This is a genomic window from Bradyrhizobium sp. F1.4.3, assembly GCF_040548375.1.
GTDB lineage: Bacteria > Pseudomonadota > Alphaproteobacteria > Rhizobiales > Xanthobacteraceae > Bradyrhizobium.
In genome coordinates this window covers 113,792-472,206 of the sequence record NZ_JBEPRN010000004.1, presented here as the reverse complement: position 1 = coordinate 472,206, position 358,415 = coordinate 113,792, and the positions used below count along the sequence as shown (strand labels likewise).

At 62.4% G+C, this 358,415-nt stretch carries 302 protein-coding genes, 1 tRNA gene, 19 pseudogenes and 1 riboswitch (1 of these 323 cut by a window edge); of the genes and pseudogenes, 177 read left to right on the top strand and 145 right to left on the bottom strand.

Annotated features, from left to right (window positions below; all coding sequences use genetic code 11):
* The 10 genes and pseudogenes from ABIB73_RS16395 to ABIB73_RS16350 all read left to right on the top strand — a co-directional run.
* Positions 1–479 (top strand): annotated as a pseudogene (locus tag ABIB73_RS16395) (chitooligosaccharide synthase NodC); the annotation flags it as partial.
* A gap of 24 nt (positions 480–503) precedes the next feature.
* Positions 504–1,133, top strand: coding sequence for a nodulation methyltransferase NodS (gene nodS / locus ABIB73_RS16390; RefSeq protein ID WP_354225359.1), 630 nt, complete (start codon positions 504–506; stop codon positions 1,131–1,133).
* 11 nt (positions 1,134–1,144) lie between these two features.
* Entirely contained in the window at positions 1,145–2,857 is a 1,713-nt protein-coding gene (gene nodU, locus ABIB73_RS16385; RefSeq protein ID WP_354225358.1) for a nodulation protein NodU, read from the top strand.
* 4 nt (positions 2,858–2,861) lie between these two features.
* Positions 2,862–3,776, top strand: a complete 915-nt coding sequence (gene nodI, locus ABIB73_RS16380; protein WP_354225357.1) for a nodulation factor ABC transporter ATP-binding protein NodI — start codon at positions 2,862–2,864, stop codon at positions 3,774–3,776.
* A gap of 3 nt (positions 3,777–3,779) precedes the next feature.
* Positions 3,780–4,568: an ABC transporter permease gene (locus ABIB73_RS16375; RefSeq protein ID WP_354225356.1), complete on the top strand. Its 789-nt coding sequence runs from the start codon at positions 3,780–3,782 to the stop codon at positions 4,566–4,568.
* 190 nt (positions 4,569–4,758) lie between these two features.
* Positions 4,759–6,762, top strand: a complete 2,004-nt coding sequence (locus tag ABIB73_RS16370; protein WP_354225355.1) for a carbamoyltransferase family protein — start codon at positions 4,759–4,761, stop codon at positions 6,760–6,762.
* A 195-nt stretch (positions 6,763–6,957) separates the two neighbouring features.
* Positions 6,958–7,929 (top strand): nodulation protein NodZ, encoded by a 972-nt coding sequence (locus ABIB73_RS16365; RefSeq protein ID WP_354225354.1) that lies wholly within the window; start codon positions 6,958–6,960, stop codon positions 7,927–7,929.
* A gap of 922 nt (positions 7,930–8,851) precedes the next feature.
* Positions 8,852–9,693, top strand: a pseudogene (locus tag ABIB73_RS16360) (SDR family NAD(P)-dependent oxidoreductase).
* A 258-nt stretch (positions 9,694–9,951) separates the two neighbouring features.
* Entirely contained in the window at positions 9,952–11,706 is a 1,755-nt protein-coding gene (nifA, locus tag ABIB73_RS16355; protein ID WP_354225353.1) for a nif-specific transcriptional activator NifA, read from the top strand.
* A 410-nt stretch (positions 11,707–12,116) separates the two neighbouring features.
* A complete protein-coding gene (locus ABIB73_RS16350) occupies positions 12,117–12,983 on the top strand; it encodes an electron transfer flavoprotein subunit beta/FixA family protein (RefSeq protein WP_354225352.1) in 867 nt (288 codons plus the stop codon).
* A gap of 594 nt (positions 12,984–13,577) precedes the next feature.
* Here ABIB73_RS16350 and ABIB73_RS16345 read toward each other — a convergent pair.
* The gene (locus tag ABIB73_RS16345; protein ID WP_354225351.1) at positions 13,578–14,927 is read right to left on the bottom strand and encodes an MFS transporter; all 1,350 of its coding nucleotides are present in this window, start codon (positions 14,925–14,927) and stop codon (positions 13,578–13,580) included.
* Between the two features lie 158 nt (positions 14,928–15,085).
* On the opposite strand from ABIB73_RS16345, the gene ABIB73_RS16340 reads away from it, so the two are divergent.
* Positions 15,086–15,220, top strand: coding sequence for a hypothetical protein (locus tag ABIB73_RS16340; protein ID WP_354225350.1), 135 nt, complete (start codon positions 15,086–15,088; stop codon positions 15,218–15,220).
* Between the two features lie 665 nt (positions 15,221–15,885).
* Here the strand turns inward: ABIB73_RS16340 and glmS are convergent.
* The 3 genes from glmS to gmd all read right to left on the bottom strand — a co-directional run bounded on the left by glmS (position 15,886) and on the right by gmd (position 19,976).
* On the bottom strand, positions 15,886–17,712 hold the full coding sequence (glmS, locus tag ABIB73_RS16335; protein ID WP_354225349.1) for a glutamine--fructose-6-phosphate transaminase (isomerizing): 1,827 nt from the start codon (positions 17,710–17,712) through the stop codon (positions 15,886–15,888).
* Positions 17,713–17,932: 220 nt separating this feature from the next.
* On the bottom strand, positions 17,933–18,910 hold the full coding sequence (gene fcl / locus ABIB73_RS16330; RefSeq protein ID WP_354225348.1) for a GDP-L-fucose synthase: 978 nt from the start codon (positions 18,908–18,910) through the stop codon (positions 17,933–17,935).
* A complete protein-coding gene (gmd, locus tag ABIB73_RS16325; protein ID WP_354225347.1) occupies positions 18,891–19,976 on the bottom strand; it encodes a GDP-mannose 4,6-dehydratase in 1,086 nt (361 codons plus the stop codon). The genes fcl and gmd overlap by 20 nt, the downstream gene beginning before the upstream one ends.
* A 1,314-nt stretch (positions 19,977–21,290) precedes the next feature.
* Here gmd and ABIB73_RS16320 point away from each other — a divergent pair.
* Positions 21,291–21,479 (top strand): hypothetical protein, encoded by a 189-nt coding sequence (locus ABIB73_RS16320; RefSeq protein ID WP_354225346.1) that lies wholly within the window; start codon positions 21,291–21,293, stop codon positions 21,477–21,479.
* Positions 21,480–21,810: 331 nt separating this feature from the next.
* On the opposite strand, the gene ABIB73_RS16315 is transcribed toward ABIB73_RS16320, so the two are convergent.
* The 3 genes from ABIB73_RS16315 to ABIB73_RS16305 all read right to left on the bottom strand — a co-directional run bounded on the left by ABIB73_RS16315 (position 21,811) and on the right by ABIB73_RS16305 (position 25,512).
* A complete protein-coding gene (locus ABIB73_RS16315) occupies positions 21,811–22,194 on the bottom strand; it encodes a hypothetical protein (protein ID WP_354225345.1) in 384 nt (127 codons plus the stop codon).
* 781 nt (positions 22,195–22,975) lie between these two features.
* The gene (locus tag ABIB73_RS16310; RefSeq protein WP_354079569.1) at positions 22,976–24,355 is read right to left on the bottom strand and encodes a Gfo/Idh/MocA family oxidoreductase; all 1,380 of its coding nucleotides are present in this window, start codon (positions 24,353–24,355) and stop codon (positions 22,976–22,978) included.
* Positions 24,356–24,486: 131 nt separating this feature from the next.
* Positions 24,487–25,512, bottom strand: a complete 1,026-nt coding sequence (locus tag ABIB73_RS16305; RefSeq protein WP_354079571.1) for a radical SAM protein — start codon at positions 25,510–25,512, stop codon at positions 24,487–24,489.
* A 333-nt stretch (positions 25,513–25,845) separates the two neighbouring features.
* Between ABIB73_RS16305 and ABIB73_RS16300 the strand changes: the two are divergent.
* The 6 genes and pseudogenes from ABIB73_RS16300 to panB all read left to right on the top strand — a co-directional run.
* Positions 25,846–26,594 (top strand): annotated as a pseudogene (locus ABIB73_RS16300) (IS630 family transposase); the annotation flags it as partial.
* A 182-nt stretch (positions 26,595–26,776) separates the two neighbouring features.
* A pseudogene (locus ABIB73_RS16295) lies at positions 26,777–27,301 on the top strand (radical SAM protein); the annotation flags it as partial.
* A gap of 61 nt (positions 27,302–27,362) precedes the next feature.
* A complete protein-coding gene (gene panD, locus ABIB73_RS16290) occupies positions 27,363–27,716 on the top strand; it encodes an aspartate 1-decarboxylase (RefSeq protein ID WP_354225344.1) in 354 nt (117 codons plus the stop codon).
* Between the two features lie 83 nt (positions 27,717–27,799).
* Positions 27,800–28,941 (top strand): annotated as a pseudogene (locus ABIB73_RS16285) (8-amino-7-oxononanoate synthase).
* Positions 28,941–29,192 (top strand): annotated as a pseudogene (gene bioD, locus ABIB73_RS16280) (ATP-dependent dethiobiotin synthetase BioD); the annotation flags it as partial. The pseudogenes ABIB73_RS16285 and bioD, both read left to right, overlap by 1 nt.
* Positions 29,193–29,671: 479 nt before the next feature.
* Positions 29,672–30,544 carry a 3-methyl-2-oxobutanoate hydroxymethyltransferase gene (gene panB, locus ABIB73_RS16275; protein WP_354225343.1) on the top strand — a complete coding sequence of 291 codons (873 nt, stop codon included), beginning with the start codon at positions 29,672–29,674 and terminating at the stop codon, positions 30,542–30,544.
* A gap of 967 nt (positions 30,545–31,511) precedes the next feature.
* On the opposite strand, the gene nolL is transcribed toward panB, so the two are convergent.
* Complete coding sequence (nolL, locus tag ABIB73_RS16270; protein ID WP_354225342.1) at positions 31,512–32,633, bottom strand: nodulation factor fucose acetyltransferase NolL; 1,122 nt, start codon at positions 32,631–32,633, stop codon at positions 31,512–31,514.
* 695 nt (positions 32,634–33,328) lie between these two features.
* Between nolL and ABIB73_RS16265 the strand changes: the two genes are divergently transcribed.
* Positions 33,329–33,559, top strand: a complete 231-nt coding sequence (locus tag ABIB73_RS16265) for a hypothetical protein (protein WP_354225341.1) — start codon at positions 33,329–33,331, stop codon at positions 33,557–33,559.
* Here the strand turns inward: ABIB73_RS16265 and ectB are convergent.
* The 3 genes from ectB to ABIB73_RS16250 all read right to left on the bottom strand — a co-directional run bounded on the left by ectB (position 33,556) and on the right by ABIB73_RS16250 (position 36,960).
* The gene (ectB, locus tag ABIB73_RS16260; RefSeq protein WP_354225340.1) at positions 33,556–34,809 is read right to left on the bottom strand and encodes a diaminobutyrate--2-oxoglutarate transaminase; all 1,254 of its coding nucleotides are present in this window, start codon (positions 34,807–34,809) and stop codon (positions 33,556–33,558) included. The genes ABIB73_RS16265 and ectB overlap by 4 nt on opposite strands.
* Positions 34,810–35,796: 987 nt before the next feature.
* The gene (locus ABIB73_RS16255) at positions 35,797–36,186 is read right to left on the bottom strand and encodes a response regulator transcription factor (RefSeq protein WP_317243125.1); all 390 of its coding nucleotides are present in this window, start codon (positions 36,184–36,186) and stop codon (positions 35,797–35,799) included.
* A 90-nt stretch (positions 36,187–36,276) separates the two neighbouring features.
* Positions 36,277–36,960, bottom strand: coding sequence for a response regulator transcription factor (locus tag ABIB73_RS16250; RefSeq protein WP_354225339.1), 684 nt, complete (start codon positions 36,958–36,960; stop codon positions 36,277–36,279).
* A gap of 2,146 nt (positions 36,961–39,106) precedes the next feature.
* On the opposite strand from ABIB73_RS16250, the gene ABIB73_RS16245 reads away from it, so the two are divergent.
* Positions 39,107–44,674, top strand: a complete 5,568-nt coding sequence (locus ABIB73_RS16245; protein ID WP_354225338.1) for an AAA family ATPase — start codon at positions 39,107–39,109, stop codon at positions 44,672–44,674.
* 594 nt (positions 44,675–45,268) lie between these two features.
* Here ABIB73_RS16245 and ABIB73_RS16240 read toward each other — a convergent pair.
* The 3 genes and pseudogenes from ABIB73_RS16240 to istA form a co-directional block, all read right to left on the bottom strand.
* Positions 45,269–45,775 (bottom strand): annotated as a pseudogene (locus ABIB73_RS16240) (FMN-binding negative transcriptional regulator).
* A gap of 484 nt (positions 45,776–46,259) precedes the next feature.
* On the bottom strand, positions 46,260–47,072 hold the full coding sequence (gene istB / locus ABIB73_RS16235) for an IS21-like element helper ATPase IstB (RefSeq protein WP_354225337.1): 813 nt from the start codon (positions 47,070–47,072) through the stop codon (positions 46,260–46,262).
* A pseudogene (gene istA / locus ABIB73_RS16230) lies at positions 47,069–48,582 on the bottom strand (IS21 family transposase). Before istA ends, istB begins: the two are co-directional and overlap by 4 nt.
* 462 nt (positions 48,583–49,044) lie before the next feature.
* Between istA and ABIB73_RS16225 the strand changes: the two are divergent.
* The 3 genes and pseudogenes from ABIB73_RS16225 to ABIB73_RS16215 all read left to right on the top strand — a co-directional run bounded on the left by ABIB73_RS16225 (position 49,045) and on the right by ABIB73_RS16215 (position 53,614).
* The gene (locus ABIB73_RS16225; protein ID WP_354225336.1) at positions 49,045–50,292 is read left to right on the top strand and encodes a pectate lyase family protein; all 1,248 of its coding nucleotides are present in this window, start codon (positions 49,045–49,047) and stop codon (positions 50,290–50,292) included.
* Between the two features lie 433 nt (positions 50,293–50,725).
* Positions 50,726–51,657: pseudogene (locus ABIB73_RS16220) on the top strand (TauD/TfdA dioxygenase family protein).
* A gap of 1,357 nt (positions 51,658–53,014) precedes the next feature.
* Positions 53,015–53,614 carry a GNAT family N-acetyltransferase gene (locus ABIB73_RS16215; protein ID WP_354225335.1) on the top strand — a complete coding sequence of 200 codons (600 nt, stop codon included), beginning with the start codon at positions 53,015–53,017 and terminating at the stop codon, positions 53,612–53,614.
* Positions 53,615–54,784: 1,170 nt separating this feature from the next.
* On the opposite strand, the gene ABIB73_RS16210 is transcribed toward ABIB73_RS16215, so the two are convergent.
* Positions 54,785–55,105 carry a YecA/YgfB family protein gene (locus tag ABIB73_RS16210; RefSeq protein WP_354225334.1) on the bottom strand — a complete coding sequence of 107 codons (321 nt, stop codon included), beginning with the start codon at positions 55,103–55,105 and terminating at the stop codon, positions 54,785–54,787.
* 245 nt (positions 55,106–55,350) lie between these two features.
* Positions 55,351–55,509 carry a hypothetical protein gene (locus tag ABIB73_RS16205; protein ID WP_354225333.1) on the bottom strand — a complete coding sequence of 53 codons (159 nt, stop codon included), beginning with the start codon at positions 55,507–55,509 and terminating at the stop codon, positions 55,351–55,353.
* Positions 55,510–55,915: 406 nt separating this feature from the next.
* On the opposite strand from ABIB73_RS16205, the gene ABIB73_RS16200 reads away from it, so the two are divergent.
* Positions 55,916–57,154, top strand: coding sequence for a cytochrome P450 (locus ABIB73_RS16200; protein ID WP_354225332.1), 1,239 nt, complete (start codon positions 55,916–55,918; stop codon positions 57,152–57,154).
* Positions 57,155–58,444: 1,290 nt separating this feature from the next.
* Here the strand turns inward: ABIB73_RS16200 and ABIB73_RS16195 are convergent.
* A complete protein-coding gene (locus ABIB73_RS16195; protein WP_354225331.1) occupies positions 58,445–59,770 on the bottom strand; it encodes a DUF3422 family protein in 1,326 nt (441 codons plus the stop codon).
* A 1,943-nt stretch (positions 59,771–61,713) separates the two neighbouring features.
* Here ABIB73_RS16195 and ABIB73_RS16190 point away from each other — a divergent pair.
* Positions 61,714–62,009, top strand: a pseudogene (locus ABIB73_RS16190) (tyrosine-type recombinase/integrase); the annotation flags it as partial.
* Positions 62,010–62,279: 270 nt separating this feature from the next.
* Here ABIB73_RS16190 and ABIB73_RS16185 read toward each other — a convergent pair.
* From ABIB73_RS16185 to ABIB73_RS16175, 3 genes and pseudogenes are all read right to left on the bottom strand, one after another.
* A pseudogene (locus tag ABIB73_RS16185) lies at positions 62,280–63,562 on the bottom strand (NAD(P)/FAD-dependent oxidoreductase).
* 149 nt (positions 63,563–63,711) lie between these two features.
* Positions 63,712–63,974 (bottom strand): annotated as a pseudogene (locus tag ABIB73_RS16180) (helix-turn-helix domain-containing protein); the annotation flags it as partial.
* A gap of 210 nt (positions 63,975–64,184) precedes the next feature.
* A complete protein-coding gene (locus tag ABIB73_RS16175; RefSeq protein ID WP_354225330.1) occupies positions 64,185–64,454 on the bottom strand; it encodes a nucleotidyl transferase AbiEii/AbiGii toxin family protein in 270 nt (89 codons plus the stop codon).
* 785 nt (positions 64,455–65,239) lie between these two features.
* Between ABIB73_RS16175 and ABIB73_RS16170 the strand changes: the two genes are divergently transcribed.
* Positions 65,240–66,385: a redoxin family protein gene (locus tag ABIB73_RS16170; RefSeq protein ID WP_354225329.1), complete on the top strand. Its 1,146-nt coding sequence runs from the start codon at positions 65,240–65,242 to the stop codon at positions 66,383–66,385.
* A 351-nt stretch (positions 66,386–66,736) separates the two neighbouring features.
* A pseudogene (locus ABIB73_RS16165) lies at positions 66,737–67,672 on the top strand (transposase family protein); the annotation flags it as partial.
* 90 nt (positions 67,673–67,762) lie between these two features.
* Here ABIB73_RS16165 and ABIB73_RS16160 read toward each other — a convergent pair.
* Positions 67,763–67,975 (bottom strand): helix-turn-helix domain-containing protein, encoded by a 213-nt coding sequence (locus ABIB73_RS16160; RefSeq protein WP_354225328.1) that lies wholly within the window; start codon positions 67,973–67,975, stop codon positions 67,763–67,765.
* A gap of 268 nt (positions 67,976–68,243) precedes the next feature.
* A complete protein-coding gene (locus tag ABIB73_RS16155) occupies positions 68,244–68,381 on the bottom strand; it encodes a helix-turn-helix domain-containing protein (RefSeq protein WP_354225373.1) in 138 nt (45 codons plus the stop codon).
* Between the two features lie 689 nt (positions 68,382–69,070).
* Between ABIB73_RS16155 and ABIB73_RS16150 the strand changes: the two genes are divergently transcribed.
* Complete coding sequence (locus ABIB73_RS16150) at positions 69,071–69,337, top strand: hypothetical protein (protein ID WP_354225327.1); 267 nt, start codon at positions 69,071–69,073, stop codon at positions 69,335–69,337.
* 685 nt (positions 69,338–70,022) lie between these two features.
* On the opposite strand, the gene ABIB73_RS16145 is transcribed toward ABIB73_RS16150, so the two are convergent.
* A complete protein-coding gene (locus tag ABIB73_RS16145) occupies positions 70,023–70,208 on the bottom strand; it encodes a hypothetical protein (RefSeq protein ID WP_354225326.1) in 186 nt (61 codons plus the stop codon).
* Positions 70,209–70,611: 403 nt separating this feature from the next.
* Positions 70,612–71,001, bottom strand: a pseudogene (locus ABIB73_RS16140) (transposase); the annotation flags it as partial.
* 500 nt (positions 71,002–71,501) lie between these two features.
* Here ABIB73_RS16140 and ABIB73_RS16135 point away from each other — a divergent pair.
* Positions 71,502–71,723, top strand: a complete 222-nt coding sequence (locus tag ABIB73_RS16135; RefSeq protein ID WP_354225325.1) for a hypothetical protein — start codon at positions 71,502–71,504, stop codon at positions 71,721–71,723.
* A 170-nt stretch (positions 71,724–71,893) separates the two neighbouring features.
* Positions 71,894–72,259, top strand: a pseudogene (locus tag ABIB73_RS16130) (transposase); the annotation flags it as partial.
* A 352-nt stretch (positions 72,260–72,611) separates the two neighbouring features.
* On the opposite strand, the gene ABIB73_RS16125 reads toward ABIB73_RS16130, so the two are convergent.
* On the bottom strand, positions 72,612–73,091 hold the full coding sequence (locus ABIB73_RS16125) for a hypothetical protein (RefSeq protein WP_354225324.1): 480 nt from the start codon (positions 73,089–73,091) through the stop codon (positions 72,612–72,614).
* A 772-nt stretch (positions 73,092–73,863) separates the two neighbouring features.
* Here ABIB73_RS16125 and ABIB73_RS16120 point away from each other — a divergent pair.
* The 3 genes from ABIB73_RS16120 to ABIB73_RS16110 all read left to right on the top strand — a co-directional run bounded on the left by ABIB73_RS16120 (position 73,864) and on the right by ABIB73_RS16110 (position 75,646).
* Entirely contained in the window at positions 73,864–74,562 is a 699-nt protein-coding gene (locus ABIB73_RS16120) for a hypothetical protein (RefSeq protein ID WP_354225323.1), read from the top strand.
* 198 nt (positions 74,563–74,760) lie between these two features.
* On the top strand, positions 74,761–75,174 hold the full coding sequence (locus ABIB73_RS16115; protein ID WP_354225322.1) for a hypothetical protein: 414 nt from the start codon (positions 74,761–74,763) through the stop codon (positions 75,172–75,174).
* A 268-nt stretch (positions 75,175–75,442) separates the two neighbouring features.
* A complete protein-coding gene (locus ABIB73_RS16110; protein WP_354225321.1) occupies positions 75,443–75,646 on the top strand; it encodes a hypothetical protein in 204 nt (67 codons plus the stop codon).
* Positions 75,647–75,651: 5 nt separating this feature from the next.
* On the opposite strand, the gene ABIB73_RS16105 is transcribed toward ABIB73_RS16110, so the two are convergent.
* A complete protein-coding gene (locus tag ABIB73_RS16105) occupies positions 75,652–76,218 on the bottom strand; it encodes a site-specific integrase (protein WP_354225320.1) in 567 nt (188 codons plus the stop codon).
* A gap of 562 nt (positions 76,219–76,780) precedes the next feature.
* Here ABIB73_RS16105 and ABIB73_RS16100 point away from each other — a divergent pair.
* The 4 genes from ABIB73_RS16100 to ABIB73_RS16085 are packed head-to-tail and all read left to right on the top strand — an operon-like array spanning position 76,781 to position 82,302.
* Complete coding sequence (locus tag ABIB73_RS16100) at positions 76,781–77,968, top strand: ABC transporter ATP-binding protein (protein WP_354225319.1); 1,188 nt, start codon at positions 76,781–76,783, stop codon at positions 77,966–77,968.
* Between the two features lie 47 nt (positions 77,969–78,015).
* Positions 78,016–79,095 (top strand): ABC transporter substrate-binding protein, encoded by a 1,080-nt coding sequence (locus ABIB73_RS16095; RefSeq protein ID WP_354225318.1) that lies wholly within the window; start codon positions 78,016–78,018, stop codon positions 79,093–79,095.
* Between the two features lie 34 nt (positions 79,096–79,129).
* Positions 79,130–80,491, top strand: coding sequence for an LLM class flavin-dependent oxidoreductase (locus ABIB73_RS16090; RefSeq protein WP_354225317.1), 1,362 nt, complete (start codon positions 79,130–79,132; stop codon positions 80,489–80,491).
* A gap of 32 nt (positions 80,492–80,523) precedes the next feature.
* Positions 80,524–82,302: an ABC transporter permease subunit gene (locus ABIB73_RS16085; RefSeq protein ID WP_354225316.1), complete on the top strand. Its 1,779-nt coding sequence runs from the start codon at positions 80,524–80,526 to the stop codon at positions 82,300–82,302.
* Here ABIB73_RS16085 and ABIB73_RS16080 read toward each other — a convergent pair.
* The 4 genes from ABIB73_RS16080 to ABIB73_RS16065 form a co-directional block, all read right to left on the bottom strand.
* Positions 82,273–82,599: a hypothetical protein gene (locus ABIB73_RS16080; RefSeq protein WP_354225315.1), complete on the bottom strand. Its 327-nt coding sequence runs from the start codon at positions 82,597–82,599 to the stop codon at positions 82,273–82,275. The genes ABIB73_RS16085 and ABIB73_RS16080 overlap by 30 nt on opposite strands.
* Positions 82,600–82,804: 205 nt before the next feature.
* On the bottom strand, positions 82,805–83,029 hold the full coding sequence (locus ABIB73_RS16075; protein ID WP_354225314.1) for a hypothetical protein: 225 nt from the start codon (positions 83,027–83,029) through the stop codon (positions 82,805–82,807).
* 212 nt (positions 83,030–83,241) lie between these two features.
* On the bottom strand, positions 83,242–83,502 hold the full coding sequence (locus tag ABIB73_RS16070; protein ID WP_354225313.1) for a hypothetical protein: 261 nt from the start codon (positions 83,500–83,502) through the stop codon (positions 83,242–83,244).
* 211 nt (positions 83,503–83,713) lie between these two features.
* Positions 83,714–84,154, bottom strand: a complete 441-nt coding sequence (locus tag ABIB73_RS16065; RefSeq protein WP_354225312.1) for a DUF6841 family protein — start codon at positions 84,152–84,154, stop codon at positions 83,714–83,716.
* Positions 84,155–84,347: 193 nt separating this feature from the next.
* Between ABIB73_RS16065 and ABIB73_RS16060 the strand changes: the two genes are divergently transcribed.
* From ABIB73_RS16060 to ABIB73_RS16040, 5 genes are all read left to right on the top strand, one after another.
* Positions 84,348–85,307, top strand: a complete 960-nt coding sequence (locus ABIB73_RS16060) for an N-carbamoyl-D-amino-acid hydrolase (protein ID WP_354225311.1) — start codon at positions 84,348–84,350, stop codon at positions 85,305–85,307.
* Between the two features lie 1,106 nt (positions 85,308–86,413).
* Positions 86,414–86,968: a TetR/AcrR family transcriptional regulator gene (locus ABIB73_RS16055; protein WP_354225310.1), complete on the top strand. Its 555-nt coding sequence runs from the start codon at positions 86,414–86,416 to the stop codon at positions 86,966–86,968.
* Positions 86,969–87,017: 49 nt separating this feature from the next.
* Entirely contained in the window at positions 87,018–88,211 is a 1,194-nt protein-coding gene (locus ABIB73_RS16050; protein WP_354225309.1) for an MFS transporter, read from the top strand.
* 150 nt (positions 88,212–88,361) lie between these two features.
* Complete coding sequence (locus ABIB73_RS16045; protein ID WP_354225308.1) at positions 88,362–88,781, top strand: DUF4118 domain-containing protein; 420 nt, start codon at positions 88,362–88,364, stop codon at positions 88,779–88,781.
* A gap of 138 nt (positions 88,782–88,919) precedes the next feature.
* Positions 88,920–89,117 (top strand): hypothetical protein, encoded by a 198-nt coding sequence (locus tag ABIB73_RS16040; RefSeq protein ID WP_354225307.1) that lies wholly within the window; start codon positions 88,920–88,922, stop codon positions 89,115–89,117.
* Positions 89,118–89,153: 36 nt separating this feature from the next.
* On the opposite strand, the gene ABIB73_RS16035 is transcribed toward ABIB73_RS16040, so the two are convergent.
* Both ABIB73_RS16035 and ABIB73_RS16030 read right to left on the bottom strand, forming a co-directional pair.
* Positions 89,154–89,333 (bottom strand): hypothetical protein, encoded by a 180-nt coding sequence (locus tag ABIB73_RS16035; protein WP_354225306.1) that lies wholly within the window; start codon positions 89,331–89,333, stop codon positions 89,154–89,156.
* Positions 89,334–89,618: 285 nt separating this feature from the next.
* Positions 89,619–90,596, bottom strand: a complete 978-nt coding sequence (locus ABIB73_RS16030) for a LysR family transcriptional regulator (protein ID WP_354225305.1) — start codon at positions 90,594–90,596, stop codon at positions 89,619–89,621.
* A gap of 118 nt (positions 90,597–90,714) precedes the next feature.
* On the opposite strand from ABIB73_RS16030, the gene ABIB73_RS16025 reads away from it, so the two are divergent.
* The 10 genes and pseudogenes from ABIB73_RS16025 to ABIB73_RS15980 all read left to right on the top strand — a co-directional run bounded on the left by ABIB73_RS16025 (position 90,715) and on the right by ABIB73_RS15980 (position 100,589).
* The gene (locus tag ABIB73_RS16025) at positions 90,715–91,752 is read left to right on the top strand and encodes a class 1 fructose-bisphosphatase (protein ID WP_354225304.1); all 1,038 of its coding nucleotides are present in this window, start codon (positions 90,715–90,717) and stop codon (positions 91,750–91,752) included.
* Positions 91,753–91,764: 12 nt separating this feature from the next.
* The gene (locus ABIB73_RS16020) at positions 91,765–92,640 is read left to right on the top strand and encodes a phosphoribulokinase (protein ID WP_354225303.1); all 876 of its coding nucleotides are present in this window, start codon (positions 91,765–91,767) and stop codon (positions 92,638–92,640) included.
* Between the two features lie 16 nt (positions 92,641–92,656).
* Positions 92,657–94,678 carry a transketolase gene (gene tkt, locus ABIB73_RS16015; protein ID WP_354225302.1) on the top strand — a complete coding sequence of 674 codons (2,022 nt, stop codon included), beginning with the start codon at positions 92,657–92,659 and terminating at the stop codon, positions 94,676–94,678.
* Positions 94,679–94,692: 14 nt separating this feature from the next.
* A complete protein-coding gene (fba, locus tag ABIB73_RS16010; RefSeq protein ID WP_354225301.1) occupies positions 94,693–95,778 on the top strand; it encodes a class II fructose-bisphosphate aldolase in 1,086 nt (361 codons plus the stop codon).
* 31 nt (positions 95,779–95,809) lie between these two features.
* Positions 95,810–97,270 carry a form I ribulose bisphosphate carboxylase large subunit gene (locus ABIB73_RS16005; RefSeq protein WP_354225300.1) on the top strand — a complete coding sequence of 487 codons (1,461 nt, stop codon included), beginning with the start codon at positions 95,810–95,812 and terminating at the stop codon, positions 97,268–97,270.
* Positions 97,271–97,281: 11 nt separating this feature from the next.
* On the top strand, positions 97,282–97,689 hold the full coding sequence (locus tag ABIB73_RS16000) for a ribulose bisphosphate carboxylase small subunit (protein WP_354225299.1): 408 nt from the start codon (positions 97,282–97,284) through the stop codon (positions 97,687–97,689).
* Between the two features lie 97 nt (positions 97,690–97,786).
* On the top strand, positions 97,787–98,719 hold the full coding sequence (cbbX, locus tag ABIB73_RS15995) for a CbbX protein (RefSeq protein WP_354225298.1): 933 nt from the start codon (positions 97,787–97,789) through the stop codon (positions 98,717–98,719).
* A complete protein-coding gene (rpe, locus tag ABIB73_RS15990; protein WP_354225297.1) occupies positions 98,716–99,453 on the top strand; it encodes a ribulose-phosphate 3-epimerase in 738 nt (245 codons plus the stop codon). Before cbbX ends, rpe begins: the two co-directional genes overlap by 4 nt.
* Positions 99,454–99,476: 23 nt before the next feature.
* Positions 99,477–99,992 (top strand): annotated as a pseudogene (locus tag ABIB73_RS15985) (EAL domain-containing protein); the annotation flags it as partial.
* A 384-nt stretch (positions 99,993–100,376) separates the two neighbouring features.
* Complete coding sequence (locus ABIB73_RS15980; protein ID WP_354225296.1) at positions 100,377–100,589, top strand: hypothetical protein; 213 nt, start codon at positions 100,377–100,379, stop codon at positions 100,587–100,589.
* Positions 100,590–100,611: 22 nt separating this feature from the next.
* On the opposite strand, the gene ABIB73_RS15975 is transcribed toward ABIB73_RS15980, so the two are convergent.
* The gene (locus tag ABIB73_RS15975) at positions 100,612–101,979 is read right to left on the bottom strand and encodes an NAD(P)/FAD-dependent oxidoreductase (protein ID WP_354225295.1); all 1,368 of its coding nucleotides are present in this window, start codon (positions 101,977–101,979) and stop codon (positions 100,612–100,614) included.
* Between the two features lie 41 nt (positions 101,980–102,020).
* Positions 102,021–102,710 (bottom strand): GntR family transcriptional regulator, encoded by a 690-nt coding sequence (locus tag ABIB73_RS15970; protein WP_354225294.1) that lies wholly within the window; start codon positions 102,708–102,710, stop codon positions 102,021–102,023.
* Between the two features lie 132 nt (positions 102,711–102,842).
* On the opposite strand from ABIB73_RS15970, the gene ABIB73_RS15965 reads away from it, so the two are divergent.
* From ABIB73_RS15965 to ABIB73_RS15955, 3 genes are all read left to right on the top strand, one after another.
* Positions 102,843–103,802 carry a transporter substrate-binding domain-containing protein gene (locus tag ABIB73_RS15965; RefSeq protein WP_354225293.1) on the top strand — a complete coding sequence of 320 codons (960 nt, stop codon included), beginning with the start codon at positions 102,843–102,845 and terminating at the stop codon, positions 103,800–103,802.
* A gap of 58 nt (positions 103,803–103,860) precedes the next feature.
* Entirely contained in the window at positions 103,861–105,408 is a 1,548-nt protein-coding gene (locus ABIB73_RS15960; RefSeq protein ID WP_354225292.1) for a Do family serine endopeptidase, read from the top strand.
* A gap of 274 nt (positions 105,409–105,682) precedes the next feature.
* On the top strand, positions 105,683–106,045 hold the full coding sequence (locus tag ABIB73_RS15955) for a hypothetical protein (protein ID WP_354225291.1): 363 nt from the start codon (positions 105,683–105,685) through the stop codon (positions 106,043–106,045).
* Positions 106,046–106,057: 12 nt separating this feature from the next.
* Here ABIB73_RS15955 and ABIB73_RS15950 read toward each other — a convergent pair whose 3' ends face one another.
* Together ABIB73_RS15950 and ABIB73_RS15945 are read right to left on the bottom strand one after the other, a co-directional pair.
* The gene (locus tag ABIB73_RS15950; RefSeq protein WP_354225290.1) at positions 106,058–106,345 is read right to left on the bottom strand and encodes a DUF6496 domain-containing protein; all 288 of its coding nucleotides are present in this window, start codon (positions 106,343–106,345) and stop codon (positions 106,058–106,060) included.
* An 84-nt stretch (positions 106,346–106,429) separates the two neighbouring features.
* Positions 106,430–106,624 carry a DUF3072 domain-containing protein gene (locus ABIB73_RS15945; protein WP_354225289.1) on the bottom strand — a complete coding sequence of 65 codons (195 nt, stop codon included), beginning with the start codon at positions 106,622–106,624 and terminating at the stop codon, positions 106,430–106,432.
* A gap of 113 nt (positions 106,625–106,737) precedes the next feature.
* On the opposite strand from ABIB73_RS15945, the gene ABIB73_RS15940 reads away from it, so the two are divergent.
* Both ABIB73_RS15940 and ABIB73_RS15935 read left to right on the top strand, forming a co-directional pair.
* Positions 106,738–106,959 carry a hypothetical protein gene (locus tag ABIB73_RS15940; protein WP_354225372.1) on the top strand — a complete coding sequence of 74 codons (222 nt, stop codon included), beginning with the start codon at positions 106,738–106,740 and terminating at the stop codon, positions 106,957–106,959.
* Between the two features lie 18 nt (positions 106,960–106,977).
* Positions 106,978–107,163 carry a hypothetical protein gene (locus ABIB73_RS15935; protein WP_354225288.1) on the top strand — a complete coding sequence of 62 codons (186 nt, stop codon included), beginning with the start codon at positions 106,978–106,980 and terminating at the stop codon, positions 107,161–107,163.
* Positions 107,164–107,499: 336 nt separating this feature from the next.
* On the opposite strand, the gene ABIB73_RS15930 is transcribed toward ABIB73_RS15935, so the two are convergent.
* Positions 107,500–107,739, bottom strand: coding sequence for a hypothetical protein (locus ABIB73_RS15930; protein ID WP_354225287.1), 240 nt, complete (start codon positions 107,737–107,739; stop codon positions 107,500–107,502).
* A gap of 94 nt (positions 107,740–107,833) precedes the next feature.
* Positions 107,834–108,091 (bottom strand): hypothetical protein, encoded by a 258-nt coding sequence (locus tag ABIB73_RS15925; RefSeq protein WP_354225286.1) that lies wholly within the window; start codon positions 108,089–108,091, stop codon positions 107,834–107,836.
* A 110-nt stretch (positions 108,092–108,201) separates the two neighbouring features.
* Between ABIB73_RS15925 and ABIB73_RS15920 the strand changes: the two genes are divergently transcribed.
* Positions 108,202–108,453, top strand: a complete 252-nt coding sequence (locus tag ABIB73_RS15920; RefSeq protein ID WP_354225285.1) for a hypothetical protein — start codon at positions 108,202–108,204, stop codon at positions 108,451–108,453.
* Here the strand turns inward: ABIB73_RS15920 and ABIB73_RS15915 are convergent.
* Entirely contained in the window at positions 108,450–109,940 is a 1,491-nt protein-coding gene (locus ABIB73_RS15915) for an HWE histidine kinase domain-containing protein (RefSeq protein ID WP_354225284.1), read from the bottom strand. The genes ABIB73_RS15920 and ABIB73_RS15915 overlap by 4 nt on opposite strands.
* Before the next feature lie 15 nt (positions 109,941–109,955).
* Positions 109,956–116,249 (bottom strand): HAMP domain-containing protein, encoded by a 6,294-nt coding sequence (locus tag ABIB73_RS15910; RefSeq protein WP_354225283.1) that lies wholly within the window; start codon positions 116,247–116,249, stop codon positions 109,956–109,958.
* A 289-nt stretch (positions 116,250–116,538) separates the two neighbouring features.
* On the opposite strand from ABIB73_RS15910, the gene ABIB73_RS15905 reads away from it, so the two are divergent.
* Positions 116,539–116,838, top strand: a complete 300-nt coding sequence (locus ABIB73_RS15905) for a hypothetical protein (RefSeq protein WP_354225282.1) — start codon at positions 116,539–116,541, stop codon at positions 116,836–116,838.
* A gap of 4 nt (positions 116,839–116,842) precedes the next feature.
* On the opposite strand, the gene ABIB73_RS15900 is transcribed toward ABIB73_RS15905, so the two are convergent.
* On the bottom strand, positions 116,843–117,355 hold the full coding sequence (locus ABIB73_RS15900) for a DUF4142 domain-containing protein (RefSeq protein WP_354225281.1): 513 nt from the start codon (positions 117,353–117,355) through the stop codon (positions 116,843–116,845).
* Between the two features lie 96 nt (positions 117,356–117,451).
* Here ABIB73_RS15900 and ABIB73_RS15895 point away from each other — a divergent pair, with 96 nt between their 5' ends.
* The 3 genes from ABIB73_RS15895 (at position 117,452) to ABIB73_RS15885 (ending at position 118,181) form a co-directional block, all read left to right on the top strand.
* Positions 117,452–117,646, top strand: a complete 195-nt coding sequence (locus tag ABIB73_RS15895) for a hypothetical protein (RefSeq protein WP_354225371.1) — start codon at positions 117,452–117,454, stop codon at positions 117,644–117,646.
* Between the two features lie 116 nt (positions 117,647–117,762).
* Entirely contained in the window at positions 117,763–117,894 is a 132-nt protein-coding gene (locus ABIB73_RS15890; RefSeq protein ID WP_354225280.1) for a hypothetical protein, read from the top strand.
* Positions 117,895–117,974: 80 nt separating this feature from the next.
* On the top strand, positions 117,975–118,181 hold the full coding sequence (locus ABIB73_RS15885; protein WP_354225279.1) for a hypothetical protein: 207 nt from the start codon (positions 117,975–117,977) through the stop codon (positions 118,179–118,181).
* A 208-nt stretch (positions 118,182–118,389) separates the two neighbouring features.
* On the opposite strand, the gene ABIB73_RS15880 is transcribed toward ABIB73_RS15885, so the two are convergent.
* Complete coding sequence (locus tag ABIB73_RS15880; RefSeq protein WP_354225278.1) at positions 118,390–118,650, bottom strand: hypothetical protein; 261 nt, start codon at positions 118,648–118,650, stop codon at positions 118,390–118,392.
* A gap of 174 nt (positions 118,651–118,824) precedes the next feature.
* On the opposite strand from ABIB73_RS15880, the gene ABIB73_RS15875 reads away from it, so the two are divergent.
* Positions 118,825–118,983 (top strand): hypothetical protein, encoded by a 159-nt coding sequence (locus ABIB73_RS15875; protein WP_354225277.1) that lies wholly within the window; start codon positions 118,825–118,827, stop codon positions 118,981–118,983.
* A 148-nt stretch (positions 118,984–119,131) separates the two neighbouring features.
* On the opposite strand, the gene ABIB73_RS15870 is transcribed toward ABIB73_RS15875, so the two are convergent.
* From ABIB73_RS15870 to ABIB73_RS15840, 7 genes and pseudogenes are all read right to left on the bottom strand, one after another.
* Positions 119,132–119,617 (bottom strand): hypothetical protein, encoded by a 486-nt coding sequence (locus ABIB73_RS15870; RefSeq protein ID WP_354225276.1) that lies wholly within the window; start codon positions 119,615–119,617, stop codon positions 119,132–119,134.
* Complete coding sequence (locus ABIB73_RS15865) at positions 119,617–119,961, bottom strand: hypothetical protein (protein ID WP_354225275.1); 345 nt, start codon at positions 119,959–119,961, stop codon at positions 119,617–119,619. Before ABIB73_RS15865 ends, ABIB73_RS15870 begins: the two co-directional genes overlap by 1 nt.
* Complete coding sequence (locus ABIB73_RS15860) at positions 119,958–120,542, bottom strand: phosphatase PAP2 family protein (RefSeq protein WP_354225274.1); 585 nt, start codon at positions 120,540–120,542, stop codon at positions 119,958–119,960. Before ABIB73_RS15860 ends, ABIB73_RS15865 begins: the two co-directional genes overlap by 4 nt.
* 93 nt (positions 120,543–120,635) lie before the next feature.
* Positions 120,636–121,526 (bottom strand): SDR family oxidoreductase, encoded by an 891-nt coding sequence (locus ABIB73_RS15855; RefSeq protein ID WP_354225273.1) that lies wholly within the window; start codon positions 121,524–121,526, stop codon positions 120,636–120,638.
* 84 nt (positions 121,527–121,610) lie between these two features.
* Positions 121,611–122,163 (bottom strand): annotated as a pseudogene (locus ABIB73_RS15850) (DUF4142 domain-containing protein).
* Between the two features lie 88 nt (positions 122,164–122,251).
* Positions 122,252–122,479 carry a hypothetical protein gene (locus ABIB73_RS15845; protein ID WP_354225272.1) on the bottom strand — a complete coding sequence of 76 codons (228 nt, stop codon included), beginning with the start codon at positions 122,477–122,479 and terminating at the stop codon, positions 122,252–122,254.
* Positions 122,480–122,487: 8 nt separating this feature from the next.
* Positions 122,488–122,694 (bottom strand): hypothetical protein, encoded by a 207-nt coding sequence (locus ABIB73_RS15840; protein ID WP_354225271.1) that lies wholly within the window; start codon positions 122,692–122,694, stop codon positions 122,488–122,490.
* A gap of 143 nt (positions 122,695–122,837) precedes the next feature.
* Between ABIB73_RS15840 and ABIB73_RS15835 the strand changes: the two genes are divergently transcribed.
* From ABIB73_RS15835 to ABIB73_RS15825, 3 genes are all read left to right on the top strand, one after another.
* On the top strand, positions 122,838–123,212 hold the full coding sequence (locus ABIB73_RS15835; protein ID WP_354225270.1) for a PRC-barrel domain-containing protein: 375 nt from the start codon (positions 122,838–122,840) through the stop codon (positions 123,210–123,212).
* A 380-nt stretch (positions 123,213–123,592) separates the two neighbouring features.
* Positions 123,593–124,759, top strand: coding sequence for an HlyD family secretion protein (locus ABIB73_RS15830; RefSeq protein WP_354225269.1), 1,167 nt, complete (start codon positions 123,593–123,595; stop codon positions 124,757–124,759).
* Positions 124,756–126,375, top strand: a complete 1,620-nt coding sequence (locus tag ABIB73_RS15825; protein ID WP_354225268.1) for a DHA2 family efflux MFS transporter permease subunit — start codon at positions 124,756–124,758, stop codon at positions 126,373–126,375. Before ABIB73_RS15830 ends, ABIB73_RS15825 begins: the two co-directional genes overlap by 4 nt.
* Before the next feature lie 146 nt (positions 126,376–126,521).
* Here the strand turns inward: ABIB73_RS15825 and ABIB73_RS15820 are convergent, their stop codons facing one another.
* Entirely contained in the window at positions 126,522–126,989 is a 468-nt protein-coding gene (locus tag ABIB73_RS15820) for a winged helix-turn-helix transcriptional regulator (protein WP_354225267.1), read from the bottom strand.
* 163 nt (positions 126,990–127,152) lie between these two features.
* Here ABIB73_RS15820 and ABIB73_RS15815 point away from each other — a divergent pair, with 163 nt between their 5' ends.
* The 5 genes from ABIB73_RS15815 (at position 127,153) to ABIB73_RS15795 (ending at position 132,141) form a co-directional block, all read left to right on the top strand.
* Positions 127,153–127,890, top strand: a complete 738-nt coding sequence (locus ABIB73_RS15815; protein WP_354225266.1) for an SDR family oxidoreductase — start codon at positions 127,153–127,155, stop codon at positions 127,888–127,890.
* A 64-nt stretch (positions 127,891–127,954) separates the two neighbouring features.
* Positions 127,955–128,956: an NAD(P)H-dependent flavin oxidoreductase gene (locus ABIB73_RS15810; protein ID WP_354225265.1), complete on the top strand. Its 1,002-nt coding sequence runs from the start codon at positions 127,955–127,957 to the stop codon at positions 128,954–128,956.
* A gap of 108 nt (positions 128,957–129,064) precedes the next feature.
* The gene (locus ABIB73_RS15805) at positions 129,065–129,484 is read left to right on the top strand and encodes a hypothetical protein (protein ID WP_354225264.1); all 420 of its coding nucleotides are present in this window, start codon (positions 129,065–129,067) and stop codon (positions 129,482–129,484) included.
* Between the two features lie 118 nt (positions 129,485–129,602).
* A complete protein-coding gene (locus tag ABIB73_RS15800; protein ID WP_354225263.1) occupies positions 129,603–131,177 on the top strand; it encodes an alkaline phosphatase D family protein in 1,575 nt (524 codons plus the stop codon).
* A gap of 145 nt (positions 131,178–131,322) precedes the next feature.
* A complete protein-coding gene (locus ABIB73_RS15795) occupies positions 131,323–132,141 on the top strand; it encodes an aldo/keto reductase (RefSeq protein ID WP_354225262.1) in 819 nt (272 codons plus the stop codon).
* 70 nt (positions 132,142–132,211) lie between these two features.
* Here ABIB73_RS15795 and ABIB73_RS15790 read toward each other — a convergent pair whose 3' ends face one another.
* From ABIB73_RS15790 to ABIB73_RS15775, 4 genes are all read right to left on the bottom strand, one after another.
* On the bottom strand, positions 132,212–132,433 hold the full coding sequence (locus ABIB73_RS15790) for a hypothetical protein (RefSeq protein WP_354225370.1): 222 nt from the start codon (positions 132,431–132,433) through the stop codon (positions 132,212–132,214).
* Between the two features lie 173 nt (positions 132,434–132,606).
* Positions 132,607–133,059 (bottom strand): hypothetical protein, encoded by a 453-nt coding sequence (locus ABIB73_RS15785; RefSeq protein ID WP_354225261.1) that lies wholly within the window; start codon positions 133,057–133,059, stop codon positions 132,607–132,609.
* A gap of 79 nt (positions 133,060–133,138) precedes the next feature.
* The gene (locus ABIB73_RS15780; protein ID WP_354225260.1) at positions 133,139–134,374 is read right to left on the bottom strand and encodes an aminotransferase-like domain-containing protein; all 1,236 of its coding nucleotides are present in this window, start codon (positions 134,372–134,374) and stop codon (positions 133,139–133,141) included.
* Positions 134,375–134,429: 55 nt separating this feature from the next.
* Positions 134,430–134,957: a DUF3124 domain-containing protein gene (locus tag ABIB73_RS15775; RefSeq protein ID WP_354225259.1), complete on the bottom strand. Its 528-nt coding sequence runs from the start codon at positions 134,955–134,957 to the stop codon at positions 134,430–134,432.
* Positions 134,958–135,024: 67 nt separating this feature from the next.
* On the opposite strand from ABIB73_RS15775, the gene ABIB73_RS15770 reads away from it, so the two are divergent.
* The 4 genes from ABIB73_RS15770 to ABIB73_RS15755 all read left to right on the top strand — a co-directional run bounded on the left by ABIB73_RS15770 (position 135,025) and on the right by ABIB73_RS15755 (position 140,476).
* Positions 135,025–136,755, top strand: coding sequence for a cation:proton antiporter domain-containing protein (locus tag ABIB73_RS15770; RefSeq protein WP_354225258.1), 1,731 nt, complete (start codon positions 135,025–135,027; stop codon positions 136,753–136,755).
* Between the two features lie 192 nt (positions 136,756–136,947).
* Positions 136,948–138,024: a 3,4-dihydroxy-2-butanone-4-phosphate synthase gene (gene ribB, locus ABIB73_RS15765; protein WP_354225257.1), complete on the top strand. Its 1,077-nt coding sequence runs from the start codon at positions 136,948–136,950 to the stop codon at positions 138,022–138,024.
* 130 nt (positions 138,025–138,154) lie between these two features.
* Complete coding sequence (locus ABIB73_RS15760; protein ID WP_354225256.1) at positions 138,155–139,369, top strand: acyl-CoA dehydrogenase; 1,215 nt, start codon at positions 138,155–138,157, stop codon at positions 139,367–139,369.
* A 186-nt stretch (positions 139,370–139,555) separates the two neighbouring features.
* Positions 139,556–140,476: an MBL fold metallo-hydrolase gene (locus ABIB73_RS15755; RefSeq protein ID WP_354225255.1), complete on the top strand. Its 921-nt coding sequence runs from the start codon at positions 139,556–139,558 to the stop codon at positions 140,474–140,476.
* Between the two features lie 116 nt (positions 140,477–140,592).
* Here the strand turns inward: ABIB73_RS15755 and ABIB73_RS15750 are convergent, their stop codons facing one another.
* Positions 140,593–141,447 (bottom strand): DUF1499 domain-containing protein, encoded by an 855-nt coding sequence (locus ABIB73_RS15750; RefSeq protein WP_354225254.1) that lies wholly within the window; start codon positions 141,445–141,447, stop codon positions 140,593–140,595.
* Between the two features lie 168 nt (positions 141,448–141,615).
* On the bottom strand, positions 141,616–143,244 hold the full coding sequence (locus ABIB73_RS15745) for a fatty-acid--CoA ligase (RefSeq protein ID WP_354225253.1): 1,629 nt from the start codon (positions 143,242–143,244) through the stop codon (positions 141,616–141,618).
* Positions 143,245–143,309: 65 nt separating this feature from the next.
* Between ABIB73_RS15745 and ABIB73_RS15740 the strand changes: the two genes are divergently transcribed.
* Complete coding sequence (locus tag ABIB73_RS15740) at positions 143,310–144,362, top strand: extensin family protein (RefSeq protein ID WP_354225252.1); 1,053 nt, start codon at positions 143,310–143,312, stop codon at positions 144,360–144,362.
* Between the two features lie 37 nt (positions 144,363–144,399).
* Here the strand turns inward: ABIB73_RS15740 and ABIB73_RS15735 are convergent, their stop codons facing one another.
* Positions 144,400–145,086, bottom strand: coding sequence for a L,D-transpeptidase (locus ABIB73_RS15735; RefSeq protein ID WP_354225251.1), 687 nt, complete (start codon positions 145,084–145,086; stop codon positions 144,400–144,402).
* Between the two features lie 337 nt (positions 145,087–145,423).
* Here ABIB73_RS15735 and ABIB73_RS15730 point away from each other — a divergent pair, with 337 nt between their 5' ends.
* On the top strand, positions 145,424–146,401 hold the full coding sequence (locus ABIB73_RS15730; RefSeq protein ID WP_354225250.1) for a magnesium transporter CorA family protein: 978 nt from the start codon (positions 145,424–145,426) through the stop codon (positions 146,399–146,401).
* Positions 146,402–146,608: 207 nt separating this feature from the next.
* Positions 146,609–146,827 carry a hypothetical protein gene (locus tag ABIB73_RS15725; RefSeq protein ID WP_354225249.1) on the top strand — a complete coding sequence of 73 codons (219 nt, stop codon included), beginning with the start codon at positions 146,609–146,611 and terminating at the stop codon, positions 146,825–146,827.
* Positions 146,828–146,905: 78 nt separating this feature from the next.
* Here ABIB73_RS15725 and ABIB73_RS15720 read toward each other — a convergent pair whose 3' ends face one another.
* From ABIB73_RS15720 to pdxH, 3 genes are all read right to left on the bottom strand, one after another.
* Entirely contained in the window at positions 146,906–147,676 is a 771-nt protein-coding gene (locus ABIB73_RS15720) for a class I SAM-dependent methyltransferase (RefSeq protein WP_354225248.1), read from the bottom strand.
* 12 nt (positions 147,677–147,688) lie between these two features.
* Positions 147,689–148,441 carry an SDR family NAD(P)-dependent oxidoreductase gene (locus tag ABIB73_RS15715; protein WP_354225247.1) on the bottom strand — a complete coding sequence of 251 codons (753 nt, stop codon included), beginning with the start codon at positions 148,439–148,441 and terminating at the stop codon, positions 147,689–147,691.
* Positions 148,442–148,517: 76 nt separating this feature from the next.
* The gene (gene pdxH, locus ABIB73_RS15710) at positions 148,518–149,159 is read right to left on the bottom strand and encodes a pyridoxamine 5'-phosphate oxidase (protein ID WP_354225246.1); all 642 of its coding nucleotides are present in this window, start codon (positions 149,157–149,159) and stop codon (positions 148,518–148,520) included.
* Positions 149,160–149,272: 113 nt separating this feature from the next.
* Between pdxH and ABIB73_RS15705 the strand changes: the two genes are divergently transcribed.
* Both ABIB73_RS15705 and ABIB73_RS15700 read left to right on the top strand, forming a co-directional pair.
* Positions 149,273–149,680 (top strand): RT0821/Lpp0805 family surface protein, encoded by a 408-nt coding sequence (locus ABIB73_RS15705; RefSeq protein WP_354225245.1) that lies wholly within the window; start codon positions 149,273–149,275, stop codon positions 149,678–149,680.
* Between the two features lie 182 nt (positions 149,681–149,862).
* Positions 149,863–150,828 (top strand): DnaJ C-terminal domain-containing protein, encoded by a 966-nt coding sequence (locus ABIB73_RS15700; protein WP_354225244.1) that lies wholly within the window; start codon positions 149,863–149,865, stop codon positions 150,826–150,828.
* Positions 150,829–151,238: 410 nt separating this feature from the next.
* On the opposite strand, the gene ABIB73_RS15695 is transcribed toward ABIB73_RS15700, so the two are convergent.
* Together ABIB73_RS15695 and ABIB73_RS15690 are read right to left on the bottom strand one after the other, a co-directional pair.
* Positions 151,239–152,009, bottom strand: a complete 771-nt coding sequence (locus ABIB73_RS15695) for an anti-sigma factor family protein (RefSeq protein ID WP_354225243.1) — start codon at positions 152,007–152,009, stop codon at positions 151,239–151,241.
* Positions 152,010–152,115: 106 nt separating this feature from the next.
* Complete coding sequence (locus ABIB73_RS15690) at positions 152,116–152,604, bottom strand: sigma-70 family RNA polymerase sigma factor (RefSeq protein ID WP_128953175.1); 489 nt, start codon at positions 152,602–152,604, stop codon at positions 152,116–152,118.
* Positions 152,605–152,775: 171 nt separating this feature from the next.
* On the opposite strand from ABIB73_RS15690, the gene fabI reads away from it, so the two are divergent.
* The 6 genes from fabI to ABIB73_RS15660 all read left to right on the top strand — a co-directional run bounded on the left by fabI (position 152,776) and on the right by ABIB73_RS15660 (position 157,839).
* Positions 152,776–153,585: an enoyl-ACP reductase FabI gene (gene fabI / locus ABIB73_RS15685; protein ID WP_354225242.1), complete on the top strand. Its 810-nt coding sequence runs from the start codon at positions 152,776–152,778 to the stop codon at positions 153,583–153,585.
* Positions 153,586–153,597: 12 nt separating this feature from the next.
* Positions 153,598–154,197, top strand: a complete 600-nt coding sequence (locus tag ABIB73_RS15680) for a histidine phosphatase family protein (RefSeq protein ID WP_354225241.1) — start codon at positions 153,598–153,600, stop codon at positions 154,195–154,197.
* A gap of 184 nt (positions 154,198–154,381) precedes the next feature.
* Positions 154,382–155,470, top strand: coding sequence for a chorismate synthase (gene aroC / locus ABIB73_RS15675; RefSeq protein WP_354225240.1), 1,089 nt, complete (start codon positions 154,382–154,384; stop codon positions 155,468–155,470).
* A 63-nt stretch (positions 155,471–155,533) separates the two neighbouring features.
* The gene (locus tag ABIB73_RS15670; RefSeq protein ID WP_354225239.1) at positions 155,534–156,724 is read left to right on the top strand and encodes an adenylate/guanylate cyclase domain-containing protein; all 1,191 of its coding nucleotides are present in this window, start codon (positions 155,534–155,536) and stop codon (positions 156,722–156,724) included.
* A gap of 33 nt (positions 156,725–156,757) precedes the next feature.
* Positions 156,758–157,285: a GNAT family N-acetyltransferase gene (locus ABIB73_RS15665; protein WP_354225238.1), complete on the top strand. Its 528-nt coding sequence runs from the start codon at positions 156,758–156,760 to the stop codon at positions 157,283–157,285.
* Between the two features lie 59 nt (positions 157,286–157,344).
* On the top strand, positions 157,345–157,839 hold the full coding sequence (locus tag ABIB73_RS15660) for a GNAT family N-acetyltransferase (RefSeq protein ID WP_354225237.1): 495 nt from the start codon (positions 157,345–157,347) through the stop codon (positions 157,837–157,839).
* Positions 157,840–157,856: 17 nt separating this feature from the next.
* Here the strand turns inward: ABIB73_RS15660 and clpS are convergent, their stop codons facing one another.
* The 5 genes from clpS to ABIB73_RS15635 are packed head-to-tail and all read right to left on the bottom strand — an operon-like array spanning position 157,857 to position 160,602.
* Complete coding sequence (clpS, locus tag ABIB73_RS15655; RefSeq protein ID WP_014497217.1) at positions 157,857–158,162, bottom strand: ATP-dependent Clp protease adapter ClpS; 306 nt, start codon at positions 158,160–158,162, stop codon at positions 157,857–157,859.
* A gap of 43 nt (positions 158,163–158,205) precedes the next feature.
* Complete coding sequence (locus tag ABIB73_RS15650) at positions 158,206–158,547, bottom strand: DUF190 domain-containing protein (protein WP_354225236.1); 342 nt, start codon at positions 158,545–158,547, stop codon at positions 158,206–158,208.
* A gap of 2 nt (positions 158,548–158,549) precedes the next feature.
* Positions 158,550–158,978 carry a CrcB family protein gene (locus ABIB73_RS15645; protein ID WP_354225235.1) on the bottom strand — a complete coding sequence of 143 codons (429 nt, stop codon included), beginning with the start codon at positions 158,976–158,978 and terminating at the stop codon, positions 158,550–158,552.
* 6 nt (positions 158,979–158,984) lie between these two features.
* The gene (gene crcB, locus ABIB73_RS15640) at positions 158,985–159,374 is read right to left on the bottom strand and encodes a fluoride efflux transporter CrcB (protein WP_502918432.1); all 390 of its coding nucleotides are present in this window, start codon (positions 159,372–159,374) and stop codon (positions 158,985–158,987) included.
* Positions 159,375–159,393: 19 nt separating this feature from the next.
* Positions 159,394–160,602, bottom strand: coding sequence for an MFS transporter (locus ABIB73_RS15635; protein WP_354225233.1), 1,209 nt, complete (start codon positions 160,600–160,602; stop codon positions 159,394–159,396).
* 116 nt (positions 160,603–160,718) lie between these two features.
* Positions 160,719–160,796: riboswitch (Fluoride riboswitch) on the bottom strand.
* Positions 160,797–161,003: 207 nt separating this feature from the next.
* Here ABIB73_RS15635 and ABIB73_RS15630 point away from each other — a divergent pair.
* Entirely contained in the window at positions 161,004–161,873 is an 870-nt protein-coding gene (locus ABIB73_RS15630) for a DUF1194 domain-containing protein (RefSeq protein ID WP_354225232.1), read from the top strand.
* 167 nt (positions 161,874–162,040) lie between these two features.
* Positions 162,041–162,676, top strand: a complete 636-nt coding sequence (locus tag ABIB73_RS15625) for a hypothetical protein (protein WP_354225231.1) — start codon at positions 162,041–162,043, stop codon at positions 162,674–162,676.
* Between the two features lie 2 nt (positions 162,677–162,678).
* On the opposite strand, the gene ABIB73_RS15620 is transcribed toward ABIB73_RS15625, so the two are convergent.
* Together ABIB73_RS15620 and ABIB73_RS15615 are read right to left on the bottom strand one after the other, a co-directional pair.
* Complete coding sequence (locus ABIB73_RS15620; protein WP_354225230.1) at positions 162,679–163,524, bottom strand: nucleotidyltransferase domain-containing protein; 846 nt, start codon at positions 163,522–163,524, stop codon at positions 162,679–162,681.
* 13 nt (positions 163,525–163,537) lie between these two features.
* Positions 163,538–164,179, bottom strand: a complete 642-nt coding sequence (locus ABIB73_RS15615) for a carboxymuconolactone decarboxylase family protein (RefSeq protein WP_354225229.1) — start codon at positions 164,177–164,179, stop codon at positions 163,538–163,540.
* A gap of 136 nt (positions 164,180–164,315) precedes the next feature.
* Here ABIB73_RS15615 and ABIB73_RS15610 point away from each other — a divergent pair, with 136 nt between their 5' ends.
* Both ABIB73_RS15610 and ABIB73_RS15605 read left to right on the top strand, forming a co-directional pair.
* On the top strand, positions 164,316–164,699 hold the full coding sequence (locus ABIB73_RS15610) for a bleomycin resistance protein (protein ID WP_354225228.1): 384 nt from the start codon (positions 164,316–164,318) through the stop codon (positions 164,697–164,699).
* Positions 164,700–164,737: 38 nt separating this feature from the next.
* Positions 164,738–165,193: a GNAT family N-acetyltransferase gene (locus ABIB73_RS15605; protein ID WP_354225227.1), complete on the top strand. Its 456-nt coding sequence runs from the start codon at positions 164,738–164,740 to the stop codon at positions 165,191–165,193.
* 6 nt (positions 165,194–165,199) lie between these two features.
* On the opposite strand, the gene ABIB73_RS15600 is transcribed toward ABIB73_RS15605, so the two are convergent.
* Positions 165,200–166,258, bottom strand: a complete 1,059-nt coding sequence (locus tag ABIB73_RS15600) for a class I SAM-dependent methyltransferase (protein ID WP_354225226.1) — start codon at positions 166,256–166,258, stop codon at positions 165,200–165,202.
* A 256-nt stretch (positions 166,259–166,514) separates the two neighbouring features.
* Here ABIB73_RS15600 and ABIB73_RS15595 point away from each other — a divergent pair, with 256 nt between their 5' ends.
* Positions 166,515–167,117 carry a hypothetical protein gene (locus ABIB73_RS15595; protein ID WP_354225225.1) on the top strand — a complete coding sequence of 201 codons (603 nt, stop codon included), beginning with the start codon at positions 166,515–166,517 and terminating at the stop codon, positions 167,115–167,117.
* A gap of 4 nt (positions 167,118–167,121) precedes the next feature.
* Here the strand turns inward: ABIB73_RS15595 and ABIB73_RS15590 are convergent, their stop codons facing one another.
* From ABIB73_RS15590 to ABIB73_RS15555, 8 genes are all read right to left on the bottom strand, one after another.
* Entirely contained in the window at positions 167,122–168,369 is a 1,248-nt protein-coding gene (locus ABIB73_RS15590) for a class I SAM-dependent RNA methyltransferase (RefSeq protein ID WP_354225224.1), read from the bottom strand.
* Entirely contained in the window at positions 168,362–169,096 is a 735-nt protein-coding gene (locus ABIB73_RS15585; protein ID WP_354225223.1) for a TlyA family RNA methyltransferase, read from the bottom strand. The genes ABIB73_RS15590 and ABIB73_RS15585 overlap by 8 nt, the downstream gene beginning before the upstream one ends.
* 20 nt (positions 169,097–169,116) lie before the next feature.
* Complete coding sequence (locus ABIB73_RS15580; protein ID WP_354225222.1) at positions 169,117–169,671, bottom strand: nucleoside 2-deoxyribosyltransferase; 555 nt, start codon at positions 169,669–169,671, stop codon at positions 169,117–169,119.
* Between the two features lie 179 nt (positions 169,672–169,850).
* Complete coding sequence (dxs, locus tag ABIB73_RS15575; protein WP_354225221.1) at positions 169,851–171,779, bottom strand: 1-deoxy-D-xylulose-5-phosphate synthase; 1,929 nt, start codon at positions 171,777–171,779, stop codon at positions 169,851–169,853.
* Between the two features lie 585 nt (positions 171,780–172,364).
* Positions 172,365–172,616, bottom strand: a complete 252-nt coding sequence (locus ABIB73_RS15570) for an exodeoxyribonuclease VII small subunit (protein WP_354225220.1) — start codon at positions 172,614–172,616, stop codon at positions 172,365–172,367.
* 168 nt (positions 172,617–172,784) lie between these two features.
* Positions 172,785–173,714 (bottom strand): histone deacetylase family protein, encoded by a 930-nt coding sequence (locus ABIB73_RS15565; protein ID WP_354225219.1) that lies wholly within the window; start codon positions 173,712–173,714, stop codon positions 172,785–172,787.
* 135 nt (positions 173,715–173,849) lie between these two features.
* Positions 173,850–175,511, bottom strand: coding sequence for a bifunctional metallophosphatase/5'-nucleotidase (locus ABIB73_RS15560; RefSeq protein WP_354225218.1), 1,662 nt, complete (start codon positions 175,509–175,511; stop codon positions 173,850–173,852).
* 220 nt (positions 175,512–175,731) lie between these two features.
* A complete protein-coding gene (locus ABIB73_RS15555) occupies positions 175,732–176,490 on the bottom strand; it encodes an enoyl-CoA hydratase-related protein (protein WP_354225217.1) in 759 nt (252 codons plus the stop codon).
* A 290-nt stretch (positions 176,491–176,780) separates the two neighbouring features.
* Between ABIB73_RS15555 and ABIB73_RS15550 the strand changes: the two genes are divergently transcribed.
* Entirely contained in the window at positions 176,781–178,022 is a 1,242-nt protein-coding gene (locus tag ABIB73_RS15550) for an MFS transporter (RefSeq protein WP_354225216.1), read from the top strand.
* Between the two features lie 78 nt (positions 178,023–178,100).
* Here the strand turns inward: ABIB73_RS15550 and ABIB73_RS15545 are convergent, their stop codons facing one another.
* The gene (locus ABIB73_RS15545) at positions 178,101–179,879 is read right to left on the bottom strand and encodes an acyl-CoA dehydrogenase family protein (RefSeq protein WP_354225215.1); all 1,779 of its coding nucleotides are present in this window, start codon (positions 179,877–179,879) and stop codon (positions 178,101–178,103) included.
* A 266-nt stretch (positions 179,880–180,145) separates the two neighbouring features.
* On the opposite strand from ABIB73_RS15545, the gene ABIB73_RS15540 reads away from it, so the two are divergent.
* A tRNA-Gln gene (locus ABIB73_RS15540) sits at positions 180,146–180,220 on the top strand.
* A gap of 345 nt (positions 180,221–180,565) precedes the next feature.
* Here ABIB73_RS15540 and ABIB73_RS15535 read toward each other — a convergent pair.
* A complete protein-coding gene (locus ABIB73_RS15535) occupies positions 180,566–181,588 on the bottom strand; it encodes an AraC family transcriptional regulator (protein ID WP_354225214.1) in 1,023 nt (340 codons plus the stop codon).
* A gap of 285 nt (positions 181,589–181,873) precedes the next feature.
* Here ABIB73_RS15535 and ABIB73_RS15530 point away from each other — a divergent pair, with 285 nt between their 5' ends.
* The 9 genes from ABIB73_RS15530 (at position 181,874) to ABIB73_RS15490 (ending at position 189,989) form a co-directional block, all read left to right on the top strand.
* Complete coding sequence (locus ABIB73_RS15530; protein WP_354225213.1) at positions 181,874–182,368, top strand: helix-turn-helix domain-containing protein; 495 nt, start codon at positions 181,874–181,876, stop codon at positions 182,366–182,368.
* A 43-nt stretch (positions 182,369–182,411) separates the two neighbouring features.
* Complete coding sequence (locus ABIB73_RS15525; protein ID WP_354225212.1) at positions 182,412–183,521, top strand: HlyD family secretion protein; 1,110 nt, start codon at positions 182,412–182,414, stop codon at positions 183,519–183,521.
* 427 nt (positions 183,522–183,948) lie between these two features.
* On the top strand, positions 183,949–184,614 hold the full coding sequence (locus ABIB73_RS15520; RefSeq protein WP_502918431.1) for a hypothetical protein: 666 nt from the start codon (positions 183,949–183,951) through the stop codon (positions 184,612–184,614).
* A 113-nt stretch (positions 184,615–184,727) separates the two neighbouring features.
* On the top strand, positions 184,728–186,170 hold the full coding sequence (locus tag ABIB73_RS15515) for a DUF1254 domain-containing protein (RefSeq protein ID WP_354225211.1): 1,443 nt from the start codon (positions 184,728–184,730) through the stop codon (positions 186,168–186,170).
* A 239-nt stretch (positions 186,171–186,409) separates the two neighbouring features.
* A complete protein-coding gene (locus ABIB73_RS15510; RefSeq protein WP_354225210.1) occupies positions 186,410–187,375 on the top strand; it encodes a helix-turn-helix domain-containing protein in 966 nt (321 codons plus the stop codon).
* A gap of 165 nt (positions 187,376–187,540) precedes the next feature.
* A complete protein-coding gene (locus tag ABIB73_RS15505; protein WP_354225209.1) occupies positions 187,541–188,284 on the top strand; it encodes an outer membrane protein in 744 nt (247 codons plus the stop codon).
* Between the two features lie 81 nt (positions 188,285–188,365).
* Entirely contained in the window at positions 188,366–189,073 is a 708-nt protein-coding gene (locus ABIB73_RS15500; protein ID WP_354225208.1) for an outer membrane protein, read from the top strand.
* A 27-nt stretch (positions 189,074–189,100) separates the two neighbouring features.
* The gene (locus ABIB73_RS15495; protein WP_354225207.1) at positions 189,101–189,577 is read left to right on the top strand and encodes a DUF992 domain-containing protein; all 477 of its coding nucleotides are present in this window, start codon (positions 189,101–189,103) and stop codon (positions 189,575–189,577) included.
* A gap of 55 nt (positions 189,578–189,632) precedes the next feature.
* Positions 189,633–189,989, top strand: coding sequence for an HdeA/HdeB family chaperone (locus tag ABIB73_RS15490; RefSeq protein WP_354225206.1), 357 nt, complete (start codon positions 189,633–189,635; stop codon positions 189,987–189,989).
* A gap of 196 nt (positions 189,990–190,185) precedes the next feature.
* Here the strand turns inward: ABIB73_RS15490 and ABIB73_RS15485 are convergent, their stop codons facing one another.
* The gene (locus tag ABIB73_RS15485) at positions 190,186–191,448 is read right to left on the bottom strand and encodes an ROK family protein (RefSeq protein WP_354225205.1); all 1,263 of its coding nucleotides are present in this window, start codon (positions 191,446–191,448) and stop codon (positions 190,186–190,188) included.
* Between the two features lie 266 nt (positions 191,449–191,714).
* Here ABIB73_RS15485 and ABIB73_RS15480 point away from each other — a divergent pair, with 266 nt between their 5' ends.
* From ABIB73_RS15480 to ABIB73_RS15465, 4 genes are all read left to right on the top strand, one after another.
* Positions 191,715–192,668, top strand: coding sequence for a sugar-binding protein (locus ABIB73_RS15480; protein ID WP_502918434.1), 954 nt, complete (start codon positions 191,715–191,717; stop codon positions 192,666–192,668).
* Positions 192,669–192,729: 61 nt separating this feature from the next.
* Positions 192,730–194,256 (top strand): sugar ABC transporter ATP-binding protein, encoded by a 1,527-nt coding sequence (locus ABIB73_RS15475; RefSeq protein WP_354225203.1) that lies wholly within the window; start codon positions 192,730–192,732, stop codon positions 194,254–194,256.
* Positions 194,253–195,314 (top strand): ABC transporter permease, encoded by a 1,062-nt coding sequence (locus ABIB73_RS15470; RefSeq protein ID WP_354225202.1) that lies wholly within the window; start codon positions 194,253–194,255, stop codon positions 195,312–195,314. The genes ABIB73_RS15475 and ABIB73_RS15470 overlap by 4 nt, the downstream gene beginning before the upstream one ends.
* 135 nt (positions 195,315–195,449) lie before the next feature.
* Complete coding sequence (locus tag ABIB73_RS15465; protein WP_354225201.1) at positions 195,450–196,799, top strand: carbohydrate porin; 1,350 nt, start codon at positions 195,450–195,452, stop codon at positions 196,797–196,799.
* Between the two features lie 127 nt (positions 196,800–196,926).
* On the opposite strand, the gene ABIB73_RS15460 is transcribed toward ABIB73_RS15465, so the two are convergent.
* Positions 196,927–197,814 carry a VOC family protein gene (locus ABIB73_RS15460; RefSeq protein ID WP_354225200.1) on the bottom strand — a complete coding sequence of 296 codons (888 nt, stop codon included), beginning with the start codon at positions 197,812–197,814 and terminating at the stop codon, positions 196,927–196,929.
* A 209-nt stretch (positions 197,815–198,023) separates the two neighbouring features.
* Here ABIB73_RS15460 and ABIB73_RS15455 point away from each other — a divergent pair, with 209 nt between their 5' ends.
* Positions 198,024–199,211 (top strand): CaiB/BaiF CoA transferase family protein, encoded by a 1,188-nt coding sequence (locus ABIB73_RS15455; protein ID WP_354225199.1) that lies wholly within the window; start codon positions 198,024–198,026, stop codon positions 199,209–199,211.
* A gap of 230 nt (positions 199,212–199,441) precedes the next feature.
* Here ABIB73_RS15455 and ABIB73_RS15450 read toward each other — a convergent pair whose 3' ends face one another.
* Positions 199,442–199,612, bottom strand: coding sequence for a hypothetical protein (locus ABIB73_RS15450; RefSeq protein WP_354225198.1), 171 nt, complete (start codon positions 199,610–199,612; stop codon positions 199,442–199,444).
* Here ABIB73_RS15450 and ABIB73_RS15445 point away from each other — a divergent pair.
* The gene (locus ABIB73_RS15445; protein WP_354225197.1) at positions 199,611–202,730 is read left to right on the top strand and encodes a DEAD/DEAH box helicase; all 3,120 of its coding nucleotides are present in this window, start codon (positions 199,611–199,613) and stop codon (positions 202,728–202,730) included. The two genes, ABIB73_RS15450 and ABIB73_RS15445, sit on opposite strands and share 2 nt — an antisense overlap.
* A 116-nt stretch (positions 202,731–202,846) precedes the next feature.
* Here the strand turns inward: ABIB73_RS15445 and ABIB73_RS15440 are convergent, their stop codons facing one another.
* From ABIB73_RS15440 to ABIB73_RS15405, 8 genes are all read right to left on the bottom strand, one after another.
* The gene (locus ABIB73_RS15440) at positions 202,847–204,034 is read right to left on the bottom strand and encodes a caspase family protein (RefSeq protein WP_354225196.1); all 1,188 of its coding nucleotides are present in this window, start codon (positions 204,032–204,034) and stop codon (positions 202,847–202,849) included.
* A gap of 78 nt (positions 204,035–204,112) precedes the next feature.
* Positions 204,113–204,793: an SDR family NAD(P)-dependent oxidoreductase gene (locus tag ABIB73_RS15435; RefSeq protein WP_354225195.1), complete on the bottom strand. Its 681-nt coding sequence runs from the start codon at positions 204,791–204,793 to the stop codon at positions 204,113–204,115.
* A 4-nt stretch (positions 204,794–204,797) separates the two neighbouring features.
* Positions 204,798–205,982, bottom strand: coding sequence for a sialidase family protein (locus tag ABIB73_RS15430; protein WP_354225194.1), 1,185 nt, complete (start codon positions 205,980–205,982; stop codon positions 204,798–204,800).
* Positions 205,979–207,406, bottom strand: coding sequence for a sodium:solute symporter family protein (locus ABIB73_RS15425; protein WP_354225193.1), 1,428 nt, complete (start codon positions 207,404–207,406; stop codon positions 205,979–205,981). The genes ABIB73_RS15430 and ABIB73_RS15425 overlap by 4 nt, the downstream gene beginning before the upstream one ends.
* A gap of 200 nt (positions 207,407–207,606) precedes the next feature.
* Positions 207,607–208,755, bottom strand: coding sequence for an amidohydrolase (locus ABIB73_RS15420; protein ID WP_354225192.1), 1,149 nt, complete (start codon positions 208,753–208,755; stop codon positions 207,607–207,609).
* Between the two features lie 199 nt (positions 208,756–208,954).
* Positions 208,955–210,043, bottom strand: coding sequence for a mandelate racemase/muconate lactonizing enzyme family protein (locus ABIB73_RS15415; protein WP_354225191.1), 1,089 nt, complete (start codon positions 210,041–210,043; stop codon positions 208,955–208,957).
* A 74-nt stretch (positions 210,044–210,117) separates the two neighbouring features.
* Positions 210,118–211,311, bottom strand: coding sequence for a M20/M25/M40 family metallo-hydrolase (locus ABIB73_RS15410; protein WP_354225190.1), 1,194 nt, complete (start codon positions 211,309–211,311; stop codon positions 210,118–210,120).
* Between the two features lie 57 nt (positions 211,312–211,368).
* Complete coding sequence (locus tag ABIB73_RS15405; RefSeq protein ID WP_354225189.1) at positions 211,369–212,616, bottom strand: MFS transporter; 1,248 nt, start codon at positions 212,614–212,616, stop codon at positions 211,369–211,371.
* Between the two features lie 238 nt (positions 212,617–212,854).
* On the opposite strand from ABIB73_RS15405, the gene xylB reads away from it, so the two are divergent.
* The 5 genes from xylB (at position 212,855) to ABIB73_RS15380 (ending at position 219,039) form a co-directional block, all read left to right on the top strand.
* Complete coding sequence (xylB, locus tag ABIB73_RS15400) at positions 212,855–214,300, top strand: xylulokinase (RefSeq protein ID WP_354225368.1); 1,446 nt, start codon at positions 212,855–212,857, stop codon at positions 214,298–214,300.
* A 241-nt stretch (positions 214,301–214,541) separates the two neighbouring features.
* A complete protein-coding gene (locus tag ABIB73_RS15395) occupies positions 214,542–216,065 on the top strand; it encodes a sugar ABC transporter ATP-binding protein (protein ID WP_354225188.1) in 1,524 nt (507 codons plus the stop codon).
* Positions 216,058–217,098 (top strand): ABC transporter permease subunit, encoded by a 1,041-nt coding sequence (locus ABIB73_RS15390; protein WP_354225187.1) that lies wholly within the window; start codon positions 216,058–216,060, stop codon positions 217,096–217,098. Before ABIB73_RS15395 ends, ABIB73_RS15390 begins: the two co-directional genes overlap by 8 nt.
* 125 nt (positions 217,099–217,223) lie before the next feature.
* On the top strand, positions 217,224–218,171 hold the full coding sequence (locus ABIB73_RS15385; protein ID WP_354225186.1) for an ABC transporter substrate-binding protein: 948 nt from the start codon (positions 217,224–217,226) through the stop codon (positions 218,169–218,171).
* A gap of 331 nt (positions 218,172–218,502) precedes the next feature.
* On the top strand, positions 218,503–219,039 hold the full coding sequence (locus tag ABIB73_RS15380; RefSeq protein WP_354225185.1) for a hypothetical protein: 537 nt from the start codon (positions 218,503–218,505) through the stop codon (positions 219,037–219,039).
* Positions 219,040–219,445: 406 nt separating this feature from the next.
* Here the strand turns inward: ABIB73_RS15380 and ABIB73_RS15375 are convergent, their stop codons facing one another.
* From ABIB73_RS15375 to ABIB73_RS15335, 9 genes are all read right to left on the bottom strand, one after another.
* Complete coding sequence (locus tag ABIB73_RS15375; protein WP_354225184.1) at positions 219,446–220,726, bottom strand: type II toxin-antitoxin system HipA family toxin; 1,281 nt, start codon at positions 220,724–220,726, stop codon at positions 219,446–219,448.
* Positions 220,716–221,003: a helix-turn-helix transcriptional regulator gene (locus tag ABIB73_RS15370; protein ID WP_354225183.1), complete on the bottom strand. Its 288-nt coding sequence runs from the start codon at positions 221,001–221,003 to the stop codon at positions 220,716–220,718. Before ABIB73_RS15370 ends, ABIB73_RS15375 begins: the two co-directional genes overlap by 11 nt.
* A gap of 173 nt (positions 221,004–221,176) precedes the next feature.
* Positions 221,177–221,443, bottom strand: a complete 267-nt coding sequence (locus tag ABIB73_RS15365) for an HGGxSTG domain-containing protein (protein WP_354225367.1) — start codon at positions 221,441–221,443, stop codon at positions 221,177–221,179.
* 29 nt (positions 221,444–221,472) lie between these two features.
* The gene (locus ABIB73_RS15360; RefSeq protein WP_354225182.1) at positions 221,473–222,138 is read right to left on the bottom strand and encodes a hypothetical protein; all 666 of its coding nucleotides are present in this window, start codon (positions 222,136–222,138) and stop codon (positions 221,473–221,475) included.
* 298 nt (positions 222,139–222,436) lie between these two features.
* A complete protein-coding gene (locus ABIB73_RS15355) occupies positions 222,437–223,402 on the bottom strand; it encodes a sugar ABC transporter substrate-binding protein (protein ID WP_354225181.1) in 966 nt (321 codons plus the stop codon).
* Positions 223,403–223,414: 12 nt separating this feature from the next.
* Complete coding sequence (locus ABIB73_RS15350; RefSeq protein ID WP_354225180.1) at positions 223,415–225,955, bottom strand: branched-chain amino acid ABC transporter ATP-binding protein/permease; 2,541 nt, start codon at positions 225,953–225,955, stop codon at positions 223,415–223,417.
* Positions 225,952–226,827 carry a branched-chain amino acid ABC transporter permease gene (locus ABIB73_RS15345; RefSeq protein ID WP_354225179.1) on the bottom strand — a complete coding sequence of 292 codons (876 nt, stop codon included), beginning with the start codon at positions 226,825–226,827 and terminating at the stop codon, positions 225,952–225,954. Before ABIB73_RS15345 ends, ABIB73_RS15350 begins: the two co-directional genes overlap by 4 nt.
* A gap of 82 nt (positions 226,828–226,909) precedes the next feature.
* Positions 226,910–228,154: an ABC transporter substrate-binding protein gene (locus tag ABIB73_RS15340; RefSeq protein WP_354225178.1), complete on the bottom strand. Its 1,245-nt coding sequence runs from the start codon at positions 228,152–228,154 to the stop codon at positions 226,910–226,912.
* 142 nt (positions 228,155–228,296) lie between these two features.
* Positions 228,297–229,208, bottom strand: coding sequence for an IclR family transcriptional regulator (locus ABIB73_RS15335; RefSeq protein WP_354225177.1), 912 nt, complete (start codon positions 229,206–229,208; stop codon positions 228,297–228,299).
* Positions 229,209–229,437: 229 nt separating this feature from the next.
* On the opposite strand from ABIB73_RS15335, the gene ABIB73_RS15330 reads away from it, so the two are divergent.
* Genes ABIB73_RS15330 through ABIB73_RS15320 form a run of 3 tightly spaced genes read left to right on the top strand, consistent with a single transcriptional unit; the run spans position 229,438 to position 232,399 of the window.
* A complete protein-coding gene (locus tag ABIB73_RS15330) occupies positions 229,438–231,237 on the top strand; it encodes a thiamine pyrophosphate-binding protein (protein ID WP_354225176.1) in 1,800 nt (599 codons plus the stop codon).
* Positions 231,238–231,286: 49 nt separating this feature from the next.
* Entirely contained in the window at positions 231,287–231,991 is a 705-nt protein-coding gene (locus tag ABIB73_RS15325; RefSeq protein WP_354225175.1) for an SDR family oxidoreductase, read from the top strand.
* A 24-nt stretch (positions 231,992–232,015) separates the two neighbouring features.
* Positions 232,016–232,399 carry a cupin domain-containing protein gene (locus ABIB73_RS15320; protein WP_354225174.1) on the top strand — a complete coding sequence of 128 codons (384 nt, stop codon included), beginning with the start codon at positions 232,016–232,018 and terminating at the stop codon, positions 232,397–232,399.
* Between the two features lie 4 nt (positions 232,400–232,403).
* Here the strand turns inward: ABIB73_RS15320 and ABIB73_RS15315 are convergent, their stop codons facing one another.
* The 3 genes from ABIB73_RS15315 to ABIB73_RS15305 all read right to left on the bottom strand — a co-directional run bounded on the left by ABIB73_RS15315 (position 232,404) and on the right by ABIB73_RS15305 (position 236,134).
* Complete coding sequence (locus ABIB73_RS15315) at positions 232,404–233,357, bottom strand: lytic transglycosylase domain-containing protein (RefSeq protein ID WP_354225173.1); 954 nt, start codon at positions 233,355–233,357, stop codon at positions 232,404–232,406.
* Positions 233,358–233,924: 567 nt separating this feature from the next.
* Positions 233,925–234,782 (bottom strand): VOC family protein, encoded by an 858-nt coding sequence (locus ABIB73_RS15310; RefSeq protein WP_354225172.1) that lies wholly within the window; start codon positions 234,780–234,782, stop codon positions 233,925–233,927.
* Positions 234,783–234,940: 158 nt separating this feature from the next.
* Positions 234,941–236,134, bottom strand: coding sequence for a urate hydroxylase PuuD (locus ABIB73_RS15305; RefSeq protein WP_354225171.1), 1,194 nt, complete (start codon positions 236,132–236,134; stop codon positions 234,941–234,943).
* 236 nt (positions 236,135–236,370) lie between these two features.
* Between ABIB73_RS15305 and ABIB73_RS15300 the strand changes: the two genes are divergently transcribed.
* Positions 236,371–237,702 (top strand): PQQ-dependent sugar dehydrogenase, encoded by a 1,332-nt coding sequence (locus ABIB73_RS15300; RefSeq protein ID WP_354225170.1) that lies wholly within the window; start codon positions 236,371–236,373, stop codon positions 237,700–237,702.
* 146 nt (positions 237,703–237,848) lie between these two features.
* Here ABIB73_RS15300 and ABIB73_RS15295 read toward each other — a convergent pair whose 3' ends face one another.
* The 3 genes from ABIB73_RS15295 to ABIB73_RS15285 are packed head-to-tail and all read right to left on the bottom strand — an operon-like array spanning position 237,849 to position 240,040.
* The gene (locus ABIB73_RS15295) at positions 237,849–238,649 is read right to left on the bottom strand and encodes an SDR family NAD(P)-dependent oxidoreductase (protein WP_354225169.1); all 801 of its coding nucleotides are present in this window, start codon (positions 238,647–238,649) and stop codon (positions 237,849–237,851) included.
* Between the two features lies 1 nt (position 238,650).
* A complete protein-coding gene (locus ABIB73_RS15290) occupies positions 238,651–239,205 on the bottom strand; it encodes a carboxymuconolactone decarboxylase family protein (protein WP_354225168.1) in 555 nt (184 codons plus the stop codon).
* Between the two features lie 22 nt (positions 239,206–239,227).
* Positions 239,228–240,040 carry an SDR family NAD(P)-dependent oxidoreductase gene (locus tag ABIB73_RS15285; protein ID WP_354225167.1) on the bottom strand — a complete coding sequence of 271 codons (813 nt, stop codon included), beginning with the start codon at positions 240,038–240,040 and terminating at the stop codon, positions 239,228–239,230.
* 232 nt (positions 240,041–240,272) lie between these two features.
* Here ABIB73_RS15285 and ABIB73_RS15280 point away from each other — a divergent pair, with 232 nt between their 5' ends.
* The 4 genes from ABIB73_RS15280 to cyoD are packed head-to-tail and all read left to right on the top strand — an operon-like array spanning position 240,273 to position 244,123.
* Positions 240,273–241,106 (top strand): cytochrome ubiquinol oxidase subunit II family protein, encoded by an 834-nt coding sequence (locus tag ABIB73_RS15280; protein WP_354225166.1) that lies wholly within the window; start codon positions 240,273–240,275, stop codon positions 241,104–241,106.
* On the top strand, positions 241,096–243,096 hold the full coding sequence (cyoB, locus tag ABIB73_RS15275; RefSeq protein WP_354225165.1) for a cytochrome o ubiquinol oxidase subunit I: 2,001 nt from the start codon (positions 241,096–241,098) through the stop codon (positions 243,094–243,096). Before ABIB73_RS15280 ends, cyoB begins: the two co-directional genes overlap by 11 nt.
* Positions 243,096–243,737 carry a cytochrome (ubi)quinol oxidase subunit III gene (locus ABIB73_RS15270; RefSeq protein WP_354225164.1) on the top strand — a complete coding sequence of 214 codons (642 nt, stop codon included), beginning with the start codon at positions 243,096–243,098 and terminating at the stop codon, positions 243,735–243,737. Before cyoB ends, ABIB73_RS15270 begins: the two co-directional genes overlap by 1 nt.
* A complete protein-coding gene (gene cyoD / locus ABIB73_RS15265; RefSeq protein ID WP_354225163.1) occupies positions 243,734–244,123 on the top strand; it encodes a cytochrome o ubiquinol oxidase subunit IV in 390 nt (129 codons plus the stop codon). Before ABIB73_RS15270 ends, cyoD begins: the two co-directional genes overlap by 4 nt.
* Positions 244,124–244,344: 221 nt before the next feature.
* Here cyoD and ABIB73_RS15260 read toward each other — a convergent pair whose 3' ends face one another.
* Positions 244,345–245,133, bottom strand: coding sequence for a thermonuclease family protein (locus ABIB73_RS15260; protein ID WP_354225162.1), 789 nt, complete (start codon positions 245,131–245,133; stop codon positions 244,345–244,347).
* Positions 245,134–245,334: 201 nt separating this feature from the next.
* On the opposite strand from ABIB73_RS15260, the gene ABIB73_RS15255 reads away from it, so the two are divergent.
* The 7 genes from ABIB73_RS15255 (at position 245,335) to ABIB73_RS15225 (ending at position 254,171) form a co-directional block, all read left to right on the top strand.
* The gene (locus ABIB73_RS15255; RefSeq protein ID WP_354225161.1) at positions 245,335–246,933 is read left to right on the top strand and encodes a GMC family oxidoreductase; all 1,599 of its coding nucleotides are present in this window, start codon (positions 245,335–245,337) and stop codon (positions 246,931–246,933) included.
* 7 nt (positions 246,934–246,940) lie between these two features.
* Positions 246,941–247,390 (top strand): hypothetical protein, encoded by a 450-nt coding sequence (locus ABIB73_RS15250; RefSeq protein ID WP_354225160.1) that lies wholly within the window; start codon positions 246,941–246,943, stop codon positions 247,388–247,390.
* A 75-nt stretch (positions 247,391–247,465) separates the two neighbouring features.
* A complete protein-coding gene (locus tag ABIB73_RS15245) occupies positions 247,466–248,230 on the top strand; it encodes a gluconate 2-dehydrogenase subunit 3 family protein (RefSeq protein WP_354225159.1) in 765 nt (254 codons plus the stop codon).
* A gap of 26 nt (positions 248,231–248,256) precedes the next feature.
* Complete coding sequence (locus ABIB73_RS15240; protein ID WP_354225158.1) at positions 248,257–250,020, top strand: GMC family oxidoreductase; 1,764 nt, start codon at positions 248,257–248,259, stop codon at positions 250,018–250,020.
* Positions 250,017–251,261: a cytochrome c gene (locus ABIB73_RS15235; protein WP_354225157.1), complete on the top strand. Its 1,245-nt coding sequence runs from the start codon at positions 250,017–250,019 to the stop codon at positions 251,259–251,261. The genes ABIB73_RS15240 and ABIB73_RS15235 overlap by 4 nt, the downstream gene beginning before the upstream one ends.
* A 57-nt stretch (positions 251,262–251,318) precedes the next feature.
* Positions 251,319–252,335 (top strand): S1C family serine protease, encoded by a 1,017-nt coding sequence (locus tag ABIB73_RS15230; protein ID WP_354225156.1) that lies wholly within the window; start codon positions 251,319–251,321, stop codon positions 252,333–252,335.
* 111 nt (positions 252,336–252,446) lie between these two features.
* Positions 252,447–254,171, top strand: a complete 1,725-nt coding sequence (locus ABIB73_RS15225) for an FAD-dependent oxidoreductase (protein WP_354225155.1) — start codon at positions 252,447–252,449, stop codon at positions 254,169–254,171.
* Between the two features lie 159 nt (positions 254,172–254,330).
* On the opposite strand, the gene ABIB73_RS15220 is transcribed toward ABIB73_RS15225, so the two are convergent.
* Complete coding sequence (locus tag ABIB73_RS15220; RefSeq protein ID WP_354225154.1) at positions 254,331–257,807, bottom strand: indolepyruvate ferredoxin oxidoreductase family protein; 3,477 nt, start codon at positions 257,805–257,807, stop codon at positions 254,331–254,333.
* A 165-nt stretch (positions 257,808–257,972) separates the two neighbouring features.
* On the opposite strand from ABIB73_RS15220, the gene ABIB73_RS15215 reads away from it, so the two are divergent.
* From ABIB73_RS15215 to ABIB73_RS15205, 3 genes are all read left to right on the top strand, one after another.
* On the top strand, positions 257,973–258,926 hold the full coding sequence (locus ABIB73_RS15215; RefSeq protein ID WP_354225153.1) for a hypothetical protein: 954 nt from the start codon (positions 257,973–257,975) through the stop codon (positions 258,924–258,926).
* Positions 258,927–259,277: 351 nt separating this feature from the next.
* Positions 259,278–259,976, top strand: coding sequence for a cysteine hydrolase family protein (locus ABIB73_RS15210; protein ID WP_354225152.1), 699 nt, complete (start codon positions 259,278–259,280; stop codon positions 259,974–259,976).
* Between the two features lie 10 nt (positions 259,977–259,986).
* Complete coding sequence (locus ABIB73_RS15205; protein WP_354225151.1) at positions 259,987–261,651, top strand: regulator; 1,665 nt, start codon at positions 259,987–259,989, stop codon at positions 261,649–261,651.
* On the opposite strand, the gene ABIB73_RS15200 is transcribed toward ABIB73_RS15205, so the two are convergent.
* From ABIB73_RS15200 to ABIB73_RS15155, 10 genes are all read right to left on the bottom strand, one after another.
* Positions 261,652–262,476: a carbohydrate ABC transporter permease gene (locus ABIB73_RS15200; RefSeq protein ID WP_354225150.1), complete on the bottom strand. Its 825-nt coding sequence runs from the start codon at positions 262,474–262,476 to the stop codon at positions 261,652–261,654.
* The gene (locus ABIB73_RS15195) at positions 262,473–263,408 is read right to left on the bottom strand and encodes a carbohydrate ABC transporter permease (protein ID WP_354225149.1); all 936 of its coding nucleotides are present in this window, start codon (positions 263,406–263,408) and stop codon (positions 262,473–262,475) included. Before ABIB73_RS15195 ends, ABIB73_RS15200 begins: the two co-directional genes overlap by 4 nt.
* Positions 263,405–264,727: an ABC transporter substrate-binding protein gene (locus ABIB73_RS15190; protein ID WP_354225148.1), complete on the bottom strand. Its 1,323-nt coding sequence runs from the start codon at positions 264,725–264,727 to the stop codon at positions 263,405–263,407. Before ABIB73_RS15190 ends, ABIB73_RS15195 begins: the two co-directional genes overlap by 4 nt.
* 82 nt (positions 264,728–264,809) lie before the next feature.
* Positions 264,810–265,589 carry a sulfur oxidation c-type cytochrome SoxA gene (soxA, locus tag ABIB73_RS15185; RefSeq protein WP_354225147.1) on the bottom strand — a complete coding sequence of 260 codons (780 nt, stop codon included), beginning with the start codon at positions 265,587–265,589 and terminating at the stop codon, positions 264,810–264,812.
* On the bottom strand, positions 265,586–265,906 hold the full coding sequence (gene soxZ, locus ABIB73_RS15180) for a thiosulfate oxidation carrier complex protein SoxZ (protein ID WP_354225146.1): 321 nt from the start codon (positions 265,904–265,906) through the stop codon (positions 265,586–265,588). Before soxZ ends, soxA begins: the two co-directional genes overlap by 4 nt.
* Positions 265,906–266,373 (bottom strand): SoxY-related AACIE arm protein, encoded by a 468-nt coding sequence (locus ABIB73_RS15175; protein ID WP_354225145.1) that lies wholly within the window; start codon positions 266,371–266,373, stop codon positions 265,906–265,908. Before ABIB73_RS15175 ends, soxZ begins: the two co-directional genes overlap by 1 nt.
* Before the next feature lie 8 nt (positions 266,374–266,381).
* Positions 266,382–266,825, bottom strand: a complete 444-nt coding sequence (gene soxX / locus ABIB73_RS15170) for a sulfur oxidation c-type cytochrome SoxX (protein WP_354225144.1) — start codon at positions 266,823–266,825, stop codon at positions 266,382–266,384.
* On the bottom strand, positions 266,818–268,101 hold the full coding sequence (locus tag ABIB73_RS15165; RefSeq protein WP_354225366.1) for an FCSD flavin-binding domain-containing protein: 1,284 nt from the start codon (positions 268,099–268,101) through the stop codon (positions 266,818–266,820). Before ABIB73_RS15165 ends, soxX begins: the two co-directional genes overlap by 8 nt.
* Before the next feature lie 48 nt (positions 268,102–268,149).
* Positions 268,150–270,333 carry a xanthine dehydrogenase family protein molybdopterin-binding subunit gene (locus ABIB73_RS15160; RefSeq protein ID WP_354225143.1) on the bottom strand — a complete coding sequence of 728 codons (2,184 nt, stop codon included), beginning with the start codon at positions 270,331–270,333 and terminating at the stop codon, positions 268,150–268,152.
* Positions 270,334–270,345: 12 nt separating this feature from the next.
* Positions 270,346–270,795: a (2Fe-2S)-binding protein gene (locus tag ABIB73_RS15155; protein WP_354225142.1), complete on the bottom strand. Its 450-nt coding sequence runs from the start codon at positions 270,793–270,795 to the stop codon at positions 270,346–270,348.
* Positions 270,796–271,112: 317 nt separating this feature from the next.
* Between ABIB73_RS15155 and ABIB73_RS15150 the strand changes: the two genes are divergently transcribed.
* A complete protein-coding gene (locus ABIB73_RS15150) occupies positions 271,113–272,720 on the top strand; it encodes a B12-binding domain-containing radical SAM protein (RefSeq protein ID WP_354225365.1) in 1,608 nt (535 codons plus the stop codon).
* A gap of 34 nt (positions 272,721–272,754) precedes the next feature.
* Here the strand turns inward: ABIB73_RS15150 and ABIB73_RS15145 are convergent, their stop codons facing one another.
* Entirely contained in the window at positions 272,755–274,143 is a 1,389-nt protein-coding gene (locus ABIB73_RS15145; RefSeq protein WP_354225141.1) for an MFS transporter, read from the bottom strand.
* 170 nt (positions 274,144–274,313) lie between these two features.
* Here ABIB73_RS15145 and ABIB73_RS15140 point away from each other — a divergent pair, with 170 nt between their 5' ends.
* From ABIB73_RS15140 to ABIB73_RS15120, 5 genes are all read left to right on the top strand, one after another.
* Positions 274,314–275,375: an isocitrate/isopropylmalate dehydrogenase family protein gene (locus ABIB73_RS15140; protein WP_354225140.1), complete on the top strand. Its 1,062-nt coding sequence runs from the start codon at positions 274,314–274,316 to the stop codon at positions 275,373–275,375.
* A gap of 380 nt (positions 275,376–275,755) precedes the next feature.
* Positions 275,756–275,905: a hypothetical protein gene (locus tag ABIB73_RS15135; protein WP_354225139.1), complete on the top strand. Its 150-nt coding sequence runs from the start codon at positions 275,756–275,758 to the stop codon at positions 275,903–275,905.
* A gap of 25 nt (positions 275,906–275,930) precedes the next feature.
* Positions 275,931–277,535, top strand: coding sequence for a metallophosphoesterase (locus ABIB73_RS15130; protein ID WP_354225138.1), 1,605 nt, complete (start codon positions 275,931–275,933; stop codon positions 277,533–277,535).
* A gap of 60 nt (positions 277,536–277,595) precedes the next feature.
* Complete coding sequence (locus ABIB73_RS15125; protein ID WP_354225137.1) at positions 277,596–279,587, top strand: trypsin-like serine peptidase; 1,992 nt, start codon at positions 277,596–277,598, stop codon at positions 279,585–279,587.
* 15 nt (positions 279,588–279,602) lie between these two features.
* On the top strand, positions 279,603–281,654 hold the full coding sequence (locus ABIB73_RS15120; protein WP_354225136.1) for a pentapeptide repeat-containing protein: 2,052 nt from the start codon (positions 279,603–279,605) through the stop codon (positions 281,652–281,654).
* A 450-nt stretch (positions 281,655–282,104) separates the two neighbouring features.
* Here ABIB73_RS15120 and ABIB73_RS15115 read toward each other — a convergent pair whose 3' ends face one another.
* Positions 282,105–282,848, bottom strand: coding sequence for an SDR family NAD(P)-dependent oxidoreductase (locus ABIB73_RS15115; RefSeq protein ID WP_354225135.1), 744 nt, complete (start codon positions 282,846–282,848; stop codon positions 282,105–282,107).
* Positions 282,849–282,990: 142 nt separating this feature from the next.
* Between ABIB73_RS15115 and ABIB73_RS15110 the strand changes: the two genes are divergently transcribed.
* The 5 genes and pseudogenes from ABIB73_RS15110 to ABIB73_RS15090 all read left to right on the top strand — a co-directional run bounded on the left by ABIB73_RS15110 (position 282,991) and on the right by ABIB73_RS15090 (position 289,162).
* Positions 282,991–283,761, top strand: a complete 771-nt coding sequence (locus ABIB73_RS15110) for a methyltransferase domain-containing protein (protein WP_354225134.1) — start codon at positions 282,991–282,993, stop codon at positions 283,759–283,761.
* A 200-nt stretch (positions 283,762–283,961) separates the two neighbouring features.
* Positions 283,962–284,963 (top strand): DctP family TRAP transporter solute-binding subunit, encoded by a 1,002-nt coding sequence (locus tag ABIB73_RS15105; RefSeq protein WP_354225133.1) that lies wholly within the window; start codon positions 283,962–283,964, stop codon positions 284,961–284,963.
* A gap of 236 nt (positions 284,964–285,199) precedes the next feature.
* Positions 285,200–285,568, top strand: a pseudogene (locus ABIB73_RS15100) (TRAP transporter small permease); the annotation flags it as partial.
* A 240-nt stretch (positions 285,569–285,808) separates the two neighbouring features.
* Complete coding sequence (locus ABIB73_RS15095; protein ID WP_354225364.1) at positions 285,809–287,092, top strand: TRAP transporter large permease; 1,284 nt, start codon at positions 285,809–285,811, stop codon at positions 287,090–287,092.
* Between the two features lie 138 nt (positions 287,093–287,230).
* Complete coding sequence (locus ABIB73_RS15090) at positions 287,231–289,162, top strand: alkyl/aryl-sulfatase (protein WP_354225132.1); 1,932 nt, start codon at positions 287,231–287,233, stop codon at positions 289,160–289,162.
* Between the two features lie 196 nt (positions 289,163–289,358).
* Here the strand turns inward: ABIB73_RS15090 and ABIB73_RS15085 are convergent, their stop codons facing one another.
* Positions 289,359–290,429, bottom strand: a complete 1,071-nt coding sequence (locus tag ABIB73_RS15085) for a glycosyltransferase family 4 protein (protein WP_354225131.1) — start codon at positions 290,427–290,429, stop codon at positions 289,359–289,361.
* Positions 290,430–290,700: 271 nt separating this feature from the next.
* Between ABIB73_RS15085 and ABIB73_RS15080 the strand changes: the two genes are divergently transcribed.
* From ABIB73_RS15080 to ABIB73_RS15065, 4 genes are read left to right on the top strand one after another with little or no spacing between them, the layout of a single operon-like run.
* Positions 290,701–292,464, top strand: a complete 1,764-nt coding sequence (locus ABIB73_RS15080) for an ABC transporter ATP-binding protein (protein ID WP_354225130.1) — start codon at positions 290,701–290,703, stop codon at positions 292,462–292,464.
* Between the two features lie 57 nt (positions 292,465–292,521).
* The gene (locus ABIB73_RS15075) at positions 292,522–294,726 is read left to right on the top strand and encodes an amylo-alpha-1,6-glucosidase (protein ID WP_354225129.1); all 2,205 of its coding nucleotides are present in this window, start codon (positions 292,522–292,524) and stop codon (positions 294,724–294,726) included.
* 22 nt (positions 294,727–294,748) lie between these two features.
* Positions 294,749–295,270: a PRC-barrel domain-containing protein gene (locus ABIB73_RS15070; RefSeq protein WP_354225128.1), complete on the top strand. Its 522-nt coding sequence runs from the start codon at positions 294,749–294,751 to the stop codon at positions 295,268–295,270.
* A 23-nt stretch (positions 295,271–295,293) separates the two neighbouring features.
* Positions 295,294–296,589, top strand: a complete 1,296-nt coding sequence (locus ABIB73_RS15065) for an MFS transporter (protein ID WP_354225127.1) — start codon at positions 295,294–295,296, stop codon at positions 296,587–296,589.
* Here the strand turns inward: ABIB73_RS15065 and fixK are convergent.
* Positions 296,590–296,689: pseudogene (gene fixK / locus ABIB73_RS15060) on the bottom strand (nitrogen fixation protein FixK); the annotation flags it as partial.
* Positions 296,690–296,795: 106 nt separating this feature from the next.
* Here fixK and ABIB73_RS15055 point away from each other — a divergent pair.
* From ABIB73_RS15055 to ABIB73_RS15045, 3 genes are all read left to right on the top strand, one after another.
* Positions 296,796–297,050: a hypothetical protein gene (locus tag ABIB73_RS15055; RefSeq protein ID WP_354225126.1), complete on the top strand. Its 255-nt coding sequence runs from the start codon at positions 296,796–296,798 to the stop codon at positions 297,048–297,050.
* A gap of 291 nt (positions 297,051–297,341) precedes the next feature.
* Positions 297,342–298,484 carry a patatin-like phospholipase family protein gene (locus tag ABIB73_RS15050; protein WP_354225125.1) on the top strand — a complete coding sequence of 381 codons (1,143 nt, stop codon included), beginning with the start codon at positions 297,342–297,344 and terminating at the stop codon, positions 298,482–298,484.
* A gap of 83 nt (positions 298,485–298,567) precedes the next feature.
* On the top strand, positions 298,568–299,518 hold the full coding sequence (locus tag ABIB73_RS15045) for an oxygenase MpaB family protein (RefSeq protein WP_354225124.1): 951 nt from the start codon (positions 298,568–298,570) through the stop codon (positions 299,516–299,518).
* Positions 299,519–299,771: 253 nt separating this feature from the next.
* On the opposite strand, the gene glgA is transcribed toward ABIB73_RS15045, so the two are convergent.
* On the bottom strand, positions 299,772–301,187 hold the full coding sequence (glgA, locus tag ABIB73_RS15040; protein ID WP_354225123.1) for a glycogen synthase GlgA: 1,416 nt from the start codon (positions 301,185–301,187) through the stop codon (positions 299,772–299,774).
* A gap of 192 nt (positions 301,188–301,379) precedes the next feature.
* On the opposite strand from glgA, the gene ABIB73_RS15035 reads away from it, so the two are divergent.
* The 4 genes from ABIB73_RS15035 (at position 301,380) to ABIB73_RS15020 (ending at position 305,466) form a co-directional block, all read left to right on the top strand.
* Positions 301,380–302,576 (top strand): CaiB/BaiF CoA transferase family protein, encoded by a 1,197-nt coding sequence (locus tag ABIB73_RS15035; RefSeq protein ID WP_354225122.1) that lies wholly within the window; start codon positions 301,380–301,382, stop codon positions 302,574–302,576.
* 149 nt (positions 302,577–302,725) lie between these two features.
* A complete protein-coding gene (locus tag ABIB73_RS15030) occupies positions 302,726–303,793 on the top strand; it encodes an alcohol dehydrogenase (RefSeq protein ID WP_354225121.1) in 1,068 nt (355 codons plus the stop codon).
* 156 nt (positions 303,794–303,949) lie between these two features.
* A complete protein-coding gene (locus ABIB73_RS15025) occupies positions 303,950–305,029 on the top strand; it encodes an isocitrate/isopropylmalate dehydrogenase family protein (protein ID WP_354225120.1) in 1,080 nt (359 codons plus the stop codon).
* Positions 305,030–305,067: 38 nt separating this feature from the next.
* Positions 305,068–305,466, top strand: a complete 399-nt coding sequence (locus ABIB73_RS15020; RefSeq protein ID WP_354225119.1) for an ASCH domain-containing protein — start codon at positions 305,068–305,070, stop codon at positions 305,464–305,466.
* 50 nt (positions 305,467–305,516) lie between these two features.
* On the opposite strand, the gene ABIB73_RS15015 is transcribed toward ABIB73_RS15020, so the two are convergent.
* The 5 genes from ABIB73_RS15015 to ABIB73_RS14995 form a co-directional block, all read right to left on the bottom strand.
* Positions 305,517–305,804, bottom strand: a complete 288-nt coding sequence (locus ABIB73_RS15015) for a hypothetical protein (RefSeq protein WP_354225118.1) — start codon at positions 305,802–305,804, stop codon at positions 305,517–305,519.
* A 119-nt stretch (positions 305,805–305,923) separates the two neighbouring features.
* The gene (locus tag ABIB73_RS15010) at positions 305,924–306,739 is read right to left on the bottom strand and encodes an enoyl-CoA hydratase (RefSeq protein WP_354225117.1); all 816 of its coding nucleotides are present in this window, start codon (positions 306,737–306,739) and stop codon (positions 305,924–305,926) included.
* A 196-nt stretch (positions 306,740–306,935) separates the two neighbouring features.
* Positions 306,936–308,285: a L,D-transpeptidase family protein gene (locus ABIB73_RS15005; RefSeq protein WP_354225116.1), complete on the bottom strand. Its 1,350-nt coding sequence runs from the start codon at positions 308,283–308,285 to the stop codon at positions 306,936–306,938.
* Between the two features lie 431 nt (positions 308,286–308,716).
* Positions 308,717–309,088, bottom strand: coding sequence for a helix-turn-helix domain-containing protein (locus ABIB73_RS15000; protein ID WP_045008888.1), 372 nt, complete (start codon positions 309,086–309,088; stop codon positions 308,717–308,719).
* 29 nt (positions 309,089–309,117) lie between these two features.
* The gene (locus tag ABIB73_RS14995; protein WP_354225115.1) at positions 309,118–310,164 is read right to left on the bottom strand and encodes a LysR family transcriptional regulator; all 1,047 of its coding nucleotides are present in this window, start codon (positions 310,162–310,164) and stop codon (positions 309,118–309,120) included.
* Between the two features lie 477 nt (positions 310,165–310,641).
* Between ABIB73_RS14995 and ABIB73_RS14990 the strand changes: the two genes are divergently transcribed.
* Complete coding sequence (locus tag ABIB73_RS14990; RefSeq protein ID WP_354225114.1) at positions 310,642–310,908, top strand: hypothetical protein; 267 nt, start codon at positions 310,642–310,644, stop codon at positions 310,906–310,908.
* 207 nt (positions 310,909–311,115) lie between these two features.
* On the top strand, positions 311,116–311,847 hold the full coding sequence (locus ABIB73_RS14985) for a cytochrome c biogenesis CcdA family protein (RefSeq protein WP_354225113.1): 732 nt from the start codon (positions 311,116–311,118) through the stop codon (positions 311,845–311,847).
* Here ABIB73_RS14985 and ABIB73_RS14980 read toward each other — a convergent pair.
* From ABIB73_RS14980 to ABIB73_RS14970, 3 genes are all read right to left on the bottom strand, one after another.
* Positions 311,844–312,980 (bottom strand): mandelate racemase/muconate lactonizing enzyme family protein, encoded by a 1,137-nt coding sequence (locus ABIB73_RS14980; protein ID WP_354225112.1) that lies wholly within the window; start codon positions 312,978–312,980, stop codon positions 311,844–311,846. The two genes, ABIB73_RS14985 and ABIB73_RS14980, sit on opposite strands and share 4 nt — an antisense overlap.
* A gap of 21 nt (positions 312,981–313,001) precedes the next feature.
* A complete protein-coding gene (locus ABIB73_RS14975) occupies positions 313,002–314,510 on the bottom strand; it encodes a sensor histidine kinase (protein ID WP_354225111.1) in 1,509 nt (502 codons plus the stop codon).
* 135 nt (positions 314,511–314,645) lie between these two features.
* Complete coding sequence (locus tag ABIB73_RS14970) at positions 314,646–315,920, bottom strand: serine hydrolase domain-containing protein (protein WP_354225110.1); 1,275 nt, start codon at positions 315,918–315,920, stop codon at positions 314,646–314,648.
* Between the two features lie 160 nt (positions 315,921–316,080).
* Here ABIB73_RS14970 and ABIB73_RS14965 point away from each other — a divergent pair, with 160 nt between their 5' ends.
* Entirely contained in the window at positions 316,081–316,998 is a 918-nt protein-coding gene (locus ABIB73_RS14965; protein ID WP_354225109.1) for an intradiol ring-cleavage dioxygenase, read from the top strand.
* 10 nt (positions 316,999–317,008) lie between these two features.
* Here ABIB73_RS14965 and ABIB73_RS14960 read toward each other — a convergent pair whose 3' ends face one another.
* Both ABIB73_RS14960 and ABIB73_RS14955 read right to left on the bottom strand, forming a co-directional pair.
* Positions 317,009–318,742 (bottom strand): bifunctional protein-serine/threonine kinase/phosphatase, encoded by a 1,734-nt coding sequence (locus ABIB73_RS14960; RefSeq protein WP_354225108.1) that lies wholly within the window; start codon positions 318,740–318,742, stop codon positions 317,009–317,011.
* Between the two features lie 67 nt (positions 318,743–318,809).
* On the bottom strand, positions 318,810–319,649 hold the full coding sequence (locus ABIB73_RS14955) for a formate/nitrite transporter family protein (protein WP_354225107.1): 840 nt from the start codon (positions 319,647–319,649) through the stop codon (positions 318,810–318,812).
* A gap of 695 nt (positions 319,650–320,344) precedes the next feature.
* On the opposite strand from ABIB73_RS14955, the gene ABIB73_RS14950 reads away from it, so the two are divergent.
* From ABIB73_RS14950 to ABIB73_RS14915, 8 genes are all read left to right on the top strand, one after another.
* A complete protein-coding gene (locus ABIB73_RS14950; RefSeq protein ID WP_354225106.1) occupies positions 320,345–321,736 on the top strand; it encodes an MFS transporter in 1,392 nt (463 codons plus the stop codon).
* A 123-nt stretch (positions 321,737–321,859) separates the two neighbouring features.
* Complete coding sequence (locus ABIB73_RS14945) at positions 321,860–322,288, top strand: globin family protein (RefSeq protein ID WP_354225105.1); 429 nt, start codon at positions 321,860–321,862, stop codon at positions 322,286–322,288.
* Positions 322,289–322,298: 10 nt separating this feature from the next.
* Entirely contained in the window at positions 322,299–323,516 is a 1,218-nt protein-coding gene (locus ABIB73_RS14940; RefSeq protein ID WP_354225104.1) for an NAD(P)/FAD-dependent oxidoreductase, read from the top strand.
* Between the two features lies 1 nt (position 323,517).
* Positions 323,518–326,223, top strand: coding sequence for a nitrate reductase (locus ABIB73_RS14935; RefSeq protein ID WP_354225103.1), 2,706 nt, complete (start codon positions 323,518–323,520; stop codon positions 326,221–326,223).
* A 284-nt stretch (positions 326,224–326,507) separates the two neighbouring features.
* Entirely contained in the window at positions 326,508–327,410 is a 903-nt protein-coding gene (locus ABIB73_RS14930; RefSeq protein ID WP_354225363.1) for an SMP-30/gluconolactonase/LRE family protein, read from the top strand.
* A 40-nt stretch (positions 327,411–327,450) separates the two neighbouring features.
* A complete protein-coding gene (locus ABIB73_RS14925; protein ID WP_354225102.1) occupies positions 327,451–328,290 on the top strand; it encodes an aldo/keto reductase in 840 nt (279 codons plus the stop codon).
* A gap of 198 nt (positions 328,291–328,488) precedes the next feature.
* Positions 328,489–329,424 carry a DMT family transporter gene (locus tag ABIB73_RS14920; RefSeq protein WP_354225362.1) on the top strand — a complete coding sequence of 312 codons (936 nt, stop codon included), beginning with the start codon at positions 328,489–328,491 and terminating at the stop codon, positions 329,422–329,424.
* A 57-nt stretch (positions 329,425–329,481) separates the two neighbouring features.
* On the top strand, positions 329,482–330,561 hold the full coding sequence (locus ABIB73_RS14915; RefSeq protein WP_354225101.1) for a zinc-binding dehydrogenase: 1,080 nt from the start codon (positions 329,482–329,484) through the stop codon (positions 330,559–330,561).
* Here ABIB73_RS14915 and ABIB73_RS14910 read toward each other — a convergent pair.
* The 3 genes from ABIB73_RS14910 to ABIB73_RS14900 all read right to left on the bottom strand — a co-directional run bounded on the left by ABIB73_RS14910 (position 330,539) and on the right by ABIB73_RS14900 (position 333,509).
* Positions 330,539–331,966, bottom strand: a complete 1,428-nt coding sequence (locus tag ABIB73_RS14910; RefSeq protein ID WP_354225100.1) for a TAXI family TRAP transporter solute-binding subunit — start codon at positions 331,964–331,966, stop codon at positions 330,539–330,541. The two genes, ABIB73_RS14915 and ABIB73_RS14910, sit on opposite strands and share 23 nt — an antisense overlap.
* A 51-nt stretch (positions 331,967–332,017) precedes the next feature.
* On the bottom strand, positions 332,018–332,938 hold the full coding sequence (gene ppk2, locus ABIB73_RS14905; RefSeq protein ID WP_354225099.1) for a polyphosphate kinase 2: 921 nt from the start codon (positions 332,936–332,938) through the stop codon (positions 332,018–332,020).
* A 109-nt stretch (positions 332,939–333,047) separates the two neighbouring features.
* Positions 333,048–333,509, bottom strand: coding sequence for an Lrp/AsnC family transcriptional regulator (locus ABIB73_RS14900; protein ID WP_148737445.1), 462 nt, complete (start codon positions 333,507–333,509; stop codon positions 333,048–333,050).
* A gap of 133 nt (positions 333,510–333,642) precedes the next feature.
* On the opposite strand from ABIB73_RS14900, the gene ABIB73_RS14895 reads away from it, so the two are divergent.
* Together ABIB73_RS14895 and ABIB73_RS14890 are read left to right on the top strand one after the other, a co-directional pair.
* A complete protein-coding gene (locus tag ABIB73_RS14895) occupies positions 333,643–336,006 on the top strand; it encodes a thiamine pyrophosphate-binding protein (RefSeq protein ID WP_354225098.1) in 2,364 nt (787 codons plus the stop codon).
* 290 nt (positions 336,007–336,296) lie between these two features.
* Positions 336,297–337,727 (top strand): aldehyde dehydrogenase family protein, encoded by a 1,431-nt coding sequence (locus ABIB73_RS14890; RefSeq protein WP_354225097.1) that lies wholly within the window; start codon positions 336,297–336,299, stop codon positions 337,725–337,727.
* Between the two features lie 166 nt (positions 337,728–337,893).
* On the opposite strand, the gene ABIB73_RS14885 is transcribed toward ABIB73_RS14890, so the two are convergent.
* Positions 337,894–338,862, bottom strand: a complete 969-nt coding sequence (locus tag ABIB73_RS14885; protein ID WP_354225096.1) for an SMP-30/gluconolactonase/LRE family protein — start codon at positions 338,860–338,862, stop codon at positions 337,894–337,896.
* Between the two features lie 91 nt (positions 338,863–338,953).
* Here ABIB73_RS14885 and ABIB73_RS14880 point away from each other — a divergent pair, with 91 nt between their 5' ends.
* Positions 338,954–339,778: an NAD-dependent epimerase/dehydratase family protein gene (locus ABIB73_RS14880; RefSeq protein ID WP_354225095.1), complete on the top strand. Its 825-nt coding sequence runs from the start codon at positions 338,954–338,956 to the stop codon at positions 339,776–339,778.
* 140 nt (positions 339,779–339,918) lie between these two features.
* Here ABIB73_RS14880 and ABIB73_RS14875 read toward each other — a convergent pair whose 3' ends face one another.
* Positions 339,919–341,199, bottom strand: a complete 1,281-nt coding sequence (locus ABIB73_RS14875) for an MFS transporter (RefSeq protein ID WP_354225094.1) — start codon at positions 341,197–341,199, stop codon at positions 339,919–339,921.
* Positions 341,200–341,399: 200 nt separating this feature from the next.
* Between ABIB73_RS14875 and ABIB73_RS14870 the strand changes: the two genes are divergently transcribed.
* The 3 genes from ABIB73_RS14870 to ABIB73_RS14860 are packed head-to-tail and all read left to right on the top strand — an operon-like array spanning position 341,400 to position 343,809.
* Positions 341,400–342,461 carry a LacI family DNA-binding transcriptional regulator gene (locus ABIB73_RS14870; RefSeq protein WP_354225093.1) on the top strand — a complete coding sequence of 354 codons (1,062 nt, stop codon included), beginning with the start codon at positions 341,400–341,402 and terminating at the stop codon, positions 342,459–342,461.
* On the top strand, positions 342,458–343,411 hold the full coding sequence (locus ABIB73_RS14865; protein ID WP_354225092.1) for an alpha/beta hydrolase: 954 nt from the start codon (positions 342,458–342,460) through the stop codon (positions 343,409–343,411). The genes ABIB73_RS14870 and ABIB73_RS14865 overlap by 4 nt, the downstream gene beginning before the upstream one ends.
* A gap of 26 nt (positions 343,412–343,437) precedes the next feature.
* A complete protein-coding gene (locus ABIB73_RS14860) occupies positions 343,438–343,809 on the top strand; it encodes a nuclear transport factor 2 family protein (RefSeq protein ID WP_354225091.1) in 372 nt (123 codons plus the stop codon).
* A gap of 323 nt (positions 343,810–344,132) precedes the next feature.
* Here ABIB73_RS14860 and ABIB73_RS14855 read toward each other — a convergent pair whose 3' ends face one another.
* The 4 genes from ABIB73_RS14855 to ABIB73_RS14840 all read right to left on the bottom strand — a co-directional run bounded on the left by ABIB73_RS14855 (position 344,133) and on the right by ABIB73_RS14840 (position 347,946).
* Positions 344,133–345,404: an MFS transporter gene (locus tag ABIB73_RS14855; protein ID WP_354225090.1), complete on the bottom strand. Its 1,272-nt coding sequence runs from the start codon at positions 345,402–345,404 to the stop codon at positions 344,133–344,135.
* A gap of 160 nt (positions 345,405–345,564) precedes the next feature.
* The gene (locus ABIB73_RS14850) at positions 345,565–346,425 is read right to left on the bottom strand and encodes a DMT family transporter (protein WP_354225089.1); all 861 of its coding nucleotides are present in this window, start codon (positions 346,423–346,425) and stop codon (positions 345,565–345,567) included.
* 88 nt (positions 346,426–346,513) lie between these two features.
* Positions 346,514–347,050, bottom strand: a complete 537-nt coding sequence (locus ABIB73_RS14845; protein ID WP_354225088.1) for a TetR/AcrR family transcriptional regulator — start codon at positions 347,048–347,050, stop codon at positions 346,514–346,516.
* Between the two features lie 188 nt (positions 347,051–347,238).
* Positions 347,239–347,946, bottom strand: coding sequence for a GntR family transcriptional regulator (locus ABIB73_RS14840; RefSeq protein WP_354225087.1), 708 nt, complete (start codon positions 347,944–347,946; stop codon positions 347,239–347,241).
* Between the two features lie 175 nt (positions 347,947–348,121).
* On the opposite strand from ABIB73_RS14840, the gene ABIB73_RS14835 reads away from it, so the two are divergent.
* The 4 genes from ABIB73_RS14835 to ABIB73_RS14820 all read left to right on the top strand — a co-directional run bounded on the left by ABIB73_RS14835 (position 348,122) and on the right by ABIB73_RS14820 (position 352,981).
* Positions 348,122–349,840: an IlvD/Edd family dehydratase gene (locus ABIB73_RS14835; RefSeq protein ID WP_354225086.1), complete on the top strand. Its 1,719-nt coding sequence runs from the start codon at positions 348,122–348,124 to the stop codon at positions 349,838–349,840.
* Between the two features lie 61 nt (positions 349,841–349,901).
* Positions 349,902–350,909 carry a TRAP transporter substrate-binding protein gene (locus ABIB73_RS14830; protein WP_354225085.1) on the top strand — a complete coding sequence of 336 codons (1,008 nt, stop codon included), beginning with the start codon at positions 349,902–349,904 and terminating at the stop codon, positions 350,907–350,909.
* Between the two features lie 156 nt (positions 350,910–351,065).
* A complete protein-coding gene (locus ABIB73_RS14825; RefSeq protein WP_354225084.1) occupies positions 351,066–351,644 on the top strand; it encodes a TRAP transporter small permease in 579 nt (192 codons plus the stop codon).
* Positions 351,641–352,981: a TRAP transporter large permease gene (locus ABIB73_RS14820; RefSeq protein ID WP_354225083.1), complete on the top strand. Its 1,341-nt coding sequence runs from the start codon at positions 351,641–351,643 to the stop codon at positions 352,979–352,981. Before ABIB73_RS14825 ends, ABIB73_RS14820 begins: the two co-directional genes overlap by 4 nt.
* Before the next feature lie 10 nt (positions 352,982–352,991).
* Here the strand turns inward: ABIB73_RS14820 and ABIB73_RS14815 are convergent, their stop codons facing one another.
* The gene (locus tag ABIB73_RS14815) at positions 352,992–353,786 is read right to left on the bottom strand and encodes an enoyl-CoA hydratase/isomerase family protein (protein WP_354225082.1); all 795 of its coding nucleotides are present in this window, start codon (positions 353,784–353,786) and stop codon (positions 352,992–352,994) included.
* Positions 353,787–354,017: 231 nt separating this feature from the next.
* Here ABIB73_RS14815 and ABIB73_RS14810 point away from each other — a divergent pair, with 231 nt between their 5' ends.
* The gene (locus tag ABIB73_RS14810) at positions 354,018–355,238 is read left to right on the top strand and encodes an NAD(P)/FAD-dependent oxidoreductase (protein WP_354225081.1); all 1,221 of its coding nucleotides are present in this window, start codon (positions 354,018–354,020) and stop codon (positions 355,236–355,238) included.
* Positions 355,239–355,291: 53 nt separating this feature from the next.
* On the opposite strand, the gene rbsK is transcribed toward ABIB73_RS14810, so the two are convergent.
* Both rbsK and ABIB73_RS14800 read right to left on the bottom strand, forming a co-directional pair.
* Positions 355,292–356,200: a ribokinase gene (rbsK, locus tag ABIB73_RS14805; RefSeq protein ID WP_354225080.1), complete on the bottom strand. Its 909-nt coding sequence runs from the start codon at positions 356,198–356,200 to the stop codon at positions 355,292–355,294.
* Positions 356,201–356,218: 18 nt separating this feature from the next.
* Positions 356,219–357,112, bottom strand: a complete 894-nt coding sequence (locus ABIB73_RS14800) for a sugar kinase (RefSeq protein WP_354225079.1) — start codon at positions 357,110–357,112, stop codon at positions 356,219–356,221.
* A gap of 212 nt (positions 357,113–357,324) precedes the next feature.
* Between ABIB73_RS14800 and ABIB73_RS14795 the strand changes: the two genes are divergently transcribed.
* Positions 357,325–358,173 (top strand): VOC family protein, encoded by an 849-nt coding sequence (locus ABIB73_RS14795; RefSeq protein WP_354225078.1) that lies wholly within the window; start codon positions 357,325–357,327, stop codon positions 358,171–358,173.
* A gap of 138 nt (positions 358,174–358,311) precedes the next feature.
* Positions 358,312–358,415, top strand: partial view of a TetR/AcrR family transcriptional regulator gene (locus ABIB73_RS14790; RefSeq protein ID WP_354225077.1) — the beginning only. Its footprint extends 604 nt past the window's final position; the window shows 104 of its 708 coding nt (coding positions 1–104); its start codon is at positions 358,312–358,314; its stop codon lies off the right edge, out of view.

Here is a 358,415-nt window from a genome sequence, read left to right as displayed (position 1 = left end):
TGCACCTGCTGCCCGGCCTCGATCGGTACCTCACGCTCGATGTGCTCGGACAGAACCTCGGGCCGCTGCTGCTCGCCATCTCGTCGATTGCCGCGATCGCTCAGCTCGCGCTCACGGACAGCGTGCCCTGGTGGACCGGTCTGACCATCGTCGCGATGACCATGGTTCGATGCAGCGTGGCGGCCCTTCGCGCCGGCGAGCTTCGATTTCTCGGATTCGCGCTGCACACCCCGATCAACATCTTCCTCCTGCTCCCAATGAAGGCCTACGCGCTCTGTACCTTGAGCAACAGCGACTGGCTCTCGCGCAAAGTAGCGAAATCAGACGTTGATGAATCGAAGGCCTCGATCGAAGACGCGACAACTGGACCAAGCCTTAACCCGGCATCGGAAACGCCTGGCTCAATTCGCAGGGCAGGCCTTTCGCGCGCTTCCTCGCAGCTGATCGCGCCGGATGGCATTGCGGCCGAGACTGACTGAGCAGTTTTGTAGGGGTATTAACTCGTGAGCGTAGACAACACATATCAGTCGTTGGAACGGGAGCTGGCTAACGATGACCCGTGGCGGCTTGACGACAATCCGTTCGAACGTGAGCGTCACACCCAACTGCTGCGGCTATCGCTGTCGAACGGCGCCGTCTCAAACGGCCTCGAGATCGGATGCGCGGCCGGTGCATTCACAGAGAAGCTTGCTCCTCACTGCAAACGGCTCACGGTCATCGATGTTATGCCGCGAGCGATCGGTCGAGCGGTCCAGCGGACCAAGAGGTGGTCGCATATCAGCTGGGCGGCGACCGATATTCTGCAGTTCTCGACCGAAGAGCTGTTCGATCTGATCGTGGTCGCCGAGGTTCTTTACTATCTCGAAGACATGACACGGATGCGTACCGCGATCGACAATATGGTGAAGATGCTTGCTCCAGGTGGGCACCTGATCTTCGGATCCGCACGTGATGCCACCTGCAGGCGATGGGGGCATGTCGCTGGCGCCGAGACAGTCATCGCGATTTTGACTGAAGCGCTCATTGAGGTCGAACGCGTGCAGTGCCAGGGGCAGTCGGCTGACGAAGACTGCTTGTTGGTCCGCTTTAGCAATCCGGAGCGATCTTCGATCGGTCCCAACGGCCGAGCTTGAAAGGAGCCACTATGCGCATCTGCGGTATCAAGTTGACGCATGACGGGGCAGTCGCTCTGATCGAGGATGGCCGGCTGGTGTTTTGTGTCGAACAGGAGAAGCTGAACAACAATCCGCGTTATCAAACCATTGACAACCTGGATGCCGTTGTCAGCGCCTTGGCGGAGCACGGGCTGGATCCGAGCGATGTTGATCAGTTCGTCATTGATGGCTGGGATGGAGAGTTCGAATCGCAGTTTGAAGTCCTTAGTGGGTCGACGACCATCAAGCTCAAGGGTGCGCCGTATGTCGAACCGCAAGGCGATAGCCCCCTGACGTCCCGCGATCGCATCGGTCTCTTGCTTGACGGGAAGCTGTATCCTTATCAAAGCTATCCCCATGTCACCGGGCACGTAGCATCCGCATACTGCGCCAGCTCGTTTGCCAAATCCGCACAATCTGCTTTCTGCTTGGTGTGGGACGGCTGCATGTTTCCACGCCTCTACTATGTCGAGCCTCACGGCATCCGTTTCATCGAATGCCTGTTTCCGATGATAGGTCACGCCTATGCGACGGCAGGACATCACTTTGGACCTTACAGGCGGGCGGACCGGACCAGCTGGGATCTCGGTATAGCCGGCAAGCTGATGGCCTATATCGCGCTGGGATTGCCCGACGGAGATATCATCGAGACGTTTCAGGAACTCTATGAGGCGCACTTTGCCACGCAAGCTGACGGCGCTTGCCGTGAGCTTGCTGAAACCAACAGCTCAAGATCGCCACTTGAAGCTCTGCACGACTTCTTCGATGCGTGCGCACTGCGATTGACGGTCAAGGAAGCCGAAGACGTCCTTGCGTCATTTCACGTCTTTCTAGAGCGTCTGCTGGTTCGCACAATTTCCGATGTTGTGCAGCGGCATTCGGATCTTGCGGGGGCGCGTAACCTCTGCATAGCCGGCGGCTGTGGCTTGAATATTAAGTGGAATAGTGCATTTCGTGGCACCGGCCTGTTCGATGTCGTGTGGGTGCCGCCCTTTCCGAACGACAGCGGCTCAGCCATCGGTGCTGCTTGCTCTGCACTGGCGGCACAGCAAGGCTTTAAAGCTCTGGAATGGTCGGTCTACAGTGGACCGGCCGTTCGTCCCAGCGAAGTCCCGCCCGAATGGGAGAGCGCGCCCTGCACAATGGGCGAACTTGCGGCAATTCTCGCGGGCGACAAGCCCGTCGTCTTCCTTACTGGGCGCGCCGAGCTCGGACCACGAGCTTTGGGCGGCAGAAGCATACTCGCAGCTGCGACCTGGGAAGGAATGAAAGATCATCTCAACGACATCAAACTTCGCGAGCATTTCAGGCCGGTAGCGCCGATATGCCTGGAGGATCGCGCGGCGGAGATTTTTAGCCCCGGAGTACCCGATCCGTACATGCTGTTCGATCACCAGACGCGACCGGAATGGCGGGACAAAATTCCGGCCGTCGTGCATCTCGATGGATCTGCCCGCCTACAGACGGTTTCCAGAACCTCTCCACATAAAGTGACCGAGCTTCTCATCGAGTACGAGAAGCTCACAGCCATTCCGCTGCTTTGCAATACCAGCGCCAATCTGCATGGACGCGGCTTCTTCCCGGATGCTGCCGCCGCGTGCGAGTGGGGACGCGTCGATCACGTATGGTGTGACGGCCTGCTTTGGACAAAAAGGCGCGCGACCCAGGAAGCGGCGCGAACAACGTCCGTCGCGATGGCGTAAGCGAATGTCAACCGCGGCAGTCGACCTTTTCGAGGTGAGCAAGTCCTACAACGACAGGGTCGTCGTGGACGCTCTTTCGTTTACGGTCTCGCCGGGAGAGTGTTTCGGTCTGCTGGGACCAAACGGCGCGGGTAAAAGCACACTTGCGCGTTTGATCCTGGGTGTTGCGTCGCCCGACGCAGGTAAGATATGCGTGCTTGGCGAGCCGGTGCCGACACATGCGCGCTTGGCGCGCCGGGGCATCGGGGTTGTCCCACAATTTGACAACCTTGATCTTCAGCTCACGGTGCGCGAGAATTTGCTCGTTTTCGGTCGCTATTTCGCGATGAGCGCGGCCGAGGTCAAAGCGGTCACGCCGTCATTGCTCGAATTCGCCCGCCTGGAGAACAAGGCGGATGCCCGGGTGGGCCAACTGTCCGGTGGCATGAAGCGGCGCCTGACGCTGGCTCGTGCCCTCATTAATGACCCGCAGCTCTTGGTGCTTGATGAACCGACGACCGGCCTTGATCCGCACGGCCGTCACCTGATCTGGGAACGCTTGCGCGCGCTATTAGCGCGCGGCAAAACGATTCTTCTCACCACCCATTTCATGGAAGAGGCGGAACGGTTGTGCGATCGCCTGTGCGTGCTTGAGCACGGCCGTAAGATCGCCGAAGGCCGGCCTCCCGCGCTGATCGAGCAGCAGATCGGCTGCCAAGTCATCGAGATTTACGGTGGTAATCCGCATGAACTGCTGCCGCTGGTCAGACCCCAAGTGCAGCGCGCTGAGGTGAGCGGGGAGACGCTGTTCTGTTATGTCACGGATCCAGAACAGGTGCGCGTCCGGCTTGCCGACCGAACGGATCTCCGCCTTCTGCAGCGTCCTCCAAATCTGGAGGATGTCTTCTTACGGCTAACCGGGCGAGAGATGAAGGACTGAACGATGTGGCAACGTTTTGCGCCGGCCCTCCCTGCCAATCCATGGAACTGGATATCGGTATGGCGCCGCAATTTTCTGGTCTGGCGGAAAGTCGCTCTGGCGTCGATTCTTGGAAATCTGGCCGAGCCGATGAGCTCTCTGTTCGGTCTCGGTTTTGGCCTTGGAATGATCATAGGTGGCGTTGAGGGGACCTCATACATCTCGTTTCTGGCGGCTGGCATGGTCGCCGCAAGCGCGATGGTCTCCGCAACCTTCGAAACGATCTACGCGGCTTACGCGCGCATGCAGACAAACTGCACGTGGGACGCAGTACTCTGTACGCCCCTTACGCTCGGCGACATTGTTCTAGGTGAAGTGGCATGGGCAGCGAGCAAGGCCTTGCTTGCCGGGACGGCGATCACGATTGTTGCCGCCGGGCTGGGTTATGCGGAGTGGTCATCCATTCCCTACGCGCTACCAGCCATCGCCCTCACTGGCGTTACGTTCGCGAGCCTCGCAATGGTCGTTTCAGCCCTTGCACCGAGCCACGACTATTTCATCTTCTACCAGTCACTCATTCTCACGCCCATGATGTATTTGAGCGGGACGATCTTCCCAATGAGCCAGTTGCCAGGTTCATTTCAACGCATAGCGGCCTTGTTGCCGCTGACTCATTCGGTCGATCTTATTCGTCCGGCAATGCTCGGTCGGCCGATCGAGAGCGTCGGCTTACATGTGGGCGCACTCTTCATCTACGCAGCGTTTCCCTTCCTCATCGCGGCCGCGCTGCTTCGGCATCGCCTGATGCGGTGAGTGGAACAAGACCTAAGGGAAGCATCGCATGCGCGAGATCAGATATCGAGCGTAACGCGATTCGCGTGCGACGCTTATGTGGGCCTCGTTACGCTAGCAATGCCGGATCTGCACGCCGCGATGCGGTCTACTCGCAAAGCAAGCGATACGATATAGGCCAACAGGCCTCTCAGGATGAACGGAGAACAAGATGCTGTGTCTAGGACTGAGTGGCGGGCTCGATAGGGTCTATGAAAATCCGCTTGAACTACCGAACACGTTTCTGCACGACGGCGCCGCAGTACTTGTCAAGGACGGGCGCGTGATCGCTGCCGTAGAAGAGGAGCGCCTCAACAGGATCAAACACTCAAACAAGCTCCCGAGCAGTGCGATTGAATACTGTCTTGCAGCCGCAGGTGTGGAGCTTCGCGACGTCGATCGTATTGCGTTCTACGCTACTGAAGCCTACTGCAATGCGATGCTCGAACGGTTGTTCATCTCACAACCTGAGATCTCAATTCCGCTAAATGCCAATTTGCTATTACGGCACCTTCTGGCGGCGGAGTTCGGCACCGAAATTGATCCTTCGCGGGTGTCATTCGTAGGCCACCATCAGGCCCATGCCGTGAGCGCTCTGGCGATGTCGGGGTTTGAAGAAAGCATGGTTCTCGCGATCGACGGTTGTGGTGACTTCCTCTCGGGTCTCTTGGCCGTCGGGTCGGGCACCGAAATGACCGAGCTTATGACGTTTCCGGAGAATAACTCTCTCGGACTGTTCTATCTGGAGACGATCCGATATCTCGGCTACGGCTTGTTCGACGAGTATAAGGTGATGGGACTGGCTCCTTACGGAGATCCCGCACGCTATCGCGAGCTCTTTGCCCAATTCTACGAGCTCTCCGCAAACGGTGGCTACCGCGTTCACCTCGACCGGATCGGCCCGGCATTGCTGCGCAATATCGAGGTCCGGCGAAAGGGAATGCCGTTCACGCAACAGCATCAAGATGTGAGCGCATCGTTGCAGGAGGCGCTGGAGCGGATCGTGTTTCACATTCTTCGGCATTACCGTGAGTCGACCGGAATGAAACGGTTGTGCCTGGCTGGCGGGGTAGCCCACAACTGCACTCTCAACGGAAAGCTCCTGTATTCAGGCCTTTTCGAAGACATCTTCGTGCAGCCGGCTGCGCATGATGCCGGATGTGCATTGGGCGCGGCACTGATGGTATCGAACGAGGCCGGGCAGCCTGCGCCCCGCGAGCGACTCCAGGCGGTTTATTGGGGGCCAGATGTCGGCAGCGACGATAGCATCGAACAGGAACTGAAGCGATGGGCCGGACACCTGGAGATGGAACGGACGGCTGACGTCGCAACTAGAGCAGCCGAGTGGATCGCTGATGGCGCCGTGATCGGGTGGGTACAGGGCCGGTCCGAGTTCGGCCCTCGTGCGCTCGGGAACCGCAGTATTCTTGCGGATCCGAGGCCCGCCGCAAACAAGGAGCGGATTAACGCGATGGTCAAGAAGCGCGAGAGTTATCGACCATTTGCGCCATCGGTTCTGGAGGAGGATGCAGGCGCGTTCTTTGAGTTGCCGGATGGTCGCGCAGAATATCCCTTCATGAATTTCGTCGTTCGCGTGCGCGAATCCAAGCGTGCTTTGCTGGGGGCGATCACGCATATCGATGGTACGGCTCGGCTGCAAACGGTTTCCCGCACGAACAATGCCGCCTATTGGGAACTCATCAATGCGTTCAAGAGCCGGACTGGCGTTCCGATTCTGCTTAACACGTCATTCAACAACAATGCCGAACCGATCGTAGAGTCCGTTGCCGATGCGATTACCGCGTTTTTGTCCACCGAGCTGGATGGTCTTGTGGTCGGGTCCTTCCTCGTCAAGAAGCGGGCAACAACGCTCGAAAGCTGGACTGCACTCGCTGTTTCACTGCCGCCCCATGTATCTCTTTACCGGGTTCGCGCTCATGCGGGCCGAGAACGTCAGGAGACGGTCTGCGAGATCCGCATGGGTCACTCCAGCCATGACAGCGTGCGCGTCTCGCATGACCTGTTCGACATGCTGATGCAAATTGAGAAGGAAGCTGTTCTTGCCGATCTTCTCGCAAGGGTCACCTCTGACAGGACTAGGCGCGAAGCTCTCGTGCACGAACTGCGCGGGCTCTGGGATCAGCGCCGTATTCGGCTGCATCCTGCGCGGTCGTAAAAGGTGAGCAATGCGGAAGAGGGCTCCGTGGAAGCCTCTTGCATGACCTGCCAATCGCGGTGCCGTGGAGGATAGGCTTGCGGGTTGATCGCCTTGCGTCCAGGTGACCAGCGGTCCATTAGCGGGGACCGGAATCGCAGAAGAGTAGGTACGCCACGCAAAACATATCATGCGCAACGAGAAGGGTTTGATAATTTGACAGAGCGCTTTGTTATTTCTCGGAGGCGTACCGGCTTTGGTGATTGCCTCTGGTCGCTGGCGTCAGCATGGTCATACGCGCAGCGGACCGGGCGGACGCTCGTCATTGACTGGCGCGGTTCCTGTTACGTCGAGCAACCGTTCAGCAACGCCTTTCCAGTGTTCTTCGAGCCGGTTGAGGACATCGCTGGAGTGCCGGTGATTTGCGATGACCGGGTCAACCAGCTCTCGTTTCCCGGACCGTTCTTCCCGCGGTGGTGGAATAGACCATCGATCGACTGCATCAATCGCCCGGATGAGCAGATCTTCCGAGAACGGGACGAACTGACCGAGCTGTTCCAGTCAAGAGAAGATAACGAAGCCAACACCATTGTCTGTGACGCTTGCCTGATGTGGCGTTGCAGCGAGGAAGCCGAACGACTGATCTTTCGGAACATCAAACTCAGGCCTGAGATTCGAGCACGGATCGACGCGCTCTATGAGGAACACTTTAGCGGCCATAGCATCATCGGCGTTCATGTTCGGCACGGCAATGGCGAAGATATCATGGAGCATGCGCCGTACTGGGCCGATTCGGAGCTCGCCCTTCGTCAGGTCTGCACGGCAATCCGCAAAGCCAAGGCTTTGCCATATCCAAAGCCTGTAAAGGTCTTCCTGTGCACGGACAGTGCACAGGTGCTCGAACACGTATCGGTTATGTTTCCCGATGTCTTCGCCATACCAAAACGTTTCCAGGCCGATCGGGCAGGGCCGTTGCATAGTGCGGAAATGGGAATTGAAGGTGGAGCTTCCGCGCTCGTCGACATGTATCTTCTTGCCCGATGCGCTACCGTGATCCGCTTTCCCCCAACCAGCGCCTTCACGCGCTACGCCCGACTGCTCGTGCCACGCATTATTGAATTCGATCTGAGCAATCCGGAGCATCTGACCATGATCAATAACCCATACGAGCATTTCGCGGCTTCATGAAGTGCCGCGAGTCTGCTCGAGCCCGGGCAATGGTTGGCTAGATCATCTGCCTGATACTGCTGGCGTCGACACCATCGAGTTTCGCAACCTGTCGCAGAAACGGTGTATGGCGGCTTCCGTCCGCAAGCGATTGCTGACCGGCGCACTATTACGGATGCGGTGCGGCTGGTAAGGCGAATGCCGGCGCAGCGTAGGCCCATGCCGGCAAGCGCCGGCGGCCTTGCCCCGCAATGCTTCGGGCCGTCAGGTGTCGCGCGGAAGGTTATGGCTCGTCATCATCGGGCCCAAACCGGCATCGCTGCCAGACCTTGGTAAGCACGGCAACGCCGGTCTGGGCCGCCTCGGGGAAATCTAAGGTAGCAGACAGTCACGTCAGAATGTCCCAGCACCAAGGAGGTACGTCCGCTAGATGGATCGCCCCCGTGGACTATCCTTTTGCGGTCAGTGCGTTTTCTTGACGACGGCCGTGTTCAACCTGCGGTCTTAGAGTCCTTTCGGCTGTAGCTGATGAACAGCACGATCGCAGGCCCATCGACAGCGGAACTGATTCGGATCTGCGCTCGCGATACAAGGTTGAAAAATCTCGGACGAACTGGCCATCGGTCCTGATCTACGCCAAGGACAGTTGATCTATCTCCGCCAACCCCAACTGAGCCACAGACCACCCGTGGAGTGCGACGCAGTCAGCTCGCCCTGGAATCACCAGGCTCTCGGCTCGAAGACGTAGCGCGCGCATTGGGCGGCTCGCCCGGGGAGCTCGACGACAAGCATTGCTGCGGCGTTGCTGCTGTCGAAAAGCAAACAGGCCAGATGTTCGGAACCTGCCATTTGGGTCGCAATGGTTCGCCGCTTGTGCCCTGCATCGCTTTGGCCCGGATCCTGCAGCAGGTGCACAGCCGAGGGGAGCGGACGAGAGCGGCGTGTGAATCTAGGTCTACCAGATGACAAAGCGGTCGCAGCTCAATCGCCGGAAACGGACCCTGGCAGTCCAGTTCACGCTCGCGCCGGTCGAGCGGGCCGCCCGCTGCGTGACCCGAAGACGCTGGTATTGACGGGGGCATCGCGCGGTATCGGTCGCGCCGCCGGAAAATTGTTCTCGGAAGCGGGTTTGCGCGTCATTTCTTGCGCGCGCGAACCATTCGACGCGGCACGCTGCCCATGGGACTCAGAGGGCGACAGCTATATCAAAGTCGAACTGAGCGACCATCGGACGCTGCCGCGCGTGATTGCCGAGATCAAGGAGTGCCTTGCCGGCGCACCGTTGCATGGACTGGTAAACAATGCCGGAAACTCACCAAAAACGCCGAACGGTGCCCGGCTGACGTCGCTGGCGACCTCAGTCGATACTTGGATGACCGTGTTCCACCTCAATCTAGTGGCGCCGATCCTGCTCGCCCAAGGTCTGTTCGATGAGCTAAAGCGGCTTCAGGCGCGATCGTCAATGTGACTTCGATCGCCGGCTCGCGGGTGCATCCATTTGCAGGCACGGCATATGCGACTTCGAAAGCTGCGCTCGCTTGTCTCACGCGCGAAATGGCGCACGATTACGCCTCACATGGCATTCGCATCAATGCGGTCGCGCCCGGAGAAATCAAGACGGACATTTTGTCGCCTGCCACGGAGGCACATCTTGTGCCAAAGATCCCACTTCGCCGAGTGGGTACACCCGAAGAGGTCGCCAAGGTCATTTTCTTCCTATGTTCAGATGCGGCAAGTTATGTCACTGGCGCCGAAGTCCCGATCAATGGCGGACAACACTTGTGATGAATTCGCCCCTGGCGAAGCCCGGTCAATCTGAGCCTCATGGAGGGAACTCATTTTGGCCAGAGCGAATCCGCGCAGGGAGTTGGAAGAATAACGCAGCAAATCTAGTCACTGTAGGTGCCGCCGACGTGCCATGAAGAGGCGTCATCTCTCGCCCCGCCCTGAGAACGGGATGTCAGATCGAGGGGGCATGCAACACGGGTCCAACAAGTCCGATCAAGGTCATGGGAGGATCAAGAAAGGAACGGAGAAGTCGTTATGCTGGACAGCGTTTCCCTGCGCGAAAAACTAAACTTAACCTCCGACGCGGACCCTTCCGGTTTTATTGTGCCGTCGCAAGAGAAATCGCTAAGCACGATCTTTGAAATAGCGCACACGCTGAGCGGCCTATCCCGGCTCGAAGCCAAGCTGGAGAGCGTCATCGAACGTCTGCAATCGCTCGTGCAGATGCGCCGCGGCATCGTGTGTCTCTTCGGTCATGACGGCGTGCCCCAGATCATCGTAGGCGACGGTCGGAACGAAGGTCGCGATTCCCGCTGCGGGGTGCGCTTGCCGCAAGGAGCAATTGATCAAATCGTGGCGTCGGGGCAGCCGCTCATCGTCGAGAACGTAGCGCTGCATTCGGCCTTCAGTTCTTCGGACGTCGAGATGCTAGATGCCGCCGGTAATACGCGTGTTGCGTTCATCGGCGTTCCCATAGACATTGACGAGAAAGTTGCGGGTACGCTGAGCATTGACCGCATCGCGGACAACGGGATGCGTGCGCAGCTCGACGACGACCTCCACCTGCTGACCATGGTCGCTAGCCTTCTGGGCCGGACGGCGAAGCTGCATTACATTTTTGAGCGCGATCGCGGGCGCCTTATGGACGAGGAGTTCCAGCTGCAGAAGCAGCTGTCCGAACCCAAGCCTCATGGGCGGGAGCGTAAGAAGGTTCAAGTCGACGGAATTATTGGCGACAGCCCGGCGCTCCGCGGGTTACTTGATAAGATCGAGGTGATCGCAAAATCCAACAGCACGGTTCTGCTGCGTGGCGAATCGGGTACCGGAAAAGAGCTGGTCGCGAAGGCTATTCACGAGCATTCAGCGCGCGGCAAACGTTCCTTTATCAAGCTGAATTGCGCAGCCCTGACTGAGACAGTGCTAGAATCCGAATTGTTCGGTCACGAGAAGGGAGCGTTTACGGGCGCCTTCAATATGCGCAAGGGTCGCTTCGAGCTCGCCGACAAGGGAACGTTGTTTTTGGATGAGATCGGTGAGATCTCGGCGTCGTTCCAGGCGAAGCTCCTGCGCGTGCTTCAGGAGCAGGAATTCGAGCGAGTGGGCGGCAATCAGACGGTCAAAGTCGACGTCCGCGTGATTGCAGCCACGAACAGGAATCTTGAAGAGGCGGTGGCAAGGAAGGAGTTTCGTGCGGATCTCTATTACCGCATCAGCGTGGTTCCTCTGCTACTGCCCCCGCTGCGCGAAAGACGCAGTGATATTCCGCTTCTCGCCGCTCGCTTCTTGAAGAACTTCAACAATGAAAACGGCCGTGCTCTGGTGTTCGATTCAAGTGCGATTGAGGTCCTCATGAGCTGCGAATTTCCCGGTAATGTCCGCGAGCTCGAGAACTGCGTGCAGCGGACCGCGACCCTCGCGCAAGGATCGTCGATCGTAAGACATGATTTTGCATGCTGCCACGGGCAATGCCTGTCGGCCAAGCTATGGAGGTGTGGATCGGAGGAAATGGCGCGACAGCCGAGCCCGAATTTCTCATTGCCCGCGAGGCTGAGCATGCCGCCGCCAGAAGCTATAACAGCCGTTCCGCCGGTCAGTAGCGAGCTGACACCGCTAGGGCCCCCCGGGCGACCCGCAGTGGGTGCTGGGAAACTCGCCGATCGCGAGCGCGTCATCGCAGCCATGGAAAGATCCGGTTGGGTACAGGCGAAGGCGGCGCGCCTGCTTGGACTAACCCCGCGCCAGATTGGCTATGCCTTGCGAAGACACGGTATCGAGATCAAGCGCTTCTGAGCAAAGCGTCGGGCTCGCTCCTCTCTCGCGCTCGGCCGACTGGGATAGGAGAGCGTGGCAAGAGGCGATTGCCAGCTCTGATGCATACTGCGGATGCTAGCGTTATGCCTTGCTTGGGATGCGCTCGCCGGTGAAGTATAGGGCGTCTTCGCGCCGGCTGGTCTTGTCATCGTCTGTTTGCACGTATTCGCGCTGAAAACTGGCTTGGCGTGGAACCGGCGCGTGATTGCCGCGGCTCCGTCGCTCCCGTAACTCGGATCAGCTTAAGATCCCGCCCATGCTCAAGCCGTCGCAATTGCGCCAACGGACTCGCCGTCAGTCTTTGCATGCCTTCCTCATCGGCGAAATGCCTGGGGTGGTATGACATTTGCTGCTCGTCGGGAGCCGGCTCAGCATCTTAGGAGAAGTACATGCACAGCATCGTCTGCATCAAACAGGTCCCCGACTCCGCTCAAATCCGCGTGCACCCAGTTACGAATACGATCATGCGCCAGGGCGTGCCGACAATCATCAACCCATATGATCTCTTCGCGCTGGAAGCTGCGCTCGAGCTACGAGATAGGTTCGGCGGCGAAATTACCGTCCTCACAATGGGGCCGCTGTCGGCCGAAGACTCTCTCCGAAAGGCACTGACATTTGGTGCCGATCGCGCTGTCCTGCTCACCGATCGTAGCTTCGCGGGCTCCGATACGCTGGCGACGAGTTACGCGCTGGCGTGCGCGATTCGCAGTATCGGGAGGGAATATGGCCCACCGGACGTCATATTCACTGGCAAGCAGACGATCGACGGCGATACGGCGCAGGTCGGGCCTGGCATTGCAAAGAGGCTCGGGGTCCAGCAGCTTACTTATGTTTCCACAATCAAAGCGTTGGACTTCAAAGTACGCACGATCGAGGCGGAACGGCGCTGCGAAGGCGGCGTCCAAGTGCTGCGTTCCAAGCTGCCGTGTCTCGTCAGCATGTTAGAGGCGACCAATCAAATTCGCCGCGGTGCAATGATAGATGCGTTGCGTGCCGCCCGTGCCACAATCGTAAAATGGAGCGCCCAAAATGCCGGCGTGGATGACACGGCCAAATGCGGTCTGAGGGGGTCGCCGACCGTCGTCAAACGTGTTTTCGCGCCCTCCGCGCGAGCGGAGAAGGCGACGTGGGTGGAGGCGGCCGAGCAGCCGGCGCAAGCATTGATCGACGCCATGTTCAATCGCAACCCTATGCTCGAAACGGAGCTCGCACAGCTCGCGCGCGGTACCTCATCTGCGCAAGCTAGCGGTGCGTGAAGTCGCGGCTGATCGAGGGGAGCCGGCGATGGCCGGATCGTGGTCATGCATGGGCCCGTCGCTCGGTTGCACGAGGCTGCATCGATCTTGTCGGCCGTTCCTCGCCAAATACGATAAGAAGGGTGAGCATTCAACTTGCGTATCTGAGCGCCGAGAGGCAGGTATCGGATCAATCTACCAGACGTCTCGTTACGCTAACGTTTGGCGACCTGCGACACACCAATTCACTGGAGAATTCATGGAACCTGAAGACGCGCCCGTTCAGTTTGTGTGGAGCGGCAGAGAGCGCCCGCTGAATTCACCGCGTGGAGCTCGCGCGGGGGATCTATCCCTCGCGCGCAATCCGCCGCATTTCACGTGACTGCAAAGTGCGAGCATTATCATCGCGCCGTTCGACCACAGAACGAAATCAAGGGTGGCGATAATGTTCAGCCATTCCTGGTCAACGCCAGCTTGTCCCGATACTGCCCGAGATCGCGTAGGAAGAACCGTGACCGGCAGAGTGGCCCGCCCACCACCGTGAGATCACCGCAAGAACAGTGACGCACCAAGTTCAGTTCAGTCTTCGGCCATCAACGTCCCCGTGGGCGCGTGCTAATGCGCGGTAAATTGCGCGGCTTCAGTCTTGTTAGACCGCTCGGGACGCGACGGCTTCGCAACTCTCTTGGTGCTTCCTGGATAAATCGTGAGTGCGGCGATGATGCCGAGCAAAGCTGCAAACATCAACCAGAAACCGGGCGAAGCCTTGTCGTCGGTCCTATCGATCAACCAGGTCGATGCGAGCGGGGTAAACGTGCCAAAGAGAGCTGCGGCGAGTGCGAAGGCCAAAGAAAAGCAGGTTGTGCGCACGTGCTTCGGCACGATTTCGACCAAAGCGCCCAACATGGCGCCGCTATAGGTGCCAAAGTAGAACGAGAACATCATCTCCACTACCAGCATCTTGCCAAAGCTTGGGTCTGTCACAAGCCAATACAACGCCGGATATACAGTCGCCAAGGCGAGGCCGGCAATGGTCAGTAAGACCGGCTTCCGGCCGATTTTGTCTGAAATCGCGCCGCCGATTGGGTTCCAGATGAAGTTGGTCACTGCGACCAAAAGCGTTACCAAGAGCGTGTTCTGCGACGACAGATGCAATACGTGCTTGCCGAACGTAGGCGTGTACACGGTGACGAAATAGAAGGTCGTGGTCGTCAGCATCGCGATCATCATGCCGAGAATGACAACGCGCCAGTTCGCAACCGTGGAGGCAAAGACCTCGCGGGCCGTTGGGTGGGTCTTCATGACCAGGAACTCCGGAGTTTCCTCCAGCGTCCGGCGCAGGAAGAAGATAAGCGGAACGATCAAGCAGCCAAGGAAGAACGGGATCCGCCAGCCCCAGGCGGCAACCATTTCGGCCGGAAGTGCTTCGCTCAAAAAATATCCGATAAGAGCCGCGACAAAGATCGCAACCTGCTGGCTCGAGGACTGAAACGATGTGTAGAAACCGCGATTGCCCGGAGTGGCAATCTCGGAAAGGTAGACGGAAACGCCTCCAACTTCAACGCCGGCAGAAAAGCCCTGCAACAGCCGTCCGAACAGCACGATCACGGGTGCGGCAATGCCGATGGTCACATAGCCGGGACAAAAGGCGATGATGATGGTGCCAATCGCCATTATCGAAAGCGTAATGATCAGGCCTTGCCGACGGCCAATCTGGTCGATATAGGCTCCAAGCACGATCGCGCCAACAGGTCGCATCAAAGCACCCAGCCAGAACACACCGAAGGTGTTAAGCAGCGAAGCGGTTTCGCTTGCTGATGGAAAGAACGCGTTTCCGATGGCACTGGCGTAGAACCCGAACAAGAAGAAATCGAACTGCTCGAGGAAGTTGCCGCTCGTCGCACGTAAGATGTCGCCAATGCGCAATTTGGCATTTGACGCGTGCTCATTCGACGCAGGTGACATGGCGAGGTTCCTCTCGGTTTGAAATGGCCGGTTCCGAGAAAATCTCACGCCAGCCGAGTGCGGTGTCACGGCCGCGAATCTGCCCATCAGGGCACTGTCGACCAACCCGTAAGCGCCTGACGTTTCCGGCATATTTTCGGCAATTGCCGCAATGTCGCATGGATTTTCCGGCCTTATTCCGCTCGCGCAGCAGAGTGACTCTCAAGCTACTGAAACCTCGGGCGATTCTCGGTGACAAGGTTGTTGTTTGCGGCGTGGCGGAATTTCTCATCGAGCGCACCGACCTGGAATGAAAGGGAAGCACGCAATGCGTGGCATACGCCGCGCGGCAGGGAGGAGATTCGTGAGATAGGTCGCGCTAGAACAGCTCGCCAGGATGCGATTGGGACCGAGCCGAGCTAAACATGTCACCCGATGTCCAGCGATTCGGGTTTGACGGAAAAGGTTTGGTGAGCGTGCTGGCGATCAAGCCCGTCCGCTAGCGCCGATCGCTATGCTCGGCAAGTGCCACGCTGTCCTTCGAAGCGAGGCGCGCCTTGTACTTTGAGGGGCGCGGCGGTCCGAATGCGGTCCAAAACCCGCACTGAGCGGGGAGGAACGTAGTGGCCTCCGCAGCGATAACGGGCATCGTTTGGATCAATCGACAGGTACATCTGGCTTCCACGCCGCATGAAAACTTGGATGTTCGTCACCAATTATGACCCGGTCCAAGCAATCGGAATGCCGCGATCGGTCATATGCGACTCCTGGTTTGCCGGAAGACGCGCCAGCCTCTTAACCCGATTGGCCGTAGATTTTGCGCATGAGTCCCAGCTTCCCGACCATGAACCGGCACAACCAAATACGCAATGCGATGGCGTCGGGCCTGGAGCTGGGCGGCACATCATGATGAGATATGCCGGGGCTTTGCGCGCCCTCGGTAATGACCCACGCCGATTCCAGGTGGCGTTGCCTTGGCTCATTCGACGGTGACCGATTTCGCAAGATTTCGCGGTTGGTCGACGTCCGTGCCCATCAAGTTGGCCGTGTGATAGGCCAAGAGCTGCACCGGAATCGCATAGACAATGGGCGTAAATGTCGTCCCCATCTCCGGCAGCACGATCGTCGCGAGTGTATCCATGGACACCTTCGCGGCTCCGCTAGCGTCCGTTATCACGATAATCTTGCCGCCGCGTGCGGCGACCTCCTGCATGTTCGAGATGGTCTTTTCGAAGAGCCGGTCGCAAGGAGCGATGACAATTACGGGAACGCTCTCGTCGACCAAGGCGATGGGGCCGTGCTTGAGCTCTCCGGCCGCATAGCCCGCGGCGTGAATATAGGAGATTTCCTTCAGCTTCAGTGCCCCTTCCAGCGCCAGTGGAAACGACGTACCGCGACCAAGATATAGCACGTCACGCGATTTGGCGACGTCGCGTGCGAGCTTCTCGATCTGCGGCTCGCTGGCAAGCGCCCGTGTAACTAGCCGGGGAATTTCGATCAGCGCTCGCACGAGATCGACCTCGTCGCTCTCCGACAATTCACCCCGCGCCTTGCCCGCCGCGACCGCAAGCGCCGCTAGGACGACAAGCTGGCATGTGAACGCCTTGGTCGAGGCAACGCCGATTTCAGGTCCGGCGAGTGTCTTCAACACTATCCCGCTTTCGCGCGCAATGGTCGAGCCTAGAACGTTCACGATCGAGAGCGTATGCAGGCCTTGAGACTTGGCGTAGCGGAGCGCGGCCAGCGTATCGGCCGTCTCGCCGGACTGCGAGATGAAGATAGCAAGATCTCCCCTGCGCATCGGTGCCTCACGATAGCGAAACTCGGAGGCGACATCGAGCTCGACCGGAATACGAGCCAGCCGCTCGAACCAGTATTTGGCGATATGGCCGGCATATCCTGCCGTACCGCAAGCCGTGATCGAGATATGTCCGATCGCATTGAAATCGAACGGAAGCTCCTGCGGCAGTGCGACGTTCTCGTTGGCGATATCGACGTAGTGCGCCAGCGTCTGCCCGATCACTTCTGGCTGTTCGTGGATTTCCTTCGCCATGAAGTGGCGGTAGTTCGCTTTGCCGACGAGAACCGACGATGTGGCAGATTTCACCACCTTCCGGCGGGCGACAGTGCCTTGTGCGTCGTAAATCACGGCGAAGTTGCGGTTGAGGACAGCCCAATCGCCGTCCTCAAGGTAGGTGATCAAGTCGGTAAGGTGCGCGAGCGCGATAGCATCCGATCCGAGATACATTTCGCCTTCGCCATGGCCGATCGCAAGCGGTGAGCCCTTCCGCGCGCCGATCATGAGGTCGTGTTGCCCCTTGAACAGGATTGCAAGCGCAAACGCGCCCACTAGCCGCGGCAGCGACTCTTTTACTGCGTCCTGCGGCGAGCAGCCATTTTTCAGATATGAGTCGATAAGATGCGCCACCACCTCGGTGTCTGTTTCAGAGGCGAAATAGGCGCCATGCTGTTTCAGCTCCGCGCGCAGCTCGCGGAAATTCTCGATAATGCCGTTATGGACGACTGCAACATTGTCCGTTGCGTGGGGATGAGCATTATGCTCGGTCGGCTTGCCATGGGTCGCCCAGCGCGTGTGCCCAATCCCGGCATGGCCTGAGAGCGGATCGAGGCGAACGCGTGTCTCAAGGTTCCTCAGCTTGCCCTCGGCGCGCCGAAGCTCGATATAATTTCCTTTGAGCGTTCCGATGCCTGCTGAGTCGTAGCCGCGATATTCCAGTCGCTTAAGTGAATCGATGAGTCGATCCGCGACCGGACCGCGCCCCAGGATGCCGACAATCCCGCACATGCTGATCAGTTTACCTCAAGTTCATGACAGAGCGTGCCGCAAGGCGCGCCTGCCCAATCCGCTCGCTCTGGCTATGGGCCAGTCTAGCCCGCCTGCCCTCCATCGGGGCACGCGTCACCCGGCGGTGCGCGAGCTCCAAGCAACACGTGGGGCCCTGTCGAATTCGCCGGAAGATCCGAAAGCAACTTTCTGGGAACCGAACAATGAGCGCCATCAGCGGCTAGCAGCTGCATGGTTCTCTCCTTTTGTCCGATGTAGCCGATGCCACCAAGAAGGCCTGGTAGGCCTGCTGCATTCCATGTGTGAGCCATGTCCTCGCGCGCCAGCCGAGGCTCGCGAGACGGCTGACGTCGAGCAGCTTGCGCGGCGTGCCGTCGGGCCGGGAGCTATCGAAACTGATCTCGCCGATGTAGCCGACGACTTCGGCGACGATGCGGGCAAACTCGGCAATGGTGATGTCCTCGCCGGTGCCTACGTTGATCAGCTCCCCGCCGGAATAGGTCTTCATCAAATGCACGCAGGCATCGGCCATGTCGTCGACATAGAGGAACTCGCGCCGCGGCGTGCCAGTGCCCCAAACTACGACGCTTCTTGCGCCCGAAACCTTTGCCTCATGGAAGCGCCGGATCAGGGCCGCGACCACGTGGCTGTATTCGGGATGATAATTGTCGCCGGGGCCGTAGAGATTGGACGGCATCACGCTGATGAAGTCAGAGCCATACTGGCTGCGATAGGCCTCCGCCATCTTGATGCCGGCGATCTTGGCAATGGCGTAAGGCTCGTTGGTCGGCTCCAGCGGGCCGGTCAGCACGGAATCCTCGCGCAGGGGCTGGGGTGCGAGCTTCGGATAGATGCAGGACGAGCCGAGGAACATCAGCTTCTCGGCCTGGTTTTGATGGGCGGCTTGAATCACGTTCGCGGCGATCGCGATGTTGTCGTAGATGAATTCGGCCCGCAGCGTGTTGTTGGCGACGATGCCGCCGACTTTTGCCGCGGCGAGGAAGATCACCTGCGGCCGCGCCTTCGCGAACCAGTCGAACACCGCGGCCTGGTTGCAGAGATCGACCTCGCGCCGGTCCACCGTGACAAGCTTCACATCCTCGCGCGCCAGCCGGCGCGCGAGCGCGGCGCCGACCATGCCGCGATGGCCGGCGACGTAGACGCTTTTGCCCTTCAGCTCAAACGGTGCGCTTGCCATTTGCGATGTCCCGTTCGGCTTCGGCCAGATCGCTCGCCACCATCTCCTCGACGAGCTGCGCAAAGGTCCGCTTCGGCTTCCAGCCGAGCACTTTTCGCGCCTTGCTGGCGTCACCGATGAGCAGATCGACCTCGGTCGGACGGAAGTAGGTCGGATCGATCTTCACCACCGTCTTCCCGCTCTTGGCATCGATGCCGGTCTCGTCGACGCCTGCGCCGCGCCATTCGACACGACGGCCGACTTGCGCAAAGGACAGCTCGACCATCTCGCGAACCGAGCGCGTCTCGCCGGTGGCGAGCACGAAATCGTCGGGCTTGTCGGCCTGCAGGATCATGTGCATGCCCTCGATGTAATCCCTGGCGTGGCCCCAGTCGCGCTTGGCCTCGAGATTGCCGAGATAGAGCGTCTCCTCGAGTCCGACTTCGATGCGCGCCACGCCGCGCGTGATCTTGCGCGTGACGAAGGTCTCGCCGCGGATCGGGCTCTCATGATTGAACAGGATGCCGTTCGAGGCGAACATGCCATAGGCTTCGCGGTAGTTCACCGTGATCCAATAGCCGTAGAGCTTCGCGACGCCATAAGGCGAGCGCGGATAGAACGGCGTCGTCTCCTTCTGCGGGATCTCCTGCACCAGGCCGTAGAGTTCGGAGGTCGAGGCCTGGTAGAACCGCGTCTCCTTCTCCATGCCGAGGATGCGGATCGCTTCCAGGAGGCGCAGCACGCCGATGGCGTCGGCGTTGGCGGTGTATTCGGGGCTTTCGAAGCTGACGGCGACGTGGCTTTGGGCGGCAAGATTGTAGATCTCGGTCGGCCGGATCTGCTGCACCAGGCGGATCAGATTGGTCGAATCCGTCATGTCACCGTAGTGCATCAGGAACGGCACGTCGCCGACATGCGGATCCTGGTAGAGATGGTCGACGCGTGCGGTGTTGAACGAGGATGAGCGCCGCTTGATGCCGTGCACGACGTAGCCGAGCGACAGCAGATGCTCGGCGAGATAGGCGCCGTCCTGGCCGGTCACGCCGGTGATGAGAGCGACCCGCCGTTTGCTCGCTTGGTTTGACAAATCTTTTCTCTGCGCATGTTAATGTCGTCCCGCGATCGACGACCTTTATTCGCGTCGGCCTCCGATGCGGAAGCGTCACGCTCTCGAAGCACCGAATTTGGACGTGTATAGACATTGCATCGATCGCTCAACTGTACGGAGGTAAACGTTCCACATCGAAACGGTTTTGAAGGACTATACGAAAGTTTGTAATCCGGCGGGTTTCGTTCGCCTTCCTCGGCCGTCGCTCCATTGCTTGGGTGCGACCAGTGGAATTACGGCGCGGACAAGTGGTGAGCGACCCGCCGGGACCGAGAAGCCGTTCCACTGTCTTTGCTTGCTCAACTCGCGCGGCGAGCCAGGCCATAGGATGGCCGCCTCGGACATGCGACCTGCTCGAAAGGGCCGATCGTTGGGCTGCGAATAAGTCAGGCATGCAATCGGGCTCCTTGAGCTGTCGATGCGTATATCGAGGAGGCGTTGATAATCTCCAAGGCCTGAACCCTCCTGAGATTGCTCAGCAAGCTGTGAGCCAGCTCATAATCCGACCAGCTTTCGTACGATGGCCCAATCATTGCAGCCGCGCATGACGAAGACGTCGCGATAGGAGGATGCGTACCGAACATTGTGCCAACGTGTATGCCTACAGCTGCTCCGTTTCGGCGCGAGCAAACTATTTGCAGGTTCGCGGTAGGTGGATCACGACCACCTGTATGGCCTCCAACTTCCATTCCACTCTGAGCAGCGAAAAAGGCAACCTCCAACATGAGCAATATCTCAAATCGGCCAATCGCCACGCGGCGACGCTGCTCCGATCTTAGCATTCGGTTCTCCTGCACTCGCCGTTTAATCGCAAGATCTTGCAATGAATCGCTGAGGCTACCTCACTGAGGCGTTTGGAGGCATCGCGGGCGTTCTGCAATCTGAGCTCCAAATGACACACTCCCAATTGGTCGCCCGGTAGCTGTTGTACGGCCAGGCGCGGTCGCCAGCTGCATTGAAGACCTTACAATCTGACGCTACGTTCGATTCAAGCACTTATGTCGAGGGTCGCGCATTTGGCGCGGGATCTGACGCGAACCACCAATGAGTCCAATCTCCACTATCATTTTGCGTTGGCGTGGTTTTTCCAAGCGGGCGTTCTCAACCGAGAAGAATGCAGTGAAGCTTACTCGACGCGCTTGCGTTTGTTGCGAGTGGTTTGTCGCATCTCAGACATTGACAGAGCGGGCGGCATTGACGGCAAATGAGGTGCTTTTGCGAAAGCCCGCCTACGGGATCTTACGTAGGGCATGTGTCGCATTTTCTTGATCTAAAAACTGCATCGTCTTTTGCATGAAGCAGAAGAAGCCCATCCCCGACGCCAAACATTGGCGAGGCCGTGCGGAAGCGACGCGAGTAAAAGCGGAGTCGCTCAAGGACAACACATCCAGACGCAGGCTCCTCAAGGTCGCTAAGGAATATGATAAGCTGGCTCGCCTGGCGGAGAAGCGGCAGAGAAATGAGGTTGACGGGCAGTTCTGATCGCCGCCGGAACGCACGGTTGCATTGAAGGTCAAGGCGTCGTGATCGCAGCGCGGAAGCCTCTCCGTTGGACGGCTCTAGCAAAAACGCCCTCATACGGTAACGCCAATGAGCGAGGCTGCTCATGAGTGCGGTCCGCGCGTCCGAGCCTCTGCCCGTGAATTGATTGTGTGAGTTGTGGTCCGCCACACAGATGTCGCATTGACGGTATCTCAGGCGGCAAGCCGGCTAACCGCTGGACATGAGAAGGAATGAGAAGAAGCCCACCGTCAGACCGTCGCAAGGGCGAAATTACAAGCCTCTCACTCGACGAACTGGCGAAGCATTGGCGTCAATTTGCATCGTCTGCTGAAGCCGTCGACGTGTCTTTGGTGACAAAGTAGCCGGTTCGCCGGATCACGCCACGCGAATTGGCTTCCGCCGCCAAATTTTGGCCGTGAGGCGTTTTCAGTCGAGCTCTGGCATCTTGGACCAAACACGGATAGCTCAACGCCATGACGTTGCGGCTTATTAAGGCGAGGCGGCGAGCAAAAGCTCCTGCTAGCAGGCTTGCGTAGCCAAACCATCGTAGATGTCTGCGCGGATCGTCTGCATGATGCAAGTTCGCAACGAAGTCACGCATGACGAGAAACTTCGAGCGAAAATCATAGTCGAAAAGGCCAACCACAACAGAACTCTCCGGTGGACAATTCCGGGCAGAACCGATGTTCTTCATCCAGATAAGTTCGGTGCAGATGATCAGGAGTATTTGGGGCTGCCGATGCCGGGTGGCAGCCGCTCGATATATCAGTCGGACGACACGAGCGGCGCCGGTCTACCGGAACCACTCCATTACAATCCTATCTCATCTCCCGACAGCAGCGGGTTGCGCGACCCATGATCTGGCGGTCAGGCCATCGCGACATGCGTTGTCAATGCGACAGCACCACATGCAACAATCGCGACAATTGACGGTTACGCCCGCGCTTCCATATCTGCGGCTCTGCTCTTCGACTGGCCGTTCCTATGGCCCGATAGGATCGCTCAGGTGAGGGCCCGACGCATCCGGCCCGCGAACGAAACTCGTTCCGTTCGCACCAGCGCCGATTTCTCCGCGGGTCGTCTCACACCTCTTTGGCACTCTTCGCCTTCTGGAGAAGAGACTACCTGCAATTCAACTCACGTTCGTTCCATGTGCTCTCTCTTTCGTTTCGTTGCCGCCAGTGTTATCTCGTATTTTGCGTCTGGCTCTGTCCTCGACGGGACGACTTCATCGTCTGGATTGGCTTCAGCGCCGATCTACACGCTGTCTATCGCGGCTCCTGCCGCTCTTCGTGCTCGGCGGCGTTGGGCGCAATCGCCGGCTCCTGATCGATACCACTCACCCACAGCGCGAGCGGGGCGCCAAGCACGCTGATAGATTTACTGATGGGTTCAATCACAAGGAAGGGAGAGGCAGACCGCAGCCATCACTTCGACGTCCTGACTCCGGGCGAGCCAGAGGTAAGGGGGCTTGGTTATGCTCCAGCTTTCTCGACAGCGGCAGATCCTATAGGTTCTCTGCGATCGCTCGTGACAGCAGTGAGATAGCGAGCGAAGAGCGAGATCGTTCGTGTGTGCGAATCGAGGGTACTTCTGCCGCTGTGTCCCGCCAACCAATCGTCGAAGAGCTTCCTCCGGGCAGCCCCTAGATCCGCATTTTGGATAAGTGTGTCCCGCGTTGGGTAGAGTCTCTCCCGGAAAGCTGCCCGGCCTAGGAAGCTGCCATTTCGCCAAAGAGTGATGCGAGCCTCTTTCGCAAATTGCGGATGAGCTTCTGTGCCAAAGTGCGGGCGCTTCACGATCCTGGCCTCGATCGCAGCAAAAGGACCGATATTCAAGCGAATGGTCTCGGATGCGTACCGGCCGTTTTTATTGTAGATGTTGGTTGGCAGTTGCCGCCAATTGCGCAGCGAGACGCTCGTTTGCAGTAGGTCGAGCCGGAAGAGGCAGATGGTATTGCCGCTTTCGCAATGGCGTGCGGCTCCACATGAGACGAGGTCCGTCTCGCCCCAGAACCGCGGAGCGGGAAATGAGGGAGCGAGTGGGGCGGGCCCTCTTAGCCTCTGGACCAAATCAGGGGCGACCTGTCCGACTTGATCGGCGGCGGTGGCCCGGTGGACATCCAGCTCTATCGCCAGAGGCCCGAAGTTGTCTTCATTAGTACCCAGAAGGCTGGAAAGGATATCGACGTGATGATAGCCGGAATGACAAAGCATTCCATAGCCATACCGATATGGATGATCTTGGCGGGAGAGAATCTCCTCTTCCGTGTTCCAGACTCCCTCGTGATGCTCGATGCCAATATAGGTGATGGGCGTGCCGAGCTTACGGGAGGCGTGGCGCGCATAACGTCCAATCAGGTCGTAGACTGCGTTGTATCGGCGCGGGGCCATCACGACGCAGCGCCCGCCACTCCGGTTGGAGATCGCCTTGAGTTCCGCCGCCTCCCCAACAACTCGGTCCACAGCAGGGCGCCCATTCGAACCCATTGGAAGCACAACCGGCTTGTCGACCAGACAATCAAGACCAAGTCCAAGTGCCGCGCGAAGGTAGTCCAGATGGGCCTTCGGTTCGGTCGAGACAATGACTTTAGAGCGTGGACTTGCCAACGCTCTGAGAGCGTCCTCCCCTTCGCCGGAGTACCAGATGCCCTGTGGTCGGAGATCGGGTACCCAAGAGATACTCATCGGCTTGCACGCGCGCGTCTTGAAAAAGGCATGCACAGCATTTTTCGTGCTCGCGAGCTCAATCACATGGAATCCCGAGGCTCGCCTGCTGGCGACGGCGCTCTCGATCAGCGGAATATACTTAGCCATGGCGTGAGGACCGAGCCCGACGAGTACAAGATCGTTCATGTCTTCTGATCTCCTCTCGCCTCCGTCCCGATCAGAACCTCGAACGCGAACCGGTCAGAGTTTGGGTCGATCCGACGCAACCGAAATGGCACTCCTTGCAGAACCGACCGTTCCGATCCAAGGCTCGTCGGTCATCCGCAGGCAAGCGCGCGATTTTCGATATTCTTCAGAAGGGCCACCTGCGAGGGGCAGTGGGCGCAGCCGCTGTCCGCCCGGTAGTGCTTCAGCGCCGGAGAGGTTCGCCAAGCCGTCTCGAGATCGAATTCAGGGGATCGGATGTTGCCGACAAGGAACGCCTCGCTCTCGGGATCCCCAACAACGTAGGGGCAGGGGTAGAGATCGCCATTTGCCGAGAGGTAGACAGAGGTGATGCCGCAGTCACATTTGGAGAATTTAACGTTCGGCCGCGGCTGGCTTGTATCAACAAAAATCGGAGGTGGCAGCTCAAGGCGGGCCGAGGTCTTTGCAGCCGTTGCGATCAGAGCCTGCTGCAACTCTCTGATCTCATCAGCCGACCCTAGGAGCGCTTCCTCGTTGTCCAGGGCGGCACCTGAGGCGAACATCGGCTTAATTCTGAAGGAACCAACGCCAATCGAGGACAGCAGTCGATACGCGTCCAGCGCTTCAGCGATGTTCTGTCGATTGGCCGTCATCCTGGCCTGCACCAAGACCCCGCGATTGGCTGCTTCGGACATCTGACGGAGTGCGGAATCGTAAACACCCGGCTTTCCGCGGAAGCGGTCCACAGTGTCCCGCTTTGCGCCGTCGAAGCTAAATTGAAGGGTGAGCTTCCCAGGATCATCGAAGATGGAGACCACATCAGAAATTGGAACTTGGCCAAGCCCCGCTGTATTTAATTGGACTTGCATTCCCCGTTTTTGTCCATGCGCTAGCACGGCTTCCGTTCGCGGAAACACGACTCTGAGAAGCGGCTCACCACCCGTCACTGAGACCTTTGTCAGGCCATACCGGTCGATAAGCAGATCGATAAAGTTTGTCATCTCATCGACCGACAACTGCGACGGCTCTAAACGTCTCTTGTATTCGTCGCGATACTGTTGGGGGACATAACAATGCTTGCAATGAAGGTTGCAATAAAACGATACGCAGAGTCTCAGATGGTCAAACACAATCGGAAGCCGCTTGTCGGGTGGCATCGGGTGCTCCTCGGTGGTCTGACCGTATCTTGAGCAAGGCTTGGGCCACTCCCAAGCAGACGATTCTTGGCGATTTTCTTTGGCGCTATGTCATGCTCAAAACAAACCCGTCGCGTTCCGCGCAAGAGCCTCGTTTGCTTTCTGACAGAACGGAGTGATCGGGCAGGAATGCGATCACGACAGAGGCTTGGGTTGAAGCGCGACCGCCCGGACGATCGATGGCGCACCAAGCAACTAGTGGTCCGTCACAGTGATTTTGACGTTTTGATACCGAGCTATTCGAGGATCGGCAAGCTTTCAGCGGCACGAGGATTTCGATGCCTCTGGGGACGCTCTGTCGGACGAGACACCGTGCGTCGCCGGGTGGCCGAGAATGACCTCAAGCCGTGGCGCAGGGACATGTGGTGCATTCCCCATGTCGATGGCGAATATGTCGCTTCGCATGGAAGATGTGCTCGATCTCTATGCTGAAGCGCCTGAGCCTGAGCGGCCCCTGGTCTGCTTCGACGAGACCCCCGTCCAGCTGATCGGCGAGGTGCGCCAGCCGGTCCCGGCCCAACCGGGACGACGCGAGCGCTACGATTAACGAGTATCGCCGCAACGGCACCGCCAATCTCTTCCTCACCTTCGATCCATATCGGAGTTGGCGTAACGTCAAGGTCACCAACCGCCGCGCCGCCGTGGACTATGCCCACTGCATGCTTGAACTCGTCGACGTCCATTACCCCGGCGCCACCTGTATCCGTGTCGTGCAGGACAATTTGTCGATCCACAAGCCTGGGGCGCTGTATGAGGCCTTCGCGCCCGCCGAGGCCCGACGTATCCTGAGCCGCCTCGAATTCCACTTCACCCCGAAGCACGCCAGCTGGCTCAACATGGTCGAGTGCGAGATCAGCGGGTCTCAACGCCAGTGTCTCGGCCGACGCATCGACGACCCCAAAAGGCTCCGAAACCAGATCGCCGCTTGGCAACGGCGGCGAAATATCCGAGCTCGCATCAAATCGATGTTCACAACCGACAAAGCCCGCGCCAAACTCGGCCGCGCCTATCCAGTCACCGCCAAGGAGTCAAAATCACTGTAGTTGCCTGAGTGAGGGGCCGCCGAGGAGTGTTGTTGCGCGTTCCTCGATGCTGCGAGGAAATCCTGCGTGAGAGGCCGCTATGAGCCTGATATGAGCGCCATCCCGGCGCAACTCACCGATAATTCTCGTTTAATACCGGGCAAGAGTGCTGCTTTGCGGAGCTACGCACGATGGTGTCGTCTATGATTGAGCGAAAATCTTGGGAGGCTGTGGAAGTCGAAGGCAATAGCGGCCGCAACGGCGGGCCGGTCCGCCGCGACTGGGAACGTGCCGAGGCGGGAGAGCTTTACGCGCTGCCATTTGCCGACCTCCTATTTCACGGCCAGACCGTTCATCGCGACAATTTCGATCCAAACCACGTCGAAACCGCAAGTTTGCTCAGCGTCAAGACCGGCGGTTGTCCTGAAGACTGCGCCTACTGCGCACAAGGCGTGCATTACGACACCGGCCTGAAGGCGACCCGCTTGATGGATCGCGCGGATGTGGTCGCCGCCGCGCAGCACGCCAAGGCCGCCGGGGCGACTCGCTTCTGCATGGCCGCGGCCTGGCGCAGTCCAAAGGACCGCGATCTCGATCAGGTCTGCGACACGATTGCCGCCACTAAACGTGTTGTCATGGAGGCGTGCGTAACGCTCGGCATGCTCACGCCAAAGCAAGCCGCACGGCTCGCCGACGCCGGCCTCGACTTTTACAATCACAACGTCGACTTCGCTTAGGTTGTCAAACCAATAAAGGGTGCTGCGCGCAAGCGATCAGCGTAGGTGAAAAATGCAGATTGTCTTGATGAAGGGAACGATCCATTGCGCCTCAATAACCGAAGCCGACCTGCACTATGAAGGCTCGATCTCGATTGATCGCGGGCTCCTGGACGCGGCCGGTATCCTGATCAACGAACGCGTCGAACTCTACAATCTTGAGACGGGGGCACGCTTTGCAACGTTTGTGACAGAAGCGCCACAAGGATCCGGCACCGTAGACGTGAACGGTGCGGCGGCCCGACTGGCGATGCCCGGAGATAAGATAAGTATCGTCGCATACGCGTCATTTGACGAGGAGGATGCAAGACTCTTCAGGCCGCGAATTGTGCTGGTTGATCGAGACAATCGCATCCTGCCGGTTTGAAGTCAAACAGCCAACGCGAAAAGGCCTGTTCTTCGCCGCCAGTTGGAGTTTTGCGGCGTCCATCGTTGCTCAGCGAGTGAAGAATGAGTTCCGTCATTGCCGCTAAATCGGCCAGCTATGTGGCAGGCTTGGATGCGCTTAAAGAAGACGATCGCCAGCGCGGTATCATGCCGCGCATCGGGACCGACTTTTCATCAAGCGATTATCTGGCTCTGGCGAACGCGCCGCGCATGAAAAAGGCCATTCTGACCGCGCTGGAAGCCGGTACTCCGATCGGAGCCGGCGGATCACGGCTTCTGCGCGGCAACTACGAGGAGCGCGAATGCCTCGAGGCAGAAGCAGCGCGGTTCTTCGGGGCGCAGACCGCGCTCTTCTTCGGCTGTGACTATTTTGCAAGTTTTCCAGTGCTGACAAGGCTGCCGCAACGGCACAACCTGCTTGTCCTTGAGTCTCTGGTTCACGCCAATACTCATGAAGGGGCGCGAGCTGGCCGAGCCGCTTTCAGAATCTGCGTCCATAAGGACCCGCAAGCTATCGAGAGCGAAATTCGCGACTGGCGTGCCGCGGGCGGAGTGGGGCAGGTCTGGATCGTAGTCGAGAGCCTCTACAGCATGGATGGCGATTTCGCACCGCTTGAAGATCTGCTCGCGATCGTGGATCGGCACGATGTGTTCTTGGTCGTGGACGAGGCGGATGCCACCGGTGTTTGTGGCGAGCAAGGACGAGGTCTCACAGCGCCCTATGAAGGACGCGAAAATCTCCTCGTTGTTCATACCTGCGGCAAAGCGCTGGGAGCTGCCGGGTCGCTTGTCACCGCCTCTGGCGTGCTGCGCGACTTCATAATCAATCGCTGTCGCCTGCTTGTCTTCGCGACCGCCCTTCGCCGTTAATGGCGGTGGCCGCACGGGAGACTCTGTTGATCCTGCAGGAGGAGCCGGAGCGCCAACAGCGGCTGGCGAAGCTTGTCGCGTTCACGCATTGGGAGATCGTTGCGCGAGGCGAGAGAAGTCCTTCGAACTCGCTGATCCTGCCTTATATAGTTGGCGAGAATGCCCGCGCCCTGAGGCGAGCCCCCGCGCTACAGGCTCGAGGATTTGACATCCGAGGACTCAGACCGCCAACGGTGCCGGCCGGCACGGCCCGTTTACGAATTTCACTGACGCTCAACGTCGGAGAGGAAGAGGTAAGTGCGATGCTCGCTGAGGAGACGAGGGACGGATCTTGATGAGTCAGCGGATCGTGGTGACCGGCACAGATACGGGGATAGGCAAAACTGTCTTTTCGGCAGGCCTTGCCCATCCCCTCGGCGCGAATTATTGGAAACCAATTCAGGCCGATCTTGAAGGAGAGAGCGATAGCCAGCTGGTCGCACGACTGGGCGGTCTGTCGGCCGATCGGATCATTCCGGAGAGTTACCGCCTTAGAGCGCCCGCTTCCCCGCATCATTCCGCCGAAATAGACGCAATTCGCATCGATCCCGGAGGAGAGCGGCCTGAACGGCGGGTCTTATGAAGAGGCGAGGCACGCGAAGATGGTGGACACGTCATCCGCATTCTGGAGTGTGCGGCCAACCGTGCGAGCGCCGGTGCATCTTTCCTATCTCGCTCGCCTGGATCACGGTCACTTCGGAATGTGCCTGCAGTCCGCCGAAGCCGCGGCTTTGAGCGCCATAAGCCAATCAACAGCCATAGGAAATGGACATGCCGCCTTAACGTGGGCTTTGACACGTAGATCGGAGCCTCATAAGGACATTCACTGTCGTCGCTTGCGTGCATCGTCTCCAGGCTGCCGTTTTGAGTCGCAGAATGTGTGGATGGTGGAGCCACAGAACCACGTCGCAGAGGAGCATCTTGAAAGAGTTTGTCTGCTGATCGCGCAATCATTGGAAGCTTTGTGCTTTCCAACTTCTCAGTGACGCGCCTTTTCGGCCTCCCTATTGCCAGGTCAGATCGAACATGAGTCACATTTCGCAGCTGTCAGTTGAGCGCGTCACGATTCCAGTTCTGCAACGATTCAAAGAGGAAAGGCGCGCCATCGTCATGACCACGGCTTATGATGCGGTCACGGCACGTATCGCCGATCCTGTGGTCGACGTCATTCTTGTTGGCGATAGCGTCGGCAACGTATGCCTTGGGTTTGATGACACTTTACCGGTCAGCATGGCGATGATGAATCACCACCTGGAGGCGGTCGCGCGGACAAAGCCTCGGGCCATGCTTGTAGCTGACATGCCGTTTCTTAGCTTTCATCTCAGTCCCGACGACAGGATACGCAACGCTGGAGGCTTCCTGCAGCGTGGCGCCGACGCCGTCAAGCTTGAGGGAGGGGGTAAACGTGTCGAGATGATCCGAGCCTTGGTGAATTGCGAAATTCCCGTGATGGGCCATCTTGGTCTCACGCCACAAAGCGTCAACGCAATGGGTGGCTTCAAGGTACAAGGTCGGAACGCGGACGATGCCCTACGTCTCCTTGATGATGCGCACCAGCTACAGCAGGCGGGATGCTTTGCTCTTGTCCTCGAAGGTATTCCGGCTGAGCTCGCTGCACGAACGACTGAATCTCTGACCATACCAACGATTGGGATCGGAGCGGGTCCAAGTTGCTCAGGCCAAGTTCTAGTGTTCCACGACGTGTTGGGGCTCGCAGGAAGCCGTTATCCAAAATTCGTGCGTGTCTATGTAGAGGGCCATCAGCTGCTGCAGGAGGGCCTCTCGCGCTGGGCAGCTGATGTCCGTAGCGGAGCATTCCCTGCGGCGCAGGAGTCATATCGGATTCCGGACGGCTTGCGCGGGGCGATCGTAAACTGGACGCCCTCCAAGACAAGCTAGTGCAAGGTCCAACATGCGAACGAGCAAGTACGGTCGGGGAACTGCGCAGCGCCCCTGCAGAGGAGCGCCGGTCCGATAGCGAGGCGGGGCCCGCTGCGACGATAGGTTGGCCGCACGATCGTCATCTCACCCTGGCCGAAAGCTCGACGACCTCCGTTATCACCGTTCGTGAGCGCCTGCCTCGCACCCGCCCCAGTTGAGACCAAATAAGGATCTCGGCAGATAGTCTCGTGACTTCCCAAACGGTGAGAGGCCGTGCCGCGACGCGGGTCGGCTCTGCGCCAGATCCCGGGAGACTGTGCGGCTTTATTTGAGACCTCGTCGAACCGGCGAACCCGCCAAGCCTCTGCACGCTTGCATTTTCGCGGCCTTGCAAAGTACGTATGCAGGCTGTTCTATCGTGCAGCCATTGTCGCATGCATTGGACTAAAGGGTACAACAACGCGCGGTCGTGCGCCGCATGGTCGTGAATCTAACTCTTCCGATCGAGATCGTCACCGTTTCGAGATGGTGAGGAGCCGACAGGCTCGCGATGAGCAATCGGATCGCCTCATCGAACAAGAACCGCTTGTTGGTTGCCGAGGGCCTGTTACTTCTGGCAGCTGCGGTCTAGACGGAGATTCGAAAGACTGGGAGGTCTCGGGTTCAGTACGGCGGTCGAAGAACCATCTTGCTGAGTGTGAATGGATTGCGTTCGATCTGCGTCGAAAACCGGCGGCTAGACGACTGGTACCGCGACGTTAATCTCACGACACTCGACCGTATAGGATGGACGGCAATGGGCTGAGTTCGCCGGTGCCATACAATCCGAGAGCAATACACGCTCGATGGGGTTGCTCTTATGCCGATCATCGCCTCGACCGCGGCACGCCGTCGCCGCCGGATCTGGGTTCGAAAGCTATTCCAGCCGCGTCACAAGTCGATGCTATCGGTACCCTGCCGTACTCAAACGATCAATTGGATACAGCTAGTTCATTGCAGGTTTGGCTTGCGGGAGACCTGAGCGTGGTGGCATTCCAAGGACGAGCTGAGACAGATATGGAACGCCTCGAACGATCGAGCGGATCGTTAGGGCGATCGCAATGATCGCGGCCCCGAGCACACCCGCGATGATCACCCGGGTCGTGAGATCCCAAAGTTCTCCGAATTGTATGAAATCCATGAGACGGAACACGGTACCCTGGACCAGGTAGAGCAGCAGCGTGGCCTGGCCCAATTCCACGGCGATAAAGCGGGCCATTCGGTTTAAATGGCCAAAGCGCCAGCATTGCAGCAGGAGTTCGATAGCGACTGCTGACGCAGCTGCAGAGCCAACAAACATCAGAAGCACGTCTTTAGTTGACCGAAAGTCGTGAATTACCCCAAGATTATTGTAGATATAGGTGCTCTTGCCCCAAGCTAGAAAGCATACGCAGGTCACTATTGAAAGAAATACAATCAGGACCGGCTTGTGATGTCGCAATGCACTCGTCCATCGTTCTCTCGATTGAGCAAGCAAGAAGCCGAAGCAGAAGAACGGGTAAGTGAATCTGATCAGCGGTGATATGGAGAATGTCAGAGGCGCGAGCGCGACCAGTATGGCTGAGCCAGTTATGACCCACGATCGGCGGGTGAGCCTGGTAGAAATCTTCATGAGAAGGTAGGAAATAAACGTGGCCCAGATGAACCAATATGTGCCGGCGAGATCGTCTACAAATTCCAAAAGTCCGCTCGTTAGGCTGGTCGCGCGTCCCAACGCCGCTAACTTAGCTGTCTCCATTATCACCCACCAAAATAGCATCGGCAGCAAGAGCTGCTTCGCACGGTCGCTGGCGGCTCGAGTGAACGGCTTTTGAAGCAGCGATCGAGCAGAAAGATATCCGCTTATCGCCATAAAAAGTGGCATGTGAAACATATAGATCGATTTGTAGTACGGCGAATACCAAAACGCGTCGTCTCGGTAGATGACATACTGGATCAGGTGCCCAACAATCACCAAAACAATGAGTGCACCTTTCGCGAAATCTAAACTGAGATCTCGATCGTATGCCTCTGTCCTGCGCGAACTGGGGACGTTCGTTCCAGTCACGGGTCGCAATCTATCAAACATCTAGGTATCTGTTGTTGACGAGCCGGCGGCCCGTTGTCCGCTTCTTCTGCCTCATTTTTGATCCAAACGAAAGGCGATGGCGGGAGTTTTTGGAAGAGGAATAGGCTCAGCTTGTTATTCCTTCCAAGAACTAGCTGTGGGCCGCGCATGTCTGAATGCCTCGGGGACCTTTGTGGCCAAGACAAGATATCCAGTTTGAGACACGGCTGTAGCGGCACGGGCGCGGCATACTACTTGCAGACGCGTTTGTGGGAGGAAGACTGTCACGTTCAGTCTCCCACTCGGCCCGACGCATCTCAGACCCGGCAGATGCGTCGGGCTTTGTCGGTTGGCCCAGCATAGTTGCCGCTTGGTCCGTCACTTTCGCTTGACGTCGAGGTGTTCACGCCAATAGGGGCTTCTGATAGCTGAACGCGAGCACGCCAACATTGGCGTTATGGCAGCGTGCTATACCGATAGCGGTGCTCTGCAGTTCTGGAGCAAAAGCCGAGGACCGACCTTTCTGATTGGGAGGCTTGTTCGGTTTCGTGTAACTGACGCCGCCAACCGCGCGTGCCTTGACGACTTTCGTCGCGCCAGCTCTTAGTGCAGCTCGTGGCTTGGCGTGCATCCGCGAAGGCCTTAGTTGGATCGTACTCGCAGGATGATTGATAGCGAACCAGCTCTACCAGAGTCGCTCGCGATTGCGAGGTTTTATGGTCAAAGAGATGCTGCTCGCACTCAGTGTTGTGGACCAAGGAGGGCAGGAGCCGTTCTTCGCGCATCAGCCGACTCGGCGGATCACAGACAGCATTGGCCTTGAGCGTCACCTCCATAATCACGGCTTCAGAATTCCTGAACGTTTCGGCGGCAAGAAGGGACTCGCGCCAGTGACTTGTGCGGCGATGCTGTCGCGCAACAGTTTCTCTCGTGTGCCTACAAATTAGCTTCCTCGGGCTGAATTCAACGTTTCGGTCAACGACTCCTCGAATATGTCTAGGCCGTGTCCCAACGTGTCTTGGTCGATCGTAAGTGCGGGCAAGAACTTCACAACCTGATCCGTCGGTCCGCATCGCTCGATAATCAAGCCCTTCGCAAACGCTTTACGTGACGTCGCCTCTGCGATCTCTGTCGTTTTGCAATCGAAGCCGCATACCATGCCCCGTCCACGAACAGCAAACTTGTTTCCGTGCTGATGCGCGATAGCATCGAGTCGACGCCGCATAAGTGCGCCCAAGCGTTGGACCTGGTGCGAGAACGTCTGGTTACGCCAATACAGGGTCAAGGCCGCTTTGCCAGAAACGAGTGCAAGATTGTTTCCTCGAAACGTTCCCGTGTGCTCGCCTGGTTCCCATGCGTCGAGCGCTTCTTTGATCAAGAGCATCGACAACGGCAAGCCGTACCCGCTCAGCGATTTCGACATCACAACAATGTCTGGCGACAAAGCAGCGAACTCGAAACTGAAGAACTCGCCTGTACGACCACAGCCCATTTGGATATCGTCAACTATGAAAATAGCTCCGACCTCTTTTGCCAACGCCTGAATTGACTGCAACCATTCCTTACCGGCGACGTTAATGCCTCCCTCTCCTTGCACGGTTTCGACGAGAATGGCGGCGGGAAGGTCAATGCCACTGCTCTCGTCCATTAATACCTTTCGCAGGTAATCCGCCGCGGAACCAAGATACCCATCATACGGCATGAAAGTTGTGCCAGTTAGGGGAATGCTGCTGGCTTTGCGGTAAAAGCGATTACCGCTCGCAGCTATGGCTCCCAGGCTTTGGCCGTGATATCCATTCGTGAAAGAAATGACGTTGTGACGCCCTGTGATCTTACGCGAGAGCTTTAGAGCTGCCTCAACGGCGTTAGCTCCCGTAGGCCCCGTAAATTGAAAGCGGTAGGAAAGATTCCGTTCACGAAGGATGACAGAGCTAAAGGTCTCCATGAATTCGACCTTTGCTGGAGTGGCCATGTCCAAGCCGTGGACGACGCCGTCCGACTCCAGGTACTCGCTGATTGCTGCTTTGATCTCCTGATTGTTGTGGCCATAGTTTAGCGCTCCAGCGCCGGACAGAAAGTCAATGACCTTTCGGCCACCCTCTGTGAACATAATCGAGCCGCGCGCCCGACTGAAGACAGCAGGAAAGGAACGTGAGTACGACCGCACGTTGGACTCTAGCGTTTCGACGGTCTTCATTCTGCGCGGCCCGTGTAATCCAACCATGTGGTCGTCTCCTCGACAAGAAAATCCGCCCGACGAATAAGCGCGCGGCCAACATCTGCAAGATAGGCAAGGGGTGAACGCGCGGTTCCGCGCCTCTCGACGTCCTTGTTGCGCGTAGCGCGTCTGAAAATCAGCTCCAGCGATTTACCTGAGAACCATGCGGAACAAAGCTACTATGTCTAGTAGTGTCGTCCACATCCAGCGAACGCCACTGGCTAAAGTCGTCTTTCGCGGAACAGGCTTGCTTAGCCGCGTCAAAGAAGTTGCGCATGCCTTGCGGTTAGCTTGCGTTACGACAAATTCTGTAAAGGAGAAAGAATGGAATAAATTTCATCGTGACCCAGAAGGGTCCGATGCGCTCCCGTCGGTAGCAAAGGCATGGCTTGAGATCACATCGACCGGCGGCATTAGAATAGTGTTGCCGCTGCGACGGATGCGTAAGATTCGGGTGCTTCGGCTCGCCGAAGGATGCTGGGATCCAACGGACGAATCTCGCAGTGCAAACTGTGGATCGTTCGGAAGTCCAACATGGCCTGCAGCCTTTTGTAGATGCGGCGATCGTCTTGAAAGGATGCATGATTTGGCCGTGATCGGCGCGTCATGCTCCCCCACACACCGGCGCTGGACTTCGCTGGAGCACTCGCAAAAGTGTCGGGTGAACCCATTTCGGCGAGGTCCTGCCTGCCAAGCCGCTGCCGTGGTACTTTCGCCTAAGCTCAGCATCGCCGTTGGTGCGCACCTTTGTTAGGTCGCCTCGTCTGATTACGCGATCATGCCAGAGGCGTTTTGTCAGGAGCCCCACGCTGCAAGTGCATCGATGAGATGCCGAAAGCACAACAACAGCGACAGGAATGCGGCAAGACGGAAAGGCGATGGTCGCCACCAGCACGAGGTAAGGACTGGCAGCGGCACATTAGGCGCCGCGCGGGCGCGGCGTGGTCCAGGCTGCTTCCCCATCTTTCACGCATCCGTTCCGCCACGATGCTCGCGCAGCGCTTCATCCAGGCAGGCTATCAACTCCAGACCGGCAAAGGGTTTAGCGAAAAAGCCAATTACGCCGACGCTCAACGCGCGGGCTCGCGTGCGATCATCCGCGAAGGCAGTAATCAAGATGAATGGCGCAGCGTGACCCTGGGCCCGCATCTGTTCCAAAAGTTCAAAGCCGCTCATGGTGGGCATCTGCACGTCTGCAATGACACAGGACGTGTCATTCAATTGAGACGACCGCAAGAAGTCCTCAGCCGATGCAAACGTATGAACGATGTGGCCCTGCGATTTCAGAAGGTTGTTCAGTGCGGCACGAATCGAAGGATCGTCGTCGACAACGGAAACAGTTGAATACCTGGACAAGACAACCCGTTCTAGTTGGGCGAAGGCGGCGGCAGAAGCATGACGGCCAGCTGAAGGGTGCGCGTGTTCGATGAAATTGTAAAATCATACTTAGGTTTGTACCCTGAAACGGTCGGTCCCAATTCCCAGCCTCTCACTCATCCTGATCAAATCGGCTAGCGATCGAGCGCCCATCTTCTTCATCACGTGCCCGCGATAGATTTTTACTGTAATCTCGGCGAGCCCGAGTTCCGCGGCTACCTGTTTGTTCAATAGGCCAGCGGCGACCAGTTTCAAGACATCCTGCTCTCGTGGACTTAGGGCCTCAAACAAGGACTGCAGCCTCCCGACCACCTTGTCTACACCCCGCCTCTTCCGATCCTGTTCGATAGCTGCGACTACGCCATCGAGCAGTTCCTGATCGCGAAACGGCTTGCTGAGAAAATCGATTGCTCCACTCTTCATGGCTTTGACGGTCATCGGAATATCGCCATGAGCGGTGATGAAAATGATGGGAATGTGAATCTTCAGTTTGGCTAACTCACTCTGGAGCTCAAGCCCGCTCGATCCTGGCAGCCTGATGTCAAGCACGAGGCAGCTAGGAACATCGGGAAGCTCGCTCTGGAGCAGTTCCTGGGCCGATCCGTAAGCAACGACATCTAGATTGATCGAACGAAATAGGTTGACCAGCGATTCCCGCATTGAGAGGTCATCGTCGACGACGAGGACGCTCGGCCTCACCTCCGGCCCTTCGACATTTGCGGCTTCCTTCCGCGGTTCAGAGCGCTTGGTCACGATAAGAGCCTCACTTGTACGATTTACAGTAGAATTATCGCGTCACAACGACCTTTGATTGAGACATGCAGCCTTTCGCGTAGGCTAATCTTTGAGATTTTCCAAGTGACTGGTTAGCCATTCGCACCAGCGTTGCCCATTACAGGAAAGTCTAGCAAAAACCGCTCGAGTGGTCGAGAACTGCCTTTCGCGTCTCTCCGCCGTCGCGTTGGACCAGCCCTGCGGCATCGATCAAATCAATGAACAGCCGGTCGAGAAGCACCGAATCCAGGACTTGCAGCGAACGACTCATTTTGCGGCTGAAGGATCAGAATGCCCGGCGCTTTGGTAGTTGAACGCGGGGGCGCGAGCTGAGCGAATTGGCGCGATTGTGCCTCTGCATGCGCCGATCCCGCCGGCGTTGCGATCGGCAACTGGCGTAGACTATCGCACCCGCACTAAGGAAAATAGAAACCAGAACGAGCAGCAGCGGCATCAGCACATGAACTCTTTTTTCCGTCGTCAGAGCGCCTGTGAGTTGCGTCTTTGCGAGCTCGGGGAAAGCACCTTGCATCGACTTCGTACAACCTGACGCAAGGTGCGATTCAAGTCCTTTCCGTCATCATGTTTGTAGGAAATACGCTCGAACTCGAGCTGCTGCAGGGACGCTCACGTTTGTTCGTCTCGTTGCTTCCTTTACCAGGCTCGCCCCAAGATCAGGCGGCGTAATCTGAATGGAGAGGCGGGATACACTCCATTCGGTGTCCGGCTGTGGACCAGTGCGGCAAAAGGCAGCTGCATTTGCTCTGCTGCATCAGCCAAACAACCGCTGATCCAGCGAAGAATCATTCTCCTAAGAATTGGCGGACATCAGAGTTCCGTGTCGGGCAGCCTGGAGATCGGCTCTTTGACCTACATAGGACCGACAAAACCCGGCCCGAGCGGTCAACCTGAAGCTATTGTCAGACCTACCAGCAGCTCATCGATCCGCTAGGCGGGGTCATTAAAGGCGGCCCGACGCACTCCGTCGATCAGAAAGTGCGTCGGGTTCGCCCCACATCGCCAGTACATCCGTGGTGATGTTGCCACCAATGAAGCAACCAGCGTGGCAAAACTGAGGCTCGCTCACCAACGTAGAGTAGGTCGTGACTTCCTGCGAATTCGTACCGGTCAGCAAGGGCTTGAATCGTTCGTAGCATCACGTTGTACGATGCCGGTGTAGATCTATCGAATTGGCAAAGTCCGATCCGGCACAGTTCTGGTTGGCAAAGACTTGGATAAATGTTGTCACAGTGCGCGTGGCGAGAAGAAGACGTTCCGCTGTTCTTCATTTAATTGCCTTTTCCTTCACCCGTTTTGGGGTAGCTTACGTCTCGCTTGAACAGCGGTTTAACCAGCATCAACTTTCTCGGATCTATCGAAATCGCCTGGCCGGCAATCGCCCTCCTGAGAACCGAAGCGAGCGGCATTCCGATCGGTGAGAGCCTGTACGGGCGCTTTGTGAGTGCCTTTGTCGCGGGTCAGTTGCTCGAGCAATGGGAGCAGGAATGAAGAGGATAGTTTTGGCGCGGTTTCCGTTCACAGTGGCTCGCCGATCTGCCCTTGATGCTGTGGTTCGGAGTCGATGACTGCGTGGCGCCTTCCAACAACGGAGCCAGGAGTGAATGTCGATCTCGAAAACAGCACCGCGCATGTCTGCGGATTTCTAGCCTGAGCGCTGTTGCGGCGCTCAGGCCGATGCAGCCGTCAGAAGCCGGCGTCCAATGGCCTCGCGTGTTGCGCCGATCATGGGCAACCGATCAGCTTTCACATGTCATTGCCTGCTTGAGCAGTAGCAGCGATCTGGGGCCCTGCTGCAGGTCGGGCAGTGCGCCGCTGGCGGTCGGGTAACGGCTACGAGCCGTTCCATAAAAAGGGAAACTCGCCTCTCCACTGCGCCAGTCGGGAGCGCCCGCCGCCGATGCTGTGCAGGCCCGGCCTGCGCGCCGGATTGGGCTGATTGACACGATCGGGCTGCCAGGTATTGGGTGGTGTAAGTTGCATCTTGTTTGCAGCGGTCCAGTCTTTGGCGGCCTTGATCGGTACTCGCGCCCTTTGCGAAGTCCCTTCACAAGCTCGCCCCATATGTGTCAGATTTTGGCTCAATCCTTATTGACTGGGCGGGCAAATGCCGCGGGACCCCCTCAGCCGAACTCTGTTCGGCTCAAATGTCGACAGTGACATCCAGGACATCCAGCCCCTATGGGAGGACGGTGATCGCGCGTTCTGCCGTGCGTGGCGTCGGCAAATCCACGGCAGCAGGGCTGTCGTGCTTGTCGTGCGGCCCATCGCGGAACACCCAGCGACGCTCGACCGCCTCGCCCATGAGTTTGAGCTGAGGGAGGAGCTAGACGAGGCATGGGCGGTGCGGCCGTTGGAACTCATCCGGGAAGCCGGTCGGACTATGCTGGTCCTGGCGGATCCATCCGGCGAGCCACTGCTAAACTTACTCGGGATCCGTATGGAGCCCAAGCCGTTCCTGCGCCTCGCTGTTGGTATCACGAGGGCCGTGGGCAAGCTTCACCGGAACGGCTTGGTCCACAAGGACCTGAAACCCTCTCACATTCTGGTCAATTGTCCTGACGAACAGGTGCGACTCACTGGGTTTGGTCTGGCTTCCCGTCTTTCCCGCGAGCGCGTGCCGCCTGAGCCTGCCGAGTTCATCGCCGGCTCGCTGCCCTACATGGCGCCCGAACAGACCGGACGAATGAATCGCTCAGTCGACTGTCGCAGTGATCTCTATTCACTTGGTGTGACATTCTATCAGATGCTGACCGGCGCGCTGCCGTTCACGGGCTCAGATCCCTTGGAGTGGATCCATTGTCATATTGCAAGAAAAGCAACACCGCCTGTCGAGAAATCGCAAAACCTCCCGGAGCCAATCTCTCAGATTGTGATGAAACTCCTCGCGAAAACCGCCGAGGAACGCTACCAGACTGCCGCTGGCCTTGAGCACGATCTGCAACACTATCTGGCAGCATGGGCGAACCACGGTCGCATCGACACATTTGAGCTGGGCGCAGACGACACACCTGATCGGTTGCTCATCCCCGAGAAGCTCTATGGCAGAGCCCGCGAGATCGAGACCTTGCTTGCCTCTTTCGATCGCGCGGTGAAGAGCGGCGCGCCGAGGTTGGTGCTGGTTGCCGGCTACTCCGGCATCGGTAAGTCCTCGCTTGTCCAGGAGCTACACAAAGTACTCGTGCCCTCGCGCGGGCTGTTGGCATCAGGCAAATTCGACCAACTGAAGCGCGATGTTCCCTATGCGACACTAGTGCAGACTTTTCAGAGTCTTGTGCGTCCTCTTCTCAGCAAAAGTGAGGCCGAACTCGCGACTTGGCGGCAGGCGCTCCGGGAGGCGCTCGGCGCGAATGGACGGCTGATGGTCGACTTGATCCCCGATCTGAGCCTGATCATTGGCGAGCAGCCCGCGCCTGCTGAGCTTCCAGCCCGGCAAGCGCAAAATCGCTTCCAACTCGTGCTTCGCCGCTTTATCGGTGCTTTCGCCCGGCGAACCCATCCATTGGTGCTCTTCCTCGACGATTTGCAGTGGCACGATGCCGCGACGCTCGACCTGATCGAGGATCTTCTGACACAGTCGGACCTGCACCTGCTGCTGATTGGAGCTTACCGCAGCAACGAAGTTGATGCAGGCCATCCACTCAAACGCAAGCTCGAGTCCATCAGGAGAGCCGACGTAAATCTAGAGAAGATCACGCTGTCGCCGCTCACTGCAGACGATGTCGCGCAGTTGGTCGCGGATACCCTTCGCTGCGGACCAAAACGCGCTGCCCCGCTTGCAAAGCTGGTGCATCAGAAGACGATGGGCAATCCGTTCTTCGCCATTCAATTTTTGTCTGAACTGGCCGAAGAGCAGCTGTTGACGTTCGATCACGAGTCGGCGTGCTGGCGTTGGGATCTCAAGCGCATTCACGCAAAAGCGTACACCGACAACGTCGTCGATCTGATGCTCGGCAAGCTCATCCGGCTGCCCGAAGAGACGCAGGACGCGTTGCAACAGCTGGCTTGTTTCGGCAACATGGCCGAGACGGCAGAGCTCGCGATCGTGCTCGAAACGTCACAGGGACAGGTGCATGCGAGGCTATGGCCGGCGATCCGACAGGAACTGGTCTCGCGCCAGGGAACAGTCTACCGCTTTGTACACGATCGCGTTCAAGAGGCGGCTTACTTGCTGGTGCCGGAATCCTTGCGCGCTCCTGCCCATTTGCGGATCGGTCGGATGCTTGCGGCACATGTCCCTGCGCACAAACGTGAAGAGGCTATCTTCGATGTTGTCAGTCAACTCAATCAAGGTGTCGCGCTAATCGCTTCCGGTCAGGAGCGAGAGCAGCTCGCGGAGTTGAATTTAATCGCAGGGCAGCGTGCCAGGGCGTCGGCAGCCTACGCCTCGGCACTGACATATTTCACTGTCGGTGCTGCGCTGCTCGAGCGGGATTCGTGGCAAAGGCGCCACGAACTTGCATTCGCACTCGAGACCAGGCAAGCCGAATGCGAATTCTTGGTAGGCCGGCTGGACATTGCAGAGAGCCTCCTGTCCGCGCTGTGGAAGCGCGCTTTGAATGCGCCCCAACGATCAACGGTCGCATGTTTGCGCGTCGATCTTTACTTGACGCTCGGTCAGCACGGCCGGGCCGTGGCCATAGGTCTCGAATATCTTCACGACGTCGGGATCGAGTGGTCGCCGCATCCGAAGGACGAGGAGACACTAGTCGAATATCAGCGGATGTGGTCACAGCTGCCGGACGCGATTGAGGATCTTGCTGGTTTGCCTGGAATGACAGACCAGACCTCGCTTGCCACGCTGGCCGTCTTGACGCGGATTCTTCCGGCCGCTGGATTCACGGACGTGAATTTATCCGCTCTGGTCATCTGCAGAGCCGTCAGCATCAGCCTTGAATACGGCAACACTGATGCTTCTTGCACTCACTACGCATGGCTGGGCCGAATCTCGGCCGGCCGCTTCGGTGACTACCAAGCGGCAGATAAGTTTGGTCGTCTTGCGTGCGATCTGGTTGATCGCGGTGAGTTCTCTCGTTTTCGGGCTCCGGTCTATTTGGCCGTCGGAGGCAACGTGATCCCGTGGACGAAGCCCCTAAGGGACGGACGAGTTTTGATCCGGCGAGCGCTCGAAGCTGCGGTCAGCATCGGCGATGTCATCTATGAGGCGTACAGCTTGCTTCATCTAACCTCAAATATGATGATGGCGGGAGATCCCCTGAAAGAGGTGCAGAACGAGATAGAGAAAAGCCTTGCTACGATACGCAACAGAAAGGTGCAGTTTGCTGCTGATGCCATGACTGCACAGCTCGCAATTGTTAGAACCATGCGCGGCCTTACGCGCTCATTCGGTTCCTTCGATGACCAGCAATTTGACGAGCTGGACGTCGAGCGATCATTTGAACGCTGTCCGGAGCTGTCACCGAGCGAAACCGTCTACTGGATCCGCAAACTTCAGGCGCGGTTTCTAGCCGGCGATTATCCTGCAGCTATTGGTGCTCGCTCGAAGGCAGAGCCCCGATTGTGGACCATGCCGACAGAGTCCTTGATCGCGGAGTTTCACTTCTATGGTGCGCTGTCTCACTCGTGTTACTGCGACAGGCTGTGTGAAAGCGAACAACAGCAACATCGAGAAATAATTGACGCCCATCACAGACAGCTGCAGATATGGGCCACAAATTGCCCCGAAAACTTTGACAATCGGGCTTCCTTGGTAGGGGCTGAAATTGCGAGGCTGGAATGCCGGGATGCAGACGCAATGCGACTGTACGAACACTCGATCCAGACCGCAGGACGTAACGGTTTCGCCCATCACGAGGGGGTCGCTTGTGAACTTGCAGCGCGCTTTTATGCTGCGCGCGGTTTTGACAGGATCTCCCGGGTTTACCTGCAGGACGCCCGGCATGGCTACCTTCGTTGGGGAGCAGATGGTAAGGTGCATCAACTCGACGAGCTGAATCCCCATCTCAACCATGAGACCACTCTTGCCGTGGATGGCATGAGGATCGGAGCTCCGGTTGAGCATCTTGATCTGGCGACGGTGACAAAAGTGTCGCAGGCGATTTCCGGCGAGATTGTGCTTCAAAAGCTAATCGACTCGCTTATGCGGACTGCCATTGAGCAGGCTGGCGCCGAGCGAGGTTTGTTGATTCTGCTGGATGGAGGCGAGCCACGGATCGAGGCGGAAGCCACAACAGTAGCGGATGCGCTACTTGTAAAGGTGGATGAACAGTCCGTGACTCCGATGGCTCTTCCCGAGTCCGTGCTGCATTTCGTCCTACGTGTTCGCGAAAACGTCATTCTCGAAGATGCTGCCGCCCAGCCTTCATTTGCGGAAGATCCGTATATCCGCGAGCGCAAAGCACGTTCTATCCTTTGCTTGCCGCTGATCACGCAGGGCAAGCTGATCGGCGTACTTTATCTGGAGAATAATCTCGCCCCGCGCATATTCTCGGCTGCCCGCAACTCGGTGCTGAAAATGCTTGCCTCCCAAGCTGCAACAGCGCTGGAAAACAGCCGGTTGTACAGCGAAGTGCAGCAACGGGAGGCGAAAATCCGGCGTTTACTCGACGCTAACATCATCGGAATCTTTATCATCCGCGAAGGGGGCGAGATCATCGAGGCAAATCAAGCATTCCTCACGATGGTTGGATACGACCAAGAGGATCTTCTCGCAGGGCGAGTGAACGGTCTCGACCTGACGCCTCCAGAATGGCACGAGCGCACAATGGATGCTCGGATAGAAGCAAAAAGGACCGGAACTGTTCAGCAGTTCGAGAAAGAGTATGTTCGGAAGGATGGCAGCCGCGTGCCGGTGCTAATTGGCCTCGCCGTATTCGATGAGCGACAGGACCAAGGTGTTGGCTTCGTCCTCGACCTGACAGAGCGAAAGAGAGTGGAAGCGGAAGCCCGTGAAAGCGAACGACGGTATCGCGAAACTCTGATGGGCCTTGCACACGCCAATCGGATCACGACAATGGGACAGCTGGCCGCCTCGATCGCCCATGAGGTGAACCAGCCGATTGCGGCGATCAGCAGCAATGCGGGGGCAGGGCTAAATTGGCTCGGTGCTCAACCCCCAAACCTGGAAGAAGTTCGGCAGACCTTCGGTTTGATTGTCCGTGACAGTATGCGCGCGGGCAACGTAATCCGTCGGATCCGCGCTCTTATGAATAAAGCTCCGATACAAACGGAGCTTCTTGCAATTGACGAATTGATCTTAGAGGTGCTGGCCCTAGTTCGCGCGGAGCTCGCGAAAAATGATGTGTGGGTGCGAACCCGACGGTCTGAGGCTCTGCCGCTTGTTCGAGCAGATCGCGTTCAGGTGCGGCAGGTGATTCTCAATCTGATCACGAACGCCATCGAGGCAATGAGCGAGATCAACGAAGGCGAGCGCGAATTACTGATCGCTACGCGGACTGATGGCTCGAATAATGTATTGGTCGCTTTTCGGGATACGGGTCCAGGACTCGATCCAAGCAGCGCAGACCGCGTGTTCGAGGCGTTTTACACCACGAAATCCGAAGGCATGGGCATGGGTCTGGCCATTTGCCATTCTATTATTGAGGCGCACGGGGGCCGAATGTGGGCGGGCGCCAATGATCCTCGCGGAGCCGTCTTTCAGTTCAGCATGCCCGTTGCGCCGGAGAGCGCGGAGCGGGCGGAACAGGTCACTTGAGCGTCTTAGGTTGAGTGCGTCGTCGAGCAAGGGGGTTCCCGGAGCTCCGATCATCATGACAGAAGTAAGCTGCGCGACGTTGATAACTTGAGACATTCGCTCCCGTCGGGAGTGTTGGCGCGACCGCAGATTATCGCGAACAGTCAGAAAATCTGCAATCCGACCGCAATGTCAGATTCCCGACGCTCGCTGGCTCTTTGCAAATCTCTAGAGAATTGCAAGCCATCAAGCGCAATCAGACGAAACCCGCAGACGCAGTGTTCGAGATGCGACGGCAATCGTCATTCAAAGCATCGTTGTTTGAGCTGGAAGGGCGATATCAATCCGGTGTCGTTTTAGTTGCATGCAACCCTCGAGGTGGAGCAGAGCTTCGGGGGCGGATCAGGTTAACCGCAAGAGTCCGTGCTGAACTGGTTGGGAAGAGGGTGCTTTGACAGTAAAGAGCCGGCGCCGCGCTCGTAACTCCGATCTCAATGCAAAGCATTGCTGCAATGCGCTGCGAACCATCCCATGGGCTGCCACTGGTGCATCGTTTTTCTCGTAGCCTGGGCGCCACGGCTGCCGCTCGCGATAGACGGCGCGCGTTCGATGGCATCATGCACTCTTCCGTGCTGGGTAAGGCACCTGACGCGAGCAGAAACCCACCGGCGCCAGCACGTCGTTGTGCAGACGGAGGGCAGTCGAGGAAGTCGATAAAATCCACGTGGCGCTGGGTTCGTTTACAATAAGCCGTTCGGGTTCGTCATCCTTTCGGAATGAGGTGAGCCGCACGACGCTCTTCGTCACGGTCGCTGTTTCGGATAAACCCTCGATGACGCCGGCGCGATCCGCCGTATTGCAATTCTGGCTCATCTTCCGCGTGCCATTGAAGAACTCAACTGGACCGTAGGCATGCACCGCGACATAGTTCCACGTCGGTTACGGCTCGCCTGTGTCGTGCTTGGTCACGTACCAGGCAGGGCTGATATAGGCCTGCGCCCCAGCGAAAATCGCCATGGCCTCGCCAGTCGGCGTCAGCTTCCACTGCAGATTCGAGCGCGCCAGGCGCGCGCATAAATGGTGCCCATGGAGCCTTCGCTCGTCGAGTACTACGGGCAGCATCGCTCGAACAACCCTTCGGGAGTGGCGGTGATCAGTGTCTCTGACCGTGCCTCGCGCATTTTCCGATGAAGGTCGGCGATGTCGACGACTCGGAAGGCGGGCGGCGTGTACATGGGCGAAGCTCCCCGGCAGCCCGGCCGACAGCCGGGCGACTTCTGATTTGAACTGGGGTGCGTCTCATGCTGGATCACAGAAAGAGCCAATCTGGGTACTTTCATTCCTCCGCGCGCTCGCGCTGAGGGCAGCTAACTAATGATGTGTCAAGGGGGGTAGATCGAAGACCGCGTTTGCAAGCTGGTCCAGCCGTCGTCTTCGAGCCGTGCGCGTTACGGCCAGCCGTGGGATAGCATCTTGCTTTCATTCTGGCCGAGCTCTCGAATATAGCGCGACAATCTGGATGGCGAGTCGGTGTCGCGGCGAGGTGATGATTGCCGCGATGATTGTCGCGCGCAAGAGTTTTGTTCGCTCTGATTGTCGCGGAGCGTCAATCAGCGAGTGTTTTTGGTGTCGCGTGCGAGGGTCGTCGCCCTGGACCACGCTTCCGCTCGAGCGCGGTGCGCCTGCGATAGCTTTCGACGTTCATCTCGACGATGGTGGCGTGGTGAACGAGGCGATCGATGGCGGCGAGGGTCATAGCAGGGTCCGGGAAGACCCTGTTCCACTCTCCGAAGGGCTGATTGGCGGTGATCAGCATGGAACGCCGCTCGTAGCGTGCGCTGATGAGCTCGAACAGCACGCTGGTCTCGGCCTGGTCCTTGGTGACGTAGGCAAGATCATCGCAGATCAGGAGGTCGAAGCGATCGAGGCGGTTAATGGCGGCCTCGAGATTGAGCTCGCGCCGCGCCACCTGGAGCTTCTGGACGAGATCGGTGGTGCGGGTGAAGAGGACGCGCCATCCGTTCTCGATAAGGGCCAGGCCGATGGCTGCCGCCAAGTGACTCTTGCCGCCGCCGGGCGGGCCGAACAGCAGCAGATTGGCGCCCTTGCCGAGCCAACCATCGCCGGCGGCGAGCGCGGTCACCTGCGCCTTGGAGATCATCGGCACAGCCTCGAAGTCGAAGTTGTCGAAGGTCTTTCCAGCGGGCAGCCACGCCTCGAGGAGGTGGCGCTCGACGCGGCGGCGGCCGCGTTCGGCGATCTCGTGCTCGGCAATGGTGGCGAGGAAGCGGGCCGCCGGCCAGCCTTCCTTGTCGGACTGCTCGGCAAATTGCGGCCATAGCACCTTGATGGCTGGCAGCCGCAACTCGTTGAGCAACAGATTGAGGCGCGCGGTGTCAATGGTGTTGGCCGGGCTCATGCGGCACCTCCGATCTCGCCGGCGCCGATGAGGCACTCATAGGTGGCGAGCGGCGCGAGCTGCACCACGACGTGCGGCACGCAGGCCGGATCGGGAGCGAAGTAAGCGCGCAGCCAGTTGAGGTCGGGCAGTCGGCCGGCATCAAGGTCGGTCGCGAGCTGATCGGCGAGTTCGGCCTCGCAGCCGCGCTCATGGGCCAGTGCGAGCAGATCGACCATGATCCGGCAGGCTTTCCTGTCCGGCAGCCGTTCGCGCAAGCAATCGAAGGTTCGGCGATAGGCATCGCGCGGGAACAGCCGATCACGGTAGACGAGATTGAGCAGCGCCATTGGCTTGCGCCGCAAGGAATGGATCACGTGCCGATAATCGACGACCTGGTCGTGCTTGCCGTTGGGATGCGGCCGCCCACGCGGCAGGGTGACGAGATGGGTGCCGCCGACGAACACGTCGAGACGATCGTCGTAAAGGCGCACCCGCAGTTGGTGCCCGATCAAACGCGACGGCACGGTGTAGAACACCTTGCGCAAGGTGAAGCCGCCGCTTGACGTCACGCGGACAATCACCTCCTCATAGTCCGAGGTGCGGCGATCTGGCAACGCCTGCAGGGTGGCGCGCTCGTGGTCGATGCGCTTGGCGTTGCGGGCATTGCGGCGGCTGACGATCTCGTCGATGAATCCGCGATAGGCGGCGAGATCCTCGAAGTCGGCAGTGCCGCGAACAGCAGCGCATCGGCGATCGTCCGCTTGAGATGGCCATGCGAGCTCTCGATCGCCCCGTTCTCGTGGGCGATGCCGCGATTGTTGCGGGAAGGCCGCATGCCGTAGTGGGCGCAGAGGTCCTCGTACCGCCGGGTCAGATCGTCCCTCGCATTGCGATCGAGATTGCAGAAGGCGGCCGACAGGCTGTCGGTCCGATGCTCCCGCGGTGCCCCACCGAGCGACCACAGGGCATTCTGCAACCCTTCGGCCAATGCGACGAAGCTCTCGCCACCGAGCACGACATGGGCGTGTTCAAACCCGCAATAGGCCAACCGGAAGTGATAGAGGCGATGATCCAGCGGCACGCCCGCGATGGTGACCCCAAGCTCGCCCATATCGGTGAAGTCGGACAGGCCGACCTGGCCCACGTCGTGGGTCTGGCGGAAGATGACCTCCTGCTCCGCGCCGTGGATCGCCCGCCAGGCGCGGATCCGGCGCTCTAGCGTGCGGCGGATTCCAGCCCCCAGCTCAGGATGGCGTCGGAGCATCTCCTCGAAGATGGCCACGGGCCGCACGCCGGGAGCCGCCTTCAGCATCGGCATGACCTCCAGGCCGAAGACGTTGGCCAAGGGATCCGGCCGGCGCCTTTGCCGCGGTGACTTCTTTTGCGACGGAAGACGCAGATCCTTCTCGAGCCGATAAGCGGTCGACGAACTGAACGACGCCTTCGCGGCCGCCTCTGGCGGCGAATTGGTTTGACGGAACTTCATGTAGAGCCTCATCTGGTGATCGGTGACATGGCAGCCTGGCAACGGGTGATTCCTCTTTGGCGAGAAGAACCATCCATCACCGGCCAGCCGCGATCACCAGACGGCGCGGTCCGCTCGGATCGCGCCGTCGCCGGGCTCGTAACTCCGGTCGGGCTACGCCCTCCCTGCGTCACGAGCCCGGCGAAGCTCTCTCATCCTGATTGACGCTGCACTTCCATCCTGATTGCCGCGCCGCACTCTCGAAGCATCGACCGCTGCTTTCATCGGCCGTGAGTGGCTCAATGGCTACCCAGATCCGTCGCAGTTGGTACGGAGCCTGCGGCTGTACACTTCGGCTGTTGTTTAGCACGGTTCCAATATTCCGTTGCCGCCTTATTGAGGCCGATGTGATGGCGTTAACGCCCCATGCTGATGGCCATTCCAGTTCAGCATTTCAGTTCGAAAGTTCAATTTCTCATGCGGATTTCCGGGTAGCAGAGAGAGCATATGTCTAGGAAAGACACGATGGAGCACATCAAGCGTTCGTTGCGCGTGCTCGGCGGACTTGCTGTAGTCCTCGGCATCTCTTCCGTGCTCGGATCGAACAATGCGCGATCGGAAGCCCTCAAGGGCTTTGGCTCTGCAGTGACGGGCGGCCTTGGAGGCGAGATAGTTCAGGTCAGATCAACCGAAGCTCTGAATCACGAGTTATGTCGTTCGTACAGCTTCGGGCAGTGCAATGACAATAGTCCGCGCGAGATCCAGGTAATCGGAACCATAGACTTTACCGGTACGGAAGGGCGAGGCGAGGGGCAGGGATGCCAATACGGCCGCGCTTGTTCGGCACCTTACAAGCGTGAGTCCCTTCTCCTTATCGATGGCAACGACACGCATTGCGATGGTAAGGAGAAGACGTTGGTCGGCTTCGACAGGGCTGGCAAGCGCCCACTGGAAATTGGCTCAAACAAAACAGTGATCGGCGTTGGTCCGAGCGCTACAATCAAAGGGAAGGGGCTGCGCCTGAATGGGGTCAGCAACGTCGTTGTTCGCAACCTGACCATCAGTGATGTCAATCAAGGCGTGATATTTGGGGGCGATGCTATTGCAATTGCACGAGCCGACCTGGTTTGGATCGATCACAACCGATTTCATAATATCGGGCGACAGATGATTGCCGGCGGCTTTGGCCCTACGACGAATATTACGATTTCCTGGAACGACTTCGATGGTAGCGATACCTATTCCTCGTATTGCAACGGGGAGCACTATTGGAATCTCCTGTTTCTTGGTGTCCCGCAGACGATCACCATCGCAAATAACTATTTCCATGAGATCTCGGGGCGGGCGCCGCACATCGACGGGGCCCAGGCCATTATTCATCTCGTTAACAATTATTTCCACAACACGAATGCGCAACAAAGCGGCGGATTCTTCCATGCAGTGGATGCTGGATCATCTGTGCAAGCACTGGTCGAGGGTAATTACTTTGACAACATTGAAACACCTATAAAGGCTGGGAGTGGACATATCTTTGGTTTGTTAGGCAAAGCCAGCGGGACCATGCAGAACATCTGCCTCACCGAGCTCGGACGCCGGTGCATCGAGAACATCGCCATCCCAGTGCCGCGGTTCAATGGCTTTCGCCTGGATGAAACCGTAGTTCAATCGTTTGGAGCTCTTCCAAGTTCGTCTATTCCTCTTCCATTTCCAGCGGATGATGTTCCGGCAGTGATTGCGGCCAGGGCAGGTCCCGGACACCTTGAGACCCGGTGATGGCTCGTTCGCAGACGCGCCTCGACATTTGGCCGATTGCCGCAAACAGCTGAGAAGGCGCCATACTGGACGTAAACGGCACGCTCGGCTGGCGGCCCGAAGTTGCACGAGGACCGTATGGCGCCTTTCTGTCCGGGTGCCGAGAGGTACAATCCTTGTCTATAATGCGCCTAGGCCTTTCGCCCCGACCGGGCGCTCGCCTGAAAGTGTTTTACCTCTGGTGTTTTTGCGGATGCGGGTTGCAAGAGGATCGGAGGTGCCAGTGAATTCCTGGCAAACTGTTCGAATCATCATCGGACGTTCACAGGCCCGATTTCCGACTGGCATGGTGCTTGCTCGAGAGTACCCGTAGCGCGATGTGGGTCGCCTTCGAAACCGAGTGACATGCGCCCTCGTCCGCTTGAAGAATCCGCAACGCTTGGAGAAGCTCGCAATGAAAGAAACAGCTTCGACTGATCGTGTCGTTCCACCGACCGACGTCGTCAAGCGCGCAGCGCGCATCGGTGTTGAAATCGGAAATGTCAAGCTCTCGGGTGATTTACCGAGCCAAACCGTCGCTACGATCAACAGCTTGCTGCTCGAACACAAGGTGATCTTTTTCCGCGATCAAGGGCATCTTGATGACGCGGAGCAGGAGCGCTTTGCTGCTTGTTTGGGAAGGCTGGTGCCGCATCCGACGCTCGGTGCGATCAATGAAACGACCTCGATCATCGAGCTTGATTCCGCGCGCGGAGGTAGTCGGGCTGATGTATGGCACGCCGATGGAACGTTTCTCGCGGCCTATCCCAAACTTGCGGTGTTTTGCGAGCCGTTGTGATCCCAGCGTCCGGTGGCGATACGATTTCGTCGAGCGCTGTGTCCGCCTATCTGCATCTGCCACGACCGCTCCAACGGCTTGCCGAAGAACTCTGGACCGTTCACAGCAACGCCTTCGATTACCGCGGGACCTGCCGTGTTCGCGAAATCGACCAGAAACATTTTGATGAGGTCTTTACCAAAACGATCTATGAGACAGAGCATCCGGTGGTCCGTGTACATCCCGAGACCGGCGAGCGCGCGCTGGTGCTCGGCGATCTGGTGCAAAGGTTTATCGATATCCCAAAACGCGACGGCCAGAAGCTGTTTGATCTATTCCAGTCCCATATCGCGGCGCCCGAGAATACCGTACGCTGGAGCTGGAAAGAAGGGGATGTCGCGATTTGGGATAACCGCGCAACGCAGCATTATGCGGTCAACGATTACGGTGACCAGCATCGCGTCGTCCATCCTGCCACAATCGATGGTGACGCGCCCGTCAGCGTCGATGGTCGATGCAGTGTAACGCGCGTCAAGACGACGAAGCACCCGTCCACGAAGGTTGCCTAGCAGTGTGCGGCAAATTCACATAATGCACCGGTCCTATCGCATGTTCGCACGAGCTAATGTTTGCGAAGAGCAGTTAAATCGAGCACGACGCCACGCGCAATTAGATGGTAGGAGCTAACGCGCCATACCGCCGCGATGATGCCCGCCTTCCTACGGTAGCCGCACGACAAAGGCCATCACTTCGTTCACATCGTTCCGACGGCGCAGCTGCAGAGGAATGCCGATACGCATTGATACGGAAATGTCACGGCGCCGCAGAATGGAGTAATCCCGAATGAACTAAGCCTTCGTTCATGCTGGCCGGCGCAGTGATGGAGGCAAATCGCGCCTCAGCCGTTTCGGGCCCGCTCTGTCACAGGAAGGCTGGGAACCGCAAAGCGACGTAGTAGGTTATTTCGGACGTCTGCCTCATTCTTTGCCGTTTGCGCGCTGGCAGGAATGCTAGGCGCGCATAGCCCGGCACCTCCATCGTGCAGCAGTACGTGTTCTGGAATGGCAGTAGCCCGCCGCGTCATCGGTAACCTAAGCTTTCTTCTGCTGAATGCCGAGACCGTCTTACGCTGTAACTCGTGTCCGCAAGCATTAGAACAGTCTTCCAACGGCAGATTCGAAGGGAATGATAGAGACGATCTCGCACGATACGGCCTGACGATACTCTCGGAAAGCATTGAACCGAAATGCGATGGCTCGCCGAGAACCCGGCTTCGTCAGGGGGCATATTCGATTCGAAGAACACGAGAGAAGCTGGCCTCAATCGCGAGCTAAACGACCAAATTGCACCCGTCATCGGACGTCCGAGATGTTCTACGTCGCGCGGCAAAAAATGGCGCGTCAGACGAGAAATTAGAGAAAACTGATTGTCTGACATCAAGAAAAACAGTTTGTCTTGGACTCGCGCGTTGGACAAGTTTCTGAGAGCATTGATTTCGGGCAATGCTGCTGGTCAGCGACGCTCATGATGCTCGCGCGCAGCCATCGCAATGGGGCCGCTGAACGTCATTGCTCGCAATTGGACCGGAACATCGCTGGTCGGCCTGCCGCTCGAGCTGCTGTAAAATGGGGAAAGTAGGTCCAAATCCGTGTTCGCAAGCGGTCAGCCGCACTGCTGCAACGTACGAGTTTGAACACGATGTGGGGCGATACGCAGGTCCAAATAAGGAGAGCGCTCCGTGCGACTATTACAATGTTCGACAAGTTATCTTTCGATTTTCTGAGATATTTGTAGCTGGGAGCGACACGAAGACGCTATCACCTCAGTGTGGCCTGAGGCGTCATCTGACCGTCAACCGTGCGGTATATCTGTTCGAATCGGGTGCTACGGCAGCCCCTGCGCCGATGCGCCGCCGGACGAGGTCGTATGTTGGTTCAACTTGGAAGAGGTTATGACATGGTGACCACGCGTGAAGTCTCTATCGATGACGCCACAACGGTGACCCACATGGTTGCTGCTCTGCTTGACGAACTTGAGGGCGGACAAAAGCAGGGCGGACTAGATACCCAGCTTGTTGTCGACCTACTGGCCATGAAAGAGCGCATCTATGGGTTTCTGGCATTCACGGAGGTACGCCCGGTCGGCCTCATTATGTTGTCGGAAAGCGCCGCCCTTTTTGCGGGCGGAACCTACGGCATTATCACCGAACTCTACGTGGTGCCGGAGCAGCGCTCGACTGGGGTCGCGATGCGTCTCATTGAGGCTGCGGTGGGCCTGGGTACGCTAAAGGGCTGGGGCCAGCTTGAAGTGGGGGCGCCGAGGCAGCCCATATGGAGCCGTAGTCCCTGCTCAGTATTGTACTTGAAGGCCGGCTTTGCAGAGATCGGCCCACGCCTCAAGTTGCCGTTACGCGGCTTAGCTAGTCATCTTGCGAAACGTAGTGCTGCGGGGAGATCGCGGTTGGATCCTCGGCGGCAACGCGAGCCAAGCCGCTGTATCCCGGATTCGTCTTCGACATTTGCGTGAGCGTCGATGTGCCGGCACCCGGTTGACTCGCGATGGATTTGGTAATGCCGGATTTGAGTCCGCCCGACAAATCGGAGAGCACCGGCGTATCTCAAACCCCTCATTCTGAGTGAGCTGATCCGCGCGCCCAGCTCGAAGGGACATGAACGCTGCGCCGCGCAGGGGCCAGCCTCTGCGCGGCGATGAGCCATCTGTAAGGGCCGAACGCTGGCCAGTCTCCCCAGGGCGTACGGGTCGGACGGCTTACGAAAGGCCCACGAGCTCGCCCCATCCGTTGACCTGTTCTTGGCCGGTTTAATATTCTTCGCGGTCACTTGCGCTGGCGTCGCACTGACGAGCTGTTCGTACACGAGAGGATATGTCGCGCCCTCGGTGTTGATCAGAAAGACCCGTCAATTGGGTCGATCGGATCTTCCCACGTAAATCGCCAGACCACTTTCTGAATCTCGGCAGAGCTACCGGCAACCTGTCTTGCTGGGCTGGGTAAATCCCAGGTACCCCGCAACTACGTCCCCTGTCGAATGATCTGCGTCTGGCCATGCTCCGCCTCGGCAAGCGGATAGCGTGGTTGGCCGCTAAAAATGGCGTTCAATAGGGGACTTACTGAACGCAGGCGTGAGCTTGCCGCTTCTCCGCGAACACGATGCGAGTCTTCGCCCGAAGAGCTCACGGATCCAACGATCTTGCACCAATCGTGACTAGACGATCGATTCCATGAAGCTGCGATGTAGGAGCAGACTGGATGGAACGGACGGGTAAGTTCGCGGATTCCTGGTTTGCGGTCGGCGAAGTGTCATGACCGGATGGCGGTGAGCGGTCGAGTTGGCGATGACCGACGAAGAGATAGCAACATTGGCGGCTCTTTCGCGATCGAGAACAGAACTGGCGAGCCGGCTATCGCGGGCGCAGATGCTGCTGGCGTATCGCGAAACTCCTCCGTTTTTGTCCAGCGGGCCAAAGACTTGGAGTCGCATCCATCAGACGGTGCAGCGCTGTGTCGAGCGAGCGCTAGGCGATAGCCCGCTGGCCGCCCTAGACGATCGCCCGTGACCCGGCAAGGAAGCAACCATCACGCCTGAGATGAAAGCCGGTGGCGATCCTGTGGTGCGAGGAAAAGCCGAGGTCCCACGTTTGCGGTGATCAGCGGGCGCGCGCGTAACGGATCGGCATCTAGTACTGGCGGATGGCCTCGACGGGCGGCGGAATATCGGCGTAGGCGCGCCGCGTCTCGCGGCCGCATTGTGGTGCTCCGAGCAGCGGCTGTCCCTGATCGTCGGCACAGTGCAGCAGAATAGGCAGAAGCAGGCCGTGATCTACGTTGCTGGCGTCCAGCAATGGCGCCCACGTCGATAGTTTGAATCGCATCGCGGCATAGAAATCCTCACACCAAGGACGCGGATCGACGTCGCCATTGGTTTTGCGGCGGTGCATCGGCTTGAACTGGCGATGCTTGGTCGAAAGGATTTGGCTGATCTGGTTATGGCGCAGCACAACGGCGGAGATCGCGGCAAACTCCGGGGTGCCGCCGTGGTTGAAAGCATCGGCATCAATGGAGCAGCGGCCAGATCCAGTCGAGCGGGCTCATGACATCGGTCCGGCCACGATCGCGGCGACGTGACCGTCGAGCATTAGAAGACTTGTGGCGGCCGGATGCTGATCAACGCGAGCCCGGAGCCATCGTTCGAGCAACGCAATCGGGGCGGCGGTCATCGACGACGCTTTATGGCGACGTGGGCTCAAGCAGCGGCCTGCGCAGCGCGCTGGCGGGCGGCCTTCCAGTTCCAGGCGAGCAGCTCGTGCCGCTGATGGTTCTTGGTTCCCCCGGAGGCGCCGCGCTCCAGCACGTCAGTCAGGCAGACCTGCGGGTCGAGCTCATGGAGCTTTGCTGTGTTCACGATCGACTCCAGGGTCGCCCAGCTCTCGGCGCCACCTTCGCTGCAAAAAGGGCGTGCCTCCCCGAGAGAATGAGGATAAGCGGCTGCGTGCCATAGCTGCGAGTGCTTGCCTCCTGAATTGACTACCACAAAAACACGCGTTCGTACACCTCCCAGCCCTGATAGGAGAGCTTCGCTCGCTTTGCCATTATTCTTCATCGACAGGGGCCGAGCCAAGGTCGACCCAACTTCGCCGTAACATGATTTCAGATTTCAGAGCTCTCGCGAACCCGAGCCATGGACATGCGTCACACATTGTTAGTGCACCGCCCAAGCTCGTTGTGTTTCGACCGAGCTTTCCAGCGAACTCTAGAGAGCGCACTCAGCTGAGCAAGCAAAATTGCAGGCCAATCTCCGCGAGGCAACCATGATAGCATTATCGGCAGAGAACGCTTGCGAAAGTGCTGACATCCCGCTGAGCCGCCTTGATGTAAGCGAGCCCAAGCGCTTTAAGGATGATACCGTCTGGCCTTATTTCGAGCGGCTGCGAAGGGAAGATCCCGTCCATTATTGCGAAGACAGCCCATACGGACCATATTGGTCGATAACAAAATACCGCGACATCATAGCCGTGGACTCAAATCACACAATATTCTCATCAGAGCGAAGCGTCACAATTGTCGACCCGCCGGAGGAGTATTGGACCCCCAGTTTCATCAAAATGAGTCCTCCTGTCCATGCTCAGCAGCGTAAGACTATCAGTCCGATAGCGGCATCGGAGAATCTGGCGAATCTTGAAGGCTTGATTCGCTCGCGGGTTCAGAAGATCTTGGACGGTTTGCCGCGCAATGATACCTTCAACTGGGTCGACAGGGTCTCGATCGAGTTGACGACCCAAATGCTGGCCACGCTGTTCGATTTTCCATTTCAGGATCGACGGTTGCTGACCTATTGGTCGGACGTAGCTGCCTTGACGCCACAAATGGGCGACCAGATCGACAGCTGGGAAAAGCGAAAGGTGGTGCTGTCGGAGTGCCTTGACTATTTCACACGGCTTTGGAGCGAACGGGTCAATTGCGAGCCGCGCGCTGACCTGATCTCGATGATGGCGCATTCGCCGGCGACGCGAAACATGGAGCCGCGCGAGTTCCTGGGCAACCTCATTCTGCTGATTGTTGGAGGCAACGATACAACGCGCAACTCAATCACAGGTGGCGTCTTGTTCATGAGCCAAAATCCGTCCGAACTGCGAAAACTCCGAGATGATGCTTCGCTACTGCCCGGGGCGGTATCCGAGATTATACGATACCAAACGCCTATCGCGCACATGCGCCGGACGGCTGTGGACGATTTGACGATAGGCCACAAGCAAATCAGGCGAGGCGATAAAGTTGTGATGTGGTATATCTCTGGCAACCGAGACGACGAAGTGATTGCGAACCCTGACAGCTTCATCATTGATCGAGACAATGTACGACAACATCTCTCATTTGGATTTGGGATTCATCGTTGCGTGGGTAGGCATCTCGCAGAGCTGCAGCTGAAAATCCTGTGGGAGGAGATGCTGAAACGATCTCTGGAGGTAAAGGTGGTCGGGGAACCGGAGCGCGTTGAATCTAATTTTGTGCACGGTTATTCCGCACTGCCGGTGCAGATTCCAGGTTAGTCTCGGTTGCGAGCGACATTCAACACTGGTCGTGCAGAACCGGCGGTTAGGATCACGGCCTGGTGGAGACCAGTTGTCTGGGTAAGTTCACCGGCGTTGCGTTGAGGGCTTGTGGTTTTTTCGAAGAGTGCGGACAGGGCCACAGCGTCGTTATCCGGTCGAAGACCCTGGCCGGCCGTTCCGATACGTCACGCCGCCGATTGTCGCATCGTTGTTACTGGAGAGCTTGGCGCCGCGCGCCGCACGAGCTCGGGAAATTGGGCCGACGATGTTCTTGGCCCGTTTAATATTCTTGCGGTCACTTGCGCTGGCGTCGCACTGAGGAGCTGTTCGTACACGAGAGGATATGTCGCGCCCTCGGTGTTGATCAGAAAGACCCGTCAATTGGGTCCAAGACCAATCTTGCCACCAAGGTCGGGTCAGAAGTAGCCTGCAGTACGGCTGCGAGGCCAACACCACCACTTTCGCCTGCAACTACAGCGATAGCTAGCCCTCGGATTTGCCAGACGTTTCATCACGCTGATTGCGTCCTCGTCGTCGACAGTCATCAAAACATTCGCTGTGCGCGAAAGGATGCTCCAAGCGACGAGCGAAGGCTCGTAGCATTCGAGCGTCGCCATCAAGGGCGACCGCGACTGGCGCGGCTTTGGAACGAAATCCTCCAACCGCTTCATCGTGAACAGCTGCTCCATGAACACGTCGCTCCCGCGCATCGAACCGTTTCGCCAAGGTGGGTTGGCAGTCTATCTTTGGCGTAGATATTTCAGCAGCCTGCTAGGCGCCCACCGCCACGTGCGGGCGATGCCGGCATCAACCGGCGGGCAGATGCGCCAAGGGCGACAATTCCAGGGGCCTGAATCTGGCGTGCTTACAAACTTGGAAGCCTGGATTCACTGAAGACAGCGAATGTATCTCTGGCGACAATGGCAGTCTCGGCACAAGCGATTCATGGAGCTTCGCCGCCTCGGCATCGCGAAGTTCGCCGCATCGATTGCCGCCGGGGCTCTGGCGAATGTCCGGGCACCAGCGGTGCAGCACGCCCTGCGCAATCACTTCTTTGACGCTCGCGGTCTCTCCGAATATTGGTTCCGCGGCCAGCTTCACTCGGTCGAACAGCCCAGGTACGGACCCGTGTATGCCAGGTGGTGAGGGAAGGGTGGCGTCGCGAGACGTCCCCCTCCCGATCAATTAAAGCGCATATAGCGGCTCACCCGTCGAGGCTCTACCGGCAGCGTCGTACCTCGACTATGCGAGCTTCGTAGGACGGACGCGCTGATTCCCCAAGGGGCATTAGTTACGAGCCACCGAGGGCGCGTCGTCGTGCTTGAAGTGTCGCTTTCGGATCTTGTAACTCACCAGCCAGATCACGCCCACGGCGATCGGGACGAAGACTGCGGTCAGGAACGAGGGATCTACTCCTAATCCGACATCGTGCGCGCCCTCGGCAAGATATTTAAACAGACTGACCACGTAATATCCAATCGCCGCGACCGACAATCCTTCGACCGTGTACTGCAGCCGAAGTTGCTGCCTCGTGCGCTCATTTATAGCCTGCAACAGGTCATGATTCTGTTGTTCGATTTCGATGTCGACACGGGTTCGCAAAAGATCGGCGGCACGCGCGAGCTTGACCGACAGAGCCGCCTGACGCTCCTCCACGGTCGCGCAGGTCCGCATCGCCGGCGCCATGCGGCGCGCCAGAAACGACGACCAGCTCGGATAACCCGAGATGTCATTGCCTTCAATGATGGATAGTCGCGATTGGACCAGCTCGTCATAGGCCCTGCTGGCGCCGAAGCGAAACAGGCCACCGGTCGCACCTCTTTCGAAGGAGGCGGCCAACGCCGTCAGCTCGGCAAGCAGATGGTTGTTGAATTGCAGCCCCTCACCGCTTTGCATTTCTTCGAGCGCTTGAACAAGACGGCGGTCGATGCGATCAACAGAGGGTGCAAGCTCAAGGGCCGCCGACAGGCCAAGCAGCGCCAACGGACGGTAGGTCTCGATTTCCAAGAGCCGTTGCACCAGCGCTCCGAGATCGTGCGACGTCATTCCGAGGTCGCAGACGAGGATTTTCGTAAAGCCGTTTTCGTCCACGCGGAAGTCTGAGGCGACAACGCCTGCACCGCTCTTTGTGGCAATCATGGCCAGGCTATTCTTGTCAAAAATCTGTTCGGCGCGCTTGGTCGGCGCGGCGCCTTGCTCCACTTCTAACCTGATCGCGACCAGCAATTGACCCGTCTGCCGCAACGCCCGAATCAGCGATCGGACGGTATCATCAACATTCCTGAATTGGTGAGCGGCAGGACCATTGGTGTTACTCCAGATCCAGGTGAATGTTGTAAATTCCGAATGCTGCTCCCAGCGTAGCATAGCGGGCCCGATGACAATCTGATGATGTTTCGCCGATTGCTTAGGCGGCCGCAGATTGCGCTCCAGGCAGAAATCGATAAAACGGCAGCGATCGCTTGCGGCCGCCTCGCCTTGCGCAAGAACAGCGAAGTGGATCACGCTGAATGGCGAGACAAGGCGCGTGAAAGGGCGCGCGTGCACTTCGCCGAGCACGGCGTCGCGTTGCGGATGCGGCTTGAAGGTTCGCAAATCCAGTTCATCGATCATCTATTGACGCCTCGCTTCAGAGTTGAGAAAGCAACCGTCAGCCTTGACGCGAGAGGCATCGGCGGTGCCGGAAACCGGGTGCGTGTGGCAACGCGCCGTTCAAGTCATGTCGAGATCGATACCGAGGTCGCCTTGAGATTGGGAAAGAGGTCTTGCGGGAGCAGGATCAGGCCGAGCAAATTGAGGCGGAACAGCCTCGGCCAGGCTTCGACTGACGCCGTCAACGACGTCTGTCGGGTACGGTCCGGTGTCTATGGCGAAATGTCGGCATTGTGGATCAATGCGTGTAGCGGTGCGCCAGCAGGCCGTTCCGCGACGTCGGCAGTGGCGTGCGGCACTGTCCGACGAATGCTTAGATCGACGTGGACATGGTTGTTTGTCTCCGAATCCCACGGACATCGCCCACCACCGAAGGGTTGCCCCGTGCAAGTAAGGATGCGCCGGCCCTCTTCTGCGAACATGTTTTCGATGACATGACCGACGCCGCGCGAGGCGGTGGCAAGCGGCAGCGTCTTCCGTTCTCCCAGCGGGGTGCAGGCACGCGACCTCCGGTGCGGCTACCGCATTCTCGATTGACAGATCGATGCCCAAAAACGACTCCTATCCTGTTGCCGCCGCCAAACTTCCTGGCGCGGAGAGCCGCTGCAGGATTTGGGCCAGCACGATAGAAGGGGCACGCTCGCGTCTTTCCTTGCGCAATGTGGCTTTCGAACATAGTCGAAGGCGGGTTTCAGACATTAAGCGCGCTTGTATTCTGACAGAATCCGCCGGTGGCGCAGGCCACAGGAAATTGCCTGTTTCGGCAAGATGATCGCTGCCCGGCCGCTGCCATTGTCTGAGCGGCCACGCTGTCGTCGGAATTGTCGATGCAGAGCGGGGAGAGTGACCGCGCCCGGACCCGCGGAAGGTTTGCCGATCGCTGATAACGTCACATCGAGCGAGGATGACTGGATCACGGACCCAGAGCGCTCGCCGTCCTCTCTTTGTCGCAACACGCAGAGTAGCGCAAGCGTCGCGACTTGACCGATTATTGCAGGGAGGCACTTCCATCGAAGAGGCCGTTCGGTGCGCTCGATCCGAACAGAGCTGACATCAATGAAATTGCGGCGATAGCGCCGAGAAGCCCGCCCAACGCATTCAGTCGTGATTGGCTCTTTGTCCTGACAGGCGCAGATTTCCGCTAGCGATCACTGCCTCGTCCACACGCTCCGCTCACGAGAGTCGCCGGCCGTAGCTGTGATCCGCCATTATTTGGTCGATCACTCACCACGATCGCCACATATCTGGCCGTTCATGAAAAGCGATTGCGGGCTTTCATGACCGGGCTGGGGGACGATGTCACGGCAGACTGCCGTTTTGAGCTCGTGCCGCCACCAGATTGTCCGAGCGAGGGACCGGCGGTGCGCGATCGGCTGCGCGCGGCGTCATAGGCCGGCGCAGATCCTGATTATCGGCGGCCTTCATAAGATGGTCACGCTGGTGCAGACTGCTGCCATCGATACAACATCCCAGCGCGTCGTGTTCAGCATTCCGCGGCGACAATGACGAGGCATGGTAGCGGCCGGAGCGTTTCGTGTCGGAGGAGCTCCGCGACCGGCAGCTTGAAGACAGATCGCAGCAATAGGCGCCGCGCGTCTGCAAGGGGTCAAAGGACTTGTACGGGGCGATGCGTCAAGGTTTTTCGTTGTGGCCATCTCCCTGTTCGGCCGGGCCGCGCGCGGCGTTCTCATTATACTTGGGCCACGCGCCGAGGGTCTTGCGCTGGGTACCCTTGTATCTGCACGGCAATCATTTGTGCGATTGAAGCAGCTTAGCGGCCTTTGACGGATGGCCACCGGCCAAAGCGCGTGGCGATATCGCCCGAGCCGCCCCGATGGGCCTTTGGCCACCCTTGACAGCCGCGGCGCGTAGCGGCCAGCGAAACACAGATCGGGACGAGGAGATGTCGCAAAGCCGCCACCATCGCCGCAGGCGAGGTCTTCAAGGGCTTGGACCGGAAAGACGCGAAGCCCGAGGGCGAGGCGGCAAGAAGCAGCGCACCACGCTTGCGACCCTCACTGTTGAAGGTGGTCCCTACCAGACGTCCTTGACCGAACGTCAAGTCATCAATTGGAAGTCAGCAATGTCGGCGCTGCGGCTCGGGCTTAAGGATCACGCCGATAGCGGCGTAGGGGACCTGACGCGACGGCAGATTATGGCTGCGGTACAGATCGCCAAGACCGGCAAGCGTGGGACGGCCTCTCTTCTTGTGCCGCCTCCAGCGCGCCGAATGAGCTGTCCTCCGAGGTGATTGCCATCGCCGATTCACATATCGGAAGCAGCTTTCTTCATGCCATCCCAAGCCCATTTTCGTGCCGACGTCAACTCCGCGGCAGAGAAGGACTGCCACGTAATTACTCGTTCGTTCGCTCGGTCAATCATACATGTCGTCGATGGCATCGGTACTCAGATCGCGCGGCATCGTTCCATACTGCTGCGAAAAAGAGTGCCAACCGAGTTGCTAGGGTGATCAGAGCCAGGAATCCATCAGGTGAACAAGCTGGGAGCCCGCCGTATAAAAGGCTACCTGCGCTACACGAAACCGCCGGCGTTCAACGGCACTGACCGGCAACGGCAAATCGTTCTCCGCGATCTGCCCCAATACGTACGAAGCCAAAACACTGCCAAACACTGTGCCTGGTGCGATTCCGCGGCCGTTATAGCCGCTGAAACCGATGACGTTGCGATCCAGCTTGTGAAGCCGGGGCAAGTTGTCCGACGTCATTCCAATCATGCCGAACCAGCCGGCTTCAAACTGGACGCCCCGAAGTCCTGGAAAAAGCTTGCGCCGCGATCTTTGGGCCCAGGCCCGGTGAATAGATTGCCCCATTCTCTCAAGCGCACCAACACTGCCAAACACGAGTCGCCCGGAGCGATCGAGGCGAAATGAAGAGAGAACCTCTCGAGTGTCCCACACACCCTGCCGCTCAGGCAGGATCGACTTTCTCAGATCGTCGGGCAGAGAAGGCGTGGCAAAGTTGAAATAAGGCAGTTGAATCTGTTCCTGGCGTACCTCAGACCAAAGTCCTTTGCCATAAGCATCCGTCGCGACGACCACCCAGTCGGCCTCTACAGATCCGCTTTCGGTGCCGGCTCTCCAGCGCAAACCGTTGTGTTGCGCCGTGATGGCCTCGCTTTGCGTAAATATCCTGGCTCCCATCGCAAGCGCGGCCCGCGCTAACCCTCGCACATAGGCCAATGGCTGTATGGTGCCGGCGCGGTTATCGAGCAGCGCGCCGGTGTAGTCGCCACCGCCTACTTTCCTGCGTGTTGCTTCCGCATTTAGCACGAAGACGGGCGCTCCACGCTTCTGCCACTGTTCGGCACGGGCCTCAATCTCCTCCAGGCCCCTACGTCCGACCGCACAATGCAAGGTGCCGGCACGTTCCACTTCACATTCGATGTCGTGCTTTTCGATGAGTTCGAACACCGTCTGCGGTCCGCGCCCGAGTTGTTCAAGCAACCGTTCTCCAAACGGCGCGCGGAGCGCGTCCGGAAGCGCGTCAGGCATGAGCCACATGCCCGCATTCACGAGCCCGACGTTCCGCCCGGAGCCGCCGAATCCTATTTCAGACGCCTCCAAAAGCGCGACACGCGCTCCTCCTTCAGCAAGATGAAGGGCCGCCGACAGCCCCGTATATCCACCGCCAATCACGACGATATCCGCTGCAGTTCGGCGGTAAGGGGAGCAGTTTCAGGCGCTGGTGGCGCAGTCAGCGCCCACAGTCCGTGTGATCGTCTACTGTTTCGCATCCGCCAATCTTGATCGACCCGAGGTCCAGCAGCTATGGTGAATACCGGTAAGCTCTGGCGGACCTCTCTAGTACATCATGCTCGGGGCTTAATGAATAGTCGCCATCGGGCCAAGTCGCGGGGGAGAAACATCGGCCGGGTGAAAGCGATCAGGCGTCGAGATTGTGCAGGTGCTGGCGGTTGCACAGCACGATCTGGCGAGCGCCCGAGAAGCCGAGTATGCCCTTTGCGTGAAGCTGCGAGAGCGTGCGCGACACGGTCTCGAGCGTGAGGCCCAGATAGTCGGCGATATCGAGCCGACACATCAGCAGCGCCATTTCATGCCGGGGACGGCGAGGCGGCGATCCATTTCGAGCAGGAAGGCTGCAGCACGCTCCATCGCCGTCTTGCGACCCAGCAGCAACATGTGGTCTATCCGCCTGGCAATAACGTTCCTGAAGCTTCAATCGCCATAAAGATCGAGCTGGAATAGACGATGAAAGCGCTCCTCAGGTCGTCGCTGATGCCCTCATTCGCCAGAAGATCGCGGGTATCAAAAAATCGCGAGGAAGTTGCGGTCAAAGGCGACGACGATTTTCCCGCGTAGAGGTCGGAAAACGAGGCGACTTGTGTCTCCGTAAAATCAGAGCCTTCCTCGACGTTCGGAAGCACGGATCTTGGTAACGATGCTTTCCGCGCGGTTCCCGAACTTATTCACCTTAACGTCGGGAATTCCCTTGCCAATGGCGATAGCCATTCTTTTCATGCCCGCATCGATCGCGGCCAGCGATTCCCGCCGGCCGGCGAGCTCAGGTCGATATCGACTGACAAAACGCGGCAGATCGCGCACGAATAGACTGATCGCAGTCCCGCCTTTGGGAGCAAAATCCTTTAACGCCGCACCGATTGGCAAGGTCTCGATCAGCAGCGCAACCAGAGCTGGTCCCGGTTGTCTGACAAATTCTCCGGGTTGATAAGTGGAGCGTCTGCCGGGTTAGGCCGCCAACGCGGAACGACGGCTGGCTGAAGATATCAACCGATCGAGTGGCGCGCCCCGCTGGCATGCTCGCCAGCAACGCCATCGCCATCAGCATGGACGTGCCGAATTTATGGTGAAGAATCTGGCCGGTTGCCTTTAGGGGCCCTACAGGGGTTAGCAGGCGGCTAGCTCTTCAAGCTTACGTATCCTAGCGGCTTCGTCGCAAAATGCGGGGACATGCCAGACGAACGAGATCGCAGATTACCGACCTTACCGACGTGAAATCGGCGGGCGATCCAAGTACTGCGGCCCCGCCGTTCGACTTGTTCCTCGCCAGCTTGCGAATGGCTTGGAAAGAGGGCGCATCTCACCAACGGACCGGCCGATCCTAAAAGGGAGGCGAGTTCGTCGTCGCTCTGACCCTTGGAATTTGTCGGTCAGCGGGCATCACATCCGGCTTCTCGCGTACCTCCTACTGGCGCAGCGCGGCTCGCGATGCGCATTCGCAAGACGATCTTCTGGCGGCACGAAGGTCGCGATGCGTGCCCGAAATCCGACGCCGACGCAGCTTGTCGGGTTACATACATAGGACCTTACTGGGCGTGTGGATGTTTTTCAAAGCGTTGTCATGTGCCTAGTGCGCGCGGACTGCCTGGCACGGTGATTGCTATTGGGGTGCAGCGACAAGGTCGCGCAACAGGTAGCTTTGGAGTTGAATCATGGCGCTATACATCGAGTCCCCCGCTCCTTCGCTCAAAGTCGAGAACTGGCTGCGTGGCGAGCCCCTCACGAACTTCGAGCCAGGGAAAGTGTACATCGTCGAATTTTGGGCAAGTTGGTGCGACCCATGTGTGAAGGCGATGCCCCATCTGATAGAGCTGCAAGCAAAATACAAAGACGAGGGGCTTGAGGTCGTCGGAGTCGCAGCTTATGAAAAAGCACCAACGGCGGATGAGGCGCGCACCAAGTTGGACGCATGGTTGACTGAAACGTTCTCAAATCTGAACTATCGAATCGGGTTCGACAGTACGGGCGAAATGAACAAGCTTTGGATGGATGCCAGCTCTTCTCCCGGCGTTCCGAGATCGTTCATCGTCGACCGCGACCGCCACATTGCCTTTATCGGTGATCCGCTCGACATCGCCCACGTCTTGCCGAAAATTATCAACGGCACTTGGCGCAGCAGCGATGAAGCTAAAGCCGCTGATGCGAAACGGATTGCGGAAGACCAACGCACAGAGCGCTTTTACTCAATCCGGCGGACAATTCGATTGGCTATGGAAGCAAGGGATTGGCCGGCAGCGCTCTCAGCGGCCGAAGAGGGCATTGCCATGATGCCGGACGATCGACACTTCCGCGAAATTCAGGCGGGTCTGTTGCTTCAAATGCGCGACACGGCGACCGGGTTCCAGGTCTTGCGCCAACTGGTTCAAGATGCGATTGAGAAACGGTCAGACGCTGTGTTTGGACTGATTGCCGTGATGGAGCAACTCTTTGATCCGGAGAACGATAAGGCCCACCTTCCGCGTGCCGAGCGCTTTGCGATCGGCAAGGATGTGTCGGAACATATCCTCAATTCAGTGCAAGACAGCGGCGGCCCCACCTTTCATGCTTATAGAGTGGTCGCTCAGTATTACTACGAGAGTGGTGACAAGCAACGCGCGATCGAGCTGATCGAGCGGGCAATGGCATGGCTAGACGATCCGGAAATCGTGCCGGAACCTGCAAAACAGTATTATATGCCGCGGCTGCTCCAAACCTTGGCCAACTACAGGGGCGAGAAGGCTTGTTGCAGCGGATCTTGTTCGGTTCCGCAAGAAAACTTTCCTGGAGCTCCCAAAGTGCAGCCGCAGGAGGAGACATGAAGGGCGATGTTAATCGCAGATGCACAATCGGGGCTATGCGCCTTCGAAGCGCTCGCGACCAGCAGAACCATTTCAGAGCGATTGCAACACGCAAGTCACAAGGAAAGCCTAGCCCACAACAAGCGATGCGACGCCCTACGGCCCGTCTTTGCTGGGTGTCTAGTTAGTCGTTCGTGAAGAACCGTCCAAGCGGTTGATCAAGAATCGATTTCCGGGCGAGATCCACTTTGAGATTGCAAGCTTTCGGGCTTTGACTGCACAAAAGCTTGCAATTTCATCTTTGAGGATTCCGTCGAATCGCAAGGCGAGATTCCCTGATCGCATCGGAGGAAGCGATGCAACCAGGGGAACGAAACGACGGTGCAAGCCAAGAATGTGATGCCGATGCCAAGCTGCTGAACCGCACCCGCGATTGATCCGGCTGGCGAGGCGACATGGTGTCAAGCTGCGCAAGTCCTATGCCACGGTGGGCAAGATCGCGCTGATCAAGCACCAGCGCTACTCCCACGCCAAACAGTTCAAGCGCGACAACAGGCCCTTGAAGAAAACTCAGGACCTATCTCGGCCGCATCATCCGCGACATAGGCCGCAAACGGCGCCAACGCCGACTTGCTCGGTGGGATCGTGTTGGAGCGCATGCTGGCACGGGCGCGACAAGTGCTTGAGCAGAATCGGCGCCAGCGTGGCCCGAACCTCTACTCGCTGCACGCGACGGAGGTGCAGTGCATCGGCAAGGGCAACGCGCACCGGCCTTACGAGTTCGGTGTCAAGGTCTCAGTCGCCACCACGCTGGCGCCGGCCCGCGGCGGGCAGTTCGTGACCCATGTGAAGGCGCTGCCCGGCAACCCCTATGATGCCGACACACTTGCAACCGTCATCCCAGAGATGGAAGCGCTGATCGGCAACACTATCGAGCGTGCTCTCGTCGACAAGGGCTATTGCTGCCACGGCGCCCCGCCCGATTACAAGTTCAGGGTGTTCATCTCAGGACAGAAGCGGCGGGTGACGCCACAGACCAAGCGCGAGCTGCGACGGCGCTCCGCCATCGAGCCGGTCATCGGCCACCTCAAATCCGAGCACCGCATCGGCCGCAACTAACGCCAAGGTAACACCATCAACGCCGTTCTCGCCGCCGTCGGCGATAACTTCCGCCGCCTAATCTGGTGGCTCTGGCTCTTGTTGTGGCAAATCATCGGCACCCTCGCGAAATCCACGGTCAATCAGCCTGCCAATCAGGATTCTTCACGGCCGACTAACTATACCGCTGCGCTCACAACGGGCCGCTAATTTCGGCAGATGCGGATCCCATCTCATGGAGTAGTCATAGCACCGGATGTTATACGTGCCGTCGGCACAAGTTGACAGCAGCAGCACTCCCTAGTCCAAAAGCTTGAGGCGGCGCGCCTTGATGGCAGCCTGGATTCGGCTGGACACTTCCAGCTTTCGCATGACGCTCTTGATGTGAAAATCGACGGTGTTCCGGCTGATTCTTAATATCACCCCTATTTCCCAGGATGATTTGCCCTCCTCTACCCACCGCAAGCACTGCTTTTGCTGTGGGGACAGCTTAACGACTTGCCCGTCGATCATGTGTTGCTCCTGGAGCCGAGACGACTGGAACGCGATCAGCAAATGCCGTACCACGCGACGGAGATCGCAAACTCTCCTGCCAACACAAGCCTTGGAGCACCAATCAGCTGCCGATCCAACTGCAGAACCATCGGCTGTCGAAGCGATTGCGACATACGTCGTAAGCGCGACAGCATGGTTGCAACAAACGGCACACTTGACGTCCGCGACCTGCTTTAGGCCTGCGATAGGTCTCCTCATGGCTGGTAGGCGCCAGCATTTCGGGTGGTCACTTCAGCTTTCGCATAGCGTTCTTGATGCGAAAATCGACGGCGTTCCGGCTGATGCTCAATATCACCGCTATTTCCCAGGATGATTTGCCCTCCTCTACCCAACGCAAGCACTGCTTTTCTCGTGCGGACAGCACAACGACTTGCCCGTCGACTATGTGTTTCTCCTGGAGCCGAGACGACTGTAAGGCGATCAGCAAATGCCAAACCACGCGACGGAGATCGCAAACTCTCCTGCCAACACAAACCTTGGAGCACCAATCAGCTGCCGATCCAACTGCAGAACCATCGGCTGTCGAAGCGATTGCGACATACGTCGTAAAAGCGACAGCAGTGGTTGCAACAACGGCACCCTTGACGTCCGCAACCTAAGTTAGGCCTGCGATAGGTTTCCTCATAGCTGGCAAGCGCCAGCATTATGTCCCGCGCTTGCTCCAGCGTGGCTTTCTGCATTATCCCACGGAGGAGGCGGAGCGGACCCAGCTACATCGGTCGCGGCTCCAAGGCAGAGGTTGTTGGCATTGCCGCAAATGGCGTGGAGGACTGGTTCTGTTCGCGTAAATCGCTCGACGGCTCATTGATACTGGATGAGTTGATAACGGACATCGACCAAAATCAAAGTCATCAACGCTTTGTGGACCACGGTGCTTGGGCGACACTATTGACTCGAATGTCGCCGCGCGATGCTAGATCCATCTCGTGATCCGCACCGTTCGCTTGTATCGCGTGATGTCGGAGCGCGTCAGAAAGGGGTGCAATCCGTCTTATTTGTACGCCACAGCTATCCAGCGGCCATAGCATACCGAATATCGTTCGGGGCGGAGGCATGAGCGGCGAGGGCGAAAAGACTCCGATCGAGGCATTAGGATCGCCAAATAATCGGATAATTCCGCGTACCACGAAGCGCCATCGCAAGAACCGTGGCATGCCGCCGCCCGCGACGTCGGATATCAATACGCTGCCGGGCAGCTCTAATTTGACGGCATTAGAGGCCGCGGCGGTTATCCGGCGCACGCCCGGCGCGCTGGAGCAGTGGCGGCGGGATCCGAACCACGCGCTGAAATGGCGTTACGTCGACGGCCGCCCACTCTAATCCTGTCGATGCGGTGCGCGACTATCCGTCACCTCCTGAACCCTGATCGGCTCGGTACGTGGCTGCTCGGAAACTCTATAATCTGATTCAGCCACCATCCCTCAAGCCGCTCGAAGAGGCTCTGGCGCGGTGATCAGGCGCCGGTTGATGAGTTCCGCAATTTCGTCGAAACGCGGTATATCCCGGAAGATGGTGATGCGAGCATAGAAGTCGCCAACCTCCTCGGCGCTTAACCGCACCTACAAAGGCCGCCGCGGGAAGTTAGATCGCTGCGGCCCGCGCATGGTCAAAAAAGCCGGGTTACATATCGAAGTGAAATATGGGGCCAGCCCCGGTTCGGAGAATCTACCGCTAACCTTTTCTTGGCTGATAGCTAAATTTCGTAGCAACCGAAATGCGGCTATCGTGCATTATGTTCCATTGGAAAGGTGCCGCCGGCTTGCCGGAGGGCGCTCGATTGTAACCCCTGATTCCTGGTGGTCTCGTCCCCGCACGAGATGATGATCGATATCTGCGTTTCGGAGGGGAATCCCGATGCGGCTTGCATTGCCTTACCTTGCTATTTGCCTTTGCGACGCCTCTCTCGCGGCGTGGTTGTCCTTCACGCTCATCTACTGACGGAGCAGATCCTCGGCGGGCGTCGGGCAGCCGAACGTATGTGCCGCTCTCATTCAGCTCTCCTTCCTTAACCGCACCTCATGCCGGCGCCGAACTCTGCGCCGTTTCCCTTAAGTGTGTAGAGGAAGGGATAATTGATCTTCTCGATGTGGACACCGCCGTCCTGTACCGGCCCAGTGCCGGACGCCATCTGAACGAGATGGCGAGCGGCGACTTCCGGATCGGCGAACGCGCGTTCGGTGACCAGTTTCATTGCGATGTTTGATGACAGATCCTGCGGCGCACATGCCGAGTAGAAAAGGCGCAATCCGACGCGCCACCACGGCTGATCTTTGGGAAGGCGTGTCGAGTCGCACGTCGACCCCACAATCGCTGCGGCTGAGCCCGCGCTCGTACACCACCGAGGCCAGAGCGGCGAACCAGCCGAGCATGAGGGCGACGCAGATCAGGGCAGGGCAGCGACAGGATTGTCCCTGGCGGCGCCCGGCTGCTTGGGGCTGTGAGGGAAGCCAGCCGGCGTGCGCCGTCGGGGGACTAGCCAAACGTCGATCGAGCGAGGGCCGAGCTGTTCGTGTTGGGTGAGACGACCTCTGTTGTGGGTGGGGCGCACGCGCCGGATCGGGGCTCTGACGCATATTCGATGATCGTGTTTGTTTTTATGGCGCGCCAATCAGCCTAGCCTGAAGGAGATCGAGCTTAGCGCGCCCGTACATCTGCCGTTTGACCAGCTTGAGTTTGGTGATCTGAGCTTCCACTTGGCCATTGGACCATGGTTGCGTGATAGCCGCGTGCACCGCGCCCTTATGTTTGGCGATGCCATTCGCGAACGAGCCAATGAGGCTCCGCTTGGATTCATCTATCCAAGGTTCGAGCTCGATCTCGACCCTGTTTCGGATCATCGCGTGGAAGCGGCCAACGAGAGCGTGGGCATCGGCCAGCATAGGAACGCTTTGTTCAATAGCGGCAACCGTTACGGTCTCGGCCTTGCTTAGGTGGTCGCGCTTCGTTGTCAGCAACTGCGCTATCGTCCTGGCGGCGGGGACCTTCTGCAATTGTTGACGGCTGATAGTCGGCTGTGGCGACGGGTCCATCAGACCAGCGCACCCTGCGGCGGCGGGGATTTCATCTGGGGCCACCGAACAGGCATGCTTCCAAAAAGGACCGCGATTGGTACAGGCGGAGGACGTCCGGAACATTCGCGCTGCGCACTGCTCGTCTCAGCGACAACGTCGAGAATGCGCGGTGGATGTAGTATGAGCCAAACAGGCGATCCAGATGCGCAATCGTATCCTGTTGCTCGAAGGTCAGCGTAAATTGGCTGGTAGGGTCTTGCATGGCGCGCCTCGCGTTGAGCTCGTGGTTCCCAAGGGACCGTCAAGAGGATCCCTTTCGAACTGTCGGGGAAACGATCGCCGTTCGGCGCGAATTCACCCGAAACCGCGAACGTGGCAGTATAGTCAGAGCTTCGCCGATTCTCTCATAGTCCGAATGTGGGAATTCTGCTCGATTGGGCGCGATAGCACCACGACGCCTGGTTTTCTATGCAATGCAACTGCTCCTCACACCCAGATTTATCGCGCTCGATTCATCGCACCTCGGAGATATTGCCCGTGATCGCGCATCGATGAACAGCGAGCGGAGGTGCGCCGCGGAGAAATTTCAGCGCGCGTTCGATGCGAGCAACAACGTTCTACTCCTGAGCTGGCATCACATCCAGGAACTGCTCTCGCATCGCGACGATCAGGTCGTTGTCGAGCGTGTTTCCTAACTAAAATCCCTGCCCTTCGTTGCTTCAGTTCGATCGGCGCACGGCGAGGATGTCGTTGGCGGGATCATTGACATACTGGCATTCGAGGTCGAGGCTGCCTTCAATACACCGACGATGGATGCAGCGAAGGTGCGCGAAAGCGTCGCTCCAGGTCTTCTGCGGGTCGGACCCTGACTGCGCCGATGACGCTCGACGGACCAATGAACGCCGTCGCTTTCCTCGCCTATGTCGAACAGGTGTTGGCACCTACCCTCAATCCCGGCGACGTCGTCGTGATGGACAACCTGCCGGCACATAAAGGTGCTGCCGTCCGGGCCGCAATCGAGGTCCGCGGCGCCAGCCTTCTGCTACTGCCGCCCTATTCGCCCGATTTCAATCCGATCGAGAACGCCTTTGCTAAATTCAAATCGAGCCTGCGCAAAGCCGCAGCCAGGACCGTCGACACCCTCGAAGCCGCAATCGCCGACGCCTACAGAGCATTCACCCCTACCGAATGCGCCAACTACTTCATGACCGCAGGATACAGTTCAACCTGATCGGAATCTGCTCTAATTAAACAGGAATAGGTCAATGGGGAAAACGGGACGACGAAGCAGCCAAAGCAGCCAAAGCAGCCAAAGCAGCAAGCAAGTCGCTAGAAGATCGCGGACAACGAGTCCGATCCATGGATGGGGAACGCTTTCAGCGTACCGACGCGAATACTGGCGAGCGAATCGGCAGGCCGCTCACAAAAGCTGAATTGATAAACAAGGCTGACGGAAACGACTGATGAGGCTTGGTCGTTTAGTCCGGTGGACGCCTTGGACCGCATGCACCGAAAGGGCGTGCGGTTCTTTCATGCTGATGATCGCGGAGGCGCTGCCGGGTGGTCCCGACGTCGAGCGTCCGTCACGCGCTGGAAGGAGACCCCACGAGGGCCTGAGCTGAAGCGTGCTTTCGAGCGGCAATGGTGCTCCTGTTCGTTTTCACGAAACGCCTCAGATGCTTGTATGTCGTCTCGCTTGTAATCGATTTCTCGATTTCTTCGTGCCAGTGCGGCGAGTGTTCCAGTACGACGATGGAGTCCAGAATTTTATCTTGAACGATTTCGCGCGCCACGCCGACGAACAGCTGCGCATTGATGGCCGCCGAGTAGATTTCGAGAAAGTTTAGAAATTCGATGAACGCATGTAGCTGCTTCGGCCCATCGTCCTTGCTCGCTGCAAGCGCGGCCTCACGTTCGTTCATCGCTTTTAGGAAGTCCTGCAAGTGTTGGAGCGTGACTGTTTTTCGAGTCCTCCAGGCTTGATACGCATTAACGAACAAACCGGCGGCGGCAGCGACCGTGCCGCCCACTTGCACGTAGGGAAGCAGCTCGGATGCAGACAAGGCAGTTCGGATCAGCTCTTGGGTGCGGACGGAGTGGGTGCGGGCGCTGGATTTGGCTGCGTTGTTTGGGTCTGAGCCGCCGGACGACTAGCCAGCGCCGTTGTCAAATTCGATGAGGACACACCTTTTTCCAGAATTGAGGGACCCGATTGCGCTAAGCTTGCACCCAAGTTCGTGGAGCTAACGCCATCATGCGCCATCTGTCTGGGCGATTTGGAGTCGGAGTTATTGACCATGTCTTATAGCCTTTGCTGGATTCATAAAGCTTTTCAACAGCACACCGGCTATCAGCCGGAGTAAGTGCTGAACCTACCGTGCTTTACGCCTTCCGTGTATCCGTGTGAAACCCGGGTCTCCATCTCGCGCTCTAGGTACTCATTGGCAATCAACAGCGCCTTCACAGCTTCGCGCGCGTCACCGCCGCCGCAAGCGGCGATTGCTTGATCGGCGGCGGCTTCCAACCGTGCCGTGTGCTGAGAACGGCGGCGCGGGAGCTTCCGACATTGACGTTTTCTAGCTTGACCCGCCTACGCTACGTTCTCATTATGTTCTAAGGCGCGCCTGCGCCCAAGGGCGGGAGACTACTTTGAGTAAGCCTGCCGCCATGCTTGCACCCGGCAGACTATGGAGCCTGTGCGATATGCTTCGAATTCATGCTTACGACTATGTGCTGATCGGAACTGATCTTGTTTGGGTGCGAGAAAGCTGGAAGCGATCGAACATCGCTGGTCCATGACAACTCCGGGTGAGGACGCAGCAATAGAAACCCTGCTTGAGACCGCGCCAGAGGCGCGTTCTGCTGAGCAGCAAGAGTTTTCCAAGTCAGCATTTTGAATCGCTGGCAAAAAAATGTCGAGAGCTTGCGCTTCCAGTCACAGCTACTCTTGCGGAACGTGCAATCGAGATTCCACCAAAGACAGCTGGTGAAATTGATGCGTTGATATCGGCGTTTGTTGCCGAACTAAAATCGCACTTGTTCCTATTCGTCCCAAATCATCTAGCCAAGTTTTATGAACTGATTTTGCAAAGCACGATCACTGTCGCATTCCCCCATGCCTCGAAAGAACTTGTCGCGGCAGGAAATAGCCTCGCCTCCGGCCTATTCACCGCTGCTGTTTTTCACTCAATGCGTGCCGCCGAAATTGGCGTGAGAGTTCTTGGAAGCGAGCTAGGAGTTAGCTTTCCGGATAAGCCACTAGAGCTAGCGGAGTGGCAGCAAATCCTGGATCAGTCAGAGGTCAAGATAAAGGCCATGAAATCCTTGCAACCAAGGCAACACAGGGACGACCAACTAAAGTTCTTTTCACAGGCTGCGGTGCAGTTCACATATTTCAAGGATGCTTGGCGGGTACGTGTAGCACACGCGAGAGAGACCTACGAAGAAAATCCAGCGACTAGAGTATTCAACCATACACTGGAGTTTTTCGAAGTGCTGGCTACTCGTTTGAGGGAGCCGACGCCCGTCGTTTGACGGGCGGATTATTCTCGCCTGATTGGATTTAGATGCGAGCCGGATTTATCCTGTTGGCTCTGCTGTGGTAACGACAGCTTGCCTTATCGTTGTGGAGCGAAAGCCGCGAATGAGCTGGATAGATTTATGGCGGGAAGGCCGGTTAGTTGTGACGAGCTGTTATTAGGAAATCATGGGTAGGGACATCTTCGAATGAACTTGGGCAGCACCGGAAGCGAGGCGCTCGATCTGCTGATCGCTTTTGTCGCACTCGCCGTCATATTCTATCTGATCCTGCGAAATTGGCACTCGATCACAACCGGCGTGGTGATAGTGGGGATTATCGGAGCGGGGCTTGGGCTCGCGTTCCTGGCACTCGTTGTCGTGGTCACCGTCGGCGTTGCAGGATATGAGGGATACAAGACCGAGCAGTGCCAGACGGTCCATGAGCGCGTGACGAGGGCGAGGACCGCTCCCAACGACTACTTCGGCAACAAACTCCGCACCGATGCTGACGCGGAGCAATCGTCGTGCAACGAATTCGCGATCAGGCTTGCCGAACGCGCGATGAACACGAGGTCCGACGACTTCGATCCTCTCGACTTGATTCGCAAGGCAGTGCGAGGTTGGTAGACCGTCAGGAGCCAAAGAGGCGGGAACGTGAAAGAAGACAGGCTGAGTGCTACACACCCATTTAGTACCCGGCTGAGCGGGCCAACCTGTCAGGCTACGTTCCGTTGCGCACCGGCGCTTCTCCCGAAAAGCCAAATCGCGATGTCACAAACTCGCAAAAAAAACCGTATAGTCTATACCCTTCCGCAAAATTGCAGGTCGGACTGGACGGGGAAGTAAGCCAACCTTGGCGCGCGAGTGTTGTTCTAACATTTGGGATATTCGGCATATGGCGTACGATGCAGCTACAGTGCAGATGCTTCGCAATATTTTAGATGAAATCCTTGCCAGCGAGACGTTCATTCGGCAAAAGCACCGTTCTGCTGTAGAGGTCGCGGAGCGCGTTTTGTGGCTTGTCTCGCGCGGTGAGCGGGAGCCCGCGGCAATCAAAGAACACGTGCTGAACGAGTTTTTGACATACGCTGCCGCGTGATTGCACTAAGCCGCCGCAGCAATTGCCTTCCGATGCAGTGCGCCGGATACATACTCTGCAATCGCATCAACCGCTTGCCGCTTCTCAGCCTGCATGTCGTAACGGTAATAGGTTTTTCCGCTGCCAACGATGGCATGATGCGTAAGCGCCTCGGTCGTGTCGCGCGGAATACCCATGGCCCGCGCCCAGGTCGTGGCTGACCGGCGCGCATCGTGCGGGGACCATTCGGCCTTCTTCAGCTTCAGCCAAAGTCGGCGGACGGCTTGCGACAGGGCGTGCCGGTCAATGGGCTTGTCGCCTTTGCCGCGGGTCCAGGGGAAGACGTAAGGGCTGTCCTCGTACAGTCTCCCTGCAAGCGCTTGCTTGATGAGCTGGATGCGTTCATGGGGCTCGGTAAGTCTTTGAAAACAAAGGCTCGAACTGGGTGGGGACCGTATGATTCGCTCTCCTGACTCGAACCCCGACGAGGCACGATCCGCTTTAAAGCGCGTTTGGAAACCGCTGCGGATGCTTCCCTCTCCGAGCGGATCTAGTGGTGTCGATTTTGAACCTACTCGGATCGCTTGACACATGCCCGGCTCGATGTCTCAGCGAGCGCCGTTCTCATTCCAAAGCGCCGCAACGATATCGCAACGAATTGGGTGAAACGACCGTGAACAAAACGAGACGGAAACACCTGTCGAAGTAAGAAAAATCAACACCTTAGAAGATGTTCACTGCGTTCGGGACGCAGGGGTCGCAGGTTCGAATCCTGCCACTCCGACCATTCATCCAAAAGTCGACGTTTTCCAGAGGCTTGGCCGACCGGCCGCCGGTGCCTCGGGAGCGCCTTTTTGCAACGATTTTCGGGGCGGGTCCACGGCCGATTTGGCCGGGCAGGGGCGTCTGTGCGCGTGGCATGGCTCCTCCTTTGCCGGCAACGGCAGCACACGTCTCATCGTGCAGTGATCGCAGGCCGCATGTCATTTCATGACTGCGAAACAAGCCAGACGACCAAGCTATCATCAGGAATCGCCCAACAAATCCGCATGTGACCGACCGGTCTGGTGTCGGCAAGGCGCTTCGATTTTGTAGTTTACACGTGGCCGCTCGGCAGAGCTTACTTCGCTCAAGCTAGATCTCACAGGACCGATGATGGACGCGATTCGCACCTTCCCGCCGCTTCGAAACGATCGTACCGATGCGTTTCGGATATTTGGGCGTTCCGGGTCCGGTGCTGCCAATGAAGTCCCGGCATCCAGTTCCGCCGAGCAGTCTGCCCCGCAGGTGAAGCTGCATGTCCGCGGCGTCTCCAAGACCTATGGCACCTCGACCGTACTCAAGCCGCTCGACTTGAAGGTGATGTCGGGAGAGTTGCTGGCAGTGCTTGGCCCGTCGGGGTCGGGCAAGACGACGCTCCTGCAGATCATCTGCGGGCTGGTCGAACCATCCGGCGGGCGGTTGGTCATCGACGGTCGAGACGAGACCGACAATCCGGCCAACAAGCGCGACATCGGTGTCGTCTTCCAGAATTACGCGCTGTTCCCACATCTCACGGTGTACGAGAACGTCGCCTTTCCGCTCCAGATGCGCAAGCTCGCCCAGGCGAAACTGCGAAACAGGGTGGAGGAGACGCTTGCGATGGTCGGGTTGTCCGACTTCGCCAAGCGCTTCCCGCGCGAATTGTCCGGTGGTCAGCAGCAACGTGTCGCGCTGGCGCGCTGCTTCGTCTACCGGCCGTCTCTGATTCTGATGGACGAGTCGCTGTCGGCGCTCGACAAGAAGCTCAGGGACAGTATGCGGATCGAGATCAAACGCCTGCATCGCGAGACCGGCGCGACCATCATTTTCGTCACGCATGATCAGGAAGAGGCGCTGGCGTTGGCCGACCGGATCTGCCTGATGAACGACGGGAGAATCGAGCAACTCGGCGCGCCCGACGAGATCTACGAGCGGCCGGCCAGCACGTTCGTCGCCGATTTCATCGGCGCTTCGAACCTGATCCACGGCGAGGTCGCCGCCGACGGCACCTTCGACACGCCGGATGGCCGCGTGCCGCTGCCGCCGGGTCAAATGGTGGCAGCGGGCAGCAAGGCCGCGCTGGTGATCCGTCCCGAGAAGCTCGAACTGTGCGCGCGCGACGACGCCTATATCACCGGGCATGTCGAGGAGACCATCTATGCCGGTTCCGAAACGCGTCTCCTGGTGCGGCTTGGCAGCGGCAACCTGATGACGACGCGCCGCGCCGCCGGCCAGCCACCGGTCTCGATCGGAGAACCGATTTTCATGCGCTGGGATCGCACTCATGCCCGCCTGCTGGAAGGCGCACCCCCCGTCACCTGACCTACGCCATCATCGCAACTCGATCTCGCGCATTACGGAGACCAAGGATGTCCACCAACACGATCTCGCGACGCAAGCTTATCAAAACCACCGGCGCTGCGGCCGCAGGTCTCGCGCTGCCGGCGATCTGGACCGGACAGGCATCCGCCGCGGAGCAGATCACCGTGGCCGATGTCGGCGGTGCGCCGGGTAATGCGATCCGCACCGCCTTCTATGACCCCTTCGAGAAGGAGACCGGCATCAAAGTGGTCGGCGTTGTCCACGAGTCCGATCCGGTGACGCAATTCAAGGTGATTGTCGACACCGGCACCAAGCTCTGGGACGTTTGCATGGTGACGCCGGATGACGTGCTGCGCCTGACCAGCGAAAAGGATTATCTCGAGCCGCTCGAGATTTCGAAGGGACCGGACGACGAATTCATTCCGGGCGCGCTGATGCCGAACTGGTTCGGCTTCTCCGCCTACGGCATCGTGATGGCCTACCGGACTGACACCTACAAGGCCGCGGCCCCGACGGGGTGGGCGGACTTCTGGAACACCACCAAATTTCCGGGGCGCCGCGGCCTGTACCGCAATCCCAAGGGCGTGCTGGAATCGGCACTGCTCGCCGACGGCGTGGCGCCGAAGGACCTTTATCCGCTCGACGTCGATCGTGCCTTTGCGATGCTGGACAAGATCCGCTCGGAAGTCGCGGTCTGGTGGACCGCAGGCGCGCAGAACACTCAGATCCTGCAGAATGGTGAAGTCGACATGGCCGACACCTGGTCGGCGCAGGCCTTTGCCGCGATCGAAGCCGGCTCGCCGGTCAGCATCGTCTGGAAGGGTCTCTATTCGGTCGACGGCTGGTCGATCCCGAAGGGCACGACGAAGCTGAAGCAGGCGCGTGAGTTCGTGAAGTTCTGCGTGCATCCGGAGCGGCAGGCGGCTTACTCAAATATCGTCGCCAACGGGCCGAGCAATCTGAAGGCCTACAATTTCATCAAGCCGGAACGCGCCAAGGTGCTGCCGACGCTGCCCGAGAACCTCGCCGGTCTCACCATCCGCGACTTCGCTTATTGGGGTAAGAACTATGCCGCCATTTCCGAGCGCTTCCAGGAGTGGCTGCTGATGGGCGGCAAGAAGGGCTGAGGCTCGAGGACAATTTCGTGAGCGAGGGTCAATCATGAGCAAGAAGAAACAGATGGCGATCGGGGCATTGGTTCATGCCAACGGATCGCATGCGGCGTCCTGGTTGATGGATGAGGCGCGTCCTCATGCTTCGACCGACATCGATTACTATCGCGAGATGGCTCAACTTGCCGAGCGTGGCAAGTTCGACTTCTTCTTCATTGCCGACACGCCGGCCGCGCGCACCGAGAATCTGCAGGCCTGGAGCCGTTCGCCGTTGTTCATGAATGTCCTGGAGCCGCTGACGCTGCTCGCGGCGATCGCCGGGGCGACGACGCACATCGGTCTCGGCGCCACCGCTTCGACGAGCTTCTACGAGCCATACAACATCGCCCGTCTGTTCGCTTCGCTGGATCACATCTCGCACGGCCGTGCCGCCTGGAACGTCGTGACCTCCGCGAACGATTATGCGGCGCGCAATTTCGGTCTAGACCGTCTGCCGCCGCATGGGGACCGCTACGCCAAGGCAAAAGAGTTCATCGATGTCGTCGAGGCGCTCTGGGACAGCTGGGAGGACGGCGCCTTTGTCTACGACAAGGCTTCGTGCCAGAGCTTCATTCCCGAAAAGCAGCACCTGGTCGATCACGAGGGCAAGTATTTCACCGTGCACGGCGTGCTCAACATCGAGCGGCCGCCGCAGGGTCGCCCGGTCATCATCCAGGCCGGCGCCTCCGACACAGGCAGGGATTTCGCCGCCGAATATGCCGAGGTGGTGTTCGGCTCCAGCGGAAATCTCGACGGCGCGATCGCGTTCTATCGTGATCTTAAGGAGCGAATGGTCAAGTTTGGGCGCCATCCGGATGATCTGAAGATCGCCTCCGGCATCTCGGTGGTGATCGGCGAGAGCGAGCAGGAAGCGCGCGACAAGCTCGACAGCTGGCAGGAACTCGTTCATCCCGATGTCGGCGTATTGAGGCTTAGCCAGGATCTCGAAACCGATTTGTCGGATCTGCCGCTCGACGAACCGGTGCCGCTGAACCGGATTCCGGCGACCTCCAACCTTCACAAGGCCTATTTCGATGAGATTGCCGGCCTGATCCGGGACGGTCTGACCCTGCGCGAGATCGCGCGCCGCTTCAATCGTGCCAAGGCGACGTTCTGCGGCACGCCTACGCAGGTAGCCGATCATATGGAATCGTGGATCGAGGCGGGGGCCTGCGACGGCTTCATGATTTCGTTCGTGGCGCTGCCGAGCACGATGCAAGACTTCGTCACGAAGGTCGTGCCGGAGTTGCAGCGGCGGGGCGTATTCCGCACGGATTATGAGGGCCGTACCTTGCGCGAGCACCTCGGCCTGTCGCGTCCGGAGAACCGCCACGCCGTGGCTGCGGCGGCGCCGCTCGCCAAGCGCGCTTGAATCCGCAGCCGGCGAGGGAGAGCGAAGGACCGATGACCGATATCACCTCCCTCGAGGCTGCTGCCCGTCCGGCGCGGGCCAGGCTGAAGTTCGATCCGCTCTGGCTTGCGGCGCCCGCCATTGCCTTCCTGGCGATGTTCTTGGTCTGGCCAACGGCGCAGGTGCTGTCGCTGAGCGTCGTCGACAAGACCGGCGCGCTGAGCGCGGCGGCCTTCTTGCGGATATGGAACGGGCCGTATCTCGCGGTCCTATCGACCACCTTCTCCGTCGCACTGTGGACGACGGTGCTATGCCTGTCGCTCGGCTATCCCCTCGCCTATTGGCTGTCGTGCAAGCCGCCGCGTCAACAGCGCATCGCGGCGCTGGTCGTGCTGCTGCCGTTCTGGACCAGCGCACTGATCAAGAATTTCTCATGGCTGGTACTGCTCGGCCGCAACGGCATCGTTGCCAAGACCATGCTCGCGCTCGGCCTGGCCGGCGGCGACAAGCTCTTGTTCAGCCGCGCGACCGTCATATTCGCGATGACGCACACCCTGCTGCCGCTCGCCGTCGTCACCATGTTGCCGGTGATGAACCAGATCGATCGCCGTCTCCTGATGGCGGCATCGACGCTCGGCGCCAACGGCTCGCGAGCCTTCTGGCAGGTGTTCTTTCAACTCTCGATGCGTGGGGTCGCCGCGGCTGGGCTGCTGGTATTGGTCGCCTCGCTAGGCTTCTTCATCACACCGGCGCTGATTGGCGGTCCCAGGGATTCGATGATTGGGCAGCTGATCATCCTGCAAATCAACGAGCTGCAGAACTGGCAGCTCGGGAGTGCGCTGGCGGCGATCCTGCTGATCTCAGCGGTCGCGACCTGTTTTGCCTATGATCGCATATTCGGCCTGTCATCAGTCACCGGCGGGGGAGCCAGGCCGTCCCGACCGGACGGCTTGTTGCGGCGGGCAGGGCTCGGCATTGCCCGCGCGATCGGGCTAGTCTTCGGCCTCATTGAGGACGGCTGGACGCGCAACATTCGCGGCCTGCGTGGAACAATGTTCATGTCGGTCTATGCATGGGCAATTCTCGGCGTATTGCTGATCCCGATCATCGCTTTCGTGCCGATGGCGTTCACGGCATCGAGCTTCCTGTCGTTCCCGCCACCCGCGTTCAGCATGCGCTGGTTCGAGGAATTTGTGACGTCGCCGTTGTGGGTCGCGGCGATGATGCGCTCATTCGGCATCGGCCTTGCGGCAGGGGCGATCACGCTGGTGATCGCATCGATGGCCGCACTTGGCGTGGTCCACACCAAGGGACGGTTCGGCAGCCTCGCGTTCCTGCTGTGTCTATCGCCGATGATGGTGCCTTCGATCGTGATCGCGATTTCACTGTTCTATCTGTTCGCGAAGATGTCGCTGGTCGCGACCGACCTCGGCATCATTATTGGCCATGCCGTGATCGCGCTGCCAGTGGTCTTCATGGTGATGCTGGTCACCTTCAAGGGGTACGACTGGGGGCTCAACGCCGCGGCCTCGACGCTCGGGGCGGGGCGTTCGCGCATCCTTTGGCGGGTGACCTTGCCACTGGTCAGCGGCGGTCTCGCGGTCGGCTTTGTGACCGGCTTCCTTCAGTCTTTCGAGGAATTGACGGTGGCGATATTCGTCGGTGGAGGCCTGAAGACCACGCTGCCGAAGCAGATGTGGGACGGCATCCTGCTTCAGGTCAATCCGATCATCGCAGCGGCGTCCGTCGTCGTGCTGATGGTCGTCATCCTGATGTTCATCACGATCGAAATGGCACGGTCGCTAGCGGCGCGCCGCCAGCACGCCCAATAGAAACGCCACCATCAGCGCCGGCAGCGGGGCCTCGCGCACCATGCCGCGAACGATGTCCGGCCAGTGCGGGTCAGGGACGAGTTTGGGAGACCTGACGTCCATCATCGGGGCGATGCCCCAGTCCGAGGCGAGGTCGGCGATCTCGCTCGAGGTGAGTCGCGAGCCATCGCGGACACGGAAGATGGCGGCATCGGATCGGTGGCGTGGCGCAAGCGTCATCAGTATCGCGATGGCCGTGCGCAACGTCATCTCGCCGTAGCCTTGCAGCCTCACCGACTCCTCGGGATCGGACGTCATGCGAAACTATCTCTCACACCGCGAAGTGGCGCGCGATGGCGAATGCCGCCGCCGCGCACAGGACCAGCGTGGAAGCCGCGCCGGCTACGCCACGCGCAAGATGGGCTCGCGTCAGGTGCCTGGTCATGATTTTGCTCCATGCTTGCCATGGCAATGGTGGCGGCGGGTGTTGGTTCCCTGCGCGGCGTCTAATCGTCGAGCCGGTCTATTTCCGCAGCAATTCGCTCAACGCCGCCGTCGCCTCGGCGCAGCGGATGTCGTCGATCTCGCGCGACAGGCTGATCGCACTTGATTTCAGCGCATCGATTTTCCAGCTGTCGGGGTGCTGGCTCTCGAGTTGACTGAGACGCTTGTTCAAATCGTCCAGTCTGGATTGAAGCTGTCCGACGCTGGTGGTCCCGTTCACCTTCCAGACTCGTTGCGCACGCATCGTAGTTCCCCTGCTAGTCTCACGGCGTTGTGAGCGGGGTTCGTGGCCGCAATGGGAGTTTCTTTTGTCCGGCTTCTGACGGACGGGAACCGTTGCAGATGGGCAACGCGAGTTCCTGCGCGTTTGCCGGTGCAGATAGAGCGATAGCCCCATCGCCCACGCCCTTCTGCAAGTATCGTCGCATTGCAAGCTCCGGCGCGGCCTGATTCGCATCAGGCGGCGCGCGCCCACCCGGTCGGTCGGCTCGAAAGGCGGCTTTCCAGGATTGCGATGCTCACCCGGATATTGTCGCGCCGAGCTCTCAGGTTCAGGGCGAGCATCGGGTAGGTAAGGTTCTTTGGGTCGGAGATTCCGGCCTTCCGCTCTTCCTCCTGGATGTCAGCGTCGAGCATTTGCGTGCGCCAGCGCAGGTCGGAAATCAGTGCGTGGAGCTGGGTTGGGATGGTCGCTTCGAAACGGGACGTCGGTTGCATGCGATCGCCTCACTATGAGACAGACCCACTGCGGGTCTGAGGGATTGACCGCAGTGGAGCAAGGAGAATGCCAACGTGCCGGCCGAGGGAGCAGGCAAGCTGGCGGTTGTCGCGGAACGGCACCGTCGGCGTCAGCCGTCGCGCATCGCGGCGCGCGATCAGACGATATTCTTCAGCGAGCCGTCTCGGCAGGCTGGTAGGGAGCGCGCTGCTAGACCCCGGCTTGCCGCTGCGCGACGCATCGCAGCAGGCGCGGAATCTGGTTGTGGGCGATCGCGGCGATGCGCCAGGCACCAACCATTTTCGCGAGGCTGTAGGTGGCCCGGAAGTCGTAGAGATGGTTTGACGCTCGGTCGAGCACGTCCATCGTCAGCGACGCCTGCACCAGGCACGGCGAGAGTTCTGTGATCGACAAGTCGTGAATGCGACCGGACGGCGCGCCGAGCTGGCGATGGAGCTCGACGACCTTGCTCATCGTCAGCAGACACTGCTGCCTATTTGCGATCGCAATCAAGGTGATTTCATCACCGTCCGAGACGATAAGGCTTGGATAGGTGACGCAATCGGCGATCGCTTCCACGTCGAGCGCCTGAAACGCCGCGCAATAGGTCTGGAAAAACGCCTTCACGTCCTCAGCCAGCTGGTTCGACATCTTGCCTGCTCCGCTCTTGCTTCGACCCGGCGCAACCGTACGCGCGCAAGATTACAATTTGTCGTCGGCGCTTTCCGTTTGACGGAAGGCCTGCCTCCCGGTTGGGCATCGTGCCGGACAGCGAGGCTGTGCGTGCGGCGTGCCGCGCGATAGGCTTGGTCTCGATACGATGCGGGAAACAAAGGAAAGACGCGTGGCGAGATTTGTGAATGTCGCAGCCGGCCAGCTCGGCCCGATTGCGAGAGCCGAGACGAGAACCGAGGTCGTGGCGCGGCTGATGGCATTGATGCGTCAGGCGAAGGCCAACGGCTGCGACCTGATCGTCTATCCCGAGCTCGCGCTGACCACCTTCTTTCCGCGCTGGTACTTCGAGGACCAGGCGGAGATCGACGGTTTTTTCGAGCGCGAGATGCCGGGGGCGGAGACGCAGGCCCTGTTCGACCTCGCGCGTGAGATCGGCATGGGGTTTTACCTCGGCTACGCCGAGCTGACCGTCGAGGCTGGCGTTATCAGGCGCTACAACACGTCCATCCTGGTCGACAGGAGCGGTGCGATCGTCGCCAGATATCGCAAGGTCCACTTGCCCGGCCATGCCGAGCACGAGCCATGGCGCATGTTTCAGCATCTGGAGAAGCGCTATTTCGAGCCCGGCGCCGGTTTCGGCGTGACGGAGGCTTTCGGCGGCGTGATGGGGATGGCAATCTGCAATGACCGCCGCTGGAGCGAGACCTACCGGGTGATGGGTCTCCAGGGTGTCGAGATGGTGATGATCGGCTACAACACGCCGGTGCACAACCCACCCGCGCCCGAGCACGACGATTTGTCGCTGTTCCACAATCATCTGGTCATGCAGGCCGGCGCTTACCAGAATGGCACCTTTGTGGTCGGGGTCGCCAAGGCCGGCCTGGAAGAGGGCGTGGACCACATCGGCGGCAGCTGCATCATCGCGCCCTCGGGTGAAATCATAGCCGCCTGCGCCACGAAAGGCGACGAGATCGCGCTTGCCCGCTGCGATCTCGACCTCTGCAATTCCTACAAGAGCACCACCTTCAATTTCGACGTTCATCGCCAGCCCCGGGCGTATGGGATGATCGTGGAGCGGAAGGGCATGAGCACGATGGCGGATGGAACGCCGGTGCGCTCGAAGGGGTGATTTGTTTTCTTGTTGCCCGGATGGAGCGCAGCGTAATCCGGGGCTGCACTTTCGGCGCGGCACCTACCCCGGATTGCGCTGCGCTCCATCCGGGCTGCGGGAGCCTGTCGGGCCTGTTTCGCTCGCCTGTCAATCCGTCATCGCGAAAATATTCCACTTTACCGAAATTCGGAAATGGCGTATGGGTCGCCCATCCCGGCTCGACCTTGAGGGGCGATCACGTGTCGTCATGTTTCGCGAGTTGGGCTTGCGGTGGACGCGGCAGCGTCGGGCGCGAGAGGCGTGGGCAGGGCGGATTGCTCTCCGTGAGCCCGAGGCTTCGTGCTAGATGAGCGGCGCTGTCAGGTTCGTCTCGCCAGCATTCTTCCGGCAACGTCGACAACGCCGGGAGATAATGCGGCGAGCAAGCGAGCCGTGCGTACGGCAAAACCGTGTGGTCCTGGCCGTCGTTGCTACGGTCAAGTTCTTGCGGAGGCGGAAGCGAGCTCAACCGGGCAAGCGTCCGCCGTCAATTCGCGAGGGCGAGGGAGGCCAGAAGGAATTCGGCTCCCGGGAGAGCACGGCATAAGCCGTCAAACCACCGCGCAGGGAAGGCCGAGTGATTTGGCTACACCTGTATGCTGCTGTGCGGTTTCCTCTGCGCTACCTGCGCACAGTGGACCGTGGGTGCCAGCCGGCACCCGGCCTTCCCTGCGCCCTCTTGGTTGAGAGGGTGGAGAGACGAAGCAAAGCTCGGGCAAAATCAGCCGCGAGGATGCGAAGCTGTGTCTGCGATTTGAAGATGAGCGCGAAGATAAATCCCCTCTCGTGCGCCGGACGCAGCGCAGCGTCCTTTGACGGTGCGCTGCAGAGCCGGTGCCCATGTCTCCGGGAGCAATCCGTGTGGCGCTCGGTCGCAGGCTCTGCGCAGCAACGCGAAGAGGCGTTGCAGCGCGTCCGGGACACGAGAGTTGATGGTGCTGCCATCCATTTGCCGAGCCTTTTCCCAAATCACAACCAGGTGTCTTGATTAGGAAACAATCATTCCCTATTATCCCGCAATGCAAAAAACCGTCCGCAAATCTCAGCCTGTTGCCCATCCACCCGGCCGGCCCCGGGAGTTCGATATGGACACGGCCCTGGACGGGGCGGTGCGGGTATTTTGCGAGCGCGGCTATCATGCCACCTCGATCGGCGACCTGACCGCCGCGATGCGACTTGCCACCGGCAGCGTCTACAAGGCATTTCGCGACAAGCATGCCGTGTTCCTCGCCGCCTTCGAGCGCTACGCCGCGGTGCGCCGGGAGCAGACCCGCAGTGCGGCGGCGCGCGGTGCAAACGGCCGCGAACAGCTGTGCAACGTGCTGCTGTCTTATGTCGAGCACTCCCAGGGCAGCGAGGGGCGCCGCGGCTGCATCGTGGTCGGCAGCGCGGTCGAGCTCTCCGCGCTTGATCCGGTGATCCGCGCGCGCGTCACTGCGCAGCTCAAGTCCAACGAGAGTTTCATCGCCGGCCTCATTCGCGAGGGGCAGGCCGACGGCTCGATTCCGCACCATGTCGAGGCCGACGACACCGCACGACTGATGATCTGCCTGACGCAGGGCCTGCGCGTCGTCGGCAAGGCGCGCCTGCCGCTCGACGGCGAGCGCCTGGTCGGCGTCGCGATGAAGCTGCTTGCTTGAATGTTTGTCAAATTAGGGAATGATTATTCCCTATATCTGGAGACTGGGAATGACGATGAATGCCACGATCGAGACTGCGCCGGAGACGGATGCGGTGTCGCAACGACTGACCTTCGTGCTTGCCGCGGCCTGTGGCATGGTCGCAGCCAACATCTACTATGCCCAACCGCTGATCGCCCCGATCAGCGCCGCGCTCGGCCTGTCGCATGCCGCGGCCGGGCTGATCGTGACCATGACGCAGATCGGCTACGGCACGGGGCTGCTCTTCATCGTGCCGCTCGGCGATCTCGTCGAAAACCGCACCCTGATCTGCTCCGTCATCACGCTCGGCGCTGCGGCCTTGCTCGCCGCCGCCTTTGCCACCCATGCGCTGCCGTTCCTGATCGCGGCGCTGTTCATCGGGCTCGGCTCGGTGGCGGTGCAGATCATCATCCCTTATGCGGCCCATCTCGCGCCCGAGGCCATTCGCGGCCGTGTCGTCGGCAACGTCTCGACCGGATTGATGCTCGGCATCATGCTGGCGCGGCCGGTGTCGAGCTTCGTCACCGCGGCGCTGTCGTGGCACGCGGTGTTCTTCGCCTCCGCCGCGCTTATGGTCTTGCTGGCAACCGTGCTCTGGATGGTGCTGCCGAAACGCAGGCCGGTTGCGCGCATGCATTATGGCGCGCTGCTGATGTCGATGCCGCATCTGGCACGCACCACGCCGCTGCTCCGGCGCCGCGCGCTGTATCAAGCAGGTCTGTTTGGCGCCTTCACCCTGTTCTGGACGGTGGTGCCGCTCCAGCTGGCGAGCGAATTCGGCTTCACCCAGCGCGGCATCGCGCTGTTCGCGCTCGCCGGCGTCGCCGGCGTGTTCTCGGCTCCGATCGCGGGACGTCTCGCCGATCGCGGCCATAGCCGCATCGCCACGATCGTCGCGATGCTGCTCGTAGCCGTGGGCTTCCTGGTGACGCATATCGGAGCGGCCGGATCGGCGCTCAATCTGGCCTGCCTCGTCCTGGCTGCGATCGCCATCGATTTCGGCGTGCAGGGCAATGTCGTGCTGGGTTTCCGCGCCATCTTCGTGCTCGGGCATGAGCATCGCAGCCGTCTCAACGGCCTCTACATGGCGACGTTCTTCGCGGCCGGCGCCGCCGGCTCCGCGCTCGGCGCCTGGGCCTTCGCGCAAGGCGGCTGGACGCTGGCCGCAGGCATAGGTCTAGCCTTGCCCGTCGCGGCCTTGCTCTATGCCGCCACCGAGTAATCGCGGCGTGGTCCGATTGTGCGCTGCGGCTGGTTTAACCAAGCCTTCGATATGAAGCCCTGGACCAGGCGATTTCCGCCTCGCGGTTTCGGCGCGGCTGTAGTACTTTGGTCGCAATCGGGCTTGGTGAACAGGCGGCAGGGGAGGCCCATGAGGCGTGCGGGACTGTTTGGCGTACCGCGGGTACGGCCATGGTCGTGGCAGGCGTTTCTGCTCGGCTTTGCAATCGTGGCGGCGTCGGCGGCGGTTCAGGGCATCTGCGTCGCGTTTGGCGCAAAGCTCTACTTCGCGGCATTCCTGCCCAGCATCTTCGTGGTCGGAATTTTGGCCGGCGCGCCGGCTGCGGCATTCTCGGTGCTGCTCATCATTCCGCTGGTGTGGTGGGCGTTCATGCCGCCCTTCTTCGAGTTCAGTCCGCTGACCAGCGCCTATGCGGATTCCATCAATCTGTTCTTCCTGCTCGCCGTGCTGCTGATCGGCCTCGCCGATCTCTGTCGCGAGACGAGGGCGATCGTCAGCCGCGGCGGGCTGAAGCGTTCAGGCGAAAGCCCGGCAACGAATCCGCAATAAACTGCGCGGCGCGGCAGGCCGCGCGTTGCCTTCCCGCAACAGTCCGGCAACCATCCGCGCGCTTCTCCCGCGCCGCTAACTTTTCGAAAAAGATTTGGCCGCAATTTCTCTCGCGGGAATGACGAGGGAGTTTTCGACATGAACGGCCAGGCCATCTTTGAGAATGTGCGCCGCTACCGCGGTATAGCATCGCTCTATCGCCAGACCGCAGCATTTCGGCCGGGCCAGAGCTGGTCGCTGCTGGAGCAGGCCAGGGAATGGGAGGACCGCGCGCTGTCGGAACTGGAAGCCTATTTCGCCAGCCGGGCGGCTTACGCCACCCCGCTCGCTGCCTGATTGTTAACCATCAGCACGTGACCACGGGCGCCACGATCAGAACCTGTAGCTCGCCTGAACCCTCACCGTGCGCCCCTGGCCGGGCGAGATGTTATTGTTGCCGTCGGCCGATGCCCAGTATCCCCTGTTGAAGATATTCTCGACGGTCAGTTGCGCGCGCCAGTTGGCATCGATCGTGGCATAGACGCCGGCATCGAAGCGTACGAAGCTCGGCAATCTCACCGTGTCGTCGGATTCCGAGAAACGAGATTTGAATCGTTCGAAACAATTCGGGTTGCGGCGATCACCGATTCCGGCTTGGGGGCAGAACCCGGGGCGACTACGGAGTTACCCCGGTGTCCCCGTGTGCTAGCAACTCGTCCGTCCAGATCTCCTTCACGACGGCCGGGGGCGAGCGATGACCACTTTCAACCGCATCTTCACGACAGAGCGCCAGCTTCAGATCATCGTCATTCTGGCGGCGACGGTCGCGATGAAGCTGATGGGCTGAACATCGGCGGGCTATCGCCCGCCGAACTCCGGCACGTCGGGCAGATAGTTCGCCCCCTCCGAGCCCAAAAAGTCGAACATCGCCTGCGCCGGCGGCAGCAGCACTTTGTCGCTGCGGCGGATCACGTACCATTGCCGCACGATGGGCAGGCCCGCGACGTCGAGTACGATGAGCCGGCCCTCGGCGAGCTCATGCGCCACCGTGTGGGCCGAGATGAAGGCGATGCCGAGCCCGGCGATGACGGCCTGCTTGATGGTTTCGTTGCTGCTCATCTCCATGCCGATGATCGGCTCGAGGTCCGACTTCTGGAACATGCCCTCCATCAGCGTGCGCGTGCCTGACCCCGGCTCGCGGGTGAGGAAGGTCTCGTGCACGAGATCGGTCAGGCTGAGGCCGGAATCCTTCTCCAGCCAGTGTCCCTTGCGCGCGATGATGACGTGCGGATTGCGCCCGAGCTGACGGACGTCGACGCTGACGTCGGCCGGTGGCCGACCCATCACCGCGAAATCGAGATCGTAGCCGTGCATGGCCTCGCGGATCTCCTCGCGGTTGCCGATGGTCAGCCTGATCTCGATCTTCGGAGAGCGCTTGGAGAACGCCGCGATCGCGTGCGGCACGAAATACTTTGCGGTCGAGACCGCGCCGAGATGCACGGTGCCTCCGGTCCGCCCTGCGAGGAGGTCGAGCGCGCCCTGGCAGTCGGCGATTGCGGCCTCGACGCGTTCGGCCAGCGCCAGCACCTCCTTGCCCGCCTCCGTCAGCAGCATGCCGTCGCCGGTCCGCTGCATCAACGGCAGGCCGGCGAGATCCTGAAGCTGCCTGAGCTGCTGCGTCACGGCCGGTTGCGTCAGCCCGAGCTGGCTCGAGGCCGCCGTGACGCTGCCCTTGGCCGAGAGCGCCCCGAGCGAGCGCAACTGCCGGATCGTCAGATGCCGGAGCTGGGTCGCCGCATGGCCGGGGCCATTATAAGAAAATTCTTTGGAGCCCATTATGAATAGAAATTTTCCTTATTAAGCCAGCCCTGTCAATCTCATCGTGCTGGGACCGACCGCACCGACCTCCGCCGGGGAGGGAACTGGATGTGGCGCCGGCAAGGGATGGACGCAGATGACCGGGCAACTCAGGCTGGACGACCACCTTCAGCGGTATTCCGAGACGGCGCCCCATGCGTTGGCCGTGGCGGCCGCAGTCGATGCCATCGCGGCGGCCGCGATCGAGATCGCCGACCTCATCGGCACCGGTGATCTGGCGGACGCCTCGGGTCTGACCACGGGCCGCAACAGCGACGGCGATCTCCAGCGCGATCTCGACGTCCGGGCGGATGCGATCCTGCGCCGCTGTCTCGGCAAGCTACCGATCGCGGCGCTGGCGTCAGAGGAGATGCGCGAGCCGCAGATCGGTGACCGCGCGGCAAAGATCTGCGTCGCGATCGATCCACTCGACGGCTCCTCCAACATCGACATCAACATGACCGTCGGCACGATCTTCTCGATCCTGCCTGCGCCCGACGATCTCGCGCTCGCCTTCCATCAGCGCGGCTCGGCGCAGCTTGCGGCGGGCTTCGTCACCTACGGTCCGCAGACCTCGCTGGTGCTGACGCTCGGCGACGGCGTCGACATCTTCACGCTCGACCGCAGGTCCGGCTGCTTCCGTCTCGCACGCAGCAGCGTGCAGGTCTCCGAGGTCTGCGATGAGTTTGCGATCAACGCCTCCAACCGCCGGCATTGGGATCCGCCCGTGCGCGCCTTCATCGACGAGTGCCTCGCGGGTGTCGACGGGCCCGCCAACCACAACTTCAACATGCGCTGGATCGGCTCGCTGGTCGCGGAAGCATATCGCATTCTCACCCGCGGCGGCGTCTTCCTCTACCCCTCCGATGCGCGGCCCGGCTATGGCGACGGTCGCCTGCGCCTCAGCTACGAGGCGCACCCGATGGCCTTGATCATCGAGCAGGCCGGCGGCTCCGCCTCGACCGGCCGTGAACGTATCCTCGATCTATCCGCGGAAAGCCTGCACCAGCGCGTGCCGCTGGTCATGGGATCGAGCAACGAAGTGCGGCGCGTCGCCGAACTGCACTGCGATCCGTTGCTCGTCGCCAGCGTCTCCGCGCCGCTGTTCGCGCGGCGTGGCTTCTTTCGGCTCTGAGGGAGGCGGCGCATGTCCAGGAAGCATCCGATCATTTCCATCACCGGCTCCTCCGGCGCCGGCACGACTTCGGTCAAGAAGACGTTTGAGCAGATCTTCTTCCGCGAGCGCGTCAACGCCACCTATATTGAGGGCGACGCGTTCCATCGTTACGACCGCGCCGAGATGCGCACGCAGATGGCGACGGAGGCCGAGCGCGGCAACAGGCATTTCAGTCATTTCAGCCCCGAGACCAATCTGTTCGAGGAGCTGGAGCGGGCGTTCCGCGACTATGGCGAGACCGGCAGTGCGGCGACGCGGCACTACGTCCACGACGCTGAGGAATCCGCGCTGCATGGCGCGCCTCCCGGAACCTTCACCGAATGGGAGCGGCTGCCGGAGAACTCAGATCTTCTGTTCTACGAGGGCCTGCACGGTGCCGTCGTCACCGATAAGGTCAACGTCGCGCGCTATGCCGACCTCAAGATCGGTGTCGTGCCGGTCATCAATCTCGAATGGATCCAGAAGCTGCACCGCGACCGCAGCGCGCGCGGCTATTCGACCGAGGCCGTCACCGACACGATTTTGCGGCGGATGCCGGACTACATCCACTACATCTGCCCGCAATTCACCGAGACCGACATCAACTTCCAGCGTGTGCCGACGGTGGACACGTCGAATCCATTCATCGCGCGCTGGATCCCGACGCCGGACGAATCGATGGTCGTAATCCGCTTCAAGAATCCGCGCGGCATCGACTTCCCCTATCTGCTCTCGATGTTGCCGCACAGTTTTATGTCACGTGCGAATTCGATCGTGTGTCCCGGAGCGAAGCTTGATCTCGCGATGCAGCTGATCCTGACACCGCTGATCATGCAGCTCATCGAGCGCAAGCGAAACCTGAAGTGAACAAGGGGAGGATCCGATGAACATCTCCGTCCACGCCGACGCCGACCTCACGGCAGTCTCACACAGCGATCTCGCTAATGCCGTCCGCTTCCTCGCGGTCGATGCCATCGAGATCTCGCAATCCGGACATCCCGGCCTGCCGATGGGCATGGCCGACGTCGCGACCGTGTTGTTCTCGCGCTTCCTCAAGTTCGACTCCGCGCACCCGAACTGGCCGGACCGTGACCGCTTCGTGCTGTCGGCTGGCCATGGCTCGATGCTGCTCTATGCGCTGCTCCATCTCACCGGCGGCGAGGTCAGCCTCGACGACATCAAGGCGTTCCGGCAATGGGGTTCGAAGACGCCGGGCCATCCGGAATACGGCCACACGCCGGGCGTCGAAACCACGACGGGGCCGCTGGGGCAGGGGATCGCGACCGCGGTCGGCATGGCGCTCGCCGAGCGCATGGCCAATGCGCGTCACGGCGATGGTCTCGTCGACCACTTCACTTACGTGATCGCCGGCGATGGTTGCCTGATGGAAGGCATCAGCCAGGAGGCGATCTCGCTCGCCGGCCATCTCCAGCTCGGCCGCCTGATCGTGCTGTTCGACGACAACGGCATCTCCATCGACGGGCCGACCTCGCTTGCGACCTCCGACGACCAGCTCGCGCGCTTCGCCGCGTCCGGGTGGTCGGTGCGCCGTATCGATGGACATGATCCCGAAGCAGTTGCGCAGGCGATTGCCGAAGAGCGTGAAACCGCAAAGCCGTCCTTGCTCGCCTGCCGCACCATCATTGGATTTGGCGCGCCCGACCGCCAGGGCACCGAGAAGGCGCATGGCGCGCCGCTCGGCGCGGAGCAGACGGCAGCGGCACGCAGGACGCTCGGCTGGGATTATCAGCCCTTCGTGGTGCCGATCCCGATCCTCAGGGCGTGGCGGATGATCGGGCAGCGTGGGCAGGTCGATCGTCTGGCCTGGCTCGATCGCTACGAAAGCGCGACGCCCGAACAGCGCGATTTGTTCATCGAGGGCAAGGCTGTTGCCCTGCCGAGTGCCTATGCCCAGGCTTCGGCGAAATTGCGCGAGCGTTTTGCCAGCGAGCGTCCCAAGATCGCGACGCGCCAGGCCTCGCAACAAGTGCTGGACGGCATCTCGGCGACAATCCCGGGGTTGGTCGGCGGCTCCGCGGACCTGACACATTCAAATCTGACGCATGCCAAGACCCAGCAGCCGGTCAAGCGTGGCGCGTTCGCGGGGGACTACATCCACTACGGCATCCGCGAGCACGGCATGGCGGCCGCAATGAATGGTCTCGCGCTGCATGGTGGGTTCATCCCCTATGGCGGCACGTTCCTCGCCTTCTCCGACTACAGCCGGCCGGCGATTCGCCTTGCGGCATTGATGCGGCTGCGCGTCATCCATGTCATGACCCATGACTCCATCGGGCTCGGTGAGGACGGCCCGACGCATCAGCCAGTCGAGCATCTCGCGGCGCTGCGCGTCATTCCCAACCTTCTGGTGTTCCGTCCGGCCGATGCGGTCGAGACGCTGGAATCCTGGGACTGTGCGCTCAAGGCCGAGAACCGTCCGTCTGTGCTGTGCCTGTCCCGTCAGGCCTTGCCGACTTTCCGAAGCGATGCCCGCGGCAGAAACCGCGTTGCGTGTGGTGCCTATCTCATCGTCTCGCCCGACGGCGGTCGTGACGTGACGTTGATCGCGACCGGCTCGGAAGTCTCGATCGCACTGGAAGCCGCCCGCCTGCTCGCCACCGAGCACGTCCGTGCGGCCGTGGTCTCTGCGCCGTGCTTCGCACTGTTCGCGGAACAGCCGGACGACTACCGCGCCGCCGTGCTCGGCACTGTGCCACGCATCGGCATCGAGGCGGCCGTGCTCGGCGACTGGCCGCGCTGGATCGGCAGTGAGGGCGAGTTCGTCGGCATGCGCGGCTTTGGCGCCTCGGCGCCGGCGTCCGTGCTCTACCGCGAATTCGGCATCACGCCTCAGAGCATTGCGGAAGCCGCCCGGCGGGCAATCGCCCGCGCTTGCAAGCGATAACAGGAGGAATCTTCGTGGCCCGTATCACTCTTCGCCAGCTGCTCGATCACGCCGCCAGTCACGGCTATGCCGTGCCGGCATTCAACATCAACAACATGGAGCAGGGGATTGCGATCATGCAGGCGGCGGCCGAGGTCGATGCGCCCGTCATCATCCAGGCCTCGCGCGGCGCGCGCAGCTATGCCGGCGATCTCATGCTCTCGCACATGATCGACGCGCTGGAGCGGACCTATCCCGACATTCCGCTCTGCATGCACCAGGACCACGGCAATGACGAGGCGACTTGCGCATCCGCGATCGCCCATGGCTTTACCTCCGTGATGATGGATGGCTCGCTCAAGGCCGATGCCAAGACGGCGGCCGATTACGATTACAATGTCGCGATTACCGGCCGCGTCGTCGATCTCGCGCATTGGGTCGGCGCCTCCGTGGAAGGCGAGCTCGGCGTGCTGGGTTCGCTCGAGCATGGCGGCGGCGAGCAGGAGGACGGCCACGGCGTCGAGGGCAAGATGAGCCACGACCAGCTGCTCACCGATCCCGACCAGGCCGTCGATTTCGTCCGTGCCACCAAGGTTGACGCGCTCGCGATCGCGATGGGTACTTCCCACGGCGCCTACAAGTTCAGCCGCAAGCCGGACGGTGATATTTTGGCCATGCGGGTGGTCGAGGAGATCCACCGGCGGCTGCCGAACACACATCTTGTCATGCATGGCTCCTCCTCGGTGCCACAGCCGCTCCAGGACATGTTCAACCAGTTTGGCGGCGAGATGCCGCAGACCTGGGGCGTCCCGGTCGAGGAGATCGTCCGCGGTATCAAGAGCGGCGTGCGCAAGGTCAATATCGATACCGACTGCCGGCTGGCGATGACGGCGGTGTTCCGGAAAGTGGCGGCGCAGGCGCGCTCCGAGTTCGATCCGCGAAAATTCCTCAAGCCGGCAATGGACGCGATGCGCGAACTCTGCCGCGAGCGTTTCGAGCAGTTCGGCACGGCGGGTCACGCGAGCAGGATCAAGGTCATCCCGATGAGCGAGATGGCGCGGCGCTATCGCGCCGGCGAGCTCGACCCGTGCATCGACGCCCGCGAGCCGGTCGCCGCCTAATCATTCAGAGAGAGAAGAGCAGGAGAGAAACATGAACGCACATACCGGAACGGTCCGCGGCAAGGAGCGCTATCGCTCAGGCGTCATGGAATACAAGCGCATGGGCTATTGGGAGCCCGATTATGTGCCGAAGGACACCGACGTCATCGCACTGTTCCGCGTGACACCTCAAGAGGGCGTCGACCCGATTGAAGCGTCCGCTGCGGTCGCCGGCGAATCCTCGACCGCGACCTGGACGGTGGTGTGGACCGATCGCCTGACGGCCGCGGAGAAATATCGCGCGAAATGCTATCGTGTCGATCCGGTCCCGGGCACGCCGGGCTCGTATTTCGCCTACATCGCCTATGACCTCGACCTGTTCGAGCCAGGCTCGATCGCCAACCTCTCGGCCTCGATCATCGGCAACGTGTTCGGCTTCAAGCCGCTGAAGGCGCTACGGCTTGAGGACATGCGCTTCCCGGTGGCGTATGTGAAGACGTTCCAGGGGCCGGCGACCGGCATCGTGGTCGAGCGCGAGCGGCTCGACAAGTTTGGCCGGCCGCTGCTGGGTGCGACGGTGAAGCCGAAGCTCGGACTCTCGGGCCGCAATTATGGCCGCGTGGTCTACGAAGCGCTGAAAGGTGGGCTCGACTTCACCAAGGACGACGAGAACATCAACTCGCAGCCCTTCATGCACTGGCGCGATCGTTTCCTTTATTGCATGGAAGCGGTGAACCGTGCTCAGGCGGCCTCCGGCGAGGTGAAGGGCACGTACCTGAACATCACCGCCGGGACGATGGAGGACATGTACGAGCGCGCGGAGTTCGCCAAGGAGCTCGGGTCCTGCATCGTCATGATCGACCTCGTGATCGGTTATACCGCGATCCAGTCCATGGCGAAATGGGCGCGCCGCAACGACATGATCCTGCATCTGCACCGCGCCGGTCACTCGACCTATACGCGGCAAAAGAGTCACGGTGTGTCGTTCCGCGTCATCGCCAAATGGATGCGGCTCGCGGGCGTCGACCACATCCATGCCGGCACGGTGGTCGGCAAGCTCGAAGGCGATCCCAATACCACGCGCGGCTACTACGACGTCTGCCGCGAGGATTTCAACCCGACCAAGCTCGAGCACGGCCTTTTCTTCGATCAGTCCTGGGCGAGCCTGAACAAGATGATGCCGGTCGCCTCCGGCGGCATCCATGCCGGCCAGATGCATCAACTGCTCGATCTGCTCGGTGAGGACGTCGTGCTGCAATTCGGTGGCGGCACCATCGGTCATCCCATGGGCATTGCGGCGGGCGCGATCGCCAACCGTGTGGCGCTGGAGGCGATGATCCTCGCCCGCAACGAGGGTCGCGACTACGTCCATGAAGGTCCGGAGATCCTGGCCAGGGCGGCCGAAACCTGCACACCGCTGAAGGCCGCGCTCGAAGTCTGGAAGGACGTCAGCTTCAACTATCAATCCACCGACACGCCGGACTTCGTGCCGACCGCGCTCGAAACCGTTTGAGGAGACGCAACATGAAACTCACTCAGGGCTGCTTTTCGTTCCTGCCGGATCTGACTGACGACCAGATCACCAAGCAGGTGCAATATTGCCTCGCCAATGGCTGGGCGGTGAACATCGAGTTCACCGACGATCCGCATCCCCGCAACACTTATTGGGAGATGTGGGGCCTGCCGATGTTCGATCTCCAGGACGCCGCCGGCGTGATGATGGAGCTCGCCGAGTGCCGCAGGGTGTACGGCGACCGCTACATCCGCATCAGCGGCTTCGATTCCAGCCATGGCTGGGAATCGGTGCGGATCTCCTTTCTGGTCAACCGGCCGCCGCAGGAGGCGGAGTTCGATCTGGTGAGGCAGGAGGTTGGTGGGCGCGCAATCCGGTACAGCACTGTACGAAAGCCGGCTGCTCACGCGCCGCAATAGCTATTCCTCTCCGCGCGGAGCGCTCCCTGCTCCGTATCCTTGGCGGACCACTGCTTCGCCGCTTCCCTGCGGCGAAGCTCTTTTCTTCGAGGTGCCGATGCTTGACATGCCCCATGCGACTGCGGAAGGCGGCGAGACCAATTTCGATCTTCGAAAGGAAGCTGAAGCTGCCGGGATCACCGATACGCTTCAACAGCTCGAACAGGAGTTGATCGGCTTGAGGCCGGTCAAGAACCGCGTGCGCCAGATCGCGTCGCTGCTCCTGATCGAGCGTATCCGCCAGCGCGCGGGGTTGGCATCCGCGCCGCCGACGCTGCACATGTCGTTCACCGGCAATCCCGGCACCGGCAAGACCACGGTGGCGTTGCGCATGGCCAAAATCCTGCACGGCCTCGGCTTCGTGCGGCGCGGGCAGGTGATCTCGGTGACGCGCGACGATCTCGTCGGCCAGTATATCGGCCACACCGCGCCGAAGACGAAAGAAATCTTGAAGAAGGCGATGGGCGGCGTGCTCTTCATCGATGAGGCCTATTACCTGCACCGGCCCGATAACGAGCGCGATTACGGCCAGGAGGCAATCGAGATCCTGCTCCAGGTGATGGAGAACCAGCGCGAGGACCTCGTGGTAATCCTGGCCGGCTACGGCGAGCGCATGACGAAGTTCTTCGCCTGCAATCCCGGCTTCCGCTCGCGCATCGCCCACCACATCGATTTTCCCGACTATGCGGAAGCCGAGCTGCTCGTCATCGCCGAACTGATGCTGGGGGAACGTGGCTATCGCTTGTCGGTCGCGGCACGCGAAGCTTTCGAAAAATACATCGCGTTGCGCCGGACCCAGCCGTTCTTCTCCAACGCACGCTCGATCCGCAACGCGGTCGACCGCATCCGCCTGCGGCAGGCCGATCGCCTGGTGTCCGATCTCGATCGTATGCTGGAAGTTTCCGACCTCGAAACCATCGATCCGGCGGACGTTCTGGCGAGCCGCGTCTTCAGCGGCGGTGCGGATGCGGAGAGGAGTGCGAAGTCATGACGAAAGAGATCATTATCGCGCCCTCGATCCTGGCCGCCGATTTCGCGCGTCTCGGCGAGGAGATCGCGGCGATCGACACGGCCGGCGCCGACTGGATCCATTGCGACGTCATGGATGGACATTTCGTCCCGAACATCAGCTTCGGCGCCGATATCATCAAGGCGATCCGGCCGCTCACGAAGAAGATATTCGACGTGCACCTCATGATCGCGCCGACCGATGCTTATCTCGAGGCGTTCGCGAAGGCCGGTGCCGATGTCATCACGGTTCACGCGGAAGCCGGTCCGCATCTCGATCGCTCGCTCCAGGCGATCCGCGCGCTCGGAAAAAAGGCCGGCGTCGGCCTGTGCCCGGCAACGCCTGAAAGCGCGATCGAGTACGTGCTCGACCGCGTCGATCTCGTGCTGGTGATGACGGTCAATCCGGGTTTTGGCGGCCAGTCCTTCCTCGACTCCCAGATCGAGAAGATCAGACGCATTCGAACCATGATCGGCGACCGGCCGATCCGGCTGGAGGTCGATGGCGGCATCACGCGCGACAATGCGGGCGTCGTTGCCGCCGCGGGCGCCGATACGCTTGTAGCGGGCTCCGCCGTGTTTCGTGGCAAGAGCAGCGCCGATTATGCCGACAACATCACGGCCATTCGGGCCGCGGCGGAGGCCGCCCGGGCTCCAAAATTGCAAGATAATTCCGTGCAATCGATGCGCACCAAAGAGAGCGCGCTCATCCGGTAGACTACGGATGAATCGCGCAACGAAGGGTCGCGGTCAATTTGTCGCCGGTCCAGTTCCATGCCGGCGATCTCGAAGGGTCAATCCACCAGATCCTGCTGGAGACCGGGCTTGCGCCGACGCGGCTCGAGGTCGAGATCACCGAGGGCGTGCTGATCGGCGATTTCACCCGCGCACTCGATCTGCTGCGGCGACTGAAGGCGCTCGGCATCCGCATCGCGATGGACGATTTCGGCACTGGGTACTCTTGGCTGTCCTATCTCCAGTCGTTCCCGTTCGACAAGATCAAGATCGACCGCAGCTTCATCTCCAACCTCGAGGCGACGCCGCAATCGGCCGAGATCGTCCGCGCGGTCCTGAGCCTCGCGCACGCGCTCAACATCCCGGTCGTCGCGGAAGGGGTGGAGACGGAAGCGCAGCGCGCCTTCCTGGAACGCGAGGCCTGCGAGGAGATGCAGGGCTATCTCGTCGGTCGTCTCGACCTGATCGAGCGGTATCTCGATCTGATCGGCGTGGCCGTCGAACGGCGCCTCTACGCCTGATAAGCCGCCGGAAACGAAATGAGCCGCCGGTTCCATGCCGAGCGGCTCCGAAGTCGCAGGCTGCGCCGATCGCGTAACCCCGTGTACCGCCGTTACCTTGTTTGCGGCCATACGCCCAAATTTATACGCATGATCGCATCGTCCGGCTGTGCTTTGCCTCACACATGCCGCAACTTTGTGGCACGGATGGCATTGAGCTGTTGGCTGCCGAGAACAACCGCCAAACATTTGTAAAGTTTTGCGCCAAAGCAAAGCGGCCGCCTTGCGGCGCACGTTAACGTTTCGAAAACCTACCGGTTCTGCGCAGAAAATGTTTCGCACAAGCGCAATGTCCCTGACGCAAATCGGAGGAATATGTCGGATGTGACCGAGAGGGAGATTCTCATGGAGAACGTACGTCGCTACCGGGCGCTGGCGTCCCTCTGTCGTCAGCAGGCGGCCTACCGGCCGCTCCAGAACTGGCAGCTGCTCGGCCAGGCCGAGCATTTCGAACATCTTGCCGAGATCGAGCTCAAGGCGCATTTCGCGGCGTGCAATGCGAAGGGCGAGGATGACGCCCTCGCAGCCGCAGCATGGGAGACCCCCGCCGCGGCGTGAAGGTGTCAGCCTCGCGAGAGACTCAGAGAAGTCCGCGGCTTTCGGCGCTCTCAAGCTCATCCATGAGCGCCTTGTTCTCGTGGCGTGCCAGCGAGAGGACGCCGGCGAAGGACGGAACCGGCGCACCGACCACGGCACGGGCGCAAAGATGTCCGGCTGCGCAGGCCGACATCGTGCCATAGCCGGACAGCGCGGCCGTCAGGAACACGCCTGGCGTCTTCGCAGCTCCAATCAGCGGCCAGTTTTCCTTCGTCATCGGATAGAAGCCGCCGTAGTGCACCCGGTCTCGCGGCAGGGCGCCGAGATATTGCTTGAGCGCAGGCTGGAGCCGGCTCGCGGCGCGAAGCACGATCTCCGGGAAATACGGATTGAGTTCGGGTTCGCGAACGGGTTCGTTCGGCGTCGCATTGAAGGCCCAGCCCAGCTTGATCCATTGACCGTGATCGCCACCGTCGGGGCGGCAATGAATGCTGCCCGGCATCGGTTCCAGCAGGCGGGCCAGTTCGGGGTCCGCGGCGAGCGCCTCGCGTTCGTCGGCCGACCAGCCGAGCGTCTGGCCGTCGAGATCGATCGCAAACGGCATCTTGCGATCCACCGCGCGATTGCGGTCGAGGAAGGCGATCTTCTGCTGAAGCACGTTCAGGATCGGCAGCTTCTCGCCATGCATCGCCGAGACGTGCGACGCGAACGGGCCGGCCGCATTGACGATGATATCGGCCTTGATGGTCTGGCGCTCGCCATCGGCGATGACGTCGACCACGAAGCGATCGGCCTTGGCGATACCGACCACGCGCGCCTGCTGAAACTGCGCGCCCAGCGGCCGCATCGTCTCCAGCATGTACTGGCCGAGCTGTTGGCCGCTGATGTCGCCGGCCCTGCGGATGTGCAGTCCCGTGGCGACCTGCTTGTCGAAGGCCGGATAATATTGCTGGATAAGGTGGCGGCCGAGCAGCACGTCGACGCCGTTGGGGGCGGTTTGCCAGTCCTCCGACAGCGGCGGGGCGTAGTTCTTGCTCACACCTTCGTGCAGGCGGATCAGTTTCGAGGCCGAAGCACCGTAACCCGCGTATAACTGCCGGAGCAGCTCTTCCGGCTTCTCTTCCCGCGTCACGAGAAGATAGCCGCGCCGCGTCATGTTGAAGCGGTTGCCGGTGCGGCGCGCGATGTCCTCCATCAGGTCGGTGCTGTGGTCGGTGAACGCCGCCATGGTCGGATGCGGCCACCAGTTGCGATAGTTTTCGCCTGACTGCGCCGAAGTCAACGCCATCGGCTGACCTTCATCCACGATCAAGAGGCGCGTGCGCTTATGTTCGACGGCAAGATAGTAGGCCGTCGCGAGACCCGCGATGCCCGCGCCAATAACGAGAATCTCAACGTCGTTCGCTTTCAAGCGTACTCTCCTTCAACTCGATGGGACGATCGATCGCCGGATCAGTCGGCTTCGTTCCGCGATGCATGGCGTTGCGCCGATCGCAGCGTCTTTTGTGTCTGCACGATGTGTTCGCGCAGCAGGCGCAGGGCTTTCTCGACCTCGCCGTCGCGGCAGAATTCCAGCAACTGGTAGTGCTCGCGCTGCGGACGATCCTTGCCGGTGGCCCGCGAAACCAGCGCACGCGTGAAGCGGCCGACATGGCCGTAATTCGCTTCGATCATTGCAAGCAGGCGCGGACGATTGCAGGGGGCGTAGAGCGCTTTGTGGAAGCGCCAGTTGAACGCGCCCCATTTTTCCGGATCGGGTTCCTCGTCGTAGGAGCGGAGGATCTCCCTGGCATCGTCGAGATCGATATCGCCCATTGCGGGAATCGCGAGGCGCAGCGCGTGACATTCGAGCGCGATGCGAATTTCGAGCAGCTCCACGACCTCGTCGATGGAGAGATCCGAGACGACTGCTCCGCGATTGGGCAGGAACGTCACAAAACCCTCAGCTTCCAATTGCCGCAGCGCCTCTCTCACCGGAATGCGGCTGGTGCCGAACCGCTCGGCCAGTTCATCCTGGCGAAGCTGATGTCCGGGGGCCATCTCGCCCGCGCTGATCGCGCGCCGCAGCGCGTCGCGCACTGCATCAGGAGCGGACCCGTGCGCGCTGGCGCCTCGGTAACGTGGAGGTTCTGCTGGTCTCATCCGGCGCTCTTCGCAACCTGTCCTTTGGGTCCCGCAGCGGGAGCCATGTCAGATTGTATAAAATCAGTTGGCCAATTATGCAATGATGTGTATAAAATATAGGAATTTTGTATCCAAAGTAGGAGTAAGGTCATGAAACAACTGTTTTATTCGCTCATTATCGTGACCGCGGCGGCAGTCCCTGCTTACGCCCAGTCGCCTGTTGGGACGCTGGCCAAGATCAAGGAAGCCGGTGAGATCCGGCTCGGGCATCGCGATGTCTCGGTCCCGTTCTCCTATCTCGACGACAATCAGAAGCCGGTCGGCTTCGCGATGGACCTCTGCGCGCGGATCGTCGATGCGGTAAAGGACGAACTGAAGCTTCCGGCACTTCAAACAAAGCTTCAGCCGATCCAGCTCAGCACCCAGATTCCGCTGATCCAGAACGGCACCATCGACATCGTCTGCGGGCCGGCGACCAACACGCTGGAGCGCCAGAAGGTGGTGGCCTTCAGCGACACCATCTTCGTCTCGAGCATTCGCGCCGTGATCAGGAAGGATGCGGCGATCAAGACGTTCGAGGATTTGAACGACAAGCCGGTATCACTGACCACCGGATCAACGTCGATCGCGCTCCTGCTCGCGCGCGGCCAGGAGAAAAAATTCGGGGTCAAGCAGGTGCTGTCTCCGGATCATGCGGCCTCGTTTCTGGCGCTGACGACTGGCCGCAGCGAGGCCTTCGTCATGGACGACATCCTGCTCGCCGGTCTCATCGCCAACAGCCAGACGCCGGACAATTGGCGGATCATCGACGACAGCCTCCGTACCGAGCCTTATGGGCTGATCATCCGCAAGGACGATCCAGAATTCAAGGCGTTGGTCGACAAGACCCTGGTCGCGACGATGAGGAACGGTCAGTTCGCGGAGCTCTACGCAAAATGGTTCACAAAACCCATTCCGCCGAAGAATGTGAATCTGAACTTCCCGATGCCGGCGCCCGCTGAAGGGCGCGGTTGCCAATCCGAACGACAAGGGTGTGTGATCGCGCAAAGCCTGCGGCCGCCAGTCACGCCTTCTTTGCCAAGATTTAATCGCGTGGACGGGACGCCGTAAGGTGCCAGCGCCCATGGTGCGTGCAAGGCGACAGCTTCACCAACATGGACATTTCGACATGAACGATCGCGTCAATTCCGACACCACAACGTCCCGTAAGATTCTGAGGCCGCGCCGGCTGGCGCTGCTCGGCAGCGTGGCTGCGCTTGGCGTGGCCGTGCTGGCTGCTTCTTCTGGTTCTTCGCCGTTCAACGTGAGCTCCCTCATTGCGCCGGCGCAGGCTGCTGAGGTCGCCGCGACGCCGCCGGGCTTCGGCGATCTCGTCGCCAAGGTCAAACCCGCCGTCATCTCGGTGCGGGTGAAGATCGACCAGGACAATGACAAGAGCGCGATGCTGCAACAGAACCGGATGGACTCCGACGAGGCGACGCCGTTCGACCAGTTCTCGCGGCAATTCGGCTTCCCGGGCGGTATGAACGGCATGCCGCGCCAGCGTCACCAGGTGATCACGGGCGAGGGCTCGGGCTTCTTCATCTCTGCTGACGGCTATGCCGTCACCAACAACCACGTCGTCGACCATGCGCAATCGGTGCAGGTGACGACGGACGACGGCACGATCTACACCGCGAAGGTGGTCGGCACCGATCCAAAAACCGATCTCGCGCTGATCAAGGTCGAAGGCAAGAAAGACTTTCCGTTCGTCCAATTCTCCGACCAGAAAGCGCGGATCGGCGACTGGGTGGTCGCGGTCGGAAATCCCTTCGGTCTCGGCGGCACCGTCACCGCCGGCATCGTCTCGGCCAGCGGCCGCGACATCGGCAACGGTCCCTATGACGACTTCATCCAGATCGACGCGCCCATCAACAAGGGCAATTCCGGCGGTCCGGCCTTCGACATGAACGGCAACGTGATCGGCGTGAACACTGCGATCTTCTCGCCCTCCGGTGGTTCGGTCGGCATCGGCTTCGACATTCCGGCCTCGACCGCAAAGCTCGTCGTCGCGCAGTTGAAGGACAAGGGCGCGGTGACCCGCGGCTGGCTCGGCGTGCAGGTGCAGCCCGTGACCGCCGACATCGCCGACAGCCTCGGCCTGAAGGAGGCACGCGGCGCGATCGTCGACAATCCGCAGGACGGCAGCCCGGCGGCGAAGGCCGGCATCGAGGCGGGCGACGTCATCACCGCCGTCAACGGCACCGCGATCAAGGACTCCCGCGATCTTGCCCGCACCATCGCCACCTTGGCGCCGGGCAGCTCGGTGAAGCTTGACGTCTTCCACAAGGGTGAGAGCAAGATCGTGACGCTCGCGCTCGGCGAGCTGCCGAACGAGCGGCAGGCCCAAGGAAACGGTCAAGGCAAGACCGACGACGGCAAGGTGCAGCCGGGTGCCGGCACACCGCGCCTCGGTCTCAGCCTGGCCCCGGCCGGCGACGTGCAGGGCGCGGGCCAGAAGGGCCTCGTGGTCACCGAGGTCGATCCGCAAGGCCCGGCGGCGCAGCGCGGCATCCAGACCGGCGACGTCATCCTCAATGTCGGCGGCAAGCCCGTCGCCAATGTCGGCGACGTTCGCTCCGAGCTGGCGCAGGCCAAATCGTCTGGCAAGAACAGTGTGTTGTTGCAGGTGAAGAGCGCGGAGGCGACCCGCTTCGTCGCGGTGCCGCTGGCGTAAGTCGAGCTTGTCCAGGCAAATTCAAAAGGCGGCCTGCGGGCCGCCTTTTTCGTGCTCGTCTGCGAGATACCCACAGGCTGTCGATAACATTCTCGTTAACGGCAGCAAGGATGACGGGTTCGTCCGAAAAAGCCGCGTTCGCTCGTCAGACTTGAAAGTCGCATGTTGTGCTTCGGCGGCAATGACGGCGCCAAAGCGAATTGCAAGCGTGGAACTTCGGACGTCCGGCCGCTTTGTGGAACCGGCCGGTGGTCCGCATTTGATCGGTGCCAATATGGATCGATTGAAGCTCTCGCTGAGATGTGCGCTGCTTGTGGCGCCGCTCGTGCTGTCGGCCGGCAGCGCCTCGGGCCGCGATGACGGCCGCTTCGCCGACTCGCCGCTCAAGCCCTGGTTCGACAGCCTGCGCAGTCATCTCGGTCCGTGCTGCTCGGATGCCGACGGCGTTGCGGTGGCCGATCCCGACTGGGAATCGTACAAGGGGCACTATCGGGTGCGCCTCGACGGGCAGTGGGTCGAAGTACCCGATGAAGCCGTCATCACCGAGCCGAACCGCGCCGGCCGTACCATGGTCTGGCCGGTGAAGACCGCCTTCGGCATTTCGATCCGCTGTTTCATGCCGGGCAGCATGATCTGAGGCCAGAGAGCCTCACCGCTTGGCGGATTTGCGCTTCGACGTTTTCCTAGTCGTTTTCCTTGCCGTCTTCTTTGCCGTCTTCTTGGCCGTCCTTCGCTTCGACGCCTTCTTCGGGACCTTCTTGCCCTTCTCGCGCGCCTCTGAAAGGCCGATCGCGATCGCCTGCTTGCGGCTCTTTACGCGTCCGCCACGACCGCCGGGTCCGCTCTTCGCAGTCCCCTTCTTGTAGCGTCGCATCTCGCGCTCGACATCGCTGCCGGCGCTGCGCGCGTAGCGGCGTTTCTTTGCCTTGCGTGCCATTAAGTTTCTCCCTTCGGCCGAGAGAACTGCTCGAAACAGGCATGGTTCCGAAACGCGCCACAAGGCGCGAATGCAGCAAGCAATCTAGAAGGAATTCGCCAGCTCGATTTCCGCCTCAAGCACCTGGATGCGTCGCGCGGCTTCAACGGAGGACAGGTCCCGATCGTATTGCGCGGGCTGGTAGGCCTCTTCGCTCAGCCGCTTGAGCCTCAATCCCTGGGCCCGGCTCATCTGCTCCATGAGAAAAATCTTGGCGTCGTATTTACCCTGAACCTGCATGTCCGCTCTCCGTTCTGAAATCCACTTGACTATATGTTCTTATTTTGTTCTAACAAGCCATGGACAACAGAATTAATGAAATTCGACGTAAAATCAGTGCCTTGAGGCTGGAAATGGCCGATGTCGAGGCATCTGTGCGCGACCTCGTCAATCGCGATCGCGCCTGCACCGAACAAGCCTTGGCGCAGATGGATCTGCGCCGGAAAATCAACCTGCTAATCGGCGAATGGAAGGCGGCGGGTGGCGGCGATGTCTTGCCCGACATCCGTGGCCGGATGCGGCTTCGCTCCGTGAAGAAGGTTGATAAGCCGGCAGGCGCAATCGCACGCCGCTAGGATATTTGGAGGCGTGCCGTGGACGAGGACCCGGACGCCTACCGGATTCTGAAATTGCGTGCCGAGATCCTCGAACTGGGCTCCGCGATCCGGCAATTGCAGCACGAGGGCCTCGATGACGCTGCGGCCCAGCTCTTGATCACGCGCAAGCGGGTACAGCTCGATCGCCTCGTGAAGACAAATTCCGCAGGCAGCCCGCCTTAACATCACTGAGATCCGACGCAGCTAAGGCGGTCGCGCAACGCGACATGCCGGAGCGCGTCACAATGCCGGATGCCGAAATAGCCACCCTGCTGTGGGCGGTGCTTGATGACGTCTGCGCCGACATTCCTCCATCCGAGACAGCGACGCGCGAGCGCGTTACTGCGAGGCTGAGTGAAGTCGTCCGATCGAGGCACTGCTCGGTCGAGGATTTCAAGCGGGCGGGCCGGGATGCCCTGACCCGTGCACCGACCATGTGGCCTTGAGAAAACCTCGTTCGCGGCGCACCAAAGCAAAAAGGCCCCGCGATCGCGGGGCCTTTCCTGAACTTTGGCGAGCCTACTTGGTGTTGCTCGTGCCCTTGTTGTTCGACATGGTGCCGCCCTGGTCGGAGCCGGGGCCAGAGCCGCCCTGGCCGGACGCATCACTGCCCTTGGACTTGGTGTTGGCACCCGTCGTCTGCGACGACGAGGTCGAGGATTCATGCTTCGTCTTGTGCGATTTGGCCTGCGCGGCGAACGGCGCGGCGGCGAGGCCGGTTGCCAACATTACGGCGAGGGCGAGCTTGGTCGTCTTCATGCGCGGGAACTCCTGAGTTGAATTGACGCAGGCAGCCAACCGCCGTTCAAGCCAGGAGTTCCGAACAAAGTGTCGCATGATCTTCAAGAGGGCTTCAAGATTCCTTGTCCTCGTCGAGGATGAACACGACACCCGTCAGCGCTGCCCCGATTGCAAATGTCGTCACCAGCGTGACGACAAAGACGAAGACGGCCCCGCTTCCGCCATGGTTCAGCAATTCGGCGACCGCAGGATTGGCCAGAATGAGAGCGAATGTGAAAGCAAGGCCGAGGGCCGCGCCCATCATCGCATGCGTCATCAGCTTGATGACGCCGGTAGGAGAGATCAGGCCCGGCGACTTTTTCGCGCGCATGGAACCGCCCCTCGATTTTGCATGCAACGCAGCCGGGGACCGCGGGTTCCAATCGCATGAACAATTTGTCATAGTGGGCTTCATCCGACGTTCATGCCCATCTTGCGACGATGAAAGGCATCAACACGGGAACCTTAGATATGGGTAAGGTAGTCTTTCTCTATCGCTCGCTGGCCTATCGCAATGCGGCCGCCGACATGCTGCGCAAGGCGCGCAAGCTGCCGCGCGGTGCGGAGCGCAGCGCGGCCCGCCGCTACGCGACGGCGTTGCGTGATCTCGCACAAACGGAAGCCTGGCTCGAAGGGCGCGTTGCCAATCAACCTCGGTCGGTGCAGCGAATGAAGGCCGCCGCGTCGCGTTAGCCCGACGCGCGCTGCAATTCAGCGGAGGGGTCGGCGTCGAACTTGCCCTGCGCTGCCGTGGCCGCAATCTTGCGAGACAATGGCACCTCGATACGGCACAACAGGCCCTCCGCCCGCCAATCGAATTGCGCTTGTCCGCCGAGCTGGGATTCGACGCTTGCCAGCAGGCTCCTTGTGCCGAAGCCGCGCGATTTCGGCGTCCTCACCAGCGGACCGCCGGATTCCTCCCAGGTCAGGACGAGGAGGTCGTTCTCGGCATGCCAACCGATCGCGAGCCGTCCTGACCGCGTCGAGAGCGCGCCATATTTCGCCGAATTGGTAAAGAGCTCATGCAGCGCCAGCGCCAGCGTCTGCGCGGTGGCCGGCAGCAATTGCACCTCGGGACCCGCAAGCTTGATCTGTCCGCCCAGCGAATAGGGCGCAAGCTCCTCGTCGATCAGCTTGGAGAGCTCGGCGCCCTGCCAGCTCGACAGCGACAGGATGGTGTGCACGCGCGCCAGCGCGTTGATGCGCCCCTCGACGGCATTGACATAGGCCTTGACCTCGTCGGCGCGGGTGAGGCGCACGATCGACTGCGCCAGCGCCAGCGCATTCTTGGCGCGATGATCGACTTCGCGCGCCAGCAGGTTCTGCCGCTCTTCGGCACGTTTGCGCTCGGTGATGTCGACGGTGACGCCACTGACCCGCACCACACGGCCACTCTCATCCACCGTCGCGGCCGCCGTGCCGACGCACCAGCGCACCTCGCCATTGGGCTGGCCGACACGGAATTCCGCCTCGTAGGAGCGCGCGCCGGTGTTGAATGCGGCGACGGCCTGGCGGAACTGGTCGACATCGTCAGGATGCAGCAAGGCCTGGATGTTCGCCGGAGAGACGTTGAAGGTTTCCGGTGTCACGCCGAAGATGCGGTACTGGCCCTCGTCCCACATCCAGTCGCCGTTGACCCAGTCCCAATCCCAGGATCCCATCTTGCCGGCCGCGATCGCCATGCTGCGCCGCTGCTCGCTCTCGCGCAGTTTTGCGGTTGAGTTCTCCAGTTCTGCCGTGCGCGCGCGGACGCGGTCCTCGAGCTCCTGGTTCAGCCGTTCGAGCTCGCGCGTCTTGCGGTAGAGCTCGGCAAATACCTTGATCTTGGCGCGCAGCACCTCCGGCACGACCGGCACCGGCACATAGTCGACCGCGCCCATCTCGTAACCGCGCAACCGGTCGATGTCGCTGACCTGAATCGCCGAGATGAAGATCATCGCGGTCTTCTGGAAGCGCGGATGCTCCCGGATCATCGCGGCGAGCTCGAAGCCGTCGAGCTCGGGCATGCAGACGTCGACCAGGATCACCGCGATTTCGGTCTTGAGCAGCACCTCGAGCGCTTCGCGACCCGACGAAGCGATCACGAGGTTCTCGCCGAGTTCCTTTAGGATCACCTCGTAGGCGAGCAGCTTGGCCGGCTGGTCGTCGACGAGGAGGATGTTGACCTTTTCATGGTCCATGTAATCCGACCCCACTCAGCGGTGCAGCCACATGCGGATCGCAAGCAGCAATTGATCGGTATTGACGGGCTTTGCGAGATAATCGGACGCACCTGCCTCCAGGCATTTCTCGCGGTCGCCCTTCATCGCCTTCGCCGTCAGCGCGATGATCGGCAGGCGCAAGAAGGCCGGATTCTCCCGGATCACGCCAATGGTCTGATAGCCATCCATCTGCGGCATCATGATGTCCATCAGCACAATCGCGATTTCCGGGTTGGACGCGACCAGCGTCACCGCCTCGCGGCCGGTGGTCGCCGTCAGCACTTTCATGCCGCGCCGCTCCAGCACGCTCGACAGCGCGAAGATGTTACGAGCGTCGTCGTCGACGAGCAGCGCGGTCTTGCCGATCAGGTCCTCGTCGGAACTGTTCAGTTTTTCCAGCATGCGCTGCTTCTCGACCGGAAGTTCCGTGATTACGCGGTGCAGGAACAATGCAGTCTCGTCGAGCAGGCGTTCGGGCGACTCCACGCCCTTGACCACGATGCTGCGCGCCATGGTGTGGAGCTCCGCATCTTCCTCGGCCGAGAGCTCGCGGCCGGTGAACACTACCACGGGAATGTTCGACAGCGCTTCGTCGTGACGGATCTGGTCGAGCACTTCGAACCCGCTCATGTCGGGCAGCCGCAGGTCGAGCACCACGCAATCGCAGGGCGCCTCGCGCAGCGTCGAGAGCGCTCCGGCGCCGGTGTCGGTCGTCACGATCTCGATGTCGTCGTGATGCAGGAGCTCACGGATCGAGAGCTGCTCGGCCTCGTTGTCCTCGACGATCAGCAGTCGCTTGCGCCGCGGTCGCGCATATTCCTTGATTTGCGTCAGCGCGGCCGAAACGCCTTCGGTCGTCGTCGGCTTGTTGACGAAGGAGAAGGCGCCGCGGGCCAGCGCATGCTGGCGGTCCTCGTCGAGCGTGATGATCTGCACCGGGATGTGGCGCGTCAGCGGATTGTGCTTGAGCTGGCTCAGCACGGTCCAGCCGAGCATGTCGGGCAGGAACACATCGAGCGAGACGGCTCGCGGCTGATATTGCTTCGCAAGCTCGAGCGCCTCTGCGCCGCGCGCGGCGACCAGCACCTTGAAACCCTTGTCGCGTGCGAGGTCGACCAGAACGCGCGCATAATGCGGATCGTCCTCGACGATCAGCAGGATGCTGTCGCCGGGCTCGAGATTGAGGCGGTCGTCGGGAAGCTGCTCGATGACGCGTTCCGGCGCCGTCGCTGCCGGCTGGAGTGCCGGCGGCTGGTTGTATTGAAGCGAAGGCGCGGCACGCGGTGCGAGCGTCGGGCCGGAATATTTCAGCGGCAGATAGAGCGTGAAGGTCGAGCCCTTGCCGGGCGCGCTTCGCAGATGGATTTCGCCACCAAGCAGGCTCGCGAGCTCGCGGCTGATCGCAAGGCCGAGGCCGGTGCCGCCATATTTGCGGCTGGTGCCGGCATCCGCCTGCTGGAAGGCCTCGAAGATTAGCTTTTGCTTTTCCAGCGGAATGCCGATGCCGGTGTCGGAGACTTCGAATGCGACGACGGCTGGCGCGGAATTCAGCACCGGGTGATCCGTGCCCCAGCCACCGAGCGCGCCGCCGACTTTCAGCCGCACTTCGCCTTCGCCGGTGAACTTGAAGGCGTTGGAGAGCAGGTTCTTCAGGACCTGTTGCAGGCGCTTGGAGTCGGTGACGATGCTGCGCGCAAGGTTCGGATCGACGTCGATCTTGAACGTCAGGTTGCGGTTCTCTGCCTCGTGCCGGAACGGCCGCCCGACGGTTTCGAGCAGGTTCGCGGTCAAAATCTCCTCGGCGTCGACCGTCACCGTGCCGGACTCGATCTTGGAGAGATCGAGAATATCGCTGATGAGGTTGAGCAAATCGGTGCCGGCGCCGTGGATGGTGCGGGCGAATTCGACCTGCTTGCTCGTGAGGTTGCCGTCAGGGTTGTCGGTGAGCTGCTGGCCGAGGATCAGGATCGAGTTCAGCGGCGTGCGCAGCTCGTGGCTCATATTGGCGAGGAATTCGGACTTGTACTTCGAGGTCAGCGCCAGCTCGGTGGCCTTCTCCTCGAGCGCGCGGCGGGCCTGCTCGATTTCCTGGTTCTTGCGTTCGACCTCGACGTTGCGCTCGGCGAGCTGCTGCGCCTTCTGCTCGAGCTGATCGTTGGTCTGCTGCAACTCGCGCTGCTGGGTCTGGAGTTCGCCCGCGAGCTGCTGCGACTGCTTGAGCAGGCCTTCGGTCTGCATCGTCGCCTCGATCGAATTGAGCACGATGCCGATGGAGTCGGTGAGCTGCTCCAGGAACGTCATCTGCGAGGTGGTGAACGAGGTGAGCGAGGCGAGCTCGATCACCGCCTTGACCTGGCCCTCGAACAGCACGGGCAGCACCACGAGGTTCTTCGGTGCGACGCGGAGCAGCGCCGAATTGATCGGCACCACGTCGGCGGGAATGTCCGCCACCACGCGCGGGCGCCGGTCGAGGGCGCATTGGCCGATCAGGCCATCGCCGAACGGGAGCACGCGCGGATAGGGATAGACGCCGTCGCCAGCATAGGAGGCGAGCAGCAGCAACTGGGGACTGTCCTCGTTCTCGACCTGATAGATCACGCCGGTATGCGCGTTCACCAGCGGCGAAAGCTCGGTCAGCAGCAGGCGGCCGACGGTAGCGAGATCGCGCTGGCCCTGGAGCATGTTGGTGAATTTGGCGAGATTGGTCTTCAGCCAGTCCTGCTCGGTGTTCACGTCCGTCGTCAGACGGAGGTTCGTGATCATCGTGTTGATGTTGTCCTTCAGCTCCGCGACCTCGCCGCGGGCGTCGACCTGGATCGACCGCGTCAAATCGCCCTTGGTCACGGCGGTCGCGACTTCCGCGATCGCGCGCACCTGCGAGGTGAGGTTGGCTGCCAAGAGGTTGACGTTGCCGGTGAGGTCCTTCCAGGTGCCGGCAGCACCCGGCACATCGGCCTGGCCGCCGAGCCGTCCCTCGACGCCGACCTCACGCGCCACCGACGTCACCTGGTCGGCGAAAGTCGCAAGCGTCTCGGTCATGTTGTTGATGGTGTCGGCGAGCGCCGCGACCTCGCCCTTCGATTTCACCGTGAGGTTCTGCTTGAGGTCGCCGTTGGCGACCGCCGTCACCACCTTGACGATGCCGCGGACCTGCTCGGTCAGGTTTGCCGCCATGAAGTTGACGGTGTCGGTGAGGTCCTTCCAGGTGCCGGCGACACCGGGCACCTGGGCCTGGCCGCCGAGCTCGCCTTCGGTGCCGACCTCGCGCGCGACGCGGGTGACTTCGCCGGCGAAGGCGTTGAGCTGGTCCACCATGGTGTTGATGGTGTTCTTCAGCTCGAGGATTTCGCCCTTCACGTCAACGGTGATCTTGCGGGATAAGTCGCCGCGCGCCACGGCCGTGGTGACTTCGGCGATGTTGCGGACCTGCGTGGTGAGGTTCGCGGCCAGCAGGTTGACGTTGTCGGTGAGGTCCTTCCAGGTGCCGCCGACGCCGGGCACGACAGCCTGACCGCCGAGCCGGCCTTCAGTGCCGACCTCGCGCGCCACGCGCGTCACTTCCGCGGCGAAGGAGCGGAGCTGCTCGACCATCGTGTTCAAGGTGTCCTTGAGCAGCAGGATCTCGCCGCGCACGTCCACCGTGATCTTCTTCGACAAGTCGCCTCCGGCGATCGCGGTCGCGACCTCGGCGATGTTACGGACCTGGGCGGTGAGGTTCGAGGCCATGAAGTTGACGTTGTCGGTGAGATCCTTCCAGGTGCCGGCAACGCCGGGCACTTCGGCTTGGCCGCCGAGCTTGCCTTCGGTGCCGACTTCGCGGGCGACGCGCGTCACTTCGCCGGCAAATCCGTTGAGCTGGTCCACCATGGTATTGATGGTGTTTTTGAGCTCGAGGATTTCGCCCTTCACGTCGACGGTGATCTTGCGCGAGAGGTCGCCGCGCGCCACGGCCGTCGTCACTTCGGCGATGTTGCGGACCTGCGCGGTGAGATTGCCCGCCATCGAGTTCACGGAGTCGGTGAGGTCTTTCCAGGTGCCGGCGACGCCGGGCACGTTGGCCTGGCCGCCGAGGCGGCCTTCGGTGCCGACCTCGCGCGCCACGCGCGTCACCTCGCCCGCGAAGCGGTTGAGCTGGTCGACCATCGTGTTCAGGGTGTCCTTGAGCTGAAGGATCTCGCCGCGCACGTCCACCGTGATCTTGCGCGACAGGTCGCCGCCAGCAATCGCGGTTGCGACTTCGGCGATATTGCGGACCTGGGCGGTGAGGTTGCCCGCCATCGAGTTGACGTTGTCGGTGAGATCTTTCCAGGTACCGGCGACGCCAGGCACCTGCGCCTGGCCACCGAGCTTGCCTTCGGTGCCGACCTCGCGCGCCACGCGCGTGACTTCGCCGGCGAAGGCGTTGAGCTGGTCGACCATGGTGTTGAGCGTTTCCTTCAGCTGAAGGATTTCGCCCGAGACGTTCACGGTGATCTTCTTCGACAGGTCGCCCTTGGCCACCGCGGTCGCCACTTCGGCGATGTTGCGGACCTGGCCAGTCAGGTTCGACGCCATCGAGTTGACGCTGTCGGTGAGGTCTTTCCAGGTGCCGGCGACGCCGCGCACCTGGGCCTGGCCGCCGAGCTTGCCTTCGGTGCCGACCTCGCGCGCCACGCGCGTCACTTCGCCGGCGAAGGCGTTGAGCTGGTCCACCATGGTGTTGATGGTGTCTTTCAGCTCCAGGATCTCGCCGCGCACGTCCACGGTGATCTTCTTCGACAAGTCGCCGCCGGCGACCGCCGTCGTCACCTCGGCAATATTGCGGACCTGCGCGGTCAGGTTCGAGGCCATCGAGTTGACGCTCTCGGTGAGGTCCTTCCAGGTGCCGGCGACGCCGAGCACGTTGGCCTGACCACCCAGTCGTCCCTCGGTGCCGACCTCGCGCGCGACGCGCGTCACTTCGCCGGCGAAAGCGTTGAGCTGGTCGACCATGGTATTGAGCGTTTCCTTCAGTTGAAGGATCTCGCCCGACACGTTCACCGTGATCTTCTTCGACAAATCGCCGCCCGCGATCGCGGTGGCGACGTCGGCGATGTTGCGGACCTGCGCCGTCAGGTTCGACGCCATGAAGTTGACGTTGTCGGTGAGGTCCTTCCAGGTGCCGGCGACGCCGGGTACCTGAGCCTGGCCGCCGAGCTTGCCTTCGGTGCCGACCTCGCGCGCGACGCGCGTCACTTCGGAAGCGAACGAGTTGAGCTGGTCCACCATGGTATTGATGGTGTCCTTCAGCTCCAGGATTTCGCCGCGCACGTCCACCGTGATCTTGCGCGACAAGTCGCCGCGCGCCACGGCGGTGGTGACGTTGGCGATGTTGCGGACCTGTGCGGTCAGGTTGCCGCACATCGCGTTGACGGAGTCGGTCAGATCCTTCCAGGTGCCGGCGACGCCGGGCACGATGGCCTGGCCGCCGAGCTTGCCGTCGGTGCCGACCTCGCGCGCCACGCGCGTCACTTCGGAGGCGAACGAGCGGAGCTGGTCCACCATCGTGTTGATGGCTTCCTTGAGCTGAAGGATCTCGCCGCGAACGTCGACCGTGATCTTCTTGGACAAGTCGCCGTTGGCGACCGCGATCGTCACCTCGGCGATGTTGCGAACCTGGTTGGTCAGGTTGTTCGCCATCGAGTTGACGCTCTCGGTCAGGTCCTTCCAGACGCCGGTCACTTCCGGCACCTGGGCCTGGCCGCCGAGCTTGCCTTCGGTGCCGACCTCGCGCGCGACGCGCGTCACCTCGGAGGTGAACACGCCGAGCTGCTTGATCATCGTGTTGACGATGGTCGCCGATTGCAGGAATTCGCCGCGGAGCGGGCGGCCGTCGACGTCGAGCTTGACGGTCTGGAGCAGGTCGCCCTGCGCCACGGCTGCGACCGCGCGCGTCACCTCGCGGGTCGGCCACAACAGATCGTCGATCAGTGTGTTGACGGAGCCTTCCATGTCGGCCCAGGAGCCGGAAGCGAGACCGAACTTCACCCGCTGCCGGGTCTTGCCTTCGCGTCCCACCACCTGGCCGACCAGTTCGAGCTGCTGCGCCATGCGCTGGTTGGCGGCGATGATTTCATTAAAAGTGTCGGCGATCTTGCCGTCGATACCGAGATAGTCGCCGCTCATCCGTACCGAAAAATCGCCGCTGCGCATGGCTTGCAGCGCAAGCAGCAATTCCGGCCGGGAATCCGGCTCCGAGGTACCGTTGATTTTTGGCTTTGGGACGCGACGACCGGAGCGTGATCCAGTCCCGGGATCGAGGTCGCTCATATCATTCCCCCGCAGGCGTCGCCGAATCTTTGGCAAGACGCAGTAGCCGAAATAGAGCGTCTGCCGAATCCCAAATCAAGCGCCAAGGTCTCGGCGCACGAAAATGGAACTTGCCTTGCTCAGCCCGACGAAAGTAACGACGCGGATCGCGAATGGTTCCATGCGGTTCCGGAGATTTTTGGATGGGGACGGTATGCTCTCCAATAAGCGTCTCGGCTCGCGCGCCACTCCCGGCAGGAACGGCCACTCCCGCCTGAGGTTAACTCCCCACAACAGGAAGATGCCGCCCATGAGAGCCGGGTTTGCTACCATTATCGTCACGTTGTTCATCGCGGGATCGGTCCAGGCGCAACAAGGCGGTGAGCCGAGCGGGCGGGGGGCGGTGACCGGAGATCCTGCCGCAAGCTCTGCGACCCCGGGCGCGGGACAGTCGACCACAGGTGCTGTGACCAGGCCGAGCCGGAGCGGCAGCGGCACTTCAACCTCCGGCGGTAAGGACGACAACGGCGATCAGGGCCGGGACAGGATGCCCGAGAGCGGCCGCACCGCGCGGTCCGAGAGCCAGCAGCATCATCCGGAGGACAAATGAGCGGCTACTTGTCCGCCAGGGTGCGCTCCGTGTCTTTGAGCTGGGCGCGCAACGCGGGCAATCGCTCGCGCGCGAAAGTGGCAAGCGCGGAATTGTCGGGCGCTTTCAGATAGCGCTCGATCAGGTTGATGGCTGACTCATATTCCGGGATCTGTGCGGCGTAGAAGCGTCTGACGTAACCTGGTCCGTCCGCGTTTTCGGGCTCGGCCAGGCTCGCGCTGGCTGATGCTGCCTTGCTCACGCGCGGCTCGGACCCGATCGTATTCTGAATCTGCTTGAGCGCCTTGTCGCGCTTGGCTGCCTCTTCGGCGCGCAGGGCGGCCAGGTTCTTGACCTCCGCATTGCCGTTCAGATCGGTGCTCTCCAGCAGCCCTTGCTGGAAGCGGCCAAATGCGTAGAGGCCGCTGATGACGTCGGTTGCGTTGGGCGCACGATCGCCCCGCATCTGCTCGCCGGTACTGTCGGCAAACGCTGCGGTACTGATGAAGGCCAGGACTATCGCGACAAGAATCCGCATGGATATCCAATGACCGATAGCGTGCGATGTTCCGCAGAACGTTACGATCCCGTAAGGGCGGTTGCGGGACGCTGGTTCCGTGCCCACGTTTTGTCCATGAAACAGTCTGATATCTTCAGGGATAACGCCGACAACTGCCTGCAGCTCGCCGAGCGCGCCGAAGGGCAACCCACTTACAAGCGCTATTCGCGCATGGCAGAGGCTTGGATGGCGCTCGCGAACGAGCAGGACTGGCTCGATGGCGAAATCCCGCCCGTCATGGTCCGCGTCCGCCACAAGCAGGATGCCTGACCGCTCTCGGTTTCGTGGCTCCGCATGTGAGACCGCTCACGGAAGCAGGCGACCAACCACCAATAACCAGGAACAGTCATCGCGTTGCTTTTTTGATTCCAGCAGGAGGTTTTGCAATGGCTCCACGTCTGGCACTTCTTTCGCTCATTCTGGCTTTCGGCGTCTCGGTCGCGTTCGCGACGGTGACGACGGTGCGGCAGGTGCATCAGGAGAATGCGTCGGCTGCGGTGCACGCGGTGCATAGCTAGCGTCGCGGCCTCCTCGCGCGTCGGAACATTCGACGCTCCGGTGCGTAAGCGCTTTGAGACATCAGAGGCGAGAGGACATCATGGCGCATTCCGACCACGGCATCGTCAAGGACAAAGAGGCAGAGGATCAGCCGCGCGACAAGCAGCGTGCGCAGACCGTGCACAAGACCGATCACAAGGGCTCGCCGTCGCGCGAAGCGACGCGCGATCCCGCGTTGAACGACAACAGCAAGACGCCGGGCTCCGGCATGACGCCGGATGATTCCGGCGCCGCGCCGAGCGGCTAGAGCATCATCCGGAAAAGTGTGAAGCGGTTTTCCGAAGAGATCATGCTCAAACAATAGGAAATTGGCGCGAGGAACGAATCCGACCACGAAGAGTCGACGGATTGCTTCCGGTTGTCATGCCCCCGGTGATCCGGAAGCAATCTCCATGGACGGCTCTGGCACCCCGCTGTGCCGGGGTCGTTTTGCTGTGAGAGGCAGAGGCCGGCCATCAATCTTCGGCGTCGCCTTCGGCTTTTCCCGGCGCGTGTCCGTCCGGACCACGGCCAAATACACCAAATTCGCTTGATTTGACGCCTACCGAAGGGTCGATACTCGTTTCGATTCCCGCGGCAGCCAGTCCGAATTTGAGCAGTTCGCGAACCGCCGCGGCGCGCGTCGGCATGCGGTGCTTGAACCGGAAATCATCAACTGCGGCCAGCTCTTCCGGCGAGAGCATGACTTGAAGCCGCTCGGCGCGAAGGTCGTTCATGGTCGATCACGCAAAGTTAGCAAGATGAGTAATTTGCTAAACCTGCCAATTTGCCGAGAGTTCCACAGGAGTCCAAGAAAACGTCAGTTGAGTAAGATAGTCAAATAAAATCAATGCGTTATGCTTGAAACGATTCCCGCGCAGGCGCATTTTCAGGGGGAAGGGAGACGTGCCATGACGGACGAGGTCAGGTTACCCCGCAAGCTTTCCGAGGAGCGTGAACCACCAAAGCCGGTGCGCCCAAGCCATCAGAAGGTGATTGAGCAAGTCGAGCGCTGGGCCAACAGCCCAGGCCTGCAACCCCCGAGGACGGACGATGCGAAAACGGTCTGAGCCCCATACATTTGAACAACGTCTTGAAGCGCAGAGGCTGCGGCTCGAGCATGAACTGGCGAGTCTGCCCGAAGGCAAGCAGCGGGACGCCGTCAGCCTGCGCATCGAGCAGCTTCAGACTGCCGCCGAGATGTACGGTTTCCTGATGTTACGCGAGGAAGCCGCGGCCTCTCGCTGATCGCGTTCGGAGTTCGGACCGCGGGCCGCGGGAGACGGTGCGGAGCTTCCGCCTCAGCCACCATGCCGAAACAGAGACGACGGTCCAGGCCGCGACGGCCGCGACGAATGCGCCGATCATGCTCACCGGGACGGCGACGTAGAACACGGCGGCGAAAGCAGCAAGACCGATGCTTCCCATCGCCGCGCCCGCCGCGTCGACTGCCGCTGCCTCTTGCCCGCGTCGGCGGCCGTCGAAACCTGCCTTCTCCTTGACGCGGCGCTCGTGGCTCTCGATCAGTATTGCGCTGGCACAGAGGATGACGGGAAGCGCGAGGAAGAGTCCGCCTGTGGACACGCCAAAGCGGGCACCCACGATTCCCGCCAAGACCGTGGCCAGTCCGCCGCGCACGAAGCGAACGCCATATTCATACCAATGGGTCTGCTTCAGTGCGGACGATGACAGCTTGACTAGCATCAGGCGCCTCCGAAACCGGCAAGCAGTCCGAACGCGACCGCGAGCCATGCGGCGAAGGCGAGAATAGTGGCCGGCAGCGCCGCAAGCTGGAATCTCATCAGGATGTGGCAGACGACTACGCTGTAGCAGGCGAGCGCGACGGCGCCATAGATCATGGTCCAGCTCTCGGCCGCGGCATAGCCGGGGCCGGGCCGCGCAAGGGCAATGCCGAGCGTGGCGAGCGCGACCGAAGGCGCTGCACCCAAAAGTCCGGCGAAACTCTTGGGCCTGAGCATGTCGCCAAGGGTCGCGAAGGCGGAGACGATCACCCCGCCGACGATGAAGCGCAGGATATATTCGGTCATGCTTGTGTCCGTGACCTTGCGCGCTTGCGGCGCGGCTCGCCCAGCGTCCATGGCCGCAAAACCCTCTCGACCGCGGCGCCAAGCGCGAAGCCCACAACCACGTCGCTCGCCCAGTGCGCAAGCAACGCGATCCGAGTCAGCGAAAGCGCGACGGCAATGGAACGCACCAGTCGTCGGGGCTCCGGCGGCAGCAGACCGGCAGCGGAGGCGAGGGCGCCCATGTGCACGGCGTGACCGGATGGAAACGCGTCGCGAGCCCGCCCGGAGATGGGAACCCCATGTCGATGGCCGCGGACAGTTAGCCGGTCCGGTCTGGTCTGGTCGACGACCGATTTGAGAATATGCGGTAGCACCGCGGTCACCAGCGAAACAATCAGGACGTGATTTGCCGCAAGACGGTGCTGCGGCTGGCGAAGCTGGACATAGAGCCAGCCTGCCGCCGACAGCGCGAGCAGCACATGCTCGTCAGCGCCCCAGGTTAGCGCCTCTGCGGCATCCTCGAGCTCGTAATCGGTATGAGCTGCGATCTCATCGGCGATCGCGGTATCAATTCGCGTGGGCTTGACTGTTACGAGCGCCATCGCGCTGCGGCCGGAAAGATTTGCTTCATGACAGTTTTGTAAAGCCCTGCGCCATTGAAGGTTCCTGGACTGACGCGCTGGCCGGATCGGTGCCTACGGCTGCCCCGATCCGCCGGCGGCACCGTACACCTGGCCCGTCGCATAGCTCGCGTCTGCCGCGGCGAGCTGCACGTAGATCGAGGCGAGCTCGGCGGGCTGGCCGGGGCGGCCGAGCGGCGTCATTCCGCCGAACTTTTCGAGCTTCTCCATGGTGGCGCCGCCGGAGACCTGGAGCGGCGTCCAGATCGGTCCAGGCGCGACGCCGTTGACGCGAATGCCCTTCGCGGCGAGTTGCTTGGCCAGCGACTTCACATAGTTCATCGTGGCCGCCTTGGTCTGCGCGTAGTCATAGAGGTCCGGAGACGGATCGTAGGCCTGCTCCGACGTCGTGCCGATGATGCACGAGCCCGGCTTCAGATGCGGCAGCGCGGCCTTGATGATCCAGAACGGCGCGTAGATATTCGTCTTCATCGTTGCGTCGAAGTCTTCCGAAGAGACATCGAGGATGGAGGCGCGCGTCTGCTGCCTCGCCGCGTTGTTGACGATGATGTCGAGACCGCCGAGGCCCTGCACGGCCTGCTCGACCAGCTTCTTGCAGAAGGCCTCATCCTTGAGGTCGCCGGGGATCGCGAGCCCAATGCGGCCCTCTTTCCTGATGAGCGCAATCACCTCCTGCGCGTCCGGCTCCTCCGCCGGCAGGTAGTTGATGGCGACGTCGGCGCCCTCGCGCGCAAAGGCTATCGCGACGGCGCGTCCCATGCCGGAATCGCCGCCGGTGATCAGCGCCCTGCGACCTGCGAGGCGGCCAGAACCCCTGTAGCTGCTCTCGCCATGGTCCGGCCGCGGCTCCATCTTGCCGGCGAGGCCCGGCCAGGGCTGCGACTGTTTCTTGAACGGCGGTTTTGGATAGCGGCTGACGGGGTCGATCAAGTCCTGCTCTGCCATGGGCGCATTTCCTTTCGCTGTTGAAGATGCCAGCGAAGCCGCGCGCCTTACGCTCGCGGCGAGGCCGGCATCCCCATCAATTGCTTACTTGGACTGTCCAACGCTCGGCGCCTTGCCGAGCTCCTGTGCCATGTCGAGGTGGTGACGCAGCGTCGGCAGCGTCTTGCCGGCCCAGTCCTTCAATGCGGCATTGTCACCGCCTTTCGCGTAGCGCTCGAACAGCGAGACCGCGTCCTCATGTGCGCTGGTCTGGTAGGAATCGAAGTCCGAGCTGAAATCCTTACCGGTAGCGCCCTTGAGCTTGTCGAGCTTGCTCTGGTGCGAGCTGTCCAGCGCCGTCGGCAGAGTTGCCTGCACCTTACCGCCGCCGACGAGACTCTTCAGTTCGCTGCTGGTCTTGGTGTGGTCGGCCACCATCTGCTGCGCGAAGGATTTTTCCTGCGCGTTACCCTTCTGCTCGGCAAGCTTGCACGATTCAATCTCGAACATGTCACTGACCGCAACTTCCTTGACGAAATCGGCCGTGGTCGGCGCGCCGCCGAGCGTCGAGTTGACGCCGGTCTTCTCACCGAGCGACTGGGCGAGCGCGGGGCCCGCCCAGAAGCACGCAAGCAAAGGCGATGATAGTTCGTTTCATGTTTCGGCTCCTCCGGGGTGGCGGCGCGGCTTTGCCGCGCGGCGTTTGCGCCGACCAACACGCCGCAGGGACCGAGGTTCCTAAGTGGTTAGCCCGTCGGATTCCTGCCGGTGCGTGGGTTGATCGGATCGGTCGGCTTGCGCCGAAGTCGTTCCGGAAGGAATGGTTCGCCGGGAGAGGCTGAGGGCTCCGACCGCACATCGGCGTGGTGCTGCGCACGCTCGTGCGGTGTCTGGTTGTCGTTGATCTGTCGCTTCACGTCGACGCCATCCACGGGATCGTTGACGCCGTGCTGAATATCGCGGAAATCGCTCATGGCTTCCCTCATTCCTTTCCGGGCAGGATTGACTCGAGCACCTGCCGCGCTGCCCCCTTGATCACGCCGCTCTCATTCGGATCGCCCTTCATCAGTGCGAGCACGAAGTTTTTTGCGTGCTCGCCGTTGATGCCGTCCCCCGGATAACCAAAGATGTGGCGCACGCCCCATTGATGCAGACGCTGAACGATGAAGTTGGAGGCAGTCTGGGACATCGCGGGCGGCTCCCGGTTTCGCAGGCGTGAAACTCAGAGAACAGCGCGTTTCGCGCCATGTTCCCGACGAGTTGAGCAACGCGCTTTGGAACGATCATCTTTGCGTCCGGTTGGTCCACACATCGGCTGAGTGGAGAATCGCGATGTTGAATCAAGCCGAACTGGATCGAACCGAAATGGGCCGGTTGATCGGCAGCGACAAGGTCGAGGGTACGTCGGTCTATGGCGCCGATCGGAACAGGATTGGTTCGATCGAGCGCGTAATGATCGACAAGATCAGCGGTAAGGTATCCTACGCCGTGCTTGGCTTCGGCGGCTTCCTGGGGCTCGGCAACGACCACTATCCCTTGCCTTGGCAATCGCTGAAATACGACACCGAGCTCGGCGGCTATGTCACTGGGATCACCACCAAGGAGCTCGAAGGCGCGCCGAAATACGGCGAAAGGAACGACTGGAACTGGGGTGATGACGCCGCAGTTCGTGGCATCAACGCCTATTACGGTGTTCCCTTTGCGTAGACGCTTCACACGAAGAGAGATGCGATGAGCAAGGAACGGCCCACCGACGATCCCCGACATCAGAATGATTGGGGATCGCACGCCCAGACGGACAAGCCCTGGAAGGGCAATCCGGAGAAGGAACAAAGATCGGGCGAGGTGAAGTCTGATCTTGGAAAATGGCACGAGACAAAGACGCATTGACCCAAATGTGCTGACGAGAGACATCGAAGTGAGCGCGGCACGCAGAGTGCCGCGCTTCTTTCTTGAGCAGCGGATTCACGAATAACAGCGCTGCACCGCAAGCCGGAACCATGCTTCGGCGCTGCGGTTAGGCCCTCGGCGCGCGAGCTTGGCTTCGGCCGCTTGCCGCAGGTTCAGTCCTGATCGAGGTGTTCACCGTGGATGCTCATACCCGGGAACGTGGGCCGTCCGCGGAGCAGCCGCTGCCGCAGAAGGCGAAGGAAGCTCCGAAGAATTCGCCGGACCAAAGCCCTGAGACGAAGGACCAGTCGCAAGACCAGGCCAAGGCGCCGTCGCTGCGCGACCGGCTTCGCGAGCACTGGCTGCTGGCAACTATCGGCGCCATCGTGCTGATCGCTGCACTCGTCGGCGGTCTGCTCTACTGGCTCGAAATTCGCCATTACGAATCCACCGACGACGCCTTCGTCGCCGCGCGCAGCTTTTCCGTGGCGTCGAAGGTTGGTGGCTATGTGACCGACATCCCGGTCACGGACAATCAGCATGTCAATGCGGGTGATCTCCTCGCCAAGATCGACGAGCGCGACTATCGGATTGCGATCGAACAGGCGGCTGCGCAGGTTGCGGTCTCGAAGGCCAATATCGCTAATGTCGAGGCGCAGATCGTTTCCCAGCAGGAACAGATCAAGCAGGCCCAGGCTCAGCTCGAACAGGCGCAGGCACAGCTCCAATTCTCGCAGGAGGAGTTTTCGCGGGCCCAGGACCTGGTCGAGAAAGGCGCGGGCACAGTGCAGCGCCAGCAGCAGACTCGCTCCGACCTTCAGGCACAGCAGGCCAACACCGAGCGTGCCAAGACCGCGGTTGTTGCGGCGCAGGTCGGCATCAAGACGCTGCAAGCGCAGCTCGAAGGCGCCAAGGCGCAGCTCGAGCAATCGCAGTCGCAGCTCGACCAAGCGAATCTGAACCTGCAATACACCAGCGTCGTCGCGGCGCAGTCCGGACGCGTCGTCAAGCTCAGCGGCGCCAAGGGCACCTTCGTGACCGCAGGGCAAAGCCTGATGATGTTCGTGCCCGACGAAGTCTGGATCGTCGCCAACTACAAGGAGACCCAGCTCAACGATATGCGGCCGGGCCAGCCGGTCGAGATCCGGATCGATGCCTATCCCGGGCGCAAGCTGACCGGCCATGTCGGTTCCGTGCAGCCGGGCTCCGGCACAGCGTTCAGCCTGCTGCCGGCGGAGAACGCCACCGGCAACTACGTCAAGGTGGTGCAGCGCGTGCCGGTGAAGATCGTGGTCGACAACTGGCCGCCCGATCTGCCGGTCGGCCCCGGCATGTCGGTCGTGCCCTGGACCCGGGTGCGATGACCGACGTCGCGGAAGGCGGAGCCTCGGCGCGAGGCTGGTCGCCGGAGCGCTCGGCGGCCGGCGGGCACAATCCCTATCTGATCGCCTTCGTCGTTTCGATCGCGACTTTCATGGAGGTGCTCGACACCACCATCGCCAACGTCGCGCTGCGCCACATCGCCGGCGGGCTTGCGGTCGGCATCGACGAGAGCACTTATGTCATCACCAGCTATCTCGTCGCCAACGCCATCGTGCTGTCGATCTCGGGCTGGCTCTCAACCGTGATCGGCCGCAAGCGCTTCTACATGATGTGCGTGACGACCTTCACGGTCGCCTCGCTGCTGTGCGGGTTCGCTTGGAATTTGCAGTCGTTGGTGCTGTTCCGCATCCTGCAAGGCCTCGGCGGCGGCGGCATGGCGACCAGCGAGCAGGCGATCCTGGCGGATTCGTTCCCGCCGCAGAAGCGCGGCCAGGCCTTTGCCATCTATGGCGTCGCCGTCGTGGTCGCGCCCGTGATCGGCCCGACGCTCGGCGGCTGGATCACTGACACCTACACCTGGCACTGGGTGTTTTTGATCAACGTCCCGATGGGACTGCTCTCGCTGTTCCTGGTGGGCACGCTCGTCAAGGAGCCGTCGGGCGCGGAGGAGGAGAGGGAGAAGCTGCTGAACAAGGGGCTGCGTGTCGATTATGTTGGCTTCCTGCTCGTCGCGATCGGGCTCGGCTCGCTCGAATACGTTTTCGACGAGGGGCAGCGCAACGACTGGTTCGGCTCGGACATGATCGTGTTTTTTGCCGTACTTTCGGCGATCTCGCTGATTGCGCTGATCCCGTGGGAGCTGACGCGGGAGGATCCCATCGTCGACCTTCGCCTGCTCGGTCGTCGCCAGTTCGCTGCCTGCTTCCTGGTCATGCTCGGCACCGGCGCGGTGCTGATCTCCACGACGCAGATTCTACCGCAGCTGCTCCAGACCGAGCTGAACTACACCGCGCTGCTGGCAGGTCTCGCGCTATCACCGGGCGGGGTTGCGACCCTGATGCTGATGCCGGTGGTCGGCCGCCTCGTCGGCACGGTGCAGCCGAAATATCTCATCATGTTCGGGGCCGCGGTGGTCGCGTTCTCGATGTGGCATCTGACGGGGTTGAACGGCGACATCACCTATGGCTATGCGGCGCTCTCGCGTATCTTCCTCGCGATCGGGCTGCCTTTCCTGTTCCTGCCGGTGACGACCGCCTCTTATGACGGCGTGCCGCCGGACAAGACCAACCAGGCCTCCGCGCTGATCAACGTCGCCCGCAACATCGGCGGCTCCATGGGCGTCGCATTGGCGCAGACGATTTTGGCCCAGCGCCAGCAATTCCACCAGAGTCGGCTGATCGAGCACGCCGCGCCATCCGATCTCGGCTACCAGCAGACCATCGACACCATGACGCGTTTCTTCCAGGCCCAGGGCTCGAACGCGAGCGATGCGGCGTCGCAGGCGGTCGCCTGGGTTGGCCGAACCTTGCAGCAGCAGGTCGACTTCCTTGCCTATATCGACGTGTTCTGGACGCTTGCGATCATCGCTTTGCTGATGATTCCGATCGCGGCCGTGCTGCGGCCCATCGACCTGCAAGCGCCAGCACGGGGACATTGAAGCCCCAACGTCGTCCTGGCGAGAAAGCCAGGACCCATACCGCGGGAACTATCGATGGCGGGTCGTCGCAGTACCGGAACTCCGAGTCTTTGCCAAACTGCACGTCGGGGTAATGGGTCCTGGCCTTCGCCTGGACGACACCGGGCTCACCCCGCCGCCACCTGTCTCCGTCCCGGCCCCGCATGCACATGCACCTGCTTGGCATGCAGCACCTCGCCGCATTCCGAGCACACCATCACCGGATCGAACAGCTTGCCGCAAGACTTGTGTTCGTGCAGCAGCGGACGGCCGCGCTCGTCGCCCATGTGGGTGTCGCCCCAATGCACCATCGCCATGATGATCGGGTAGAGGTCGAGCCCCTTTTGTGTCAGGATGTATTCGTAGCGCTTCGGCGCCTCGGAATAGGGGACGCGGCGCAGGATGCCGAAGCGGACCAGCTTCTTCAGACGCTCCGAGAGCAGGTGGCGCGTGATCTGGAGCGAGGATTGAAAGCCCTCGAACCGGCGCACGCGCAAAAAACATTCGCGCAGGATCAACAACGTCCAGCGGTCGCCGACCACGGCGACGGTGCGGGAGAGCGAGCAGGGTTCTTCGTCCAGAGTGTCCCACTTCATGATTCGGTCTCCGGCTGGTCATCGTAAGTCTGAAAAAGGAACCGACTTGAATGATCGACGCTATTCGCAGCAAACCATAGCATTCACCGGCAGGATTTGACAGTTCTATTTTAGAACTATAGCCTCCGATCCAATCACATGCTCTCAACCGGAGGAGGCGACCTTGCCCAAGCGAAACGCGACAGCCGCCGTGATCGGGGCCGGCGATTTCATCGGCTCTGAGATCGCCAAGAAGTTTGCCGTCGAGGGTTTTTCGATCTTCGCCGGCCGCCGCAACGGCGACAAGCTCGCGCCGCTCGTGAAGGATGTCGAGGCCGCCGGCGGCGAGATTCACGCGCGCTCGCTCGATGCACGCAAGGAGGAAGAGGTCATCTCCTTCCTCAACGACGCCGACAAGCACGCGCCGCTCGAGGTCTGCATCTTCAACGTCGGCGCCAACGTCAATTTCCCCATCCTCGACACCACCGAACGCGTGTTCCGGAAAGTTTGGGAGATGGCCTGCTATTCCGGCTTCCTCGCAGGCCGCGAGGCGGCGCGGCTGATGCTGCCGCACGGCGGCGGCAAGATCTTCTTTACGGGCGCGACCGCGTCCTTGCGCGGCGGCAGCGGCTTTGCGGCGTTCGCTAGCGCCAAGTTCGGACTTCGCGCGGTGGCACAGGCAATGGCGCGCGAGCTTGGTCCGAAGAACATCCACGTCGCCCATCTCATCATCGATTCCGGCGTCGACACCGAATGGGTGCGGCAACGCCGGCTCGAGGCGCTGGGGCCCAACGCGCTCGACAATCCCGATCTCCTGATGCCGCCGTCGGCTGTGGCTGACTCCTATTGGCAGCTCTATCAGCAGCCGAAGAGCGCCTGGACCTTCGAGATGGAGATCCGCCCCTTCGGAGAGAAATGGTGACCGCGGCGCAAAGAGTCCGGCTAGATTGATCCCAACACCAGGCAGAATTCCGGGAGGTACTTAAGTGAAGACCGCGATCACCGAACTGTTCGGCATCGAGCACCCGATCATCCAGGGCGGCATGCATTTCGTCGGCTTTGCCGAGCTTGCCGCCGCCGTCTCCAATGCCGGCGGGCTCGGCATCATCACCGGCCTCACGCAGAGGACGCCGGAGCTGCTTGCGAAAGAGATCGCGCGCTGCCGCGACATGACGGACAAGCCGTTTGGCGTGAACCTCACCTTCCTGCCAACCTTCTCGGCCCCGCCCTATCCGGAATACATCGCGGCCATCGTCGAGGGGGGCGTGAAGTCCGTGGAGACCGCGGGCCGCAGCCCGGAAGCCTACATGCCGGCGCTGAAGGCGGCCGGCATCAAGGTCATCCACAAATGCACCTCGGTGCGCCACTCGCTGAAGGCCGAGCGGATCGGCTGCGACGCCGTCAGCGTCGACGGCTTTGAGTGCGGCGGCCATCCCGGCGAGGACGACATTCCCAACATGATCCTGCTGCCGCGCGCGGCAGAAGAGTTGAAGATCCCGTTCGTCGCCTCCGGCGGCATGGCCGATGGGCGCAGTCTCGTCGCGGCACTGTCGCTCGGCGCGGCCGGCATGAACATGGGCACGCGCTTCATCGCGACCAAGGAAGCGCCGGTGCATCAGAACGTGAAGAACGCACTGGTCGCCGCGACCGAGCTTGACACCCGCCTGATCATGCGCGCACTGCGCAACACCGAGCGCGTGCTGAAGAACGCCAATGTCGATCGCCTGCTCGAGATCGAGCACGCCAAGGGCGACAAGCTGACGATCGACGACATCCACGATCAGGTCGCGGGCGTCTATCCCAAGGTCATGCTGGAGGGCCAGATGGATGCCGGCGCCTGGAGCTGCGGCATGGTCGCCGGCCTCATCCACGACATCCCCTCCTGCAAGGAACTCGTCGATCGCGTCATGGGCGAGGCGGAACAAATCATTCGCAACCGCCTGATGGGGTTCCTGGAGGGTACGGGAACGGCAAGAAAAGTTGCCTGACACCGCCAAAGTTCTTAACCACGGCGGCAACTGACCGCTGGAATTGCGCGCGACGCCTCCTAAATAGAGGTAAATTACCTCTTAAATAATCAATTTCAGGAGGCGTCCGTGGTCCTGAAGAGCGTTCGTTTTGCTGTTGCCGTTGCCCTCGTGCTCGCATGGGGCGGCGTCGCGCGCGCTGACGACTACAAGCCTGACGAATATCTGGGCCTTGATCTCTCAAAGGCCGTGCTGTCGCCGAGGCGGCTCGGGCCCGAGACGCGGTTCGCACCCGTCGCGCTCGAAGCGAAGGGCGGCAACGAGGCGCAGGCGCGTGCCGAGCCGATCGACGTGCCGAAGAAGGTCGCCGCCGAACGCGTGCACGTGTCGGAGCCAAAGGTCGCGCACACCAGGAGCGCGCAGCCACGCGGGGCAGCGCGCACCAGGCTTGCGCATCGTCACGGCAATCCGCTGGACGCCCAGGCGAGGGATACTCGAATCCAGACCTGGCCGTGCCGCTCCGGCGGCATCTGCAACTGGCAGCGCTAGTCCGGTCTAGGGTCGTCATCCCCGCGTCGCAAAACCGTCGGCGCGGAGTCAAGAAACCGTAAGCCGGGAGTCAAGGAGCGCAGGCACCTTCCGTCGTGATTCGACGAAGGTTTCCTGAATGGCAACGCTCCGCGCCTCGCGCGCATGGACCCGGCGGCAGTTTTTGGTTCGATCGACCTCCAGCCTCGCTGCAGCTTCGCTCGGCACGCTTGCAAGACCCTCCATCAGTCGCGCCGCCGACCGCCCGAAGATTGCGGGCGGCATCCAGTCCGGCGATATTTCCGACGGCTCCGCCGTGATCTGGGCGCGCGCCGACCGGCCTGCGCGGATGCAGGTGGAATGTTCGACCGTCGAGAGTTTCAAGACGATCGTTGCTGCGGCATCTCGCGATGCGTTGCCCGATGCCGATTGCACATCAAAACTGTTGCTGAACGATCTGCCATCAGGGCAGGACATCTTCTATCGTGTGCGCTTTGACGACATCGCGACCGGCATCGCCAGCGAGAGCCGCATCGGCCATTTCCGCACCGCGCCGGCCGCCGGCCAGTCGATCTCGTTCCTGTGGTCCGGTGACGTCGCAGGGCAGGGCTGGGGCATCGACACAGCGCGCGGCGGCTATCGCAGCTATCGCACCATGCTCGACAACCGCCCGGATTTCTTCATCCACTCCGGCGATCACATCTATGCCGACTGCACCATCCCGTCGGAGCAAAAGTTGCCGAACGGCGAGACCTGGCGCAACCTCGTGTCCGAAGAAAAAGCGGAGGTCGCGCACACGCTGGCGCAGTTCCGCGGCAACTACAAATACAACCATTTCGACGACAATTTTCGCGCCTTCCACGCGCAAGTGCCGATGTTTGCGCAGTGGGACGATCACGAGGTCACCAACGACTGGTCGCCCACCGGCAGCTACGACGAGGCTGGCTATGAGGACGACGGCACGCCGCGTCTGGTCGCGCGTGCGCGCCGCGCCTTCTTCGATTTCATGCCGATCCGCGACATCGGCGCGCGGCAGGGCCGGGTCTATCGCAAGATCGGTTACGGGCCGATGCTTGACGTCTTCATGATCGACATGCGCAGTTATCGCGACGACACCTGGAACAAGGGTGACGACCATCGCGGCTGGATCCTGGGTGCCGAGCAGCTCGCCTGGCTGAAGCGGGAGTTGACCGCTTCGCGCGCGACCTGGAAGGTGATCGCGGCCGATCTGCCAATCGGCCTGATCAGCCTCGATGCCGTCGCTCTCGGTGACGGTCCGCCTGATCGGCGCGAGCACGAGATCGCTGATCTTCTTGCCTCGATCAAGCGCGCTGGTGTGCGCAACATCGTCTGGCTCACCGCTGACATGCACTACACCGCCGCGCATTATTACGATCCGAACAAGGCGCAATTCCAGGATTTTGAGCCGTTCTGGGAGTTCGTGTCCGGCCCACTGCATGCCGGCACCTGGGGCCCGGGCGAGCTCGACAACACCTTTGGTCCGGTCGCGATGTACCAGAACGGCTGCAGCGAAGCGCAAGGGGAAAATCTCGCGCCCTGCTTCGGATTGCAGTTCTTCGGTCGCGTCGACATCGACGGCACGACCGGCGTGATGATCGTGACGCTGAAGGATGTCGATAACCGCGACCTCTGGTCGGTCGACATCGAGCCGCAGCCGCAGGTACGCCCGGCCGTGGTGGCGCAGCATTCGTAAGAGGCGCTAACCCGATCTTGATTGGCCACTGCGCAGCTCCCGCGCTATAGTGCCTTTTCCCGCCACCTCTTCTCCATCACCAAAGAGTCTATCGCCGCGGCCTCACCGCGTGTCTGGCGGGCCGAAATACGTCAGGAGTTACCGCATGGACAATCTGAAGACACAGGGCATAAGCATTCCCAAGCTCGGCCTCGGCACTTTTCGCATGCAGGGCGACGCGTGCCGCGCTGCGGTCGAGAGCGCGCTGTCAATCGGCTATCGCCACATCGACACCGCCGAGATGTACGCCAACGAGGAGGCGATCGGCGCCGCCCTTGCCGCCGCGGGCGTGCCGCGGGCCGAGCTGCATGTCACGACAAAGGTCTGGCACGAGAATTTGGCGCCCGATGCGATCCGCCGCGCCTTCGATGCCAGCCTGAACAAGCTCAGGCTCGATCACGTCGATCTCTATCTCGTGCATTGGCCGTCGAAAGCAGCGAACTGGGGTGCGGTGTTCGAGACCTTGATGAAGCTGAAGGCGGAGGGGCGCACGCGGGCGATTGGCGTTGCCAATTTCACCACGGCACTGCTCAAGACCGTGGTCGAGGATATCAAGGCGCCGATCGCCTGCAACCAGATCGAATATCACGCGATGCTCGATCAATCGAAGGTTCTGGCCTATCTCACCGCCAAGTCGATCCCGCTGGTCGCCTATTGCCCGCTCGCACAGGGGCGCGTTGCATCCGATCCGGTGCTCGCCGAGATCGGCGCTAAGCACAACGCGACCGCGGCTCAAGTCGCGCTGAAATGGTTGCTCGACCAGGACGGCGTCGCTGCGATTCCGAAGGCATCGCGCCGCGAGAGCCAGCAGGCCAATCTGGATGCGCTGAAGATCACGCTCGACGATGCCGACCGCAAGAAGATCGCCGCGCTGCCGAAGGAAAGACGCTGCGTCAATCCTGGCTTCGCGCCCGTGTGGGATTAGTCTTCTCATTATGCTTTTCAAACGCAAAGAAATGGCCCCGTGAGGGGCCATTTCCATGTTGCGTTGCGCATTAGTCAATGTGGTGATGACCACGCTTGACCACCACGACGCGGTCGTGATGGTGCCAGCCGCGATGCCAGCCGTGGTCGCGATGCTCGCGCATTTCGGCGCGGGCGCCGTAGGCGCCGCCGTGATGGCCGCCCTTGATGACGACTGTCTCGGCACTCGCCATCATCGGTGCAACGATCGCAAGCGCGCCGAGAGCCGCAACCACATAACCAAGCTTCTTCACGATGTCCTCCTCCAATTCAATGCACATGAGAACCGCTCATACGCGGGAACGTTCCGGAGGAACTGCGGGAGAATTCTGAATGGATGTTCAGACGAGCATGATCCGGATCCGAAGGGCCGCGTTAGCGCAAAGTGCGAAGCGGTTCTCCGACAAGATCATGCTCAAAATAGCGCTTAATCGCAGCGTCGTTGCGGCGGTGTTGGCGCGCCGGTCTTGACGTATTTGCCGTCCCTGATCGTGTACTCGCCGCGCTCGCTGCGATTGTAGATCGCGCGCAGGCCGGCGTCCTTCGAGAGCAGCAATCCGAACTCGCGCGTTTGATGCAGCGAGGGGAAGTAGACCATCAGATTGAGCAGGCCTTCGGCGTTGACCGTGGCGGACACCAGCTCGCTCTCGTCCTTGGCCTCACCGAAATTGCGCCGGTACATCACCCGGCCGTCCGGCCAGATCTCGTAGGTCAGCATCGTGCCCTTGTCGCGGTCGGGTGGCAGCGCGCAGTCGACCGACCATGAGCCGAGCAAGCCCCATCGCTCGACTGTCGCTGCGAGCGTCTCGGCGTGAGTCAGGGACGCGAGCGCAACCCACAGCAGCGCAGCCGTGATCCAGCGGCTCAAACAACGTGTCATGTCTCAGGAAGCCCCGCTTCGAACGAGATCGAAGTCTAGCATTCCTGGCCCGGTCGTCTACGAGACCGTTAAACGGCGCCTACGCCTGCGCCTTCTCCACATTGGCGCTGCGGGTCGGCACGCCAAACTCCTTGCGGCAGACCTCGGCCAGCACGGCGACGCCCTCGCGGATCTGCTGGTGTGTCGGGCTGGCAAAGCACAGCCGCAGGCGCGAGCCGGAATGGCCCTTGTTGGTCGACCATTCCGGTCCCGGGTTGATCGAGACGCCGGCGGTGAGCGCTGCCTGATAGAGTTTGAGCGTATCGACCTGGTCGGGCAGCTTCACCCACAGGAAGATGCCCCCCTTGGGCTCCTCGAATTCGGCAGCCGTCCCGAACTGCTCGTTCAGCGCCTCCATCAGTGTGTCGAGCTTGGTGCGTAGCGCCTTGGTCAGCGCCGGCACGTGAGTTGCGAAATGCGGCTTGCAATAAGTGGCGAGCACCATCTGCTCCAGCGCGCCGGAGCCGGCATCCGTCTTCAGCGCCAGCATCCGCGACATCACATCCCAGGGTGCCAGAATGAAGCCGACGCGCAGCGCCGGCGCGATCGATTTCGAGAACGAGCCGATATGGATCACCCCGCCGTTGGGGCTCATCGCGTGGATCGCCGGCGGCCGCTGTCCTGACCAGACGAGGTCGGCATAGCAATCGTCCTCGAAAATCGGCACGCCATATTCGGCCGACAGCCGCAGCAATTCGGCGCGGCGGCTCTCCGGCATGATGCTGCCGGTCGGGTTCTGCACGGTCGGAATGGTGTAGATGTATTTTGGCCGGATGCCCCGGCGCTTCAGGTCGGCCAGCGTCGAGGCCAGGGCGTCCATGCGCATGCCGTCCTCGTCGAGGGGAATGCCGATGGTGTTGACGTCCAACCGCGTCAGCCGTTGCAGCGATCCCTGATACGTCTCCTGCTCGACGATCACGGTATCGCCGCGCGCCAGCAGGGTGTTGTTGACGAGGTCGAGTGCCTGCAACGAGCCGGAAACGATCATGAGATCGTCGATCGTGCAGCTGATGCCGGCATCGCGCTTCAGTTTGGCGACGAGGAATTCGCGCAAGGGCAAATAGCCCTGCGGGCCGTGCGCCAGCCCGTAGGTGGCAAGCGATCGGCCCTCGCGTTGCAGGGCGAGATTGGCCGCCTCGATCAGGTCGTCGAGCGGCACCTGCTCGGAATCGTTGTTGCCGCCGACAAAACTGTATTTGGCGAGGCCCGTCCAGCGCGCGGAAGGGGCCGGCAGCCCTGCGGGAAACAGGGGTGCGAAATCGAAGCTGGACGTCATGGGAGCGTTCCTCGTCTCTGTTCTTGTTGAGCGGCCGGCTTTGCGCCGGCCTGCCTTACTTCTTGCCGGCCGTCCGGGTCGGACGGCCCTGGCTGATGAAAGCGTAATGCGCGTTGGCGACGCCGCCAACCATCAAGGCCTCGACCACCGGCTCGGCGATATCGCCCGTGGCGGCCCAGTCGACGATGAAATTGGCTCCGGTCCCGCCGCGCACATCGTCGGTCGGAACGAAGATCGAGACGGTCGCGAGCGGCTTGAGCGCCACCGGCGACTTCAGATAGCTCTCGACCTGCTTGCCCGCAGTGTCGAAATAGGCGATGCGCTTGACCACCAGCGGCTGGGTCTCGGAGGCGTTGTGCACGCTCAGCGTGACCGAGAAGTCGACGCGCAGTCTGCCCTGGCTCATCGCGACGCTGGAATAGGCCGGCACATAGAAGCCGCCGGAGACGCCGAGGTCCTCCTTCGGCACCGCCGTGAGTGAATCGGCAAAGTTTTGCTCGATATTGACTTTGGGCTGTGCGAGCGCGGGCAGGGCCGGCGTGAACGGGCATAGCAGCATTGCAGCGGTGAGCCCCATCAGCATGTGACGAATTGCTCGCTTGCCGCGCCGCACTCGGTCTCTAGGGTGCGGCGAAACGGGCCGATCTGGCATGCACGAACTCATTCGCGATATCACTCTCTGTATTCTGTTTGCCTGGATGCTGGGCCTGCTCGCCCATTTCTCTCGGCAGCCGCTGATCCTGGCCTACCTTATCGCCGGCTTCTGCATTGGTCCATTCGGCGCCGGATGGGTCAAGTCGCAGGAATCGATCGGGGTCATCTCCGAACTCGGCCTGATCTTCATGCTGTTCATGATCGGGCTCGAGATCGACCTGAAGAAGATCGTGCGGGCGGGAAAGGTGATCCTGTTCGCAGCCGGCGGCCAGCTTCTCGGCGGTTGCCTGCTCGGCATCCTGTTCTTCGCGGGCATTGGGCTCACGCTCGGCGGCGGCCATTTCGATGCGCTCTATCTGTGCGTCGCCTGCGCGCTCTCCAGCACTGTCATCATCGTCAAGGTGCTCTACGAGAAGCGCGAACTCGACACGCTGCCTGGCCGCGTCACGCTCGGCGTCCTGGTGCTCCAGGATATCTTCGCCATCCTGTTCCTGGCGGTGCAGCCGAGCCTCGCCAACCTCCAAATCAGCGTCATCCTGCTCTCGATCGGCCGCGTCGCCGTGCTGGTCGCGGCCGCGTTGCTGGTCAGCCGTTACGTGCTGCCGCGGCTGTTTCACCAGATTGCGCGGCGTCCCGAGCTGATCCTGCTCGGTGCGCTCGCCTGGTGCTTTCTCGTCGCCGAGACCGCCGAGCAGCTTTCGCTGTCGCGCGAGATGGGCGCCTTGATCGCCGGCGTCTCGCTCTCGACCTTTCCGTATGCGCTCGACGTCACGGCCAAGGTCACCACGCTGCGCGACTTCTTCATCACGTTGTTCTTCGTCGCGCTCGGCATGACCATTCCCGTGCCCGGCCTCTCGGTGATTGGTCTCGCGCTGCTCATCGCGGCGTTCACGGTGGTGAGCCGCCTCGTCACCACCTTCACCCCGCTCTATCTGATGAAGCAGGGCCTGCGCGCGAGCCTGCTGCCGGCGATCAACCTGGCGCAGATCTCCGAATTCTCGCTGGTGGTGATCCAGACCGGCGTCGCCGACAATCACATCGCCGCCGAGACGGCGAATGCGGCTTCCTTCGCCTTCGTGGTGCTCGCTGTGCTCTCGACCTTCGTGATGACGCGCAGCGACGAGATCACCCGCTGGGCGATCGGCCCCCTCAAGCGGATCGGCCTGCGCGATCTCGATCATGGCAACGGCCATGCCGAGGAGGGGGATGAGGGCGGCCATGGCGAGGCCCGCCGCATCGTGATCCTCGGCTTTTTCCGTGCGGCAAGCGCGCTGCTCGCCGAGATCGAGCGGCAGAACCCGCTGCTGCTCGACCAGATCACCGTGGTCGATTTCAACCCCAATGTGTACCAGACCCTGCTTTCGCGCGGCCTGCACGTAATTTACGGCGACATCAGCAATGTCGACACGCTGCTCCACGCCGGGATCGGCAAGTCCGAGATGATCATCCTCAGCGTGCCGGATGCGCTGTTGAAGGGCGCCAGCAACGAGAAGCTGGTTCGCCACGTCCGCACCCTCAACCCGAATGCCCTGATCGTGGCGACCGCAGATCTGTTGTCCGATGTCGGCGAGCTCTATGGGGCCGGCGCCAGCTATGTCACCGTGACCCGGCTCAGCGACGCCCACGAGCTGTTTACGGTGATCGAAGCCGCCCAGGCGGGCCTCCTGGCCGACAAGCGCGCCGAGCTCGACGTGCGGCTGAGCGAGCGGCGCGAAGTGCTGCCCTGATGGCCTCCGGGCCGCCTTCCTTCCTGAAACATCCGCGCCTATATCGCTGGTATGTTGGGTGCAAGGCCTGAAAGCCTGCCCGCAGACTGCCTCCTGGCATATGCGGTTGCGTCCAGGACACTAGCGCGCGGGCCCAAGTCCGGCTAAGGCGTCCGGCTAAGCCTCCGGCCCATAACCGATAGAGATTGGGAAATGCCCGATACCGTTCAGGAAGTTTTGCAGGCCTTTGCCCGGGGCGAGCTCGTCGTCGTGACCGATGACGAGGATCGCGAGGGCGAGGGCGATTTGATCGTCGCGGCCTCGTTCTGCACGGCCGAGAAGATGGCCTTCATCATCCGCCACACCTCCGGCATCGTCTGCGCGCCGATCACGACGGAGGACGCGCGCCGGCTGCGGCTCGATCCGATGGTCGCCCATAACGACTCCGCCCACACCACCGCGTTCACGGTGTCGATCGACTACAAGCCCGACGGCGGCACCGGCATCTCGGCCGAGGAGCGCGCCTCCTGCTGCCGCGCGCTCTCCAATCCCAATGTCGGCGCCAACGACTTCGCCCGGCCCGGCCACATCTTCCCGCTGATTGCCAAGGACGGCGGCGTGCTCTTGCGCTCCGGCCACACCGAGGCCGCGGTCGATCTTTGCAAGCTTTCGGGGCTTCCGCCGGTCGGCGTCATCAGCGAGTTGATGAATGACGACGGCAGCGTGATGAAGGGCGAGCAGGTCGCCCGCTTCGCCGCCCAGCACAAGCTGAAGCACGTCACCATTGCCGACATGATCGCCTACCGCCAGGCCCGCGAAAAGCTGATCGAGCGGGTCTCGACCTTCGTCACCGAAAGCCCGATTGGACCCTTGCAAGGCTATGCCTACCGCTCGCCGTTCGATTCCATCGCCCACGTCGCTTTCGTCTATAACGGCGTCGGCGACGGCAAGAACGTGCTGACGCGTTTCCACAAGCCGAATATCGTCAAGGACACCTTCACCGGCCACAAGCGTATGGCGGCCGTGCTCGAGCACTTCAAGAAGTCGGGCCGCGGCGTGCTGGTCTATTTGCGAGACGGCGCGGCCGGTGTCCCCGTGTCGCCGCTGCCGGATGAGACGTCGACGGAGGCCGACCGCAACCGCCAGTGGCGCGAGGTCGGCGTCGGCGCGCAGATCCTGCGCGATCTCGGCGTCAGCTCGATCCGCCATCTCACCTCGTCGGTGCACGACTACAAGGGATTGTCGGGTTTCGGTATCGAGATCGTCGCCAACGAACAGCTCGACACCTGACAACGTCGTTCCAGGTTGGCGCTGATGCGCGCCCCGGAATGACCGAAACCAGGATGCAATTGCACTTGTTGCCGCGGCGCTTTAGTTTGTCGGGCAATTCTTGACGGAACCAGATGCGAAAGGACGTTTCATGAGCGTGCGCCCTCAGGCCAAGGACAAGCCGGCTTCGGCTTCTTTCCAGTGGGACGATCCGTTCCTGCTCGACGAGCAGCTCACCGAGGACGAGCGCATGGTACGCGATACCGCTCGCGCTTATGCCCAGGACAAGCTGCTGCCGCGCGTCACCAAGGCCTATCTCGAAGAAAAGACCGATCGCGAGATCTTCAACGAGATGGGTGAGCTCGGCCTGATCGGCATCACGCTGCCGGAGGAATATGGCTGCGCGAATGCGAGCTACGTCGCCTATGGCCTCGTCGCACGCGAGATCGAGCGGGTCGATTCCGGCTATCGCTCGATGAATTCGGTGCAGTCCTCGCTGGTGATGTACCCGATCTACGCCTATGGCGACGAGAACCAGCGCAAGAAGTACCTGCCGAAGCTTGCCAGCGGCGAGTGGGTCGGCTGCTTCGGCCTGACCGAGCCCGACGCAGGCTCCGATCCGGCCGGGATGAAGACCCGGGCCGAGAAGGTCTCGGATGGTTATCGCCTGACCGGCAGCAAGATGTGGATCTCGAACGCACCGATCGCCGACGTGTTCGTGGTCTGGGCCAAATCCGCCGCGCACGACAACCAGATCCGCGGCTTCGTGCTGGAGAAGGGCATGAAGGGCCTGTCCGCGCCGAAGATCGGCGGCAAGCTGTCGTTGCGCGCCTCGATCACCGGCGAGGTCGTGATGGACGGCGTCGTGGTTCCGGAAGACGCGCTGCTGCCCAACGTCTCTGGCCTCAAGGGTCCGTTCGGCTGCCTCAATCGCGCCCGCTACGGCATCTCCTGGGGCGCGCTTGGCGCCGCGGAGGACTGCATGCACCGCGCCCGCCAGTACACGCTCGACCGCAAGCAGTTCGGCAAGCCGCTGGCCGCGACCCAGCTGGTGCAGAAGAAGCTCGCCGACATGCAGACCGAGATCGCGCTGGGCCTCCAGGGCTCATTGCGCGTCGGCCGCCTGATGGACGAGGGCAAGTTCGCGCCCGAGATGATCTCGATCGTCAAGCGCAACAATTGCGGCAAGGCGCTCGACATCGCCCGCGTCGCGCGCGACATGCACGGCGGCAACGGCATCTCGATCGAGTATCACGTGATGCGCCACGTCCATAACCTCGAGACCGTCAACACCTACGAGGGCACCCACGACGTCCACGCCCTGATCCTGGGCCGCGCCATCACGGGCATCCAGGCATTTTTCTGAGCGTTTCGGGGCTCGGAGGTGGTCGATTTGCTCCGCCGTCATCGTCCGCCTTGTGCGCATTGCGCACTGGAGCGGACGATCCAGTATCCCGGAGACCTCGCCTTCGCCTCAGGCGCCGCGGCGTACTGGATACCCCGCCTTCGCGGGGTATGACACGAGAGTGTGGCTGTACGTACAGGAAATGCCATGTCCGAGAACGACGACGTCCCGTTCAACCGCAACTTTCCGCTCAAGCCTGGAATCGTCGAGGAAGTCCGCCCGGGCGTGCGGCGCGTGCTCTGTAACAATCCGAGCCCCTTCACCTTCACCGGCACGGTCAGCTACATCGTAGGCCGAGGGAGTGTCGCGCTGGTCGATCCCGGTCCGGATGACGAGGCCCATGCGGCCGCACTGCTCGATGCCGTGCGCGGCGAGACCGTGACGCATATCCTCGTCACCCACACCCATCGCGACCACTCGCCCAACACCGCGCGGATCAAGCAGGCGACCGGCGCGACCGTCTATGCCGAGGGGCCGCATCGCGCCTCGCGGCCGCGCTTCGAGAGCGAGAAGCACAATCCGGAGTCTGGCGCCGACCGCGATTTCGCGCCGGATGTCAGGATCGCCCATGGCGACGTCGTCGAAGGCGCCGGCTGGCGGCTCGAGGCCGTCGCGACGCCCGGCCACACCGCCAATCATCTTGCGTTCGCCTGGCCCCAGCGGAAGTTCAACTTCGTCGGCGATCACGTGATGGGCTGGTCGACCTCGATCGTGGCGCCGCCCGACGGCTCGATGATCGACTACATGGAGTCGCTCGACCGGCTCGCCGCGCGCGAGGAGGATCTGTACTTCTCCGGCCACGGTCCCGAGATACCGGACGGCCCGCGCTTCGTGCGCTTCCTGATCCGCCACCGCAAGGCGCGTGAGGCGTCGATCCTGCATCGCCTGGCCAAGGGTGAAGCCGATATCCCGACCATGGTGCGCGCGATTTATATCGGCATCGATCCGCGGCTGACGACGGCGGCCGGCTATTCGGTGCTGGCGCATCTGGAAGATCTGGTCGCGCGCGGCGTGGTGGCGACGGACGGCGATCCCGTGATTGGCGGGACGTATCGGATGGCTAGCTAGTCTCTCGTCGTTCCGGGGCGCGCGCTAGCGCGAACCCGGAATCCATTTATCCGCGGACGCTGCGGCCTGATGGATTCCGGGTTCGCCGCTTCGCATCGCCCCGGAATGACGAGATCCTATTTCTTCACCGTCTTCGCCGGCGCCTTGGGCGGCGTGACGGGGGTCTTCTTCACCGGCTTCAGCGCGTCGGCATCGGCGGCGGTGTTGAGATCGTCGATGAATTTTGTCACGCGCGCGGCGTTGCTGCCGAGGTCGCTCTCGAAATAGCGCGAGGCTGAGCGGATATCGACACGGGAGTCGTCGCCATCGGGCACGACCCTGATGGAGATGTCCTCGCGCAGCCCCATGATCGGCGTGCGGGCCACCGCCTCGATGCGGCCGATGCGGCGCGGCGGCTGCGGCGCGCGCTCGTCGATGACGAGCCATTTGCGCTTGTTGACGAGCTGGAGCGCGATCGCATAGGCGCGGTCGACCGGGATCTCGAGTTCGATCGGCTCGATGTCGGGATAGAACTGGCGTTGCTGCTCGGCCGAATAGAGGCCGGCATAGACCGCCGGGTTTGCGCCGTCGCCGGTTCGCAACCGCGCCAGCGCGTCGAAGCGCGGCGGATTGATCGGATCGGTGGTGATGTCGTGGATTGGTGGCAGCTTGCGGTATTGCAGGCCGAGATAGGCGGGGTAGGCGAGGATCGCTCCGTTGATCAGGAAGGCGAGCAGGATGCGCGCCATGCCGCGCGAGCCGTTCTGCCAGATCGCGGCAAAGCCGGCGAGGCCGAACAGGATGGAGAGCGCTGCGATCGCCAGGCCGCCGAAGAAGGTGACGAGCGCCGGCTTCGGCTCCAGAAAGCCGAAGCGGACGATGATGATCGACACCACCACCGCCACCACCGCGAACACGGCCAGATTGCGCGCCCAGCTCGCCAGGCTGGACACGGGCTCCGACTGGTAGGGAGCGGAAAACCTGCGGGCCATCGGGTGAGCTCTGCCGGGGTTTTGAGGCGTCGCCGCGCGAAACGGCGGGATTGCCGGATGCGCCGTTGAGACCACGGTCCCGCGGCAAATTCAAGGGAGTCCGGGTTGTTACGGCCGTCATTCCGGGTTTGCCCTGCGGGCGTCCCGGAATGACGTGCGAGGCGGTCGCTACGCCGCCGCGTTCGGGAAGCGGTATTCCTTGAACTGGTCGCGTAGCGCCGTCTTCAGGATCTTGCCCGTTGCCGTGTGCGGGATGCCGTCGACGAAAGCGACGTCGTCGGGCATCCACCATTTGGCGATCTTGCCGTCCATGTATTTGAGGATGTCGTCGCGCGTGGCCTGCTGGCCCTGCTTGAGCTGCACGATCAAAAGCGGCCGCTCGTCCCATTTGGGGTGGAAGACACCGATCACGGCGGCTTCCGCCACGGCCGGATGGCCGACCGCGAGGTTTTCGAGGTCGATCGAGGAGATCCACTCGCCGCCGGACTTGATCACGTCCTTGGAGCGGTCGGTGATCCGCATGAAACCGTCCTCGTCGATGGTCGAGACGTCACCGGTGTCGAAGAAGCCGTCCTCGTCGAGGATGTTGGCGTCGAGGCGGAAATAGGCCTTGGCGACCGCGGGGCCGGAGACTTTCAGGCGGCCAAAAGTCTTGCCGTCCCACGGCAGCTCCTTGCCGGCATCGTCGGTGATCTTCATCTCGACGGCGAAGGGCGCATAGCCCTGCATCTGGAGCACGTCGAGCTGTTTCTCACCCGTCGCATCGGCAAATGGCGGCTTCAGCGCCGAGACGCTGCCGATCGGGCTCATTTCGGTCATGCCCCAGGCGTGACGGACGTTCGCGCCCATGTCGAGGAACGCCTTGATCATCGAGCGCGGCATCGCCGAGCCGCCGCAGATCACCATCTTCAGGTCCGGCAGCTTCAGATTGTTGGCCGCCATATGCTGGAGCAGCATCAGCCACACCGTCGGCACGCCGGCGGTGTGCGTCACCTTCTCGGTCGAGAGCAGCTCGTAGACCGAGGCGCCATCGAGCTTGGGACCGGGCATCACGAGCTTGGTGCCCTGCGAGGGTGCTGAGAAAGCGATGCCCCAGCTGTTGGCATGGAACAGCGGAACCACTGGCAACATCGTCTCGGAAGCACTGGTGCCGAGCGCGTCGACATTGTTGGCCATCAGCGCGTGCAGCACGTTGGAACGATGCGAGTACAGCACGCCCTTGGGATCGCCCGTTGTGCCGGAGGTGTAGCACATCGCGGCCGCCGTGTTCTCGTCAAAGTCTTTCCATTTGAACTTGCCGTCGGCCTCCGCGATCCAGTCCTCGTAGGCCACGACATTCTTCAACGTGGTCTCAGGCATATGCGCCTTGTCGGTGAGGACGATGTAACGCTCGACGCTCGGCAGCTTGTCGGCGAGCTTCTCCAGCACGGGCACGAAGGTGAGGTCGGTCATCACGATGCGGTCCTGCGCATGGTTGATGATCCAGGCGATCTGCTCGGGGAAAAGGCGGGGATTGACGGTATGGCAGATGGCGCCGATGCCCATGATGCCGTACCAGACCTCGAGATGGCGCCAGGTGTTCCAGGCGATCGTGGCGACACGGTCGCCGAGCTTGATGCCGTCGCGCTCCAGCATCTGCGAGACCTTGAGCGCACGCTTGTGGATTTCGGCATAGGTGGTGCGATGGATCGGTCCCTCGACCGAGCGCGTCACGACCTCCTGCTTGCCATGAATCCTGGCAGCGTGTTCGATGATCCGGTGGCAGAGCAGGGGCCAATCTTGCATCAAACCAAGCATTCAGACGTTCCTCCGAGGTGGGCTGGACTTTGTTATCGCTCTCAGCGCTGGGCCAAAGAATTGTCATGAGTTTTAGCCTGCCGGACTTTCGCCGCAAATGGTCTTGTCGCGGCTATATGTCCACAGGCGCGGCAATGGTTACCGTCGGGCTCGGGCTGTTGCCTGTGCTGCCAACCCCCGCGGATGCGCGAAAATATGCTGCGCCGCTCGATATCTTTGGCCTTGGTACACCACGGCGGCGCGCGCCCGTTCATACCGCCAAGATCCCCTTGCCCAGGCAGCGGCCGGAGGATGCCCCCAAAACATCGGACAAGGGCTCGCGGGAGGCTCCGGCCGCCGAGGGCAAACCGCCCGCCGAGCCCGCGCCGCCGCCCGAGAAGCAGGCCTCAGCCTGCCGGCTCGCGCTGACCGAGAAGATCGCGATTGCGCCCTCCATTCCCGATATCCGTGGCCCCGGCGGCTGCGGCGGCGAGGATCTGGTGCGGCTGGAAGCCATCGTGCTGCCGGACAAGCGCAAGGTCGCGGTCAAGCCGGCGGCGGTCCTCCGCTGCACCATGGCGTCCGCGATCGCCGATTGGGTGCGCACGGACATGGTGCCGCTGGCCGCGAGCCTCGGCTCGACCATCAGCGACCTCGACAATTTCGATAGCTTCGAGTGCCGCGGCCGCAACCGTATCGTCGGCGCGATGCTATCCGAGCACGGCAAGGCCAACGCGCTCGATGTCCGCGCAATCAAGCTCGCCAATGGGCAGTCGATCGGCCTGACCGACCGCACCCTGTCGCGCGAGGTGCGCGAGCGCGTGCTGCATTCGGTCTGCTCGCGCTTTTCCACCGTGCTCGGTCCCGGCTCGGACTGGTATCACGAGGACCACATCCATCTCGACCTGGCGCAGCGGCGCAACGATTACCGGATCTGCCAGTGGAATGTCTGGGACCCCGTGCCCCAGGTCGCCCCGCTGCTGCCGGCGGAACGTCCCGATGAGGCGCCGCCGCGCGAGGTCGCATCCAAGCCGGAGATGACGAAGGACGGAGCCGACGATCAGGAGAGCGCGAAGCCTGCCGACAAGCCGGTCGCTGACTCCGGCAAGAGCAAGCCGGCAACAAAAAAGCGCCGGTGAAACCGGCGCTTTTGAAGATCCTCAGATCAGGCGGCGATCAGTAGCTGCCGGCCTGGCCGACGCCGCCGCCCTGGAGGGCGAGGCGCGAGTTGTAGGGCGAGTCGCCGTGCTTCGGCTCGAGCACCACGACGATGGTGCCGATCTTGACGCGGCTGTAGAGATCGATCGCGTCCTCGTTGGTCAGGCGGATGCAGCCCGAGGAGATCGACGCGCCGATATATTCAGGCTGGTTGGTGCCGTGAATGCGGAACAGCGTGTCCTTGCCGCCCGAGTAGAGATACATCGCGCGGGAGCCCATCGGATTGTCCGGACCGGGCGCGACATAGGTCGGCACGCCCAGGCGCGAGATCTCGCCGGCGGTCGGGTGCCAGGCCGGCCATTCCGTCATGCTGCCGACCTTGGCGATGCCGGACCAGGCCATGGCCTCTTCGCCGACGGTGATGCCGTAGCGGATCGCCTTGCCGCCATCCATCACGTAATAGAGGTAATGGTTGTCGGAATCGACCACGATCGAGCCCGGCGATTCCTTGCGGTGGTAGTCGACGATGGCACGGCGGAACGGCTCTGCCACCGGCGTATTCTCGTACCGGATCTTGGCAAGGAGTTCCTTGTCCTTCGGCTTGAAATTCTGCGTGTTGGTGGCTTCGAAATGCGTGGCCTGCATGCAGCCCGACAGCATGAAGCCAGCAGCCAGAATTCCCAACATAACTTTCAGCGACGACATAGTTTGGTTCCAATCAAAACAATACCGCGCAGGTCCTGAGCGTAGCACCCAAGGCCCTCGACTCCGTTAATCCCATTATCGTTGAAATCTGCCACAATTCCAGCTTTTAGGGGCTTTTCCCGCGCTGCGAGACCAGACCTGTGGCTTTTCTGCCGCATATTTTGCGACCCTGTGCTGGTTTCGCGGCAAAGGATGCTGAACTGTCGATTCCTTGCCACGGTTGAGCCACGAGGCGGCCACAAATGCAAACGCTCCGTTAATGTGCTTGTCATCATGAACTTGTCAGAATCGCGCTAAGAGCTGACAGCCTGTCGCAGGCTAAGTGCTGGAGTTGTTCATGTATTCTGTGTTCGTTCCGACCGACTCCTCCCTCAAGAAGGCCGTCGTCGAGGATCTTGCGGCGGTGCCGGAGCACGCGGTGTGGATCGACCTGTTCAACCCGACCGCGGCCGAGGACAAGGCCGTGGAGCGGCTTTCGGGGATCGCGATCCCGACCCGGGAGGACATGCAGGAGATCGAGATCTCCAGCCGCCTCTATATCGAGAACGGCGCGCGCTACATGACCGCGACGCTGATGTGCCATTCCGATACCGACATGCCCCGGACCACGGCGGTGACCTTCATTCTCGGCGACCATCGTTTGGTGACGGTGCGCTACGATCAGCCCAAGCCGTTCGCGCTGGTCGAGGCCAAGCTGGCCCGCTCCTGCGCGCCCACGATCACCGGGGAGATGGTGCTGGTGGAACTTCTCGACGCAGTGATCGACCGCTGTGCCGACATTCTGGAGAAATGCGGCGCCGACATCGACCAGGTTTCGCACGACATCTTCGAGCCCGAGAGCGAGCGCCACGGCCACGCCAAGCAGTATTCGCAGATCCTGATCTCGATCGGCCGCAAGGGCGATTTGACCTCGAAGGTTCGCGAGAGCCTGGTCTCGATCGGCCGCGTCGTCACCTTCCTGTCCGCGGTGGTGGAGGGCGTGAAATGGTCGAAGGACATGCGGGAGCAGCTCAAGACCATGCAGCGCGACGTTGTCTCGCTAACCGACCACGCCTCCTATCTCTCCAGCAAGATCACCTTCGTGCTCGACGCCATGCTCGGCGTCGTCAATCTCGAGCAGAACAACATCATCAAGCTGTTTTCGGTCATGGCTGTTGTCCTGATGCCGCCGACGCTGATCGCCTCGATCTACGGCATGAACTTCAAGGCGATGCCGGAGCTCGATTGGGCGCACGGTTATCCGTACGCGCTGGTCCTGATGCTGTTTGCCGCGATCGTTCCATACTGGATCTTCAAGTGGAAGAAGTGGCTCTGATCCCATCGCGCTCTCGGAAAATAGTGACCGAGACCTTACGCCGGTCGCAGAGACGCGGCGGATGGTGTCGCAGAATAGAGCGGGATTGCGGCTGCGCCATGATGCCTGTTCTCCGCCCCAATTCCTCCGGTAAAATTTGAGCGGTGGACTGAACGTTTGCGCGAAACTTGTCTGCGATAACCAGCGGGTTAGCCGCGAGGAACAGCCATGGTTGAAAAACACATAACGACGCCCCGCAACGTCATCGATCTGGCGAGCTATCGTCAGGTCGCGGCGAGCGGCAAGGCGCCGTCGTTGTCGGCACGCATGTGCCGGCACTGTGGTGCTCCGCTGCTCGACGGTGAGAACGACGACGACTGCTCGACTGCAATCAACGCTGCCGCTCCGCGGCTGCGCGAACAGTCACGTCGGTTTCGAGTCGATTGAGGAACGGAAGGGTTAGGCGATCCAGGTCTTGCGGCGGCTTCGTCTGGATCGCCTTGCTTCCGCCCTTCGGCAAATCAGCTAGCGCTTCACGATCTGCGCCGTCGAGACGATGGTCTCGGCGATCATGCCGTCACGGCTGAACGAAGTCAGGTGTTTTTCGACATCGCGCAGCATCGCCTCGACATTCTCGCCCAGAGCGTCCGGCGAAGATGACGAGTAGGTGAGGGTGCGTCGTGCAAGGTCCTGCACGCCGACTGTGTGGCTTGTCTCGACCGCGACGCTCTCAGTGGGCTGAAAGGCGCTGCCGCGAAAGAACGCGGGAAGGTCGCGATGGGCCCGCGTGCCCCTGCCGGCCTCCTCCCAGAGTTGGACCGGCGACCAGCACCGCCGGGCTTCGTTGTAGCCATCAAGCCACGGGTTGCGGCCGTCGGTGGCGGGGAACGAGGCACAGATCGTGATCGCGCCGTCGCGGGCGACCAGCCGATCGAGCACTGCAAGCGTCGGGTCGCGATCCATCCAATGCAGGGCACGGCCGACCGACACGACATCGAAGCTGCCGATGTCGGGAGCAAGCGTCTCGGCCTTGCCTTCGATCAGCGCGAGAGCGTGGCCCGCGCGCGCCGCCGCGCGTCGCGCCGCCTCGAGCATTGCGGGTTCGGGGTCGACGCCGACGATGTGGCCGACATAGGGAGCGAAGCCGAGCGCCAGCAGCCCAGGTCCGGTTCCGAGGTCGATCAAGGCGCATCGTTTGGATAAGCCGAGCTTTTGCGCGACGCTGCGAAAGAATTCGGGCGGATAAGGCGGCCGTAAATGCTCGTAGAGTGACGCAGTGCTCGCGAACCGGCTCATGCTTCGCCTGGCCTACACGTGCTGGCCGCCGTTGATGTGGATCTCGGCGCCGTTGACGTAGGACGAGGTGTCCGTGCACAGCACGTAGATGATCTTGGCGACCTCGTCGGGCGTGCCGAGCCGGTGCAGCGGGATCTGCTGGTCGACGATCTTCTCGGTGCCCGGCGACAGGATCGAGGTGTCGATCTCACCCGGCGCGATCGCGTTGACGCGCACGCCGATGCGGCCGAAGTCCGACGCCATCTCGCGTGTCAGGGATGCGAGTGCGGCCTTGGAGGTCGCATAGGCCGCGCCCGCAAAGGGATGCACGCGCGAGCCCGCGATCGAGGTGACGTTCACCACCGAGCCCCTGGCCGCCTTCAACTCCTCGATCAACCCGCGCGCCATCATGATCGGCGCGAAGAAGTTGACGTGGAAGACGTGCGTCCAGGTGTCGAGATCGGTGTCGATCGAGCCGAGCCGGGAGCCGCCCGACCCCTTCGGCGAGATCGCGGCATTGTTGACCAGCGCATGCAGCATGCCGCCTTCGAGGCGGTTGCGGATGTCGGAGATCGCGCGCGCCGTGTCCACCGGAGTGGCGAGGTCGACCTGGATGTGGTCCTCGGGGCCGGCGTCCCACGGACAATCCTCCGGGAACGGATGCCGCGAGCAGGTGATGACGCGCCAGCCCGCCGAGGAGAAACGGATCACGGTGGCATGGCCGATGCCGCGGCTCGCCCCGGTCAGGAGCAGCGTACGGCGCGGCGCATTGGAGGACTGCGGCATGAAGGTCTTTCAGGTTAGAGCATGATCCGGAAAAGTGTGCAGCGGTTTTCCGAAAAGATCATGCTCAAACAAAATGCTAAGGGTACATCCGCGTCTTGGACCACGGCTGGCCGGCCGCGTCACGGCGAAATTCGATGCGGTCGTGCAGACGGAATGGGCGGTCGTGCCAGAACTCGATGCGCGAGGGCGTGATGCGCCAGCCGCTCCAGCCCGGCGGCCGCGGGACCTCGCCGATGATGTGCTTGGCCGCGACCTTGGCGATGGCCTGCTCGAAGGCGAAGCGGCTCTCCAGCTCCTGCGACTGCTTGCTTGCCCAGGCGCCGATCTGCGCCTGCTTGGGCCGCGTGGCGAAGTAGGCGTCGGCCTCGGCCTCGGTCACCGGCGTCACGTTGCCGCGGATGCGGACCTGACGGCGCAGCGACTTCCAGTGAAAAAGTAACGCCGCCTTAGGATTTGCGGCGAGTTCGCGGCCCTTCTGGCTCGCGATGTGGCTGTAGAAGACGAAACCGTCGGCATCGAAGCCTTTCATCAGCACCATGCGCACGTCGGGCAGGCCGTCGGGATCGACGGTTGCGAGCGCCATCGCGTTCGGATCGTTCGGCTCGCTCTTGATCGCCTCGTTCAGCCAGGCCTCGAACAGCGCAAAAGGCTCGTCGGCGGCGGTGAAATCACCGGATGTTAAGGGTGTCTGGTGTTTCATCGAGGTCGTGTCGGTCATGTCTGGAGTCCGAGTTGCGTCCCGCGGCCCAAAACGCGTTGTTGTCCGCTACCGCCCTATATAGGGCATGGGGGCGCGTTGGCCTATCGGCGATGCGGCCGTCCGGCTTCGTCATGATGATGATTCTGATCGGTCTGGGCGCCGGCGGCTGCAGCTTCTCCCGCAATGACGGCAATGCCTACGCCAAGGCCGACGACAACGATCTCACCGGCTCGGTCGTGCGGCAGGGAAAGGACGCCGCGCCGACCGAGACCGATCTCGCCTTCGCCCGCAACGCCGCCTCCGACGTTCTGAGCAAGGACGACAAGGATTCCAGCCAGCACTGGGAAAATCCGGAGACCGGCGCGCGGGGCTCGGTGACGCCGATAGCGCAGTCCTACGCCGCCGAGGACGGTCGCAAGTGCCGCGACTTCCTGGCGAGCTATGTCAACGGGAACACCGAAAGCTGGCTTCAGGGCGCCGGCTGCCAAAGCAGCCGTGGCCGTTGGGAGATTCATACGCTAAAGCCGTGGCGGAGCTGATCCGGACCCGAAGGGCCGCGTTCGCGAAAAGTGGGAACCGGTTTTCCGATAAGATCATGCTCCAAACGTAGAGAATCAGCTCCGAAAGCTAGTTGCAAAAATGCCACTCGCCCCCCACATGAAACGCAGATGGGGCGGGGAGCCCTTTGACCATACCGATTTCCCAAGAGGAGACGTGACGGATGCGCGACCCCTATGAGGTCTTGGGGGTGCCGCGGAGCGCCAACGCTGCCGCGATCAAGAGCGCCTATCGCAAGCTTGCCAAGAAGCATCATCCTGACAGCAACAAGGACGATCCGAAGGCCGCCGAGCGCTTCGCTGAGCTCAATTCGGCCAACGAAATCCTCGGCGACGAGGACAAGCGCAAGCAGTTCGACCGCGGCGAGATCGACGCCGACGGCAAGCCGCGCTTCCAGGGTTTTCCGGGCGGCGGCGGTCCGCGCGGGCGCGCGGGTCCGGGCGGCTTCGAGAGCTATACGTTTCGTAGCGGCGGCGCTGGCCCCGGTCAGGGCGCGGGCGCGTTCGAGGATATCCTCAACAGCATGTTCGGCGGCGGGGTGCGCGGTGCGCGGCCGGGGGCCGGCGGCGGTGCCCAGTTCGAATTCGACACCGGCGGGATCGGGCTCGATCTCGACGTGAATGTCGCCATGTCCGTCTCGCTGGAAGAGTCGGTCAAGGGTGGCGAGAAGCGCGTCCGGCTGCCGAACGGCAAGGAGCTCAACGTCAAGATTCCGGCCGGCGTCGTCGAGGGTCAGCAGATCCGGTTGAGGGGACAGGGCGAGAGCGCCCAAGGCCATCCGCCCGGCGATCTCCTGATCACCATCAGCATCGCGCCGCACCCCTTCTTCAAGGTCGAAGGTGCCGACCTGCGCATCGAGCTGCCGGTCACGCTGTACGAGGCGGTGCTCGGCGGCAAGGTCCGCGTGCCCACACTCGGCAATGCGGTGGAACTGTCGGTCCCGAAAAACACCTCCAGTGGCCGGACCTTCCGTCTGAAAGGTAAGGGCTTGCCGAAATCCAGCGGAACCGGGGATCTCTTCGTCTCCATCAGGATTATGCTACCGGACGGGAACGACGCCGAGCTTGAGGCATTGATGGAAAAGTGGCGGGACCAACACCCCTACAATCCACGTAGCGGGCTTGGCTGAAGCGTGATCCGGAAAAGTGCGCAGCGGTTTTCCGAAAAGATCATGCGCAAACAAAGAGCTAAAGCGCGAGCCATCGCGATTTAGGGCGAGATCGCAACTGAAGGGGTTCTCCTAAAGGCTGAGAGCATCATCCGTGCAGATGATGCTCATCATATGTCCGAGGCGTGGTAGCGCTTCTTGGCTCACGTACTCGACGTGTCGGCTGTCCGGCGGGGCAGTCGATAAAAAGGTGCGGCCTCGAGAGGGGGACCAGCGCGGTACCAAAAACCCCAATCGAGGCCGCCCGCGTCGATCGGCGGATCGAACGCTGCTCATTTTCGCGTGAGCATCCGGTGCGATAATGAGACGCGCCGATGTCTTGATTCCAAATTTTCAATGTCGGAATCGAGGCACCGCGTTCGTGCGGTTGTCTAGCCGCCGTTTTTCTCTGCCTGGTCGTAAACGGCCTGCGCCACCTTGGTCAGCCGGTCACGGTCGCTGCCGCCACTGACAACGTAGCCGACGCCGCGGTCGGCCCAGAACAGCGCCCCGTCCTTGTCCGCCCTAGCGTAACGCATCTGCGTTGCGCCGCTCTCGGTCTTGGAGGTGTAGATCGTGTAGCGCTCGCCCGAGGCGCCTTCATACATCAGGAACGACGCCGGGCCGTTCGGTCCCGGCAGCAGCCGGCCGCCGACCAGCTTCAGCCCGCTCGCCTCCAGATTGGGCGCGAACACGGTCCAGCCGCAGCGCCTGGTCAGCCAGGCCTGGAGGTGGTCGCGCTCGTTGCCAGGGACCTCGACGGGATGGCGGACCTCGACGACGTAGAGCCGGTGGGCGTCGAGCGCGTCTTCCGTGAAACTCTGGAAGGTCGAGGGTGCGTTGGCGGCGCCATGTGCCACCCAGCCGGCGGTGCCGCCGGCCACGAAAGCAACCAGCGCGGCCGCAACCGCGCCGTAGAGCCATTGCCGCGGGCGGCGCTCCAGCCGCTCGAGCTCCAGCCGCGCTGGCACCGGCTCCAGGGCGACGCTGTCGTAGCGGGCATGCAGCATCTCGGCCATGGCGCGCCAGGATTGCACCCGCTCGGCGTCCTCGGGGCGGGTGGCAAGCCAGGCCTCGACGTCGGCACGGCGCTCGGCCGGCAGCTCGTCGTCGACATAGGCGTGCAGCTCGTCTTCGGTAATGGGAATATTGCGGTCGTTCATATCGGTCGTCTCTGGCTCTGCGGCCCAAAATATCCTTCGTGGATCAACTTCGCTCGCCTCGTCGTCAGGCTGCGGGCGGACAAAACGCGATGCATCAACCCTGCCATCATTTCACCCGCCTGAGCGCCGGGCGCTCACCCTCCAGTGAAGCTTTAACGTGGGCGCGAGCGCGCGCCAGGCGCGACATGACGGTGCCGATCGGCACGCCCTGGATGTCGGCGACCTCGCGGTAGCTCATGCCCTCCAGCATCACCAGCAGCAGCACCGAGCGCTGCTCCTCGACGAGCGTCGAAAGCGCCCTCTCGATGTCGCGCCCTTCGGCTTCGGTCCCGCTGGCATCCGGGTTGTTCTCCGTCAGTTGCATGAATTGCGGCCGCCTTGCCAGCGAGCGCCGCCGATTCTTGTTGAGGTTGGTCAGGATCGTGTAGAGCCAGCTCCTGACGTCGCCTCCGAGAAACAATCGCTCCGAACGCAACGCCCGCACCAAGGTGTCCTGTACCAGATCGTCGGCCGCATCCGCGTCGCGCGTCAGCGCGCGGGCGTAACGGCGCAACGCCGGGATCATGGCTTCCACACTCTGGCGAAACGCACTCATGCCGTCTTGACGTCCTTCACGTTCGGCGCGAGCGCCTCAACGATCATAACACCCGAACGGAACGGCTATTCCGGCGCTCGAAACAGCGTTAACGCCGCGTATTAGGACTGTACCGCAAGGGAGGGCTGGTGTACCTCCAGACCATAACCCAGTTCGACGGGACGTTAGGAAATGGCGCAGAATTCAGGGCTGATGCAAGGTCTAATGCAAGGCAAGCGCGGGGTGATCCTCGGCGTCGCCAACAATCGCTCGATCGCCTGGGGCATCGCCAAGGCATGCCACATGGCAGGCGCCGAACTCGCCTTCACCTACCAGGGCGATGCGCTGAAGAAGCGCGTCGAGCCGCTGGCTGCTGAAGTCGGCGCGCTCGTGCTTGGCCATTGCGACGTCACCGACGCCGCGACCATCGATGCGGCCTTCGATGCCCTCAAGGAAAAATGGGGCAAGATCGACTTCGTCGTGCACGCGATCGCCTATGGCGAACAGCTCGACGGCCGCTATGTCGACACGACGCCGGAAAACTTCTCCAAGTCGATGCTGATCTCCTGCTACTCGCTCACCGCGCTCGCGCAGCGCGCCGAGAAGCTGATGACCGACGGCGGCTCGATCGTCACGCTCTCTTATTACGGTGCCGAGAAGTGGATGCCCCGCTACAACGTGATGGGCGTGGCGAAGGCCGCGCTCGAAGCCAGCGTGCGCTATCTTGCCGCCGATCTCGGCGAGAAGGCAATCCGCGTCAACGCGATCTCGGCGGGCCCGATCAAGACGCTGGCGTTCGCCGGCATCGCCGATTCCCGCCTCCTCCTGAAATACAACGAGGTCAACGCGCCGCTGCGGCGCAACGTGACGATCGAGGAGGTCGGCGACAGTGCGGTGTATTTCCTGTCGGACATGTCGCGCGGCGTTACCGGCGAAGTCCACCATGTCGATTCCGGCTACAACGTGCTGGGCATGATGCGACCTGATGCGCCCAAGGACTGACCACGACCAGCAATGCCCGCGCCCACGATCTATTATCTTCGCCACGGCGAGACCGAGTGGAATGCGCTCGGGCGGCTCCAGGGCACCAAAGACATTCCACTGAATGCGCGCGGCCGTGGCCAGGCCGTGCAGGCCGGCGGCATTCTCGCCGATCTCTTCAAGCGCGACGGCCGCGACAAGGCCGCGTTGCCCTACGTGTCGAGCCCGCTCGGCCGTTCGCGCATGACCATGGAACTTGCGCGCGGCAAGCTCGAATTGCCGCCTGCCGACTACGCGCTTGACGACCGCCTGCGCGAGATCGGCTACGGTGTCTGGGAGGGGCTGACGCTGGCCGAGAGCGAGGCGACCGATCCCGACATCTATGCCAGGCGCCTCGCCGGCAAATGGACCGTGGGCCCCGCAGGCGGCGAGACCTATGCCGATGTGCAGGTCCGTGTCCGCGCCTGGTACGACCAGCTCCGGACCGATACCGTCGCGGTCGCCCATGGTGGGACCTGCCGGGCGCTGATGGTCTCGCTCGGCCTGGAGACGCCGGCCGGCGCCGCCGACCTCTATATCGAGCAGGGCGCCGTCTACGTATTCCGCGACGGGCGGTTGGAGAAGTATAGTTAAGGGCGGCGCCGCGTTCTCCGCCGTCATGCCCGGGCTTGTCCCGGGCATCCACGAACTTTCTGCTTGGGGCGGCCAAGAACGTGGATGGCCGGGACAAGCCCGGCCATGACGAAAGGGGCGCCATTTGACCCTCATTTCAGGGCGCGTTACGACAAGTCAGAACTGACTTAAGAGCTAGAGACGGATGTCCTTCAACACCTTCGGCCACATGTTCCGCGTCACCACCTTTGGCGAAAGCCACGGGGTGGCGATCGGCTGCGTGGTTGATGGTTGCCCGCCGATGATCCCGCTCACCGAGGCCGACATCCAGCAGGACCTCGACCGCCGCCGGCCGGGTCAGTCGCGCTTCACCACCCAGCGCCAGGAGCCGGACCAGGTCAAAATCCTCTCCGGCGTGATGGCGCATCCGGAGACCGGTGTGCAGGTGACGACGGGCACGCCGATCGGGCTTCTGATCGAGAACACCGACCAGCGCTCCAAGGACTATTCGGAGATCAAGGACAAGTTTCGTCCGGGCCATGCCGACTTCACCTACGAGGCCAAATACGGCCTGCGCGATTACCGCGGCGGCGGCCGCTCCTCCGCGCGCGAGACCGCGACGCGCGTCGCCGCCGGTGCGATCGCGCGAAAAGTGCTGCCTGATGTGAAGGTGCGCGGTGCGCTGGTGCAGATGGGGCCGCACAAGATCGATCGCGCGAAGTGGGACTGGGACGAGATCGCAAAGAATCCGTTCTTCTGTCCGGACAAGGACAAGGCCGCGTTCTTCGAAACCTATCTCGACGGCATCCGCAAGAGCGGCTCCTCGATCGGTGCGGTGCTCGAGATCGTCGCCGAGGGCGTGCCAGCGGGGCTCGGCGCGCCGATCTACGCCAAGCTCGATGCCGAGCTCGCCTCCGCGATGATGAGCATCAACGCGGTGAAGGGCGTCGAGATCGGCGCCGGTTTTGGCGCAGCCGAATTGAGCGGCGAGGAGAACGCCGACGAGATGCGCACCGGCAATGACGGCACGCGCTTCCTGTCCAATCATGCCGGCGGCGTTCTGGGTGGCATCTCCACTGGTCAGCCGGTGGTGGTGCGCTTCGCGGTGAAGCCGACCTCGTCGATCCTGCAACCGCGTCTGACGGTCGATCGCAAGGGCGCCGATACCGAGATCATGACCAAAGGCCGCCACGACCCCTGCGTCGGCATCCGCGCCGTCCCGGTCGGCGAAGCCATGATGGCCTGCGTGCTGGCGGATCACTTCTTGCGCGACCGCGGGCAGGTGGGGCGGTAGCGCCAACGGCACCAGCCTACCGCGCAGCTTGACGGCTCCACAACTTCGTCGGCAAATGCGGGCATGCAAAACTCCGAGCTGCAGCGGATCATCAATTGGCTGATCGACGGCGCCAGGTCGTCGCGGGGGCCGGCCGAGATGATCTCGGATGCCTGCGAGCATCTGGTCGCGGCTGGCCTGCCGCTGTGGCGGTTCGGCGTCTTCATCCGCACGCTGCATCCCGAAATCTTCGGCCGCAACTTCATCTGGCGGGAGGGCCAGGAGGTCGAGATCGGCACCGTCGATTTCGAGATCCTGGCCACGCCCGAATTTGCGCGGAGCCCGCTTCGGATCGTGTTCGAGGACGGTCTGGAAGTCAGGGGACGAATCGACGACCTCGACACCAAGCGGTTTCCGTTCCTGGAGGACATGCGCGCCGAGGGCGTCACCGACTACATCGCGACGCCGATGCGGTTTCTCGACGGCTCGATTCACGCCTGTAGCTGGACAACGCGGCATCCCGGCGGTTTCAGCGATGACGACATCGCGACGATCCGCTCGATCGTGGCGCCGCTCGCGCGCGTCAGCGAGATCGTCACCCTGCGCCGTACCGCCGCGACGCTGCTCGACACCTATGTCGGCAACCGCGCCGGCGAGCGCATTCTCGCCGGCCAGATCCGGCGCGGCCACAACGACACCATGCAGGCCGCGATCTGGCTCTCGGACCTGCGCGGCTTCACCGCGCTGTCGGACCGGCTGCCGGCTGAGATCGTGGTCGATATCCTCAACCGCTATTTCGACTGCCAGGTGACCGCGATTCGGGCCCATGGCGGCGAGGTCCTAAAATTCATGGGCGACGGACTGCTCGCGGTGTTTCCGATCGACGAATATGTCGGCGACGCCGCGCATGTCTGTACGCGCGTGCTGGAAGCCGCACGCGAATCCCGCGCCAGTGTCGAGGCGCTGGCGCATCCGGTCGGCGACGTGGTCGAGCGCTTCCGCTTCGGCGTCGCGCTGCATGTCGGCAACATCCTCTACGGCAATATCGGCGGCGGCAACCGGCTCGACTTCACCTGCATCGGCCCGGCCGTCAATCTCGCGGCCCGGCTGGAGAAGATCGCCGGCCGTCTTGGGCGCACCGTTGTGGTGTCGGAGGGCTTTGCAAACGTCTGTCGCGAAGGCTGGCGCGAGCTCGGCGAATTTCCGATCGCGGGATTTTCCAAGGCGCAGCGCGTGTACGGGCTCGCCGAGGAGACGCCGGTGGTGATGGCTTAGCGTGCAGGCGCGCATGCGGATGAAGAGCGTCACGTGAGCGACATCAGTATCCGACCCGCGACCGGGCAGGATGCAGCGGTCATTGCCGCCATCCATGCATCAAGCTGGCGTGACGCGTATGCTCACATTCTTGCGCCGGAATTCCTGAATGGTGCCATCAAAGCTTACCGGCTAGCCGTCTGGTCTCAACGGCTCCGCGATCGTTCCCCAACGCAATTGATCAATGTGGCCTGCGACTCGACCGGGCTCGTGCAGGGGTTCATCTGCAGCTATTGCGATTTCGATCCTGCCTGGGGAAGTCTCGTGGACAATCTTCACGTCCGCCCGGACGCGCGCGGTCGGGGAATAGGTGAGCGGCTTTTTCGCGACGTCGCCGCTCAACTCTCGGCAGGGGCCGCTGGTCCCGGGCTGCATTTGTGGGTCTTCGAGGCGAATGTCGCAGCTCTTCGCTTTTACCAACGGCTTGGAGGCCGCGTCGTCGGGAAGGATCATTCTACTCTCCCGGCAGCCGGCGGAAAGACAGTCCTGCGCGTCCATTGGCAGACTCTTGCGATAGCCTAACGGTAGTCGCGGCATCGGAACAATCGGGCTATGCTCCGGACGAAGCAACGGGACTGCCCATGACCGTCGAATTCCGCCAGATTGAGCTCGCCGACACCGAGGCTTTTCGTGCCGCCGTGGATGTCGTTGCCCGCGAGCGCAAATACATCGCGCTCGTGGAGGCGCCGCCGATCGAGCAGGTCCGCGCCTTCGTTGCACGCAATGTCGAGCGCGGCTATCCGCAGATCGTCGCCGTGCTGGACGGCACCGTGGTCGGATGGTGCAACGTGCCGCCCGCCAGTCGCGCCGTATCGGCTCACGTCGGCGATCTCTTCATGGGGCTTCTGCCGGAATTCAGGGGCGAGGGGTTTGGCGAAAGGCTGTTGCGGCAGGCGGTTCAGGCTTCGGACGCGTTCGGCTTCCGGCGCATCGAGCTCGGGGTGTTCGCGACCAATATTGCTGCGGCTGCCCTCTATCGCAAGGTCGGATTTGTCGAAGAAGGCACCAGGCGGATGGCCATCCTGGTCGACGGAATCTACCACGACGAGATCATCATGGCGCGCCTCAAGGACTAGCTTGAGACGGCGCGTCCCTATTCCTCCGGCTCTGTCGTGAACAGCAGCGGATAGCCCTTGGCGCGGCCGGCGTCGGTGGCGCGGGTGGCCTTGGTCTCGGCGACGTCCCTGGTGAAGACGGCGACGACGCAGGCGCCGAGCTTGTGGGCTGTGATCATCACCTTGTAGGCCTGATCCTCGGTCATGCGGAACTCGGCCTTGAGGATCATCGTGACGAATTCACGCGGCGTGAAGTCGTCGTTGATCAGGATGACCTTGTGCAGCTTCGGCCGCTCGACCTTGGTTTTCGTCCGCGTCTTCGGTTTGGTGACAGTGTCGTTCATTCGGCCTCCGGAAACGGCGGGCTCGGGTTCCCTGCCGGAGCGATCAGCTCGGGGCCTTCGCACCATATTGCAGGACCTGCACCTTCTCCAAGGTGATCAGCCCGCTCGACATCATGCCATCCAGGATGGGCAGGAATGCGTTGATATTGTCCTCGCTGTCGACGATCTCGATCAACAGCGGCAAATCCTCCGAAAGCCGCAGGATTTTCGACGTGTGCAGCCGGCTCGACTTGCCGAAGCCCATCGGGCCACGCAGCACGGTGGCGCCGGCGAGGTGCCGCTCACGTGCCTTGATCACGATCGCTTCATAAAGCGGCTTGCCGTCGCAATGATCGCTCTCGCCGATGAAGATGCGGAGCGAAACTGCCTGACGCGGGATTTGCATGATCAGCTCCTTCTCAAGCGATTGTAGCGGGTCGCCATCATATGGCCGACCCAGACCGAGACCAGCCAACAGGCAACCGACGACCCGACATAGGCCAGCGCGGTATATTTCGTGCCGCCGTGAAGCAGGCGGAAGGTCTCCAGGCTGAAGGCCGAGAAGGTGGTGTAGCCGCCGCAGAACCCGGTCATGACGAACTGCCGGTGCTCGGGGCGCGCCAGCATGCGGCCATCAGGCCCGGTCAGTGTCGCATAGAAGCCGATGATCAGCGAGCCGGTCGCGTTGATGAAGAGAGTTGCGAAAGGGAAGCCCGGTCCGGTGTCGAGCGCAAGAAAGACCAGATAGCGCGTGAGCCCGCCGACGATGCTGCCGGCGGCAACCCAGGCGTAGAGCATTGCGCTGCGCCAGCGGTTGGTGAAGGAGGGGGCGCTCATGTACCTCTACCCTCCAAAACTGTCGGCAAGGAAGAAGCCGCAACTGACGGCCGCGAGGCACAGTCCGACCGAGAAGGCGACATTGCCGAACGCAGACAGCGGCTCGCCGTTGCGGGCGAGCGTCAGCGTTTGCAGGCTGAACGAGGACACCGTGGTGTAGCAGCCGAGGAACCCGGTCACCGCGAACAGCCACGGGTTGGGGGAGGCGAAGATCGAGCCGGGATGGGTTGCCAGCGCGCCAAAGATGCCGATCAGGAAGGCGCCGCTGACATTGATGGTCATGGTGCCCCAGGGAAACGTCTCGCCCAGCCGCCGCGCGATCGCGCCGGAGAAGAAATAACGCGCGCAGCCGCCGAAAATGCTGCCGATGACGATCGCGATCACTCCGCTCAGCACGATATGTAGCCTCCCGTCATCAGTTGCGCTCCGCTGCCAGTCCATTGCCGACCACAAGCAATCCCGCGAGCGCCACCAGCGCGAACCCGAGCCCGGCGAAGAACGTGCCGGCTGGGCCGTAAGCGTCCCACAGCGCCCCGGCGATCACGCTCGCGGCGAGCAATGCAAGGCCCGTGAACAGGTTGAAATAGCCGAACGCGGTGCCGCGCAAGTGTGGCGGTGCGGTGTCGGCGACGAGGGCCGAGAGCAGGCCCTGCGTTAGTCCCATATGCAATCCCCACAACACGACGCCGAGCGCCAGGCCCGCAAGGTCTGGTAGCAGCGCAAGCGCGAGATCGGCCGCTGCGAGGAGGACGAGGCCGACCGCAAGCAGGCCGGTTCGGTTGATCCGGTCCGACAGCACGCCGGCCGGATAGGCGGAGAGCGCGTAGGCGACGTTCATCAGCACCAGCACCGCGGGCACCCACATGGCATTGAGCCCGATGTTCTGGGCGCGCAGGATCAAGAAGGCCTCGCTGAAGCGCGCGAGCGTGAAGACGACGCCGACCGCGACGACGCGCCAGTACACGGGTCCGAGCTGCCGCATGGCAGCGGTGTTGAGCGGATTTTTCGTCAGCTCGCGGCTTGCATCCGGTTCAGGCTCGTTCACCGCGAGCGTGATCAAGCCGAATGACAAGAACGCCGGCAGCACGGCCACCCAGAACACGGCGGCAAAATTATCCGCGGTCCACCACATCAGGCCGATCGCCGCGAGCGGTCCGACGAAGGCGCCGATGGTGTCGAGCGATTGGCGCAGGCCAAAGCTCGCGCCGCGCAAGCCAGCCGGCGCGATGTCGGCGACCAGCGCATCGCGCGGCGCGCCGCGGATGCCTTTGCTGACACGGTCGATGAAGCGCGCCGCGACCAGCCAGCCAACGCTGGGGGCGAGCGGGAACAGCGGCTTGGTGAAGGCGGCAAGCCCATAGCCGAGCGCGGCGAGCAGTTTGCGCCGGCCGAGCCAGTCCGACAACGCGCCGGAGAAGATCTTTGTGATCGAGGCCGTTGCCTCCGCAATGCCCTCGATGAAGCCGACGGTGAGCGTGGAGGCGCCGAGCACGGTGACGAGATAGACCGGCAGCAGCGCGTGGATCATCTCGGATGAGATGTCCATCAGCATCGAGACGAAGCCGAGCACCCAGATTCCCCTGGGCAGCCCGGCACGCGCAGCCTTCGGTGTCGTCGTCGTCACGTCGTTGCCTTCAAGTTTTGGCCTTCAAGTCTTGGCCTTCATCATCAGGCAACAAAAAAACCCGCCATCGGCGGGTTTGTCGATGCTCCCGCCAAAGGCAGAGGCTGATTGCCTCACCTCAAGCAGGAGTCATCAGCCCACTACGATCGTCGACCGCCGGGCGGTTGTCGGGGGACTCCATCCCCATCTGTGCGGTCAGCCTAGCATGGAAATCGCGCGGGACAAGTGGGTGGGGTGCTCTGTCCCGTGACTTGCATGCGTGGCGGCGCAAGGGTGGCGACATGGCGGCGGTTTCGCGCAACACCGGAAAACCCTAACTCGAATGTGAAGCACAAGCGATCTTCGCACTTTGCGGCAAGGCGTTTGCATGTCACCATCGCGTCATACGACGGGAGACTGCGATGCGCATGCTGTTCTCGATCGGGGCTGTGCTGGTGGCCGGTGTGCTTGCCGGAGGGGACGTCGCGGGCATCGCGGCACCAGGGCCAAAATTTGAACCGACAAGACATCAACCGCAGCGGCAGGCAGCCGACGGGGACGCGCAGTCGGTCGATGTCGAGCTGATCCTCGCGGTCGACGTCTCCTACTCCATGGACATGGACGAGCTCGCGATCCAGCGCGAGGGCTACGCCCAGGCGATCCAGTCGAAGGAGTTCTTGCAGGCACTGAAGGCTGGCCCCAACGGCAGGATCGCGGTGACCTATTTCGAGTGGGCTGCTTCCAACGACCAGAAGATCATCATCCCCTGGCGGCTGATCGACGGACCGGAGACTGCGGATGCGGTCGCCACCGAGATCATGAGGACGCCGATCCGGCGCGCCTCGCGCACCTCGATCTCCGGTGCGATTACTTTCGCGATGCCGCTGTTCGACGAAGATCCCTATCACGGGCTTCGCCGCGTCATCGATATCTCCGGCGACGGCCCCAACAACAATGGCAGCCCGGTCACGTTGGCGCGTGACGCCGCGCTCGAGAAGGGCATCGTCATCAACGGCCTGCCGATCATGGTCAAGGAGCCGTCGTATTCGACCATGGATATCGACAATCTCGATTACTACTATGAGGACTGCGTCATCGGCGGCCCCGGCTCCTTCGTGATCACCATCAAGGATCGCGAGAAGTTCAAGGAAGCGATCCGCACCAAACTGTTGATGGAAGTCGCCGGCCGCACGCCCGAGCGTCCGGTGACACGCGTTGCGGAGAAGGACAAGGAGCCGCGGGTGAGCTGCACCATCGGCGAGAAGATCTGGTCGGACCGCTGGGGGCGCTGAAGCGCATCCCTGCTGAGATTATTTGCCCCATCGCACCCTGCGGTTGAAATTAACCGCTCGTTAACCAGCGCATGGCCCTAATCAGAATTGTTTCTGAATGTTTCTGACGCTGTTTCCCGGCGCTCGAACGCAAGCGAGTTCTTCAAACTCGTCCACCTAGCAAAACAATGGCCATCGTCACGCAGAGCACCAGCCAGATTTCGCCCGCCAATGAGCGGATGTATCACCAGAGCGCTCTGCTCGGTGAATGGAAGGGCAATTGGGCGGGCAACAACCAGCCTGTCGGCTTCAAGGTGGTGAACATTCGCGGCGCCCGGGCCCAGGTTGAATACACCCATAACGGGCACACCGACCGCGGTTTTGGCCAGGTCAGTGGCGCGCTTATCACCTTTGGCTCGGTCACGGTCGGGACCAAGGACGGCAAGAACCTGGTGCTGTTGTTCTCCGCGGGCGGCGCTGGCAAGCAGACCGCGTCTCTCGAGAAGCAGGCGCCGCCGGCCTCCGACAGCCGTCTCATGGGAAGCTGGGGCGGCTATTCCTCCGACAACGGCAAGAGCGCGAGCTTTCGTGTTCTCGCCGTCAACGGCAACGAAGCCCAGGTCAGCGTCACCACCGACGGCATCACCCGCCAGGGCACTGGCATCGTCTACAAGAACGTCATCATGTTCGGGCAGGCGCAGATCGCGACCGACGACGGGCAGAACGGCAAGATCATCTACCAGGTCGGCATGAAGTCCTTCATGGTGCCGGTGACGAAATATCCGCCGGCGGATTCGTCCTCCTCAGTGGACAAGACGGCATAGCCCTACTGCCGATCCGCGCAGGATTGCGTCAGCGCCTGCAACTGCCGATCGACGTCGCGCAAGCTCGCGCAGGCCGGCGCAAGGGCGTCATCGCCGATCAGCCGCCAGATCTCGGCGGCGCATTCCGCGAGACGCGGAACCGTCAGCGGCAGGCGCGCCGCCTCCTGGAGCGCCCCTTTTTCGTTGATGAGATAGCGTTCGTTCAGCGCGAACAGGACCTGCGCAACGCAGGCCAGGGATCGGTAGGCGCATCCGGCGATATGGGTTTGCTCCCTGCGCGCGATGGCCAGCTCGGCGTTTTCGATGCCGAACAGGATTTCCCACTGGAAGCGCCGGATCAGAGCCTCGCGCAGCGGGCGAGGATAAGGCAACGCGATCGATTTCAGCCCGGCGATCAGCTGCTGGGGATCGTGCAGTGGCTGACAATATGCGATCTCGCCCATCCAGATTGTCGAGCTGAAGCCGTGCGGATGGCCGGGCTGGTAGTCGAAGGTGACCGCGCCGGCGCGGCAGGATTCCATCACCGCTTCGACCGCGCCGGCGTCGCGATAGAGCAGATCGACCTTGTGTCCTTCCATCGACAGCCACGCGCCGCCGATGATCCACGGTCCCCATGCGCCGACCTCTGTTATCGCCGTGGCGGCGGGATCGTCGGCGACCGCTTTCGCGGCGCTCAGCAGCCGTTCCGTATCGAGCGGGATCGCCGCGGTGAAGTACAATCCGATGTCGTAGTCGGATGTCGGACCGGCGCTGCCACGCGCACGCGAGCCGCCGAGCACAATGGCCTGAACGCCCGGTACCTCGGCAAAGGCGGATGTCAGGCGCGTGAGCAGCGGATCGTGCGGCATGGATGCAGAGTTGCTATTGGGCGGCGAGCGGCGGCAACGGCGGAACGCTGTCGTTCGACGCTTCCGCCTGCATCGTGATCAGCGTCATCGAGACCAGATCGTAATAGCCGATCAGGCCGATGATATCCATGATACCGCGCTCGCCGAACTTTTGCTGTGCCACGCGATAGATCTCGTCGGACACTTTCTTGTCGCGATAGAGCGCCATCGCGAGGTCGTAGAGCGCGGCCTCGTCGTCCTTCATCGCCTGCGGCCGCACGCCGCTTGCGACGTCCTTGGCGACCTGCGGATCGAGCCCCGCTTTCATCGCGAGCGGATAATGCGCGAACCATTCATATTGCGCCGTCCATTGCCGCGCCGTGATCAGGATGGCGAATTCGCTCAAGCGCGCCGGCAGCGACGAATTCCAGCGCAGATAGTCCGACATCGCCGAGAGTTTTGGCGCGAGTTCCGGATTGCGGATATAGGCGCGGTAGGGCGGGTTGGTGAACTTGGCATTGCGCGGCGGCACGGCGATTGCAGCCGCCCATTCCTTCTGCGACGGAGTGAGTTCGTCCGGCTTCAGCGGCGTAAAGCGGGTCGGCTCGGCTGCGCGGCCGGCTCCCGAACTCGCGACAGTGAACAGCACAGCCAGCGCCAGGCTCAGATATCTCATCGTCATCCTCCCATTCCGGCGGACTGCCGCCGCCGCGTTCGGCCTCCAGATTACGTTGCCGGATGGGTCGTGCAAGGCCTCCTGGCCGCATGCTAGACTGCGCCAGGGGACAGGCTCGCGATACGAGGAGGCTGTAATGATCGACGAACATCCGATGATGGCCGGCTCCGCCACCGTCTTTGTTGTCTCAGACATTGCTGCAAGCCTGGCTTATTACTGCGACGTGCTCGGCTTCGAGGTCGCGTTCGAATACGGTCAGCCTCTGTCTTATGTTTGCCTCTGCTGCGACGAGGTCGCCTTGCACCTGCTCGCAGCGAGCAGCACGAAGCGATTGCCCGGCCATGGCGCGATCTGCATTTTCGTCAGGGATGTCGACCAGATCCATGCCGAGGTGGCGGGACGCGGCGCCAGGTTGATCAACCGGCCCGAGGGCCGCGACTACGGCATGCGCGATTTCGATGTCGTCGATGCCGACGGCAACCAGCTCACGTTCGGGATGGGAGCGGACGCCGCGGCCTGACCTCGTCGCCCGCAGGTCCAATGCAAGGAGACCCCACAATGCCGACCGCCAGGCTCGCCGAAGAATCCGATCTGGTTGCGCTGCTCGAATTGTTTCGCGCCTCGGAAGTCAGCGCAGCGGCCGAGCCGCGGGAGAGGGCCGAGGATATCTGGCGGCAGACATTGTCCCGCGATGATCTCGCGCTGTTCGTTTCGGAAGAAGCGGACAAAATCGTCGCCACCTGCATGCTGATCACCGCGCCAAATCTCCTGCGCGCCGGTCGGCGTCACGGCTTTCTGGAGAATGTCGTGACTCATCCCCACTTTCAGGGGCTTGGTCATGGACGCGCCGTCGTCACAGCGGCGCTGGAGGAAGCCTGGCGCAAGGACTGCCATCACGTCCTGATGCAGAGCGGCCGCAGGGACCCGCGCGTGCACCGCTTCTACGAGGGGTGCGGCTTTGTGCCGGGCCTGCGGGTCGGCTATGTCGCGCACCGGCCCGCATGCCCGGCGTGAGCGAGGTCAGATCCGTGCCTCCAGGATCAGGTTGAAGGGCGTCTCGGCGGCACGACGGAAGTGCGTCAGGCCACCCTCGCGCGCGACCTTGCGCAGCCTTGCCTCGCCGGCTTGAGCACCCAGCGCCAGGCCAACCTCCTGATCGAGCGAGGCCGGCGTGCAGATCATCGTCGACGCCGCATAGTAGACGCGCCCGACCGGGTTGAGATTGTCTTCGAGGCGATCGTTGGCGAACGGCTCGACCAGCATGCATGTGCCGTCCTTCGCCATGGTTTCGCGCACGTGACTGATGGCGCCGACCGGATCGCCCATATCATGCAGGCAATCGAAGAAGCAGACGAGATCATAGCCTTCGGCCGGGTAGGTCTTGGCGGAATGGACGGCGAAGCTGACCCTATCGCTTAGCTTCGCCTCAGTGGCCGAGCGGCGCGCCGCCTCGATCGAGCCCTCGTGATAGTCGAAGCCGTAGAAGCGGGAGTTGGGGAAGGCCTCCGCCATCAGCCGTGTCGAGACGCCGTGCCCGCAGCCGACATCGGCGACCTTGGCGCCGCGCTTCAGCTTGTCCACGACGCCGTCGAGCGATGGCAGCCATTCCTGCACCAGGTGATGCATGTAGCCGGTGCGGAAGAAGCGGGCGGTGCCGCAGAACAAGCATTCGCTGCGCCGGTTCCAGCCGACACCCTTGCCGGACTTGAATGCATCCGAAACCTTCGGCTCGTCGAGAAAGGCCGAGGCAATGACGTTGCCGAACGCACCGAGGAAAACCGGGCTGTCCTCGTCCGCAAGCGCCATCGCCTGCTCCGGCAGCATCGAGAATTTTCCTGAAGCCGAATCGTATTCGATGTAACCGGACGCGGCCTGGCTCGACAGCCATTCGCGGACATAGCGCTCCGTCGTGCCGGTGGCGCTCGCGAGTTCGGACGAGTTCATCGGTCCCTTGGCGGCGAGGGCGCGGTAGAGACCGAGCTTGTCCCCGAGCAGGACCAGCGATGCATTCATCGCCGCACCGAACTCGGTGACCATCTTGCCCATAAAGGCATTCAACCTGTCGGAATTGACCTCCATGACAGCCTCCATACAAACGTTGGGCATTTTCAAGGGTCTGCGCAACTGCGCGTTGCCGGACTGCGCCAGGCCTTCGCGATCAAAACCGCGACTTGGGCTTGCGCGTCCTCTATGTGGGTCAATCCGGCGCGGGGGAGGTTCAAACGTGTCAGGACAACGTAATCCTGGAACTTGATCAAGCGATGCCCGGCGTCCCTCCGCTGGCATTCGCGCCATCACGGGAGTATAATTTGGAACCCTTTCGACGGAAGCCTGAATGTCCAGCCTTGCAGGTTCTTGCGGTCTCGCAGCTCTCTTCGCCGTGCTTTGCTTCTGCGGAGCGTCGGCTCATGCGCAAGTTGCGCCTCTGAGATATTTTATACCAAGTGGGTCTTTCGGCTTTGGCGGCAACGATGGCCAGAGCGCCGATACCTACGGCAACTTTCCAAGCTTCAATGCCAGCGACGCGGCCGGACGCAGCAATTTTGCCAACGGCTTCTTTGTCGGCAGCCAACGTGGCAACCTCAATTGGAGCGGCTTCAGCCAGACTGGACCAGCCGGCAATTTCAGCGCGCTCTCCTATGATAGCTCGCAGTTCGGCTACAACACCAAGACTGCGGGCGGCTTGCCCGTGACGTTCTTTGCCGGTTTCGACACGCTGAGATACGGCAACGGCATCGGCAGTTCGGTTGCACCGCTGACCTCCGGCACTGCGCCCGGCTACGGCGCGTTTGCGGGCGTCGAATTCAAGCCGACCTCCAATCTCAGCCTGTCGTTTGGGGCCGGGTTCACCCAGCTGGACTCGGGCCGCATGGACAGCGACATCAGATCAAACCTGCTGCCTGGCGAGTCGCCGGCGCTCGGCGCCCTTCGCCGTTAAGACATCACCGCGTAAACCGCGCCACCAATTCCACATGCGGCGTGTGGCGGAATTGGTCGACCGGTACCACTGTCTCGATTTTATACCCACCGTCGATGAGCAGCCGCGCATCGCGGGCGAAGGTCGCGACGTTACAGGACACCGCGACGACGACCGGCACCTTGCTCGCGGCGAGTTTGAGCGCCTGCGCCTGCGCGCCCTGACGCGGGGGATCGAACACCACGGCATCGAAATCGCGTAGCTCCGGCGGCACCAAGGGACGACGGAACAGGTCGCGCGGCTCGGCCTTGATCGGCTTTAGCCCCGGCGTGCGTGCGGCCTTCGCGAGCGCGGCGACCGCGCCGGCTTCGTTGTCGTAAGCTGTGACGCGCGCCCTCTCCGCGAGCCGCAATGCGAACGGGCCGACGCCGCAGAAGAGGTCGGCGACTTCCCTGGCCTTGCCAACGCGCTCCGCGACGAGAGCAGCCAGCGTCTCCTCGCCCGCGACGGTCGCCTGCAGGAACGAGCCCGGCGGCAGTGTCACCTCGGCGCGGCCCATCTGCAACGTCGGCGGGAGGCGTTGCAGCACCAGCTCACCGTGTCGCGTCAGCCGCGCCAGGCGATGCCGCTCGGCGACGCGCGACAGTGCCGTGATCAGCCGCGTCGGCAGTGGGCCGGAGCCGCGCACGTCGACATCGAGACCATTGGCGGTGGCGGTGACCTGGATGTCGAGCGGCTTCGTCACCGGCATCTTCGACGTCAAGGGCTCGGCGAGCGCCCAGGCGGCATCGAGCGCGCCCTCAAGCGCGGGATCGAGGATCGGGCAGCGATGGATCGGGATGACGTCGTGCGAACTTGTGGCGGAAAAGCCCACCTTGAGGACGTCATGGGTGCCGAACCTTCCGTGCAGCGTGACGCGCCGGCGCCCCGTACCATGGGCATCGACCAGCGGCGCGACGTCGCACGCGATGCCGGCCTGCGCCAGTGTCTCGACCACGATGCCGCGCTTCCAGGCCTGATACGGCTCGGCCGCCCAGTGCTGGATGGCGCAGCCGCCGCAGACGCCGAAATGCGGACAGAACGGTGCGATGCGCTCAGCGCTTGCGACGTCGACCGCAAGCAGCTTGCGGCGATCGGGATGGTTGCCCGCGACATGGTCGACCTCGACGGTCTCGCCGCCGAGCGCATAGGGCACGTAGAGCGCTTCGCCCGCATCGAGCGAGACGCCGTCGCCGCGATGGCCGACGTGATCGATCTTCACGCGCTCAACCACGGCGCGCGCCCAGGAAAAATTCGATGTTGCCGTCGCCGCCGGCGATCGGCGAGGGGAATACCTCGATGTCGGTGCAGCCGAGCGAGGCGGCAAACGCCGCGATGTCGTCGCAGATCGCCTGATGCACGGCGGCGTCGCGGATGATGCCCTTCTTGTTGTGCTTCCGCTCGGCCTCGAATTGCGGCTTGATCAGCGCGAGCAGGCTCATCGGCGCTGCGGCCAGCGCCAGCGCCACGGGCAGCACGGTCTTGAGCGAGATGAAGCTGACGTCGATGACGACGACATCAGGCCGCGCCGGCAGGCGCTTGCCGTCATAGGCGCGGATGTCGGTCTCTTCCATCGACACGATCTTGGGATGACCACGCAGCGATGGGTGCAACTGCCCGGTGCCGACGTCGATGGCGAACACCAAGCTGGCACCATTTGCCAGCAGCACCTCGGTAAAGCCGCCAGTGGAGGCGCCGACGTCGAGGCAGACGTGGTCCTCGATCTCGATGGGATAATGCTCCAGCGCCCCGGCGAGCTTGACGCCGCCGCGCGAGACATAGGGGTGCGCCGGCTCGGCCTGGATCACCGCGTCTTCCGCGATGGTCTCCGACGGCTTTGAAACCTGCTTGTCGTCGGCAGTGACGAGCCCGGCCTCGATCGCCGCGCGCGCCCGCGCCCGGCTCTCGAACAGGCCGCGCTCGACCAGCAGAACATCCGCGCGCTTGCGGGGAGGGGACATCGGCTCTCCGGGGAATGCGCTTATGTAGTGATAAGTCGCGCGGCCGCCATCCGGACGCAAGTCTCGAACGCAGCGAGATCATGCCAGACGTCGATCGGCATCTCGGCCGGCGTCACCAGCGGGCAGCCATGCAGCTCCAGCGCATGGATCATCATGAGGTTGTCGACGAGGCCAAAATCCTCGACGGTCAGCCCCTGCGCATCGACCAGCCGCCCGTCTTCGGAGGTGACGTTCATGAAGCGGCCGACGCGGTCGGCATAGGTGGCGGGATCGTTGGAATAGGCCAGACAAAACTTGCCGCGGCCGGCCATGTAGCCGAGCTCGTAGACGGTGCCGGGATCGGCGCCGGCCCCGCGAAACGGCGTGAGATTGGCAATGACGGCGTCGGCCCGATCCATCATCGCCTCATTGCCTGCAAAGATTTGCCGCGAGGCGTCTGGAGCGGTGGGGTCGATGTCGTTGTCGAGGGGATAAAGGCCGGCGACCCCATGCGCAGCACAGATCGCGACCTTCTGCCGGCCGATCTCAACCGCATCCGGCAGGAACACCTCGGGGCCTGCCAGATAGATTTTCATGGGTGCAAGCCGAAAAATTTGGATCGAGGTGCGAGCCACGGCCCGTGCTCTACTCCCTCTCCCGCTTGCGGGGAGGGCTGGGAAGGGGGTGTCTCCGCAAGCGACTCTCCCCAAGAGGAGAAAGCCCTCACCCGCGCCTTCGGCGCGACCTCTCCCGCAAGCGGGAGAGGTGAACCAGCTCAGGCGAGCTTGACGGTCTCGGTCTTGACGTCCTTGCCGAGCGCCTCGAACACCTTGGCGACGATGCCCTTGGCGTCGAGACCGGCGCGGCCATACATCGCCGCCGGCGTGTCGTGGTCCTGGAACACGTCGGGCAGCACCATGGAGCGGAAGCGGACCATGCCGCTGTCGAGCACGCCCTGGTCGGTCAGGAACTGCGCGACATGCGAGCCGAAACCGCCGACCGAGCCTTCCTCGATCGTGATCAGGATCTCGTGGTCGCGGGCGAGCTTGAGCACCAGATCGGTGTCGAGCGGCTTCATGAAGCGCGCATCCGCGATCGTGGTGGAGAGGCCGTGGGCGGCGAGCTCGTCGGCCGCCTTCTCGCATTCGGCCAGACGCGTGCCGAAGGAGAGCAGGGCGATCTTGCTGCCCTGGCGGATCATGCGGCCCTTGCCGAGTTCGAGGGGAACGCCGACGTCGGGCATCTCGATGCCGCGGCCTTCGCCGCGCGGATAGCGCAGCGCGCTCGGGCGATCGTTGATCGCGACCTGGGTCGCCACCATGTGCACGAGCTCGGCTTCGTCGGCCGCCGCCATGATCACCATGTTCGGCAGGCAGCCGAGATAGGCGTTGTCGAACGAGCCGGCATGCGTCGCGCCGTCGGCGCCGACGAGGCCGGCGCGGTCGATGGCGAAGCGCACGGGCAGGTTCTGGATCGCGACGTCATGCACGATCTGGTCGTAGCCGCGCTGCAGGAAGGTCGAGTAGATCGCGCAGAACGGCTTGTAGCCTTCGGTCGCAAGACCGGCGGCGAACGTCACCGCGTGCTGCTCGGCGATGCCGACGTCGAAGGTGCGGTCCGGGAACGCCTTGTTGAAGATGTCGACGCCGGTGCCGGACGGCATCGCCGCGGTGATGGCGACGATCTTGTCGTCCTTCTCGGCTTCCTTGACGAGGCTCTGGCCAAACACGTTCTGATAGGCCGGTGCGTTCGGCTTGGCCTTGGCCTGGGTGCCGGTGGCGACGTCGAACTTGACGACGGCGTGGTACTTGTCGGCGGAGGCTTCCGCCGGGCCGTAGCCCTTGCCCTTCTGCGTCACGACGTGAACCAGGATCGGCCCGGTCTCCATGTCGCGGACGTTCTTCAGCACGGGCAGCAGGTGATCGAGGTTATGACCGTCGATCGGGCCGACATAATAGAAGCCGAGTTCCTCGAACAGCGTGCCGCCGTCCATCATGAAGCCGCGGGAATATTCCTCGACGCGGTTGGCGCGGTTGGCGAGGATCTTCGGCAGGCGCTTGTTGATCTGCTTGGCCGCCTCGCGCAGCGTGCGATAGGTCTTGCCGGAATAGAGCCGCGACAGATAGGCGCTCATGGCGCCGACCGGCGGTGCGATCGACATGTCGTTGTCGTTGAGGATGACGATCAGGCGCGAATTCATCGCACCCGCATTGTTCATGGCTTCATAGGCCATGCCCGCTGACATCGCGCCGTCACCGATCACGGCGATAACGTTGTTCTTGCCGCCGGAGAGGTCGCGTGCGACCGCCATGCCGAGGCCGGCGGAAATCGAGGTCGAGGAATGCGCGGCGCCGAACGGATCGTAATCGCTCTCGCTGCGCTTGGTGAAGCCGGACAGGCCGCCGCCGGTGCGCAGCGTGCGAATGCGGTCGCGCCGGCCGGTGAGAATCTTGTGCGGATAGGCCTGATGGCCGACGTCCCAGATCAGCCGGTCGCGCGGCGTATCGAAGACGTAATGGATCGCGGTGGTGAGCTCGACCACGCCGAGGCCCGCGCCGAAGTGACCGCCGGTCACCGAGACGGCATCGATGGTCTCCTGACGCAGCTCGTCGGCGACCTGACGAACCTGCTCGATCTTGAGCTTGCGCAGGTCATCCGGCGTCCGGATGGTGTCGAGAAGCGGCGTTTTACTGTATGCGTTCACGGCGATTTCCAATTTGTCAGCGCCGGAAGGTCATTCCGGTGCGCGATGGGTTTGCACAATATCGGCGCAGCGCGAGTCCTCAAACCGTCGGAGCCACCTGCATGGGGCCAAGCCCCGTCTTCAAGCTTAGGTGAGCTTAAGTGCGCTCCGGTTCAGTCTCTGTGATCCCTGTCACTTAGATCGGCTTCGTCCGTCCCAGCCAATTTCATCAGCAGTTTGAAGCGCTTGTCGTCGGTAATCGGTGCCCACGCAAGGCTAACAAAAAGCCACACTCCGCGCAGCTTTACACCAAAGCTTGGGCCAAAGCCAACCCGCCGGACCGATTAGGGGTATGCAGGTGCAACCGGCGGGCCAGTCTGGTTAACAGCGGCGCCGGGGCGGAGGTTCCAATCTTGCCCGGTTCCTCGGCAGGCTTTTTGGCCAAAACGAGACCATTTTGGACGAGCTTCGCGGGATGGAAAGCACGCGCCAGGCAGGCGCGACATCATCTTCGAGCGCGCGTTCCCGCGAGCGGAACCAGAGCGTCCTACCATCATGAAATAATTGCAGGCGGCCACTGCACGAACTGGAGTGCTAAATGTGCCTTTACTGCATGTCGAGCGGCGCGGTTCCGGTGGCCTGGCCGCTGGCATCTGTGGTGATCTTGTCGACGCGCGCCTCGGCCTGCCGCAACAGTTCTTCGCAGCGGCGCTTCAGGGCCTCGCCGCGCTCATAGATCGTGACGGATTCCTCGAGCGGCACCTTGCCGTCCTCGAGCCGCTTCACGATCGTTTCGAGCTCCTCGATAGCGCGTTCGAAGGTGAGCCTGGAGACGTCGACTTGGGTGTTTTCGGCCATATCCGTTTCCGATTGCCCGATTCGCTTCGCTTGCAGAAAAAGCAGAGTTTTGCGGGCGTAATGTGGCGGGTGCTAGAGCATGATCCGGAAAAGTGTGCAGCGGTTTTCCGATAGGATCATGCTCAAACGATAACCTAAAGCGCGATTGCGATTTATCCCAATCGCGCTTTAGGCGCCCATCAGGGCGCCGACATGCGCCGTAACAGATTCTTTCAGTCCTTGCAGATCATAGCCGCCCTCGAGCACCGAAACAATTCGGCCCTCGGCGGTCTTGTCGGCGAGCTCCATCAGCTTGCGCGTGACCCAGGTGTAGTCCTCCGCGCGCAAATTCAGCGAGGCCAGCGGATCGCGGTAATGCGCGTCGAAGCCCGCCGATATAATGAGGAGCTCGGGACTGAATTCCGTCAACCGCGGCAGGATCAGGTTCTCGAACGCGATGCGGAACTCGGGGCCGCCGTCTTCCGAGGCGAGCGGCGCGTTGACGATGGTGTCATGATCGCCGCGTTCGCCGCGTGCGCCGGTGCCCGGAAACAGCGGCATCTGGTGGGTCGAGCAGTACATCACGGTCGGATCCGACCAGAAGATGTCCTGCGTGCCGTTGCCGTGGTGCACGTCGAAATCGACGATGGCCGCACGTGTGATGCCGTATTTGCGCTGCGCGTGGCGCGCGGCGATCGCGACGTTGTCGAAGAAGCAGAAGCCCATCGGCTTGCCGATCTCGGCGTGATGGCCGGGTGGGCGCACCGCGACGAAGGCGTTGCGGTGCTCGCCCGCCATCACGGCTTCGGTCGCTGCGACCGCGCCGCCGACGCCGCGCATCACCGCTTCCCACGTGCCCGGCGACATCGAGGTGTCGCCGTCGACATAGACCTGGCCGCTGGTGGGGGCGATGTGGCGCAGCTCGGTGACGTAATCCTCGTTGTGGCAGAGCGTGACCAGATCGAGATCGCCCTCCGGTGCCTGGTCGCGCACCAGGTACTGGAAACGCTCATGCGACAGCGCTTCCTCCACCGCGCGCAGGCGGTCCGGTCGCTCGGGATGTCCCGGCGGCGTGACGTGGTCGAGGCAGGCCTTGTGGGAGAGAAGAAGCGTGCTCATCAGGTCGGCCTCACTGGGAACGGGCTCTCGACGTCGCTTGGCGCATCCGGCGCCAAAACGCAATGCAAAACCCAATCTATGCATTTGGGCGGGAATGGCAAAGGGTGGTCCCGGGCCAGTCCGTTTTGCGTCAGATCAATTCACGCGCAGGATGCGGGTCGGCGGCAGCGGGCCGATCGGCCCGTGCGCCTTGAAGAAGGCAAACAGCGCATCAGCGTCGTAGCCGCCATATTGCGGCGATGCGCCCTGTTTCGCGACCGTAAAGCCGTCGCCGCCGACAGCGAGGTAGTCGTTGAGGGTCACGCGGTAGCCTGTGGCCGGTTCGATCGGCTGGCCGTTGAGCGTCATTTTCTCAGTCATGATGCGCTCGCCGTATGGCTTCGTCGCATCCCACGTGTAGCTGAATCCGTTGGAGACCTGGAGGATGCGCGGCCGCTTCGGATCGAGCCATTGCTGCTCCAGCATGTCCTTGAGCTGGCTGCCTGTGAGCGTCATGGTGACAAGGCGGTTGCGGAACGGCTGGCTCGCGAACAACTCGCCGTAGGACACTGCGCCATTCTCCTTCGGAACGATGTCGGTGCGGATGCCGCCGGGATTGGTGAGCGCGATGACAGCGCTGCCATCCTTGGCGTCCTTTGTGACTGCAAGCTGCGCGTCCGCGATGATGTCGCCGAGCGCGCTTTCGCCGGCCTCGTTCGGTACGCGCGACAATGTCTGCGTCACCGATCCGGCCGGGCGGTTGGCGATGGGCGCCGAAAGCTTGTCATAGGCGTCGATCAGCGCGGTCTGCTCGGGATCCTTGGCGAGCGATGCGTTTGCAACGATGACGTTCTCGGCCTTGGCGCTGACGATGTCGCGTGTTGCCGGATCGAGCTGGAGGTCGATCGCGGTGACCAGCGTGCCGTATTTGTCGCCGCTGGTGACGAGCCGTCCGTCGATTTGGCAAATATAGGCACGATGAGTGTGGCCGCTGACGACGACGTCGACGGCGCGGTCGAATTTCTTGACGATGTCGACGATCGGCCCAGAGATGCCCGGGCATTCATTGTAGTCGCCGACGGGCTCGCCGCCTTCGTGGATCAGCACGACGATCGCTTCCACGCCGCGCGCCTTCAGCCGCGGCACCAGCGCGTTCACTGTCTCGGCCTCGTCGCGGAATTCGAGGCCGGCAATGCCGGCTGGCGAGACAATGCCGGCCGTGCCCTTCAGGGTCAGCCCGATGAAGGCGACGGGAATGCCGTCGAACTCCTTGATCTCGTAGGGCGGCAGTACGCTCTTGCCGGTCGCGGTCTCGATGGTGGATGCCGCGAGATAGTGGAACTTGGCGCCAGTGAAAGGATGCGGGCCCTGGCAGCCGTCGACCGGATGGCAGCCACCGTTCTGCATCCTGAGCAACTCCGCCTTGCCCTCGTCGAACTCGTGATTGCCGACCGAGGTGATCGCAAGCCCCATCATCGAGAGCGACTCGATCGACGGCTCGTCGTGAAACATCGCCGACAAAAACGGGCTCGCGCCGATCAGATCGCCGGCGGCGACGAAGATCGTGTTCTTGTGTCCGTCCCGCAGCTGTCTGACCAGCGTCGCCATGTACTCGGCGCCGCCGGCTGCCACCATCACCTTCCTGGCCTTGTCCTCGGGATCATTGATGCGGATGCCGCCCGGCGGCGGGCGCAGATTGCCGTGGAAATCGTTGATCGCGAGAATGCGCAGCTCGACGGGTGCGGCCGTTTGGGCCGCAGCGGGCAGGGCGGCGGCGAGCGTGAGAGTAAAGCTGGCGAGGCGGAGAAGATGTCCCATGGAACAAGATTAGTCGCTCCGCGCGAAGATTTCACGAAGCATTGTCGTGAACGTGCGGCCGTTCTTTCCTTCTCCCCTTGTGGGAGAAGGTGGCGCGAAGCGCCGGATGAGGGGTTCTATCCGCGAGGATACGTGTGAGTGTGAGGAAAGATACCCCTCACCCGTCTCGCCGCTACGCGGCGAGCCACCCTCTCCCACAAGGGGGGAGGGGAAGAGCAGATCACCGCTTCTTCCTGTTCGCGAACGCGTTGAACGCGGCTATCGCCTCGTCCGATTTCAGCCGCTCGCCGAACAGATGGCCTTCCTGGTCGATGCGGCGGGTGAGCTCTTCCGGTGTGGCGCGCAGCAATCTGCGCGAGGTTGCGACCGCCTCGGCAGGCAGGCGGCAGATCTCGCGCGCCACCTTGCGCGCCTCGACCTCGGTGTGTCCCGGTGAGACCACGGTGTTGACGAAGCCGGCGGCATGGGCCTCTGCGGCGGTGAAGGCCCGTCCCATCACCAGCATCGCAAAGGCGCGCTGGTAGCCCATGGTGCGCGGCATCAGCAGGCTGGCGGCCCCGACCGGTACGAGCCCGAGATTGATGTAGGGCGCCGAGAAGGTCGCGGCGTTGGAGGCGAGCACATAGTCGCAATGGAACAGCATCACAGTGCCCATGCCGATGGACGCGCCGTCTACGGCTGCGATGATCGGCTTGACGTTGAGCGCCAGCGAATAGAGAAACTTGGCGCCGTCTGACAGCGTCTCGGGGCGTGACGCGTCGGCCTTCAGGAAGTCGTCGATATCGTCGCCGGCGGTGAACACGCCGGAGCCGCCGGTGATGATCATGCAGCGGATGTCGGGATTGTTCTGCGCGGTGTCGATCGCACGGCTCATCTCGCGATACATGTCCTGCGTGATCGCGTTCTTCTTGCCCGGACGGCGCAGGGTGATCACGCGCGTGGCGCGCTCCTCCGTCACGATGATGTTGCCGTTCGCCATGAAGGCCCCCTGCGGTCGCCGCGGCGCCTGCCATCGGCGAGTCTTGCAATGCTCAGCCTACATCATCTCGCAGGCGTGCCAATCCTGCGGCTCAACCTTTTCGACGGTGATCCCCGTGCATGACACCCGCCCAACGGTTGCATTCGTCGGGGGAACCATGGCGCGAGGGCCGCTTTGCATTTTCGATGCTGTTGCGCGCCGCAACAAATGGCTACAATGTTTCATTTGAAAAACCGGTGGTTGTGCGGCACGATGGCAAGTCACGTTCCATTTGGTCGATTGCTTGATTGATGATTGCCGCAACAGGCGTTGACGAATCCTCGCTGCATTATCGCGGCTGGCGCGTGGTGCTGGCCTGTTTCCTGATGGCCTTCTTCATGTTCGGCTTCGGCCTCTACGGCCAGGGCGTCTATCTTGCGGAGCTCCAGCGCGCCCATGGCTGGCCGGGTACGCTGGTGTCCGCCGCCAGCACCTTCTCGTTTCTCTTGACCTCCGTCCTCGTCATCTTCACCGACGGTCTGCTCGCCCGCATCGGGCTGCGGTCGCTGATCCTGTGCGGCCTGTCGGCGCTTGGCGCATCGACGGTGCTGCTGGCGCTGATGCAGACGCCATGGCAGCTCTATCTCGCCTATGCACTGATGGCGGTCGGCTGGACCGGAATGGGCACCGTGGTGATCGCAACCGTGCTGAACTCCTGGTTTGAGCGGCGCCGCGGGCTCGCGCTCAGCCTTGCGTTCAACGGCGCCACCTGCGGCGGCATCGTCCTGGTTCCGCTGTTGCTGGCGCTGACCGGGAGCATCGGCTTCCGCTCTGCCATGCTGGCAGCCACCATCGTGATGGTGGTGCTGGTGTTGCCGGTGGTCGTGATCTTCACGGGATGGCCGGCCGAGATGCCGCCGGCATCGGGCAGGCATGCCTCGGGCGACGACACGGCCGCGCCTGCGGATCACTCGCGCAGGGCGCTGCTCGCCAACGCGGCGTTCTGGACCATGGTGCTGCCGATCGCGATTGCGCTACTGGCGCAGATGGGTTTCATCATCCACCAGGTGACGTTCCTCGAGCCGATGATCGGCCGCTATGCTGCGGGCCTTGCCGTCACCATCATGGCGGCGATGGCGGTCGTAGGCCGGCTGTCGCTCGGCCTGTTCGTCGACCGGCTCGATCCGCGGCTCGCCTGCGCGGCGTCGATGACGAGCCAGGCGGCGGCGCTGTTCGTGCTCCTGCAAACCGAGAGTCCGACGGTGCTGCTGATGTGCTGCGCCGTCTACGGCTTCTCGATCGGCAACATGATCACGTTTCCGCCCCTGATCATCCAGCGCGAGATCGGAGCCACCGCATTCGCCGCAGCGATGGGCCTGGGGACCTCGATCAGCGGCATCATCAGCGCGTTCGGTCCCGGCATCGTCGGCGTCGTGCGCAGCCTGACTGGCGACTACACGATGGCGTTTGCGATGTGCGTGGTGCTTGATCTCGTTGCGGCCGGCGTCGTGCTGTGGCGGCCGGGGAAAGCTGCGAAGATCGCAGCTTCGTAGCTTAGGTTTGATTGCGCTCTCGTGCCCCGGATGCAGCAGCGCTACACGTTGCAACGCGTCCGGGACACGTGCAACTACCTACCCCAACAACACCGCATCGGCCGCAGCGACCGACTCCGCGCTCTCCGTCACGGTGCGCTCCAGCGCGCCCGCCTGCACCGTGATGTTCTCGGCGAAGAACCGCGCGAGGGAGACATAGCGCGGCGCATCTGAATTGCCGTCGGCCTTTGCGGCGAGCGCCTCGGACGCCAGCATGCAGCCGCCGAGCGTCGCACCGAACTGCTGGAGGTAAGGCGTGGCGCCAGCGAGCGCCTCGTTCGGCGCCGACGCAACGCGCCCCAACAGCCACTTGCTGCTGCGCGTCAGCGCCTCGATTGCCTCGCGCAGTTTTGTGCCGGTGGTGCCGAAGGCGAGATCGTTGGAGGCTTCGACCTGCTTGATGATGCCGGCGAGCTCGTCGAGCAGCGCCCACACCGACGCGCCGCCGTTGGCCGCGAGCTTGCGCGTCACGAGGTCGATCGCCTGGATGCCGTTGGTGCCCTCGTAGATCGCGGTGATGCGCGCGTCGCGATAATGTTGCGCGGCGCCGGTCTCCTCGATGAAGCCCATGCCGCCATGCACCTGCACGCCGAGATAGGCGACCTCGTTGCCGACATCGGTGGAATAGGCTTTTGCCATCGGCGTCAGCAGTGCCGCGCGCGCGGCCGCGTCAGCCCGGACCTTGGGATCCCTCGCGCGCGTCGAGACGTCGATCGCAACCGCGGTGGCATAGCAGATGGTGCGCGCCGCCGCGGTCTGCGCCCGCATCCGCATCAGCATCCGCTTGACGTCGGGATGCACGAAGATCGCGTCCGAGCCGTCGCCCTTCTTGCCGACGGCGCGGCCCTGCTTGCGCTCTTGCGCATAAGACAACGCCTGCTGGTAGGCGCGATCGGCGACGCCGACACCTTCGAGGCCGACGCCGAGGCGGGCCTGGTTCATCATCGTGAACATGCAGCGCATGCCCTGGTTCTCTTCGCCGATCAGAAATCCGATCGCGCCGCCATGATCGCCCATGGTCATGGTGCAGGTCGGGGATGCATGCATGCCGAGCTTGTGCTCGACGCCGGAGGCAAAAATGTCGTTGCGCGCGCCGAGCGAGGCGTCTTCATTGACCATGAACTTCGGCACCAGGAACAGCGAGATTCCCTTGGTGCCGGCGGGCGCATCAGGCAGGCGCGCCAGCACGAAATGCACGATGTTGTCGGTCATGTCGTGCTCGCCATAGGTGATGAAGATCTTCGTCCCCTTGATGCGATAGGTGCCGTCGGCCTGCCGCTCGGCGCGGGTGCGCAGCGCGCCGACGTCGGAGCCGGCCTGCGCCTCGGTGAGCTGCATCGTGCCGGTCCATTCGCCGGTGACGAGCTTTTCGAGATAGATTTTCCTCAGCTCGTCGCTGCCATGCGCGTCCAGCGTCTCGATCGCGGAGGCCGTCAGCAGCGGACAGAGGCCGAACGCGACATTCGAGGCGCTCCAGATCTCGGTGCACAGCGCGTTGATCGCGGTCGGCAGGCCCTGGCCGCCGAACGCTTCGGGTCCCGACACCGCGTTCCAGCCGCCCTCGGTCCAGCGCTTGTAGGCATCCGGCCAGCCCGGCGCGGTCGTGACCTTGCCGTCGTCGAGCTTGATCCCGTGCTCGTCGCCGACCCGGTTGAGCGGCGCCAGCACGTCGGTTGCGAACTTGCCGGCCTCTTCCAGCACCGCGGCAACGATGTCGGCGTCGAAATCGCCGTAATGGCCGGCTTCCATGGCGGCCTTCAGGCCGGCGCCATGGTTGAGCGACAAGAGCATGTCAGAAATCGGCGCGCGGTAGGTCATGGCTCACTCCCGAGGACAGTCTTGTCCGCCGTATTCCCATGAAACGCCGGAGGTCTCAACTGCCGGGAGGGCCGGTCGCAGCCGGAACGGGCCGGTCGTCGGGCCCATAATGTCGGGCCCATAATAGAGTGTGCCGCGGTCAGCTCCGAGCCTGTGGTATTTTGCCCCGCCAGGCGGTTGAAATGCAGCGCCGCTCCCTATAGACCGGCTGCGACTGGACGGAATCTGCGGTAGCCAGTTCTTCCGCCGTTCCGTTCGTCGCCTGTTGGGGCGTAGCCAAGTGGTAAGGCAGCGGATTTTGATTCCGCCATTCGGAGGTTCGATCCCTCCCGCCCCAGCCAGGCTCAAATTACTGAGTTCGTTATATAAACAGCTCTGTTCCCGGCCAAATTTTTGAGCGCGCTTGGAAACAGGGTTGTTTTTGAATCTCGGTCGAGAGCCGGATTAGGCGGCTTCGCCTGTCATGCTGACCCATATCAACTTGTCTCTCATCTTTCATCCCAACATATACTGTGGAGAGCAGTCGGGGCAGGTCCGTTACGTCCTCTCGCTACTCAAATCGGGAATCGAAATCGCAGCCTGTTTGCAGCGAGTGCTTCTAACCGGTGATGGCATCCCATGGCGGACATATGCTACCGAAAGTTTCCAATGTACGCCAATCGAAAGCCGAGTTTCGCGTTGGAAGCTCATATCACGGGGACCAACGCCTGTTGCAGCTTCCATTTGCCGCGAAACTCTCTCGGCGTAATTCCGGAAAATCGTCGGAAAGCGCGAGTGAAATGCGCAGGGTCGGTGTAGCCCGAAGAAAATGCGACATCGATAATCTTGGAATTCGTGTCGCGCAGAAGCTTAGCGGCGTTTTCAAAGCGGACCCCGTCAAGCAGATCAGAATATGTAACGCCGGCGTTTGAGAGCTTGCGTTGAAGGCTTCGGATGCTGATGCCGGCCATCTCCGCGATTTCCGCGACGGTTGGAATCCTTTCGTCCAAGTAGGACGGCAGCATCAATTTGACCGCTGAGACGATTCCGTGGCCGAACGACGCGACCCCGTCGTCATGTGGAGCCGCCGGAGTCTCCCTTGCGCGATTGGGGAGATCCAGGAATGAAACGGGAATATCGATCCATGAGGAATCCTGACCGGACATGAAGCGGGTATTTGCCCAGAACGACCGAGTCTCAAGGCCCGGTTCAAAGCGGGCTTCGAAGGCCATCGTCTCCGGAACCCAGTCGGGGCCGGAAAATTGCCTCACGATATGCATCGACATAACATTCTGAAGCCATTGCGAATGCTCAAGATGCGGTACCCCGGTCGTGCCCGCGAGCTTGCCGCAAATTCTCACGTGATTGTCGTCGCGCTCCAGCCACATACTCAAGATCGTGTCTTCAAGCGATGCCCATTTGCAAAATTGCTGCAAGGCCATGAACAGCGTCGGCGCGAAGCGGATGCTGGCGCGAAGCTTTTCGCTCAGGTGACAGAATTGCAGCCGGCGAGCAGTTTGAAATCCAATGTCTGTGATGCCTTGCGATCGCTGTGCGGCTTCCGCGAAACGTATCGCTTGCAGCATCGGGATATAATGCTGGGGCTTTTCCTCCAAAGAAGCTGGAAGGCGAAACTTGGTCAGCAACGCCTCCGTTGGAGCACCGATCTCATCACAAATGGCAGCGACAGGAATAATGAATTGGCAACGAGTTAAAGGAAGTATGGTCATTTTTTTCTCGCGCAGAAATTGAGTTCGGCGGTTCTCCACGTTTTCGACGCGAGGCCCGGCTGAGCCGCCGAAGCTTAATCGCTCCCGCTTGGCGTGTATTGCAAAATCGTTGCCCGCTGAATTGGGAAAAGACGGGCTGGCCCGTTGGGAGCCAGCGCGTCGTTCGGCTTTAACTTGGCGGCTTGTGGCAAGACCTCCGACGATTCTTCACCCATGCTCCAGCAAAAGCGATGGCTAGACGAGGCATTTCTCGGCGTTTGAACTTCACCACATGTCTTCGGTCCCATGAAGCCTGGTCACATACCTTCCCGGTACTCGGTGCGGGCGGCGATTGCTGCCTCCCTGTGTCAAGGTGACGCAGCCCTGCAACATACAGCACTCCAGTTGGGGATGAGCTCGCGCTCGTTGCAGCGTTATCTCGCCGGAATGGGCACCAGCTACAGTGACATGGTTGCGGAAGTGCGCCTCGATACTGCGTGCCATCTGCTTCTTGAATCCAACGACCGCATATCGGAGATCGCCTTGCGTCTCGGCTACGCGGGAACGAGCAGCTTCAGCCGTATCTTCATGCGTTTGACAAAAATGCAACCTGTCACCTATCGGCGGCAGCGAACTGTCCAGGGAAATGACAAGTCCCGTCTCGGGAAGGAGCCGCATGTGGGCAATCAGCAGAAACCGTCGCGATTGGCGCGAAATGGCAAGACATCTTCCCTGCCATGCGGGAGTAACGCCGCACCCTACCGACAAGGGAAAAAACAGCGTTCTAACGGCACTGACTGAAGAACGATAGCGTCAGCCTGCCGCCGCTACGACAGGACAAACGATGGTTATCATTCTCGTCAGCTACCTTGTCCTGATCTGGCTGGCATTTTCAAGGTTCAAGCTGATACGCCTGACCTGGTCGTCCGGAATCGTCGCTGCCCTTGCAGGCATTGCCATTCTCGCAGTCTTCATGGCGATGCTGAATTATCTCACTCCCAACGGGCGCGTCGTGGTCGTATCACGCGTTGTGGAAGTGACGCCGAACGTCAGTGGTGAGGTGATCGCAATCCCCGTCAAACCAAACGTGCCGGTCAAGGCCGACGCGGTCTTGTTCGAAATCAACCCGACGCCGTTTCGATACAAGGTTCGTCAGCTTGAAGCCGCACTAATCGCCGCTCAGCATCAGGCCGAGGTGCTGAAGGCGAATTACGATCAGGCCAACGCCAATGTGACCGGTCTTGAAAAGCAGGTCGCTTTTCATGAAAAGAGGCTGAACGATATCGCCGACTTGACAAGAAGCGGAGCCGCCACGTCGTTTCGCGAACAGGACACGCGCGAACAGTTCGACATTACGATGGCCCAGTTGCAGTCCGCAAAGGCTCAACAGCAGAGCGCAAAGGCCTCGTTCGAATCGTCGATCGGCGGTGTCAACACGACCGTGTTGCAGACCCGCGCACAGCTCGATGATGCAAAATGGGAGCTTGCGCAGACGACGGTCAAGGCGCCGTCGGACGGCTACGCCAGCGTCGTGGCGCTCGCGGTTGGTGCCCGCGCCCTGCAGGCGCGTGCGGCGATGTCCTTCATCATAGAGTCGGACGTTTCCATTGTCGGTGTATTTTCGCAGAATGGTTTTCGCACCATCAAGCCCGGCGCGCGGGTAAGGCTCGTTTTCGACAATGACCCGGGACGCATCCACGAGGCCAGGATCACAGAGATTCCGGAGGGCGTCGGGCAGGGTCAGATCGCGGTATCAGGGACGCTCGCTCGTGTCGGATCAATCGGCGGTACGGGCGCGTATCCCGCGGTGATTTCGATTCCAGCGAATGCCGATCGCTCTGTCTTGCGCCTCGGTACGTCTGGCACGGCGACGGTGTTCGCCGAAAATGCGGGACCGATCGGACTCATCGCCCGCATCGTGCTCTGGATCCAATCCTACACGGCTTACCTGTAGTGTTCGGTCTGATAGCCACATGGGAGGGGAGTGGCGTGTCGCCGGCAACCGCAGATGCAGCGTTAGGGCATGGCAGCCGCCCGTCAAACCCGATCAGCCGACATCCGTACTCCTGCGATCCCAAAGCCTGCAACCCGCGTGATCTTATCGAGCGCATGTTTGTCGACTCGACGGTTTCACGGGCTTCGCGATCCGGCAGCAAGAATTAGCAAAGGCCGCAGCCATTGGCGTGAAATGGCAAGACATCCTCCCCGGTTGCCGCGAAATAGCGGGATGAAAACCACTTCCCGGTGCTCGCCGGATGCCAGCAACGATGGTCCGAGTTGGGGCGGAGAGCGTGACACGGTGATCTGGCAGTCGAGGTGCCCTGTTCGAGGGCGCGACATCGGTTCGCCGCCGTGCGAACAGGATACAGAAAGGTGAACCAATGACAATACTGCGTGCCGCTCTTCTCGCCATTGCCGCCGCCGGAATGGCGTGTGCGCCGACGGTCCTTTCCGCTCAATCGGCCGCCGAGCCGAAGCCGCACGTGCCGTTGGAGAAATCCATCGGACAGTCGAAGCCCGAGGTCGTGCCGTCGTTGTTCGTACTTAACTCCAGGGGCGCCAGCCTGAAGGACGGAAAGCTCGTCCTGGCCGGAGTTTCTCCGAATGCCATCGTGTTCGCGGATCGCCCTGTGCGGGCCGCTGGGCATGATTTGACGACGCGGATCGTCGAGGATTGGGGCAACGGCAGCGACAATTTCGCAAAGGATCCGCCGAACGCTACGGTGTCCGGATTCAAGAAGGACGGATCGGCTGTCTTCGACGCGGTGGTTGTGCTGAAGTCGCCGAAGCTCGAAGGTGACAAGCTGACTTTCGATGTCGATGTACTCGAGGGTGATCTGGCGGGTGCAGATGGACCGGCATCGGTCTTCATCGACATCATTGGCCGGCCGCTAACGCCGCTGTCATTTGCCGGTGTCGCCCGCAGAACGGCCTGGCGCGGCGCGTATTATCGTGGCGCTGCTATTGCCGGGGCCGCGGCTGCGGTCGCTTATCCCTATTATTACGCGCCGCGCTGTGGCTACTATCCTTATCCGCCTTGCTACTGAGGGGCCGCGGGAAAGTACGAATGACCTTATCAATCAATAAACTGCAATGGATTTCCTGACATCCGAATGCAGATCGATTCGATAACTCAATCGAACAACAAGGAGTACGGCAAATGTTGACGAAGCGAGATTTACTTCGCTCCACCGCGGCTATCGCCACGCTCGCCGCCACGACGGCGAAGTACACCCCGGCAATTGCACAGAGCAAAGCCGATTGGCCCAGGCTGCTAGAGGCCAAGGACATCGCCGAAGAAGGCTTCATCTACGGCTTACCGCTCGTGATGAATTATGCGGTTATGCAAGAGTATGCCGTGGACAAGAATTCGGGACAGTTCAAAGCGCCGTTCAACGAAATCAAAAATCTGCACCACGTCGCCACGCCAGAGGATACGGCAGTCATCACGCCGAACAGCGACACCCCTTACTCGGTGCTCTGGCTGGATTTGCGCGCTGAACCGATGGTTATCTCGGTGCCGATGATCGAAAGGGACCGCTACTACGCGGTCATGCTCGTCGACGGCAATACCTACAATTATGGCTACATCGGCACGCGCGCCACGGGGACGGAGCCGGGCGACTATCTGGTGGTCGCCCCCGACTGGAAGGGTGAAACGCCCACAGGGATCAAGAAGGTCTTTCGATCGACGACGCCGTTCTCCCTCGCGGTTATCCGCACTCAACTCTTCAACGCCGGCGACATGCCGAACGTCGAGAAAATCCAGGCCGGTTACAAGGCGCAGCCGCTTTCTGGCTTTCTTAAACGTCCGGCCCCGCCCGCCGCGCCGAAGATCGATTTCCTCCCCGCCACCACGGCCGGGATCAAGGATAACTTTTTCCAATATCTCGACGCAGCCCTGCAGTTCGTCCCTGAGACGCCAAGGGACAAGGCGATCCGCGCGAAACTTGCGAAGATTGGCGTCGGTCCCGGCAAGACCTTCGAGTTCAAGGATCTATCGCTCGAACACAAAGCCGAAATCCTGGTGGCCATGAAGCAGGGTGACGACAAGGTCGACAAATGGCTGGTCGGAGGAAACAAAGACATCAACGGCTGGAGCGTCGGCTCGTTCTTTGGCGGCGAGGCCTTCTACAACGGCGATTGGGTGATGCGGGCCGGAGCTGCCAAGGGCGGTATCTATGGCAACGATGCCGTGGAAGCGATGTACCCCTATACCCGAACGGACGCGACTGGTGAGGCGCTCGATGGCAGCAAGCACGAGTACACCATCACCTTCGCACCCGGCCAGTTGCCACCAGTGAATGCGTTCTGGTCCGTGACGATGTACGACGGCAAGAGCCAGCTCCTGGTCAAGAATCCGATCAATCGCTACCTCATCAACTCTCCGATGTTGCCAGCGATGAAAAAAAACGCAGACGGCTCGCTGACGCTGTACATTCAAAACGACAGCCCCGGCGCGGACAAGGAAGCAAACTGGCTTCCGGCGCCGGCTGACAAAATCTATCTCGTGATGCGCCTATACTGGCCGAACCCTACGCCACCTTCGATCCTGCCGGCGGGCCAAGGGACATGGCAGCCGCCCGGCATCAAGCGGGTTTGATAGCACCTGGACCAATCACGCTGCCCCGAAGGTGACTTGAGCGCGCGAACTCGTGCCGGCCGTTTTTGGCGGGCGCGAGTTCGAGCACAACTCACGGGCTAAGGCAGCAATCGGAAACGAAGAACGTAAGCACTGCACATAGCCCGCAGATCCTCGCAGCGAGGATCTGCGCGCGAAGCTTGGTATCAACATGAAGCCGTAGGCGAGGCTGCAGGAAGCCGAATGGGAGGACTTTTCCGTTGGCGGCTGCTAGCGACGTCGCATCACACAGCCTCAGCTTTGACGAATATTCCGACATGGTTGTTGGAGCGACGGGGAATTTCCTGCTGACGGGTCCAAGTCAAGCTCCTTGGTCGGTTGATCATTGCAAATTGGGTTCGATCGTCTTGCAGTTTGGCCTGGAGGGCGGATCCAAGATCTTGCACGGCATTTCGTGCCCGGACGCTTTGAGCTTTATCTTTCAGGATGAGAAAATTGCCGATCGCTTGATTTTTGACGGTCAAATCCTTCAGCCTCACGACTTCGTGGTGCTTCCGCCTGGGAGCGATTTTACGTTCGCGTCGTGCGGCATCCATCGTTGGATGTCGATTTCGATGCCTGTTGGGCTCTTTGAAACATTTGTTATCAGGACCGGCAGAAACCATCTGGCATGGCTCGAGAAAGAAAAGTGCGTCTTTTCGTCCCCGAAACAATTGCTCAAATGTTTGACTGCGACAACCGCGAGCACAGCCGCGCTCGTACGCAAGGAGCAAATGTCGACGCGCCACGGACTTGGTATTGCCTGGTTATTAAACGCATTGATCGCTGCAATTGCGGGTTCGGACAACGAAATGTGTCTCGCAACGGAAAAGTCGCGATTGTCCAGTGACCCCGTGACAAGAGCGTTGGAGCACGCCCATGGTCAGAAATGGGGAGGGCTTCAGGTTGCCGACCTGGCCGTTGCGGCCGACGTAACAAGCCGGACGCTCCTGAGGACGTTCCGGCAGCAGCTGGGCATTGGACCGGCAAACTATCTCAAGCTGCGTCAACTCAACATGGTCCGCCGTGCACTCCGCGGAAAATGTGAGCCGTCAAGTAAAGTCACGAACATCATGAGCGAACACGGCGTTAGTGAATTCGGTCGTTTTGCCTCGGAATACAAAGCCCTTTTTGGAGAGCGACCATCGGAGACGGTGGCGAGGTCGCGGATGCAAAGAGCGCGATGAAGCGATGCGCTTCGGAGAAGCGTCACGCTGCACTGTATCGAATTTGCAACGAGCCAACTTCTTTCGGTTAGTTGTCCGATTTTACATAGCGACCGGGAGTTGACCCAAATATTTTCGGTAAAGGCCCTCAAACTTGCGGCTGATGTGTTTCATAAGGATTTAAGAATGAGAAAGATCGTACTCACAGCCGCTACGTTCGCTGCATTCGCAGCCCCCGCGTTCGCTGCCGACCTGCCACAGCGGACTTACGCCCCGGTCAAGGCCCCCTTGATGGCCGCCGTCTACGACTGGACCGGATTCTACATCGGCGGTAACGGCGGATATGGAACGAGCCGTAATTGCTGGGGTGTCGTACCGGCAGGTGGCGCGGTCATTCCTGACGGCTGCCACAGTCAGTCTGGAGGCGTCCTCGGTGGTCAGGCGGGCTACCGTTGGCAGGCGGGTCAGTTTGTGTTCGGCTTGGAAGGCCAGGGCGACTGGGCAAGCATGCGCAGTTCACACGTGAGCGTTGTTAATCCGCTTCTTACCGATTCCTCCAAGGTCACTGGCTTGGGCCTTTTCACCGGCCAGATTGGCTACGCCTGGAACGCGGCGCTGCTGTATTTGAAAGGCGGCGCGGCGGTGACGAACAATAACCTTCTTCAAGCGACCACGTTTGGAGGCGTTGGCCTAAACTATGCGACCTCAACCCGTTGGGGCGGCGTCATCGGCGTTGGGTTTGAATACGGCTTCACGCCGAACTGGTCGGCCGCCATTGAATACGATCGCTTGATCATGGGTAACGCCAACAACTCCTTCTCGGTGCCGGCAGGCGCTGCTGCTGTGGTCAATCGGATCAGCCAGGATGTGGATCTGGTCACCGTGCGCGTGAACTACAAATTCGGTGGACCGGTCGTTGCGGCATACTGATCTTTGCTAGCGAAGGCCGGCTTAACAGCCGGCCCTTGTTGGCTCTTGGCCATTTGGAGCGAAGTTTTCGTGAGGGATGACATGAAGAAGCTTATCATTGGGGCGGCATTTGCTGCCGTCAGTTCTACCTGCGCCTCTGCGGCGGACCTTGCGGTGCAGGCCTATAAGAGCGTACCCGTGGCGGCCCAAGTCTATAACTGGACGGGCCTTTATGTCGGTGTGAACGGCGGTTACGGCTGGGGCACGCAAGACCCGCTGACGCTCGTCTCTAACAGGTTCGACCGTACCAGCTTCAGTCTCAGTGGCGGGATGTTCGGCGGCACCATGGGGGCCCAAATCCAGCAGGGATATGTGGTGCTCGGCCTCGAGGGTGATCTTGATTGGGCGAATGTGAAGGGCAACGGCATCATAAGTCCGGCTATCGCTGGCATCGGGCAGGGTATTACACTCAATACCGCGTCCAACATCAGCGCCGTTGGAACGGCACGAGCGCGCGTTGGCGTCGCTATGAATAACACGCTGTTCTACGTGACCGGCGGTGCGGCATTTGTGAAATCGAGCGTCAATGGCACGTCAATTGCTGGCGCGCCTTGCGGTACGCTTGGCGTGCTTCCGAATTGCGCGGCCTCCGCCTGGCGCCCCGGCATCGTTGCAGGCGTGGGCATAGAATATGGCTTCACACCTAACTGGTCCTTGAAGGGTGAATATCTTTACACCCAGGTGATCGGCACGGGCGTAAGCACCGACAAGCTCAACACCTTCCGTGGCGGCATCAATTATCGATTTTGAAATAGAAGATGGGGGTAGGGTATTGTTATGAATCCTAAGGCATTGGCTCTTTGTGCAACGCTGGTTGCACTTACCGGTCCTGCTTCGGCCCAGACGCCGACATGGACCCAGACGGGTATGCTCAGCTGTAAGCTCAACCCGAGCATTGGCTTCATTATCGTCGGACACCAGTCGATGGAGTGCCGCTTCGTGCCATCCATGCCCGCTCCCCCACAATTTTACGAAGGCGCCCTCAACACGGTAGGAATTGATATTGGGGTAATCGGTGGCGGCGCCTTGGCGTGGGGCGTTCTGGCGCCTGTCGCCGGCGTTCCTGCCGGCGCTCTGGCTGGCACCTATGTTGGTGCAAGCGGTGATGTAGCGTTGGGTGTTGGTGTCGGGGCAAACGTTCTGGTCGGCGGATCCAACAGGAGCTTCGCGCTGCAACCGGTATCAGTCGAGGGCTCGGTCGCGCTGGATGTCACACTTGGCATGTCAGCGTTGCAACTGCGACCGGCTCCTTGAGCAAAGCGCACCTGTCGCGGAACACCCAAGTCGAACAAGAGATAGAGGATTTAGCATGCGGCATTGTTACCTTCTCGCAGTTGCTGCGGCAATTGCGTGCTCCAGCGCTCTCGCCCAGACGCCGCTTTCGGCCTATGTCGACAGCAACGGCTTCATCGATGTTCAAACGCTGACATGCGCCCAACTCGCGGGTACCTACCAGGAAGACGCGGATGCCCTGACGACCTGGTACAGTGGTTGGTACAACGGTCTGGCCAAGAAGCACTTCCTGGATCTCAGGAAGGGAAAGGTCGTGGAGCATGAGGTGATCGAGTATTGCAAGGCAAATCCAGACAAGCTCATTATCGAGGCCATCTCTGTCGTATTCAAGGATGAACGGGCGAAACTGGGAATTCGGATGAAGGCCGATTGAGACAGGAGCACCATTCGTTGCGCCTAGTGTTCGATGATAGTCTCGTCCCAATCCATCGTCTCAATGTCAAGAGAGCGAAGGAAGCAGTGCATGAGGTCATCCAGCATTCGGAGGTTCGATCCCTCCCGCCCCAGCCAGCCCTTGGACGGCGGCGGCCGCGTTGCCGCGGCTCGAACAAGGCAGTAGCCCCCGGTGTTCACTCGGTCGCTTCCATGTGGTTTCGGTCCACGACCCGCAGCGTCCGCAGCACCATGCCGTCGACAATCGCCGCCGACTCGCTTGGACGCAGATAGATCGCCGTGGACTTGAGCAGCCATGGCAACACCGCTTGCTCAAGCCGCTCCTCATAGGCGTGGCGCATCATGTCAAATGCCTGCAGGCCGGGGCCCGCCAGGATGACATGGTGTGGGCGCAGCACCGATATCGTTGCCGCGACCGCTTCTGCAAGCGCGCGACCTGCCTGCTGGAATAAATGCTCGAGGCGGGGATCGCCGCCCAGTGCTCGCTCGCGCAGCAGGGCCATCTGCGCCTCGGACGGCTGCTGCGAGTCCGCCGGCGGCAGGTCGAGAAAGGTGCGAGCGTCGCGGTAGAGCGCGTAGTCGGCAAGATAGGCTTCGATGCAGCCGCGTTGGCCGCAGCGGCATTGCGGACCGTCCGGCGCCAACTTGACATGGCCGATCTCGCTGCCGGCGCCCCAGCGCGCTTCACCGTCAACAACGACGCCCATCCCGATGCCGTGACCGACCATGATCGTGGCTGAGAGGCCCTGCGCCAGCGCCGGTTCGGCGGCTGTGAGGGCCAGCGCAACTGCGACAGCGTCGTTCGCCATCACGACCTCGACGCCGAACGCCTGACGTGTCGGCGTCGCCAGATCGACGTCGGTGATCGACAGCGCCGGACTCCACAGAGTCCGGCCGGTGTCGGCGTTCACCATGCCCTGGAGTGCAATCCCGATTCCCAGCAGCTGATGGCGCGGCGTCGCCGTCGCTTCGAGCATCGCATTGATCTGCGCGATCATGAGATCGCACAACGCGCCTGCATCGAGAGCGCGCGTCGGGAGTGCAAGTCGCGATTGCGCCAGGCCAGAGCCCCTGAAATCCGCAATCAGCGTCTCAATCAGGTTCATGCGTACGGAGATTGCGATGATGCGCCCAAACTCCGGGTTCAGGGTCAGCAGCACGGCCGGCCGGCCACGGCGACGGCCATTGAGCCCGTCCGCATCCTCTTCGTCGGTATCGTCGGACCAGGAGGTTGCCGCCGTCTCGGTCTCGCACAGCAACTCTTCCGCGATCAGTCTCGACGTCAGACCCGAAATGGCGGGGAAGCTTAGTCCTGTACTCCGGGCGAGTTCCACACGCGGCAACGGCCCCTGACGTCGCAAGACGTCGACGAGGCGGCCCCGGTTCGATCCGCGAGCCATGCTTGAAACACGTCTCGGCGGGTCAACTTGGTCAACCATATTGTCCCTTTAGTTCGAAAGATGAAATTAATAGGCGCCCGTGACGGTGGTGTGATCAAAAAAGCACATCTGGATGCGCTCTTAGCGGGCCATATTTACTCTAACCGTACCATGTGTACTATTTAAGCTTGAAGAAGGCGCAAGTACATCCCGAATCGGACGGTTGTCTCTGCGGCATTTCTTCGCTGTGTAAATAAAATAGAGCGCAAAAGCGCTGTGAAGTCCCTCATGCGGGGGGACCAAGGGAGGTACACGTGAACGGATCAATGAAGAAATTGATGGTGCCGGTGCTCGCGATCGCCGCTGCGCTCTTGATGGCCGCGGGGACGGCGCAGGCCCAGCAGAAAAAGACCATCGCGCTGGTGACCAATGTTGCGGCCGACTTCTGGACCATCGCCGGTCGTGGCCTTGAGAAGGCGCAGAAGGAGCACCCGGACTACAATATCGAGTTGATAGTCACCAACGAAGGAACGGCGGCGGGCCAGCGGCGCGAGCTGGACGACCTGCTGGTGCGCGGCGTCGCCGGCATCTCCATCTCGGTAGACGATGCGGCGCATGCAACCGAAGAACTCAACAAGGTTGCGGCCAAGACCGTGTTGATCACGACGGATAGCGACGCGCCGCAGAGCAATCGTCTCGCCTATATCGGTACCGACAACGTCGCCGCGGGGCGGCAAGCAGGCGAGGAGATCAAGAAGGCGTTGCCGAACGGCGGCAAGATCGCGCTGTTTGTCGGCACGATGGACGCGGACAATGCCCGCGAGCGGGTGCAGGGTATCAAGGAAGCGATCGCCGGCACCAAGGTCGAGCTGGTCGACGTGTTCACCGACCAGGTGGACTTCGCCAAGGCCAAGGCGAACATGGAGAACGTGCTCGTCAAATATCCCGACATTGCGCTGTTGTCCGGCCTTTGGAGCTACGAGACGCCGCTGATCTATGACGCGGTCAAGGCGGCGGGCAAGGCCGGCAAGGTGAAGATCGTCGGCTTCGACGAGGACCAGCGCACGCTGCGGGGCGTTGCCGACGGCACGATCGAGTCGACCGTCGTGCAGCAGCCCTACGAGTTCGGCTATCTCTCCGCCACCAACATCATCAAGACGCTGACCGGCGACAAGTCCTGGATCCCGGCGGGCGGCAAGCTGATCGTACCGACCAAGGTGATCAGCAAGTCCAACGTCGCGGACTTCACCGCAAATCTGAAGGACCTGCTGAAGAAGTGAGTTTCAGCGCCTTTCGGCGCCCGGCTGCCACAGCCGCTGGGCGTCGTGCGGGAGGAAGCGAATGGCGGAAATCCTGTTCGAGCTCGCCGGCATCAGCAAGTCTTATCCCGGGGTCATGGCCCTCGACGATGTCAGCCTGCGCGTGTACCGCGGCGAAGTGCTGGGCCTGATCGGTGAGAACGGCGCCGGCAAATCGACGCTGATGCGCGTGCTGGGCGGCGTGATCGCACCGAGCGAGGGCGTGATCCGCATCGGCGGCAACGACCATGCCCGGATGACGGTGACCGAGGCGACGCAGGCCGGCATCGCCTTCGTGCATCAGGAACTGAACCTGTTCGAGAATCTCGACGTCGCCGCGAACGTCTTCATCGGACGCGAGAAGCTTGTCGGCGGCCCGCTGAAGCTGGTGGACAACGCGGAGATGCGCGCCCGCGTGACGCCGCTGCTGGAGCGGCTGGGCGCCGATTTCACCCCGGACACGCTGGTCGACAATTTGTCCATCGCCGAGCGGCAGATGGTGGAGATCGCCAAGGCGCTCTCGATCGATGCCCGCGTGATCATCATGGACGAGCCGACCTCCAGCCTGACAATTTCGGAGACCGAACGGCTGCTGGAGGTGATTGCCGATCTGCAGCTGCACGGCATCGCGGTGATCTATATCTCTCACCGGCTCGGCGAGATCATGACCTGCGCTGACCGCGTCGTGGTGCTGCGCGACGGACGCACGGTTGGCGAGCTGGCGCGGGACGAGCTGAGCCACGCCGCAATGATCCGGCTGATGATCGGCCGCGACCTGAAGGCGCTGCATACGCCGCCGAAACGGCCGCCGCAGTCGGGCGGCTGCGACATCGTCGGCCTCGTGACATCAGCCTTTCCCGACCGGCAGATTGATCTTTCCGTGCGGCACGGTGAGATCCTCGGCCTGGCGGGACTCGTGGGCGCTGGCCGCACCTCTCTTGCCCGCGCCGCCTTCGGCATTGACCGGCTGCTGGGTGGCGAGATCAGGATCGACAACGCACCGGTCGGCGTCGCATCGCCGCGGGATGCGATCAGGCAAGGCATCTATCTGGTGCCGGAGGACCGCAAGAGATCCGGGCTCGTGCTGGAACTGCCGATCCGGGAGAACGTGACGCTGGCCAACCTGCTGAATTATGCGCGGATGTGGCTGGTCAGCGGCACGGCCGAGCGCAAGGTCGCGAAAGAGCAGGTCAGGCGCCTCTCCATAAAGGCGCCGAGCATCGACATGGACGCCGTGACGCTCTCCGGCGGCAACCAGCAGAAAGTCGTGCTGGGCAAGTGGCTGTCCATGCAGCCGCGGGTGATGTTCTTCGACGAGCCGACCCGTGGCATCGATGTCGGTGCCAAGAGCGAGATCTACGCGCTGATGCGCGAACTCGCCGACCAGGGCGTCGCGATCGTGATGATCTCCTCGGACATGGAGGAGGTCATCGGCGTCTCCGACCGGGTGGCCGTGATGCATGAAGGCAATGTCAGCGGCGTGCTCGAGCGCCCGCAGTTCAGCGAATACAACGTGTTGCGGCTAGCAATGGGCCAGGCGCTGGAAACCGTGGAAGCGCCTAGGCCATGATCAAGAAAGAACTCGGCCTGGGACTGCTGCTGGTGGTGATCTCCGCCATCACGGGCGCGATCAATCCGGCCTTCCTGTCGCTGGTGAACTTGCTGAACATGGCCAATCTGATCGGCCTGTTCGGCGTGTTTGCGCTTGGCGAGGGGCTCGTGATCATCACCGGAGGCATCGACCTTTCGCTCGGCTCGATGTTCGCGCTGCTCGGCGTCGTGTTTATCGACCTTCTGACGACTTATGAGATTCCTTGGCCCTTCGCGCTGCTGGCTGTGCTGCTGGGCGGGCTGGCGCTGGGGGGCATCCAGGGTTTCCTGATCACCCGGCTGAAGATGCAGCCCTTCATCGTGACGCTGTGCGGGTTGCTGATCTATCGCGGCGCGGCCCGCTACTATACGTCCGATTCGACACGCGGTTTCGGCTACGGCGACGAGGCCGGGACACTGGGCAACATCGCCTCCGGCAATGTGGCGGGCGTCCCGAACACCTTCATCCTCCTGATTATCCTTGCGCTGATCCTCGGCGTGCTGCTGCACCGCTCGGTCTACGGGCGCTGGCTTTATGCCGTCGGCAAAAACGAGGAGGCGGCGCGCTTCTCGGGCATCAGCACAAATTTCGTGATCGCAACCGCCTATATCATCAGCGGTGGCCTCGCCGGAGTTTCAACGGTCTTGTTCGTGTTCTACACGAACTCGGTCTCGCCGAGCTCCTTCGGCAATTTCTACGAGCTCTACGCGATCGCGGCTGCCGTCCTGGGCGGGTGCAGCCTGCGCGGCGGCGAGGGCTCTATTCTCGGTATCGTGCTGGGGACAGCGCTGCTCCAGGTGCTGCAGAACCTCGTGAATATCCTGGGCATCCCGAACTCCCTGAACTTCGCGGTGATGGGGACGGTGATTCTGCTCGGCGTGTTGGCGGATCATCAACTGCAGGCCCGCCGGCGGCGCAAGCTGGCACTGGCCGGCCTCGCCCGCACCGCGCCGAGATCGACACTTGTGCAAGGACAGAAGGGCGCATCACCGCGCGGCGCAGATGCGTTGCCGGCGAGAACGGGCGATCAGGCATGACAGATCCAGGCTCCAGTTGCCACAAGGGCGCTTCGTCGGTGGCTTCCGGGGAAGGAGCGCGGTCCAGGCGCGAGGGCTTTGGACAGAGACGTGAGGCAAACAAGCAAGGCCAGAGACGGCGGGAGGACGAGTAAAATGTTGCGCAGGTTTGTGAACACGGCACGAGCGTGCGGTGTGGGGATTGCTTTCTCATCGCTGTTGGGTGGGGGAGTCCATGCAGCCGATTTTTCAACGAAAGCTGCGCCTCTTCCGTATGCGGAGACCGACGATTTCTGGACGAGACCGTATCTGTTTGGCGATCTCGGCAGGACGCAGCTGAAGGAGCGGGGCATCGATCTGGGCCTGACGCTGGGTAACGAATCTGTCGGCAACGTCACGGGTGGAAGCAGGAACACCGCAGCCAACGCTGGTCAGCTGTGGTTTGGCGCGAAGCTCGATATGGGGAAGCTTGCCGGCATCCAGGGCGGCACGGTCGGCCTCACGCTGGTCGACCGCTTCGGCAAAAACCTGAATACGGAAGCGGACATTCCCGCCTTGCAACTGACCAACGAAGTGTTCGGCCGCGGCAATATTCTGCGCCTGACACAGCTCTACTACTCGCAGAAGCTCTTCGATGACCGCCTTGAACTCAAGGGCGGCCGTCTTCCCGTCGGCTCCGACTTCTTCTTCGGTCTGTGCGAGTTCATCAACCTGACCTTCTGCGGCGGCCAGCCCGGCAACATCGTGGGTGGGTACATCTACAACTGGCCGGTGAGCCAGTGGGCCGGTGTCGTCCACTACAAGGTGGCCCCGGAATTCACGGTTTCGGTCGGCGTCTACGACGCCAATCCGAATTATCTGACGACGGACCAAGCGACCACCTACTTCTTGCCGGGCATTCCTTCCTCAACCCCCGCCAGTGGCGTGATGGTGCCGGTGGAGTTGGTCTGGACGCCCAAGGGTCCCTTGAGCGGGACCTGGAGACTTGGCGGCTGGTACGACAGCGCGTCGACCATTGACGGTGGCCTTCCGGGTATCATTTCCACCATTCCGGGCGTCGGTGGCGTGCCGGATCAAAATCTCGGGGATCAAAGAGGTCGCTTCGGCGTTTACGAGTCGATCCTCCAACGGTTGACCGTTGACGGTCCCGGCGCGGTGGGTTGGTACACCTTCCTCAATACGACTGTCGCCGATCACCGGACGTCGTTTCAGGACTACCAGATCGCCCTGGGCTTCAGGCATACCGGAACGTTCGCTTGGCGTCCCATGGACGAAGTCGGCTTCGCCGTGGGCACCACCCACGTGAATTCGGCCGCCCTTAGCCCCAATGCCGACGGCAACGAAGTTCCGATCGAAGTCTGGTACGGATGGCAGGCGACCGGCTGGCTGAACCTCAAGTTCGACGCGCAGTACGTGATCAATCCTGGCGGGCGCGGCTATAACGCCGCGGGCGTGAAGACCGACAATGCCGTGGTGCTTGGTATGCGCACCGAGGTCCACTTCTGATGTGACGCTCACCCGTCTGGCAACATGCGGCGGCTCCGCTCAGCGGAGCCGCCCTGCAACCAAGACTTCGCTCATCCGGACGTTGCCGCGCCAGGCACAGGACTTGGTTCGTGGGACTTGGTATTGCCTATCCCTCGTACTGGTCCGGCCCCATCGCCCATGACGTCTGATCGTGGTCGAACGCATAGTTGCGGTTGTTGATCGCCGGATTGCGGTTGACCATCGGGCGCATGAACATCGGGTGGGTTGCGCTGCGCACCTCGTGCTCGACCGTGAACAGCGGCTTGCCGCTGCCGAGATCGACGATGTCGCGAAACCGGTACTGAAACCGATTGTCCTCGCGCGAGACCAGATTGCGCGCGAGGAGCCTGCGGTAGGGACCAGAGAAGTCGGTGATGTACATCTGAACATGGTGCCCGTCATAGTCGGGCAGCGGCCGATCGGTCTCGCGAAACAGCAGATGCTGGTCGCGGCCCGTCTTCACCGCCGCAACCGTGCCGTCGCCATTCCAGAGCTCGGCGGGCATGCCCATGATCTCCGGATAGAAGGCGCGGATCGCCGGCGCGGTCCCAATCGGTACGTCGAATTCGACATAGGGAATGCCGAGCGCGATGCGTCCGAAGCGCGCTGCGTCCGGCTCATAACAGCGCAGGCGGTTGCCCCACGGGCAGGTCGCCTCGACATGGCCATCGTGCTCGGTGAACGCGAACGCCGTGCCCTCGAGCTTTTTGGCGACCGACGCCAATCGCTGCAACAGCGCCTCGCGGCCTTCGATGACCAGTCCGACATGACCGCGCAGCACCTGCGGCTGACCGCTCGGCAAATGAAACTGGCTGCGACCGGCATTGATCCACATGTTGGTGTCGGACACCATCAGGTAGGGGTCGCGGGTGAGACCGAGTCCCGTGACGTAGAATAAGGTCGCCAGGCGCTGATTCGGGACCTGGATGTTGACGTGCTCGAGATGAATCGCGTTGCCGAGATCTTCAGTGGACCGATCGAATTGCTGTGGCATGGATGCGGCTCTGGGTGAGATGACGGACAGATTATACTAGAGCGTTTTCGAGCGAAGTGGATACCGGTTCGCGTGAAGAAAACGCGTCAAAATAACAGAGCAGGTCGAAGCGTCGGGCGATCACTTCTGCCGGCAGAGGCTGGCGGTTGCCGCCTTGCCGTGGCAACTAGTCCCTGTAATCTGACAAAAACACATAAGGAAAGAGATCGATGGGGGGAGTTCTGGAGGGCGTGCGCGTCCTCGATTTCGGGCGCTATATCGCGGGGCCGTATTGCGCGACCCTGCTGGCCGAATTCGGCGCCGAGGTCATTCGCGTCGAAAAACGCGACGGCAGCGAAGATCGCTTCGTGGCGCCGGTCGGCGAAGGCGGTGAGGGCGCGCTGTTCCTCCAGATCAACCGCAACAAGAAGTGCATCACGCTCGATCCGATGAAGCCGGAGGGCCAGGAGGTGATGCGCCGGTTGGTTAGGACCGCCGACGTCGTCGTCGCCAATCTGCCGCCGCAGACCCTGCGCGCGATGAAGCTCGACTATGAGTCATTGAAAGCGATCAAGCCCGACATCATCCTGACGACGGCCACCGCATTCGGCGGGCCGGGGCCGTGGTCCGATCGCGTCGGCTTCGACGGTGTAGGCCAAGTCATGTCGGGTTCGGTATACATGACCGGCGCCGGTGATCCGCCATACCGGGCCGCTGTGAACTGGGTTGATTTCGGCACCGCGCTGCACTGCGCGTTCGGGACACTCGCCGCGCTGATCGAGCGCGGTAAATCCGGGCGCGGGCAGATCGTCGAGGGCGCGTTGCTCGCAACCGCGCTGTCCTTCACCAACGCTACGCTGATCGAGCAGGCCGTGATATCAGTCAATCGCGTTCCGACCGGCAATCTCGGCCAGACCGCTGCACCCGCCGACATCTACCGCACCAAGGACGGCTGGGTGCTGTGCCAGGTCACCGGTCATCCGCTGTTCAAACGCTGGGCGAAGCTGATGGGTGAGGAGGCGCAGTGGCTGAACGATCCGCGCTTTGCCGACGACATCAGTCGCGGCAACAACGGCCCCGTCATCAGCGAGCGGATGGCGGGCTGGTGCGCCGAGCGTACCACGCAGGAGGCTGTCGACACCCTCGGCAACGCGATGATTCCGACGGGCCCTGTGCTGAGCCCGCAACAGGCGCTGGATCATCCGCATATTCGCGCCGCCGGCTTCTTGCAGGACCTCGACTATCCCGGCTTGCCGAAACAGGCCCCCGTTGCGCGCGCCGCGATTCGACTCTCGGAAACGCCGGGTGAGATCGCGACGCGTCCGCCGACACTCGGCGAGCATACCGATGCCGTGCTGGCGGAACTCGGCTACGACACGGCCGCGATCGCGGCGCTTCGGCAGAGCGGCATCATTTAGCCGCGACGTGATGACAAGAGTGGAAATGGGCCGGCGCGTCTGCTAGACGACTGGCGGCTTGTCCTCGCGCTTTTGCGTGTGCCGGTGACCTTGCATCGCACGAGGTTTTAGGGGAGGCGTGCGTTCGCGCGCCCCGTCCCATATGCATGACCATCCGCGACCGAATCGGGACGAACCCGGCTGCGCGTGCCATTGACGACTGCCTACGACGAGAAACGGATTAACGTGCGTCATTCCAAGAAACTGCGGCCAGTAGCTAAGAACTCGTCAGTCAAGAGTTCGCCAAAGAAGCGCTCGCCGGCGAAGAGCTCGACAAGCAGACGCTCGCCAAGCAAGGCATCACCGCAGCAAGACAAAGGCTCGCGACGCGCCACGATCTCGTCGTCGTCGCCGCTCGGCATGATGGCGCTTCATCTGCTTGCGCAATGGCAGCAGTCAGGCCGTAGTGGCCTCGTGTTCCTCGCCGAGAGTGAGAACAGAGCGGAGCGGCTCGGCAGCGTCATTCATGCGCTCGACCCGTCCTGCGAGGTCCTGGTGTTTCCGCGATTGAACACCTTGCCGTTCGATCAACTGGAGCCGTCTCGCGAAATTGCAGGGCGTCGCGCCTCGGTACTGAGACGACTGGCGAAATCCAAACGGCCGATCTTTCTCGTCTCGACGGCGGAAGCCGTGATGGAGCGGCTGCCGCCGCCGGCGAGCCTTTCGCGCCTGCCGATAAGCCTGAAGGTCGGCGGCACGTTCTCGGAAGCCGACCTTCGCGTGCGCCTCGAAGCGCTGGGTTACGATCCGGACGACGAGCCGGATTATCCAGGCGGTGTGCTGTTTCATGGGCAGACTTTCGAGATATTTCCCGCGGGCGCGCTAGGTCCTTTCCGGGTGGAGCATGCGGGGCGCGCCATAAGCCGGATCGTGGCGTTCGACCCGAAACAGCACGACATCATTTTCGAGACGAAGGAGCTTCTCGTCGATCCCATGTCGGAACGGCTCGGCTTCGCCGCCAGGCGCGCTCAGCGTGCGACGCTGTTCGACTATTGCGGACGCGCCAGGTGGATCGCGGACGCTGGCGTCCCGTTGCACGCCGACGGCTGGCTGAGCACGATCGAGGAGGCCGCGGGTCGCGCCGACAGGGAGCGCGAATATCTGGGACGGCACGACTGGAAGCAGGCCACCAAGGGCATGAAGGTGTTGCCGCCGACGGCTCCCTACCAACCCACGCCGGAGTTCTCGAAGCTGACCTCCTCCAGGAAAGCCTTTCGTGCCTTTGTCGAGGAGACGCGGCGAGCTGGCTCGCGGTTGATCTTCGTCGCAGCGCAGGAGGAGGATCTGCGCGCGATGGAACGGATGAGCGGCGTCAAGGCGGAGCGTCTTTCGAATTGGGACGAGGTGACGAGCGGACGCGATCGCGAAGCGGCACTGCTGGCCGATCTCGACGCGGGCTTCGTCGTGCCAGGGAAAAAGGCGCTTGTCGTCGTGACGGCGTCCGACGTGCTCGGCAGCAGGGCCCATCATCCGCAGCCGATGGCCAAAGCCTGGAGCGCGGCTTTCGATCATGCCGATGTGCCGGAACAGGGCACGGTGATCGTTCATCTCCAGCGCGGCCTCGCCGTGCTCGAAGGCTTGCAGACCGTGAACACGGGCGGCGGCACCTTGCGGGAGATGATCAGGCTGGGCTTTGCGGCAGACAATGCGGCTCTGGTGCCGCCGCCTGATCTGGCCCTGATGTGGCCTTACGCGGCAGAGCGCGGCAAGCTGGTGCTCGACAAGGCCGATGGGAGTACCTGGTGGGCCCGCCGCACCGAGGCTGAGCGCGAGATCCAGGTCGCCGGCAAGGTGCTTGCCAAACACATCAGCCAGCGCCGCCGGCGGCGCGCGGCAAAGCTGATTCCACCGGGGTCGGTCTACGAAAAGTTCGTCGCGCGCTTTCCCTATTTCACGACGGCCGATCAGGCCAAGGCCATCCGGGATGTCCTTGATGATCTTGCCTCCGGCCACCCGATGGACCGGGTGATATGCGGCGACGTGGGATTTGGAAAAACCGAGGTGGCGCTGCGGGCGGCCGCAGCCGTGGTGCTGTCCGGAAAACAGGTGGCGATCGCGGTGCCGACCACCGTCCTGGCACGGCAGCACGTCGCAACCTTCCGCAAGCGTTTTGCTCCGTTCGACATCGACGTGGGGAACATGTCGCGTGCCACGTCCGGCGCGGAGATGCGGGTGACGAAGGAAGGCTTGCGAAGCGGCCGAATGAAGATCGTGGTCGGAACCCAGGCGCTCGCCTCGAAGGACGTGAAGTTCGACGATCTCGGCCTCGTCATCATCGACGAGGAGCAGCATTTTGGTGCAGCCGAGAAAGCGAAGCTCTCCGGCCTCGCCAAGAATGTCCATACGCTCTGGATGAGCGCCACGCCGATCCCGCGGACGCTTGCCGCAGGTCTTGCCGGCTTCAGGGACCTGAGCATCATCGCCTCGCCACCGGTTCACCGGCTTCCGGTCGCGACGAAAATCGCGCCCTTGTCGGATGCTGCGATCGCCTCGGCATTGCTGCGGGAGCAGAGGCGCCACGGGCAGAGCTTCCTGATCTGTCCGCGCATCCAGGATCTGGATCCGATGCTGGCGCGGGTGCAGGCGGTGGCGCCCGATCTGAACATCGTTTGTCTCCATGGCAAATTGGCTGCCGATGAGATCGACGACCGGATGATGAGCTTCGTCGAGGGCAACGCCGACGTTCTGCTCGCGACCAACATCGTGGAGAGCGGCCTCGATATCCCGCGTGCGAACACGATCGTGATCTGCTGGCCCGAAAAATTCGGTCTTGCCCAGCTTCACCAGCTGCGCGGGCGGGTGGGCCGCAGCGGGATACGCGCTTTCGCATATCTGCTGACCGAGTCGGCCTCCGTGCAGTCCGAAAAGCGGCTCGCCGTGCTTGAGGAGTTCAGCCGGCCGGGTGCGGGTTTCGCCATCAGCGAGCGCGACCTGGATCTCAGAGGTGCGGGAGATCTGTTCTCCGAGCAGCAATCCGGCCATGTCCAGGTCTTTGGACCGGTGCTCTACAGTCACCTCCTGAAAATGGCCTCGGAAAAGGTCGATTACGCAAGGGCCGCGGTTTGGGTGCCTGACCTCAATCTGCCGGTCGCGGACATGCTTCCGGAAAGCTATGTGCAATCCGAGCCGGTGCGGCTCGAACTCTATGCCCGTGCCGCGCGGTGCCGCAGCGAGGACGAGCTTGACGATCTGGAAGAGGAAACCTCCCGCCGCTTCGGGCAATTGCCGTCGGGGGCCCGCGATTTCTTCGCGGCGGCGAGACTAAGGCTGGATTGCAAGCGCAGGGGCATTATCCGCCTGGATGTCGGGCGCGAGGCGGTGGCCGCGACGTTCCTGCCGGGACGATTGCGGAAGTCCAAGGGGAAATCCACGGGGCGATCGCTGCAACGTGACGGCGATCGCGTCGTCTACCACGGTCAGATGCGCGATGCCCCGTTCGATCGGGTCGAAGAATTGTTCGATGTTCTGGATGAGGCGTGATTGCGGCGGACCGGACAGGCGGATCTCCCGGTTCGGCCATCCTCCGGAAATCGTCCGCCGGCGGGCGCCGGTTATCTGCCGTGGATAGGTGAGGCCCTCAGGCGCCGGCTATGCCGTCACTCCACGCTGCGCCTCCAGGCGCCGGTGCCGAGCTTGCCAGTAATCACCGCCAGCGTGTCGTGGATCTCGTACGCGCCGCCATCGCTATAGCCCGAAAGGCCCCTGAGGGCATGCAGGGTCCAGCGGCCATTCGCGGCGGTCATCGTGCCTTCATGAGAGCGAGCCGAGCGCTCCGGCTCGGCGCGGAACTTGTAGGTGCCGTCACCCATGATCTGCCAGATCCAACGCGATTGCCCATGGCCGTTCGGCACCATGATTTCCCAGGTGCCGACCAACGCAGGATCGACCGTCGATGACGTCGGTGCGCGCGACGGCGCAGGGGGGACGACGGCCGGAAGCGGGGCGACGGGCTCTGCTCCGTCCGTGCCGCCTGATGGTCGACCGGCTAGATAAATCGCCTTACGAGACAGCGAGCCGTAGACGAAGGGCTGCTGCCCGTTGTGGGTCGCTTCCATCACGTCGTCGCGGACGTTGCGGAACATGAACGTAACCTCGACGCCAGGCGCCTCGATATTGCGCAAGAGCGCCGCTGCAAACGGGCTGTTGCGCGCGTCGCCGTCAAGCGCCGTGGTGCCGTCCCGTGCGGCATAAGCGACGAGAACGTTGCCGACGGGCTCGATGCGCCCGAGCCCGCCGTTCGGCGCCGCCCGTGTGGCCAGCGAGCGGTTCATCTTGGCGGCAAATGGATTGTTGCGACAGGCATCGAGGATGACGAGGCCAAGGCTCGTGGTGTTGGAGACCTGCAACATCACGCTCTGCAGGCCGATGGCTTCATTGGCGGCATCCGTGTCCCGCTTCAGTTCTGCGTCGATCGGAATCAGCCAGTTTTCGCCACTGATCTCCATGCCATGGCCTGCAAAATACACGGTCGCCATGTCGGCTCCGGCGGCATCGCGCCCCAATGTGATCAGGCCGCGACGCATGTCATCGAAGCTGGCGTTGGTGATCAGCGAGACCGAGAAGCCGAGCCGCTTCAACGCCGCAGCGATATCGCCGGCGTCGTTCGGCGGATTGAGCAGCGTGGGCACGTTCCTGTAGGCGCCGTTGCCGATCACCAGCGCGACCCGCTTGCCGTCTGCCGCGGCGCCGGTCGGCAGCAAGCCTGCAAACGCGGTTGCAACGGTCAATCCTGAAACGAGCTCGCGCCGGTTCATCTGGATCTCGCTCGCCTGAACGAGGTCCATGGTACAGCAACCGATCTGGAGTGGCCACGGGTCGATCTTTCGCGAAATTCAGAGCCCGGCGATTGCAGGGCGGTGAATTCAGAGCGAGCTGCCGCCACAGATGACGAGCTGCTGTCCCGTGATGGCCGCAGCGTCTGCCGAGAGCAGGAATGCTACCGCGCCTGCGACTTCCTCCGGGCGGATGAACCGGCCGATCGGCGGCAGTTTTGGCGCGACATTGGCGCGCGTCGGATCCTTCAGCATCGGCGTCTCGGTGGCGGCGGGGGCAACGACGTTGACCGTGACGCCGCGAGGTGCGAGCTCGATCGCCCAGGATCGTGCCAGCGCGACCAGCGCCGCCTTGGTCGCAGCGTATTGCCCGCGGCCGGCTGCGCCCGATGCGGTGCGGCTGCCTATGAAGACGATGCGCCCGCCCTGCGGCAGGCGCGGCGCCAGCGCGTCGGCGAGACGCTCGGCGACGTCGACATGCAGCCGCCACATCGCTGCGCCGTCGTCATGGTCGAGCGATCCGAGCTGACCAACCTTGAGCATGCCGGCGGCATGAACCAGCGCGGTCGGCGCGATGCCCGCAACGGCGTTCGCAATGCCGTCGACGTCGCTCAGGTCAAGCGACAAATGATCGAAGGCCGGATGGTCGAACGGTCCGGGGCGGCGGCTGATACCGGTGACGCGCCAGCCATCGCGCAGAAGGCGCTCGACGATCGCAGCCCCGATCCCTGAACTGGCGCCCGTGACCAGGGCGTACGGCCTTTTGTCCATGATCTCAGTCCCGCGTCACCCATTGCTCGGTCACGCGCACATATTTGATCGCGCGGCGATGGAAGGTGAAGGCCATGTGGAGTGCGCCGTCGGTGGTCTGCTTGACGGAGGGGTAGGACAGCTCGCGATTGGTCTGGTCGCGCGAATTGTTGGTCATGCAGTAGCCGTCGCCGGTCTCGACATTGCGCCTGCGCCAGTTCCGTCCGCCGTCTGTCGAGATGGCCAGCGTCATCGGCGCGCGCGGCGCGCCCCAGAAGGCGGTGCGTCCGTCGGCCTTGCCGCCGTCGCCGGCGAGAACGGGCGGCAGATTGTCCTCGATCTCGTCATAGAGCGAGAGGCGGCGTCCGGTTGCATCATTTGCACTTGAGTCGTTGAAGGCCAGCGCAAGATGGCCGTTGCCGAGCCGCGTGACCTGGATCGAGGAGTTGTTGTTGGGCAGCGCGGTCGGGACCGGCGCCGACCAGGTGCGGCCGTGATCGGTGGACCGGCTCTGATAGATGTTGTCGGCCCAGCGGCTGCGAAACAGCGCGAGCAGCGAGCCGTCGTCGAGCCGCTCGATGCACATATGCACGCAGCCGCGGCTGCCGGGGACGTCGACATCGCGCCAGGTCGCACCCGCATCCGACGAGATCTTGACCGCGCTGGTGTCCTCGTCGCCGTTCCATTTCTTGCCCGGCGTGCTGTGGCAATAGAACACCGGCAGCAGCCAGTCGCCATTGTCGAGCACCACGATCGGCTGCCGGATGAAGGTGCCGCGGCCGCGCTCCTCGGGAAACAGCGTCTCGATCGGGCCCCAGCTCCTGCCATGGTCGCGGGAGCGGCGGCGGCGGATCAGCGCGGTGTCCTGGTTTCCCGCCAATTGTGCCGTCCACATCAGCCACAGCGTGCCGTCCGGGGCGGGAAACAGCACCGGGTTCTGTTCCGAACGCGCGGAATCGTCGGACAGCTTTTCCGCGCGCGACCATTGCGTCGCGCCGCGAGCAAGGCGCGAAAAATAGACCGAGATGTCCGACATGCCTTCCTGCGTGCCGCCAAACCAGACGCAGGCGAGATCGCCGTTGGCCAGTGGCATCAGATTGGCCGCGTGGTTTTGCACGCAAGGTGAGGGAATGAAGGCGTCGAACCGCTCGGGATCGCCGGCAATTTGGCCGACGGCGCCGCCGGCTGCGATCTCGATATCGGTGATCATGTCGAGGTCCTTTCCACGAATGCATTTGGTTGCGCCACCTGCGGCTCGGCGCGCGCGCGGCCAAGCGCCAGGCGTTCGAGCGTCATCACGACCAGTGGCGTCGCGGCCGCGATATACATGTTGTCGATGCCGAAGGGGTTGCCCAGCACGTACCAGAGCGTTGTCGAGACCGCCGCGCCGATCAGGCCGGCGGTGGCGCCACGGTTGCTGGCAAACAGCGGCAGATAGAAACCCATCATCGCCACCATCGTGACCGACAGGCGCAGTGCGCGCGTGAAGAACGACAGCTTGAGGATCTCGGGAATGAAGAAGACGAACACCAGCGGCGCGATGCCGATCAGCACCGAGAAAACGCGGGTCATCTTCAGCTCGCGCTCCGGCGTCGGCTTCCAATAGGGCACATAGAAGTCGCGCACCACTAGCGAAGCGATCGCCAGCGCCACCGTGCAGACGCTGACGAAGATCGAGGCGATCAGCGAGGTCGTGACGAAGGCGGAGGCCAGCGGCGGCATCTTCTCCAGAAACACCGGCAGCGCGTAGAGGCTGTTCATGTCGGGATAGAGATATTTTGCGGCAACCCCGATCAGCGCGAGCAGGAAGCCGAGCGGAAGACAGAATGCAGCCGCATAGTAGGTGGCCTTGCGGGCATCATCGGCGCTCGGCGTCGAGGAGATCGCCTGCACGATGAACTGCGTCGAGAAGATCGCGCCGACCGTGCCGAAGGTCCAGGCGAAGATGGTCGTAAAGCCGATCTTGCCGTCCCAGCTGAAATAATAGGCCGGCAATTTCGCTTGGATCGGCGCGATGCCGCCGGTCAGCGACATCGCAACCGAAAAGATGATGACGATGCCGACGACCTTGAAGGCGCTGTGCAGGATCGTCACCCAGGCGACGCCCTTCAGGCCGCCGAACACGTAGTAGAAGGTACTGACCACAGCGATGACGCACATCGCAACGGGCATGCTGACATGCAGTGCGGTGGCGATCGCGGCCGCCCCGCTCACGTAATTGCCGACGTTCACGAGCAGCAGCGCGTAGATCATGATCACCGAGACCGTGAGCATGGTCGACTTGCCGTATTTCTGCGCGATCGCGGCCGAAATGGTGTATTCGCCGGAATTGTAGAGCCTCTTCACCATCAACAGGCCGAACAGCAGGAAGCCGAGCGAGGCGCCGAGCACGGCCCATCCGGCCGCCATGCCCGATTGAAACGCTTCCTGTGCGGTCCCGACGGTCGACTTGGCGCCGACAAATTCGGACATCATCAGCACACCGACGACCACGGCCGGCATGGCGCGCGCACCGGTCATGAACTGGTCGCTGGTCCTGCTGCGCAGCTTGAGCGTGAGCCAGGACGTGAAGGCGATGTAGGCAACGATCATCGCGAGGATGAGCGTGCTCTCGCCCGAGAGGATGGCTTGCATCGGTGACGTTTCCCCTGGTGACGCGGACGCGGTGTTGAGAGCCCGCTTTGCCCGACTAAGGTCGTGTTCGGAATGCGAACAAATGTTGTTGTCGATTATTAAACCTGCCCGGGCGGTGTGCGTCAAGCGCACGGCCGCGCGCCGGCGGCGAGAGGCTCCCGCCGGCGGGCATTGCCGCTACATGTTCAGAGGGTTGCTGGCTAGTTCGCCGACAGCGCCGTCTTGGCGACCTCGGCCATCCAGCCGGATGCGACCGGCAGGATCGCGTCGTTGAAGTCGTAGCGCGGGCCGTGCAGCTCGGCGCCGTCGCGCAGGGGCCCATTGCCGATCCAGACAAAAGCGCCTGGCCGCTGCTGGAGGTAGAACGCGAAATCCTCGCCGGCCATGCTCGGCGCGAGATCGCGCCTGACCGGCGCGTGCACCTTGTCCGCGGCCACGCGCGCGAGGCCGGCTTCCTCCGGCGTGTTGATCACGACGCCGACGCCCATGACGATCTCGGGCGTGACCTTGACGCCGAAGCTCGTCGCGATGCCGGCGCAGATCTCGCCGATCCGCTCGACAATGGTGTCCTTCACCGCATTGCGGTGATGCCGCAGCGTGCCGCGGATCACGACCTTGCCGGCGATCTGGTTCGGCGCGGTGCCGCCCTCGATCGTGCAGAGCGAGAGCACGGCGGTGTCGAGCGGATCGACGCTGCGCGATACGATCGATTGCATGGCCACGATCAAATGGCCTGCCGCCATCACCGGATCGCGCGTCAGATGCGGCATGCCGGCGTGTCCCGCATGGCCCTCGATGGTGATGGTAACGCGGCCGCCGGAAGCCATGACGACGCCGTCATGAACCGCGATCGTGCCGGCCTCCAGTCCCGGCCAGTTGTGGAAGCCGAACACCCGATCCATCGGAAAGCGGTCGAACAGGCCGGCGCCGACCATCGCACGCGAGCCGCCATAACCTTCCTCGGCCGGCTGAAAGATGAAATCGACGGTGCCGCTCCAGCTCGTGTCCGCGGCCAACAGCGCGGCCGCCCCGAGCAGCGAAGCGGTGTGCCCGTCATGCCCGCAGGCATGCATCACGCCGGGCGTCTTCGAGGCGTAGGCGAGGCCGGTGTCCTCGGTGATCGGCAGCGCATCCATGTCGGCGCGCAAGCCGACGCGCGTTTGCGCAGACCCGCGCGTCAGCGTCGCGACGATGCCGTGGCCGCCGATGCCGGCCTCGAAGGGAATGCCGAGCTCGGTGAGCTTGTCCTGCACGAAGGCGGCGGTGGCCCTTTCCTGCAAGGAGAGCTCGGGGTGGGCATGCAGATGCCGGCGCCACGCGGTTAGTTTCTGGTGCAGCTCGGGGGTCAAGGCTTTGCTCTCTGGTGTCGACTGCTGCCACCATAGCGGATTATCCGCTCGCTGCACCCAGCACCAGCGAATGCCTCGCGTGCAGCAAAGCGGTTTGCCACATCGTCATGGCCGGGCTTGTCCCGGCCATCCACGTCTTACCTCGCCGTACAAAGAAAGTGGATGGCCGGGACAAGCCCGGGCATGACGACCTCGCATTCTAAGGCGACAACTTCGCCAGCCCCTTCCAGTCGAAGCTGATGCCGTGGCCCGGCCGCGCCGGGGCGAGGGCCTTGCCGTCCTCCAGCACCAGCGGATGCTCGATATAGGTGTCGAGTCCGAAACCGTGCGCCTCCAGATAAGAGCGGTTCGGGCAGGCCGCGAGCAAATACACGGTGATGTCGTGCGCGCCGTGGCTGGTGACGGGCAGGTTGAAGGCTTCCGCAAGCCGCGCGATCTTCATGAAGGCGGTGACGCCGCCGCAATTGGTGACATCGGGCTCGGGATAGGACACGGCGCCGGCGACGATGTAGTTCTTGAACTCCCATAGCGAGCGCAAATTCTCGCCCGCCGCGATCGGCACGCCGCCGGCCTGCATGATGCGGGCGTGGCCCGCGATATCGTCGGGAATGATCGGCTCCTCGAGCCAGGTGAGATCGTAGGGTTGCAGCGCGCGGGCGGCGCGGATCGCCTCCTCGACGGTCCACTTCATATTGGCGTCCGCCATCAGCGGAAAGCCCTCGCCGAGGTGGTCGCGCATCGCTCTGACTCGTGTGACATCGGATTTGAGATCGGGCCGGCCGACCTTCATCTTGATGGCGCGAAAGCCTTTGGCGAGGTTGTCGTCGGTCTGCTTCAGCAGCGCCTCGACGGAGAGATCGAGGTCGATGCCGCCGGCATAACACGGCACGCGCGAATCGTACCCGCCGAGCAGGCGGAACAGTGGCAGCTTCGCCCGCCGCGCCTTCAGATCCCACAGCGCGATGTCGAGCGCAGACAGCGCCAGCACCATCGGCCCGCCGCGGCCGCCGTAATGCAGGCCCCACCAGACGTGATGCCAGATTGTTTCGGTGTCATCGGCCTCGCGGCCCTCGACGAGCGGCGGAATTTCGCGCCTGAGGATGTCGGCAACGGCGCCGCCATTGCGGCCCACGGTGTAGGTGTAGCCCACACCCTCCGCGCCATCGGCATCGCGAACCCGGCAGGTGATCAGCTCGAACGCCGCGATCTCACCATGCGTCGAGTCGGAGAGCGTGACGGGGAGGGGAATCCGGTAGAGTGCGGATTCGGTCGTTGCAATGCGCGGCATGCGTCCTCCCTGTATTTTTTTGGGAGGCTAGGCCGACGGGCGCTGCTCGGCAAGCGCGAGCAGCGCAACGCAGCTCACCGCATCGTCGCAAGCTGCAGCGCCAGCGCACAGGCGCGGTCGTATTCGTCGAGATTGATCCATTCGTCGATCGTGTGCGGCTCGTTCTGGCCCGCGCCGAAGGTGACGGTCGGAACGCCGTGGCGGACCATCCAGTTCGCGTCCAGCCCGCCACTGGCGGCGCGGACGTTCGGTGTTCCGCCGACCGCGGACACGGCCTCGATCGCGCGTTTGACGACGGGCAGGTTCTCTTTCATGCGGAACGGAAAATAGTCGGTCTCGGCCTTGAACTTGACCTTGCCGGATTTGCCTTGGGTGTTGGTGACGCGCTTGGCTGCCTTCTCGAACGCCGCCTTGTAGGCCTTGGTGATCTCCTTGAAGAATTTTCCGTCGTGGCTGCGGCTTTCGCCGCGCACATGCACGTAGTCGGTGACGACATTGGTGGCGTCGCCCGCGGGGCGGCCTTCGCCACCGGTGACGGGACCGACATTGCTGGTGCCTTGGCTCTTGCCCTTCACCACCTTGCCGAACCAGCCGCCGGCCTTCACCTCGGCAAGTGCCAGCGCGAGGATCATGGTCGAGGAGATGCCGCGCTCGGGTGCGACGCCGGCATGCGAGGCGCGGCCGAAAATCTCGACGTTCCAGCGATCCGCGCCGACGGCGCCGATCACGACGTTGGAGGCCGAGCCGCCGTCATAGTTGAAGGCCATCACCGGCGCGCCGAGCTCGTCCAGCTTGACGTGGCGCGCGCCATAGAGCCCGCTCTCCTCGCGCACGCAGAACAAGAGCGTGATCGGCGGATGATCGAGCTTCTGCTTGGCAAGCTCGGCGGCCAGCGTCACCAGCACGCCGCAGCCGCAGCGGTTGTCGCCGCCGAGCGCGGTCTTGGCGTCGTTGACGATCTTGCGGCCCGATTTCTTCGGCTTCGCCCCGGCACACAGCGGCACGGTGTCCATGTGGGTCATGAACATGATGCGCGGCTGGTTGTGCAGCGCGCCGCGGCCGGGCAGGTCGACGATGAGGTTGCCGGTCTCGGTCGGCACCGGAATGCGCGTATTAGCATCGTCGAGCCGGATCGCCTTTGCCGGCACGCCGCTTTCCTTCAGCGCGGCCGTGAGCTCACGCCCGATCGCTGCCTCCTGTCCAGTCACGCCCTCGATGGCGAGAAAGCGCATGAGGCGGTCGGTGGCAGCTTTGGTGTCGACAGGCATGGAGCGTTCCTTTGGTGCACACGCTTAAGATGGCAGAGCTCTTCGCGAAGCCCCATCCTACGAACGCGACGACGTGTAAGTCAAAAAGATCAGCGTACCGAACAGAAGCATGGCTGCCATGAACAGCAGAACCGCCGGCAGTCCCGCGAAAGCCGCCACCGCGCCGGTGGTCGACTGCATCAGGGCCGCGCCGAGGAAGAACGCGAGGTTAATCGCGGCGAGTGCCTTGCCCGCGGTTTGCGCGTCGACCAGCTGCCGCGACATGCCGAACAGCAGCGGCTGCGCGGAGGTCGCCAAGCCGATCAGCACGAACAGCACCAGGTCGTATTGCGGCGGCATCACGGCCACGCCGAACAGCACCGAGACCGCGTAATGTGGTGCGCCAAGCGCCATCAGCGTGACCAGAAGCGCCGCGGCGAGGTGCGTGCCGGCCACCAGCTCGCGGCGGCGGCTGAGCCTGCGATCGATCATGCCCATGCAAAGCGGACCCGCGATCATCGCGAGCGTGAATGCGCCGAGCTGGTTGCCGGCCTCGACCCGCGACAGTCCCTTGACCTGCATCAGCCACGGCCCGGCCCACAGGCCGCGCAGCACCAGCGAGGTCGCAAGCGACACCAGCGCCAGCGCGATCAGGCCGCGCAGCGGCCGCGACAGGCCGAGCCGCAGCACCTCGATCATCTGCGACAGCGGCGAGGAATGGTCCTTGTGCTCGGCGGGCTGGTTCGGCACCAGCGCGAACACGGCGAGCGCCACCACAATGCCGCCGAGGCCCGCGATCCAGAACCCGGCGCGCCAGCCGTAATGATCGACCACGAAGGCGAGCGGGCTCGACGACAACAGCATGCCGATATTGCCGATCGAGAGGATCGCGCCCGACCACAACCCAAACCGCGCGGCCGACAATTGCTTGGCCGCCAGCGTCATCGGGCACATCAGCATGCCCGAGGTCGCGACGCCCAGGAGCAATTGCCCGACCGCAAAGCTCTCGGGCCCCGTCGCAAGGCCTGACGCGATTGCGCCGACGATCGTCCCCGCGAGCAGGCTGAGCGACACCAGGCGCACGCCAAAGCGATCCATCGCGGCGCCGACCGGAATCTGCGCGGCGGCAAAGGCGAAAGGATAGACCGAGGTGAGGCTCGCCAGCGCCTGTGGCTCAATATGGAAATCCGCCGCCATCAGATCGAGGCTGATCGCGGGGATCGTGCGCAGCAATGTCGACAGCATGTGCCCGCAGGCCAGCGCAAGCAGCGCAAAGATCAGCGCGCGTGTGCCATCTCCCGCGTCATCAGTGGCAGCGGTCCCCATCAGCGTCCCGTCCCGACAAGCTTTTCGGTGGCGTTACACGATTGGGGAGCACGTGCCAACCTCGGGAACGGCAGTCTCCCTATTCCGGATTGTGGCCTCACCGGCGCGAACTTCAGGACTCCGCCACGGCCGCCTGCCTGATGGCGCCAAATGGGGCCGTGATCGAGCTCCACTGGCGACGGCTTGAAATCATCGCGCCAGACTCGCAATGTCGTGGGCGCGCAAGGCAAGTGGCATCATGTATCTCGGCATCGACCTCGGCACGTCTGCCGTCAAAATCGTTCTCGTCGACGACGCGCAGCGCGTGGTGGCGAGCCGCAGCCGGCCGCTGAGCGTCAGCACGCCGCGTCCCGGCCATTGCGAGCAGGACCCGGCGCAATGGATCGAGGCTACCTTCGCGACGCTGGACGCGCTGAAGGCGGATCATGCGCGGGAACTGGCCGACGTCGAGGGCATCGGCCTGTCGGGCCAGATGCACGGCGCAACGCTGCTGGATGCCGGTCTCAGGCCGTTGCGGCCCTGCATTCTCTGGAATGACGGACGGTCTTTCGCTGAATGCGCCGAACTGGAGCAGCGCTGGCCCGCATTGCGGACGACGACAGGCAACAAGGCGATGCCGGGATTCACGGCGCCGAAACTGCTGTGGGTCGCCAGGCACGAGCCGGAGATCTTCGCCGCCACCAGGCTTGTGCTGCAACCCAAGGCCTATCTGCGCCTGGTGCTGACCGGCGAGGCGATCGAGGATGTCTCGGACGCCTCGGGATCGCTGTGGCTCGATGTGGCGCGCCGCGATTGGTCGGATGAGGGGCTCGCCGCAACCGCCCTGTCGCGCCGGCAGATGCCGCGTCTGGTCGAGGGCTGCGCCCCGGCGGCGCGGCTCTCGAGTGAGATGGCGCAGCGCTGGGGCATGACGAGGCGGCCGATGATCGCCGGCGGCGCCGGCGACAATCCGGCGGGTGCCGTCGGCATCGGCGCCATCAGCCGCGGCGCTGCCTTTATTTCGCTCGGAACCTCCGGCGCTCTGCTGGTGCCGACCGAGACAATCGCGGCCAATCCGGAGCGGGTGGTGCACACCTTCTGTCACGCCGTCCCCGGCCGGTGGATTCACGCCGGCGCGATCCTCTCGGCAGCATCGTGCCTGGCCTGGATCGCGCGGCTGTTGGGGACCTCCGAGGCTGAGCTGCTGGCGCCGCTCGGGTTGCGTCCGAAGGCGCCGTCACCTGTCAGCTTCCTGCCTTATCTGTCCGGCGAGCGCACCCCGCACGATGACCCGGACGTGCGCGGCATGCTCGACGGGCTCAGTCACGCCACCGATCGTGGTGCCATCGTGCAAGCCGTGCTCGAAGGCGTTGCCTTCGCGCTTGCGGATTGCCGGGACGTGCTTGTCGAGACCGGACTGGTGATCGCGGAGGCGGATGTCATCGGCGGCGGCTCGCGGTCGCGGTTCTGGCTTTCGGTGCTGGCCAATGTCCTGAACATGCCCGTGCATCGATTTGCCGACGGCGAGACCGGCGCCGCGTTTGGTGCGGCGCGGCTTGGCCGGCTGGCCGTCACCGGGGAGGCGATCGACGCCGTCTGCACCGCGCCGCAGCGCGTCGAGACGTTCGAGCCCGACCGCGCGCTTGCCCAAGCCTATGCCGAGCGGCTTCCGGAATGGCGCCGCCTGTACCGGCCGCGGCGCTGACCGCGATACGCGGAGCATCGCGACCGTGCACAAGATGCTGCGCGCCGATGTGGCGAAGAAAAGGCATCACGTCGGGAGATGAGTTCCGTCCGAAAAAGATAAAGCGCCGCCGACCGCAGATGAGCGCGCGGGAGGTATTGCCCCGCGCCGCGGCCTTTTGTTTAATGCGCCCACTCGCGCAAGGGACCGAATGAGACGCGGGTGAGATGCGATGCCGCCGTCGGCGCGTCGGGGAGGTATGATGAGCGAGCCCATCCTCGAGATGCGCCGTGTCTCCAAGTCATTCTTCAGCATCAAGGCGCTGCGCGACGTCGACCTCACCGTCTACGCGGGCGAGATCCACGCCTTGATGGGCGAGAACGGCGCCGGTAAATCCACGCTGATGAAGATCCTTTCGGGCGCCTACCGGCCCGATCCGGGCAGCGAAATCCGCATCGACGGCCAGCCGGTGCAGATCAGCGGCCCGCTCGGCGGCCGCGCGGCCAGCATCGCGATCATCTATCAGGAACTCTCGCTCGCCCCCAATCTGAGCGTCGCCGAGAATATCTATCTCGGCCGCGAGGTCTCCCGCGGCGGCTTGCTGGCGCGCGAGGCGATGCAGGCCGGCGTCGGTCCGATCCTGGCACGGCTCGGCGCGGATTTCACGCCGCAGACCCTAGTGGCCAATCTCTCCATGGGCCAGCGTCAACTGGTCGAGATCGCGCGCGCGCTGCATGCCCGCTCCCGGATCCTGATCATGGACGAGCCGACTACAGCACTGTCGGCGGGTGAGAGCGAAAGGCTGTTCGCCCTGATCCGCCAGCTTCGCGCCGAAGGTCTTGCCATCATCTATATCTCGCATCGCATGGACGAGGTCTATGCGCTCGGCGACCGCGTCACGGTGCTGCGCGACGGCACGCTGGTCGGGTCGCTCGACAAGCCCGAGATCCGCGCCGACACCATCGTCCGGATGATGGTGGGACGCGACGTCTCGTCCTTCTACAAGAAGGACCACGATCCCCAGGCGCGGCCGGGCGCGCCCGTGCTCGCCGCCGTCGACATCGCCGACGGACGCCGCGTCAAGGGATGTTCCCTGACGGTGCATTCGGGCGAGGTCGTCGGCCTCGCCGGCCTGATTGGCGCCGGCCGGACCGAGCTTGCGCATCTCATCATCGGCGCCGCGCCCATGACCTCTGGCCATGTCGAGATCGAGGGCCGCGCGGTCTCCATCCGCACGCCCGGCGAGGCGCTGGACGCGGGCATTGCCTACCTCACCGAGGACAGGAAGGCGCTCGGCCTGTTCCTCGACATGTCCTGCCTCGACAACATCAATCTCGCGGTGCTCGGCCGCGATGCAAAGTTCGGCGGCATCCTCGACCGTGACAAGGCGCGCGACCGCGCCAAACGAGCGTTCGCTGCGCTCGGAATCCGTGCCGCCAATGTCGGTGTTCCCGCCGGCGGGCTCTCCGGCGGCAACCAGCAGAAGGTGCTGCTGTCGCGGCTGCTCGCGATCGGCCCGAAAATCCTGATCCTCGACGAGCCGACGCGCGGCGTCGACGTCGGCGCCAAGTCCGAGATCTATTCGATCATCGACAACCTCGCGAAGTCGGGCACCGCGGTTCTCGTCATCTCGTCCGACCTGCCCGAGATCATCGGCATCTGCGACCGCGTCGTCGTGATGCGCGCAGGGCAGATTGCCGGCGAGATGCGGCGGGGCGCGACGTCGCCGCTCAGCCAGGAGGAGATCATGGCGCTTGCCACCGGAATGGAGCAGATCGATGCCTGAGAACGGCGCTTCGGCCAAGGCCGCCCCCGCCGCGTCCGGTCTTGCCGCAGCGCAGGAGACGAAGCGGCAGCGCACGCGGATGATCATTCGCGCGGTCGGCATGCTACCGGTGCTGCTGCTGCTGTGCATCGGCTTTCATGTCCTGTCGGACGGCCGCTTCTTTACCGGCCAGAACATCGGCATCGTGGTGCAGCAGTCCGCGGTCAACACCGTGCTGGCCGCAGGCATGACCTTCGTCATCCTTACCGGCGGCATCGACCTCTCGGTCGGCTCGATCCTGGCGGCGTCGGCGATGGCCGGGCTGATCATCTCCAAATTCCCCGATCTCGGGTTGCTGTGGTTGCCGGCCGCGGTGCTCACCGGCGCTGTGTTCGGCATCCTCAATGGCGGGCTGATCGCGCTGTTGCGGCTGCCGCCCTTCATCGTCACGCTGGGTTCGCTGACCGCCGTGCGCGGCGCCGCGCGCCTGCTCGGCGCCGACACCACGGTGTTCAATCCGTCTATACCCTATGCCTTCATCGGCAATGGCGCCCTGACGCTTATTCCTGGCGTCGTCTCAATTCCCTGGCTCTGGGTGATCGCGCTGCTGGTCATCCTGGTGTCGTGGCTGGTGCTCAAGCGCACCGTGCTCGGGGTGCACATCTATGCGGTCGGCGGCAACGAGAGCGCCGCGCGGCTTGCCGGCATCAAGGTCTGGGCCGTGCTGATCTTCGTCTATGGCGTCTCCGGCCTGCTCGCGGGTCTCGGCGGGGCGATGCAGGCGGCGCGTCTCTACGCCGCCAATGGCCTCCAGCTCGGCCAGTCCTACGAGCTCGACGCCATCACCGCCGTGATCCTGGGCGGCACCTCCTTTGTCGGCGGCATCGGCTCGATCTGGGGAACGCTGGTCGGCGCGCTGATCATTGCGGTGTTGTCGAACGGCCTGATTCTGATCGGCGTGTCCGACGTCTGGCAATATGTGATCAAGGGCCTGGTGATCATCGGCGCGGTGGCGCTGGACCGCTATCGGCTGCAGGGCTCGGCCCGGACCTGAGAGCATGATTCGAAAAAGTGCGAAGCGGTTTTTCGAAAGAGATCATGCTCAAATAAAACGACCAAGGACCCGTCACGGCAACTGGTCGCCGCGGTGGGAATTCAAACAGACCAGGGAGGAAGCCAATGTTGAAGACGATCTCGTTTGCCGGCGCTGCGATGGCGCTGGTCCTGAGTTCCGCGCCGTCCTTCGCCAAGGAGCTCAAGTCGATCGGCATTTCGCTGGGCTCGCTCGGCAATCCGTTCTTCGTCGCGCTGTCGAAGGGCGCCGAGTTCGAGGCCAGGAAGACCAATCCCAACGTCAAGATCACCACCGTCGGTTTCGAATATGACCTCGGCAAGCAGGTTACCCAGATCGACAATTTCATCGCAGCCGGCGTCGACCTGATCCTGCTCAATCCCGGCGATCCCAAGGCCGTTGGCCCTGCGATCAAGAAGGCGCAGGCCGCCGGCATCGTGGTTGTGGCCGTCGACACCGCGGCCGAAGGCGCCGACGCCACGGTGACCACCAACAACGTTCAGGCCGGCGAGATCTCCTGCCAGTACATCGTCGACAAACTTGGGGGCAAAGGCGATGTGATCATCGAGAACGGCCCGCAAGTCTCCGCGGTGATCGACCGCGTCGTCGGCTGCAAGAATGTGCTCGGCAAGACCCCCGGCATCAAGGTCCTGTCCAACGACCAGGACGGCAAGGGTTCGCGCGAAGGCGGCCTCACGGTGGCGCAGGGCTATCTGACCCGCTTTGCCAAGATCGATGCCATCTTCGCCATCAATGATCCGCAGGCGATCGGCACCGACCTCGCGGCGCGCCAGCAGCAGCGCACCGGCATCATCATCACCGCGGTCGACGGCGCGCCCGACATCGAAGCAGCCCTCAAGGACCCGCAGTCGCCGCAGATCCAGGCCTCCGCCTCGCAGGACCCGTTCTTCATGGCCCGCCGCGCCGTGCAGGTCGGCGTCGGCATCCTCAACGGCCAGAAGCCGGCATCCACCGTCGAGCTGCTGCCGTCGAAACTCGTGACGCGCGACAATGTCGGCGAGTACAAGGGGTGGACCTCGGATAGGTCGCAGTAAGGGGGACAGCGCGAGTGCCGAGAATACGACGGCTGAGGTAAAGGCACTAACGATTGGGTTAACACTCACTGGTCTTGATCAACCTGTCGGCGGTCGGCTGCTCCACAAGGGCAGCCGCCCACCTTCAAACGGATGCCAAGCACTGTTCCGAGCCAATCCATAATTCGCAGTCTTATCTTTTGGTTCTCTTGGGCTTGACCTTGCGTGGGGCACGCATCTTCGGCTTTTCCTTCAACGGCTCATGAGGCGTCTTGAGCGCGCCGCGTAGCCCAGCCTTGAAACGCTCTTGAGCTTCTTTCTCATCGTAGCTGTCTTTTTTGTAGGAGAGTTCATGTCCGAGGCCCCTGAAGACGATCCGCTGCTTGGCGAGTTACGAGAGCATGTGTTCGGGCTTGGCTTAATCTCGTTACGTTACAATGTATTTGAAACTTCGCTAAGATTCATTCTGGCAAACTACGTCGAGCCGTTGGCGGTTGACCTTCTCTTTGAGAAGGCGTCGAACGAACAACGGGCCTTAGCTATTCGAACCCTAGCCAAACACAAAGAGCACGACCCGCATGTTCTCGATCATGTTGATCACCTGCTCAAGTTCTTCTCTATCTGCGCGGAAAACAGAAACGTCTTGATGCACTCCCAAGATTCGTGGACCTTTGAAGCCGAGAAGGGGTCTATTGGTCTTGAAAAGCGCCTAAAGCAGGGAGGCAAGAATATATATCAACTCGACCTAATAACTCTAAAGCGCATCAACAACGATATTATCACGGGCATCAGGTATCTAATGGGGGTGGATAAACTCACCCGGATCATCCGCAGATCGATCGAAGACGCCAATATCGCTCGAAAAACCTGCTCTACCGAGTACGCTTGATCCACATCGGCCTCTCGTAAATCTTCAAGCCGACTCATCCCCGCTTCTATCATAGCGGAGGTCACTTCAATCGCGGGCGCGCCAGCCTCCGGCAAATCACCGGAGACAGCGCCGATGCTAGCCGTTGGGGCGTGCGGTTTCAGGAATTGCGGTTCACTGAACTAGGTGACCGATTTCCTGCACTCGACGTAATTGGCATGGAAATGAAGGTCGCAGGCGTTTTCGTTGCGGCAATCCTTCGAGACGCCCGCTTTGGCCGGGCTCCTCAGGATGAGGTCTCATTGTGCGGTGAAATCGCAGCCCCCGTGGTGAGGGGCGCCGGGTTTTACGGCGCGTCTCCGGACGATGCTCTGCATCGCCGGGCGAACCATGAGGCCGGGCACGTTCACAGCCTCTCCGCCGGCCTTCATTCAGCGAGCCTGACCAATGCTTCCGGAGCCTCGACCAACGCGAAGGGATTGAGGAATTGCCGCCCCCACAGGAAGTTGCGGTCGACTTCCGAAAGCGCTGCCGCGTCGCAGACCTCTTTCCAGGACGTCTTGATCGCCTCGATCTGTCCTGCGATGAGCTCGGTTGCCTCATTGAGGCCGAGAAGGAAGAGCGGCGCGGCCTGAAGGCACACCGAGATCTGGCTCGTGCGTCGTTCGCCGGTGATGAACATCGCCTGAGTTGCCTCTCCGCCGGTCCTTGCTTGCGGGCAGATGTCGTAAGCGGGCGTTAGCGAGAGTTCCTTTCCATTCCAGAATGCAGCGTGGTTCCGGGCGTGGTCGTCCGTGTTGCCGCAGAGGATGTTGAACACCATCCTTCCGAACAGTTCGCGGAGAGTCGCCTTGGGTGAGGTGAACCTGTGACGGATAATCGTCGCGAGGTCTTCATAGCTCGCATAACGCGCCATCATTTCCTCGAGTTCGAGCAGCGTCAGCGCAGAGACCATCGCGCGGCGCCGCCACCCGTTCCCGGTCTTTTGCCGATCGAAACGTTCGATCAGCAGAACATCCTTTCCGGCGGCGCGGTCGAGGCTGACCGGAGCCGCAGCAAGTCCAACCTTTGCGGCAAGCCGCATCGCCACGAACTCCGCCTTGACGACGTTGTAGAGGTCGTTCTGCGATGAGAACTTCGCGATATATTTTTGACTGTCTGCCGTGATCATCGTTTTCGGTCGGGCGCCGCCGATCGAGCTTCCATGCAGGAGGGCTCGATCGAGCTCCTGTGTAAGCGGCACCCCTTGTTCGACGAGCGTGGTCGCGGCCTGAAGTTCTGCAAGCGATGCTGCCGAAGCCTCTCGCGGTATATAGCTCTCCGCCGATAGCTGGAAATCCAGGGCACCGATACGGTCCGAGCCGGACTCGAGGAGATAGGTCAGCTCGTCGATATCTCCGGTATCGACGTCCTTGCCGCTCTTTCCGAATGTCCGATTGATGATAACGCGGCGGCCCCACGCGTCCGGTGCAGCATCGCGAATGCAGTTCGGCATCATCAACCCTGGCGTCAGCGGGAGCACTCCGCTCCGCAGCGGAAGCTCCGGGTCATAGAGTGAGATCGCGTTGTTTCGCGCGAGATAGCTTCGCCCATAGTGGAAGAGGAGCTGGTTGCCCTCGGCAAACAATCGACCCGCCACGACAGGCGCGGTGGCGTCCGGCAGCCAGACCCATACGAAGGCCTCGGCTGGCCTTTTTTCAGAAGTCATCATCGGGCTTCTCGCGAGGCATGCGGACGGATTTCGGCAAAAGCGCCATCACGGCGGAATTGGAGGAGAGGGTGTTCGCCAGGGCCCGTTCGTCGACGTCGAACAGCGGCACGCCGGCGATGGCGGCTGCTTCAAAGACTGCGCCGAGTGTGCAGCCGAGATCGCCGTTCTCGATGCGCCGCAACAATCCGCGCGAAAGGCCTGCCCTGCTGGCAAGCTCTTCGGCCGTCATCTTCCGCTCGATACGGGCCCTGTGGATGAGCTGGCCCAGCAGCACAGCCGCATCTTTGGCATAGCGCGAATAGGGTCTCGCCTTTTTGGGCATTGTTGATCCATTAATCGACCGTATGGGTCCAAGTGAGCTGTTTATAAATCAATTCGGTTATTCTGTCAACAGCGCGGTCTATAAACAGACCGTGTACCAATATATGGTTCATTAATAGCCCAATCTCAGCCCCCAGATCCCTCCGGTAGGCATTCTGACTTCATCTCGCTCAGCAGTTTCCGCGTTTCTCTCAGTAACGCCTGGATCCGCCTCTGCTCTGCGACCACCATCCCGGTGAACAGCCCGTGCTTACGTGCATTCTGATTTTTCCTCGGCGCGCCGGATCCCGCGGCGCCGCCATGCATGCGACAGCGGGTCTTGCCGCGCACCGCCGGCGCGCGGCAGGTGGTGCCGCTTCGTGTCCCGGCACCACAGCGCGGGCTCGTCAACATCGCACTCGTGCTGCGAATATGGGCGCGACTCATGCGGCGGCGCCTCGCCTCGCATCGGGCTGTTCGTGCTCGCCGACTTCGCGGGTCGAGACCAATCCCGCATCCATCGCTGCATCAGCAGCGCTCGGCTCTGAAACCATCATATTCGTATGTTGCGTCACGTTCCCCACGATCGCCCTTCCTCCATCCTGCACCGACAAATTCTGCACCGTAATCCCGCGCTCGCCATTGCTGCGATGGCGGCTGAGCGCCTCGATCTGCGCCGCAAACGTGCGGGCCAGCCGGGCCAATGCGCGCGTCACACTCTCCTGCTGCGCAATGTCGTCGGTGCAGGCGAGGCGACAGGCGCTGCGCATCGCCGTCACGTGCACGGACACCATCTGCGCCGCCAGCATCGCCTCGATGGAATCGCGCGGGCCGATGCTCTTCATCATCGAGATCATGAAGGCGAGATTGGCTTCATCAGGCTTCTGGCCGATCACGCTGACCTTCACCAATTGCTTCAGCAGGCCATCCAGCGCGTCGCGGTCGACGGCGCCGAGCGCGTCGGCCAGCAGCCGTTCGCCGGCGCGCGGGTCCGGATGGTCGATCGAAATTCGCCTGCGGGAGAGTCTGACCCGCGGGCTTGCACTGAGGCCGGTGCGATCGTTGGCCGCAATCGGCGCGGTCGCGTTGCGTGTCGGGGATGTCGTCATGTCCTGTCCTTTGCCGCTGCAGGCGTGTGGGCTCGGTGCGCACCAGATCAATCGCGGCGCGCTGGGGTGATTTTTGAGATGTCGATGAGGGGCTTACGCGCAGTCGTCTCGTGGCGCCCATGGCTGGGTGCGGTATGACGCTGACGATTGCTGCGATGATGTCATCGTGCCGGTGTTTTGCCCGACGAGTCAAACGGCTTTGCACGATGCGCAAGTCCTTGATCCGACAAGGGGCGGCTACTGTGCATGGGGTTGTTTTCGATATTTTTGTCCGGGAGCACGAGCCGGCGCGGCGCGGTCACCGGACGACCTCGCTCCAGTCCGGGCAATTGCGCTGCGGCACCGGCACCAGCCAGGCCTGGTAGTTCGACTTGTCGATGACGTCGGCGGGAAGCATGATCTTCTCCGGCAGCGGTTCGTGCCGGAGATAGCGCAGCGCGGCTGAGGTCGCGATGCAGCCGATCTTGAACATGTTGAAGTCGACGCTGGCGAGCATGTTGCCGGCCTCGATCTGCTTCACCGCCGGCAGGATGCCGTTGATGCCCATCACGATGGCGTGGCGATCGGCGTCCTTCAGCGCCTCCAGCACGCCGAGCGCCATGCTGTCGTTCGCCGACAGCACGGCATCGATTGACGAATGGTCTTTCAGGAATTGCGCCATGACGCGCTTCGCGTCGGTTTGCTGATAGTTGCCGACCCCGGACGCAAGCACTTCGATGCCGGGATATTCGGCGAAGGCGCGCTTGTAGCCGCGCAAGCGCTCGCGGTTGGTCGGCGCGCTCGCCGTGCCCTCGATCACGACGATTTTGCCCTTGCCGCCGATCTTCTCGAACAGATAGCGAGCCTCGCGATAGCCGATCTCGAGATCATCGGCGCCGACATAGGTGACGAAGCTGCCGGGCAGCGGATTGGACGCGAGCACGACCGGGATATTGGCCTCATTCATTCGCTTGACGGACTCGACCATCGCGACATCATCGACGGGAATGAAGACGACCACGCTGGGGCGATCCTTTAGCACCTGTTCCACCATCGCCTTCTGCTCGTCGACGTTGTCGGGCTGCTTCGGCACGAAGTGAACGGTCCGCGCGCCGGCGGCGGCGGCCGCCTTGTCGGCTGCGATGCGGAACGCCTCATAGGCGGGATTGGTGGTGTTCTTGGTGAAGACGGCGATGACCGGCGTGTCGTCCCCGCACGCGATGTTGCTTGCGAGGATGTTGCAGCCGAGCAGGAGTGCGGTGAGAAGGCGCACGGCAAAAAGCATGGTAAGGCTCCGCTACAGCCACAGGATCTGCTTCCGATAGCCGAGATCGTCCAGTAGCGGCGCCGCCGGCCCCTGGTGGAACACGGCGCCGCGCTCCAGCGCAAAGACGCGATCGGCCAGCGCCAGCACGAGGTCGAGATTGTGCTCGACAATCACGATCGACATGTGCCGGCGAAGCTGATCGAACACCCTGAACAGTTCCAGCGTCACCGCCGGCGCGAGGCCTTCAAAGGGCTCGTCGAGCAGCAACAGGCGCACGTTACCCGACATCGCACGCGCAACTGCGACCATCTGCTGCTCGCCGCCGGAGAGATAGTCGGCGGCGATGTTCATGCGCTCTTTCAGCCGCGGGAAGTGATGCAGGATCTGCTCCTCGTTCCACACCACGCCGTCGCTGCCGTCGGTCTTGCGCGCGAGGCGGCCGAGCGCGAGGTTTTCGCGCACGGTCATGCCGGCGAACAGGCCGCGCCCCTGCGGCACATAGCCGATGCCGCGGCGTGCGATGTCGGGGGCGGGCAGGCTTGCGATATCCTTACCGCGATATTCGATCGTGCCCGATGCCGCCGGCACGAGGCCGGCGACGGTCTTCAAGAGCGTTGACTTGCCGGCGCCGTTGCGGCCCAGCAGCGCGACGATCTCGCCCTCGCGCACGTCGAGCGCGGCGTCGTTCAGAATATGGCTCTTGCCGTAGAACGTGTTGACGCCGTCGAGGCGCAGCACGGTCTCGTGCACGCCGGTTTCCTCGTTGCTGCGCCGATGCGCGACGGCCGGAATGCCCTTGCCGGTATAGATCTCCTGCACCCGCAGGTCGGCTCGCACTGCGCTCGGGCAGTCGGACATCAGGACCTCACCCTGGTTCATCACGGTGACGACCTGCGAGAAGCCGAGCACGCGGTCGATGTCGTGCTCGACGATCAGCACGGGAATGTTGGCCGCGATGTTCTTGACGAGGTTGGAGACCCGCTCGCGCTCGGCCGCGGCAAGGCCCGCGAGCGGCTCGTCGAGCAGCAGCACCTGCGGCTTGGAGCCGAGCGCTATGCCGAGATCGACCAGCCGCTGCCCGCCATAGGAAAGCTCGCCGCCCTCGATCTCCTCGATGCCTTCGAGCCCGAGGAATTTTGTCAGCGCGGCGGTCTCGGCATGGATGTCCTCGTACGCGTCGATGTCGTTCCAGATGTTGAAGCGCATCGGGCGGCGCGCCTGCAGTGACAGGCGCAAATTCTCGTAGATCGTCAACCCGCGAAACAGATTGGTGATCTGGAACGAGCGCGCCAGCCCCTGATGGCAGATCGCATTTGCCGGCACGCCGGCGATGTCGCGCCCCTGGAGTCGGATGGTGCCTTGATCTGGCGCATAGAGGCCGGAGACCAGATTGAACAGCGTGGTCTTGCCGGCGCCGTTGGGCCCGATCAGCGCGTGAATCTCGCCGGCAGCGACGTTGATGCTCGCATTCTCGACGGCGCGGATGCCGCCGAACTTTCTTGAGACGCCGCTGACTTCGAGCACAGTGCCTTCAAGGGATTGCGGTCGGAGGAAATCAGGCAACGGCAGGCCGTCATAAATCTTGCGCCGGCTCATGGCGGCCGTTTCTTCCGCGGGCGGACGAAGGCGCCGCATGATCAACGAGCCGATCCCGACGAGGCCGCCGGGCGAATACATCACGAAGGCCACGAAGGTGAGACCGAACCAGAATAGCCAGTCCGACGTCCAGATCGAGAACAGTTCGCGGAACAGGATGAAGAACACCGCGCCGAGCGCGGGCCCGAGCAGGCTGCGCATGCCGCCGATGACGACCATGGCCAGCAGCTCGCCGGCGAACGGCACGGAGACGGCTTCGGCCGAGACGAGATAGTTCAGGAACGCGATCAGCGCGCCGGCAAGGCCGGTCACCACCGCCGAGATCACGAATACTGCGAGCTTGTAGCGCTCGACCGGATAACCCTGAAAGCTCGCGCGCAACTGGTTCTCGCGGATCGCCACCAACACATGGCCAAACGGTGAGCGCACCAGGCGCATGAGCACGTAGAGTACGATGAGTCCGATGGCCGCGACGACCGCGTAATAGTTCAGCGCGCTGTCGAGGCTGATGGGACCGATCTCGCCGCGCTTCAGCCCGCCGAGCCCATCCTCGCCGCCGGTCAGGCTCGTCCAGCGGAAGGCGGTGGTGTAGACGAGCGCGGCGAGCGCGAGCGTCAATAGCGAGAAATAGACGCCGCGCCGGCGCAGGATCAGCAGGCCTGTTACGGCCGATGCGATCGCGACGACGACCATCGACAGCAACAGCGGCAACCAGATCGCTCCGGGGAAGAAGCGAAGCTGGATCAGGCCGGCCGCATAAGCGCCGATGCCGAACCAGGTGCTGTGGCCGAACGAGACGAGGCCGGTATAGCCGATGCAGAGATTGAGCCCCATCGCTGCGATTGCGAGGCCAAGCATCCAGCTGCCTGTATTGAGCGACAGGCCCAGCGCCCTCAGCACGAACGGCAGCGCGACGACTGCGACCGCCGCGATTACGAGCGGCCTGAGCCTGTCGATGGTCGAAGCGCTCCTCATTCGAACTTCTCGATGCGTTCGCCGAGCAAGCCGCGCGGGCGCACCAGCAGCACCAGAAACATCAGAATGTAGATCGAGGCTTCACCCGCGGCCGGCTCGAAATGGATGGCGATGCCGCGCACGACGCCGACAAGGAGTGCCGCGATGATGACACCCCAGAAACTGCCGAGCCCGCCGATGACCACCACGACGAAAGCAACCGTCATGATATCCGCGCCCATCGCGGGGTGCACCGTCGTAATCGGCGCGAAGAAGGCACCGCCAAGCGCGGCCAGGCCGACGCCGAGCATGACGATCGCCGTCATGTAGGGCTGGAGCCGGATGCCGAGCGCTGCGACCATGTCCGGCCGCTGAATGCCGGCGCGGACCACGCGTCCGAACGAGGTATTGTGCAGCAACAGCCAGATGCCGAGCAGTATAGCTGCGACCACGCCAAGGATCAGGAGGCGGTAGCGCGAAAACAGGAAGTCGCCGACGATCACCGAGCCGCGAAAGCTTTGCGGAATCTCGGTCGACACAGGAGCCGCGCCCCAGATCATGCGGATTGCCTGCTCGGCAACCATTGCGAGGCCGAAGGTCACGAGCAGGCTGAGGATCGGGTCGGCGGTGTAGAAGCGGCGCAGGATGAAGCGTTCGAACAGGATGCCGAGCAGCGCGACCGCGAGCGGCGAGATGATGACGGACGCGCCGAAGCCGAGGCGTTTCGTCAGCTCGACGCAGATGTAAGCACCGAGCGCGTAGAAGGCGCCATGCGCGAGATTGACGATGCCGCCGACCGAGAAAATCAGCGACAGCCCAAGCGCGATGAGCAAATAATAGCCTCCGAGCACGAGGCCATTCACCACCTGTTCCAGCAAGAACTCGAACTGCATGTTGCGTCCATCGCCTCGACACAAACGGCGCCGGCAGGGCCGGCGCCGTTGACGCCAATCGGCCTTGCCGCGCGAGCGCGCGTCAGGCCTTCATCTCGCAGGGGTTCTGTTCCTTGGTCGGATAGATCGTCTCCAGCGGATCATTCGCCGCCGGCACCGCATCGCCGAGCACCAGCATGTCCCACTGGTCCTTCATCTGGTCCTTTGGCTTCACGGTGAACGGATAGGCCTCCTGCACGAGCTGATGATCCCAGGAGCGGAAATAGGCTTTTCGCGCTTTGCCGATCTCGAACTGTGCCTGCTTCTCGAAATAGCCGATCAACTCGCCGCTGTCGGTCGACTTCGTGGTGTTGATCGCCTCCGCAAGCAGTTTCAGCGTGACATAGTCGATCCAGGCGTGGTTCTCCGGCGGCTTGCCGTATTTCTTGCTGAACGCCGCGACGAAAGCCTGCGACGTTGGATTTGTCAGCGTGTGATACCAGACCGTCGGCCAGGTGCCGCTGAGATTGCCGGCGCCGGCGGCCCAGGCGTCGCCGGTATTGAGGTTGAAGCCGACCAGCGGGTAGGGGAAGCCGAACTCGGCATATTGCTTGACCAGATTGGTGACCTGGTTGCCGGCGAGGTTGCAGCAGACCACGTCGGGCTTGGCCTGCCGCACCTTCAGCAGATACGGACTGAAATCGGTGACGTCGGTCGCGATCAGCTCGTCGCCGATCAGGTTGGCGTCATGCGCGCCGAAGAAGGTCTTCGCGGCCTTCAGGAGGTCGTGGCCGAAGATGTAGTCGGCCGTCAGCGTGAAGAACTTCTTGCCCTTCACCATGCCCTTCTGCGACAGCGCGGTGCCGACCGCGTTCACCATCACGGTGTTCGGGATGTCGCAGTGGAACGAGTATTTGTTGCAGTTCTTGCCGCGCAGCGCGTCCGACCGCGCACCGGTCGAGAAGAACACCTTCTTGTTGCGCTCGGCGACCTGCATGATGGTGAGCGAGGAGGCCGAGGAGATCTCGCCGAGCAGCACCACGGCGCCGTCCTGCTCGAGCATGCGCTGCGCCTTGGTCGCGGCGGTGGCCGGATTGATCGAGTCTTCCGAGAGCAGGTCGATCTGCTTGCCTAAAATGCCGCCCGACTGGTTGATCTCCTCCGCCGCGAGTTTCACGCCCAACCGAGCGTAGCTGCCGATCACGCCGAGGAAGCCGGTCAGTGGTGTGAGGTGCCCGATCCGGATCTTCTCGGCCTGCGCCTTTACGATCGCGGGAAACCCAAGTGCGGATGCGCTAGCGAATGCGGCGCCCGCGCGTAACAACGTCCGTCGGCTGGTGCGGATCATGTCTGTCTCCTCCCCGGGTGCATCGCGTGCCTCCCTGCAAAACCGATCATCCGGTATTGTGAGAGGCATTCTTCTAATGCTGGAGGATAATCCCGAACGCGGTCGCTGGTGTCAACCGGCAAAATAGTCGCTTGCACGCGTCTCAGGCTTTTTGCGTGAGCGCCTTTTGCGCCGTGCCCTTGGCGCCGAATTCGGCCGACAGGCGATCGGCTGCGGCCTGCACCACCTGCGCACTGGCGTGCAGCGCTTGGTTGGAAAGCCGCCAGATCGGGCCGGAAATGCCGAGCGCGCCGATCACTTGGCCGGTGAAATCGGTAACGGGAACGGCGACGCAGCGCACTTCCATGTTGAACTCGCCGTCGTCGAAGGCGACGCCGGTGCGCTGCACTTCGGCAATCTCGCGCATCAGCGCGCCGACATCGCTGATGGATTTTGGCGTCGACGGTTTCAGTTCCACACGATCGATGAACCGTGTGAGCTGCTCGGGACGCAGTGAAGCGAGGATGATCTTGCCGAGCGCGGTGCAATGGGCGGGGCGCACCACGCCGACGCGGTCGGTCAGCTGAAACGCGCCGGGGCCGCTGGTCCGGGCGATGACGACCACTGCATCGCCCATCCGCACGGCAAAATGGCTGCTTTCGCTGGTCTGGCGCGACAGCTCCTCCAGCACCGGAGTAGCGACATTGACCATCTCGATCTCGTCGAGCGCGCTTGCCGCGAGCGCGAACAGCGGACGACCGATGCGGTAGCGCTTGTTGTCCTTCTCCTGGCGGAGGTAGCCGAGCGAGACCAGCGTCTTTGCCAGATGAAAGGTCGTCGAGTTGTGCAGGCCGACGAGCTTGCTGAGTTCCGCAAGCCCGATCCCCTCGCGGTGACGCGCCACCTCTTCCAGGATCGAGAAGGCCCGGCCGAGCGACTGAACGCCGCCGACCCGCTGCTTGTCGTCGGCCTCGTCGTCGCCATTGGCTTGCGGCGCTGGGATGAGTTTGGCGATCGCGGCCTTGCGTGGGCTTGCAGGCTTCTCGCCGGTAGCGGGCTTGGTATGCGATCTCAAGGACAAGGTCCCCTCCGGTGAATCGTCATGGCTTCGTTGTTTCGACAGTAGCACGCAACCAGCGCAGCCGTCGGCGCGGAGCCTCGCGTTTCCTCAAGACAACAGCCTATCACAATATAAATTGACGTACAGCATTATGAGAAATAGGGTGCCCGCGGCCCAATGATGACCGGCCGCGTTCTCCGCATCGGTACAGAAGAAGTCGTCGGGCCGAGAGGGAGACCGGTTGATGTCGCGAAACATGCTCAATGGCGCCCAGGTCATTGTCGATTATCTGATCCAGGAGAAGGTGCCGCAGGTGTTCGGGCTCTGCGGCCACGGCAACATCCAGTTCATCGACGCGCTGTACGAGCGCTCATCCGAGATCAAGACGATCTCCGTGCATCACGAGAGCGTCGCCGGCTTCATGGCTGACGTCTACTACCGCGTCTCCGGCAGACCGACCGCGACCTTCACCTCCTGCGGACCGGGCTCGGCCAATTTGCCGATCTCGCTCGCCAACGCGTTTCTCGATTCCGTGCCGTTCATGGCGATCACCGGCAACGTGCCGACCAGCCAGTTCAATCGTGGCGCGTTCCAGGAAATGTACCGGCACTATCAGGCCGACTTTCCGTCCACCGTGCGGACGATGTGCAAGAAGGTGTTTCAGCCGACGCGCGGCGAGATGGTGCCGCTCGCGGTACGGCAGGCCTGGAAAACCATGGTCACGGGGCGGCCGGGGCCCGTGGTGATCGACGTGCCCTTCGACGTCTTCATGGAGGCTGCGGCGGAGGAAGCGCCGAAGGCTGCCGAGTGGAGCGCGAATATCTCGAGTCGCTGCGGGGCCGACCCTGAAGGCGTTGAGAAAGCGGTCGACATGCTGCTCGCGGCCGAGCGGCCGGTGATGCTGGTCGGGCAGGGCGTGCGCTACGGCGGTGCCGCGGACGAGTTGCGCAAGCTTGCCGAGCGGCTTCAGATTCCGGTTGCGGCGTCCGCCAGCGGGCTTGGCGCGCTGGACGTCAATCATCCGCTTGCGCTCGGCCTTGTCGCGCGTGCCGGACACTATCAGGCCAATCACGCAACCCGCCAGGCCGACGTGCTGCTCGCGCTCGGCGTTCGCTTCGACGACCGCACCTCCAGTTCGTGGATCCCCGGCTATTCCTTCACGATCCCGCCGACGCGGCTGATCCATGTCGACATCGATCCCGAGGAGATCGGCCGCAACTATCCCGTTGCGCTCGGGCTGATGGCCGACGTCCGCACCTTCCTTCGGCAGGTGCATGCCGAGCTCGACCGCCGCGACAACCTCTTCAAGAAATCCGACGCGCGTAAAAAATGGCTGGCGCAGATCGATGGCTATCGCAAGGAGTGGGACAAGTTCGTGGCGCCCGGCTTTTCCGATGACACCACGCCGATCAATCCGCAGCGCGCGGCGGCCGAGATCGACAAGGCGCTGCCGGAGGATGCGATCCTCGTCTCCGACATCGGCGTGCATCACAACTGGCTGCTCGGCTTCTGCAAGCCGAAGCGGCCAGACTCGCTGATCGGCTCGATGGGATTTGGCCCGATGGGCTTTGGCGTGGCTGGCGTGATGGGCGCAAAGTTCGCGGCGCCCGACCGGCCCTGCGTGTCGGTCTGCGGCGACGGTGCCTTCTTCATGCATGCCAACGTGCTGGGTACGGCGGTCGAGTACAATCTGCCCGTGGTCTGGGTGGTCTGGAATAATTACGCCTACGCCTCGATCCGCGGGCTACAGCGCGGTTATCTCGGCGGGCGCGAGCTCGCGACCGATTTCAAGCATCCGGAGACGGGCGAACGTTATAATCCCGACTTCGCGGCGATGGCGCGCTCCTGCGGCGTCGAAGGCGTGCGGGTCGATCGCGCCGGAGATCTTGGCGAGGCGATCCGCAAGGGCATCGCCGCCAACAAGCCCTATCTGATCGACGTCGACATCGCGGCCGACGTCAATCCGGTTGGCGCCGGCGTCTGGGAACTGCCTGGCCTCGGCCAGAGCAAGGCCGGTATCGGCACGCGCTTCCAGCCGGGCTGATCGCGCGGCCCGCAGATCCACAAAACAAAAAGATATCGGGGAGATGGGAATGACGCTCGCAGGCAAGAAAATCGTCGTGATTGGCGGCTCCTCAGGCATCGGTCTCGCCACGGCGGAACTGGCCAAGGCGCAAGGCGCTGACGTCATCATCGCCTCGCGCAGCGCTGCGAAGCTCGATCCCGTTGCCGAGCGGCTGAAGGTGACGGCGATTCCTACCGATGTCACCAGCGACGAGAGTGTTGTCGAACTGTTCCGCCGCACCGGTCCTGTCGATCACGTCGTGCTCACAGCTGCGCAACTTCGTACCGGTCCGTTCAAGACGGTCGCGATGGACGATGTGCGCGCCACCATGGAAGGCAAGTTCTGGGGCGCCTGGCGCGTCGCACGCGAGGCCGAGATTCGTCCGGGCGGCTCGCTGACACTGGTCACTGGTTTCCTCAGCGTCAGGCCACGACCGAATTCGGCGATCATCAGCGCTGCCAACGGCGCGCTGGAATCGCTGGCCCGTGCTCTCGCGCTCGAGCTTGCGCCGGTGCGTGTCAACGCAGTGTCGCCCGGCGTGATCGACACGCCGATCCGGGCGGCGATGCCTGAAGCTGCGCGAAAGGAGATGCTGGCGAAGACGGCGGCTGCTCTGCCCGTCGGCCGCGTCGGCATGGCCGAGGACATCGCCCGGCAGATCGCAAGCTTCATGACCAACGGCTTTGCCACGGGCTCGATTGTCTATATCGACGGCGGCGCGCTGGTGAATTGAGACGCGTGAAAAGGGAGCACGATCATGGCCGAGGAGAGCAACGGCGCCTTCATCCGCAACATCGCCGAAGTGCCCTGGCGGGAATTCCCCAATCATTTCGGCGGCGCGCTGTCAAAGCCGCTGGTGATGCCGGAGACCGCGGGCTCGCGCCACATCGACTACCGCATCTCGATGTACCAACCGATGGCCCATGTCGCGCGTCATCATCACAAGGTGCAGGAGCAGGTCTATCACGTGCTCGAAGGCGAGGGGCTGATGGAGATCGCGGGCAGGAACCATGTCGTGCGCAAGCACGACGTGATCTTCCTGCCGCCTGGCGTCGAGCACGCGATCTCGAATTCGGGCCTGACCGATCTCGTGTTCCTGGTGGTGACCTCGCCGGTGACGGACGACGAGAAGCCGGTCTGACCGGTTAGCGATCGCTCGATGCGACGCGGACGGCGCGGGCCTTTGCGCTCTTTCCGGCCGCACGCGCCGCGATCATGCCGCGCGCCTTGCCATGGCCCGCGGCACTCTTGCGCAGCAGCGATGCGAACCGCTTGCGTGCACGGTTGGCCGAGAGCTGCGCCGCCAACTGCTCGGCCTTGCGAATGATGGTTGCGATCGAGGGCGTCAGGTTCACCGGAACCCAGGCGACATCCTTCGTCTTGGAGAGACTGCCGACGCCTTCGCAGGGAGCTTCGCGCGGCAAGTCGATGCGGATCGCGAGCGCTTCCGAGCGCTCGGTCCAGTCCTCGGCCTTGGTGCCGGTGATGATGCGGACATAGTCGCGCGTCTCGCGGGGCAGTTCGCTCTCTCTGGCGAGCCACTTCTGGATGCGACCCGGCCCGGCGTTGTAGGCCGCCGCGGCGAGGCCAAGATTGCCGAAATCGTCGCGGAGCTTGCGCAGGAATTTTGCTGATGCGGGCAGCGCCTTCATCGGATCGAAGGGATCATCGAGCCCGACCTCAGCGGCCGTTTCGGGCATGAACTGCGCCACGCCCTGCGCGCCGGCCTGGCTGACCTCATTGGAGCGAAAGCGGCTCTCCTGCCAGAGCAGGCGGGCGAAGAACGGCACCGGAATGCCGCTGGCTTCAGCCGCTTCCCTCAGCGCGCGACAGAATTGTTCGGTTGGCGAAGCCGGAGTCTGCGGTGCGAACTCAATCACGCGCGCCGCCTCGTTGGTTTCCTCGTACGACGCGCGCGCGTTCGCCAGTTCGATGGCTTGCACGCTCGCAAGGAAGAGCTCGACGACCGGAACAAGTGGGGAGGCTTGATTGTTCTGAACAACGGCGTCGTCGAAGGTTGATGTTTGCCGGGACACCGAAGGATCGAGGTCGCACATCAGAATCAGAAACGCGGCGCAAGCCGCGATGACAAATCGCATTGCGTGGGCAACCTCAAACTGTGGGGGAACGACCAGCGCCTGCGCCGGTGACAACGACTTCTTAACCGCAATTGCGGCGAAGCTGCGATTCCGGGAGACCGCCGGTGTTAGTACGGTGTTCCCACAGCAGGATATGCGACTTCGGCCCCGCGGATCTACGGAACCGCAGGGAAATGCGACGCTGCAAACTACGTCGGGGTAGGCGAGCGGCGGCTACGGCTTGGGAAAATCCTTCCGCATTGCTATCTCTGCGGCGTCGCCGGGCGACAGCACGGTCTGCTCGAAGGCCGCTTGCGGCTTCGTCATGATGTCGTAGAGCGAGATGCCCTTGATCGGCCTCCCGATAAGCTTGCGGACGCAATCGGCGAGCGTGCCGTTGTAGACGAGATAGGGCGGACCTCGGTCCTTCTGCCTCTCGCCCTTCAGGGACGGCCATTTCTTCAGTTCGGCCGGCGCGTCATAGGCGACCGGTCAGCCTTCCTTAAACATGCGTTTGGCCCCGGGCGGCTTGGACTGCCCGGAATCCTAAAGCCGCGGGGTCAACACACGTTAAAGAACAGGTTCAAATCAGCCGGCAATGAAGGCGAGCAGTGTGCCGTTGGCCTTGGCAGGCGGTACGCAGATCGCGGCCCCGCTGCGCAGCGCGACCGGCCCCAGCGCCTTCTCGGTGACCGCCAAATCGCCGCTGACAAGCACCAGCGCCGCGCCGCCGCGCTCGGACAGACCTGCGAGCGGCACGCCGGGATAGCGTTTGCCGAGTTGGTCCAGCGTCAGATAGACGAAGTCGGCGCGATCGCCGCCGGAGGGCACCGTGACCGCGCCGTCGGCTTCCGCCTTCGGCGCGCGGTCGATCAGCCGCCCCAGATGTGCGGCTTCCTTGGCGGGCTCAGGCGTTGCGATCAGCGCCTGCTTGATGCGCTTGGCCGCATTGGCGTGCTTCATCAACTCGGGAATCCACACGGTGTCGCGGGTCTTGTGCTGGCAGGCGAAGATGCGCACGCCACCCGGCGCTTCCACGGTCGGCCACATGAAGGTACGGAATTTTGCGGCTGAGATCGTGCCGTTCGGCAGCGTCACCGGCCGCTCGAAATCGGTAGGACCGATCGGCGTGAGGCCACGCGCGCGGATCTCCTCGGCGCCGGCGGCGGAATCGACCGCGGTGAAGGCGATGCGCTCGATGCCTTCGCCGCGCCTGTCGAGGAAGGCGCGTGCCGGTGCATTATGCTCGGTCGCAGCCAGGACGCCGAGCAGCTCCATATAGTCCGGGTCGAACATGATGGTGTAGTTGCCGGTCCCCATATGCGCGCTGTGGGTGCCGCGCGGCGAGATCGTGAAGCCGAGCTGCCTGTAGTTTTCGGCGGCCTTGTCGAGGTCCTGAACCATGACCACGGCGTGGTCGATACCGATGACGTTCTTGAGGGCCACTGTTCTTTCCCCACTACGAATGCACACTGACTTTGGACGGCGACCTTGGCCGCCGGTCCTATCTATGCTGGATAGGCGATCAAGTCATTTTCAAATCGGCGGGAAATGCGGAATTTCATTCCGCCAAAAGCTCGATCGACACACGAGGGCCGATGCCGTCAGCGATCCTGCTCGCTGATATAGGCAGCGAGGATGGCGCGTTCCTCGCTGGTCATTTCCGTGATGTTGCCCGGTGGCATCGCAGTCGACCATGCGGCCACGCGGCCGATCAGGCGGATGTTGCGATGGATGTGCTCGGGAGCGTCGAGCAAAATGCCCTTCGGCGCGGTCACGATGCCGGCCCAGACCGGCTCGGCCGCGTGGCACATGCTGCAGCGGGACATCACGATCTCCTCGACATTGGCGACCGTGGGCTGCGCCGACAGCGCGCCCGTCTTCACCTCGCGCGGGCCGGCCGCGGAGAGGAAGAAGATCGCGATCGCGCCCACTGCTGCCACGGCCCACACCCACCACGGCGATTTGCGCCCCGCATGCCGCTCGTTGAAGAAATGGCGGATCACAGGCCCCAGCGCCAGCACGATCGCGACGATGATCCAGTTGAAGCGTGTCGCATAGAGCAGGGGATAGTGGTTGCTGATCATCAGCACGACCACGGGGAGCGTCAGATAGTTGTTGTGGACCGAGCGCTCCTTGCTGGTCTTGCCGTATTTCGGATCGGGCGCCTTCCCCGCGATCAAGGCGGCTACGATCTTCTTCTGGTTCGGAATGATCACCGCGAAAACGTTGGCGACCATGATGGTGCCGATGATCGCGGCGATCTGGTTGAAGGCGCCGCGGCCGCTGAGGACGTGCGTGAAAGCGTAGGTCAGCGCAACCAGGAAAAGATAGCCGCCGATGGCAAAGGGCAGCTCGCGCTGCGCAAGACCGGTGCGGCAGGCGACCTCGTAAAGCAGCCACGCCAGCGCGAGGCTGCAAAAGCTGAACAGTCCGGCCTGAACCGGCGTCAGATCGAGGATCGACTTGTCGACCAGGAACAGGTCGGCGTCGAGATAATAGACCACCACCATCAGCGCGAAGCCGGACAGCCAGGTGGTGTAGGCCTCCCATTTGAACCAGGTCAGCTCCTCCGGCATCTGGTGAGGTGCCACCAGATATTTCATGATCCGGTAGAATCCGCCGCCATGGACCTGCCAGGCCTCGCCCTGCACGCCGTCTGGCAGGTCAGACTTCGGCTTCAGGCTGAGATCGAGATGGATGAAATAGAAGGAACTGCCGATCCAGCCGATCGCCGCCACCACGTGCAGCCAGCGCAGCAGCAGGCTCGCCCATTCCGATAAAATCGATCCCCACATGATCACCCCATCAATCGCGACATCGATGCCGCAGCTTTGATGACCGCAACCGGCGGCCGTGCCCCTACAATGTGTCGCACCGATCAGGCGCATTTTCCAGTACGATGGGTCGCGGCTGATGCACATCGTGCGGGCATGAGCTGACGTGGGATTCGGCAGGTACGTGACCTGCCTCCGAGCGTTTGCGGGTGGATAGGCATTGACGTTTGAGACGGGCAGGCCGGGAGGAATACGGCGTGAAATACAGGATATGGTCCGCGGCGATGTCTGCGGGGCTGCTGGTCGCCGCTGTGGCCAGCGCGCCGGCCGAGCCGGTGCTGCAAGGCAAGGACGCCTACGGCAATTGGCAGTCCGACAAGCCCGGCACGGTCCGGCTGATCCAGCCGCAGGACCTCGCCAAGCCCGGTGCCACGCCGTCGGTTGCGAGCTTCCCGCGCGTAGTGCCGCGGCCGCCGGAGGCAGCGCTACAGGTGCCGGCCGGTTTCAGGATAGACCTGTTTGCCGAAGGTCTGCGCGGTCCGCGGATCGTTCGCGTTGCGCCGAACGGCGATGTGTTCGTGGCGGAGATGCGGGCAGGCAATATCCGCGTGCTTCGCGCCGGAGACGGCGGCAAGGTCGCGACCAACGAGGTCTTTGCCGGGGGCCTGAAGCAGCCCTTCGGCATCGCCTTCTTTCCGAACGGCGACAATCCGCAATGGGTCTATATCGCCAATACGGATAGCGTCGTCCGCTTTCGCTATCAGGCCGGCGATCTTAAGGCGCGGGGCAAGGCTGAGACGATCGTCGCAAACCTGCCGCATGACGGCGGCCACTCCACGCGCGACATCGTCTTTACGCCGGACAACAAGCGCATGCTGGTGTCGGTCGGCTCGCTCAGCAACGTCGCTGAGGGCATGGGTAATCCGCCGGGCGGATTGGATGCCTGGTCGCGAACGCAGCCGTTGGGAGCGGCCTGGGCAAGCGAGACCGAGCGCGCCACCGTGCTTGCCTTCAATCCGGACGGCAAGGAACGGAAGATCTACGCCACCGGTATCCGCAACTGCGTCGGTCTTGCAATTCAGCCGCAGACGGGCCTGCCCTGGTGCTCGACCAACGAGCGCGACGGCCTCGGCGACGATCTCGTGCCCGACTATGTGACCAGCTTGAAGGAGGGCGCGTTCTACGGCTGGCCGTGGTTCTATATCGGCAACAATGAAGACCCGCGCCACGCCGGCGCGCGGCCGGACCTCAAGGACAAGGTGACGATCCCCGACGTGCTGGTGCAGCCGCATTCGGCCTCGCTCGGCATGAGCTTCTATCAGGGCACGCAGTTTCCATCCGAGTACCAGGGCGACGCCTTCGCCGCCGAGCACGGCTCCTGGAACCGATCGAAGCGCACAGGCTACAAGGTGATCCGCATCAGGATGAAGGACGGCAAGCCGACGGGAGAGTACGAGGATTTTGTCACAGGGTTTGTCGTGAACGATGCCGAGGTCTGGGGGAGGCCGGTCGGGGTCGCGGTGACGAAGGATGGATCGTTGCTGATCTCGGAAGATACTGGCGGCACGATCTGGCGGGTGACGCATTAGCAATCGCGCGGCGGCGAGCGGAATTTGCGAGAGCAAACTCCGGGTGCGGGGGACCCTCCGCGAGTCCAACTGTCATCGTCGTTGTGGAAGCAGTCCCTCACCCCAACCCTCTCCCCGTAAGAACGAGGAGAGGGGGAAGAAAGTGCTCACCCCCGTCTCACGCTCGCTCCGCCATCCACCGGCAGTGTCACGCCTGTAATAAAATTCGCTTCATCCGACGCCAGGAACAGTGCGGCGTTCGCCACGTCCCACCCCGTGCCCATCTTCTTTCGCAGCGGCACCTTGCTGTCGCGCTCGGCTTCGACTTCGGCGCGGGTCTTGTGCCATTCGCGGGCGCGGGTGTCGACGGCCATTGGCGTGTTCATCAGGCCCGGCAGAATGACGTTGGCGCGGATGCCGTATTCGGCGTTCTGGTAGGCGAGCTGTTCGGTGAAGGCGATCATCGCCGATTTCGTCGCCTTGTAGGCGACGTAAGGATAGGTCGTGATTGCGGCCATCGAGGAGATATTGATGATCGCGCCGCTGTTCTGCGCACGCATGATGGGGATCACCTCTTTCGCCGCAAGGATGCAGCTCTTCAGATTGATGGCGACGACGCGGTCGAAGGCTTCTTCGGTCAGTTGAAGCAATTCGGCATCGCCGCCGGACAGGCTGACGCCGACATTGTTGTGCAGCACGTCGATCCGGCCCCAGCGCGACTGCGCGTCCGCCACCATCGCTTTGATGTCGGCGGATTTGGTCACGTCGGCCTTGAAGGCTGCGGCGCTGCCCTGCTTCGCAGCGATCATCGCGGCGGTTTCCTGCGCCGACTCCAGATGATGATCGACGCACAGCACTTTCGCACCCTCGCGCGCGAAAGTCAGCGCGGTGGCGCGGCCGTTGCCCATGCCTTCGCCGGGGCTTTGCCCGGCGCCGACCACGATTGCGACCTTGTCTTTCAGGCGCATGTCAATTCACTCCCGGGATCGGGTACTGTTGCAGTACCTCTTTATAATAGGGCTCGTTGTCGATCTTCATGGTGGCGAGCACGCGCACCACGTCGCAATAGAAGGCGATGGTCAGAACGAGGTCTACCATGTGCTCATCGGAGAGATGCTGTTTGATCTCGGAGAAGGTTGCATCTGACATCGCGAGTTCGCGCACCATCTCGCGGGCGCCTTTCAGGATCGCTTTTGCCAAGGGCTCAAGCTTCGAGGGTTTGCCCTCGGTCTCCGCCATCAGGCCCGCAATATCCTCGTCGGTGACGCCGAACTCCTTGCCGATCTTCACATGGTGGGTGAACTCGTACTCCGACTTCTCCATCCAGCCGACCTGGAGGATGGCGAGCTCCCGCAGGCGCGGGTCGAGCTTGCTCTTGAAACGGATATAGCCGCCGATGCCGTTGAAGGCGCGCGCCATTTCCGGCGAATTGACCAGCAGCTTGTGCAGATTGGTGTTGCGCTTGAGCATGTCGCGATATTCGGGCGCGACCTGGTCGGCCTCGAGATAGGGCAGGCGGGCCATCCCTGGTGTTCCTTTCAGTGTTTCAGTGTTCTTGTGATTCACGTTCGGGGGCTTGCAGCGTCACGCCGCCATCGACGACCAGCACCTGGCCGGTGATGTAGCGCGAAAAATTGCTGAGCAGGAATTTGACCGCGTGGCCGACGTCCCAGCCGGTGCCTTCGGTTTTCAGCACGGAGGCCTTGGCCCGCTGGGCGCGCGCCTGCTCGCTCATGCCGCGGGCATAGACCATCGGCGTGTACATCGGCCCCGGACAGATGCAGTTGACACGGATATTGTCGCGGCCGTGGTCGACCGCCATCGCGCGGGTCAGCCCGATGATGGCAGCCTTCGAGGTCGTGTAGGTCGTGAGCCCGCGCGGGCGCAGTGCCGAGATCGAGGAGATGTTGACGATCGCGCCGCCCTTCGCGGTCCTGATCATGGCGGGGATCGCGTGCTTGGAGAGCAGGAACATGGTCTCGACATTGACCTGCATGACACGGCGATATTGCTCGGGCGCTTCATCCACCACGCTGCCGCGGCTGCCGATGCCGACATTGTTGTCGAGGAAGTCGAGCCGGCCCCAGCGGTCCAGCGCAGCTTCGACCAGGGTCTCGCAATCGCCCTCGCTGGTGACGTCGCCGCCATGGGCTGCGGCCGTGCCGCCCTCGGTAGTGATCATCTCGACGGTGCGCTCGGCGAGCTTGAGGTCGCGATCGGCCACCAGCACTTTCGCGCCGGCGCGGGCGAGCAGAATTGCTGCGGCGCGGCCGTTGCCAATGCCATCGCCCGCGGCGCCGCCACCGCTGATCAGCGCCACCTTGCCGGCGAGGCCGGCATCGTCCTCAGGGCCCTGCATGGTGTTCCGTCCCTTATTTTTTGAGGACGATAGCAACGGGGTACGGGGATGAGAAGGCCGGTCGTCACGCGCTCATGTCATTGACATCGCATGGAATTGCATGCCGCCGCGCGGCACGGCGCACAATCGACCGGCCGTATCGCGGAACCGACTTCACGCAACTGCGTTTGTTGCTGGGCCTTTTCCGCGTTAGGCTCTTCCTCGGGGTTTCCCAATCGCCAGTGGCTTGCCGATGAATCTGCTCGATCCACAAGGGCCGGTGGCTGCCGCCAACAGCACCATCCTGGTCGATTCCGTCTTCATCATGCTTGCGATCGTGGTGCCAACCATCATCGTGATCCTCGCGTTTGCGTTCTGGTTTCGCGCCTCCAATCCGAAAGCGCAGTTTCAGCCGGACTTCGTCTATTCCGGTCGCGTCGAGATGGTGGTGTGGGCGATCCCCGCGCTCACTGTCATCCTGCTCGGCGGCGTTGCCTGGATCGGCTCGCATAAGCTCGATCCCGCCGTGTCGGTGCCGGGCACCGGCAGCCCAGTGAGGATTCAGGCCGTCTCGCTCGACTGGAAATGGCTGTTCATCTATCCGGACCAGCGCATCGCCACTGTCAATACGTTGACTGTGCCGGCGGGTGCGGAGCTGAACTTCCAGCTGACCTCGTCGAGCGTGATGAACGTGTTCTTCATCCCGCAACTCGGCAGCATGATCTACACCATGAACGGCATGGTGACGCGGCTGAACCTGCGCGCGGATAATGAAGGCAAGCTCCAGGGCCTGTCGGCGCATTTCTCCGGCGACGGTTTTCCGGACATGATGTTCGACGTCAACGTGATCTCGCCGGTCGCCTTTCCCGATTGGGTCGCGGCCACGGCGAAGACCGGCGCCGTGCTGAACGAGGAGAGCTACAAGAAGCTGATGCAGCAGGGCATCGAGAGGGGCAGGCCGACCTATCGCCTCGACGATCCCCGGCTGTTCGACCTGATCGCCACCCAGCACATTCCGCCGGGGCCCGGACCCGAGCTCATCTCCGATGCTGGAAGGCCGCACAGTGGAGGCCATGATGCTCGGTAAGCTCGATTGGTCGGCGATCCCGTTTGGCCAGCCGATTCCGCTCATCGCAGGCGCCGTGGTGCTGGTGGGGATCCTGGCGGTGCTGATCTGGGTCGTGGTGAAGGGGCATCTGCCTTATCTCTGGCACGAATGGATCACCAGCGTCGATCACAAGCGCATCGGCGTGATGTATATCCTGCTGGCCTCGGTGATGCTGCTGCGCGGCGGCAGCGATGCGATCATGATGCGGATCCAGCAGGCGATCGCCTACCAGTCGCAGGGCTATCTCCCGCCGGAGCACTACAACCAGATCTTCTCGGCGCACGGCACCATCATGATCTTCTTCACGGCGATGCCGTTCGTGATCGGGCTGATGAACCTGGTGGTGCCGCTCCAGCTCGGGGTGCGCGACGTCGCCTTTCCGACGCTCAACTCCGTCGGCTTCTGGCTGACCGCGACCGGCGCGCTGCTGGTCAATATTTCGCTCGTGATCGGCGAGTTCGCGCGCACGGGTTGGCTCGCTTTTCCGCCGCTGTCGGAATTGTCGTATTCGCCTGGCGTCGGCGTCGACTATTATGCCTGGTCGCTCCAGATATCCGGCGTTGGCACGCTCGTGGCCGGGATCAATCTCGTCACCACCGTGCTGAAGCTGCGCACTAAGGGCATGAACTATCTGCGCATGCCGATGTTTTGCTGGACCACGCTGGCCTCGAACCTGCTCATCGTCGCGGCCTTCCCGATCCTCACCGCCACGCTCGCGATGCTGCTGCTCGATCGCTATCTCGGCTTCCACTTCTTCACCAACGAAGCCGGCGGCAACGTCATGATGTTCATGAACTTGATCTGGGCCTGGGGACATCCGGAGGTCTACATCCTGGTGCTGCCGGCCTTCGGCATCTTCTCCGAGGTGGTCTCGACCTTTTCCGGCAAGGCGCTGTTCGGCTATCGCTCGATGGTGCTCGCGACCATGGCGATCTGCGTCATTTCCTTCATGGTCTGGCTGCACCATTTCTTCACGATGGGCGCGGGCCCCGACGTCAACGCTATCTTCGGCATCGCCAGCATGATCATTGCGGTGCCGACGGGGGTGAAGATCTACAACTGGCTGTTCACGATGTATGGTGGCCGCATCCGCTTCGCGACGCCGATGCTGTGGGCGGTTGGCTTCATGGTCACCTTCATCATCGGCGGATTGACGGGCGTGCTGGTCGCGGTGCCGCCGGCCGACTTCATGCTCCACAACAGCATGTTTCTGGTGGCGCACTTCCACAATGTGATCATCGGTGGTGTGCTGTTCGGCGCGTTCGCCGGCTTCGAATACTGGTTTCCCAAGGCGTTCGGCTTTCGCCTCGACGAGCGCTGGGGCAAGCGAGCGTTCTGGTTCACCTTCACCGGCTTCTACGTCACCTTCGTTCCGCTCTATATCGCCGGCATGCTCGGCATGACGCGCCGCATGCAGCACTTCGATGTTGCAGCATGGCGGCCCTGGATGATCGTGGCGGCGATCGGCATGGCCGTGCTGACGATCGGGGTGATCTGCCAAATCATGCAGCTCGTCGTCAGCATCCGCAATCGTGAGGCGCTGCGCGATCGCACCGGCGATCCCTGGGATGGCCGCTCGCTGGAATGGGCGACCTCGTCGCCGCCGCCGGTGTTCAATTTCGCGTTCCACCCCGACGTGCGCGGCGAGGACGCCTATTGGGACATGAAGGCTCATGCCCAGCAGCAGTCGCTCGAACACGAAGGGCCAGAATACCAGGACATCGAGATGCCCAGGAACTCGCCAACCGGTTTCGTCTGCGCGTTTTTCGCCACCATTATGGGCTTTGCGCTCATCTGGCACATCTGGTGGATGGTGATCCTGGGCGGCATTGGTGCGTTCGCGACCTTCGTCGTGTTCGCCTGGCGCGACCATGACGAATACGTCATTCCGGCCGCGGAGGTCGCCCGTATCGACCGCATCAATCTCGAGGAGCGACGCAACCTCGTCAGCATGGCGGGGGCACTCTGATGTCAATGACCGCAACCGTCGGCCGCGCCCACGCCGATCCCCATCACATCGGGCTTGTCGTCGAGCATCCCGGCCCCGCATCGAAGCGCATCGTGACGGCCTACGGCTTCTGGGTCTTCCTGCTCTCCGACATCGTGATGTTCTCCTGCTTCTTTGCGGCCTATGCGGTGCTGGTGAGCCAGACCGCCGATGGCCCGAAGGGTTCGGAGATTTTCGAGCAGAGGAATGTCGCGATCGAGACGGTCTGTCTGCTGCTGTCGAGCTTCACTTGCGGCATGGCCAGCATCGCAGCCGATGTGCGCGATCGGTTCTGGTTCTATCTCGGCATGGCCATAACCTGCCTGCTGGGGCTCATATTCCTGGCGATAGAGTTCCGCGAATTCGCCGATCTCGTCGCCCGCGGCTATGGCCCGTCGCGCAGCGCGTTCCTGACCGCGTTCTTCTCGCTGGTCGGGTGCCACGGCCTGCATGTCTCGGCCGGCGTACTCTGGCTCCTTACCATGATGGCGCAGGTGTTCGCCAAAGGCTTTCGCGCCGACGTCTTGCGCCGGATGATGTGTTTTGCGCTGTTCTGGCATGCGCTCGACATCATCTGGGTCGGGGTGTTTTCCGTCGTCTACCTGCTTGGGAGTGGCGTATGAGCGATCAAGCGCAGATGTCTGTCGAACACGACCTCGCGCCGGGCGAGGAAGAGCAACACAGTGTCGGCGCCCGCATCGTCGGCTACGTCGTCGGTCTTGCTCTGGCGCTGTTGCTCACAGCTACGTCGTTCTTCATCGCCGGCACTAACCTGGTCTGGCAGCCCTCCATTCCCGTCGCGCTGATCGTGCTGGCGATCGCGCAGATGGGCGTGCATCTGGTGTTCTTCCTGCACATCACGACGGGGCCTGACAACACCAACAACGTGCTGGCGCTGGCCTTCGGACTGATGGTCGTGTTTCTGGTGGTCGGCGGGACTGTCTGGATCATGGCGCATCTCAATCAGAATATGCCGCCGATGGACCAGATCATGCAGATGCGGAGCTAGAGCGTCTGATCAAAAAAGAAGAGCCGCTTGCGTAAACAAGCGGCCCAAGTCTAGGGAGGAAACGCCCGAGCAAAGACAATCGGGCCGGAGCCGGATTGTCTGCCAAGGAGACGATAGCGCAAGGCGCTACCGCACGTTGTTAGAATTGCAGCAACTCCCGATGGAGATCAATTCCGGGTCAATACGGTCTCAGGCTACCGCACGCACCTGTGAGGGCTTTCTTACTTTGGCCGGCGGCAATTATACGCCTTGCGGAAGCCTGAAGCCTGCGCGTCGTCCTCCGAGCAGAACCAGCGGTCGGGCTTCGTGGTTGCGGCATAGCTCGGGCAGCCCCTTAAGTGATAGATGCCGATGTTGCCTGTGACGCGCGCGCGCACGGCGAGCTTGCCCTTGATGCCGCAGCTCGGCGGCATCGCCAGGTCTTCCGGAAACAGCGCCGCGCGAATCTCCTTGTCACGGTCGGAGCGGCAGGCGGCGCCCAGGAGCGCGCCGTCCTTCTTGCCGGTGCGAAAGTCTTGCGGTGCAACAAAGCAGCCCTTCCAGATGCCGGCCGAAGCCGATTTGGCGTCTGCGGCCGCCGGCTTGACGTTGGCCTTGATCGGTTCGCGCGCGATCGCAAAGCCGAGTTTGATGAGTTGCTCGTTCAAGCTGACCTTGTCGCCCTCGGCCGTGCAGATCGCCCGGTGCCGCTTGCCAAAGTTCTTCTCCGGTCCGACATCGTCGCAGCGCACCGCCCGTCCGCTGATCAGCTTGGTCAGCTGGTCGCGGGCCTCGATGCCGCAGGTCCAGGGATCGGCGTGATCGTCGATGCAGACCTGGTCCAGTTCCGGCGCATCGACGCCGTCGAGCCGGTAGGTGACGTCGCCAAGCTGGATGGAATTGGCGTCCCGCACGGTCGCGGCTGCGGTCAGTGCGGAGGCGGGTCCGGAGGTGGCCAAAAATCCGGACAGAGCGAGAAACAGAACAAGCGCGAAAGCGCGGGTGGTGGCAATGGAATTTCGGAAGGACATACGGTCTCGCTATCGATTGCTCTTTCCTCTCGTTCCTAGCATCCGGACGTGGCAACACCAATGGTCTGCGCCCTGCGAAGTGCGACATTCCGGCCTCGCGGCTTTACTCAGCCGTCGCTCTGATCCTATCGTCCACCGGCCTTGCGAGCCGTGATGGCCGAATCGCCCGGGAAGCGGCGAGGGCGGGAGGATAATGTTGCGATGAAAGACCCCGTGGACGTCCTGATCATCGGCGCCGGCGCTTCGGGCGCCGCCGTCGCATGGTCGCTGGCCGAGACCAAGATGCACATTCTCTGCCTGGAGCAGGGTGGCTGGATGAATCCCGCGGAATATCCGAGCACGGGGCGGGACTGGGAGGCCAAGTTCTACGGCGAGTGGTCGTCGAGCCCGAATGTCCGCTGCCGGCCCGAGGATTACCCGATCAACGACGACAATTCGCCGATCAAGGTCGTCAACTACAACGCGGTCGGCGGCTCGACGGTGATGTACACCGCGCACTGGCCGCGGCTGCATCCCTCCGATTTCAAGGTCAAGACGCTCGACGGCGTCGCCGACGACTGGCCGATCGATTACGACGCGCTGACCCCGTTCTTCGAGGAAAACGACCGTATCATGGGTACGTCCGGCCTGTCCGGCGATCCGCTGTCGCCGCTGACGCATCCGCCGATGCCGCAGCAGCCGCTCGGATTGTCCGGCGCGATCCTCGGCAAGACCATGAACGAGCTCGGCTGGCACTGGTGGCCGTCGGACACGACGGTCGCGACCATGGACTATGAGGGCCGCGCGCGCTGCATCAATCTCGGCCACTGCACGCCGGCCTGCGCGCAAGGCGCGAAATCCTCGACCGACATCACCTATTGGCCGCATGCGGTCCGCGCCGGCGTCGAGCTGCGCACTCATTGCCGGGTGCGCGAGATCACGACCGATGAGAACGGCATGGCTTCGGGCGTGGTCTATTACGACAAGGACGGCGTCGAGCAGTTTCAGCCCGCGCATGTCGTCATCATCGCCTGCAATGGAGTCGGCACACCGCGGCTGTTGCTCAACTCGGCGTCGAGCCGCTTCCCGAACGGCCTTGCCAATTCGTCCGGCCTCATCGGCAAGAACTTGATGTTTCATCCCTACGCGCAGATCTACGGCTATGTGAAGGAGCAGACCGACAGCAACCGTGCGCCGCCGACCTGCCTGTGGAGCAAGGAGTGGTATGACACGGACCTGTCGCGCGGCTTCGTGCGCGGCTACGGCGTTCAGTTCGTGCGCGGGGCAGGACCGGTGTTCGAGGCTGTCGTCAGCGAGCAGAAGGGTATTCTGCCCTGGGGCGCGGATCATCATCGTGTGTTCCGCAAGCTCAACGGCCATCGGTTGGGTTTCTCCGCGATCTGCGAGGATCTGCCGGAGGAGCACAATCGCGTCACGCTCGATCCGGTGCTGAAGGACAGCCACGGCATTCCCGCGCCGAAGATCGATTACACGATCAGCGAGAACAGCCGGAAGATGATGGAGTATGCGCTCGCCCGCGGCCGGGAGGTTCTCGAAACCGCGGGTGCGACCGACATCTGCGTCAATTCGCCGATCCCGTGGGGCGGCTGGCACCTGCTCGGCACCGCGCGAATGGGCACTGACCCCGAACGTTCAGTCGTGAACGAATGGGGCCGCTCGCACGACGTGAAGAATCTCTTCATCGTCGACGGCAGCGTCTTCGTCACCTCGGGCGGGGTCAACCCGACCTCCACCATTCAGGCCATCGCGCTCTACGTCGCCGACCAGATGAAGCAGCGCCTCGCCAATTTGTTCGACTGAGGCAGTCATGTCCGCAGACAATCAACTGACGCGCACCCAACGCGACGATCTCCGCACCATCGCTGCGATGATCGTTCCTGCCAGCGACGAGTACAAGGTGCCCAGCGCCGACGACCCCGCGATCCAGGCAGACATGCTCGCGACGCTCGGCCGCGACTCCAGATTGGTGGCGGCGGCGCTGGACCATCTGGCACGGCTCGCCGGCCAACCGCTCGCCGAGCTCGATGTCGCCAGGCGTGATGCCGTGGCGCAGGAGTTTCGCAGCTCCGGCGGCGCGGCTGCGGCAACGCTCGTTCGCGTCGTGCTGCAATGCTACTACCGCGACGACCGCGTGCTGCGCTCGCTCGGGCTCGAGCTGCGCGCGCCCTTTCCCAAGGGCTACGTGCTTCCCGACGGCGATTGGTCGCTGCTCGATCCGGTGAGGGCACGCGGCGGAACGTTGAGGCGGCCGACATAGCTGCGTCGCACGTCTGAGTGTTTGCGGACCCCGCATTCCGTGCCAGAGTTCGAACAAACAACACGGGGGGTGACGATGGCGGAAGACGGCGACCATTGGTTCGGCAAGCAGCCATCCCGCCCTCGCACCGAAGGCCGAAGCCACTCCGGCGTCACCCGCCGCAGCTTGCTTGCGAGCGCCGCGCTTCTGATCACCGCCTCGGGTGTCAGCGCTCGCACTGTCACGAAAGTGCTGCCGTGGAAGCCGAACGAGGCCTATCCGGTTACGCCGGTCGTGCCCGGCGGCTATCTCTTCTTCACCGCGAATGAAGCGGCCACCATCGATGCCTTCGTCGATCGGCTGATTCCGACCGACGAGCTCGGTCCTGGCGCGAAGGATGCCGACGTCACCACTTTCATCGACCGCCAGCTCACCGGCCCCTATGGCGGGCACGACTGGCTTTATATGCAAGGGCCCTTCCCGCCCAATCCGCTGCCGACGCAAGGTTTGCAATCGCCTCTGACGCCGCGCCAGCAGTATCGGCAGGGACTGGCTGCGCTCGACGCATACTGCACGACCACCTTCAACCGCAGATTCGTCCAGCTCAATGCGGATGAGCAGGACAAGCTCATTGCGGGCCTGGAGAAGGCGGAGATCCAGCTGCCGAACATCTCTAGCAGGATGCTGTTCAACGCGATCTATTCCAACACCATGGAAGGCTTTTTCGCCGATCCGATCTATGGCGGCAATCGCGATATGGCGGGCTGGAAGCTCGTTGGCTTCCCGGGCGTGCGCTACGATTTCCGTGATGTCATCGACAAGCCGAACCGGCCCTACACGCTGCCGCCGGTCAGCATGTAGGGGCGTCCAGCCTGGGGTCAGCGCTGATGGTCCGTCGTCTTCCTCGCAAGGATGTCGTCATCGTCGGATTTGGCTGGACCGGCTCGATTCTCGCCTATGAGCTTTCGCGTACCGGCTTCGACGTGGTTGCGATCGAGCGCGGGCCATGGCGCGATACGGCCGCCGATTTCAACATCGGCACTGCCGCGGACGAGCTGCGCTATGCCGTGCGCCACGATCTCTTCCTGCGTCCGAAGCAGGAAACGCTGACCATGCGCAACAATCCATCGCAGACGGCATTGCCGATCCGGAAGTGGGGAAGCTTCCTGCCGGGCAATGGTGTCGGCGGTGCCGGCCTGCACTGGAATGGCCAGACCTGGCGCTTCCTGCCGGACGATTTCCGTATCCGCAGCCACATGATCGAACGTTACGGCGAAGAGATCCTGCCGGAGGGAAATCATATCCAGGATTGGCCGGTCAGCTATGACGAGCTCGAACCGTATTATGACAAGTTCGAGCGTGTTGCCGGTATTTCGGGCAAGGCCGGTAACATCAAGGGCGAGATCCAGGCTGGCGGCAATCCCTTCGAGGGATCGCGCGCGCAGGAATATCCGACGCCGCCGCTGAAGCAGGGCTATCAGCAGGAGCTGTTCGCCAAGGCCGCGACCAATATGGGGTTGCATCCGTTTCCGCGGCCGTCGGCGAACATCTCGGTCGCCTACACCAACCCGTACGGCTGCAGCATGGCGCCCTGTACCTATTGCGGCTTCTGCGAATGGTTCGGCTGCGCCAATTATTCGAAATCGTCGCCGCAGACCTGCGTGCTGCCTGCGCTCATTCGCGAGCCGAGCTTCGAGGCGCGGACGGAATGCGAGGTGAGCAAGGTCAACCTCACCCTCGACGGCAAGATGGCGACCGGCGTCACCTATGTCGATGCCAATGGCGAGGAGTGGGAGCAGCCAGCCGATCTCGTGCTGGTCTGCGCCTACAGCCTGTTCAATGTCCGGCTGCTGTTGCTGTCCGGGATCGGCAAGCCCTATGATCCCGCCAGAAACGAAGGCGTGGTCGGCCGCAACTATGCCTACCAGACCGGCTCCGGCGCCGCCGCCTTCTTCGAGGATGTGAAATTCAATCCGTTCGCCGCCGCAGGTTCCCTCGGTGTCGCGCTCGACGACTACAACAGCGACAATTTCGATCACGGTCCGCACGGCTTTGTCGGTGGCGCCTCGATCACTTGCGCCCACACAAATGGAAGGCCGATCCGCTATCACCCGACCCCGCGCGGCACGCCGACTTGGGGAGGCGCTTGGAAGAAGGCGGTGCGCGACAACTATCAGCGAGTCGCGAGCGTCGGCGCCCAGGGCAGCGTCATGAGCTACCGCGACAACTATCTCGACCTCGATCCGACCTATAAGGATCCGCTCGGCCGCCCCCTGATGCGGATGACCTTCGACTACCAGCCGAACGAACAGAAGATGGCCAACTGGATGGCCGGGCGATGCGATGAGATCGCCAAAGCCATGGGCGCCAAGACAACCCAGGTCAATCGTCTCAACGTGCCATGGAACGTGGTGCCGTACCAAACGACGCACAACACCGGTGGCGCGGTGATGGGCGGCGATCCGACCACGAGTGTGCTCAACCGCTATCTGCAGTCCTGGGACGTGCCGAATGTGTTCGTGATGGGCGCTTCCGCGTTCCCGCAGAATGCCGGCTACAATCCGACCGGCACGGTCGGCGCGCTGACCTATTGGGGGCTGGATGCGATTTTCAGTTATCTGAAGTCGCCCGGCGCGCTGGTGCAGCCATGAGGTTGGAACGCATCGTGCGGCTGCGCAACTTGGTCCTGCTGCTGCCGCTGCTCGCGATCGGCGGCGCGACAGCCGATCCGGACTCCTATGTTGATGTGGTGCGCGGCAAGGCGCTCGCGACTGCCGGTGACTGCGTTGCCTGCCACACAGCCAAGGGCGGCGCGCCCTTTGCCGGCGGGCTCGCGCTCCAGACCCCGTTCGGTGCGATCATGACTGCGAACGTCACGCCCGACAATGCCACCGGCATCGGGAGCTGGTCGGCAGACGATTTCGCGCGTGCCATGCATGAGGGCAGGCGGCCGGCGGGGACCTATCTCTATCCCGCTTTTCCCTATCCCTATTATACCAAGGTGACGCGCGGCGATCTCGACGCAATCTATGCCTATCTGCGCACGTTGCCGCCGGTTGAGAACCACGTCAACCGCAACACGCTGCCGCTCCCGTTCAACATCCGCATGTCGATGGTCGGATGGAACATGCTGTTCTTCACGCCTGGCGAGTTCAAGCCGAATCCAAAGCGGTCGGACGAGTTCAACCGCGGTGCCTACCTTGTCGAAGGGCTCGGCCATTGCGGCGCGTGCCACACTCCGTTCAATGCGTTCGGCGCGAACAAGGACGACAAATACCTGCAGGGCAACCAGATCGACAATTGGACCGCGCCCAACATCACCAACGACATGCAGGCGGGCCTGGGGAAATGGTCCACCGACGACATCGTCCAGTATCTGAAGACCGGACAGACGCGCTTTAGCCTTGCCAGCGGGCCGATGAAGGACGTGATCGAGAACTCGACCTCGCACATGTCCGACGCCGACCTGAAGGCGATCGCGGTTTATTTGAAAGAGCGCGGCGCGGCCGGATCTGCGGCGCCCGCGCCGTTGCCGGCGTCCGATCCGCGTATGCAGGTGGGAGGGGCGATCTTCGTCGATACCTGCACCGCCTGCCATAAAAGCGACGGTGCCGGCGTCGCGCGGATGTTCCCAAAACTCGCCGGCAATGTGGTGACGACCCAGGATGATCCCGCGAGCCTCATTCGCATCATCATCGGCGGGGGTCGCGCGGCGGCCACTGAGACCAGGCCGACCTCGCCCGCAATGCCGTCGCTCGGCTATCGGTTGGATGACGCGCAGATCGCGGCCGTCGTCACCTATGTCCGCAATAGCTGGGGCAATGCCGCGGCCCCTGTCTCCGCGGAAACGGTGCAGGCCCTCCGCGCAAGGGTGACCGGCGCAGGAGATTAGCGGCCTTGCGGGAGCGCTGTAGGGTAACCATCTGACATGCCTTAAGGAATGTGTGCCATGTTGGATTTTACTTCAGATATCGCCGATGACAGCCTGTCATCGCAAACGGCAAGTGCTGCCTCGGTCGACGACCGGGCCCTACTGGATGCCTATTCCAATGCCGTGATCGACGTGACCGACCGCGTCGGCCCTGCCGTCGTGCGTGTCGAGACCGGGCCGAACGGCCGTGAGCGCGGCGGGCTTGGCTCGGGCATCGTGATCTCGCCGGATGGCCTCGTCCTCACCAACAGCCATGTGGTCGGCTCGTCGAAGGAGATCCGGCTGCGGGACGTCGAAGGCCATGTCGGCGACGCCCGGGTGCTCGGCGTCGATCCGGATACGGATCTGGCGCTATTGCGCGCCAACGGCGTTCGCGACTTGCCCTATGCTGCGCTCGGTAACTCCAAGATCTTGCGCCGTGGCCAACTCGTGATCGCGATCGGCAATCCGCTCGGCTTCGAGTCAACCGTCACCGCCGGCGTGGTCTCGGCGCTCGGGCGCTCGATCCGCTCGGTCAGCGGCCGCACCATCGAGGACGTGATCCAGACCGATGCTGCGCTCAATCCCGGCAATTCCGGCGGACCGCTGGTGTCGTCGAATGCCGAAGTGATCGGCATCAACACCGCCATCATCAATGGCGCGCAGGGCATCTGCTTCGCGGTTGCCAGCAACACCGCGCAGTTCGTGCTGTCGGAGATCATCCGGCATGGCTATGTCCGCCGCGCCTATATCGGTGTCGCCGGACAGACCGCGCCGGTCCCGCGGCGGCATGCGGTGCTCGCCAGCGTCGAGAACAAGATGGGCGCGCTGCTCGCGCAGATCGAGCCGGACGGGCCGGCGGCGAAGGCAGGCCTGTTGCCCGGCGACGTCGTGATCAGGCTCGACGGTGTCGAGATCAACGGCGTCGACGACCTGATCCGCGTGCTCGACCGCGATCGGATCGGCCGGCGGCTCGCCATGGACGTGCTGCGGCTCGGCCGCCTCCGGGCGATCGACATCGATCCCGTCGAGCGCAAGCCGGCGCGGGGCACATGATCCGGAAAAGTGCGAAGCGGTTGTCCGATAAGATCATGTGCAAAAAGTCGAGCGCTGGTGCCTCCGGGCGAGGTATGACGGTGTCATGCCTCGTTCGGGGAAACCTGCCGCATGATGCCGGCGCATGAGACCTACGATGTCATTGTCATCGGCGCTGGCGCTGGTGGCATGACGGCGGCTGCCGTTGCGGCTGCCGAGGGACTGCGCGTGCTGGTGATCGAGAAGACCGCCTTCGTCGGCGGCACCACGGCCTGGTCCGGCGGCATGGTCTGGATCCCCGCCAATTCCAAGATGAAGGAGGCGGGCCTTTCCGACAGCGTCACGGATGCGGTCCAGTATCTCGCGAGCACGGTGCCCGAACCCGCGAATGCGGGTTTGCGCGCGGCCTTCCTTGCGCGCGGGCCGGAGGCGGTCGCCTACCTCGAAGCCAAGACGCAGGTGTATCTCCAGCCGGTGAAGGCCTATCCGGACTATTATCCGGAGCGGCTGGGCGCGACGCCCGGTGGGCGGGTGCTCGAGCCGGTTGCCTTCGATGGCACGCGGCTGGGCAGGGCTTTCGCGCGATTGCGGCCGCCGCTGCCGGAGTTCACGCTGTTCGGCGGGATGATGGTCAACCGCCTCGACATCCCGCATCTGCGCCGGGTCGGAAAATCGCTGCGCTCGACGCTACGCGCGGCGCGGCTGGTTTCTGAATATGCGTTGCAGCGGCTGCGCAGCCCGCGCGGTACGACGCTGCATCTCGGCAACGCGCTCGCTGCGCGACTGTACGCCTCGCTGCTGGCACAGCAGGTCGAAGTCCTCTTCAGCGCCGACGTCGTGGATTTGTCGATGCAGGGCGATCGCGTCAGCGGCGTGGTGATCCGTCACGGCTTCCGCGATCGTTCGATCCCGGCGCGTCGTGGCGTGGTGCTGGCGACCGGCGGCTTTTCGCACGATGCTGGTTTGCGCAAGCGCTTCTTCCCGCCTGCGGCCGGATTCGTCTCGGCGACAAACGCGTCCGGCACTGGCGACGGGCTTCGTTTGGCGGGCGCCACCGGTGCCGCGCTCAATACCGAGGCGACGAGCCCGGCGTACTGGGTGCCGGCCTCGCTGTTCCGGCGCGCCGACGGCAGCCGCGGCGTGTTTCCGCACACGGTCACTGATCGCGCCAAGCCCGGCGTGATCGCCGTCAATGCTGCCGGCCGGCGCTTCGTCAACGAGGCGCTGTCCTACCATGAATTCGTGCTCGCCATGCTGCGCGATGGCAATGGCGAGCCGGAGCGGCCGTTCTATCTGATCTGTGATCGAACATTTCTCTGGAGCTATGGTCTTGGCCGTATCAAGCCCTTTACGCGCAGCGTTCGGCGCTATGTGGCGAGCGGTGAACTGATCGAGGCGGCGGACATCGCGCAGCTCGCTGCCAAGATCGGCGTCAAGCCGTCAGCGCTCGCCGCAACGGTTGCAAACTACAACGCCGATGCAAAGGACGGCCGCGATCCCGAATTCGGGCGCGGCAGCACGATTTATGAGCGCCAGCTCGGCGACGCCGCCCACAAGCCCAACCCCTGTGTCGCGCCGATCGCCGGCGCGCCGTTCTTCGCGATGCGCATCTACCCGGCCGACCTTGGCACCGCGATCGGCATGAAGGTCGATGCGCAGGCGCGCGTGTTGCGCGACGACGGCACGCCGGTCGCGGGCCTTTATGCCTGCGGCAACGACATGGGTTCGATCATGAACGGCAACTACCCGGGGCCGGGCATTACGCTGGGGCCGGCGTTGACGTTCGGGTATATCGCCGGGCGGCATCTGGCGGAGGGGGCGGTGGCCGGGGTGAGTTCGGCCACAGCGTCGGTCTAGCCATCCCCACCGCCGTCATTGCGAGCGGAGCCAAGCCGTCCCCACTGCCGTCATTGCGAGCGGAGCGAAGCAATCCAGAGACTTTCCGCGGTGACAGTCTGGATTGCTTCGTCGCAAGGACTCCTCGCAATGACGTGGGGAGAGCTTGCGCTCTAATCGCTACTCCGCCGCCGCTGCGAAACGGCTGTTCTCCAGCTCCGCCTCGAGCCGCGCTTTCTCGGCGGCCGCCTGCTTGATATTGGCTTCCTTGACATGGCCAAAGCCGCGGATCGTTTCCGGCACGCGCGCAAGGCGCGCCAGCAGCGGGATCTGTGCGGGCTGCAGCCCGGCGATCTGCTGATCGATCATCGCCAGATAATCCTCGATCAGCTTCCGTTCGGTCCGGCGCTCTTCGGTGCGGCCGAACGGGTCGAACGCGCTGCCACGCAGGAACTTGAGCCTGGCGAGAATGCGGAACGCGTGGATCATCCAGCCGCCAAACTCCTTCTTCTGGAGATGGCCGGTCGTCTTGTCGCGCTGCGCGAAGATCGGCGGGGCCAGATAGAACTTCAGCGAAAAATCGCCGTCGAACTTCTCCGATACTTTCTTCGCAAAGCTTCCATCGGTATAAAGCCGCGCGACCTCATACTCGTCCTTGTAGGACATCAGCTTGAACAGGTTCTTCGCAACGGCCTCTGCTAGTTCGGTGGACGCGGGCGAGGCGGCCGTTTCCGCCTGGCGCACCTTGGCGACGGCGGCGAGATAACGGTCGGCGTAAGCCTTGTCCTGATAGCCCGTCAAAAACTCCGCGCGGGTTGCGACGATGTCGTCGAGCGACTTCGTCGGCGCGGAAGCCCGGCTCTTGAACTGGAGCACGCTGCGCACCCGCGACATGTCGTGGGCGGCGAGGCGGCCCCAGGTGAAGGCGAGCTTGTTCATCTCGATCGCCGCGCCGTTGATCTCGATGGCGCGCAGCAGCGCCTCCAGCGACAGTGGGATCGCACCCTTCTGGAAGGCGAAGCCGAGCATGAAGGGATTGGTCGCAATCGAATCGCCCATCAGCGCCGCGGCAATACCGGTGGCGTCGATGATGTCGAGGTTCTTGTCGCCGATGGCGTCGCGCAACACGGTCTGCATCGTGCCCATCTCGAAATCGAGGTCGGGGTTTTGCACGAAGCTTGCGGTCGGCTGGAGGTCGGCGTTGATGTAGGCTTTCGTCATCCCGCGCTCGGCGCGGCTGAGCGCGGAGGGGCCGGCCGAGACGATCATGTCGCAACCGAGGATCACATCAGCGCCGCCGGTGGTGATGCGGACCGCCGAAATATCCTCCGGCTTCGGTGCGATGCGCACATGGCTCATCACGGCGCCGTTCTTCTGCGACAGGCCGGTGAAGTCCAATGCCGAGCAGCCGCGGCCGTCGACATGGGCGGCCATGCCGAGCAGGGCGCCGATGGTGATGACACCAGTGCCGCCGATGCCGGTGACGAGGATGTTGTAGGGGCCTTCCAGCTCACGCGCCGGCGGCAGCGGCAGGTCGGCGAACAACTGACCGGAATCGACCGTCGAGGTCTTGATCCGCTTCAGAGAGCCGCCATGCACGGTGACAAAGCTCGGGCAAAAGCCTTCGACGCAGGAAAAGTCCTTGTTGCAGTTCGACTGGTCGATCTGGCGCTTGCGGCCGAACTCCGTCTCCAGCGGCTGCACCGAGACGCAGTTCGAGGCCTGCGAACAGTCGCCGCAGCCTTCACAGACAAGCTCGTTGATGAAGGCGCGCTTTGCAGGGTCCGGATAGAGCCCGCGCTTGCGGCGGCGGCGCTTCTCGGCGGCGCAGGTCTGGTCGTAGACGATGACCGAGAGGCCCTTGATGTCGCGCAACTCGCGCTGCACGGCGTCGAGCTCGCGGCGGTGATGGATTGTCGCCCCTTGCGGGAAGTAGTTGCCCTCCGGGTATTTGCTCGGATCGTCTGACACGATCGCAAGCCGCTTGACGCCTTCGGCCCAGACCTGGTGCGCGATCTGGGCGACGTTGAAGCCGCCTTCGGCCGGCTGGCCGCCGGTCATCGCGACCGCGTCATTGTAGAGGATCTTGTAGGTGATGTTGATGCCGGTGACGGAGGCTGCGCGCAACGCCAGCAGTCCCGAATGCGTATAGGTGCCGTCGCCGAGATTCTGGAAGATGTGCTGCTCGCTGGTGAAGGGCGACTGGCCAATCCAGTTCACGCCCTCGGCGCCCATATGCGAGATCAAATCGGTGCGGCGGGTCGGCATGCTCAGGGCCATGCCGTGGCAGCCGATGCCGGCCATGGCGCGGCTGCCTTCGGGCACGCGTGTCGACGTGTTGTGTGGGCAACCCGAGCAAAAGAACGGCGTGCGCGCCAGCTTGATCGGCGTGCTGGTGGTGACGGGATTGTCGAACGCCTCGAGCCGGGCCAGCCGCTGCTCCAGCACAGGACTATGATGGCCGAGCTTGCGCAGTCGCGCCACCAGCGCGGAGGCGACGATGGTCGGCGTCAGCTCGCCTTCGCTCGGCAGCAGCGGCGCGCCGCTCTCGTCGCGCTTGCCTGTCACGGTCGGGCGCTTCGACGCATCGATATTGTAGAGGATGCGCATCAGCTGATCTTCGATGAAGCCGCGTTTCTCCTCGACCACCAGCACGTCCTGAAGACCTTCGGCGAAGCGGCGCGCGCCGCTTTCCTCCAGCGGCCAGGTCAGCGCGACCTTGTAGATGCGAAGGCCAAGGTCCTGCGCGTCCTTGTCGCTGATGCCGAGATCGGCCAGCGCCTGGCGCAAATCGAGATAGGCCTTGCCGGTCGCGACAATGCCGAGCCGGGCGGGCTTTGAATCGAGCACGATGCGGTCGAGCTGGTTGGCGCGGGCAAAGGCCTGCACCGCGGCCATCTTCGGGCCGAACAGGCGCCTCTCGGCCTCCAGCGGCGGATCGGGCCAGCGGATGTTGAGGCCGCCGGGCGGCATCTCGAAATCGTCGGGAAGCTTGATCTGGATACGTTCGGGGTCGCTATAGATCGACGCCGAGCTTTCCACGGTCTCGCTGATCGCCTTGAAGCCGACCCAGCAGCCGGAGAAGCGCGACAGCGCAAAACCGTAGAGGCCGAGGTCGAGATAGTCCTGAAGCGTCGCCGGATTGATCACGGGGATCAGCGCGGCTGCGAACACCTGCTCGCTCTGATGCGCCAGTGTCGAGGACTGGCAACCATGGTCGTCGCCGGCCAGCGCGAGCACGCCGCCGTTCAGTGAAGTGCCGGCCGCGTTGGCATGCTTGAGCGCATCGACCGAGCGGTCGACGCCGGGGCCCTTGCCGTACCAGATGCCGAACACGCCATCGACCTTAGCGCCGGGGAATAGGCCGACCTGTTGGCTGCCCCAGACCGCGGTCGCCGCCAAATCCTCGTTCAGGCCGGGCACGAAGGCGATGTCCTGCTGCTGAAGAAATGACTTCGCGCGCCACAGCGCGTGGTCGTACATGCCGAGCGGGGAACCGCGATAGCCCGAGATGAAGCCGCCGGTGTTGAGCCCTTGAAGCCGGTCGCGTTCGCGCTGCAACATGGGCAATCGAACCAGGGCCTGCGTGCCGGACAGGAAGATCCGCTTCGATTCGAGCCGGTATTTATCGTCCAGCTCGACCTGCATCAGCGTCATTTCGAAAGTCCTTGTTTTTCTTGGTCCGGCGGGGATTTTGCGCCGCGGGAAGAGTTGCGGCTTGCGAAGCAGGATGAGGCAGTCAAAAGCATGGGCCGGCGAAGTCAATACGGCTAGCCGCATCCGTGGCGCTCCTGCTAGTCATGGCTTCGACCGGAGGACACCATGGCTGCAAACGCATTCGACACCGAGATATCAGAGACCGCCGAGGCGCTGATCGGGCCGTGGCGGCAGCCGCGCCAGATGCTTCATGCGCAGGTTTACGACGCGCACGCCTCGATCCACGACGATGCCACCGCGCAAGAGCTCGGCTTCAAGGGCGGCACCATCGAGGGCCCGACGCATTTCAGCCAGTTCGTCCCGCTGGGCGCGCGGCTGTGGGGGAACGCCTGGTTCGAGAGCGGTTGCCTCTCCGCGCATTATCGCAACGCCTGCTTTGAGGGCGAGGAAGTGCAGGCGATCCTGTCGAAGCCATTGCCCGGCACGCGCCAATGCCAGATCCAGATGATCAAGCGCGATGGCACCGAGGTACTGCGCGGCTCGGCCTCGGTCGGCGACGCGCCGGTCGCCACCGCGCTGGAAACACGTCTCGGCGAGCTCAAGCCGCTCACCGATCCGGTGATCCTGCGCGACGTGAAGGTGGCCCAGACCAGCATGCCGCAGACGGTGCGGATGGCGTTCGACCAGAACATGGGCGACCTCTATCCGTTCTCGCTGCGGCAGAAGCTTGCGGTCATCACCGAAAACTCGCCGTATTATTCGAGCGCCAACAATCCGTGGGGCAGGGCCATCATCCCGATGGAGATGCTGAGCGTGCTCCTCCAGTACCGCTCCAAGGACGATCCGCTGCCGGCCAAGGGACCCGCCGTCGGCCTGTTCGCCGACCAGGAGATCAGGCTGGTGAAGGGGCCGCTCTTCGTCGACGATGAGTATGAAGTCGAACGCGAAGTGGTGGCCCTCTCCGGCAGCCGCCGCACCGAGAGCGCCTGGATCAAGACGCGGGCGTTCGACAGGGCGGGCGCGATTGTTGCGACCATGCTGCTCAACATGGCGACGCTGAAGGATTCCTACGCGCCTTATGAGGAAGAGCATCGGCGGCTGTATGGGGCGGGGCGGTAGACGCCACACTCTCCGCCCGTCATTCCGGGGCGACGCGAAGCGTCGAGCTATGATGCGCAATTGCGCATCTGAGAATCCATTTCACCTCCAGTATGCGGCCGATGGATTCCGGGCTCGCGACTTCGTCGCGCCCCGGAATGACTGGTTGGGCAAATCGTCACCACCGCCCAAGCCTTGAGCAAATGCACGTCGCAAAGTCGTCGCACAGCGAATGAGCAGGCGCGTGCTCGTCTCATAACATTTTGACAGAACAGTAAATTTCTCCGCGCCCCACGCCGGATTATCATTGTACACAATGGCACGGCGTTTGCAGAACTCCTGGCAAAGAGAGTTCTCGCGGGGGCCTGCGTCATGTTGAGCTCAACCAAGTCGACACAGGGCGTCATCGGCGCCGAGCCCGAGCCGATCAAGCTCGACTGGTCGAGCACCGCGCTTCTCATCATCGACATGCAGCGCGATTTCATGGAGCCGGGCGGCTTCGGCGAGACACTGGGTAATGACGTCAGCCAGCTTGCGCGCGCGGTGAAGCCGATCGGTGCGCTGCTCAAGGCGGCGCGCGACACCGGCATGCTGGTGGTCCATACGCGCGAGGGACATCTGCCGGATCTCTCCGATGCGCCGCCGGCGAAGATCGAGCGTGGCGCGCCGAGCCTTCGCATCGGCGATCCCGGCCCGATGGGCCGTATTCTTATCCGCGGCGAGGCCGGCCACGACATCATTCCCGAACTCTATCCGCTCGACAGCGAGGTCGTGATCGACAAGCCCGGCAAAGGGGCGTTCTACGCCACCGAGCTCACCGACGTGCTGGAGCAATACGGCATCGAGAACCTTCTGGTGTGCGGCGTCACGACAGAGGTGTGCGTGAACACCACCGTGCGCGAAGCCAATGACCGCGGCTATCGCTGCGTCGTCATCTCGGACGGCTGCGCATCCTACTTCCCCGAGTTTCACGAGATGGGCCTGAAGATGATCAAGGCCCAGGGCGGCATCTTCGGCTGGGTCGCGGACTCAGCCGCAGTCTTGGAGGCAATGAAGACTTCGACCACATAGGGGTAATATCATGAGCACATTGACGGGGACGGCCGGCAAATCTGAGACCAACAAGTCCGAGTTCAAGCCGGCACTATGGACACCGGGCGACTGGAACGCGTTTTTCGGCTTCGGCACCAACATCCTCGTCAACATGCTGGTGCTCACGGGCCTGCTTCGCTTCGTGCTGAAGATGCCGGACTCGCTCGTGTTCGGCCGCATCCTGCCCGCGCTCGGGCTGATGATGTGCCTGTCGACCTTCTACTACGCGTTCCTCGCCTATCGTCTGGCGCAGAAGACCGGCCGCAGCGACGTCTGTGCGCTGCCGTCGGGCGTCAGCGTGCCGCACATGTTCATCGTCACCTTCGTGATCATGCTGCCGATCACGATCAAGACCGGTGATCCCCTCAAGGGCTGGTCGGCTGGCCTCGTCTGGGTGTTCTTCCAGAGCTTTATCCTGATGATCGGCGGCTTCATTGCGCCGTTCATCCGCAAGATCACGCCGCGTGCGGCGCTGCTCGGTACGCTCGCCGGCGTCTCCGTCACCTTCATCGCGATGCGTCCTGCGCTCGAGATGTACATGACTCCGCAGATCGGTCTGGTTTGCTTCGCGATCATCCTGGTGAGCTGGTTCGGCGGCGTGAAATATCCAAAAGGCATTCCGGCGGGCGCGATCGCGATCGCGGTCGGCATGATCATCGCATGGGGCTCGAACCTGTTCGGCCTCGGTCTCGGCGGGTTGAGCGTCAAGGGCGTTGGCGATGCCTTTGCCAGTTTCGGCTTCTCGGTGCCGATCCCGGCGGTAGGCCAAGTGTTCTCCGGCTTCGAATTCCTCGGCGTCATCCTGGTCACGGCCATTCCGTTCGGTATCTATGACCTCGTCGAGGCCATGGACAACGTCGAGAGCGCGGAAGCGGCCGGCGACGAATATCCGACCACGCGCGTTCTGACCGCCGACGGCATCGTCAGCCTGATCGGTTGCCTGATGGGCAATCCCTTCATCAACGCCGTCTATATCGGCCATCCCGGCTGGAAGGCCATGGGCGGCCGCATCGGCTACTCGGCTGCGACCGGCATCATGGTGGTCGTGCTGGCATGGTTCGGCATCATCTCGGTGCTGCTGGCACTGGTGCCGGTGGTCGCGATCTCGCCGATCCTGCTCTATATCGGCATGCTCATCGGTGCGCAGGCGTTCCAGACCACGCCGGTCAAGCATGCGCCCGCGATCGTGCTGGCGCTGACCCCGCATCTCGCCGCCTGGGCCAAGCTCCAGATCGACACCATGCTGGGCTCGACCATGATGGCGGCGACCTCTGTCGGCGGTCTCGCCGCCGACAAGGCCGACGCGGTCAAGGCGGCGGCGATCGCAGCGCTGCCGCAGCAGGGCGTATTCTATCACGGGCTCGAGATCATGGGTGGCGGCTCCATCCTCGGCGGCCTCATCCTAGGTGCGATCGGCGTCTTCATCATCGAGCGCGACTTCGAGAAAGCCTCGGCCTTCGCGCTGGTCGGTGCGGTCCTGACCTACTTCGGCTTCATGCACGGCGAGGCCGTCGGCATCGGTGGAGGGCTCGGGGTCACGCCATCCGTCGCCTTCGCCTATGCCGTGATGGCGGCCGGCCTGTACGTTCTCAGCCGGCGAACCAGCGAGCACTACTTGCCGCACCCGGAGATGCATGCCGCACCGGCGGAGTAACTACCCGCCCTTGACGGCACCAGCGGTTAGCCCGGCGACGATCTGTTGCTGGGCCAACACTGTCAGCAGCAGCACCGGGAGAGTCACGATCAGCGCGGCGGCCGCCAGCGGGCCCCAGCTCAACTGGTCGAACGAGATCATGTTGTAGACGGCGACGGGCAGGGTGCGCGTCTCGCGTCCGGCCAGCACGATGCCGAACACAAAGTTGTTCCACGAGAAGATCACGGCCAGGATGAAGGCGACTGCGATGCCGGGCTTTGCGATCGGCAGCGCGACGTGGCGGAACACCTGCCAGCGCGTGGCGCCGTCGATGAGGGCCGCTTCTTCCAACTCCATCGGAGTCGTCTCGAAATAGCCGATCATGATCCAGATCACGATCGGCACCGTCACCACCAGGTGGATGATGATCTGGGGCACCAGCGTGCCGAGCAATCCCAGCCATTGGAACAGCAGGAACAGTGGGATCAGATAAGACAATCCCGGCGTGATGCGGGCGATCAGGATCACGATCGCCGACTTATGCGCGGCCATCCGCGCGATGCCGTAGCCGGCGGGGACGCCGACCATCAGCGCAAGCGCGGTCGCGCTGCCGGTCACGATCAGGCTGTTGATGAAATAGGTCAGGAAGCGGTTGGAGGCGAGCACGTCGGCATAGTTCTTCCAGGCGAAATGCTCGGGAATGAACACCGGCGGGTAGGCGGCATTGTCGATCTCGAATTTGAGCGAGAGCGAGGCCATCCAGAGAAAGAACAGGATCGCCGGCGACACGATGACGAGCACCGCAAACCACAGCCCGATCCTGCCGAGAAGGCTGCGCAGGTTCATGCGTCGCTCCCCGTCTCCGTCCACAGCATGCGCTGGCGGAAGTAAAGCATCACCGCGGCAAGCGCGACGATCAGCAGGAAGAACATGACCGCGATCGCCGAGCCATAGCCGATGTCGTAATAGGCGAAGGCAACGCTGTAGAGATAGAGGTTGATGGTCTCCGACGCGGAGCCCGGTCCGCCCTGGGTGATCGCGAAGATGATGTCAAAACTCTTCACCGCGTCGATCATACGGATCATGCCGGCGATGAACAGGAACGGCATGATCAGCGGCAGCGTGATGAAGCGAAATACCTGCCAGAAACTGGCGCCGTCGATCTGCGCGCTCTCATAGGGCTCGGTTGGAATCGCGGCGAGGCCGCCGAGCACGATCAGCATGACCAGCGGCGTCCATTGCCAGGTCTCGACCAGCACCAGCGACGGGATCACCGTTGCGGGATGAAATACCCAGAGCTGCGGAGGTATCCCGACAAGCGACAGCAGGTAGTTCAGCACGCCGAGTTGCGGATGGAACATCATGGTCCAGACCAGCCCGATCGCAACCGGCGTCGCCATCATCGGCATGATGAAGATGCCGCGCAGGAAGCCGCGGCCGGCGAATTTCTGGTGAAACACCACGGCGGCGAGCGTGCCGAACAGCAGCGGCAGCAGCACCGAGAGCACGGTGTAGACCATCGTGTGGCCCACCGCCTCGATGAAGCGGGGATCGCTGGGCAGCCGCAGATAGTTGGAGAGCCCGACGAAGGTGGTCGGCGCGCCCACCTTCCACTCGTTCAGGCTCATCCAGATCGTGAACAGCCAGGGGAAGATGATGATGGTGAGTACGACGACCAGCGCCGGCACCACGAACGGCCAATAGGACGGCCGACGCCATTGTTTCTCCGGCGCGGCGTCCTGCGCCGCGGCCGGAGAGGTCTGTGTTATCACGCTCACGCTTTTTCGCTGCGCTCCAGGATCGGCCGGAATTGCTCGTGCGCCTTCTTCAGCTCCGTCGCGGGATCGGCGCCTGACAAGGTTGCGGTGAGTGCGGCACCGACGATGTCGCGGAATTCGGCGACCGGGATCACGACGGGCAGGCCGAGCTTGGAGATCTTGGCGGAGTCGATGACGGACTGTAGCCACTCCTTGGTCTTCACGCCCTTGGCGACTTCGGGATCGTCGACGATGGAATTGCGGAACGGTACGCCGCCGCCGGCCTGTAGCAGGCGCGCGCCCTGTCCCTTCGAGGCGACCCATTGGCAGAGCAAATAGGCGGCTTCCTTGTTCTTGCTCGCCGCAGCAATGCCGATGCCGTCGCCATAGGTCGACGAGAACTGCCCTTTGGGACCTGCGGGCACCACTGTGTATCCGACCTTGCCGACGATGCGGGAGGCGGCCGGATCTTCCAGCGGCGGCGCCCAGCCGTCGGCATCGATCCACATCGCGGCTCGCCCTTGCGTGAACGAGGCCATCGATTCCATCCAGTTGAATCCGACGACGCCGGGAGGTGCAGACTTGGTCAACAGCCGCTGATAAAGCTTGGTGGCCTCAATCGCCTCCGGACCATCGGTCAGGATGTTGCCCTTGGCGTCGAGGAATTCGCCGCCATAGTTGAGGTAGAAATTGGTCCACATCGCCATGTTGGCGTTGCGCAGGCCGCGGCCGACAAAGCCATAGATGCCTTCCTTCGGATCGGTCAGTTTCTCGGCGGCGACGGCCATTTCCTCGAGTGTCTTCGGGACCTCGATGCCCTTCTTCTGGAACAGCTCCTTGTTGTAGTAGAGGATGAAGTAGTCGACCGACCAGGGCAGCGACAGCATCTGGCCCTTGTCGTTCCGGGCATATTGGAGACCTGCGGCCGAAAAATCGCTTTCGACGAGATCGGGCGGCGTGAGGCTGGGGTCCTTGAGATAGCCGGACATGTCGGCGAGCCAGCCAGCCTTCTCGAACTGCCGCTTCTGCACGTGATAGCTGAGGTGCACGACGTCGAAGCTCGGCCGGCCCGAGGTGAGCTCGATCACGACCTTCTGGCGCTGCTGCTGCTCCGGGATCTGCTCGGACTCCACCTGGATGCCGGTGAGTTCGGTGAATTCCTTGATGTATTTTTGCAGGTTATCGCCGCGCGGGCCCTTGGCGAGGATCACCTCCAGCTTGGTCCCGGAGTATTTCTTCCAGGCTATCTCAGCGCGCGCCGGAAATCCGGTGAGGCCGAGCGCACCGGCTGCTGCGGTACCGGCCAAAAGACTGCGGCGCGAAATTCGATGGTCAGCCACTGTATTTCCTCCCTGTGACTCATTTTCTTTGGGAGGGATACTAGCGTCCGCGCCGCGCCTGCCTAGCCCTAATCTCTGCGGATCAAGGTCGCACGGCCGGCGTCTCCAGCGGCATGCCGCGTGCTCGCGACATCAGATAGAGCTCAAGCGCGACCAGCTCGGGCGCGCCGTAATCATAGGCCTGGGCGCGGACGCCGGTCATGCAGCTGCGCAGCCGTCGCTCCAGCGACCCCAGCGTCTGCCATTCCAGCCGATAGAGCGGATAGCCGGTCGGCTGCGCTTGCGTGATCGGCGCGCCCGCGAGGCGCTTGTCAAAATTGTCGTCGTGGCAATTGGTGCATGCAAGGTTGAGCTGGCCCTCGCGCTTCATGAAGAGGTCGCGGCCTTGTTCGACGTAAGGTTTGAGCTGCGGATCATCCCCCGCCGTGATCGCAACGCCGCGCGACTGGTGCGCGACGAAGGCGGACAGCGCCAGCAGGTCGCGGCTCTCGTAAGGCAGCGGTGCCGCCTGCTGATGATCCGCGCGGCAGAGATTGATGCGCTGGTCGAGCGTGACGGGACGGCCGAGCGTCTTGTCGAAAGCCGGGTAGCGCGCCGCGACGCCCTTCATGCTGCTGCGCGCATCGCCATGGCAGTCCGCGCAGGCTCTCTGGGCGCTACCAACTTTCTTGGCCCACAGCGCCTCGCCGTCGAGCGCGAACAGCATGCCCGGATTGGACGTATCGTCATCCTGTATCGCGCGCGTGTCGGGTCCCATGAAGGCATAGCCGGAGCGGCGCGCCTCTGGCGCGATCTCCCCGGCGAGCAGGGCAGGGGCCGTGGCGAACAGCACCGCCACCGCTATCGCGCGTCCAAAATTCATTCGACCGTGATCGATGCCGACGCCGTGGACGAGTAGCCGTTGTCGCCGATCCATTCGAACTCGAACTTGCCGCTCTCCTTCGCAACCGTGAAGAACGACAAATACGGATTGGCCGCGATCGCCGGGAAGAGATCGGCGCGAAAAATCTCGGCGCCGTTGTAGCGGCAGGTGAAGCTGGCGATGATGTCGCGCGGCACCAGCTCGCCGTCCGCGGTGTGCCGAAAGCCGGTCTCCATGATGTGCGAGGTCAGCGTGCGGATCTCGATGATGTCGCCGCGCTTGGCGCGCGAGGGAACGTTGATGAGGGCTGCAGCCATCAGTTGACCTCCTCGGTGCAGGCGGCGAGCGTCACGACAACGTCGGCGGTGACCTGCCAGAACGTGTCGTCGGAGAAGCGCGCGATCGCGACCACCTTCTGGGTGTCGGCAAGCCGGATCCTCGTCGAGACCTGGGCGCGGCCGGACGAGGGGTTGAGATAGAAATTACCAATGTTCGGCTGCGGGTTCTTCTCGTTGAAGACGTGGATGCTCTTGACGTAGTCGTCCGCCGTCATCGGGCTTGCGACGCTCACCGTCATTGGCACCGTGTTGCCGTTCTCGACCAGCGGCGGAATGTCGATCTTGACCTTGCCGGTGCGTATTGGCGCCTCACCGACGACGTTGCGGATCGCGGTGTTGAGCATCGCAGGCGTTGCGTTGAGCGGGCGCAGCGTGACGATCGGGATCGTCCCCGCGACAGTAACGCTGCCGGCGATACTCAGAAACTGTCGTCGCGTGGTTGGCATGAACAGTCCTAGTCCCGAAGCGTTGCAAGATAGGCCACGATGTCCTCGATCTCCGCGCTCGATAGTATAGGCTTGCCTGCAAAATTGCGCCCGACGCGGACTAGCCCCTCGTTGCGATAATAGGACGGCATGATGGTCTCCGGGTTGAAGTGCGAGGCGTCCACCAGACGAAGCCGCAACTGGCTCACCGACCAGCGGTTCCCGGCGCCTGTGAGATCTGGCGCGAGATCGCCCTGGAACCGGGTTTCCGGAAAGGGGCCGGAATGGCAGAGGATGCAGGTCGTACTGCGCGCGAGCACCAACGCACGCCCGCGCGTGGCATCGCCGGGCGCGCCCGTGAGCGATTCCGGAATGCCGTCGCCGACGATCTTGTAGGGCGCAAGACCTTCCGCCCTGGCGCCGGAGAGGCTGGTGGCGATCAGTGCGGCGATATAGACGATCGATCTAGCCAAAGGTATCCGCCGTGATGGTTTGAAACCAGCGCTCGCCCTCGGCCGCCTCGCGGGCGCGAAGCTCGCGCGGTGCATCGACCGGGCTCGTCGCGCCGCCCTCGACCTCGGCGAAGATGTCGCCCCTGGGCTGGTAGTTGCCGGCGAGCGAGAAGCCGTAACCAGGCGCGACGGTGTTGTAGCAGACGCCAGTCAGCCGCGGCGTCTCCGGCGTGCGGCCTGCGAGGAGGCTGACGATCGCGGCGGCGCAAGCTTTGCCTTGCGCGCTCGCAGCTGACGCCGATTTGGGAATGCCGCCGCCGAGACAGGCGTCGCCGATGACATGGATGTTGGGGATGAGTTTCGACTCGAAAGTCATGGGATCAATCGGGCACCAACCGGACGTGTCGGCTGCGCCGGCGATCTCGGCGATGCGCCCGGCCCGCTGCGGCGGGATCACGTTGGCGACATCAGGGGTGTAGTTGCCGAACTCGGTGATGATGGTCCTGGCGGAGGGATCGACGGAAGTCACGCGGCCGCCCTGCGACAGCGCCACACGTTCGATCATGTCGCCGTAGAGCTCCTTCCACGCTTTCTCGAACAGCCGCTGCTGGGAGAAATTGTCCTTGGCATCGAGGATCAGGACTTTCGATCGCGGCTTCTTCGTCTTCAGATAGTGCGCGATCAGGCTGGCGCGCTCGTAAGGCGCGGGCGGACAGCGCGAGGGATTGGCCGGGACGGCGATTGCCACCACGCCGCCATCGTCCATCGCTTCCAGCTGCCTTCGCAGCAGCAGCGTCTGCGCGCCGGCCTTCCAGGCGTGCGGCATCTTTTCCGATGCGGGTTCGTCGTAACCAGGCAGGGCTTCGAAGTGAAAGTCGATGCCGGGCGAGAGCACGAGGCGGTCGTAGGGCAGCGCGACGCCATCGGCCGTCGTGACGCTGCGCTGCTGCGGCTCGATAGTGGTTACGGCCTGGCCGATCACAGTGACGCCCTCGGCGGCGAGCGGGTCATAGCCAAACTGCTGCGCCTCGATGTCGCGCAGACCCGCAATCACTTCGTTGCTGAAGGGGCAGGCGGTGAAGACCGCGTTGGGTTCGATCAGGATGACCTGCAGGCTCCCCTGCGCACGCTTCAGCATACGTGCGCAAGCCGCGCCGCCAAAGCCGCCGCCGACCACGACGACGCGGCCCGCGGATTGCGCACGCGACAGCGAAGGCCGCGCCAATGCGGCCGCCGCTGCGGTGATGCCGAACAGGGCATTCCGCCGTGTCACCGGGCGCGTGGTCATCAGGTTCATCCGGACAAAAGGCTGCGGCGACATTCTTGCGCCGCCGCAGCCGTTATCTCAAGCGAAGGTGATGCTCTGGTCGCGCAGCGGCACCGAGCGAATGCGCTTGCCCGTCGCCGCGAAATAGGCGTTGAGCACTGCAGGTCCGGCAACGCCGATCGTCGGCTCGCCAACACCGCCCCAGAAGCCGCCGCTCGGCATCACGATCGATTCCACCTTCGGCATCGCGGCAATCCGCATCGAGTCATACGTGTCGAAGTTGGTCTGTTCGATGGCGCCGTCCTTCACCGTGCAGCCGCCATAGAACAGCCCGCTCAGGCCGTAGACGAACGATCCCGCGATCTGCCGCTCGATCTGCGCCGGGTTGACGGCGTAGCCGGGATCGGTCGCCGCGACGATACGATGCACCTTGATCTTGGTGCCGTCGGTTACGGAGATCTCCGCGGCGGCCGCGACATAGCTGCCATAGGAGGCGAAATGCGCGAGCCCGCGGTAAATACCCTGCGGCGGCGGCGTGCCCCAGCCGACCTTCTCGGCCACGGCCTCCAGCACCGCCAGGTGCTTTGGATGGTCCTTCATCAGCTTGCGCCGGAACTCCAGCGGGTCCTGACCTGCCGCGTGTGCCAGCTCATCCATGAAGCATTCGACATAGATGGCGTTCTGGTTGACGTTCACGCCGCGCCAGAAGCCCGGGATGATGTGCGGGTTGCGCATGGAGTGCTCGATCAGCAGGTTGGGAACCGAGTATCCGAATGGCGCATCGCCCTTGGCGTTGAGGCCGGCGAAGGTCGCCGGGTCCATGCCGTTGACCAGTGCGTCCGGCCGCAGGCTCGCAAGGATCGACTGGCCGGAGATCCGCATGTGGAATGCCGTCAGGTTGTTGTCGGCATCGAAGCCTGCGGTCAGCTTGCATTGCGTGATCGGATGGTAGCGGCCGTGCGTCATGTCTTCTTCGCGCGTCCACAGCAGCTTGATCGGGGTGCCCGGCATCTGCTTGGCGATCAGCACGGCCTGGCGGACATAGTCGGTCTGGCCGCGCCGACCGAAACCGCCGCCGAGCAGCAGCTTGTTGACGTCGCATTTGTCGGCCGGAAGTTCTGACGCTTCCAATGCGGCAGCGAATGCCGCCTCGCCATTCTGCGTGCCGCACCACACCTCGCACTTGTCGGCCGTGTAGAGCGCTGTCGCGTTCATCGGCTCGAGCGTGGCGTGGTTCTGATAGGGATAGTTGTAGGTGGCCTCGATCGTCTTCGCGGCACCCGTGAGCGCGGCCTTGGCGTCGCCGTTGGAATTGCCGACATAGGCCGGACCGTTGTCGAGGCCCTCGGCCAGCCATTTCGCGATGGAGGCGCTGGAGACCTTGGCATTCTCGCCTTCGTCCCACACGATCGGCAGCGCATCGAGCGCGCTTTTGGCGTGCCAGAAGGTGTCGGCCACCACCGCGACCGCGCTGTCGCCGACCTTCACGACCTTTTTCACACCTTTCATGCCGGCGATCTTGGCTTCGTCATAGCTTTTCAGCTTGCCGCCGGTGACCGGGCAATCCTTGATCGCGGCGTTGAGCATGCCGGGCAGCTTGACGTCGATGCCGTAGACGGTGGTGCCGGTGACCTTGTCCGGCGTGTCGAGCCGCTTGACGCCCTTGCCGATCAGCCTCCAGTCCTTCGGATCTTTCAGCTTCACGTCTGCGGGCGGCGTCAGCTTTGCCGCGACCTCGGCGACCTTGCCGTAGGTCGTGGTCCGGCCCGACGGCGTATGGGTGATGACGCTGTTGGCGGCCGTGCATTCGGATGCCGGAACCTTCCAGTCATTGGCCGCGGCCTGGATCAGCATCATGCGTGCCGTGGCGCCGCCCTTGCGCACATAGTCGTGCGAGGTGCGGATGCCGCGGCTGCCGCCGGTCGAAAAGTCGCCCCAGACGCGCTTGCGGGCGACGTTCTGTCCGGGCGAGGGGAATTCGGTCGTGACCTTGGTCCAGTCGCATTCAAGTTCCTCGACGACGAGCTGGGCGAGGCCGGTGAGCGAGCCCTGGCCCATCTCGGAGCGCGCAATGCGGATCACGACGGTGTCGTCGGGCCTGATCACGACCCAGGCATTGATCTCGGGCGAGCCGTCGGCCGCGCGAACCACAGCCGGACCGCCGAAGGGGATGTCGAGGCCGATGGCGAGACCGGCGCCGAGCGTGGCGCTTCCGATGACGAAGGCTCGGCGATTCATCTTGGGGGATATGTGCTTGTTCATGTGAGCGGCTCCTTACGCGCTCGCGATCGTGTGGATCGCCTCGCGCACCTGCTGGAAGGTGCCGCAGCGGCAAATATTGGTGATGGCCTCGTCGATGTCGGTGTCGGTCGGTTTCGGCTTCTCGTTCAGGAGCGCCGCCACCGCCATGATCATGCCGCTCTGGCAATAGCCGCATTGCGGCACGTCCTGGGCGATCCAGGCTTCCTGCACCTTGTGCAGCGTGCCGCCGGCCGCCAGCCCCTCGATCGTGGTGATCTTCTTGCCCTCGGCCTCGCTGACCGCGACCCCGCAGGAGCGGGTGGCGACGCCGTCAAGGTGAACAGTGCAGGCGCCGCATTGTGCGATGCCGCAGCCATATTTTGTGCCGGTCAGCCCGGCATTCTCGCGGATCGCCCAGAGCAGCGGGGTATCCGGCTCGACATCGAGCGTGAAGGTTTTTCCGTTTATTGTTAGATTTGCCATCGCAAGTCCCCTGATTGGTCCATCCACCGATTGGACTCAGGGGAACAATGTGTCCGGCAAACTGGAACTGTTCAAATCAATAGTCCGAGGGGTAGCTCGTCGAAGATTCGCGCGGCCATCGGAAGATTGTCGATCCGGCGGTGTTGTGTGCTCTCCGCGGAGATCGTGCCCATGCCCGATGCCTCGCCTCCCAGAACCCCTGCGGCGCGGCCTGGCGCGACGTCAGGGCTCGAGGGGCGGGGGCGGCAGTTTGTCCATTTTGCTGGGGTGCAAGTCGGTGACGCTCTGATACACTCAACCGCAGCCAGAGGAGTTCCATCAAAGTGTCGCATCCCTGCAACGTGCTAATGCTCTATCCGCTGTTCAGCGCGGAGTCCTTCTGGAGCTTTGGCGAATCCTGCAAACTGATGGGCGTGAAGCGCCCTGCTGCCCCCCTCGGCCTGATCACCGTTGCCGCGATGTTGCCTGCCAATTGGACGGTGCGCCTCATCGACTGCAATACGGCGCCCCTTGGCGACGACGATCTCGCCTGGGCTGACGTCGTCTTCACCGGCGGAATGCTGCCGCAACAGGCCGACACTCTGCGCCTGATCGAGCTCTGCCGTGCGGCGGGCAAGCCGGTGGTCGTCGGCGGTCCCGATCCCACATCGAGCCCCCACGTCTACGAACGGGCTGACTTCCGGGTGCTCGGCGAGGCGGAGAGTATCATCAACGAATTCATCGCGGCCTGGGACAGCGGCGCACGGTCCGGCGTCTTCACGGCACCGAAGTTCCAGGCCGACGTCACCAAGACGCCGGTGCCGCGTTTCGACTTGCTCAAGTTCGAGGACTATCTCTATCTCGGTGTGCAGTATTCCCGCGGCTGTCCGTTCACCTGCGAGTTCTGCGACATCATAGAGCTCTACGGCCGTGTGCCGCGGACCAAGACGAATGAGCAGATGCTCATCGAGCTCGATAGGCTCTACCAGATGGGCTATCGTGGCCATCTCGACTTTGTTGACGACAATTTCATCGGCAACAAGAAGTCGCTGCGACTGTTCCTGCCCCAGCTCGCCGAATGGCAGCGCGCCCATGGCTACCCGTTCGAATTGTCGACCGAGGCCTCGGTCAATCTGGCCGACGATCCGGAGCTCCTGGAGCTGATGGGCGCGGCCAATTTCTTTGGTATCTTCGTCGGCATCGAAAGCCCGGATCCAGCGACGCTGGTCGCGATGCGGAAGAAGCAGAACACGCGGCGCAACATCGCCGAGAGCATCCACAAGATCTACGCCGCCGGCATGCTCGTTACCGCGGGTTTCATCGTCGGCTTCGACAATGAGAAGGCCTCGATGGCGGAGGCCATGATCGAATTCATCGAGGAGGCGGCGATTCCCGTAAGCATGGTCGGCCTGCTCTATGCCCTGCCGAACACGCAACTCACGCGCCGCCTGGAGCGCGAAGGCCGGCTGCATCCGGGCCACGATGTGGCGCCGACCATCGGCGCCGATCAGTGCACGAGCGGGATCAACTTCGATCCGGTCCGCCCGTTGCGCGACATCCTGACGGACTACAAGAGGGTGCTGGAGCACGTCTACAGCCCGGCGGCCTATGCGAGGCGTGTCGACCGCCTGATGACGCTGCTCGACCGTTCGAGGCAGCGGCCCGAGCTGGCCGAGGGCGACATCCGCGCCAAAGTCGGCGCGATGGAGACCGTGCACCGGGTGGTCACCGCCATACCGGAGGCGCGCGGACCGCTCTGGCAGACTTTCATGAATTGCGCCAAGCGCGATACGTCATCGGCGCGGATCGCCGTGCAGATGATCGCGGCTTATGCGCATCTCGGACCGTTCTCGCGCAAGGTCATCGATGCCATTGATACGCGCCTGGCAGCGCTCGATAACGAGATCGTCACCCCGGCGGCGGCTGTCGACGTGACGGCGGCCTGACACTTGGCTTGGACTCTTGGCTTGAACGGGCGGTCTACTTCACCGCCAGCCGCAGGAAGCTCATCACGCTGCCGAGCGCGGCAAAGCCTGCGCCGAGCGCCAGTGCGACGGTGGCGCCGTTGTGACCGGCCATGGCAAAGCAGGCCGCAGCGAGTGCCGCACCCGTCGTCTGCCCAATCAGGCGTGCGGTGGCGACGATGCCTGAAGCGCTGCCACTGCGGTGCGGCGGCGCGCTCCCCATCACGGCTTTCATGTTGGGCGCCTGGAAGAAGCCGAACCCCATGCCGCAGATCGCCATCCGCCAGATGATGTCGGGGATGGCGGGATTGGCCGGGAGCATCGCCAGCAGCGCCATGCCGATGCCGAGCAGCACCAGCCCGATGCCGCCGAGAAGACCGACCGCGTGGCGATCGGAGAGGCGGCCGGCGATCGGCGCCATGATGCCGACCACCAGCGGCCACGGCGTCATGAAGAAGCCGGTCTCGACCTGCGAACGCCCGAGCACGTCCTCGAAATAGAACGGCAGCGAGACGAAGGCGAGGCCCTGGACGACGAAGGAGCAGACCGCAGTCGCCGCCGACAGCGCGAACATCGGCCGCGCGAACAGGTCGATCGGCAGCATCGGCGCGGGATGGTCGGCGTGACGGCGCATCAGGACGAAGCCGAGCACGAGCGCCGCGACCAGCTCGATGGCCACGACAGTCGGCGACAGATTGTGCGCGGCGCTGCCGATCCCCGTGATGAACAGGCCGAGGCAGGCAGAGGCGAGGGCCGCGCCGAGAAAGTCAAAGCTGTGATCCGCCCGTGGCGTCTTCGGCAGCATCGCAAAGCCGATGCCGATGGCGATCAGGCCAAAGGGGATGTTGACCGCGAACAACCACGGCCACGGGCCGATCGCGAGGATGGCGGAGGCGATCGACGGCCCGAAGGTGAAGGCGGTCGCGACCACCATCGCGTTGTGGCCGAAGCCGCGGCCCAGCATCCGGCCGGGATAGACGAAGCGCACCAGCGCAGTGTTGACGCTCATGATGCCGCTCGCGCCCAGGCCTTGCAGCGCGCGCGCGACGAGCAGGCTGTCCAGCGACCAAGCCACCGCGCAGAGCAGGGAGGCGATGGTGAACAGCACGAGGCCGCCGAGATAGATGCGCTGGTGCCCGACGATCTCGCCGAGCGCGCCGAGCGGCAGCAGCGTCGCCACCAGCGCGATCTGATAGACGTTGACCACCCAGACCGACTGCTCCGGGCTGACATGCAGATCGGCGGCAATGGCGGGCAGTGCAATGTTGGCGATCGCGGTGTCGAGCGAGGCCATTGCCAGCGCGGTGAAGATCGCGGCAATTGCCCAGCGCCGCCGTTCGGCCGGCAGGCCATCAGCGACGGGGTGATCGGGCTCGCGCGCGGCGGCAGGTAACGTGATTGTCATTGCCTGCGCGTTTCTCCGGCGGCGTGGCTCAAAGGGCTTTCCGGCATGTACTACGGCCGGGTCCGCTTCCACAGGCATACGCTTGCATGCTTTGTATGCGCGAAGCTCAGGCGATCGCGCCGGGCGCTGGCGTATGATCGCGCCAGATGCTGCAATTTCAGGGGATCGCCATGCATATCGTCGTTTTGCCCGGAGACGGCATCGGACCGGAGATCACGGCCGCCACGTCCGGCGTGCTGCGCGCGGCTTCCGAGCGTTTCCAGCTCAATCTGCGGCTGGAGGAGCATGCGGTGGGGCATGCGAGCCTGAAGCAGTTCGGCACGACGGTGCGCCCTGAGCTTCTCGACATCGTCCGCGCCGCCGACGGTTTGATCCTTGGTCCGACCGCGACCTTCGACTTCAAGGACGAGGCGCATGGCGAGATCAATCCGTCGCGGCACTTCCGCAAGAACCTCGACCTATACGCCAATGTCAGGCCCGCGCGCACCTATGCAGGAAGGCCCGGCCGGCTCGGCGAGTTCGACCTCGTCGTGGTGCGCGAGAACACGGAAGGCTTTTATGCCGACCGCAATATGGAGCAGGGCAATGGTGAGATGCTGGTCACGCCAGACGTCGTGATCTCGCTACGGCGGATCACGCGGCTGTGCTGCGAGCGCATCGCGCATGCCGCCTGCCGTCTGGCGATGAAACGGCGCAAGCACCTCACCATCGTGCACAAGGCCAATGTGCTCAAGATCGGCGACGGCATGTTCTTAGGAATCTGCCGCGAGGCGGCGAAGGGCTATCCCGGGCTCGCGGTTGACGACATCCTGGTCGATGCCATGATGGCGCATGTGGTGCGCAACCCCGATCGTTTCGACGTCATCGTCGCCACCAACATGTTCGGCGACATCCTGTCCGATCTCACGGCGGAGCTTTCAGGAAGCCTCGGCCTCGGCGGCTCGCTCAACGTCGGCGACCGCTACGCCATGGCGCAGGCCGCGCACGGTTCGGCACCTGACATCGCAGGGCAGGACGTCGCCAATCCGGTCTCGCTGATCCTCTCGACGGCCTTGCTGCTCGGCTGGCATGGCGAGAAGAACGGCGCCGTTCGTTACGAGGAAGCCGCGCGTGCGATCGAGGCGGCGGTGGCAAAGGCGATCGGCGAGGGCAGGGCGACGCGTGACGTCGGCGGCAAGCTAGGCACAATCGCGGCTGGTGCCGCGATCGCGGGGCTCTTGCAGGCGGAGTGAAGCTGCTTCTGCGTGCTTGCGCCTTTTCTCTGCAGCTCAAAACAAAAAGGTCGAAAACAACCCCATGCACAGTAGAAGTGGGCTTGATCGATAGGGCGTTTTCGCGCTGCGCCACGACGGCATGTCCTGCTGCGACGACGTTTGACACGTCGGGCAAAACACCAGCAGGATGCTATCGTGGCGCCGATCGGGTGAGGCCGGTCACAGCAACGTCCATCGAAGAGTCGCGACAAAATGACACGCCCAACGAGCGTGTGAAGTAGATCACTTGCCGAGGCGTGTTTCCCGTACAAGAATATATTTGGTCAATGTGCAGCGGTAGCGAGCGCTCCGCCTAACCGAGCCTTGCGACGCCTGCTTCAGCACTGTTGGAGTGGTCAATGGCCGGCGACGACCGACGATCCTTCGAACTAGCTTTTCTGCACCCTTTCATTCGAGTGCGCCTGCAAGCCATTCAGGGCGAACTGAACGGCGCAGACCTCCAATTCAACGTCTTCGAGGCTTCCTGCCGCAGCAACGGCGAGGCCTGATTTTCGGCATCTTGGAATCTGCTTCTTGATCGTCATTCAGCTTCTTGGTCGCCATTTACGAGAGGGCCAAGTGCGTAGTGCTTATATCATTTCTGATTTGCATCTCGGCGGTGATTACGCGCACCCGCGCGGATCAGGCAAGCGCGGCTTCCGGCTGTGCACCCGCGCCGATGCAGTGGCGCAGTTCATCGATGGCATCACTCAGAAGTTCGCGCAGCAAGGCCCGAGCGAACTGATCCTGAACGGCGATACGGTCGACTTTCTGGCCGAGCACGACGAAAAGCCGAATGCGTGGTCTCCCTTCACCAGAGACCCCGGCCGGGCAGTCAAGAAGCTTCAGTCGATCGTCGAACGGGACCAACCCGTATTCGACGCCATCGGGCGGTTTCTCGACAAGGGAGGTCGACTCGTGGTGCTGCTCGGAAATCATGATATCGAATTGAGCTTGCCTGCGGTGCGTGCCGCGTTCCGTCGTGCACTCGGCGTCAAGGCAGGCCATGATTTCGAGTTTCTCTACGACGGCGAGGCCTACGTTGTTGGCGACGCGCTGATCGAGCATGGCAATCGCTACGACAGTTGGAACCAAATCGATTATGACGCTCTTCGTCGTGTTCGCTCGGTCCAGTCACGCCTGCTGGATGTGCCCGATGAACACGTTTTCATCCCACCCGCCGGCAGCGAGATGGTCGCCAAGGTCATCAATACGATCAAGCTCGATTATCCCTTCGTGGATTTGTTGAAACCCGAGACCGCTGCCGTGGTGCCGATGCTGCTCGCCCTCGAACCGGGCTTTCGCTCGCGCCTTGCCACGATCGCCCTTCTCTACAAGCGAACGCGCAGCCATGGGCTCTCGAATGCAGTGACCCCCAGGTTCGGCGGCGACATTCGATCCGAGCAGGATATCGGCAATATCCCCGGCGAGGATATTGGAAGCCGTACTGGCGCAGCGGAGGACACGTTTGGTGAGGAGATTTCTTCCGCTGGAAGCCCGACGGCAACTATAGTCCGGTCCGCGCAGAACGCCGCGCTGGAGGAAGCGCTGCAGGCCGCGTTGGGGAACCAGGCCGGACAGTTTCTCCGGGATCTCGATGCTGAAATTGCTGAAGCCGACCCGCTCGGACAACTCGGCGACGAGGTTACGGCGTCCGATACCGTCAGCCGGATCTACGGCTTCGCGTCTCTCTTGTTCGGGCGCACGTCTCAACCCTTCGAGAAGCGACTGCCTGCCCTGCTGAAGGCCATGCGCGGCCTGCAAGACACCGACACGTTCGACCCCGGCACGGAAAGCGCGAAGGAATATCTGAACGCCGCGCAAATGCTCTCCGATCGCGGCGGCTTCCGCCATGTCGTGTTCGGGCACACCCATCAAGCCAAGCGCGTATCTCTGGGTGATGGTCGGTTCTACTTCAATACCGGTACGTGGGCCGATGTCCTGCGCTTTCCCAATGAGATTCTGAAGTCGGAGACCGACGCGCTGCCGGCCTTGCAGACCTTCGTGGCGCAAATGAACGCCGGCGATTTTTCCGCCTGGACGCTGTTTCGTCCGACCTATGTCCATTTTGAGGTCGGTGACGATGGCAAGGTTGCGAAGGCTGAACTGCTGAAGTTTTCGGAGGCCGCAACGCCATGAGACCGTGCGTTCCCAACGCGTTCTGGCACACCGGCGCCCGGTGCTTGTCGGACAGCCGCCATGGATGAGTTTCGCGACGCGATCGCCAAGATAACCATTGATGGCGAGAACGGGCGCGGCACGGGCTTCCTGGTGGCGCCCGACATCGTGGCAACCGCGCTTCATGTTGTCGCCGACCGAAAGGTCGAACCACCCGCGTTTTTTGCCGGCACGATCCAGCTCGAATTCCGTGGCCACAAGACCGCCGCCGAGGTGATACCCAATAAATGGAATCAGGACGCGGACTGCGTTCTACTTCGATGCCTCGATTCAAAGCCGTTGGAGAACTATCCGACGATCCCTCTGCGCGAATTGGACCATCCCGACGATCTGTTCAAAACGCGAGGCTATCCCGACGCGCAACCTATCAACGGCATGATCTGGGGTGGGAAGGTCATGGATCACGCAGCGCAATTGACCAGCACCTACGCGACCCGGAAATCCGCATACGAGCCGGTGCTGCAACTCTTCTGCGACGAGGCCAGCGCCGGCGCCGGAGCTCCGCCGAAGGGGCTTTCCGGGGCTCCAATCATTGTCGGCAGTGCGGCCATCGGATTGATGCGGTTCGCCCTGATGGAAGACGGCCGCACGGTCGCCGGCACACTTTATGGCTGTAGTGCGCGAGACATCGTTGCGCTCGATCCCGAACGGCTGAGCTTGCGCCCTCCACTCGCGCCAACCGTCCTCCTGACGCCGGAGCAGATGGCACAATTGGAAGAACTTCTGGTCGCTGCCTTCACGCCCAATCTCGACGGGCTGCGTCGCACCGTGAGGTTCTCGCTCGGTGCCCAGGCGGAGCGCAGTGTGACGCACGCTGAAACCGTCGAGGGATATGTGTCCGCGCTGCTGCCGATGCTCGCCCAAGAAGGTCCTGGCATGATCAGCATGATGTTACGCGGCGCCATCGCAGCACGTCCGGAAGATCAAGCTCTTCGTTCCTTCGCAGAGCAGGTCCCGCGTTACTCGATACAGCCGCTAAATGACGATCCGGACGTTCAGGAGGCACATGATCGCGAGCTGGAAACCAAGATCGAGCGCGCGCTGATCCACCTGAACGGCATAAGGCAGGCGCGGGACCTCCACCATATCATGGAAAGTTACCGGCCCGATTTCGAAAAGACACGCAAGCAGATCGCCGTCCTCGCCAGCTACAAGGCGCTGCATAATTGCCTGCACGATCTCCAAAAGCGGCTCGATGTGATCGCCCGCCACTTCACACGCCTCAAATCGGGTGACGATGTTCGGCGATACCTAAGAGAGGAAGGAATTTTCCTGCGGAGCCTGGCCAGACAAGCTCGTAATCAAACCGTGGATCTTCCGACCGCAGAGGAAGAGCAGGACTGGATCAACGAGCTGGATGCCTGCGGCGAAGTTATGAAAAAGGCCGCGAGCGTGGCGGTGTCTGACATCGATGATGAAGTGCTGCTGCTGGTGCCCGACCGGCTTACGCACCTTTTGCCGAGAGCTTCGCGAATCAACGAGGAGTTGGTCAGCAGGGTGAAGAATGTCGGTCTCAACAATTTTGCCGAAACGATGCGGCTGGTCGAGCAGAAACTTGGCGCAACCATGCCCGAGAATTCCTTGAACCGGCTGCGCGAGGGGACGGTTGCAGTCGGCAGACTGCGCTCGCGCCTCGCCGGCTTGGTCTCCGAGCACGACGAATGGCAATCCCTCAACCGCGATCTTGAATACGCCGTGACTCAAAAGAAGGTTCGACCCCAATCCAGATTTTCGAGATGGCCGCAGTTCAAAACGAAGCTCATCGGCTTGTGCGACGCGTTCCCTCAGGAGGACTGGTCGTTAGAGTTGAGGGGAATGATGGAGCCATGGATGGAGGATGATTCGCCGGCGGAACCGCAGCTGCCGGGTAAAATTTCGAAACTCAGGGAGGATTTCAACGCATTCTACGATCAATGTGTAGACCGCTTCATAGAAGTCGATCGCGAGTTAAACGCGCTTTGCAAGAAAATCACGGAGTTCGAGACACCGCTCTATTCTCTCTTGAGCGAATAACTGGATCTGACCACGATGACCACGACAATGAACGAGTCTCTGCCCTTCGTCTCGCTGAAGGCTATCGAGGTCGCAAGCGATGCCTTGATCGCGATCCTTCCAGAAGACGAGCTTTCAATTTCTGACCTGGACCGCGACGAGATTGCTGAGAGGATAGAGCGTTTTGTCGAGCGAGCCACCATGACCGGCACCGTGCTGGATGCGCCGGATGATCGAAAGACGGCGCAGGCACTCGTCGATTTTTGGCTGGCGAAACTCTATTCGTTTCCTCGCGAGACACGTTCCAAGCAGGGGCCATCGATAGGGGGCGACACTCTACTGAGGCCATTTGATCGGGAGACGGTCACGGCCACGGTCGCCAACGGCAACGATTTGCTCGCCTCTCTCAGACAGAAAGATGCGATAGGTGCAGATGAGTCAAAGAGCTCCTTGCGACGCATTCTACTGCGTGTAGTCCCTTGGCTTGGCGATGGTGGTGTCGGCTACGAGAACATCGCACGGCGAATGCTGTTGCGTACCGTTCGCATGCCTGAGGGTGATGGTTCATGCGAGCCAGTGACGGTCAAGCGCGATGAGCTTCCTTCGCTTGGTGATCCCAACCGGACGAGGGAGGTGCTCAATGCTCTTATTGCATCGGGTGTTTTGCGCGAGGAGCCGGGAGAGTTGATCTCGTTGCGGTATGATGCGCTGACGCGCCAATGGGACGAGCTTCGCGCCTTGATCACTGAGCGCGTTGCTTTTCGCGACACGGCGGTATTCTGGGCGCAACGGGCGCGCGCCGATCGCGCTCTGACATCCGCCAGGCAAGCCAACAAGGCGTTGAAAGACTATGCCGACCTAAACGCGCTGGAGCGCGAGTTCATCCCGGCGAATCTTTCCTACAGAAACAAAAAGATCGTTGCCGGGGCGATTGTCTGCGGTTTTGCGCTTTCAGCTGCTTCGGCCGGTTTGCGGGTGGGCTATCTCACTTGGGAGGATGTTGAGGTGCAGCAGGCGATACAAACGATAATTTCCGGCGGCGATAAGCGAAGCCAGGAAGAGGCAATCCAGAAGCTCGCTAAATTTGGCAGGCCGATTGGCTTTCAATCTCTGCCATTGGAAGATCTAGATCTGAGAGAGATGTATGATCGGGACAAGTCGCCCCCGGTCGCGGATTTCGTTAAGTCGGCAATTGTCAGAGTCAAATTCATAAATGCAACTCTCAGATATGCGTCATTTTCTCAATGCAAAATATATGACGCGGAATTTCGGAATGCGGAATTATCGTCGGCGCGGTTCGATGAGGCAGCCATTACTAAATCGAATTTCTCCGGCGCAATTTTGTATCGCGCTATTTTCGACCATGCGCAATTCAACGGCCTCAATGATTTTTCAAATGCAGATCTTCGGTCTGCGTCGTTTCGGAACGTCGCGATAATAGATGGGGAGCTCAATCTTGCTGGTACGGCATGGTGGTTGGCCTTTGGATGGTCCCTTCCACAAATTGAAAAATTCGCTGATCAACAGAAGAATGCCCGGATCGAAGAAGCCAAGGGTTTCAACGACGATATCAGCTTAAGGAAGAAGGAGCTAAAAAATGCAACTTCGCCTGAAGACCGCGTGCGGGCGTTGAACAAAGTTGCGTGGACTTACGCCACATACGGGGCCGGCCTGAAGGTGGCCAAGGAGGAGTATGCACAAAAGGCCCTAGATGAAGTGAAGGCAATAAAGGGGAAATCGGAGGTCTGGCTGGCCGACAGCCGCGCGAATTTTACCGACACGATCGCCTACATTTGGCTGCAAGAGGGCAACCCCAAAGAGGCCGTGAGGTTGTTGGAGCAGCCCGGGATCGTCGATGCAGATTCAGGCAGCGACCTGCTATTCAGATATGCGTTCGCACTACACGCGCTGGCTTTGGAAAAAGAGGGCGACGAGAAGGAGCGCCTCGAGCGGGAAGCGCAAGCTAACCTGGAAAAATCCCTGCGGGATCTTCACTACGTGCCCAGCCACGAACTCTATCTTCTACGCCGCTACATGACGAATGAATTCAAGGCGCAGCTCGCCAATTTGAGCAAGGAAGCGAATTGACCGGCATTGCGACAGGCCCGGCGGGTGCAGTCTAGCACCTGCCGCTGCAGCCGGCGACGGCAGCTGTCGGGTTTGCGACCAGGCAGGTACCCGCCGCCAGGCCGGCCAGGGCCAGCAACCCAATTCCGAAAGCAAATGCGCGAATATGTTTCATTGAACTCTCCTACGCATCGACAGCAACGGTTGCACAAGTAACAAAGGACCTGCACGGGTACAATGTGTTGCGCTGCAATGCTCGCGTGGGTTGGTGTTCAGTCGCTGTTCCCTGACCCGACGAGCTGTGCCGCCAACCTACTACCTAACACACCTGATCCAGACATTGTGTGATCTGCTTCACTTTCCAGGTCCTCCCGATGGCCGCTTCTGGCCATCGGCCGGCTGGCGAGGCGAACTGCCACGTCCGTTACCGAGAGCCGAGTGGAGAGCTGATCGGATTCAGGAGCCGGCGCCCTAAAACTGATACCGCCGCAAACCCCCATCCACCGGGATCACGGTCCCCGTGATGTACCGCGCCACCGGCGAGGCCAAAAACACAGCGAGTGCCGCCAAATCTTCCGGCTCGCCCCAATAGCCCACCGGAATTTCTTCCTCGGCAAAACGCTCGCGATAGTCCGGCGCATAGTTGCGGCGGATCTGCTCGCTCATGATGCGGCCGGGCGGGATGCAGTTGATGGTGATGCCGTGCTCGCCGATCTCGCGCGACAGGCCCTTGGCCCAGGCATGAACTGCGGCTTTCGCGGCGAATGCGGCATTCAACCCTTCCGGCTCGGACTTGCCGGTGATGTTGACGATGCGGCCCCATTTGCGCGCGATCATCTGCGGCAGCAGCGCGTGCGCAATGCGGCGGTAGCTGGTGAAATTCAGCGCGATCGCCTCGTCCCATTTGCTGTCGGGCGCATCGACCGGCAGCGGGCGGCTGCCGCCGGCATTGTTGATGAGGATGTCGACATGGCCGAACTCCTTCAACGCAAAGGCCGCGATCTTCTCGGCCGCGTCCTTGGCCATCACGTCCTGCTCGAATGGCGTGATCAGGCCGCCACCGACTTCCTGCACCAGTTGGGCGAGCAGGTCGGTCCGCCGCGCCACCCCCACGACGCGCACGCCCTCGGCAGCCAAGCCCTTGGCGATGGCGCGGCCAATGCCGATGCTGGCTCCGGTGACGATTGCGGTTTTCGATTTGAGCCCGAGATCCATGGTCAACGCTCTCTTGTTTGATTCTTGCTTGTTGCTGTTCGTTTCCTGCCCTGTCCCTGTCCGGTGATTTGCCCGACCGGGACGAGCAGTGGTAACCAAGAGGGACAGTGAAGGAAACACGAAAAAGAAAAGGCGTTGAACGATGGTCTGGGACCCGCAGCAATATCTGAAATTCTCCGGCCACCGGCTTCGGCCCGCGGTCGACCTGTTGATGCGGATTCCGGATTTCGCCCCGCGCGAGATCGCTGATCTCGGGGCAGGCGCCGGCAACGTCACCAAGTTGATCAAGGAGCGCTGGCCGGACGCGACCGTGACCGGCGTCGAGGGCTCGGCCGAGATGGTCGCCGCGGGCCGGAAGGCGGCACCGGAGGTGCAATGGTCACATGAAGACCTCGGTCACTGGCGTCCCGCGAAGCAATATGACTTGATCTATTCCAATGCCGCACTGCACTGGCTGCCCAATCATGCGGCACTCTTCCCGTCGGTGATGGAGAAGGTCGCGCCCGGCGGCATGCTGGCGGTGCAGATGCCGCGCAACTTCCTGGCTCCGTCGCATGTGCTGATCGGCGAGACCGCCATGAACGGGCCCTGGCGGTCCAAGGTCGAGCACCTCGTCACGCCGCCGCCGGTCGAAGGGCCGGCCTTCTATCACGATGTGCTCGCGCCGTTCTCGCAAAACATCGACATCTGGGAGACCGAATATCTCCAGGTTCTCGAAGGCGAAAATCCCGTGAAGGAATGGACCAAGGGCACCTGGCTGACGCGCTATCTCGACGTGTTGCAGGGCGACGAGAAGGCTGCTTTTGAGGCGGCCTATGGCGAGCGTGTCGCAAAAGCCTATCCGAAGAATGCGGCGGGACAGACGCTGTTCCCGTTCCGGCGTCTGTTCATGGTCGCCCAGCGCAAGGGTTAATTGCGCAATGGGGATGCGACATAAGCGCTCGCTTCCTTGGGCGGGAGCGGGCGCTGGGTTGCGTATGCATCAGCCGTCAAGATAGCTTTGCTGCGGCAAATTGGGCTTAGGTCTAGTTGTTCGGCTGGCCGATTGCTGCCACTACTGACCTGCAAAACAAAAAAGAACCCGGTTTCCGAGGTTGTTGGGGAGGTTACTTCATGCGCAAACTGCTTCTTGCGGTCACTGCGACCGCGCTCGCTTTGGCTCCTGCGGTCGTCCAGGCCCAGAGCCCGATCGTCATCAAGTTCAGCCACGTCGTCGCCAACGACACCCCGAAGGGGAAGGGCGCGCTGAAGTTCAAGGAGCTCGCCGAGAAGTACACCGACGGCAAGGTCAAGATCGAAGTCTATCCGAACTCCTCGCTCTACAAGGACAAGGAGGAGATCGAGGCGCTCCAGCTCGGCTCGGTGCAGATGCTCGCGCCCTCGACCGCGAAGTTCGCGCCGCTCGGCATCAAGGAATTCGAGGCGCTCGACCTGCCCTGGCTGTTCAAGGACGACGCGACCTATTCCAGCGCGATGAAGGGCACCGTCGGCAAATGGCTTTTCCAGAAGCTCGAGGCCAAGGGCATCACCGGGCTCGCCTATTGGGACAACGGCTTCCACATGGTGTCGTCGAGCCGTCCGCTGACGAAGCCGGAGGATTTCAAGGGCCTGAAATTCCGCATCTCAGGATCGAAGATCGCCGACCAGTATTTCCGCCTGATGGGCTCGATCCCACAGATCATGGCGTTCTCGGAAGTCTATCAGGCCTTGCAGACCGGCGTGGTCGACGGCTGCGAGAACACGGCATCGAACTATCTGACGCAGAAATTCTACGAGGTGCAGAAGGACATCACCGTGTCCTATCACGCGCATCTGCAATACGCCGTGATCGTCAACTCGAAATTCTGGTCCGGCCTGCCGCCGGATATCCGCGCCCAGCTCGACAAGGCGATGGCGGACGCGACGGACTACACCAATCTGATCGCGCACCAGGAGAACGAGGACGCGCTGGCCGAGATCAAGAAGTCGGGCAAGACCACGCTGCATTATCTCACCGACGCCGATCGCAAGGCATGGCAGGAAGCGATGCAGCCGACTTATAAATGGGCAAAGGGCCGGGTTGGGCAGGAAGTGCTCGATCTCGTCGCCAAGGAACTCGACGTCAAGATGAACTGACGCACGTTCCGGAAGAACAAGACCAACGGTCGGGAGTGTGCGCACTCCCGACCGTTTCGCATCGATAGGGGGACTTTGATTTGCTTCGCGTGCTGAACCAGGGGCTCAATCATCTCGAAGAATGGTTGATCGCGACGCTCATTGCGGCTGCAACCGGCCTGATCTTCATCGCGGTCGTGCATCGCTACGGCGCCGGCGAGTCGATCGTGTTCTCGCGATGGGCGGCCGCGCACGGGATGACCTGGCTCGCGTCGCTGTCGATGGCCGTGTTCACCTTCCTGTCCGAGCTGGATCTGTCCTGGGCGCAGGAACTCTGCATCTACATGTTCATCTGGATGGCGAAGTTCGGCGCGGCCTATGGCGTGCGCACCGGCATCCATGTCGGCGTCGATCTCCTCGTCAACCGCCTGCCCGAATATTCGCGCAAGCAGGTGATCCTGTTCTCGCTGCTCTGTGGCGCGCTGTTCACCGGCATGATCGCCGCCTTCGGCGCTTCCTTCGTGCGCGAGATGTTCCACACCGGACAGCAGTCCAACGACCTCGAAGCGCCGATGTGGTTCGTCTATCTGGCGATCCCGCTCGGCTCCGGCCTGATGTGCTTCCGCTTCCTCCAGGTGTCGTGGCTCTACTACTGGACCGGCGAGCTGCCGCATCATGACGAGACCCAGGTGGAAGGCGTGGAGACCGATGTCTCGCCCGCGTTGCATCCGCAGCCAGCCGGCGCCGCGACTAAGGCTGCCGCGCGAAAAGTCTCGCCGCTCGGCGTGATCCTGATCCTGGCGCCGATTTTGATTTTCGCGATGTGCCTGGCCGAGAAGGCCGGCGTGCTGGAGTTGCCGCATTGGCTGCGTGCCGTCACCGTGTTTGCGCTCCTGATCGCGCTGATGCTGACGGGCATTCCGGTCTCGATCGCGCTCGGTCTCACCGTGATGACCTTCCTGTTCACGCTGACGACGGTGCCGATCGAGGCGGTCTCGATGAAGCTCTTCACGGGCATCGAGGGCTTCGAGATCATGGCGATCCCGTTCTTCATCCTGGCGGGCAATTTCCTGACTCACGGCGGCGTCGCGCGCCGCATGATCAATTTCGCAACCTCGCTGATCGGCCATTGGCATGGCGGCCTCGGCCTTGCCGGCATCGTCGCCTGCGCGATGTTCGCGCTGGTGTGCGGCTCGAGCGTCGCGACGGTGGCGGCGATCGGCGCCATCGTGCTGCCCGAGATGGTCCGCCACGGCTATCCGATGCGCTTCGGCGCCGGTATCATCACGGTCGCGGGCTCGCTCGGCATCCTGATGCTGCCGTCGATCCCGAAGATCGTTTACGCGGTCTCGACCAATACCTCGATCGGGGCGTTGTTCGTCGCGGGCCTGCTGCCCGGCATGCTGCTGACAACCATGCTCTGCATCGTCACCTGGTGGCTTGCCCGCAAGCGCGATTATCCGCGGATGTCGAAGGCGACTTGGGGTGAGACCGTCCACGCCTTCCGCGAGAGCATCTGGGGCCTGATGCTGGTCGTCATCATCATCGGCGGCATCTACAGCGGCCTGTTCACCGCCACCGAGGCGGCCGCGATGGCTGCGGTCTACTCCTTCATCATCGCGGTATTCGTCTACAAGGCGATCAAGATGGTGGACGTGCCGCGGGTGCTGCTGCGTGCCGCCAATACCAGCGCGATGCTGCTCTACATCGTTACCAATGCGGTGTTGTTCTCCTTCGTGCTCTCCAACGAGAACCTGCCGGCGACCTTGGCCGACTGGATCGCAGCGCAGAACCTCGGATGGGTCGGCTTCCTGCTGGTCGTCAACGTGCTGCTGCTGCTTGCCGGCAATTTCATGGAGCCGAACTCGATCATCCTGATCATGGCGCCGATCCTGGCGCCGGCGGCCAAGAAGCTCGGCATCGATCTCGTGCATTTCGGCATCGTGATGGACGTCAACATGGAGGTCGGCCTCTGCCATCCGCCTGTCGGCCTAAATCTCTATGTGGCATCCATGATAGCCCGAATGCGCATCACCGATCTGGCGGGGGCGGTGATGCCGTGGCTGCTGACGATGCTCGGCTTCCTCGTCATCGTGACCTATTGGCCCGACCTGACGCTGTGGCTGCCGCGGGTGCTGGGGATGCACTAAGCGGCTAGGGGCTCGAACTTTTACCCTCCAGGGGAGGGTAAGATCCGCGTGGCGCGCGCTGCGCACTCGACAGCGCCGCCAATAGCAATCGGCTGCGAGATGCGGTTAGATGACCGCAACAAGCCGGAGGAATGACAGATGACAGACACATCCAGCAACGAGCCGAAGGACGCAACGTCGTCCGTCATCGCGCAGCAGGACGCCATGCTGAACGCGTTGCCGTTTTCCGACACGCGGGATTTCGACGATGCCGCGCGTGGCTTCCTCGGCACGATCGAGAACGCCAAGGTCACGAACCCGCAAGGGCGGACGGTCTGGAGCCTCGAGCCCTATGGCTTCCTCTCGGCCGAGCAGGCGCCGCCGACGGTCAATCCCAGCCTGTGGCGGCAATCCCGCCTCAACATGCATCACGGCCTGTTCGAGGTCGTGCCCGGCGTCTACCAGGTGCGCGGGCTCGACATCGCCAACATGACGCTGATCGAGGGCGACAGCGGCGTCATCGTGGTCGACACCCTGACCTCGATCGAGGGCGCGCGCGCCGCGCTCGATCTCTACTACAGGCATCGCGGCCAGCGGCCGGTTGCGGCCGTCATCTTCACCCATACCCATACCGATCACTGGGGCGGCGCACGCGGCGTGCTGGAGGAGGATGCGCTCGCGACCGGCCGCGTGCCGATCATCGCGCCGAGCCTGTTCATGGAGCACTCTGTCTCCGAGAACATCATTGCGGGCCCCGCGATGCTGCGCCGGGCGCAGTACCAGTTCGGTCCGTTCCTCGCCAAAGGCGTGCGCGGCCAGGTCGATTGCGGCCTCGGCAAGTCGATGGCGGCGGGTTCGGTCGCGCTGTTGCGCCCGACTGATCTGGTCATGGCGACCGGCGACAAGCGGGTGATCGACGGCGTCGCGTTCGAATTCCAGATGGCGCCGAACAGCGAAGCGCCGGCGGAGATGCATTTCTTCGTCCCGCGCTACAAGGTTCTGAACCTTGCCGAGAACTGCACCCACAATTTCCATAATCTGCTGCCGTTCCGCGGCGCCGACGTGCGCGATGCGCTGGCCTGGTCGAAATACCTCAACGAGGCCTTGCGGCTCTGGGACGGCAAGGCGGACGCCATGTGCGGCCAGCATCACTGGCCGGTGTGGGGGCGCGAGCGCATCGGCACCATGATCCGGCAGCAGCGCGACCTCTACAAATTCGCGCATGACCAGACCATCCGCCTGATGAACCACGGCCTCAACGCCGCAGAGATCGCCGAGACGATCCAATTGCCGAAGAGCCTCGATGGCGCCTGGCACGGCCGCGGCTATTACGGCCACATCCGGCACAATGTGAAGGCGATCTACCAGAAGTACCTCGGCTGGTACGATGCCAATCCGGTCAATCTCGATCCGCTGCCGCCGGTCGAATCCGGCAAGAAGTATGTCGAATACATGGGCGGCGCCGCCGCCATTCTGGCGCGGGCGCGCAAGGATTTTGATAAGGGCGAATTCCGCTTTGTGGCGCAGGCGCTCAGTCATCTCGTCTTCGCCGAGCCGGACGACGCGGCAGCGCGCGCGCTGCTGGCGGATACGCTGGAGCAGCTTGGCTATGCCGCCGAGAGCGCGACCTGGCGCAATGCCTATCTGTTCGGCGCGCAGGAATTGCGCCAGGGCATGCCGAAGACGTCGCCGCGTCCGCCGATGCCGCGCGAGACGCTGGCCGCGCTCCGTACCGAGCAGCTCTGGGACGTGCTCGGCATTCGCCTCAACGGTCCCAAGGCCGAGGGCAAGCACATCGTGCTGAACTGGAGCTTCTCCGACACCGGCGAGACCTTTGTGCTCAACCTGGAGAATTGCGCGCTCACTTATAGCGAGGGCGTACAGGCGGAAAACGCCGACGCGAGTTTCACGCTGGCGCGCGCCACGCTGGACGAGGTGATCGCGAAACTGACAAGCTTTCCGGAAGCAGTCGCCGCCGGCAAGGTCAAGCTCGCCGGCAATCCAATGCGGCTCGCCGAGCTGATGGGCCTGATGGACGAATTCCCCCGCATGTTCGAGATCGTGGAGCCGAAGCGGGCGGCGGTGGTTTAGGTTGGCTTTTCGTGGTGATGCATTGACGGCGCAACACACTCAGGTGTCGTCCCGGCGAAGGCCGGGACCCATAACCCCAGGGAGAAGTTGTGGCGCGAAAGTCGTAACCACGAATCTTCGCCAAACATGATCCTGTGGGTATGGGTCCCGGATCTGCGCTTCGCTTGTCCGGGACGACGACCGATAGTGCGGCAAGCTACTCCGCGCTGCTCACCAGCTTGATCCGCGGCGCCTGCGCCTCGGTCAGGCTGCGATACGCCGCCAGATAATCGAGCGCCATCCGCCGCGCCGTGAAGCGCGTTTCGAACTGCTTGCGGATCGCCGCGCGGCTCAACTGCGGAAGGCGGTTGACGACACCGGCCGCGCTGATGATGTCCTCGACCACGAAGCCGGTCAGGCCCTCATCGATGATTTCCGGCACCGAGCCGCGGTTGAAGGCAACGACCGGCGTTCCGCAGGCCATGGCTTCGATCATGACGAGCCCAAACGGCTCCGGCCAATCGATCGGCAGCAGTAGCCCAAGCGCGCCGCTCAAAAAGTCCGACTTCTCGTGATCGCTGATTTCGCCGATGAACTCCACCAGCGGATTGTTCTCGATCATCGGCCGGATCAGCTCGTCATAATAATCCTGATCGGCGCGATCGACCTTGGCGGCGATCTTCAGCGGGATGCCGCAATGCATCGCGATCTTGATGGCGCGATCGACGCCTTTCTCTGGCGCGATACGGCCGAGCACAGCGAGATATTCTTGTCGAGCAGGCTTCGGCGTCAGCAGGTTCTCCGGCAGGCCGTGATGAATCGTCTTCACCCAGTTCGCCTGCGGCACTGGACGCCGCTGCGCATTCGAGATCGAGATCACGGGAACTTTGGAGAAGGTTTGGAACACCGGCTGATGCTCGGGAAGATCGAGCCGGCCATGCAACGTGGTCACGAACGGGGTCGGCTGCCGGTAGAACAGCGACCACGGATAATAGTCGAGATGGAAATGGAGGAAGTCGAACTCCTCGTCGTCACATTTCTGCCGCACACGCTCCAGCATCACCATATGCAGCGCATTGGGATCACGCACGGAACCGTCGAGGCGAAGCGCCCGCGGCCACAAAGCGTCCAGCTTCGCCGACGTCTGCGAGTCGCCACTGGCGAACAGCGTCACGTCGTGTCCAAGGGCAACCAGCTCTTCCGTCAACCAATGCACCACCCGCTCGGTGCCGCCATACAGCTTGGGTGGAACAGCCTCCGTCAACGGAGCTACCTGCGCGATGCGCATCTCGCCATCTCCTCTACGATCATGAACGTTGAAAACCCCCAGCGTGCACGGCACCGGCTATGCCAGGAAAGGGAACGTTCCCGCAGTTGCGAAGTTCCTCTCAACGAACGTTACTTATTCGACACATCTCGCGCGCGTCTCGATGCTGCCATCTCCTCTTCTCAGATCGTCCGCATCCGCATGTCGTGATGGCTTTGCCCGGGAACCGAGGCGAACCGGTCGATGTTCAATCGACCAGTAACAAAATTCGAAATCAACGGGGTCGCAGTCTATGGATCAGCTTTCTGGATACGCGCGCAGGCCATTTGCCTTTGTCTTGCGCTATCTCCGGCGTCGTCTAGCGTCGCACTTGGTGATCCTGACCGCTGTGGTTGCAGCTGTTGCCTGTTCCGTGGGCACGCAGTATGGCGTCAAATCCCTGGTCGACAGCTTGTCGGGTGGTCTCTCGCATGGTGGCAGCGTATGGCTGGCATTCATTTTCCTCATGTCGCTGATCGCTGCCGACAACTTCCTGTGGCGGATCGCGAGCTGGACGGCGAGCTTCACCTTCGTCCGCGTCACCGGCGATTTGCGCCGTGACATTTTTCGTCATCTGACCGGACACGCGCCGAGCTATTTCTCGGACCGGATGCCGGGGATGCTGACCAGCCGCATTACTGCCACATCCAACGCCGTGTTCACGGTCGAGAACATGTTCGTCTGGAATGTGTTGCCGCCGTGCATCGCCACAGTTGCGGCAATCGCATTGATTGGAACCGTAAGCCCCTATATGGCGCTCGGCCTGATCGTGATCGCCGGCGGCATGGTGCTTGCGATGTTCCGTCTTGCCGCGGCCGGAAAGCCGCTCCACGACGATTTTGCCGACAAGGCCGCCGTCGTCGACGGCGAGATGATCGACGTCATCAGCAACATGCCTCTGGTTCGCGCGTTCTGCGGCATCGGCCACGAGCACCAGCGGTTCGACGCCACCGTGAACCGGGAACTCACCGCGCGCAGCCGCAGCCTTCGCTATCTGGAGAAGCTGCGGCTTACTCACGCCGGCGTGACCGTGGTTCTGACGATCGCCTTGATGGCCTGGGCCATCATGCTCTGGCAGGACGGTGAAGCGACCACCGGCGATGTCGTGCTGGTCTGTACGCTTGGTCTGTCCATTCTCAACGCCACCCGCGATCTCGCGGTGGCCCTGGTCGATGTCACCCAGCATGTCGCCCGGCTGACGGAAGCGATCGCGACGCTGCTGGTCCCGCACGACTTGCGCGATCATCCCGAAGCCGAACCGCTTGTGAAGAGCGGTGCGGCGATTGCGTTCAACAATGTCACCTTCGGTTATCCCGGCGGCGCGAAGATCTTCGAGCGCTTCAGCCTCCGGCTGCAGCCCGGTCAGCGTGTCGGCCTGGTCGGCCAGTCCGGCGGCGGCAAGTCGACCCTGTTCACGCTGTTGCAGCGGTTCTACGATGCCGACGAGGGCAGCGTGACCATCGACGGCCAGGATATCTCCATGGTGACGCAGCAGAGCCTGCGTGAGGCCATCTCGGTGGTGCCGCAGGATATCTCGCTGTTCCACCGCTCCATCCGCGAGAACATCCGCTACGGCCGGCCGAACGCGACCGACGACGAGGTGCTGCGCGCGGCGATCGCGGCGCGCTGCGATTTCGTCGATAGCCTGCCGGAAGGCCTCGACACCATGGTCGGCGACCGTGGGGTGAAGATGTCCGGCGGCCAGCGCCAGCGCATTGCGATCGCGCGCGCCTTCGTGAAGGACGCGCCGATCCTGCTGCTTGACGAAGCGACGGCCGCGCTCGACAGTGAGTCCGAGGAAGCCATCCGCGAGGCGCTGTCGCGCCTGATGCGCGGCCGCACCGTGATTGCGATCGCACATCGGCTGGCGACGCTGCGCAATTTCGACCGCGTGATCGTGCTGAAGGCCGGCAAGATCATCGAGGACGGCGCACCCGACCGCCTGATGCAGGGTCACGGGCCCTATCGCGAACTCGTCACGCAAGAGATGAGCCGGCTCGCCAAATTCGCCGCGTAAATCCAACAGTTGCGTTTGCGTTGGTCGCGTTTCGAAACAAGACGCAGGGGAGCAGTTATGGCAGCCGAAGTCGTCACCAGGTTCGTTTCTGTGGCGCGGACCACGGAACAGATCGTGGAGCAGCCGTTCTACATCCCCATGACGGGGCCTTCGGCGAGGCCCCGTCGCTCGCTCAAGCACGACGATACCTTCATCGTGCTCGACAGTCATGGTGACATCGGCGCGTCGGCCGGCGGGCCGGACGGCCTGTTTCATCACGACACGCGCTATCTTGCGAGGCTCGAGCTCGTGCTCGACGATCTCCAGCCGCTGTTGCTCGGCTCCAACCTGCGCGACGACAATTCGGCCCTGACCGTCGATCTCACCAACCCCGACATTTACCGTCAAGGCGGCCTCGTGCTGCAAAAGGATCTGCTGCACATCGTGCGCACGATCTTCCTGTGGCGCGGCAGCGCCTATCAGCGCATCGGCGTGCAAAACCATGGCGACCGGCGCGCCAGCTTTGAGCTGACGCTGCTGTTCGACAACGATTTTGCCGATTTGTTCGAAGTCCGAGGCGAGCGACGTCCGCGCCGTGGGACCGGTGCTAGTCGATTGCTCGGACCGACCGACGTTCTGTTTGACTATCGCGGCCTCGATGATTTCGAACGCACCACAGGCCTGCACTTCGACCCGCGCCCGACGCGGCTTTCGGTGAACGCGGCCACGTGGCAGCTCGAGCTCGATCCGCATGAGGCGAAATCGCTGTTCGTGGCCGCATCGTGCAACCGGCCGCTGACGCAAAAGCCGGCGCGGTTCTTCCAGGGCCTGCTCGCCCATCGCCGCGAGATGCGCCAGTTGACGATGGGTGCAGCCAGCATCGAGACCTCCAACAATATCTTCAACGAGGTGCTGTGCCAGGCCATGGCCGACCTCAACATGCTGATGACGGAGACACCGCAGGGGCGCTATCCCTATGCGGGCATCCCCTGGTACTCGACGACCTTCGGCCGCGACGGCCTGATCACCGCGCTCCAGATGCTGTGGGTCGACCCCCGGGTGGCGAAAGGCGTGCTGCGGCGGCTCGCGCATTTCCAGGCGAAAGCGGTCGATCCGCTCGCGGACGCCGCGCCCGGCAAGATCCTGCACGAGATGCGCGGCGGCGAGATGGCGGCGCTGCGCGAGGTGCCATTCTCTCAATATTACGGCAGCGTGGACTCGACCGCTTTGTTCGTGCTGCTCGCCGGCCGCTATTTCGAACGCACCGGCGACGAGAAGACGCTGATCGAGCTGTGGCCGGCGATCGAAGCGGGGCTCGCCTGGATCGACGGGCCCGGAGATCCCGATCAGGATGGCTTTGTCGAGTATCAGCGCGCGACAGAGAAGGGGCTCGCCAACCAGGGCTGGAAGGACTCTTACGACGCCATCTTCCATGCCGACGGCCAGCTTGCGGAAGGCAATATCGCGCTGGCCGAGGTCCAGGGCTACGTCTATGCGGCAAAGCAACTCGCGGCACGTTGCGCGCTGCGGCTTGGCAAGCCGGACCGTGTAAGGAAGCTTGAGGCTGAAGCCCAGGCGCTGGCTGAGCGTTTCGAGAAGGCGTTCTGGTGCGAGGAGCTCGGCACCTACGCGCTCGCGCTCGATGGCAAGAAGCGGCCTTGCAAGGTGCGGACCTCGAATGCCGGACAGGTGCTGTTCAGCGGCATGATCCGGGAGGATCGTGCCCGCCTGGTCGCCGCCGACCTGATGCAGCCGCATTTCTTCTCCGGCTGGGGCATCCGCACGGTCGCACAGGGCGAAGTGCGCTACAACCCGATGTCCTATCACGACGGATCGATCTGGCCGCACGACAACGCGCTGATTGCACTCGGGTTCGCGCGTTATGGGCTCAAGCATTCAGTGGCGCATGTCTTCAAGGGCCTGTTCGATGCTGCGACCTATATGGATCTGCGCCGGTTGCCTGAGCTCTTCTGCGGTTTTCGGCGGGAGAAGCGGCGCGGCCCGACGCTCTATCCGGTCGCCTGCGCGCCGCAGGCCTGGGCCAGCGCGACGCCGTTCACCTTGCTGGAGGCGGCGCTCGGCATCGAGTTCGATGTCGCGCGTGGCGAGATCCGGCTGCGCAATCCGCATCTGCCGCCGTTCCTGAACGAGGTTATTTTTCGCGATCTGCGGTTGGGCGAGTCCGCCGTCGATCTGCGCGTCAGCCGTCACGGCGACGACGTGGCGCTGGAGGTGTTGCGCACACGCGGCCAGATCCAGGTGTCGATCGTGCTGGCGCGCTAGCCGCGCGCGGCGAGGAGGGTGCATGCGTGCTGTTGGATGGTTGATCCTGAGCGCAGCGATCGTCGCGGGCCTGACGGTCGCGGTGTCACGCGCAGCGGAAGAGCCGCCCGCGGCCCAGAGCGAGGCGAATGCGCCGCCGACGGCACAGCCGCCGGCGTCGGCGGTCCCCGTCACGCCAAAAGATGCGGCTCCGCCGCCATCGGTGACGATCATCGGCGCGAGCGATGCGCACGGTGTCCTTGGCCGTGATGTGCTCAGTGCGGCGAACGAGGATATGGGCCGTATCGTCGATGTCATCGTCGATCGCAGCGGGCACGTCCGCGCCGCCGTGATCGACTTCGGCGGTTTCCTCGGCGTCGGCAGCCGCAAGATCGTGGTGGACTGGAACGCGATGCGCTTCGGCAAGATTGTCAACAAGAAGGACGGTATTACGCTGGAATTGACCAAGGCGCAGGTCGCGGCCGCGCCGGAATACAAGGAAGACGCGCCGATCGTCGTGCTCGGCGCGTCCGGCAGCCTGCAACCGCTGCAAGCGATTCAGTGAGGCGCGGGGAGGGATGGCCGCCGGTGCTGTTGTCGAGGAAGCCGAACCCTACAGCCGACGATCGTGGCCGTGTTGCGCAGGACAATCGTGCCGGCGCGCGATCGGCCGCGGACATTCCGGCGCCGTCGCGCCAGAGCCTGCGCGGCCTCGACTGGTTCATCTTCTTCCTCGCCGACGTGCAGACCGGATTTGGTCCCTTCATCGCCGTCTATCTGACGACGCAGAAATGGACCCAGGTCGAGATCGGCCTCGTGCTGTCGATCGGCGGCATCGTCGGCCTGATCGGGCAGATGCCGGGCGGCGCGATCATCGATGCGGCGAAATCCGAGCGGCTGGTCGCAGCCCTTGCGATCGCCACCATCGGCTGCTGTGCGCTGGCCTATGCCGCGATGCCGATCTTTCCCGTCGTGGTGACCGCCGCGACCCTGCACGCGGCGGCGAGCTGCGTGCTGGGGCCGGCGATTGCCGCGATCAGCCTCGGCCTCGTCGGCCCGTTCGCGATCGGCGAGCGGCTTGGCCGCAACGCGCGCTTTGCGTCGCTCGGCAACGGCGTCGCCGCCGCGGTGATGGGCACGGCCGGTTATCTGCTGTCGAGCCGCTCGGTGTTCCTGGTTACCTTCGTGCTCGCGATCCCGACCCTGATCGCGCTGTCGCGCATCCGCGAGGAGGAGGTCGACATCGCGCGCTGTCATGGCGAGATGCCGCGCGAAGCCGAAGATCGCGGCGACACCAATATCTGGCATTTGATCCGGCAGCGCCCCCTCATCGTCTTCGCATTCAGCGTGTTGCTGTTGCAGCTCGCGAACGCCGCGATGATGCCGCTGATGGCGAGTGCGGTGACGGCGCGGTCAAGCCAGTGGGCGACGGTGCTCGTCGCCTTTTGCATCGTCGTGCCGCAGGCGATCGTCGCGCTGCTGTCGCCGACCGTGGGGCGCAAGGCGCAAATGTGGGGCCGTCGGCCGCTACTGCTGATCGGGTTCGGCGCGCTGGTGATCCGCGGCCTCCTGTTCGCAACCGTCCGCGATCCCTATCTGCTGGTGCTGGTGCAGGTGTTCGACGGCTTCACTGCGGCGGTGTTCGCGGTGCTGATTCCGCTGATCGTCGCCGACGTCGCCTTCGGCAGCGGTCATTTCAATCTCGCGCAGGGCATCGTCGGCACCGCGACCGGAATCGGCGCGTCGCTGAGCACGGCACTGGGCGGCTATGTCAGCGACAAGTTCGGCAACGCGACCGCCTTCTTCGGGCTCGCCAGTGTCGCCGCGACGGGTTTCCTGCTGATTCTTCTGATGATGCCGGAAACCCGGCGCACGACGCTGTGATCAGGCATCGAGATTGTGCAGGCGCGCCCGGTTGCGCAGCACGATCTGGCGGGCGCCGGAAAGCCCCAAAAATGCCATGGGCATGAAGTTGCGACAGCGTGCTCGCGCAGCTCTCACTATTTGGTGTTCGGGAAATATCGGGTCTCCAACGCAAGTCTGGTTATCGGAAGCGTTCACGCGCGCCGATAATCAAACGGAGACGCTCGATGATGACGAAATTGACCCCATCTCTTCTGGTCGCACTGTTGCTCGTGCCATTGCTGGTCACGGCAACGACGGCTCGGCCTCGAATCAACAACATCGGCGGTCGATCGCCTTCAAATGCGATCGAGGGCCGCCAGATCGCAGCTCCGCCATGGAGCGCTGCATGCATGACGGACCACGGGCCAAGCGAGTGCGGCGAGCCGATGTGGATTTACGGCACTCGTAGCGAGATCGCGCAGTACAGGAACGCGTTCTGACGCGTCGTCTTTCGTTGTGTTCTTGTCCGATCAGGGTAAGTCCAAGCCTAGTCGCCGCGCCGGTCCTGGAGGCGCGGCGAATGCATTTTTGCCTGGCTCTCGCCCAGAAGAGGAGCCGCCCCAGGAGGTGCCGGCCAAACGCTAGCGCCACGGCAAGGGCCACGCCGCTCATCGATACTCCCGCACTCGGTTTATGGTCGCTGGACGGTCGGCGGTCGCCGGGCGTAACAATGTCTGGGGATGTTGCGAAGAAGAGATGGGCAAGCTCTCTGGAGCAGGAGTGCGACGAACATGCAAGGAAATGCCGAGGCGTACGGGTCAAGGAACCTGCCGGGCCAGGTCGTGCTGGTGCTCCAGGGCGGCGGCGCGCTCGGCTCCTATCAGGCGGGCGTCTACCAAGCCCTGCATGAGGCGGGTATCGAGCCGGACTGGGTCATCGGCACCTCGATCGGTGCCATCAACGCGAGCCTGATCGCCGGCAACGCGCCGGAGCATCGGCTCGCGCGCCTGAAGGAATTCTGGAAGCGGATGGAGCAGAATCCGGTCTGGACTCTGTGGACCGGCGTTCCCGGCTTCGAGGAGAAGCTGGCCTATTGGTCGACTGTCACCAACGGCATTGCCGGCTTCTTCCGGCCCAATCTGCTGGCGCATGCCGGCGATTCCTATCCGCTCGGCGCCGATCACGCCGGCTTCTATTCGACCGCACCGCTGGAGAACACGCTGCGCGAGCTCGTCGATTTCACTCTCGCTAATCGTTACACGCCGCGTCTCACGGTCGGTGCGGCTCATGTCGGCACCAGCCAGATGCGCTATTTCGACAGCCGCGACGACGAGCTGACGGTGAAGCATGTCATGGCCTCGGGCGCGCTGCCGCCGGCCTTCCCGGCGGTGCGTATCGACGGCGAGCTCTATTGGGACGGCGGCATCCTGTCGAACACGCCGACGGAAGCCGTGTTCGACGACAATCCGCGCAAGAATTCCCTGATCTTCTCCGTGCATCTCTGGAATCCCGTCGGCGCCGAACCGACGACGATGGGAGAGGTCTTGAACCGGCACAAGGACGTGCAGTATTCCAGCCGGATCGCCAGCCAGATCGCGCGCCAGCAGCAGGCCCATCGCCTGCGTCACGTCATCAACCAGCTTGCGGCACGATTGCCCGAGAGCGTGCGCGATGATCCCGCGGTGAGGGACTTGATCGGCTACGGCTGCTCGACGCGCATGCATGTCGTGCGGCTGCTGGCACCGCAGCTCGACCGCGAGACCCATACCAAGGACATCGATTTCAGCCCGTCCGGCATCATGCAGCGTTGGGACGCCGGCTACGCGCACACCCGCTCGGTGCTGGCGCGCGCGCCGTGGACCGGCGAATTCGATCCACTGTCGGGCGTTGTGCTGCACGAACACATGGACGAGATGCCGATGGCCGCGGAATAGACCGCAAGCGATCGTTACGTTCATCGAATTGCCACAGGCCATGCGGATTGTCGGTCCTGGTCCGCAGTCGAAAGGTCGTGCAAATGGTGTCCGGGAACGATCTGGAGTCTGCCCTCGATCGGGTCCGGGCTGACGCGGCGGGGCCCGTTGCCGGTGTGTTCGGTCCGTCCTCAGTGACCTGGCAGATTGACCGGGAGGCCGTCATCTTTCTCGGCGCCGGCCGCGCGCTGCTGCTGCAACTGGCTCACCCTTGGGTCGCTGCCGCCATCGCCGAGCACTCGCGAACCTTCGCCGATCCGATCGGCCGCTTCCATCGCACCTTCGACGTCGTCTTCGCCATGGTGTTCGGCTCGCTCGACCGGGCGCTGTTGTCGTCCCGGCAACTGCACCGGCGCCACACCATGATCGTCGGAGAGATGCCCGTGGCAGTCGGTCCCTTTGCGGCAGGCTCGCGCTACTGCGCCAATGACATCCCGTCGCTGCGCTGGGTTCACGCGACGCTGGCTGAGACCGCGCTCATGGCGCATGATCTGGTGCTGCCGCCACTCTCGGCGGAGGAGCGCGAGTGCTACTGGACCGAGAGCCGGCTGTACGGTGCCTTGTTCGGGTTGACGGGGGATGATCTGCCGGCGGACTGGGCTGGCTTCGCCGCCTACACCGCGGCGATGGCGCAGTCGGAGACGTTGACCGTCAGCGTGGCCGCGCGCGAGATTGCCAGCCAGATTTTCAGCGGCGCGCGTCCGTGGTTGCGGCCACCGCGATGGTACCGCGCGCTCACGGCGAGTCTGCTGCCGGAGCCTTTGCGCACAGGCTTCGGCCTTGAACTTGACGCGCGCGACATCAGGGCCGCCGAAAACGCACTGAGATGGATCCGGCGGGTCTATCCGAAACTGCCCGACCGGCTGCGCTATGTCGGTCCCTATCAGGAAGCCCAGGCGCGGCTGAGTGGCATGACCGGGCCCGACTGGATGACCCGCTGTCTCAACCGGGCCTGGATCGGACGGCCGCAAATGGACCAACGCGGCAGGGGCTGACGTTCTCCGCCGGTGACACAACCACCGTCATTGCGAGGAGCCCTTGCGACGAAGCAATCCATGATCTCATGCGCGTGTCCCGGACAAGCTGCAACGCGTGGGCGTTGCGGCGTAGAGCCGGGACCCAGAAGCTGCGGACTGCTGTGCGACCTGGGCCCCGGCTCGGCAGCGCACCGTCGAAGAGACGCTGCGCTGCGTCCGGGGCACGAAAGCCTACGTTCGCAATGACGGAGTCTGTGGAAACGTCTCGGGCTCACACCGCCGCGAGCTTCCGGTACAGCGCGCTGTAAGCGCCGGCCGAGATGCTCCACGAGAACGATCGTCCCATGGCGCTGCGGCGCATGGTATCGAGCTGGTCGTGCGCCATGAAGGCCTCGAAGGCTCGGCGGACGCCGCCGAGGAAGGATTCGTGCGAGGGTCTTGAGAACAAAAAGCCGGTCTCGCCGTCGCTGATGGTCTCGGCGAGGCCGCCGGTCTGGTGACCGATCGGCAGCGAGCCGAAGCGCTGGGCGTACATCTGGCTCAGCCCGCACGGCTCGAACCGCGACGGCATCAGGGTGAAATCGCTGCCGGCAAAGATGCGACGGGCCTGGGCATCGTTGAAGCCGATCGCGACGCCGATGGCGTCGGGGCGGCGGCGATGCGCATTGATCAAGGCCTGCTCCAGCGCCGGCTCACCTGAGCCGGTGACCACGATCTGCCCGCCGGCATCGACGATCTCGTCGGCCGCCGACAGCACGAGGTCGATGCCTTTCTGGTGCACGAGCCGCGCGACGATACCGAAGATCGGCCCGCGCGACACCGCGAGCCCGAACTGCTTGCGCACATAGTCCGCATTGGCCTTCTTGCCGACCCAGTCGCCGGCGCCGAATTGCTGCGCGAGCTGGGCGCAGGAGCGCGGGTCCCAGCTCTCGTCGATGCCGTTGAGGATGCCGGTGAGCTCGGCCGCGTCCGAGCGTAGCCGGAGCAGGCCTTCCATGCCGCAGCCGAATTCGGTGGTGGTGATCTCCCGCGCGTAGGTGCCGCTGACGGTGGTGAGGTGCGAGGCGTAGACCAGTCCGGCCTTGAGGAAGGAGAGCTGGTCGTAGAACTCGACGCCGTCGATATGGAAGGAGCTCTCCGGCACGCCGATCCGCCGCAGCGCGTCCTTCGGGAAAAGGCCCTGATAGGCGAGGTTATGGATGGTCAGGATCGAGGGGATCTTGCTGCCGCGCCAGGCGAGGTAGGCCGGCACGAGCGAGGCCTGCCAGTCATTGGCATGGACCAGGTCCGCTGCCCAATTCTTGTCCAGCTTGCCCGCGGCCAACTCAGCGGCTGCCGAGGCAAGGCGCGCGAAGCGGATGTCGTTGTCCGGCCAGTCGCGCCCGGACTCGTCGCCATAGGGGTTGCCGGGCCGGTCGTAGAGTTGTGAGCACAACAGCACATAGACCGGCAGGCCGTCCTTGGTCGCGGCCCGGCCGAGCGAGCAGGCCGGCATCTCCGCAAATGCCGGGCAGCGGCCAACAATCTGTATATGCGTGAGTTGCTCGATGATGTCGCGATAGCCGGGCAGCATGATCCGGATATCTGCGAAGGGGCGAAGGGCTCTGGGGAGGGCCGCGGAAACGGCACCAAGTCCGCCGACGCGGACGAAGTCGTCCATCTCTGTCGTAACGAACAAGACCCTCAAGAACGATTGCCCTCTGCTGATCCCGATTGCTGCTATGCAAGAAAGGGTCCAGTTGCCCCGCAATTCCGAAGCCCGCCCACGAGACACTTCCGTTCGGTAAAGACTTCTCTACTCAGCTGCCCCCATCTAGGGTCGGCAACTCAACAATAGAGAACATCGATCGTTCCTGGGGACTCCAAAGGTACAGCAAACATGCAGCTAGCAGATAAGCATGAGCGGACGACGACAAAGGCCTTTGCCGGCCTGCGGGTCCTGGATTTTTCGACCACCATTGCCGGTCCTCACTGCGCGCGGATGCTTGCCGATATGGGCGCCGAGGTCATCAAGATCGAGACCGACGGCGGCGAGACGATGCGGACCCGGCCGCCGCTGCGCAAGGGGTGCAGCACCGTATTCGGCCAGCTCAATGTCGGCAAGAAGAGTGTCGTGCTCGACCTCAAGTCCGAGGACGGCAAGGAGGCGGTCCGCCGGCTGGTTGCGACTGCCGACATCCTGGTCGAGAACTTTCGCCCCGGCGTGATGCGCCGCCTGCGGCTGGATTACGACAGCCTGCGCCCGGTCAATCCCCGGCTGATCTACTGCTCGATCTCCGGCTACGGCCAGACCGGCCCCTCGGCCGAGCTGCCGGCCTACGCGCCGGTGATCCATGCGGCGTCCGGCTACGATATGGCGCATCTCGCCTACCAGCCCGGCCGCAACCGCCCGGACTATTGCGGCATCTATCATGCCGACGTCGTCACCGGCACCTACGGCTTCGGCGCGATTGCGTCTGCGCTCTATCAGCGCACGGCGACCGGCTTCGGCCAGCACATCGACGTGTCCATGCTGGAGTCGATGCTGACGCTGACGGTGATCGAGTTGCAAAGCTCGCAATTCGCGGTGAAGCCGCCGCCGCGCCCGATGTTCGGTCCGACCGAGACTGCCAACGGCTATGTCATGATCACTGTCGCGAGCGAGAAGACGTTCCAGGGATTGATGGGCGTGATCGGTCGCCCCGAATGGATCTCCGATCCGCGCTTCGCCACCTATGCCGCGCGCCGTGAGAACTGGGCGGATATGATGGACGGCGTCGAGGCCTGGTCGCGGCGACTTTCGACCGATGCATGTCTTGTGGGCTTAAGCGCTGCCGGCGTGCCTGCCTCGGCGTATCGCACCATAACCGAGGCCTTGGCCGATCCGCAGCTCGCGCACCGGCAGGCGCTCTCCGCTGTCCAGGACGAGGGCGGCTCCTTCCAGGTCCTCAATTTGCCGTTCCGGATGACCGGCGCAGACACGACGCCGGGGAAGACGATGGCCGTACTCGGTGAGCACACGCGCGAATTGCGCGACGAGGTCGGCCTCTCCAAAGATGCGTCAATTCCGTCAGGCAAAACGGCCGTGCAAGGCTGACGAACGGCTTCGTGCAGCAAGCAATGCGGCTTTGCGCGTGGTCGGCTTGCCATCATCCGCCGGCGTCAACTAGACGGGTCCGAGTTTGTCTCGTCCCGCCGCCCGTGGCATGGTGGCGCGACAACAAGAAGTATGCCGGGAGGACACCGATGAAGAGTTTCAAGGTCGCCGATTTCAAGGCGCCGCTGAAAGAGTTCGATGAGGCAACGCCACAGCCCTCTGGCACGCAGGTGCTGATCAAGGTCAAGGCCGCCGGCGTCTGCCACAGCGACCTCCACATCTGGGAAGGCGGCTATGATCTCGGCCATGGCCGCAAGCCGCTGTCGCTCAAGGACCGCGGCATCAACCTGCCGCTGACCATGGGCCATGAGACGGTCGGCGAGGTCCTCGCCTTCGGACCGGACGTCAAGCCGTCGGACCAGGGCGATATCAAGCTCGGCGATGTCGGCCTCGTTTATCCCTGGATCGGCTGCGGCAAATGCGCAACCTGTCTTGCTGGCGACGAGAACATGTGCCTGACGCCACGCTCGCTCGGGGTCTATTGCGATGGCGGCTATTCCGACCACATGCTGGTGCCGCATCCGCGCTATCTGCTCAATCTTAGAGGGCTCAATCCCACGTCGGCCGCGCCCTATGCCTGCTCGGGTGTCACCACCTACAGCGCGCTGAAGAAGGTCGAGCAGCATTTCGACACGCCGATCGTGATGTTCGGCGCCGGCGGCCTCGGTTTGATGGCGCTGTCGCTGTTGAAGGCGATGGGCGGCAAGGGCGCGATCATGGTCGATATCGACGCCAGGAAGCGCGAGGCGGCGGAGAAGGCCGGCGCGCTTGCGACCGTCGATCCCAAGGCGCCGGATGCGCTGGAGCAGCTTGCGAAGAAAGCGGGCGGGCCGATCCGCGCCGTCATCGACCTCGTCGGCAATGCCGCCACGACGCAACTTGGGTTTGACTGCCTGACCAAGGGCGGCAAGCTCGTTATCGTCGGCCTGTTCGGCGGCGGCGCGACCTGGGCGCTGCCCCTGATCCCGATCAAGGCGGTGACCATCCAGGGCAGCTATGTCGGCAATCTGCGTGAGACGCAGGAGCTGCTCGACCTCGTCCGCACCAGGAAGGTGCCGCCGATCCCGGTGACGACGGCACCGCTGAGCAAGGCCAACGACGCGCTGGTGCAATTGCAGCAGGGCGCCGTGGTCGGGCGCACAGTGCTGACGCCGTAACATCGACTGTTTGTTGGTCGTCATGGCTGGGCAGAAGCCCGATGCGCGTCTTCGCGCTAGATGTCCGGGCCATCCACGTCTGGCACGGAAACGGTATTGAGGCGTGGATGCCCGGGACAAGCCCGGGCATGACGCTGGAGAGAGCAGAGAACCCCCATGTCCGCAAACAATGACTTCCACATTGCCGTGCTCGCCGGCGATGGCATCGGCCCCGAGGTCATGGCGCCCGCCATCGAGGTCTTGCGCAAGATCGAGGCGAAGTCGGACTTGCGCTTTCGCTTCACCGAGGCGCCGGCCGGCGCCAACAATTATCTCGCCACCGGCAAGTCGATTGCGGACTCCACGATCAAGCTGTGCGAGGAGGCCGACGCGATCCTGCTCGGCGCCTGCGGCCTGCCGTCGGTGCGCTACCCCGACAACACCGAGATCGCGCCGCAGATCGAGCTGCGCTTCATCTTCGATCTCTATGCCGGCGTGCGGCCGGCGCGGCTGATTCCGGGCGTGCCGAGCCCGATCGTCGGCGCCGATCAACGCGGCATCGATCTCGTCGTGATCAGGGAATCGACCGAAGGCCTGTTCGCCTCGATGGGCAAGGGCGTCGTCACCCATGAGGACGCGCGCGAGACCATGGTGATCACGCGCAGGACCTCCGAGCGCCTGTTCGAGTTCTCGTTTCGCCTCGCCGAGCGGCGCAAGGCGCGCGGCAAGCCGGGCGCGCTCGCCTGCGTCGACAAGGCCAACGTGTTCAAGGCCTTTGCCTTCTTCCGCGGCATCTTCGACGAGATCGCGAAAAATCATCCCGAGGTCAAGACCGATCGGCTCTATGTCGATGCCTGCTCGGCGATGCTGGTGAAGCGGCCCTGGGATTTCGACGTGATGGTGATGGAGAACATGTTCGGCGATATCGTCTCCGACATCACCGCCAGCCTGATCGGCGGCCTCGGCATGGCGCCGTCGGCCGACATCGGCGACAAGTACGCCGTGTTCCAGCCCTGCCACGGCACCGCGCCCGACATCATGGGACAGGGCAAGGCCAATCCCACCGGCATGATCCTGTCGGCTGCGATGATGCTGGACTGGCTCGCCGACAAGCACGGCGCCGAGAGCGCGGCCGAGGCCGGCGAAAAGATCGAGCGTGCCGTCGATCAGATCTATGCCGGCGGCATCAAGCCGATGGAGTTCGGTGGCAGCAACGGCACGGCCGACATTACCAAGGCAGTGCTCGCGGCGCTGTAGGTGCCGCAGTCGGTTGATATCGGAGGAGCTGGAAGTCCATGAGCAAGCCAGTCCCCGAACAGCATCGACATCTCCGGACTTTTACGTTCGGCGACAGTCCAGCGCTCGCGGGCGAATTGCTCGAACTCGTCATCAAAGGCGTCAAGACCGCGACTTGCAGCACGGAAGACGAGTCGAATACGTCGACGCCTGGCGAGCGCTGGGTCGTGCTCGACGGACGGGGAGAGCCACGCTGCGTCATCGAAACCATCGAGATCACCTATCGGCGCTTCAATGACGTCGACGCTGCCTTTGCTTACGATGAAGGCGAGGGCGATCGAAGCCTGGCCTATTGGCGCAACGCCCATCGCACCTATTTCGGCCGGCTCGGACGATACAGCGAAAACATGATACTCATGTGCGAGCGCTTTCGCCTGATCGAAGTTTTTGGCGATTGACCGCTTGCGACGCCTTCCAAGAAAATGGGGCCTCACGGCCCCTTCGTCATTTACCAGCGGTGCCAGTGGCGATGGCCCCAGCCCCACGGACGCGGGCCGTAGCCATAGAAGCGTCGCGGGCCGCCGTAATAGCCATAGGCGCCGTAATAATTCGGACGCCACCAGCAACGGCCCCAGGCGTTGCAGACCATGCGCACCTGGTCGACATGCGCGGCCGGGCCGCTTGCGACTTGATCGGCCTGCGGAATGCCGTTCGGCATCGCCGCGAGCGCTTGTCCCGACGCCAGCGCGGCGCTGCCCAGGGCAGCCAGACCAAGAACAGCAAGTTTGAGTTTCATCGCGATCTCCCTCGTTGGTGGCGGGAGAACTTGCGGCAGATCAATTGGTTGCTATCGCAGCGCAAGGCGGCGAGGAATTTAATCTTGGTGAATGGAGGTTCAGCTTCACTTGCCTCAGCTCACTTGCCCTTAAACTGCGGCTTGCGCTTCTCCATGAAGGCCTGCCGGCCCTCGCGGAAATCCGCCGAGTCCATGCAGGCCGTGCCGATCGCCTTGACCGCATCCATGTCGCGTCCGCTTTCGTCCTTCAGCACCTGCGCGATGGTGATCTTCGCGGCCTTGATCGCGAGCGGTGCGTTCTGCGAGATGGTCTCGGCGATCGCCATGGTCTCGCCCCAGAGCTGATCATCCGGGATCACACGCTCCACCAGCCCGATGCGCAGCGCTTCCGTCGAATCGATGCGCATGCCCGTGTACATCAACAGCCGCGCCCAGGACGGGCCGACCAGCGACACCAGGTGCCGCAAGCCGTCAAAGCCATAGGCGATGCCGAGCTTGGCCGCGGGAATGCCGAACTGGCTGTCATGCGCGGCGATGCGGATGTCGGCGAGCATCGCGACCTGCATGCCGCCGCCGAGACAAAAGCCCTGGATGCAGGCGATCGTCGGCTTGGGGTAGTCGGCGAGCAGCGCGCGCTGAGCGGCGCTGCGCTTGGCATATTGTTCGGACGCGGCGGCGTTATGGCGGGTCTTTTCGAACTGACTGATGTCGGCGCCCGACACGAACGCCTTGCCGCCGGCGCCGCGCAGGATCACGACGCGCACCGCGTCGTCGTCGCGCAGGTTCGTCAGCGCCTCGCCAAATCCCTCCCACATCTCCAGCGACATCGCATTGCGCTTGTCGGGATTGTTGAAGGTGATCACGCCGACGCCACTGGCTGTGTGCTTGAGGATCTTGCCGTCGGCATAGGACGTTTCATTGGAGAGGTCAGGCATCGCGCACTCGCTTGTCGTTGGCGAGCGCAATGTGCTGCCGCCGCAGGGCCGGGGTCAACCGCGGCAACGCGAGGGGCTTTGCATCCGCCTGTGCCGCGATTGCATGGCGCGGTCGTAGGTTATTCTTGGAGCATGATCTGTTCGGAAAACCGCTGCCCACTTTGCGCTACGCGGCCCTTCGGGTCCGGATCATGCTCTACTGCGCCATATGAGCGGTCAGCGGATGGTCGCCGGCATTGCTGAAGAAGGCGGCCTCTTCGGCGGTGGCCTCCAGCAGTTGCTCGTCCTGGTTATAGACGTCGTTGCGGAACTGGATGGTCTGGTCCTTGGTCATCCAGGCCGTGAGGTAAATCCAGGCCACCGGCACCTTCTTCGCCATGGCGACTTCCAGATGCTGGCCGGTGGCAATTTCGGTGTCGATCGCGGCGCGGGTCCATTTCGGCTGGTCTTTCAGCAGCCAGGCGGCGAGATCGCGCACATTGTCGACGCGCGAGCAGCCGTGGGAATCGAAGCGGTAGTCGTCGCTGAACAGATTGCGCTGGTTGGTGTCGTGCATGTAGACCGAATAGGAATTCGGCATGTCGATCTTGACCGCGCCGAGCGCGTTGAAGGTGCCGTTCTGCTGGCGCACGGTGAAGTTCGGCGTGTGCGTGCCCGACCAGTCGACCGAATGCGGATCGATCGGATTGTCGTGGCCGTCGAGCACCTCCATGTGCATGCGCGACAGGTAGGTCGGATCCTTGCGCATATGCGCCGAGATTTCGGTCTTGGCGATCGAGGACGGTACCGTCCAGGTCGGATTGAGCACGACGCCGGTGATCTGTGCGGTCAGCGTCGGCGAGGGCTTTTCGGTCTTGCCGACGATGACGCGATAGCGCCGCACCGCGACGTCGTTTTCGACCGCTTCGGCAAAGGCCGCAGGGATGTTGACCACGACATAGCGCTGGCCGAAGCCGAAATTCGTGTTCTCGAGCCGTTCGAGCGAAGCCTCCAACTGCTTGATGCGCTTCTGTACCGGTACGTTCATCGCGGCCAGCGTGCGCGGCGTCATCGTGCCGGTCGGGGCAAGACCATGGCGCGCCTGGAAGCGCTTTACAGCGTCAGCGAGATCCTGGTCGAAGGCGCCGCTCGCCTTGTCGGTGGCGAGGTCGCCGGAGACGATCAGCCGCTTGCGAAGCAACTCGTCATTGGCGCCCTGGGCGCCGAGGACGAACTTTGCATCCGCAGGGATCGCCGGCCAGCCGCCGCGCACCGCGAGGTCGGTATAGCTGAGCGCGGCGTCCTTGATCCGCTGGGCGGTGCCTTCGTCGAATGTTGGTTCGTGCGTTATCGCCAGCGCCGCGGCCGAGCGGCTCTCGGCCGTTGAAACCGGTGTCGCGGCGGCAGCTTTTGGCACCGCGGTGGAGGCGGGATTGGCGGCCGCCGGCACCGTGCCGGCTGAGGCCGCCGGCTTGGGGCCGGCCTGGCCCGTGGTCTCGGTCTGCGCAAGCGCGGAGGTGCCGGCGAGGAGGCCCATGGCAATGATCACGGCATGGCGCTTCGACATGTGTCTTGTCTTCCCCATGAGGACGAGGCCCGGACGGGCGCTCGCATTGGCGATACCCGGCCGCCGTGCTGCGTGCGCCGGTTCGCGAAACCGGCGAGAAGCTAGGGCATCAGGGTTGCGGTCCCATTAAGCACGATGCGTTGAGGCCCCCCGCGTCCAACGCGCGGAGGCTCTCGATTAAGTCGCAACAAGGTTGGGATGGGTTCGCGAAAACCGCGACGAATGGCCTCAAATGCCAGGAAACAGGCAAAGAAGAACTGGCAAAGAAAAAGGGGCGGCAGGCCGCCCCGAGAAGCAAAGGCCGCGCGCGGACAGCGCGCAGGTCCAACTCTGATCCAGCAGGTCCAATCCAGCAGGTCTCGTCCAATCCGGCCGCGCACCCGTGACGCGGCGGATTGAACATCGGCCTGAGAGGCCGGACCGTCGGTCGATCAGGCTTCGTTCGCCGCGATCGATTCCATCAGCGAGACGAGCTGACGCTGCACCGTCTGGTCCTTGATCTTGCTGTAGGCGCGCAGCAGGCGGAGGCTGAAAGCCGAATCGAGGAACAGCAGGCTCTCGACTTCGCGCGCCTTGTTGTCGCCGTCATAGAAGAAGGTCACGGGCACATCGAGTGCGGTGGCGATCTGCTGAAGCCGAGCCGCGCCGACGCGATTGACGCCCTTCTCGTATTTCTGGACTTGCTGGAAGCTGACGCCGAGCTTATCGCCCAGCTCGGCCTGCGAGATCTTCATCTCGACGCGCCGCAGACGGATCCGTTTGCCCAGCTCAATGTCCGGCTTGCCGGCACTGCGCTGCTTCATTCTTTTCGCCGCTGTTTTCATGCTTCTTCTCATCGTTCTTCGGTTGAAAATCCCCCGAAGAGGTGGGTCAGGGGTTCGCCCATATACGAGTCCTTGAATTCATGCGGATGCACGAACTCTTCCTTAAACCACGGGAATCGCACCGGATTGAAAGCTTCGATCAGCCAGTCAATCATATGCCGCACTCTCGGAATCCGGCCGCTACCAGGGTGGTAGGACAACCAGATATCCAGCGGTCGGTTCAGCTCGACCTCCAGTGGAATCAGCTTTCCGCCAAGCGCAATGGCGTAGCTCGGGAATACGCCAATTCCTGCGCCATTCGCGACAGCCCAGTAGTTGGCGCTTGAGACGTTGGTCTTCATGACCAGAAGGTCACGTTCGGGCACGCCCGGGAAGAAGCTCTCGAAGGTTTCCTTGGCGGCGATCTGATCGGCGAATTGCAGCACCAGGCGGTGCTTGATCAATTCTGCGGCGGACCGCGGCGCGCCATATTTCTCGATGTATTTGTCGGAGGCCCAGAACATCAGGTGCATGCGGCCGAGCCGCACCAACTTGACGTCGAGCGCCGAAGGCCGCGACAGGTGGATGGCGACATCGGCCTCGTGGCGGGAGACGTCCGCCGAGCGCATCGCGCAATGCAGGTCGACCAGGATCTTCGGATAGGCCTGCTGGAATTCGACCAGCCGTGGGGCGAGCCAGAACGTCCCGAGTCCCTCGGTCACGGCGACGCGGACCTCGCCGGACAGGGCGTTGGCTGTCGAATCGCTGGTGCGCAGCACGTCGAAGGCGGCCGCCTCCATGCGCTCGACGGCGGAGACCACCAGCGCGCCTTCGTCGGTGAGATGGGTGCCGTGGACGTCGCGGGTGAACAGGGTGGTGCCGGTCTGGCGTTCGAAATCATCTATTCTGCGCCGGACCGCGTTGATCGACAGCGACAGGCGTTCGGCCGCCGAGCGGAAACTGCCGCAGCGGACCACTTCCAGAAATATCCGAGCCGCATCCCAATCCGAGAGGCCGCTGAGGTTTGTCTTTGGGCGTTCCTCCAGTGGAACGCCCCTTTCCGCCAAGGAGTGCATACAAGTCCCTTCGAGCCGTTAAACTGGCAGAATCTAGCGCAAACCACAACCACGACGGGTTGAGGAACGGCGAGTTTTGAACGCCATCCTTACTGTGCCAAAGCGGTATTGGAGTGTGCTTGGGGGCCGGGAATCGGGCGAGTTATCGCCCGGAAGAGGGGTATACGTGCGTTCCGTTGCGAGCCGTGAAATGGCTGCGGAATTGCCGGGTCTGTGTAGACCCGAGGGCGCGTGCGAGTTCGCGCGGCTTTGTGGAATGGATCAATCGCACCCCGTCAAGCATTTTGCTTTTGACCGCTTCGATGTTCGCCGCTCGCGCTGCGGGGCGATGTCGAATGGAACCGCAGTTTCGACGCGGAAACATATTGAAATCGTATTCGAGGGCACGGACTCCGCGTGCTATCCTTGGTTCCGGATGGGGGCCAAGGGAATCGTCGCACGCACGTCTCGCAGGCCGAACTAACGGGAAGAACGCCGGTGTCGCATTCAGACGAACAGTTGCAGTCGGTGCTCGATACACTCGAGGAGTGCCGCAGGGTTCTCAACGAAAGCAACAGCCGTGAGTCGGCTGAGCTGCTCTCGATCGTCATCCTCGACGTGCGGATGAAACTCAAAGGAATTGACAGTGCCGATCTCAAGGCATTGTGCGACGAAATGCTGCGGAGCGCTGCAAGCGAGCCGCTGCCCCCGTCCAAGCAGACGCAGGACCAGCCCCGGCGTCCGCTGCTCCGCGTGGTGAAGTAGCCGCGCCGCCGAAGCTCGCTTTTTGGCGAGATTCGTGCGCGTCCCGATGCCGCATCTGTGATCACAGACGGCATCGGGAGGAGCCCTGGTTTGAGTGCGCCCATGTTGCGCATTCTCCGGCATCGGTTACACCAGAGCCGGTTCGGCTCCGGCCCCGCGCGCATTCCCCGCGCGCTGCCAGGAGCCTGAGATGGCTCCGACTGCATCATGCAACATGTTTCGATTCCCGCGGCGCTGATTGCCGGCCTCGTCAGCTTCCTCTCGCCTTGCGTCCTGCCCCTGGTCCCGCCCTACCTTATCTATCTCACCGGCGCCACGATCGAGCATGTCGAGAGCGACGAGCCGACTGCCGCCTCGAAGCGCGCCATCATGATGTCGGCGCTGCTGTTCGTGCTCGGATTCTCCACGGTGTTCGTGGCGCTCGGCGCCAGCGCCTCGCTGGTAGGCGGGTTGATCCGCGCCTGGTCGGCGGAGCTCTCGATCCTCGCCGGCATCGTCATCATCATCATGGGCCTGCACTTCCTGGGGCTGACGCGCATCGGCCTGTTGATGCGTGAAGGCCGGCTGCCGATCCCCAAACCCGTCGGGCTCTGGGGCGCCTATATCATGGGGCTCGCCTTCGCCTTCGGCTGGACGCCCTGCATCGGCCCGATCCTGGCCGCGATCCTGTCGATCGCAGCGGCGGAAGCGACCGTGACCAAGGGCGCGGGCCTGCTCGCGGTCTATTCCGCGGGCCTCGGCATCCCGTTCCTGATTGCGGCGCTGATGATCGAGCAGTTCTCAAAACTGTTCGCGCACATGAAGGGACAGCTCGTCAATGTCGAGCGCGCCATGGGTGTCCTGATGGTGATCACCGGCATTGGCTTTCTCACCGGCGCGGTCTCGAATGTGAGCATCTGGCTGCTCGAGACGTTTCCAGCGCTGCAGACCATCGGCTAAGGATTCACCGCAAAGCGTGCCAGCGCCTCGCGGTCGATCTTGATGCCGAGCCCGGGGCCGTCGGGGACGCGCACGATGCCTCTCTCGTGTTCGATCGGCTGCCTCAGGATCGCCTGCCGGATCGGATGCTCGGTGCGGTCGAATTCGAGCATCGGCTCGAGCGGCGCCAGCGAGGTCGGCGTGTGCGAGGGCAGCACGGCGAGGAGCTGAAGCGAGGCCGCGATCGCGATGCCGGTGCCCCAGACATGCGGATTGTAGCGGATGCCGAACGCCTCGCTCATGTCGGCGATTTTCTTGCACTCACTCAAACCGCCGGCCGCGCAGGTATCAGGCTGGGCGATGTCGAGCGCATGCGAGGCGAACAGGTCGCGGAAGCCGAAGCGCGTGAACTCGCACTCGCCGCCCGCGATTGGAATCGTCAGCGCGGATCGCACCGCGCGATATCCCGCAACGTCCTCCGGCGGCACCGGTTCCTCGAACCATCCGATGTCGTAGCGCTCGATCATGCGGCCGAGCCGGATCGCCGCAACCGCGTCATAGGCGTGGTTCGCATCGACCATCAACGCGACGCGAGGGCCGATCGCCTCGCGCACCGCGCGCGTGACCGCGGCATCCTCGTCGATGCCGAAGCCGACCTTCAGCTTCACGGCGCGAAATCCTTCCGCGGCATAGCCGGTCGCTTCCTCCGGCAGATATTTCAACGGATCGCCTGACTTGCGCCGGTAAAGTCCGGTCGCGTAGGCCTGCACCTCGTTGCGCGCCGCGCCGCCGAGAAGCTGATGCACGGGGACGCCAAAGCGTTTGCCCTTGATGTCCCACAGCGCGATGTCGATACCGCTCAGCCCCTGGATCACGACACCCTTCTGGCCGTGGTCGCGCAGCCTTGCGTAGATGGTCTGCCACAGCACGTCGGTCCGCAGCGGATCCTCGCCGATCAGCCATGGCGCGATGCTCTCGACCACTGCGGCCGTCATCCGCGCCGGCCCGTAGCATTCGCCCCAGCCGGTCAGACCGTCATCGGTCTCGATCTCGACCAGCATCGCGGTGCGCGTGTCGTACCAGGCGCGCGAATAGGCAAAGGGCTGCGAGAGCTTTGCTTCGAGGATGTGCGCACAGATATTGGTGATCTTCATCGCCGCTCCCCTCCAGTCCGTTCACCGCGTCTCGTCCAACGCGCAGCTGACTGTGCAGACGACACCGCGCGGCAGGAAATCGACCGTCGCTTCGCCGCCGAGCTGGTCGCGCGCGCTGCGCTCGATCAGGCGCGAGCCGAAGCCGCGTTGCACCGGTGCCGTCACCGGCGGCCCGCCGATCTCGTTCCAGATCAGCCGCAGCCGCGGCTTCGGCGCGTCGGCGTTGATCTCCCATTCCAGCGTCACCCGGCCGGTCTCGTTGGACAGCGCGCCGTATTTCGCGGCGTTGGTGGCGATCTCATGCACGATCATCGACAGCACCACGGCGAGCCGCGGCGACAGCGGCACCGCGGGACCGGTCATGCGGATGCGTTCGGGACCGGAGAGCAGAAAGGGCTGGAGCACGCGCGTCACCACGTCCTTCAGCTCCGAGCCCTGCCATTTCTCCTGGCTCAGGAGATTATGCGCTTCGGCCAGTGCGCCGAGGCGGCCCTCGAACTTGGCCCGCTCGTCGCGGCTTGCGCTGCGGAAGGTCTGCACCGCGATCGCCTGCATCAGCGCCAGCGTGTTCTTGACGCGGTGGTTGAGCTCCTCGATCAGCAGATTGTGCAGCATTTCGCCGCGCGCGATCGTGGTCGCCATCCGCACCGCGAAGGTCAGGCCGATCAGCAGCAGCACGCCGCCGATCAGGCTGGTGATCGCGATGTTGCGCCAGAGCGGCGCGATCAACGAGCTTTCCGGGACGCCGGCGGCGACGGTCCAGCCGGTCAGCCGCGATCGCGTATAGGCGGAGGCGAGCGCAATGCCGTCGAGCGAGACCGACGAAAGCGATGCCTCGTTCCTGCGGAACATTTCCGTGTAGAGAGAAGGCGAAGCGCGCTTGCCGAAGTTTTCATCGGGGTTCGGCACGCGGGCGAATACGGTGCCGGTGGTGTCAAGCAGGGATACCGTCCACTCCTGGTCGGGCCGCTGCTTCTCGACCAATCCCTGAAAAATGCTGACGGGCGGGCTGAAGCAGAGGTCGTAGATCACCTCGCCGTCGCGGAACACCGGAACTTCGACGGTCAGAATCTGACGATGGTTGAGCGCGCCCGTAAACAGGTCGGAATATTGCGGCGCCTTGGTCGCAAACATCTTCTCGACGATCGCCAGATTGCCGCGCGGCGGCAGGCTCACGCTGTCTTCCGTCGCAGAGGAAAACAGGATCCGGCCCTTGCGGTCGGAGATCAGCACCAGCCCACCTCTGCCGTACTGGTCGAGGAAGCCGAGCGCGATGCGGCGGAAGCCCGGAAAATCACCTTTTTGGAGCGAGTTCGTCAGCGCAAGCACCTGCAAGCCACCGGTCATCCGTTGTACCTCGGAATCCAGCACCAAGCGCATGCTGCGCACGTTCTCCAGCACACGGCGGGTCGCGTCGCTGCGATCCTGCTTGTAATTGTAGAAGGCGATGCCGACCGCGAACACGATCATTGGCAGCGTCGTTCCCGCGACCAGGAGAGCGAGCCGGACCGGCAGGGTGAACTTTGGCAAACGGGAAAATCCTGGCTCCGGCGACGGCGCCGCACAGGCGAAGCATAATGCAGTGCCGCTATTGCGCCACTGCGCTTTTTGGAGGGCTTGCGCGCTGGTGTCTGCGGGGCGCGCAAGTTGCAGTGCGAAAGAGACTTACAGATTGCTCTCGGTGATTGCGGCGTAGACCATGCTGCGCAGCTCGCGCCGGATCGGATAGGCGCTCGACGGCAGCACCTGGGTCATGAAGATCGTGATCAGTTCCTCGGCCGGATCGATCCAGAACGAGGTCGTGGCCGCGCCACCCCAATTATATTCGCCGGGGCTGCCGGCGATCAGCGTCTCGGCCGGACGCATGGTGACGGCGAAGCCGAGGCCAAAACCGATGCCGTTATAGCTCGCTTCCGAGAACAGCGAGCGCGATACCTCGGGGAGGAAGCGGCCGCCCGGAATGTGGTTGGTCGTCATCAGTGCCAGCGTCTTCGGCCCGACCAGGCGGACGCCACCGAGCTCGCCGCCGTTGAGCAGCGCGCGGCAGAAGGTGAGATAGTCGGCAACCGTCGAACACAGGCCGCCGCCGCCGGAAATGAGGGAAGGCGGCGACAGGAACGAACTCTTTGTCGGGTCGTCCTGGAGCGTCAGGCCCTCTCGGCGCTGGCCGGCATGGAAGGTCATGCCGCCACCGGGATCGGCGGAATAGCAGGCGGCGAAGCGATGCGCCTTCGACGCCGGCACGTGGAAGTCGGTATCGGTCATGCCGAGCGGATCGAGGATGCGTTGTTTCAGGAACTGCTCGAAGGGAATCCCCGAAATCTTGCCGATGAGATAGCCGAGCACGTCGGTCGCGACCGAGTAGTTCCAGGCCTCGCCCGGCGAGAATTCGAGCGGGATTTTTGCGAGGCTCTCGATCATGGTCTGGAGCGTGCCGGATTTCTCGACCTCGCCGATCTTTTCAGTGCGATAGGCGGCATCGACATTGGAGCGCTGCTGGAAGCCGTAAGTCAGCCCGGACGTATGGCGCAGGAGGTCGACGATCAGCATCGGCCGGGTCGGCGGCCGGGTCAGGAAGGCCGGCGAGGTGCCGGCGACGAACACGCCGAGATCCTTCCATTCCGGAATGTATTTGGCGACCGGCTCGTCGATCGCGACCAGGCCTTGCTCGACCAGCATCATGAAAGCGACGCTGGTGAGCGGCTTGGTCATGGAATAGATGCGGTAGATGGTGTCGTCCCTGACCGGCGCCTTGCGCTCGACATCGGCAAAGCCCTGGACCGAGCTGAGGGCGACCTTGCCGCGGCGGTAGACCAGGAGGTGCGTGCCCGGGAAGCGGCCGGCATCGATGTACCGGTTCTTCAGATGCGCATCGACGCGGTCGAGCGCGGCCTTGGACATCCCGACGGACTCGGGCGAGGCGGGGGTAGGGGCTAGCATCAGTTCCTCCGGGCAGTTTTATCGGCAGTTGATAGCCGAAATGTCAGCCACATTCCAAGCCGCTTGCGCTTAACGCGGCCGGGCCGAGTGGTGTAGGCTCCGGTCTGGAACGCCTCCAACGAGCCCGCCGGGCCAACGAGAAAAACGCAGGCAGCGCATCATGACCCAGTTCAACGAGACCGAACTCACCGAGGCCGTCGTCCAGAGCTTTGGCCAAACACCTAATCCGCGTGCAAAATTCCTGCTCCAGGAATTGGTGAAGTCGTTGCACGATTACGTGAGCAAGACCGGTCTCACCTTCGAGGAATGGGAATACGCGATCGATTTCCTGACCCGCACCGGCCAGAAATGCACCGACACTCGCCAGGAATTCATCCTGCTCTCCGATGTGCTCGGCGTCTCCATGCTGGTCGACGCGGTCAATCACCGCGACCGCGACGGCGCCACCCAGACCACGGTGCTCGGCCCGTTCTATGTCGGCGAGCACAAGGTGACGGCTCACGGCACTGACATCTCGCCGAATAATCTCACCGGCGAGCGGATGTTCGTGCAGAGCCGCGTCACCGATCTCCAGGGCAGGCCGCTCGCAAATGTCCCCGTCGATGTCTGGCACGCCGATGACGACGGCTTCTACGATTCACAGAAGGCGAACTATGACGAGGTCGGCGCCTCGGCGCGGGCGCGCTTCGTCACGGATGGCGACGGCCGCTTCTTCTTCCGCACCATCCTGCCGTGCAGCTACCCGATCCCGACCGATGGCCCGGTCGGCGAGATGATCGTGCAGACCAAGCGTCATCCGATGCGCCCCGCCCACGTGCACTTCCTCGTCAATGCCAAGGGATATGAGCCGCTGATCACGCACGTCTTCATGGACGGCGACAAATATCTCGATTCCGACGTGGTGTTCGGGGTCAAGGACGACCTCATCGCCAAGGTCGAGCCGCGCAACGATCCCGCCATGCCAGACGGCAGCAAGGCCAGCGGGCAGTGGCATCTGATGACATACGAGTTCCATCTCAAGCCGGGTGGCGGCATGGCGCCCAAGCCGCTGGGGACCAAGGCGGCGGAGCCGGCTTGATCGTCCGTGGCTACCTTGCGTGCAGGAGCGCAAGGAGCGCGACGACCGCGCAGGCGAGGGCGACCGTCGTCAGCTTCCAGAACAGCAACGGATTGCGCTCGATCAGGGGCGTGGTCCGAGTCCTGAGATAGGCCGGATTGGGGTTGCGAAGCTCGTACACGAACTCGGACAGGTCCTCATATCGCTTGTAGGGGTCCGGGTGCAGGGCCTTCTTGAGCGCGCCGTCGACCCAGACCGGGATGCTACGGTCATCATCCTCGGCGGGACGGTACCTCAACTTGCGAGCGTCCGATCTGCCGCGAATCCTGGCGATCTGGGCGCCATAGGGAAGCACGCCGGTCAGCATCTGGTAGCAGATGACGGCCAGCGAGAACATGTCGGAGCGAGGTGATCCGCCGTCGCCGAGAAAATATTCGGGCGCGGTATATTGTACGGTTCCGAGGATCTCGTCAGCGCCCTGCTGCGATGCGGCCTCGGCGACGCCTGCGATCTTGACCGATCCGAAGTCGATGATCTTTGCCGTACCGGTCTTGTCGATCAGGACGTTGTCGGGTCTCAGATCCTGATGCAGCATCTCAAGCCGGTGGAAGGCGCGCAGGCCCACGGCGATCTGCTCGACGATCCCGCGGACCGTCTCCAGATCGGGGCGCGGATGGTCGATCATCCACTGTCGGAGGGTCTGTCCTTCGACGAACTCGGTGGCGACGTAGAGGTATCCGCGCCTTTTCGGTTGTGACCGAGGCTTCAGCACGTGCGGACTGTCGATACGCCGCGCAATCCACTCTTCCATCATGAAGCGCTTCAGATAGGCGCGGTTATCGCGCAGATCGATCGAAGGGAGCTTGAGTGCGACCGGTTCCTCGGTTTCGGTGTCGATGGCCAGATAAATGTGACTACGGCTGCTCGCGTGAACTTCTCGGACGATCCTGTAGCCATCGAAGATTGCGCGCGGTTCGGGAAGGGGAGGGACAGGCAGTTCGAACGTCTGATCGAAGATGTCGGGAGAGGCGCCGTCGGGCACCTGGTCGATGCGGAGGATCTGGACGGTGATGTTGTCATCGCTGCCGCGGCGATAGGCTTTCTCAACGATTGTCTTCGCCGCCCGATCAAGATCATTCGCATGCTCGTCGAGTGCGCCTGTGACAGAGCGATGATCGACGAACTCGTAGGCGCCGTCCGTCGCCAGCAGGAAGATGTCGCCCTTTCCGATCTGAAGCGCCTGGTAGTCGATCTCGAGCTGCGGGTTTATCCCCAGCGCCCGGCCGAGATAGGTCTGCTCCGGGGAGACGATGATCCGATGATCGTCCGTGAGCTGCTCGAGCGCCTTGCCGGCGACGCGATAGATTCTGCAATCACCGACGTGGAAGATGTGGGCGGTGGTCGATTTCACGACCATGGCGGTCAAGGTGCAGACATAGCCCTTGTCGCGGTCATAGGCATATTGGCTCCGCCGCGTCTGTGCGTGCAGCCACGAATTGGTGGCGTCGAGCACGCGCGTGGCTGACGTCTTCACGGTCCAGGCTTCGGACGTGCAGTAATAATCGGTCAGGAAGCTCTTGACCGCCGACTCGCTGGCGATCTGGCTGACCGTGCTGCTCGAGATGCCGTCGGCCAGCACGGCAGCGATTCCCTTCATGCTCAGCAGCGGTTCGGCTGGAATGAGAACGCCGTGAAAGTCCTGATTGACGGGCTTGCGGCCCTTGTCGGAATGCTGCCCGACCGAAATTTGCAGTCCGCGGCTCATTCTCGCCACCAGCAGAAAGGGAGCCTCACCCTAGCAGGCGAGGCTCCCTTGTTTGAGTCGCAATCGATCAGGCCGCAGCGCGGGTGGGGGCCTTCGCGGCAGCCTGGCGCTTGGGTTGGGTCAGGACGTGCGTCGTGTAGAGGGTCATGCCGGTGAAGGCGAGGCCGCCCACGAGGTTGCCCAGCACGGTCGGAATCTCGTTCCAGATGAAGTAGTCCATGATCGAGAATTTGGCGTGGAGCATCAGGCCCGACGGAAACAGGAACATGTTCACGACGGAATGCTCGAACACCATGTAGAAGAACACCAGGATCGGCATCCACATCGCGATGACCTTGCCGGGAACGGAGGTAGAGATCATGGCGCCGACGACGCCGGTCGAGACCATCCAGTTGCAGAGCATGCCGCGGATGAACAGCGTTGCCATGCCGGCCGCACCGTGCGCGGCGTAGCCCAGCGTGCGGCCTTCGCCGATATTGCCGATGGCCGCGCCCACCTTGTCGGGATCCTGCGTGAAGCCGAACGTGGTGACGAAGGCCATCATGAAGGCCACCGTCAGGGCGCCCGCGAAATTGCCGATGAAGACGAGGCCCCAGTTCCGCAATACGCCGCCGATGGTAACGCCCGGGCGCTTGTCGATCAGCGCCAGCGGCGCCAGCACGAACACGCCGGTCAAGAGGTCGAAGCCCAATAAATAGAGCATGGAGAATCCGACCGGAAACAGCAGCGCGCCGATGATCGGCTGGCCCGTGTTCACGTTGATCGTGACGGCGAACCAGGCGGCAAGTGCGAGGATGGCACCGGCCATGTACGCACGGATGATCGTATCCCTGGTGGACATGAAGATCTTGGATTCACCCGCGTCCACCATCTTGGTGACGAATTCCGAAGGTGCGAGATACGACATCAAGTTTCCTTTTGCTCGTGTGAGAAGACAGCGCGTCTGTTTCGGACGGTAGCCGTTGTCAGGGCGCTGCCTCCGCACATCCCGGCGAACCGGGAATCTGCGGCCAAAGGAATTCGGAATCTCGCATGGGATCGCGCAACGACGACTGTGCCGGTTGGGCTCAGCGAAGCAATGTGGCTCTCCCCGAGTTTCAGCCTTTGGAGGCCTCAACATATCGGCGGACCGCAGTCGTCGTTGACTGAGTGATGATTTCAGAAGCAATCGATGTGCCAGATTGGTGAGGGCGACGTCGCGACGGGCCTGTTGAAATGGCCTCCGTCCAAGCCGCCCTCCGGATCGAATCCTGCAGATCGGGCGCTGCTTTGAGTTTGAACCCGTCATACACGCTCAAATAAACGACACTCAGCTCAATCTTTGTGCGCCGCACAAGGATTGAGCGCGGCGCCCGATTTGCGCGCTAAATAGGCCCGCTTAAATCTAAAGCAAGGCTAATAAGGTGTTGAAATATATATAGTTTAGAAACGAACGCAATTGGCATGGAAATTGAAATGCCAGTTTGCGACGCCAACGACGCCGTCCTTCAACATCATCCATCAGCATCATGAACTCGCCACCGGGGCTTGGCCTCGGCGCGCGCCTCCGCATGGGGGCTGAAGCCTGCAACAACGCAGCGGTGAGTCTGGAAGGGACATTCAATGACTATGAATCCGACTCGAAATCAGACTTGGATTTCTGACTGGCGCCCCGAAGACGAGGCGTTCTGGAATGCGGGCGGTAAGACCGTCGCCCGGCGTAACCTGATCTGGTCGATCGTCGCCGAGCATATCGGCTTCTCGGTGTGGCTGATCTGGAGCATCGTCGCCACCAAGCTGCCGCAGGCGGGCTTCCATTACACGACCGACGAGCTGTTCCAACTCGTGGCCGTGCCCGGCCTGATCGGCGCGTTGATGCGCTTCCCTTATACGTTCGCGGTGACGACTTTCGGCGGCCGCAACTGGACCATTTTCAGCGCCGCCATTCTCTTCATTCCGACGCTTTCGCTTGCCTACTTCGTCGGTCAACCCGACACGCCATTCTGGCTGATGCTGTTGATTGCCTCGACCGCCGGTCTCGGCGGCGGCAACTTCGCCTCCAGCATGACCAACATCTCCTTCTTCTTCCCCGACAAGATGAAGGGGTGGGCGCTCGGGCTCAACGCGGCGGGCGGCAATATCGGCGTCTCCAGCGTGCAGCTGTTGACGCCGATCCTGATGACACTCGCCGTCATCAACCTGTTCCAGGCGACCCCGGTGAGCGGCGTTTACCTCCAGAATGCCGGCCTGATGTGGCTGCTGCCGATCGCGGTCGCGGTGTTCGGCGCAGTGTTCTTCATGAACAACCTGACCACTGCCAAGTCGTCGATCAAGAACCAGCTCGCGATCGTAAAGCGCAAGCACACTTGGATCATGGCGTTTATCTACATCGGGACGTTCGGCTCCTTTATCGGCTACTCCGCCGCGTTTCCGCTGCTGATCAAGACGCAGTTTCCTGCGGTGACGATCGCGATCGCGTTCCTCGGTCCCTTGGTTGGCTCGCTGGCGCGCCCGTTCGGCGGCTGGCTCGCCGACAAGGTCGGTGGCTCCATCATCACGTTCTGGAATTTCATCGCAATGGCGGCGGCCACGATCGGTGTGGTCTATTTCGTCGGTCAGAAGGATTTTGTCGGCTTCCTTGCGATGTTCCTGATCCTGTTCCTCACGACCGGCATCGGCAACGGCTCGACCTACCGGATGATCCCCTCGATCTTCCGCGAGGAGAATCTGTTCAAGGTGCGCGGCAAGGGCGACGAGGCCCGTGCCATCGCGATGAAGACCGCGAGCATCGAAAGCGGTGCGGCGGTCGGCTTCATCGGCGCGGTCGGTGCCGTCGGCGGCTACCTGATCCCGAGCAGTTTCGGCAAGTCGATCGCACTGACCGGCGGACCGCAGCTCGCGCTTGCGATCTTCCTCGTGTTCTACGCCGCCTGCCTCGGGCTCACCTGGTGGTTCTATCTGCGTCGCAGCCCGCAGGGTGAGGGCGCGCCTAGCCTTGCCGAAGCGCGGGTGTGACGCATTTGTACGAATCTCGCTTCTCCCCGCACGCGGGGAGAAGTCTCGCTGATGACGTTTGACCCATGAACTTTTTCCGCAACGGCGCGGACAAAGGCAAACCGAAACAGGCAGGAGAACATCATGACTTCAGAACAGATCACCCTCGTCCAGCAGAGCTTTGCCAAGGTCGCGCCGATTTCCGAAGCGGCCGCGGTGTTGTTCTACGATCGTTTGTTCGAGGTGGCGCCGTCGGTGCGCGCGATGTTTCCCGAAGACATGACCGAGCAGCGCAAGAAGCTGATGGGCATGCTCGCCGCCGTCGTCGGCGGCCTGTCGAACCTCGAATCGATTCTTCCCGCGGCCTCAGCGCTCGCCAAGCGTCACGTCGCTTACGGCGCCAAGGCTGAGCACTACCCCGTGGTCGGCGCGACCTTGCTGTGGACGCTGGAGAAAGGTCTTGGCGAGGCCTGGACGCCCGAACTGGCCACCGCCTGGACCGATGCCTATGGCGTGCTGTCCGGCTTCATGATTTCCGAGGCCTATGGCGCGCAGTCGCAGGCGGCTGAATAGGAGATGCCTTGTGAGTGAACCGCTCGTCATCGTCGGCAACGGTATGGCGGCTGCGCGTCTGGTCGACGAACTCGCCAAGACCACACTCGGCCGCTACGCGGTTGCCGTTGTCGGCGATGAACCGCGGCTCGCTTACAATCGCGTGCTGCTCTCCTCCGTGCTCGCGGGGGAGACCGGCTCGCACGAGATCGAGCTGAGGCCGGCCGACTGGTGGCGCCATCGCGGCGTCACGGTGCGCTACGGCTGTCGCGTCACCGAGATCGACACCGGCCGCCGCGAGCTCAAGATCGCGGGCGAGGAAAGCATGGAATATTCGAAGCTGGTGCTTGCCACCGGTTCGACGCCATTGCGGCTCAACGTGCCCGGCGCCGATCTCGCCGGCGTGCACACATTTCGTGATACGCGCGATGTCGATCTGCTGCTGACGCTCGCGGCGGCTAAGAGGCGCGTCGTCGTGGTCGGCGGCGGCCTGCTCGGGCTTGAAGCGGCCTATGGCCTTGCCAAGGCCGGCGCGCCGGTGACGCTGCTGCATCTGATGGACCGGCTGATGGAGCGCCAGCTCGATCTGCCGGCGGCCGACCTGCTCAAGACGCTGGTCGAGCGCAAGGGCATCCGCATCCTGCTCAATGCCTCGACCGCCTGCATTCATGGCGATGGCCATGTCGAGGCCGTCGAGCTTGCCGACGGCAGCCGAATCGAGGCCGACGCCGTGATCTTCGCCGCCGGCATCAGGCCCAACATCGCGCTGGCCAGGGACGCCGGCATCGCGGTCAAGCGCGGCGTCGTCGTCAACGACGTGATGCAGACCGCTTCATCCGACATCTACGCACTCGGCGAATGCGCCGAGCATCGCGGCACCTGCTATGGCCTGGTTGAGCCGGCCTATGAGCAGGCGCGCGTGCTGGCGCTGCATCTTGGTGGCCGGCCCGCGTCCTATCAGGGCAGCGTGGTCTCGACCAATCTGAAAGTCTCCGGCGTCAGCGTGTTCTCCGCCGGCGACTTCATGGGCGGGGAGGGCAGCGAGAGTCTCGTGCTCTCCGACCGCAAGCGCGGCGCCTATAAGAAGCTTGTCATCGCCGACGGCCGGCTCACCGGTGTCCTGCTGATCGGTGATACCGCCGATGCGCTTTGGTATCTCGAGCTGATCCGCACCCGCGAGAAGATCGCCGCGATCCGCTCCGACATGATGTTCGGCCGCGCGCTCGCGCTTCCGCCAAAGGCTGCTTGAGATGACGGCGATCGATCCCACGCTCCGCGCCACCAAGACGACCTGCCCCTATTGCGGCGTCGGCTGCGGCGTGCTGGCCACGCCCGACGGCCAGGGTGGCGCCGCGATCGCCGGCGATCCCGATCATCCCGCCAATTTCGGCCGGCTGTGCTCCAAGGGCTCCGCGCTCGGCGAAACCGTCGGGCTCGAGAGCCGGCTGCTTTATCCGATGATCCGCTGCAAGGGCGTGCTCGAACGCGTCGCCTGGAGCGATGCGCTCGACCACGTCGCCCACCGCATGCAGCACATCGTCGCGCGCGATGGTGCCGATGCGGTCGCGTTCTATCTTTCCGGCCAGTTGTTGACCGAGGACTATTACGTCGCCAACAAGCTGATGAAGGGCTTTGTCGGCACGGCCAATGTCGACACCAATTCACGGCTCTGCATGTCGTCCTCGGTCGCCGGCCATCGCCGCGCCTTCGGCGCCGACACCGTGCCCGGCTGCTATGAGGATCTCGACCAGGCTGACCTGCTGGTTTTCGTCGGCTCCAACGCGGCCTGGTGTCACCCGGTGCTGTTCCAGCGCATGGTGAAGAACCGGCAGGAGCGCGGCGCGCGCATGATCGTGATCGATCCGCGCCGAACCGATACCGCAAGCGATGTCGAACTGTTCCTTGGCCTCAAGCCCGGTACCGACACCGCATTGTTCTCCGGCCTGTTCGTCCACCTCGCCGATAGCGGGGCGCTGGACCAGGACTACATCGCGCAGAATACGTCGGGCTTCGATGACGCGTTGGCACGTGCGCGCAACATCGGCGGCAGCGTCACCGCGACCGCGCTCGCCACCGGCCTCACCGAGCAGGATGTCGCCACCTTCTTCAAGATGTTCCGCGACACCGAGCGGGTCGTCACGCTCTATTCGCAGGGCGTCAACCAGTCGGCGCAGGGCACCGACAAGGTCAACGCGATCCTGAACTGCCATCTCGCCACGGGCCGCATCGGCAAGCCGGGCGCTTCGCCGTTCTCGCTTACAGGCCAGCCCAACGCGATGGGCGGCCGTGAGGTCGGCGGCCTCGCCAATCAGCTCGCCGCGCACATGAACTTCACGCCGCCGGACATCGACCGTGTGCGGCGGTTCTGGAAGGCGCCGCGCATTGCCACCCATGAAGGGCTGAAAGCGGTTCAGCTGTTCGAGGCGATCAACCGCGGCGAGGTCAAGGCGCTCTGGGTAATGGGCACCAACCCGGCGGTGTCGCTGCCCGACGCCGACGTCGTGCGCGAGGCGCTGAAGAAGCTCGAGCTGTTCGTGGTCTCCGAGAACGTGCTTTCCAACGACACCGTCGAGGCCGGCCCGCATGTGCTGCTGCCTGCGCTGGCCTGGGGCGAGAAGTCGGGCACGGTGACCAATTCCGAGCGCCGTATCTCGCGCCAGCGCTCCTTCCTGCCGGCGCCCGGCGAGGCGCGGCCTGACTGGTGGATCCTGAGCGAGACCGCCAAACGTCTCGGCTTCGGCGCCAGTTTTAATTACAAATCCGCCGCCGACATTTTTCGCGAACACGCCGCGCTCTCGGCCTTCGAGAACAATGGCAGCCGCGATTTCGACATCGGCGCGCTGACCGCGCTGTCCGACGAGGCCTTCGATGCGCTGAAGCCCGTGCAATGGCCGATGCGCGAGGGTCTGGCCCCGGGCGAGCGTTTTTTCGCGGAAGGCGGCTTCTTCACCAATGACGGCAAGGGCCGCTTCGTCGCGCCGGAAGTGCCGGCGCTGCGCGGCGAGACCGGTCCGTCGCGGCCGTTGCGGCTCAATACCGGGCGCATCCGCGACCAGTGGCACACCATGACGCGCACCGGCCTCAGCAAGCGGCTGGGTGCACATCTGCCCGAGCCTTTTGTCGAGATCCATCCCGACGACGCCAACAAATACAGCATCGCCCATGACGGCTTCGCCCGCATCACCACCGACTACGGCCAGTGTATCCTGAAGGTCGTCGTCAGCGACCGGCAGCAGCGCGGCACGCTGTTCGCGCCGATCCACTGGAGCGCGATGAACGCCTCGCACGGCCGCGTCGGCGCGCTGGTCGCACCGTTCACCGATCCGTTTTCGGGACAGCCGGAGTTGAAGGCGACGCCAGCCGCGATCGCGCCGTATGAATACGTCTTCCGCGGTTTTGCGCTGTCGCGAAAGCAGCTCGATTTGCCGCCGAATTTGTTGTGGACCCGCGCGGCCGTCGCCGGCGGCTTCGGCTATCTCTTCGCCGACAATGCCGATCTCGCGCGCTGGCCGGCCTGGCTCGACGGCGTCGCCAGCGACGATGTCGCCGAGTACCGCGATTTCGGCGGCGGCGTCTATCGCGCGGCGTCGTTCGCGGGCGATCGCATCGAGACCTGCCTGTTCGTCGGCCCTGCGCATGACGCCGGCGATTGGGAAGTGGTGAAGAGCGTGTTCGCGGCTGATCGCGTCACCGACGAGCAGCGCCGCATGCTGCTGTCCGGCAAGTCCAGCGAAGGCGCCGCCTCGACCGGCCCGATCGTCTGCGCCTGTTTCGGCGTCGGCCGCGGCACCATCTGCGACACCATTGCCGCCGGCGCGCGCACCGCGGCCGAGATCGGTGCAAAACTCAAGGCCGGCACCAATTGCGGCTCCTGCATCCCCGAGCTGAAGCGCCTGATTGCGACGACCGAGATGGCTCCGGCGAAGCAAGCGAAGCTCGCGGGGGCTGCGGGTTAGGCAGCGATCTTTCCATCGTCATTGCGAGCGTAGCGGAGCAATCCAGGGTCCCTCCGCGGAGACAGTCTGGCTTGCTTCGCTGCGCTCGCAATGACGGCGTTGCTGCAGCTGTGCGCCAAAACTGCGCTCTCGTGCCCCGGCTCTGCGCAGCAACGCTGGCGCGTTGCAGCGCGTCCGGGACACGAAAGCGACAGATGCGGCCACCCGCGCCAATCGACGTCCCCTCCATCATGCCCTATGCTGCCGCGCATCCCGCCAGCCCAACAAAGATAACAACAACCATGATGTACCTGGAAACGCCGCCGCACCTGATCGAAACAAAAGTCTTCTCCGCGATGCCCGACAAATTCCGCCGCAAGGGCGTGCGGACCGATTGGGCCGATGCCAACCGGCCGGGTGTTGCGACAGATAGCTTCATCGAAGGTCCCTCATTCGACAAGGCCGGCAACCTCTACATCGTCGATATCCCCTTCGGCCGCATCTTTCGAATCTCGCCCGCCGGTGAATGGTCGCTGGTGATCGAATATGAGGGCTGGCCGAACGGGCTGAAGATCGCGGCCGACGGCCGCATCCTGGTCGCCGATTACATGCACGGCATCATGGAGCTCGACGCCAAGGCCGGCCGCATCAAGCCAATGCTGACCGCGCGCAATTCGGAATCGTTCCGCGGCTGCAATGATCTGCATCTCGCCTCCAATGGCGACATCTATTTCACCGACCAGGGCCAGACCGGCCTGCATGATCCGAGCGGTCGGGTTTATCGCCTGACGTCGAGCGGCCGGCTCGACTGCCTCATCCACACCGGCATCAGCCCGAACGGGCTGGTGCTCGATCCAACCGAATCCGTGCTGTTTGTCGCGATGACGCGCGACAATACGGTGTGGCGGTTGCCGTTCATGCAGGACGGCAGCGTGTCGAAGGTTGGCCGCTTCTGTTCGCTGTTCGGCACGTCCGGCCCTGACGGCATGACGATGGATGCGGCCGGCCGCCTGTTCGTCGGCCACGCCTCGCTCGGCCACGTCTTCGTGTTCGCGCCGAACGGCGAGTTGATCGCACGGATCAAATCGTGCGCGGGGCCGAGCTGTACCAATGTCGCAATCGGTGGCGCCAAGAAAGATCGGCTCTATATCACGGAGTCCGGGACCGGCAGCGTGCTGGTCGCGGATATCGGCGGACTGAACTCTTGAGCTCCGTGCTGGTTGCTTGAGATCGACATCGGAGCACAACATGAACACAAATCCGTTCGGCCAGACCGGCGCCAACGTCACCGTCATCGGGCAGGGCACCTGGTACCTCGACCATGGCGACCGCAAGCGCGCGATTGCGGCGCTTCAGCGGGGGCTCGATCTCGGCATGACCCATGTCGACACCGCCGAGATGTATGGCGATGCCGAGCTCGTCATTGCGGACGCCATCGCGGGCCGGCGCGATGAAGTGTTCCTCGTCTCGAAAGTGCTGCCGAGCAACGCCTCGCGCCGCGGCACGATCACGGCGTGCGAGCGGTCGCTGGAGCGGCTGAAGACTGATCGTCTCGATTGCTACCTCCTGCACTGGCGCGGCTCGTATCCGCTGGAAGACACCGTCGCTGCGTTCGAAGAGCTCGTGAAGGCCGGCAAGATCAAGTCCTGGGGCGTCTCCAATTTCGACGCCGACGATCTCGACGAGATTCTCGACGTTGCAGGCGAGGGCCGCATCGCCTGCAATCAGGTGCTCTATCATCTCAAGGAGCGCGCGATCGAACATGCAGTGATCCCCTGGTGCGAGCAGCACGGCGTCGCCGTGGTCGCCTATTCGCCGTTCGGCCACGATGATTTTCCAGCAGGCAATAGCAAGGGCGGCGCCGTGCTGGCACGCATTGCGGACGCGCGTCGTGCGACACCGCGTCAGGTCGCGCTGAGCTTCCTCACCCGTGCGACTACGGTGTTCGCAATCCCGAAAGCGGCCTCCGCGGAACATGCCGGCGAAAATGCGGCTGCGGGCGATCTCGTGCTGACGAAAGAGGAGATCGCAGCGCTGGATGCGGCGTTTCCGCGCGGTTCGAAGCCGCGTGGCCTGCCCATGCTGTAGTGCAGCAAACGCGCTCTATTCGCATTCTTAATGAAGCGTTGACGCGCGTGGACCTCAGCGCATATCGGCATCCTGTTTTCGGAAGTTGTGAAAACGGCGCATTTGTCGTTTTTTACGACCGTCCCCGAATCGTATTTTTCCCAGGTTCCAGCCGTGACACCGCCGCCCGCCGTAGCCGCAAGGCTCGACAGTATTCCCATGCCTGTGAAGAAGCAGGAGGCTCGCCGCGCGCCTGCGCGCGTCGATCATCCCTTCAAGGGCATCGCGCTGGTGCTGCTGTCGACGGTGTTTCTTGGCTGCTCCGACGTCACCTCGAAATATCTGTCGTCGAGCCTGCCGTCGATCGAGATCACCTGGATTCGCTTCGTCACGTTCGCGCTGATGTTCCTGCCAGTGATGCTGCCGGGCTCGCCGCTCCATGCAATGCGGACCGAGCGATTGGGCCTGCAGATCATGCGCGGTACGGCGCTGCTCGGCTCCTCGCTCTTCTTCATCACCGGTGTGCGCTACCTCCCCATTGCTGAAGCTTCCGCCACCGGCTTCGTCTCGCCGCTGTTCGTCACCGCGTTGTCGATCGTTTTCCTGAGCGAGAAGGTCGGCATGCGCCGCTGGATCGCGACCGCGATCGGCCTGATCGGTGTGATGATCATCGTTCGCCCGGGCTCGAGTGCGTTCCACATCGCCGCGTTCTTCCCGATCGTCTCGGCGTTCTGCTGGGCCGCCGCGCTGATCATGACGCGCATGATGAGCGGGCGTGAGGCCGTCCTCACGACGATGGCCTATTCCGCGATTACGGGCGTTGCGATCATGACCGTGATGGTGCCATTTGCCTGGGTGACGCCGAGCTGGACCGCGATCGGGCTCGGCATCGTGATCGGTGTTGCTTCCACCGTCGGCCAGTGGATCGTCGTGCTCGCCTATCGCTATGGCGATGCCTCGGTGCTGGCGCCGTTCTCCTACACGCAACTGCTCTGGGTCAGCATCTTGGGCTTCTTCCTGTTCGGCGAGCTGCCGGACGTCTGGACTGTCACCGGCGCGGCCTTCATCGTCGCCAGCGGCCTCTACATCGCCCATCGCGAGCGCATCCGCCGCGCCCAGCTTTTGGTGCTGGAAGAGCGCTCCCCGAACCCCTGACGCAAGTTCGCGCGTCCCGCTTCGTGCTATCACGGCTCCCAACAAGGGAGGAGCCGGATGCGCGCTGCGATTTTCAGGAACGGTGAGATTGTCGTCGACCGGATGGCTGAGCCGAAGCCCGGCCCCGGCCAGGTGCTGGTCAAGACGCTCGCTTGCGGCATCTGCGGCTCCGATCTGCATGCGCGCCAGCACGCTCACCGCATGGTGGAAATGTCGCGGAAGGTCGGGCGCAAGCCGATGGACCTCACCCGCGATGTCGTATTCGGTCATGAGTTCTGCTGTGAGATCGTCGATTACGGCCCGGGCACCGCGCGCAAGCTTAAGCCAGGCACGCGTGTCTGCTCGCTGCCAGCGTTGCTGACGCCACAGGGCATCGAGGGCATCGGCTATTCCAACGACAATATCGGCGGCTATGCCGAAGCGATGCTGCTCAGCGAGCCGCTGCTGCTCGAAGTGCCCAATGGCCTCGCGCCGGAACATACCGCGCTGACCGAGCCGCTCGCGGTCGGCGTCCACGCCGTGGCGAAGGCCAATATTCGTGGCGGCGAGGTGCCGCTCGTGATCGGCTGCGGGCCCGTCGGGCTCGCGGTCATCGCCGCGCTGAAGATCAAGGGCCTGCACCCGATCGTCGCCGCGGATTATTCGCCGGCGCGCCGCGCGCTCGCGGCCAAGCTCGGCGCCGATATTGTCGTCGATCCCAGGGTGTCGCAGCCCTATGCGGCCTGGGCCGAGCACGCGCAGATGTCGGAGGCAGAGAAGGCGGCGCGGCCGCCGTTGCAGTCCATGTTGCCGGCACTGAAGCCCGCGATCATCTTCGAGTGCGTCGGCGTGCCCGGCCTGTTGCAGCAGGTGTTCGAGGGCGCCCCGCGCGATGCCAAGGTCGTCGTGGTCGGCGTCTGCATGGAGACCGACAAGAGCGAGCCCATGCTCGGCATCATGAAGGAGCTCAATGTCCAATACGTGCTCGGCTACACGCCGGACGAATTTGCGGCGTCGCTGCGCCTGATCGCGGAAGGCCAGGTGGACGCCGCTGCCATGGTGACCGCCGAGATCGGCATTGACGGTGTCGCAAAAGCTTTCGCCGACCTCGCCAATCCCGAGGCGCACACCAAGATCATCGTGCAGCCGTGGAGATAGCGACCGGTTGAAGGGCCGCACCGCCCGACTTCACAGGCGCCCCAGTGTCATCCGTTCGGGCGATCACGGCCCGGCGGTCGACGATCGCCTGGTGGAATTGCGCCAGCACGAGGCCGAAGGCGGCGAGGTCGCCGTCCTCGATGGCGCCGTCCTCGTGACAGGCGAGTGTCTCGCGCAAAATGTCGTCGGCCGCGCTCTGCATCGAAGCGAGATCGTCCAGCGACGTCGCCTCGCGCACGCTGGAAATCGCGGTGAGCAGGCGATCGCGGTGCAGTGCGTTCAGGCTGCGCTCTTCCCGTCGCAGATAGTGCCGCAGCCATGCGGCCACCGAGCCGAGGCCGGAGAGCAGCAGCACCACACCCCAGATGTAGTCGCTGTACTTGTCCATGAAGCTGCGCTCGTTGCCGTCGATATAGGCGGCCGCGCCCGGATGGGCCGGCAGCGCAGCATCCTTGTCGGTGTCGGGTTTCTGGATGTGGCTGGCGCCGGGTAAATCCTTCGCAAGCGATGGCCGGACCGCGAACAGTTCGCGCGTGAAGGCCGCGACCGTGTCGTCGGAGAGCGAGCTGGGTGCCACGATCAGATGATTGACGGCGATGGTCTCGATCTTGTCGTCGGGACGTTGTGGCGTGGCGGCAAAGGCTCCGGCCGGGATTTCCTCGGACTCGTAGAGCGGGTGCCGCTCGGCGATGGCCTCGGAGACGTCGACAGACAGGAATTTAGGCTCGCCGCGCAGCCGCGCAGTGGCGGCAATCGTCTCCGCGATGACCTTGTCGTCGATTGCGCCGACCATCATGAAGGCGTCGAGCGTGCTGTCCTGGGTCATCTCGGCGATGCGGTCGGTGCCGAACTGGGTGGTTGTCACCTTCTGCGGATTGACGCCGGACTCTGCGAGGATGACGCGCAACAGGTTGAGATTGGCATCGCCGAGGCCGACGATTCCGATGCGATGTCCGTTGAGCGCAGCGATCTCCGTGACCTTCGACCTGGGCGCACCCTTGCGCCCCGACGGCGCCCACAGCACCACAAAATTCCGGCGCAGGATCGCCACCGAATTGGTGTCGGGCGGCATGGCGAGATCGCCGCGCACCACCGCAAGATCCGCCTTGCCGGCGCCGAGCAGATTGAGGCTTTGCAGCGTGCCGTCGGCCTCGACCGGCACGAGCCGCACCGCGCCGCCCTTGGCGTCGAACGCCTTCGCGATGGCAAGCACCAGCGTCTGGTCGTCGCTACCGGCGGGCCCGACGGCGATGCGCAGCGTCGCCGGCTGCCAGAGCCAATAGGCGAGGGCGAGCGCGACCGTCAGGATCGAGAGGAGCCTTGCCAGCGCGAGCCACGGGCCGAAGCGATAGCGGCGGCGAGACGAGGCGTCCCTCTTCACGCTGAGATCGCTCGGCACGGGCATCTCGCTTTCCTCATCGGCAAGCCTGCCCGCCGAAAAACGCGGCGGGCGCCGTCAGAATTTCGCAGGTACGTACATCTCCGGCGGAATCGGGCCGCGGTGATAGTCTGGATTGCGGACGCGCGGCGGCAGCAGCACCGGCGCGCGGCCGACCTCCTGGTAGGGGATCTGGCTCAGCAGATGCGCGATGCAGTTGAGCCGGGCGCGCTTCTTGTCCACGGCATCGACGATCCACCACGGCGAGTCCGGCAGATGGGTGTGCTCCAGCATCGTCTCCTTGGCCTTGGTGTATTGCTCCCAGCGGCTGCGCGCCTCGACATCCATCGGGCTCAGCTTCCACTGCTTCAGCGGATCCCGGATGCGCATGGTGAAGCGGAACTGCTGCGTGTCGTCGGTGATCGAGAACCAGTACTTGACCAAAATGATGCCGGAGCGGATCAGCATCCGCTCGAATTCCGGCACTGTCTTGAAGAATTCCTGGTACTGCTCGTCGGTGCAGAAGCCCATCACGCGCTCGACGCCGGCGCGGTTGTACCAGCTGCGGTCGAACAGTACCATTTCGCCGCCGGCCGGCAGATGCGCCACGTAACGCTGAAAGTACCATTGCGTGCGCTCGCGCTCGCTCGGCGCCGGCAGCGCGGCGACGCGGCAGATGCGGGGATTGAGGCGCTGGGTGATGCGCTTGATGACGCCGCCCTTGCCGGCGGAGTCGCGGCCCTCGAACAGCACGACGACCTTCTTCTTTTCGCTCTGCACCCAGTCCTGGAGCTTGACCAACTCGCCCTGGAGCCGCAGCAATTCCCGGAAATAGAGCCGGCGATCGATCGTGGGGTTGAGAACGTCAGTCTCGTCCAGGAGCTCGTCGAGGCGGCTGTCGTCGAGCTCCATCTCCAGCTCCTCGTCGAGGTCGTCGGCCATCTCCTGGATGATGCGTTCACGCTTTGCGGCTTGGGAGGTGCGGTCGGCTGCGGTCATGGGTCCTTCTCGCGGGCTGGATGCCTGTCGCCCACGACCATCGGCGGGGTTTATTGCGTCCATGTGACACCGGCGGCCGGGCGGGTTCCGAAATGGCCTGGCGGCGCCGTCACACCGGCAGTGCGATCGAATATTTGACCTGGCTCAGCGCAAAGCTCGACTCGATCGAGGCGATGCCGTCGAGCCGGGTCAGCTTGGTCTTCAGGAAGGTCTCGTAGGAGGCGAGGTCGGCCGCCACCACGCGCAGTAGATAGTCGCGGTTGCCGGTCATCAGATAGCACTCCAGCACCTCGTCCCATTTGGAGATCGCCCGCGCAAAGCGGTTGAGATCCTCCTCCTTCTGCCGCGCCAGCTTGATCGAGATGAACACGCTGACGTGCAGCCCCAGCGCCTTCTGGTCGACGGTCGCGATGTAGCGCGAGATGACGCCGCGCTCCTCCAAGAGCTTGACCCGGCGATGGCAGGGCGACACCGAGAGGCCGACCTTGTCGGCGAGCTCCTGCATGGTCAGCCGGCTGTCGTTCTGAAGCAAAGCGAGGATTTTTCGGTCGATGGCGTCGAGCTCGGGCATTGGGATGAAACCTGTATTTACGGGGCGTTCGCTGGTAAAATATCCCAATATCGGAGGGTATGGCGCGAAAAGTTGAGAAGTCTGGCGCGATCCGCAGGGGTATGATTGGGGCCTTATTTCCCGGAGCATCGCCATGCCCGTTGAGTCCGCTCGTCTCGAAACCCTGTCCGCGCTGGCCCGCAAGGCGCTGTGGCTGTCGTCCTGGACCATCCACCACGCCAACCATATCCGCTCCAATGCGGACGGCCTGAAGGTCGGCGGCCATCAGGCCTCCTCGGCTTCGCTCGCGACCATCATGTCGGCGCTCTATTTCTCTGTGCTGCGGCCCGAGGATCGCGTCGCGGTGAAACCGCATGCGAGCCCGGTGTTCCACGCCATCCAGTATCTGTTCGGCCGGCAGAGCCGCGAGAAGCTGGAGAACTTTCGCGGGTTCAAGGGCGCGCAGTCCTATCCCTCGCGCACCAAGGATGTCGACGACGTCGACTTCTCGACCGGCTCGGTGGGCTTGGGCGTCGCGCAGACGCTGTTCGCCTCGCTGGTGCAGGACTATGTCAAGGCGCATGGCTGGATGAAGGATCGCCGCGAAGGGCGGATGATCGCGCTGGTCGGCGACGCCGAGATGGACGAGGGCAACATCTTCGAGGCGCTCGCGGAGGGCTGGAAGCACGGCCTGCGCAACACCTGGTGGGTGGTCGACTATAACCGCCAGTCGCTCGACGCCGTCGTGCGCGAAGGTCTCTGGGAAAAGTTCGAGACCATGTTCCGCAATTTCGGCTGGGACGTGGTGATCGTGAAATACGGCCGGCTGATGCGCGAAGCCTTCGCCGAGTCCGGCGGCGAGGCGCTGAAGCGCTGGATCGACAATTGCCCGAACGCGCTCTATGCGGCGCTGTGCTTCCAGGGCGGCGCGGCCTTCCGCAAACATCTGCACGACGAGATCGGCGACCAGGGCCCGATCACAAAACTGATTGACCGCCGCAGCGATGACGAGCTGCTGGCGCTGATGTCGAATCTCGGTGGTCACGACATGGCGAGCATGCTCGAGGCATTCGAATCCATCGACCACGATCGTCCGGTCTGCTTCATCGCCTACACCATCAAGGGTGTCGGCCTGCCGTTCCAGGGCCACAAGGACAACCACGCCGGTCTGATGACGGTCGCGCAGATGGAGAAATATCGCGAGAGCCAGAACATCAGGCCCGGGCATGAGTGGGACAAGTATGAAGGCCTCGCCCAGGAGGCAGCCGAGCTCGACGCCTTCCTCGCGCGCGTGCCGTTCAACCAGGATGGCCGCCGGTTGACCGCGCCGGTCGTCGAGGTGCCGACGCAGCTGGCGTTCAAGCCGTCGCCGCAGATGTCGACCCAGCAGGGTTTTGGCCTCGTGCTGAACGAGATTGCGCGCAGCGACTGCGAACTGGCCAAGCGCATCGTGACGACGTCGCCCGACGTCACCGTCTCGACCAATCTCGGCCCCTGGGTGAACCGGCGCGGCCTGTTCGCGCGCGGCGAGAAGGCGGACTTATTCCGCAGCGAGAAAATTCCCTCCACATTCAACTGGGACTTCTCGCCCAAGGGCCAGCATCTCGAGCTCGGCATTGCCGAGATGAACCTGTTCATCATGCTCTCGGCGCTCGGCCTGTCGCACCAGATCAACGGCGAACGGCTGCTGCCGGTCGGCACGCTCTACGATCCCTTCATCGAACGCGGCCTCGATGCGCTGAACTATGCCTGCTACCAGGATGCACGCTTCATGGTGGCGGCGACGCCGTCGGGCATCACGCTCGCGCCCGAAGGCGGCGCGCACCAGTCGATCGCGACGCCGCTGATAGGCATGGCGCAGGACGGTCTCGCCTCGTTCGAACCAGCCTTTGTCGACGAACTCGCCGTGATCATGGGCTGGGGCTTTAATCACATGCAGCGCGATCTGGGCGAGGGCGGTTCCGTCTATCTGCGGCTCTCGACGCGCAGCATCGAGCAGGCGCAGCGGATCGTGACGCCGGAGCTCGAGAAGGGCATCACCGACGGCGCCTATTGGCTACGCAAGCCCGGGCCCAATGCCGAACTCGTGATCGCCTATACCGGCGCGGTCGCGCCCGAAGCGATCGAGGCCACCGGCTTCATCGGCGAGAGCCGCCGCGACATCGGCCTGCTCGCGATCACTTCGGCGGACCGCCTGCATGCGGGCTGGACCGCCGCGCGGAAATTGCGGCGGGATCGCCGCGGCGTGCAGCACCTCAGCCACATCGAGAAGCTGCTGGCGCCATTGCCGCGCGACTGCGGGATCGTGACCGTGATCGACGGCCACCCGGCCGCGCTCGGTTGGCTCGGCAGCGTCCGCGGCCACCGCGTCGAGGCGCTTGGTGTCGAGCAGTTCGGCCAGACCGGCACGATCGCCGACCTCTATCGCCACTACGGCATTGACGCGAATGCGATCATCGATGCGGCCGAAAGCCTCACCACCGGCGCGCCGGTGCTCCATCGCAAGATGGCGGTGTGAAGCTCCTCGTCGCCCCGGCGAAGGCCGGGGCCCATACGCCGTGTCGGTTGTTGTAGACGCCAAGCGGTAGACGCCTGAGCAAACCAACTGCACCCTGTGGCTATGGGTCCCGACCTTCGCCGGGACGACATCGTGAATGGGGAGCCGCCTTGCCACGTTCCCGCCATCGGCTCATATACACCCCGTCTGCCGCAACGCTGGCCCCGCATATGGCGGGTTCAATTGCCGGCGCTTTCGTGCAAGGATGCCTGCCGAAACGCCCGCTCCAAGCCCCCAAGAAGAGGTTAACGATGGTCAATCGCATGCAATTCTACATCGACGGCGCCTGGGTCGATCCCGCCGTCAAGAAGTCCACCGCCGTGGTCAATCCGGCGACGGAAGAGGCGATGTACGAGGTTGCGCTGGGCTCCAAGGCCGACGTGGACAAGGCCGTCGCCGCAGCCAAGCGCGCCTTTGCGACCTTCTCGCAGACCAGCCGCGACGAGCGCGTCGCGCTACTCACCAAGGTCATCGAGATCTACAAGGGCCGCCTCAAGGAGATCGGTGCCGCCGTTTCCGACGAGATGGGCGCGCCGCTGCCGATGGCGGAGAAGCTCCAGGCCGGCGCCGGCCTCGGCCATCTCATGACCACGCTCGACGTGCTCAAGAACTATCACTTCGAGGAACCGGTCGGCACCGCCATGGTGCTGCGCGAGCCGGTCGGTGTGGTCGGCATGATCACGCCCTGGAACTGGCCGCTCAACCAGATCGCCTGCAAGGTTGCGCCCGCGCTCGCCGCCGGCTGCACCATGATCCTGAAGCCGTCGGAGTTCACGCCGACCTCGGCGCTGATCTTCGCGGAAATCCTCCATGAAGCCGGCGTGCCGAAGGGCGTGTTCAACCTCGTCAACGGCCTCGGCCCCGAGGTCGGCGCTGCCATGAGCGAGCATCCCGACATCGACATGATCTCGTTCACCGGCTCGACCCGCGCCGGCATTGACGTTGCCAAGCGCGCCGCGCCGACCGTGAAGCGCGTCAGCCAGGAGCTTGGCGGCAAGTCGCCGAACGTCATCCTCGAAGGCGCCGACCTGCAGAAGGCGGTGACCGGCGGCGTGATGCACATGTTCAACAACTCCGGCCAGTCCTGCAACGCGCCTTCGCGCATGATCGTGCCGTTGTCGAAGATGAAGGAAGTCGCCGCGATCGCGAAGGCTGTCGCCGACAAGACCAAGGCGGGCGATCCGCGCGCCGAGGGCACCACCATCGGCCCGGTCGTCAACCGCGGCCAGTGGGACAAGATCCAGGGCCTCATCAAGAAGGGCATCGACGAGGGCGCAACGCTCGTCGCCGGCGGCCCGGGCCTGCCCGAGGGCGTCAACAAGGGCTTCTATGTCCGTCCGACCATCTTCGCCGACGTCACCCCTGACATGACGATCGCCCGCGAAGAGATCTTCGGACCGGTGCTGACCATCATTGGCTCCAAGGACGAAGCCGACGCTGTGCACATCGCCAACGACACGCCCTATGGGCTTGCCGGTTACGTCACGGCCGACACGGTCGAGAACGCCAAGCGCGTCGGCCGCCAGATCCGCGCCGGCAACGTCAACCTCCAGGGCGTGCCCAACGACCGCAGCGCGCCGTTCGGCGGCTACAAGCAGTCGGGCAACGGCCGCGAGTGGGGCAAGTACGGCCTCGAGGACTTCCTCGAGGTGAAGGCCGTCGCCGGCTTCAACGCGGCGTAAGCTTTATCGCTTGATCAAACATGACGCCGGAGCGGGAAACCGCTCCGGCGTTTTTCGTTCCGTCATTGCGAGCGAAGCGAAGCAATCCAGAATCGCTCCGCGGAGACAGCCTGGATTGCTTCGTCGCAAGAGCTCCTCGCAAATGACGAGGAGAGAGTTGTAGACACTATCCCCCCAGCGCGCCCTGGGTGTTCACATACAACGCGTAGATCGACTGGCTCGCCGCCATAAACAGGCGGTTGCGCTTGACGCCGCCGAAGCAGAGATTGGCGCAGCGCTCGGGCAGCGCGATGCGGCCGATCATGACGCCGTCGGGCGCGAACACCACGACGCCGTCGAGCTCGGGATCGCCCATGCCCCAGCCGCACCAGAGATTGCCATCGATGTCGCAGCGCATGCCGTCCGGCGTGCCCGGGCCTGCATCGATGAAGATACGCTTGTTGGCGATCGTGGCGCCGTCCGCCGAGACGTCATAGGCGAGGATCTTGCGGTTCGGCTGCCCACGCGATTCCACGACGTAGAGGATTTTCTCGTCCGGCGAGAAGCACAGCCCGTTGGGGCCGAGAACGCCCTCGGCGACGATGGTCGCCTTGCCGGTTGCGGGATCGAGCCGGTAGACGTTCGGGTCGATCTCGGGCTCGGCCTTGTAGCCCTCGTAATTGCCGAGCAGGCCGAAGGTAGGATCGGTGAACCAGATCGAGCCGTCGGACTTCACCACGACGTCGTTCGGCGAGTTCAGCCGCTTGCCGCCGAATGAATCCATCAGCACTGTGATCTCGCCGTCATATTCGGTGCGGGTCACGCGACGGCCGCCATGCTCGCAGGTGACCAGCCGGCCCTGGCGGTCGCGGGTGTTGCCATTGGCGAAATTGGAGGGCTTTCGGAAAATCGAGACCACGCCGGTCTCTTCCTCCCATTTGATGATGCGCTGGTTCGGGATGTCGCTGCACAGGAGATACCGCCCGTCGCCGAACCAGACCGGACCCTCGGCCCAGCGCAGGCCGGTCGCGAGCCGCTCCACGGCCGAAAGTTTCAACCAGTATTTTTCGAAGCGGGGATCGAGTGCCTTTATCGCCGGATCAGGGTAATAAGTCGCCGGCCGCCAGGCTTGGTATTGGGACGATGCATCGTTCATGTGCAATTCTCGTTGTTGCGTTCCCTCTGTCCAAATCTGCTATCATTTGAGACCTTTGACCGCAAATCGGTCGCCAATTACGAGGGAAGAAATGCCGCGTATCTTGATGACGGGAGCTTCGGGCGGGATCGGAACGCGCCTGCGCCAACTGCTGCCGCCGATCTATCCGGACCTCCTGCTCTCTGACATCCGCGCGCCCGCCGATCTCGGCCCCGGCGAGAACTTCAAGGCGGCGGACCTGTCCGACATGGCGCAGGTCGAGGCGATCTGCGAGGGCGTCGACGGCATCATCCATTTCGGCGGCTATTCGGTCGAGGGCCCCTGGGACGACATCCTCCAGGCCAACATCATCGGCGGTTACAATCTGTTCGAGGCCGCGTACAGGAAGGGCGTCAAGCGCGTGGTGTTCGCCTCGTCCAACCATACGGTCGGCTTCTATCCGCGCCACCGCAAGATCGGTACCGACGTCACGGTGCGCCCCGACGGGCGCTATGGCGTCAGCAAGGTATTCGGTGAAGCGGTCGGTTCGCTCTATGCCGACAAGCACGGGCTGAAGGTCACCTGCATCCGGATCGGTAATTGCGACGAGAAGCCGCTGGATCATCGCCGGATCGCGATGTGGCTGAGGCCGGAGGACCTGGTGCAGCTCTGCCAGATCGGGCTCGAGCATCCCGACATTCATTTCGAGATCTTCTACGGCGTATCCCTGAACGAGCGCGCCTGGTGGGACAACCACCGCGCCTACGAGTTCGGCTATCGCCCGACTGGCCGCTCCGAGGATCATGTGCAGCACGCGATGGCGGAGCAGGCCAAGCTGAAGCCGGATCCGATCGGCGACCACTTTCAGGGCGGTTCGTTCGCGAGCACCGAGTTCGACGGCGATGCGAGCCGCATCATCGACTGGACCAAGCGCTAAGACGCGCACTGGAATCGTTGCGAGCAGCCAAGTGTCTGCTTGGCTGCTCAAAATGCGAAATACCTGCTATCCGGCGCTTGTCGGCCAAGGGCCCAGAAGCGGGCATTCGATGTTTCAGCTCTAAGGAAAGCCGGGACGGATCAGTGTGTAATAGCGGCTGCCCCGTCGAGCTTAGCATCTCCAGGCGGCGCGACGCGATAGCGCCCCATCGACAGCAACAGAGCGGCAGGGACGATCTGTATTGCTACCAGCATCAGGAGCGGCGTGTCAGCGCCACCGAAGCTCGCACTGAGCTGCGCGAACGCCACCGGCCCAACGGCCGCGCCGAGGAAGAAGGCAAACAGGAACCAGCCAAAAATGCGCGAAACCGCAATGGTGCCGAAATAGCGGCTGGCGAGATAGGGCATAAGGTCCGTGTCACCGCCGATAGCGAGACCGTTCAGGATGGTTGCGATTACAATCAACGCTGGCATTGCGGTGAGCGAATAAGTGGCGGCGCAGATTGCGGTCAGCGCCAGGGCGATCATGCCCACAATCGGCGCGTGGATGCGGTCGAGCAGATAGCCGAAGCCAATGCGGCCGAACAGCACCGCGATGCCCGACACCGCCTGGATCATGGCGACGTCGCCGATGCTCATGCCGGCCTTCTTGGTGAGAATGTAAACGATGTTGGGTGCGACGGCATAGAAAGTCATACCCATGACGGCGAAGCTGATCGCGAGTTTCCAGAACATCGCCGTGCGCACGATTGCGCTCACCGGCATGCCGTCATTGGCCGCTTGTGTTGGAACCATTCGGACCGGCTCACGGTCGCCGTCTGGCAGGAGACCGTAAGGTTTCGGACTATCCTTGATCAGGAAACCAACCAGCGGCAGGCAGACGGCGAGTTCAAAGGCAGCAAAGACGATGAGACTGAACGACCAGCCATAGGTGTCGATCAGTCGATGCGCGAGCACCGGTATCAGAAACGAGCCGACGGCTTGCGCGCTCGCAGCAAGACCGAGCGCGAAGCCACGCTTGCGATTGAACCACAGGGCAATGGCTCGGGCATATGACACCACGTTGGTGCCGGCGCTGATGAAGCCCATGAAGGCGAAGGCAAGATAGAGCTGTGTCAGCGAAGCACCGACCTGGCTAAGCAATACCAGCGACACCGCGAATAGCGCGATGCTGAGCATGGCGAAGCGGCGTGAGCCCCAGCGATCAAGCGGTGCGCCGCACAGCGGATAGGCCAGCATCTGCATGAACAGATAGATTGACGCCGCCTTTGCGACGTCAGGCTGGGTCCAGCCGAATCGCCTGGCCATAGCGCCCGCTAGCAGGGCAAATCCCGCAGCGAAGAACGGTACCGATCCGAAGGCGATTCCGACGCCGGACCCGATCACCACGCTCCAACCGGGGAAGTAGCTGCGCTCGCTCATGGCCATGCCTCAATTCGAGTGTTGATGAAATCAATTTCACAATTCACGCCTGCGTGGCCGATTTAGTCAAGGGCGATACGAGATCGAATTTTCGGCAGATCGCACCAATATTCCTCAGTTTTAGCTTATTTTCCTTCAAAGCTTGACAGTTTGACGCCTCCTCACTATCCCTGAGTGAACTGAAATTGATATCATTTGCGATGCCCAGCAGCGCTGCCAGCAAGACGTCAGGACACGGCCGCCTCGCGGAAGTCGCCCGCCTCGCGGCGGTGTCGCCGGCGACGGTGTCGCGCGCCTTCAATGCGCCGAACCTGTTGAGCGCTGAGACGCTGAAGCGCGTCACCGACGCTGCCAACCGGCTCAACTACATCCCTGATGGACTCGCGCGCTCGCTGCGCAAGAACCGCAGCATGGTGATAGGTGCGGTGATGCCCGCGTTGCGCCACGCTTATTTCGCCAGCACTGTGGAGGGCCTGCAGTCCGAGATCGCGAAGCACGGCTATACGCTGCTGCTCGCGGTGTCCGACTTCAGTGAGGCCGCCGAACTTACCGCGGTGCGCTCGATGATCCGCCAGGGCGTCGACGGCTTCGTTCTGGTCGGCATGCAGCACGAGCCGTCGCTGCTGCCGCTGCTGCGCGATCTCAAGAAGCCGTTCGTCATCACCTGGTCCTACGACCAGATTGTCGCCTCGGTCGGGTTCGATCATCGCAAGGCAATCCAGCCGGCGATCAATCATCTGCTCGATCTCAGTCACCGCGACATCGTCGCGACCATGGCCTTCCTCAACGTCAGCGATCGCGAACGCGAACGATTGGCCGGCATCCAGGAGGCCTTCGCCAATCGTGGCCTGCCGTTCTCCGACGATCGCGTGATCTATGCCGGCGGCAGCGGCTTGCAGGACGGCCGCAACGCGTTCCGCACCGCTCAGGCACGCTTTCCCAAGGCAACTGCTGTGATCTGCGCCAATGATCTTCTCGCCGCCGGTACCATGATGGAATGCGCGGCGCGTGGCCTCTCTGTCCCCGGAGATATGTCCGTGGTCGGCTATGGCGACCTCGACATCGCCGCCGCCATGAATCCCGCTATCACCACGATACGTACGCCTGCTGACGAGATGGGTCGTCTTGCCGCCCAATGCCTGATGGGCAAACTCTCCGGACGCGTCGGGCTCGAACACATCGAACTCGCCACCGAACTGATCGTGCGCGGCAGCACCGGCCCCGCAAATTCATCTGAATCGACACAAAGGATATCACGATGACGACTCCGTCCCGCCGGCACGCTTCGCAACCCTTCGTCGACAAGATCTACGAGGTGGACGTCACCGGGGATGTGATTTACGGCTTCGGCGGCGTCGATTACACTGCGGAGCAGGGACCGTCGCGCTATCGAGCGCTGAAGCTCGACGTCTATGAGCCCCGGGACGGTCAGACCGCGCCGCGCCCGGCGCTGATCCTGGCTTTCGGCGGCGCGTTTCATCGCGGTTCCAAGGGCGCCGAGGTCTTCGAGGGCGAGAATCCGAGCACGGCGATGGCGGAATATTGCCGCGAATTCGCGCGGCGCGGCTACGTCTGCTTCTCCATCGACTATCGACTGATGCAGGAAGCGCCCGATCCCGGAGTCACGCCCTTCCTGCTGCCGAATCAGCCGCAGAACCGCGATCGCATCGATTTCGTGCGCAACATTCTAGGCCTTCCGCCGAGCACGCCGGAGATGATGAACGACACGCTGGAGGCCGCGACCGACGACATGACCATGGCGGTCAATTTCGTGCGCAGCCAATCGGGCCGCTTCGGCGTCGACGTTGCGCGGATCGCTGTTGGCGGTTTTTCCGCAGGCGCCGCAATCGCTCTTAATTCGGCTTTCGCCGAACACGCTCCCGCAGCAGCCGTCATCGCGCTGTCGGGTCGCATCGCGGGCGCCACCATGCAGGCGCATTTGAAGCCGTACTCACGGCTCCCCGCGGCACTGGTCTCCTATGGCGACAACGATCTTCCAGTTATTCTTGGCGGCATCGACGAGATGCGCGCGCATTTCGACAAGGTCGGCGTCGACAACTTGTTCGTCCGCGTTCCCGACGCCAATCACTTCTATCTGCGCAGCGCGGTGGCCGCCGGCGCCAATGGCCATGCGGCGGCGCTGGAAGACCTGATTGCCGACTTCCTCTACGACCAGCTTGCACTGGCGACGCTGACGCGCGCTGCAGCCTGACCTATTTGAGCTTTCTGGTTACGTCCATGGCTATGATGACCGAACAAATCCTGCAAGCCTTCGCCGATGCATGGAATAGGCACGACATCGACGCGCTGATGTCCTTCATGACCGAGGATTGCGTATTCGAGGCCAATGCGGGTCCGGATGTGGTCGGTACCTCGTTTCACGGCTACAAAGATGTTCGCCATGGCTTTCAGCGCGCTTGGCAGATTTATCCCGACGCTCGCTGGACCGGCGCCCGTCATTTCGTCAGCGGCGACCGCGGCGCTTCCGAGTGGATTTTCTCTGGCACTGCGAAGAGTGGTGCCCGCATTGAAGTCGCCGGATGCGACCTGTTTAGATTTCGCGGCGACAAGATTGTCGTGAAGAATTCATTCCGGAAGCAGAGGGGCTAACCGTTAGCAATGCTCAGCGCGATGTCCGTTCGAGTTCATTGTCCGATATGACGATGTGGATGAGGCGGCTTCACTTTTTACGGAGGGCAGCAACACGAGGCGCGTCCGTGCTAGGATGAACCAAGAGCATCGGAGACGGCCATGATGTGGTGGCTTTTTGTCGTCGTTTCGATTGGATCGATACCGCTTGCGGGGGCCATGGCGCGCGAGCGCAACAGGTCGTTCAACAGATGGCTTTGGATGGCTGCAGCTGTCGGTCCCGTGGCGCCATTGGCACTGCTGATCCTTGGTGATGCGACCATCCAGGCGTCGGAACCGACGCCTTAAACAACGCGTTTGCCAGCCTGGGCCGCGATCGGCCTCTGCACAAAATACATCACGATCAGGGAAATCACCGCCGTTGTAACAACGACGTATCCCAGCCGGTCGAAATGCCGGAGCGAACCGTCGGCATCTTGTGCGATCAGCGCGGCGGCGAGCACGGAGCCGAGGCCGCCGGAGAATTGTTGCAGGGAGGCGCCGACCGCGCTGAAGGAGCCGCGCTGCGCCGGCTCCGGGATTGCGGAAATCAACGCTTGCGACGGGATCATGCGTGAAAAGATGCCGACGAACATCAGGACGTTGACCAGGATCGCGACCGTCAGGCTCACCTGACCGAGATGCGTGTAGATCAGCACCATGACGATGGACATGGCGCTGCCGAAGGCAAAGGTGGGGAATTTGCCGAAGGCATCGCTCGCGCGTCCTACCAGCGGCCCGATGAAAATGCTGAACAGGCCGGAGACGAGATAGATCGTCGGCAGATGCACGATATCGATGCCGAGGTTGTGCACGGTGTAGGCGCTGCCGAACGGCATCAGCATGTAGCCGCCGGTCGCCAGCAGCGTCGTCACCGAAAATGCCATCCAATAGCGCGGCTGTGCGACCGTTGCGATCAGATGCTGGAACGGATTTCTATCCTGCTTCAGCAACAGATGGCCGTTCACCGGTTTCATCAGGAACTGCACGGCGGCCATACCGATGACCGACAGGCCGACCAATGCGCCGAACGCGACGTGCCAGCTCCAATGGTTGGAGAGAAGGAGACCAGCCGGGATGCCAAGCACCTGGCTTGCAGCGAAGGCGGTCTGCACGAAGCCCATGACGCGGCCGCGCAATTGCAGCGTAAAGAGGTCGGCAACGATGGCGAGCACAACGGAGCCGATCACACCGCCGAACAAGCCGGTCACAATTCGCCCGAGCAGCAGCACATGATAGTTGGGGGCGATCGCGCAAAGCGCCGTTCCAAGGGTAAAGCCGACATAAAAAAACAAGAGCAGCCACTTGCGATCGAACCGATCGGCAAAGCCGGCCGCCAGGATGCCGGAAATTCCCGCGCTGAATGCGTAGGCCGAGACGGCCACCCCGAACTGTGCAGCCGAGATATCGAGCGCCGGCATGATGATGGCGCCGAGCGGCGACATGATCATGAAATCGATGATGATCGTGAACTGGACCAGCGCCAGCAGCGCAACGAGGATGGCCTGGTAGCGCGAAAAGCCGCGCGATAGCTGTTGCCGCTGGTCGATCGGCTCCGTCAGGGTTTGTTCGGTCATGTCATTTCATTCGGGCGGGAGAAAGGTGGGGACGTGCGGTGTACCGCCGGACGCCGGTCCCTATTTACTCCGGCTCTGCTTTATTTCGATGGCTTGACAAAGATTTTTGATGCCTGTTTCGCCGCGGCACCACGAAGTCGCCACGACGCGACTTCCAGGTTCAGATTGGTCGAACGCTCGGTCTTAACTGTGTCATGGCGACGCCGGAGATCGCGAGCAGCCCACCAACGATCAACTTTGGGGTCATGCGGTCGCCAAGGAACAACACGCTCGAAACCAAGGCGAACACCGGAAGCAGCAGACCGAAGGGTGCGACGCGGCCCATGGAGCAACGCCCGATCAGCCAGAACCAAAGGCCAAACCCGACAATTCCTCCGATGAAGATTGTGTAGGCGAGGGCCAGCCAGCCACGTTCATCCGCCGTGACAAGGCTCGCCAGCTGTCCGTGTTCAAGCAGCAACGACATCAACATGACCTGCGGCACCGTGAGCAGCGACGACCACCCCATCAACATCAGGGGTTCAAAAGGGCCGTAGCGCTTCGTCAAGACGTTGGACACCGCGAATGCGAAGGCTGCCCCGACCACAAGCAGTAGCGGAAGCGCGTGTGCCGACAGGCCAGGCCCCGCTGCCAACACGACCACGCCGACGAATGCAAGCACCACGCCGGCGGACGTGGTGAGCGAGGGCCTCTCCGCGAGCAGCGGCCAGGCTAACAGGACGGTGAAGGGCGGCGCGAGTTGATATGCGACGGCCGACATGCTTCCCGAGCCGAGCCCAAGGCCAACATAGAAGAGCCCGAAGTTCAGTCCACCAAGGAAAAGCGAAATAGCTGCGATAGGGCCGAACTGTTGACGCGTGGGCTTTTTGACGAACGGAACGAGCAGCAGCGCGATGGCCATGAACCGCAGTGCGAGGAAGAAGAGAGGCGGAAACTCCGCAACTCCCACCTTGATGGCCACGAACTGATAACCCCAGAGCAAGGGAACGGCCACCGCGCAGACGATCTGGATGGCAGACATGGCATCTTTCCTTTCAAGACCATTCGGTCTAGATATAGGCGCGCTAACAGCGGAGGCGTCCAAGAGTTGTTTTCCTAATTTGGGTTGTCTACCTGACGAAGCGGCCGAGAAGAGCGTCAGCGGTGGCTTGCGATGTGATCCCTGTCGGTGCCGTTTTGGCGACCACTCGTAACCCCCAAAGGAAACAGACGAGAATTCGGGCGGCGCTTGAAGGCTCAACACCATCGGCCAACTTGCCCGCCGCCTTCGCACGGGAAAGCGCATCAGCCACCCTAGCCTCCATGACTTTGAAAAAGCTGGCGATGCGACGATCAACTTCAGCATCACGGCCAGCCAGTTCCATGGCAGTGGCCACCAGCAGGCATCCGCGCCGACCATTAGCACCACTCGTGCGGTCAACGTAGCCGGCAAGGTAGGCCCGCAGGCCGTCGACCGCCTCTCTGCGGGGGGCGAGTTCGATATCCATCCGTGTCAGGGCATCAGCAACGTAGCGATCAAGCGCACGCAAGAAGAGCGAATGCTTGTCACCGAAAGCGGCGTAAAGGCTGCCACGCGAGAGCTTCGTCGCACGGAGAAGGTCCGGTAGCGCCGTGGCGTGATAGCCGCGCGACCAGAACACGCCCATCGCGCGTTCGACAGCGGCTTCCGTATCGAAACCTCGGGGACGGCCACGGGGCAACTGCACTGGGGTTTGGTTGCGCATTGCTTATATATAGACCGATTGGTCTTTAAATTGCAAGCAGCCGCCTTGGTCAAAAGGCGAAATGCCGGAGTTGCCTGCGTAAGCCTGCCTCACCACTCGAAGCGGACGTCTCACATTTGTGAGTGCGCGCCCTGGCGTTCAGCTTCTTCGCCCGCGATCCGCGCCAGATAATCCGACTTGCTGAACTGCATGTGGTCGACGCAGAGCTGCGCCAGCGCCCAGCTGTCGCGGCCCTTCAATAGCTCGATCATCAGCTCGTGCTGGCGCCGCGACTGCGCCAGCCCTTCGCGGTCGGCGAGGTTCTTGGCGCGCATCGGCAGTGTCAGGTTCATATAATCCTGGAGCGAGCGCACCAGATAGGGATTGCCGCAGGCCGCAAACAGCGCGACGTGGAAGGCGTCGTTGGCCTCGTGGATGCCGCGGAGATCCCGCAAATCTGCCTTCGCGCAATACTGCAACTGCAATGCCGTCAATTCGTCGATCAGGTCTTGTGGTGCGGGCAGGGGAATCATCAGCGCGGCCTGCCGGGTCAGCATCTCCCGGACCTCGTAGATCTGCCGGACCTCCTCGGCCGAGTAGAACCGCACGGTGGCGCCGACATTCTTCTCGCGGCGGACGATGCCTCGGCGCTCGGCATCCACCAGCGCCTGCCGCACGAAGTGCCGCGAGGTGCCGTAGCGCGACATCAGCGCGTCCTCGGTCAGGCGTGCGCCCGGCGCGAGGCGGCCGAAAATGATGTCCTCCTCCAGTCGCGCGACGACGTCGTCGGGATCGTCGCGCCGGATCGTCATAGCGTCTGCGGTGTGAGTGTCGGGCATCCCCTCAGCCTCCGGCTTGGGGCCGGTGCCTCCTGTGGAGCAGGGGTGGCTCGGATTGTCAATAATTTGTGTCCGCGGGCGAGGCCGCGGGTTGAAATAGCCTCCACGAACACCTGTGTTATTGACAATCAGGGGGCAGCCTGTACGACAATGGCAAGGTGATTGGAGTGGCATGATGACGAGTGGCTTGCGCAAGGGTCTGACGAGCTACGGCGATGCCGGCTTCTCGCTGTTCCTGCGCAAGGCGTTCATCAAGGCCATGGGCTATTCCGACGACGCGCTGGAGCGCCCGATCGTCGGTATCACCAACACTTACAGCGACTACAATCCCTGCCACGGCAATGTGCCGCAGATTATCGAGGCCGCGAAGCGCGGCGTGATGCTGTCGGGTGCGATGCCGTTCGTGTTTCCGACCATCTCGATCGCAGAGAGCTTTGCGCATCCGACCTCGATGTATCTGCGCAATCTGATGGCGATGGATACCGAGGAGATGATCCGGGCCCAGCCGATGGATTCGGTGATCGTGATCGGCGGCTGCGACAAGACACTGCCTGCGCAGGTGATGGCCGCGATCAGCGCCGACCTGCCGACCGTGGTCATTCCCGTAGGTCCCATGGTTGTCGGCCATCACAAGGGCGAGGTGCTCGGCGCCTGCACCGACTGCCGCAGGCTGTGGGGCAAGTATCGCGCCGGCGATATCGACGATGTCGAGATCGAGGCCGTCAACGGCCGCCTGGCGCCGTCGGTCGGCACCTGCATGGTGATGGGCACGGCCTCGACCATGGCCTGCATGATTGAAGCCATGGGCCTGTCGCTCCCGATGAGCGCGACGATTCCTGCGCCGCATGCCGAACGCTTCCGGCTTGCGGAAGCGAGCGGCCGGGTTGCGGCGGAGATGGCGAAGACCAAGGGGCCGAAGCCGAGCGAGCTGCTGACGCCGGCCTCTTTCAAGAATGCCCAGGTCGTGCTGCAATCGATCGGTGGCTCGACCAACGGCCTGATCCATCTGACGGCGATGGCGCATCGCTCGCCGCACCGGCTCGATCTCGGCGCCTTCGACCAACTGGGCCGCGAGGTGCCGGTGCTGGTCGACCTAAAACCGTCCGGCGAGCATTACATGGAGCATTTCCATCACGCCGGCGGTATGCCGAAACTGCTGGCGCAGCTCGGCGATCTCGTCGATCTCGATGCCAAGACGATCACGGGCCAGACGCTGCGCGACGTCGTCGCGAATGCGGAAGATGTGCCCGGCCAGGACGCGATCCGCCCGCGCGACAATCCGATCAAGAAGGAGGGCGGTCTCGCCGTCCTGCACGGCAATCTCGCGCCGCGCGGCGCCGTCATCAAGCAATCGGCTGCGAGCGCCAAACTGTTGCAGCATACGGGCCGTGCGGTGGTGTTCGAATCCGTCGAGGACATGACGCTCCGGGTCGACGATCTCGATCTCGACGTGAACTCCGATGACGTGCTGGTGTTGCGCAATGCCGGCCCGAAGGGCGCGCCGGGCATGCCGGAGGCGGGCTACCTGCCGATCCCGAAAAAGCTCGCGCGCGGCGGCACCAAGGACATGGTGCGCATTTCGGATGCGCGCATGAGCGGCACGGCGTTCGGCACCATCGTACTGCACATCACGCCGGAATCCGCCGTCGGCGGTCCGCTCGCGCTGGTGAAGAACGGCGATATGATCCGGCTGGATGTTGCAAAACGCAGCATCGAGCTTCTGGTCGACGCGGCTGAGCTGGAGCGCCGGCGCGCCGCATTGAAGCCGGCCGCGGCACCAGATGAAGCGCGACGCGGCTATGCCTGGCTGTTCAACGAGACCATCATGCAGGCCGACGAGGGCTGCGACTTCGATTTTATGCAGAGGACTGGGAAGAAGACCGAGAAGGGGTGATCGACACCCGCGCGAACGCTCAGACCGCTCAAGCGGCGGGCGATAAAAACAGGGGGAAACGATGATTGCACGATCCATGCCAAGATTTTTACATGGGCTGGCGGCAACGGCCGCTGTTCTCTTCATCACGGGCGCGTCGGCACAGGAGGTGAAGCATTATCGCTTCGCCTATGACCAGCCGCGCAACACCGGCTATTCGATCGCGGGCGACCTGTTTGCCGACAAGCTCAAGGAATTGAGCAAGGGCACCATGATCATCGATCAGTATCCCGGTGCGCAGCTCGGGCAGGAGCCACAGGTTCTCCAGCTCGTGAAGGCCGGCGACATCGAGTTCGCGATCATCTCCTCGGCCAACACCGCGACGATCTCGCCCCAGGCCGGCGTGATGTCGCTGCATTATCTGTTCCGTGACGAGAACCACGTGGTCAAGGGGCTGGCTGATCCCCGCGTATTCGAAGCCCTCAAGACCATGATCGACGAGACCACGCAGGGCCTTCACGTGATCGCGACCGGTTCGCAGGGCGTGCGCCACATGTACTCCAAGAAGGAGATCCACAATGTCGGCGACATCAAGGGCCTGAAGATCCGCGTGCAGGCGACCGCGACCGAGGACACCATGTTCCCGGCCTACGGCGCCCAGACCGTGCACATGCCATTCGGCAGCGTCTACACCTCGCTGCAAACCGGTGTGGTCGACGTCGCCGAGAACAGCATCAATGTCTACCTCGTCAACAAGCACTACGAGGTGGCGCCCGTGCTGAACATCACCGAGCACGAGGCCAACAACGCACTGGTGTTCGTCTCGGACAAGCTCTGGCAGAGCCTGTCGGCCGAGCAGAAGGGGTGGGTGCAGACCGCGGCCAACGAGATCAGCTCGAAGGAACCGCAGAAGGCGTTCGACCTCGAGCGGACCGCGGCCGAGAAGCTGAAGAAGATGGGTGTCAAGATCGTCGACAACGTCGACAAGAAGAGTTTTGCGGCGATCGCCGATCCCTATCTCGACAAGCTCGCCAAGGAGCTCGGCCCGCACGCCGAGAAGATCAAGGATCTGATCCGGTCGATCAATTAGTCCGCGTGCGCAGGCGTTTCTCCGCGTCGTCCCGGCGAAGGCCGGGACCCATAACCACAGGATTGAGTTTGGCGAAGACTTGGAGTCGCCAGCTCGCGCAACAACTCCCTTTCGGGGTTATGGGTCCCGGCCTTCGCCGGGACGACGGGGAAATCAATGGCCATCGCCGACAAACTCGTCCTGCAACGCCAGCGTCACCTCAAATGGCGCTGGCTCGACTGGCTCGAGCTCGCGCTGATGATCCTGTGCGGCGTGCTGTGCTTCGGCTTCTCGCTGTCGGTCACCGCCGACATCGTCACCCGCACCATCGGCCATCCCTGGCTGTGGCTCCAGGAAGTCACCTCGACGCTGTTCATCTATGCGATCTTCATTGGCACTGCGGCTGCGACACGGCGCAACGACCACCTCTATCTCACCGCGATCTCGGAGGCGATGCATGGCACCCCGCGGATCATCGTCGAGATCATCATCCGCCTTATCGTGCTCGGCGTCGCCTTCTGCCTGATCTGGTACGGCTATCAGAACTACCTCCGCGGCTTCGGCAGTTTTCGCCTGCCATCGGGCACACCGATCGCCTCGCTCTATGCGATCATTCCGCTGTCGGGGGTCCTGATCGGCCTGTTCACCATCGAACAGCTCGTCAACGGCCTGCGCAACGGCTTTGACCATCCCGAGCCGCCGGACGAGGACGCCGTGCCTGTTGTCGCTGACGCGCAGACGAGGGCGCAGCCGTGAGCGCACCCATCGTTTTGGCGTTGATGTCGGTCTGCTTCCTGTCTTTCGGCTATCTCGGCGTGCCCGTGCCGTTCTCGCTGATGGCCGGCGTCTTCATCGGCGCGATCCTCTCCGACGTCTCGCTCGCCGCCATCATCCAGAAGATTTTTGACGGGGTCGATTCCGAGGCACTGCTGGCGATCCCGTTCTTCCTGCTGGTCGGCGAGCTCATGAGCTCGGCTAACGTGGTGGTGCGGATCGCCAACTTGTCGGTATCGCTGGTCGGTCATATCAGGGGCGGACTGTCGCAGGTCGTCGTCGTCTTCAGCATGTTCTTCTCGGAAATGTCGGGCTCGACCACAGCCGACGTCGCGGTGATGAGCCGGGCGCTGGGCGGACCGATGAAGCGGGAGGGCTATGAGCCCGCCTTCATCGCCGCCATCATCGCCTCCGCCTCGACCATCGCGGCGCTGGTGCCGCCGAGCATTACCGCCGTGGTCTATGGCGCGGTCGGCAACGTCTCGATCGCGGGGCTGTTCATGGCGGGCGTGGTGCCTGGCCTCATGATCGGCTTCGGGCTGATGATCTACTGCTATTTCTTCGGCCCCTCGGGCCTGCGCAAGCCGCGCGCGCCGCTGCGGCAGGTGGTGTTCGCGGCAGGTGACGCGGCCTTGCCGCTGATGATCCCGGTGATCCTGCTCGGCGGCATTCTGACCGGCTGGTTCACGCCGACGGAAGCGGGTGTGGTTGCCGTGGCCTGGATCATCGTGGTCGTGATCCCCGCGCTCAATCGGGGGCACATCAGGAGGATTCCGTACGATTTCTGCCTCGCCGGCCTGATCTTCTCGCTGCCGCTGATCACGATCGGCGCCGCCAATGCGTTCGGCTGGATGCTCGCTTATCTGCGCGGCGCAAGCTACATCGCCGATGTGATCACCTCGATCGCCGGCAATGATCCGCATTTGATCATGCTGCTGATGGTGCTGCTGTTCACCGTGATCGGCGACTTCATCGAGCCGGTGCCGACCATCATCATCTTCATGCCGCTGGTTAATGCGCTCACGGAAGCGGGCGACATCAACGGCGTGCACATGGGCGTGGTGCTGATCGCGACGCTGGCCTTCGGCCTGATCACGCCGCCTTACGGACTGGTGCTGCTGATGGCGTCGAAATTCGTCGGCGTCAGCTTTGCCAAGGCGCTGCGCGCGGCGCTGCCGATCTATGTGGTGTTCTTCGCGACGATCGCGTTTGCGATCTACTTCCCGAGCGTGGTGCTGTGGCTGCCGCAGCACGTGCTGCCGGAATCGGTCGGCTGCTTCAAGTCGCCGGCGGGGACGGGCTACATCTGCCCGAAATGAAGGCTTGCGGCTACTTCCCCTTGCTCGTGAACTTCTTCACGGCGACGCGAAACTCCTCCGTGTTCATCGCCATGATGATCCTGTGCTCCTCGGCGTCGAGCTGCTGCTTCACCGGCGTGGTGGCGGCCTGGTAGACCAGCGACTTGGTGCCGGCGATCGCGGCCGGCGCGTTCTGCGCCAGACGCTCGGCGAACTGCCGCGTCGCCGCCTTCAACTCGGTCGCGGGGACGATCTTGGCGACCAGGCCCCATTCATGGGCCTGCTGCGCGGTAAAATTGTCCTCCGACAGGAAGATCTGCAGCGCGCGGCGGGAGCCGACGGTGCCGACGATCCCGACCGTGCTGCCGCCATCCGGCGAGACGCCGATCTTGGCATAGGCCGGCGTGAATTTGGCGTCTTCCGCAGCGATGCAGAGATCGGTGACGAAGGCGAGGCCCATGCCGGCGCCGGCGGCCGAGCCGTGGACGCTAGACAGTGAGAGCTTCGGCATGCGCCGGATGGTCTCGATGAAGGCGTGATAGTGCTTCAACAATTCGCCGACCACCGGCGTCACCGTGTTGGCCTCAGCCGCAGCACCAATCGTCTGCAAATCGCCGCCGGCGGAGAAGGCGCGGCCTTCGCCTTCGACCACCAAAACCCTGATGTCGTCGGCGCCTTCGATATAGGCCGCGAGCTGTTCGAGCTTTTGCGCAATCGCGAGGTTGATCGAGTTGAACGCGGCGGGGCGGTTGAGGGTGATGGTCGCGATCGCGCCGTCGATCCGCAGCAGAGCGGGATCATCGGGTTGGGAGACGGGAGCTGGCATCTTGAAATCCCCGGCAGGAGGTCATTGCTGCAACTAAATCGCAGAAGATGAGGGGTGACAATCCCCGTAGGCCGCTCTTGCGAAAGCCGGAACGATAGGCTCAAATGGCGCCGCCATCGTTTAGGGACGGACACGAGCGCCGGCTCCTCAATCGACGAGGCTGACAAGCCAAATCAGCAAGAGAGGAGACGACGTGGGGTATACCTGTGTCCAGAAAGTCGGGCTGTTCCAATGACAGACGGTCCGGTGATCATTATCGGTGCCGGCCATGGTGGCTACCAGGTCGCGGCATCCCTACGCCAGGCGGGCTTTTCCGGGCGCATCTGCCTGATCAATGACGAAGCGCATCTGCCGTATCAGCGGCCGCCTCTGTCGAAAGCCTACATCAAGGGTTCCGCCGGGCCGGAGAGCCTGATGTTCCGGCCGGAGAAATTTTACCACGACCAGACAATCGAGCTGGTCGCGGGCCGCGCCGTCTCGATAGACCGCTCGGAGCGCAAGGTGCTGCTCGCCTCGGGGGAGACGCTTGCCTACGGCCACCTTGTGCTGGCAACGGGCGCGCGCAACCGCCTGCTCGACCTGCCCAATGCCAATCTGCCCGACGTGAAATACTTACGTATCCTCGACGAGAGCGAGGCGCTGCGAAAGATCATGCCGTCGAAGACGCGGGTGGTGGTGATCGGCGCCGGCTTCATCGGTCTCGAATTCGCCGCGACCGCGCGCATCAAGGGACTTGAAGTCGACGTGCTCGAACTCGCTCCGCGCGTGATGGCGCGCGCGGTGACGGCGGAGGTCTCCGAGTATTTTCAGGCGCGGCATCGCGAGGCCGGTATCCGCATTCACCTCGGGGTGCAGGCGACCTCCATCGAGGCCGAGGGCGGCAAGGTTACCGGCGTCTCCTTAAGCGACGGCCGGCATCTGCCCACCGACCTCGTCGTGGTCGGCGTCGGCGTGCTGCCGAACATCGAGCTCGCGGCGGAGGCGGGGCTGCCGGTCGCCGCCGGCATCATCGTCGATGAATATCTCTCGACATCCGACCCGAACATTTCCGCGGTCGGCGATTGCGCGCTGTTCGCCAGCCCGCGCTTCGGCGGATCGCAGCGGCTGGAATCGGTGCAGAACGCGACCGATCACGCCCGGTGCGTGGCGGCGCGGCTGACCGGCGACAGGAAGGTCTATGACAGTCATCCCTGGTTCTGGAGCGACCAGGGCGACGACAAGCTCCAGATCGCAGGCCTCACCACAGGCTACGACCGCGTCGTACTGCGCGGCGATGCCGCCAAGAAGGCGTTCTCGGCGTTCTGCTACAAGGGCGACAAGCTGCTCGGCATCGAGTCGATCAACCGTGCCGGCGATCATATGTTCGGTCGCAGATTGCAGGGCATGGACCGCTCGATCACGCCAGAGCAGGCCGCGGATGAAAGTTTTGACCTGAAGAGCGCGTTGGCGTGAGGTTCTCTCCCTCTCCCCGTTCTTGCGGGGAGAGGCGAAGGAAGCGCCACGCTCTAAAGAACAGCCGCCACCTCCGCCGCCGTCGGCATCGACGGCCCAGCGCCCATACGCTGCACGGAGATCGACGCAGCGGCGTTGGCGAAGGTGAGGGCTGCGCGCAAGGCCGCGCCATCGGCCAGTTGCGCTGCGAGCGCGCCGACGAAGCAATCGCCGGCGCCTGTTGTGTCGACCGCCTTCACCACGCGGCCTGGCACCGAAAATTCGTCACGGCCGGCGAGCGCGAGCACGCCGCGCTTGCCGAGCGTGATGCAGATGGTCTGGTCCGCGCACGCCTGAAGCCGTCGCGCGACTTCAATGATGCGCGATGCCTCATCGCTGTCGGTGAGTTCGGTGCCGGCGAGGAATCCAAGCTCGGTCTCGTTCAGCACGAGGATGTCGACGAGCGCGAGCAGCTCGCTGGACATTTTCTGCGCCGGCGCGGGATTGAGCACGGTCGCGGCGCCGGCAGCGCGAGCGCGCTGGAAGAACGCGGCAATCGTCGGCAGCGGGATCTCGAACTGGCTGACGGCCACATCGCCCTTCGCCAGCGGAACGGCCGCGACGTCATCGGCGCTGACCAGCGCGTTGGTGCCGGGAATAACGACAATGGTGTTGTCGGCCTCCGCCACCGTGATGATGGCGGTGCCGGTATGCGCCTCGGCTGTCTCCGTTACATGGCCGAGATCGATGCCCTGAGCGCCGAGGAAGGCCCTCAGCTCGCCGCCAAAGGAATCCTGGCCCAGCCGGCCGATCAGCGTGGTCCTGGCGCCGAGCCGCGAGGAGGCGACCGCCTGATTCGCGCCCTTGCCGCCCGGGAAATACAGCACCTGCTTGCCGGCGACGGTCTCGCCGACTTTTGGGTGGCGATCGGCGGTTGCCACCACATCCATGTTGATGCTGCCGGCGACGAAGACGCGCCCCATGATATGCCTTTAAAAATCCTAGACCCTGACCTCGAACTCGTGCCTGACTTTGGCGATGTCGACAAGGGTCGGAAGTCCCGCCTCGTTGCCAAGCCGCTGGATCTTGAAGGTCGATGCAGCCCGCGCGAAGTCGAAATGCTCGCGCCAGCTTTTGCCGGGGTGCGCGAGGTAGGAATAGACATAGGCGCCGTGGAACACGTCGCCGGCGCCGTTGGTGTCGATCACGCGCTCGCGCGGAATCGGCATCGCCGGCATGGTCTCGACCGTGCCGGTCTCGTTGTACCAGAGCAGGCCTTTTTCGCCCATGGTGATGCCGCCGATCTTGCAGCCGCGGCTCTTGAGGTAGTCCAGCATCTTGTCCGGCGTCAGGTCCATCTGTTCGCACAGGCGCTCGGCGACGATCGCGACGTCGATGAATTCGAGCAGCTCATGCGTGTTGGTGCGCAGGCCGCCGCCGTCGAGCGAGGTCAGAATGCCGGCCTCGCGGCAGACTTTCGCATAGTGGATCGCGGCATCGGGCTGATGGCCGTCAATATGCAGCGCGCGGCAGCCGCCGAGATTGAGCATCGGGAACGGATGGATGTGATCGTCGTCGCGGCAGCGGACGATGGCGCGCTTGCCGTCCTTGGGCATGATGAAGGACAGCGACGACTGGTTCACCTTCCGCCCATGCAGCGAGATCGCATATTTCGCGCACATGTCCATGAACATGCGCCCTAACCAGTCGTTGGCTGCGGTCGCGATGAGATCGGGAACGATGCCGAGCTTGGCGCAGCAGAATGCCGCCGTGACCGCGTTGCCGCCGAAGGACACCGCGTAGTCCGAAGCCACGTGCTTCTCGTCGCCGGTCGGCATGTGGTCGGTGATGAAGACGACGTCGATATAGGTCTGTCCGATAAAGAGGGCCTGCATTGGTTGTCCGTGATGCGCTGGGTGGTCCCGGCCGGCTGCTTACCTTAGCACCGCTTCCGCGGGAGAAACGCCAAAATTATTCGCAAAGCCATGGCCATAGGCGCTTGAGGTCAGCATTGGGCCGGAATACGACCATCACTGGGCAATGCCAAGCCCGGACAAATGCCGTGTTTCGGCCGGTTGTTCCAGGCCGATAAAAAGGGAGGGAAGATATGATCACCGGCCTCGATCACGTCGTCGCTCTGGTTCAGGACATCGGCGCGGCCAAGGCGGCCTATCAGACGCTGCTCGGGCGTGCGCCGGCCTGGCAGAATTCCGGCGAGGGCGCCGACCGCGTGCTGTTCACGCTTGCGAACATGACGATCGAGCTGATGGCGCCGAGCGGGTTCAGCGTGGCCGCGGACCGGATGCGCGCGCTGCTCGACGACCGCGAGGGCGTGCTCGCCAGCCTGTGCTTTCGTGTCGCAGACATGGGCAAGATGCACCGGCGGCTGGACCGGGTGGCCTTGAAGCCGGATCCGGTCGCCGAGGTCGAGAGCGGCGACGCCGCGACCGGCGCTGTCCTGCACTGGAAGCGCACGCGGGCCGCGACCGAGCACACGCGCGGCATGCGCATGTTCTTCCTGGAGCTTGCCGAGGAGCGTCCGCTCTCGGCGGCGACCGACGTCGCGCCGATCGACGCACTCGACCACGTCGTGATCACGACCGAGGACTCCGACCGCGCTGCGGCGCTCTATGGCGCGCGGCTTGGGCTCGATCTGGCGCTCGACCGCTCGCACCAGGATTGGGGCCAGCTGATGTTCTTCCGTTGTGGCGACCTCATCGTCGAGGTGGTGCGCCGTCCCGTGGCGGGCGGCGACCTCAAGCATGACCGTCTCTGGGGCCTGAGCTGGCGGGTCGCCGACATCGATGCCACGCGCGCCCGCCTGATCGCCGCCGGCCTCGACGTGACCGAGGTGCGCAACGGTCGCAAGCCGGGCACGCGGATCATGACGGTGCGGAACGGCACTTGCGGCATCCAGACGGTGCTCTTGCAGCGCTCGCCGAAGCCGGCGGATTGAAGGCCCCACTCTCGTGTCCCGGCTCTGCGGCGCATCGCTGAAGGGCGCTGCGCTGCGTCCGGGGCACGAGATCCTTCGTTCTCAAACGCGCGCGCGCGTGATAGAGGCAGTATCGAGAGCACAAAGCGAGCAACCGGTTTGGCTAAGGCAAAGCAAACTCTGAAATGGCAGCGCGACCCCGAGGGGATGCGGCTGCGCATCCTCGAGGCTGCCAAGCAGGAGTTTTCGACCCACGGGCTCGC

Excerpts from the sequence above, each read along its gene's own strand:
- nodU (WP_354225358.1), top strand. The coding sequence starts at position 1,145 with ATGCGCATCTGCGGTATCAAGTTGACGCATGACGGGGCAGTCGCTCTG.
- nodI (WP_354225357.1), top strand. The coding sequence starts at position 2,862 with ATGTCAACCGCGGCAGTCGACCTTTTCGAGGTGAGCAAGTCCTACAAC.
- ABIB73_RS16375 (WP_354225356.1), top strand. The coding sequence starts at position 3,780 with ATGTGGCAACGTTTTGCGCCGGCCCTCCCTGCCAATCCATGGAACTGG.
- ABIB73_RS16370 (WP_354225355.1), top strand. The coding sequence starts at position 4,759 with ATGCTGTGTCTAGGACTGAGTGGCGGGCTCGATAGGGTCTATGAAAAT.
- nifA (WP_354225353.1), top strand. The coding sequence starts at position 9,952 with ATGCTGGACAGCGTTTCCCTGCGCGAAAAACTAAACTTAACCTCCGAC.
- ABIB73_RS16350 (WP_354225352.1), top strand. The coding sequence starts at position 12,117 with ATGCACAGCATCGTCTGCATCAAACAGGTCCCCGACTCCGCTCAAATC.
- ABIB73_RS16345 (WP_354225351.1), bottom strand. The coding sequence starts at position 14,927 with ATGTCACCTGCGTCGAATGAGCACGCGTCAAATGCCAAATTGCGCATT.
- ABIB73_RS16340 (WP_354225350.1), top strand. The coding sequence starts at position 15,086 with ATGGATTTTCCGGCCTTATTCCGCTCGCGCAGCAGAGTGACTCTCAAG.
- glmS (WP_354225349.1), bottom strand. The coding sequence starts at position 17,712 with ATGTGCGGGATTGTCGGCATCCTGGGGCGCGGTCCGGTCGCGGATCGA.
- fcl (WP_354225348.1), bottom strand. The coding sequence starts at position 18,910 with ATGGCAAGCGCACCGTTTGAGCTGAAGGGCAAAAGCGTCTACGTCGCC.
- ABIB73_RS16320 (WP_354225346.1), top strand. The coding sequence starts at position 21,291 with ATGAAGCAGAAGAAGCCCATCCCCGACGCCAAACATTGGCGAGGCCGT.
- ABIB73_RS16315 (WP_354225345.1), bottom strand. The coding sequence starts at position 22,194 with ATGAAGAACATCGGTTCTGCCCGGAATTGTCCACCGGAGAGTTCTGTT.
- ABIB73_RS16310 (WP_354079569.1), bottom strand. The coding sequence starts at position 24,355 with ATGAACGATCTTGTACTCGTCGGGCTCGGTCCTCACGCCATGGCTAAG.
- ABIB73_RS16305 (WP_354079571.1), bottom strand. The coding sequence starts at position 25,512 with ATGCCACCCGACAAGCGGCTTCCGATTGTGTTTGACCATCTGAGACTC.
- panD (WP_354225344.1), top strand. The coding sequence starts at position 27,363 with ATGCAGATTGTCTTGATGAAGGGAACGATCCATTGCGCCTCAATAACC.
- panB (WP_354225343.1), top strand. The coding sequence starts at position 29,672 with ATGAGTCACATTTCGCAGCTGTCAGTTGAGCGCGTCACGATTCCAGTT.
- nolL (WP_354225342.1), bottom strand. The coding sequence starts at position 32,633 with ATGTTTGATAGATTGCGACCCGTGACTGGAACGAACGTCCCCAGTTCG.
- ABIB73_RS16265 (WP_354225341.1), top strand. The coding sequence starts at position 33,329 with ATGGTCAAAGAGATGCTGCTCGCACTCAGTGTTGTGGACCAAGGAGGG.
- ectB (WP_354225340.1), bottom strand. The coding sequence starts at position 34,809 with ATGAAGACCGTCGAAACGCTAGAGTCCAACGTGCGGTCGTACTCACGT.
- ABIB73_RS16245 (WP_354225338.1), top strand. The coding sequence starts at position 39,107 with ATGCCGCGGGACCCCCTCAGCCGAACTCTGTTCGGCTCAAATGTCGAC.
- istB (WP_354225337.1), bottom strand. The coding sequence starts at position 47,072 with ATGAGCCCGGCCAACACCATTGACACCGCGCGCCTCAATCTGTTGCTC.
- ABIB73_RS16225 (WP_354225336.1), top strand. The coding sequence starts at position 49,045 with ATGGAGCACATCAAGCGTTCGTTGCGCGTGCTCGGCGGACTTGCTGTA.
- ABIB73_RS16215 (WP_354225335.1), top strand. The coding sequence starts at position 53,015 with ATGTTGGTTCAACTTGGAAGAGGTTATGACATGGTGACCACGCGTGAA.
- ABIB73_RS16200 (WP_354225332.1), top strand. The coding sequence starts at position 55,916 with ATGATAGCATTATCGGCAGAGAACGCTTGCGAAAGTGCTGACATCCCG.
- ABIB73_RS16195 (WP_354225331.1), bottom strand. The coding sequence starts at position 59,770 with ATGATCGATGAACTGGATTTGCGAACCTTCAAGCCGCATCCGCAACGC.
- ABIB73_RS16170 (WP_354225329.1), top strand. The coding sequence starts at position 65,240 with ATGGCGCTATACATCGAGTCCCCCGCTCCTTCGCTCAAAGTCGAGAAC.
- ABIB73_RS16160 (WP_354225328.1), bottom strand. The coding sequence starts at position 67,975 with ATGATCGACGGGCAAGTCGTTAAGCTGTCCCCACAGCAAAAGCAGTGC.
- ABIB73_RS16150 (WP_354225327.1), top strand. The coding sequence starts at position 69,071 with ATGAGCGGCGAGGGCGAAAAGACTCCGATCGAGGCATTAGGATCGCCA.
- ABIB73_RS16145 (WP_354225326.1), bottom strand. The coding sequence starts at position 70,208 with ATGAAACTGGTCACCGAACGCGCGTTCGCCGATCCGGAAGTCGCCGCT.
- ABIB73_RS16135 (WP_354225325.1), top strand. The coding sequence starts at position 71,502 with ATGCAACTGCTCCTCACACCCAGATTTATCGCGCTCGATTCATCGCAC.
- ABIB73_RS16110 (WP_354225321.1), top strand. The coding sequence starts at position 75,443 with ATGGCGTACGATGCAGCTACAGTGCAGATGCTTCGCAATATTTTAGAT.
- ABIB73_RS16105 (WP_354225320.1), bottom strand. The coding sequence starts at position 76,218 with ATGTGTCAAGCGATCCGAGTAGGTTCAAAATCGACACCACTAGATCCG.
- ABIB73_RS16100 (WP_354225319.1), top strand. The coding sequence starts at position 76,781 with ATGGACGCGATTCGCACCTTCCCGCCGCTTCGAAACGATCGTACCGAT.
- ABIB73_RS16095 (WP_354225318.1), top strand. The coding sequence starts at position 78,016 with ATGTCCACCAACACGATCTCGCGACGCAAGCTTATCAAAACCACCGGC.
- ABIB73_RS16090 (WP_354225317.1), top strand. The coding sequence starts at position 79,130 with ATGAGCAAGAAGAAACAGATGGCGATCGGGGCATTGGTTCATGCCAAC.
- ABIB73_RS16085 (WP_354225316.1), top strand. The coding sequence starts at position 80,524 with ATGACCGATATCACCTCCCTCGAGGCTGCTGCCCGTCCGGCGCGGGCC.
- ABIB73_RS16080 (WP_354225315.1), bottom strand. The coding sequence starts at position 82,599 with ATGACGTCCGATCCCGAGGAGTCGGTGAGGCTGCAAGGCTACGGCGAG.
- ABIB73_RS16075 (WP_354225314.1), bottom strand. The coding sequence starts at position 83,029 with ATGCGTGCGCAACGAGTCTGGAAGGTGAACGGGACCACCAGCGTCGGA.
- ABIB73_RS16070 (WP_354225313.1), bottom strand. The coding sequence starts at position 83,502 with ATGCAACCGACGTCCCGTTTCGAAGCGACCATCCCAACCCAGCTCCAC.
- ABIB73_RS16065 (WP_354225312.1), bottom strand. The coding sequence starts at position 84,154 with ATGTCGAACCAGCTGGCTGAGGACGTGAAGGCGTTTTTCCAGACCTAT.
- ABIB73_RS16055 (WP_354225310.1), top strand. The coding sequence starts at position 86,414 with ATGGACACGGCCCTGGACGGGGCGGTGCGGGTATTTTGCGAGCGCGGC.
- ABIB73_RS16050 (WP_354225309.1), top strand. The coding sequence starts at position 87,018 with ATGACGATGAATGCCACGATCGAGACTGCGCCGGAGACGGATGCGGTG.
- ABIB73_RS16045 (WP_354225308.1), top strand. The coding sequence starts at position 88,362 with ATGAGGCGTGCGGGACTGTTTGGCGTACCGCGGGTACGGCCATGGTCG.
- ABIB73_RS16040 (WP_354225307.1), top strand. The coding sequence starts at position 88,920 with ATGAACGGCCAGGCCATCTTTGAGAATGTGCGCCGCTACCGCGGTATA.
- ABIB73_RS16030 (WP_354225305.1), bottom strand. The coding sequence starts at position 90,596 with ATGGGCTCCAAAGAATTTTCTTATAATGGCCCCGGCCATGCGGCGACC.
- ABIB73_RS16025 (WP_354225304.1), top strand. The coding sequence starts at position 90,715 with ATGACCGGGCAACTCAGGCTGGACGACCACCTTCAGCGGTATTCCGAG.
- ABIB73_RS16020 (WP_354225303.1), top strand. The coding sequence starts at position 91,765 with ATGTCCAGGAAGCATCCGATCATTTCCATCACCGGCTCCTCCGGCGCC.
- tkt (WP_354225302.1), top strand. The coding sequence starts at position 92,657 with ATGAACATCTCCGTCCACGCCGACGCCGACCTCACGGCAGTCTCACAC.
- ABIB73_RS16005 (WP_354225300.1), top strand. The coding sequence starts at position 95,810 with ATGAACGCACATACCGGAACGGTCCGCGGCAAGGAGCGCTATCGCTCA.
- ABIB73_RS16000 (WP_354225299.1), top strand. The coding sequence starts at position 97,282 with ATGAAACTCACTCAGGGCTGCTTTTCGTTCCTGCCGGATCTGACTGAC.
- cbbX (WP_354225298.1), top strand. The coding sequence starts at position 97,787 with ATGCTTGACATGCCCCATGCGACTGCGGAAGGCGGCGAGACCAATTTC.
- rpe (WP_354225297.1), top strand. The coding sequence starts at position 98,716 with ATGACGAAAGAGATCATTATCGCGCCCTCGATCCTGGCCGCCGATTTC.
- ABIB73_RS15980 (WP_354225296.1), top strand. The coding sequence starts at position 100,377 with ATGGAGAACGTACGTCGCTACCGGGCGCTGGCGTCCCTCTGTCGTCAG.
- ABIB73_RS15970 (WP_354225294.1), bottom strand. The coding sequence starts at position 102,710 with ATGAGACCAGCAGAACCTCCACGTTACCGAGGCGCCAGCGCGCACGGG.
- ABIB73_RS15965 (WP_354225293.1), top strand. The coding sequence starts at position 102,843 with ATGAAACAACTGTTTTATTCGCTCATTATCGTGACCGCGGCGGCAGTC.
- ABIB73_RS15960 (WP_354225292.1), top strand. The coding sequence starts at position 103,861 with ATGAACGATCGCGTCAATTCCGACACCACAACGTCCCGTAAGATTCTG.
- ABIB73_RS15955 (WP_354225291.1), top strand. The coding sequence starts at position 105,683 with ATGGATCGATTGAAGCTCTCGCTGAGATGTGCGCTGCTTGTGGCGCCG.
- ABIB73_RS15950 (WP_354225290.1), bottom strand. The coding sequence starts at position 106,345 with ATGGCACGCAAGGCAAAGAAACGCCGCTACGCGCGCAGCGCCGGCAGC.
- ABIB73_RS15945 (WP_354225289.1), bottom strand. The coding sequence starts at position 106,624 with ATGCAGGTTCAGGGTAAATACGACGCCAAGATTTTTCTCATGGAGCAG.
- ABIB73_RS15940 (WP_354225372.1), top strand. The coding sequence starts at position 106,738 with ATGGCCGATGTCGAGGCATCTGTGCGCGACCTCGTCAATCGCGATCGC.
- ABIB73_RS15930 (WP_354225287.1), bottom strand. The coding sequence starts at position 107,739 with ATGAAGACGACCAAGCTCGCCCTCGCCGTAATGTTGGCAACCGGCCTC.
- ABIB73_RS15925 (WP_354225286.1), bottom strand. The coding sequence starts at position 108,091 with ATGCGCGCGAAAAAGTCGCCGGGCCTGATCTCTCCTACCGGCGTCATC.
- ABIB73_RS15920 (WP_354225285.1), top strand. The coding sequence starts at position 108,202 with ATGAAAGGCATCAACACGGGAACCTTAGATATGGGTAAGGTAGTCTTT.
- ABIB73_RS15915 (WP_354225284.1), bottom strand. The coding sequence starts at position 109,940 with ATGGACCATGAAAAGGTCAACATCCTCCTCGTCGACGACCAGCCGGCC.
- ABIB73_RS15910 (WP_354225283.1), bottom strand. The coding sequence starts at position 116,249 with ATGAGCGACCTCGATCCCGGGACTGGATCACGCTCCGGTCGTCGCGTC.
- ABIB73_RS15905 (WP_354225282.1), top strand. The coding sequence starts at position 116,539 with ATGAGAGCCGGGTTTGCTACCATTATCGTCACGTTGTTCATCGCGGGA.
- ABIB73_RS15900 (WP_354225281.1), bottom strand. The coding sequence starts at position 117,355 with ATGCGGATTCTTGTCGCGATAGTCCTGGCCTTCATCAGTACCGCAGCG.
- ABIB73_RS15895 (WP_354225371.1), top strand. The coding sequence starts at position 117,452 with ATGAAACAGTCTGATATCTTCAGGGATAACGCCGACAACTGCCTGCAG.
- ABIB73_RS15890 (WP_354225280.1), top strand. The coding sequence starts at position 117,763 with ATGGCTCCACGTCTGGCACTTCTTTCGCTCATTCTGGCTTTCGGCGTC.
- ABIB73_RS15885 (WP_354225279.1), top strand. The coding sequence starts at position 117,975 with ATGGCGCATTCCGACCACGGCATCGTCAAGGACAAAGAGGCAGAGGAT.
- ABIB73_RS15880 (WP_354225278.1), bottom strand. The coding sequence starts at position 118,650 with ATGAACGACCTTCGCGCCGAGCGGCTTCAAGTCATGCTCTCGCCGGAA.
- ABIB73_RS15875 (WP_354225277.1), top strand. The coding sequence starts at position 118,825 with ATGACGGACGAGGTCAGGTTACCCCGCAAGCTTTCCGAGGAGCGTGAA.
- ABIB73_RS15870 (WP_354225276.1), bottom strand. The coding sequence starts at position 119,617 with ATGCTAGTCAAGCTGTCATCGTCCGCACTGAAGCAGACCCATTGGTAT.
- ABIB73_RS15865 (WP_354225275.1), bottom strand. The coding sequence starts at position 119,961 with ATGACCGAATATATCCTGCGCTTCATCGTCGGCGGGGTGATCGTCTCC.
- ABIB73_RS15860 (WP_354225274.1), bottom strand. The coding sequence starts at position 120,542 with ATGGCGCTCGTAACAGTCAAGCCCACGCGAATTGATACCGCGATCGCC.
- ABIB73_RS15855 (WP_354225273.1), bottom strand. The coding sequence starts at position 121,526 with ATGGCAGAGCAGGACTTGATCGACCCCGTCAGCCGCTATCCAAAACCG.
- ABIB73_RS15845 (WP_354225272.1), bottom strand. The coding sequence starts at position 122,479 with ATGAGCGATTTCCGCGATATTCAGCACGGCGTCAACGATCCCGTGGAT.
- ABIB73_RS15840 (WP_354225271.1), bottom strand. The coding sequence starts at position 122,694 with ATGTCCCAGACTGCCTCCAACTTCATCGTTCAGCGTCTGCATCAATGG.
- ABIB73_RS15835 (WP_354225270.1), top strand. The coding sequence starts at position 122,838 with ATGTTGAATCAAGCCGAACTGGATCGAACCGAAATGGGCCGGTTGATC.
- ABIB73_RS15825 (WP_354225268.1), top strand. The coding sequence starts at position 124,756 with ATGACCGACGTCGCGGAAGGCGGAGCCTCGGCGCGAGGCTGGTCGCCG.
- ABIB73_RS15820 (WP_354225267.1), bottom strand. The coding sequence starts at position 126,989 with ATGAAGTGGGACACTCTGGACGAAGAACCCTGCTCGCTCTCCCGCACC.
- ABIB73_RS15800 (WP_354225263.1), top strand. The coding sequence starts at position 129,603 with ATGGCAACGCTCCGCGCCTCGCGCGCATGGACCCGGCGGCAGTTTTTG.
- ABIB73_RS15795 (WP_354225262.1), top strand. The coding sequence starts at position 131,323 with ATGGACAATCTGAAGACACAGGGCATAAGCATTCCCAAGCTCGGCCTC.
- ABIB73_RS15785 (WP_354225261.1), bottom strand. The coding sequence starts at position 133,059 with ATGACACGTTGTTTGAGCCGCTGGATCACGGCTGCGCTGCTGTGGGTT.
- ABIB73_RS15780 (WP_354225260.1), bottom strand. The coding sequence starts at position 134,374 with ATGACGTCCAGCTTCGATTTCGCACCCCTGTTTCCCGCAGGGCTGCCG.
- ABIB73_RS15775 (WP_354225259.1), bottom strand. The coding sequence starts at position 134,957 with ATGCTGATGGGGCTCACCGCTGCAATGCTGCTATGCCCGTTCACGCCG.
- ABIB73_RS15770 (WP_354225258.1), top strand. The coding sequence starts at position 135,025 with ATGCACGAACTCATTCGCGATATCACTCTCTGTATTCTGTTTGCCTGG.
- ribB (WP_354225257.1), top strand. The coding sequence starts at position 136,948 with ATGCCCGATACCGTTCAGGAAGTTTTGCAGGCCTTTGCCCGGGGCGAG.
- ABIB73_RS15760 (WP_354225256.1), top strand. The coding sequence starts at position 138,155 with ATGAGCGTGCGCCCTCAGGCCAAGGACAAGCCGGCTTCGGCTTCTTTC.
- ABIB73_RS15755 (WP_354225255.1), top strand. The coding sequence starts at position 139,556 with ATGTCCGAGAACGACGACGTCCCGTTCAACCGCAACTTTCCGCTCAAG.
- ABIB73_RS15750 (WP_354225254.1), bottom strand. The coding sequence starts at position 141,447 with ATGGCCCGCAGGTTTTCCGCTCCCTACCAGTCGGAGCCCGTGTCCAGC.
- ABIB73_RS15745 (WP_354225253.1), bottom strand. The coding sequence starts at position 143,244 with ATGCTTGGTTTGATGCAAGATTGGCCCCTGCTCTGCCACCGGATCATC.
- ABIB73_RS15740 (WP_354225252.1), top strand. The coding sequence starts at position 143,310 with ATGAGTTTTAGCCTGCCGGACTTTCGCCGCAAATGGTCTTGTCGCGGC.
- ABIB73_RS15735 (WP_354225251.1), bottom strand. The coding sequence starts at position 145,086 with ATGTCGTCGCTGAAAGTTATGTTGGGAATTCTGGCTGCTGGCTTCATG.
- ABIB73_RS15730 (WP_354225250.1), top strand. The coding sequence starts at position 145,424 with ATGTATTCTGTGTTCGTTCCGACCGACTCCTCCCTCAAGAAGGCCGTC.
- ABIB73_RS15725 (WP_354225249.1), top strand. The coding sequence starts at position 146,609 with ATGGTTGAAAAACACATAACGACGCCCCGCAACGTCATCGATCTGGCG.
- ABIB73_RS15720 (WP_354225248.1), bottom strand. The coding sequence starts at position 147,676 with ATGAGCCGGTTCGCGAGCACTGCGTCACTCTACGAGCATTTACGGCCG.
- ABIB73_RS15715 (WP_354225247.1), bottom strand. The coding sequence starts at position 148,441 with ATGCCGCAGTCCTCCAATGCGCCGCGCCGTACGCTGCTCCTGACCGGG.
- pdxH (WP_354225246.1), bottom strand. The coding sequence starts at position 149,159 with ATGACCGACACGACCTCGATGAAACACCAGACACCCTTAACATCCGGT.
- ABIB73_RS15705 (WP_354225245.1), top strand. The coding sequence starts at position 149,273 with ATGATGATGATTCTGATCGGTCTGGGCGCCGGCGGCTGCAGCTTCTCC.
- ABIB73_RS15700 (WP_354225244.1), top strand. The coding sequence starts at position 149,863 with ATGCGCGACCCCTATGAGGTCTTGGGGGTGCCGCGGAGCGCCAACGCT.
- ABIB73_RS15695 (WP_354225243.1), bottom strand. The coding sequence starts at position 152,009 with ATGAACGACCGCAATATTCCCATTACCGAAGACGAGCTGCACGCCTAT.
- ABIB73_RS15690 (WP_128953175.1), bottom strand. The coding sequence starts at position 152,604 with ATGAGTGCGTTTCGCCAGAGTGTGGAAGCCATGATCCCGGCGTTGCGC.
- fabI (WP_354225242.1), top strand. The coding sequence starts at position 152,776 with ATGGCGCAGAATTCAGGGCTGATGCAAGGTCTAATGCAAGGCAAGCGC.
- ABIB73_RS15680 (WP_354225241.1), top strand. The coding sequence starts at position 153,598 with ATGCCCGCGCCCACGATCTATTATCTTCGCCACGGCGAGACCGAGTGG.
- aroC (WP_354225240.1), top strand. The coding sequence starts at position 154,382 with ATGTCCTTCAACACCTTCGGCCACATGTTCCGCGTCACCACCTTTGGC.
- ABIB73_RS15670 (WP_354225239.1), top strand. The coding sequence starts at position 155,534 with ATGCAAAACTCCGAGCTGCAGCGGATCATCAATTGGCTGATCGACGGC.
- ABIB73_RS15660 (WP_354225237.1), top strand. The coding sequence starts at position 157,345 with ATGACCGTCGAATTCCGCCAGATTGAGCTCGCCGACACCGAGGCTTTT.
- clpS (WP_014497217.1), bottom strand. The coding sequence starts at position 158,162 with ATGAACGACACTGTCACCAAACCGAAGACGCGGACGAAAACCAAGGTC.
- ABIB73_RS15650 (WP_354225236.1), bottom strand. The coding sequence starts at position 158,547 with ATGCAAATCCCGCGTCAGGCAGTTTCGCTCCGCATCTTCATCGGCGAG.
- ABIB73_RS15645 (WP_354225235.1), bottom strand. The coding sequence starts at position 158,978 with ATGAGCGCCCCCTCCTTCACCAACCGCTGGCGCAGCGCAATGCTCTAC.
- ABIB73_RS15630 (WP_354225232.1), top strand. The coding sequence starts at position 161,004 with ATGCGCATGCTGTTCTCGATCGGGGCTGTGCTGGTGGCCGGTGTGCTT.
- ABIB73_RS15625 (WP_354225231.1), top strand. The coding sequence starts at position 162,041 with ATGGCCATCGTCACGCAGAGCACCAGCCAGATTTCGCCCGCCAATGAG.
- ABIB73_RS15620 (WP_354225230.1), bottom strand. The coding sequence starts at position 163,524 with ATGCCGCACGATCCGCTGCTCACGCGCCTGACATCCGCCTTTGCCGAG.
- ABIB73_RS15615 (WP_354225229.1), bottom strand. The coding sequence starts at position 164,179 with ATGAGATATCTGAGCCTGGCGCTGGCTGTGCTGTTCACTGTCGCGAGT.
- ABIB73_RS15610 (WP_354225228.1), top strand. The coding sequence starts at position 164,316 with ATGATCGACGAACATCCGATGATGGCCGGCTCCGCCACCGTCTTTGTT.
- ABIB73_RS15605 (WP_354225227.1), top strand. The coding sequence starts at position 164,738 with ATGCCGACCGCCAGGCTCGCCGAAGAATCCGATCTGGTTGCGCTGCTC.
- ABIB73_RS15600 (WP_354225226.1), bottom strand. The coding sequence starts at position 166,258 with ATGGAGGTCAATTCCGACAGGTTGAATGCCTTTATGGGCAAGATGGTC.
- ABIB73_RS15595 (WP_354225225.1), top strand. The coding sequence starts at position 166,515 with ATGTCCAGCCTTGCAGGTTCTTGCGGTCTCGCAGCTCTCTTCGCCGTG.
- ABIB73_RS15585 (WP_354225223.1), bottom strand. The coding sequence starts at position 169,096 with ATGTCCCCTCCCCGCAAGCGCGCGGATGTTCTGCTGGTCGAGCGCGGC.
- ABIB73_RS15580 (WP_354225222.1), bottom strand. The coding sequence starts at position 169,671 with ATGAAAATCTATCTGGCAGGCCCCGAGGTGTTCCTGCCGGATGCGGTT.
- ABIB73_RS15570 (WP_354225220.1), bottom strand. The coding sequence starts at position 172,616 with ATGGCCGAAAACACCCAAGTCGACGTCTCCAGGCTCACCTTCGAACGC.
- ABIB73_RS15565 (WP_354225219.1), bottom strand. The coding sequence starts at position 173,714 with ATGAGCACGCTTCTTCTCTCCCACAAGGCCTGCCTCGACCACGTCACG.
- ABIB73_RS15560 (WP_354225218.1), bottom strand. The coding sequence starts at position 175,511 with ATGGGACATCTTCTCCGCCTCGCCAGCTTTACTCTCACGCTCGCCGCC.
- ABIB73_RS15555 (WP_354225217.1), bottom strand. The coding sequence starts at position 176,490 with ATGGCGAACGGCAACATCATCGTGACGGAGGAGCGCGCCACGCGCGTG.
- ABIB73_RS15550 (WP_354225216.1), top strand. The coding sequence starts at position 176,781 with ATGATTGCCGCAACAGGCGTTGACGAATCCTCGCTGCATTATCGCGGC.
- ABIB73_RS15545 (WP_354225215.1), bottom strand. The coding sequence starts at position 179,879 with ATGACCTACCGCGCGCCGATTTCTGACATGCTCTTGTCGCTCAACCAT.
- ABIB73_RS15535 (WP_354225214.1), bottom strand. The coding sequence starts at position 181,588 with ATGACCATACTTCCTTTAACTCGTTGCCAATTCATTATTCCTGTCGCT.
- ABIB73_RS15530 (WP_354225213.1), top strand. The coding sequence starts at position 181,874 with ATGAAGCCTGGTCACATACCTTCCCGGTACTCGGTGCGGGCGGCGATT.
- ABIB73_RS15525 (WP_354225212.1), top strand. The coding sequence starts at position 182,412 with ATGGTTATCATTCTCGTCAGCTACCTTGTCCTGATCTGGCTGGCATTT.
- ABIB73_RS15520 (WP_502918431.1), top strand. The coding sequence starts at position 183,949 with ATGACAATACTGCGTGCCGCTCTTCTCGCCATTGCCGCCGCCGGAATG.
- ABIB73_RS15515 (WP_354225211.1), top strand. The coding sequence starts at position 184,728 with ATGTTGACGAAGCGAGATTTACTTCGCTCCACCGCGGCTATCGCCACG.
- ABIB73_RS15505 (WP_354225209.1), top strand. The coding sequence starts at position 187,541 with ATGAGAAAGATCGTACTCACAGCCGCTACGTTCGCTGCATTCGCAGCC.
- ABIB73_RS15500 (WP_354225208.1), top strand. The coding sequence starts at position 188,366 with ATGAAGAAGCTTATCATTGGGGCGGCATTTGCTGCCGTCAGTTCTACC.
- ABIB73_RS15495 (WP_354225207.1), top strand. The coding sequence starts at position 189,101 with ATGAATCCTAAGGCATTGGCTCTTTGTGCAACGCTGGTTGCACTTACC.
- ABIB73_RS15490 (WP_354225206.1), top strand. The coding sequence starts at position 189,633 with ATGCGGCATTGTTACCTTCTCGCAGTTGCTGCGGCAATTGCGTGCTCC.
- ABIB73_RS15485 (WP_354225205.1), bottom strand. The coding sequence starts at position 191,448 with ATGGTTGACCAAGTTGACCCGCCGAGACGTGTTTCAAGCATGGCTCGC.
- ABIB73_RS15480 (WP_502918434.1), top strand. The coding sequence starts at position 191,715 with ATGAAGAAATTGATGGTGCCGGTGCTCGCGATCGCCGCTGCGCTCTTG.
- ABIB73_RS15475 (WP_354225203.1), top strand. The coding sequence starts at position 192,730 with ATGGCGGAAATCCTGTTCGAGCTCGCCGGCATCAGCAAGTCTTATCCC.
- ABIB73_RS15470 (WP_354225202.1), top strand. The coding sequence starts at position 194,253 with ATGATCAAGAAAGAACTCGGCCTGGGACTGCTGCTGGTGGTGATCTCC.
- ABIB73_RS15465 (WP_354225201.1), top strand. The coding sequence starts at position 195,450 with ATGTTGCGCAGGTTTGTGAACACGGCACGAGCGTGCGGTGTGGGGATT.
- ABIB73_RS15460 (WP_354225200.1), bottom strand. The coding sequence starts at position 197,814 with ATGCCACAGCAATTCGATCGGTCCACTGAAGATCTCGGCAACGCGATT.
- ABIB73_RS15455 (WP_354225199.1), top strand. The coding sequence starts at position 198,024 with ATGGGGGGAGTTCTGGAGGGCGTGCGCGTCCTCGATTTCGGGCGCTAT.
- ABIB73_RS15445 (WP_354225197.1), top strand. The coding sequence starts at position 199,611 with ATGATGGCGCTTCATCTGCTTGCGCAATGGCAGCAGTCAGGCCGTAGT.
- ABIB73_RS15450 (WP_354225198.1), bottom strand. The coding sequence starts at position 199,612 with ATGCCGAGCGGCGACGACGACGAGATCGTGGCGCGTCGCGAGCCTTTG.
- ABIB73_RS15440 (WP_354225196.1), bottom strand. The coding sequence starts at position 204,034 with ATGGACCTCGTTCAGGCGAGCGAGATCCAGATGAACCGGCGCGAGCTC.
- ABIB73_RS15435 (WP_354225195.1), bottom strand. The coding sequence starts at position 204,793 with ATGGACAAAAGGCCGTACGCCCTGGTCACGGGCGCCAGTTCAGGGATC.
- ABIB73_RS15430 (WP_354225194.1), bottom strand. The coding sequence starts at position 205,982 with ATGATCACCGATATCGAGATCGCAGCCGGCGGCGCCGTCGGCCAAATT.
- ABIB73_RS15425 (WP_354225193.1), bottom strand. The coding sequence starts at position 207,406 with ATGCAAGCCATCCTCTCGGGCGAGAGCACGCTCATCCTCGCGATGATC.
- ABIB73_RS15415 (WP_354225191.1), bottom strand. The coding sequence starts at position 210,043 with ATGCCGCGCATTGCAACGACCGAATCCGCACTCTACCGGATTCCCCTC.
- ABIB73_RS15410 (WP_354225190.1), bottom strand. The coding sequence starts at position 211,311 with ATGCCTGTCGACACCAAAGCTGCCACCGACCGCCTCATGCGCTTTCTC.
- ABIB73_RS15405 (WP_354225189.1), bottom strand. The coding sequence starts at position 212,616 with ATGGGGACCGCTGCCACTGATGACGCGGGAGATGGCACACGCGCGCTG.
- xylB (WP_354225368.1), top strand. The coding sequence starts at position 212,855 with ATGTATCTCGGCATCGACCTCGGCACGTCTGCCGTCAAAATCGTTCTC.
- ABIB73_RS15395 (WP_354225188.1), top strand. The coding sequence starts at position 214,542 with ATGAGCGAGCCCATCCTCGAGATGCGCCGTGTCTCCAAGTCATTCTTC.
- ABIB73_RS15390 (WP_354225187.1), top strand. The coding sequence starts at position 216,058 with ATGCCTGAGAACGGCGCTTCGGCCAAGGCCGCCCCCGCCGCGTCCGGT.
- ABIB73_RS15385 (WP_354225186.1), top strand. The coding sequence starts at position 217,224 with ATGTTGAAGACGATCTCGTTTGCCGGCGCTGCGATGGCGCTGGTCCTG.
- ABIB73_RS15380 (WP_354225185.1), top strand. The coding sequence starts at position 218,503 with ATGTCCGAGGCCCCTGAAGACGATCCGCTGCTTGGCGAGTTACGAGAG.
- ABIB73_RS15375 (WP_354225184.1), bottom strand. The coding sequence starts at position 220,726 with ATGACTTCTGAAAAAAGGCCAGCCGAGGCCTTCGTATGGGTCTGGCTG.
- ABIB73_RS15365 (WP_354225367.1), bottom strand. The coding sequence starts at position 221,443 with ATGTTGACGAGCCCGCGCTGTGGTGCCGGGACACGAAGCGGCACCACC.
- ABIB73_RS15360 (WP_354225182.1), bottom strand. The coding sequence starts at position 222,138 with ATGACGACATCCCCGACACGCAACGCGACCGCGCCGATTGCGGCCAAC.
- ABIB73_RS15355 (WP_354225181.1), bottom strand. The coding sequence starts at position 223,402 with ATGCTTTTTGCCGTGCGCCTTCTCACCGCACTCCTGCTCGGCTGCAAC.
- ABIB73_RS15350 (WP_354225180.1), bottom strand. The coding sequence starts at position 225,955 with ATGAGGAGCGCTTCGACCATCGACAGGCTCAGGCCGCTCGTAATCGCG.
- ABIB73_RS15345 (WP_354225179.1), bottom strand. The coding sequence starts at position 226,827 with ATGCAGTTCGAGTTCTTGCTGGAACAGGTGGTGAATGGCCTCGTGCTC.
- ABIB73_RS15340 (WP_354225178.1), bottom strand. The coding sequence starts at position 228,154 with ATGATCCGCACCAGCCGACGGACGTTGTTACGCGCGGGCGCCGCATTC.
- ABIB73_RS15330 (WP_354225176.1), top strand. The coding sequence starts at position 229,438 with ATGTCGCGAAACATGCTCAATGGCGCCCAGGTCATTGTCGATTATCTG.
- ABIB73_RS15325 (WP_354225175.1), top strand. The coding sequence starts at position 231,287 with ATGACGCTCGCAGGCAAGAAAATCGTCGTGATTGGCGGCTCCTCAGGC.
- ABIB73_RS15320 (WP_354225174.1), top strand. The coding sequence starts at position 232,016 with ATGGCCGAGGAGAGCAACGGCGCCTTCATCCGCAACATCGCCGAAGTG.
- ABIB73_RS15315 (WP_354225173.1), bottom strand. The coding sequence starts at position 233,357 with ATGCGATTTGTCATCGCGGCTTGCGCCGCGTTTCTGATTCTGATGTGC.
- ABIB73_RS15305 (WP_354225171.1), bottom strand. The coding sequence starts at position 236,134 with ATGTGGGGATCGATTTTATCGGAATGGGCGAGCCTGCTGCTGCGCTGG.
- ABIB73_RS15295 (WP_354225169.1), bottom strand. The coding sequence starts at position 238,649 with ATGCGCCTGAAAGACAAGGTCGCAATCGTGGTCGGCGCCGGGCAAAGC.
- ABIB73_RS15290 (WP_354225168.1), bottom strand. The coding sequence starts at position 239,205 with ATGGCCCGCCTGCCCTATCTCGAGGCCGACCAGGTCGCGCCCGAATAT.
- ABIB73_RS15285 (WP_354225167.1), bottom strand. The coding sequence starts at position 240,040 with ATGCAGGGCCCTGAGGACGATGCCGGCCTCGCCGGCAAGGTGGCGCTG.
- ABIB73_RS15280 (WP_354225166.1), top strand. The coding sequence starts at position 240,273 with ATGAATCTGCTCGATCCACAAGGGCCGGTGGCTGCCGCCAACAGCACC.
- cyoB (WP_354225165.1), top strand. The coding sequence starts at position 241,096 with ATGCTCGGTAAGCTCGATTGGTCGGCGATCCCGTTTGGCCAGCCGATT.
- ABIB73_RS15270 (WP_354225164.1), top strand. The coding sequence starts at position 243,096 with ATGTCAATGACCGCAACCGTCGGCCGCGCCCACGCCGATCCCCATCAC.
- cyoD (WP_354225163.1), top strand. The coding sequence starts at position 243,734 with ATGAGCGATCAAGCGCAGATGTCTGTCGAACACGACCTCGCGCCGGGC.
- ABIB73_RS15260 (WP_354225162.1), bottom strand. The coding sequence starts at position 245,133 with ATGTCCTTCCGAAATTCCATTGCCACCACCCGCGCTTTCGCGCTTGTT.
- ABIB73_RS15255 (WP_354225161.1), top strand. The coding sequence starts at position 245,335 with ATGAAAGACCCCGTGGACGTCCTGATCATCGGCGCCGGCGCTTCGGGC.
- ABIB73_RS15250 (WP_354225160.1), top strand. The coding sequence starts at position 246,941 with ATGTCCGCAGACAATCAACTGACGCGCACCCAACGCGACGATCTCCGC.
- ABIB73_RS15245 (WP_354225159.1), top strand. The coding sequence starts at position 247,466 with ATGGCGGAAGACGGCGACCATTGGTTCGGCAAGCAGCCATCCCGCCCT.
- ABIB73_RS15240 (WP_354225158.1), top strand. The coding sequence starts at position 248,257 with ATGGTCCGTCGTCTTCCTCGCAAGGATGTCGTCATCGTCGGATTTGGC.
- ABIB73_RS15235 (WP_354225157.1), top strand. The coding sequence starts at position 250,017 with ATGAGGTTGGAACGCATCGTGCGGCTGCGCAACTTGGTCCTGCTGCTG.
- ABIB73_RS15230 (WP_354225156.1), top strand. The coding sequence starts at position 251,319 with ATGTTGGATTTTACTTCAGATATCGCCGATGACAGCCTGTCATCGCAA.
- ABIB73_RS15225 (WP_354225155.1), top strand. The coding sequence starts at position 252,447 with ATGATGCCGGCGCATGAGACCTACGATGTCATTGTCATCGGCGCTGGC.
- ABIB73_RS15220 (WP_354225154.1), bottom strand. The coding sequence starts at position 257,807 with ATGACGCTGATGCAGGTCGAGCTGGACGATAAATACCGGCTCGAATCG.
- ABIB73_RS15215 (WP_354225153.1), top strand. The coding sequence starts at position 257,973 with ATGGCTGCAAACGCATTCGACACCGAGATATCAGAGACCGCCGAGGCG.
- ABIB73_RS15210 (WP_354225152.1), top strand. The coding sequence starts at position 259,278 with ATGTTGAGCTCAACCAAGTCGACACAGGGCGTCATCGGCGCCGAGCCC.
- ABIB73_RS15205 (WP_354225151.1), top strand. The coding sequence starts at position 259,987 with ATGAGCACATTGACGGGGACGGCCGGCAAATCTGAGACCAACAAGTCC.
- ABIB73_RS15200 (WP_354225150.1), bottom strand. The coding sequence starts at position 262,476 with ATGAACCTGCGCAGCCTTCTCGGCAGGATCGGGCTGTGGTTTGCGGTG.
- soxA (WP_354225147.1), bottom strand. The coding sequence starts at position 265,589 with ATGAATTTTGGACGCGCGATAGCGGTGGCGGTGCTGTTCGCCACGGCC.
- soxZ (WP_354225146.1), bottom strand. The coding sequence starts at position 265,906 with ATGGCTGCAGCCCTCATCAACGTTCCCTCGCGCGCCAAGCGCGGCGAC.
- ABIB73_RS15175 (WP_354225145.1), bottom strand. The coding sequence starts at position 266,373 with ATGCCAACCACGCGACGACAGTTTCTGAGTATCGCCGGCAGCGTTACT.
- ABIB73_RS15165 (WP_354225366.1), bottom strand. The coding sequence starts at position 268,101 with ATGAACCTGATGACCACGCGCCCGGTGACACGGCGGAATGCCCTGTTC.
- ABIB73_RS15160 (WP_354225143.1), bottom strand. The coding sequence starts at position 270,333 with ATGAACAAGCACATATCCCCCAAGATGAATCGCCGAGCCTTCGTCATC.
- ABIB73_RS15155 (WP_354225142.1), bottom strand. The coding sequence starts at position 270,795 with ATGGCAAATCTAACAATAAACGGAAAAACCTTCACGCTCGATGTCGAG.
- ABIB73_RS15145 (WP_354225141.1), bottom strand. The coding sequence starts at position 274,143 with ATGACAATCACGTTACCTGCCGCCGCGCGCGAGCCCGATCACCCCGTC.
- ABIB73_RS15140 (WP_354225140.1), top strand. The coding sequence starts at position 274,314 with ATGCATATCGTCGTTTTGCCCGGAGACGGCATCGGACCGGAGATCACG.
- ABIB73_RS15135 (WP_354225139.1), top strand. The coding sequence starts at position 275,756 with ATGGCCGGCGACGACCGACGATCCTTCGAACTAGCTTTTCTGCACCCT.
- ABIB73_RS15125 (WP_354225137.1), top strand. The coding sequence starts at position 277,596 with ATGGATGAGTTTCGCGACGCGATCGCCAAGATAACCATTGATGGCGAG.
- ABIB73_RS15120 (WP_354225136.1), top strand. The coding sequence starts at position 279,603 with ATGACCACGACAATGAACGAGTCTCTGCCCTTCGTCTCGCTGAAGGCT.
- ABIB73_RS15115 (WP_354225135.1), bottom strand. The coding sequence starts at position 282,848 with ATGGATCTCGGGCTCAAATCGAAAACCGCAATCGTCACCGGAGCCAGC.
- ABIB73_RS15110 (WP_354225134.1), top strand. The coding sequence starts at position 282,991 with ATGGTCTGGGACCCGCAGCAATATCTGAAATTCTCCGGCCACCGGCTT.
- ABIB73_RS15105 (WP_354225133.1), top strand. The coding sequence starts at position 283,962 with ATGCGCAAACTGCTTCTTGCGGTCACTGCGACCGCGCTCGCTTTGGCT.
- ABIB73_RS15090 (WP_354225132.1), top strand. The coding sequence starts at position 287,231 with ATGACAGACACATCCAGCAACGAGCCGAAGGACGCAACGTCGTCCGTC.
- ABIB73_RS15085 (WP_354225131.1), bottom strand. The coding sequence starts at position 290,429 with ATGCGCATCGCGCAGGTAGCTCCGTTGACGGAGGCTGTTCCACCCAAG.
- ABIB73_RS15080 (WP_354225130.1), top strand. The coding sequence starts at position 290,701 with ATGGATCAGCTTTCTGGATACGCGCGCAGGCCATTTGCCTTTGTCTTG.
- ABIB73_RS15075 (WP_354225129.1), top strand. The coding sequence starts at position 292,522 with ATGGCAGCCGAAGTCGTCACCAGGTTCGTTTCTGTGGCGCGGACCACG.
- ABIB73_RS15070 (WP_354225128.1), top strand. The coding sequence starts at position 294,749 with ATGCGTGCTGTTGGATGGTTGATCCTGAGCGCAGCGATCGTCGCGGGC.
- ABIB73_RS15055 (WP_354225126.1), top strand. The coding sequence starts at position 296,796 with ATGATGACGAAATTGACCCCATCTCTTCTGGTCGCACTGTTGCTCGTG.
- ABIB73_RS15050 (WP_354225125.1), top strand. The coding sequence starts at position 297,342 with ATGCAAGGAAATGCCGAGGCGTACGGGTCAAGGAACCTGCCGGGCCAG.
- ABIB73_RS15045 (WP_354225124.1), top strand. The coding sequence starts at position 298,568 with ATGGTGTCCGGGAACGATCTGGAGTCTGCCCTCGATCGGGTCCGGGCT.
- ABIB73_RS15035 (WP_354225122.1), top strand. The coding sequence starts at position 301,380 with ATGCAGCTAGCAGATAAGCATGAGCGGACGACGACAAAGGCCTTTGCC.
- ABIB73_RS15030 (WP_354225121.1), top strand. The coding sequence starts at position 302,726 with ATGAAGAGTTTCAAGGTCGCCGATTTCAAGGCGCCGCTGAAAGAGTTC.
- ABIB73_RS15025 (WP_354225120.1), top strand. The coding sequence starts at position 303,950 with ATGTCCGCAAACAATGACTTCCACATTGCCGTGCTCGCCGGCGATGGC.
- ABIB73_RS15020 (WP_354225119.1), top strand. The coding sequence starts at position 305,068 with ATGAGCAAGCCAGTCCCCGAACAGCATCGACATCTCCGGACTTTTACG.
- ABIB73_RS15015 (WP_354225118.1), bottom strand. The coding sequence starts at position 305,804 with ATGAAACTCAAACTTGCTGTTCTTGGTCTGGCTGCCCTGGGCAGCGCC.
- ABIB73_RS15010 (WP_354225117.1), bottom strand. The coding sequence starts at position 306,739 with ATGCCTGACCTCTCCAATGAAACGTCCTATGCCGACGGCAAGATCCTC.
- ABIB73_RS15005 (WP_354225116.1), bottom strand. The coding sequence starts at position 308,285 with ATGTCGAAGCGCCATGCCGTGATCATTGCCATGGGCCTCCTCGCCGGC.
- ABIB73_RS15000 (WP_045008888.1), bottom strand. The coding sequence starts at position 309,088 with ATGAAGCAGCGCAGTGCCGGCAAGCCGGACATTGAGCTGGGCAAACGG.
- ABIB73_RS14995 (WP_354225115.1), bottom strand. The coding sequence starts at position 310,164 with ATGCACTCCTTGGCGGAAAGGGGCGTTCCACTGGAGGAACGCCCAAAG.
- ABIB73_RS14985 (WP_354225113.1), top strand. The coding sequence starts at position 311,116 with ATGCAACATGTTTCGATTCCCGCGGCGCTGATTGCCGGCCTCGTCAGC.
- ABIB73_RS14980 (WP_354225112.1), bottom strand. The coding sequence starts at position 312,980 with ATGAAGATCACCAATATCTGTGCGCACATCCTCGAAGCAAAGCTCTCG.
- ABIB73_RS14970 (WP_354225110.1), bottom strand. The coding sequence starts at position 315,920 with ATGCTAGCCCCTACCCCCGCCTCGCCCGAGTCCGTCGGGATGTCCAAG.
- ABIB73_RS14965 (WP_354225109.1), top strand. The coding sequence starts at position 316,081 with ATGACCCAGTTCAACGAGACCGAACTCACCGAGGCCGTCGTCCAGAGC.
- ABIB73_RS14960 (WP_354225108.1), bottom strand. The coding sequence starts at position 318,742 with ATGAGCCGCGGACTGCAAATTTCGGTCGGGCAGCATTCCGACAAGGGC.
- ABIB73_RS14955 (WP_354225107.1), bottom strand. The coding sequence starts at position 319,649 with ATGTCGTATCTCGCACCTTCGGAATTCGTCACCAAGATGGTGGACGCG.
- ABIB73_RS14950 (WP_354225106.1), top strand. The coding sequence starts at position 320,345 with ATGACTATGAATCCGACTCGAAATCAGACTTGGATTTCTGACTGGCGC.
- ABIB73_RS14945 (WP_354225105.1), top strand. The coding sequence starts at position 321,860 with ATGACTTCAGAACAGATCACCCTCGTCCAGCAGAGCTTTGCCAAGGTC.
- ABIB73_RS14935 (WP_354225103.1), top strand. The coding sequence starts at position 323,518 with ATGACGGCGATCGATCCCACGCTCCGCGCCACCAAGACGACCTGCCCC.
- ABIB73_RS14930 (WP_354225363.1), top strand. The coding sequence starts at position 326,508 with ATGTACCTGGAAACGCCGCCGCACCTGATCGAAACAAAAGTCTTCTCC.
- ABIB73_RS14925 (WP_354225102.1), top strand. The coding sequence starts at position 327,451 with ATGAACACAAATCCGTTCGGCCAGACCGGCGCCAACGTCACCGTCATC.
- ABIB73_RS14920 (WP_354225362.1), top strand. The coding sequence starts at position 328,489 with ATGCCTGTGAAGAAGCAGGAGGCTCGCCGCGCGCCTGCGCGCGTCGAT.
- ABIB73_RS14915 (WP_354225101.1), top strand. The coding sequence starts at position 329,482 with ATGCGCGCTGCGATTTTCAGGAACGGTGAGATTGTCGTCGACCGGATG.
- ABIB73_RS14910 (WP_354225100.1), bottom strand. The coding sequence starts at position 331,966 with ATGCCCGTGCCGAGCGATCTCAGCGTGAAGAGGGACGCCTCGTCTCGC.
- ppk2 (WP_354225099.1), bottom strand. The coding sequence starts at position 332,938 with ATGACCGCAGCCGACCGCACCTCCCAAGCCGCAAAGCGTGAACGCATC.
- ABIB73_RS14900 (WP_148737445.1), bottom strand. The coding sequence starts at position 333,509 with ATGCCCGAGCTCGACGCCATCGACCGAAAAATCCTCGCTTTGCTTCAG.
- ABIB73_RS14895 (WP_354225098.1), top strand. The coding sequence starts at position 333,643 with ATGCCCGTTGAGTCCGCTCGTCTCGAAACCCTGTCCGCGCTGGCCCGC.
- ABIB73_RS14890 (WP_354225097.1), top strand. The coding sequence starts at position 336,297 with ATGGTCAATCGCATGCAATTCTACATCGACGGCGCCTGGGTCGATCCC.
- ABIB73_RS14885 (WP_354225096.1), bottom strand. The coding sequence starts at position 338,862 with ATGAACGATGCATCGTCCCAATACCAAGCCTGGCGGCCGGCGACTTAT.
- ABIB73_RS14880 (WP_354225095.1), top strand. The coding sequence starts at position 338,954 with ATGCCGCGTATCTTGATGACGGGAGCTTCGGGCGGGATCGGAACGCGC.
- ABIB73_RS14875 (WP_354225094.1), bottom strand. The coding sequence starts at position 341,199 with ATGAGCGAGCGCAGCTACTTCCCCGGTTGGAGCGTGGTGATCGGGTCC.
- ABIB73_RS14870 (WP_354225093.1), top strand. The coding sequence starts at position 341,400 with ATGCCCAGCAGCGCTGCCAGCAAGACGTCAGGACACGGCCGCCTCGCG.
- ABIB73_RS14865 (WP_354225092.1), top strand. The coding sequence starts at position 342,458 with ATGACGACTCCGTCCCGCCGGCACGCTTCGCAACCCTTCGTCGACAAG.
- ABIB73_RS14860 (WP_354225091.1), top strand. The coding sequence starts at position 343,438 with ATGGCTATGATGACCGAACAAATCCTGCAAGCCTTCGCCGATGCATGG.
- ABIB73_RS14855 (WP_354225090.1), bottom strand. The coding sequence starts at position 345,404 with ATGACCGAACAAACCCTGACGGAGCCGATCGACCAGCGGCAACAGCTA.
- ABIB73_RS14850 (WP_354225089.1), bottom strand. The coding sequence starts at position 346,425 with ATGTCTGCCATCCAGATCGTCTGCGCGGTGGCCGTTCCCTTGCTCTGG.
- ABIB73_RS14845 (WP_354225088.1), bottom strand. The coding sequence starts at position 347,050 with ATGGGCGTGTTCTGGTCGCGCGGCTATCACGCCACGGCGCTACCGGAC.
- ABIB73_RS14840 (WP_354225087.1), bottom strand. The coding sequence starts at position 347,946 with ATGCCCGACACTCACACCGCAGACGCTATGACGATCCGGCGCGACGAT.
- ABIB73_RS14835 (WP_354225086.1), top strand. The coding sequence starts at position 348,122 with ATGACGAGTGGCTTGCGCAAGGGTCTGACGAGCTACGGCGATGCCGGC.
- ABIB73_RS14830 (WP_354225085.1), top strand. The coding sequence starts at position 349,902 with ATGATTGCACGATCCATGCCAAGATTTTTACATGGGCTGGCGGCAACG.
- ABIB73_RS14825 (WP_354225084.1), top strand. The coding sequence starts at position 351,066 with ATGGCCATCGCCGACAAACTCGTCCTGCAACGCCAGCGTCACCTCAAA.
- ABIB73_RS14815 (WP_354225082.1), bottom strand. The coding sequence starts at position 353,786 with ATGCCAGCTCCCGTCTCCCAACCCGATGATCCCGCTCTGCTGCGGATC.
- ABIB73_RS14810 (WP_354225081.1), top strand. The coding sequence starts at position 354,018 with ATGACAGACGGTCCGGTGATCATTATCGGTGCCGGCCATGGTGGCTAC.
- rbsK (WP_354225080.1), bottom strand. The coding sequence starts at position 356,200 with ATGGGGCGCGTCTTCGTCGCCGGCAGCATCAACATGGATGTGGTGGCA.
- ABIB73_RS14800 (WP_354225079.1), bottom strand. The coding sequence starts at position 357,112 with ATGCAGGCCCTCTTTATCGGACAGACCTATATCGACGTCGTCTTCATC.
- ABIB73_RS14795 (WP_354225078.1), top strand. The coding sequence starts at position 357,325 with ATGATCACCGGCCTCGATCACGTCGTCGCTCTGGTTCAGGACATCGGC.